The organism is Cognatishimia sp. WU-CL00825, from assembly GCF_040364665.1.
In the GTDB taxonomy this organism is placed as follows: Bacteria; Pseudomonadota; Alphaproteobacteria; order Rhodobacterales; family Rhodobacteraceae; genus Cognatishimia.
In genome coordinates, this window is sequence record NZ_BAABWX010000001.1 from 799,292 (window position 1) to 1,250,947 (window position 451,656).

The 451,656-nt window shown below is 53.5% G+C and carries 453 protein-coding genes, 13 tRNA genes, 1 other RNA gene and 1 pseudogene (2 of these 468 only partly in view); 243 read left to right on the forward strand and 225 right to left on the reverse strand.

The genetic code is table 11. From position 1 onward, the window contains the following. A tRNA-Val gene (locus tag ABXG94_RS03860) sits at positions 1 to 19 on the reverse strand; it reaches 57 nt to the left of the window's first position. Positions 20 to 348: 329 nt separating this feature from the next. On the opposite strand from ABXG94_RS03860, the gene ABXG94_RS03865 reads away from it, so the two are divergent. Continuing rightward, positions 349 to 425: transfer RNA gene (locus ABXG94_RS03865), tRNA-Asp, on the forward strand. 47 nt (positions 426 to 472) lie between these two features. Continuing rightward, positions 473 to 549, forward strand: a tRNA-Asp gene (locus ABXG94_RS03870). Positions 550 to 758: 209 nt separating this feature from the next. Here the strand turns inward: ABXG94_RS03870 and ABXG94_RS03875 are convergent. From ABXG94_RS03875 to ABXG94_RS03885, 3 genes are all read right to left on the reverse strand, one after another. Then, entirely contained in the window at positions 759 to 1,670 is a 912-nt protein-coding gene (locus ABXG94_RS03875) for a 2OG-Fe(II) oxygenase family protein (protein WP_353532424.1), read from the reverse strand. A 39-nt stretch (positions 1,671 to 1,709) separates the two neighbouring features. Next, the gene (locus tag ABXG94_RS03880) at positions 1,710 to 2,498 is read right to left on the reverse strand and encodes an SDR family NAD(P)-dependent oxidoreductase (protein WP_353532425.1); all 789 of its coding nucleotides are present in this window, start codon (positions 2,496 to 2,498) and stop codon (positions 1,710 to 1,712) included. 64 nt (positions 2,499 to 2,562) lie between these two features. After that, on the reverse strand, positions 2,563 to 3,342 hold the full coding sequence (locus ABXG94_RS03885) for a CmcJ/NvfI family oxidoreductase (RefSeq protein WP_353532427.1): 780 nt from the start codon (positions 3,340 to 3,342) through the stop codon (positions 2,563 to 2,565). A 98-nt stretch (positions 3,343 to 3,440) separates the two neighbouring features. Here ABXG94_RS03885 and ABXG94_RS03890 point away from each other — a divergent pair, with 98 nt between their 5' ends. Next, positions 3,441 to 4,352 (forward strand): LysR family transcriptional regulator, encoded by a 912-nt coding sequence (locus tag ABXG94_RS03890; protein ID WP_353532429.1) that lies wholly within the window; start codon positions 3,441 to 3,443, stop codon positions 4,350 to 4,352. Between the two features lie 98 nt (positions 4,353 to 4,450). On the opposite strand, the gene ABXG94_RS03895 is transcribed toward ABXG94_RS03890, so the two are convergent. Beyond that, positions 4,451 to 4,540: transfer RNA gene (locus tag ABXG94_RS03895), tRNA-Ser, on the reverse strand. A 121-nt stretch (positions 4,541 to 4,661) separates the two neighbouring features. Here ABXG94_RS03895 and ABXG94_RS03900 point away from each other — a divergent pair. The 8 genes from ABXG94_RS03900 to ABXG94_RS03935 all read left to right on the forward strand — a co-directional run bounded on the left by ABXG94_RS03900 (position 4,662) and on the right by ABXG94_RS03935 (position 11,453). Beyond that, positions 4,662 to 5,501 carry a DUF2059 domain-containing protein gene (locus ABXG94_RS03900; protein WP_353532431.1) on the forward strand — a complete coding sequence of 280 codons (840 nt, stop codon included), beginning with the start codon at positions 4,662 to 4,664 and terminating at the stop codon, positions 5,499 to 5,501. A gap of 210 nt (positions 5,502 to 5,711) precedes the next feature. After that, positions 5,712 to 6,347, forward strand: coding sequence for a 50S ribosomal protein L21 (locus tag ABXG94_RS03905; RefSeq protein WP_353532433.1), 636 nt, complete (start codon positions 5,712 to 5,714; stop codon positions 6,345 to 6,347). Positions 6,348 to 6,370: 23 nt separating this feature from the next. Next, complete coding sequence (gene rpmA, locus ABXG94_RS03910) at positions 6,371 to 6,640, forward strand: 50S ribosomal protein L27 (protein WP_353532435.1); 270 nt, start codon at positions 6,371 to 6,373, stop codon at positions 6,638 to 6,640. Positions 6,641 to 6,717: 77 nt separating this feature from the next. Continuing rightward, positions 6,718 to 7,323 (forward strand): LysE family translocator, encoded by a 606-nt coding sequence (locus ABXG94_RS03915; RefSeq protein ID WP_353532437.1) that lies wholly within the window; start codon positions 6,718 to 6,720, stop codon positions 7,321 to 7,323. Further along, the gene (locus tag ABXG94_RS03920) at positions 7,320 to 7,859 is read left to right on the forward strand and encodes a GNAT family N-acetyltransferase (RefSeq protein ID WP_353532439.1); all 540 of its coding nucleotides are present in this window, start codon (positions 7,320 to 7,322) and stop codon (positions 7,857 to 7,859) included. The genes ABXG94_RS03915 and ABXG94_RS03920 overlap by 4 nt, the downstream gene beginning before the upstream one ends. Before the next feature lie 125 nt (positions 7,860 to 7,984). Further along, entirely contained in the window at positions 7,985 to 9,025 is a 1,041-nt protein-coding gene (obgE, locus tag ABXG94_RS03925) for a GTPase ObgE (RefSeq protein ID WP_353532441.1), read from the forward strand. Next, positions 9,013 to 10,119 carry a glutamate 5-kinase gene (proB, locus tag ABXG94_RS03930; RefSeq protein ID WP_353532443.1) on the forward strand — a complete coding sequence of 369 codons (1,107 nt, stop codon included), beginning with the start codon at positions 9,013 to 9,015 and terminating at the stop codon, positions 10,117 to 10,119. Before obgE ends, proB begins: the two co-directional genes overlap by 13 nt. A gap of 68 nt (positions 10,120 to 10,187) precedes the next feature. Further along, positions 10,188 to 11,453, forward strand: coding sequence for a glutamate-5-semialdehyde dehydrogenase (locus tag ABXG94_RS03935; protein WP_353532445.1), 1,266 nt, complete (start codon positions 10,188 to 10,190; stop codon positions 11,451 to 11,453). A 3-nt stretch (positions 11,454 to 11,456) separates the two neighbouring features. Here the strand turns inward: ABXG94_RS03935 and ABXG94_RS03940 are convergent, their stop codons facing one another. After that, positions 11,457 to 12,041: a histidine phosphotransferase family protein gene (locus tag ABXG94_RS03940; protein WP_353532447.1), complete on the reverse strand. Its 585-nt coding sequence runs from the start codon at positions 12,039 to 12,041 to the stop codon at positions 11,457 to 11,459. A gap of 30 nt (positions 12,042 to 12,071) precedes the next feature. Between ABXG94_RS03940 and ABXG94_RS03945 the strand changes: the two genes are divergently transcribed. From ABXG94_RS03945 to tsf, 5 genes are all read left to right on the forward strand, one after another. Next, the gene (locus tag ABXG94_RS03945; RefSeq protein ID WP_353532449.1) at positions 12,072 to 12,263 is read left to right on the forward strand and encodes a DUF3553 domain-containing protein; all 192 of its coding nucleotides are present in this window, start codon (positions 12,072 to 12,074) and stop codon (positions 12,261 to 12,263) included. Between the two features lie 119 nt (positions 12,264 to 12,382). After that, entirely contained in the window at positions 12,383 to 13,156 is a 774-nt protein-coding gene (olsB, locus tag ABXG94_RS03950) for an L-ornithine N(alpha)-acyltransferase (protein ID WP_353532451.1), read from the forward strand. 1 nt (position 13,157) lies between these two features. Next, positions 13,158 to 14,003, forward strand: coding sequence for a lyso-ornithine lipid O-acyltransferase (gene olsA / locus ABXG94_RS03955; protein ID WP_353532453.1), 846 nt, complete (start codon positions 13,158 to 13,160; stop codon positions 14,001 to 14,003). A 241-nt stretch (positions 14,004 to 14,244) separates the two neighbouring features. Continuing rightward, a complete protein-coding gene (gene rpsB, locus ABXG94_RS03960; protein ID WP_353532455.1) occupies positions 14,245 to 15,018 on the forward strand; it encodes a 30S ribosomal protein S2 in 774 nt (257 codons plus the stop codon). A 73-nt stretch (positions 15,019 to 15,091) separates the two neighbouring features. Beyond that, a complete protein-coding gene (gene tsf / locus ABXG94_RS03965) occupies positions 15,092 to 15,967 on the forward strand; it encodes a translation elongation factor Ts (RefSeq protein ID WP_353532456.1) in 876 nt (291 codons plus the stop codon). A 385-nt stretch (positions 15,968 to 16,352) separates the two neighbouring features. Here tsf and ABXG94_RS03970 read toward each other — a convergent pair whose 3' ends face one another. Continuing rightward, on the reverse strand, positions 16,353 to 17,117 hold the full coding sequence (locus tag ABXG94_RS03970; protein ID WP_353532457.1) for a LuxR family transcriptional regulator: 765 nt from the start codon (positions 17,115 to 17,117) through the stop codon (positions 16,353 to 16,355). A 5-nt stretch (positions 17,118 to 17,122) separates the two neighbouring features. Further along, on the reverse strand, positions 17,123 to 17,557 hold the full coding sequence (gene aroQ / locus ABXG94_RS03975) for a type II 3-dehydroquinate dehydratase (protein WP_353532458.1): 435 nt from the start codon (positions 17,555 to 17,557) through the stop codon (positions 17,123 to 17,125). Positions 17,558 to 17,884: 327 nt separating this feature from the next. On the opposite strand from aroQ, the gene ABXG94_RS03980 reads away from it, so the two are divergent. The 3 genes from ABXG94_RS03980 (at position 17,885) to ABXG94_RS03990 (ending at position 19,717) form a co-directional block, all read left to right on the forward strand. Beyond that, positions 17,885 to 18,310 carry a DUF2852 domain-containing protein gene (locus ABXG94_RS03980; protein WP_353532459.1) on the forward strand — a complete coding sequence of 142 codons (426 nt, stop codon included), beginning with the start codon at positions 17,885 to 17,887 and terminating at the stop codon, positions 18,308 to 18,310. Between the two features lie 64 nt (positions 18,311 to 18,374). Continuing rightward, positions 18,375 to 18,824: an RDD family protein gene (locus tag ABXG94_RS03985; protein ID WP_353532460.1), complete on the forward strand. Its 450-nt coding sequence runs from the start codon at positions 18,375 to 18,377 to the stop codon at positions 18,822 to 18,824. A gap of 71 nt (positions 18,825 to 18,895) precedes the next feature. Then, on the forward strand, positions 18,896 to 19,717 hold the full coding sequence (locus ABXG94_RS03990) for an arginyltransferase (RefSeq protein WP_353532461.1): 822 nt from the start codon (positions 18,896 to 18,898) through the stop codon (positions 19,715 to 19,717). Positions 19,718 to 19,804: 87 nt separating this feature from the next. Here the strand turns inward: ABXG94_RS03990 and ABXG94_RS03995 are convergent, their stop codons facing one another. The 3 genes from ABXG94_RS03995 to ABXG94_RS04005 all read right to left on the reverse strand — a co-directional run bounded on the left by ABXG94_RS03995 (position 19,805) and on the right by ABXG94_RS04005 (position 24,315). Then, positions 19,805 to 22,159 carry a TRAP transporter large permease gene (locus ABXG94_RS03995; protein WP_353532463.1) on the reverse strand — a complete coding sequence of 785 codons (2,355 nt, stop codon included), beginning with the start codon at positions 22,157 to 22,159 and terminating at the stop codon, positions 19,805 to 19,807. 17 nt (positions 22,160 to 22,176) lie between these two features. Then, a complete protein-coding gene (locus tag ABXG94_RS04000; RefSeq protein WP_353532464.1) occupies positions 22,177 to 23,112 on the reverse strand; it encodes a TRAP transporter small permease subunit in 936 nt (311 codons plus the stop codon). 117 nt (positions 23,113 to 23,229) lie between these two features. Further along, complete coding sequence (locus ABXG94_RS04005) at positions 23,230 to 24,315, reverse strand: TRAP transporter substrate-binding protein (protein ID WP_353532465.1); 1,086 nt, start codon at positions 24,313 to 24,315, stop codon at positions 23,230 to 23,232. 248 nt (positions 24,316 to 24,563) lie between these two features. On the opposite strand from ABXG94_RS04005, the gene ABXG94_RS04010 reads away from it, so the two are divergent. From ABXG94_RS04010 to ilvN, 4 genes are all read left to right on the forward strand, one after another. After that, entirely contained in the window at positions 24,564 to 25,994 is a 1,431-nt protein-coding gene (locus ABXG94_RS04010; RefSeq protein ID WP_353532466.1) for a cache domain-containing protein, read from the forward strand. Next, on the forward strand, positions 25,991 to 26,638 hold the full coding sequence (locus ABXG94_RS04015) for a response regulator transcription factor (RefSeq protein WP_353532467.1): 648 nt from the start codon (positions 25,991 to 25,993) through the stop codon (positions 26,636 to 26,638). Before ABXG94_RS04010 ends, ABXG94_RS04015 begins: the two co-directional genes overlap by 4 nt. Before the next feature lie 322 nt (positions 26,639 to 26,960). Continuing rightward, positions 26,961 to 28,715: an acetolactate synthase 3 large subunit gene (locus ABXG94_RS04020; protein ID WP_353532468.1), complete on the forward strand. Its 1,755-nt coding sequence runs from the start codon at positions 26,961 to 26,963 to the stop codon at positions 28,713 to 28,715. Between the two features lie 11 nt (positions 28,716 to 28,726). Continuing rightward, positions 28,727 to 29,290, forward strand: coding sequence for an acetolactate synthase small subunit (gene ilvN / locus ABXG94_RS04025; protein ID WP_353532469.1), 564 nt, complete (start codon positions 28,727 to 28,729; stop codon positions 29,288 to 29,290). 43 nt (positions 29,291 to 29,333) lie between these two features. On the opposite strand, the gene ABXG94_RS04030 is transcribed toward ilvN, so the two are convergent. The 5 genes from ABXG94_RS04030 to ABXG94_RS04050 all read right to left on the reverse strand — a co-directional run bounded on the left by ABXG94_RS04030 (position 29,334) and on the right by ABXG94_RS04050 (position 36,599). Then, positions 29,334 to 30,101 (reverse strand): DUF2189 domain-containing protein, encoded by a 768-nt coding sequence (locus tag ABXG94_RS04030; RefSeq protein ID WP_353532470.1) that lies wholly within the window; start codon positions 30,099 to 30,101, stop codon positions 29,334 to 29,336. A 187-nt stretch (positions 30,102 to 30,288) separates the two neighbouring features. Next, positions 30,289 to 31,413 (reverse strand): peptide chain release factor 2, encoded by a 1,125-nt coding sequence (gene prfB / locus ABXG94_RS04035; protein WP_353532471.1) that lies wholly within the window; start codon positions 31,411 to 31,413, stop codon positions 30,289 to 30,291. A 99-nt stretch (positions 31,414 to 31,512) separates the two neighbouring features. Continuing rightward, complete coding sequence (locus tag ABXG94_RS04040; RefSeq protein ID WP_353532472.1) at positions 31,513 to 34,059, reverse strand: penicillin-binding protein 1A; 2,547 nt, start codon at positions 34,057 to 34,059, stop codon at positions 31,513 to 31,515. A 110-nt stretch (positions 34,060 to 34,169) separates the two neighbouring features. Continuing rightward, complete coding sequence (locus tag ABXG94_RS04045; RefSeq protein ID WP_353532473.1) at positions 34,170 to 35,390, reverse strand: N-acetylmuramoyl-L-alanine amidase; 1,221 nt, start codon at positions 35,388 to 35,390, stop codon at positions 34,170 to 34,172. A 57-nt stretch (positions 35,391 to 35,447) separates the two neighbouring features. Continuing rightward, positions 35,448 to 36,599 carry a pyridoxal phosphate-dependent aminotransferase gene (locus ABXG94_RS04050; RefSeq protein ID WP_353532475.1) on the reverse strand — a complete coding sequence of 384 codons (1,152 nt, stop codon included), beginning with the start codon at positions 36,597 to 36,599 and terminating at the stop codon, positions 35,448 to 35,450. Here ABXG94_RS04050 and ABXG94_RS04055 point away from each other — a divergent pair. After that, entirely contained in the window at positions 36,598 to 37,986 is a 1,389-nt protein-coding gene (locus tag ABXG94_RS04055) for a M48 family metalloprotease (RefSeq protein ID WP_353532476.1), read from the forward strand. The genes ABXG94_RS04050 and ABXG94_RS04055 overlap by 2 nt on opposite strands. A gap of 9 nt (positions 37,987 to 37,995) precedes the next feature. After that, positions 37,996 to 38,736, forward strand: a complete 741-nt coding sequence (locus ABXG94_RS04060) for a DsbA family protein (RefSeq protein WP_353532477.1) — start codon at positions 37,996 to 37,998, stop codon at positions 38,734 to 38,736. A gap of 53 nt (positions 38,737 to 38,789) precedes the next feature. On the opposite strand, the gene ispG is transcribed toward ABXG94_RS04060, so the two are convergent. The 3 genes from ispG to hemA form a co-directional block, all read right to left on the reverse strand. After that, positions 38,790 to 39,914 carry a flavodoxin-dependent (E)-4-hydroxy-3-methylbut-2-enyl-diphosphate synthase gene (gene ispG / locus ABXG94_RS04065; protein WP_353532478.1) on the reverse strand — a complete coding sequence of 375 codons (1,125 nt, stop codon included), beginning with the start codon at positions 39,912 to 39,914 and terminating at the stop codon, positions 38,790 to 38,792. 81 nt (positions 39,915 to 39,995) lie between these two features. Then, positions 39,996 to 41,186 carry a helix-turn-helix domain-containing protein gene (locus ABXG94_RS04070; protein WP_353532479.1) on the reverse strand — a complete coding sequence of 397 codons (1,191 nt, stop codon included), beginning with the start codon at positions 41,184 to 41,186 and terminating at the stop codon, positions 39,996 to 39,998. A gap of 111 nt (positions 41,187 to 41,297) precedes the next feature. Beyond that, positions 41,298 to 42,521: a 5-aminolevulinate synthase gene (hemA, locus tag ABXG94_RS04075; protein ID WP_353532480.1), complete on the reverse strand. Its 1,224-nt coding sequence runs from the start codon at positions 42,519 to 42,521 to the stop codon at positions 41,298 to 41,300. A gap of 221 nt (positions 42,522 to 42,742) precedes the next feature. Between hemA and ABXG94_RS04080 the strand changes: the two genes are divergently transcribed. Beyond that, on the forward strand, positions 42,743 to 44,119 hold the full coding sequence (locus ABXG94_RS04080; RefSeq protein ID WP_353532481.1) for a M20/M25/M40 family metallo-hydrolase: 1,377 nt from the start codon (positions 42,743 to 42,745) through the stop codon (positions 44,117 to 44,119). Between the two features lie 163 nt (positions 44,120 to 44,282). Continuing rightward, positions 44,283 to 44,372, forward strand: a tRNA-Ser gene (locus ABXG94_RS04085). 108 nt (positions 44,373 to 44,480) lie between these two features. On the opposite strand, the gene ABXG94_RS04090 is transcribed toward ABXG94_RS04085, so the two are convergent. From ABXG94_RS04090 to ABXG94_RS04125, 8 genes are all read right to left on the reverse strand, one after another. Continuing rightward, on the reverse strand, positions 44,481 to 45,200 hold the full coding sequence (locus ABXG94_RS04090; RefSeq protein WP_353532482.1) for an alanyl-tRNA editing protein: 720 nt from the start codon (positions 45,198 to 45,200) through the stop codon (positions 44,481 to 44,483). Further along, positions 45,197 to 47,542, reverse strand: a complete 2,346-nt coding sequence (locus ABXG94_RS04095; protein WP_353532483.1) for a DUF3772 domain-containing protein — start codon at positions 47,540 to 47,542, stop codon at positions 45,197 to 45,199. Before ABXG94_RS04095 ends, ABXG94_RS04090 begins: the two co-directional genes overlap by 4 nt. Positions 47,543 to 47,549: 7 nt before the next feature. Further along, positions 47,550 to 48,584, reverse strand: coding sequence for a cysteine synthase A (locus ABXG94_RS04100; RefSeq protein WP_353532484.1), 1,035 nt, complete (start codon positions 48,582 to 48,584; stop codon positions 47,550 to 47,552). Between the two features lie 58 nt (positions 48,585 to 48,642). Beyond that, positions 48,643 to 49,770, reverse strand: coding sequence for an NUDIX domain-containing protein (locus tag ABXG94_RS04105; protein ID WP_353532485.1), 1,128 nt, complete (start codon positions 49,768 to 49,770; stop codon positions 48,643 to 48,645). Positions 49,771 to 49,774: 4 nt separating this feature from the next. Next, complete coding sequence (locus tag ABXG94_RS04110) at positions 49,775 to 50,215, reverse strand: TrgA family protein (protein ID WP_353532486.1); 441 nt, start codon at positions 50,213 to 50,215, stop codon at positions 49,775 to 49,777. A gap of 98 nt (positions 50,216 to 50,313) precedes the next feature. Then, on the reverse strand, positions 50,314 to 51,534 hold the full coding sequence (locus tag ABXG94_RS04115; protein ID WP_353532487.1) for an aminotransferase class V-fold PLP-dependent enzyme: 1,221 nt from the start codon (positions 51,532 to 51,534) through the stop codon (positions 50,314 to 50,316). A 114-nt stretch (positions 51,535 to 51,648) separates the two neighbouring features. After that, the gene (locus ABXG94_RS04120) at positions 51,649 to 52,068 is read right to left on the reverse strand and encodes an HIT family protein (RefSeq protein ID WP_353532488.1); all 420 of its coding nucleotides are present in this window, start codon (positions 52,066 to 52,068) and stop codon (positions 51,649 to 51,651) included. A 62-nt stretch (positions 52,069 to 52,130) separates the two neighbouring features. Then, complete coding sequence (locus ABXG94_RS04125; protein WP_353532489.1) at positions 52,131 to 53,123, reverse strand: MDR family oxidoreductase; 993 nt, start codon at positions 53,121 to 53,123, stop codon at positions 52,131 to 52,133. 97 nt (positions 53,124 to 53,220) lie between these two features. Between ABXG94_RS04125 and ABXG94_RS04130 the strand changes: the two genes are divergently transcribed. The 6 genes from ABXG94_RS04130 (at position 53,221) to ABXG94_RS04155 (ending at position 57,602) form a co-directional block, all read left to right on the forward strand. After that, a complete protein-coding gene (locus ABXG94_RS04130; protein WP_353532490.1) occupies positions 53,221 to 53,955 on the forward strand; it encodes a FadR/GntR family transcriptional regulator in 735 nt (244 codons plus the stop codon). Positions 53,956 to 53,978: 23 nt separating this feature from the next. Then, positions 53,979 to 54,351, forward strand: a transfer-messenger RNA (tmRNA) gene (ssrA, locus tag ABXG94_RS04135). Between the two features lie 79 nt (positions 54,352 to 54,430). After that, positions 54,431 to 54,859: an ester cyclase gene (locus ABXG94_RS04140; RefSeq protein WP_353532491.1), complete on the forward strand. Its 429-nt coding sequence runs from the start codon at positions 54,431 to 54,433 to the stop codon at positions 54,857 to 54,859. Positions 54,860 to 54,973: 114 nt separating this feature from the next. Continuing rightward, entirely contained in the window at positions 54,974 to 55,792 is an 819-nt protein-coding gene (locus ABXG94_RS04145) for a chromate resistance protein ChrB domain-containing protein (protein WP_353532492.1), read from the forward strand. Beyond that, positions 55,793 to 57,034, forward strand: a complete 1,242-nt coding sequence (chrA, locus tag ABXG94_RS04150; RefSeq protein ID WP_353532493.1) for a chromate efflux transporter — start codon at positions 55,793 to 55,795, stop codon at positions 57,032 to 57,034. A gap of 79 nt (positions 57,035 to 57,113) precedes the next feature. Next, positions 57,114 to 57,602, forward strand: coding sequence for an SspB family protein (locus ABXG94_RS04155; protein ID WP_353532495.1), 489 nt, complete (start codon positions 57,114 to 57,116; stop codon positions 57,600 to 57,602). 45 nt (positions 57,603 to 57,647) lie between these two features. Here ABXG94_RS04155 and ABXG94_RS04160 read toward each other — a convergent pair whose 3' ends face one another. Further along, the gene (locus ABXG94_RS04160; protein ID WP_353532496.1) at positions 57,648 to 58,835 is read right to left on the reverse strand and encodes a glycosyltransferase family 4 protein; all 1,188 of its coding nucleotides are present in this window, start codon (positions 58,833 to 58,835) and stop codon (positions 57,648 to 57,650) included. A 241-nt stretch (positions 58,836 to 59,076) separates the two neighbouring features. Between ABXG94_RS04160 and fumC the strand changes: the two genes are divergently transcribed. Genes fumC through ABXG94_RS04175 form a run of 3 tightly spaced genes read left to right on the forward strand, consistent with a single transcriptional unit; the run spans position 59,077 to position 60,865 of the window. Further along, positions 59,077 to 60,471, forward strand: a complete 1,395-nt coding sequence (fumC, locus tag ABXG94_RS04165) for a class II fumarate hydratase (protein WP_353532497.1) — start codon at positions 59,077 to 59,079, stop codon at positions 60,469 to 60,471. Next, positions 60,471 to 60,650 (forward strand): DUF4169 family protein, encoded by a 180-nt coding sequence (locus tag ABXG94_RS04170; protein WP_353532498.1) that lies wholly within the window; start codon positions 60,471 to 60,473, stop codon positions 60,648 to 60,650. The genes fumC and ABXG94_RS04170 overlap by 1 nt, the downstream gene beginning before the upstream one ends. Next, positions 60,647 to 60,865, forward strand: a complete 219-nt coding sequence (locus tag ABXG94_RS04175; protein ID WP_353532499.1) for a ribbon-helix-helix domain-containing protein — start codon at positions 60,647 to 60,649, stop codon at positions 60,863 to 60,865. The genes ABXG94_RS04170 and ABXG94_RS04175 overlap by 4 nt, the downstream gene beginning before the upstream one ends. Before the next feature lie 52 nt (positions 60,866 to 60,917). Here ABXG94_RS04175 and ABXG94_RS04180 read toward each other — a convergent pair whose 3' ends face one another. Next, positions 60,918 to 61,325 (reverse strand): SufE family protein, encoded by a 408-nt coding sequence (locus tag ABXG94_RS04180; RefSeq protein ID WP_353532500.1) that lies wholly within the window; start codon positions 61,323 to 61,325, stop codon positions 60,918 to 60,920. 116 nt (positions 61,326 to 61,441) lie between these two features. Here ABXG94_RS04180 and ABXG94_RS04185 point away from each other — a divergent pair, with 116 nt between their 5' ends. Further along, a complete protein-coding gene (locus ABXG94_RS04185) occupies positions 61,442 to 61,945 on the forward strand; it encodes a hypothetical protein (protein ID WP_353532501.1) in 504 nt (167 codons plus the stop codon). 11 nt (positions 61,946 to 61,956) lie between these two features. Here the strand turns inward: ABXG94_RS04185 and rnd are convergent, their stop codons facing one another. The 3 genes from rnd to purM all read right to left on the reverse strand — a co-directional run bounded on the left by rnd (position 61,957) and on the right by purM (position 64,882). Next, entirely contained in the window at positions 61,957 to 63,120 is a 1,164-nt protein-coding gene (rnd, locus tag ABXG94_RS04190) for a ribonuclease D (protein ID WP_353532502.1), read from the reverse strand. 125 nt (positions 63,121 to 63,245) lie between these two features. Then, complete coding sequence (gene purN / locus ABXG94_RS04195; RefSeq protein WP_353532503.1) at positions 63,246 to 63,839, reverse strand: phosphoribosylglycinamide formyltransferase; 594 nt, start codon at positions 63,837 to 63,839, stop codon at positions 63,246 to 63,248. Beyond that, positions 63,836 to 64,882, reverse strand: a complete 1,047-nt coding sequence (gene purM / locus ABXG94_RS04200; protein ID WP_353532504.1) for a phosphoribosylformylglycinamidine cyclo-ligase — start codon at positions 64,880 to 64,882, stop codon at positions 63,836 to 63,838. The genes purN and purM overlap by 4 nt, the downstream gene beginning before the upstream one ends. 194 nt (positions 64,883 to 65,076) lie before the next feature. On the opposite strand from purM, the gene ABXG94_RS04205 reads away from it, so the two are divergent. Together ABXG94_RS04205 and ABXG94_RS04210 are read left to right on the forward strand one after the other, a co-directional pair. Beyond that, positions 65,077 to 65,757: a tyrosine-protein phosphatase gene (locus ABXG94_RS04205; protein WP_353532505.1), complete on the forward strand. Its 681-nt coding sequence runs from the start codon at positions 65,077 to 65,079 to the stop codon at positions 65,755 to 65,757. Positions 65,758 to 65,820: 63 nt separating this feature from the next. Beyond that, a tRNA-Ile gene (locus tag ABXG94_RS04210) sits at positions 65,821 to 65,897 on the forward strand. Between the two features lie 47 nt (positions 65,898 to 65,944). Here the strand turns inward: ABXG94_RS04210 and ABXG94_RS04215 are convergent. Then, positions 65,945 to 67,258, reverse strand: coding sequence for an ATP-binding protein (locus tag ABXG94_RS04215; RefSeq protein ID WP_353532506.1), 1,314 nt, complete (start codon positions 67,256 to 67,258; stop codon positions 65,945 to 65,947). 41 nt (positions 67,259 to 67,299) lie between these two features. On the opposite strand from ABXG94_RS04215, the gene ABXG94_RS04220 reads away from it, so the two are divergent. From ABXG94_RS04220 to ABXG94_RS04230, 3 genes are all read left to right on the forward strand, one after another. Further along, positions 67,300 to 68,214, forward strand: coding sequence for an MBL fold metallo-hydrolase (locus tag ABXG94_RS04220; protein WP_353532507.1), 915 nt, complete (start codon positions 67,300 to 67,302; stop codon positions 68,212 to 68,214). A gap of 80 nt (positions 68,215 to 68,294) precedes the next feature. After that, positions 68,295 to 68,369: transfer RNA gene (locus ABXG94_RS04225), tRNA-Asn, on the forward strand. A gap of 22 nt (positions 68,370 to 68,391) precedes the next feature. Further along, a tRNA-Asn gene (locus ABXG94_RS04230) sits at positions 68,392 to 68,466 on the forward strand. Positions 68,467 to 68,807: 341 nt separating this feature from the next. Here the strand turns inward: ABXG94_RS04230 and ABXG94_RS04235 are convergent. The 6 genes from ABXG94_RS04235 to ABXG94_RS04260 form a co-directional block, all read right to left on the reverse strand. Next, a complete protein-coding gene (locus ABXG94_RS04235) occupies positions 68,808 to 69,572 on the reverse strand; it encodes an enoyl-CoA hydratase/isomerase family protein (RefSeq protein ID WP_353532508.1) in 765 nt (254 codons plus the stop codon). 7 nt (positions 69,573 to 69,579) lie between these two features. Then, positions 69,580 to 70,860, reverse strand: a complete 1,281-nt coding sequence (locus ABXG94_RS04240) for a TRAP transporter large permease (RefSeq protein WP_353532509.1) — start codon at positions 70,858 to 70,860, stop codon at positions 69,580 to 69,582. Continuing rightward, positions 70,857 to 71,348: a TRAP transporter small permease gene (locus ABXG94_RS04245; RefSeq protein ID WP_353532510.1), complete on the reverse strand. Its 492-nt coding sequence runs from the start codon at positions 71,346 to 71,348 to the stop codon at positions 70,857 to 70,859. The genes ABXG94_RS04240 and ABXG94_RS04245 overlap by 4 nt, the downstream gene beginning before the upstream one ends. A 55-nt stretch (positions 71,349 to 71,403) precedes the next feature. Next, positions 71,404 to 72,396, reverse strand: coding sequence for a C4-dicarboxylate TRAP transporter substrate-binding protein (locus ABXG94_RS04250; protein ID WP_353532512.1), 993 nt, complete (start codon positions 72,394 to 72,396; stop codon positions 71,404 to 71,406). A gap of 413 nt (positions 72,397 to 72,809) precedes the next feature. Further along, on the reverse strand, positions 72,810 to 75,173 hold the full coding sequence (locus tag ABXG94_RS04255) for a Tex family protein (protein ID WP_353532514.1): 2,364 nt from the start codon (positions 75,171 to 75,173) through the stop codon (positions 72,810 to 72,812). 76 nt (positions 75,174 to 75,249) lie between these two features. Continuing rightward, on the reverse strand, positions 75,250 to 76,797 hold the full coding sequence (locus ABXG94_RS04260) for a helicase HerA-like domain-containing protein (protein WP_353532515.1): 1,548 nt from the start codon (positions 76,795 to 76,797) through the stop codon (positions 75,250 to 75,252). A 453-nt stretch (positions 76,798 to 77,250) separates the two neighbouring features. Between ABXG94_RS04260 and ABXG94_RS04265 the strand changes: the two genes are divergently transcribed. After that, positions 77,251 to 77,820 (forward strand): invasion associated locus B family protein, encoded by a 570-nt coding sequence (locus ABXG94_RS04265; RefSeq protein ID WP_353532517.1) that lies wholly within the window; start codon positions 77,251 to 77,253, stop codon positions 77,818 to 77,820. Positions 77,821 to 77,867: 47 nt separating this feature from the next. Here the strand turns inward: ABXG94_RS04265 and ABXG94_RS04270 are convergent, their stop codons facing one another. Genes ABXG94_RS04270 through ABXG94_RS04285 form a run of 4 tightly spaced genes read right to left on the reverse strand, consistent with a single transcriptional unit; the run spans position 77,868 to position 82,128 of the window. Then, complete coding sequence (locus ABXG94_RS04270) at positions 77,868 to 79,076, reverse strand: beta-ketoacyl-[acyl-carrier-protein] synthase family protein (RefSeq protein WP_353532519.1); 1,209 nt, start codon at positions 79,074 to 79,076, stop codon at positions 77,868 to 77,870. 35 nt (positions 79,077 to 79,111) lie between these two features. Beyond that, the gene (locus ABXG94_RS04275) at positions 79,112 to 79,369 is read right to left on the reverse strand and encodes an acyl carrier protein (protein ID WP_353532520.1); all 258 of its coding nucleotides are present in this window, start codon (positions 79,367 to 79,369) and stop codon (positions 79,112 to 79,114) included. 33 nt (positions 79,370 to 79,402) lie between these two features. Further along, positions 79,403 to 80,494 (reverse strand): UDP-3-O-(3-hydroxymyristoyl)glucosamine N-acyltransferase, encoded by a 1,092-nt coding sequence (lpxD, locus tag ABXG94_RS04280; RefSeq protein WP_353532521.1) that lies wholly within the window; start codon positions 80,492 to 80,494, stop codon positions 79,403 to 79,405. Positions 80,495 to 80,520: 26 nt separating this feature from the next. After that, a complete protein-coding gene (locus ABXG94_RS04285; RefSeq protein WP_353534002.1) occupies positions 80,521 to 82,128 on the reverse strand; it encodes a L,D-transpeptidase family protein in 1,608 nt (535 codons plus the stop codon). Between the two features lie 318 nt (positions 82,129 to 82,446). On the opposite strand from ABXG94_RS04285, the gene mepK reads away from it, so the two are divergent. Continuing rightward, positions 82,447 to 83,016: a peptidoglycan L,D-endopeptidase MepK gene (mepK, locus tag ABXG94_RS04290; RefSeq protein ID WP_353532522.1), complete on the forward strand. Its 570-nt coding sequence runs from the start codon at positions 82,447 to 82,449 to the stop codon at positions 83,014 to 83,016. A gap of 249 nt (positions 83,017 to 83,265) precedes the next feature. Here mepK and ABXG94_RS04295 read toward each other — a convergent pair. The 11 genes from ABXG94_RS04295 to iscR all read right to left on the reverse strand — a co-directional run bounded on the left by ABXG94_RS04295 (position 83,266) and on the right by iscR (position 91,497). Beyond that, positions 83,266 to 83,342 (reverse strand) — tRNA-Arg (locus ABXG94_RS04295). Positions 83,343 to 83,411: 69 nt separating this feature from the next. After that, positions 83,412 to 84,632 carry a cysteine desulfurase gene (locus ABXG94_RS04300; protein ID WP_353532523.1) on the reverse strand — a complete coding sequence of 407 codons (1,221 nt, stop codon included), beginning with the start codon at positions 84,630 to 84,632 and terminating at the stop codon, positions 83,412 to 83,414. 4 nt (positions 84,633 to 84,636) lie between these two features. Next, positions 84,637 to 85,212 carry a YIP1 family protein gene (locus ABXG94_RS04305; protein WP_353532525.1) on the reverse strand — a complete coding sequence of 192 codons (576 nt, stop codon included), beginning with the start codon at positions 85,210 to 85,212 and terminating at the stop codon, positions 84,637 to 84,639. After that, complete coding sequence (locus ABXG94_RS04310) at positions 85,209 to 85,694, reverse strand: YIP1 family protein (RefSeq protein WP_353532526.1); 486 nt, start codon at positions 85,692 to 85,694, stop codon at positions 85,209 to 85,211. The genes ABXG94_RS04305 and ABXG94_RS04310 overlap by 4 nt, the downstream gene beginning before the upstream one ends. Next, positions 85,694 to 86,980 (reverse strand): SufB/SufD family protein, encoded by a 1,287-nt coding sequence (locus tag ABXG94_RS04315; protein ID WP_353532527.1) that lies wholly within the window; start codon positions 86,978 to 86,980, stop codon positions 85,694 to 85,696. Before ABXG94_RS04315 ends, ABXG94_RS04310 begins: the two co-directional genes overlap by 1 nt. Continuing rightward, positions 86,980 to 87,735, reverse strand: coding sequence for a Fe-S cluster assembly ATPase SufC (sufC, locus tag ABXG94_RS04320; protein ID WP_353532529.1), 756 nt, complete (start codon positions 87,733 to 87,735; stop codon positions 86,980 to 86,982). Before sufC ends, ABXG94_RS04315 begins: the two co-directional genes overlap by 1 nt. Before the next feature lie 202 nt (positions 87,736 to 87,937). Then, positions 87,938 to 88,252, reverse strand: coding sequence for a heavy metal-binding domain-containing protein (locus tag ABXG94_RS04325; RefSeq protein ID WP_353532530.1), 315 nt, complete (start codon positions 88,250 to 88,252; stop codon positions 87,938 to 87,940). A 4-nt stretch (positions 88,253 to 88,256) separates the two neighbouring features. After that, on the reverse strand, positions 88,257 to 88,457 hold the full coding sequence (locus ABXG94_RS04330) for a hypothetical protein (protein WP_353532531.1): 201 nt from the start codon (positions 88,455 to 88,457) through the stop codon (positions 88,257 to 88,259). Beyond that, on the reverse strand, positions 88,457 to 89,980 hold the full coding sequence (sufB, locus tag ABXG94_RS04335; protein ID WP_353532532.1) for a Fe-S cluster assembly protein SufB: 1,524 nt from the start codon (positions 89,978 to 89,980) through the stop codon (positions 88,457 to 88,459). Before sufB ends, ABXG94_RS04330 begins: the two co-directional genes overlap by 1 nt. A 15-nt stretch (positions 89,981 to 89,995) precedes the next feature. Continuing rightward, positions 89,996 to 91,036, reverse strand: a complete 1,041-nt coding sequence (locus ABXG94_RS04340; protein WP_353532533.1) for a cysteine desulfurase family protein — start codon at positions 91,034 to 91,036, stop codon at positions 89,996 to 89,998. Further along, a complete protein-coding gene (gene iscR, locus ABXG94_RS04345; RefSeq protein WP_353532534.1) occupies positions 91,033 to 91,497 on the reverse strand; it encodes a Fe-S cluster assembly transcriptional regulator IscR in 465 nt (154 codons plus the stop codon). Before iscR ends, ABXG94_RS04340 begins: the two co-directional genes overlap by 4 nt. 168 nt (positions 91,498 to 91,665) lie before the next feature. Here iscR and ABXG94_RS04350 point away from each other — a divergent pair, with 168 nt between their 5' ends. From ABXG94_RS04350 to ABXG94_RS04360, 3 genes are read left to right on the forward strand one after another with little or no spacing between them, the layout of a single operon-like run. Further along, complete coding sequence (locus tag ABXG94_RS04350; RefSeq protein ID WP_353532535.1) at positions 91,666 to 92,319, forward strand: alpha/beta hydrolase; 654 nt, start codon at positions 91,666 to 91,668, stop codon at positions 92,317 to 92,319. 17 nt (positions 92,320 to 92,336) lie between these two features. Continuing rightward, positions 92,337 to 92,570, forward strand: a complete 234-nt coding sequence (locus ABXG94_RS04355; protein WP_353532536.1) for a hypothetical protein — start codon at positions 92,337 to 92,339, stop codon at positions 92,568 to 92,570. Further along, entirely contained in the window at positions 92,567 to 93,724 is a 1,158-nt protein-coding gene (locus ABXG94_RS04360) for an HD domain-containing protein (protein ID WP_353532537.1), read from the forward strand. The genes ABXG94_RS04355 and ABXG94_RS04360 overlap by 4 nt, the downstream gene beginning before the upstream one ends. 123 nt (positions 93,725 to 93,847) lie before the next feature. Here the strand turns inward: ABXG94_RS04360 and ABXG94_RS04365 are convergent, their stop codons facing one another. After that, entirely contained in the window at positions 93,848 to 94,630 is a 783-nt protein-coding gene (locus ABXG94_RS04365; protein ID WP_353532539.1) for a class II glutamine amidotransferase, read from the reverse strand. A 185-nt stretch (positions 94,631 to 94,815) separates the two neighbouring features. Here ABXG94_RS04365 and typA point away from each other — a divergent pair, with 185 nt between their 5' ends. Continuing rightward, positions 94,816 to 96,636, forward strand: a complete 1,821-nt coding sequence (gene typA / locus ABXG94_RS04370; RefSeq protein WP_353532540.1) for a translational GTPase TypA — start codon at positions 94,816 to 94,818, stop codon at positions 96,634 to 96,636. Positions 96,637 to 96,703: 67 nt separating this feature from the next. Here the strand turns inward: typA and ABXG94_RS04375 are convergent, their stop codons facing one another. The 4 genes from ABXG94_RS04375 to recA all read right to left on the reverse strand — a co-directional run bounded on the left by ABXG94_RS04375 (position 96,704) and on the right by recA (position 101,365). Beyond that, on the reverse strand, positions 96,704 to 97,087 hold the full coding sequence (locus tag ABXG94_RS04375; RefSeq protein WP_353532541.1) for a VOC family protein: 384 nt from the start codon (positions 97,085 to 97,087) through the stop codon (positions 96,704 to 96,706). A 116-nt stretch (positions 97,088 to 97,203) separates the two neighbouring features. Next, positions 97,204 to 97,491, reverse strand: a complete 288-nt coding sequence (locus ABXG94_RS04380) for a DUF1330 domain-containing protein (protein ID WP_353532542.1) — start codon at positions 97,489 to 97,491, stop codon at positions 97,204 to 97,206. After that, complete coding sequence (gene alaS / locus ABXG94_RS04385) at positions 97,491 to 100,142, reverse strand: alanine--tRNA ligase (protein ID WP_353532543.1); 2,652 nt, start codon at positions 100,140 to 100,142, stop codon at positions 97,491 to 97,493. Before alaS ends, ABXG94_RS04380 begins: the two co-directional genes overlap by 1 nt. Before the next feature lie 143 nt (positions 100,143 to 100,285). Next, entirely contained in the window at positions 100,286 to 101,365 is a 1,080-nt protein-coding gene (recA, locus tag ABXG94_RS04390; RefSeq protein ID WP_353532545.1) for a recombinase RecA, read from the reverse strand. A 194-nt stretch (positions 101,366 to 101,559) separates the two neighbouring features. Here recA and ABXG94_RS04395 point away from each other — a divergent pair, with 194 nt between their 5' ends. Beyond that, a complete protein-coding gene (locus ABXG94_RS04395) occupies positions 101,560 to 102,156 on the forward strand; it encodes a gamma-glutamyl kinase (protein WP_353532546.1) in 597 nt (198 codons plus the stop codon). Here the strand turns inward: ABXG94_RS04395 and ABXG94_RS04400 are convergent. The 3 genes from ABXG94_RS04400 to guaB all read right to left on the reverse strand — a co-directional run bounded on the left by ABXG94_RS04400 (position 102,148) and on the right by guaB (position 107,163). Further along, positions 102,148 to 104,439 carry an ATP-binding protein gene (locus tag ABXG94_RS04400; RefSeq protein ID WP_353532547.1) on the reverse strand — a complete coding sequence of 764 codons (2,292 nt, stop codon included), beginning with the start codon at positions 104,437 to 104,439 and terminating at the stop codon, positions 102,148 to 102,150. The two genes, ABXG94_RS04395 and ABXG94_RS04400, sit on opposite strands and share 9 nt — an antisense overlap. Before the next feature lie 118 nt (positions 104,440 to 104,557). Further along, the gene (locus tag ABXG94_RS04405; RefSeq protein WP_353532548.1) at positions 104,558 to 105,715 is read right to left on the reverse strand and encodes an RsmB/NOP family class I SAM-dependent RNA methyltransferase; all 1,158 of its coding nucleotides are present in this window, start codon (positions 105,713 to 105,715) and stop codon (positions 104,558 to 104,560) included. Beyond that, positions 105,712 to 107,163, reverse strand: coding sequence for an IMP dehydrogenase (gene guaB / locus ABXG94_RS04410; RefSeq protein ID WP_353532549.1), 1,452 nt, complete (start codon positions 107,161 to 107,163; stop codon positions 105,712 to 105,714). The genes ABXG94_RS04405 and guaB overlap by 4 nt, the downstream gene beginning before the upstream one ends. A 269-nt stretch (positions 107,164 to 107,432) precedes the next feature. Here guaB and ABXG94_RS04415 point away from each other — a divergent pair, with 269 nt between their 5' ends. From ABXG94_RS04415 to ABXG94_RS04425, 3 genes are all read left to right on the forward strand, one after another. After that, positions 107,433 to 109,472, forward strand: a complete 2,040-nt coding sequence (locus tag ABXG94_RS04415; RefSeq protein WP_353532550.1) for an ASKHA domain-containing protein — start codon at positions 107,433 to 107,435, stop codon at positions 109,470 to 109,472. A gap of 131 nt (positions 109,473 to 109,603) precedes the next feature. Next, a tRNA-Gly gene (locus ABXG94_RS04420) sits at positions 109,604 to 109,677 on the forward strand. An 89-nt stretch (positions 109,678 to 109,766) separates the two neighbouring features. Further along, positions 109,767 to 110,141, forward strand: a complete 375-nt coding sequence (locus ABXG94_RS04425; RefSeq protein ID WP_353532552.1) for a hypothetical protein — start codon at positions 109,767 to 109,769, stop codon at positions 110,139 to 110,141. 7 nt (positions 110,142 to 110,148) lie between these two features. Here ABXG94_RS04425 and phoB read toward each other — a convergent pair whose 3' ends face one another. From phoB to ABXG94_RS04475, 10 genes are all read right to left on the reverse strand, one after another. Beyond that, on the reverse strand, positions 110,149 to 110,838 hold the full coding sequence (gene phoB, locus ABXG94_RS04430; protein WP_353532553.1) for a phosphate regulon transcriptional regulator PhoB: 690 nt from the start codon (positions 110,836 to 110,838) through the stop codon (positions 110,149 to 110,151). Between the two features lie 14 nt (positions 110,839 to 110,852). Beyond that, complete coding sequence (gene phoU / locus ABXG94_RS04435) at positions 110,853 to 111,572, reverse strand: phosphate signaling complex protein PhoU (RefSeq protein WP_353532555.1); 720 nt, start codon at positions 111,570 to 111,572, stop codon at positions 110,853 to 110,855. A gap of 11 nt (positions 111,573 to 111,583) precedes the next feature. Next, on the reverse strand, positions 111,584 to 112,381 hold the full coding sequence (gene pstB, locus ABXG94_RS04440) for a phosphate ABC transporter ATP-binding protein PstB (protein WP_353532556.1): 798 nt from the start codon (positions 112,379 to 112,381) through the stop codon (positions 111,584 to 111,586). Between the two features lie 21 nt (positions 112,382 to 112,402). Next, complete coding sequence (gene pstA, locus ABXG94_RS04445; RefSeq protein WP_353532557.1) at positions 112,403 to 113,755, reverse strand: phosphate ABC transporter permease PstA; 1,353 nt, start codon at positions 113,753 to 113,755, stop codon at positions 112,403 to 112,405. Further along, positions 113,752 to 115,224 (reverse strand): phosphate ABC transporter permease subunit PstC, encoded by a 1,473-nt coding sequence (gene pstC / locus ABXG94_RS04450; RefSeq protein WP_353532558.1) that lies wholly within the window; start codon positions 115,222 to 115,224, stop codon positions 113,752 to 113,754. Before pstC ends, pstA begins: the two co-directional genes overlap by 4 nt. Before the next feature lie 89 nt (positions 115,225 to 115,313). Next, positions 115,314 to 116,366: a substrate-binding domain-containing protein gene (locus tag ABXG94_RS04455; RefSeq protein WP_353532559.1), complete on the reverse strand. Its 1,053-nt coding sequence runs from the start codon at positions 116,364 to 116,366 to the stop codon at positions 115,314 to 115,316. A gap of 127 nt (positions 116,367 to 116,493) precedes the next feature. Continuing rightward, positions 116,494 to 117,537: a sensor histidine kinase gene (locus ABXG94_RS04460; protein ID WP_353532560.1), complete on the reverse strand. Its 1,044-nt coding sequence runs from the start codon at positions 117,535 to 117,537 to the stop codon at positions 116,494 to 116,496. A 106-nt stretch (positions 117,538 to 117,643) separates the two neighbouring features. Then, entirely contained in the window at positions 117,644 to 118,165 is a 522-nt protein-coding gene (locus tag ABXG94_RS04465) for a gamma carbonic anhydrase family protein (RefSeq protein WP_353532561.1), read from the reverse strand. Next, positions 118,162 to 118,803: a guanylate kinase gene (gene gmk, locus ABXG94_RS04470; protein ID WP_353532562.1), complete on the reverse strand. Its 642-nt coding sequence runs from the start codon at positions 118,801 to 118,803 to the stop codon at positions 118,162 to 118,164. Before gmk ends, ABXG94_RS04465 begins: the two co-directional genes overlap by 4 nt. Before the next feature lie 3 nt (positions 118,804 to 118,806). Then, the gene (locus ABXG94_RS04475; protein WP_353532563.1) at positions 118,807 to 119,697 is read right to left on the reverse strand and encodes a YicC/YloC family endoribonuclease; all 891 of its coding nucleotides are present in this window, start codon (positions 119,695 to 119,697) and stop codon (positions 118,807 to 118,809) included. Between the two features lie 238 nt (positions 119,698 to 119,935). On the opposite strand from ABXG94_RS04475, the gene ABXG94_RS04480 reads away from it, so the two are divergent. After that, positions 119,936 to 120,589, forward strand: a complete 654-nt coding sequence (locus ABXG94_RS04480) for a PAS domain-containing protein (RefSeq protein WP_353532565.1) — start codon at positions 119,936 to 119,938, stop codon at positions 120,587 to 120,589. A 102-nt stretch (positions 120,590 to 120,691) separates the two neighbouring features. Here ABXG94_RS04480 and ABXG94_RS04485 read toward each other — a convergent pair whose 3' ends face one another. After that, on the reverse strand, positions 120,692 to 122,062 hold the full coding sequence (locus ABXG94_RS04485) for a class II 3-deoxy-7-phosphoheptulonate synthase (protein ID WP_353532566.1): 1,371 nt from the start codon (positions 122,060 to 122,062) through the stop codon (positions 120,692 to 120,694). 144 nt (positions 122,063 to 122,206) lie between these two features. Between ABXG94_RS04485 and ABXG94_RS04490 the strand changes: the two genes are divergently transcribed. Further along, a complete protein-coding gene (locus tag ABXG94_RS04490; protein ID WP_353532567.1) occupies positions 122,207 to 123,217 on the forward strand; it encodes a GlxA family transcriptional regulator in 1,011 nt (336 codons plus the stop codon). Here the strand turns inward: ABXG94_RS04490 and ABXG94_RS04495 are convergent. Further along, complete coding sequence (locus ABXG94_RS04495) at positions 123,214 to 124,311, reverse strand: PQQ-dependent sugar dehydrogenase (protein WP_353532568.1); 1,098 nt, start codon at positions 124,309 to 124,311, stop codon at positions 123,214 to 123,216. The two genes, ABXG94_RS04490 and ABXG94_RS04495, sit on opposite strands and share 4 nt — an antisense overlap. Before the next feature lie 248 nt (positions 124,312 to 124,559). Between ABXG94_RS04495 and ABXG94_RS04500 the strand changes: the two genes are divergently transcribed. Together ABXG94_RS04500 and ABXG94_RS04505 are read left to right on the forward strand one after the other, a co-directional pair. Continuing rightward, complete coding sequence (locus tag ABXG94_RS04500) at positions 124,560 to 124,688, forward strand: hypothetical protein (protein ID WP_353532569.1); 129 nt, start codon at positions 124,560 to 124,562, stop codon at positions 124,686 to 124,688. Positions 124,689 to 124,743: 55 nt separating this feature from the next. Beyond that, positions 124,744 to 125,079, forward strand: coding sequence for a TfoX/Sxy family DNA transformation protein (locus ABXG94_RS04505; RefSeq protein WP_353532570.1), 336 nt, complete (start codon positions 124,744 to 124,746; stop codon positions 125,077 to 125,079). A gap of 29 nt (positions 125,080 to 125,108) precedes the next feature. Here the strand turns inward: ABXG94_RS04505 and rpiB are convergent, their stop codons facing one another. Together rpiB and ndk are read right to left on the reverse strand one after the other, a co-directional pair. After that, the gene (rpiB, locus tag ABXG94_RS04510) at positions 125,109 to 125,558 is read right to left on the reverse strand and encodes a ribose 5-phosphate isomerase B (protein WP_353532571.1); all 450 of its coding nucleotides are present in this window, start codon (positions 125,556 to 125,558) and stop codon (positions 125,109 to 125,111) included. Between the two features lie 83 nt (positions 125,559 to 125,641). Continuing rightward, on the reverse strand, positions 125,642 to 126,064 hold the full coding sequence (gene ndk, locus ABXG94_RS04515) for a nucleoside-diphosphate kinase (RefSeq protein WP_353308060.1): 423 nt from the start codon (positions 126,062 to 126,064) through the stop codon (positions 125,642 to 125,644). 138 nt (positions 126,065 to 126,202) lie between these two features. Here ndk and ABXG94_RS04520 point away from each other — a divergent pair, with 138 nt between their 5' ends. From ABXG94_RS04520 to ABXG94_RS04530, 3 genes are read left to right on the forward strand one after another with little or no spacing between them, the layout of a single operon-like run. Continuing rightward, positions 126,203 to 128,053 carry an ABC-F family ATP-binding cassette domain-containing protein gene (locus ABXG94_RS04520; RefSeq protein WP_353532573.1) on the forward strand — a complete coding sequence of 617 codons (1,851 nt, stop codon included), beginning with the start codon at positions 126,203 to 126,205 and terminating at the stop codon, positions 128,051 to 128,053. 16 nt (positions 128,054 to 128,069) lie between these two features. Next, the gene (locus ABXG94_RS04525; protein WP_353532574.1) at positions 128,070 to 128,693 is read left to right on the forward strand and encodes a MarC family protein; all 624 of its coding nucleotides are present in this window, start codon (positions 128,070 to 128,072) and stop codon (positions 128,691 to 128,693) included. A 39-nt stretch (positions 128,694 to 128,732) separates the two neighbouring features. Further along, entirely contained in the window at positions 128,733 to 129,314 is a 582-nt protein-coding gene (locus ABXG94_RS04530; RefSeq protein WP_353532575.1) for a retropepsin-like aspartic protease family protein, read from the forward strand. Between the two features lie 12 nt (positions 129,315 to 129,326). Here the strand turns inward: ABXG94_RS04530 and ABXG94_RS04535 are convergent, their stop codons facing one another. Together ABXG94_RS04535 and ABXG94_RS04540 are read right to left on the reverse strand one after the other, a co-directional pair. Then, the gene (locus tag ABXG94_RS04535) at positions 129,327 to 129,791 is read right to left on the reverse strand and encodes a DNA polymerase III subunit chi (RefSeq protein WP_353532576.1); all 465 of its coding nucleotides are present in this window, start codon (positions 129,789 to 129,791) and stop codon (positions 129,327 to 129,329) included. 3 nt (positions 129,792 to 129,794) lie between these two features. After that, positions 129,795 to 131,258 carry a leucyl aminopeptidase gene (locus ABXG94_RS04540; RefSeq protein WP_353532578.1) on the reverse strand — a complete coding sequence of 488 codons (1,464 nt, stop codon included), beginning with the start codon at positions 131,256 to 131,258 and terminating at the stop codon, positions 129,795 to 129,797. Positions 131,259 to 131,385: 127 nt separating this feature from the next. On the opposite strand from ABXG94_RS04540, the gene lptF reads away from it, so the two are divergent. From lptF to rsmA, 6 genes are read left to right on the forward strand one after another with little or no spacing between them, the layout of a single operon-like run. Further along, positions 131,386 to 132,504 carry an LPS export ABC transporter permease LptF gene (lptF, locus tag ABXG94_RS04545; RefSeq protein ID WP_353532579.1) on the forward strand — a complete coding sequence of 373 codons (1,119 nt, stop codon included), beginning with the start codon at positions 131,386 to 131,388 and terminating at the stop codon, positions 132,502 to 132,504. Then, complete coding sequence (gene lptG, locus ABXG94_RS04550) at positions 132,501 to 133,598, forward strand: LPS export ABC transporter permease LptG (protein WP_353532580.1); 1,098 nt, start codon at positions 132,501 to 132,503, stop codon at positions 133,596 to 133,598. Before lptF ends, lptG begins: the two co-directional genes overlap by 4 nt. Continuing rightward, complete coding sequence (locus ABXG94_RS04555; RefSeq protein WP_353532582.1) at positions 133,595 to 135,799, forward strand: LPS-assembly protein LptD; 2,205 nt, start codon at positions 133,595 to 133,597, stop codon at positions 135,797 to 135,799. The genes lptG and ABXG94_RS04555 overlap by 4 nt, the downstream gene beginning before the upstream one ends. Positions 135,800 to 135,805: 6 nt before the next feature. Next, positions 135,806 to 137,023, forward strand: a complete 1,218-nt coding sequence (locus ABXG94_RS04560; protein ID WP_353532583.1) for a peptidylprolyl isomerase — start codon at positions 135,806 to 135,808, stop codon at positions 137,021 to 137,023. Beyond that, entirely contained in the window at positions 137,020 to 138,015 is a 996-nt protein-coding gene (gene pdxA / locus ABXG94_RS04565) for a 4-hydroxythreonine-4-phosphate dehydrogenase PdxA (protein ID WP_353532584.1), read from the forward strand. The genes ABXG94_RS04560 and pdxA overlap by 4 nt, the downstream gene beginning before the upstream one ends. Before the next feature lie 3 nt (positions 138,016 to 138,018). Next, complete coding sequence (rsmA, locus tag ABXG94_RS04570; RefSeq protein WP_353532585.1) at positions 138,019 to 138,861, forward strand: 16S rRNA (adenine(1518)-N(6)/adenine(1519)-N(6))-dimethyltransferase RsmA; 843 nt, start codon at positions 138,019 to 138,021, stop codon at positions 138,859 to 138,861. 78 nt (positions 138,862 to 138,939) lie between these two features. On the opposite strand, the gene ABXG94_RS04575 is transcribed toward rsmA, so the two are convergent. The 3 genes from ABXG94_RS04575 to prfA all read right to left on the reverse strand — a co-directional run bounded on the left by ABXG94_RS04575 (position 138,940) and on the right by prfA (position 141,743). Then, positions 138,940 to 139,632, reverse strand: a complete 693-nt coding sequence (locus tag ABXG94_RS04575) for a DUF4167 domain-containing protein (protein ID WP_353532586.1) — start codon at positions 139,630 to 139,632, stop codon at positions 138,940 to 138,942. A gap of 219 nt (positions 139,633 to 139,851) precedes the next feature. Then, positions 139,852 to 140,670 (reverse strand): peptide chain release factor N(5)-glutamine methyltransferase, encoded by an 819-nt coding sequence (gene prmC, locus ABXG94_RS04580; protein ID WP_353532587.1) that lies wholly within the window; start codon positions 140,668 to 140,670, stop codon positions 139,852 to 139,854. Between the two features lie 20 nt (positions 140,671 to 140,690). Further along, positions 140,691 to 141,743, reverse strand: coding sequence for a peptide chain release factor 1 (gene prfA / locus ABXG94_RS04585; protein WP_353532588.1), 1,053 nt, complete (start codon positions 141,741 to 141,743; stop codon positions 140,691 to 140,693). 61 nt (positions 141,744 to 141,804) lie between these two features. Here prfA and ABXG94_RS04590 point away from each other — a divergent pair, with 61 nt between their 5' ends. Further along, a complete protein-coding gene (locus tag ABXG94_RS04590; protein WP_353532589.1) occupies positions 141,805 to 142,107 on the forward strand; it encodes a hypothetical protein in 303 nt (100 codons plus the stop codon). Here the strand turns inward: ABXG94_RS04590 and ABXG94_RS04595 are convergent. Beyond that, positions 142,021 to 142,467: a DUF1499 domain-containing protein gene (locus ABXG94_RS04595; protein ID WP_353532590.1), complete on the reverse strand. Its 447-nt coding sequence runs from the start codon at positions 142,465 to 142,467 to the stop codon at positions 142,021 to 142,023. The two genes, ABXG94_RS04590 and ABXG94_RS04595, sit on opposite strands and share 87 nt — an antisense overlap. 158 nt (positions 142,468 to 142,625) lie before the next feature. Here ABXG94_RS04595 and mazG point away from each other — a divergent pair, with 158 nt between their 5' ends. The 7 genes from mazG to ABXG94_RS04630 all read left to right on the forward strand — a co-directional run bounded on the left by mazG (position 142,626) and on the right by ABXG94_RS04630 (position 149,801). Then, positions 142,626 to 143,447 carry a nucleoside triphosphate pyrophosphohydrolase gene (mazG, locus tag ABXG94_RS04600; RefSeq protein WP_353532591.1) on the forward strand — a complete coding sequence of 274 codons (822 nt, stop codon included), beginning with the start codon at positions 142,626 to 142,628 and terminating at the stop codon, positions 143,445 to 143,447. 94 nt (positions 143,448 to 143,541) lie between these two features. After that, positions 143,542 to 144,555, forward strand: coding sequence for a Fe(3+) ABC transporter substrate-binding protein (locus tag ABXG94_RS04605; protein ID WP_353532592.1), 1,014 nt, complete (start codon positions 143,542 to 143,544; stop codon positions 144,553 to 144,555). 207 nt (positions 144,556 to 144,762) lie between these two features. Next, on the forward strand, positions 144,763 to 145,713 hold the full coding sequence (locus tag ABXG94_RS04610) for a nucleoside hydrolase (protein ID WP_353532593.1): 951 nt from the start codon (positions 144,763 to 144,765) through the stop codon (positions 145,711 to 145,713). Beyond that, positions 145,710 to 146,159: a GNAT family N-acetyltransferase gene (locus ABXG94_RS04615; protein WP_353532595.1), complete on the forward strand. Its 450-nt coding sequence runs from the start codon at positions 145,710 to 145,712 to the stop codon at positions 146,157 to 146,159. The genes ABXG94_RS04610 and ABXG94_RS04615 overlap by 4 nt, the downstream gene beginning before the upstream one ends. Before the next feature lie 37 nt (positions 146,160 to 146,196). Next, complete coding sequence (locus ABXG94_RS04620; protein WP_353532597.1) at positions 146,197 to 147,615, forward strand: protein adenylyltransferase SelO; 1,419 nt, start codon at positions 146,197 to 146,199, stop codon at positions 147,613 to 147,615. An 85-nt stretch (positions 147,616 to 147,700) separates the two neighbouring features. Continuing rightward, positions 147,701 to 148,948 (forward strand): cation:proton antiporter, encoded by a 1,248-nt coding sequence (locus ABXG94_RS04625; RefSeq protein WP_353532598.1) that lies wholly within the window; start codon positions 147,701 to 147,703, stop codon positions 148,946 to 148,948. A 10-nt stretch (positions 148,949 to 148,958) separates the two neighbouring features. Further along, entirely contained in the window at positions 148,959 to 149,801 is an 843-nt protein-coding gene (locus ABXG94_RS04630; RefSeq protein ID WP_353532599.1) for a PhzF family phenazine biosynthesis protein, read from the forward strand. On the opposite strand, the gene ABXG94_RS04635 is transcribed toward ABXG94_RS04630, so the two are convergent. Continuing rightward, positions 149,802 to 151,142, reverse strand: coding sequence for a DEAD/DEAH box helicase (locus ABXG94_RS04635; protein WP_353532600.1), 1,341 nt, complete (start codon positions 151,140 to 151,142; stop codon positions 149,802 to 149,804). Positions 151,143 to 151,425: 283 nt separating this feature from the next. Between ABXG94_RS04635 and ABXG94_RS04640 the strand changes: the two genes are divergently transcribed. Then, the gene (locus ABXG94_RS04640) at positions 151,426 to 151,848 is read left to right on the forward strand and encodes a Fur family transcriptional regulator (protein ID WP_353532602.1); all 423 of its coding nucleotides are present in this window, start codon (positions 151,426 to 151,428) and stop codon (positions 151,846 to 151,848) included. 51 nt (positions 151,849 to 151,899) lie between these two features. On the opposite strand, the gene ABXG94_RS04645 is transcribed toward ABXG94_RS04640, so the two are convergent. Beyond that, the gene (locus ABXG94_RS04645) at positions 151,900 to 153,015 is read right to left on the reverse strand and encodes a PAS domain-containing sensor histidine kinase (RefSeq protein WP_353532604.1); all 1,116 of its coding nucleotides are present in this window, start codon (positions 153,013 to 153,015) and stop codon (positions 151,900 to 151,902) included. A 312-nt stretch (positions 153,016 to 153,327) separates the two neighbouring features. Between ABXG94_RS04645 and eno the strand changes: the two genes are divergently transcribed. Next, on the forward strand, positions 153,328 to 154,602 hold the full coding sequence (gene eno, locus ABXG94_RS04650) for a phosphopyruvate hydratase (RefSeq protein WP_353532605.1): 1,275 nt from the start codon (positions 153,328 to 153,330) through the stop codon (positions 154,600 to 154,602). Positions 154,603 to 154,664: 62 nt separating this feature from the next. Here eno and ABXG94_RS04655 read toward each other — a convergent pair whose 3' ends face one another. Beyond that, a complete protein-coding gene (locus ABXG94_RS04655; RefSeq protein WP_353532606.1) occupies positions 154,665 to 155,177 on the reverse strand; it encodes a YbjN domain-containing protein in 513 nt (170 codons plus the stop codon). Between the two features lie 115 nt (positions 155,178 to 155,292). Here ABXG94_RS04655 and ABXG94_RS04660 point away from each other — a divergent pair, with 115 nt between their 5' ends. Beyond that, entirely contained in the window at positions 155,293 to 155,745 is a 453-nt protein-coding gene (locus ABXG94_RS04660) for an MEKHLA domain-containing protein (protein ID WP_353532607.1), read from the forward strand. Between the two features lie 122 nt (positions 155,746 to 155,867). On the opposite strand, the gene ABXG94_RS04665 is transcribed toward ABXG94_RS04660, so the two are convergent. Beyond that, the gene (locus ABXG94_RS04665; protein WP_353532608.1) at positions 155,868 to 156,977 is read right to left on the reverse strand and encodes an anhydro-N-acetylmuramic acid kinase; all 1,110 of its coding nucleotides are present in this window, start codon (positions 156,975 to 156,977) and stop codon (positions 155,868 to 155,870) included. 62 nt (positions 156,978 to 157,039) lie between these two features. Here ABXG94_RS04665 and tyrS point away from each other — a divergent pair, with 62 nt between their 5' ends. Continuing rightward, positions 157,040 to 158,287, forward strand: a complete 1,248-nt coding sequence (gene tyrS / locus ABXG94_RS04670; protein WP_353532609.1) for a tyrosine--tRNA ligase — start codon at positions 157,040 to 157,042, stop codon at positions 158,285 to 158,287. A gap of 161 nt (positions 158,288 to 158,448) precedes the next feature. Beyond that, complete coding sequence (locus tag ABXG94_RS04675; RefSeq protein WP_353532610.1) at positions 158,449 to 159,204, forward strand: SDR family NAD(P)-dependent oxidoreductase; 756 nt, start codon at positions 158,449 to 158,451, stop codon at positions 159,202 to 159,204. Between the two features lie 98 nt (positions 159,205 to 159,302). On the opposite strand, the gene ABXG94_RS04680 is transcribed toward ABXG94_RS04675, so the two are convergent. From ABXG94_RS04680 to ABXG94_RS04690, 3 genes are all read right to left on the reverse strand, one after another. Beyond that, a complete protein-coding gene (locus ABXG94_RS04680; RefSeq protein ID WP_353532611.1) occupies positions 159,303 to 161,117 on the reverse strand; it encodes an ABC-F family ATP-binding cassette domain-containing protein in 1,815 nt (604 codons plus the stop codon). A 49-nt stretch (positions 161,118 to 161,166) separates the two neighbouring features. Continuing rightward, positions 161,167 to 161,904, reverse strand: coding sequence for a GNAT family N-acetyltransferase (locus ABXG94_RS04685; RefSeq protein ID WP_353532612.1), 738 nt, complete (start codon positions 161,902 to 161,904; stop codon positions 161,167 to 161,169). Positions 161,905 to 161,967: 63 nt separating this feature from the next. After that, a complete protein-coding gene (locus ABXG94_RS04690; protein WP_353532614.1) occupies positions 161,968 to 162,411 on the reverse strand; it encodes an outer membrane protein assembly factor BamE in 444 nt (147 codons plus the stop codon). Between the two features lie 95 nt (positions 162,412 to 162,506). Between ABXG94_RS04690 and ABXG94_RS04695 the strand changes: the two genes are divergently transcribed. The 8 genes from ABXG94_RS04695 to ABXG94_RS04730 all read left to right on the forward strand — a co-directional run bounded on the left by ABXG94_RS04695 (position 162,507) and on the right by ABXG94_RS04730 (position 167,959). After that, complete coding sequence (locus ABXG94_RS04695) at positions 162,507 to 163,061, forward strand: YceD family protein (protein WP_353532616.1); 555 nt, start codon at positions 162,507 to 162,509, stop codon at positions 163,059 to 163,061. A 137-nt stretch (positions 163,062 to 163,198) separates the two neighbouring features. Further along, entirely contained in the window at positions 163,199 to 163,405 is a 207-nt protein-coding gene (gene rpmF / locus ABXG94_RS04700) for a 50S ribosomal protein L32 (RefSeq protein ID WP_353532617.1), read from the forward strand. Between the two features lie 20 nt (positions 163,406 to 163,425). Beyond that, positions 163,426 to 164,523: a phosphate acyltransferase PlsX gene (gene plsX, locus ABXG94_RS04705; protein WP_353532618.1), complete on the forward strand. Its 1,098-nt coding sequence runs from the start codon at positions 163,426 to 163,428 to the stop codon at positions 164,521 to 164,523. Positions 164,524 to 164,528: 5 nt separating this feature from the next. Then, positions 164,529 to 165,500, forward strand: coding sequence for a beta-ketoacyl-ACP synthase III (locus ABXG94_RS04710; protein ID WP_353532620.1), 972 nt, complete (start codon positions 164,529 to 164,531; stop codon positions 165,498 to 165,500). A gap of 110 nt (positions 165,501 to 165,610) precedes the next feature. Continuing rightward, positions 165,611 to 165,913, forward strand: a complete 303-nt coding sequence (gene ihfA, locus ABXG94_RS04715; protein WP_353532622.1) for an integration host factor subunit alpha — start codon at positions 165,611 to 165,613, stop codon at positions 165,911 to 165,913. A 15-nt stretch (positions 165,914 to 165,928) separates the two neighbouring features. Further along, complete coding sequence (locus tag ABXG94_RS04720; protein WP_353532624.1) at positions 165,929 to 166,684, forward strand: MerR family transcriptional regulator; 756 nt, start codon at positions 165,929 to 165,931, stop codon at positions 166,682 to 166,684. A 61-nt stretch (positions 166,685 to 166,745) separates the two neighbouring features. Next, positions 166,746 to 166,822: transfer RNA gene (locus ABXG94_RS04725), tRNA-Pro, on the forward strand. 57 nt (positions 166,823 to 166,879) lie between these two features. After that, entirely contained in the window at positions 166,880 to 167,959 is a 1,080-nt protein-coding gene (locus ABXG94_RS04730; protein ID WP_353532626.1) for a 2'-deoxycytidine 5'-triphosphate deaminase, read from the forward strand. On the opposite strand, the gene ABXG94_RS04735 is transcribed toward ABXG94_RS04730, so the two are convergent. Then, positions 167,960 to 168,490 (reverse strand): Lrp/AsnC family transcriptional regulator, encoded by a 531-nt coding sequence (locus ABXG94_RS04735; protein WP_353532628.1) that lies wholly within the window; start codon positions 168,488 to 168,490, stop codon positions 167,960 to 167,962. A 76-nt stretch (positions 168,491 to 168,566) separates the two neighbouring features. Here ABXG94_RS04735 and ABXG94_RS04740 point away from each other — a divergent pair, with 76 nt between their 5' ends. Continuing rightward, on the forward strand, positions 168,567 to 169,706 hold the full coding sequence (locus ABXG94_RS04740; protein WP_353532630.1) for an MFS transporter: 1,140 nt from the start codon (positions 168,567 to 168,569) through the stop codon (positions 169,704 to 169,706). A gap of 7 nt (positions 169,707 to 169,713) precedes the next feature. Here ABXG94_RS04740 and ABXG94_RS04745 read toward each other — a convergent pair whose 3' ends face one another. The 8 genes from ABXG94_RS04745 to ABXG94_RS04780 form a co-directional block, all read right to left on the reverse strand. Beyond that, entirely contained in the window at positions 169,714 to 169,890 is a 177-nt protein-coding gene (locus ABXG94_RS04745) for a hypothetical protein (protein ID WP_353532632.1), read from the reverse strand. A gap of 74 nt (positions 169,891 to 169,964) precedes the next feature. Continuing rightward, on the reverse strand, positions 169,965 to 170,621 hold the full coding sequence (gene scpB / locus ABXG94_RS04750; protein WP_353532634.1) for an SMC-Scp complex subunit ScpB: 657 nt from the start codon (positions 170,619 to 170,621) through the stop codon (positions 169,965 to 169,967). Then, on the reverse strand, positions 170,614 to 171,411 hold the full coding sequence (locus ABXG94_RS04755) for a segregation and condensation protein A (protein WP_353532636.1): 798 nt from the start codon (positions 171,409 to 171,411) through the stop codon (positions 170,614 to 170,616). The genes scpB and ABXG94_RS04755 overlap by 8 nt, the downstream gene beginning before the upstream one ends. A gap of 3 nt (positions 171,412 to 171,414) precedes the next feature. Continuing rightward, the gene (gene nagZ, locus ABXG94_RS04760; protein ID WP_353532638.1) at positions 171,415 to 172,407 is read right to left on the reverse strand and encodes a beta-N-acetylhexosaminidase; all 993 of its coding nucleotides are present in this window, start codon (positions 172,405 to 172,407) and stop codon (positions 171,415 to 171,417) included. Continuing rightward, on the reverse strand, positions 172,404 to 173,351 hold the full coding sequence (locus ABXG94_RS04765; RefSeq protein ID WP_353532640.1) for an SPOR domain-containing protein: 948 nt from the start codon (positions 173,349 to 173,351) through the stop codon (positions 172,404 to 172,406). Before ABXG94_RS04765 ends, nagZ begins: the two co-directional genes overlap by 4 nt. Positions 173,352 to 173,428: 77 nt before the next feature. Beyond that, complete coding sequence (gene argS / locus ABXG94_RS04770; RefSeq protein ID WP_353532642.1) at positions 173,429 to 175,174, reverse strand: arginine--tRNA ligase; 1,746 nt, start codon at positions 175,172 to 175,174, stop codon at positions 173,429 to 173,431. 50 nt (positions 175,175 to 175,224) lie between these two features. After that, positions 175,225 to 175,827: a hypothetical protein gene (locus ABXG94_RS04775; RefSeq protein ID WP_353532644.1), complete on the reverse strand. Its 603-nt coding sequence runs from the start codon at positions 175,825 to 175,827 to the stop codon at positions 175,225 to 175,227. A gap of 67 nt (positions 175,828 to 175,894) precedes the next feature. Then, positions 175,895 to 177,046, reverse strand: coding sequence for a deoxyguanosinetriphosphate triphosphohydrolase (locus ABXG94_RS04780; RefSeq protein ID WP_353532646.1), 1,152 nt, complete (start codon positions 177,044 to 177,046; stop codon positions 175,895 to 175,897). A 100-nt stretch (positions 177,047 to 177,146) separates the two neighbouring features. Here ABXG94_RS04780 and ABXG94_RS04785 point away from each other — a divergent pair, with 100 nt between their 5' ends. Further along, the gene (locus tag ABXG94_RS04785; protein ID WP_353532648.1) at positions 177,147 to 177,470 is read left to right on the forward strand and encodes a HesB/IscA family protein; all 324 of its coding nucleotides are present in this window, start codon (positions 177,147 to 177,149) and stop codon (positions 177,468 to 177,470) included. Between the two features lie 5 nt (positions 177,471 to 177,475). Here ABXG94_RS04785 and ABXG94_RS04790 read toward each other — a convergent pair whose 3' ends face one another. Next, the gene (locus tag ABXG94_RS04790; RefSeq protein WP_353532650.1) at positions 177,476 to 177,907 is read right to left on the reverse strand and encodes an SRPBCC family protein; all 432 of its coding nucleotides are present in this window, start codon (positions 177,905 to 177,907) and stop codon (positions 177,476 to 177,478) included. 54 nt (positions 177,908 to 177,961) lie between these two features. Here ABXG94_RS04790 and xth point away from each other — a divergent pair, with 54 nt between their 5' ends. After that, positions 177,962 to 178,741 carry an exodeoxyribonuclease III gene (xth, locus tag ABXG94_RS04795; protein WP_353532652.1) on the forward strand — a complete coding sequence of 260 codons (780 nt, stop codon included), beginning with the start codon at positions 177,962 to 177,964 and terminating at the stop codon, positions 178,739 to 178,741. An 89-nt stretch (positions 178,742 to 178,830) separates the two neighbouring features. Beyond that, on the forward strand, positions 178,831 to 179,088 hold the full coding sequence (locus ABXG94_RS04800) for a YdeI/OmpD-associated family protein (RefSeq protein WP_353532654.1): 258 nt from the start codon (positions 178,831 to 178,833) through the stop codon (positions 179,086 to 179,088). A gap of 27 nt (positions 179,089 to 179,115) precedes the next feature. On the opposite strand, the gene ABXG94_RS04805 is transcribed toward ABXG94_RS04800, so the two are convergent. Next, positions 179,116 to 180,291, reverse strand: a complete 1,176-nt coding sequence (locus ABXG94_RS04805) for an FAD-dependent monooxygenase (RefSeq protein WP_353532655.1) — start codon at positions 180,289 to 180,291, stop codon at positions 179,116 to 179,118. 70 nt (positions 180,292 to 180,361) lie between these two features. After that, entirely contained in the window at positions 180,362 to 180,784 is a 423-nt protein-coding gene (gene dksA / locus ABXG94_RS04810) for an RNA polymerase-binding protein DksA (protein WP_353534004.1), read from the reverse strand. A 179-nt stretch (positions 180,785 to 180,963) separates the two neighbouring features. Between dksA and ABXG94_RS04815 the strand changes: the two genes are divergently transcribed. From ABXG94_RS04815 to ABXG94_RS04845, 7 genes are read left to right on the forward strand one after another with little or no spacing between them, the layout of a single operon-like run. Further along, the gene (locus tag ABXG94_RS04815) at positions 180,964 to 181,803 is read left to right on the forward strand and encodes an AAA family ATPase (protein ID WP_353532656.1); all 840 of its coding nucleotides are present in this window, start codon (positions 180,964 to 180,966) and stop codon (positions 181,801 to 181,803) included. Continuing rightward, complete coding sequence (locus ABXG94_RS04820; RefSeq protein ID WP_353532657.1) at positions 181,800 to 183,176, forward strand: DUF2927 domain-containing protein; 1,377 nt, start codon at positions 181,800 to 181,802, stop codon at positions 183,174 to 183,176. The genes ABXG94_RS04815 and ABXG94_RS04820 overlap by 4 nt, the downstream gene beginning before the upstream one ends. Positions 183,177 to 183,179: 3 nt before the next feature. Further along, positions 183,180 to 183,347 carry an apolipoprotein acyltransferase gene (locus ABXG94_RS04825; protein ID WP_353532658.1) on the forward strand — a complete coding sequence of 56 codons (168 nt, stop codon included), beginning with the start codon at positions 183,180 to 183,182 and terminating at the stop codon, positions 183,345 to 183,347. A gap of 3 nt (positions 183,348 to 183,350) precedes the next feature. After that, on the forward strand, positions 183,351 to 184,535 hold the full coding sequence (locus ABXG94_RS04830; protein WP_353532659.1) for a vWA domain-containing protein: 1,185 nt from the start codon (positions 183,351 to 183,353) through the stop codon (positions 184,533 to 184,535). Between the two features lie 59 nt (positions 184,536 to 184,594). Continuing rightward, positions 184,595 to 184,933 carry a hypothetical protein gene (locus ABXG94_RS04835; RefSeq protein WP_353532660.1) on the forward strand — a complete coding sequence of 113 codons (339 nt, stop codon included), beginning with the start codon at positions 184,595 to 184,597 and terminating at the stop codon, positions 184,931 to 184,933. Then, a complete protein-coding gene (locus tag ABXG94_RS04840) occupies positions 184,930 to 185,541 on the forward strand; it encodes a DedA family protein (protein WP_353532661.1) in 612 nt (203 codons plus the stop codon). The genes ABXG94_RS04835 and ABXG94_RS04840 overlap by 4 nt, the downstream gene beginning before the upstream one ends. A 31-nt stretch (positions 185,542 to 185,572) precedes the next feature. Then, the gene (locus ABXG94_RS04845; protein ID WP_353532663.1) at positions 185,573 to 186,271 is read left to right on the forward strand and encodes a M48 family metallopeptidase; all 699 of its coding nucleotides are present in this window, start codon (positions 185,573 to 185,575) and stop codon (positions 186,269 to 186,271) included. On the opposite strand, the gene ABXG94_RS04850 is transcribed toward ABXG94_RS04845, so the two are convergent. Genes ABXG94_RS04850 through ABXG94_RS04865 form a run of 4 tightly spaced genes read right to left on the reverse strand, consistent with a single transcriptional unit; the run spans position 186,268 to position 191,096 of the window. Beyond that, the gene (locus ABXG94_RS04850) at positions 186,268 to 186,807 is read right to left on the reverse strand and encodes an RSP_2648 family PIN domain-containing protein (RefSeq protein WP_353532664.1); all 540 of its coding nucleotides are present in this window, start codon (positions 186,805 to 186,807) and stop codon (positions 186,268 to 186,270) included. The genes ABXG94_RS04845 and ABXG94_RS04850 overlap by 4 nt on opposite strands. Beyond that, positions 186,804 to 187,997, reverse strand: a complete 1,194-nt coding sequence (locus tag ABXG94_RS04855) for an RSP_2647 family RNA methyltransferase (protein WP_353532665.1) — start codon at positions 187,995 to 187,997, stop codon at positions 186,804 to 186,806. Before ABXG94_RS04855 ends, ABXG94_RS04850 begins: the two co-directional genes overlap by 4 nt. 46 nt (positions 187,998 to 188,043) lie before the next feature. Further along, entirely contained in the window at positions 188,044 to 188,304 is a 261-nt protein-coding gene (locus ABXG94_RS04860; protein ID WP_353532666.1) for a hypothetical protein, read from the reverse strand. Positions 188,305 to 188,306: 2 nt separating this feature from the next. Next, a complete protein-coding gene (locus ABXG94_RS04865) occupies positions 188,307 to 191,096 on the reverse strand; it encodes a bifunctional [glutamine synthetase] adenylyltransferase/[glutamine synthetase]-adenylyl-L-tyrosine phosphorylase (RefSeq protein WP_353532667.1) in 2,790 nt (929 codons plus the stop codon). Between the two features lie 332 nt (positions 191,097 to 191,428). Here ABXG94_RS04865 and ABXG94_RS04870 point away from each other — a divergent pair, with 332 nt between their 5' ends. Beyond that, the gene (locus tag ABXG94_RS04870) at positions 191,429 to 191,617 is read left to right on the forward strand and encodes a hypothetical protein (RefSeq protein ID WP_353532668.1); all 189 of its coding nucleotides are present in this window, start codon (positions 191,429 to 191,431) and stop codon (positions 191,615 to 191,617) included. Between the two features lie 78 nt (positions 191,618 to 191,695). On the opposite strand, the gene lon is transcribed toward ABXG94_RS04870, so the two are convergent. Continuing rightward, positions 191,696 to 194,104: an endopeptidase La gene (gene lon, locus ABXG94_RS04875; RefSeq protein ID WP_353532669.1), complete on the reverse strand. Its 2,409-nt coding sequence runs from the start codon at positions 194,102 to 194,104 to the stop codon at positions 191,696 to 191,698. Positions 194,105 to 194,430: 326 nt separating this feature from the next. On the opposite strand from lon, the gene ABXG94_RS04880 reads away from it, so the two are divergent. Together ABXG94_RS04880 and ABXG94_RS04885 are read left to right on the forward strand one after the other, a co-directional pair. After that, positions 194,431 to 195,297, forward strand: coding sequence for a class I SAM-dependent methyltransferase (locus ABXG94_RS04880; RefSeq protein WP_353532670.1), 867 nt, complete (start codon positions 194,431 to 194,433; stop codon positions 195,295 to 195,297). 53 nt (positions 195,298 to 195,350) lie between these two features. Further along, complete coding sequence (locus ABXG94_RS04885; protein ID WP_353532672.1) at positions 195,351 to 195,845, forward strand: hypothetical protein; 495 nt, start codon at positions 195,351 to 195,353, stop codon at positions 195,843 to 195,845. Between the two features lie 293 nt (positions 195,846 to 196,138). On the opposite strand, the gene tgt is transcribed toward ABXG94_RS04885, so the two are convergent. Next, complete coding sequence (tgt, locus tag ABXG94_RS04890; protein WP_353532673.1) at positions 196,139 to 197,269, reverse strand: tRNA guanosine(34) transglycosylase Tgt; 1,131 nt, start codon at positions 197,267 to 197,269, stop codon at positions 196,139 to 196,141. Between the two features lie 153 nt (positions 197,270 to 197,422). On the opposite strand from tgt, the gene ABXG94_RS04895 reads away from it, so the two are divergent. The 5 genes from ABXG94_RS04895 (at position 197,423) to tpiA (ending at position 200,518) form a co-directional block, all read left to right on the forward strand. After that, positions 197,423 to 198,313 (forward strand): SPFH domain-containing protein, encoded by an 891-nt coding sequence (locus ABXG94_RS04895; RefSeq protein ID WP_353532674.1) that lies wholly within the window; start codon positions 197,423 to 197,425, stop codon positions 198,311 to 198,313. After that, a complete protein-coding gene (locus ABXG94_RS04900) occupies positions 198,313 to 198,588 on the forward strand; it encodes an NfeD family protein (protein WP_353532675.1) in 276 nt (91 codons plus the stop codon). Before ABXG94_RS04895 ends, ABXG94_RS04900 begins: the two co-directional genes overlap by 1 nt. 240 nt (positions 198,589 to 198,828) lie before the next feature. After that, positions 198,829 to 199,191 (forward strand): SUF system Fe-S cluster assembly protein, encoded by a 363-nt coding sequence (locus ABXG94_RS04905; protein ID WP_353532676.1) that lies wholly within the window; start codon positions 198,829 to 198,831, stop codon positions 199,189 to 199,191. Between the two features lie 78 nt (positions 199,192 to 199,269). Continuing rightward, a complete protein-coding gene (locus tag ABXG94_RS04910; protein ID WP_353532677.1) occupies positions 199,270 to 199,620 on the forward strand; it encodes a HesB/IscA family protein in 351 nt (116 codons plus the stop codon). 151 nt (positions 199,621 to 199,771) lie between these two features. After that, on the forward strand, positions 199,772 to 200,518 hold the full coding sequence (gene tpiA / locus ABXG94_RS04915) for a triose-phosphate isomerase (protein ID WP_353532678.1): 747 nt from the start codon (positions 199,772 to 199,774) through the stop codon (positions 200,516 to 200,518). Positions 200,519 to 200,582: 64 nt separating this feature from the next. Here the strand turns inward: tpiA and ABXG94_RS04920 are convergent, their stop codons facing one another. Beyond that, complete coding sequence (locus ABXG94_RS04920; RefSeq protein ID WP_353532679.1) at positions 200,583 to 202,466, reverse strand: SLC13 family permease; 1,884 nt, start codon at positions 202,464 to 202,466, stop codon at positions 200,583 to 200,585. A gap of 133 nt (positions 202,467 to 202,599) precedes the next feature. Here ABXG94_RS04920 and ABXG94_RS04925 point away from each other — a divergent pair, with 133 nt between their 5' ends. Next, on the forward strand, positions 202,600 to 203,781 hold the full coding sequence (locus ABXG94_RS04925) for a cytochrome P450 (protein ID WP_353532680.1): 1,182 nt from the start codon (positions 202,600 to 202,602) through the stop codon (positions 203,779 to 203,781). Between the two features lie 298 nt (positions 203,782 to 204,079). Here the strand turns inward: ABXG94_RS04925 and ABXG94_RS04930 are convergent, their stop codons facing one another. Further along, positions 204,080 to 204,769: a GntR family transcriptional regulator gene (locus ABXG94_RS04930; RefSeq protein ID WP_353532681.1), complete on the reverse strand. Its 690-nt coding sequence runs from the start codon at positions 204,767 to 204,769 to the stop codon at positions 204,080 to 204,082. A gap of 249 nt (positions 204,770 to 205,018) precedes the next feature. Between ABXG94_RS04930 and ABXG94_RS04935 the strand changes: the two genes are divergently transcribed. From ABXG94_RS04935 to ABXG94_RS04945, 3 genes are all read left to right on the forward strand, one after another. Next, positions 205,019 to 205,177, forward strand: coding sequence for a hypothetical protein (locus ABXG94_RS04935; protein ID WP_353532682.1), 159 nt, complete (start codon positions 205,019 to 205,021; stop codon positions 205,175 to 205,177). A gap of 115 nt (positions 205,178 to 205,292) precedes the next feature. Then, on the forward strand, positions 205,293 to 205,625 hold the full coding sequence (locus ABXG94_RS04940; RefSeq protein ID WP_353532683.1) for a cupin domain-containing protein: 333 nt from the start codon (positions 205,293 to 205,295) through the stop codon (positions 205,623 to 205,625). 39 nt (positions 205,626 to 205,664) lie between these two features. Continuing rightward, the gene (locus tag ABXG94_RS04945; RefSeq protein WP_353532685.1) at positions 205,665 to 206,546 is read left to right on the forward strand and encodes an NAD(P)-dependent oxidoreductase; all 882 of its coding nucleotides are present in this window, start codon (positions 205,665 to 205,667) and stop codon (positions 206,544 to 206,546) included. 468 nt (positions 206,547 to 207,014) lie between these two features. Here ABXG94_RS04945 and ABXG94_RS04950 read toward each other — a convergent pair whose 3' ends face one another. From ABXG94_RS04950 to ABXG94_RS04965, 4 genes are all read right to left on the reverse strand, one after another. After that, entirely contained in the window at positions 207,015 to 207,704 is a 690-nt protein-coding gene (locus ABXG94_RS04950; protein ID WP_353532686.1) for an AraC family transcriptional regulator, read from the reverse strand. Between the two features lie 72 nt (positions 207,705 to 207,776). Next, positions 207,777 to 208,073: a putative quinol monooxygenase gene (locus ABXG94_RS04955; RefSeq protein ID WP_353532687.1), complete on the reverse strand. Its 297-nt coding sequence runs from the start codon at positions 208,071 to 208,073 to the stop codon at positions 207,777 to 207,779. An 18-nt stretch (positions 208,074 to 208,091) separates the two neighbouring features. Beyond that, positions 208,092 to 208,688: a class I SAM-dependent methyltransferase gene (locus tag ABXG94_RS04960; protein WP_353532688.1), complete on the reverse strand. Its 597-nt coding sequence runs from the start codon at positions 208,686 to 208,688 to the stop codon at positions 208,092 to 208,094. 160 nt (positions 208,689 to 208,848) lie between these two features. Continuing rightward, a complete protein-coding gene (locus ABXG94_RS04965) occupies positions 208,849 to 209,322 on the reverse strand; it encodes an Lrp/AsnC family transcriptional regulator (RefSeq protein ID WP_353532690.1) in 474 nt (157 codons plus the stop codon). Between the two features lie 143 nt (positions 209,323 to 209,465). On the opposite strand from ABXG94_RS04965, the gene cysG reads away from it, so the two are divergent. The 7 genes from cysG to ABXG94_RS05000 all read left to right on the forward strand — a co-directional run bounded on the left by cysG (position 209,466) and on the right by ABXG94_RS05000 (position 216,084). Beyond that, positions 209,466 to 210,860 (forward strand): siroheme synthase CysG, encoded by a 1,395-nt coding sequence (gene cysG, locus ABXG94_RS04970; RefSeq protein ID WP_353532691.1) that lies wholly within the window; start codon positions 209,466 to 209,468, stop codon positions 210,858 to 210,860. 1 nt (position 210,861) lies between these two features. After that, on the forward strand, positions 210,862 to 211,164 hold the full coding sequence (locus tag ABXG94_RS04975; RefSeq protein WP_353532692.1) for a DUF2849 domain-containing protein: 303 nt from the start codon (positions 210,862 to 210,864) through the stop codon (positions 211,162 to 211,164). A 2-nt stretch (positions 211,165 to 211,166) separates the two neighbouring features. Further along, positions 211,167 to 212,837: a nitrite/sulfite reductase gene (locus ABXG94_RS04980; protein WP_353532693.1), complete on the forward strand. Its 1,671-nt coding sequence runs from the start codon at positions 211,167 to 211,169 to the stop codon at positions 212,835 to 212,837. After that, positions 212,827 to 213,621, forward strand: a complete 795-nt coding sequence (locus ABXG94_RS04985; protein WP_353532694.1) for a phosphoadenylyl-sulfate reductase — start codon at positions 212,827 to 212,829, stop codon at positions 213,619 to 213,621. Before ABXG94_RS04980 ends, ABXG94_RS04985 begins: the two co-directional genes overlap by 11 nt. Further along, on the forward strand, positions 213,618 to 214,043 hold the full coding sequence (locus ABXG94_RS04990) for a DUF934 domain-containing protein (protein WP_353532695.1): 426 nt from the start codon (positions 213,618 to 213,620) through the stop codon (positions 214,041 to 214,043). The genes ABXG94_RS04985 and ABXG94_RS04990 overlap by 4 nt, the downstream gene beginning before the upstream one ends. 104 nt (positions 214,044 to 214,147) lie before the next feature. Beyond that, complete coding sequence (locus ABXG94_RS04995; protein ID WP_353532696.1) at positions 214,148 to 215,008, forward strand: ferredoxin--NADP reductase; 861 nt, start codon at positions 214,148 to 214,150, stop codon at positions 215,006 to 215,008. A 182-nt stretch (positions 215,009 to 215,190) separates the two neighbouring features. Then, positions 215,191 to 216,084 carry a DMT family transporter gene (locus ABXG94_RS05000; RefSeq protein WP_353532697.1) on the forward strand — a complete coding sequence of 298 codons (894 nt, stop codon included), beginning with the start codon at positions 215,191 to 215,193 and terminating at the stop codon, positions 216,082 to 216,084. A gap of 316 nt (positions 216,085 to 216,400) precedes the next feature. On the opposite strand, the gene ABXG94_RS05005 is transcribed toward ABXG94_RS05000, so the two are convergent. Then, positions 216,401 to 217,222 carry a translation initiation factor 3 gene (locus ABXG94_RS05005; RefSeq protein WP_353532698.1) on the reverse strand — a complete coding sequence of 274 codons (822 nt, stop codon included), beginning with the start codon at positions 217,220 to 217,222 and terminating at the stop codon, positions 216,401 to 216,403. 251 nt (positions 217,223 to 217,473) lie between these two features. Between ABXG94_RS05005 and infC the strand changes: the two genes are divergently transcribed. The 21 genes from infC (at position 217,474) to ABXG94_RS05110 (ending at position 236,598) form a co-directional block, all read left to right on the forward strand. After that, a complete protein-coding gene (gene infC / locus ABXG94_RS05010) occupies positions 217,474 to 217,968 on the forward strand; it encodes a translation initiation factor IF-3 (protein ID WP_502901692.1) in 495 nt (164 codons plus the stop codon). Positions 217,969 to 218,430: 462 nt separating this feature from the next. Further along, positions 218,431 to 218,805 (forward strand): ArsR/SmtB family transcription factor, encoded by a 375-nt coding sequence (locus tag ABXG94_RS05015; RefSeq protein ID WP_353532699.1) that lies wholly within the window; start codon positions 218,431 to 218,433, stop codon positions 218,803 to 218,805. Continuing rightward, complete coding sequence (locus ABXG94_RS05020; protein ID WP_353532700.1) at positions 218,780 to 219,220, forward strand: SRPBCC family protein; 441 nt, start codon at positions 218,780 to 218,782, stop codon at positions 219,218 to 219,220. Before ABXG94_RS05015 ends, ABXG94_RS05020 begins: the two co-directional genes overlap by 26 nt. A 13-nt stretch (positions 219,221 to 219,233) precedes the next feature. Next, positions 219,234 to 219,608: a DUF1761 domain-containing protein gene (locus ABXG94_RS05025; RefSeq protein WP_353532701.1), complete on the forward strand. Its 375-nt coding sequence runs from the start codon at positions 219,234 to 219,236 to the stop codon at positions 219,606 to 219,608. Positions 219,609 to 220,055: 447 nt separating this feature from the next. Continuing rightward, complete coding sequence (locus ABXG94_RS05030) at positions 220,056 to 220,760, forward strand: phosphoadenosine phosphosulfate reductase (RefSeq protein WP_353532702.1); 705 nt, start codon at positions 220,056 to 220,058, stop codon at positions 220,758 to 220,760. 98 nt (positions 220,761 to 220,858) lie between these two features. Next, positions 220,859 to 221,899 carry a dihydroorotase gene (gene pyrC, locus ABXG94_RS05035; RefSeq protein ID WP_353532703.1) on the forward strand — a complete coding sequence of 347 codons (1,041 nt, stop codon included), beginning with the start codon at positions 220,859 to 220,861 and terminating at the stop codon, positions 221,897 to 221,899. Positions 221,900 to 221,977: 78 nt separating this feature from the next. Next, positions 221,978 to 222,658, forward strand: coding sequence for an orotate phosphoribosyltransferase (locus tag ABXG94_RS05040; protein WP_353532704.1), 681 nt, complete (start codon positions 221,978 to 221,980; stop codon positions 222,656 to 222,658). A gap of 277 nt (positions 222,659 to 222,935) precedes the next feature. Further along, positions 222,936 to 224,420, forward strand: coding sequence for a replicative DNA helicase (locus tag ABXG94_RS05045; protein ID WP_353532706.1), 1,485 nt, complete (start codon positions 222,936 to 222,938; stop codon positions 224,418 to 224,420). Then, positions 224,417 to 225,400: a hypothetical protein gene (locus ABXG94_RS05050; protein WP_353532707.1), complete on the forward strand. Its 984-nt coding sequence runs from the start codon at positions 224,417 to 224,419 to the stop codon at positions 225,398 to 225,400. The genes ABXG94_RS05045 and ABXG94_RS05050 overlap by 4 nt, the downstream gene beginning before the upstream one ends. Before the next feature lie 120 nt (positions 225,401 to 225,520). Then, the gene (alr, locus tag ABXG94_RS05055; RefSeq protein WP_353532708.1) at positions 225,521 to 226,552 is read left to right on the forward strand and encodes an alanine racemase; all 1,032 of its coding nucleotides are present in this window, start codon (positions 225,521 to 225,523) and stop codon (positions 226,550 to 226,552) included. Next, entirely contained in the window at positions 226,552 to 227,334 is a 783-nt protein-coding gene (locus ABXG94_RS05060; RefSeq protein WP_353532709.1) for an MlaE family ABC transporter permease, read from the forward strand. Before alr ends, ABXG94_RS05060 begins: the two co-directional genes overlap by 1 nt. Then, complete coding sequence (locus tag ABXG94_RS05065) at positions 227,331 to 228,077, forward strand: ABC transporter ATP-binding protein (protein WP_353532710.1); 747 nt, start codon at positions 227,331 to 227,333, stop codon at positions 228,075 to 228,077. Before ABXG94_RS05060 ends, ABXG94_RS05065 begins: the two co-directional genes overlap by 4 nt. A gap of 17 nt (positions 228,078 to 228,094) precedes the next feature. Next, positions 228,095 to 228,520, forward strand: a complete 426-nt coding sequence (locus ABXG94_RS05070) for a paraquat-inducible protein A (protein ID WP_353532711.1) — start codon at positions 228,095 to 228,097, stop codon at positions 228,518 to 228,520. Between the two features lie 17 nt (positions 228,521 to 228,537). Beyond that, a complete protein-coding gene (gene radA, locus ABXG94_RS05075) occupies positions 228,538 to 229,905 on the forward strand; it encodes a DNA repair protein RadA (RefSeq protein ID WP_353532712.1) in 1,368 nt (455 codons plus the stop codon). A gap of 39 nt (positions 229,906 to 229,944) precedes the next feature. Beyond that, positions 229,945 to 230,499 carry a CvpA family protein gene (locus tag ABXG94_RS05080; RefSeq protein ID WP_353532713.1) on the forward strand — a complete coding sequence of 185 codons (555 nt, stop codon included), beginning with the start codon at positions 229,945 to 229,947 and terminating at the stop codon, positions 230,497 to 230,499. A gap of 559 nt (positions 230,500 to 231,058) precedes the next feature. Beyond that, the gene (gene purF, locus ABXG94_RS05085; RefSeq protein ID WP_353532714.1) at positions 231,059 to 232,573 is read left to right on the forward strand and encodes an amidophosphoribosyltransferase; all 1,515 of its coding nucleotides are present in this window, start codon (positions 231,059 to 231,061) and stop codon (positions 232,571 to 232,573) included. Between the two features lie 5 nt (positions 232,574 to 232,578). Further along, positions 232,579 to 233,019, forward strand: a complete 441-nt coding sequence (locus tag ABXG94_RS05090; protein ID WP_353532715.1) for a DUF1284 domain-containing protein — start codon at positions 232,579 to 232,581, stop codon at positions 233,017 to 233,019. Positions 233,020 to 233,072: 53 nt separating this feature from the next. After that, positions 233,073 to 233,717, forward strand: a complete 645-nt coding sequence (locus tag ABXG94_RS05095) for an SDR family NAD(P)-dependent oxidoreductase (protein ID WP_353532716.1) — start codon at positions 233,073 to 233,075, stop codon at positions 233,715 to 233,717. Between the two features lie 122 nt (positions 233,718 to 233,839). Continuing rightward, the gene (surE, locus tag ABXG94_RS05100) at positions 233,840 to 234,622 is read left to right on the forward strand and encodes a 5'/3'-nucleotidase SurE (protein WP_353532717.1); all 783 of its coding nucleotides are present in this window, start codon (positions 233,840 to 233,842) and stop codon (positions 234,620 to 234,622) included. Further along, positions 234,619 to 235,266, forward strand: coding sequence for a protein-L-isoaspartate(D-aspartate) O-methyltransferase (locus ABXG94_RS05105; RefSeq protein WP_353532718.1), 648 nt, complete (start codon positions 234,619 to 234,621; stop codon positions 235,264 to 235,266). Before surE ends, ABXG94_RS05105 begins: the two co-directional genes overlap by 4 nt. Before the next feature lie 126 nt (positions 235,267 to 235,392). Continuing rightward, positions 235,393 to 236,598, forward strand: coding sequence for a peptidoglycan DD-metalloendopeptidase family protein (locus tag ABXG94_RS05110; RefSeq protein ID WP_353532720.1), 1,206 nt, complete (start codon positions 235,393 to 235,395; stop codon positions 236,596 to 236,598). A 52-nt stretch (positions 236,599 to 236,650) separates the two neighbouring features. Here the strand turns inward: ABXG94_RS05110 and ABXG94_RS05115 are convergent, their stop codons facing one another. Genes ABXG94_RS05115 through ABXG94_RS05130 form a run of 4 tightly spaced genes read right to left on the reverse strand, consistent with a single transcriptional unit; the run spans position 236,651 to position 239,065 of the window. Continuing rightward, on the reverse strand, positions 236,651 to 237,493 hold the full coding sequence (locus ABXG94_RS05115) for an ATP-binding protein (protein ID WP_353532721.1): 843 nt from the start codon (positions 237,491 to 237,493) through the stop codon (positions 236,651 to 236,653). After that, the gene (gene tatC / locus ABXG94_RS05120) at positions 237,483 to 238,400 is read right to left on the reverse strand and encodes a twin-arginine translocase subunit TatC (RefSeq protein WP_353532722.1); all 918 of its coding nucleotides are present in this window, start codon (positions 238,398 to 238,400) and stop codon (positions 237,483 to 237,485) included. Before tatC ends, ABXG94_RS05115 begins: the two co-directional genes overlap by 11 nt. Further along, complete coding sequence (gene tatB / locus ABXG94_RS05125; RefSeq protein ID WP_353532723.1) at positions 238,397 to 238,846, reverse strand: Sec-independent protein translocase protein TatB; 450 nt, start codon at positions 238,844 to 238,846, stop codon at positions 238,397 to 238,399. The genes tatC and tatB overlap by 4 nt, the downstream gene beginning before the upstream one ends. 3 nt (positions 238,847 to 238,849) lie before the next feature. After that, complete coding sequence (locus ABXG94_RS05130) at positions 238,850 to 239,065, reverse strand: twin-arginine translocase TatA/TatE family subunit (RefSeq protein WP_353532724.1); 216 nt, start codon at positions 239,063 to 239,065, stop codon at positions 238,850 to 238,852. A gap of 196 nt (positions 239,066 to 239,261) precedes the next feature. Here ABXG94_RS05130 and ABXG94_RS05135 point away from each other — a divergent pair, with 196 nt between their 5' ends. Then, positions 239,262 to 239,945 carry a helix-turn-helix transcriptional regulator gene (locus ABXG94_RS05135; protein ID WP_353532725.1) on the forward strand — a complete coding sequence of 228 codons (684 nt, stop codon included), beginning with the start codon at positions 239,262 to 239,264 and terminating at the stop codon, positions 239,943 to 239,945. Here ABXG94_RS05135 and ABXG94_RS05140 read toward each other — a convergent pair. From ABXG94_RS05140 to ABXG94_RS05155, 4 genes are all read right to left on the reverse strand, one after another. After that, a complete protein-coding gene (locus ABXG94_RS05140) occupies positions 239,922 to 240,680 on the reverse strand; it encodes a squalene/phytoene synthase family protein (protein ID WP_353532726.1) in 759 nt (252 codons plus the stop codon). The genes ABXG94_RS05135 and ABXG94_RS05140 overlap by 24 nt on opposite strands. Before the next feature lie 16 nt (positions 240,681 to 240,696). Continuing rightward, positions 240,697 to 242,319, reverse strand: a complete 1,623-nt coding sequence (cimA, locus tag ABXG94_RS05145; protein WP_353532727.1) for a citramalate synthase — start codon at positions 242,317 to 242,319, stop codon at positions 240,697 to 240,699. Further along, positions 242,316 to 243,695, reverse strand: a complete 1,380-nt coding sequence (cysS, locus tag ABXG94_RS05150) for a cysteine--tRNA ligase (protein ID WP_353532728.1) — start codon at positions 243,693 to 243,695, stop codon at positions 242,316 to 242,318. Before cysS ends, cimA begins: the two co-directional genes overlap by 4 nt. Before the next feature lie 222 nt (positions 243,696 to 243,917). Continuing rightward, positions 243,918 to 244,292 carry a VOC family protein gene (locus tag ABXG94_RS05155; protein ID WP_353532729.1) on the reverse strand — a complete coding sequence of 125 codons (375 nt, stop codon included), beginning with the start codon at positions 244,290 to 244,292 and terminating at the stop codon, positions 243,918 to 243,920. Between the two features lie 96 nt (positions 244,293 to 244,388). On the opposite strand from ABXG94_RS05155, the gene soxR reads away from it, so the two are divergent. Next, positions 244,389 to 244,847, forward strand: coding sequence for a redox-sensitive transcriptional activator SoxR (soxR, locus tag ABXG94_RS05160; RefSeq protein WP_353534007.1), 459 nt, complete (start codon positions 244,389 to 244,391; stop codon positions 244,845 to 244,847). 440 nt (positions 244,848 to 245,287) lie between these two features. Here the strand turns inward: soxR and ABXG94_RS05165 are convergent, their stop codons facing one another. From ABXG94_RS05165 to pdxH, 5 genes are all read right to left on the reverse strand, one after another. Beyond that, a complete protein-coding gene (locus tag ABXG94_RS05165; protein ID WP_353532730.1) occupies positions 245,288 to 248,929 on the reverse strand; it encodes a vitamin B12-dependent ribonucleotide reductase in 3,642 nt (1,213 codons plus the stop codon). 625 nt (positions 248,930 to 249,554) lie between these two features. Beyond that, positions 249,555 to 249,631: transfer RNA gene (locus ABXG94_RS05170), tRNA-Pro, on the reverse strand. Between the two features lie 293 nt (positions 249,632 to 249,924). After that, complete coding sequence (locus ABXG94_RS05175) at positions 249,925 to 250,419, reverse strand: DUF192 domain-containing protein (RefSeq protein ID WP_353532731.1); 495 nt, start codon at positions 250,417 to 250,419, stop codon at positions 249,925 to 249,927. A gap of 3 nt (positions 250,420 to 250,422) precedes the next feature. Next, on the reverse strand, positions 250,423 to 250,950 hold the full coding sequence (locus ABXG94_RS05180; protein WP_353532732.1) for a cold-shock protein: 528 nt from the start codon (positions 250,948 to 250,950) through the stop codon (positions 250,423 to 250,425). A gap of 123 nt (positions 250,951 to 251,073) precedes the next feature. After that, on the reverse strand, positions 251,074 to 251,679 hold the full coding sequence (gene pdxH / locus ABXG94_RS05185) for a pyridoxamine 5'-phosphate oxidase (protein WP_353532733.1): 606 nt from the start codon (positions 251,677 to 251,679) through the stop codon (positions 251,074 to 251,076). A 111-nt stretch (positions 251,680 to 251,790) separates the two neighbouring features. Here pdxH and fabI point away from each other — a divergent pair, with 111 nt between their 5' ends. The 7 genes from fabI (at position 251,791) to ABXG94_RS05220 (ending at position 259,248) form a co-directional block, all read left to right on the forward strand. Continuing rightward, complete coding sequence (gene fabI / locus ABXG94_RS05190) at positions 251,791 to 252,606, forward strand: enoyl-ACP reductase FabI (RefSeq protein WP_353532734.1); 816 nt, start codon at positions 251,791 to 251,793, stop codon at positions 252,604 to 252,606. 4 nt (positions 252,607 to 252,610) lie between these two features. Beyond that, positions 252,611 to 253,222 (forward strand): LysE family translocator, encoded by a 612-nt coding sequence (locus ABXG94_RS05195; RefSeq protein ID WP_353532735.1) that lies wholly within the window; start codon positions 252,611 to 252,613, stop codon positions 253,220 to 253,222. Positions 253,223 to 253,236: 14 nt separating this feature from the next. After that, complete coding sequence (gene gpt, locus ABXG94_RS05200; RefSeq protein WP_353532736.1) at positions 253,237 to 253,743, forward strand: xanthine phosphoribosyltransferase; 507 nt, start codon at positions 253,237 to 253,239, stop codon at positions 253,741 to 253,743. 40 nt (positions 253,744 to 253,783) lie between these two features. Continuing rightward, on the forward strand, positions 253,784 to 254,980 hold the full coding sequence (locus ABXG94_RS05205; RefSeq protein WP_353532737.1) for an aminotransferase: 1,197 nt from the start codon (positions 253,784 to 253,786) through the stop codon (positions 254,978 to 254,980). A 123-nt stretch (positions 254,981 to 255,103) separates the two neighbouring features. Beyond that, positions 255,104 to 256,948 (forward strand): SurA N-terminal domain-containing protein, encoded by a 1,845-nt coding sequence (locus ABXG94_RS05210; RefSeq protein ID WP_353532738.1) that lies wholly within the window; start codon positions 255,104 to 255,106, stop codon positions 256,946 to 256,948. Positions 256,949 to 256,965: 17 nt separating this feature from the next. Next, complete coding sequence (gene trpE, locus ABXG94_RS05215) at positions 256,966 to 258,477, forward strand: anthranilate synthase component I (protein WP_353532739.1); 1,512 nt, start codon at positions 256,966 to 256,968, stop codon at positions 258,475 to 258,477. Between the two features lie 246 nt (positions 258,478 to 258,723). Continuing rightward, positions 258,724 to 259,248 (forward strand): flavodoxin domain-containing protein, encoded by a 525-nt coding sequence (locus ABXG94_RS05220; protein WP_353532741.1) that lies wholly within the window; start codon positions 258,724 to 258,726, stop codon positions 259,246 to 259,248. Between the two features lie 56 nt (positions 259,249 to 259,304). On the opposite strand, the gene ABXG94_RS05225 is transcribed toward ABXG94_RS05220, so the two are convergent. Continuing rightward, a complete protein-coding gene (locus ABXG94_RS05225) occupies positions 259,305 to 260,858 on the reverse strand; it encodes a divergent polysaccharide deacetylase family protein (protein WP_353532742.1) in 1,554 nt (517 codons plus the stop codon). A 154-nt stretch (positions 260,859 to 261,012) separates the two neighbouring features. On the opposite strand from ABXG94_RS05225, the gene ABXG94_RS05230 reads away from it, so the two are divergent. The 7 genes from ABXG94_RS05230 (at position 261,013) to lexA (ending at position 266,536) form a co-directional block, all read left to right on the forward strand. Further along, entirely contained in the window at positions 261,013 to 261,594 is a 582-nt protein-coding gene (locus ABXG94_RS05230; protein ID WP_353532743.1) for an anthranilate synthase component II, read from the forward strand. After that, entirely contained in the window at positions 261,591 to 262,616 is a 1,026-nt protein-coding gene (gene trpD, locus ABXG94_RS05235) for an anthranilate phosphoribosyltransferase (protein WP_353532744.1), read from the forward strand. The genes ABXG94_RS05230 and trpD overlap by 4 nt, the downstream gene beginning before the upstream one ends. Next, positions 262,613 to 263,266 carry a uracil-DNA glycosylase gene (locus tag ABXG94_RS05240; RefSeq protein WP_353532745.1) on the forward strand — a complete coding sequence of 218 codons (654 nt, stop codon included), beginning with the start codon at positions 262,613 to 262,615 and terminating at the stop codon, positions 263,264 to 263,266. The genes trpD and ABXG94_RS05240 overlap by 4 nt, the downstream gene beginning before the upstream one ends. Continuing rightward, positions 263,263 to 264,075 (forward strand): indole-3-glycerol phosphate synthase TrpC, encoded by an 813-nt coding sequence (gene trpC / locus ABXG94_RS05245; RefSeq protein ID WP_353532746.1) that lies wholly within the window; start codon positions 263,263 to 263,265, stop codon positions 264,073 to 264,075. The genes ABXG94_RS05240 and trpC overlap by 4 nt, the downstream gene beginning before the upstream one ends. Further along, positions 264,075 to 264,563, forward strand: coding sequence for a cyclic pyranopterin monophosphate synthase MoaC (gene moaC, locus ABXG94_RS05250; RefSeq protein WP_353532747.1), 489 nt, complete (start codon positions 264,075 to 264,077; stop codon positions 264,561 to 264,563). The genes trpC and moaC overlap by 1 nt, the downstream gene beginning before the upstream one ends. Beyond that, entirely contained in the window at positions 264,560 to 265,735 is a 1,176-nt protein-coding gene (locus tag ABXG94_RS05255; protein WP_353532748.1) for a molybdopterin molybdotransferase MoeA, read from the forward strand. The genes moaC and ABXG94_RS05255 overlap by 4 nt, the downstream gene beginning before the upstream one ends. A 96-nt stretch (positions 265,736 to 265,831) precedes the next feature. After that, entirely contained in the window at positions 265,832 to 266,536 is a 705-nt protein-coding gene (lexA, locus tag ABXG94_RS05260) for a transcriptional repressor LexA (protein ID WP_353532749.1), read from the forward strand. On the opposite strand, the gene ABXG94_RS05265 is transcribed toward lexA, so the two are convergent. Then, the gene (locus ABXG94_RS05265; protein WP_353532751.1) at positions 266,530 to 268,596 is read right to left on the reverse strand and encodes a ComEC/Rec2 family competence protein; all 2,067 of its coding nucleotides are present in this window, start codon (positions 268,594 to 268,596) and stop codon (positions 266,530 to 266,532) included. The genes lexA and ABXG94_RS05265 overlap by 7 nt on opposite strands. Positions 268,597 to 268,675: 79 nt before the next feature. Between ABXG94_RS05265 and gltX the strand changes: the two genes are divergently transcribed. The 4 genes from gltX (at position 268,676) to ABXG94_RS05285 (ending at position 272,950) form a co-directional block, all read left to right on the forward strand. After that, positions 268,676 to 270,082 (forward strand): glutamate--tRNA ligase, encoded by a 1,407-nt coding sequence (gene gltX / locus ABXG94_RS05270; protein ID WP_353532752.1) that lies wholly within the window; start codon positions 268,676 to 268,678, stop codon positions 270,080 to 270,082. An 88-nt stretch (positions 270,083 to 270,170) separates the two neighbouring features. Continuing rightward, entirely contained in the window at positions 270,171 to 271,466 is a 1,296-nt protein-coding gene (gene gltA / locus ABXG94_RS05275; RefSeq protein ID WP_353532753.1) for a citrate synthase, read from the forward strand. Between the two features lie 112 nt (positions 271,467 to 271,578). After that, positions 271,579 to 271,872, forward strand: coding sequence for a calcium-binding protein (locus ABXG94_RS05280; protein WP_353532754.1), 294 nt, complete (start codon positions 271,579 to 271,581; stop codon positions 271,870 to 271,872). Continuing rightward, a complete protein-coding gene (locus ABXG94_RS05285) occupies positions 271,826 to 272,950 on the forward strand; it encodes a hypothetical protein (RefSeq protein ID WP_353532756.1) in 1,125 nt (374 codons plus the stop codon). The genes ABXG94_RS05280 and ABXG94_RS05285 overlap by 47 nt, the downstream gene beginning before the upstream one ends. A gap of 34 nt (positions 272,951 to 272,984) precedes the next feature. Here ABXG94_RS05285 and ABXG94_RS05290 read toward each other — a convergent pair whose 3' ends face one another. The 10 genes from ABXG94_RS05290 to ABXG94_RS05335 form a co-directional block, all read right to left on the reverse strand. Continuing rightward, a complete protein-coding gene (locus ABXG94_RS05290) occupies positions 272,985 to 273,776 on the reverse strand; it encodes an enoyl-CoA hydratase-related protein (RefSeq protein ID WP_353532757.1) in 792 nt (263 codons plus the stop codon). Positions 273,777 to 273,844: 68 nt separating this feature from the next. Further along, entirely contained in the window at positions 273,845 to 274,297 is a 453-nt protein-coding gene (locus ABXG94_RS05295) for a cytochrome c-type biogenesis protein (protein ID WP_353532758.1), read from the reverse strand. Further along, the gene (locus tag ABXG94_RS05300; protein WP_353532759.1) at positions 274,294 to 276,267 is read right to left on the reverse strand and encodes a heme lyase CcmF/NrfE family subunit; all 1,974 of its coding nucleotides are present in this window, start codon (positions 276,265 to 276,267) and stop codon (positions 274,294 to 274,296) included. The genes ABXG94_RS05295 and ABXG94_RS05300 overlap by 4 nt, the downstream gene beginning before the upstream one ends. Positions 276,268 to 276,346: 79 nt before the next feature. Continuing rightward, the gene (locus ABXG94_RS05305) at positions 276,347 to 276,919 is read right to left on the reverse strand and encodes a holin family protein (protein WP_353532760.1); all 573 of its coding nucleotides are present in this window, start codon (positions 276,917 to 276,919) and stop codon (positions 276,347 to 276,349) included. Continuing rightward, positions 276,910 to 277,521 (reverse strand): holin-associated N-acetylmuramidase, encoded by a 612-nt coding sequence (locus tag ABXG94_RS05310; protein ID WP_353532761.1) that lies wholly within the window; start codon positions 277,519 to 277,521, stop codon positions 276,910 to 276,912. Before ABXG94_RS05310 ends, ABXG94_RS05305 begins: the two co-directional genes overlap by 10 nt. 145 nt (positions 277,522 to 277,666) lie before the next feature. Next, the gene (ccmE, locus tag ABXG94_RS05315) at positions 277,667 to 278,116 is read right to left on the reverse strand and encodes a cytochrome c maturation protein CcmE (RefSeq protein ID WP_353532762.1); all 450 of its coding nucleotides are present in this window, start codon (positions 278,114 to 278,116) and stop codon (positions 277,667 to 277,669) included. A gap of 31 nt (positions 278,117 to 278,147) precedes the next feature. Then, positions 278,148 to 279,176, reverse strand: coding sequence for an N-acetyl-gamma-glutamyl-phosphate reductase (gene argC, locus ABXG94_RS05320; protein WP_353532764.1), 1,029 nt, complete (start codon positions 279,174 to 279,176; stop codon positions 278,148 to 278,150). Positions 279,177 to 279,283: 107 nt separating this feature from the next. Next, positions 279,284 to 280,096 carry a glutamate racemase gene (murI, locus tag ABXG94_RS05325; protein ID WP_353532765.1) on the reverse strand — a complete coding sequence of 271 codons (813 nt, stop codon included), beginning with the start codon at positions 280,094 to 280,096 and terminating at the stop codon, positions 279,284 to 279,286. A gap of 23 nt (positions 280,097 to 280,119) precedes the next feature. Continuing rightward, complete coding sequence (locus ABXG94_RS05330; protein WP_353532766.1) at positions 280,120 to 281,013, reverse strand: lysophospholipid acyltransferase family protein; 894 nt, start codon at positions 281,011 to 281,013, stop codon at positions 280,120 to 280,122. Positions 281,014 to 281,116: 103 nt separating this feature from the next. After that, positions 281,117 to 284,533 (reverse strand): indolepyruvate ferredoxin oxidoreductase family protein, encoded by a 3,417-nt coding sequence (locus ABXG94_RS05335; protein WP_353532767.1) that lies wholly within the window; start codon positions 284,531 to 284,533, stop codon positions 281,117 to 281,119. Positions 284,534 to 284,704: 171 nt separating this feature from the next. On the opposite strand from ABXG94_RS05335, the gene ABXG94_RS05340 reads away from it, so the two are divergent. The 6 genes from ABXG94_RS05340 to grxD all read left to right on the forward strand — a co-directional run bounded on the left by ABXG94_RS05340 (position 284,705) and on the right by grxD (position 289,527). Next, positions 284,705 to 285,610 (forward strand): LysR family transcriptional regulator, encoded by a 906-nt coding sequence (locus ABXG94_RS05340; RefSeq protein ID WP_353532768.1) that lies wholly within the window; start codon positions 284,705 to 284,707, stop codon positions 285,608 to 285,610. 276 nt (positions 285,611 to 285,886) lie between these two features. After that, a complete protein-coding gene (purL, locus tag ABXG94_RS05345) occupies positions 285,887 to 288,046 on the forward strand; it encodes a phosphoribosylformylglycinamidine synthase subunit PurL (RefSeq protein ID WP_353532769.1) in 2,160 nt (719 codons plus the stop codon). 2 nt (positions 288,047 to 288,048) lie between these two features. Beyond that, positions 288,049 to 288,615, forward strand: a complete 567-nt coding sequence (locus tag ABXG94_RS05350) for a hypothetical protein (RefSeq protein WP_353532770.1) — start codon at positions 288,049 to 288,051, stop codon at positions 288,613 to 288,615. A gap of 29 nt (positions 288,616 to 288,644) precedes the next feature. After that, positions 288,645 to 288,881 carry a BolA family protein gene (locus ABXG94_RS05355; RefSeq protein WP_353532771.1) on the forward strand — a complete coding sequence of 79 codons (237 nt, stop codon included), beginning with the start codon at positions 288,645 to 288,647 and terminating at the stop codon, positions 288,879 to 288,881. Beyond that, on the forward strand, positions 288,878 to 289,168 hold the full coding sequence (locus ABXG94_RS05360; RefSeq protein WP_353532772.1) for a hypothetical protein: 291 nt from the start codon (positions 288,878 to 288,880) through the stop codon (positions 289,166 to 289,168). Before ABXG94_RS05355 ends, ABXG94_RS05360 begins: the two co-directional genes overlap by 4 nt. Continuing rightward, the gene (gene grxD, locus ABXG94_RS05365; RefSeq protein ID WP_353532773.1) at positions 289,165 to 289,527 is read left to right on the forward strand and encodes a Grx4 family monothiol glutaredoxin; all 363 of its coding nucleotides are present in this window, start codon (positions 289,165 to 289,167) and stop codon (positions 289,525 to 289,527) included. Before ABXG94_RS05360 ends, grxD begins: the two co-directional genes overlap by 4 nt. Positions 289,528 to 289,579: 52 nt before the next feature. Here grxD and ABXG94_RS05370 read toward each other — a convergent pair whose 3' ends face one another. Then, the gene (locus tag ABXG94_RS05370; RefSeq protein WP_353532774.1) at positions 289,580 to 289,975 is read right to left on the reverse strand and encodes a cell division protein ZapA; all 396 of its coding nucleotides are present in this window, start codon (positions 289,973 to 289,975) and stop codon (positions 289,580 to 289,582) included. Then, entirely contained in the window at positions 289,975 to 290,568 is a 594-nt protein-coding gene (locus ABXG94_RS05375) for a hypothetical protein (protein ID WP_353532775.1), read from the reverse strand. Before ABXG94_RS05375 ends, ABXG94_RS05370 begins: the two co-directional genes overlap by 1 nt. 269 nt (positions 290,569 to 290,837) lie before the next feature. On the opposite strand from ABXG94_RS05375, the gene tkt reads away from it, so the two are divergent. Then, complete coding sequence (gene tkt / locus ABXG94_RS05380) at positions 290,838 to 292,811, forward strand: transketolase (RefSeq protein WP_502901693.1); 1,974 nt, start codon at positions 290,838 to 290,840, stop codon at positions 292,809 to 292,811. A 118-nt stretch (positions 292,812 to 292,929) separates the two neighbouring features. Here the strand turns inward: tkt and coaD are convergent, their stop codons facing one another. From coaD to ABXG94_RS05395, 3 genes are all read right to left on the reverse strand, one after another. Then, positions 292,930 to 293,421, reverse strand: coding sequence for a pantetheine-phosphate adenylyltransferase (coaD, locus tag ABXG94_RS05385; protein ID WP_353532777.1), 492 nt, complete (start codon positions 293,419 to 293,421; stop codon positions 292,930 to 292,932). A gap of 155 nt (positions 293,422 to 293,576) precedes the next feature. Beyond that, positions 293,577 to 294,011, reverse strand: a complete 435-nt coding sequence (locus tag ABXG94_RS05390) for a CBS domain-containing protein (RefSeq protein WP_353532778.1) — start codon at positions 294,009 to 294,011, stop codon at positions 293,577 to 293,579. A gap of 62 nt (positions 294,012 to 294,073) precedes the next feature. Then, positions 294,074 to 294,964 (reverse strand): LysR family transcriptional regulator, encoded by an 891-nt coding sequence (locus ABXG94_RS05395; RefSeq protein ID WP_353532779.1) that lies wholly within the window; start codon positions 294,962 to 294,964, stop codon positions 294,074 to 294,076. A gap of 108 nt (positions 294,965 to 295,072) precedes the next feature. Here ABXG94_RS05395 and ABXG94_RS05400 point away from each other — a divergent pair, with 108 nt between their 5' ends. The 7 genes from ABXG94_RS05400 (at position 295,073) to ABXG94_RS05430 (ending at position 301,885) form a co-directional block, all read left to right on the forward strand. Further along, a complete protein-coding gene (locus tag ABXG94_RS05400) occupies positions 295,073 to 296,572 on the forward strand; it encodes a CoA-acylating methylmalonate-semialdehyde dehydrogenase (RefSeq protein WP_353532780.1) in 1,500 nt (499 codons plus the stop codon). Between the two features lie 173 nt (positions 296,573 to 296,745). Then, the gene (locus ABXG94_RS05405; protein WP_353532781.1) at positions 296,746 to 297,168 is read left to right on the forward strand and encodes a hypothetical protein; all 423 of its coding nucleotides are present in this window, start codon (positions 296,746 to 296,748) and stop codon (positions 297,166 to 297,168) included. A 103-nt stretch (positions 297,169 to 297,271) separates the two neighbouring features. Further along, a complete protein-coding gene (locus ABXG94_RS05410; RefSeq protein ID WP_353532782.1) occupies positions 297,272 to 298,405 on the forward strand; it encodes a carboxylate-amine ligase in 1,134 nt (377 codons plus the stop codon). A gap of 148 nt (positions 298,406 to 298,553) precedes the next feature. Then, positions 298,554 to 299,693 (forward strand): acyl-CoA dehydrogenase family protein, encoded by a 1,140-nt coding sequence (locus ABXG94_RS05415; protein WP_353532783.1) that lies wholly within the window; start codon positions 298,554 to 298,556, stop codon positions 299,691 to 299,693. Positions 299,694 to 299,713: 20 nt separating this feature from the next. After that, on the forward strand, positions 299,714 to 300,760 hold the full coding sequence (locus ABXG94_RS05420; protein WP_353532784.1) for an enoyl-CoA hydratase/isomerase family protein: 1,047 nt from the start codon (positions 299,714 to 299,716) through the stop codon (positions 300,758 to 300,760). Beyond that, entirely contained in the window at positions 300,757 to 301,629 is an 873-nt protein-coding gene (gene mmsB / locus ABXG94_RS05425) for a 3-hydroxyisobutyrate dehydrogenase (protein WP_353532785.1), read from the forward strand. The genes ABXG94_RS05420 and mmsB overlap by 4 nt, the downstream gene beginning before the upstream one ends. 67 nt (positions 301,630 to 301,696) lie before the next feature. Continuing rightward, positions 301,697 to 301,885 (forward strand): YgaP family membrane protein, encoded by a 189-nt coding sequence (locus ABXG94_RS05430; RefSeq protein ID WP_353532786.1) that lies wholly within the window; start codon positions 301,697 to 301,699, stop codon positions 301,883 to 301,885. Here ABXG94_RS05430 and ABXG94_RS05435 read toward each other — a convergent pair whose 3' ends face one another. Beyond that, positions 301,886 to 302,668, reverse strand: coding sequence for a helix-turn-helix domain-containing protein (locus tag ABXG94_RS05435; protein WP_353532787.1), 783 nt, complete (start codon positions 302,666 to 302,668; stop codon positions 301,886 to 301,888). A gap of 123 nt (positions 302,669 to 302,791) precedes the next feature. On the opposite strand from ABXG94_RS05435, the gene ABXG94_RS05440 reads away from it, so the two are divergent. Continuing rightward, a complete protein-coding gene (locus ABXG94_RS05440; RefSeq protein WP_353532788.1) occupies positions 302,792 to 303,229 on the forward strand; it encodes an excinuclease ABC subunit A in 438 nt (145 codons plus the stop codon). 94 nt (positions 303,230 to 303,323) lie between these two features. On the opposite strand, the gene uvrA is transcribed toward ABXG94_RS05440, so the two are convergent. From uvrA to ABXG94_RS05475, 7 genes are all read right to left on the reverse strand, one after another. Continuing rightward, on the reverse strand, positions 303,324 to 306,188 hold the full coding sequence (uvrA, locus tag ABXG94_RS05445; protein ID WP_353532789.1) for an excinuclease ABC subunit UvrA: 2,865 nt from the start codon (positions 306,186 to 306,188) through the stop codon (positions 303,324 to 303,326). A gap of 172 nt (positions 306,189 to 306,360) precedes the next feature. Next, entirely contained in the window at positions 306,361 to 306,921 is a 561-nt protein-coding gene (locus ABXG94_RS05450) for a class I SAM-dependent methyltransferase (protein ID WP_353532790.1), read from the reverse strand. Positions 306,922 to 306,938: 17 nt separating this feature from the next. Further along, positions 306,939 to 308,333, reverse strand: a complete 1,395-nt coding sequence (lpdA, locus tag ABXG94_RS05455; protein WP_353532791.1) for a dihydrolipoyl dehydrogenase — start codon at positions 308,331 to 308,333, stop codon at positions 306,939 to 306,941. 139 nt (positions 308,334 to 308,472) lie between these two features. After that, positions 308,473 to 309,054 (reverse strand): DUF924 family protein, encoded by a 582-nt coding sequence (locus ABXG94_RS05460; RefSeq protein ID WP_353532792.1) that lies wholly within the window; start codon positions 309,052 to 309,054, stop codon positions 308,473 to 308,475. A 97-nt stretch (positions 309,055 to 309,151) separates the two neighbouring features. Continuing rightward, positions 309,152 to 310,417, reverse strand: coding sequence for an MFS transporter (locus ABXG94_RS05465; RefSeq protein WP_353532793.1), 1,266 nt, complete (start codon positions 310,415 to 310,417; stop codon positions 309,152 to 309,154). Positions 310,418 to 310,515: 98 nt separating this feature from the next. Continuing rightward, positions 310,516 to 311,562: a tRNA preQ1(34) S-adenosylmethionine ribosyltransferase-isomerase QueA gene (gene queA, locus ABXG94_RS05470; RefSeq protein ID WP_353532794.1), complete on the reverse strand. Its 1,047-nt coding sequence runs from the start codon at positions 311,560 to 311,562 to the stop codon at positions 310,516 to 310,518. Between the two features lie 25 nt (positions 311,563 to 311,587). Then, positions 311,588 to 314,944 carry an AsmA-like C-terminal region-containing protein gene (locus tag ABXG94_RS05475; RefSeq protein WP_353532795.1) on the reverse strand — a complete coding sequence of 1,119 codons (3,357 nt, stop codon included), beginning with the start codon at positions 314,942 to 314,944 and terminating at the stop codon, positions 311,588 to 311,590. Between the two features lie 33 nt (positions 314,945 to 314,977). On the opposite strand from ABXG94_RS05475, the gene bcp reads away from it, so the two are divergent. The 4 genes from bcp (at position 314,978) to ABXG94_RS05495 (ending at position 318,194) form a co-directional block, all read left to right on the forward strand. Continuing rightward, positions 314,978 to 315,445, forward strand: a complete 468-nt coding sequence (gene bcp, locus ABXG94_RS05480; protein ID WP_353532796.1) for a thioredoxin-dependent thiol peroxidase — start codon at positions 314,978 to 314,980, stop codon at positions 315,443 to 315,445. Further along, positions 315,442 to 316,278 carry a ferritin-like domain-containing protein gene (locus ABXG94_RS05485; RefSeq protein WP_353532797.1) on the forward strand — a complete coding sequence of 279 codons (837 nt, stop codon included), beginning with the start codon at positions 315,442 to 315,444 and terminating at the stop codon, positions 316,276 to 316,278. The genes bcp and ABXG94_RS05485 overlap by 4 nt, the downstream gene beginning before the upstream one ends. Positions 316,279 to 316,417: 139 nt before the next feature. Continuing rightward, entirely contained in the window at positions 316,418 to 317,728 is a 1,311-nt protein-coding gene (locus tag ABXG94_RS05490; RefSeq protein ID WP_353532798.1) for a DUF5930 domain-containing protein, read from the forward strand. Then, positions 317,718 to 318,194 (forward strand): bactofilin family protein, encoded by a 477-nt coding sequence (locus ABXG94_RS05495; RefSeq protein ID WP_353532799.1) that lies wholly within the window; start codon positions 317,718 to 317,720, stop codon positions 318,192 to 318,194. The genes ABXG94_RS05490 and ABXG94_RS05495 overlap by 11 nt, the downstream gene beginning before the upstream one ends. Before the next feature lie 180 nt (positions 318,195 to 318,374). Here ABXG94_RS05495 and ABXG94_RS05500 read toward each other — a convergent pair whose 3' ends face one another. The 3 genes from ABXG94_RS05500 to ABXG94_RS05510 are packed head-to-tail and all read right to left on the reverse strand — an operon-like array spanning position 318,375 to position 319,725. Further along, positions 318,375 to 319,007, reverse strand: a complete 633-nt coding sequence (locus ABXG94_RS05500; RefSeq protein ID WP_353532800.1) for a class I SAM-dependent methyltransferase — start codon at positions 319,005 to 319,007, stop codon at positions 318,375 to 318,377. Between the two features lie 46 nt (positions 319,008 to 319,053). Further along, the gene (locus ABXG94_RS05505; protein ID WP_353532801.1) at positions 319,054 to 319,272 is read right to left on the reverse strand and encodes a helix-turn-helix transcriptional regulator; all 219 of its coding nucleotides are present in this window, start codon (positions 319,270 to 319,272) and stop codon (positions 319,054 to 319,056) included. 3 nt (positions 319,273 to 319,275) lie between these two features. Further along, positions 319,276 to 319,725, reverse strand: coding sequence for a hypothetical protein (locus ABXG94_RS05510; protein WP_353532803.1), 450 nt, complete (start codon positions 319,723 to 319,725; stop codon positions 319,276 to 319,278). 230 nt (positions 319,726 to 319,955) lie between these two features. Here ABXG94_RS05510 and ABXG94_RS05515 point away from each other — a divergent pair, with 230 nt between their 5' ends. Further along, positions 319,956 to 320,567, forward strand: coding sequence for a 3'-5' exonuclease (locus ABXG94_RS05515; protein ID WP_353532804.1), 612 nt, complete (start codon positions 319,956 to 319,958; stop codon positions 320,565 to 320,567). 12 nt (positions 320,568 to 320,579) lie between these two features. Here ABXG94_RS05515 and ABXG94_RS05520 read toward each other — a convergent pair whose 3' ends face one another. From ABXG94_RS05520 to ABXG94_RS05530, 3 genes are all read right to left on the reverse strand, one after another. Then, positions 320,580 to 321,554: a DUF3179 domain-containing protein gene (locus ABXG94_RS05520; protein ID WP_353532805.1), complete on the reverse strand. Its 975-nt coding sequence runs from the start codon at positions 321,552 to 321,554 to the stop codon at positions 320,580 to 320,582. Between the two features lie 118 nt (positions 321,555 to 321,672). Further along, the gene (locus ABXG94_RS05525) at positions 321,673 to 322,224 is read right to left on the reverse strand and encodes a peptidylprolyl isomerase (protein ID WP_353532806.1); all 552 of its coding nucleotides are present in this window, start codon (positions 322,222 to 322,224) and stop codon (positions 321,673 to 321,675) included. Then, positions 322,214 to 322,723, reverse strand: a complete 510-nt coding sequence (locus ABXG94_RS05530) for a peptidylprolyl isomerase (protein WP_353532807.1) — start codon at positions 322,721 to 322,723, stop codon at positions 322,214 to 322,216. The genes ABXG94_RS05525 and ABXG94_RS05530 overlap by 11 nt, the downstream gene beginning before the upstream one ends. A gap of 127 nt (positions 322,724 to 322,850) precedes the next feature. On the opposite strand from ABXG94_RS05530, the gene ABXG94_RS05535 reads away from it, so the two are divergent. The 6 genes from ABXG94_RS05535 to ABXG94_RS05560 all read left to right on the forward strand — a co-directional run bounded on the left by ABXG94_RS05535 (position 322,851) and on the right by ABXG94_RS05560 (position 329,404). Further along, positions 322,851 to 324,029, forward strand: coding sequence for a phosphoglycerate kinase (locus ABXG94_RS05535; RefSeq protein WP_353532808.1), 1,179 nt, complete (start codon positions 322,851 to 322,853; stop codon positions 324,027 to 324,029). A gap of 157 nt (positions 324,030 to 324,186) precedes the next feature. Continuing rightward, complete coding sequence (locus tag ABXG94_RS05540) at positions 324,187 to 325,080, forward strand: fructose bisphosphate aldolase (protein WP_353532809.1); 894 nt, start codon at positions 324,187 to 324,189, stop codon at positions 325,078 to 325,080. A gap of 201 nt (positions 325,081 to 325,281) precedes the next feature. Continuing rightward, positions 325,282 to 325,584 (forward strand): FtsB family cell division protein, encoded by a 303-nt coding sequence (locus ABXG94_RS05545; protein WP_353532810.1) that lies wholly within the window; start codon positions 325,282 to 325,284, stop codon positions 325,582 to 325,584. Between the two features lie 125 nt (positions 325,585 to 325,709). After that, complete coding sequence (gene pdhA / locus ABXG94_RS05550; protein ID WP_353532811.1) at positions 325,710 to 326,699, forward strand: pyruvate dehydrogenase (acetyl-transferring) E1 component subunit alpha; 990 nt, start codon at positions 325,710 to 325,712, stop codon at positions 326,697 to 326,699. 12 nt (positions 326,700 to 326,711) lie between these two features. Then, positions 326,712 to 328,091, forward strand: coding sequence for a pyruvate dehydrogenase complex E1 component subunit beta (locus ABXG94_RS05555; RefSeq protein WP_353532812.1), 1,380 nt, complete (start codon positions 326,712 to 326,714; stop codon positions 328,089 to 328,091). 11 nt (positions 328,092 to 328,102) lie between these two features. Next, a complete protein-coding gene (locus ABXG94_RS05560) occupies positions 328,103 to 329,404 on the forward strand; it encodes a pyruvate dehydrogenase complex dihydrolipoamide acetyltransferase (RefSeq protein WP_353532813.1) in 1,302 nt (433 codons plus the stop codon). Between the two features lie 82 nt (positions 329,405 to 329,486). Here the strand turns inward: ABXG94_RS05560 and cysK are convergent, their stop codons facing one another. The 24 genes from cysK to fabF all read right to left on the reverse strand — a co-directional run bounded on the left by cysK (position 329,487) and on the right by fabF (position 350,477). Beyond that, the gene (cysK, locus tag ABXG94_RS05565; RefSeq protein ID WP_353532814.1) at positions 329,487 to 330,554 is read right to left on the reverse strand and encodes a cysteine synthase A; all 1,068 of its coding nucleotides are present in this window, start codon (positions 330,552 to 330,554) and stop codon (positions 329,487 to 329,489) included. A 74-nt stretch (positions 330,555 to 330,628) separates the two neighbouring features. Then, on the reverse strand, positions 330,629 to 331,432 hold the full coding sequence (gene cysE / locus ABXG94_RS05570; protein ID WP_353532815.1) for a serine O-acetyltransferase: 804 nt from the start codon (positions 331,430 to 331,432) through the stop codon (positions 330,629 to 330,631). 199 nt (positions 331,433 to 331,631) lie between these two features. Further along, positions 331,632 to 331,946: a DUF7742 family protein gene (locus ABXG94_RS05575; protein WP_502901679.1), complete on the reverse strand. Its 315-nt coding sequence runs from the start codon at positions 331,944 to 331,946 to the stop codon at positions 331,632 to 331,634. Positions 331,947 to 331,964: 18 nt separating this feature from the next. Further along, entirely contained in the window at positions 331,965 to 335,885 is a 3,921-nt protein-coding gene (locus ABXG94_RS05580) for a baseplate multidomain protein megatron (protein ID WP_353532817.1), read from the reverse strand. Then, positions 335,885 to 336,322 carry an NlpC/P60 family protein gene (locus ABXG94_RS05585; RefSeq protein WP_502901694.1) on the reverse strand — a complete coding sequence of 146 codons (438 nt, stop codon included), beginning with the start codon at positions 336,320 to 336,322 and terminating at the stop codon, positions 335,885 to 335,887. The genes ABXG94_RS05580 and ABXG94_RS05585 overlap by 1 nt, the downstream gene beginning before the upstream one ends. 5 nt (positions 336,323 to 336,327) lie before the next feature. Beyond that, positions 336,328 to 337,215, reverse strand: a complete 888-nt coding sequence (locus ABXG94_RS05590) for a phage/gene transfer agent baseplate hub protein (RefSeq protein WP_353532819.1) — start codon at positions 337,213 to 337,215, stop codon at positions 336,328 to 336,330. Further along, positions 337,215 to 337,847: a phage distal tail protein, Rcc01695 family gene (locus ABXG94_RS05595; protein WP_353532820.1), complete on the reverse strand. Its 633-nt coding sequence runs from the start codon at positions 337,845 to 337,847 to the stop codon at positions 337,215 to 337,217. The genes ABXG94_RS05590 and ABXG94_RS05595 overlap by 1 nt, the downstream gene beginning before the upstream one ends. A gap of 10 nt (positions 337,848 to 337,857) precedes the next feature. Beyond that, on the reverse strand, positions 337,858 to 338,517 hold the full coding sequence (locus tag ABXG94_RS05600) for an RcGTA-type gene transfer agent tail tape measure protein (RefSeq protein ID WP_353532822.1): 660 nt from the start codon (positions 338,515 to 338,517) through the stop codon (positions 337,858 to 337,860). Then, positions 338,514 to 338,711 carry a rcc01693 family protein gene (locus ABXG94_RS05605; protein WP_353532823.1) on the reverse strand — a complete coding sequence of 66 codons (198 nt, stop codon included), beginning with the start codon at positions 338,709 to 338,711 and terminating at the stop codon, positions 338,514 to 338,516. The genes ABXG94_RS05600 and ABXG94_RS05605 overlap by 4 nt, the downstream gene beginning before the upstream one ends. Next, positions 338,698 to 339,030 (reverse strand): gene transfer agent family protein, encoded by a 333-nt coding sequence (locus ABXG94_RS05610; protein ID WP_353532824.1) that lies wholly within the window; start codon positions 339,028 to 339,030, stop codon positions 338,698 to 338,700. The genes ABXG94_RS05605 and ABXG94_RS05610 overlap by 14 nt, the downstream gene beginning before the upstream one ends. A 3-nt stretch (positions 339,031 to 339,033) precedes the next feature. Continuing rightward, complete coding sequence (locus tag ABXG94_RS05615; RefSeq protein WP_353532825.1) at positions 339,034 to 339,450, reverse strand: phage major tail protein, TP901-1 family; 417 nt, start codon at positions 339,448 to 339,450, stop codon at positions 339,034 to 339,036. A gap of 25 nt (positions 339,451 to 339,475) precedes the next feature. Continuing rightward, complete coding sequence (locus ABXG94_RS05620; RefSeq protein ID WP_353532826.1) at positions 339,476 to 339,886, reverse strand: DUF3168 domain-containing protein; 411 nt, start codon at positions 339,884 to 339,886, stop codon at positions 339,476 to 339,478. Next, a complete protein-coding gene (locus ABXG94_RS05625; RefSeq protein WP_353532827.1) occupies positions 339,883 to 340,227 on the reverse strand; it encodes a phage head closure protein in 345 nt (114 codons plus the stop codon). Before ABXG94_RS05625 ends, ABXG94_RS05620 begins: the two co-directional genes overlap by 4 nt. Beyond that, complete coding sequence (locus ABXG94_RS05630; RefSeq protein WP_353532828.1) at positions 340,224 to 340,823, reverse strand: head-tail connector protein; 600 nt, start codon at positions 340,821 to 340,823, stop codon at positions 340,224 to 340,226. Before ABXG94_RS05630 ends, ABXG94_RS05625 begins: the two co-directional genes overlap by 4 nt. Before the next feature lie 141 nt (positions 340,824 to 340,964). Beyond that, positions 340,965 to 342,152, reverse strand: coding sequence for a phage major capsid protein (locus tag ABXG94_RS05635; RefSeq protein WP_353532830.1), 1,188 nt, complete (start codon positions 342,150 to 342,152; stop codon positions 340,965 to 340,967). 33 nt (positions 342,153 to 342,185) lie between these two features. Then, positions 342,186 to 342,728 carry an HK97 family phage prohead protease gene (locus tag ABXG94_RS05640; RefSeq protein ID WP_353534009.1) on the reverse strand — a complete coding sequence of 181 codons (543 nt, stop codon included), beginning with the start codon at positions 342,726 to 342,728 and terminating at the stop codon, positions 342,186 to 342,188. Positions 342,729 to 342,749: 21 nt separating this feature from the next. Further along, entirely contained in the window at positions 342,750 to 342,989 is a 240-nt protein-coding gene (locus ABXG94_RS05645) for a GTA head formation protein, RCAP_rcc01685 family (RefSeq protein ID WP_353532831.1), read from the reverse strand. Continuing rightward, positions 342,982 to 344,208 (reverse strand): phage portal protein, encoded by a 1,227-nt coding sequence (locus ABXG94_RS05650; RefSeq protein WP_353532832.1) that lies wholly within the window; start codon positions 344,206 to 344,208, stop codon positions 342,982 to 342,984. Before ABXG94_RS05650 ends, ABXG94_RS05645 begins: the two co-directional genes overlap by 8 nt. A gap of 164 nt (positions 344,209 to 344,372) precedes the next feature. Beyond that, positions 344,373 to 345,743 carry a DNA-packaging protein gene (locus tag ABXG94_RS05655; RefSeq protein WP_502901695.1) on the reverse strand — a complete coding sequence of 457 codons (1,371 nt, stop codon included), beginning with the start codon at positions 345,741 to 345,743 and terminating at the stop codon, positions 344,373 to 344,375. Further along, the gene (locus tag ABXG94_RS05660; RefSeq protein ID WP_353532834.1) at positions 345,652 to 345,993 is read right to left on the reverse strand and encodes a hypothetical protein; all 342 of its coding nucleotides are present in this window, start codon (positions 345,991 to 345,993) and stop codon (positions 345,652 to 345,654) included. The genes ABXG94_RS05655 and ABXG94_RS05660 overlap by 92 nt, the downstream gene beginning before the upstream one ends. Positions 345,994 to 346,387: 394 nt before the next feature. Next, positions 346,388 to 347,158, reverse strand: a complete 771-nt coding sequence (locus ABXG94_RS05665) for a CPBP family intramembrane glutamic endopeptidase (RefSeq protein ID WP_353532835.1) — start codon at positions 347,156 to 347,158, stop codon at positions 346,388 to 346,390. Continuing rightward, a complete protein-coding gene (locus ABXG94_RS05670) occupies positions 347,155 to 347,763 on the reverse strand; it encodes a TetR/AcrR family transcriptional regulator (protein WP_353532836.1) in 609 nt (202 codons plus the stop codon). The genes ABXG94_RS05665 and ABXG94_RS05670 overlap by 4 nt, the downstream gene beginning before the upstream one ends. Before the next feature lie 305 nt (positions 347,764 to 348,068). Continuing rightward, positions 348,069 to 349,217 (reverse strand): endolytic transglycosylase MltG, encoded by a 1,149-nt coding sequence (gene mltG, locus ABXG94_RS05675; protein WP_353532837.1) that lies wholly within the window; start codon positions 349,215 to 349,217, stop codon positions 348,069 to 348,071. Between the two features lie 3 nt (positions 349,218 to 349,220). Continuing rightward, positions 349,221 to 350,477 (reverse strand): beta-ketoacyl-ACP synthase II, encoded by a 1,257-nt coding sequence (gene fabF, locus ABXG94_RS05680; protein WP_353532838.1) that lies wholly within the window; start codon positions 350,475 to 350,477, stop codon positions 349,221 to 349,223. A gap of 188 nt (positions 350,478 to 350,665) precedes the next feature. Here fabF and ABXG94_RS05685 point away from each other — a divergent pair, with 188 nt between their 5' ends. Then, a complete protein-coding gene (locus ABXG94_RS05685) occupies positions 350,666 to 351,580 on the forward strand; it encodes a PilZ domain-containing protein (RefSeq protein WP_353532839.1) in 915 nt (304 codons plus the stop codon). Positions 351,581 to 351,629: 49 nt separating this feature from the next. On the opposite strand, the gene ABXG94_RS05690 is transcribed toward ABXG94_RS05685, so the two are convergent. The 3 genes from ABXG94_RS05690 to fabD form a co-directional block, all read right to left on the reverse strand. Beyond that, positions 351,630 to 351,863, reverse strand: a complete 234-nt coding sequence (locus tag ABXG94_RS05690; RefSeq protein ID WP_353532840.1) for an acyl carrier protein — start codon at positions 351,861 to 351,863, stop codon at positions 351,630 to 351,632. 241 nt (positions 351,864 to 352,104) lie between these two features. After that, positions 352,105 to 352,842 (reverse strand): 3-oxoacyl-[acyl-carrier-protein] reductase, encoded by a 738-nt coding sequence (fabG, locus tag ABXG94_RS05695; protein ID WP_353532841.1) that lies wholly within the window; start codon positions 352,840 to 352,842, stop codon positions 352,105 to 352,107. Between the two features lie 29 nt (positions 352,843 to 352,871). Further along, positions 352,872 to 353,813: an ACP S-malonyltransferase gene (fabD, locus tag ABXG94_RS05700; protein ID WP_353532842.1), complete on the reverse strand. Its 942-nt coding sequence runs from the start codon at positions 353,811 to 353,813 to the stop codon at positions 352,872 to 352,874. A 157-nt stretch (positions 353,814 to 353,970) separates the two neighbouring features. On the opposite strand from fabD, the gene ABXG94_RS05705 reads away from it, so the two are divergent. After that, positions 353,971 to 355,170: a cytochrome b/b6 domain-containing protein gene (locus ABXG94_RS05705; protein ID WP_353532843.1), complete on the forward strand. Its 1,200-nt coding sequence runs from the start codon at positions 353,971 to 353,973 to the stop codon at positions 355,168 to 355,170. Between the two features lie 81 nt (positions 355,171 to 355,251). Here ABXG94_RS05705 and ABXG94_RS05710 read toward each other — a convergent pair whose 3' ends face one another. Then, positions 355,252 to 355,827 carry a YceI family protein gene (locus ABXG94_RS05710; protein ID WP_353532844.1) on the reverse strand — a complete coding sequence of 192 codons (576 nt, stop codon included), beginning with the start codon at positions 355,825 to 355,827 and terminating at the stop codon, positions 355,252 to 355,254. 103 nt (positions 355,828 to 355,930) lie between these two features. After that, positions 355,931 to 356,440, reverse strand: a complete 510-nt coding sequence (locus tag ABXG94_RS05715) for a hypothetical protein (RefSeq protein ID WP_353532845.1) — start codon at positions 356,438 to 356,440, stop codon at positions 355,931 to 355,933. Between the two features lie 258 nt (positions 356,441 to 356,698). Between ABXG94_RS05715 and rpsF the strand changes: the two genes are divergently transcribed. From rpsF to ABXG94_RS05745, 6 genes are all read left to right on the forward strand, one after another. Beyond that, positions 356,699 to 357,055 carry a 30S ribosomal protein S6 gene (gene rpsF / locus ABXG94_RS05720; RefSeq protein WP_353532846.1) on the forward strand — a complete coding sequence of 119 codons (357 nt, stop codon included), beginning with the start codon at positions 356,699 to 356,701 and terminating at the stop codon, positions 357,053 to 357,055. Between the two features lie 25 nt (positions 357,056 to 357,080). After that, positions 357,081 to 357,308, forward strand: coding sequence for a 30S ribosomal protein S18 (gene rpsR, locus ABXG94_RS05725; protein ID WP_073249614.1), 228 nt, complete (start codon positions 357,081 to 357,083; stop codon positions 357,306 to 357,308). An 11-nt stretch (positions 357,309 to 357,319) separates the two neighbouring features. After that, positions 357,320 to 357,943, forward strand: coding sequence for a 50S ribosomal protein L9 (rplI, locus tag ABXG94_RS05730; protein WP_353532847.1), 624 nt, complete (start codon positions 357,320 to 357,322; stop codon positions 357,941 to 357,943). A gap of 220 nt (positions 357,944 to 358,163) precedes the next feature. Continuing rightward, a complete protein-coding gene (locus tag ABXG94_RS05735) occupies positions 358,164 to 358,565 on the forward strand; it encodes a helix-turn-helix domain-containing protein (protein WP_353532848.1) in 402 nt (133 codons plus the stop codon). Between the two features lie 49 nt (positions 358,566 to 358,614). Then, positions 358,615 to 359,316 carry an autoinducer binding domain-containing protein gene (locus ABXG94_RS05740; protein WP_353532849.1) on the forward strand — a complete coding sequence of 234 codons (702 nt, stop codon included), beginning with the start codon at positions 358,615 to 358,617 and terminating at the stop codon, positions 359,314 to 359,316. Between the two features lie 164 nt (positions 359,317 to 359,480). Further along, the gene (locus ABXG94_RS05745) at positions 359,481 to 360,419 is read left to right on the forward strand and encodes an acyl-homoserine-lactone synthase (RefSeq protein ID WP_353532850.1); all 939 of its coding nucleotides are present in this window, start codon (positions 359,481 to 359,483) and stop codon (positions 360,417 to 360,419) included. Between the two features lie 222 nt (positions 360,420 to 360,641). On the opposite strand, the gene tig is transcribed toward ABXG94_RS05745, so the two are convergent. Then, entirely contained in the window at positions 360,642 to 361,976 is a 1,335-nt protein-coding gene (tig, locus tag ABXG94_RS05750; protein ID WP_353532851.1) for a trigger factor, read from the reverse strand. Positions 361,977 to 362,274: 298 nt separating this feature from the next. Here tig and ABXG94_RS05755 point away from each other — a divergent pair, with 298 nt between their 5' ends. From ABXG94_RS05755 to ABXG94_RS05765, 3 genes are all read left to right on the forward strand, one after another. Beyond that, positions 362,275 to 362,694, forward strand: a complete 420-nt coding sequence (locus ABXG94_RS05755) for a hypothetical protein (protein ID WP_353532852.1) — start codon at positions 362,275 to 362,277, stop codon at positions 362,692 to 362,694. Positions 362,695 to 362,771: 77 nt separating this feature from the next. Then, complete coding sequence (locus ABXG94_RS05760) at positions 362,772 to 363,242, forward strand: gluconate 2-dehydrogenase subunit 3 family protein (protein WP_353532853.1); 471 nt, start codon at positions 362,772 to 362,774, stop codon at positions 363,240 to 363,242. Further along, entirely contained in the window at positions 363,233 to 364,897 is a 1,665-nt protein-coding gene (locus ABXG94_RS05765; RefSeq protein WP_353532854.1) for a GMC family oxidoreductase, read from the forward strand. Before ABXG94_RS05760 ends, ABXG94_RS05765 begins: the two co-directional genes overlap by 10 nt. A gap of 61 nt (positions 364,898 to 364,958) precedes the next feature. On the opposite strand, the gene ABXG94_RS05770 is transcribed toward ABXG94_RS05765, so the two are convergent. Next, positions 364,959 to 365,828, reverse strand: a complete 870-nt coding sequence (locus ABXG94_RS05770; RefSeq protein WP_353532855.1) for an amidohydrolase family protein — start codon at positions 365,826 to 365,828, stop codon at positions 364,959 to 364,961. Further along, on the reverse strand, positions 365,825 to 366,835 hold the full coding sequence (locus ABXG94_RS05775) for an ester cyclase (RefSeq protein ID WP_353532856.1): 1,011 nt from the start codon (positions 366,833 to 366,835) through the stop codon (positions 365,825 to 365,827). The genes ABXG94_RS05770 and ABXG94_RS05775 overlap by 4 nt, the downstream gene beginning before the upstream one ends. A 162-nt stretch (positions 366,836 to 366,997) precedes the next feature. On the opposite strand from ABXG94_RS05775, the gene ABXG94_RS05780 reads away from it, so the two are divergent. The 20 genes from ABXG94_RS05780 to ABXG94_RS05875 all read left to right on the forward strand — a co-directional run bounded on the left by ABXG94_RS05780 (position 366,998) and on the right by ABXG94_RS05875 (position 389,259). Beyond that, positions 366,998 to 368,047, forward strand: coding sequence for an ABC transporter ATP-binding protein (locus ABXG94_RS05780; protein ID WP_353532857.1), 1,050 nt, complete (start codon positions 366,998 to 367,000; stop codon positions 368,045 to 368,047). A gap of 81 nt (positions 368,048 to 368,128) precedes the next feature. Beyond that, positions 368,129 to 369,355, forward strand: coding sequence for an extracellular solute-binding protein (locus ABXG94_RS05785; RefSeq protein ID WP_353532858.1), 1,227 nt, complete (start codon positions 368,129 to 368,131; stop codon positions 369,353 to 369,355). Positions 369,356 to 369,417: 62 nt separating this feature from the next. Continuing rightward, positions 369,418 to 370,443, forward strand: coding sequence for a carbohydrate ABC transporter permease (locus ABXG94_RS05790; RefSeq protein ID WP_353532859.1), 1,026 nt, complete (start codon positions 369,418 to 369,420; stop codon positions 370,441 to 370,443). Between the two features lie 3 nt (positions 370,444 to 370,446). Then, positions 370,447 to 371,328, forward strand: coding sequence for a carbohydrate ABC transporter permease (locus ABXG94_RS05795; RefSeq protein WP_353532860.1), 882 nt, complete (start codon positions 370,447 to 370,449; stop codon positions 371,326 to 371,328). Positions 371,329 to 371,457: 129 nt separating this feature from the next. Next, positions 371,458 to 371,988, forward strand: coding sequence for an ester cyclase (locus ABXG94_RS05800; RefSeq protein ID WP_353532861.1), 531 nt, complete (start codon positions 371,458 to 371,460; stop codon positions 371,986 to 371,988). An 11-nt stretch (positions 371,989 to 371,999) separates the two neighbouring features. Continuing rightward, positions 372,000 to 373,331, forward strand: coding sequence for a histidinol dehydrogenase (gene hisD / locus ABXG94_RS05805; protein WP_353532862.1), 1,332 nt, complete (start codon positions 372,000 to 372,002; stop codon positions 373,329 to 373,331). Between the two features lie 16 nt (positions 373,332 to 373,347). Then, entirely contained in the window at positions 373,348 to 374,400 is a 1,053-nt protein-coding gene (locus tag ABXG94_RS05810; protein WP_353532863.1) for an ester cyclase, read from the forward strand. After that, complete coding sequence (locus ABXG94_RS05815; RefSeq protein WP_353532864.1) at positions 374,397 to 375,161, forward strand: SDR family NAD(P)-dependent oxidoreductase; 765 nt, start codon at positions 374,397 to 374,399, stop codon at positions 375,159 to 375,161. Before ABXG94_RS05810 ends, ABXG94_RS05815 begins: the two co-directional genes overlap by 4 nt. Further along, entirely contained in the window at positions 375,158 to 376,204 is a 1,047-nt protein-coding gene (locus ABXG94_RS05820) for a LacI family DNA-binding transcriptional regulator (RefSeq protein WP_353534010.1), read from the forward strand. The genes ABXG94_RS05815 and ABXG94_RS05820 overlap by 4 nt, the downstream gene beginning before the upstream one ends. Continuing rightward, positions 376,201 to 377,190 carry an ester cyclase gene (locus ABXG94_RS05825; protein ID WP_353532865.1) on the forward strand — a complete coding sequence of 330 codons (990 nt, stop codon included), beginning with the start codon at positions 376,201 to 376,203 and terminating at the stop codon, positions 377,188 to 377,190. The genes ABXG94_RS05820 and ABXG94_RS05825 overlap by 4 nt, the downstream gene beginning before the upstream one ends. Positions 377,191 to 377,371: 181 nt before the next feature. Next, positions 377,372 to 378,340 (forward strand): cupin domain-containing protein, encoded by a 969-nt coding sequence (locus tag ABXG94_RS05830; protein ID WP_353532867.1) that lies wholly within the window; start codon positions 377,372 to 377,374, stop codon positions 378,338 to 378,340. A 16-nt stretch (positions 378,341 to 378,356) separates the two neighbouring features. Then, positions 378,357 to 379,490, forward strand: coding sequence for a cobalamin-independent methionine synthase II family protein (locus ABXG94_RS05835; RefSeq protein ID WP_353532868.1), 1,134 nt, complete (start codon positions 378,357 to 378,359; stop codon positions 379,488 to 379,490). Continuing rightward, positions 379,487 to 380,179 (forward strand): alpha/beta fold hydrolase, encoded by a 693-nt coding sequence (locus ABXG94_RS05840; RefSeq protein WP_353532869.1) that lies wholly within the window; start codon positions 379,487 to 379,489, stop codon positions 380,177 to 380,179. Before ABXG94_RS05835 ends, ABXG94_RS05840 begins: the two co-directional genes overlap by 4 nt. 1 nt (position 380,180) lies before the next feature. Then, entirely contained in the window at positions 380,181 to 380,876 is a 696-nt protein-coding gene (locus ABXG94_RS05845) for an RraA family protein (protein ID WP_353532871.1), read from the forward strand. 259 nt (positions 380,877 to 381,135) lie between these two features. Continuing rightward, positions 381,136 to 381,522, forward strand: coding sequence for a plasmid mobilization protein (locus tag ABXG94_RS05850; protein ID WP_353532872.1), 387 nt, complete (start codon positions 381,136 to 381,138; stop codon positions 381,520 to 381,522). Beyond that, positions 381,519 to 384,242 (forward strand): AAA family ATPase, encoded by a 2,724-nt coding sequence (locus tag ABXG94_RS05855; protein WP_353532873.1) that lies wholly within the window; start codon positions 381,519 to 381,521, stop codon positions 384,240 to 384,242. Before ABXG94_RS05850 ends, ABXG94_RS05855 begins: the two co-directional genes overlap by 4 nt. A 217-nt stretch (positions 384,243 to 384,459) precedes the next feature. Beyond that, positions 384,460 to 384,690, forward strand: a complete 231-nt coding sequence (locus ABXG94_RS05860) for a hypothetical protein (RefSeq protein WP_353532874.1) — start codon at positions 384,460 to 384,462, stop codon at positions 384,688 to 384,690. A 12-nt stretch (positions 384,691 to 384,702) separates the two neighbouring features. Then, positions 384,703 to 386,568: a hypothetical protein gene (locus tag ABXG94_RS05865; RefSeq protein ID WP_353532875.1), complete on the forward strand. Its 1,866-nt coding sequence runs from the start codon at positions 384,703 to 384,705 to the stop codon at positions 386,566 to 386,568. Positions 386,569 to 386,681: 113 nt separating this feature from the next. Further along, on the forward strand, positions 386,682 to 387,962 hold the full coding sequence (locus tag ABXG94_RS05870; RefSeq protein WP_353532876.1) for a phosphoribosyltransferase-like protein: 1,281 nt from the start codon (positions 386,682 to 386,684) through the stop codon (positions 387,960 to 387,962). A gap of 160 nt (positions 387,963 to 388,122) precedes the next feature. Continuing rightward, positions 388,123 to 389,259: a reverse transcriptase family protein gene (locus ABXG94_RS05875; protein WP_353532878.1), complete on the forward strand. Its 1,137-nt coding sequence runs from the start codon at positions 388,123 to 388,125 to the stop codon at positions 389,257 to 389,259. A 78-nt stretch (positions 389,260 to 389,337) separates the two neighbouring features. On the opposite strand, the gene ABXG94_RS05880 is transcribed toward ABXG94_RS05875, so the two are convergent. Then, positions 389,338 to 390,114 carry a hypothetical protein gene (locus ABXG94_RS05880; protein WP_353532879.1) on the reverse strand — a complete coding sequence of 259 codons (777 nt, stop codon included), beginning with the start codon at positions 390,112 to 390,114 and terminating at the stop codon, positions 389,338 to 389,340. Further along, on the reverse strand, positions 390,114 to 390,491 hold the full coding sequence (locus ABXG94_RS05885) for a hypothetical protein (RefSeq protein ID WP_353532880.1): 378 nt from the start codon (positions 390,489 to 390,491) through the stop codon (positions 390,114 to 390,116). Before ABXG94_RS05885 ends, ABXG94_RS05880 begins: the two co-directional genes overlap by 1 nt. A gap of 171 nt (positions 390,492 to 390,662) precedes the next feature. Between ABXG94_RS05885 and ABXG94_RS05890 the strand changes: the two genes are divergently transcribed. Beyond that, the gene (locus tag ABXG94_RS05890) at positions 390,663 to 391,223 is read left to right on the forward strand and encodes a recombinase family protein (RefSeq protein WP_353532881.1); all 561 of its coding nucleotides are present in this window, start codon (positions 390,663 to 390,665) and stop codon (positions 391,221 to 391,223) included. A gap of 83 nt (positions 391,224 to 391,306) precedes the next feature. Beyond that, complete coding sequence (locus tag ABXG94_RS05895; RefSeq protein WP_353532882.1) at positions 391,307 to 391,528, forward strand: hypothetical protein; 222 nt, start codon at positions 391,307 to 391,309, stop codon at positions 391,526 to 391,528. A 113-nt stretch (positions 391,529 to 391,641) separates the two neighbouring features. On the opposite strand, the gene ABXG94_RS05900 is transcribed toward ABXG94_RS05895, so the two are convergent. Next, positions 391,642 to 392,058, reverse strand: a complete 417-nt coding sequence (locus ABXG94_RS05900) for a hypothetical protein (RefSeq protein ID WP_353532883.1) — start codon at positions 392,056 to 392,058, stop codon at positions 391,642 to 391,644. Positions 392,059 to 392,068: 10 nt separating this feature from the next. Then, positions 392,069 to 392,230, reverse strand: a complete 162-nt coding sequence (locus ABXG94_RS05905) for a hypothetical protein (RefSeq protein ID WP_353532884.1) — start codon at positions 392,228 to 392,230, stop codon at positions 392,069 to 392,071. A gap of 53 nt (positions 392,231 to 392,283) precedes the next feature. On the opposite strand from ABXG94_RS05905, the gene ABXG94_RS05910 reads away from it, so the two are divergent. After that, positions 392,284 to 392,889: a 3'-5' exonuclease gene (locus ABXG94_RS05910; RefSeq protein WP_353532885.1), complete on the forward strand. Its 606-nt coding sequence runs from the start codon at positions 392,284 to 392,286 to the stop codon at positions 392,887 to 392,889. Between the two features lie 254 nt (positions 392,890 to 393,143). Here ABXG94_RS05910 and ABXG94_RS05915 read toward each other — a convergent pair whose 3' ends face one another. Further along, positions 393,144 to 397,193 carry an NB-ARC domain-containing protein gene (locus ABXG94_RS05915; RefSeq protein ID WP_353532886.1) on the reverse strand — a complete coding sequence of 1,350 codons (4,050 nt, stop codon included), beginning with the start codon at positions 397,191 to 397,193 and terminating at the stop codon, positions 393,144 to 393,146. A 58-nt stretch (positions 397,194 to 397,251) separates the two neighbouring features. Beyond that, the gene (locus tag ABXG94_RS05920) at positions 397,252 to 397,803 is read right to left on the reverse strand and encodes a hypothetical protein (protein WP_353532887.1); all 552 of its coding nucleotides are present in this window, start codon (positions 397,801 to 397,803) and stop codon (positions 397,252 to 397,254) included. An 85-nt stretch (positions 397,804 to 397,888) separates the two neighbouring features. Here ABXG94_RS05920 and ABXG94_RS05925 point away from each other — a divergent pair, with 85 nt between their 5' ends. The 7 genes from ABXG94_RS05925 (at position 397,889) to ABXG94_RS05955 (ending at position 402,521) form a co-directional block, all read left to right on the forward strand. Continuing rightward, complete coding sequence (locus tag ABXG94_RS05925; protein WP_353532888.1) at positions 397,889 to 398,326, forward strand: hypothetical protein; 438 nt, start codon at positions 397,889 to 397,891, stop codon at positions 398,324 to 398,326. Between the two features lie 151 nt (positions 398,327 to 398,477). Next, a complete protein-coding gene (locus ABXG94_RS05930; RefSeq protein ID WP_353532889.1) occupies positions 398,478 to 398,885 on the forward strand; it encodes a hypothetical protein in 408 nt (135 codons plus the stop codon). Beyond that, the gene (locus tag ABXG94_RS05935; protein WP_353532890.1) at positions 398,882 to 399,877 is read left to right on the forward strand and encodes a hypothetical protein; all 996 of its coding nucleotides are present in this window, start codon (positions 398,882 to 398,884) and stop codon (positions 399,875 to 399,877) included. The genes ABXG94_RS05930 and ABXG94_RS05935 overlap by 4 nt, the downstream gene beginning before the upstream one ends. A gap of 1 nt (position 399,878) precedes the next feature. Then, positions 399,879 to 400,568 carry a hypothetical protein gene (locus tag ABXG94_RS05940; RefSeq protein ID WP_353532891.1) on the forward strand — a complete coding sequence of 230 codons (690 nt, stop codon included), beginning with the start codon at positions 399,879 to 399,881 and terminating at the stop codon, positions 400,566 to 400,568. 11 nt (positions 400,569 to 400,579) lie between these two features. After that, a complete protein-coding gene (locus ABXG94_RS05945; RefSeq protein ID WP_353532892.1) occupies positions 400,580 to 400,894 on the forward strand; it encodes a hypothetical protein in 315 nt (104 codons plus the stop codon). Then, positions 400,891 to 402,339, forward strand: a complete 1,449-nt coding sequence (locus ABXG94_RS05950) for a type IV secretory system conjugative DNA transfer family protein (protein WP_353532893.1) — start codon at positions 400,891 to 400,893, stop codon at positions 402,337 to 402,339. The genes ABXG94_RS05945 and ABXG94_RS05950 overlap by 4 nt, the downstream gene beginning before the upstream one ends. Beyond that, positions 402,336 to 402,521, forward strand: a complete 186-nt coding sequence (locus ABXG94_RS05955) for a hypothetical protein (protein ID WP_353532894.1) — start codon at positions 402,336 to 402,338, stop codon at positions 402,519 to 402,521. Before ABXG94_RS05950 ends, ABXG94_RS05955 begins: the two co-directional genes overlap by 4 nt. Before the next feature lie 151 nt (positions 402,522 to 402,672). Here the strand turns inward: ABXG94_RS05955 and ABXG94_RS05960 are convergent, their stop codons facing one another. Beyond that, positions 402,673 to 402,960: a hypothetical protein gene (locus ABXG94_RS05960; RefSeq protein WP_353532895.1), complete on the reverse strand. Its 288-nt coding sequence runs from the start codon at positions 402,958 to 402,960 to the stop codon at positions 402,673 to 402,675. 45 nt (positions 402,961 to 403,005) lie between these two features. On the opposite strand from ABXG94_RS05960, the gene ABXG94_RS05965 reads away from it, so the two are divergent. The 4 genes and pseudogenes from ABXG94_RS05965 to ABXG94_RS05980 all read left to right on the forward strand — a co-directional run. Then, positions 403,006 to 403,467: a hypothetical protein gene (locus ABXG94_RS05965; RefSeq protein ID WP_353532896.1), complete on the forward strand. Its 462-nt coding sequence runs from the start codon at positions 403,006 to 403,008 to the stop codon at positions 403,465 to 403,467. Positions 403,468 to 403,516: 49 nt separating this feature from the next. Next, entirely contained in the window at positions 403,517 to 404,122 is a 606-nt protein-coding gene (locus tag ABXG94_RS05970; protein ID WP_353532897.1) for a hypothetical protein, read from the forward strand. A gap of 114 nt (positions 404,123 to 404,236) precedes the next feature. After that, on the forward strand, positions 404,237 to 404,542 hold the full coding sequence (locus ABXG94_RS05975) for a hypothetical protein (RefSeq protein WP_353532898.1): 306 nt from the start codon (positions 404,237 to 404,239) through the stop codon (positions 404,540 to 404,542). Further along, positions 404,535 to 405,509 (forward strand): annotated as a pseudogene (locus ABXG94_RS05980) (recombinase family protein); the annotation flags it as partial. The gene ABXG94_RS05975 and the pseudogene ABXG94_RS05980, both read left to right, overlap by 8 nt. Here the strand turns inward: ABXG94_RS05980 and ABXG94_RS05985 are convergent. The 3 genes from ABXG94_RS05985 to ABXG94_RS05995 form a co-directional block, all read right to left on the reverse strand. Further along, the gene (locus tag ABXG94_RS05985) at positions 405,447 to 405,704 is read right to left on the reverse strand and encodes a hypothetical protein (protein WP_353532899.1); all 258 of its coding nucleotides are present in this window, start codon (positions 405,702 to 405,704) and stop codon (positions 405,447 to 405,449) included. The pseudogene ABXG94_RS05980 and the gene ABXG94_RS05985 overlap by 63 nt on opposite strands. A gap of 347 nt (positions 405,705 to 406,051) precedes the next feature. Then, positions 406,052 to 406,136: transfer RNA gene (locus ABXG94_RS05990), tRNA-Leu, on the reverse strand. 85 nt (positions 406,137 to 406,221) lie between these two features. Continuing rightward, complete coding sequence (locus ABXG94_RS05995) at positions 406,222 to 407,871, reverse strand: NAD(P)H-hydrate dehydratase (protein ID WP_353532900.1); 1,650 nt, start codon at positions 407,869 to 407,871, stop codon at positions 406,222 to 406,224. 171 nt (positions 407,872 to 408,042) lie between these two features. Here ABXG94_RS05995 and ABXG94_RS06000 point away from each other — a divergent pair, with 171 nt between their 5' ends. Both ABXG94_RS06000 and glnA read left to right on the forward strand, forming a co-directional pair. After that, on the forward strand, positions 408,043 to 408,381 hold the full coding sequence (locus ABXG94_RS06000) for a P-II family nitrogen regulator (RefSeq protein WP_353532901.1): 339 nt from the start codon (positions 408,043 to 408,045) through the stop codon (positions 408,379 to 408,381). Between the two features lie 36 nt (positions 408,382 to 408,417). After that, positions 408,418 to 409,824, forward strand: a complete 1,407-nt coding sequence (gene glnA / locus ABXG94_RS06005) for a type I glutamate--ammonia ligase (protein ID WP_353532902.1) — start codon at positions 408,418 to 408,420, stop codon at positions 409,822 to 409,824. A gap of 91 nt (positions 409,825 to 409,915) precedes the next feature. On the opposite strand, the gene ABXG94_RS06010 is transcribed toward glnA, so the two are convergent. After that, on the reverse strand, positions 409,916 to 410,245 hold the full coding sequence (locus ABXG94_RS06010; protein ID WP_353532903.1) for a DUF1330 domain-containing protein: 330 nt from the start codon (positions 410,243 to 410,245) through the stop codon (positions 409,916 to 409,918). 199 nt (positions 410,246 to 410,444) lie between these two features. Between ABXG94_RS06010 and ABXG94_RS06015 the strand changes: the two genes are divergently transcribed. Further along, on the forward strand, positions 410,445 to 410,744 hold the full coding sequence (locus ABXG94_RS06015) for a YciI family protein (RefSeq protein WP_353532905.1): 300 nt from the start codon (positions 410,445 to 410,447) through the stop codon (positions 410,742 to 410,744). 141 nt (positions 410,745 to 410,885) lie between these two features. After that, positions 410,886 to 412,034 carry a helix-turn-helix transcriptional regulator gene (locus ABXG94_RS06020; RefSeq protein ID WP_353532906.1) on the forward strand — a complete coding sequence of 383 codons (1,149 nt, stop codon included), beginning with the start codon at positions 410,886 to 410,888 and terminating at the stop codon, positions 412,032 to 412,034. Between the two features lie 323 nt (positions 412,035 to 412,357). Here ABXG94_RS06020 and ABXG94_RS06025 read toward each other — a convergent pair whose 3' ends face one another. Beyond that, the gene (locus tag ABXG94_RS06025; RefSeq protein WP_353532908.1) at positions 412,358 to 412,654 is read right to left on the reverse strand and encodes a hypothetical protein; all 297 of its coding nucleotides are present in this window, start codon (positions 412,652 to 412,654) and stop codon (positions 412,358 to 412,360) included. A gap of 247 nt (positions 412,655 to 412,901) precedes the next feature. Between ABXG94_RS06025 and ABXG94_RS06030 the strand changes: the two genes are divergently transcribed. From ABXG94_RS06030 to ABXG94_RS06045, 4 genes are all read left to right on the forward strand, one after another. After that, complete coding sequence (locus tag ABXG94_RS06030) at positions 412,902 to 414,119, forward strand: bifunctional alpha/beta hydrolase/OsmC family protein (RefSeq protein ID WP_353532909.1); 1,218 nt, start codon at positions 412,902 to 412,904, stop codon at positions 414,117 to 414,119. Between the two features lie 392 nt (positions 414,120 to 414,511). Continuing rightward, positions 414,512 to 415,816 carry an adenylosuccinate lyase gene (gene purB / locus ABXG94_RS06035; RefSeq protein ID WP_353532910.1) on the forward strand — a complete coding sequence of 435 codons (1,305 nt, stop codon included), beginning with the start codon at positions 414,512 to 414,514 and terminating at the stop codon, positions 415,814 to 415,816. Positions 415,817 to 415,928: 112 nt separating this feature from the next. After that, the gene (locus tag ABXG94_RS06040; protein ID WP_353532911.1) at positions 415,929 to 416,984 is read left to right on the forward strand and encodes a flagellar motor switch protein FliG; all 1,056 of its coding nucleotides are present in this window, start codon (positions 415,929 to 415,931) and stop codon (positions 416,982 to 416,984) included. A 90-nt stretch (positions 416,985 to 417,074) separates the two neighbouring features. Continuing rightward, positions 417,075 to 417,995 carry a lysophospholipid acyltransferase family protein gene (locus tag ABXG94_RS06045; protein WP_353532913.1) on the forward strand — a complete coding sequence of 307 codons (921 nt, stop codon included), beginning with the start codon at positions 417,075 to 417,077 and terminating at the stop codon, positions 417,993 to 417,995. A gap of 15 nt (positions 417,996 to 418,010) precedes the next feature. Here the strand turns inward: ABXG94_RS06045 and ABXG94_RS06050 are convergent, their stop codons facing one another. Next, positions 418,011 to 418,724 carry a DUF1223 domain-containing protein gene (locus ABXG94_RS06050; RefSeq protein ID WP_353532914.1) on the reverse strand — a complete coding sequence of 238 codons (714 nt, stop codon included), beginning with the start codon at positions 418,722 to 418,724 and terminating at the stop codon, positions 418,011 to 418,013. Between the two features lie 209 nt (positions 418,725 to 418,933). Here ABXG94_RS06050 and acnA point away from each other — a divergent pair, with 209 nt between their 5' ends. After that, positions 418,934 to 421,621, forward strand: coding sequence for an aconitate hydratase AcnA (gene acnA / locus ABXG94_RS06055; RefSeq protein WP_353532915.1), 2,688 nt, complete (start codon positions 418,934 to 418,936; stop codon positions 421,619 to 421,621). A 288-nt stretch (positions 421,622 to 421,909) separates the two neighbouring features. Further along, the gene (locus ABXG94_RS06060; protein ID WP_353532916.1) at positions 421,910 to 422,218 is read left to right on the forward strand and encodes an EthD family reductase; all 309 of its coding nucleotides are present in this window, start codon (positions 421,910 to 421,912) and stop codon (positions 422,216 to 422,218) included. 292 nt (positions 422,219 to 422,510) lie between these two features. Here ABXG94_RS06060 and ABXG94_RS06065 read toward each other — a convergent pair whose 3' ends face one another. The 11 genes from ABXG94_RS06065 to ABXG94_RS06115 all read right to left on the reverse strand — a co-directional run bounded on the left by ABXG94_RS06065 (position 422,511) and on the right by ABXG94_RS06115 (position 430,862). Then, a complete protein-coding gene (locus ABXG94_RS06065) occupies positions 422,511 to 423,050 on the reverse strand; it encodes a DsbE family thiol:disulfide interchange protein (protein WP_353532917.1) in 540 nt (179 codons plus the stop codon). Next, positions 423,043 to 423,192 (reverse strand): heme exporter protein CcmD, encoded by a 150-nt coding sequence (ccmD, locus tag ABXG94_RS06070; RefSeq protein WP_353532918.1) that lies wholly within the window; start codon positions 423,190 to 423,192, stop codon positions 423,043 to 423,045. The genes ABXG94_RS06065 and ccmD overlap by 8 nt, the downstream gene beginning before the upstream one ends. Beyond that, positions 423,189 to 423,920, reverse strand: coding sequence for a heme ABC transporter permease (locus tag ABXG94_RS06075; RefSeq protein WP_353532919.1), 732 nt, complete (start codon positions 423,918 to 423,920; stop codon positions 423,189 to 423,191). Before ABXG94_RS06075 ends, ccmD begins: the two co-directional genes overlap by 4 nt. 91 nt (positions 423,921 to 424,011) lie before the next feature. After that, positions 424,012 to 424,668: a heme exporter protein CcmB gene (gene ccmB / locus ABXG94_RS06080; protein WP_353532921.1), complete on the reverse strand. Its 657-nt coding sequence runs from the start codon at positions 424,666 to 424,668 to the stop codon at positions 424,012 to 424,014. Next, positions 424,665 to 425,279, reverse strand: coding sequence for a heme ABC exporter ATP-binding protein CcmA (gene ccmA / locus ABXG94_RS06085; RefSeq protein ID WP_353532922.1), 615 nt, complete (start codon positions 425,277 to 425,279; stop codon positions 424,665 to 424,667). The genes ccmB and ccmA overlap by 4 nt, the downstream gene beginning before the upstream one ends. 17 nt (positions 425,280 to 425,296) lie before the next feature. After that, positions 425,297 to 425,665 carry an Mth938-like domain-containing protein gene (locus ABXG94_RS06090; protein WP_353532923.1) on the reverse strand — a complete coding sequence of 123 codons (369 nt, stop codon included), beginning with the start codon at positions 425,663 to 425,665 and terminating at the stop codon, positions 425,297 to 425,299. Position 425,666: 1 nt separating this feature from the next. Further along, a complete protein-coding gene (locus ABXG94_RS06095) occupies positions 425,667 to 426,428 on the reverse strand; it encodes a TSUP family transporter (RefSeq protein ID WP_353532924.1) in 762 nt (253 codons plus the stop codon). After that, entirely contained in the window at positions 426,421 to 427,389 is a 969-nt protein-coding gene (gene secF, locus ABXG94_RS06100; protein WP_353532926.1) for a protein translocase subunit SecF, read from the reverse strand. Before secF ends, ABXG94_RS06095 begins: the two co-directional genes overlap by 8 nt. A gap of 3 nt (positions 427,390 to 427,392) precedes the next feature. Further along, entirely contained in the window at positions 427,393 to 429,054 is a 1,662-nt protein-coding gene (secD, locus tag ABXG94_RS06105; RefSeq protein WP_353532927.1) for a protein translocase subunit SecD, read from the reverse strand. A 33-nt stretch (positions 429,055 to 429,087) separates the two neighbouring features. Then, positions 429,088 to 429,369 (reverse strand): preprotein translocase subunit YajC, encoded by a 282-nt coding sequence (yajC, locus tag ABXG94_RS06110; RefSeq protein WP_353532928.1) that lies wholly within the window; start codon positions 429,367 to 429,369, stop codon positions 429,088 to 429,090. A 293-nt stretch (positions 429,370 to 429,662) separates the two neighbouring features. Continuing rightward, a complete protein-coding gene (locus ABXG94_RS06115) occupies positions 429,663 to 430,862 on the reverse strand; it encodes an EAL domain-containing protein (RefSeq protein WP_353532929.1) in 1,200 nt (399 codons plus the stop codon). Between the two features lie 251 nt (positions 430,863 to 431,113). On the opposite strand from ABXG94_RS06115, the gene serS reads away from it, so the two are divergent. Continuing rightward, a complete protein-coding gene (gene serS, locus ABXG94_RS06120; RefSeq protein ID WP_353532931.1) occupies positions 431,114 to 432,406 on the forward strand; it encodes a serine--tRNA ligase in 1,293 nt (430 codons plus the stop codon). Positions 432,407 to 432,462: 56 nt separating this feature from the next. Here the strand turns inward: serS and ABXG94_RS06125 are convergent, their stop codons facing one another. From ABXG94_RS06125 to ABXG94_RS06145, 5 genes are all read right to left on the reverse strand, one after another. Further along, positions 432,463 to 433,428, reverse strand: a complete 966-nt coding sequence (locus tag ABXG94_RS06125) for a fatty acid desaturase (protein WP_353532932.1) — start codon at positions 433,426 to 433,428, stop codon at positions 432,463 to 432,465. A gap of 167 nt (positions 433,429 to 433,595) precedes the next feature. Continuing rightward, positions 433,596 to 433,832: an EF-hand domain-containing protein gene (locus ABXG94_RS06130; RefSeq protein ID WP_353532933.1), complete on the reverse strand. Its 237-nt coding sequence runs from the start codon at positions 433,830 to 433,832 to the stop codon at positions 433,596 to 433,598. A 310-nt stretch (positions 433,833 to 434,142) separates the two neighbouring features. Then, complete coding sequence (der, locus tag ABXG94_RS06135) at positions 434,143 to 435,612, reverse strand: ribosome biogenesis GTPase Der (protein WP_353532934.1); 1,470 nt, start codon at positions 435,610 to 435,612, stop codon at positions 434,143 to 434,145. Between the two features lie 46 nt (positions 435,613 to 435,658). Further along, the gene (locus tag ABXG94_RS06140; RefSeq protein ID WP_353532935.1) at positions 435,659 to 436,963 is read right to left on the reverse strand and encodes a PQQ-like beta-propeller repeat protein; all 1,305 of its coding nucleotides are present in this window, start codon (positions 436,961 to 436,963) and stop codon (positions 435,659 to 435,661) included. Positions 436,964 to 436,987: 24 nt separating this feature from the next. Next, complete coding sequence (locus tag ABXG94_RS06145; RefSeq protein ID WP_353532936.1) at positions 436,988 to 437,668, reverse strand: tetratricopeptide repeat protein; 681 nt, start codon at positions 437,666 to 437,668, stop codon at positions 436,988 to 436,990. A gap of 207 nt (positions 437,669 to 437,875) precedes the next feature. On the opposite strand from ABXG94_RS06145, the gene ABXG94_RS06150 reads away from it, so the two are divergent. From ABXG94_RS06150 to ABXG94_RS06160, 3 genes are read left to right on the forward strand one after another with little or no spacing between them, the layout of a single operon-like run. Beyond that, entirely contained in the window at positions 437,876 to 439,120 is a 1,245-nt protein-coding gene (locus tag ABXG94_RS06150; RefSeq protein WP_353532937.1) for an efflux RND transporter periplasmic adaptor subunit, read from the forward strand. Then, positions 439,117 to 442,986 carry an efflux RND transporter permease subunit gene (locus ABXG94_RS06155; RefSeq protein ID WP_353532938.1) on the forward strand — a complete coding sequence of 1,290 codons (3,870 nt, stop codon included), beginning with the start codon at positions 439,117 to 439,119 and terminating at the stop codon, positions 442,984 to 442,986. The genes ABXG94_RS06150 and ABXG94_RS06155 overlap by 4 nt, the downstream gene beginning before the upstream one ends. 15 nt (positions 442,987 to 443,001) lie before the next feature. Then, positions 443,002 to 443,448, forward strand: a complete 447-nt coding sequence (locus ABXG94_RS06160; RefSeq protein ID WP_353532939.1) for a DUF6841 family protein — start codon at positions 443,002 to 443,004, stop codon at positions 443,446 to 443,448. On the opposite strand, the gene ABXG94_RS06165 is transcribed toward ABXG94_RS06160, so the two are convergent. Together ABXG94_RS06165 and ABXG94_RS06170 are read right to left on the reverse strand one after the other, a co-directional pair. Further along, positions 443,418 to 445,241, reverse strand: a complete 1,824-nt coding sequence (locus ABXG94_RS06165) for an ABCB family ABC transporter ATP-binding protein/permease (RefSeq protein WP_353532940.1) — start codon at positions 445,239 to 445,241, stop codon at positions 443,418 to 443,420. The two genes, ABXG94_RS06160 and ABXG94_RS06165, sit on opposite strands and share 31 nt — an antisense overlap. A gap of 165 nt (positions 445,242 to 445,406) precedes the next feature. Next, the gene (locus tag ABXG94_RS06170) at positions 445,407 to 446,894 is read right to left on the reverse strand and encodes a LysM peptidoglycan-binding domain-containing protein (protein WP_353532941.1); all 1,488 of its coding nucleotides are present in this window, start codon (positions 446,892 to 446,894) and stop codon (positions 445,407 to 445,409) included. Between the two features lie 100 nt (positions 446,895 to 446,994). Between ABXG94_RS06170 and ABXG94_RS06175 the strand changes: the two genes are divergently transcribed. Further along, complete coding sequence (locus tag ABXG94_RS06175; protein ID WP_353532942.1) at positions 446,995 to 447,546, forward strand: LOG family protein; 552 nt, start codon at positions 446,995 to 446,997, stop codon at positions 447,544 to 447,546. Between the two features lie 75 nt (positions 447,547 to 447,621). On the opposite strand, the gene ABXG94_RS06180 is transcribed toward ABXG94_RS06175, so the two are convergent. From ABXG94_RS06180 to ABXG94_RS06195, 4 genes are all read right to left on the reverse strand, one after another. After that, complete coding sequence (locus ABXG94_RS06180) at positions 447,622 to 448,221, reverse strand: superoxide dismutase (RefSeq protein WP_353532943.1); 600 nt, start codon at positions 448,219 to 448,221, stop codon at positions 447,622 to 447,624. Positions 448,222 to 448,348: 127 nt separating this feature from the next. Then, entirely contained in the window at positions 448,349 to 448,759 is a 411-nt protein-coding gene (locus tag ABXG94_RS06185) for a hypothetical protein (protein WP_353532944.1), read from the reverse strand. A gap of 128 nt (positions 448,760 to 448,887) precedes the next feature. Beyond that, a complete protein-coding gene (locus ABXG94_RS06190; protein WP_353532945.1) occupies positions 448,888 to 449,439 on the reverse strand; it encodes a sarcosine oxidase subunit gamma in 552 nt (183 codons plus the stop codon). Further along, positions 449,432 to 451,656 carry the 3' portion of a sarcosine oxidase subunit alpha family protein gene (locus ABXG94_RS06195; protein ID WP_353532947.1) on the reverse strand. It continues 799 nt past the right edge of the window, so the window shows 2,225 of its 3,024 coding nt (coding positions 800–3,024); its start codon lies beyond the right edge, outside the window; its stop codon occupies positions 449,432 to 449,434. The genes ABXG94_RS06190 and ABXG94_RS06195 overlap by 8 nt, the downstream gene beginning before the upstream one ends.

The following is a 451,656-nucleotide window of genomic DNA, read 5'->3' on the forward strand; positions in this document are numbered from 1 at the left end:
CCAACTGAGCTAACGACCCGATAGGGGGCTTTTAGTCTGATAGCTGGGGGAAGGACAAGAGTAAAAAATGATTTTTTTAAAAAAAATTTCCAAACGCAGCAAATCCCATATTTTCCGGTGATTCCAATGGGTTTCGCGTTACGGAGAGTTTTGGAATGCAAGCTATCTGCTGAAATCGTAAAGTTTTTCCGCCGATGAACACGCCAAAATCCTTATGGTTAAGGGGCGTGCATTAGGCACTTAGAAAAAACTCAAAAATAGCGTTGTAATTTGCTTGACGATGCTTGCGGCTACGCATAAACCACAGCTCACCGCAGCGAAGGAAACGACGTTACGGAGACACAGAGGGCGGTTGTAGCTCAGTTGGTTAGAGTACCGGCCTGTCACGCCGGGGGTCGCGGGTTCGAGCCCCGTCAACCGCGCCACTCTGTTGTCCCTGACCCGGGTAGGGTGCATAGCCGAAAGGCATCGCGCGGTTGTAGCTCAGCTGGTTAGAGTACCGGCCTGTCACGCCGGGGGTCGCGGGTTCGAGCCCCGTCAACCGCGCCACTTTTCTTCTTTGTCAGATGGTTTGAACGTTTGTTCTTTCATGAATGTTTCGCGCGCGAAACGGGTTGCCGTATCGGCGAACGCTATGTTTCTCAATGGTAAAGACTTAGTTTGACTTAGGGCCCAGGGTCACAGCCAAAAGGGACGAGACCTGCTGGTCCCGCCCATCCTGACAATTCCACTCGAGGAATCGCTGGCCGCGCGCGTTCTTAAAACGGCGCAAATCCATCGTTTTTTGCCGTCGGAACAGACCAGCGTTGGCGCGGGTCCAGTTCTTTGGGCGCGGCACCATATGGCGCGACTTGCCCGTGATCTCCATAAAGCCAAAGCACAAAGTTTGAACGTTCGCCCTGGGTGATGGGCATGGATTCATGTGGTACACTGCCGTGATGGATCAAAGCTGTCCCCGGTGCAAAGGTCTGTTCGCTGACTTGACGGGTTTCCCTGTCAAAGAAGCGCACGCCTGAACCTGAAAATTCTTCGCCGGGCAGATTCACATTGATATTTAATGTCACAGAGGACGCGTCGGTGTGCGCGCGCAGGGAAGTGTCCTGATCAGCTTGCCATTGAATCGAGAACCCAAAGGTCTGGGTGTCATACCCAACAACGTCAGGAAACAAGAGGCGTGAGATCGGCCGCATATAAGCCGACATCATATCCTGATAAAAGCTTTGAAAACTGGGGGCGGCAAGAAACCCTTCAGAGCGACTGTCAAGCATCGCGCCAGCACGGTTAAGTGAAATACCGTAAGGGGGCCGCAGTGGAATCCCGGCATCTGCCACTTTTTCAAAATAATCGCGCAGTACAACCAGACGTTCAGGGTCAAAGAATTGGGTTTTGTAGACGCCCGGAAACACCTCTTCCCATAAATCCTTGACGGCCGCTTCCTTGGATGGATCTTGCCAGGCCTGTTGGACAGCCTTGCGCAAATTTGCGTCATACAGACTTGGGTCTAATTGTGGCTCTGACTTGATTTCGGTTTCTTCCCAGTCTTTCCAAGCTTCTTGGAACAGGTTTTGATTCTGGTTCCAAAATGTTTGTACCGAGAGGGCGCGCTGCAGCATATCTTCACGCGAGGGGCGTTGGACTGCGCGGGCGCGGTCTAGCGATTTGGTTTGCATGATATGTGTTCTTTCTTTTGGTTTTTGGGTGGCCAAATGTCAGTTAAGCTTGGCCACAGCATCTTTGATTGCGCGCATGACATCGGCGCTATGAGCGGCGTCCAAAGCGGCGGCATGTGGCGGAGCAAACGCGCCACTGTCATTGTCAAAATACTTGCCCGAGGCATCCGCAAAGGAGGCTCCAAGAGCGGCTTCGCGGAGAATATCAGCGCCAATGTTAAGATCCTTGCCGGCGACGCCAAAGCCTTCTTTAACCATTTTAGAGGCAAGTAGAGAGCCAGGGTTTACCGCGACAATCACCGGCCCAGCTGGGCAGTCCTTGGCCAGCTCTTGCGACCAGATAGTGATGGCAAGTTTGCTCTGCGCATATGCCTCCATGTCGGCCAACGGTTTGCGCCCCATCAGAGCAGCAAGATCGACCTGCGCCTGAGCGGCAGATGACAGGTTCACAATGCGCCCTTGCTTGGGGATGATCGGGCGCAATTCTTGTGTCAGCACATAGGGCGCAATGGTATTGACCATAAAGCGGACATCAAAACCTTCGGCGGTTTGGGTGTCAGCGATCTTAAGTACACCCGCATTGTTGATCAGCGCATCAAGTTGTGTGTGGTTCTTGCGAATTTCGGCGGCCAACGCGTACACATCAGCCATGCGTGAAAGATCCGCGGTATAGGTTTCAGTCAAACCGCCGACCTCTTTTGCTGCCGTGGCTAGTTTGCTCGCGCTGCGACCGTGCAACAGAATTCTGTGCCCTTCGGCAGCCAGCGTTTTTGCTGTGAGCAGGCCAATGCCATCGGTTGCGCCGGTGATGAGAATGGTTTTTGTCATCTGGTGAACTTTCTGTGTTTTATGTCAATGGTTTATGGTTGACATTTAATGTTGTGCTTATGGGTTAGTAGCGCACCAGAGTGCGGCTCTCGATGCTTTTGCGGATGCTCTTGATTTCGGAGTTTTCAACCCTGTCCAACGCGCTATGTGCGATGGCTGGCTGGCCGCGATTGTCATAGATATTGAAGATGACAACGTCGTCTGGCGTCATGCTGGACCTGTAAATCCATTCATGTTTGGGGTTTGCAGCCAGCCCCAATATCTGGCCTTTGCGATCGGGGTAGATCAGGTCAAGAAGGATCCAATCTTCGTTGGCAACGGATTGCGGCATAACAAAGCCTAAAGGGGCGGAATTTATTGTTGCCTCTAGGGGGCGCCAGATGTTGATAAACGCATAGTGTCCGTTGCTCCAATCGGCGGCCAAATTGGTGCCCAGTATGTCCACAAGACGCTGTTTGGCACCCGTAGAGCTATAGTCACTGTGCACGTTACGAGCCGGCTTACGATCTGCATCAGGATCGTCGGTGCGGATTGTGTGGTCAAATATGACCACCTCTTTGGCGTCAACTTTATCTTTCAATAGGCGGGTGAGTTCCTTGTTATAGGCTGGTTGCCAGTCTGTGCCGCCGCCGATGTTTTTGACACTTGAAGCACGCGCTGCGAATTCAACGGAATCAGCTTTGAAAGTTGCCTTTGCATCATTCGTGCGATCGTCACGTAGGGTGATTTTTTTGGAAACGAGTTCTGGCGAGATGAGATTGCCGGGTATACCACCCGCATCGAGTTCAAAGGCTTGTCGCGAGGGTTTGTGAACATGGTAGTTTACAATTGCTGTTTGGGTCATTGGGGTGTCCTCGATCGGTCATGACCCTTGATTTAGCACTTACAAATTCGATATAAATGGCCTATAAATGAATTCAGTTTTCCGAAAATGTATATAATATGGACGCGCAAAGTCTTCGCCTTTTTGTTCTTGCTTGCGAGACCCTGAATATCAGCGCTGCTGGCCGAATGCTTGGTATGGCACCTGCAGTGGCAAGCACGCGTATTGCCAAGTTAGAGCAATTATTGGGGGCTGAATTGCTGCATCGGTCGACCCGAAAGGTTTCTTTGTCTTTAGAAGGACAGGATTTCCTGCCCTATGCCCGCGAGATGATAGCCCAGGAAGAAGCGGCGCTGGCTGCATTGGGCAAGGGGCAAGCAAAGATCAGCGGCAAGCTGCGTTTTGCGGCACCCAGCACATTTGCCCAGATCTATATTGCACCGTTGTTGCCAAAGTTCATGCAGGCCTATCCCGATCTAACGCTCGAATTGCATCTGTCAGATGTGCAATTTGATCTGATCGATGGCAGTTATGATCTTGCTTTGCGCAACGCCGTGCTTGCTGACAGCAGTCTTACCGCCCGCAAATTGGCTGATGATACTCGTATTCTATGTGCCTCACCCGACTATCTGAAACACTTCGGCACGCCGCAGGACCCCAATGATTTTGCGCAACATCGGCTGATGGGGTTTCAGGACCTAGAACCCACAAGTTTGGTGTCTTCATGTGGGGCCAAGGCAGAGTTTTCCCCCAAAACAGCAGCACAACACTTGATTTTAGATGATGGGCTGACCCAAAAACAGGCAACGCTTTCTGGTGCAGGAATCTCGATCAATTCGCTTTGGCTTGTGCATCAGGAGATTGCCAGTGGGGCATTGCAGAGGGTTCTTCCGATCTACAATGTCGCGCCTCAACCCGCGCTTTGGTTGATCTATCCAAAAAGCAACGTTGTGTCTGCCAAGGTGCGGGTATTTATGGATTTTCTCACCAAACATATCGGCAAAGCGCAGGCTTGGAAATCAACAGGCTAGGCGGCATGAAAAGCCGGCGCTGATCTTATGAAAGAAAACTGTCGATCGGCCGTTTTTCGAACGGTTCCATAGATTCAGTGATCTGTAAATTGGTAATATGGCGGAGAGACAGGGATTCGAACCCTGGGTCCCCTTGCAGGGACAACGGTTTTCGAGACCGCCCCGTTCGACCACTCCGGCACCTCTCCGCGGGGGTCTTGGTAGCGGCGCAATATCGCGGTTTTTTGACCGGTGCAAGAGTGATTGGCGTTGTTTCGGCAATGATTTGGCTTAAGTTAAAAGAGACAGCAATGAAGCACTGGAAAACTTATGTTTGCGCGATACTTGAAATCTGCTCGTCTGGCCATTGTCTTGGGGGGCGGGATTGTGGTTGGGGCGGCGCAAGCCTTTGCAGCGGAGCGCGCAGACGTTGAGAGCTTTCTAAAAGTAACGGGCTTTGACGTTGCCATCGAAAGCATTGCTTTGGGGGCTGAGGATGCGCCGTCGATGCTGGGGCTAGAGCAGGACGCCTTTGGCAAACGCTGGCGACAATTGTCAGAAGAGATTTTTGTGCCGGCCCAAATGTTACAGCAAGCCACCGATATGTTGGCCGAAGCTTTGGCCCAAGATCTGCTAAAACATGCAATTCAGTTTTACGAAAGCGATTTGGGCACGCGCCTTGTGGCAGCTGAAAACCTATCGCATATGGATGATCCGGATCTGAAACATATCGCTGGGCGCGAAATCATCGCGCAGATGGTGCAAAAAGGCGATGCAAAAATTGGGTTTTTCCAACGTATGAATGTGGCGATCGATCCCGAGGATTTGGGGTTGCGCGCTGTGCAAGAAATTCAGGTGCGCTTTCTGGTGGCCGCGTCGCGGGCAGGGGTGATTGAGCGCGACCTGGACGAGGCGATGTTGTGGGCGCAAATTAGGGAAACCGAAGCAGAGGTGCGCCGGTCTATGCAGGCGGCGGCGCTGACAGGGTCTGCCTATACCTATCAGGGTTTTTCAGAGGACGAGTTGGAAACCTATACCGAGGCGTTGGAAGACCCAAAGATGCAAAAGGTCTATGAGTTGATGAATGCGGTGCATTTCCGCATTATGGGGGACCGATTTGATGCTCTGGCGCAACGATTGGACGCTTTGCGGCCTAGCCAAGAGCTTTAGGCACCAAAACCCAAAGAAAATTGGGTTTTCAGGCAGAATGGCTTGACTTGGTTTTGCAATGGGCACATAAGCCCGCAACGGCGTAAGGATGACTTGCGCCGTGTTTTATTGTAACAACGCTCCACTCTAGGGCGCGCGGTTCGAGGCGGCATTTGCCAAAACACCCGTAAGGGGGGCCACAGAACGCGGTCAAATCAAAGGAAAAGGGACATGTTCGCAGTCCTGAAAACCGGCGGTAAGCAGTATAAAGTACAGGCAGGTGATATCCTGCGTGTCGAAAAACTGGCTGCAGACGCTGGCGAGAAAATTCAATTCAACGAAGTGCTGATGCTGGGCGGTGACAATACCGTTGTTGGCGCACCACTTGTTGATGGTGCAGCTGTACAAGCCGACGTGATCGAACAGATCAAAGGCGAAAAGCTGATCAAATTCGTGAAACGCCGTCGTAAGCACAGCTCTAAGCGTACTGTTGGCCACCGTCAGAAACTGACATTGGTGCGTGTAACAGACATCTTGGCGTCTGGCGCAGACAAATCCGGCGTAAAAGCGGCGATTGGTTCTGGTTCTGTTGCAGCCGTGGCGGAAGCCGCACCTGCAAAGAAAGCCGCTCCTAAGAAAGCAGCAAAAGCAGCCACTCCGGTAGCTGAAGGCGCTGACGATCTGAAGAAGCTTTCTGGCGTTGGACCTGCTCTGGAAAAGAAACTTCTGGAAGCTGGTGTAACTTCTTTCGCGCAAATCGCTGCGTGGGGCGAAGCAGATATCGCAGAATTCGACGAAAAGCTGTCTTTCAAAGGCCGCATCGAACGCGAAGGCTGGGTAGCGCAAGCTGCTGAGCTGGCGAAGTAAGCGAAGTATAGGAGACTAACGATATGGCACATAAAAAAGCTGGTGGTAGTTCCCGTAACGGTCGCGACTCCGCGGGTCGTCGTTTGGGCGTCAAAAAATACGGTGGCGAAGCTGTTTTGGCTGGCAACATCATCATGCGTCAGCGCGGCACAAAGATGTGGCCGGGCGAAGGCGTTGGCATGGGTAAAGATCACACAATCTTTGCAACTGTTGAAGGCAACGTAAAGTTCCATAAAGGCCTTAAAGGCCGCACTTTTATTTCGGTTCTCCCGGTGGCGGAGGCCGCTGAGTAAGCCGACCTAAAGGTTTTAAGACAATTGGGGGATCGGCTGCAAAGCCGGTCCCTTTTCTTTTGTAAGGAGCGCCAGACATGGGCGTTGCAGTGATCAGTTTCTTGGCGTTTGGCGCGTCACAGGTTGCCACACCGGGGCCAGCCAATATGGCGCTGTTGGCCACAGGTGCGCGCTTTGGGTTTAGGGCAGCCATCCCCTTTGTCTTTGGCGTTGCTATAGGCAAACAGCTGATCATCTGGCCCATTGGTTTTGGACTTATGTCCTTGGCTGATCGCGTGCCGGTAATATTTGAGATATTTAAATATATTTCAGCGGCTTACATCGCATATCTCGCGTGGAAAGTTGCAAATATGCGCCTTGGAACTGCGGGGCAGGAAAGCAATGTACCTGGGTTTTTAGCCGGTCTTTGGGTGCATCCACTCAACCCGAAAGCCTGGGCGATGATTGTTGCTGGTTTTACGAATTTTGTCGTGCCTGGGACACCACCCTTGCAGGCCACGGCGACGATCGCCATCTGTCTATTCATATGTCAGATGGTATTCCATCCGATCTGGGCTTTGGGAGGAGACCAGATTGCAAAAACTGTTGCGGGACAGCCCGCAGAGGTTTGGCTTATGCGCGTGCTGGCCGCTTTGACGGTCTTGTCCGTGCTGTATGTACTATTTGGAGGAACGAGTACGTGAAACACGACGCAATCGTGAATCAGCCCGTGATCGAAGCAGACCGCTTTGTGCTGCGCCCATTGCGGCGTTCTGATGCTGGTTTGATCGATCACTACGCAAGCGACCGCGTGTTGGCGCGCATGACCGTTGCGATCCCGCATCCGATCCCACCTGGCGCTACTGATGCGTTTATTACGCGCGCCTTGTCAGACGCACGTGTCGCGGATGTCTGGGCCATAGACGGGCAAAAAGACGGTGCCGAAGAGCTGATGGGAGTCATTTCGCTGGATCGCGTTGACCACGGAAAGTCGGAAATCGGCTATTGGGTGGCACCCCCATATTGGAACACTGGCGTTGCCTCTGCAGCTGTGCGTTGCCTGATCAATGCCAACCCGCTGAAGAGCGTGACGATGTATGCCAGCGTTTTCCAAGACAACCCGGCCTCGGCACGGGTACTGACCAACAGCGGGTTTCAATACATTGGCGACGCTGAAAACTTTTCGGTTGCCCGTAATGCTGCCGTGCCCACCTGGACTTATAGTCTGAAGCTCGACTGACGCGCCCAAAACGCTGCAAATGGCCCAATGAGAGGCTTGCCGCGGCTCTCTGGTCAATCTTTGCTTTAGGTTGGCCGAAAAACATTTTATCAGGCAGGTCAATGATCCGCCGAAAGGACTAAAAAATGAAATTTCTCGATCTGACCAAGGTCTATATCCGATCCGGCGGCGGCGGCGGGGGCTGCGTGTCGTTTCGCCGCGAGAAATTTATTGAATATGGCGGTCCAGACGGTGGCGACGGCGGCAACGGCGGCTATGTTTATGCCGAAGCGGTCGACGGATTGAATACGTTGATCGATTTTCGCTATCAGCAGCACTTTTTTGCGCGTTCCGGCCAGGCTGGCATGGGCAGTGGTCGCACAGGCGCGCGCGGCGACGACATTGTGTTGCGTGTACCGGTTGGCACTGAAATCCTCGACGAAGATCAAGAAACGCTGATTGCGGATCTGACCGAGGTCGGGCAGCGTGTGGTACTGGCCAAGGGCGGCAATGGCGGTTTTGGCAACTTGCACTTTAAGTCCTCGACCAACCAGGCCCCTCGGCGGGCGAACCCCGGCCAAGAAGGGGTGGAGCGCACGCTCTGGTTGCGACTAAAACTCATCGCTGACGTTGGCCTTTTGGGACTTCCGAATGCTGGAAAATCTACGTTTTTGGCCGCAACATCCAATGCGCGCCCAAAAATCGCGGACTATCCGTTCACCACACTTTATCCAAACTTGGGCGTCGTGGGTGTTGATAACGTTGAATTTGTAGTGGCAGACATCCCCGGCCTGATCGAAGGTGCCAGCGAAGGTCGCGGCCTGGGCGATTTGTTTCTTGGCCATGTAGAACGCTGTGCTGTTTTGTTGCATTTAGTGGATGGAACCTCTGGCGATCCGGCAAAAGATTACGAGACGATCTTGGGTGAACTTAAAGCCTATAGTGATGTGTTATCTGCCACGCCGCGCATCACGGTTTTGAACAAAATCGACGCGCTGGACGCAGAAGAGCGCGTGTTTTTGAAAGAAGAACTTGAGACAGTCACCGGCAACAAAGTGATGTTGATGTCCGGTGCCAGCCAGGAAAATGTTAAAGATGTTTTGCGCGCCCTGCGCCAGGAAATCGATGACAATCGCCTGCGTCAACGGGTGCAAGACGAAGAGGACGACGCGCCGTGGCGACCCTAACTTCTGCCAAGCGCCTTGTGATCAAGATCGGTTCAGCTTTGTTGGTGGATCGCAGCAATGGCGCTTTGCGGAAAAAATGGTTGGAGGGGCTGGCCGAAGATGTGGCTTGGCTCAAATCACTTGGCATAGATGTGGTGCTGGTGTCCTCTGGCTCGATTGCTTTGGGCCGCAACGCCCTTGATTTACCCGCGACAGATCTCGCTCTTGAACAGTCTCAGGCGGCCGCTGCTGTGGGTCAAATCCAATTGGCCCGCGCTTACGAGGCGGCTCTGGCTCCGCATGGGATCAAAACCGCCCAGGTTCTGGTCACGCTTGAAGACAGTGCCAATCGCCGACGCTATCTGAATTCACGGGCCACATTGGCGCAATTGCTAAAGCTGGGCGTCGTACCAATTGTTAATGAAAATGACACGGTGGCCACTGATGAAATTCGCTATGGTGACAACGACCGTTTGGCCGCCCAGATTGCACTGACCACTGGCGCAGATCAATTGATTTTGCTGTCTGACGTTGATGGGTTTTATTCGGCAAATCCGCAAAATGACCCAACGGCGCAGCGCTTTGAAACCATTGATGACATCACCCCCGAAATAGAAGCTATGGCGGGCGAAGGTGTATCGGGACTGTCCAAAGGTGGCATGATCACCAAGATATTTGCAGCCAAAACGGCCACCGCTGGCGGCTGCGCGATGGCGATCACCGAAGGCAGCGTATCGCGCCCCTTAAATGCGCTTGAGAGCGGCGCAAATGCCACTTGGTTCAAGGCGCAAGTTACCCCACAACAGGCGCGCAAACGCTGGATAAGTTCGATGAAGCCGCAGGGCTCTGTGCATGTGGACGATGGGGCGGCTGCCGCGCTTGGGCGCGGAAAAAGCCTTTTGCCCGCGGGTGTTAGTTCGGTCAAAGGGGAATTTGAACGCGGCGATCCGGTCGAGTTGATATCGGCAAATGGTCGCAAATTGGGGCAGGGGCTTTGTGCCTATTCAGCTGTTGAAGCCCGCGCGATCAAAGGCCGCCAAAGCTCTGAGGTTGAAAACATCCTTGGCTATTCCGGCCGCGCGGCACTGATACACCGAGATGATATGGCGCTTTAGTTGTTCTTGATCCAAATACCCCCGCCGGAGGCCCACCGGTTTATTATTTTAAGCAAAGGAAAAGTCTGATGAAAGACATCACAGATATCCCCGCCCTGATGCAAGAGATTGGCACCCGAGCCAAAGCTGCGAGTGCAGAGCTGGCCTTTGCCCCACCAGAGGCAAAATCCAAAGCGCTTATGGCTGCGGCTGATATGGTCTGGGACCAACGCGGGGACATCATCGCCGCCAATGTCAAAGATTTGGCATTTGGCGCTGACAAAGGGTTAAGCCCGGCGATGATGGATCGCCTGATGCTTGATGAAGCACGGATCAAGGGCATTTGTGAAGCGCTGCGCGCTGTGGCTGGCCAGGATGATCCGGTTGGTCAGATCCTAGAGGAATGGGACCGTCCGAGCGGCCTAAATATCAAACGGGTGCGCACTCCGCTTGGGGTGATTGGTGTGATTTATGAAAGCCGGCCCAATGTGACTGCGGATGCGGGTGCGCTGTGTTTGAAGTCTGGCAATGCGGTCATTCTGCGCGGCGGGTCCGAAAGCTTTCATTCCTCAAGCGCCATTCATGCTTGTTTGCAAGCCGGATTAAAGGCCGCAGATCTGCCTGTGGATGCGGTGCAGTTGGTGCCAACGCGGGACCGCGCTGCGGTGCAAGCTTTGCTGACCATGGTCGACACCGTTGATGTTATTGTGCCGCGTGGTGGCAAAGGGCTGGTTGGCCTTGTGCAGCGCGAGGCGCGTGTGCCGGTGTTTGCGCATCTCGAAGGTATTGTGCACATCTATCTTGATAAAGCCGCTGATCCGGTCAAAGCGTTGGATGTGGTGCTTAACGCAAAAACTCGACGCACGGGTATTTGCGGTGCAGCGGAATGTCTGTTGATTCACAAAGGCTTAGTAGACACAGTTGGCCAGGGCGTGCTCAAAGCCCTGATGGATGCGGGTGTGCGGGTGCATGCGGATCAGGCCTTGCAATCGATCAAAGGCACGGTCGCAGCAACTTCTGAGGATTGGGGGCACGAATATCTAGATATGGATATAGCGGCCAAAGTTGTAGACGACGTTGACGCGGCGATTGCGCATATTCGCACGTTTGGATCCAATCACACCGATTGCGTGATTACCGAAGATGATGCGGTGGCGGCGCGGTTCTTTGAACGTTTGGATTCAGCGATTTTGATGCGCAACGCGTCGACTCAATTTGCCGATGGTGGAGAATTCGGCATGGGCGGAGAAATTGGAATCGCCACGGGTAAGATGCATGCGCGGGGGCCGGTGGGGGCGGCGCAGTTGACGAGCTTTAAATATCTGGTCGAAGGCAACGGCACCACTCGCGCCTGATCGTTAAAAACATATGGAAATCTGGGTGGCTTTTATCTGGATTTCCAAATCTTTGCTTTGCTCTTTAAGATTTTGAATCAAAAGCGAAAAACTTACCGTTGCCGGGGTGAAATCCTGCAAAACTTCCAGTCGCGCAATTGCGGTCCAGAGCCCGTCGTCAATGCGCAGTACAACGTCTTTGACCGTAAGCTGCCAACGGCTGCCATGGCGCCTTACGGTGATCTTACCGCCCTGTGGCAAGGCCTGTTCCAGGCACATCACCCCCAAGAGCACGGATTGCACTTCATCGCGTTGGAGCACGCCTGAAACCTGCCAGTCGACAGAGGCACGTTCGCTGTTCAAGTCGTTGAAGATGCACTCAATTTCTTTGTTTTGCACCGGTTGATCCGGCCCCGCTTGACCGAAGGCCAAGCGAAAGAAACGCAGCCGTGCGCTTGAGATTTTGGCGCTTTCAGCCACTAAATCTGTCTCTTCAACTCCGCCTTGGGTGAGTTGAAGTAATTCGACGCCATTGGAAATTGCGCCCACAGGGCTTATGAGGTCATGACAGATGCGTGACGCGACACATTCGGTTAATCGTTGAGACAAATCTATATACCCCTATGATGGAGAAGCCCCTTGGAAGATCTAAATGCGTTTCTGGAACCCGGCATGCTGGTGCGCCATCCAGAGCAAAAAGACTGGGGCACAGGCCAGGTGCAATCCAATATCGCAGGCAAGATAACGGTTAATTTCCAAGAGGTTGGCAAAGTGGTCCTTAATAGTCGACGGGTCGGTTTGGTGCCCGTAATTAAGCCATTAACCGATTAATTTGAGGTTAACACAACCAGAAAGTGTGCGAGTCAGATTTTTTTGATTTTTTTTTCATTCGGTTGCCTTGGCGGGGCCTGCCGCCTAAAAGCAGGGAAAGCAAACAGGCACCGACACATATGACGACCGCGTCCGTAAAACTGAAATTGAAACTTGCGGATTGCGAGGCTGATATCCAAGCGGCGCAGGCGCTGCGTTATCAGGTGTTTGTCAAAGAGCTTGGCGGCGACGGACCGCTTGTAGACCACGCGGCAGGGCTGGAACGCGACGCCTTTGACCCGTTTACCGATCATCTTATGTTGTTAGACAGCGATCGCGGCGACGCCGTCAAAGACCAAATTGTTGGGGTTTACCGTTTGCTGCGGGATGATCAGATGCCGGCAATTGGGGCCTATTACACAGAGGCCGAGTTTGACGTCACTGCGTTGAAAAAGACCGGGCGCAAACTGCTGGAACTTGGGCGCTCTTGTCTGTTGCCCGAGTACCGGGGCGGCACGGCGATGTATGTGCTGTGGAACGGTTTGGCAGACTATGTCGCCAAACATGAGATTGAAATTCTGTTTGGCACCGCAAGCTTTCACGGCACCGACATTGACGCGCTTTCAAAACCACTGTCCCTGTTGTTTCATCGCCATCTTGCCCCAGATGAATTGCGCGTTATTGCGCAGGAAAAATCATTTCAAAACATGAATTTACATGATGAACGTGATCTGGATAGACGCTTGGCAATGCTAGAGATTCCTGCCTTGATCAAGGGCTATTTGCGACTGGGTGGATTTGTGGGCGAGGGCGCCTATATCGATCATGCGTTTAACACGACCGATGTTTGCCTTGTGATGGATACCGAGAAATTAAACGCCACACAGCGCCGGATCTATACAAGAGGAACCTGACGTGCAGAAGCCGACCTGGAACAGCGAAAATGGCTATCCTGACTATGCAAAGATCACCGGGATTGCCTGGCTGAGCGTGGTGGTCCGGGGCGTTTTGGTGCTTGGGTTATTGGCGCTTGGCTTGCTGGTGTTACTGGCACTTCGTTTGATCGAAAAACCCTTGTTTGGATTGAACCGCCCCTGGTCGCCACGGGTCACGCAATTTGTGTGTCGTAATGCGCTGCGTTTTATGGGCATCAGATTTGAGACCAAAGGCAAGCCAATGCGCTTGCCCGGTGCGATGGTGGCCAACCATGCTTCTTGGTTGGATATTTTTGTGCTGAACGCCCGTGACCGGCTGTATTTCGTGTCCAAGTCCGAAGTGGCCGCCTGGCCAGGTATCGGCACCCTGGCCAAGGCCACAGGCACGGTGTTTATCACCCGCGATCGCAAAGAGGCAAAGGCCCAACAGGACATGTTTGAACAGCGGCTGTCGGCGGGCCACAAGCTGTTGTTTTTCCCAGAAGGCACTTCGACGGATTCTCTACGGGTTTTACCTTTTAAATCAACGCTTTTTGCGGCATTCTTTTCCGAAAATCTAAAGCCCATTTGTTACGTGCAGCCGGTTAGCGTGAGCTATCGTGCCCCTGATCAGGCCGATCAAAGGCATTATGCCTGGTGGGGCGATATGGAGTTTGGTCCGCATATGTTGCAGATGTTGGCGTCGCGGCGGCATGGCAAAGTCGAGGTGGTCTATCATGAACCGGTGGCAGTGGCGGATTTTGCCAACCGCAAAGAGCTGACTTCGCATCTGGAACGTCAGGTGCGCGCGGGCCATTATTTGACCCAAGATTTACCCCATGCGTAAAACCAGCGCACGCTGCTCAAAGTTTTGATTATTTGTACAATTTGTACGTTTCGCGGCCTGAAACGTACGATTCGCATTTAACGCTTGCCAGTCCACCATAATTGAAGTAGTTCGCGCGCATTCAAACCCGCAGGTGGGGTTTGGGCTGGTCCAAGGGAGACATCCTTGGCGGTCCGCCGGTTGGAGCAAATGCTTCCTACTTCCCCCACCAAGGCGTAAACCGGAAAAAGGAAATACACGCATGGCTCTTCCTGAGTTCACTATGCGCCAGCTGCTAGAAGCAGGCGTACACTTTGGTCACCAAACACAACGCTGGAACCCACGTATGGGCGAGTTCATTTATGGCTCGCGCAATGGCATCCACATCATGGACCTGACGCAGACTGTTCCAATGTTGGACGCAGCGCTGAACGCAGTTCGTGAAACTGTTGCCAAGGGCGGCCGCGTTCTGTTCGTTGGTACCAAGCGTCAAGCGGCTGCACCTGTTGCAGATGCTGCTGAGAAATCTGCTCAGTACTTTATGAACCACCGCTGGTTGGGCGGCACTTTGACAAACTGGAAAACAGTTTCTCAGTCCATCAACCGTCTGAAAGAAATCGACGAGAAGTTGGTTGCTGGTGCAGAAGGTCTGACTAAAAAAGAACGTCTGGGCATGGAACGTGACCAAACGAAATTGCAGGCGTCTTTGGGCGGCATCCGCGAAATGGGCGGCGTTCCTGACCTGCTGTTCGTGATCGACGTGAAAAAAGAAGCGCTGGCGATCGCAGAAGCCAACAAACTGGGCATTCCAGTTGTGGCGGTTGTGGACACCAACTGTTCCCCTGATGGCGTTGATTACATCATCCCAGGCAACGACGATGCGTCCCGCGCGATCTCGCTGTACTGTGATCTGGTGTCTCGCGCAGCCCTGGACGGCATGTCTGCTATGATGGGCGCGGCTGGCGTTGATCTGGGCGAATTTGAAGAAGCACCTGTTGAAGAAGCAGTTGCCGAAGAAGTCGCAGCGGACGCGTAAGCGTTACACATCTGACATGGGGGCAGGGTAAGCCCGCCCCCAGACCGATCTATTACATTCTAGGAGAACCAAGATGGCTGTAACTGCCGCAATGGTGAAAGAACTGCGCGAAATGACTGGCGCAGGCATGATGGACGCGAAAAAAGCGCTGACCGAAAACGATGGTGACCAAGAGGCCGCAATCGACTGGCTGCGCACCAAAGGTTTGGCGAAAGCGGCAAAGAAATCTGGCCGTATCGCGGCTGAAGGTCTGGTTGCTGTTCAGGTTGAAGGCGGCAAAGGTGTTGCTGTTGAAGTGAACTCGGAAACTGACTTTGTTGGCAAAAACGCTGATTTCCAAGCTATGGTTGCTGGGATCGCTGGCGCGGCGCTGAACGTGGCAGATGTTGACGCGTTGAACGCGGCGGATCTGGGCGGCAAGCCTGTGTCTGAAGTGATCACAGACAATATCGCGACCATCGGTGAAAACATGTCTCTGCGTCGCATGGCGACTGTAGAGGGCGACGTTGTGGCTTCTTATATCCACAACCCAGCGACGGCCGGCATGGGCAACATCGGTGTTCTGGTTGCGCTGAAAGGCGGCGACGAAGCCTTTGGTAAACAGGTTGCTATGCATATAGCAGCGGCAAACCCACAGTCTTTGTCCGAAGCGGACCTGGACGCGGCAGTTGTTGAAAAAGAAAAGCAAGTTCAGATCGACATCGCGCGCGAATCTGGCAAGCCAGAGCAAGTGATCGAAAAAATGATCGTTGGCCGTATGAAGAAATTCATGGCTGAAGTGACTTTGCTGGGCCAGTCCTTTGTGATCAACCCAGACCTGACCGTTGCAGCAGCTGCCAAAGAAGCTGGCGCTGAAATCGTTGGCTTTGTACGCATGGAAGTCGGCGAAGGCATCGAGAAAAAAGAAGAAGATTTTGCAGCAGAAGTTGCTAAGGCCGCTCAAGGCTAAATCTTGTTAAATCGTTAAGAATACGCCGTCCAATTTGGGCGGCGTTTTTGATTCTGCAGCGCGAAATTATTGGGATCGTGTTTACGGGCCTTAAAAAATGAAACGGTGCCGCAGGAAGTACGACACCGTTTCAAATTTCGGGCCCAATCATTGGGGATGGGCGGGCCCGTTTCTTGAAAACTGCAGGGGGAAAAAACCCACGACTTTCAAATCTGCGACGCTGCCGCAATAAAAGAGCGCAGCGCCTTGAAATCACAAGGATTACGCTCTTTCTACGTCCCTGGCTAAAGCCACACTCACGGAACACGTGTATGATGACAGCTTTGGCGTGCTAACCCTAGGTCAGGAAAACCTTACTTTCCCTCGGATAAGTTTCATGTTGAGACTAATTTGATTCGATTGTAAAGATCTGATTTAGGAAGGTTGCCTTCAAAACCGCCTGGGCCGTTGTTTCAACCGCCAAAGATTCACGGGCCAAACGCAGATGTTTTTCCACTGTGGCCGAGGTACGCCCCAAAAGTGTGGCAATATCCTGAATGGTTTTTCCGTCTGAAACCCATTCCAAAACCTCGCGCTGGCGCTTGGTTAGGGCGCGTTTGGGGTTCTCGTAGGGCAGGTTCAGGATCTTTAAGTGCAAAACATTATTGATCAAAATCAGCTCTTCGCCGTGTTCTTCCCAAATTGCATCCAGCTCTTCCTGTGTCGAGCCAATGGGTCCGGTCAGCCCAATTGCGCCTTTGGATCGCTGAGAAACTGTTTTGAAGCTGACAGTGTAACCCGTTGAAACGCCTGAGGAAATATTAAAATCAAGCACGGCTTGTTCTTCTTTGCTGAGACCCTCTGTCATGGCGCGTTCAGCAATGTGACGCCAACTTTGCGCGCCCACATTGTTCAACGCCCATTTGATCATGGGACCATGCAGAAACATGCGCTCGCCAAAAAAGCGATCAAGATAAACGCGGTCGTGGTTTGACAGAACAACAAAATCTTCGGGATCACCCAGGTTATAATCAACCCGAAAATTGGTGTATCCATAGATCAGGCGATCAAAACCATATTCTGCCATCTTGTCGACGTGCATTTTCCAAAGAGCTTCGAGCGTCGTGGCATTTGTCATATCCGCGATATATCGCAGGATCTTGGATGGCATTTAATTTACCCGAGGTGGCGCACCAAAGCGTCGATGGCTAATTCATAACCATGCGCGCCAAAACCGCAGATCTGACCGACCGCGACTGGGGCTATAAAGGACTTGTGGCGGAATTCTTCGCGCGCGTGAATATTTGAAAGGTGCAATTCAATCACGGGCAGGGCCGCTGAGGAGATCGCATCCATAAGAGCAACCGACGTATGGGTATAAGCACCGGCGTTTAAAACGATACCATCATGGGTGCCACGGGCATCATGGATGGCGTCGATCAATGCGCCTTCGTGATTGCTTTGGAAAAACTTGAGTTCAATATTGTGTTTGTTGGCATGGGCCGTGCAGAGATTTTCAATGTCAGTCAGAGTTGTTGTGCCGTAAACTTCTGGTTGGCGCGTGCCAAGCAAGTTCAAGTTTGGACCATTAAGTATAAGAATTGACGTCATTGTATCCCTCGGTGTTACAAAGAGGTTTACAGCGAAGCGTTTGGCGCTGTCTAGCGCTAGAGGGCTGTCAGAGGGGTTATCGCTGTGTTTTTGGGTGATTTAGCACCGGAACGGCTGATTTGATGCTTGTTAATATAACATAATCATCATTATACGTTAATCGTATGTGGCTTTTTAGGGTATTCTTTCCTCTCTATCCTATTGAAATAAATGCTGAATCGAATTTAATGTTAAAATCTTTTACATCACAACTTGTAACCCTCTCGTGAATCCCCATCTGTTGTAATGTGAAAGGCATTCACATCAACTTTAACCACGGAGATTAAGATGACAACTGTAGCCACCAACGCCCAAGACACCGCCCATATGGGGTGGTTCTCTCGCAGCGAAGCCTGGCTTGATAGCAAAGGTAAAGGCGCTTGGATCGCCGCTATGGTCCTTGGCTTTGTCTTTTTCTGGCCAGTTGGCTTGGCCCTTCTGTTTTATATGATCTGGAGTAAACGTATGTTCAGCAAAAAACGTTCTTGTGCTCGTGGTCGCCGCCGCATGCATGTTATGACACCCACAGGCAACTCGGCGTTTGACTCGTACCGCGACGAAATGATCAGCCGCCTGGAAGACGAACAAGCCAGCTTTGAAGAGTTTTTGAAGCGTCTGCGGGAAGCCAAAGACAAATCAGAGTTCGACCAGTTTATGGACGACCGCGCAACCAAAGCTGCAAAAGAGCGTGAAGACAATACAGTAGACGCTTGATAGTAAATGTTAAATTGAAATGGGCTCCCGGTCAACGGGAGCCGCTTATTGGACTTGGAGACCCATGAATACGCGTTCATATGCCCTGCCCGACCCGCAGACCCAACCAGAGTTTTATGCGGATGTTCCCACCAAACGTTTGCTGGCGTGGTTCGCCGATATGGTTTTGATCGGAATTATCTGTTTTGCGATTTCGGTTGTGACTTTGTTTGTTGGATTTTTCTTTTGGTTTCTTCTGACCATGGTGGTCGGATTTATCTACCGCGTTGTGACCCTGGCCAATGGTTCGGCGACTTGGGGCATGCGGTTCTTTGGGATTGAAATGCGCACCCAGGATGGCGCGCGTTTTGAACTGGGACATGCGTTTTTACACACGCTGGGATACAGCGTTTCGGTGTCTTTTCCCGTTTTGCAGATCATTTCGATTGTCATGATGCTGACGACCGCGCGGTCCCAAGGCCTGACCGATCACGTGATGGGGACTGTTGCAATCAACCGTGCGGCACGTTTCTAAGCTGCATTTCTCTTGGCCTAGGGCCGTCGCGTTGCTAAGGTTTGAAAGCTTAGAACAACAAAACGGCCCATATGCGTCATTCACTCCCTCTTGCTCCACAGTTTTATGTGACCGCTCCGCAGCCTTGCCCCTATCTTGAGGGTAAGATGGAGCGCAAACTGTTTACGGCCTTGCAAGGAGATGATGCGCAGGCGCTGAATGACTCGCTGTCACAGCAAGGGTTTCGTCGCTCGCAGAATGTGTTGTACCGCCCGTCGTGTACGGAATGTGCCTCTTGCTTGTCTGCGCGGATCGATGTGCGGCGATTTACGGAAAGCAAAAGCCAGCGGCGTGTGGCCAAGCGCAACGCGCATTTGAAACGCCGGGCATCGTCCCCCTGGGCCACTGAAGATCAGTTTGACCTGTTTCGCACCTATCTGGATGCCCGTCACGCCGATGGTGGCATGGCCGATATGGATGTGTTTGAATTTGCAGCCATGATCGAAGAGACGCCAATCCGCTCGCGGGTCATTGAGTATAATGACCGACAGGATAGCGCATTGACGGCCGTGAGCCTGACCGATGTTTTGGAAGATGGCATCAGCATGGTCTATAGTTTTTTCCGGCCGGATCTACCGCGGCAATCTTTGGGCACTTACTTGATACTCGATCACATCCGCATCGCGCGTGAAATCGGTGTGCCTTATGTGTATCTGGGGTACTGGGTGCCCGGCAGCGACAAGATGGGCTATAAAGCGCGGTTTTCTGGCCTGGAAGTTCACTTGCACGGTCGCTGGCAAGCTATTCAAAAGCAAGATAAAAACAGCAAGATTAATGTCCCGGCCAGCAGCGCGCCGATTGCCGAACAGGTGGCCAATATTTCGCTGCCCAACGCCCAAAAAGTGCCTCGCTAATCCGGTTTAGTTTATTTTTGCAAATCTGAAAATTGCGAAAAAAAAGGGCCCCAATTGGGGCCCTTTTGCTTTGATAAAAGTCTGAGATCAGTTGCCGATGAGCGCCGGCAGGATGGTGACGATCGATGGGAAGAACCAAAGGATCGCCAGACCAAGTACCTGGATCAACACAAATGGCAGGATGCCGCGGTAGATATGGCGTGTGGTCACGCTGGACGGGGCAACACCGCGCAGATAGAACAGCGCAAAGCCAAAGGGTGGTGTCAGGAACGACGTCTGCAAGTTCACCGCAATCATGATTGTGACCCACTTTGGATCGAAGGTGCCCCCATAGATAACGGGCCCGACGATGGGGATCACAATGTAGATGATCTCGAGAAAATCGAGCACAAAGCCCAAGAAGAACAGGACCAACATAACAATCAGGAAAACCGTGAATTCGTTGTCAAACGAGCGCAGGAATTGTTGAATGTAATGTTCGCCGCCAAAAGAGATCACTACGAGATTGAGGATTTGTGACCCAATCAGGATGGTGAACACCATAGAGGTGACCTTGGCGGTTTCCCGTACAATCGGAGGCAGGACCGCGTTGCGGAACAGAACCCAGCAGCTGTAGATCAAGCCAAACATCGCAAACAGGTAAGACCCGTAAGCCACGATAAAGGCCACCCAGTTTTCAAAGGAAACATCGGCTTGGTTGATGCGCAAATCAAAGTTGATGCCAACCAAGATCATGATCACGATCGCAAACGAGGCTTGTAGAACAACCTTGCCGGATTTCTGTTCTTCCTGAAGCTTGCGGTAAGCCGCCAGTAGGATCGCACCCCCTGCCCCTAGTGCCGCTGCAGGCGTTGGGTTGGTGATGCCGCCCAAGATAGAGCCAAGCACAGCCACAATCAGAACCAATGGTGGAAAGACAACCCGGAGGATCTCGTTTTTGCCAAGGATCTGAGTGCAGTATTTTGCGCCATACAAAGCAAGTCCCAATGGGATTGCGATGATCAGGAACATCTGGCCAGAGGTTGTGGTTGGCGAGACAAACAGGATGTCAAACAGCAGTGCCAAGACAACGCCTGTAAGACCGATATAAGTTGCTTTGTGATCGGCTGTTGGTGCCATGCCGCGTGCCGTGGTCATCACCAGCGCCAGCAAAACAAAGCCAATCGCCAGGCCTGTGCCAATCGGTGCCGCCGCATCAACCTGAGCTTGGAAGTCCGCAACACGTTCTTCGTCTGTCAGCTTGCGCGATTGCTGCACGCCACCCTCAGATTCGATCTTTTCAGCTTCGATCATAGCGGCGTCCCATGCGGCCTGACCATGCAGTTCGATCATAGAGACTTTGCATTCTTCGCCAACATTGGTGCGCAAACTTGCGGATTCTCCGATGTCGGTAAAGGTATTGGCCACAATGTTTTGGCTGCCGACCACGTTGAACGAATTCAACGCAATTAAACCACCGATCAACACAATTGGAGCCGCAAGGTACCAGGTGAGTTTTTCGTTACGCGTGGTTGTTTCGCCTGCTGTGCCTGAAAACTGAACCGCCGGAGCTTTGCTTGGGTTAAACATCGCATAGCCAAAGGCATAAAGGCCATAAAGCAAGGCCAACATGATGCCCGGCACCAGCGCGGCCTGAAACAATGTCCCAACAGAGACAACCGCAGGTTCCCCCAGATAGGTCAAAGCATCTGTACAGCCCGCCACTTGGGCGCGTGCCTCTTGTGCAGAGGAATAGAGATCGCCCGCTAAAGTTCCCAAAAGAACAATCACGATTGAGGGTGGAATAATCTGACCCAGCGTGCCGGAGGCTGCAATCACGCCTGTCGCCAGTTCCGGCGAATAGTTGTGGCGCAGCATGGTCGGCAGGCTGAGCAGACCCATGGTGACAACAGTGGCACCGACGATGCCAGTTGAGGCCGCAAGGAATGCGCCCACAACCACAACCGAAACCGCCAGACCGCCGGGAAGCGGCCCAAAGACGCGTGCCATTGTTGTCAGCAGGTCGTTCGCAATTTTAGAACGCTCAAGGGTGATACCCATCAGAACAAACATCAAAACAGCCAAAAGCGTTTCAATAGATTGTCCGGCCAGAACACGTTCGTTCATACGGTTTACGATGAACGACAGGTTACGGTCCATTGCGGTTTCCCAACCGCTGGCAAAGATCGGTTCTGCAATTCTGGGCAAATCCGGGTATCTGAACGTTGATATGGTGTCAGCTTTGACACCCTGTGAAAGCAAATCATTATACAGCGGTGAGGCTGTATCGATGGCTTGGTGAATGAGAATACCCGCGCTATCAAGCGCTGCGATAATCCCGAAAGATATGATCCCTGCCCCGCCAATGGCGAATGCCACGGGGAAACCGGAAAGGATTCCTCCGAATAGGCAGAGGAAGACGATAATCAGGCCGATCTCGACCCCATCAAGTCCGAATAACATTGGTTTTGTCCCCTACCTCAGTGTGTGCCTTCGAAGGCTTCTTCACCTTCACCGAGCGTATCGCGGTCAAGATATTTGCCTTCGCTTTCTTCGCCTTCGACCAATTCCAGATAGGAGCGGTAAAAGAAGGCTATGGCGTGCAAGAAGACGAGACCTGCGAATGCCACGAGAAGAACTTTGAAGATGAAATATGCGGTAAATCCGTTGGGCGAAAAGCCGATGGTTTCCACATTCCAGCGCAGAGCGCGGGATTTCAGCAGAAGCCGTTCCAGCGTGTCACTGGCAGAGGGCTTTGGCACGATCAGGTGGCGCCACATAAAGTACCAGCCATACAACCAAACCATCACAGCCATGGGCATCATGAACAGGATCGAACCACACATATCGATGATTTTGCGGGTGCGGTAGCTGACGGCCGCATAGACCAGATCAACACGCACATGCGAGCCCTGAACAAAGGCGTAAGTTGCGCAAAGAGCGACGATTAAAGCGTTGTAAAGCTTGAGTTCTTCGGCATACCAGCTGATGTCAAATTGAAGCGGAATTCCAAAGCCAAACACAATATCTGGCCGGGTGAAAATACGCTGCATAAAGACGATGATAATCTGTTGCAGGACCATCAACAGGCCCGCCCAGGCAAAGAAGCGCCCGATGGTATTGGCCATGGCTTCCAGGCCGCGAACGATGATCCAAAGTACGCTATTTTTCCAAAGCCCGATCGCTGTGACAACCAAGAAGATGGTGAAAATGGCGAAAAAGAACTCGACCGAGCCGCCATAATAGACAAAGCGCATGATGGATTCTTTTTGGCTCCAATCCAGCCAAAGTTGTGGGTGCGAAATGGCGTAGGCAATATTTACAAATGCCATGAGGATGTTTTGTATTGCCAAGACAATACCATCCCCAAGGGCGGAAAGAATCTGCCCTATGCTGGCCGCGCCAGAGTCTTGCATGATGTCCCCCTGAAGGTCTGTGTGCCGATTTTTGTTCTGTCATGCGTGTATTTTTGCATGATCAAAAATCGAAAAATGGCCCCGGTTTCCCGGAGCCACTTTGAGAGAATGATTGGCTTAGCCGCCCAGAACACGCACACGCTGTTGAACATAGTAGCCATCGGATTTGTTGATCCAAGAGGCCGAAGTTGCCAGCGATGTTTCAAAGGACGCACGGATTTTGGCGAAGAGTTCGTCGCCCATGTTTTCATCCATGACTTCTTTGGAAGCGGCACCAAATGCATCCCAAACATCATCAGAGAATTGCATGGTTTTAACGCCCTGCGCTTGCAGACGCGCCAGCGCGGCACCGTTGTTTGCAAGGGTTTCTGCCAGCTGGAACTGTGTGGTTGCCATCGACGCATAGCGCAGGATCGCTTTGTGCTGGTCAGACAGCTCGTTCCAGACGTCAAGGTTGACGGAGGAAGACAGTGCAGAGCCCGGCTCGTGGAAACCCGCTGTGTAGTAGACTTTCGCGACTTCTTGGAAGCCGGCGCGTTCGTCGGCCATTGGGCCAACCCACTCTAGACCGTCAAGAGCACCGGAGGACAGCGCTTGGTAGAGTTCGCCGCCTGGGATGTTTTGAACAGATGCGCCCAGCTTACCCAGAACTTTGCCGCCCAGACCCGGCATACGGAACTTAAGACCGTTAAAATCTGCTGCGGAGTTGATTTCTTTGCGGAACCAGCCGCCGGATTGGGAACCAGAATTACCTGCCAGCAGGCCTTTGAGGTTGAAGATCGAGCCCAGCTCGTCATGCAGCTGCTCACCACCGCCATGGTAGTACCAGTTGCTGACTTCTTGGGCTGTGCCACCAAATGGAACCGCTGTGAAGTAAGCATAGGCTGGGTGCTGGCCAATGAAGTAATAGTCGGCAGAGTGATACATGTCGGCCTGGCCGGATGTCACCGCGTCAAAGACTTCGAGCGCACCAACCAGTTCGCCTGGCGCTTTCTTGTCGATGGTCAAAGACCCACCGGACATTTCGGAAACCATGGTTTCCATATAGCTTGCAGCATCATCCAGAACAGCAAAGCCACGTGGCCATGAGGTCACCATGGTCAATGTGCGTTTGCCTTGGGCGTATGCCGGAGCTGCCAAAGTTGTGGCCGCTGCTGCGGTGCCACCAAGTGCTGATGTTTTTAGGAATGAACGACGATCCATTAAGTATCCTCCCAGAATATAGAGCTGCATCTACCCTGTGACAGGTGGATGAGCGGACCGTTTCGAGTAAGGAAAGCCTAGCTATGCATGGGCTGCGAAGGAATACCTACAACTACGTAGAAAGGTATAGATATCCTGTGTATTTGGCGCAAACCAAGGGATTTACTTAAGTTTTTTGCGCAATATTTGCGGGGAGATTTAAAATTCGCGCTATGATTCGTGATGCAGAAGCCCTATTCGAATCGTCCATGCGTGACCTTATTCGCAACATAAAGCTGTCTTACGGACAGAAGCTGTTTTTGCTTGCAACCCTGCCCTTGATCATGGCGGTTGCAGCGATCTCTATTCTGGTTGCCAACCAGTCTCGTGCCCTGGCGGAACGTGAAATCAAAGCGCTGGAAAATCAGCTGATTTCGGTCAAGAAAGATGAGTTAAAAAACTATGTAACTCAAGCACGTAACGGGTTTTATTTTATCTATGGGAATGCGGCCCCAAATGACGAAAATGCCAAGCAACAAGTGATGCAAATTCTGTCGGCGATGATCTATGGCGACGAAGGATTTTTCTTTGTTTATGATTATGACGGCAAGAACCTGGTTTCTCCGCGCCAGACTCATCTGATCAATAAGAACTGGGTTGGTATGCGTGATTCGGATGGCACGTCGGTTGTGGCTGATTTCATAGATACGGCGCGTCAGGGGGCTGGTTATGTCGAGCACCTGTGGCCCAAACCATCAACCGGCGAAGAAGCGCATATGATCTCTTATGTGACGTCGTTTCCGAGCTGGAGATGGGCCGTTGGAACCGGCGTTTTTATCGACGACATCTTGCGCACGACCGCGGCCGCCCGCGCAGAAGTAGAGGCGCGCGTGCAGCGGACATTCCTGTATATCGGGGCGATTACTCTGGCAGCGCTGTTGCTGGTTTTCCTGTCGGGGCTGGTGATCAATATTCGCGAAAGACGGCTTGCGGATGCCAAGCTGAAAAAGCTGACGCAGCGGGTGTTTGACGCGCAAGAAGAAGAGCGCGGCCGTGTGGCGCGCGAATTACATGATGGCATCTCGCAGATTCTGGTTGGGGTGCGTTACGCTTTGGACATGGCGCGTCGCCGGATCGTGTCGGGAGATGGCCGGGCCAGTGAGACACTGGATCGAGGCATGGAGCATTTGAATACGGCGATCCATGAGGTGCGTCGCATTTCGCGCGATCTACGACCGGGAATTTTGGATGATCTCGGTCTGGGGCCTGCGTTGCGAGCGTTGACCGAAGATTTTAGCGAACGCACTGGGATTGAGACTAAGTTTAAAACTGTTGTCTTCCGTAATCGTCTGAATCCAGAGGCTAAATTTTCATTATACCGGGTGGCGCAAGAGGCGCTGACCAATATTGAACGCCACGCTGGCGCGACCGAGGTCTCTATTGATTTGCGTGGACATAAGCGCGGTGCCACAATGCGTATCAGTGATAATGGACGTGGCATATCGTCGGTGAAATCAAAGAACTCTGCCAATCTGGGCGGTCTGGGGCTGCGCAACATGCAAGAACGTATCGAACAAATGAATGGTGATTTGCGGATTTTCTCCAATAATACCGGGACCGTGATCGTCGCGGATATCCCGCTTAGCCAGCTTTTGCCACCGGAACAGGATGGCGACGTCAAACGAAAGGCCCCGTCATGAGTGAGCGCACCAGAGTGGTGATTGTGGACGACCACCCAATGGTGGCCGAAGGGATCCAGTCTATATTGGAGAGCTTTGATGATTTGGAAGTCTTGGCGACCTTAAGCAATGGACGCGAAGCCATCGGGTATTTGAAAAACAATGACGTTGATGTGGTGTTGATGGATTTGAACATGCCGGATCTTGGTGGGCTGACGGCAACCGAGATCATTCTGGAAAGCAAACCTGACACGCATATTCTGATTTTGACGATGCATGACAGCCCTGAGTATATTTCAACCGCCCTGAGTCATGGGGCGCGTGGCTATGTCTTGAAAGACGTGCCAACCGATGAGATCAAAACTGCAATTGACACGGTGATGCGTGGCGAGCGGTATTTGTGCACTGGTGCCAAAGGGTCGTTGGAACCGGAAGAAGGCGAAGAAAAGCGCGAGCAGTTGACCAGCCGCGAACAGACGGTTTTGTTGCAGCTGGCGCAGGGCAAGTCGAACAAGGAAGTTGCACTTGAGCTGAATATTTCGGTGCGCACGGTGGAAACCCATCGCAAGAATATCAAACGTAAACTCGACATCAGCTCGACCGCTGGCCTGACCCGCTATGCAATTGAACATGGCGTGGTACAGGGCACCGGACTTGGCATTTAGCGCGGAATTCCTCGGGGACCGGGCAAAACGTGTGATTCTGACCGCGTTTTTGATAAAATTTGGCGAAATCACTGGTTTGCGCAACAAATGGAAAGAAAAAAAGTGACGTGCGACATATTTTTTCTTCAATTGCCGGTTGACGCCCCTTTTGCACAGAAATAGTGTCCCGTTAACGCAAAGAGGACTCTTGAGATGAACGATCTAGTCGTGATTGTCGGATTTAGGCGCATGGCCCGGTAACGGGAACCCATATTGGAAACCATGCGCCCTCGAAAATTTCGGGGGCTTTTTTGTATCAAAGGCGATGTAAACGGAGAGACAGATGACACGTCAAATGACCGGCGCAGGAATGGTGGTTCAAGCTCTGAAGGATCAGGGTGTGGACACAGTCTTTGGCTACCCAGGCGGCGCTGTCCTGCCGATCTATGATGAGATTTTTCAGCAGAACGATATTCGTCACATTCTGGTGCGCCACGAACAGGCCGCTGTGCATGCGGCCGAAGGCTATGCGCGTTCAACAGGTAAAGTCGGCGTTGCTTTGGTGACTTCTGGTCCTGGCGCGACAAATGCGGTGACTGGCCTGACGGATGCCTTGCTTGATTCCATTCCAATCGTGGTGATTTCTGGTCAGGTGCCAACATTTATGATTGGGTCTGATGCCTTCCAAGAGGCGGATACCGTTGGTATCACCCGCCCCTGCACCAAGCATAACTGGCTGGCCAAGGAAACAGACACATTGTCAGAAACCTTGCATCAGGCCTTTCATGTGGCGCGCTCTGGACGCCCTGGCCCGGTGTTGGTTGATATTCCAAAAGACACACAGTTTGCCAGCGGCACTTATACCGAGCCCAAGAAAGCCCGCGTTGACCATTATCAACCGCAGCTGAAAGGCGATATCACCGAGATCACCGAACTGGTTGCCCTGATGGAAACCGCAGAGCGCCCGGTGTTTTACACCGGTGGCGGCGTTATCAATTCCGGTGTGGCTGCCAGCCAGCTATTGCGCGAATTGGTGGACGGCACCGATTTCCCGATCACCTCGACCTTGATGGGACTGGGCGCCTATCCGGCCTCGGGTAAGAACTGGCTGGGCATGTTGGGCATGCATGGTCTGTACGAAGCCAATATGGCAATGCATGACTGTGATCTGATGATCAACGTTGGTGCACGGTTTGATGACCGCATCACCGGTTTGATTTCGGCCTTTTCGCCAAATTCGAAAAAGGCGCATATCGACATTGACCCAAGCTCGATCAACAAAGTGATCCGTGTGGACATCCCCATTGTCGGGGATGTGGCCCATGTTTTGGAAGACATGTTGAAAGTCTGGAAGGCTCGCGGCCGCAAGACCAACAAAGAAGGCCTGGCCAAGTGGCATGCACAAATTGCCGAATGGAAGGCTGTTGATTGCCTGAGCTTCAAGCAAGAAGGCTCTATTATTAAACCACAATATGCGCTTCAACGTTTCGAAGAGCTGACCCGTGGCATGGATCGCTATATCACTACCGAAGTGGGCCAGCACCAGATGTGGGCCGCTCAATACCTGAATTTTGACGATCCGCATCGTTGGATGACATCGGGTGGTCTTGGCACTATGGGCTACGGCTTTCCGGCCTCGATTGGCGTGCAGATGGCCCACAAAGATGCCTTGGTGGTGAATGTGGCTGGCGAGGCAAGCTGGTTGATGAACATGCAGGAAATGGGCACAGCAACCCAATTCCGTCTGCCCGTCAAGCAGTTCATCCTGAACAATGAACGTCTGGGCATGGTGCGCCAGTGGCAGGAATTGCTGCATGGCGAACGCTATAGCCACAGCTGGTCCGAAGCGCTGCCTGATTTTGTGAAGTTGGCCGAAGCCTTTGGGGCCAAGGGCATTCGCTGTTCTGACCCAGCCGATCTGGACGATGCGATCATGGAAATGGTTAATTATGATGGTCCGGTGATCTTTGATTGCCTGGTTGAAAAGCATGAAAACTGCTTCCCGATGATCCCATCAGGCAAGCCGCATAACGAAATGTTGCTGGGCGATGCATCCACCAAGGGTGCCATCGAAACCGGCGGCGCGGTTCTGGTGTAAGGAGAGAGATAATGGCTGCATTGAAAATCAAAAAAGGCTCCACTAGCCACTCTGCTTATAACCTGCGCCCGAATTTTTCGGACGTGCAGGAAACCCATACTCTGGCCGTCGTTGTGGACAACGAACCTGGGGTTTTGGCGCGTGTCATTGGCCTGTTTTCTGGTCGTGGCTACAACATTGAAAGCCTGACAGTGGCTGAAGTTGACCACACCGGTCACCAGTCGCGCATCACTATTGTCACCACAGGTAAGCCGCAGATCATCGAACAGATCAAAGCCCAACTGGGTCGGATCGTGCCTGTACACGAAGTGCATGACCTGACCGTTGAAGGCCCCTCTGTCGAGCGTGAGCTTGGGTTGTTCAAAGTGTCTGGCCAAGGCGACAAACGCGTCGAAGCCATGCGATTGGCGGATATTTTCCGCGCCAATGTCGTGGACACAACGCTGGAAAGCTTTGTGTTTGAAATCACCGGTGCGCCGGAAAAAATTGATGCCTTTGCAGATTTGATGCGCCCGCTTGGCCTGCAGGAAGTGGCCCGCACCGGGGTTGCTGCCCTGGCGCGCGGCGCAGAGTAAGTACCTGAAAATACGGATGAATTGGGCGCTTCGGCGCCCTTTTTTATACTTTGCTTAGCGCATAGATGTGCCAGCTCGCATGCCCCAGCCACGGCAAAGCCACCAGCAGGCCTAAAAACGCGGGCAGCATCGCCAGGAATGTCACCACCGACAGCAGTATACCCCAGCCCAACATAACGATGAAATTGCGCTGTACGGTTTGAAAACTGGTGATGATGGCAGTCATAAAATCCACCTCGCGGTCCAGCAATATCGGCAGGGAAAACACCGTCAGCATAAAGAGTATCAGCGCAAAGCCACTGCCCACCACTGTGCCAAATGCCAACATCATCAACCCATTCCCCGAGGTGTAGATCTCGAGGCTGGTCGAGATATTGGTCATCGTGGTCAGGCCCAGAAACAGGGCAAAGATCATATGTGCCAGAAAGAACCAGAACATAAAGATGATTACGATGATGGTACAAATAGAGGGCAACTGACGTTTGCGCTGATGCAGCACCACGCCAAAGATGTCACCGGGGGAAAAGCTTTGACCAATTTGCCGGCGATGGGACACCTCATACAGGCCCACGGCGGCAAAAGGGCCAAGCAGCGGAAAACCGATGGCGGCAAACACCAGCCAATAGCTTTGGCCGGTCACATAGGTGATCCAGGAAATCGCCCAGCCGCCAAGCGCATAAAACACACCAAATAAAAGGCCGTACATGGGTTCTGCGCGAAAATCTTGCCATCCAAGCCTAAGTGCTTTGCCAAGGGTTGATACATCCACTGAGCCCAACTCGGGCACACCTGCAATGGGTGCCTCGTTCATACATGCCTCCCAAATATATGTTCACGCCGCCCCATTAAGCGAAGAAAGCCACGCCTGATCAAGCCCTATTTGGCCAGAGCCCTCGGCAAGATTGCCTACGGCTTCACATTTCTAAAAATACTCTGGGGGAAACGGTGAAATGCAATTTCAACGTTGGGGGCAAAGCCCCCGCACTACGTCTATTAGGTCACTCGCCCTGGGCGTCAGCGCGGCTTTTGCCGGAGACATCCATCGCCAGCGTGGCGGCCATAAAGCCATCCAGATCGCCATCCAACACGCCTTTGGTATCTGAGGTCTCGTGGTTGGTGCGCAAATCTTTCACCATCTGGTATGGCTGCAGCACATAAGACCGGATCTGGTTGCCCCAACCTGCGTCGCCTTTGTTCTCATGTGCTTCGTTGATCGCGGCGTTACGGCGGTCTAGTTCTTGTTGATAAAGCCTTGATTTCAAAGCTTTCATTGCGATGTCGCGGTTCTGGTGCTGTGATTTCTCAGAAGAGGTCACCACAATGCCGGTTGGGTTGTGGGTGATGCGCACGGCGGAATCGGTGGTGTTCACATGCTGGCCACCCGCCCCAGAAGAGCGGTAAGTGTCGATGCGGATATCTGCCGGGTTCACTTCGATGTCGATGTTGTCGTCTACCACCGGATAGACCCAGACCGAGCTAAAGGAAGTGTGGCGTTTGGCGGCGCTGTCAAAGGGCGAAATGCGCACCAAACGGTGCACGCCAGATTCCGATTTGAGCCAGCCATAGGCATTGTGCCCGGTGATCTTATAGGCGGCGGATTTGATGCCGGCTTCTTCGCCCGAGGTCATCGATTGCAGCTCGACCGTATAGCCGCGCTTTTCAGCCCACCGCACATACATGCGCGCCAGCATAGAGGCCCAGTCACAGCTTTCAGTGCCCCCAGCCCCAGAGTTGATTTCCAAAAACGTATCGTTGCTATCGGCTTCGCCGTTCAGCAGCGCTTCGAGTTCTTTTTCTGCGGCGGTGGTTTTCAGCGTGAAAATCGCTTTTTCCGCGTCGCCAACCACTTCGGCGTCGTCTTCCATCTCGCCCAATTCGATCATTTCGATATTGTCGGACAGATCGGTGGCCAAAGCTTTGACGTTGTCGATGGCATCCACCAGAGTTTGGCGTTCGCGCATCAGTTTTTGCGCCGCAGCGGCGTCGTCCCACAGGTTGGGGTCTTCGACACGGGCGTTGAATTCTTCGAGACGGAATTCCGCGGTTTCCCAGTCTAGACGTTGTTTTAGCAGCTCGATTGATTTTTCGATTTCGCCAACCGCATTCTGGACCTCGGCACGCATAGGACATTCCCGTCATTCGTTTCAGATCTGGGTGATAGACCACAGATCAGCGGTGGGCAAGATCACCCTGCCCTTTGCCGCGATTATCACTGAATTGGATTAATAAAGACCACCAGAACTGAGCGTGCCAAACGACGCCTTTGGTCCTACAACCGTGGTGCGCCCCGTCGAGGTGGTGACCGATTGGCCCTGATCCTGCAGATCATCAAACAGTGGCAGGTTTGACCCCATGGCAAAGCCACCATCAAAGGCGACACCAAAGATTGGTTCTTCGCCAAGACGGAAGTATTCGGCCACGACACTGGCCCCGCTGGCGTCATTGGCCAGGCGCGCGCCAGTAAAGCGGTCGATCTTGATGAACTGGCCACCCACTGGCACGCGGAATTTACCGGCCCCATATTTTTTGATCGCCGCCTGCATGAATTCCTGAAACACCGGACCACATGTGTTGCCGCCAAAGGTGCCACGTCCCAGGGGGCGCGGCTGGTCGTGACCGATATAGCAGCCCGCAACCATGGTGTTGGTAAAGCCAACAAACCAAACGTCGCGCGCCTCGTTGGTGGTGCCGGTTTTACCGGCCACGGGCACCGGCAAATCGATTGCCGCGCTGGCCGTGCCACGATCTACAACGCCGCGCATCATCGAGGTCAGCTGATAGGCGGTGATGGCGTCCATGACACGTTCGCGGTTGGAAACCACTTTGGGCGCGCGGTCGGTTTCAATGGCCGGGCTTAGGCATTCGGCACAGTCGCGCTGATCATGGCGATAGATGGTTTTGCCAAAGCGGTCCTGGACGCGATCCACCAAAGTGGGTTCCACGCGTTCGCCGCCATTGGCAAACATCGCATAGGCCGAGACCATGTTGAACAATGTGGTTTCTTCGGATCCCAACGAGTTGGCCAGATACAGCCCCATGTCATCATAAACGCCAAAGCGTCGGGCATAGTCCGCGACCACGTCCATGCCGACCTCTTGGGCCAGTCGAATGGTCATCAGGTTTCGCGAGAATTCGATACCGGTGCGCAGCGGTGTTGGGCCGTAAAACTTATTAGACGAATTGCGCGGCCGCCACAGACCCTGTGGCGTGTTGATTTCAATCGGGGCGTCAATCACGATGGTCGCGGGGGTATAGCCGCTGTCGAGTGCTGAGGCATAGACAAAGGGTTTAAAGCTGGAACCGGGTTGACGACGGGCTTGGGTGGCGCGGTTGAACACCGAGTTTTGATAAGAAAAGCCACCTTGCATGGCAATGACGCGGCCTGTGTTGACGTCCATCGCCATAAAGCCGCCTTGCACTTCGCTGATTTGGCGCAGGGTCCAGCGGATAAAGCTGCCGTCGCTGTCTTTGGTCATGGCGCGCACCAGCACCACTTCGCCGACCTCTAGCAAATCACCGGCAACTTTTGCTTTGCGGCCCAGCGTGCCATCAGCCAGCTTTTTGCGCGCCCATGTGACGTCTTTGGCGGTGATGAAATGCCCGTCTTCGTCTTCTCCGACGCTTTCAATGCCAATGCGGGCGTCGTTTTTGCCGACGCTTAACACCACTGCCGGGAACCATTCGCCATCAACATTTACATCACGCGGCACGGTGACGTTGCTTAAGGCTGCCCGCCAGTCTTCTTCTGTGGTCAGCTGATCCGCAGGAATGGTTTTTCCGGTGCCGCGCCAGATGCCTTGGCTTCGGTCATATTTTTCCAGCGCGTGTTGCAGGGCCTGTGCTGCCACATCCTGCAATTCAGGATCAATTGTGGCGCGCACGGCCATGCCGCCAGAAAAGAACTCTTCTTCGCCAAAATCACGGCTGAGCTGACGGCGGATTTCATCGGTGAAATAATCACGCGGTGGCAAGGCGGCTTTGAAGCTGGCGTAGTCGCCGTTTTGCACCGACAACAGTGGTTGATCCAATGAGGCTGTATAGGCAGCTTCGGATAGATAGCCGTTCTCCTTCATCTCTTTGAGCACAAAATTACGGCGCCCGACGGCGGCTTCTTTGTGGCGTACCGGATGCAGGTTTGACGGTTTTTTCGGCAGCGTTGCCAGATAGGCGGCTTCGTGTGGTTCCAGCTGTGACAGGGTTTTGTTGAAATAGGTCTGTGCGGCCGCGGCCACCCCGAAAGAGTTTTGCCCCAGAAAAATTTCGTTGAGGTAGAGTTCCAGGATTTTGTCTTTGCTTAAGACGCCTTCAACGCGCGAGGCCAAAATCAGTTCTTTGATTTTGCGTTCGGCAGACCTGTCTCCTGACAGCAAAAAGTTTTTCATCACCTGTTGGGTGATGGTGGATGCACCGCGCAAACGGGCACCGCGGGCGGCATCAAGGGCAGCGGACACCATGCCACGCGGATCATAGCCCTTGTGGGTATAAAAGTTTTTATCTTCGGCGGAAATAAAGGCCTGTTTGACCAGAGGCGGGATTTCCTCGGCGGGCACAAACAAACGGCGTTCGCGGGCAAATTCATCGATGATACGCCCTTCGCCGGAATAAATCCGGCTGATTGTCGGCGGGCGATATTGTGCCAATGCCTCGTGACTGGGCAGGTCTTTTCCATAGATATAAAACACCGCACCGACCGACAGAGCTACGACGGCACAGCCCATTGTCACCAATGTGAAGATGCTGCCAAAAAAGGATAGAATGAATTTCAGCACAGAGGCCCCCGGTTCGATACCCCCTGTCTATATCGCTTGCGCCCAAGGGGGTCAAAACACAAGGTGGTTGGTGACGCGCTGATTTTCGCCGGTTTTGCGAAATGTAGATGCTATTGGCGCACCAATGCTTTGGCGGCTTTGTCGGCAATCACCCAGGCCTGCAACCCGTCGCGAATGCCATCAGCCAGTCTTTGGCGCCATTCCGGGTTTTTTAAATTGGCCAGATCACGTTTGGACGACATAAAGCCAACCTCGATCAGTACTGACGGAATGTCTGCGGCTTTGAGCACCGAAAACCCGGCCCTGCGATAGGGTTTGTTGTTCAATTTACCAACTGAGCCCTGCATGCCCAGCACCATGGCCTTTGCCAGACGCTCGGATCTGGGGTTGGTTTCCTGACGCACGAGATCCAGCAGAATATTGGCAATGGTGTCATCCGTGCCTGTCAAATCAATGCCCGCCAAGACCGAAGAGCGGTCGTGGCGCTCTGCAAGGTATTGCGAGGCGGCATCGCTGGCGGTTTCAGATAGGGTATAGACGGTTGCGCCATGGGCGTTGCCTTCGAGGATGGCATCTGCGTGCAGGGAAATAAATATATCTGCGCGCGCCTCATGAGCCTTGGCCACGCGGCCTTCGAGCGACACAAAGCTGTCGTCGTCGCGGGTCAGAATGACCTCGAATTCCCCGGTGCGGCGCAGGGTGTCGCGGATTTCGCGGGCAAAACGCAGCATCAGGTCTTTTTCCAAAGTGTTATTATGTTTTGCCCCAGGATCTACGCCGCCGTGGCCTGGATCCAGCACGACAACGGTGTGCTCCCAGCCGGTTTCGATGGCAAAGGGTTCGCGCGGCGCAACGCTGGGTTTGGGCAGATCCCAACGTGGATCATTTGGCGTGCCGGACTGCGCAGCAAAATCGGCTTCGGTGGCAGGCAGCAATGTGATTGTCAAAGCGGCTGTACCATTCTCGTCGTTCACTGCCATGCCGGCGCTGGTCACGGTCATGGGTTTGGGCAGATCCATGACCATGCGGCTCCAGCCGGGGCGAAACCCACCCATGCGCAGATCGGTCACGCGGTCTGTTTGGATCAAAGTTGCGGCGTCGACGCCGCGCCAGTCCACTTCGCGAAAATCAACCACCAAGCGCTTTGGCGCATCTAATGTGAACAAACGCCACGGAATGCCCTGAGACAATGCCAGTGAAATCTCTACGCCGCCTTTGCGGGCCTCGGTGATGGAAGACGCGGCCGGATCGACACGTGCCAAACCGCTGAAATCTTGTGCTTGCAGGCTGCTTGCCCAGATCATTGCCACGAAGAAAAGAATTTTACGCATGAACCAATACTTAATTTGAGTGCCATCAGCATAAGGCAGCTTTGCAGGCAGGGATACTTAGATATGACCGCGTGCGCGCATAAAGGCGGCGAGCCGCTCAAGGCCTTCGGCGATGTCTGCGGTGGAGCGGGCGTAAGAGAACCGCAAGGTCCCTGCCCCACGTACCGGATCAAAATCAAGCCCCGGTGTTACAGCCACCCCGACCTCTTCCAAAATCTCGGCAGCAAAGGCCCGGCTGTCACTGGTGAAATCGCTGACATCTGCATAGACATAAAATGCCCCATCAGGCGGGGCAAATTTGTGAAACCCGGCTTTGGGCAAGCCCGACAGCATCAAACGACGGTTTTCAGTATAGACCGCCATATTGGCCTGTAACTCATCAGTGCAATCCATCGCGGCCAAAGCAGTGACCTGCGAGGCATGTGGCGGACAAATAAACATGTTTTGGGCCAGACGTTCGATGGTGCGCACGTGGTTTTGTGGCACAACCATCCATCCTACCCGCCAACCGGTCATGCTGAAGTATTTTGAAAACGAGTTGATGACATAACAATTGTCGGTCACCTCAAGCGCGGTGACGGCTTTGGCATCGTATTCAATGCCATGATAGATTTCGTCGCTGATAAAGGCCGCACCTTTGTCTTGGCAGGCGTCGATCAGGGTCGACAGCGTTGGGCGATCCAGCATGGTGCCGGTAGGATTGGCGGGGGACGCGACCAAAAGGCCTTGGATATCAAGATGAGCAAAATCGGCGGGCACCGGTTGCATCCGGTTTTCAGGCGCCGCTGGCAGGTCCAGTGGCTTTAACGACAGCGCTTTTAGGATCTGGCGATAGCTGGGATAGCCCGGCGCACCAATCGCAACGGTGTCGCCTGCCTCAAATAAGGCGGTGAACGACAGCAGAAAGGCCGCAGAGGACCCCGCAGTGACCACAACGCGGTCTGGGTCCAGATCCACGTTGTACCATTCGCCATAAAGCTGCGAAATGCGTTTGCGCAGGGCTGGCAAGCCCAATGCAACCGTATAGCCAAGCGCGTCATCCTGCTTGGTATCGGCCAGATATTGCCGAGCTTTTTTCGGCGCTGGGGTGCCCGGCTGGCCGACTTCCATGTGTATTATATGGCGTCCTGCTGCCTCGGCCTGTCGCGCGGCCTCCATGACGTCCATCACAATAAAGGGATCAACTTGGCTTCGGCTTGAGTTCCGCATGGTTTTCCGTCCTATTGTCGTCATGACCTTTGAACGCGAATTTATCTCTCCGTCAACCAATCTGCGACAGCTGATGCTTGCAGCTTTGATCTTGGTCTTTGTATTTTTAGGATCTTTGCCGGCCCGGGCGGTGAATTTGCTGCGCGACCCGGATATTGAATATGCATTACAGCGACTTTCTGCGCCCATTTTGGCGGCGGCTGGGCTGGGCAGTTCCGTCCGCATTTTGGTGGTGAATGACAGCAAGTTAAATGCCTTTGTTGTCGATCATAAGCACATCTTTATCCATTCTGGCCTGCTGCTGCGCACTGAAACCCCGCATATGTTGCAGGCGGTGATTGCCCATGAGGCGGCCCATATCGCAAATGGCCATATTGCGCGGCGGCAACAAAACTTTGGCAACGCGCGCACCGTGGCAGGTTTGGGCATTGCGCTGGCGGCATTGACGGCGGCGGCCAGCGGCAACAGCGAGCTGGGCGCAGGTTTGGCATTAGGGGCCACCAGCTCTGCGCAGCGGGTGTTTTTATCGCATACGCGGGCCGAAGAAGCCTCGGCGGATAAATCAGGCATCGGCTATATGGTGCGTTCGGGCGCAGATACCCAGGGTGCCGTTGATATGTTTGAAATGTTTCGCGGTCAGGAAATGCTGAATACCTCGCGCCAAGACCCCTATGTGCGCTCTCATCCTTTGACGCGTGATCGCTTGCGGGCGGCGAAAGCCGCCGCCAAGGCACATGCGGGCAAAGCCAAGCCAAATCCGGATGCAACCTATTGGTATGAACGTGCAAAGGGCAAATTGTCAGCCTTTATGCGCAGCCCCAAATGGACAAAGCGTACGCTTAAGACCAGCCCCAGCAAAGACATCCGTTTGATGCGTGAAGCGGTGATGTTTCATCGTCAATCCAACAGCAAGAAAGCCTTGGCATCGATCGATCAAGCCATCGCACTTCGCCCGCGTGACCCGTTTTTATACGAGTTGAAGGGGCAGATCTTGATGGAAAGCCGCAATAGTAAGCCCGCAGTCGCAGCCTATAAACGCGCAGTGGATCTGGCCCCGCACAACGCGCTGTGTCTGGGCAGCTATGGGCGGGCATTGTTGGCAACGGGTCAGACCAAAAAAGCCCTGAGCGTGCTGGAAAAAGCCCGCGGGCAGGATTTTCGCGACAGCCGCATTTTGCGCGACTTGGGGTCTGCCTATGCCAAGCTTGGCAATAATGGCATGGCGGCGGTGGCAACGGCGGAACGTTATGCCTTGCAAGGCCGCATGAAAGATGCAGGTATTCAGGCCAAACGCGCTGTCGGGCTGTTGCCGCGTGGATCGGCGGGTTGGCGACGGGCAGATGATATTATTTTGGCAGCCAAGCGCGCCGCAAAAAAGAAAAAGTAGGAGTTGAGCATGAGAACCCCATTGATGGCCGCGGCCTTTGCCGTTTGCGCCTTGCCGTTGCAGGCATTGGATCTGGGCAAGATGACAGACGAAGAGCGCGCGATTTTTCGCGCCGAGGTGCGGGCGTTTTTGATCGAACAGCCCGAAGTTCTGGTCGAAGCCTTTAATGTGCTGGAACAACAACAGGCCGCCAATCAGGTGTCTGCTGATGCCACCATGGTGCAGGTGAATGCCCAAGATATCTTTGACGATGGCTATTCCTGGGTGGGTGGAAACCCCGAGGGTGACATCACTTTGGTCGAATTTGTGGATTACCGCTGTGGCTATTGTCGCAAGGCGCATGACGAGGTCAAAGAGCTTGTGGAAAGCGACGGTAATATTCGCATTATCGTAAAGGAATTCCCGATACTTGGAGAGGCCTCGACTGCCAGTTCGCGCTTTGCCATCGCTGTGAAGCAAAAACTTGGCGATGCGGCCTATGAAGCCGCCAATGATGCGTTGATCCGTTTGCGCTCTGATGTGAACCAAGTGACATTGCGCCGCCTGGCCAGCTCGCTTGGATTTGATGCGGCCGAGGTTCTGGATCATATGGACAGCGACGAGGTGTCTCGTGAGATCCTGCAAACCCGGCAATTGGCGCAGCGGCTGCAAATTTCGGGCACACCCACATTTGTGATGCAAGATGAAATGCTGCGGGGCTATCTGCCACTCGAAGCGATGCGTCAGCTTGTCGACGCAAAGCGCGGATAAATATAGAAAATTTTGGATTGGTAGCGGGGTTGACCAAAAGGTCAGCCCCTTTTCTAGGCGGTTTCTTCTGCCGCGATGGCATCGATCTGAGCCGCTTTCAGCTCTACTTGTTCAACAATGTGGTCCACCATTTGGTCGTTGGACAATTTGTGACTTTGCTTGCCAGCCAGATAGACCATGCCTGAACCAGCTCCGCCGCCCGTAAAGCCCACATCGGTCATCAAAGCCTCGCCGGGGCCATTCACCACGCAGCCAATGATCGACAGACTCATTGGGGTTTTGATGTGCTCGAGGCGCTTTTCCAAAGTCTCGACGGTTTTGATCACGTCAAAGCCTTGGCGTGCACAGCTTGGGCAAGAAATAATATTCACACCGCGATGGCGCAAACCCAGAGACTTCAAGATTTCAAAGCCTACTTTGACCTCTTCTACTGGATCTGCCGACAGGCTGACGCGAATTGTATCGCCGATGCCCATCCACAAGAGCTGACCAAGACCAATGGCGGACTTGATGGTGCCGGACACAAAGCCCCCGGCCTCGGTGATGCCCAGATGAATCGGTGCATCAGTGGCGTCGGCCAATTGCTGATAAGCCGCCGCAGACATGAAGACGTCCGAGGCTTTGACGCTGATTTTGAAGTTATGAAAGTCGTTATCTTGCAGAATCTTGATGTGATCCAGACCGGATTCCACCATCGCATCCGGGCAAGGCTCGCCGTATTTGTCCAACAGATGTTTTTCAAGCGAACCAGCGTTAACGCCAATCCGGATAGAACAGCCATGGTCCTTGGCGGCCTTGATCACTTCTTTGACGCGGGTGTCATCGCCAATATTACCGGGATTGATGCGCAAACATGCAGCACCAGCCTCGGCGGCTTCGATGGCGCGTTTGTAGTGAAAGTGAATGTCCGCGACGATGGGCACCGGGCTTTCTTTAGTGATTTCTCGCAGGGCTGTGGTGGCGGCCACGTCTGGGGCCGAGATACGCACGATGTCAGCCCCCGCCTCTGCTGCGGCCAAAACTTGTTTCAGCGTCGCTTTGACATCGCCACTGTCGGTGTTGGTCATCGTTTGCACCGCAATCGGCGCATCGCCGCCAACTGGCACATTACCCACCATGATCTGGCGGGACTTGCGGCGCTCAATGTTTCGCCACGGGCGAATATGGTTCATAGACATCAAAAAAGCCCCATCCGAATATCGTTGGGGCTTATGTAGGCCTCTGATGAGACAGGGGCAATGCGACGGGCAAAGAAAAGATTATTCGTTGCCAATAACCACGTTTTGCGCGGCGGCCAAAGCAACGACACGGGCCAATTCTGTGTCGCCGGAAATATCTGCCACCGTATAGTCGGTTTCCAATGAATCCATGTCCATGGCGACATTACGCACAACGCTGGCACCATTGCCGGCGGGGCCGCGGATTTCGCCATTCACCCGGAAATACACCGATCCAGACATGCCAGCCTGCAATGTTGGTGCAATCTCGGTTTCTGGCAAGGTATATTCTTCGCCCGCATTCAAAGTCTTTTCAAACAAGACTGACCCGTCTGCAGACCGCACACGCACCCAGGCGGGGCGCACCGAAAACAACACCACTTCGCGGGCGGTTTCTTCGAGAACCTGTGGAATAACCGGCGCGGGTTCGATGGCCTCGGCTATGGTGATGCTTGGGCTCTCTGGTGTGAAGGTGCCAATGGCCTGCGGGTTCAGCGTGGAAATTGGCGCATCGCGCGCTACCAGAACAGGCACATCCAGCGCTTGCGGACGATAAAGACGATCAAGCGCGGTTTCAGGCGGTGTGAACACGCCGGTGCCCTGTGCGGTTTGCACGTCGGCCCCTGCGGATGTGGCCCCTGATAGTGGATCAAGATCAGATAGAACCACGGGTGTCTGTTCAACTGGGGCCAAATGCACGCGCTGTACTTCGTTTAAGACGCTCCAGCCGCCATAGCCTATGCCAGCAATCAAGGCGACAAGCACCAGCGAAGAGCCAATGGCGCGCGGTTCGATGCGCGACAGGATGGAATCTTGAATGGGCGTGAATGGGGTGTTTGGCGTCATAAAGGGATCGCGCTCGCCAGAGGCAACAATATTGCTTTCTGGTTTGCGTTGCGTCGAGGCCTCTGAAGACATGCCGTGGGCCGTCTGGAAACCACTTTCGCGACAAAACTTAGCAAAAGTTTCATCCGGGTCCATGCCAAGATAGCGCGCATAAGAGCGCACATAACCGGCGATAAAGCCTGGTGTTTCAAATGCGGAAGGATCTGCATTTTCGATGGCGGCGATATAAGAAGCTTTAATGCGGAGTTCCCGCTGCACATCCAGCAATGACTTGCCGATGGTTGCGCGTTCGCCTCGCATTTCGTCGCCTAAACGAAAATCGTAATCGTCAAAACCCTTTGGACTCTGCTCGGTGTCCTTAGGTTTGCGCCATTTGCGCCTGATCATGCCCAAAAGCCTCACTGCATGCAGCTCGAATTATTGTCCCCGATTCGAGCTCGCCCCACTTATTGAGACCAAGTTAACACAGACGCAAATTATTTGCACTGCGCTACTTGCTTATCCGGCCAGCTCGGCACGATTCAGCGCACAGTGCGACCAGAGCTCGTCCATGGCTTTTACCAGTGCATCAATTTCTTTTGGCCCATGCACAGGTGACGGTGTAAACCGCAGCCGCTCGGTGCCGCGCGGCACCGTTGGATAATTGATCGGCTGCACATAGATTCCGTGATCCTGGAGCAACATATCGCTGAGCTTCTTGGTATGGGTTGGGTTTCCAACCATCACAGGCACAATATGTGTCCCATGGTCGATGATGGGCAGGCCCAGACCCTTGAGGCGCATTTTCAGAATTTTGGCCTGCATTTGATGTTGCTCACGCAGGGTGGAATCTGATTTCAAATGCGCGATCGAGGCTGCAGCGCCAGCCGCAACGGCCGGTGGCACGGACGACGTAAAGATGAAACCAGGAGCGTAAGAGCGGATGGCATCGCACATCTTTTCGCTGGCTGCGATATAGCCGCCCTGAACACCAAATGCCTTGGCCAAAGTGCCATTTATAATGTCGATACGGTCAGACAATCCATCCCGTTCCGCAACGCCACCGCCCCGAGGGCCGTACATGCCAACAGCGTGTACTTCGTCCAGATAGGTCAGCGCGTTAAATTCGTCTGCCAAATCACAGATCTCTGCAATGGGGCCAAAATCGCCATCCATTGAATAAATGGATTCGAACGCCAGAAGTTTTGGCGCGGCGGGGTCGTCGGCTTCTAGCAGTTCGCGCAGATGGGCCACGTCATTGTGACGGAACACACGTTTGGCCCCGCCCTGACGGCGAATGCCTTCGATCATCGAGGCATGATTGAGACTGTCTGAATAGATGATCAATCCAGGAAACAGACGATGCAGCGTCGATAAAGTCGCGTCATTGGCGTTATAGGCGCTGGTGAACAGCAGTGCAGATTCCTTTTGGTGCAGATCAGCAAGCTCTGCTTCCAAACGGTTGTGATAGACTGTTGTGCCTGAAATATTGCGTGTGCCGCCAGAGCCAGCACCTGTGGCATCAAGCGCTTCGTGCATCGCTTCAAGGACCGCCGGATGCTGCCCCATGCCCAGATAGTCGTTGCCACACCAAACGGTTATTGGCTGTTCAGTGCCGTCATCTTTGCGCCATGTGGCATGCGGAAAATGCCCTTTTTTGCGTTCAATATCGATGAACGTGCGATAACGACCTTCGTCGTGAAGGCTTTTAAGAGCGTTATCGAGCTTCGCGGAATAGTCCACTGGCTTACCTCCGGTTTGCTGGCGCACAGCTTGCGACCTAAGAGATTCGCCCCTAAGGGCCGAGTCTTGTTATTTCAAAGTGATATACTGCGCGTTTTCTTTATACGCTAGCTAACAATTTGTCGCTCTCAACACTTTGATCAAGATCAAGGAAACTGGACAGTCTGGAATTCGCTGTTAAGTTCGCCACAAAATTGCCTTATTCGCTAGAAAGAAAAATAATGTCCTTGGATAATGTGCTCGCCAGAATTGATGCTGATTTGCCTGCTGCGACCGAACGGTTGCTGGATTTGCTGCGTATCCCGTCCATTTCAACTGACCCTGCTTATAAGAAAGAGTGTGAGGCGGCGGCCGATTGGCTGGTCAAGGATCTAAACAGCATTGGCGTTCCCGCAGAAAAACGCGTCACACCAGGTCATCCGATGGTGGTTGGTCATATCAATGGTGACGGCCCACATGTGCTGTTTTATGGCCACTATGATGTGCAGCCGGTTGATCCACTGGACCTGTGGGACGCGGCCCCCTTTGAGCCAGCCTTGGAAGAAACTGCCGGCGGCATGGTGATCCGAGGACGCGGATCCTCTGACGACAAAGGCCAGCTGATGACCTTTGTCGAAGCCTGCCGCGCTTGGAAAGCAGAATATGGCACCCTGCCCTGCAAAATCACGTTTTTCTTTGAAGGCGAAGAAGAAAGCGGTTCGCCTTCGCTGGTGCCTTTCATGCAGGAAAATGCCGCAGAACTGAAATCAGACATCGCGTTGATTTGCGACACAGGTCTGTTTCAAAGTAAAACCCCGGCGATTATCACCACCCTGCGCGGTTTGCTGGGCGAAGAGATCACCATCCATGCGGCTGACAAAGATTTGCATTCCGGCATGTTTGGCGGTGTTGCGCAGAACCCTATTCGGGTTTTGTCCAAGATCATTGCAGGTTTGCACGATGAAACAGGTCGCGTGACGGTCAAAGATTTTTACGATGGGGTGCCTGATTTGACCCCCGAGGTGGCGGCCCAGTGGGATGCGTTGAATTTTGACCATGCAGCGTTTTTAGGTGATGTGAATCTTTCGGCCCCAGCCGGTGAGCAAGATCACACACCCTTAGAGATGATCTGGGCACGACCAACCTGCGAAGTGAACGGCATTATTGGCGGTTATACAGGCAAAGGGTTCAAAACTGTTTTGCCCGCGCAGGCCTCTGCAAAGCTAAGCTTTCGTCTGGTTGGCACCCAAGATCCCCTAAAAATTCGCGAAAACTTTCGCGCCTATGTGCAATCGATGCTGCCCGAAGATTGCACCGTTGATTTTACATCCCATGGGGCCTCTGGCGGGTCGTCTATGTCCACGGCGCATCCGGCCTTTGAGCAGGCACGCGGGGCCTTGTCCGAAGAATGGCCAGATGCGGCGGCCTTTGCGGGTTGCGGAGGCTCTATTCCGATTGCCGGGCATTTCAAAGAGATCCTGGGCACCGAAGCCATGCTGATTGGTTTTGCCAAGGATGACGATCAGATCCATTCGCCAAACGAGAAATACGACTTGGAAAGCTTTCACAAAGGCATTCGCAGCTGGGCGCGTATTCTGGATGCCATGACGCGAAAATAAATTGGTCCAAACCCAGACAAGCGCATCCAGAATTGGTTTTGGGTGCGCAACCTCTTAAAAATAGATGGTTTTTTTGTATTTTGCGCGTGGGCAAAAAAACTTTGTAAGAATGTGATATTGCCCCTTGCGCCCCCCCCGTGATTTTAGCTAAACACCGCCTCACGGACAGGTGGCCGAGTGGTCGAAGGCGCACGCCTGGAAAGTGTGTAGGCGGGAGACCGTCTCCAGGGTTCGAATCCCTGTCTGTCCGCCACCTCCCTTTTGATCGACGAATAGTTTGACTGGCCCATTCCTTGAGCTTGAGATTCTGATCCGTGTGCGCACCCGTCAGCGCGCGGGTGTTCAAGACCTGACCGGGGTGTTACCCGTCTAGGTGCAGGTTCACACGGCGGTTTTGTCGGCCTTTTTTCTCGATCTTACCAAGGCGCACGCGTCCGATTTCACCTGTGCGCCCGACATGGGTGCCACCACAGGGTTGCCAATCAACCTGTTCGTCACCCTGCCCGATGCGCACCATGCGAATGCGGCCACCTGTCATTGGCGGCGTGACCGACATGGTTTTTACCAGATCAGGATTTGCTTTCAGGTGATCAGCGGTTATCCAGTCCTCTGACACAATAAAGTCGCGTGATATCAGTTCATTAAGCTGATTTTCTAATTCTTGCTTATCGGTTGGAGACTCAGGCATGTCAAAGTCTAATCGGCCTTTTTCGATGCCGATTGACCCGCCGGTGACTGGCAAAGGAATGATGACAGACAGTAAATGCAAGGCGGTGTGAACGCGCATGTGACGGTGGCGGCGTTCCCAGTCTAGCTGTTGGATCACCTCGGTGCCGATGGCCGGCAGGCCCATGGGTTCTGCGGGCACCAGCGCGATCCCGGCGGTGTCTGCTTTGACCGCAGTGGCGATTTTCAGGGTGCCTTTGTCCCAAATCAAGTTGCCACTGTCGCCGGGTTGTCCGCCCCCTGTGGGGTAAAAGATCGTGCCCGCCAATATGATGCCACCTTCGGGTGTATGCCCAACAACGCGGCCTGTTGTTTCTCGCAGATAGGCATTTTCGCGAAACAAGAGATCGGTCATTCTGGGCTATCCTTATCCTTTTGGTGGGCGCTGCTATCTGACGTTTTTTTGGGGACCTGAGCAAGGGTTTCGGGGTTGCGAAACCAGATATCTGTTTGGGCAAATGGAATTTCGATGCCTTCGTCCATAAAGCGTTTGGCAATCTCAAAGTTCATTTCCGATTTGACGCTGAGCACCCAGTTCACATCGCGCAAAATGGCGCGGATTTCAAAGTCCAGTGAACTGGCCCCAAAGCCCTGAAACACCACGCTGGGCGCCGGATTGTCCAGCACCATTGGGTGGCTGGTGGCGATATCCAACAAGATGGTTTCGATCCGGCGCGGGTCGGTGCCGTAGGCCACACCAACCGGCACAATCACCCGACCGACGGTATTGCCGCGGGTGAAATTGGTGACTGTGCCGCTGACAAGATCTGCGTTGGGCACAATGACGTCGGTGCGATCAAAGGTTTCGATGCGGGTTGAGCGCACCGAGATGTCGCGCACATAGCCCATATTTCCGTTGACCTCGATCCAGTCGCCTTCGGAAATTGGACGTTCAATCAGCAAAATGATGCCGCTGACAAAGTTGGACACCACGTTTTGCAGGCCAAAACCAATGCCCACAGACAAGGCTCCGGCCACAAGAGCGATTGAACTAAGATCAATGCCAGCGGCGGTGATCGCCACGAGGGCTGCGAGGAAAATCCCAATATATCCCAGTCCGGATACGATGGCATTTTGCCCGCCAACATCCATTTTGGTTTTGGGTAAAACCGTGTTCTTAAGCGCCCCCTGTAGTAAGCGCGTCAGCATGTATCCGGCAAAGAAGATTAGGATAAAAGTAAAGAAGTCTGTGGGCGAAATACGGGTTTCGCCAATCGTTAAACCTTTGGAAATAGCCGTCCAAAGTTCGTTGAGTTCTGATGCACGTGTGCCCCAGACCATGGCCAGAAAGGGCACTGCTGCAAGCACCAGAAAGAACCCCAATAGCACAGGGATCAAGCTTTGACGTGCGGTGTCTTCGGTGCCTGTGACGACAGCAAAAACCGCCGTGGCAACCCGTTGTAAAACCAAAACAAAGGCTAGGATCTGCAGGCTGATAATGCTTGGGAAAATCAGGCGTTGCGCTGCGTTGAAATAGCCGATGGCCGCGAGTGCGATTGCGACAATGGCAATGCCGGTCAAAAGGCGGCCCAATATGGCAACCAGACGGTCACGATAGCCGCTGTCATGGGACTGGGTGTCGTGGTGTGCAAGCAATACCGCCAACCGCAAAAGCATCAGTCCGGCAAGTACAAACAGCGGCAGATAAACCACTGATATGGCGTCAGTTGACCAGCTGTCATAGCGGGCCAGTTCCGACAATATCGTATCCAGGGCCAGGCTGATCCCCAGCGCCCCGGCAAGCAACCTGCCCTCGCGGCGTTCTTCTGGGGCCAGGCGGATAAATGGCATCACCTGATCTGATTTTGGAAACACGCGCGTACCCAGCCAGAAAGACGCAAGGACCGCAAAGCCCGCTTGGGGCAAGGTTGATAAGACCAACTCGCCGCGCAGGCCAGCCAATTCAGTGGCATAGGCGGCCTCGATCAGCGCCAGTAGGCCGACAAAGGGCAAGATGATCTGGCCCAAAGATATGGCAGATGCTGCCAGCCAGCGCCCCATCGAAGCGGATTGGCTTTGCACCGAATAGGCAAGGCGCTCGAACCATTCGCGTCCACGCGCCAACAGCAAAAATGCCAGGGCAAGCAGCAGCAAAACCTTGGGCAGGTTTTCGCGAAATTCGGTTTGTTGTGATGGGTTTTGCCAGGCAGTTACTGTTTCGCTTGCGATACGGCTGGTCGAGTTTGACAGTGCGGCAAGGCCTGACGGCCAGGCCACCGGGTTTAGTGGTGTTGGGCCAAGCTCCAGCAGTTCTTCGGCTTTGCGGTTGCGGATAATGGCGTCGATGCTGCGGATCAGGCCGTCGGCTTTGCTATAGGCCACATCAGCGGTGCGGGCTGGTGCTTGCAGTTCAGACAGGCGGGCTGACAGATCTTGGCGTTGCAGCCGGATGTCTGTTGGTTCGCTGGCGGTTTCGGGTTGATCCCCCAATGCCGTCAACTGGTTTTCAACGATCTGAATACTATTGGCATTGGTCGTACGCGCTGCATCAAATTGCATGCGCCAATCGACCAATTGCTGGCGTAACTCTTCCAGTGCCACATCAGAGGCTCGCCCAGCTTCGACGGCTTCAGAAGCCCGGGTCGCAACGTTTTGCCAAAGCGTATAGTCTGGCGCATCCCCGGTTTGCGCCCAAAGAGAAACCGCGCTGCTTATCAGCAGCACGGTTACAATAATCAGACGCAATGCGTGGCGCATCTTGACCTCAAACGTCCTGGAAGACACCCGGAATGCTGCGGGGCCCTTCGTTGAGCCAGCTTGGTACTGGCAGGCCCTTTTCCTTAAGGAAGTCTGGGTTGAACATCTTGGATTGATAGCGGGTGCCATAGTCACAAAGCACAGTCACGATCGTGTGGCCCGGACCCATTTCCTTGGCCATCTTGATGGCTCCAGCCACGTTAATGCCAGAGGAGCCGCCAAGGCAAAGGCCTTCGCGTTGCAACAGGTCATAGGCCACAGGTAAGGCTTCGTCGTCGGTGGCCTGATACATCATGTCAGGCTTGAAACCTTCAAGATTGGCAGTGATGCGCCCCTGCCCGATGCCTTCGGTGATCGAGGTGCCTTCGGCCGCCGGGGTGCCATCGCGGAAGATCGTGAACATGCCGGATCCCATTGGGTCGACCAAGGCCACTTTGACGCCTTTGGGCTGCAGCGCCTGACCAACGCCTGCCAAAGTACCACCAGAGCCAACCGCACAGACAAAGCCATCGACTTTGCCCTCGGTTTGTTCCCAGATTTCCGGGCCGGTGGTTTCAACATGCGCCTGCCGGTTGGCCACATTGTCAAACTGATTGGCCCAGATTGCGCCATTGGATTCGGACTTGGCCAGTTCCTTGGCCAGACGCCCGGAATAACGCACATAGTTGTTTGGGTTTTTATATGGTGCCGCTGGAACCTGAACCAATTCGGCCCCTGCCAAACGGATCATGTCTTTCTTTTCCTGACTTTGAGTTTCAGGAATCACAATCACGGTACGAAAGCCCATCGAGGCGCCAACCAATGCGAGGCCAATGCCCGTATTGCCCGCTGTGCCTTCGACAATGGTGCCACCGGGACGCAATTCGCCGCGGGCCACTGCATCTTTGATGATATACAGCGCCGCGCGGTCTTTGACCGACTGACCGGGGTTCATGAATTCTGCCTTGCCGTAAATCTCACAGCCGGTTTCTTCGCTGGCCTTGTTCAGACGGATCAAAGGAGTGTTCCCGATCGCATCTGCCAGATCTCGTGCAATACGCATTATTCGCGCCTTTCTTCTTCTCAACTTAACGCATGTCTATGGTGCCAGCGGGCGGAACTCAAGACTTTGCGCGCAATCGGTCGCGGTGACGTGACAACCAAAGGGCAGCAAGCACCAGCGGGGCGTTTGCCGCCTGCATGCTATCCACAAGCTCCATCAGCCGTTTGAAATCAAACAAGTATGACTTGATGTCTTCGGCTTCGCTGTCCAAGCCGGCAATGCCCGCCACGCTGTCGGGCAGATCTGCCTCGGCCACATAAACAAAGAAATACTCGGTGCTGCATCCAGGTGAGGCATAACATTGCGCCACCTTGTGCAAACGGGTCAGGTCCAACCCGGCCTCTTCATGGGCTTCGCGTGTGGCGGCTTGCTCTGGTGTTTCGCCCGGATCAATGCGCCCGGCAATCGGCTCTAACATCCAGGGCAACTGATCATTGCGTGCATAGGGTCCGGGCCGAAACTGTTCGATCAACATGACGCGGTCCCGTACAGGGTCATAGGGCAGAATGATTGCCGCATCCGACGCCGCAAACACTTCGCGTTTGACCACGGCGCTTTGGGCACCGTCATATTGGCGAAACTGCACGCTGTGCTCTTCAATGCTAAAGAACTTGGCATAGGGGAACTTCAGATCGACATCGGTTACGTCATCGCGGGTAAATCCGCTGGGACTAAAGGCCAAATTGTTCTGTTGTGCAGTTTGTTTCACCGAGGCGCGCGCGCGGATCATCGGAAACATAAAGTCGATTTCTGCTGCTGTGCGCTTGCCGAAATACTGCATCAGTTCCTCTGCGGCGAGACACGTCATTTCCCCCCATTGCGCTTGCCAGTCCGGCAAGGACCAAGGCGCGTCAGCTTGCCAGCGGTCAGGTGCAGGGAAATAGACTTCGGCGCGCTCGGTTCCACATTCGGTTTCTATTTCAACCTCTTGTAAACTATAATCAAAACCGCCTTCGTAAAAGTTCAGCCTTGCGATGTCATCGTGCGATAAGTTGCGCGCCACCAAGCCCGGTGCCGTGCTGGTATCCGCGGATTTGATAATGGGAAAAGGCTGGCCTTTGGCCGCGTGAACGCTGTGTTGTGCAAGTTTTGCCTCGGCAACAGACTGTGGCTCTAGGCTGCGGCCCAACACAATTTCCAGCAGCGGCTTGTGGCGCAGCGTTCCGTAGAAAAACAAATTTGGCAAAGTTCTATCTCCAGCGTCGCGAGGCTGCTTCTGCCAATAAGCCAGAAAGAAGAGCGCCTGCAAGCAACGTGGTGATGATCGGCGGATGCAGCAAAAGCAAGCCGTTTTCTAACATCATGCCAAAAATCGATTGAATGGCCTCGGCCACACTGTCGTAGCGCATCTTCAGCGAATTGGACAACATCAGCCGAGCCCCATGCATAAACAGGGCAAAAATAACCAAAGCCAACATGCCTGTCAGCCCATGGTTCATCGCTTGGATCATGCCGTTGCCCGCATGACGACCGACAAAACGCCAACCAAAAAACGCCCCATAAGCTGCGTTGATTAACGTGAAATAGCCAAAATCCGTGCCCTCAGGCAGAAGTGGTTTGACCTGCTCTGATACAATCGCTGCCACAAGGGCCAGGGCGAGGGCTGCAAATAATTTGGCGGCGGTGGGCATGATATGTTCCTGTGATCAGACCTGTGTCTCAACTTGACGCGCTCTGGCTATCGGATCAAGCCCCCGTTCACCGCCGACGAGTGCTTTGTCTTGCGCTGTTACAAAAGCTCATCAAGCGCCAATATCAGCTTATCGATTTCGGCCTTGCTGGTGTAATGCACAAAGCTGACCCGCAGCACGCCTTTTTCTGACGACACACCCTGTCCCTGTAGCGCGCGCACCGCGTAAAAATCACCGGCCCCGGCCATGATACCGCGTTCAGCCAATTGCGTTGCGGTCAGATGTGGATCTGATTGGGTGGCGATGGCCACCGTTGGGGCGCGATGTGCTGCCTTGTTTGGGCCCAACACCCGCACAGAATTTTTGGTTGCCAGGGCATCCAGTAGTGGCTGCAGCAATCGGGTTTCGTGATCGCGCAGCAAATGGTGAATGTCTTCTGATTTCTGCGCGACAGGCCCAGAAATATTGTGATGGGCGGCCAGATCTTCGAAATAATCCACGATGCCCGCACAGGCCGCCACCTGCGCATGATCCGGTCCGGCAGGGGTGAAACGTTTGTATAAAACATCACCATTAAAGAAATGGGCTTGATTGGGCAAAAGCTCGCCCAGTCCTTTGCGCATCACCATGATCCCTTGGTGGGGGCCATAGGTTTTATAGCTTGAAAACAAATAGATATCGGCCCCAAGTGATGCAACATTTGGCAGGCCGTGTGAGGCGTAGCTCACGCCATCCACGCAGGTGAACGCCCCGGCGGCATGGGCCAGAGCGGTGATTTCAGACACCGGGTTGATTTCGCCAACCACGTTGGAACAATGGGGAAAACACACCAAACGCACGCTGTCATCCAGCAAATTTGCCAGATCATCCGGATCTAACCGACCGGTTTCGGGATCTATGCGCCATTCGCGAATTGTGATGCCGTCATCAGCCAGTCGTCGCCACGGGCCTGTATTGGCTTCGTGGTCCTGATTGGTGACAATAATGGTGTCGCCAGGGTTCAGCCATGACCTGAAGGCCTGCGCCAAGACATAGGTGTTTTGAGAGGTCGACGGCCCAAAGCTGACCTCGTCGGTGTCGACGCCGAGCCACCGGGCCAGTCCGGCGCGGGCTTCGTCCATCTCTGCCCCTGCGGCTTGGCTAGCGGCATAGGGCGCATAGGGCTGTACCTTGCGTTCACGGTAATAACGAGACAGCCGGTCGATGACCGCGCCCGCGGTATAAGAGCCGCCTGCATTTTCAAAAAACGCCTGATCTTTTAGGCTTTCCTGCGCAAAGGCAGGGAATTGAGCGCGGACATAGTCGACATCAAGTTTCATACAGATTCTCCCTTGCCAGAACTGAAAGCGAAAATCTGCTGAAATTCAATGCGCTGCGTGAATGGCAAGGGATTTTTCTTGCCAGATCACAGCGCCAGATCCAGCAAGCAGGACTTAAGCGTTCAAGACAGCCCGGATTTTATCTGCTTGGGCTTTCAACACGTCAAAGTCCGCCATCGTGCCGGGGGGGCGCATCGAAACGCCAGCATAGCGTGGCAACACATGGTAATGCAGGTGGAAAACCTCTTGGCCACCAGCTGCTTCGTTGAATTGCTGTAGCGTCACCCCATCTGCATCAAATGCTTTCATGGCAGCCTGAGCCATGCGTTGCGCTGTCTTTAAACACGCTGCCATTTGTGCGGGCGTGGCATCCAGCATATTGCGGGCTGCGGTTTTGGGGATCACCAGACAATGACCATCTGAACGCGGCATGATGTCCATAAACACATAGGTTTCGGCGTCCTCAAAAAGCTTTTCGCTTGGGATCTCGCCGCGTAGAATTTTGGCAAAGATATTGTCTGGATCATAGGTCATGGGCGGTCCTGCTGAGTCTTGCCAAATTGGCGCTGTTGCTTTCGAAAGCTTTCTAGCCCAGATCAACCATTCACATCTACAACAACCCTGCCCTTGACTTGGCCTTTTAGAATATCTCGCCCCAGATCTGGCAAATCTGACAATACCGCGGGCTGTGCAAGTGCCTCTAACTTGTCCATTGGCAAGTCTTTTGCAATGCGGGCCCAGGCGATCTGGCGGTTTTCAAACGGCTGCATCACAGAATCAATGCCCAATAGGTTCACCCCGCGCAAAAGGAATGGAATGACCGTTGCTGGCAATTGCGCGCCGCCCGCTAGGCCCACTGCTGCAACGGAACCACCGTATTTCATCTGCCCAAGCACCCGCGCCAGCATGTCGCCGCCCACCGCATCAATACATCCTGCCCAGGTTTCTTTTTCCAAAGGCCGTTTGACGGTTTCATTGATGTCTTCGCGCGCCACGACGGTTGTCACACCCAAAGATTTCAAAAATTCTGCGCTTTCGGGGCGACCGGTCACCCCGGCAACTTCATACCCCAAATTGCTTAGAATTGCACTGGCGACAGAGCCAACCCCACCAGCTGCCCCAGTCACCAGAACCGGGCCTTTGTCTGGTGATAAACCGTGGTTTTCCAATGCTATAACAGACAGCATTGCGGTAAAGCCAGCGGTGCCCACAGCCATGGCCTGCCGCGTGCTAAGCCCCTGAGGCAAAGGCACAAGCAAATCTGCATTTACCCGTGCCTTTTGGGCATATCCGCCCCAATGCATTTCGCCAACGCGCCAGCCTGTCAGCACAACTTTGTCACCGGCCTTATAGCGTGGGTCCTGGCTGTCTTGCACGGTGCCTGCAAAATCAATGCCTGGAACATGCGGATAGCTGCGCACCAGACCGCCGCCGGACCCCAAACACAGGCCATCTTTGTAATTTACCGTCGAATACTCAACGGACACAGTGACCGACCCATCGGGCAATTGCGCGTCAGTTAAGGTTTCGATGGCGCTTGTTGTTTTTCCGCTGTCATCGTCTTTGCGAACCATCAGTGCTTTGAACATGTGCTTTTTCCTTAAAACTGCGCATTGTCACTTGGTCAAACAGTATTGACCGTTTAATGTCTGACAATTAACTACACAGAAATCAAATGTCTGACAAATGAAAATTGATCCCGAGTCCAAAACCGATCTGCCCATTCAAATCGCTAAGGCTATCCGGGCCTCTATTCTGTCCGGCGAGATGGACGTGGACACCCGCCTGCCCTCTGAAGGCGAGCTATGTGACCATTTTTCTGTGTCACGCTCTACGGTCCGCGAGGCACTCAAACGACTGGCGGCGCAGAACCTGATCCGAACCCAGCGTGGGGCGACCGGGGGGGCCTTTGTCAATCGGCTCAGCTATGACGAGGCTTATGATCAGCATGTGACCACATCGACCCTGTTGTTGTCGATGAATGCCGTTAGTTTTGACACTGCTTGCGAAGCGCGTTTTGCCATGGAACGCGCCTGCGTGCCGTTGTCTGCAGAGCGTCGAACTGTGGATCAGCTGGTAAATATGCGCGCTGAAATTTTCCGCCAAGAGCAACCGGGCCTGTCAGACGAAGGGTTTTGCGCCTCGGACGTCGCGTTCCACCGAAATTTGGTGGATGGCGCCGCGAATCCCGTTCTGTCTTATCAACTTGCCGGGGCCGTCGAAGCCATGCAGCCCTTGATGAACATGATAACCTTTTCTGCAAGGTCGCGCGAAAAAATCATCATGCTGCATCGTCAGATAGCAGATGGTCTGCAAGACCGCGATGTCCCAAGTATTTATCGGGCTATGGATGGGCTGCAGGCCTATACATTGGAGCTGGCTGAAAAAACTCGAAAGACGCGTGAAAATTCAAAATCTTAGAATTTGGTCTGATCTGCGCGGATCCACTTGCAAAGCTGCGTCATCAAGCCTAAATATATCTTGCTCTTCGGAGCTATGGACATAAACGCGCTCGCAATAAGCGGATCGGACCCGGGGGCGGTACCCGGCGTCTCCACCAAATCACTCTGGGGTTATCCTTCATTTGGGGATTTCAGTCAGAATCGGGGGGACGAAATAGGATCGACGAACGTCTAAAGGGGTTAGCTTTGTTTCGGCTGTCTGCCACCGTTATCGGCGAAACTTGTACAATTGCAAATGACAATCGTGCTCCAGTAGCGATGGCCGCGTAAGCGACCTGAGATACTGAAATCTAAGTCCTAGTGCTTTGCGGTGCTAGGCGGGGTTTGCAGGTACCTGGCAACAGAAACCTGCGCTTTCCCAAAATTTCGGTTAACGGTTTGGCAAAGTTTTTGCGCCTAAGATCCCCCCATTCAAATTGTCTTTGGGGTTTTCTATGTCGCAGAAACAGGACTTGCTTACCGAATGGTTTGAAGAGGTTTGGAACAAACAAAACCTGGACGCCATTGATCGGTTTTTTGAACCAGATACAGAGGCCAATGGTATTTTACCTGATATGGCGATGGGGTCTGGGGACTATCGTGATTTTGTGCCTTTGATGCTGGAATTGGTCGAAGATATTGACATTCAAATCAAGCTAATGACCGAAAATGGCCCGTGGTTGCAGGCGCTGTATCATGTCAAAGCGCGGGCCTCTCACAACGGGGCCCCTATTGATGTAATGGGACAGGTTTGCGTGCGTTTTGAGGGGAGCTTGATGGTCGAAACCTATAATTGTTTTGACTTTTTTGGCCTATTTGAACAGCTTGGTCAATTGCCTGAGCAATCTCTGGCCTTGTGTTTGACCGGGCAAAGCTTTCAATGATCGCGACTTGACTAAGCCTGCCGGCAATGCCAATTTTAGCACATGGGGCAGCGCGATTTCCCCGTGAGGCTTAGGCCAGACAATCGCATCCTCTGAAACACCAAAGGATGCCCCATGCCTGGACTAAACGAAATTTCCCCTGCCCATTTGATGCGCTTGATTGGCACGCCCGATTGCCCTGTTTTGATTGATGTGCGCTTGCGCGAAGATATCGCTGACGCGCCCCGTTTTGTGCCAACATCTGTCTGTCTGCCCCACACCGATTTGCCGCGCATTCACAACCATATCACCCAACAAAACCGTTCTGACCGGGCGGTGATAATCTGCCAAAAGGGCAAAAAGCTGAGCTTTGGCGTTGCCAGTTGGCTGCGCAACCTTGGTGTGACAGCCGAAGTTTTGTCAGGTGGCCAGTTCGCTTGGGAGGCTGAAAATCTGCCACAGGTACCCCAAAGCATTTTGCAATCCACCACATCGCTGTGGGTCACAAGGCACCGACCAAAAATTGACCGTATCGCTTGCCCTTGGTTGATCCGCCGCTTTGTTGATCCAACTGCACAATTTTTATTTGTGCCCCCGGCCGAAGTGGAAGCTGTTGCCGAAAAATTTGCGGCCACCGCCTTTGATATGCCCGACGGAGAGTGGAGCCACCGGGGGGATCTCTGCACATTTGATACCATGATTTCGCGGTTTGGGCTGGCCCACACAGCGCTGGATCGTCTGGCGCAAGTGGTGCGTGCCGCCGACACCAATCGCCATGATCTTTCGCCACAAGCTGCGGGTCTTTTGGCGATTTCGACTGGGCTTTCGCGGCAATACAAAGACGATACTTCGCAACTTCAGGCTGGCCTTCCGATATATGATGCGCTTTATCGCTGGGCACGTGACGCTTTTGCCGAAGGCCACGATTGGCCGCAGAGTACCGGAGAAAAATAGATGTCCCCTAGTTTTGCGGAAATGTGGCGCGTCTTTGGACGCATTGGACTGCTGTCTTTTGGCGGTCCCGCGGCCCAAATCGCCCTGATGCACAAAGAGCTGGTGGATGACCGGCCTTGGTTGACGGAAAAGCAATTTTTGGGTGCGCTGTCATTTTGCATGTTGCTGCCCGGTCCCGAAGCCATGCAATTGGCCACCTATACCGGCTGGCGTCTGCGTGGCACCTTGGGTGGGTTGTTGGCTGGGTTGCTGTTTGTTTTGCCCGGCGCGGCGGTGATCTTGGCCCTGGCCGTGCTTTATGTGAATTTTGGCGAGATTGACCTGGTGCAAGCCGGCTTTGTCGGGGTCAAAGCGGCGGTTGTTGTAGTTGTTTTGCAGGCTCTTTGGAAAGTGTCAAACAAAGCGCTGAAAGGCCCCTTTAGCTGGAGTTTGGCGGCCATCGCCTTTGTTGCCATCTATGTCTTGCAACTGCCTTTTCCGTTCATCATCGCCTGCGCAGCGCTATTGGGTGCCTTGCGCAAAGTGGCTCCTCGGGAACCTCAGCCCCTGATAGAACTGCGCCCTGCGTCAGAAACCCTGCGGATTATCTTGATTTGGGCAGGGCTTTGGGCGGCCCCGGTGCTGATTGTTGTGGCCTTTGATCATAGGTTTTTGATTGATATCGCGTTGTTTTTCTCAAATTTGGCGGTGGTGACTTTTGGCGGAGCCTATGCGGTGCTGGCTTATATGACCCAAACGGTCACGCTGGAACATGGTTGGATTTCAACCACGCAAATGATTGATGCCTTAGGGCTGGCAGAAACCACCCCGGGGCCGCTGATATTGGTCACCGAATTTGTTGGGCTTTTGGCTGGATATTACCAATCTGGCATCATGCTAATGCTGGCTGCGGGGGCTTTGACCCTTTGGTGTACTTTTGTGCCATGCTTTTTGTGGATCTTTGCTGCCGCCCCCTTTGTTGAATGGTTGTTGTCACGCCCGCGCTTGAACCAAGCCCTGAATGCGATCACCGCCGCGGTTGTTGGGGTCATTTTGAACCTTTCGATCTGGTTTGGCCTGCATGTGGTCTTTTCAGAGGTTGGCAACACAAATTTTGGCGCCGCTCCCGCTCTTTCTAGTTTTCAGTGGCTGCCACTGGCCTTGATTGCACTCGCGGCTTGGTTGCTGATGCGCCGCAAGTTGGCATTGCCTTGGGTTTTGGTCATCTGCGCGGTCTGCGCCGTAGGGTTGTCGGGTTTTTGATCGCAAAAATATCGCTAGCTTCTTTTGTTTCCATACGAATCTACTATGCTGAGCGAGACTTCAGAAAGTAGGATGGACCATGACGGGCACGATTGATTACGGCAATCTCATGCACGACGCGATGCGGGGGCTGATTCAAAAAGTTTTGGAAGGTGTGAAAGAAACCGGCCTGCCCGGCGAACATCACTTTTTTATCACCTTTGACACCCGCCATCCTTTGGTGAATATCGCCACATGGCTGACCGAACGCTATCCTGATGAAATGACCGTGGTGATGCAACATTGGTATGACAACCTTGAGGTCACCGACGAAGGCTTTGCAATCACTCTCAATTTTGGCGATGCGCCGGAACCGCTTTATATTCCTTATGACGCGATAAAGACCTTTGTGGACCCTTCGGTTGAATTTGGCCTGCGCTTTGAAACCCAAGAATCTGATGATGATTTCGAGGAAGAAATTGCCGAGCTTGTGGCCCGCGTGGAATCTGTCGATGAGGCAGAAGACGAAGAAGAAGCGCCCAAAAGCGATGCGGAAGTGGTCAGTCTGGACAGCTTTAGAAAACCCTAAAGTTGTTTGATCACCAAGGGTGATTTAGCCCAAAAACGGCCGAAACTAGCTGGCCATTGCCAAGGCTTTGCGATCGCATAACTCCTGCAAACAGCTCTGCGTGGTCTGACCCCAGGCGGTCCAATTCAGCTTTTTCTCAAAGCAGCGCCGACTGGATATTCGCAAGGTTTTGTAGTCTTCTGGCGCGGCAATATAATGCTTAATCAAATCACAAAACTGCGCTACCCCCTGCGCGCCGGTCACCGCATGTCCGTTGACCCCATCCCAAATAGGAATGCCACCCCGGCGCAAGCACAGCGACGGTAAGCCATAGGCAGAGGCCTCGCAGAAAGCAAAGCCATAGGATTCAAGGGACGGTTGAACCAGAAAATGACTGGTGCGAAACAGGTTTTCAAACTGCGCCAATTGGCTGGGCACCGATTTATCCAGATTGTCAAAGACATCTAAAAATGCATCCTGGGGCGAAGCCGGTGGACGTGTTCCAACAACCGTCAGACGCGCATCGATGCCATCCTGACGCAGTTTTGCCAAGGTTTGCAATGCCATTGGCCCGCCCTTGGCTTGCCAGTCCCGCCCTACCAGCAAAAGCCGCACGCTGGATGACAGGGACAACTCCGGATGCAACTGCGCAGGATCCGGGTTGGCAATATTGGCCCCCCAAGGGATCACAATTGATTTTTCCGGCGCAAGCCCATAACAGCGGTCCGCAAGGTCCTTTTGCCATTCAGATGGCCAAATGTTGATATCATTGGCCGCAAGCGCGCGCGCCTCGTGCTGTTGGGTCCAATTGTCCAACAGACGGCCCGGTTTAAAATAGCTGCCAAAGCCCGCGCCAATTTCCGACCCACGATAGCTGGATTGCGTGGCATCAGATGTAAACGCGCGGATCATGCCGTCTGGTACTTTGATATTGGCCATCGCATGCAGGCTATAGGCCCCAAGCAGCACGTCATAGGGTTTCTGTTGCAGCTGTTTTTGCACATGGGTGGCAATGATTTTGGACAAGGCATAATGCGCGCGCCATCGGCTGCGCATATTGATGGCCACGGGGGTTTTCAAAATCAGACGGCGTAAAAGTTCAACTTTGCCCCATCCGTTGTCGATAAAATCCACATCGCCGACATGGGATTGCACCGCCTCAAAGAGGCGCGCGTTGCCGCCAGAATACGTCCAGCCAAGGTGCGGGCTGAGGTCGCAAAGATAGGCAATTTTGAGCCTGGGTTTACTGCGCATGAATTGGGCCTTGATGAATCTTGGGCAGAGTATGCTGCCAGTTTCTGTTCAAATCTTGTTTTTACAAGGTGATTTTTGGGAAATTGCCGCGCTTAGAATGTGCCGAGCACCTTTTAATTACTTTTATCTGTATAGGTTACCGCAAACAACGGCGTTTAGGGCGGTATTCAATGGTATACAGTATTGCACTTTAGCGTGGGTCGGGTATGAATTTGTCAAATTTTATCGACCGGAGGTCACCATGACTGAAACCCGCACCGAAACCGACAGCTTTGGCCCCCTCGAGGTCCCAACCAACAAGTATTGGGGCGCTCAGACCCAGCGGTCGATCATGAATTTCCCGATCGGCTGGGAAAAACAACCCGTGGCGATTGTGCGCGCGCTCGGCGTTATCAAAAAGGCCTGCGCGATGGCCAACAAGGCCAGCGGTGATATGGATGCCAAAATCGCCGATGCGGTGATTGCCGCGGCTGGCGAAGTCATCGAAGGTAAGTTTGACGACAACTTCCCCTTGGTTGTCTGGCAAACCGGGTCTGGAACACAATCCAACATGAACTCCAACGAGGTGATTGCCAACCGCGCCATCGAAATCTTGGGCGGCGTGATTGGGTCAAAAGACCCGGTGCATCCAAACGATCATTGCAACATGGGGCAGTCTTCCAACGACACTTTCCCAACAGCGATGCACATCGCCACTGCCATGACCGTGCGCGATATTTTGATCCCCGGCCTTACCAAATTGGCAGAGGGCCTAGAGGCCAAGTCCGAAGAATTCAAAGACATCATTAAAATTGGCCGCACCCACACCCAAGACGCGACCCCGCTGACATTGGGTCAGGAATTTGGCGGTTATGCGCATCAGATCCGGCAAGGCATCAAGCGGGTAAATGCCGCTTTGCCCGACATATATGAGCTTGCCCAAGGCGGCACCGCGGTTGGCACTGGTCTGAACACCAAAAACGGCTGGGGCGAAACCGTTGCGGCCAATATGGCCGAAATCACCGGCCTGCCCTTTGTGACAGCGCCCAATAAATTCGAAGCTCTAGCTGCCCATGACGCCATGGTCTTTATGTCCGGCGCTCTGGCGACCATCGCCGGCAGCATGTATAAAATCGCCAATGACATCAGGTTCTTGGGTTCTGGTCCACGCTCTGGTCTTGGGGAATTGATCCTGCCAGAAAACGAGCCAGGTTCGTCGATCATGCCAGGCAAAGTGAACCCGACGCAGGCCGAAGCCATGACCCAGGTTGCCGCACATGTCATGGGCAACAACGCTGCGATGACATTTGCTGGTTCGCAAGGTCATTTCGAGCTGAACGTCTATAACCCGATGATGTCCTATAACCTGCTACAATCCATCCAATTGCTGGGTGATGTGGCCGACAGCTTTACCACCCGAATGCTGAACGGCATCAAAGCCAACGAGCCACGCATTGAAAAGCTGATGAAGGAATCGCTGATGCTGGTCACAGCGCTGGCGCCCACCATCGGCTATGACAACGCGACCAAAGTGGCTAAAACCGCGCATAAAAACGGCACTACCCTCAAAGAAGAAGCCATCGCGCTTGGCTTTGTAGATGCTGAAACCTTTGATGCGGTTGTACGTCCTGAACAGATGATTGGTCCCAAAGGCTGATGGCTGAGCCGGTCAATCTTAACCGGTTCAAAAAACATAAAGCGCGGGCTGACAAAAAGGCCCGCGCTGATCAAAATGCCGCGAAATTTGGCCGCACCAAAACGGAAAAACAACGCGATATGCTGGCAGAGAAAACCGCCAAAAACCATCTTGATGCACATAAAAGAGACGACAGATGAGCCGGCCAATAAAGCGCTCTCTCACACTCAAAGGGCATCGTACCAGCGTGTCGCTCGAGGATGATTTTTGGCACGCCTTTAAAGAAATAGCATCCAAAAACAGTAAACCCATCAATGTCTTAGCCGCTGAAATTGATGCTGATCGCGGGTTTGATACAGGTCTTGCAAGCGCCATCCGCCTCTACGTCCTACGGCACTACAAAGACGCGCCCTAGGGCTTCATCTTTCCAGAAATACTCGCGCCGCAGGCTTTGCCCGCAGGGCAAATTACGCCTGACTGGCCACCAGACGAATTCGCTCAATCATCGCGCGCAATCCGTTGGATCTCTGGGAGGACAAATGCTCGTTCAGGCCCAGACGTTCCATTTCGGCCCGGGCATCCACCAACAACACATCCGCAACCGGCAAGCCATTATAAAGCTTTTGTAACACCGCGATCAGCCCGCTGACAATCATTGCGTCTGATGCCCCCTCAAAGGCGAAAACACCGTCGTTGATCAGAGGCTGCAACCAAACCTGACTGGCACAGCCATCAACCTTGGTGGCTGGCACGCGCAATGCGTCATCCAGCGGGGCCATGGCTTTACCCTGCTCAATCACATACCGATAGCGGTCTTCCCAGTCTTCCAGAAACTCAAAGTCTTCAACAATGTCTTCAAACGCTTGTGTTGCCATGGTCTTCCCTCTTGATGGCATTCACCTAGGCTGCACAGAACAAAAGGTCCAGCCCCGCTTGCGGCTTTTCAAACCGGTGACAATGCGCTAACCCTGATGCAAAGCGAATGAGGCAGATGATGCGTAAATCCCTGGGTGTTCTTTTGGTGTCGACCATGATTTTGGCAAGCTGCGGTTCCCGGTTTAATCCGGTCAATTGGTTTGGTCGCGCCGAAAAGGTCGAAACCGCCAGCGTCCAAGAGATCAATCCTCTGATTCCACGTAAAAAAGACAGCATCTTTCAGCGTGACGATGCCGCCTATGCGGGCGAAATTATTGCAAATGTCACCGAATTGAAAATCGAGCGCGCCTCTGGCGGGGCGGTGATCCGTGTCAAAGGCGTGGCCTCGACACAGGGCGCTTATGACGTGTTGCTTAAGCCAGAGAACGAACGGGCCCTGCCAGTGGATGGGGTGCTGACCTTTACCCTACTGGCGGTTCAGCCAAGCGGTTTTCGTCAGGGACCAGAACGATCACGTGAGTTGACTGTAGCGGTGTTTAAGACCGATCAAGATTTGCAGTCTGTGCGCACCATTCGCGTTTTGGGGGCAAACGGCGCGCTGCAAGTTCGGCGCCGCTAAGCTTGTAAACCTTAGGGCAGCTGCACGATCTTGATGCTGCTGCCTTTGGCGGTAAGCGCGATCTGCCCCTCACACAGCCGCAAGGCGTCTTCGCCAAACACTTCCAGGCGCCAGCCCGACAAGGCTGCAATGTCACGTTCGCCTGATGCCATCGCGTCTAGATCAGCCGCCGGTGCAATCAGCTTGCTCGCCACGCCAGAGCTTTCGGTTTTTGACTTCAGCAACACCCGCAGCAAATCCGCCAAAGCAGGGTTAACCTGTTGTTTGTCTTTAGGGTTGGTCACACGGGGCATTTTGTCAGCGGGGCAAGCAATGCCGGCTTTCACAGCTTGTAAAATGCCCTCGGCGATCTCGCCCTTGCGTGCTTCGCGCAACAACAAACGCGAACGGCCCAGATCTGCCATCGATCCGGGTTTTGTTGACGCAAGTTCAATCAACGCGTCATCTTTAAAGACCCGATTGCGTGGGACATTGCGCGATTGCGCATGGGTTTCGCGAAACCGCGCCAATTCCCTTACTATGGCCAAGAATTTTGGGGTTGTTGTGCGGGTTTTAACACGCTTCCAAGCGTTTTCTGGCTCGACAACATAGGTTGTTGGGCTGGTCAGAACCTGCAGCTCTTCGCCCACCCAGCGTGTGCGACCACTTTTTTCAAGTTTTGCAGCCAAGAACTCATAAATATTGCGCAGATGCGTGACGTCTGCCAAAGCGTATTTCTTTTGTGCATCTGTCAGCGGGCGGCGAGACCAATCTGTAAATCGGCTTGTTTTATCAACCCCTTGCTTGGTGATCTTACGCACCAAGGTTTCATAGCCAACCTGTTCACCAAAGCCGCAGACCATGGCCGCAACCTGGGTGTCAAACAGCGGATCTGGCAACACACCTGCTTCGATGAAAAAGATTTCTAGATCTTGACGTGCCGCATGAAAGACTTTGACAACATTTGTGTCCCGAAACAGGTCGTATAGCGGTTCTAGGGACATGTCGCCCACCAAAGGATCCACCAAAACGGCGTCTTCCTCGATGTCGTTGCCAGCCACCGCCAATTGAATCAAACACAGCTTTGAATAGTAAGTGCGTTCGCGCAGAAACTCCGTGTCGATCGTGACATATGGGTAATTTCGTGCCATCTCGCAGTATTGCGCAAGCTCTTCCGTCGTCGTCAGTGTCTTCATGAAGGGGTTCGTCTTCTGTTTGTTGTTGTCTTGTGCCCAGCACAAGGCTTACTCAGAAATACCATAAATTGCAAATTTGCCGAAATTGGGGCCAGCGATTGATCGCCCTTTCCCCGGGATGGCATTTACAAAGACAGCAAGGTTTGGTCGCCAGCACAAAAGCGCCGCAACACAGCCGGGTATAGTTTGTGCTCTTGTACCAAAACCCGTGCTGCCAAATCATCAGGTGTATCACCCGGCATTATCGGCACGGTTGCCTGTCCCAAAATCGGGCCGTCATCCAGCGCTGGCGTTACCAGGTGTACGGAACATCCGTGTTCAGTGTCACCTGCGGCTAATGCACGAGCATGGGTGTGTAACCCTTTGTACTTTGGCAGTAATGAGGGATGAATGTTCAGCATTTTACCTTCCCAAGGGGCGACAAACCCTTCGGTCAAGACACGCATAAAACCTGCCAGACACAAAACATCCGGCGAGACTTTGTTAAGCTCTGCTTGCAATGCATTTTCGAATGCTGACCGGTCGCCCCTAAAGGGCCGGTGGTCGACAACCGCGGTTGCCACGCCCATCGCACGCGCTTTTTCCAAACCGCCAGCATCAGCGCTGTTGGCCAACACAAGCACGGGTTCCCCCGCGTGATCACCCGCTTGCATATCTTCGACAAGACGGACCATGTTTGATCCGCCGCCAGAGATAAAAATTGCAACGCGTTGCTTCACAAGAGAGACCCAGTATAGCGCATGCCTTCACCCTCGGTCACAGTACCGATAGTATAGACCGTTTCGCCCTGCTCTTTCAGCAAGGCTACCAGCGCGTCCGCTTGGTCAGCCTCGACAGAAAGGATCATGCCAATGCCGCTGTTAAAGGTTTTCAAGATTTCGGCCTGATCCATGTTGCCGTTTTCTGCCAACCACTTAAACACCGCGGGCAAGTCCCAAGTATTCAAATCGATGTCTGCGCCCAGACCTTCGGGCAGAACCCGTGGCAGGTTTTCTGTCAGGCCACCGCCGGTGATATGGGCCAAGGCATGCACACCCCCTGCCCGTACAGCGGCCAAGGCTTGCTTCACATACAGCCGTGTTGGCGTCAGCAGGGCCGCGCCAAGTGTTTCGTTAGACCATGGGCATTTGTCGCCCCAGGCCAGACCGGAAATCTCGACCAATTTGCGCACCAGTGAATACCCGTTGGAATGCACGCCGTTTGACGCAAGGCCCAACAGAACGTCCCCAGCTTTCACGCCCTCCGGCAGGGCTGTGCCGCGTTCCATCGCGCCAACAGAGAAACCAGCCAAATCAAAATCGCCTGCTTCGTACATGCCAGGCATTTCTGCGGTCTCGCCGCCGATCAGCGCACAGCCGGACTGAAAACAGCCCTCTGCGATGCCTTCGATGATGCGCGCAGCAACTTCTGTTTCCAGCTTGCCGGTTGCGAAATAATCCAAAAAGAACAGCGGCTCAGCACCCTGACACACAAGGTCATTCACGCACATGGCCACCAAATCGATGCCGACGCCGTCGACATTGCCCGTGTCAATTGCGATTCGCAGTTTTGTTCCAACACCATCGGTGGCCCCCACAAGGATTGGGTCCTGATAGCCCGCGTCTTTCAGATCAAACAGCGCGCCAAAGCCGCCAAGCCCAGCCATCACGCCAGAACGGTTCGTACGCTTCGCCGCAGGCTTGATGCGCTCCACCAATTCATTGCCAGCGTCAATATCTACACCCGCATCTGCATAAGTAATGCCGTTCTTGCCATCGGTCATATCTGAATCCCCTTCGTGGTGGCCTGTGCAGTAAATTAATACGCCTATGCCCGCAAGCCGCAGCGACCTTGGTTTTAAGGAAAACCCATCAAAGATTAACCCAGATCGCACCAAAGGCATTTTTTGTACCCAAATCAGCGGTAAAGCGCTACCTTGGTTGCAGAAAACCACAGAAACTTTGGATAGCTCTTACCGTGTCCGTTATCAAAAGTATTCAAAGATGGGATAGTGCCAATCGCCAGCGTGCCAGCGCGCGTCTGGTGCAAGACTTTGATATCCCGGCGGCTGAAAAATTTGTGCGTTGGTATGATCATGGGCTGTTTCGCATTCCCTGGAGCAACTTTGCACAAGTCGGCCCGAATTTCTTTCGCTCAAACTACCCGACCCCGCAACGGCTGCGTAAGATGCGTGCACTTGGCATCAAAACGGTTCTTTCTTTGCGCGGCAAAGACTGTGAGGTGCCCTATCTGCTAGAACAATGGGCCTGCAAGGATCTTGGGCTGACACTGCAAGTGGTAAAGCTCGATTCCATCAGACCCCCAAAAAAGGCCGAGCTGCTGAAACTGATGCAGATCCTGCGCGCTGAGAAACAGCCCCTTTTGGTGCACTGCAAATCCGGCGCGGATCGCACAGGGCTGGCAAGTGCCTTTTATCAAATAGAAATTCTGGGGCTGCCTATTTCGTTCGCTAAAAAAATGCTCTCGATCAGATTTGGCCATTTTCGCATGTCGAAAACCGGTGTGCTGGATCATATCCTTGAAAGCTATGAACAAGCGGCCCGCAAGAAACCACAAACCATTCGCCAGTGGTTGCACACAAGTTATGACGAGGCCCATATCCGAAAGGAATTCAAAGCGCTGCGCAAAAAGGCGTGATTTTTTTGGCTCTAAGCGCTTGACCCCATAACAGAATATGATAGCCAAATGGCACTTCGGTAGGGGCCTGTAGCTCAACTGGTTAGAGCAGAGCGCTCATAACGCTTTGGTTGCGGGTTCAAGTCCTGCCGGGCCTACCAAATTCCCCCCGAATGTCTCCCCGAGCTCCCTCCGTACAATTGCTAAACTAGATAGCGATGACGATATCGGCTTGTAAACCGCCCAGCTTTTCACTGCGGTCAAGCCGCAGCATGCCGCCGTGGGCCCGCGCAGCGTCTGCGGCAATCGCCAGTCCCAGACCGACGCCGCTGCCTTTGTTTTGATTGCGCGCAGGTTCTAAGCGGGCAAAGGGTTTCATGGCCTCTTCGCGTTTGTCCTCGGGGATGCCCGGCCCATTGTCTTCAACACGCAGAACAATCGACCGTTTCATTTGCATGGCGCTGACATGCACGGTGGTGCCATAGCGAAAGGCGTTGTTGATCAGATTGCCAAGCGCGCGTTGTACAACCATTTTCTTCACCAAAACTTCGGCCTCGACATCACAATGGGCCAAAGTGGCTGTACCCCTGCCGGCAGAGGCTTTTTCGATGATTTCAGCCAGAAACCCACAAAGATCGACCGGTTCAGCGGTCAACTCAGAGGCCCCGCGCGCAAAGCTTAGAAAGCCGTCCAGCATGTGTTGCATATCTTCGACTTCTTGCTCTAGCGCGTGCCGGTCCTCATCTTCCAGCATCGCCAGCCCCAGACGCAGGCGTGTGAGCGGTGTGCGCAAATCGTGGCTCACACCGGACAGCAACAGCGTGCGCTGTTCAATCTGGCGTTCAATGCGGGCGCGCATGTCCAGAAAGGCGCTGCCCGCGGCACGCACTTCGATCGCCCCCGCTGGCGAATATGGTACGTGCCGTCCACGTCCAAAGGCCTCGGCGGCGGCGGCCAAGCGGGTGATCGGCCGCAATTGATTGCGCAGGTACAAAAAGGCAATAAAAGTGATCAAGATCCCAAAGAACACCAGATTTACCAACAATTGGTGCGGGTTAGAGGCCGAAACGCGTTCGCGGTCAAATCCAATTTCAAGCGGCCCAAACTGGGTGTCTATGATCACTCTGGCCAGTTTATCATCCGGCAATTCAATTGCCTGAATGCCCTCAATCTCGGCCTGTAATTCGCGCATCACCACCGTGCCAGAAAAATCATACCAGCGGCGTTGATTCTGTGTTGTTTCACTTTGGCGAAAGCTCGGATCAAGCCCCAGACTGCGCGCCACGGGGAAAACCGTTTTTTGCACTGCCTCTGGCGAGGCTTGTGCCGCAACCCCGTCCAGTACAAATATAAGCTCTCCGGATAGAGCGCGGGTCATCTGTGACGTTACGTCTTCAAAATGACGTTGGATAAAGATAACAGAAACAACAAGTTGCAACGTGACCACGGGTAAAATTAGAATAAGCGCAGCTCGGCCATACAGACCGCGCGGAACATATCGTTTGAGCCAAGCAAATTTCATAGGGTAAACCATGACCTGCCCGCCGCCGGAAGGAAAGCCTGATGCGCCCCCCAGAGACAGATTTTTCCTTACAAGTTGGAGAGGCAAAACAGCTGCAACCCGGTTTGCGTTGCGTGCTGGCCCCCAACCCGTCTCCAATGACCCATTGGGGCACCAACACCTATCTATTGGGCCACAAAGAGCTTGTGGTGATTGATCCAGGCCCTGATGACACAGGTCACCTGAACGCCATCCTAAAGGCCGTGGGCAGCGATCAAACCATTGCCAAGATCATTGTCACCCACACCCACAAAGACCACTCGCCGCTTGCCCGTCGTCTTTCAGCTCAGACCGGCGCAGAAATATATGGGTTTGGCGATGCGGATGCCGGGCGCAGCGCCGTGATGCGGCAGCTTTCGCTGCAAGGAGACATCGGTGGCGGCGAAGGCATTGATCTGCTGTTTCAGGCCCACCACGAGGTGTCACATCATCAGGAAATTGACTGCGAACTTGCCCCTTTAAAAGTGCTACATACCCCTGGGCACATAGGCAATCACATTTGCCTGTCCTGGGATGAGGTCTGCTTTACCGGTGATCACGTCATGGGCTGGGCCAGCTCGCTTGTATCGCCGCCTGATGGCGATTTGACCGACTTCATGGCCTCGTGTGACATGTTACAGGGCGGAAAATGGCTCAAGTTCTATTCTGGCCATGGCGCGCCGATTGACAATCCGGGCGATCGCTTAAATTGGCTGATATCGCACCGTAAATCCCGTGAAAACCAGATCGTTAAAGCTTTGGAAAATAGACAAGCTAACGCGGCGCAACTAACCGCGCAGATCTATCACGACATAAACCCGGCGCTTTTGCGCGCCGCCGAACGCAACGTGTTGGCGCATCTGGTTGATCTCTACAAAAGGGGTCGCGTTGCACCGCATCAAACGCTTGAATCAAAAGCTATTTTTCAACTTATTTAAAAAACCGGCGCGAAAACGAAAAAAAACCGACAGCGCCACTGGACGCCGGAAATTTCGTTAGCTATACGGTCCCTCGTTGATCCGGCGTAGCTCAGCGGTAGAGCAGTTGACTGTTAATCAATTGGTCGTAGGTTCGATCCCTACCGCCGGAGCCAACGAAAAAGATACCGTATTTGTTCCGACGTAGCTCAGCGGTAGAGCAGTTGACTGTTAATCAATTGGTCGTAGGTTCGATCCCTACCGTCGGAGCCAAAAATTCCCGAAGTCATTGACATATTTTGAATTTTTGGCACCCCCCGCCTGCGCGCAGAGGTCATTTTGACATCTGTTCTCTGATCCAAAAAGTCGATCTTTTTTGGCTAAAGCGTTGGCGTAGCGCAGGCAATATCCTGACCAACCGACACTATGAATTTTCCGGAAATTCTGAGACCCCAAACAGAGTCGAGAAACGGGTGTCTGCAATGTCATCTTGGATAGGCGCGAACACCAAGACGCACTGCTGACAACGACTTAAGCACTATTCAATTTTGATGGGGCCTGATTTGGACCCGCGTCGGCGCTTTCGGGATAAGCGCGCGACCTGATGGGTGTCATTATTGGTTTTTCTGCGCGTCTGCGGCCCGAAGTTTTGCCTGTTCGACTTTTGCAAAACAGAGCGACATCAGATCATTTTCATTTCGCAGACCCTGCGCGACACTTAGGTCCATCGCACCGCGTACCGCAGCTTTCACCGACTGTGTCGCAACGGTTGAATGCGCTGCAATTTGCAAGGCAACTTCGCGTGCTTTTGTCAGCTCTTGGCCCGGGTCAACCAGATATTCCACCATCCCGATCTGGTCGGCATCGTCTGCTGAAAACCGGTCCCCAGTCAACAGGATCTTCATCGCCTGCCCGTATCCACACATACGCGTCAGATGTTGCGCCGCGCCGCCTGCCCCGTTCCATCCTAATTGAACTTCGGGGGCTGAAAACACAGCTGACCGCGCAACCACGCGCAGGTCACAGGCCAGCGCGATTTCCAGACCACCGCCCAAGGCCCAACCCTTGACCGCGGCTATGGCGGGTTTGCGCAGGGACAGGATCGGCGGGATATAGTCGGCGCGATTGCGCCAAGCCCAGAAATCCTCATAGCCTTCTAAGGCCTTGATGTCGGAACCCGCGCAAAAGGCGCGCTCACCGGCTCCCCTGAAGATCACAACATGCACCGCTTTGGTTTCATTGATTTGTGCACAGCGGCTTGCAATCTGTTGATACATTTCTGGGGTCAGCGCATTGTGCTTTCCAGGGCGATCCAGGACGATTTCGCCAACTGGACCGTGAATTTCTAAGCGCACGCAGCCGTCTTCTGAAACAGTCATGAAAGCCTCATTTGAATTGTAGGTTGGGTAACCACAGCGACAACTGTGGAACATAGGTCAGGATCAGCAGCATACCGAAAAGCACAATGTAAAATGGCACCGAAGCCTTGATAAACTTGGCAATCGAAACGCCTGTGATCGAGCAGGTTGTGAACATCAATGTCCCCAAGGGCGGCGTGACACCGGCCACTGTCAGATTGAACACCATAACAATGCCAAAATGCACAGGATCGATACCAACCGTTGTAATCACCGGCACCAAAATCGGGGTTAACAGAATCAAGGCCGCCGAGCCTTCGATGAACATCCCGGCTATGATCAGCAGCAAGTTGATCAGTATCAACAAAAGCAAGGGATTCTCGGTCAGCGCCAGCATCGCCTCTGCCAACATGGTCGGAATGCGTTCCCAGGTCATGTAAAACCCAAAGGCATTTGCAGAGCAGATCACAAACAGGATCACCGCAGTGGCCTGCATGGTTTGCTCAAGGATCGGCTGGATGTGTTTGAATTTTAACTCGCCATAGATGATGCCAACAATGGCGGCAAACATCACGGCCATAGCCCCGGCCTCTGTCGGGGTGAAAAAACCCAATCGAATGCCCAAAACAATCCCAATCGGCACCATCAAAGCCAACGAGGCACCCACAAAAGCCCGACCACGATCCGCCCAGGGCATTGGGTTGTCCAATGCAGGTTGCAGATTCAGTCGGCGCGATTGCACAGCGACCGCTCCCATCATGGCAGCACAGATGACGATACCCGGAACAATTCCAGCCAAAAACAATCGGCCAATCGATACGTCCCCCATAAAGCCATATAGGATCAGGCCAATTCCTGGCGGAATGATCACCGAAATAATCGACGACGACGCTGTGACAGCAGTTGAAAAGGCTGGATCATAGCCTCGCCGCGTCATTTCCGGCACCATCACTTTGGATTGCATCGCCGCATCGGCGTTGGCTGATCCTGACACACCCCCCAAAAGCGTGGAGAGCAGAACGTTAACTTGCGCCAATCCACCTTTCCAGTGACCTGTCATGGCCTCGGCAAAACTCATCATGCGCGACGTAATGCCTGCATAATTCATCACCACCCCTGTCATGACAAACAAAGGCACCGCCAACAATGGAAACGAATGGGTCACGGCAACGATGCGCTGCACAAAGATTTCCGGCGGCATGGCACCCGAAATCAAAAAGAACGACAGCGCCGCGATCCCGATGGCAAGCGCCACGGGGATTCCGATGCCGATGCCCGCCAATAGAATAAATACTGGGGCCAGCGTCATAAGACTTCCTCCGCCTGATTAAGATCTGGTTGCGCCATCAGGCCGGTCAATCGCAGCACCGATGTCAGGGACATGCCAGCAAAACAAATGGCGGTCGCAAGATAGACGTATGAAAACGGAATATCGAGAACCGGAGAAGGCCGCGAAGCCCCCTTGCCCATCATCAAAATGCTTAGGTATGTGACGTAAATAAGAAACGCAGCGACGATCAAATCGCCCAGCGTCATAAGGGTCTTTTTTGCAGCATCTGGCAGGATGTCTAAAAGCAGTGTCACCCGAATATGGCGCCCGTCGCGCATGGCGGTCATGGCCCCAATAAAAACCACCCAAGTGAACAGAATGCCCGAAAGTTCGGTTGTCCAAACTGCGGGCCGTTCTGTTACATATCGCGTCAAAACGCCCCAAAGCACCGACCCGGTTAGCAGCGCCAGTGCTGTAAATGAAATCAGATTTTCAGCCCGCCGAATCCATCGCCCCATCGTCGTCATACGTTTCCTCCCTCTAGGCCCGGGCGCGCCTCTGCGCCCGGGCCATATTTATACTTTAATTGTCAAGGATTGCGCGCACTTTGCCGTAAAGCCCGTCGGACCAATCTGGGAACTTGCTGTACACATCTGCTGTGGCGTCCTGAAAGGCCGCAACATCAACGTCCCGGTTAAAGGTCACGCCTTCGGCTTCCAGCTTTGAAATCCATTCTTCCTGACTGTTCAGCATCAAGTCAGTCATGAAGGCTCCGGTCTTGATGGCTTCTTCGTTCATGATGGCCTGAACATCATCTGGCAGCGCAGCAAAAACGTCGGCGTTGATCATCAAACCAGTAAAGCCCTTGAAATGGCCTGTCAGCGAGATGACCTTTTTGGTCTCGTGCAATTTGGCTCCAAAGATCGATGGCAAAGGTGCCTCGGCCCCGTCAACCACGCCAGCTGAGAGCGCGGAATAGACTTCGCCCCAGGCAACTTGGGTTGGGCGTGCGCCCATGGCGTTAAAGGTTTCGACCCACATGATGTTTGGGGGGGTGCGGAACGTCATGCCAGCTGTATCAGCCGGGCTAGAAATGGCTTTGTCTGACAGCATATGGCGCGACCCAAACAACCAGTTCAGAGCAAGCAGTTCCAGACCAGATTCCGCGCGAAGCCGATCTTTCATCTCTGTATAAAGCTCTGAATCGACGATTTTCTGGAAATCACGCGGATCATCCATCAGATATGGCCCGCCCAGCACGCCAAAATCAGCCACAAAGTCGCTCAGATAGCCAGGGTCAGAAATGGTGATTACCGGAGCCCCAGCACGGACCTGTTCAAATACTTCTGGGTTTGACCCCAATTGAGCGTTCGGGAAAATCTGAATGCCAACACGTCCTTGGGTGCGGGTCTCTACGTTCTTTACAAAGTCTTCCATCGCAGCCTGCAACGGCTCTTTATCAGATGTCACATGTGCCAAACGGAATGTGTGATCTGCGGCGCTTGCAGCCATTGGCGCAAGTGCCAAAGCGGCGGCAGCAATCAGACGGCCTGCGGGGCCAAGATTTAACGACATAGTCTCCTCCTTCGTCGTGAACACCAAATGGGTGCCGTAACCGAATCGTCGGCACGATTGGTGCGTGTTCATTGCTAGCACTCTACTTTCGTATTTAAAAGTACTTTTTATATTTGAAATTGACGTGCAGAGTGCAGCACAACAATTGGAATGCAGAAAAAGGATGGCGCGAATAAAGTGGAACTTAAAGGAATGTTCTGGGACAGGCGGGCAGTATTTAATACCGCGTGCACAAGTTAGAAACGTTTGAAAAAACTTGAGATCTAGGTAAATCGATCCCGAACACAACATTCGAGAATCCAAATAACTGTGCAATTTCAGCTGATTAAATACTGTTCTTGATTTCTATTTTCCGATGTCGAAAATACAAAGGGCGCGCATTTGCACGCCCTTGCCCGTCAAATTCTGCCAGGTTACTTCTTTTTCATCGCATTCAGCAAAGCGTCACCCAATGCGCCTGTACTCGATTGCGTGCTTGGTTTTGCGCCGGGTTTGGCTGCTGGTTTAGCGCTGTGGCGTTGCCCTTGGAGACGACCGCCGCCGGTGTTGCCTGACCTGCGCGCCGCGGGGTTCTGCCCGCCAGAGTTGTCCTTACGTTCTACCGGCGCGACGCCTGCGTCCTTGCGCATGCTTAGCGCAATGCGTTTGCGCGGCACATCCACTTCGGTCACCCGCACCTTTACGATGTCGCCCGCCTTTACGACCTCATGCGGGTCTTTGACAAAGCGATCGGCCAATTGCGAAATATGCACCAAGCCATCTTGATGCACGCCCACATCAACAAATGCCCCAAAGGCCGCAACGTTGGTTACTGTGCCCTCTAGCTGCATACCAGGGCGCAAATCGCCGATCTTTTCGATGCCATCAGCAAAACTCGCGGTTTTGAATTCAGGCCGCGGATCACGGCCGGGTTTTTCAAGTTCTGCGAAAATATCGCGAATTGTCAAAGCCCCGACCTTTTCAGTGGCAAATTGATCCGCATCCAGCTGTTTGATTGGGGTTGGGTCCTGCATCAGACTGCGAATATCACGCCCACAGGCGGCCACAATTTTGCGCGCAACATCATAAGATTCTGGATGCACCGCAGAGCCGTCCAGCGGCTCTTTGCCATCGCGAATACGCAGAAAACCCGCGCATTGTTCAAAGGTTTTTTGCCCCATGCGCGCAACTTTCATCAGGTCTTTGCGGGTTGCAAAAGCCCCGTTGCTATCACGGTGCGATACAATCAGTTCCGCCAAAGTTGGGCCCAACCCTGACACGCGTGCCAGCAAGGGGGCTGAGGCCACGTTGAGATCGACACCCACAGCATTCACCGCGTCTTCGACAACGGCTTCCAGCGATTTGGCCAATCGCGACTGGTCCACATCGTGCTGATATTGCCCCACGCCAATCGACTTAGGTTCGATCTTTACCAATTCCGCCAATGGGTCCTGCAAACGCCGCGCAATCGACACCGCCCCGCGCAGCGACACATCCAGATCTGGGAATTCGCGTGCCGCCAATTCTGACGCCGAATAGACCGAGGCCCCGGCCTCTGACACCACAACCTTGGTGGGTTTTGCACCTTTGACGCCCGCGATCACATCCGCTACCAAACGCTCGGATTCGCGGCTCGCGGTGCCATTGCCCACCGCCACCAAAGCCACATTATGCTTGGTTATCAAATGACTAAGGCTCGCCATAGACCCCTGAATATCACGACGCGGCTCAAAGAGGTAAATCGTATCGGTGTCCAGCACCTTGCCGGTGGCATCCACAACCGCAATCTTGCACCCCGTCCGTATCCCCGGATCCAGCCCTAAAACCGCCTTTGGTCCCGCCGGAGCGGCAAGCAGCAAGTCTTTGAGGTTGCGGGCAAAAACACGAATGGCCTCGTCTTGGGCAGTTGTCCGCAATTCGCCCATCAGGTCCAACATCATGGTCAGGCTCAGCTTGACGCGCCAGGTCCATTTTGCCACTTTACGCAGCCACAGATCACCTGCACCGCCGCCACGGATGTCAAACACCGATGCAACCATAGCCTCGATCCGGTCAACCGCGTCCTCATCAGCTGGGCCAATATCCAGACTAACGATTTTTTCGTTGCTGGCCCGCATCATGGCCAAGGCGCGGTGGCTGGGTACTTTGGCCCATTGCTCTGTGTGATCAAAATAATCTGAATACTTCGCGCCGTTGTTTTCCTCGCCTGCGATCACCCGAGACCGCAGCACCCCGTTGGATTTCATAAAGGTCCGCAACTTGCCCAACAGAACCGCATTTTCTGTCAGCCCCTCGGCCACAATATCGCGCGCGCCGTTCAAAACGGTTTTGGCATCGGGAAACTTTTCCGAGAAATACCCGACCGCCAGAGTTTCCGGGTCCGCATTGCGATCTGCAAAAATCTGCTCGACCAGCGGCTGCAACCCATGTTCGCGCGCGATTTCGGCCCGCGTGCGGCGCTTGGGCTTATAAGGCAGGTACAAATCCTCAAGCGAGGATTTGGTGCTTGCGGCCAGAATGTTTTTTCTCAACCCATCGCTCAGCTTGCCCTGTTCGTCGATGCTTTTCAAAATGGTGCTGCGCCTGTCCTCGAGTTCGCGCAGATAGCCCAACCGATCTGACAGGGTCCGCAATTGCGTATCATCCAAGCCGCCCGTCGCCTCTTTGCGATACCGCGCCACAAAGGGCACCGTCGCCCCTTCGTCCAATAAGGCGACAGCAGACATGACTTGCTTTTGTTGCGCATTGATTTCACCGGCAATCGTCTGGGCGATTGCGACGGAAAGGGTCTTGGTCATAATGCTTGTGCTCTTTGATCCGGCAGTTAGTCTGCCAAGGTTTGGTTTGGAATTTGGTCTTTTGGTATAGCCCCAATCAACGCCCTTTGAACAGACCCCCAAGCAAGCCGCGCACAAGCCGTCGCCCGGTTGTGCCGGTCAATTCCTTGACCACCATCTTGCGCATTTGGGTGCCAAAACTTTGTGATGAACCCCGCCTGACCCGTTTGCTGGTCGATCTCCCAACCCGTGCGCCACTGTAACGCCGCGCCGAGGCATATTCCCGCTCTGCCATCGCCATCTCTTCTTCACGTTCTTCCAGCGCCTCAGCTTCGGCTGCGGCCTGTGCGGCCCGGTTTTGCAGAATTTCATAGGCGGATTTACGATCCAGCGTGGTTTCGTATTTTGACCGTAAATCCGACGCTTCCACAATGGCTTGACGATCCGCCTTTGTAATCGGCCCCAGCTTGGACGATGGCGGCCTGATCAAAGTCCGTTCGACCACGCTGGGAATGCCTTTTTTCAACAAGGTAGAGGTCACGGCCTCCCCCACACCAACCTCGCGAATGGCATCTTCGGTCGAAAACCGTGGATTGTCGCGATAGGTCTCGGCGGCCAGTTTCAGGTTCTTGCGATCCCGCGCAGTAAACGCCCGCAAGGCATGTTGCACCCGATTGCCAAGCTGCCCCAAAATATCTTCGGGCACATCTGCTGGATTCTGGGTGATGAAATACACACCTACCCCTTTGGAGCGGATCAATCGCGCCACCTGTTCAACCTTATCAACCAAAGCCTTTGGCGCATCTTCAAACAGCAAATGCGCTTCGTCAAAAAAGAACACCAGCTTGGGTTTGTCCGGATCCCCCACCTCTGGCAGTTCTTCAAACAGTTCAGACAACAACCACAACAGAAAAGTCGCATAAAGACGTGGTGAAGACATCAGCTTATCTGCGGCCAATATGTTCACCATGCCCCTGCCCGACCCATCCAACCGCATCAGGTCGCCAAGCTCCAGCGCTGGCTCGCCAAAGAAATCGCTGGCCCCTTGGTTTTCCAATACCATCAAACGGCGTTGGATGGCCCCAACCGATTGCACAGAAATATTGCCGTAACGCAGCGACAGGTCTTTGCGATTTTCGCCCAACCAAACCAGCAGCGCCTGCAGGTCTTTCAGATCCAGCAAGGGCAACGCTTCTTCGTCAGCGAGGCGAAAGGCGATGTTCAAAATGCCTTCTTGGGCTTCGCTGAGCTCCAGCAAACGGCTGATCAACAACGGCCCCATTTCCGAAACCGTCGCCCGCACGGGATGGCCCTGTTCACCAAACAGATCCCAGAATGTAACGGGGAAAGAGTCATAAGAATAATCGCCAAAGCCGATTTTTTCAGCGCGGCTTGTGAACGCATCATGCAGTTTGAAAGCAGTGCTACCGGGCATTGCCAAGCCGGACAGATCGCCTTTCACATCCGCCATGAACACCGGCACGCCTGCCTTGGAAAACCCCTCGGCCAAAATCTGTAATGTGACGGTTTTACCGGTGCCCGTGGCCCCTGCTATCAATCCGTGACGGTTGGCGTATTTCAGATTTAGGAATTGCTGGGTGGCATAGTTTTCACCACCCCCACCCAGGAAAATGGAATTTTCCAAAGATCACCTCATTTCTTGGTCCACGCCTGACGTCATGCGCCGATGGCAGTTTGTCATTCAGGTTAAATGCTTCGCGCAAGCATGCCAATGCCCCGCGAAAAAAAGCACGGTATCCGTCATTTTTTCCCGCCTTTTCTTAGTGTTAATAGGGTGTCGTTCACTTTCTTAGTCTTTTTATGACATTTTCGTTGACGCACATTGCTTTTCTTATTAGCGTCCTCGGCAATGAATAAGTCGGCCAGTCCGACGGGGAGTAAGATTAAAAGGGGCCGTCGGCCCCTTTTTTTATTCATAAAACCGTTTTCAGGTCTCTAAAATTATAAACCAATCGCGTTAACCCGTCATTGCTTTGGGCGAATTCTTGCATATCGATTACTGCCCACAGTTTTGCGACCTGACAGCACCTCTGCGGCATGCTAAGCCAAATCAAACAACTTAAAAGCCGAGGGCAACATGCTCAAAATCAACACATTAATCGCCAGCTGCCTATTGGTGGGCCTTGCTGGGGTCACCAGCGCGCAAGAGGCACAACCCACTGTGCCGGGCCTTTCGACAGGCGAGACAGTGCCGCCAGAAGCGCCAGCACCACAGGTTGAAACCGAAGTGATTGGTGACTGGAAAGTCAGCTGTGTTGTGCAAGACACCGCAAAAAGCTGCCGCATGAATCAGGTATTGAATGACAACACCGGGCAACCGGTTGTGGATGTGACGTTGTTTCCAATCACCAACGCTGGGGATATCACCTTTGGCGGTTCGATTATGGCACCGCTTGAAACCTTGCTGACGCAGCAAATGACAATTTCTGTCGATGGTGGACCCGCGCGCCGCTATCCCTTTGCCTTCTGCACAACATCAGGCTGCATTTCACGCATTGGTCTGGCCGAAGCTGACATCAATAGCTTTCGCAACGGCGCAAACGCAGTTGTCACAATTATCCCAGCCTTGGCACCGGATCAGAAAGTGGAATTGACGATGTCATTGGCTGGTTTCACCAAGTCACACGAGACCGTCACAGCCCAGTGACCCAGCACTGACCCAAAAAAAAGACGGGTCTCTAAGGTCAATTGGCCTTAGACCGCCCTTAATGCCAAAACGGCGTTCAGCCCACCAAAGGCAAAGGCATTTGACAAAGCCACGCTGACCTTGGCCTCGCGTGCTTCGTTTGGCACAACATCCAAAGCACACTCAGGGTCAGGCTCTTCGTAATTGATGGTAGGGGCAATCACCCCGTCCTTTAGGGCCATAATACAGGCCAACAGCTCGACAGCGCCGGTGCCACCGATCAAATGCCCGTGCATGGATTTTGTAGAGCTGATCATCAACTTATCCGCATGCGGACCAAACACATCAGCAACCGCGGCACATTCGGTTTTGTCATTCGCGGTTGTTCCGGTGCCATGCGCGTTGATATAGCCCACGTCTTGCGGCGCAATCTTGGCATCCTGCAAGGCTCCTGCAATGGCACGCGCCGCCCCCTGTTTCGAAGGCATCACAATGTCACTGGCATCAGAGCTCATGGCAAAACCAGCAACCTCGGCCAGAATTTCCGCGCCACGCGTTTTGGCATGTTCGTATTCCTCGAAAACAAAAACGCCAGAGCCTTCGCCCTGCACCATGCCATTGCGATTGGCTGAAAACGGTCGACAGCCGTCTTTGGACATCACGCGCAGACCTTCCCAGGCCTTTACGCCGCCAAAGCACAGCATGGATTCTGACCCGCCAGTGACCATCACCGGTGACATGCCGCTGCGCACCATTTGAAAAGCTTGGCTCATCGCGTGGTTGGAACTGGCGCAGGCCGTCGCCACCGTAAAGCTCGGGCCTTTTAGGTTGAATTCCATCGACACATGGCTGGCCGCCGCATTGTTCATCAGCTTAGGCACCACAAACGGGTGCACCCGGTTTTTGCCATCTTCATAGACCGTGCGGTAATTTTCATCCAAGGTCTGCATGCCGCCACCAGAGGTGCCAAGCACAACGCCGGATTTCGCGGCCAATTCACCCGAAAACGTCAAGCCTGATTGCGCAACAGCTTCGCGTGCGGCCACCAATGTGAACTGCGTGAACCGGTCATACAGCGCCATTTGCTGACGATTGAACAGACCTTCGGTTTCAAACCCATGCACCTGTCCACCGATCTTGATCGCCAGACGATCAACGTCGCGCATCTGCAATTCGGTAATGCCGCTTTTGCCCTCGCGCATCGCAGCCAGGGTGTCGTTAACGTTTTGGCCCAATGCATTGATGGTGCCTGCGCCAGTAATTACCACACGTTTCATAGAGGTCTTCTTTCCGGCGAGTTTAAGATCAAAGCCTAGGCCTGATCTGCCACCAATTTCTCGATGCCTGCAATGATTGTCGCGACGCTTGAGATATCAAAGTCGCTTTCGGTTGGTTCATTGGCATTAAACGGCACAGTGATGTCAAATGCTTCTTCAATTGCGAAAATGCTCTCCACCAATCCAAGGCTGTCGATGCCCAGATCTTCCAACGTGCTTTCCAACGTTACATCCGACGTTTCCAGAACCGCCTGCTCAGCGATAATCGCAATGACTTGGTCTTTGACGCTCATGCTGTATTCCTTTCAACAGAATTTGCCTGTGATTTAGTCATTTGGAGTGAGTTTTGAAACAGCTTTCTTCAAAGCCGCCATATCCTTCATGAATTTGGGCAATCGTCTTAGGCTCTTATAGGATTCAACCTGATTTTCCATCTTCGTGGCCGGGTTGCCCAGCATCATCCGACCAGCCGGCACATTGGACAACAACTTGGTGCCACCGCCAGTGATCACGTTGTCGCCAATCTTCAGATTGTCTCCAACGCCTGTCTGGCCCGCCAGCACAACATTGCTGCCAATTTCTGACGACCCAGCTATACCGGTCAATCCACAAAGCAACGTGTTGTCGCCAACGGTGACGTTGTGGGCCACCATCACCAAGTTGTCGATCTTAACGCCATTGCCAATACGTGTGTCGCGAATAGTGCCCCGGTCAATGGTGGCATTAGCGCCCACTTCGACGTTGTCGCCGATGGTCACCGCACCCAAACTGTGAATGCGTTCCCAGCTTTGTTCACGCGTACCAACAGATTTGCCCAATGACTTGCGGGCTTCTTCTGCGTTGCTTTTTTCTACGGTGGCATAAGAAAAGCCATCTCCGCCGATGCGGGCACCTGGTTGACACCAAAAGTTTTCCCCAATGGTCACACGGGCGGCAATGGTCACATTGTCACGCAAAAACGCGTTTTGACCTATTGTTGCATCGGTCCCAACATAACACTGAGGGCCGATCACCGAATGATCACCAATTTTGACTCCACTTTCGACAATCGCCAAAGGCCCCACACTGACGTTTTCCCCCAATTGGGCGTCCGGGTGAATGATCGCACTTGGGTGAATGCCTTCGCAATAGCCCTGCCCCAGATCAAACTTTGCCGTCAGCCCCGCCATTGCAAAACGCGCTCCGGGCACGATGATCGCAGCCTCCAGCCCCATGGCCTGCCAGTCGGCCCCATCCCAAAGCATCGCCACACGTGCATCGCTGCCGATAACGTCATCTGCGTATTTAGGACTAAGTGCCAACGCCAAATCATTTGGCCCAGCATCGATTGGCTCTGCGACACGATCTAGCAAAAGATCATCGGCTCCAAAGGCATTCGCCCCCAGAGCCAAAGCGATTTCACGAACGGTATAGGTCATGTGGCCCCCTGAATTGCAGGGAGTATTTAGCCCCGAATAGCCCGTAAAGCCACCCCTTCATTCGCAAGAGCTTTCCAGATCTTTGCGTCACGCCCATAGATGTCGCGGCGGTACTGCATCGGACCTTTGGCATTGGTGAAAGCGGTGCGGTAAATAATATGAACCGGCACGTCTTTTTCCAGATCAACCTGTTTTTCACGCCCGCCCTTCAGGGTGTTATGAAAGAACGCTTTTGGCTGGCTTTCTTGTTTTGCAAGCAAGGCATAGGCAAATTCAAAAGGTTGGTGCAGACGAATGCAGCCGTGGCTATAGGCGCGCACTTCACGCGAGAACAGGTTTTTGGCCGGCGTGTCGTGCAAATAAATATTGTGACGGTTGGGGAACATGAATTTCACTAGGCCCAATGCATTGCGTTTGCTTGGCGGCTGTTTGATATCAAAGGGAAAATTCGCTTTGGTATATTGCGTAAAGTCCGCGTTTTCTCGCGATACAGTGCGGCCCGAACGATCAATCAAACGAAGGTGGCTGACAGCATTCGGATTTTTCTGCAACATCGGCAGGTATTCTTTGGTGGCGATAGAACGCGGCACATTCCAGGTCGGGTTAATGACCATGTGTTCCATCACATCCGAGAATTCCGGGCTTTTGCGGTCAGATTTTGCTGCCCCGACAACCGTGCGTGTTTTGAAAGTCACTTTGCCATTGTCGATGATTTTGGCGGTAAAGTCTGTCAGATTCACCAAAACATGGCGTTTGCCGCGGGCATTGTTTGTCCAGCGCTCGCGCTCCATGGCAACCAAAACTGACTGTAACCGATGTTCAACCGATTGGTTCAGTTCTTTGATGGTGCCTTTGCCGGCCACGCCATCAGCGCTTAGGCCATGGGCGAGCTGAAATTGCTGAACGGCTTTCTGAATATTTGAATCAAATGTACTGGATGAGCTGCGGCGCAGAAAACCCATTTTGATAAGCCGATTGCGCAATTGGGCAACAGAGGCCCCGCTGTCACCGGGTTTCAACGATTTCGCAGCGACCTTCTCGCCAAAGCCGCCTTTGCCCAGCAATTTTTCCAGACGCAGCTTCTCTTTCATCAACCGGGCATATTCCGGCGTGTTCGGTGCCAGACTTTTCAAATAGCGCGACGGTGAACTTTTGGAAAAATTCGCTAAATATTGCTGCCGATCACGATAGGGAATCTTACGAACGATTCCACTGTCGATGCGACTTGGCACCAGCATTCCGGTCTGAATATCGCGGGCATATTTCAAAAATGCCTTCGAAAGCGTCACCTCAGCGACGCCCAAAGCACGACTGGTTTTTGCACCCGCAAGCTCTGCTTTAAGCGCTTCAGAACGGTAACGACCTGCTGACAAACCATGTTCTGAAGCCGAGTTCAAAGCCTTGAAAAGCGCCTTGCGCCGCTCTCTATATTTGTTGCCTTTGCCGGTCCAAATAGGCTCGTATCCCGCTTGGCGATAAAAGGCTGAAATGTCGGCATCACGCGACGCAGATTCAGCAACAGCCTGCTTGAACGCTGTCACTTGTGCATTGGCAAGTGTCGCTCCACAACATATTGCAGCCACCGAAAGCCACTTTAGGGCAACTTGTTTGGACCGTATGCGGAAAAACGCCATCATTCATAACCTCGATCAGACATAACTATAGTGCTTCATTCTCTCATTGAGACAACCAGGAATGTCCATTCACTTTTTCTCGACTTGTCTACTCTTTTGCCAAGTGGTGCGGCACAGTCGCGATTTGCTGCGGGAAAGATACACCATTTCGACTTTAAGCAAAAATCTGCTCAAAACCCTTGAAGGCTGAAAACAAACGAAATCTCTCCTTGGTGTACGAATCGACTTGTGCCATAACGTCTCCATATCTGGGGATAACTTTTGTAACCGCGTGGCAGCGTGGGGCAAGAAAAAGGCGGCGGGACAGGCGCAATTAACATGACGATTGAGGGCTCTCTGAGCATCACGCGACGCAGCGTGTTGGGCGCATTCGCGGCCACCACCCTGGTAGCAGCACCGACATTTTCTAAAGCAGCTGGTTTCCTTAGGGGCGGCGGCGATATTCGCAGACTGCGGATGTTCTCTGGTCGCACCGGTGAAAGCATTGACACGATTTATTGGATCGAAGGCGACTACATCAAAGACGCCATGAAGGAAATCAATCAGTTCATGCGGGACTGGCGCACCAGTGGCGTCAAACAAATCGATTTCCGCACCATTGACATCATGGCCGCGTCACACCGTCTGTTGGATGTAAACGAACCCTTTATGTTGCTATCCGGTTACCGCAGCCCGCAGACCAACAATATGCTGCGCAGCCGGTCACGCGCTGTTGCGAAAAATTCGCTGCACATGAAAGGCCAAGCCGCAGACCTTCGTCTGGCCTCTCGGTCAGTTGGGCAGATGGCCAAAGCCGCAACCGCCTGCCGGGCTGGCGGTGTTGGACGATACTCTCGGTCCAATTTTGTGCATGTAGATTGCGGCCCGGTGCGCGTCTGGGGCCGCTAAGGCACCCTCCTAAGTTTGTACTTTCTGAATGGCACCTTTGGGGTGCCATTTTTGTTTTCTCATGACTTTTGTTCCGGTGGTCTTACCGGTTTTACTTGGCCAAGAACTTCCCATTTGCACGGGGCATCCAGGCCATTGTGTCGTGGCGAATCGTACGTTTCGACGCTTGAAACGTACAATTTGTACAATTAACAGAACGTTAGCATCGCAGGCGCAGCAAGCGCTTCTTACAGTTAAATCTATGAAAAATGGTGCACCCGATAGGATTCGAACCTATGGCCTCTGCCTTCGGAGGGCAGCGCTCTATCCAGCTGAGCTACGGGTGCCTGCTGCCCGTTATACCTACCGCTTGCGTGGCCGCAAGACAGAAAACAACGGGCAGCGATCTTTGCGTGTTACGCCAGTAATTCATGCGCCAATTCAAGCGCATCCACCAATATGTCAATTTCTTCGGTGGTGTTATACATCGCAAACGAGGCGCGACATGTGGCGCTTAGCCCAAGGTGATCCATCAATGGCCCCGCGCAATGATGCCCCGCGCGCACGGCAACGCCGCGCTTGTCCAAAATGGTTGAAATGTCATGCGCATGGGCAGCGCCCTGCAATGTCATGCTGAAAATTGCTGCTTTTCCAGGGGCTTGCCCCTGTATGTTCAACCAGTTCAAACCTTGAAATTTTGCGATGGCATAATCGCGCAGCTGGGCCTCGTGGGCAGCGACATTTTCCATGCCGATCTCCATCAGGTATTCTAATGCGGTGCCAAATCCTATGGTCTGTACAATGCCGGGCGTTCCGGCCTCAAACATCATCGGCGGATCGTTATAGACCACGCTGTCCTTGGACACTTCCTTGATCATATCGCCGCCGCCCATAAAGGGGCGCATTTCGGCCATACGTTCTTTTTTGATATAGATCGCGCCTGATCCCGACGGCCCGTAAAGCTTGTGGCCGGTGATCGCGTAAAAATCACAGCCGATATCCTGCACATCCACAGGCGCATGTACGGCACCTTGCGAGCCATCCACAAGCACTGCCACACCACGTTCATGGGCCTCTTGTGTGATGGTTTTCACATCCACCATGGTGCCTAACACATTGGAACATTGGGTAATTGCGATCAATTTCGTTTTTGGTCCAATGGCATCGATCACCGCTTGCGGGTCTAGATTCCCCTGCCCGTCGACGTCCACCCATTTCAATACAATGCCTTGGCGTTCGCGCAGGAAATGCCAAGGGACAATATTGGCGTGATGTTCCATCACGGACAGGATGATTTCGTCGCCGGCTTTGAGCTGTTGCATCGCCCATCCATAGGCGACCGTATTGATGCCTTCGGTGGTGCCTGAATTCAAAATAATTTCGTTTTCGTCTGATGCACCCAGAAATTTGGCGATGGTGCCGCGCACAGCTTCGTAGCGATCGGTTGCGAGATTTGACAGAAAATGCAGACCACGGTGAACATTGGCATATTCCTGGGAATAGGCGCGTGTGATGGCGTCAATCACAACTTTAGGTTTTTGCGCAGAAGCACCATTATCAAGGTAAACCAGGGGCTTACCATTCACTTCCCTAGAAAGAATTGGAAAATCGCTGCGGATTTTGTGAACATCGTACATGCGGTTATCCTGTTGTCGGCACGCCGATCAGCGTGAGAAGAAAGAAAAACGAGACCATTAAGCCAAGCACAGAAAGCCCCATGATGGCCAAGGCTTTGCCAGCGGTGTCAAAATTATTGGCGACTTTGATGAATTGCACCAAAATCCAAAGGCCATATAGGCCAGCCAAAAACGTCATTAGAGCTGCCAAGCCAGAGGATAGAAGCGAAGCGACTATTCCGAATATTTGCAGGGCAACCCGCAAAAATTGCAGCCATGCCAATAGGCTCAGCAGAGATTGAAACTCTGCCTGGCCGCCAACCGCTTTGCTTGCAAAGGTCAGAAAGCCCGCTGAAAGCCCAATCACAAGGAAAAATAAGGCAGACAGCACAACTGGTGAAACACCTGCCAGCAACATAAGATTTGCTGCTTCGGGATCTAGTGCCGTTGCCACATATAAGGTGATGCCATTTAAGATCGACGCCAAAGCAAGGGCCATGGCCCCCTGCCCGGCCGTCAAATTCAACGACAATACCCGACGTGCCGCAGCGTCGGGTTCAAAAACCGTCTGCACGGCAAGGTGTCGCAAAAACATCATCATGCCGCAAACTTTCGCGCTTGGGCCAGGCCAGAATACCAAAACCAGAAAAAGCAAGTAAAGCTGATCAATCCAATCGCGTCATAGACCGGTCCAGCCCCGATAAACCCACCGATCAGGCCACGAAACAAGGCGATTGGCGTGATCGACAGCAAAGCCCAGAACAACGCCCCACGACTGGCATAGCCAGAAATACCGATGGACATAAATCGCATCACAATTTGCACCAAGATACTGATAACATAGAAAAAAAGCGGCATGATAAAAACCCAGAGCAAAAGCTGCCCACCCATCAGTGGGTTCAACTCTTGTCCAGTAAAATGCGCTTCGCGGGCCACTTTGGGCCATTGGGCCACAAAGATCACCCCACAGGCGGCCATGATCAAGGCAAGTGCCCGGTCTTCGCGCGGCGCGGTGTTAAAGCGGCGCGCAAAGACCGATCTGGGACCACGATAAGTGGCCAGAATGTCGCGTACGATAGACATCAGTCGCGGCGCCGTTCCAACCAGCCTTCAAGCCGTGCCAGGATTTCTGCGGCCAGATCTTCTGCTTCGATTTCTTCAACCGCTTCGGCCAAAAACGCCAGGGTCAAAAGATCGGTCGCAATCGATTTGGGAACACCACGTGCGCGCAGATAAAACAGGCCTTCTTCGTCAATCGCGCCAGAGGTCGACCCATGTGAACAGGCAACGTCATCGGCATAGATTTCAAGTTCCGGTTTGGCTAGAAACTGGCTGTCACCATCCAACAACAATGACTGACTGATTTGATAGCCATCCGTATTCTGAGCATCAGGTTTGACCAAGATTTTGCCCTGAAAGACACCGGTCGCACCATTGCGCAGCACCTTTTTAAACACCTGGCGGCTTTCACAACGCTGCGCATCATGTGTCACAAAAACCGTGTCATCATGATGAAAATCACCATCGCCAACACAGGCCCCGGCCACATGCGCAATTGCGTCGTCTCCGGTCAATTCCAAAACGCATTCGTTGCGTGTCAAAACACCATTCACGGTGACCGTGAAAGACTTGAAAACGCTTTTCGTTGCAAGCTGCCCAAAAATATGGGTCGCCGCCCGACGTTGGTGGTCGCGTCCCTGGGCTCGAACGTGGTGAAATTCAGCATCGTCAGCAACATCGACTTCAAGCACCTTATTCAAACGCGCCGCAGCTGGGCCGTTTTCCAACAAAGTGAATTTGGCACCTTCTTCGACTTTTACGACATGGTGCAGCATTGCGTCCGAAAATTCGTTTTCGTGTCTGTAAATAAGGTTAACCGGCCGCGATACAACGCCGGTTGCGCGGATCACAACACCATCGGTGGCCATAGCGGTATTAAAAGCCGCCAAGGGGCGCTGAACAGGGGTTTGGCCCTTGGCTTCTAGCACACCATAGAGATCTTTGGCCCAGTGGATGTCGGCCGTAGCCACATCTGCCAGACGTTCAATAGTCAGCCCCTCGCCCTCTAGAGCGTCTGAGGCATCGGCGTCAAACACACCGTCAACAAAGACAACTTTCAGCCGATCAACACTGTCAAAAACCGGTGCTTCGTCGTGGTCAAACGGCTCGGCAGGTAAGGCGTCTTTGGCCGTCAGGCTTTCAGGACGGGTGTATTTCCAATATTCATCGCGGCGCGAGGGCAATCCATCTTGCAAAACCCGGGCCAGCGCAGCGCGTCGCACTTGTTCCATCCAGCCAGCTCCCGATGGCGGAGTTACACCATCCAAAATGGCCGCTGTTGCGCTTTGTTTTGCTTGCAACGCGCTCATTATGCGATCTCCGCCAGAATGTCGGCATATCCGTTCTTTTCAACTTCCAAGGCCAGTTCCGGACCGCCGGTTTTCACAATGCGGCCAGCTGCCATGATGTGCACAACGTCGGGTTTGATGTGATCAAGCAGGCGTTGATAGTGTGTGATCACCAAAAAGCCACGTCCCTCATCGCGCAGCGCGTTCACGCCTTCGGACACCAGTTTCATGGCATCAACATCCAAACCTGAATCGGTTTCGTCCAGAATGCACATCTTGGGTTCCAGCATTGCCATTTGCAGGATTTCGTTGCGCTTTTTCTCGCCTCCAGAGAACCCAACGTTGACCGGGCGTTTCAGCATGTCTGCGTCAATTTTAAGCGACTTGGCTTTGGCTCGAATTTCTTTGAGGAACTCGGTTGCGCTCATTTCGTCTTCGCCGCGCGCCTTACGTTGGGCGTTTACTGCGGTGCGCAGGAAGGTCATGTTGCCAACACCGGGGATTTCGACCGGGTATTGGAACGCCAGGAAAAGCCCTAGTGCAGCGCGTTCTTCGGCCTCTAGGACCAGCAGATCCTCTCCGTTCAGGCTGGCTTCGCCTTCGGTGACTTCATATCCGTCACGGCCAGACAGAACGTAAGACAATGTGGATTTTCCAGAGCCATTTGGCCCCATGATGGCATGCACTTTGCCCGCTTCGACCTTGAGATCGACGCCTTTTAGGATTTGCTTGTCTTCGTCTTCAAGTTTGACCTTCAGGCCTTTGATTTCCAACATTATATATTCCTCATCCGCCTCGCGCTGGCGGTTCATTTTCTAATCAGAACCTGGGCAACCAGTGACCCAAGAAACCCGCTGACGAAGCTGGTCGCCAGAATTTGTGAATTTGACAACATCGGAGCGATGTTGCTGATAACCAAGGCAAATGCCGCGCAAAAACCACCCGTCGTACCGGCAGCCATAAGAGCAGCACGCCACATCATTTTAGGACCACGGCAGTGCCAGAGGCCGAAACCATCAACATCGAATTGCCGACAACCTCATAATCCAAATCAACCCCAACAACGGCATCCGCCCCTTTGGATTGTGCCCGCTCTTCCAATTCGCGCAAGGCCGTGTCCCGCGCATCTTGTAGCTTGCTTTCATACGCACCAGAGCGCCCGCCTACGATATCGGTGATGGATGCAAATACATCGCGCACCACATTGGCACCCATGATGGCTTCACCCACAACAATACCGCGATAGTCAGCGATTGGACGGCCTTCGACCGAATTGGTGGTTGTGATAATCATCTGTTTAGCTCCCAATCCATTTGAACAACATCATCGCGCCCATGGCCAAGGCACCACAGGCGGCAGCGGTTACAAAAACCGATCCGCCAATCAAGCCTTCGGTCTTGCCACTGCGTTTGCGAAATCCAAGACCAATGGCTGTGCCGACCGTAATGCCAACACCAACTCCTAAAGAGGCCTGCATAAGCTGTTGTAATTCACCCATTAGCCAACCGAGCCTTCTAGGCTGATCGCAACCAATTGCTGCGCTTCCATGGCAAATTCCATTGGCAAGGCCTGCAACACTTCTTTGGCAAACCCGTTCACAATCAATGCGACTGCCTCTTCCTCTCCCATGCCACGCTGGCGGCAATAGAACATTTGCTCGTCATCCACTTTCGATGTCGTTGCTTCGTGTTCGACGCGTGAAGAGTTATTTTTGACCTCGATATAAGGCACGGTGTGCGCCCCGCATTTATCGCCGATCAGCAAACTGTCACATTGGGTGTAGTTGCGAGAGTTCTTGGCTTTCGGGTGCATCGACACCAACCCACGATAGGTATTTTGGGCCACGCCTGCAGAAATGCCCTTGGACACGATGCGCGATTTGGTGTTTTTGCCGAGGTGGATCATCTTTGTGCCGGTGTCGGCCTGCTGATGATTGTTAGCAATTGCGATCGAGTAAAACTCGCCTTGGCTGTCATCCCCGCGCAAAATGCAGGATGGGTATTTCCAAGTCACAGCGGACCCGGTTTCAACCTGTGTCCACATTACCTTGGCACGGTCGCCACGGCAGTCTGCTCGTTTGGTCACAAAGTTATAGATGCCGCCTTTGCCGTTTTCATCCCCGGGATACCAGTTCTGAACCGTCGAATATTTCACTTCGGCGTCTTCTTCGATGATGATCTCAACCACAGCCGCATGCAGCTGTGCAATGTCACGAGCCGGTGCAGTGCAACCTTCTAAATAGCTGACATAACTGCCTTTATCGGCGATGATCAATGTGCGCTCAAACTGACCAGTGTTTTCTGCGTTGATGCGGAAATAGGTCGACAGTTCCATCGGGCAACGCACGCCCGGCGGGATGTACACAAAGGACCCATCGGAAAATACAGCAGAGTTTAGCGTGGCATAATAGTTGTCAGAAACAGGAACCACAGTGCCAAGGTATTTTTTGACCAGCTCTGGATGATCTTTGATCGCCTCTGAGATAGAGCAGAAAATCACGCCGGCTTTTTTCAATTCAGCCTGAAAAGTTGTTCCGACGGACACCGAGTCAAACACCGCATCAACCGCAACTTTGCGGCCTTCGGCGGGCATGTTTTCCGCGCCTTCAACGCCGGCCAAAATCATCTGTTCTTTCAGTGGAATTCCAAGTTTTTTGTATGTTTCCAAAAGCTTAGGGTCAACTTCATCCAGGGACTTGGGTTTGACTTCCATCGATTTTGGACGCGCATAGTAATACTGGTCCTGGAAATCGATTTCGGGATAATCCACCATGGCCCAATCAGGTTCGACTTTGGTCAGCCAGCGCTTATAGGCTTCCAGGCGCCATTCGGTCATCCATTCGGGTTCGTCGTTTTTGTCCGAAATCAAACGCACGATATCTTCGTTCAGCCCTTTTGGGGCATATTCCATCTCGATATCGGTTTCCCAACCGTATTTATACTTGCCACCGACTTCGCGAACGGCGTCGACAGTTTCCTGATCAACGCCTTCTTTGACGTCTGCATGTTCCAAAGTGGCCATCTGCGTCTCCTTTAGTCACGCCGCTCGGGCGCGGAATTTTTCTTTTTGAGACAGCCATTTAGCGGCAAATCCCAAAACGTCCTGTTCTGTTGTTTCAGGGCCAAGACTGACCCTTATCGCGCTTGACGCTGTGATGGCGTCGTAACCCATAGCAGCAAGGACCTTGCTGCTTTTCACTTTGCCTGACGAACAGGCAGACCCAGCCGAAATTGCATATCCCGCCAAGTCCATTTGCATCACTTGCGTTTCGCCTTTCCAGCCCGGAGTTGCAATGCAAGAAGTGTTTGGCAGCCGCTTTGCATCCTTGCCAACAAAGATTGTCTCTGAATCAGCATTTGCAAGGGTGGTTTCCAGCAGATCACGCAGTTTTTCAACACGTTTCCAAACACCGGTTTCTAAATCTTGTACTGCAGCTTTGGCCGCGGCGGCAAACCCGGCCGCGCCAATGATGTTCTCAGTCCCGGCACGCCGCCCCATTTCTTGACCACCACCGCGCATTTGCGCCGTCAAATCAATACCGCGTCGCATCACCAATGCGCCGATCCCTTTGGGGCCGCCCAGTTTGTGCGCCGAGATCAAAGCGATGTCTGCCCCAAGCCAGTTAAAGGCCACAGGCAGCTTTCCAAAGGCCTGGGTCATATCAGATACCGCCAGACCGTTAGGTAGGCTCTGTAGAATACCGGTTTCGGAATTGGCAAGCTGAAGACAGGATTTGGCGGGATCCTTAACAGACACTTCCCCATCGCGCGAAGTAGAAATATCACTTTTAATCCAAGAGCTTACCGCATCATGTTCAATGTTCGACCCATGCAGGTCACGACCTTGTAAGGCCAAAGCCGCGGCTTCGGTGGCGCTTGATGTAAAGACAACTTCTGCACCATCAGCCCCAAAGGATGTGGCAATATCTTGACGCGCCTTTTCTAGCAAGGATTTGGCGGCGCGGCCTTCGGCATGCACAGACGACGGATTGCCCGAAACTTCAAAAGCTTCAACCATCGCACGCTTGGCCTCAGGGCGCAGCGGTGTTGTGGCGTTATGGTCCAAATAGACCCTCATGCGCAGTCATCCACCACTGAAAACAGCGAAGGCACTGCCGGGCATGGCGCGAGTCCGTTTTCAATCACATCAGACAAACGGGTCTGATGCAGAAACACATAAACATGGGCAGACAGCCCTTCCCACAACCTGTTGGTGACCGATTGTGCGCGCGACCCACTTTGCGCCCCAGAAGCACCGGCCCCGGTGTGCAGCGCGGAAACGGTTTCATCCACAGCCGTCAAAATATTAAGCACTCGAATCTCTGCCATTGGGCGCGACAGCTTGTATCCACCGCCGGGCCCCCGCACAGAGTCAACTAATCCGGCACGACGAAGTTTTACAAACAACTGTTCCAGATAGGCCAAAGATATATCTTGACGTTGGGACACTTCGGACAAAGTAACAAGCTTATCAGTATCTTGCAGGGCAATGTCAGCCAGAGCGACCACCGCGTAGCGGCCTTTTGTAGATAGTTTCATCAGAGACGCTCCTTACGCGAATTGATTGACCTGAGGCCTGACAATGCTTAGATCGCTAACAGCGTAGCCGGAACACTATCCGGATATAACAATTAGAACCGTTCTAAGGTAGCCAAGCAAATTCGTCAAGAATTCTTCGCGCCTAAGATGAAGGAGACAGGGACGCATATGCCCGAGGTCATTTTTCCAGGACCCGAAGGCCGTTTGGAAGGCCGTTATCACCCACAAAAAGACCGGGATGCACCGATTGCAATTGTTTTGCATCCGCATCCGCAATTTGGCGGGACGATGAACAATAAGGTTGTCTATAATCTGCACTATGCCTTTTACAACATGGGCTTCACCGTATTGCGGTTTAACTTCCGTGGCGTAGGGCGCAGTCAGGGTGAATATGACCAAGGTATTGGCGAGCTAAGTGACGCCGCCAGCGCGCTTGATTACCTGCAATCCATGAACACAAATTCAAAACATTGCTGGGTTGCCGGCTTTAGTTTTGGCGCGTGGATCGGCATGCAATTGTTGATGCGTCGCCCGGAAATCACTGGATTCATTAGTGTTTCTCCGCCGGCCAATATGTACGACTTTAGCTTTTTGGCACCTTGCCCATCCTCTGGCTTGATGATCAATGGCACCGCTGACCGGGTTGCACCTCCGTCTGATACGACAGCATTGGTGAACAAATTGCACGAGCAAAAAGGCATCACCATCACCCACAATGAAATTCAGGGTGCGGGGCATTTCTTTGAAGAGCCACATATGGACACGATGATTGATGACGTCACTGGTTATGTGAAACGCCGCCTGACCGAAAACACACGTTAATTCAGAGAGTTATCTAAATGAGTTATGTCGAGAACCTTGGCGAAAAACTGGCAAAAGACGTGTTGGCCGTCCAAAAGGAAACCAATGATCTGAATATTGTTCAGGAAATTGCCGCGGTTCTCGAAGCATCTTCGTCAACATTACACGAGGCCTTTATGACTGCCGTGCGGGTGTATGACGCCGAAGTACGCGCTAGAACACTGCTGGAAAGCAAACTGGATGCTGCCGAAAAAGCGGCGCGCGCGCGGTGAGCGCCGACCGATTAGAGCAGCAACTTGCCTTTCTAACCGAAATTGACAGATTGAAAACCGTTGAGCGATCAACGCAGATTACCGATGGATCACGCGTCGAGAATTCGGCCGAGCATTCCTGGCACCTAGCACTATATGCATTAATCTTGTCACCGTATGCTGCTGAAAATGTTGATATTTTCCTGTCTATACGCATGCTGCTGTTGCATGATTTAGTCGAGATTGATGTTGGCGATCATCCCATCGACGTACAGACTGATTGGGCCGCCGTGGCTGAAAAAGAGCTGGTGGCTGCCAAACGTATTTTTGGGCTGCTGCCTAATGATCAAGCCCATGACCTTTTAGCGATATGGACAGAATTTGAGGCTGCGGAAACACCGTCGGCCAAATTCGCCAAGTATTTAGATTGGTCACAACCGATCTTTATGACCTTGTTCAATCCAGATCGTCCTGACGCTCATATTGACGTTGTCATGAACAATTTGGAAACTGGTCGTGCCTCTGTTTTGCGTCAGGAATTTCCAGAAGTTCATTCTTATGCCACGCGACTTTTGGGCTGGTCTGATACCGCGCCCGAAAAAGATTTTCAGGCCCGAATTGATTTTCTTGCAGAGATGGACAAGCTGAAATCAGTTTTGCGCGCGACCACTTTGTGTGATGCATCGCGGCGTGAAAACTCTGGAGAGCATAGTTGGCATATTGCCATGTATGCGCTGATCCTTGGAGAACATGCTGATCGCCCAATGCGGATGGATCGTGTCCTAAAAATGATTTTAATTCATGACCTTGTCGAGATTGATGCCGGCGACAAACCAATTCACGGCGACCATGACACAGCTAAAATGGCAATGATCGAGCAGGCGGCGGCCGACCGGATATTTGGGATTTTACCAACGGATCAACGCATTGAATTGCGCGCGCTTTGGGAAGAATTTGAGGCGGCTGAAAGTGATGATGCGGTATTTGCAAAATCGATCGATCGGGTTCAACCGGTAATCGCCAACCTTGAAACAGGTGGTGGCAGTTGGATCGAATACAATGTGTCGCGCCAACAGCTCGAAGATCGCGTCGGTTGGAAAGTGGCCAAAGGCGCCCCTGCCCTTTGGTCTTATTTACAAGGCCGCCTCCGAAGCTGGTTTGCCCAAAATGCCTAAGGGCCGAACCTAGTTCGGGGTCTGGCAAGATCCGTTGCTAGCGCTGCGCACGCGGTGTTTATTTTGCGTTATTTGTACAATTTGTACGTTTCAGGCCGCGAAACGTACGATTCGCTTGGGGTTTCAGGCCGCCATCGGGGCAAACCCAGTCTCTGTTGCCCCAGATTTCGAAATCGTCAGGAAATGACCGGGTTCAAGCGCTTTCCAACCCGCTTCGTTTCGTTCCAAAGGTTCAGAAACCACAGCCCACCCCGCGCGATTTTCGCTGAAGCGATAATAGACAGATGGCGCAATATGATCGCTGGAATAGCGCACCGCATAGAGTGTTTCACCGTCGCTGAAAGCCGCGGAAAGACGCATGTGCGGCGTGACCCCGGTTTTGCGGCTTTGGGTTTCCATATGCCCGACCGCCATTTGAATGGCCTGTTTTGGATCGTCGTCCAAACCAAATCCCAAGGCCAACAAGAAAAGCACCTCAGAATCGGTACTGCCACGACGGAATTGGTAAAGCTCGTCTGTGATCGCCATGTCAGCGGCCTTGCGGAACTTTTCAAATCCACCGACCTGCCCATTGTGCATGAACGACCAATTGCGCGCCACGAAAGGATGACAGTTGGTGCGACTGATGCAGGATCCGGTAGAGGCGCGCACATGGGATAAAAACAGATGCGAGCGCACATGCCGCGCCACCGATCTGAGATTTGGATCTGACCAGGCAGGTGACACATCGCGAAACAGCCCCGGTTCAGAGCGCGCATCATACCAGGCCACGCCAAAGCCATCGCCGTTTGTTGTGGTCTTGCATTCCGAAGCCCCGACGCTTTGCGCGATCAAAGAGTGCGCCGGACGCGCGATCACATCCTCTAAGAAAATCTGTTTGCCATAATAGGCCGCCCAGCGACACATGGTGCTACTCCTGTTCGTTGGGATCAAATAACGCCAAGACAGATCCCCTGTCGAGGCCGCCAGCGCACAGGCACGATGGCCGTTTTGCACAGGTCGAGCGGGCTTTGGGCGCTGAAACCGCTTTTCCTCTGGCCTTTTTGCCCTGTCCGCGTTAGGGCGCGCTAGAACAGACATGAGGCAGGCCAATGGACCTTCGCAATATCGCGATCATCGCGCACGTTGACCACGGAAAAACTACTCTGGTGGACGAGCTTTTGAAACAATCTGGCGCATTCCGTGCGAACCAGGATGTGGCCGAGCGTGCCATGGACAGCAACGATCTGGAGCGCGAGCGTGGCATCACGATTTTCGCGAAACCAACCAGCGTTGAGTGGAAAGGCACACGTATTAACATTGTTGATACGCCGGGCCACGCTGACTTTGGTGGCGAAGTTGAACGTATTTTAAGCATGGTTGACGGGGTTGTGCTGTTGGTAGATGCGGCTGAAGGGCCGATGCCTCAGACAAAATTTGTGACCTCTAAGGCGTTAGCGTTGGGCCTGCGCCCGATTGTTGTGCTGAACAAAGTGGACAAGCCAGACGCTGAATCTGATCGTGCGCTGGATGAGTGTTTTGATCTGTTTGCGTCTTTGGACGCTTCGGAAGATCAGTTGGATTTCCCGCATATGTATGCCTCTGGCCGCAATGGCTGGGCTGATCACGAGCTGGACGGGCCGCGCAAAGACCTGGACGCCTTGTTCAATCTGATTGTGAACCACGTTCCAGAGCCACGGCAGATCAAGCAGCAAGGCGATGATTTCCGCATGCTGGCGACGACGCTGGGTTCTGACCCATTTGTCGGTCGTTTGCTGACAGGCCGCGTTGAATCCGGCACGCTAAAAGTGGGCGCAACCGTGCAGGCGTTGAGCCGTGTCGGCCAAAAGATCGAACAATTCCGCGTCACTCGTATTCAGGCTTTCCGTGGCTTGTCCGAACAGGACATCGACGAAGCGCAGGCCGGTGATATTGTGTCGTTGGCGGGCATGACAAAAGCAACGGTTGCGGATACGATTTGCGCCCTGGCCGTTGATGAAGCGCTGGATGCACAGCCGATCGATCCGCCGACCATCACCGTGACCTTTGGCATCAACGACAGTCCCTTGGCCGGTCGTGATGGTAAAAAGGTGCAGTCGCGGGTGATCCGTGACCGCCTGATGAAGGAAGCCGAATCCAACGTTGCGATCAAGATTGCCGATACGCCTGGTGGCGACGCCTTTGAAGTGTCTGGCCGTGGTGAACTTCAGATGGGTGTTCTGATCGAGAACATGCGTCGTGAGGGCTTTGAGCTGTCGATTTCACGTCCGCAGGTGATTATGCGCGAGATTGATGGTCAGCGCATGGAACCGATCGAAGAAGTCACGATTGACGTGGATGACGAGTATTCTGGTGCAGTGATCGAAAAAATCACCGGCGCGCGCAAAGGCGATCTGGTTGAGATGCGCCAAGCGGGTGCGGGCAAAACCCGAATTATCGCGCATGTTCCGGCCCGTGGCCTGATTGGGTATCACGGTGAATTCTTGACCGACACGCGCGGTACTGGTGTTTTGAACCGCGTGTTCAATTCCTGGGCCCCTTACAAGGGACCTATCGCGGGCCGCCGCGCAGGTGTTTTGATTTCTATGGAAAACGGTGTGTCTGTGGCCTATGCGCTGTGGAACTTGGAAAGCCGTGGCAAGATGATGATCGGGGCGCAGGAACAGCTGTATACTGGCATGATCATTGGTGAGCACAGTCGTGAGAACGATCTGGAAGTGAACCCGCTGAAAGGCAAGAAATTGACCAACGTGCGGGCCTCTGGAACGGACGAAGCGGTGAAGCTGACCACACCAATCACCTTGTCATTGGAAGAGGCGATTGCCTATATCAACGACGATGAATTGGTTGAGGTGACGCCAAATTCAATTCGTTTACGCAAGCGCTATCTGGACCCCCATGAACGCAAGCGCCACGCGCGCACTGCGCCTTAATCACGGGGCTCTGCCCCGAACCCCGGGGTATTTAGATCAAGAACAAGGGCGCCTTTGGGCGTCCTTTTTATGTGGGTCGGTCTACGTGCTGATCAAATAGGATGGCGTTTCCATCGGGATCGGTGAGAGTGAAATTGGCAGGCCCGGTGCCGTCGGGATCTGTGGGCTGTGCCACGGCCAATCCCTGAGCTTGCAAACGCGATTGCAGCGCCCGAATGTCTTCGAATTCGGATAGTGGCTCGGCGGATTGATCCCAACCTGGATTGAATGTGAGAATATTGCCGTCAAACATATCCTGAAAAAGACCAATCACCGAGGTGCCATTTTTTAGGATGACAAAGCCATGGTCTGACGTGTCTTGGAATGTTTCAAACCCAAGCGCTTTGTAGAATTGCAGGGATTTTTTCAGGTCTTTGACCGACAGGCTTACGGAGAACGCACCAAGTGACATGGGAAACCTCTTTGCGACATACAGTGAGGTTTGAGGATGCACCGGAACGGGAAAGTTTTCAAATCAAGCGCGGCATGTCGCAAGGCAAAGCAAGGCGCGGCGTGGGTTTGAATTGCTTAGCCTGCCACGTCGATGATTGTGAGTGCGCGCTTTGAGGCTGCATCGGCAAATGTCAGTGCGTGTTGATAGTCTGGACTGTCATAACAGGCCTGCGCGGATGCGAGGCTGGGAAACCTGACGATGGTGTGGCGTTGCCAAGCGTGGCCTTCGAGGGTTGCGAACTCGGCCCCACAGGCGACAAATACGCCGCCCATGTTTTCAATTGCTGGCACAGCATGCTGGGCGTATTGCGCATAGAGCTCTGGATCAGAGACATCTACGTGACTGATCCAGAGGGCCGGCATTATGCTTCCAGAACTTTGACGGCTGCAGCAATGGCCGCCTCGGCGTTTTCTGTGGACTTGGCACCGCCCTGGGCCATGTCAGGACGGCCTCCGCCGCCTTTGCCACCCAGTTCGACCACCGCAGCGCGCACCAGATCTGGGGCTTTGACACGGCCGGTCAGATCCTTGGTCACACCGGCCGCAACCGCCGCTTTGCCATCAGCATCTGCGATCAGTAAAACCGCACCGCTTTGGATGCGGGCTTTGTGTTCGTCAATCAGCGCCGGTAGATCGCGGCCAGACACGCCGGACAGCACTTGAGCTATGAACTTTATGCCATTGATTTCGCGGGCTTCCGCGCCGCCTGCTTGGTCTGCGCCACCAGACATAGCAAGGTCACGGCGCAGCTGGGCGACTTCGTTTTGCAAGGCTTTTCGCTCGTCCAACAGGCCTTTGACGCGGTCAACCACATCTGCGGGTTGGGCTTTGAGCAAGGACAGAACCCCATTCAGCCGCGCGGCCTCGGCGGCGTTATGCGCGTTGGCAGCTGCACCTGTCAGCGCCTCGATGCGCCGCACCCCCGACGAGGACGCGCTGTCACCCAACAGTACAAAGGCACCGATGTCTCCGGTTTGTTTGACATGGGTACCACCGCAGAGTTCGAGCGAATAAGTGTCGCCGTCCAACCCTTTGCCGGTGTCGGCACGGCCCATGGACACCACCCGCACTTCGTCACCGTATTTTTCACCAAACAACGCCTGTGCGCCAATGGCGCGGGCATCGTCTGGGGTCATGATCCGGGTTTCAACCGCGGTGTTTTGCCGGATGTAGGTGTTGACCTCGTTTGACACCTGGGTCAATTCGGCTTCGCTTAGACCTTTGGCATGGCTAAAATCAAAGCGCAGGCGATCTTCGGCATTCAGTGAGCCGCGCTGTGCAACATGGTCTCCAAGCGCATTGCGCAAGGCTTCGTGCAGCAAGTGGGTTGCCGAGTGATTGGCGCGGATCGCGGAACGGCGTGTGTTGGAGACGGTGAGCTGTGCGCCCTGGCCTTTTGAGATTTCACCTTTGGTGACCTCGGCCATATGAATGAAAACGCCGGCCGCTTTTTTTGTGTCGATGATTTTGGCGATGCCGGTTTCGGTTTTGATCACGCCGGTATCGCCGACTTGCCCGCCAGATTCAGCGTAAAACGGGGTTTGGTTCAGGATGATCTGTACCTGGCCCGTTGCTTTATCGGTTTGTGCGCCCCCTGCGACCAAGGCCACGATTTGGCCTTCGGCAACTTCGGTGTCATATCCAAGAAAGTCGGTTGTGCCCTGCTTGTCGGCGATGTCAAACCAGATGGTGCTGTCGGCGGCTTCGCCGGAGCCAGACCAGGCAGCGCGCGCCTTGGCCTTTTGTTCGGCCATTGCCGTGTCAAAGCCATCTGTATCAACCTCGCGGCCTTTTTCGCGCAGCGCATCTTGGGTTAGATCCAGCGGAAAGCCATAGGTGTCATAGAGTTTGAAAGCCGCAGCACCGGGCAAAGGCGCGTTTTCAGCCAGGCCGCCAAGTTCGTCGTCCAGCAATTTTAGGCCACGATCCAAGGTTTGTTTAAAACGGGTTTCTTCGAGCTTGAGGGTTTCCTGGATCAGGCTTTGGGCCTGACCAAGTTCGGGATAAGCCGCGCCCATTTTGCTGACAAGCGCAGGCACCAACTGATGCATGACCGGATCTTTGGCCCCCAACAGATGCGCATGGCGCATGGCGCGGCGCATGATGCGGCGCAGCACATAGCCGCGGCCGTCATTGGCAGGCATCACGCCATCCGCAATCAGGAATGATGTCGAGCGTAAATGGTCGGCGATCACCCGGTGATGCACATTCTGATCCCCATATGGGTCCACAGAAGTGGCATGGGCCGAAGCCTCGATCAGCGATTTCATCAGGTCGGTGTCATAGTTGTCGTGGCTGCCTTGCAGCAGCGCGCCGATGCGTTCCAGCCCCATGCCGGTGTCGATCGACTGCATGTCCAAGGCTTTCATCGAGCCGTCTTCGAACTGCTCATTTTGCATGAAGACCACGTTCCAGATCTCGATAAAACGGTCGCCATCTTCTTCTGGTGATCCCGGAGGGCCGCCCCAAATATGGTCGCCGTGATCATAGAATATTTCGGTACAGGGACCACAGGGGCCGGTTGGTCCCATTTGCCAGAAGTTATCTGAGGTCGCGATGCGAATAATGTGTTCTTCGGGAACGCCGATTTTTTTCCAGATGTTAAAGGCTTCGTCATCGGTGTGATAGACGGTGACATAAAGCCGTTCTTTTGGAATGCCGAATTCCTTGGTGATCAATTCCCAAGCAAATGGAATGGCTTGTTCTTTAAAGTAGTCGCCAAAGCTGAAGTTCCCGAGCATTTCGAAAAATGTGTGATGGCGCGCGGTGTAGCCCACATTGTCTAGATCGTTGTGTTTGCCGCCAGCGCGCACGCATTTTTGCGACGATGTTGCGCGATTATAGTCGCGGGTCTCAACGCCGGTAAAAGCATTTTTGAACTGCACCATGCCGGAATTTGTGAACATCAACGTCGGATCGTTGCGCGGCACAAGGGGGCTAGAGGGCACAATCTGGTGGCCCTGTTTTTCAAAGTAGTTCAGGAAGGTCGACCGGATGTCGTTTAAGCTTGGCATACAACGGGCTTTCTGGCGGAATTTACGTTCCAAATCGGTTTAGCCCTGTCATGCAGAGGTGTCCACAGTTGCTGTGTGTCAGACATCACAAAGGCCGCGTTTTGTGAACGCGGCCTTTGGTAATTGATGCTGTTTATGTGGCGTTACGAGTTTTCGACCAAGGCGTCGCTGTCGTCTTCGCCCTTGGGCATTTCAAATTCAAGCCCGTGTGAGGCGCGAATTTTATCTTCGATTTCCAACGCAATGCGGGTGTTTTCGCGCAAATAGGTTTTGGCGTTTTCGCGCCCCTGCCCGATGCGTTCGTCGCCATAACTAAACCAGCTGCCGGATTTGGCCACAATGCCGCCTTTGACCCCCAGATCCAGCAATTCGCCCATTTTGGAAATGCCTTCGCCGTACATGATATCAAACTCAACCTGTTTGAACGGGGGCGCGACTTTGTTTTTCACCACTTTGACACGGGTGGCATTGCCAACCACTTCGTCACGATCTTTCAACGCGCCAATGCGGCGGATATCGAGCCGCACAGAACTGTAAAACTTCAGCGCGTTACCCCCGGTTGTGGTTTCTGGCGAACCAAACATAACACCGATTTTCATCCGGATTTGGTTGATAAAGATCACCATGCAATTTGAACGGCTGATCGAGCCGGTCAATTTGCGCATCGCCTGGCTCATCAAGCGGGCTTGTACACCCACAGAACTGTCGCCCATATCGCCTTCGAGTTCGGATTTTGGCGTTAGGGCCGCAACCGAATCAACCACAACCATATTGACCGCACCAGAGCGCACCAATGTATCGACGATTTCCAGCGCCTGTTCACCGGTGTCAGGCTGTGAAATCAGCAGTTCGTCCAGATCAACGCCCAGCTTTTTGGCGTATTGCGGATCCAGCGCATGTTCAGCATCCACAAAGGCGCATACGCCGCCTTTTTTCTGCTCTTCTGCGACACAGTGCAGGGTCAGAGTGGTTTTACCAGAGCTTTCAGGTCCATAAATTTCAATAATGCGGCCCTTGGGCAGGCCGCCGATGCCGAGGGCAATATCCAGGCCAAGCGAACCTGTTGAGGTTGCCTCGATTTGCTGAATGGCGTTGCCGTCGCCAAGTTTCATAATAGAGCCTTTGCCGAACTGACGCTCGATCTGGGCCAAAGCGCTATCAAGCGCCTTTTGTTTGTTCGCGGAAGCTTTACTGCTCATAGTCAAAAGATCTGCCGTTGCCATTGATTGACTTCCTTATTCCACAGCCGCCCCCGGGCAGCAATGATTGCCTTTGTTCACTTCTTGTTCTCACCCTTATGAGATCAAAACGAGAACATTTCAATAAATTTCTTTCTATTTCTACTTTTGACCAAAGAGATTAATGAGTAGTTTACAGGTGGAAACTATTGAAAAGTAACGCGGATTGGGGCCCATACATGCTGGTTTTTTGGAAAGAAAGACTTGTGATTCTAGCTGTTCCCAAGACCGGAACAACGGCTTTGGCCGAGGTCCTGGGCCCCAAAGCAGATATTTTAGTGAATGATCCACCGGAACTGAAGCATGCGCCGCTGTATCGTTATAACAGGTTTTTTCGCCCGATGTTTGAAAAGGCCTGCAAGACCGATGATATGGAAACCATGGCGATCATGCGTGAACCGGTGTCTTGGCTGGGCAGCTGGTATCGGTATCGCCGGCGGGATTTCACTCGCGGCAAGCCCACGTCCACCCACGAGATCAGTTTTGATGAATTTGTGCTTGAATATTGCAAAGGCGACAGGCGGGCCTTTGCCAATGTCGGCAGTCAGGCCAAGTTTCTTGAGCCTAGACCAAATGGCACAAAGGTTTCGCATCTATTCCGCTATGAAGACCAATCCGCGATCTTGGCCTTTCTGCAGTCCCGCTTACAGATCGAAGTGACGCTGCCAGAACGCAATGTGTCCCCCAAAATGCCCCTCGAGCTGAGCCCTGAAGTAGAGGCGAAATTTCGGCAGCGCCGCGCCGAAGAATTTGCGCTTTATGACAGCTTAGGCTGAATGGCTGATCTGTTGCTGGGCGACTTGTGTCAATTCGGCCAGTGAAAACGGTTTTGGCAGAAAAACCGAATTTTCAAAGTGCCATTCTTGACCTGAAAACGTTTCTTCGGCATAGCCCGACATAAAGACCACGCGCACGTTTGGACGATCTTGGCGCGCTTCATTGACCCATGTTGGTCCATCTTTGCCCGGCATGACCACGTCGGTGACAAAAAGGTCAAAATGCAGCGAGTCGTCCTGAACGTAATTCAACGCCTCTTCAGCATTTGCAGCCTCAAGCACGGTAAAGCCCTTTAAGCGCAATGCGCGCGATGCAAAGGCGCGCACAGGGTCCTCATCTTCGACCAGCAAAATCACCCCATCTGCTGGACCTTCGGGCAACGCCGCTGGTTCTGCGGTAGTATTGTCAGAGCTTAGGGCGACTTCGGAGGTTGGGAACAGCAGATTAAAAGTCGTGCCCTCCTCCAACAGACTGTCTACGAAAATAAAGCCCCCAGATTGCTTTACAATGCCATAAGCGGTGGAGAGGCCAAGCCCGGTGCCCTCTCCGGTGCGCTTGGTGGTGAAAAAGGGTTCAAAGACCTTTTGGCGATTGGTTTCGGAAATACCGCTGCCCTGATCTGACACCCGGATACTGACATAGTCGCCAGGCGGGACCACTGCTCTGTCCCATTTTTGCGGTGCAGCAAAAGACAGGTTTTCCGTGATCACTTCTATTTCGCCGCCCTGGGGCATGGCGTCACGTGCGTTGACCACAAGGTTCATAATCACCTGTTCAAACTGCTGCCGGTCAACATTGATGGGGTTCACATCCGGGTCGTGCTGCACCCGCAGGGTGATTTTTTCGCCAACCAACCGGTTCAATAAATGCATCAAATCAGACAGTGATTCGATGAGATCCAGGGTCACAGGTTGCAAAGTTTGCTTGCGAGAATAGGCCAAAAGCTGCCCCACCAGGCCAGCTGCGCGATTGGCGTTTTGATAGATCTGGGTCAGGTCGGCGAAATCTGCATCCCCTTCTTCGTGACGCAACAACAACAGGTCACAATGCCCGGAAATCGCCGTCAGTAAGTTGTTGAAATCATGCGCCACCCCGCCGGCAAGTTGGCCGATGGCCTGCATTTTTTGGCTTTGCACAAACTGCGCCTCAAGTGTCTTAAGTTCGGTGGCATCATTGAGCACCGCAAACAGCGCAATTGTGCCGTCTTCGACAATGCGGCCAAGGGTGACCTGAACAAACACTTCTTTATCGTCGCGACGCAGGCGCAGAAATTCGTTTAGATTTTGCGCGCGATCCTCTGCAGCCTCTGATAACCACGCGTTGAGCGGCCGGCCCAACCCCTCCATCACATCCGCAATATGAGAGGCCTTGGACAGGCTGTCGCCCAACAAATGGCGGGCGGCCTTATTGGTAAGAAGAACTTTGCCAGTGCGGGTGGTTTTCAGAACGGCAACAGGCATTTCCTCAAATGACATGCCCGATTTCAATTGTTCTTTGCCCTGCGTCGGGATCAAAAACAGCTCTTTTCTGTCACCGCTTAGCTCTTTTTCCAAAACAAAACATCGACTTAAGCCATTGGCTGTGCTGATGATATTGACGTCGCTTGCATTGGGATCTTGGTGGTCAAAAATGTCTGAAAGTTTGGTTTTTCTTTCGCCCAGCAAATCACGCGCGGCCCCGTTCATAAACAATACGGTGCCACCCCGCCCTGTGGTCAGCATCGGCAAAATGGGTCCTGCAGTGTGGTTATCGTGACTGCGCGTTTGGTCGTTAACGGTCCAGACACATAGGTCTTTTTGAATCACAGCCACATGTAATTTTGTTTTCCCAACCCGGGTTGTGAGCGTTTCCGTTGCGGTGTCTTCAAATTGGGCGGCCCCCGTAAGCCGCTCTACAATATCGCGACTGTTGACCACGCGTTGGTTCACAACCTCGGTGATGGTGTCGCCCAAAAGATGGGCGCTTTCGGCTGCCTGGTTGCGAAAGATAATATTAGTATCAGTGCCAACAATGAATTTTGGCACCGGATCATGGGCGATAACGGCCCCAAAGGACTGTGCAACGGACAATTTGGAGCGGTGCAAAAGAAGGGTTCGGAAGGCAAAAAACAACGCCCCAACCATCAACCCGCCAGCCAATAAAAACAAAATGTAGCGTGCATTCTGACTTTGTAAAAAGGCCCCAGCAAAGGCAAAACTGATGGACAACACCAGCGCATTGCGCACGCCATGTGACGCTGAAGCGTCACCGCGGATCTCTGAGTTCAATTGATCAACTGCCAAAACGCCAACCCTTTCTGGCGTGGTTTCTTTCTAAAATCTGAATGCAAAAAATGAATTATTCCTAAACGAGTAAATTCTCGTATAGGTTGAAATGCAACAAATTTTTAGAAAAAAGACTTTAGGCAGGCGCTTGTAGGATTGCGGTAAAAAAGCCGTCACAGCCGTCAAGGGGTGTCCATTGCTGTTGTTTTAGGCGGGTCCAACCCGGATGATCCGCGAGGAATCTATCAATTTGAAGATGGTTTTCTTCGCGCAGCATCGAACAGGTGGCATAGGCCAAATGGCCGCCCGCGCTGACCCAAGCTGCGGCTTGGTCCAGAATGTCGGACTGGATCGCCGTAAGCTCTGTCAAACGTTCTTCGGTAAAGGTCCATTTGCTATCTGGGTCCCGTCGCCAAGTGCCGCTGCCAGAGCAAGGTACGTCGCAGAAGATCAGGTCATAGGGCGCGGCGGTTGCAACCCTGTCGGTGGACAAAATCTCGACCTCTACGCCCGCGCGTTTGGCACGATCTGGCAGATCCCGCATGCGATTTTCATTCACGTCATGCGCGAAAAATTGAGCTTGCGAGCGCCCGGCCATCGCCAGTAATTTGCCACCGCCACCTGCACAGAAATCCAAGACCCGCTGCGCTTGATCCAATGGCAAAAGGTCTATGGCCGCCTGACTGGCCGCATCCTGCAGTTCAACCAAACCATCCCGATAGGCCTGTGCGTTTTTCACTCGGCGCGCGCCAAAAGTCACTTCTAGCGCGGTTGGTGAAAGCGGGTTGGAAACGGTGGTTATGTTTTCATTTTCAAGGACTTCACGCGCCTTATCTAATGTAGTTTTACGCGTATTGACGCGCAGATTAACCGGTGCGCGTTTGCGCATGGCCTGCTCTACAGCGTCAAAATCAGCGCCCAAGGCCTGCTGTAATCTGGGTACAATCCAGTCAGCAAGATCCAAAGAATCGCCCTGTCCCATGCCATCACGTTCGGCATCCGTTAAGGCAGCAGGCGCATAATTGGCCCCGCTGAAAATCGCGTCTGGGTCCGTGCCTTGTGCTGACACCAGCCCAAGCAAAAGCGCCCTTGCGCCCTGCCCGCCACCAAGAACAGCAAGAGAGTTTCTTTGCCGCAAAACATCATAGACATGATCGCGTACAGCGGCACGATCTTTGGACCCCGCAAAGCGTGAACTGCGAGCCCAATTGGTAAGCACCCGCTCTGCTGGCGCGCCTTCAAGAATGATTTCGAGCAACTCGATCGCGGTTTGAACGCGCGCAGCAGGTGTCATGATCCGATCCGGTAATTCGGGGATTCTCGGGTGATTTGCACATCATGCACATGGCTTTCTTTCAGACCCGCGCCGGTGATTTTCACAAAGTTACAGTTCTTGCGCATGTCAGCTATCGTGCGATTGCCGGTATAGCCCATTGCGGCACGCAGTCCGCCCACAAGCTGATGAATGACGTTGCCGGCAGAGCCTTTGTAGGCCACCTGACCTTCGATCCCCTCGGGTACGAGTTTGTCGCTTGCAGCATCTTTTTGGAAATAACGATCCGCTGATCCGCGCGCCATGGCCCCCAAGGACCCCATGCCGCGGTAAGATTTGTAGGAACGACCGTTATAAAGGATCACTTCACCCGGAGATTCGTCAGTGCCAGCGATCATGCTGCCAACCATGGCGCAAGAGGCCCCTGCAGCGATGGCTTTGGCAAAGTCGCCCGAGAACTTGATGCCACCATCAGCAATCACCGGCACGTCGCCGGCGGCCTTGGCACAATCCATAATTGCCGTCAGCTGTGGGACACCCACACCTGCGACCATGCGTGTGGTGCAAATAGATCCCGGACCAATGCCGACCTTTACCGCGTCAGCCCCGGCTTGGATCAGGGCTTTGGTTGCGGCACCAGTGGCCACATTACCAGCAATGATCTGCACGCCGGAATTCAGAGCTTTGACGCGTTTGACCGCATCAATCACGCCAGCGGAATGGCCGTGGGCCGTGTCGATCACCACGATATCAGCGCCAGCGTCAATCAGCGCCTTTGTGCGGGCAAAGCCGCTGTCGCCGACCGAGGTTGCCGCGGCAACGCGCAAGCGCCCCAGATCGTCTTTGCAGGCTGTCGGGTTTAAAACCGCTTGTTCGGTGTCTTTGAGTGTCAAAAGGCCAGTGAGTTTTTTATCGCCATCCACAATCAAAAGCTTTTCGATGCGACGCACGCGCATAAGGCTTTTGGCCTCTTCAAGGTCAGCGGGTTCTTGCAGCATGGCCAGATTTTTTGTTGTCATCATCACAGACACCGGTGTGTCGTCGGATTCAGCAAAACGCATGTCGCGGTTGGTTACAATGCCTTGAACACGGCCAGCGTCATCGATAACCGGGAACCCGGTGACACGGTAACGTTCCTGTAGGTCTTTGGCGTCTGCCAAGGTCTGATCCGCTTTCAGCGTGATCGGGTTGTACACGATGCCGCTTTCAAAACGCTTGACGCGCCGGACTTGATCAGCCTGTTCTTGGGCTGTTAGGTTTTTGTGAATCACGCCAATCCCGCCAGCCTGCGCAATGGCAATGGCCATGCGGGCCTCGGTTACAGTATCCATTGCGGAACTGAGCAGCGGGATATTCATCGTGATGGAATTGGTCACACGCGTGCGTGTATCCGCTGTGCTTGGCAGCACATCTGAAGCGCCGGGAACCAGCAATACGTCGTCGAAGGTAAGAGCCTCACGAATCTCCATCACACATCTCCTTGGTGGGGTCGTTTGGCGCTTCCCTATTGCATGATATGGTCAAATGGGAAAGGGCAAATACACGCTTTGGTGCCTGTAAAGTGCCTGTTTGGCGTGTGCGTCAGCCATTCTGACCAAAGCGAGAGCGACAGAGGGCGCGATTTGACCGGATTTGGTCGAAAAATCGCAGGCTTTCGCTTTTCCTTTTTGTCAAAATCCTGTTGTCTGCACCCAAGACGCGCGACAGTGAACCAAATCATACCAAGGACCCAACAGCCATGAGCAGCGACCCTCTTGTGATCTTCACGCCCTCAGGCAAACGTGGCCGCTTTGAGGTTGGCACGCCGATCTTAACAGCTGCACGGCAATTGGGTGTGGATTTGGACTCTGTCTGCGGCGGACGCGGCATCTGTTCAAAGTGCCAGGTGACGCCTTCGGTTGGCGCGTTTCCTAAACACGGGGTTACGGTTTCGGCAGATGCCCTGAGCAACTGGAACGCAGTAGAACAGCGTTATAAAGATAAGCGTGGGTTGATTGATGGACGCCGGTTGGGTTGTCAGGCGACCGTGCAAGGTGATGTTGTGATCGATGTGCCACCGGAAAGCCAGGTGCATCGCCAGGTGGTGCGCAAACGCGCCGAAGCCCGCGATATCGTGATGAACCCGTCAACACGCTTGTATTATGTCGAGGTTGAAGAACCCGATATGCACCAGCCTTTGGGCGATCTAGAGCGGCTGATCGAGGCGCTGCATGATCAATGGGAACTGGAAGGTGTACAGGCTGATTTTCACATTCTGTCAGAGCTGCAATCTGCTCTGCGCAAAGGCCAATGGAAAATCACCGTTGCGGTGCATGCCGGTGACAAAATCAACCCGCCCCGTATTATGCACATCTGGCCGGGTTATTATGAGGGCACGATTTACGGATTGGCAGTGGATCTGGGATCAACCACCATTGCGGCGCATTTGTGTGACTTGCAAAGTGGTGAAGTTGTCGCTTCGAGCGGCATCATGAACCCGCAAATTCGCTTTGGCGAAGATCTGATGAGCCGCGTGTCTTATGGCATGATGAACAAAGGCGGTGATGTCGAAATGACCACCGCGGTGCGCGAAGGTATGAACGCCTTGTTTGTGCAGATTGCATCCGAAGCCGAAATCGACAAGGCGCTGATTATGGACGCGGTGTTTGTCTGTAACCCGGTGATGCACCACCTGTTTCTGGGCATTGATCCGTTTGAGCTGGGCCAGGCCCCTTTTGCTTTGGCGACAAGTAGCGCATTATCCTTGCGTGCCAGCGAGTTAGAGCTGAATATTCACCCAGCAGCCCGCACTTATATCCTGCCCTGCATTGCCGGGCATGTGGGCGCGGATGCGGCGGCTGTGGCTTTGTCTGAGGCCCCGGATAAATCCGACGAGTTGATGTTGGTGGTTGATGTGGGCACCAACGCCGAGATTTTGCTGGGCAACAAAGAAAAAGTTCTGGCCTGTTCTTCGCCCACCGGACCCGCTTTTGAAGGGGCGCAAATCAGTTCTGGCCAACGCGCAGCACCCGGTGCGATTGAGCGGGTCGAAATTGATGTGGTCACCAAAGAACCACGCTTTCAAATCATCGGATCTGACTTGTGGTCTGACGAAGACGGGTTTGATTTGGCGGTTGCCGCGACTGGCATTACCGGAATTTGCGGCTCGGGCATCATCGAAGTCATCGCTGAAATGCGCATGGCCGGGTTGTTGGATGCATCAGGTCTGGTTGGTTCTGCGGCACAAACCGGCAGTGCGCGCTGTGTGCCGGATGATCGCACCCATGCCTATTTGTTGTGGGATGGATCTGCGGATGGCGGGCCGGTGATCACGGTCACCAATGGTGACGTGCGTGCCATCCAGATGGCCAAAGCGGCGCTTTATTCCGGGGCGCGTCTTTTGATGGATAAATTTGGCGCTGAAACCGTCGACAAAGTGGTTTTGGCCGGGGCATTTGGGGCGCATATTTCCGCCAAACACGCGATGGTCTTAGGCATGATCCCGGATTGTCCACTCGACAAGGTCACAAGTGCGGGCAACGCTGCAGGCACCGGCGCCCGCATCGCCCTGTTGAACACCAAAGCCCGCCGGGAAATCGAGGCCACGGTGCGCAAGATCAAAAAGGTAGAAACCGCTGTTGAGGCCCGGTTCCAAGAGCATTTTGTCAATGCCTCGGCGATCCCGAACGCAGTAGAGCCATTTCCAATTTTGGCCCAAACGGTCACCCTGCCCGATGTGAGTTTTAACACCGGCGGCGAAGGCTCTGGCGGTGGACGTCGTAGGCGCCGCCGCGGATAAATACATAGGTTAGGATAGAGAGCACCAACAGGCAGATATCAAACAGTGTCCACCTGATTTGGTGCTTTCTATTATTTAACGACTGCCATCGCTTGAACTCGCTTTCATAGCAAGGTAATCGCTTAAGAGCGGCGGGTATGGTGAAAAGGTATCACGGCAGCTTCCCAAGCTTTAGTTACGAGTTCGATTCTCGTTACCCGCTCCAGAATTTCCAAAAGAATGGCCAAATAGAAACGGTTGCCAGCAATCTGTTGCACAGCTAGTCTTTGTGCAGTGAATTTGTATTGGTGACTTATGATTTCAATAAAACCGCAGCTATTTGCGCTTGCTTTACTGGCAACTGCCGCTGCCTGTACCGTTCCCAAAAAAACCGATGAAACCGTCACAATCAATGGCAAAGACTATGCCGTTTGGATCGTAACCAAAAGCAAGGCTTTTGGCAGCGCGGATGCGCCGGGCGACATCACGTTTGAGAGCCTGCATATTTCGCACCATGGCGAACGCATTCTTTGCGAGGTCAAAGATATTCAGGCTTGCCTGCCCATTTGGCAACAAGGTATCGAAGACGTGAATGAAGCGCTGGCAAATCAAAGCGAGTCTGACAGCAGCGGTGACAGTGCTGGCTCTTCCGGCGGCGGCGGTGGTGGAGGTGGTGGCACTGACCTATAGATAGGCCTTAGCCTAGGGCATAGCCTGCCCCGCGCACGGTGCGCAGCGGGTCTTCTCCGCCGTGTACACACAGTGCCTTGCGCAGGCGCCCAACGTGCACATCAACCGTACGGCTATCGACATAAATATCGCGCCCCCAGACCCGGTCAAGCAATTGTTCACGGCTCCAGACGCGGCCGGGTTTTTCCATAAAGGTCGCGAGCAGGCGAAATTCGGTTGGGCCAAGTTTTAAGGGCTGATCATTGCGGATCACCCGGTGGGTTTCGCTGTCCAGCACGATGTCTTGGTATTCGAGCCTTTGCCCGACCGAGGCAGGCCGCACGCGACGCAATTGATTGCGCACGCGGGCCATCAATTCCATCACTGAATAGGGTTTCACCACATAGTCATCTGCGCCGGTTTCTAAACCACGCACGCGGTCGACCTCTTCGGCGCGTGCTGACAGCATCAGAACCGGAATATTGCGCGTTTGGGTCCTGGTCTTAAGGCGGCGACAGATTTCGATGCCGGAAATGCCCGGCAGCATCCAATCCAACACAATGATATCGGGGGCTTCTTCGTCCACCAACAACATGGCTTCGTCGCCATCTGCGGCGGACACCACATCAAACCCTTCGGATTTCAGATTATACAACAAGACTTCGCGCTGCGCGGGTTCGTCTTCGACGAGCAGGACTTTGGGTTGATCGGCCGTCATAGTGTTGATCCCGCCTAATTGGGTTCAGAAAACGCAATGTCGCGCGTGGTGACATCGCCTTTGGGGCGGGGCTCTTCGGGCATTTCGCCATTCACCAAATAGATCACCTGTTCGGCAATCGCCGTTACGTGATCGCCCATACGTTCGGTGTTTTTGGCAATGAAATGCAAGTGCATGCAAGGGGTTATATAGCGCGGATCTTCCATCATAAATGTCAGGAATTCCCGAAACAGCGCATTGTACATCTGGTCGATTTCCTGATCACGTTCCAGAATTTCATAGGCCAGATCAACGTCACGCGTGATATAGGCATCCAGCGCGTCTTTCAGCATGATCTGCACTTCGCGTGCCATACGGCCAAGCGCATTGCGCGCGCCTTCGACTGGGGTCATTTGCACCAAAACGGTTGTGCGTTTTGCCATGTTTTTGGCGTAGTCACCGATGCGTTCCAGGTTGCCAGAGATCTTCATCACCGACAGGGCAACCCGCAGATCAACCGCAGCTGGTGCGCGCAAAGCAATCACTTTGGCGGCCTCTTCGTTGACCAATATTTCAAGCGCGTCGATGGCTTTGTCTGCTTGGCGCACCTTGTTGGCCAGTTCATCATCGCGATCGCGCAAAGATTTGGCGGCATCTAAGATGGCCTCTTCGACCAGCCCGCCCATTTTCATGATATGGGCTTGGATGCCTTCGAGTTCGCGGTCAAACGACGACAGGATGTGATGATCGTTCATGAGAAATATCCTTAACCAATACGTCCGGTGATGTAGCTTTCGGTGCGTTCATCTTTTGGGTTGGTGAAAATCTTGGAGGTGTCGTCGTATTCCACCAGGTTGCCCAGGTGAAAAAACGCGGTTTTTTGACTGACGCGCGCGGCCTGTTGCATCGAGTGGGTCACAATCACTACCGAATAGCTGGCGCGCAATTCGTCGATCAATTCTTCGACCTGTGCGGTGGCAATCGGATCAAGCGCTGAACAGGGTTCGTCCATCAGCAGCACTTCGGGTTCAGTGGCCACCGCGCGGGCAATGCAAAGCCGTTGTTGCTGTCCGCCTGACAGGCCTGTGCCTGGTGCGTGCAGCCGGTCCTTGACCTCGTTCCAGATCGCACCGCGTCGCAGGGATTTCTCTACGATGTCATCAAGATCGGCCTTGGAGTTCGCCAAGCCGTGAATGCGCGGCCCATAAGCGATATTGTCATAGATCGACTTGGGGAACGGGTTTGGCTTTTGAAACACCATGCCCACCTTGGCGCGCAATTGCACTGGGTCGACCTTGGGGTCATAGATGTCTTCGCCATCCAACAAGATTTCACCGGTCACCCGACAGATATCAATGGTGTCATTCATCCGGTTCAACGTGCGCAGAAAGGTTGATTTTCCGCAGCCAGACGGGCCGATAAAAGCGGTCACGGTTTTGGCTTCGATCTGGACGGACACGTCTTTGATCGCATGGGTGTCACCGTAATGCACTTGGACATTATCCGCTGTGATCTTGATGTCTTTCTGGTGCACTGCGGTCTCCAGATTGGGTGCGTCATACATGGGTTGATACCTTCTACCAGATTACCAGCGGCGTTCGAAGCGGCGGCGCAGGATGACTGCGATTGTGTTCATTGTGATCAGGAAAACGAGCAGAATGATGATGCCACCCCAAGCCCGTTCATAAAACGCCGGGTCGGCCCGTTTGGCCCATTCATAGATTTGTGCAGGCATTGCTGAGTTTGGCGCAAGAAAGCCTTCGACAATGCCATCGGGTGGGTTTGAGGCAATAAAACCGATCATCCCGATCAGCAGCAACGGCGCGGTTTCGCCAAGCGCCTGAGCCAAGCCGATGATTGTGCCGGTCAAAATGCCCGGCGCCGCCAGTGGCAAGACGTGGTGAAACACCGATTGCATTTTAGAAGCGCCCAAACCCAGGGCCGCATCGCGAATGGATGGTGGCACGGCCTTTAGCGAGGCACGGGTCGAGATAATGATTGTCGGCAGGGTCATCAGTGTGAGCACAAGGCCGCCTACCAAGGGGGCGGATTGTGGCAGATGCATATAGTTGATAAAGACCGCGAGGCCCAAGATACCAAACACAATCGACGGAACCGCGGCGAGGTTTGAGATATTCACCTCGATGATATCTGTGATCCAGTTGGTGGGTGCAAATTCTTCAAGATAGATCGAGGCGGCCACACCGATGGGCAGCGCCAGACCGAGCACAACCAACATCATAAAGAACGACCCAGCCATCGCCACGCCGATGCCGGCGGCTTCGGGGCGTTGATCGGAGGCGTCAGCACCTAGGATGAAGTCGAGATTGAAGCGTTTCTGGATCACGCCGGCTTGCACAAGCTGGTCCACCAGATCCAATTGAGCCACAGATATATTCTTGTCATTGGCGATGCTCTCGCGGCTGACACGGCCTTTTAAATAGCCATCCACACGGCTGTTGGCCAGAAAGGTGAATGTGGCAGTTGTGCCAATGCGATCAAGGTCTTGGATCACATAGTTGCGCAAATCTGCGGCTGCGGATTTCGACAAAAGCGCGGCCATCGCCTTGGATTTCAAGGGTGTCTGGATGCCAAGGTCCTGAACCTTTTTCTCAAAGGCGGTTTTCATCAAGGGCGCGTAGCCAAAGGTCGAGACCTTTTTGACTTTCTCAAGATCTCGGGTGCCTTTTTTGTCGAGTTTGCTCTCTAGCAGCTCGACGTCAAGCGTCACAAAAGTTTGTTGAAAGGCACCGTAGCCATTGCTGACGATCGTGCTGAGCAACACAACCAGCACAAACAAACCGGCGGCAATTGCGGCTATCCCATAGGCTTTGAAACGTGCCTCGGCAGCATTGCGTTTTTTAGTGTGTTGTGACTGCGTGTGAATAGAGGATTTTGGCGCAGGACTTGCGTTTTGGGACATGGAAATATCGCTCATTCGTACTGCTCCCGGTATTTGCGCACAATATAAAGGGCAAGAACATTCAAGCCCAAGGTCAAAACAAACAGTGACAGGCCAAGGGCAAAAGCCACCAGCGTTTCGGGGCTAGAAAAATCGCCATCCCCGGTGAGTTGGCTGACGATGCGGGTGGTAATTGTGGTCAGCGCATCCAGCGGGTTGACCGAAAGCCGGGCAATCGCCCCTGCCCCCAAAACCACAATCATGGTTTCGCCAATCGCGCGCGAGGCGGCCAACAGAATGGCCCCAACAATGCCGGGCAATGCGGCGGGCAACACCACTTGTTTGATGGTTTCTGACTTTGTGGCCCCAAGCCCATAAGAACCGTCGCGCATGGATTGCGGCACTGAATTGATGATGTCATCAGACAGCGAGCTGACAAAGGGGATCAACATGATGCCCATGACAATGCCCGCCGTCGCAACAGCGCGGGCGTCTCCCATCCAATTGACCCCCAAAAACCCGCCGTCGCCAAAGATCTTAAGCAAAAACGGGCCAAAGGTAACCAAGGCAAATAAGCCGTACACAATGGTTGGAATACCAGCCAGAATTTCCAGCAGGGGTTTGGCAAAGCTGCGCACCGGGCGCGAGGCGTATTCAGACAGATAGATCGCGGCAAACAATCCCACCGGCACAGCTACCAACAAGGCGATGATCGAAATATAGATCGTACCCCACAAAAGCGGCAGGATTGCGAGTTCAGAGTCGCCTCGAAAATTGGGGGCCCAGACCGTGCCAAAGAAAAAGTCTCGCCAGGAATGTAGCCCAAAGAAGTTTTTGGTTTCAAACACCATCGACAAGACAATCCCGACGGTTGTCAGAATGGCGATCGACGCAGATGCGATCAGCAGCATTAAAATGGCGCGTTCCACCACATTGCGGGCTCGATAGTCTTTGACACAATTGTTGAACGCATAGGCAAAGCCTGCAAGAGCAATGGACAAAACAGCGATGGTCATCGCCAAGCCCCCAACCGCAGATTTTGTGCGATAGGCTTGGGCCGCTGTCAGGATCTCTGGGCGGATATCGGCGCCCAATGCCACGCCCACCTTGCCAAGTTCGGTGCGCAAATCATTGGTTTCTGCACTGAAATCGCGGGCTTGATCTGTGGTTAACACACCCTGTTGTACCGCCAAATCAAGCCCTTGGGCCACACGCCGCACGTCCGACATGACAAGTCCAAGGGTCGAACCTTGGGAAATTGCGGTATCAGGCAATGTTGCAGAGATGGTTTTGTCAACAAACATCGGCTGAGCCATGGCCCAGACAGCCAACAGCAGAAAAGATGGCACCAGCACTGAAATTGCAACGTTGAAGCCGTAGTAGTTGGGCAGAGAATGTAAATTGCGGCTGTCACCCTGCGCAGAACGCAGTGCGCGCATGCGACCGGCAAAAAAGCCAGTCGTGGCCAAGGCCATCACAATCAACACGAGCCATAGGATTGGCATGATATCTCCGCTTATTTGAGGGGGTTGGGATGTACATTCAGAAAGAGTCTAAGGGCAGTTGAGTGATGCCCTTAGAGGTAGATCAAGGCTTACATGTGGCCGCCAAGAACCTGTTCGTCGGCAACCATGGACTGGGTGGTTTCCAGCTCTGGATCTGCAACCAGACCGTATTCTGCCAACGGACCGTCAGAGCCAGCGATTTCTTCGGCAACAAAGAACTCAGCATATTCTTTCAGGCCTGGGATCACACCGATATGGGCTTTTTTGACGTAGAAGAACAACGGACGAGACACAGGGTATTCGCCAGTTGCGATGGATTCTGTTGACGGGACGATGCCGGACATAGTCGCCACTTGCAGTTTGTCTGTGTTGTTCTCAAAGAAGGCCAGACCAAAGACACCGATGCCGTCTTTGTTGGAGTCAATGGACGCCAGAGTTTCTGTATAGTCGCCATCGATATCAACAGAAACGCCATCTGTGCGCAAAGAGATACAGGCCTTTTCCGCAGCTTTGTGTTTGGCTTTGTCTGTGTCACCTGCGGCATCTGCCAGAAGAACATCAAATGCACCCGTTGCTTCGCAACCCGCCAAAATCACTTTGTCTTCAAACACTTCACGTGTGCCGTGTTTGGTGCCTGGAACATATGCTGCCAGAGCTTGCGCCGGGAACGCTGGGTTTACGTCTGCCCAGGTTTTGTTTGGGTTTTCGACTAGCTTGCCGTCAACCAGCACTTTGTCAGACAGGGCCAAGAACCAGTCGGTTGGTGTGAATTCAAAACCGTTGCCGTCGATGTCAGAGGCAAACACGATGCCGTCATAGCCAATGCGCACTTCGATGATGTCAGTCACGCCATTTTCAGCACAGGCTTTGATCTCTTTGTCTTTGATGGCCCGCGAGGCATTTGCCACGTCAATGGTGTTTTCACCCACACCTTCACAAAAGCGTTTCAGGCCAGCCGAAGAGCCACCTGATTCCACAACCGGTGTTGGGAAGTCAAAGTTCTCGCCAAAGGCTTCGGCGACGATAGAGGCGTAAGGCAATACAGTGGAGGACCCTGCGACTTGCACTTGATCACGTGCTGTGGCCGAAGTTGCGGCAACAGCGGCTATGGTCAAAACGGATGCGGTCAGCTTAACGGTCATTTCTTAACTCCTGAGTTTATCGAACCGCCTAAAATGCGGTGTCGATGCCGAAGTATTGGCTTTGAGCTAAGCTTTTGTGACACGCATGTAACAGCTTTATGACAAGCCGCCGGGTCGCGTCATTTTTCTAATTTTTTGGCAATAATGCGGTGAATGTGCTGCCCTGCCCCAGAACGCTGGCGATTTTTAACCGACCACGGTGGCGATTCACGATGTGTTTGACAATTGCCAGCCCCAAACCTGTGCCGCCAACTTCGCGCGACCGATGGGAATCGATGCGATAGAATCGCTCTGTCAGTCTTGGAATGTGAATGGCCTCTATGCCCGGCCCGCTGTCTTGCACCCGAACACGCACGGCAGCGCGCCGCAACGTCGCGTCCCAGTCAAATTCTTCCAGCGTCACGGTGACCTGCGCGGTCTCGCCACCATACTTCTGCGCGTTTTCAATCAGGTTGGTGAAAACCTGTGTCAATTGATCCTGATCGCCAAGTATTTTGACCGGCGCGTCCGGGGCGGCAAATTTGATCTGATGCAGGCGGTCTTTGGCAACCTCGCTTAGGTTGCGGATAACGGATCTTAGCAGGTCCCTGATATCGACCGCATCCGTTGGACGCATGCGCGCGTCTTCTTCAACACGGCTTAGGGAAAGCAAGTCTCCAACCAATCGGTTCATGCGTTTGGCTTCGGACGCCATAATGCCCAAAAACCGCGCGCGCGCCTCTGCGTCGTTTTTGGCGGGGCCTTGCAGTGTTTCGATAAAGCCCAACAGCGCGGTCAACGGAGTCTTAAGTTCATGGCTGACATTGGCCACAAAGTCTCTGCGGATTTCACCGGCTTGCTGAACCTGCGTGATATCCTGAAAACACACCAATATCCCCTTGACCTCTGGCTGGGTGGCCTCTGGCAGCGTGATATAGCTGCAGGTCAGTTCATAGCGGGTTTCTTGCTGGCCTTCGGTGTGCAGATACGTGGCACGTTGGGTTTCTTTTGTGCTTAGACATTGCTCGACCGCCGCACCAAAGGCCGGCTGACGAAACATCAGAATGTAGGACCGTTGTTCGACCAGTCCGGGCTTTAGCGTCAGCGCAAGGTTGTTTGCCCCAAGCACGCGTTTGTCTTGGCCGATAAATACGCAGGGTAATGGGATGGCGCTAAGGTAGGAAGCGAGCATGATGTGCCTGTCACTGAAACCGCGAAACATTGGGCGCAGGTTTGCGAATGTCGCCCCAAATGTAAAGTCGCCCTTTCAGAGATGTGTGTAACAGTATGAAACGACGTTATATTTTTGTCAGACCATCGCGAAATCGGCGCATGTTGTTTTGATAGCCTATGGCGCTTTTGGTCAGGCCTTGTATGGCCGCATCATCCAGTTGACGCACAATCTTGCCCGGCGTACCCATCACCAAAGACCCGTCTGGGATTTCTTTACCTTCGGTGATCAAGGCACCAGCCCCGATCAGGCAGTTCTTGCCAATTTTCGCGCCGTTCAAGACGGTTGCGCCCATGCCAATCAGGGAATTATCGCCAATGGTGCAGCCGTGCAGCATGGCTTTGTGGCCAATCGTGCAATTTTTACCGATTCTAAGGGGATAACCCATATCAGTGTGAATGACGGTGTTCTCTTGCACGTTAGAGCCTTGGCCGACACGGATTTCCTCATTGTCACCGCGCAGTGTAGAGCCAAACCAAACAGAGGCACCGGGTTCTAAAACAACGTTGCCAATCAGGTTGGCATCTGGCGCAACCCAGGTGTCTTCGGCGATTTGCGGCTTTACACCGTTTAGGGCAAATTGGGTCATTGGCTGTCCATAAACTCTTGTTGCAGGTGGCGCACGTGGTCCACCAAATGAGGTTGCTGGATACGGCGTAAACGCGTGGCGGTCACAATATCTTTTAGATCCTGTTCGGTTTGATCAAGGTCGTCGTTGATCAACACGTGGTCATAGCTGCCCCAGTGGCTGATCTCGTCCCAGCTTTTCTGCATGCGCTTTGAGATAACTTCGGCACTGTCTTGCCCACGGGTTTCCAGACGGCGGCGCAGTTCTTTGATCGAGGGCGGTAGAATGAAGATCGACAAGGTGTGCTGGCCCAGCACTGAATTGCGGATTTGTTGCGCCCCCTGCCAGTCGATATCAAACAAAACGTCGCGGCCCGCATCAATGGCCTGTTGCACTGGGCCACGCGGAGAGCCGTAAAAATTGCCGAAAACATGGGCGTGCTCCAGCATGCCTTCCGAGGCGACGTCACGTTTGAAATCATCCTCGGACATAAAGTGATAATCTGCACCATCGACCTCGCCCGGGCGTGGGCTGCGCGTGGTCGCCGAAACGGAAAAATCTATCGATGGGTCCCATTGGCGCAGGCGTTTGGACAATGTAGATTTCCCGGCCCCCGAGGGAGAGGACAAAATGATTAAGAGGCCACGACGGTTTTGCATAGCTTATTCCACGTTCTGAACTTGTTCGCGCATCTGGTCTATCACGGCTTTCAGGTCTAGCCCAACACGTGTCAGATCAACGTTCTGGGCCTTAGAGCACAGAGTATTAGCTTCGCGGTTAAATTCCTGCATTAAAAAATCCAGTTTGCGACCAACTGGGCTGCCTTTTGCCACGAGTTCTGTGGCCGCCGCAACATGCGCCATAAGGCGATCCAGTTCCTCGGTCACATCGCTTTTAACGGCCAGAACCGCCAGTTCCTGAGCGAGGCGGGATTCATCCATCGCGTCGACATTCTCTAGAACTTTCGCAAGATTGTTTTTCAAATTCGTCGCGACTTCAGCTTTGCGTTGTTCCGCCACGGCTTGGGCCGCATTTGTTAACGTTTCGATCTCTGTGATCTGGCCGCTCAGTACATTTTCAAGAGCCTGTCCTTCGCTGGCTCGCATCTCGTTGAAGGCGGCAATCAAAGCAGGCAATCCCGCCACCAATGCGGCGCGCAGCCCATCTGTGTTGCTTTCGGCGCTTGCCGTATCCATGACACCGCGCAGTGCCAAAATCTCTGCGGCATTGCTGGGCGACAAGGATATGCCGCGATCCATGGCGTCGGTTTCGATATCTGCCAAAGCTTTCAGCACCGTATCCAACGCAGTTTTGTTGAGCGCTAATGCTGAATTTTCCTCAGTTTTATATACTCTTAGACTAAGAGTGACCGCCCCGCGTGCGGCGGCTTTTGCAAGCCCTGTGCGCAGCAAAGGTTCTAAACCTTCGATCCAATCGGGCACCCGCATCCGCAAATCCAATCCTTTGGAGTTCACGCTGCGCAGATCCCATGTCCAGGTATAGCCATCGGCCTGGCCCTTGGCCGAGGCAAAGCCAGTCATTGAATTCAACATGGGGCATTTCTCCTGACAGATCGGCTTTGGTGACCCAATGGAAGTCGCACAAAAGCGCCACGTTGGTAAACCAGAAATCGCGCAACGTTAACCAAACCTTCGGGTTTGTTACCAAATTTCAGTTAAATCTGTCATATTATCCCCATCGCAAAGCCCAGATAAACACGGTTAGAACCGCGTTGCACAGACGCAGAATGCGCTTGGCTTTACCCCTTTGCCGACGGGACCGGACTGCACAATGACACAGTATTTTGATCATGACCAACCAAGCCGCGCTTCACGTTTCCCAGCACTTGCAGAGGTCGAGACCTATTGGGAAGGTCTGCGCGGTAGAGCCGAAGTGCCAAAACGCGCCCAAATTGATCCGCGCGGCATTCAAACAGCACTGCCCTACGCCTTTATTTTGGAAAAAGTCACCCCTCGTATTGCCCGTTTTCGGCTTGCTGGTTCAAAGATATGCCAGGCCTTTGGCGCCGAGGCGCGTGGCATGCCGGCGACTTGCCTAATCACACCAGACCGCCGTGATTTTTTTGAGAACACGCTACAAGATGTCTTTGCTATGCCCGCACGCGCCAGGTTGAATTTCACTTGGGGCCATGCCTCTGATCATCAGATCGATGCCCAGATGCTGATTTTGCCGCTGCATGACGATATCGGCCGCGTCACCCGTGCCCTAGGATGTCTGCAATTTGCGCCCGCCAAATCGGTCTTGGCTCGGCACTTGTATCCAAATGGCAGTTTGGTCAAACCCGTCGGGGCTTTTGGCCACCTAGATCCCGGTTCTGTGCGCAACCACAGTTTGGTGCTCGTGGCCTCTAACGACGCAAAACCGACACCCTCGGGTCACCGCAAATCATTGGCCAAAACCCAAAACCACTTGCATCTGGTTTAACCTTTCGCTTTGGGCACTTTGCCGCGCGGTGAATTCTTTAGGTTCTCAAAACGAAAAAAGCGCACCCATTGGATGCGCTTTACTCTTTATGCTCTAAGCGCCTTACCCGGCTTTAGAGGCCTTTTGCGTTGCGCGCAAAGCAGACAGCTCTTCGGCGACCAAGAATGCAAGTTCCAAAGACTGGCTTGCGTTCAAGCGTGGGTCACAGGCTGTGTGATAACGGTCTGACAGGTCTTCTTCGGTCACTTCACGCACCCCACCGGTGCATTCAGTCACGTCTTGCCCGGTCATCTCGAAATGCACGCCACCAGGGATGGTGCCCTCGGCTTTGTGGATAGCAAAGAATTCCTGAACTTCACGCAGCACGCTTTCAAATGGACGGGTTTTATAGCCTGTCGCGGATTTGATAGTGTTGCCATGCATCGCGTCACAGGTCCAAAGCACCTTCGCGCCTTCTTCCTGCACGGTTTTGATCAAGCGAGGCAGGTTATCCCCGACCTTGCCGGCACCAAACCGCGCAATTAGGGTCAGACGCCCCTCTTCGTTTTCTGGGTTCAGCTTCTCCATCAGAACCTTCAGGTCTTCGGCTGTGGTTGTTGGACCACATTTCAGACCAATCGGGTTTTGTACACCGCGCAGGAATTCAACATGCGCGCCGTCTGGCTGACGGGTGCGATCGCCGATCCACAACATATGACCAGAGCCAGCCAGCCAGTTGCCGGATGTAGAATCAAGACGGGTCAACGCCTCTTCATACTCCAACAGCAGGCTTTCGTGGCTGGTGTAGAAATCAACCGTATGCAGCGCATGAGACAGATTGCTGTTCACACCAGCCGCCGACATGAAATCCAACGCATCGCTGATGCTATTGGCCATTTCGCGGTATTTCGCGGCTTTTTCGCCTTCGGTAAAGCCAAGCGTCCAAGCATGTACGCTGTTGACGTCCGCATAACCCCCCGTGCTGAACGCACGCAGCAGGTTTAGCGTTGCAGCCGCTTGTGTATAGGCTTGCAGCATCTTTTTGGGATCAGGAATGCGCGCGCCAGATGTGAAATCAAGCTCGTTGATGATGTCGCCGCGATAGCTTGGCAATTCCACGCCATTCACGGTTTCTGATGGCGCCGAGCGTGGTTTGGCAAATTGGCCGGCCATACGGCCCACTTTGACCACAGGCACCTTGGCCCCGTAGGTCAATACCATTGCCATCTGCAACATCACTTTGAACGTGTCACGAATGCCATCTGCATTAAATTGCGCAAAAGATTCCGCACAATCGCCACCCTGCAACAAAAAGGCCTCGCCGCGAGACGCAGCTCCGAGTTTTGCTTTCAAGCTGCGCGCTTCGCCAGCAAAGACCAAGGGCGGATAGCTTGCGAGCTGGGCTTCTACTGCCTTCAGCGCGGTCTCGTCCGTATAGTCAGGCATCTGAACCCTTGGCTTAGTGCGCCAGTCAGATTTTTGCCATTCTGCCATTGTCTTTACTCCGGTTGTCAAATCTAGGCCCGTCAAAGAAAAAGTACGGACCTGACCCGTATGCCAAATATCGTTCTTGACGGAAACCCCGCAAATGGCTCAAGTGATTTGATCGAAAATCGCCTATCGCACCAAAGGTACTGAATGAAATCGCCACAGCCCAATGCCCCAACATTTCACAAGACAGACCCAGAGCCGGCCCGCCGGTTTGTATTTGTTTTAATGAATGAATTCACAATGTTGAGCTTTTCCTCTGCCGTCGAGTGCCTGCGGTTGGCCAATCGAATGGCAGGCAAAGACCTTTATGATTGGTCTTTGGTTTCCGAGGGTGCATCGTCTGTAACCTGTTCGGCGGGCACGTCTTTTGCGGTCCAAGGTGATTTGGGTGATATCAAGCGTGACGAGACAATCATGCTTTGCGGTGGCGTGAATGTGCAAAAAGCAACGACTCAGAAGTTGCTTGGTTGGCTGCGGCGCGAATCGCGCAAGGGCGTGCTGATCGGTGGGCTGTGCACGGCGGCCTATACTTTGGCCAAGGCCGGATTGCTGGAGGGGCGCCGCGTGACCATCCACTGGGAAAATCACGATGGGTTTGTCGAAGAGTTTGCAGATGACGACATCGAGCTGACCAAATCGGTCTTTGTGGTCGACCGCAATCGCATGACCACAGCGGGCGGCATGGCGTCGATTGATTTGATGTTAAAACTGATTGCGGATGACTATGGCGAAGATCTGGCCAACTCTGTCGCAGATCAGTTGATTTATTCTTCGATCCGCACCGACCAAGATGCCCAGCGTCTTTCAGTGCCAACCCGCATTGGCGTGCGTCACCCCAAGCTGAGCCAAGTGATTCAGATGATGGAGAAAAACATCGAAGAACCCGTCAGCCCCTCTGATCTGGCGCAGATGGTTGGCATGTCAACACGACAGCTCGAACGGCTATTTCGGCGGTATCTGGACCGCTCTCCAAAGCGGTATTATATGGAATTGCGGCTGCAAAAAGCGCGAAATTTGCTGATGCAGACCGATATGAGCGTGATCAATGTGGCCTTGGCCTGTGGTTTTTCCTCACCCAGCCATTTTTCAAAGTGCTACCGCTCGCATTACGAAGTCACGCCCTATCGCGAACGCGGCAGCCGCGGATCCGCATCCTAGCGGCTGATGCGAAAGATGGTGCCACGGTCTTCGGAAATGAACCAAATGCTGCCATCCGCAGCTTGCCGAATGTCGCGCACGCGTTTCGTAGAGCTGTGTTTAAGCGCAAGATTTTCCTTTAGCTTTGTGCCGGAAAGTCCTGAAATGTAATCAAATTTCAGGCTGCCGACAAATATCCACCCCCGCCATTCAGGAAACATTTCGCCGGAATAGGCCATTAAGCCAGAGGGTGCGATTGATGGGTCCCAGTAATAATCGGGTTGGCGCATGCCGGTTTTTTCTGTGCCTTCACCGATTTTTCCACCGCTATAATGTCGCCCATAGGCAATCACCGGCCAGCCATAATTTGCGCCAGGTTTGATCAAATTGACCTCGTCGCCTCCGCGCGCGCCGTGTTCAACGGCCCAAAGATTTCCGGCGCTGTCAAAGCCCATGCCCTGCGGATTGCGATGGCCATAGCTCCAGATCTCAGGCGCGGCATTGTTGCGATGAACAAAGGGATTGTCCGACGGCACCGCGCCGGTTTTACCAATGCGGAGGATGCTGCCATTGTGTCGGGTAAGATCTTGCGCCGAAGGCCTGTCACCGCGTTCACCGATGGTCACATATAGCGCGCCATCCGGACCTTCGGCCAGACGCGAACCAAAATGACGCCCTCCGCGAGAGCCTGGCGTCATCTCAAATATCGTTGCGACATCGCGCAGCTGATGGTTTTTTTCATCAAAAATAGCGCGGGCCACGGCGGTGCCCGACCCTGAGCCTTGCGCGGTCACAAAGGTTAGGAAAATATGCTGTGATGTCGCGAAATCCCTCGGCACTAAGACATCCAGCAAACCACCCTGGCCTTCAGCCACAACCATTGGGGTGCCGCTGATGCGCCGCTTGGTTCCCATTGGATCCACATGCCACAGACGCCCACGCCTTTCGGTCACCAAAAACCCGCCATCCGGTAAAAACGACAAGGCCCAAGGTGTCTTGAACCCCTTTGCCATGGCCGTAATCTGAACCGTCCCAATGGGTGTCTGCACCGCTTCGGCGCGCAGGCCCACAGGGCTGAATACACAGAAAAGTAAAGCAATAATGAAGGGGCGCATGCGCTTTGGCCGATACCTTAAACAGATTGGAGTTTCTGTCGGGTATCAAAGCGCAATGCCACGCATACGGCAACAATTTATACCATGTGCGGCACATTGTTGCCCAAGTCCGGCGCTAACCTATCCATTAGGATTGGTAGGCTATTCGCGTGCCACCTTGAGCAAAGGGTATGGGTCCAACAGGCTGAAACAACGGACTTTTCCCAAGATGTCTGGCACAGATCAGACGATTTAAGAAAGGAGCTGTTATGCCGATTTCAATGAACCAAGATCCAAAGCAATCTGCGGGGTCCACGCGCCCTCTGCCCCCCGTTAAGCAAAAACCCGAAGCCCCCGAGACCAAAAAGCCGGTGTTTTCCGACTGGGCCGCGATTTAAGTCATTTGGGATAACTGCGCGGGTGACACCGCCTTGGAAGATGCTATTTTGTGGCATGACCACCGCTGTATCTTCGATCAAAAACCTTGGGCCAGCCTATGAAGAGGCCTGTACCAAAGCCGGCATTCATTCGGCGGAAGCTTTGCGTGAGCTGGGGCCAGACGAGGCCTATGGCCGCCTGCTTGCCACTGGCACCAAACCGCATTTCATTGGCTATTATGTGCTTGTGATGGCCCTGCAGGGTCGTCCGTGGAACGACTGCAAAGGCAAAGAAAAAGACGCGCTGCGCGTTCGGTTTGACGCGATCAAAGCCGCGAGATCAGACAGAGGTCTTAATGAACTTGAACGCATTCTCAATCAAATTGGCGTTCTGGACCCCAAGGCCGGCTGACGCCGAACGCCAGCCCGACGCCGATTGTTTTAGTTTGCGATGGCTTCCATCAGATCAACACGCGTGCCGTGGCGGCCGCCTTCAAAATCTGATTTCAAAAAGGCATCAACGATCTCGATTGCCAGATCCGGGCCCGTTACCCGAGCACCAATCGACAGCATATTTGCGTTGTTATGCGCGCGGATCATTTTGGCAGAGAACGTCTCGGAACAAACGCCACAGCGAATGCCCTTCACCTTGTTGGCTGACATCATGATGCCCTGCCCTGTGCCGCACAGAATAATGCCCAGATCACAGTCGCCTGATGCAACTTTGCGCGCCGCGGCTTCGCCGTGCTTTGGGTAATGCGTGCTTTCCGGCGTCGTTGGTCCGATATCCACCGCCTCAAAGCCCAGAGTTTCAATATGTTTGGCGATGGTCTGGCGCAGCTCGATCGCCGCGTGGTCGCTAGAGAGAACGATACGTTTCGCTTTGGTCATTGGCTTGGGCTTTCTGCTTATCAAAGAAAAGGCCGCTTCGATTGCTCGAAACGGCCACTATTCAAATCCGACGGGACGGTGGCTTAGCCGACCAGTTCCAGACCAGAGAAGAAGTAAGCGATTTCAACAGCGGCTGTTTCAGGCGCGTCGGAACCGTGAACGGAGTTTTCGCCAACGGATTCAGCGAACTCGGCGCGGATTGTGCCCGGAGCAGCGTCTGCTGGGTTGGTTGCGCCCATAACTTCGCGGTTTTTCGCGATTGCGCCTTCGCCTTCCAGAACCTGAGCAACAATTGGCTCGGATGCCATGAATTCACACAGTTCGTCATAGAAAGGACGCTCGGCGTGCACAGCATAGAAAACGCCAGCTTGCGCTTTGGTCAGGTGGATGCGTTTTTGCGCCACAACGCGCAGGCCTGCTTCTTCGAATTTCGCGTTGATCGCGCCAGTCAAGTTACGGCGTGTTGCGTCAGGTTTGATGATAGAGAAAGTGCGTTCCAGAGCCATGATAAATCCTCAGGGTTCAAAGTTTAATTTGGCCGCGCACTAGCACGACCACAAAGTTTTGCAAAGCCCTAAGACCCCTGCGTCGAATTATGCGAATGAGATTGACAAGAATGCCAGTCTGATAGACTGCTCGCAGCCATGTTAAAGATTTCTGATATCTCATATAACGTCGAAGGCCGCCCGCTGTTTGAAGGGGCCACCGCGACTATCCCGACAGGTCACAAAGTGGGCCTGATTGGCCGCAATGGTGCTGGCAAAACAACGCTGTTTCGGTTGATCCGTGGCGAATTGGTGCTCGAGGGCGGCTCTATCACCCTGCCAGATCGCGCCAAAATCGGCGGCGTGGCGCAGGAAGTGCCCAGCAACGAAGTGTCACTGATTGATACCGTGCTGGCGTCTGATACCGAACGAACCGAACTGTTGGCAGAGGCGGAAACCGCCACAGATCCAGGCCGGATTGCCGATATCCAAACCCGTCTAAGTGACATCAATGCCTGGAGCGCCGAAGCCCGCGCCGGGTCGATTCTTAAGGGTCTGGGGTTTGATCACGAAGACCAGCTGAAACCCTGCTCTGCCTATTCCGGCGGTTGGCGCATGCGCGTGGCCCTGGCCGCTGTGCTATTTTCGCAGCCTGACTATCTGCTGTTGGACGAGCCAACCAACTATTTGGATTTGGAAGGTGCTTTGTGGCTTGAGGCCTATCTGGTCAAATACCCGCATACGGTCTTGATCATCTCGCATGACCGCGAATTGTTGAACCGGTCGGTAAATGCCATCCTGCATTTGGATGAACGCCGTCTGACCTATTACACCGGGCCTTATGATCAATTTGCCAGGCAGCGCGCAGCGCAACGGGCCGTGCAAGCTGCCGCCGCCAAGAAACAAGACGCACATCGCGCGCATTTGCAAAGCTTTGTGGATCGTTTCAAAGCCAAGGCCAGCAAGGCCAAACAGGCGCAAAGCCGGGTGAAAATGCTGGAAAAGATGACCCCCATCACGGCGCCAGAAGATGCGGCGCGCGTGGTCTTTACCTTTCCAACGCCCGAAGAACTCTCGCCGCCCATCATCGCCACCGAAGGCGTGTCTGTGGGCTATGGCGAGTCGATTGTTCTGAAAGATCTGGATCTGCGCATCGACCAAGATGATCGCATCGCCTTGTTGGGTAAAAATGGACAGGGCAAATCCACTTTGGCCAAATTGCTTTCGGGCCGCTTGGAAAAGAAAGTTGGCAAGTTCACCGTTTCTAGCAAATTGCGCATCGGCTTTTTTGCCCAGCATCAGGTGGATGAGCTTTACATAGATGAAACCCCCATTCAGCATTTGATGCGCCTTCGCAGCCACGAAGGCCAAGCCCGTATTCGGGCGCGTTTGGCTGGATTTGGCCTGGGCGCTGCGCAGGCAGAAACCGAAGTGGGCCGATTGTCGGGTGGCCAAAAAGCCCGGTTGTCGTTGCTTTTGGCCACTTTGGACGCGCCGCATCTGCTGATTTTGGACGAACCGACCAACCACCTTGATATTGAAAGCCGCGAGGCTTTGGTCGAGGCGCTGACCGCCTATCAAGGGGCGGTGATTTTGGTCAGCCACGATATGCATTTGCTGTCGCTGGTCGCTGACCGGCTTTGGCTGGTCAAAGATGGCGCGGTCAAACCCTATGAGGATGACCTACCCAGCTATCGCAAATTGTTGCTGACCGCAGATAAACCTGCAGGCAAAGCCAAACCAAAGGCACCCGCCCCCAAACGTCCATCACGCGACAAAATCGCAGCCCTCAAGGGGGATGTGCGCAAATGCGAGGAACGCATCGCAAAGCTGAGCGAAATGAGCGACAAGCTGGCCAAGAAACTTGCAGACCCTGCCCTTTACGAAGCAGAAAAAGCAGGTGAAATGGTGGTATGGCAAAAGAAATACAGCGAAGTGATGGACGCACAGGACCGCGCAGAATCTCTTTGGATGAGCGCGCTTGAAAAGCTTGAAAACGCACAGCAATAGGTTTTAGGGTTTGGCTATGGATACGGCATTTTTGATCACGTCCTTTGCGACGCTTTTTGTGATTATTGACCCGATTGGCTTGTTGCCAATGTTCATCGCCTTTACGCCGGGGGCCAGCCAAAAACAGCGTCGCAGCATTGCCATCCGTGCCTGTATTGTGGCGTTTCTGATCTTGTCGATGTTTGCCTTTTTTGGCGAAGCCGTGCTGGGATTCATCGGTATTTCCATGCCAGCTTTTCGGATTGCAGGCGGGGCTTTGTTGTTTTTGACCGCTTTGGACATGCTGTTTGATCGGCGCTCTAAGCGGCGCGAAGACCAGAGCGACAAACAAGTTGATCAAGTGGACGATCCCTCGGTTTTCCCACTGGCCATCCCCTTGATTGCCGGTCCCGGGTCCATAGCCACGGTGATTTTGCTCTCTAGCCACACGCCGGGCGTACAGGGAACCGTTTTGATCCTTGGGGTTGCGCTGGTGGTCCTATTTGCGGTCATGCTGTTTTTTATGGCCGGCAGCCTGCTGGAGCGCGCATTGGGCCCCATCGGTATCAATGTTGTCACCCGTCTTTTGGGCATGTTGCTTGCCGCACTTTCGGTCCAATTCATTCTGGACGGCCTAAAAGCCTTTGGCTTTGCCTCGTAAATTTCGGCTTTCCACCTTATCTAAATATAAGGAGGATCTATGGACCAGATTGAAACGCCCCACCTTATATATCTGATATTGTTGGCGATTGCCGTCGTGGCTTGGTTTGTGTCTGACGTACGGCAAACCTTTCGTAAAACCGTGCAGCAGGCCTTGGCTTGGGTGTTGATCTTTTTGGGTGTTATCGCTGCGGTTGGCATGTGGGAGGATATCCGTTCGGCCGCCATTCCAACTCAGACCGTGTTTGCTGATCAGGGCCGCATAGAAATCCCGGTGTCCGTAGACGGGCATTATTACCTGACCGCCGAAGTGAATGGCGTAGATGTGCGATTTGTGGTGGATACCGGGGCAAGCAATTTGGTTTTGTCCAAAAACGCCGCGCAGTCTGTGGGTATTGATGTGGCTGCTCTGAAATATTTTGGCAAAGCGATGACCGCCAATGGCGAGGTGCGCACCGCCTCTGTGAAACTGGATGAGGTGGCGGTTGGTGCCTATCGTGACCGCAACATATCGGCGCGCATCACCCAAGGTGACTTGGATATTTCGCTGTTAGGGATGAGCTATTTGCAACGCTACGAGCAGATCACCATCACACGTGGAAAGTTGATTCTAACACGTTAAAAAATCTCCGTATCAGGCTGATTTTTCGGCTTTTTTCTCCCAGTTACCGCTTTCTTCAGACCAATATTGCGCCGCACATCCGGCCTCTGTCAGGGCTTTCCATTGCAGACGCGCATGGGCCACCGCGCTGTCGTCATAGCCGTCAAACAAGATACACACCCGTTCAGCGGCCTGAACCGTTTCTGCAGAAACCTGCGCACCATCGATGCTCATGATACATTGCGCCGCATTGGGCAGCGCGTCGTCTAACGTCAGCAGGATTGGTTGCAGCGCGTCATGTTCGCCCCCCGCCACCCCATGGGGCAAGAACCCATCTGGTTGCCCCTGCCAAAGTCGCTGATCCAGCCAATCAAGGCGCGCCGCATCCTGTGCTTTGACCGCAATATTCCACCCAGCCCCACGCGCCTTTTGCAACAAAAGTGGCAGGGTTGATTCCAGCGGACTCTGCGTCAAATGGTAAAAGAATGCGGCACCCATGGCTTATTCGTCCTCAAACCGGTTTTGTACCAGTCGATTCAACGCCATCACGCCCCAGCCAGTGGCCCCTTTGGGTGCATAGGTTGTGTCGGTTTTTACATGCGCCACCCCCGCAATATCCAGATGGATCCAAGGCATATCGTCTTTCACAAACCGATGCAGGAACTCCGCTGCTGTGATCGAACCAGCCGGACGCCCACCCACGTTTTTCACATCCGCAATCCGCGATTTAAGCTGATCTGCATAGGCTTTGCCCAAAGGCATGCGCCAGGCCCCTTCGTTTTCTTGACCTGCGGCCTTAAGAAAGGCACTGCACAGACCGTCATCATTGGAGAAAACCCCAGCATTTTCATGCCCCAACCCAATGATCACTGCGCCGGTCAGGGTGGCGAGGTCAATCATCGCAGCCGGTTCGAACCGTTCTTGAGCGTAATGCATCACGTCACACAGCACCAAACGGCCCTCGGCATCCGTGTTGATCACTTCGATGGTGTCACCTTTCATCGAGGTCACCACATCGCCGGGACGTGTTGCATTGCCGGACGGCATATTTTCCACCAGCCCCACAAGTCCAACAACATTGGCCTTGGCTTTGCGCAATGCCAGCGCGCGCATGGTGCCCGCGACAACACCAGCCCCGCCCATATCCATGGTCATATCTTCCATGCCGGCTGCGGGTTTCAACGAGATGCCACCGGTGTCAAACACCACGCCCTTGCCCACGAGCGCCAGGTTTGGGCTGTCGTCTTGCCCACCCATCCATTTCATAACCACTACTTTTGACGGGCTGTCACTGCCCTGCCCGACACTCAGCAATGCGCCCATGCCCAGCTCGGCCAGTTTGTCTTCTTCCAGGACTTCGACCTGCAAACCCAGATCACTCATCGCAACAAGTCGATCGGCAAAATTAGTGGTCGTCAGCACATTGGCTGGCTCGTTCACCAGATCTCGGGTGAAAAACGCACCTTCGGCCACGGCCAACAGAGGGTGCGCCTGTTCCGCAATCTCGTCTGCGCGCGTATGCATCACGGTGACAGATCGCGCATCTTCGGACGCGTTGTCTGTTTTGTGGTCGTCAAATCCGTAATCACGCAATGCCAGACCCAGCACGATCTGAGCTGCTTTGTTGTGATTAGCTGCGCAGATCAACAATGGCTTGTCGCCGCGCGCTTTGGCCAAAGCCACGCCAGCAGCGCGAGCGTCGTCAATGCTGCAATTGCGCTCTAGGCAAATCACATCGACCGCTTCAGCCGCCATGCCCACTGGATAGGCAAGAACACGCGCATCTTTGGGTTTTAGACCGGCATCCTTTAGCCGCGCCAAAGCGCCTTTTGTGAGCCGGTTCACACGCCGGGCAGATGGGTCCATCTTACCTTCGGTGGTCACAAAGACTGCAACACGCCCCTCAAAAGCGGCAATTTCATCAATATTGGTTTCTTGAAATGTGAATTGGACAGGTGTGACCAAGGTTCTGCTCCCTAACTATTGCACTGACTCCTACCCAATCCCCTAGATCTTGACCAGATAGCAGTTTTCCCCGACCCGCATTTGCATTAATGTGGCGCAAAGATCCATTTGCCTGGGGGGGCAAGAAGTGAACAGATTCGACCGCTATATGCTGTCGCAACTTATGATGCTGTTTAGCTTCTTTGCGCTGGTGCTGGTTTCTGTCTATTGGGTCAACCGGGCCGTGGTGCTGTTTGACCGGCTGATCGCCGACGGACAATCGATCTTTGTCTTCGTCGAATTCACCGTGCTTAGCCTGCCTGCGGTGATCAAATTGATCATGCCGATCGCTGGTTTTGCCGCCGCAACCTATGTGACAAACCGGCTGTCCAGCGAAAGCGAACTGACCGTGATGCAAGCCACCGGTTTCAGCCCTTGGCGTCTGGCGAGGCCAGTTTTGAATTTCGGCATTATCGTCGGTATCATGATGGCAGCGCTGTCGCTGTATCTGGTGCCTGCCAGCCTTTCACAGCTTGATATCCGCGAACGCGAAATTGCTGAAAACGCCACGGCGCGTCTATTGACCGAAGGCACGTTTTTGCACCCGTCAGAAAACGTCACATTCTATATTCGCGACATCAGCACTGACGGAGTTTTACATGACGTGTTCTTGTCCGATCGCAGCAACGCCGCGCAATCGATCACTTATACCGCAGACGAGGCTTATCTGATCAATGACGAGTTTGGACCCAAGTTAATCATGGTCGATGGTTTGGCGCAGGTGCAAAATCGCGATGATGGCAGGCTGTTTACCACCAATTTTGCCGACTTTTCTTATGATATTAGCGCATTTTTGCGTCAAAGCAGCAATCAAAAGCGTGCATTGCGCCGCATCCCATCTCTCGAGCTTATCCAAGAGCCTGCCCGCGTGGCGCGCAGTCTTGAGCTGAGCAAGGGGTGGATCGCCGCTGAATTACACGGGCGGGTGGCGCAAATACTAATGTGTGTTGTTGCGGCTTTGATCGGGTTTTCCACATTGCTGTTGGGCGGGTTCAGTCGGTTTGGTGTCTGGCAACAAATCGTCTTGGCCTTTATCATTCTTGTGGTGCTTGAGGCGATGAAAAACGGTGTTAGTGCGCCGGTACGTAACAATGCGGATGTCTGGATCTTAATGTATGCGCCTGCCGCCCTGGGGTTTGGCATTGCGCTGCTGATGCTTGCCAGCCAAGCCTATCCGATTTCACTGCGGCGTAGGGTGAAATCATGACGCTTTATTTCTACTTTGCCCGCAAATTCATCTGGTTCTTTTTTGGCCTGACGGGCGTGTTTCTCATTTTGCTGCTGCTGTTTGATCTGGTCGAGCAACTGCGCAAATTTGATACGTCCACTATTGGTTTTATCGGCATTTTGCGCCTGATGCTGTTGCATATCCCCAAAGAGCTTTACCAGATCATGCCGTTGATCATGATCTTATCTTCGTTGGCGCTGTTCCTTAGTCTGGCGCGCAGCAGCGAATTGGTCGTGGCACGCGCCAGCGGACGCTCGGCGCTGACATCGCTTTTGTCGCCGGTATTTGTTGCGCTGATGATTGGCATATTTGGGGTGACAACGCTTAATCCAATCGTGGCATCGACCACAAAACGCTATGACGAGTTGGTGGCGTTTTACCATCAGGACGGCAGCAGTATTCTATCGATTGGCCGGGATGGCATTTGGTTGCGGCAGGGCAGCGCGGATGGCCAGACCGTTATCTATGCCAATAGCGCCAACCACGACGCCACCGAGCTGCAGGCTGTGACATTCATGGCCTATGCCCCGGATGGCGGCCCCCTGCGCCGCATCGAGGCGGAAAGCGCGACACTCACAGCCCAAAGCTGGTCCTTGACCGGGGCCAAGATCTGGCCGTTGGAACGTGGCCAAAATGCCGAAGCCCTGTCAACGACCCATGAAACCTATGATCTTGCGACCACGCTGACCCGCGATCAGATTCGCGACAGTTTTGGCAAGCCCCGCGCTGTTTCGGTCTGGGATCTGCCACAGCTGATCGTGCAATTGGAAAATGCCGGATTTTCTGCGCGACGTCACACCATGTGGCTGCACATGGAACTGGCACAGCCATTGTTCCTGATCGCCATGGTTCTCGTGTCAGCTGCCTTCACCATGCGCCACACCCGCTTTGGCCGCACTGGTGTTGCCGCATTGGCCGCCACCATGTCAGGGTTTGGACTTTACTATATACGAAATTTCGCTCAGATTTTGGGCGAGAACGGACAAATACCAATCGAACTCGCCGCATGGGCTCCGCCGATCGCCAGCGTTTTATTGGCGATGGGTCTGCTTTTGCACATGGAAGACGGATGATGCGCTGCAAACAACTCTTGGTGTCTTTGTCCCTGGCTGGCCTTTTGATGGCGACGCCGCCCGAAAGTCATGCCCAGCAACAGCCCAAATCCCAGCAGGCGCAACAAAACCTGATCTTGATCGCGGACTCGGTGTTTCTGCGGGGAGGCCACTTGTTGACAGCCCGTGGCAATATCGAAGCCCTGCGCGGTGACACCCGTTTGACAGCCACAGCGCTTATCTATGACAGCCAAACGGATTTGATCACCATCGAAGGGCCGATTAAGATTACCGAAGGCACAACAACAGAGGTTTTTGCCAGCTTTGCGGAACTGGATACAGATCTGCAAAACGGTCTGTTACAAAGCGCGCGGGTGGTTTTACACCAACAAGTAGAGCTGACGGCGCGTCAGATGCGCCGCACGCAAGGGCGCTATTCGACACTTGAATATGCCACTGCAACCTCTTGTAAAACCTGCAAAGATGGTCGTCCGCCCCTTTGGCAAATCCGCGCCAAACGGGTGCGCCATGATCAGCTTGAAAAGCAGCTGTATTTTGATCAGGCGCAATTTCGCATCTTTGACGTGCCGGTGCTCTATTTGCCGCGCTTGCGCCTGCCTGATCCGTCACTTGAACGTTCGACAGGCTTTCTTATTCCCGAGATCAGAACCCAGTCGCGTTTGGGCACCGGGGTCAAAATCCCGTATTTCATTCGATTGGGGGACCATCGCGATTTGACGGTAACCCCCTATCTGTCCGCCAAAACCAACACCCTTGAGCTGCGTTACCGGCAGGCCTTTCGCACAGGCGAAATTCAGTTTGAAGGCGCGATTTCCGACGACGACACCAGCGCGCTGGATTTAAGAGCTTATGGGTTTGCGACCGGTGAATTTGATTTGCAGCGCGACTACACGCTTAGTTTTGACCTGAAAGCGACCAGCGATAACGGCTATTTGCTGGAATATGACTATTCGGATCTGGATCGGCTTACCAGCGAAGTGGCCATTCACCGCACCAACCGTATTGAAAATGTCCGCACCTCGTTTTTACATTTCAATTCGCTGCGTGCCTCGGAAAACAACCGCACTTTACCAGCCCTTGTGCTTTCTGTTCGCAAGGAAAAGCGATTTTTTCCCGGATCTTTCGGCGGCGAAGGTCTTTGGCAATTAGAAGCCCACAGCCACTACCGCCGTTCAAATGACGACACCGACACCGATGCAGACGGGGTTGTTGATGGACGTGATGTGTCGCGCGTGAACGCCGAACTCGGGTGGCGCAACACCTGGATGCAGTCAAACGGGCTGGAATTTGGTCTGCAAACCAACCTTGCTTTAGACGCGATTACAACTCGTCAGGACGCCACTCTTGCCCACAGCAGCTATACGCAACTGACCCCGTCCGCAGCCGCGCATCTGCGCTTTCCGATGATGCGCACAACCGACGCGCAAGTGACCCATATTCTGGAACCGGTTGCGCAAGTCGGCTGGCATGGTGGAAGCGCGCGTTTTGGAACGCCCGATCTGATCGCAAACGATGAGAGTACACGGGTTGAATTTGATGAAGGCAATTTGTTGGCGTTGTCCAGGTTTCCTTCTGATGATCGCCGTGAACGCGGTTTGGTGGGCGCATGGGGTGTGAATTGGACGCGTCTGGGTCCCAATTGGCAGGCTCACATGACCGTCGGCCAAGTGATCCATGAAACGCCTCACAGCGATTTCACATCCAGTTCGGGTCTCAGCGGCACCCTATCGGACCTGCTGGTGGCCGGGCAGATAAAAATGGAAAATGGTCTGACATTCACCGGGCGCACTTTGTTGGATGATTCTGATGGCATCAACAAAGCCGAAGCCCGAGGCAGTTGGAACAACGACAAACTCGCGCTCAACGCCTCCTATATTTGGCTTGATCAAGATCCAGCGGAAAACCGGGCCGCAAATCTCTCTGAGTGGAACTTGGACAGCAGCTATCGCTTTGGACGTCATTGGACCGGTCTGGCCAATTGGCGGTACGATATTGCCAGCAAATCATCCGCAGAGGCAGGATTGGGAATTGAATACCAAAATGAGTGCCTGAACGCGCGGTTTTCGGTCTCGCGTCGCTTTACATCTTCTACTAGTGTACAACCATCAACAGACCTTAGCTTTATTGTGCGGATCCTTGGTTTTTCTACCAATGCAAGCGATCAAAGCTATGCAAGAACATGCAGTCAGACGGCAGGATAAACGACCATGACGCTGAAGACCTTTCTGAGTGGTGCAATCACCGCAGGTATTTTACTGGCAAGTGCTTCAAGCCTAAGTGCCCAAAGCCTTTTTTCACCAGCCGCAACCGTCAACAACAAGGTTGTGACTTGGTACGAAGTTGATCAGCGGGCCAAGTTCTATAAGGCCATTCGCCGCTTTGGGGATTTGCAAAAAATTGCTCGCAACGAACTGATCGAGGAACGCCTTAAAAGCAGCGCCGCCGAAAGTCTTGGCATCGAAGTCACCCCTGAAGGTTTGCGGGCTGGTCTGGAAGAATTCGCAAAACGCGCGAACCTGACACCAGAACAATTCATCAAAGCAGCCGCCCAAGAAGGCGTTGACGCAGAAACCTTTCAGGAATTTGTCCGCAATGGTCTGTTGTGGCGCGAAGTTGTCGCTGCGCGTTTCCGGGGGCGCATCCAAATTTCAGACGCAGAAATTGACGCGGCCCTTGGCAGTGCAGGCCAAGCGGGTCTGCGGGTTTTGCTGTCAGAAGTGATCATTCCGGTAACGCCTGAAACCGAAGCGCAAGTTCTGGACGTGGCCAACCAAATCAGTGAGGTCAAATCCTATGCGGCTTTTGCGCAGGCTGCGGCGCAGTTTTCCGCAGCGCGTACCAAAGAAAACGGAGGACGTCTGGATTGGCTGCCGCTTAATCGCCTGCCCGGCCCAATTCAGGCCGTTGTACTAGAGCTCAAACCAGGTGAAGTCACGCCGCCCCTAGAGCTTGAGCGCGCCGTTGCGGTCTTTCAAATGCGCGATGTACAGGAACTGCCCACACCTGCTGTGCAATATGCAGCGATCGAATATGGTGTGTTCAAAATTCCGGGTGGAAATTCACCCGAAGCCCATGCCGCAGCCCTTGCCTATCAGGCAGATCTCGACACCTGTGATGATCTTTATGGCGCAAATTTTGGCGGACCCGAAGAGGCCTTGCAAATAGACTCCAGACTGCCCTCAGAAATCCCACGCGATATCGCGCTGGAACTGGCCAAACTGGACCGGCATGAAATCTCGACCAATCTCACAAGCGCAGATGGCCAACATCTTTTGTTGATCATGATGTGTGGGCGCACCGCCGCCGTGAACGAAGAAGCGTCGCGCGAAAATGTTCTCAATGCGCTGCGCAATCGTCGTTTGGCGTCTTATGCGGATGGCTATTTGGAACAATTGCGCGCCGAAGCGGTCATTGAAATCAAATGAACCACGCTCCTATTGCGTTGACCTGTGGAGAGCCCGCAGGTGTTGGTTTGGAATTGGCGGAACAAGCCTGGTCGGAACTGCGCGATACTTGCGCATTTTTTCTGCTGGGTGATCCTGCGCATTTGCCTGGCACCGTGCCCTTTAAAGAGATCAACACCCCAGACCAGGCCCTCACTGTTTGTCGCGAGGCCTTGCCGGTGTTGCCGCAGTCCTTTGACGGCAAAGCACAACCGGGCAAGCCGGACGCGCGCAACGCCAAAGCTGTGGTGGACGTCATCGCAAAAGCCGTGGATTTTTGCGCCAGCGGTCAAGCCTCGGCGATCTGCACAGCCCCCATTCACAAAAAAGCGCTTAAGGACGGCACAGATTTTCCTTGGCCCGGCCACACCGAATATCTGGCCCATCTGGCAAAACGTGAAAACGTGGTCATGATGCTTGCCTCTGACGCCCTGCGGGTGGTGCCCACCACCATCCATATTGCGCTCAAAGACGTGCCCGCGGCGCTGACGCCCGACCTACTGGAACAAACCATCCGCATCACCCAAGCAGATTTACAGCACTCTTTTGGGCTGGAAAATCCGCGACTAGCGGTGGCAGGTCTTAATCCACACGCTGGCGAAGGTGGGGAAATGGGCTGGGAAGATGCGCGTATCATTGCCCCCGTCCTTGAAAAGCTGCGACAAGAAGGCATGCGTATTTCTGGGCCACATTCTGCGGACACCATGTTTCATGCCAAGGCCCGCCAGACCTATGATGCGGCAATCTGCATGTACCACGATCAGGCCTTGATCCCGATCAAGACGCTGGATTTTGACCGGGGTGTGAATGTCACCCTTGGCCTGCCGTTCATCCGCACGTCGCCAGATCATGGCACCGCCTTTGACATTGCTGGCACGGGCACCGCCAATCCAAGCAGCTTGATCGAAGCCCTGCGTCTGGCACAGAAAATGGCCGAGGCGCGACGTGCCAAAGCCTCCCAAATCGGAAATTAGCCCATGGCCACCATCGACAATTTGCCATCTTTGCGGGATGTGATCGAAAGCCACGGCTTGTCTGCCCGCAAATCCCTGGGGCAAAACTTTTTGCTCGACCTGAACCTGACCGCTAAAATCGCCCGTCAAGCCGGCGATCTTTCTGGCTCAGATGTGCTTGAAATTGGCCCCGGTCCTGGCGGCTTGACCCGTGGTTTGCTGGCCGAAGGTGCCCGACGTGTTCTGGCGATCGAAAAAGATCCGCGCTGCATGCCGGCGCTCGAAGAAATTTCCGCAGCCTATCCGGGCAAATTGCAGGTGATCAACGGGGATGCGCTTGAAGTGGACCCGCTGGCGCATTTGACCCCACCAATCCGCGTGGCGGCCAATTTGCCCTATAACGTTGGCACTGAATTGCTGGTGCGTTGGTTGACGCCGAAAGAATGGCCGCCGTTTTGGCAAAGCCTGACTTTGATGTTCCAGCGCGAAGTTGCCAATCGTATTGTCGCGGAACCCGGCAGTAAAGCCTATGGGCGCCTGGCGCTTTTGGCCCAGTGGCGCGCCGACGCCCGCATTGTGATCACCCTGCCCCCTGAAACCTTTACGCCGCCGCCTAAAGTCAACAGCGCTGTGGTGCATTTGACCGCTTTGGAAACCCCACGGTTTGAAGCAGACGCGGCGACCCTTAACCGGGTTGTGGCCACAGCCTTTAATCAGCGGCGCAAGATGCTGCGCTCTTCACTTAAAAGCATTTCTCCAGACATCGAAGACGTCTTGAACGCGGCAGGCATTGCGCCAACCGAACGCGCTGAGCGGGTGTCGCTCGAGGAATTCTGCGCTTTGGCACGACAGGTGGCTAAACTTTAGCCAGCCCGCAACCAAACACCCCGCACTAACGCAAAAGGCCCAGACAATGTCTGGGCCTTTTCGATAATCTGTTTGATGCTATTCTGCGGCTTTTGGCTCTTCTGGCTCAATCGCCGGTTTGGCCGCAGGTTTAGCGCGGCGGCGGCGCGGTTTTGGTGCCTCTGCTGGTTTTTCCTCTGCAGCGTCTTTGGGCGCATCGCTCTCAGCAGCCTCTGGCGCGGCCGCCTCTTCCTTGCGGCGTGGACGGCGCCGTGGCTTAGGCTTGCTGGCTGTTTCTGGGGCTTCGGGTGTTTCCACCAGCCCGTTGTCTGTACGGTTATCAACCACTTCCATGGCCACATCAGGCTGCGGTGCCTGTGACGGATCAGCGGCAACAGCAGGCTGCGGCGCAGGGGCCGCGGCTGGCGATGGCTGGTTGGATTCGCGTTCCTGACGTTCAGCACGTGCCGCCCGTTCCCGGTCACGCTCGGCCTGACGCTCACGATTCTGCCGTTCTTGCTCTTCGCGGCGCGCATCCATTTCGCGCTGCGCGTCACTTAGCATGCGCAGATAATGTTCTGCGTGTTGCTGGAAATTCTCTGCAGCGACACGGTCATTGGCCAGTTGTGCATCGCGCGCCAGCTGGTTGTATTTGTCGATGATCTGCTGCGGCGTACCGCGCACCTTTCCCTCTGGACCCGAGCTGTCAAAAACACGATTGACAATATTGCCGGAGGGACGGTTGTTGTTGCGGTTATTCTTGGATCGCGAACGGGATTTCGAAGATCTCATGGTTTTGCTGTCCAGCCTTGGAATCACTGCTTTTTATGACGTTGCGAGTGCCCTCATGGCGAAATGCGCGGTCATAATATTTTGGGCATATCGACCAACGGGACACCCCGCCAGGGGATCCATCGTTTGATCTATTTCTGGTTATCCTGCTCTGTCATAGCATACAAGGGCCAGTTATGAATTTTAGGTAAAAAAGTCTGAAATCCGCCTAATGTCACGCTATTTTGACGATTTATTGCCACAGACAACCCGATCGCGCCCATCTAAGTCGGGCAAAACCCGGACGTCCTTTAACCCGGCGCGCATGAATATGTCGCAAACATCCCGCCCTTGTTTCCAGCCAATCTCGACCATCAGCGTACCATTGTCGGCCAAATGAGCTTTGGCATCTTTTGCAAGCGTCACATAAGGCGACAGCCCATCGCCACCCGGCGTTAACGCCAAATGTGGGTCATGCAGGGCCACATCCGGGTCAAGAACCGTCATTTCCTGATCGGTAATATAGGGTGGATTGGACACAATCAGATCAAACTCCCCGGCAATCTCTGCGAACCAATCCGACTGTACCAAGGTCAAACGATCTTGCACCCCGTGCGTCGTGGCATTTCTGCCAGAAACCGCAAGGCAGGCCGCGCTGATATCGCAGGCCACGGCTTGCGCTGTGGGCCATTCCGTCAGCAAGGTCACCGCAATAATGCCGCTGCCACATCCCAGATCTATCAACCGTTTGGGCACAGGCAGCTCTAACGCCGCAGCAATCAGGCATTCGGTTTCTGGTCTGGGGTCAAGCACGTCCGGCGTCACCTCAAAGTCACGCCCCCAAAAGCTGCGCCGCCCCAAGATGCGCGACACGGGTTCGCGCGCCACACGCCGCGCCAGAAATTGATGAAATGTGCCCGCTTGGGATTCTGTGATTTCCAGGTCAGGTTCCAACGTCATGCGTGCCACTGGCAGACCGACCACCTCGGCCAACAGCAAACGCGCATCGCGTTCAGGTCCCGGAATACCCGCCTCACGCAAGGCACGCGTGCCCTGCATCAAAACCTGCCGCAATTGCATCACTGCATTTCAGCCAATTGTGTGGCCTGATCATCCGCTGTCAGCGCATCAACAATTTCGTCCAAATCGCCCTGCATGATCTGGTCCAGCTTATAAAGCGTCAGGTTGATGCGGTGATCTGACATGCGACCTTGCGGGAAATTATAGGTGCGGATGCGTTCAGAACGATCCCCCGACCCCACTTGGCTTTTGCGGCTGTCAGAGCGTTCGTCATGCAACCGTTGGCGTTCTGCGTCATACAGACGGGTTTTTAAAACACCCATGGCAATTTCACGGTTGCGGTGTTGGGATTTTTCGGCCGACACCACCACAATCCCCGACGGAATATGGGTGATGCGCACCGCAGAATCGGTGGTGTTCACGTGCTGCCCACCAGAGCCAGAGGCCCGCATGGTATCAATGCGAATATCACCAGCCTCAATGTTGATATCAACGTCTTGGGCTTCTGGCAGAACCGCGACCGTCGCCGCCGATGTATGCACACGTCCACCGCTTTCGGTTTCAGGCACCCGCTGCACCCGATGCACACCGCTTTCATATTTCAGACGCGCAAAAACATTCTCGCCTTTGATATTGGCGATACATTCCTTGATCCCGCCCAGCTCGGTTTCGTTCAGCTCAACGATGTCAAAGCTCCAGCCGCGTTTCTCGGAATAACGCTGATACATGCGCAGCAAATCACCGGCAAACAGGGCCGCTTCATCACCGCCAGTGCCCGGGCGAATTTCAATCATCGCCGGGCGCGCATCTGCCTCATCTTTGGGCAAAAGCGCCAATTGCAACGCCTTTTCGATTTCCGGCAACTGCGCTTTAAGTTGCGGCAGCTCTTCCTCGGCCAACTCCCGCATATCAGCGTCGTCCATCATCAATTCAGCCTCTTCCAGATCCGCAAGCAATTGTTTGTATGCTGCAATCTGTTCCACCACCGGCTTGATGTCGGAATACTCTTTGGCCAGAGCCGCAATGTCTGCGCCTGCTGTGCCTTCTGCCATCTGCGCTTCAAGAAACTCAAAGCGTTGGGCAATCTGTTCTAAACGATCAAAAGGAACCATGGGGCTACCTTCCTTATCCAAGGGATTTGGTCAAGGCCCCAAGCTGTGATACACTCTGAGGATGCAAAAACTTGGTCTATCTTTGTTGATTTTGATGCTGGCGGGGCCTTTGTTGGCCGATGTGACCGCCCCGAGTGGCCGCACCATCGATTGCTTTTGCACCGATAAGACCGGCAGCCGTGTCGAACTAGGTGAATTTATCTGCCTGCAAGTCGACGGGCGCATGTTCATGGCGCAGTGCCAGATGTCGCTGAATGTCCCGATGTGGCGCGAGATTTCACCGGGCTGCCTGAGTTCCGATCTGAACGGCGGGCAAAGCAGCAACCCATCGATCCAAACGGGCAGCGTTGACGCCAAAATCTGACTTGCCAAACCGCAGACGCCCATAGACCACCAGCCCTTTGTCGGTGGTCTGAAGGGTTGTGTAGTCCGGAAAGCCTAATAACTTGCTGCGGGTCACAAAGGTGATCATGCCGTCAGACACAGCGCCTGCCAGCACTTTTGTATGCGGTTCTGCCAAAATGATATCCTGTAATACTGCCAATGTCTGGGCCGACCCGGGCACAATCCGCACCGCACCACCAGCCAAGGCCTGTGCCTGTACACTTGCAGGCCCAACATGCCAGATCTCGGCACGACTTGGCGCAAAACGCACATAGGCCAACGCCAAGACCAAAAGGCCCACGAGCCCTGCCAAAAACAATCCCATCTTATTGCGTGCCACCCGATGTCCTTTGATGCCAAGGCCTCAGATAGGCCTGAGAGGGGCAAAAGAAAATGCCGGCTTTGATTGACCTCACGGCACCCTGCCCCCGCGCGGCTCTTTACTCTGCCAAACTTCTGATTTCAGATGCGCCCAGATAACGACAGGACAGCAATCCCATGGCAGATGATTCTCTTATTCACAATCCCAAGGGCGGCATGCCGCGACTGCTTGAAATCATGCGTTGCCTGCGCGATCCGCTAACCGGCTGCCCCTGGGATATTGAACAAGATTTCAACACCATTGCGCCCTACACCATAGAAGAGGCCTACGAGGTGGCTGATGCGATCGAGCGCGAAGCTTGGGACGAGCTGAAGGGCGAGCTGGGCGATTTGTTGTTTCAATCAGTGTTTCACGCCCAAATGGCCAGTGAAAAGGGCCTGTTCAGCTTTGACGAGGTGGCCGACACCATGTCAGACAAAATGGTGGCCCGGCATCCGCATGTGTTTGGCGATGAAAATCGCGACAAATCCGCAGAGCAACAAACCAAAGATTGGGAAACCATCAAGGCCGCCGAGCGCGCTGCCAAGGCGCAACAAGGCACGCTTGATGGGGTCGCAGTAGGCCTGCCCGCACTTTTGCGGGCGGTAAAGCTGCAAAAACGTGCGGCGCGCGTGGGCTTTGACTGGCCCGATGTCTCACATGTGATCGATAAAATCATCGAAGAAAGCCACGAGCTGGTCGAGGCCCGCGATACGCTGACCCAGTCCGAAGTCGAGGAAGAATTTGGTGATCTGTTGTTTGTGATGGCCAATTTGGCCCGGCACATGAACGTCGAACCCGAGGCCGCCCTGCGTGCCACAAATGCCAAATTTATCAGGCGTTTTGAAAAGGTTGAAGCAAAACTGGCAGCGCGCGGAAAGTCCCCTAGCCAATCCGATCTGGCGGAAATGGACGCGCTATGGGACGTGGTGAAACGCGAAGAAAAAGCCAATGGCTAAGGCATAAAATACCTGACTACAAATATCAGGTATTGACCCGACTAAAAAACTCGGATTAAAGACGGCCAACGAAACACAAACGAATGGTATAGACATGTTCGCGACACTCAAGAACACAGCCTTCGCAGCCGCCGCTACGATGATCGCCCTGCCCGCATTTGCAGATGAGGTAAATGTTTACTCGTATCGCCAGCCAGAGCTGATCAAGCCGCTGACCGATGCGTTCACCGCAGAAACGGGCATCAAAGTGAATGTTGCCTATCTGGCAAAAGGTATGATCGAACGTCTTGAAGCCGAAGGCGCGCGTTCGCCTGCTGATGTGATCCTGACCGTTGATATTTCCCGCCTTGCTGGCGTGGTAAATGCCGGCCTGACGCAAGCGGTTGAAAGCGAAACGCTGACTGCCAACGTGCCCGCCCAATACCGTGACCCAGAAAACCACTGGTTTGGCCTGACCACCCGCGCCCGCATCGTCTATGCGTCCAAAGACCGTGTGGCCGACGGTGAGGTCACCACCTACGAAGATCTGGCTGACCCCAAGTGGAACGGCCGTATCTGTATCCGCTCTGGCACCAATGCCTATAATGTGGCGCTGACCTCTGCGGTCCTGCACCACAACGGCGAAGCCGCCACAACCGCTTGGCTTGAGGGCGTAAAAGCCAACCTGGCCCGCAAACCCCAGGGCAACGACCGCGCTCAGGTCAAAGCCATCTGGGCTGGCGAATGTGACATCTCTGTGGGCAACACCTACTACATGGGCAAAATGCTGGCGGATGAGGAACAAAAAGCCTGGGCCGACAGCGTAAACGTGATCTTCCCCACATTTGAAAACGGCGGCACCCATGTGAATGTTTCTGGCGTTGCCATGACAAAATCAGCGCCAAACAAAGACGCGGCCCTGAAAATGATGGAATTCCTGACCTCTCCAAAAGCGCAGGAAATCTACGCCGAAGCGAACTTTGAATATCCAATCGCCGAAGGCACCCAAGCCATTGACCTGGTCAAGAACTGGGGCAGCTTCACACCAGATGACGTCAACCTGATGACATTGGCCGCAAAACGCGACGCGGCTCTTAAGTTGGTGGATATCGTCGATTTTGACGGCTGACACGTGATCATTTCACACTGACAATCAGGGCACCTTCGGGTGCCCTTTTGCATTCATCTTTCCCGAAATACTCCGGGGGTCTGGGGGCTGGCCCCCAGAGCGTCCCCATATCAGCCCGCAAGCAAACCATCGCCACCCAAGGGCTTTCTGCTGGACATCCCACCGACCAGCACCCAAGGTTGAAACAACGCTCTTCAAAGGCAAAAAATGTCCGGCACCCCACGCAAAATAATCATCGACACAGACCCCGGCCAAGACGACGCGGCGGCAATCTTTCTGGCCTTGGCCAGCCCCCAAGATCTGACGGTTCTGGGCATCACCACAGTTGCGGGCAATGTGCCGCTAGATCTCACCCAGAAAAACGCCCGTATTGTCTGTGAATGGGCCGGTTGGCCTGACACCAAAGTCTTTGCGGGCTGTGAGGCTCCAATGACGCGCAAGCTTGTCACCGCCGAACATGTGCATGGCAAAACCGGTCTGGATGGTCCCGCCCAGCTGCCTGAACCAAAAATGCCGCTGCAAACCCAGCACGCCGTTGATTTCATTATCCAAACCCTGCGCGAAGAACCGGATCAAAGCGTCACCCTTTGCACGCTTGGGCCGCTGACAAACATCGGCACCGCCTTTAAACAGGCCCCCGATATCGTCAGCCGTGTGCGCGAAATCGTCATGATGGGCGGTGCGTATTTTGAGGTTGGCAACATCACCCCGGCAGCAGAGTTCAATATCTACGTTGACCCTCAGGCCGCCGATATCGTGTTTCGCTCGGGTCGCCCCCTGACCGTCATGCCGTTGGATGTCACCCATAAGGCACTAACAACCAAAGCCCGCATTCAGGCGATGCGCGACACTGCCACGACCGCGGGGATCGCCATGGCAGACATGACCGCATTTTTTGAACGGTTTGACGTGGATAAATACGGCTCTCAAGGTGCCCCCTTGCATGACCCCTGCGTCATCGCCTATTTGCTGCAACCCGACCTGTTTTCTGGCCGCCATGTGAACGTGATGATCGAAACCTCTTCTGATCTGACCCTTGGCATGACAGTCGCAGACTGGTGGGGCGTCACCGACCGTAAACCTAATGCACAATTCATGGATCAGATTGACGCTGATCGCTTCTTTGCGCTTTTGACCGAAAGACTGGCCCGCCTATGAGCACCGCCCTGCATCTGGCAAAACCAGCTGATCTGCCCAAGCTCATGCCGCTTGTGACAGCCTTTCACCGCGAGTTGGATTTGAGCACTGAAGAGACCGCATTGGAACGCGCCATCATTCCGCTGCTTAATGGCTCGCCCTATGGCGCGGTCTATCTCATGGGACCGGCCCGCGCACCGATTGGCTATGTGACGCTGACGTTTGGCTGGTCGATCGAATTTGGCGGTATGGATTGCTTTATTGACGAAATCTTTGTGCGCCCTGGCGTGCGCGGGCGCGGCATGGCGCTTGATGCTTTGGTGTCGCTGCGTAACATGCTGAAATCGGCTGACGTTCAGGCCATCCACCTCGAGGTCGAACGCGACAATAAAGATGTGCAACGGCTTTATGGTCGGGCCCATTTCAAACTGCGGGACCGCTTTTCACTGATGAGCCTCAAGCTCTGAACTGGCCCCCCCACAATATCCCCCCTATATAGGTTTCATGACCCTATCCATTCCCTTTGATAACGCCTATGCGCGCCTGCCGGCACAGCTGTTTTCCTTGCAGATGCCGACACCCGTCAGCGCCCCGCGTCTGATTGCCTTTAACCACAATCTTGCGGCGCAGTTGGGCATCACCGGCTACGACGACAGTGAAGAACTCGCGCAGGTCTTTGCTGGCAACGAGACCCCAGCCAGGGCCAAACCCTTGGCCCAGCTATACGCAGGACACCAGTTTGGGCATTGGAACCCGCAATTGGGCGACGGGCGCGCAGTTCTTCTGGGCGATCTCAACACCGATCAAGGGCGGTTTGATATCCAGCTCAAAGGCTCTGGTCCAACCCCTTACAGCCGCAACGGCGATGGCCGTGCTTGGCTTGGTCCGGTGTTGCGCGAATATTTACTGTCAGAAGCCATGCACGCGCTTGGCATTCCGACCACACGCGCCTTGGCTGCTGTTGAAACCGGCCAACCCGTGCAGCGTGAAAAAGTGCTGCCTGGCGCGGTGATCACCCGCGTTGCTGCAAGCCATATCCGCGTGGGCACGTTTCAGGTGCTTGCGGCCCGTCAGGACATAGAAGGCCTGCGCGCACTGTTTGAACATGCCGTAGATCGCCATTACCCAACAGCCACCACACCGCTGGACTTTCTGAAAGCGGTGATCGCCGCGCAGGCCAGCCTCGTTGCCAAATGGCTGTCTGTGGGCTTTATCCACGGGGTCATGAACACCGACAATTGCGCCATTTCAGGTGAAACCATCGACTATGGCCCCTGCGCCTTTATGGATAATTTCCATCAAATGACGGTGTTTTCCTCGATAGATCGCAAGGGCCGCTATGCCTATGGCAACCAGCCTGACATCATCGTTTGGAACATGGCGCAACTAGCGACATCATTGGTGCCATTGATGCCGGACGCCGATCAGGCTGTTACAGATTTCACCGCGGCCATTCACGCCATGCCAGAGCTTATTCGTCATAATTGGCGCCGCGCGTTTGGGGCCAAACTTGGTCTGGCAAATCCCACAGAAAAAGACGACGCGCTGATCAATGGCTTACTGCACATGATGTCAGAACAAAGCGCCGATTTCACCAACACGTTCCGGGCCTTGTCACATGGCAGCGCGCGCGATCAATTCACCGATCAAGCGGCGTATATATCCTGGCACGAAACTTGGGAAAACCGATTGAATACAATGGATAACCCTGAAAACCTCATGCGGATGTCAAACCCATATCTGATCCCGCGCAACCACCAGGTCGAAGCGGTGATCCAAGCGGGCGTCAACGCAGATTTTGCCCCCTTCCACCGGTTACACGCAGCCTTGGCCGCACCGTTTCAAGGCACGGCGGACACAAGCGACCTTACAGCGCCACCTGCCGAAAACGAGCGGGTTTTGGCCACGTTCTGCGGCACTTAATAGGTTGGTAAACCTGTGGAGTTTTCACAGGTTGCATGCTAGGCGGCTAATGTTGCCCTAAATTGCCGCGCGAAAGTGAACTGTTATGAATATTTTGCAAATTACCTCATTGCTGATTGTGCTCGCCGGCGCATTTGGTGCCATCAATTACCTGTTTTTAAAACTGCCCTCTGCTATCGGAATCCTAGTGGTGGCTCTTTTGGCCAGTTTTGGCGTTCTGGGGGTGGATCTTTTGCTGCCCGATCTTGGCATTGCCACAACAGCGCGCGGGCTGATCACAAGCATCGACTTTTCTGATGCGCTGCTCGAAGGCATGCTCGGTCTGTTGCTTTTTGCGGGCGCGCTGCATGTCAAACTCGCAGATCTCAAACAACAATGGAAAGTGGTTTTCCTGATGGCCACGCTGGGTGTGGCCCTGTCGACCTGCGTGGTGGGGGTTGGCTTTAGCTGGCTCACCGGCATGCCGCTGTTGATCGCTTTGGTGTTTGGCGCATTGATTTCACCCACCGACCCCGTGGCCGTGCTAGGTGTTCTGCGCGAAGCAAACCTGCGCAAAACCCTTGAAACCAAAATCGCCGGGGAATCGCTGTTTAACGATGGCGTCGGCTATGTGGTTTTTCTGGTTCTGGTAGGCATTGCCTTTCCCAGTGATGATCACCATGGGTCTGGCCTGACCGCCGCGCTCACCCTCTTTGTGCAAGAGGCCCTTGGCGGCGCACTTTTGGGTATTGTTTTGGGCTGGCTGACATTCCGCGTCATGCGCCGCATAGATGATTACAGCCTCGAAGTTCTGCTGACCCTTGGCCTGGCCTTTGGCGGCTACGAGCTTGCGGTTTATCTGCATGTCTCTGCCCCGATCATGGCGGTTTGTGCGGGGTTGTTGATTGGCGACATTGGCACCAAACACGGTATGACAGCGCAAACCCGCCAATATGTCGACGCCTTTTGGAAACTGATCGACGAAATCCTCAATGCGGTTTTGTTCCTGATGATTGGTTTCGAGGTCTTTGCCATCGCCTTTCAGACAGATTTTCTGGTGGCCGGAGTCGCCTCGATCGCATTAGCGCTTGTTGCCCGTCTGACCGCCGTCGCAGTCCCGGTGCTTTTGTTGCGGCCGTTTCGTGAGTTCAGCCAAGGCGTGATCCCGATCATGACCTGGGGCGGCCTCAAGGGCGGCATCTCGGTGGCTTTGGCGCTGTCGCTGCCAGACAGCGAATGGAAACCGCTGATCCTGACCGCGACCTATGTGGTGGTGATCTTCTCGATTGTGGTTCAGGGTTTGACAGTGGCGCCACTGGCCAACAAAGTGGGCCGTGAACCCGACCTGATGTAAGGCCACCGTAATGACTGATTTCTTTGTGTATGATGTGTTTTCCGCCAAAGCATTTGGTGGCAACCAACTGGCGATTGTCCCCGATGCAACAGCCTTGCCCGAAGACGACCTGCAACGCATCGCTCGCGAATTCAATTATTCAGAAAGCACCTTTGTCTTTCCGCCTGCAATCCCCGGACATCGCGCCAAAGTGCGCATCTTTACCCCGACAATGGAAATCCCCTTTGCGGGCCATCCGGTGATCGGCACTGCTGTGGCGCTGGCCGATATCGGCCCAGCCGGTGATATGATACTGGAATTGGGAGTTGGTCCTCTGGCCTGCCATGCCGCCCAGGGACAGGCGCGTTTCACCACAGAAGTGCCGCTGACGATCATCGCAGAGCCAACGCTTGACGAGGTCTCAGCGGCTTTGGGGCTTAAATCGTCTGACATCAAAACCGATATTCAGCCGCCTATCCTGGCCTCAGTGGGCCTGCCATTTACCATCACTGAACTGCACAGCCGGGCCGCTCTGGCCAATATTCAGCTTGATGTGGCCAAATTTCGCGCCGGGGCGCAAAAATACCCCAACAGTCTAGATTTTGCACAGTTTTCCTATGTCAAAAACGGCGACACGGTTCATGCCCGTATGTTCGCCCCTCTGGATAACATCTACGAAGATCCCGCCACCGGATCAGCCTGCGCGGCCCTTGGCGCGCTTTTACAACATCTGGGCAAAACCGATCTTCACCTGACCATTCATCAGGGCGAGGACATGGGGCGGCACAGCATCATTGATCTCAAAACAAACGGCCCCGCGATAACCATATCGGGGGCCGCTAAACGCGTCATGCAAGGGCAATTGGTTTATTGATTAGCTGGCCGCGGCTTTAGGGCCGCGTTTGCCGCGCGGTGGACCACTGCGACGCGCCCCACCGGGTTTGCCACCGCCGCCAGCGCCACCGCCGCCACCTGGGCGTCCGCGCCCACCGCCGGGCTTGCCAAATTTGCGACCGCCGCCACCGCCACCACCGCCGCCGCGACCACCACGACCTTTGGACTTGTGGCTTGGATCATCAAGATCCATCCACGGGTTGCCAGAGGCGGTTGGGATTGTCGATTTCAAAACTTTCTGAATCGCGCGCAATTCATCGCACTCATCGGGCGCACAAAAGGCAATTGCAGCCCCGTCCATACCGGCGCGTGCTGTACGGCCAATACGATGGACATAATTGTCCGGCACATTTGGCAAATCATAGTTATACACGTGACGCACCGTCGGAATATCCAAGCCACGCGCGGCCACATCCGTGGCCACCAACACTTTGATTTCCCCATTACGGAATGCTTTGATCGCCCGCTCACGCTGTCCTTGGCTTTTGTTGCCATGCACAGATGTGGCCGCATAATTGTTTTTCACCAGGGTTTTCATCAACCGCTCGGCACCATGTTTGGTACGGGTGAACACAATAGAGGCTTCGTCTTTATGCTCTGCCAGCAATTCGATCAGCAGGCTGGTCTTCTCAGCCTTGGCAATGAAATGCACCGATTGGGTGATCTTATCGGCGGCTTTGCCCGGAGGCGATACTTGAATGCGCACGGGGCTTTTCAAATATGAAGTGGCGATTTCGTTCATTTGTTTTGGCATGGTGGCCGAAAACAACATGGTCTGGCGTTCTGCTGGCAGAACATTCGAGATCGTGCGCAATGCGTGAATAAAGCCCAGATCCAACATTTGATCGGCTTCGTCCAACACCAGAAAATCGGTGTCGTCAAATTTAATGGCGCGACGCTCGATCAAGTCAATCAAACGACCCGGTGTCGCAACAATCACGTCTGTGCCACGCGATACGCGTTGGATCTGCGGGTTAATCGCCACTCCACCCACAACCAAGCCCACCTTAAACGGTGTGCCCTCGGTCAAGCCACGTATGGCCACAGCGATCTGATTGGCCAGCTCGCGGGTTGGGGCCAAAATCAAGGCGCGCACCGAATGCGGCGTTGGTTTGGTGCCGTAGCTTTGCAATTGTGCAATCAAAGGCAGGCCAAAGGCCAAGGTCTTACCGGTGCCAGTCTGGGCCAAACCCATGACATCTTTGCCATTCAGCGCCTCAGGGATCGCCCGATCCTGAATCGGCGTTGGTTTGGTCAACCCTTGGGCCGCCAAACGTTCCACAAGGTTTTTGGGCAAGCCCAACTCGTCAAAGTCAGCCATAAAATAGTCCTTTCGCGCCCAATCCGGGCGTAGGTGGTTGCCGCCATACGCAGCGGGTGCCTCTTGCACCCCTGCCCGACAGCCGCCCCACGCGTGATTTTGGGAACGCGTCCTGAAGCTGGCTTTTCGCCTAAACGCTCACGCTACAAACTACAGGTTGCGGGCATGTGCGCCCAAAACCTGTTGCAGTCAAGCCTGTTTTCTCGTGGATAACTTGCCAAAGACGCTAGAAATGCGACGATACGCATTGTATTGAGACACTTCAGACCGCCGCGGAGCCAGCATGACCACTGACACAATCATTTCCAGATGCGAAGCTCAGGGCCTGCGCATGACCGAACAACGCCGTACCATTGCGGCGGTTCTTCAGGAAAGCAGCGACCACCCGGATGTAGAAGAACTCTATGCCCGCGCCAGCGCCCGCGACGCCGCCATTTCGCTGGCCACCGTCTATCGTACGGTTAAGCTTTTCCAAGAAGCTGGCATTCTGGACAAACTGGAATTTGGCGATGGCCGCGCACGCTATGAAGATGCAGAACGCGAACACCATGACCATCTGATCGATATCACCACCGGTCAGGTGATTGAGTTCATGGATCCAGACATCGAAAAACTTCAGGAAAAAATTGCCGCCAAATTAGGCTACCGACTGCGCGGTCATAAACTGGAACTCTATGGCGTGCCTATAAAACGCCCGGCTGAATAATCTGACCCATTAAAACCAATTTCGAAAATGCGCGTTCAATAGCGGGTTGGATCAAGCTGACGCTTTATCCTTAAGCAAGGGGAACCCGACCCAAAAAGTCGCGCCACCATCGTCATTGTTGAAATACCCAATTTCACCGCCCATGCCTTCGGTCATCTGTTTACAGATCGACAATCCCAGCCCTGTGCTTTTGAATTTCTGCTTTTCCCCAGACTTGGCCTGCGCAAACCGCGTAAACATCCGGCCCTGCAGCTCTTCTGGCACACCAGGTCCATGGTCGCGCACCGTATAGCGCACCTGACCTTCCTCTATGGCCAGACCAATTTCAATTTCGGATTCAGACGGCGAGAATTTGGCGGCGTTTGACAACAGGTTGGACAGGATTTGATGCAAACGATTGACGTCCGCCTCAATCCAAAGCGGGGCATCGCCGTCAGGCAAAATCTGCCGAATGCTTTGCCCGTCTTGCAAATAGCCCTGCATCGACAATGTCGCGTCCGCAGAAACCTCGCGGGCATCCAATGTGCCGATATCATAGGAAAGCGCGCCGCTCTCCAATGATTTGAAATCCAACAATTCATTGACCATATGCAGCAAACGGTTGCTGTTGCGCTGCGCAAGTTGCAGCAAATTGCTCACCGGTCCCGGCAGCTCACCAATTTTGCCGCTATTGACCATTTTCAAAGCCCCAAGGACCGAAGTTAAAGGCGTGCGCAATTCATGGCTGATCATCGCCACAAACTCGTCTTTGGCTTTATCTTCTTCAACACGGTCAGACACGTCAATATGAATGCCTGCCAATCCGGTTGGTTTGCCATCGTTGTCGCGCCCGGTCACCCCAGCGTCTGATTGCACCCAGACCCAATGGCCCTCTTCGTGCCGCAGGCGGAAAGTCGTCTTGCTGCGCTCAGCCTCGCCCGCAAACAACGCGCTGTCTGCCGCGTGCACCGCTTTCACATCATCAGGATGCAACCGCGCCATCAATTCGTCTTGCGGAGAGATCACCGCATCAGCCGGCAGGCCAAGCATTGTCTTCCACGATTTGTTCACATTGGAATCACCGGTACGCAAATCAAGGTCAAACAACCCCATTCCCGCCTCGGTCAGAACCTCTTTTGCCCGGTCGGCCGACATCCGTGTATCGGCCAGTTCTTTTGACTGGGTCACTCTGTCCTCCGTCCCTGCATTTATTCTCTTATCCCCTAACCCAATTAATAAACAAAATTTTCACAATCGCCAGCGAAACGCTCGATATGGCGCATTTTAATCAACAATTTGGCCGCATTAAGGGGGGTTTTGGGCAATTCTTGCGCCATTTGGTGTTTCAGCACCACCGCCATTCTACGTCAGATTGCGTAAAATCGAAAATAATTCCCCTTACGGAGAATGACTTAGATGTTAGCGGTAACAGAGGGCGTTTACTTTTTTGTCTGTGCTGCTATGAGGATGCCAAACTTACGCAGTCTCAAGGACAATCAAATGAGCACCATCATTGATATTCACGCCCGCGAAATTCTGGACAGCCGTGGCAACCCAACCGTCGAAGTTGACGTCATTCTCGAAGACGGCACCATGGGCCGCGCTGCTGTGCCTTCTGGCGCCTCCACAGGGGCCTATGAAGCCGTCGAAAAACGTGACGGCGACAAGGCGCGCTATTTAGGCAAAGGCGTTCTCGAAGCTGTCGCGGCTGTGAACGGCGAAATCGCCGAAAACCTGGTTGGTTTTGACGCCACCGAACAAGAATCCATCGACGCAGCAATGATCGAACTGGATGGCACCGACAACAAAGCCCGCCTGGGCGCAAACGCCATCTTGGGCGTGTCATTGGCTGTTGCCAAAGCGGCCGCCGATTTCACCGCACAGCCGCTCTACCGCTATATCGGCGGCACATCCGCACGGGTTCTGCCAGTTCCGATGATGAACATCATCAATGGCGGCGAACATGCCGATAACCCAATCGACATCCAAGAATTCATGATCATGCCGGTTTCGGCAACCAATGTGAAAGAAGCGATCCGCATGGGGGCCGAGGTCTTTCACACGCTGAAAAAAGAACTCTCCGCCGCGGGGCACAACACCGGTATCGGCGACGAAGGTGGCTTTGCGCCTAACCTCGCCAGCACCCGTGTTGCGCTTGATTTTGTCATGTCTGCAATCGAAAAAGCCGGCTACAAACCAGGCGAAGACATCTATCTGGCGCTGGACTGTGCTGCGACAGAATATTTCAAAGACGGCAAATACGAGATGAAGGGCGAAGGCATTTCCCTGACATCTGCTGAAAACGTCGAATATCTGGCGAAACTGACCGAAGATTACCCAATCATTTCCATCGAAGATGGCTGTGACGAAGATGACTGGGATGGTTGGAAAATGCTGACCGATAAAATTGGCGACAAAGTGCAATTGGTTGGCGACGATCTGTTTGTGACCAACCCTGCGCGTCTGTCCACTGGTATCGAAAAAGGCTCTGCCAATGCGATGCTGGTGAAAGTGAACCAAATCGGTTCTTTGTCTGAAACCTTGAAAGCCGTTGATATGGCCCACCGTGCGGGCTTTAAAAACGTCATGTCGCACCGGTCCGGTGAAACCGAAGACGCAACCATTGCTGACCTCGCTGTCGCCACCAACTGTGGCCAGATCAAAACCGGTTCGCTGTCACGTTCTGACCGTCTGGCGAAATACAACCAGTTGATCCGCATCGAGGAACTTTTGGGCGAAACCGCCGAATACGCAGGCCGTTCGATCCTCAAGTAAGATCATACAGCCCACAATTTTTAAGCGCTCCAGTTTTCTGGGGCGTTTTTTTTTGCCTCAGCCTATCGTTGCTGCGCCGCCAGATGTTCTGAAAACTGCACGTAATGCGCCAAAAACGCACTGACCATCGCCGGAAACTCCGCAATGTTCAAACGCAGATGCTCCTCTGTGACCCCGCCGCGCAGGTCCACCACCAAGTCCAATCCGATCTTGTTTTCCTGCAAATTGACATAAGAGCGCCCCAGCATATTGGCGTCGTTAAAATCACTGACAGCCAGAAAATCCTGCACCGCCAATTGCCGCCCCACATCAAAATTGGCAAATATCATCAAGGTCTGGCAACTGTCGCTTTCGCATTCCAGCGCCCGCATCACCATTTTCACCCCCTCTGCCTCAAAGGTGATCACAGGCTCCCCCGTGTCCATGTTGCTTTGTAAATCATGTGGCCAGCCATTTACCGCGATCAGCTCCACCAACCGAGGGGCTGACACACGGTCAATCACCTCAGCAGATGCGCCCAACGCAAATGGCACCGCAAATCCAATTGCAGCCACGAAAGTTCTGAGTCCCGACATCCCATTCTCCTTCGATGATCACAGGATACGTTGGACGCGCTCAAATGGCTAATAAACTTACACCGCAGCCGTGAGCCCTCTTTTGACAGGATCAGAAATATGTCAGGACAGCCCCATGTTAGAGCCCAACAAGACCAACGGCTTTCAAGCCGCACATGCGCAGATGATCATCACGTCTTTTCAAACCAAGCTGGGGCGCGCGATCCTGCCCGATGCCACGCCCGAAACCCTGTATCACTCGGATCAAATCATACTGTCGCATAACACAGATGACGATCCGATCTTGACCTATGGCAACCTGGCCGCCCAGGCCCTGTGGCAAATGCCCTGGCAGGCTCTCACGCAATTGCCCTCGCGCAAAACCGCCGAAACCACCCATCGCAATACCCGCACCAAGATGTTTCAAGCCATGCGCCAAGACGGCTATTTTGAAAACTACCAAGGCATGCGCGTCAGCGCCACCGGCCAGCGCTTTCGCATAGAAAACGCCATCATCTGGACGCTCACAGACAAACACGGCGTGCCACAGGGCGAAGCCGCCACCTTCCGCGATTTCACCCGGTTCTAGCCCCCATAACAAAATCCCAGATCCCCGTTCATCTTTCCCAAAATACTCTGGGGGAGACGTCGAAATGCAATTTCGACGTTGGGGGCAAAGCCCCCGCCACCATAGTTCACGCCCAGAGGATCTCAGCTTGTTGGGCTGCTCAAAATACCACCGCCGACGCGCGCCATCACACCGGTTGTGCTTGGCCCAGAAGTCGGCATTCCCCGCGCCACACGTGCTGCCAAATAGGCAAAGGCCTGGGCTTCCAGCATATCCCCGTCCAGCCCGACCTCTTCGATGGCGACAACGTCACAGTCCAGCGACACGCGCAACATCTGCATCAACACAGGGTTGTTGCGCCCGCCACCGGTCACCAGCACCCGGCTTGGCGCGCGCGGGCAATGTTGCATGCCCTGCGCCACGCCCGCCGCACACATCGCCGTCAGGGTCGCGGCCGCATCCCCATCCGACAACTCCCGCACCAGATCTATCATTTCGGAAAAATCGTTTCTATCCAATGACTTTGGCGGCATTCTTGCGAAATAAGCCTCTGCCAAAAACAACTCCAGCGCGCCGGTTTCCACCTCACCCGACAGGGCCACCGCGCCGTCCTTATCATAGGGCTGACCCAGGCGCTCTTGCATCAAATCATTGATCGGTGCATTGGCTGGCCCGGTGTCAAACGCCAGCAAGGCACCCGCCTCTTCTGGCCCGGATTTGCTGGGGTCCACCCAGGTCAGGTTCCCAACGCCCCCCAGGTTCAAAAACACCACAGGCGCGGTTGCACCAATCCATTTGGCACAGGCAAAATGATAAAACGGTGCCAGCGGCGCGCCCTCACCACCCAGTTGCACGTCAGCTGATCGAAAATCCCAAACTACCGGCACCCCCAGCGTCTCTGCCAGTGCGGCCCCATCGCCCACCTGCAAGGTGCCACGGCCCCGCGGCTCATGTGCCAGTGTCTGACCGTGAAACCCAATCAGATCACATGCGCCAAACCCCGCCAAAGCCGCGCCATGCGCGCGCTGAACAACCTTTGTGGCCGCCTCTACCGCCTCACCCGTCCACTGCCCAAGCGCCGCCGCCAGCACCGCTTGCTGATCCGCGTCATAGGCCAGATACCGGCTGTCCCCAAATCCAAAAATTGACACGCCATCAGTGTCCAGAACCGCCACATCGACCCCATCCAGCGATGTGCCCGACATGGCCCCAGCCACCCGCAATGGACCCTTGCTCAATTTGGCCTTCAACATGGCCTTTTCCTTTACCTCAAGGCTGCTTATACACGCCCCATACACCATACGAGACGGACCCTATGACCTACCACCCTAAATCAGACTTTATCGCAGTGATGATGGAACGCGGCTTCTTGGCTGATTGTACCGATTATCAGGCGCTTGACGAGGCTTTGATCAAAGGTGTGGTCCCCGCCTATATCGGCTTTGATGCAACGGCCAAATCCCTGCACGTCGGCAGCCTGATCCAAATCATGATGCTGCGCTGGCTGCAAAAGACCGGCCACAAACCCATTACCCTGATGGGCGGCGGCACCACCAAGGTGGGTGACCCGTCGTTTCGGGCGGATGAACGCCCCCTGCTGACCGAAGATCAAATCAACGACAATATCAGCGGCATTCAACAGGTGTTTGCAAAATACATCGACTATAACGATGGCGACACCGGCGCCCTGATGCTCAACAACGCTGAATGGCTGGATGATCTGAACTACCTCGAATTCCTGCGCGACATTGGCCGTCACTTCTCGGTCAACCGCATGTTGGCGTTTGAATCGGTGAAATCGCGGCTTGATCGCGAACAATCCCTGTCGTTTCTGGAATTCAACTACATGATCCTTCAGGCCTATGACTTTTTGGAACTGAACCGCCGCTATGGCTGTTTGTTGCAAATGGGCGGCTCTGACCAATGGGGCAATATCGTCAACGGCATCGACTTGACCCGCCGCGTGGTCGACGAGCAGATCTTTGGCCTGACCTCGCCGTTACTGACCACCTCTGATGGCAAAAAGATGGGCAAATCTCAGGACGGCGCGGTCTGGCTGAACGCTGAAATGAAATCGCCTTACGAATTCTGGCAGTTCTGGCGCAATACCACGGACGCGGACGTGGGCCGTTTTCTCAAGCTTTACACCGAATTGCCGGTTGAGGAATGTGACCGTCTGGGCGCTCTCGCTGGCTCTGACATCAACGACGCCAAAATCGTCTTGGCCAACGAAGTCACCACCCTCTGCCACGGGGCCGAAGCCGCCAAAGCCGCCGAATCCACCGCGCGCGAAGTCTTTGAAAAAGGCGGCGTCGGCGCTGATTTGCCAACCTTGACATTAACAGCCGAAGACGTCGGCGACGGCATCTCGGTTGTGCAGCTGATTGTAAAATCCGGTCTTGCCAAAACCGGCAAAGAGGCCAAACGACTTATTGCGGAAAACGGGGCCAAGTTGAATGATGCACCGCTGACCGAAATGCGCATCTTTGACGCCGCGGCTCTGGCCACGCCTATCAAACTCAGCGCTGGCAAAAAACGCCACGCGCTGGTGCAGCTCGGCTAAATACCTAAGAAATCCAAAATCATCAGAGCGTTCCAATCGGAGCGCTCTTTTCATTTACGACGCTCCGTCACAAAGCGGCACACCGCGTCAGCTCTGGACACAGGGCAATGCAGCCAGCTATTTGAACGCATGTTCAATTCACTCTAAGCTGGAGATCCGCCATGAAAATCACGGAAACCGCAGCCGTTATCACCGGTGGCGCATCAGGTTTGGGCGAAGCCACCGCCCGCAGTTTTGCCGCCGCTGGCGCGCAGGTTACAATCTTTGACCGCGACAGCGAACGCGGCAATGCCGTGGCCGCAGAAATCGGCGGATACTTTGTTGAAACCGATGTCACCGACGAAGCCTCGGTCACAGCAGCCATAGCATTCGCGAAAAAATCGATGGGCAAACTCAACGCCGCCGTGAACTGCGCAGGCATCGCTTTGGCGATAAAAACATTGGGCCGCGACGGCCCGCACGCCCTGTCAGCTTTTCAAAAAACCATCGACATCAATTTGGTTGGCACCTTCAACGTTGCCCGTCTGGCGGCCGCGGCAATGACGGAAAATGCGCCCGAATCAGATGGTGCCCGTGGCGTGATCATCAACACGGCCTCGATTGCCGCAATGGACGGTCAAAAAGGCCAAGCCGCCTATGCGGCCTCTAAAGGCGGCATTGTTGGGTTGTCTTTGCCCATGGCGCGTGACCTGTCGAAAAACGGCATTCGTGTCATGGCCATTGCACCGGGTATTTTCAAAACTCCAATGCTGATCGGCCTTGGCCAAGAGGTCATGGATACACTTGCCGCCGACGTCACCTGCCCGCCGCGTTTGGGCGACCCGGCTGAATATGCAGATCTTGCGAAATTCATCGTCGAATGCGGCTATATGAACGGCGAGGTCATCCGTTTGGATGGTGCATTGCGGATGCAGTAACGCTGCGAACCCCTTTTTTGCGTAAATTGAAAACGAATCGTACGTTTCAGCGCCTGAAACGTACGATTTGTACAAAACCCGTTGCCAAAATCGATTTGCTACGACTCGGCGCGTTCTTCCAGTGCCATCCACTCTTCTTCCGCATCCGACAGGGCTGTATGGCGCTCTACCAGGGCCTCTGTGGCTTTCTGAAACTTCACGGGTTCCTTGGTAAACAACTCAGGATCCGCCATGAACTCTTCGAGTTTCGCAATTTCCGCGTTCAAACGATCCATTTCAGCAGGCAGCGCTTCCAGGCGCTTCTGTTCTGAAAAACTCAGGCCAGACTCTTGGGTTACTGGCGCCTTTTCAACTTTGCCAGACCCCTTCTTGGACTTTGTTTTTAAAGGATTTTCATCTTCATCAGGTCTGCGTTGGGCGCGATAGTCGCTCCAACCGCCAGCATAAACGATGGCTTGCCCGTCGCCTTCCATTGCAATTGTTGTGGTTGCCACACGGTCCAGAAAGTCGCGGTCGTGGCTGACCAACAAAACCGTGCCGTCATAGTCGTCCAGCAATTCCTGCAACAGATCCAGTGTTTCCACATCCAGATCATTGGTCGGTTCGTCCAAGACCAGCAGATTGCTTTCACGCGCCATCAATTTTGCCAGCAAAAGCCGGGCTTTCTCTCCGCCTGACAGCGACCGAACCGGTGCCCTGGCTTGACGTTCGTCAAACAAAAATTCTTTAAGGTAACCAACGACATGCTTGGGATTCCCACGCACCATAACTTGGTCGGCTTTGCCCGAAACCCGCATCTCGGGATCGCCGGTCAACGAATCCCAAAGTGTCATATCTGGGTCTAATTGCGCGCGACTTTGGTCAAAAATTGCAGGCAACAGATTTGTACCAAGTGTCACAGAGCCCGAATCAGGCGCTTCTTGACCCATCAACATTTTGATCAAGGTGGTTTTTCCCACCCCATTTGGCCCCACAAAAGCAATGCGGTCGCCGCGTTGGATCAAAATATCCAGATTTTCGACGATGGTTTTATCACCATAGGCCTTTTGTATGCCTTTGACTTCAATAACTTTTCTTCCAGATTTTGGACCTGACTGAAAATCCATCGCCGCGCTGCCTTGGCGCTTGATCATCGAGGCACGGTTGTCGCGTAATTCCCCAAGCGCTCTAACCCGGCCCTGGTTGCGTTTGCGCCGCGCGCTGATGCCCTCAACCGCCCATCTTGCCTCGGCCTTGATCTTGCGATCCAGCTTGTGCCGTTGCATATCCTCTTCGTCCCAAACCTTATCCCGCCAGGCTTCAAAATCGCCAAAACCCTTTTCTTGACGACGCACCATTCCCCTGTCAATCCAAAGGGTTGCGCGGGTAAGCTCACGTAGGAAAGCCCGGTCGTGACTGATCAAAACAAAGCCCGCGCGGGTGGATTTCAACTCGGACTCCAACCAGGCTATCGCCTCGATATCCAGGTGGTTGGTTGGTTCGTCCAGTAACATCAGTTCCGGGGCCTCGGCCATCAGTTTCGCCAAAGCTGCCCGCCGCCGCTCTCCACCCGAGGCCGTCTCTACGGACCGTGCCGGATCGAACTTCAGGCCTTCGCCGGCTCGTTCAACTTTGTACATTTCGCCAGCATCCAAGCCAGAGGACGCAAAGTCTCCTAGCGTTGAAAACCCTTTCATTTCAGGCTCTTGCTCCATATACCCGACGCTTGTACCGGGGGGAACAACGATGCTGCCTCGGTCGGCTTCCACCAGGCCAGCCATGACTTTCATCAACGTGGATTTGCCAGACCCATTGCGCCCAACAAGCGCAACGCGATCGCTGGGTTGAACAACCAGATCCAGATTATCGAACACGGGATCACCACCGAAAGTCAGCGAAATCCCGGACATTTGTAAAAGAGGTATACGTGCCATAGCGACCAGCTAACGAGCGACGCTGCCTGCGTCAACCAATCGGTGTGCCTTAGGCTGTCATCGCCCGCAGTAGCCGTTTGCGCGCTGGCGAAATTTTCTTTATTTCCAAGCCTGTAAACACATGTAACGTGTTCAAATCTTCGTCAACAACCGCGTGGTCGCTGACCCATCCCCCCATCAAAAGATAGCTGCGCAGCAAAGGGGGCATGCGTGATTGCGCACGTGCAAGATCTGGTTTTCGGCGCAATCTAGCTGCAAATTGAAACACTTTTGGCGATTTCACCCGGGGCAACCAGCGTTTGGGTGCCAAATGCCTGTCGCGCAACATGGCAAAGGCATCACCGTACTGGCCGGCATCCGTGCCTTTGAACGACGAACATCCAAATAACATTTCTACATTGTTTTCATCAACATAGCGCGTCATGGCTGCCCAGGCGACTCGCAAAATGTCAGGGTCTTTCCAGGCCGGGTCTATGCAGAATCGCCCCATTTCGACCATCGCGCCCGCAAAAGACTGCAAGGCGCTCAATTCATAAAATTGTGCGGAATAGCTGCGTGCTATTTCGTTCCCGTCCGCCAAAGGCAACATCCGAAAGCAGCAAACCAAAGTGCCAGATTTGCGATCTTCAACCAAGATATGCGCGCAAGCCGGGTCAAAAGCATCACGGTCAAGCCCATCAATCTCAGCTGTGTGAAATGACTTGAACCGCAGTTTTTGAGCGGCGACAATATCGTCTTGGCTACTGGCAACCCGTGCTACATAGCGTCCTTTTTTCAGGCCAATCATCTGCCCCCCCATTGTCTGTGCATCTTCACTATAAGATGCGCATCGTGACAACAAAATGACGCTTTACTTCAGGGCGCTTGCAGCATCAAAGTTACCAATGTTTCCAAGCAGTTGACGGATAAACGATATGTTGTTCAATCCGTTATCGGTTATGCGACGAGACAGTTGTACCACGCGGCCATCTTCCAAACCAAAGCGTTCGATATTTGCAACTACACCGCTTTGATCAAAGGTGACTGCCACCAGCTGTCTTTCAGTTTCCGTTGGCCGGAAAGGGCCAAACGTGCGCACACGGCTGCGTACATAATACAGACCGCTTTCATTTAATACGCCGCCCGCCGTTGGCGCGCCAACTGTTTCGATCACGCTGTCACGAGTATCGATGCCGACAATCACATTTGCCAGATCTTCATCATTTGGAACATAGCCGTGATTGCGATATTCTGCTGCACAGGCTGCTGCAAACAAGCAGAGTGCCAAAGCCGTCGCCCTGATCGGATTCTTCATTGGTATGTCCCTGCCCTCTTGCTTTGGCACGCTTTGCCTCTTAACGGCTTACAAAATCAATGGCATCTGTTCAAGAATGGAAGGCAAATTGCATCATGAGCGGCAAACATAATTCAAAAACTCTGTATCGGGTCGCAGATCTTTCACAGAATCAGACAAATACATTTCTGCTAGAGCCCAAAGGGGACGCACTTTTATCTCTGGCCAAGCAAATGGGCATCCTGGGTATTAAAAAATTGCGGTTTGAAGGCGAACTAAAGGCCTATGGCAAACGCGATTGGCAGGTGCTTGGCAAACTTGGGGCCACAGTTTCTCAGGCCTGCGTGGTCAGCCTCGAGCCGGTTTCGAGTCGTATCGACACCGATGTAAATCGGCAGTTTGTCGCCAATTACCAAGAGCCCAGCGAAGAAGAATACGAGCTGACCGTTGAGGAAAATATCGAACCTTTGCCCAAAGAAATCGATATCGCGGAAATCATGGCCGAAAGTCTTTCGTTGGCGCTGCCACAATACCCCCGCGCAAAAAATGCCGAATTAACCACTTCGGCCTATACAGAGCCGGGAAAAAAGGCCATGAGTGACGAAGATGCACGGCCGTTTGCGGGATTGGCAAGTTTACGAAATAAGCTTGATGGTTCGTCTGAAAAATAGGACTTGCGTAGCGCGAAATTCTGTCTATTTTCGCGCGCTCATTGGAATTTAGCGTTGGACTTGGCCGCACGGAAAGCGTAAAGCCTCAAAACGCTCTGGAAATCGGGCTTTTGCCCCCATAAATCGAAGGTTGCGACATGGCTGTCCAGCAGAACAAAGTATCGAAATCGCGCCGCAACAATCGCCGCGCACATGACGCGCTGGTTGCCGCGAACCCAAATGAATGCGCCAACTGTGGCGAGCTAAAGCGCCCGCATCACGTATGCGCCTCTTGCGGCCACTATGACGACCGTGAAGTCGTTGCGATGGCAGACGACGTCGATCTGGACGAAGACGCAGCATAAAACGGTCGGGAAGCGCCCAAATGACCGTTTTGAATGACATTCAAACACCGGGTGCTGGGCGCACCACTATTTCCGTTGACGCCATGGGTGGCGACCGAGGGCCGGCAGCAGTTGTTGCCGGCATTTCGCGTTCCGCAAAGAAACACCCCAATATCGGGTTTATTCTGCATGGCCCGCAAGACACGCTTTCCAAGCTTGTCGCCAAGAAAAAGAATTTGGCCGGTCGCGTAGAGATCCGCGACGCCAAAACCGTTGTCTCGATGGATGACAAACCCAGTCAGGTCATGCGCAGCAGCAAGTCCACCAGCATGTGGTCAGCACTCGAATCGGTGCGCAACGGCGAGGCTGACGTTTGTGTCAGCTGTGGCAACACTGGTGCCCTTATGATGCTGTCAGTCGTTAGATTGCGCAAATTGCCAGGGGTCAATCGACCAGCCATTGCGATTCTTTGGCCATCGCGCAGCGCGCAGGGCTTTAATATCATGCTGGATGTAGGCGCCGACATTCGCGCCGATGAACATGACCTGATGCAATATGCGCTCATGGGGGCCTCTTATGCCCGCAACGGCATGGGTCTTAGTCGGCCACGTATCGGCTTGCTGAATGTTGGCACCGAAGAACACAAAGGCCGTGCCGAGCTCAAAGCCGCGCACGAGCTTATTTCCAAAAACGCCGAGGCCGCAAATTTCGAGTTCGCGGGTTTTGTCGAAGGTGGCGATATCCCTGGGGATACGGCCGATGTTATTGTGACCGACGGTTTTACGGGCAATATCGCTTTGAAAACCGGTGAAGGCACCGCCAGCCTGATTGGCCAACGCCTACGAGAAGCGTTCAAGTTCTCGCCCCTCTCGCGCTTGGCCGCAGTGCTGGCCTATACTTCTTTGCAGCGGTTGAACAAACGTATTGATCCGCGTCGCATGAACGGTGGTGTGTTTTTGGGCCTGAATGGCACCGTGGTAAAATCGCATGGCAGCTCTGATGCAACAGGTGTTGCGGCGGCGGTCAAATTGGCGGTGAAATTGTCTCAATCCGGTTTTTCGGAAAAACTGGCAGCTCGGGTTGCATCCGCTGTGCAAGTGCAGCAAGATGTTCAAACCGCTGGGGACAAGAACGGATAATTTATATGACACTACGCGCCGTCATCAAGGGCGTGGGACATTACCTTCCAGAGCGTATCGTTCCCAACTCAGAATTTGAAAAATCCTTGGAAACCAGTGACGAATGGATCAAATCTCGTTCGGGGATTGAACGGCGACATTTTGCAGCCAAGGGCGAAACCACTTCGATGCTTGCGACTCATGCTGCAAAGGCGGCCCTGGCGAATGCAGGTCTTGATGCGGATGACATCGACGCTATTATCGTTGCGACCTCTACTGCAGATCTGACCTTTCCGTCATCAGCCACTATGGTACAGGCCCAACTGGGCATGACCAAAGGTTTTGCCTTTGATGTACAGGCGGTATGCGCAGGATTTGTTTATGCGCTTGCAAATGCCAATGCGCTGATTGTGTCAGGCCAAGCTAAACGCGCGCTTGTGATTGGTGCCGAAACTTTTTCTCGAATCATGGATTGGACAGACCGCAGCACCTGCGTGCTGTTTGGTGACGGCGCTGGTGCGTTGGTACTGGAGGCTGAAAACGGCACGGGTGATAAATCAGACAGAGGCATTTTGGCCACTGATCTGAATTCCGACGGGCGCTTCAAAGACATCTTATATGTGGATGGAGGCGTTTCCAGCCAAACAACTGGCCACCTGCGCATGCAGGGCAAAGAAGTATTTCGCCATGCGGTTGAAAAGCTTGCTTCAACGGCCAACCTCTCGATGGAACGCGCTGGCGTGTCCAATGACGAGGTGGATTGGGTTGTGCCGCATCAGGCCAACATTCGTATCATCAAAGGCACGGCCAAAAAGATGGGCATCCCAATGGACCGGGTTGTTGTGACCGTCCAAGATCATGGCAATACCTCTGCGGCCTCCATTCCGTTGGCGCTTTCTGTGGGTAACGCCCAAGGCAAAATCAAACCTGGCGACTTGGTTGTTACAGAGGCAATTGGCGGTGGTTTGGCCTGGGGATCGGTCGTTTTACGCTGGTAAGTGTCAAATCGGCGACAAGATCCAAGGGTAAACCCTTGATTCTAGGCCATTGATGTTGACACGTAAAATTCCCTTCCCCTATTGTTGCTTAAACAAAACCGGGGGATGTTATGACTGAGAAAACGTTAACGAGGATGGACCTAAGCGAAGCTGTTTTCCGTGAGGTCGGTTTGTCCCGTAATGATTCAGCACAATTGGTCGAAACAGTTCTGTCACATATGTCGGATGCACTGGTGCGTGGCGAGCAGGTCAAAATCTCTTCTTTTGGTACATTCAGCGTTCGCGACAAAGCCGCGCGCGTGGGCCGTAACCCAAAGACTGGGCAAGAAGTTCCAATCAATCCACGCCGTGTTCTCACCTTCCGTCCGTCGCATCTGATGAAAGATCGCGTCGCAGACGGCAACAAGTCGTAGAACGGGGCAAATTCAATGGCCAAATCTAAAGAGGCTTTTCGCACAATCAGCGAGGTCGCAGATTGGCTAGAAACCCAACCGCATGTTCTTCGGTTTTGGGAAAGCAAGTTCACTCAGGTGCGCCCAGTAAAACGCGCAGGCGGTCGGCGGTATTATCGCCCGGCAGATATGCGGCTGATTGGCGGCATTAAAAAGCTGCTGCATGACGACGGCATGACTATCAAAGGCGTGCAAAAATTGTTGCGTGAGCAAGGGATCAAAGAGATCAGCGCCCTATCGCGACCCCTTACCGCTAAACCTGGTGAGATCTTGGATCTGAGCGCCACCGAGATGCCCGAAGAAACAACCACACCAGATGACGTTACTATCAAGGTTTCTGAAACCGTTGCGGAGGCGGATAGCGCCGATATTCACCAAGCTGCACCGGTTGCCAGCGCTGACACCAAAATAGCCGAACCCGATTTGCCAGAACCAGAACTGGATGCTGCTGAAACAAAAGACCCAGCACAAGACTCCATGGAAATCCAAGCGCCTCTTGTTGACCCGATTGCACGCCCAACTGCGCCATCCGCAATGTCAAAGCCCGCCCCAAGAGCGGTGCCAAGAAAGCCAATGGCCGATGACATATCCGGATGGGAAACCCGCCGTAAAGTGCTGGCAAGCCTTGTAAAAATCGATCACATACCCGATGAAAACCGCTCAGGTATTGCCCACGCAATTTCGCAACTAAAGTCGCTTCAGGCCCGTCTAGACGATGCGCGCGTGAAGTGACCATATAATGAAAATTTGGTCTTGCTCCTACGTGACAATGCGTTATGAACAGCGACACCGTCGGGCTATAGCGCAGCCTGGTAGCGCGTCCGTCTGGGGGACGGAAGGTCGCAGGTTCGAGTCCTGCTAGCCCGACCACAAAAAACGCCTGGGCGAGCAATCGCTCGGGCGTTTTGTTTATTTTGGGGGAACTAAATGACTGGTGTATTGCCGAGCCAAACCATTGAAAAAATGTTGATCAATGGTGAAATCAAACCAGACATCCCCACCGTAGAAGGTCAAGTTCAACCCGCAAGCCTTGATCTGCGTCTAGGCACGGTTGCTTACCGGGTGCGTGCGTCTTTTCTGGCTGGTGATGGCAATAGTGTCGCGGCTCGATTGACAGATTTTGAAATGCACCGGATCGATCTCAAGGACGGCGCCGTGCTGGAAAAAGGCTGCGTTTATGTTGTGCCTTTGATGGAGCATCTAAACCTGCCATTTGATGTAAATGCTGTTGCTAATGCCAAAAGCTCGACCGGTCGCCTTGACCTTTTAACCCGTACCATCACCGATGGTGGTGTCGAATTTGACCGCATTCCTTCTGGCTACAAAGGCCCGCTTTATGCGGAAATCTGCCCCCGGTCCTTTTCTGTGCTGGTACGTCCCGGCATGCGGCTCAACCAAATCCGGTTTCGGCATGGACAAAGCATTCTAAGTGATCAGGAACTGCTGACTCTGCATTCAGAGACCCCGCTTGTGGACGGCCCTGCAGTTATCGACGACGGCTTGGGTTTCTCGGTTGATCTGCACCCAGAAGATGGCAATCTGGTTGGCTATCGGGCCAAGCCACATACTGGCGTCATCGACCTTGACCAGCTCAACTACTACGACCCTTCTGAATATTGGGAAGAAGTGCGCAGCAACAACGGTCAGATTATCCTGGATCCGGGCGCTTTCTATATTCTTGTCAGCCGCGAAGCTGTGCATATTCCGCCAGAATTTGCCGCGGAAATGGCCCCTTATCTCGCCATGGTCGGAGAGTTCCGTGTGCATTATGCGGGCTTTTTTGACCCTGGATTCGGCCATGCCGCCGCAGGCGGTTTGGGATCGCGCGGTGTGCTTGAGGTGCGCTGTCACGAGGCTCCCTTTGTGTTAGAGCACGGACAGGTTGTCGGGCGTTTGGTCTATGAGCAAATGGCAGAGGTGCCACAACAATTATATGGTGCCGGTATTTCCTCCAACTACCAAGGCCAAGGCCTAAAGCTTTCCAAGCATTTCAAAATGACCTCGTGATCACTTTAGGTGATCACCCTCGCCCAAATGCGCGGTAACTTCCGCCTGCACGCCGCGTTCCAGATGGGTTGAAAGCACCACATAGGTGCGGGTGCCACGCACGCCCGCAGAATCATATAAGCGCCACAAAAAGCCTTCCATCGCCTGCCCACTTTGCATGCGCACTTTCAGAATCACCCCAGCGTCGCCGGTGACCGCATGAATTTCTTCAACCTCCGGAAACTCTGCCAGCTCAACCAGATCTTTGGTTTTGCCCCAGCCCGACGTTTCAACATGGATAAAGGCCAAAAACGGTTTGCCCACAACCGTGCCGTCCAATTGCGCTACGGTGCGTTTGATTGCGCCAGCCGCGCGCATACGTTTCACTCGCTCGTGCACCGCAGGCGCAGACAACCCCACATGTTTGGCCAATTCCGCATAACTGCCCGTCGCATCCTTGGACAACACACCTAATATCTTTCGATCCATTGCGTCCAATGGCTTATGCTGTTTGGGGTTTTGCCGAATACCATCTGTTTCTTTGTCTTGCATAACGTTAAATTCTTTCGAATACCTTTCAGCCTTTGTATGAAATCATCGTATAGCGTTCAGAACATGGGTGATAGGCATGATTTTTATTCTGATGATATCGATTGGTTTGATTGGGGCAAATTCACTTGTTCTGTCACCAATCGCAGCCGAAGTTGCCGCTGGACTGTCTGTTGCAAACCCAGCCGATGTCATGGCTGCCTCTGCGGCCTATGGCGGCGGCGTTGCGATTTCGGCGCTTTTGTTGGCTCCAATGGCCGACAAATTTGGTGCAGACACCGCGCTACGTCAGTCGATGGTTCTTATTGTCGCCGCCATCGCCATCAGCGCCTGTGCCCCTAACAGCACGGTCCTGATCATTGCCCAGGCCTTGGCTGGGATCGGCGCGGGCATGGCGTTGCCTGCCATCTATTCGCTTGCAACATTGATCGCCCCAAAAGGCCAAGAGGCGCGTACAATCGGCAAGGTGCTGACCGGTTGGACATTATCGATGGTGGGCGGCGTCACCCTCAGCGCATTTATTGCTGACAGCTTTGGCTGGCGCGCGGTTTATGGTGCCCTTTCGCTGGGCTTGGCTGCTGTGTTGATCACGCTTTACTATGTCACCCTGCCCCAAGCGCCAAAATCTGCCAAAGCCACTTCGCCGATCAGCGCGCTTAAGGTCCAAGGCCTTTTGCCCGGCCTGTTTTCAGTGTGCATGTTGGGCACAGCTTTCTATGGCGTGTACAATTATCTGGGCACCCATATTACCGAAGACCTTGGTCGCAGCATTTCTGCTGGTGGCTGGTTCACCCTGTCTTATGGGCTTGGGTTTGCGGCGGCCATGCTGTTTGACCCGATGTTAGATCGCATTGGTGCAAGACGCGGCTTGATTGCTGTTTTTGCCCTGACCAGCCTGTATTTGGTTTTTATGGCAAGCCTGGCGTATAGCTACCTGTGGCTTTGCCTGTCGATGTTTGGCTGGGGCGCGTTACAGCATCTCGGACTAAACCTGACCGTTGGCAGATTAAGCATGCTTGATGCCTCACAGCGCGGCGCGATCATGGGGCTAAACTCGGCTGTTATGTATGTCAGTGTTTTCGCAGCAACGCTGCTATATCGGCCCATCTTTGACGGGTGGGGGCTTGCGGTTTGCATGCTGCTTTCAGCGGTGCTCATGGCTTTTGGATGCCTAGAGGCGCTTGTAGCTCGGCAACGCGCAAAGTTGGTACAGCCCTAAGCTGCCATCAAAATTTTGACATGCGTCGCAGCAGGCGCATCGATTGTTTGGTACGTTTCTGGTCAAGTTTTTGACCCGAGGACGCCGGCGTCTTGCCCGCCACAGCCTTCATGCCTGCAGAAACACCTTTGTTGACCAGCTGCCGCATCAAGCGGCGTGCAATCATTGAAACCAGTTTATCCATCGATACACCCATCAAGAAATTTGCCGAAACCTATCAGCAAAATGTGCCGCTTTTGAGGCAGTGCCAGTCGCACATCAGTCTTCAAACAATTCCGATTGTCCAGTTGTGGCCTCTTCTTCGGGTTCATCGTCGCCAACGCGCGGCATTGATCCCGGAGGCGGACGGTTGTCCAGCAAGCCAGCTGCGCGCAATTCTTTGAGCCCCGGCAAATCACGGGCATTTTCCAACCCAAAGTGATCCAGAAAATCCTGCGTGACAACAAAAGTCACCGGGCGGCCCGGGGTCATGCGCCGCCGGCCAAAGCGAATCCATTCCATTTCCAAAAGTTGATCAACCGTGCCTCGGCTGACAGACACGCCGCGAATTTCTTCGATTTCGGCACGTGTCACAGGTTGATGATAGGCGATAATCGCCAAAGTCTCGATGGCAGCCCGCGACAGCTTGCGGGTTTCCACCTGTTCGCGTTGCATCAAAAACCCAAGATCTGGTGCTGTGCGAAAGGCCCAGGCATCTCCAACGCGCACCACATGTACACCCCGCCCCCGATAGCGTTTTCGCAGATGCACCAAAGCTTCTGCCGCGTCACATCCATGTGGCATGCGCGCATTCAGATCACGCACATCTATTGGCTCTGCGCTGGCAAAAAGAATGGCTTCCACCATGCGCTCTTGCTCTGCCATTGGCGGCGCTTCAAAAAGGCTTTGGTCCTGCGGCGCGTTGTCTTCAGCCATGGTCTATCTCTTTTCTACGCAATTGAATCGGCGCGAATGTGCCAGATTGCCGAATTTCCACTTTGCCTTCTTTCGCCAGCTCCAGTGAGGCCGCAAAGGTTGAGGCAGTTGCCGAACGGCGGCGTTGCGGGTCTGCTCCCCATCCTTCCGGTAGATAGCTGTTAATGTCGGTCCAAACCCCAGCAAATCCAATCAACCCGCGCATACGTTCCAGCGCCTGCTCCATGGTAAAGATCGAGTCACGGTCCATGACAAAGGGACGGAATTCATCCTTGGTGCGCAACCGCGCATAGCCTTGCATCAAATCCAGCAGATTGGCGGTATAGGTGATAACCTTGGTACGTTCGACGTTTTCAGGCACGCCGCGCGCAAAGAAATCCCGGCCCAATCGGTCGCGCGCCATCAGTTTGGCCGCGCAATCGCGCATCGCCTGCAACCGTTCCAATTGAAACGCCAAATGGGCTGCCAACTCGTCGCCTGATGGCCCATCCTCGGTGGGATCTGGCGGCAACAACAGGCGTGATTTCAAAAACGCCAACCAAGCGGCCATCACCAGGTAATCCGCCGCTAGCTCTATGCGCAGCTGTTTGGCCTGTTCGACAAAGGCCAAATATTGCTGGGACAGCTGAAAAATGGAAACGTGGCGCAAATCCACTTTTTGGGTGCGTGACAGGGTCAAAAGCAAGTCCAACGGCCCCTCAAAGCCATCCACATCAATGATCAGAGCCTCCGCAGCGAGCCGTTCTGCCACCGCATCTTTTTTGGCTTGTTCAATGAAATCGTCGCTCATGCCCTACCCGCTTGCTAAGGCCTCAAGCTCTGCTTTCAAGCCCGCGATGTCAACTGCTACGGCAGGACGGCGCGCATCCAGAACCCGCAGAGCCCGCGTCTGCGCTTGTGCCGTCATCAAACCACTCGCAGCCACGACATCCTGCATCTCGCTCATATCACCATTGCAATGCAAGATAACGTCACAACCTGCTGCAATAGACTTTGCGCTGCGCTGCGTCATATCACCGTCTAGGGCCTGCATAGAGATATCATCTGTCATGACCAAACCGTCAAAACCAATGTCGTCGCGGATCAGGCGCATCATCTTTGTCGAAATGGTCGCCGGCTGAGGATCAAGCGCTTCGTAAACCAAATGTGCGGTCATCCCCATCGGTAGATCGTTCAATTGGCGAAAGGGCGCAAAATCAATCTGTAGGTCTAAAGCAGAGGCCGTAACGCGCGGCAATTCCAAATGGCTGTCTTGCACTGCGCGGCCATGGCCGGGAATATGCTTCAGTACCGGCAATACACCGCCATCCATCAACCCATTGGCCACGGCACGACCAAGTTTCGTCACCACCTCGGGCGAATACCCATAGCACCGGTTTTGCAAAAACGGATGCGTTGCCTTTGTCGCCACATCCACCAAAGGCGCGCAATTGCTATCAATGCCCAACTCTGTCAGTTCAACCGCCTGCAACAACGATCGTAAATACATTGCGCGTTCAGCCGCGTCCCCAGCTTGCTGAATGTGGTCAAGCGGTGGCAGCCATTCTGTGGCCAAGGGCGGGCGCAAACGCTGTACGCGCCCACCTTCTTGATCAATCAGTATCGGCGCATCATGTTCAACACAGGCCCGCAACTCGGCGCACAAAGCCCGAATTTGATCCGCATGGTCGATATTGCGCGAAAACAGAATAAAGCCAAACGGATTGGCTTCATGAAAAAAACGGCGTTCTTCTGATGTCAGCTTTGGCCCGGCACAGCCCAGGATCGTCGCCCCGAAAGTCTTCAACGTGTGACCACCGGAATACAATCTGCGTTCTCTGCCTTAAGGGCGGAACACAGGCGGCGCGCATCACTTAGATCGACAAAGCCCTTGGCTCTAAGGCGATAGAAAGTGCGCCCGCCGCTGCTGGCTTTTTGCACAACCCGTTGTTTGTCGCCCAGATAGTCGCCAAATTTGGTCTGCAACTTGTCCCATTCGCTCTTTGCAATGTCTTCGCTGGCATAGGCACCCAGTTGCACCAACCGGGTTCCTGCGGGCAAAGTATTTGCATCGACATCAACGGGCGCGGCAACCACCGGCGCAACAGAAGCGACCTGAACCGCTTTCTTCAAGCCAGCCGGACGCAGCCGTGGTCGCAGCGATTTACCGATACCACCTTTGACAATCTTAGGTTTTGCAACTGCTTCTTTGGGCTTTGCAACCTCCCCCAAACCAGTTGCACTTGCGGTCAGCTCTTTGACCAACCCATCGATACTGGCTGTAACCAATGGTTTTGGAGCGGTGATGGCTTCGGGTGTAGATTGAATATTGTTCGCGTTATCTGCGGCATTTTCAGACGGTTCGCCGGCTTTGGAGGCTGGCGGCTTGCTATCGCCGCTGAGTTTCACAGGGGCGTCTTCGCTACTAAGCTTTATCGGCGGTGGTGCCAAAACAAGTCGGTCAGCTGGTGCTGCCGCCGAGCCATGTGCCGCGACCTTGTTAACAGCCAACCCCTGATGAGCGGCTTGCGAGCCGCCCGGATCAACAGGTTGTTCGCGCATTGGTCCGTCTATTGCTCGCACAACCGGTAAGCCCGTCACATCTCGCACAAGCAGTTTATAGCCCCAGACACCGGCCCCGACGATCAAAGATAAGGACACAATGGCTCCGGCCCAATTGGCCATCGAGCCCACAATTTTTTGGGAATCTGGGCTTACAGCGCCCATATGGTTTACTGGTACTTCAGCCATGCTCGCCTCGTTTTACTGACGACGCGCTGTCGTCAGGGGTCTCTTGCCAATGCCTCACCCCTGACCATGTGCCGATTTTACCGCATCTCTTGCGCAGGAGTTACCCCAAGAATACCAAGACCAGAGGAAATAACAACGGCTACTGCACGCGCGAGCGCGATTTTCGCCTGTGTCACGGCGGCGTTGCCCTCTTGCACAAAGCGCAAATCAGCGTTGTCTTTGCCCGCATGATACAAGCTGTGCAGATCGCTGGACAATTCATAGAGGTAAAACGCCACCCGATGTGGTTCATTGGTGCGCCCGGCGATTTCCACCAAACGCGGCCATTCCGCCAGCTTCTTGGCAACCGTGACTTCGGCCACATCAGACAGATCAGACAAATCTGCTTCTGCCAGCGTGGCATCAGACACATCAATCCCTGCTTCCGCTGCTTTACGCACAGCGGAACACACCCGCGCATGGGCGTATTGTACATAAAACACCGGGTTGTCCTTGGATTGCTCCAGCACTTTGTCAAAATCAAAATCAAGTGGCGCATCGTTTTTACGGGTCAGCATCACAAAACGCGTCACATCCGCGCCAACCTGATCCACCACATCGCGCAGGGTCACAAATGTGCCCGCCCGCTTTGACATCTTGAATGGCTCGCCGTTTTTGTACAGCTTCACCAGCTGCGTCAGCTTGATATCCAAAGGCACTTTGCCATCAGACAAGGCAGACACCGCGGCCTTCATGCGTTTGACATAGCCACCGTGATCCGCGCCAAAGATATCAATCAACTCGTCAAAACCGCGCTGAACCTTATCGTAATGATAGGCAATATCAGGCGCGAAATAGGTCCATGAGCCATCAGATTTCTTAACCGGTCGATCTACGTCGTCCCCGTGATCAGAAGACTTGAACAGGGTTTGTTCCCGTGGTTCCCAATCTTCTGGCTTTTTGCCTTTTGGGGGCTCAAGTACACCTTCATAGATCAGCCCTTTGGCATCCAACGACGCCAAGGCGGCTTCGATCAGGCCGGTGCCATATAATGATTTTTCCGAATAGAATTTATCCATCGTGATGTTAAGCGCCTTCAAGTCGCTACGGATCAAATCCATCATCATTCCGGTGGCAAATTCACGGATTTCTGCCAACCAGACATCCTCGCCCTTGCAAAGGTACGCATCGCCTACCTTGTCCTTCAGCGCTTGTCCTGCATCGATCAGATATTCACCCGGATAGGTGCCATCTTCAAACGCCACTTCCTGACCATGGGCTTCCTGATACCGCAGAAAGACAGAGCGCGCCAAAACATCGACCTGCGCCCCACCATCGTTGATGTAATATTCGCGCGTCACTTCGTGACCGGCAAAATCAAGCAACGAGGCCAAGGCATCGCCAAAAACCGCGCCGCGCGTATGACCAACATGCAGCGGCCCTGTTGGGTTCGCCGAAACATATTCAACATTCACCCGTTTGCCCTGCCCCATGTCAGAGCGTCCAAAATCCGCGCCTGCTTGCAGCACATTCTTGACCAGATCGCGCCAAAGGCCCGCGGCCAAACGTAAATTCAAAAACCCGGGTCCTGCGACCTCGGCGGTTTCCACCCGCGCATCAGACGCCAGTTTGGTCGCCAGATTCTCTGCGATATCACGAGGTTTCATTTTGGCAGGCTTTGCCAGAACCATAGCCGCGTTGGTTGCCATGTCCCCATGGGCCGCATCGCGGGGTGGCTCGACAGCGACATTGGTGAAATCCAGCCCTTCTGGCAACGCACCTTCGGCTTGCATGGCGGTCAATTGGTCAATGACCAATGTGCGGATTTCAGAAAACAGGTTCATCGAATATGTCCTTATACTTTGAAGGCGGTTTAACACTGCCAGCGCCTACGTCAATCCGCAGGTGACCCAATTGGAATTTCTACCCCGGTCAAATCTGAGGCATCGCGGTGATTGATCCAGCTGATGGCTTGCACAATCGCGTTTTCATCTGATGCGCTGTGCGGTCGGATCAAGTGAAATCGCACAGCGCACTTGCAATCTGTTTCTGCCAATGCAGCCGACATCTTTCGCAAAGCGCTTTCCGCCATTTGAAAGCCAATATCGTCCGCCCCATGCGCCTGCGGCACGACGTTGATTGCGGCCCCGCGAGCGCTTTTCAGACCAAGATGCAACGCCTCAATCAGTGCCAAAGACACCCCGGCAAGCACATGCTCTGGGTCCTGCCGGCGCATCGGCAACAGGTTGATCAACAGATGCAAGGGTTCTTCATCCCAAATCGCGCCCAATTGCCTGATCTGGGCCAAGCTTAGCAGCCTGATTGGCAAATGCTCTATCAAATTGGGCGCGCGCATCGCCATGTTTTGCAAGCGATCACTATCCTGATCCATCAGAATAACGCGCGCCTGTTGGTCGACAAACACCGGCAAAAGCCGTTCGCCCAAAGAGCACGCGGCCCCCGCTACAAAGATGGTTTTACCTGCGAAACTGGTCATGCGAGGCGCTTACAACAAAAACGCCGCAACGAATAGCAAAATGCAGCAGATACCTTAATTTTATGACTTATAAGGGCAGTTTCTCGCCCAGCAACCGCTCATATTCGGTCAAGGCATACCGGTCTGTCATGCCAGCGATATAGTCGCTGACCCGCCGCGCAATCGCTGTTTCATCCGGCAATTGTCGCAGATCTTCTTGCCAGTTCTCAGGCAGTAAATCCGTGCGATCCATAAACAAGGGAAACAGCGCCTCGACCACCTGTGTGACCTGCGCCCGCTTTTCCATCACCGATGGCGCGCGATACATGCGTGAAAACAGAAAGTTCCGGATGACCTCTAGTTGCTCCAAAAAGACGTCAGAGAACGCGATGACCGGCCGGCCCAGATCACGCACCGCTTGCGCATCTACCGCGCCACATTCTGCAATTCTGGCCTTTGAAGTTTCTATCACATCTGACACCATCACCCCAAACACCCGCCGCAGCGCCTCGTGTCGACGCCGATTGGCTTGCAGCGCAGGATAGATCTGATCAACTTCGGCAAAAGCCTGCCCAATCACCGGCAAGCGCTCAATATCGGCTTCAGTAAACAACCCAGCCCGCAAACCATCCTGTAAGTCATGGTTATTATAGGCAATATCATCCGCCAATGCCGCCACCTGTGCCTCGGCGCTAGCATGGGTGTGCAATTCCAGATCATGCAGAGCATTATAATCTGCCAGTGCATAAGGGATCTCGCCAAGCACTGGCCCATTGTGTTTTGCGATGCCTTCCAGGGTTTCCCACGTCAGGTTCAACCCATCAAACTCGGCATAATGCCGTTCAAGGGCCGTCACGATCCGTACCGCTTGGGCGTTGTGGTCAAACCCACCATAGGGCAACATCAACTGATCCAACGCATCTTCGCCCGTGTGTCCAAAGGGCGTGTGCCCCAAATCATGTGCCAGGGCCACGGCCTCTGTCAGCTCTGCATTCAGACCCAAAGCCCCAGACACTGTACGCGCCACCTGTGCCACTTCGATTGAATGGGTCAGTCTGGTGCGAAAATAATCGCCCTCGTGTTCAACAAAAACCTGGGTTTTATGTTTTAATCTCCGAAAGGCGCTGGAATGAATAATTCTGTCGCGATCCCTTTGAAAACACGAGCGAAATGTGCTTTCTTCTTCGGTAACTCGACGCCCTCTGGCAAGCGTTGGATCCGACGCAATTGGCAAGTTCATCCCGCTTGTCCTTGTGGCCTGTGCTCTGGTTTCATATATTGCACTCTGCGAACAATCTTCACCGGGCGCAACCGCCCAAATGCCTGTCAGGAGTGACAAAATGCAACTTCCGCCTAAAGTGACCGATCGAGCCTTTGCCCGTCTGGCTGAAATCGGGGCTGGCGATCAGGGCCAAGGGCTGCGCGTTGCTGTCGAAGGTGGCGGCTGTTCAGGCTTTCAATATGAAATCAAGCTCGATGCCCCTTTGGCCGATGATTTGGTGCTGGAAGGCCAAGGTGAAAAAGTTCTGGTGGACACAATTTCGCTGCCGTTCCTGCAAAATGCCGTGATTGATTTCACCGAAGAATTGATCGGCGCGCGGTTTGTGATCGAGAATCCAAATGCCACGTCCTCTTGCGGATGTGGCACAAGCTTTTCGATGTAACCTGTTTACCTTTCAGCATAATCAGCGAAACTGCGCATCAGATGCTTGGTCTGATTGCGAAAGCCATTGGCTGAAAAATACGCCATGATTTTATACAGGCCGTTTACACGCATCTGCATGTCTACCCGCCACAAGGTGGTGCCGTTCTGAGTTTCAAAAAAACTGTTCTTTGAAATGCTGGCCGATTGGCTCGAGACATATGAGACGCAATACATCTCGGGCAGCTCTTTCGCCAATATCGTTTCGATCATTTCAAATTGCTGCTCGCCCACCCGAAAGGTCAGCTGCGTTGTCGCGCCCACAGTGCCGGGCTCTCCGTCAAGCGGCGCGTGACCAATAAAACCGTTTTGCCAGCGTCTGCGATTGTCATGTGACGTCAAAAGTTCGACCACCCGTTCGCGGTGCAACTTCACTTCTAATTCGACAGAGTATTTCATTTGGGCACCTTAATTCGGGTTGAGCGTCCCCCCTGATAACGCCATAGTCCCCACATGAAAATCGCTACGTTCAATATCAACGGTATCAAAGCCCGTATCAACGCTCTGCCTGCATGGCTTGACGAAGCACAGCCCGATGTGGCGCTGCTTCAGGAAATCAAATCCGTCGACGAAGGCTTTCCACGCGAGATTTTCGAAGATCGCGGCTATCAGGTCGAAACCCATGGGCAAAAAAGCTTCAACGGCGTAGCGATTCTATCCAAGCTGCCGCTCGAAGATATTTCACGCGGCCTGCCAGGCGACGCGGACGACGAACAGGCCCGCTGGATCGAAGCAACAGTCATGGGCGACACACCTATTCGCGTCTGCGGTTTGTATTTGCCAAATGGCAACCCGGTGCCCGGCCCAAAATACGATTACAAACTGGCCTGGATGCAACGTCTGCACGCGCGTGCTCAAACGCTTTTGGCAGCCGAAGAACCGTTTCTTATGGCTGGTGATTACAACATCATACCACAAGACGAAGACGCACGCCGACCCGAGGCTTGGCAAGAAGACGCACTGGCGCGTCCTGAAAGTCGCGCTGCCTATCGCCGCCTGCTAAACCTTGGCTTCACCGAGGCTTTCCGCGCGCGCACGCCTGGACCTGAACATTATTCGTTCTGGGATTATCAAGCTGGGGCCTGGAACCGTGATGACGGCATACGCATTGACCACTTTCTGCTTTCGCCGCAATGCGCTGATTTGTTGCTGGATTGTCAAATCGACAAGCACATTCGAGGTTTGGAAAAACCAAGTGATCACGTGCCGGTCTGGGTCGAATTGGCAGCCTGACCAAGTCCCGTCTCCTGCACCTGAATCCGTGCAGTTTCTTTTGTATTTATGTTCTGTGATAGGCTTCAGTATCGATCCGGAGCCTAAAAATGAGTCGCCCCAAAAACCCAATGCCTGACTCGGTGCAAAAAGCTCTGCAAGAAAATGACTTGTCGGGCCGTTACGAAGAGCGCCCGTGGTATCAACGAAACGACTATCTTGGTTGGATCATTCGTGCCAAACGCCCAGAAACCAAGGCAAAAAGACTGGCGATCATGCTACAAGAGCTGCGCGCCGGTGACGCCTATATGAACATGGCGTGGCGCCCGCGCCAGACAAAGTCCCGCTCAGACAACCCCACAGACTAGCTAAGAACCCAGAGGCGCCGAAAGCGCCTAGGCTGACTTGGTCACATCGTGGCGGTAAATCCAGTCAAACTGTCCCAGCATTTTTGCAGGTGCCGCCGTTCCCAACGCCCGCATTGCCCCATGTGCGGCTTTTCTTAGGATGGGGTTGGACAGGTGGTATTTCTTGGCGTTGCCATTGGCGGTTTCCACAATTTTTGTCACCCGCGCAAACCGGCGCCCTTGATACATCGCCAGTGCCGCTGCGTTGTCCTCGCACGTCGCCAGACTGTCTGCCAACACCCAAGCGTCTTCCATCGCCATCACCGCGCCCTGTGCCATAAAAGGCAAAGTTGGATGCGCCGCATCCCCGAGCAAGGCAACATTTTCACCAAACCAACGCTTGGCCACCGGATGCCGGAACAGCCCCCACAAACCAACCTCTGTTGTGGCGGTCAACAAGCCCGGCACGTCGCCACCAAAATCCGAAAACACCCGGCGCAGGTTATGTGGATCATCCTGAAAGGCCCAGCCTTCCTCGGCCCATTCGCCACGCTCTTGCACCGCGACCAAATTCACCAGCTCTCCGCCACGCAGCGGATAACTAACCACATGGCGTTTCGGGCCCATATGCACCTGCGCCACGGCTTGATGGCCGAAATGGTTTGGCACGGTGGCACGCCAGGCAACTTGCCCGGTGAAAAACGGTGCGGATGCCCCATTCAAAACCTTGCGGCCAACAGAATGCAGACCGTCCGCACACACAACCAGATCTGCCTTTACATTTGCCCCTTGTACCAATTGCACCTCAGGGCGCGCTCCGGGCACCAGATCAACCGCCTTTTGCAAAAGGCGAATACTAACGCCAGCTGCGCGGCAGTTTTCTGCCAACAGATTGATAAGATCCGCGCGGTGCACAAAATAATACGGCTGATCTGGCCCAAGCTGCGTCAAATCTAGCTTGGTAACCAAGTCACCCCGCTTATAGTCGCGCAACTCAACCGCCTTAGCTTTGACGCAACTGGCGGCCAGCGCCTGCTCTAGCCCAAGGGCGCGCATCACGCAGATGCCATTTGGCCCAACCTGAATGCCAGCCCCAACTTCGTTGATCGCCTCGGCCTGTTCCAAAACAGTCACCTGTGCGCCACGTTGGGCCAGTGCCAGCGCCACAGTCAGCCCGCCAATGCCGCCACCCAAAACAGCGATATTCATTCCAAGTAATGCCATGCCTACTTGTGAAACGAAAAACGCCGAAGCGAAAGCCCCGGCGTTTCCTATTTCAACGTTAAACCTGCGATCAGTCGTCGCGGTGTACCTTTTCACGGCGCTCGTGGCGTTCTTGTGCCTCAAGCGACATGGTCGCGATTGGGCGTGCATCCAAACGCTTCAAGGAAATAGGGTCACCAGTCACTTCACAGTAACCATATTCACCCTCATCAATCCGACGCAGCGCCGAGTCGATTTTTGCAACCAGCTTGCGCTGACGATCACGTGTGCGCAATTCAAGCGCCCGATCAGTCTCTTCACTTGCACGATCCGAGATATCCGGAATGTTACGAGTGTTGTCTTGTAAAGCTTCAATCGTATCGCGGCTTCCCTCGATAAGATCTTGTTTCCAATCGTTTAACTTACGTTTAAAGTATTCGGTCTGCCGTTCGTTCATAAACGGTTCATCATCTGCGGGACGATAGTCCTCGGGCAGGAAAACCTCTGCTTTCATTTCCGCTCCCTCATCGTGGCTCGTGTCTAACTTGGTAATACGCGTCGACATAAAGCCCCCTCTCTGCGGTGGGATTTAACTCACACCATTGCTTTTGTCACTACCTGATAACACCGCATTGCGGCTAATTTACGTTCACGCTAGGTTACGCCCGAACTCTGACCGACAGGCACTTGCACATGAAATTTCAAGGCACCAAAGACTACGTTGCAACCGACGACTTAACCGTGGCTGTCAATGCGGCCGTCACCTTAGAGCGTCCGCTTCTGGTCAAGGGCGAACCTGGCACCGGAAAGACCGAATTGGCCAAACAAGTTGCAACGGCCTTGGGACTGGAAATGATCGAATGGAACATAAAATCCACAACCAAAGCCCAGCAAGGATTGTATGAATATGACGCCGTCAGCCGATTGCGCGACAGTCAACTGGGCGAAGAACGCGTGCATGACGTTGGCAATTACATACGTAAAGGCAAGCTTTGGGAAGCCTTTCAAAAAGACAAAAAAGTGGTGTTGCTGATCGACGAAATCGACAAAGCTGACATCGAGTTCCCAAATGACCTGCTGCAAGAGCTCGATAAGATGGAGTTTCATGTTTATGAAACCGGCGAAACCATCCGGGCGAAACACCGGCCAATTATCATCATCACCTCAAACAATGAGAAAGAACTGCCAGATGCCTTTCTGCGCCGCTGTTTCTTTCACTTTATTCAGTTCCCCGATGCAGAAACCCTGCAAACCATCGTAAAAGTCCATCATCCGGATATCAAAGAACAATTATTGACTACGGCCTTAACGCAGTTTTATGAAATCCGCGACACGCCGGGGCTCAAGAAAAAGCCGTCGACATCCGAGGTGATTGACTGGTTGAAACTCTTGCTGTCAGAAGATCTTTCGCCAGAAGACCTGAAGCGCGAGGGGGCCAATTTATTGCCCAAATTGCACGGGGCTTTGTTGAAAAACGAACAAGATGTGCACCTGTTTGAGCGCTTGGCCTTTATGGCAAGGTCGGGGCGTTGAGGGATTTTCTAAAACGTAAATCAAGCCTTCTTGCCCTGGCTGTTTTGACGGCCTGCTCCGCACCGGCCCCGCAATCAAATCCAACGCGCTCGATATTGGCCGACAACACGCTGCCCCCCATCAAAGCCTTCACCGCAGCCAAACCTGCCGCTACCCAACGCTCAAACAGCGACATGGCTCAGGACTTTCTCGATCTGGCATTTTCGTTGGAAAGCGGCCGAAATTTGTCTCATTTCACACGGTTTGACACACCAATTCGCGTGAAAGTTCAAGGGCGCAACACCGCCACATTGCGTTCAGACCTCAAACAGCTGCTCGGCCGCCTTCGAGCCGAAGCAGGACTTGATATATTACAGGTGTCCCAGGGTTCGGCCCAGATCACCATTCACTCGGTTGCCAAAAAAGACATTCGACAGGCCTTGCCGCACGCGGCCTGTTTTGTCGTGCCCAATGTTGACAGCCTGTCTGACTATCGACGCTCAAAAAACGCACCCAAAACCGATTGGATTGCGCTGAAAAAACGCAAGAAACTTGCGATATTTCTACCTTTTGACACCAGTCCACAAGATGTGCGCGACTGTTTGCACGAGGAATTGGCGCAGGCGCTAGGCCCGCTAAATGACCTTTATCGCCTGAATGACAGCGTCTTTAACGACGACAATTTTCACACTGTGCTGACAAGTTTTGACATGCTGATGTTGCGCGTACATTACGATCCCAGGTTACAAAATGGCATGAGCCGCGAAGCTGTCGCGCAGCGCTTGCCGGAAATATTTGCGCGGCTGAACCCAAAGGGGGCGTCAAACGCCACTGCACATGTGTCACCAACGCCACGCGAATGGATCAATTCCATTCAATATGCCCTTGGTCCCAGCACGCCAAATGCACGCCGTTTGTCCGAAGCACAGAACGCCATTGATCTGGCAAAGCAATATGGTTGGTCAGATCACCGGCGCGGCTTTAGCCATTATGCGCTGGCAAGACTGCTAAAACGCCGGCACCCAGATCTCTCATATGCGCATTACCTTTGGGCCGACAAATTCTTTGGCCAATCCGCAGCCCAAGGGCCGCATCGTCCGCAAGTAGCCGCAGAATTGGCCGCCTTTGCCATTGCCAACGGGGACGCGACATCCGCCCTAAGCTTGATCCAAGCCAACCTGCCCGCAGCGCATAAGTTTGAGAACGCTGTTTTATTGTCATCGCTTTTGCTGCTCAAATCCGAGGCTCTGGCCATGATGGGCGAAATGGGCGCAGCCCAACAAGCACATCTGGACAGTTTGGGCTGGGCGCGATACGGCTTTGGCCCAGAATGGGCGGTGCGCGCAAAGCAACGCGAGGTCGCCGCCCTCAATCCACACAACAGGAGCTTCTAGCCCATGATCGTAATCATTGCCGCACTGGTTGGCGCAATTTTGGGTGGTCTCACTGCAAAACGCCGCAAGGGCCGCCTGCCCGACATTCTGCAATATATCATTGCCTATGCAATTGCCTTTGCAGTGGCGGGTTTCATTGTAACTCTCGTGATTGAAAAAATCGTCTCGTAAAGTATGTTTCGACCGCTGTTTGAAAACCTAAGATCTGCTGGCGTGCCTGTCAGTCTGCGCGAATATCTCAGTTTTCTGGCGGCGCTCAAAACCGGCTTGGCGACCTATGACACCGAGACATTCTATTATCTTGCCCGCACCGTCATGGTCAAAGACGAACGCAACCTTGATAAATTTGACCGGGCTTTTGCGGCCACCTTTGACGGTTTGGGCGATATCACGACGCAACAGGTTTTGGATGCGGTTGATATCCCCGAAGACTGGCTGCGCAAAATGGCTGAAAAGCATCTGAGCGCGGAAGAAAAAGCCGAAATCGACGCGCTTGGCGGCTTTGAAAAACTGATGGAAACGCTCAAAGAGCGCCTGAAAGACCAAAAGGGTCGCCATCAGGGCGGCAACAAATGGATCGGCACCGCAGGCACGTCGCCCTTTGGGGCCTATGGCTACAATCCCGAAGGCGTGCGCATTGGCCAAAAAGAAAGCCGCCATCAGCGCGCCGCCAAAGTCTGGGACAAACGGGCCTTTAAGAACCTGGACGGCGATGTCGAACTTGGCACCAGAAACATCAAAGTTGCACTCAAACGATTGCGAAAATGGGCGCGCGACGGCGCCGCCGAAGAGCTTGACCTAGACGGCACAATTCGCGCCACTGCCGAACATGGCTACCTTGATGTGCAAACCCGCGCCGAGCGCCGCAACGCGGTTAAAGTTCTGCTGCTGCTCGATGTTGGCGGGTCGATGGATTCGCATATCAAGGTGGTCGAAGAGCTGTTTTCAGCCGCCCGTTCTGAATTTAAACATCTTGAACATTACTATTTTCACAACTGCCTTTACGAAGGTGTGTGGAAAGACAATGCACGCCGCTGGAATGATCAAATTCCAACCCATGACCTGCTGCGCACCTACGGAGCAGACTATAAGTGTATCTTTGTGGGGGACGCCTCGATGTCGCCCTATGAAATCGCCTATCCGGGCGGTGCCAACGAACATTGGAACAAAGAATCGGGCCAGGTTTGGCTAGAGCGCGCCTGCGGGCAATGGCCAAATCATATGTGGATCAACCCGGTGCCCAAAGCCCATTGGCAATATACCCACAGCATCAGCATGATCCGCGAGATATTTCAAAGTCGCATGGTTCCGATGACATTGTCCGGGCTGGACGAAGGTATGCGCGAGCTGACGCGTTAACCCCTTGCCAAAGCCCCCTCCATAGCCTTTGATCACACTATTCCAAAGAGACGTCCGTTATGCTGCGCCTGTTCAAATCTCATCCAATCGCCACGCCGGGATTTTTACTGGCTCTGGCTGTGACCGTATTTTTTGCGGCGCGTATGGTTCTGGATCTGCTTTACTGGTCTGATCCGGCCCACCGCAATCAATCCCCCGAAGCTTGGATGACACCGCGCTATATCGCGCATTCCTGGGGCATCGACCCAAAAGAGGTGCGCGATGCGGTCGCGCTGGGCGCGGGTAAGCCAAAGGCGCGCCCAACCCTGAACTGGATCGCAAGCCAACGTGGCGTGCCGGTCCAACAGGTGATTGACGAAGTCCAAGCGCTTTTGGCGCAGCAGAAACCCCGGTCATGACTGAAACCCTGATCTCAGCCTTGGCAAACTATGGCATTGCGCTGTTGTTTCTCACCACCTTCTTCAGTTGTCTCGCAGTCCCCGTGCCCTCCTCCCTGCTGATGCTGGCGGCTGGTGCCTTTATTGCAACCGGAGATCTGGACGCTTATTCCAGCCTGCTGGCGGCGCTGTCTGGCGCGCTATGTGGCGACCAGATTGGGTATCAGATCGGGGCCAAAGGCCGTGAACCACTCGCGCGCTTTATGGGAAAGACCCAAGCCCGCGCCCGCATGATGGCACGATCAGAAGCCTATCTGATCCAATGGGGTGGTCTGGGGGTTTTTCTCAGCCGTTGGCTGTTTTCCCCGCTTGGTCCTTATATCAATTTTGCAAGCGGTGCCGCAGGCTTACCCCTCTGGCGCTTCACGCTGTTTGCCGCACTTGGCGAATGCATTTGGGTCACGCTTTACCTGGGGTTGGGTTATGGGTTTGCCGACAATCTGGCAATGGCATCCGAACTCGCCGGTGACATGTTGGGCCTGTTGGCTGGCCTGTCTATGGTTTTTGGCTTTGGGGTCTGGTTGCTGCGTCACAACCGCAAGAAAAACGCCACAGCGCAACTGAATTGACTTCGCCGCAGCGCCGCCCCATATCCTATATATGATCAAATTCACGCCGATCCTGCTCGCCATACTCTATGCGCTTTTCATGTATCGCTTCTCCGCATGGCGCACGTCAAAAATGCTGGACGAACAGTCTACCGAACTTGCAGACCCCGCCCTTAAGACGCTGATCGACAAGATGGCCAGCGCCTTGAACCTGCCGCGTATTCGCGTTCATATTTATGAAATAGATCCGGTGAACGGGCTTGCGGCACCGGATGGGCGTATCTTTATCACCCGTGGGTTTTACAACCGATATACGCAGGGTGAGGTTACTGGCGAGGAACTGGCCAGCGTGGTCGCCCATGAATTGGGCCATGTCGCCTTGGGGCACTCGCGCAGGCGCATGATTGACTTCTCAGGCCAAAACGCCTTGCGCACCGCCTTGGCCATGGTGTTGTCACGCTTTATTCCCGGCGTTGGTGCCTGGATCGCCAATATGCTTACCAGCCTTCTTGCCGCACGCCTTTCCCGATCTGACGAATATGAAGCGGATGAATATGCTGCCGCTCTGTTAACCAAAGCCAACATCGGCGTGTCCCATCAGAAATCATTGTTTGAAAAGCTGGAGAAACTGACGCGATCCAACAAAGGGGCAGCACCAGCATGGCTGCTAAGCCACCCAAAAACCGCAGAACGCATCAAGGCAATAGAGGCGTTAGAAGCCAAATGGGGCGTTTCGGGCACGCGGCCCTAGGCCAGCGCCTTCGCCAATCTCGGCAACCGGGCCTTTTTCAACAAAGCCCGCGTCTCCCATGTTTCTCCGGAAAGCCGATCTGCTTCTGCTCTAACACGGTCAACTACCTCTTTGAGCAGGTCCGGTTGCCGCTCCCAAATGCTGCGCAAAAACCAATCCGGATCCCAGCGTTCTAACCCTTCCTCGGCCAAAGTGTGCTTGGGAAAATCTTTTGCATTCAGCGTGATAATCGCATCCGCAGATCCGGATATTGCCGCTGCCAAAACATGCACATCCGCCGGGTCGGGCAAATAAAGCCGTGCCTCAAGCGAGGGTTTCCAGATGACCGAAGATTTGGGCCAAGCCGCGGTCAGCAACGCAATTTCACTGCGCGCCTGCATCTCGCCGGTGGGGCCAATTTTCCGCGCCGCCCGCGCCCATTCTTCCAAAATGCGCGCCGACCACAACGGCTGAAAGACACCCGCCTTCGCCACCCCCAACAACACTTCTCGCATCACTGTCGGATAGATCACACAGGTGTCCAGCAATATCTTCATAGGCGGAAAAACAGCGCTTTCAGATAGCCGCTTTCAGCCAATTGTGGCAGCAAGGGGTGGTCCGGCCCCGCAAAGCCAGTGTGCAACAGGGTTCCGCGCCGCCCAGCCCGACCTATGCCGCGCGCTGACGCGTTGCGAAACAGGCTCAGTTCTGCGGCATGGGAACAAGAACACAGCCCCAAAAAGCCACCGTCGGCCACCAATGGCGCGGCCAAACGTGCCACCCGCTCATAGGCCCGCAACCCTTTGTCCAACGCCGGTTTATTTGGCGCAAACGCAGGTGGGTCACAAACCACGATGTCAAATTTCTGCCCTTCAGCCGCCAAGGCCTCCATCGTCTTAAACGCATCGCCCTTGCGGGTGGCAAAGCGATCACCAAAACCACTCTGTTTGGCACCTTCTTCTGCCAGCTCCAACGCTGCGACCGACCCATCCACAGCCAATGCGCTTTGCGCCCCATGCGCCAAAGCCGCCAGTGAAAAGCCACCAACATGGGAAAACACGTCCAAAACCCGCGCGCCTTTGCTTAGGCGGGCTGCAAACTCATGATTTGGGCGTTGGTCAAAGAACAAACCGGTTTTTTGCCCGCTTGTAAGGTCCGCCATATAGGTGGCCCCGTTCATCGCAACTGGTACAGCTGATGTCGGGGCCTCGCCCAGCATCGCACCGCTTTGATCATCTAGACCTTCAAGTCCGCGCGCGCGCCCACTGCCGTTCTTCAACACATGTTTGACACCCGTAACTTCTTGCAGAGCCGCAACCAAAGCCGGCAACAAGGCATCTGCCCAAGCGGCGTTGGGTTGCACAACGCATGTGTCACCAAAGCGGTCAATCACCACGCCGGGCAAGCCATCGGCTTCGGCATGCACCAAGCGATAAAACGGCTGATCATACAGCCGGGCGCGCAAATCCAAGGCCCGCTGCAATTTGCTGGCAAACCACGAGGCATCAATCACCGCCTCTGGATTACGATCCAGCATCCGGCAAATGATCTTGCTGTTGGGATTCACCGCGACCAACCCCATGGGGCGGCGTTCGGCATCAACCAGCACGGCCAAAGTACCAGCCTCCAGATTTCTGGTGCGGCGGTCTGTGACCAGCTCGTTTTCATAAACCCAAGGGAAGCCGTGGCGCACTGCGCGGGCATTGGCTTTGGGCAATAGGCGGACGTGAGGCAATGTATCTGTCATTCAGCCCTCCTAATGCGATATGCACGCCAAGGAAAGCACTGATATTCTATTGCAGTTTGCGACGCCCTGAACGACCAACGCGCCCCGGCTGCACAGATCCACCTAGCGCGCCTTCTTTAAGGATTTCGGTCATCGGATGATCCGGATTGTCTGGCTCGTATTGCGCCAGCAAGGCCCGGATGGCGGCCAGCGCATCATTGCCAGCTTCGGCCCCAAGCGCCCAGTCAAGAAAGATCGCCCGGCACTGGGGCATATCAATGTTTTCAATATTATAGGCTTCGCGAATAAGCCCGCGCGGATCGTGCATGATTAAGCTCCAGGACTGCGCTGCAAAACAGCATCAATGACATCACCGGCGGATCTCGTGCGCGTTTCCAACAGCTCTGCTAGCTCCTCCATGGCCTCTGTTTGGGTTTCTCGCAACAAAAATTTTCGCGCCCCGGCCCCCGCAGCCTCGGGATCAAACATATCGCTGCCCAACAGGCGCGATCCTTGCTGCACCGTCCAGCACAACCGATAGGCCTCTTGCAGGGCCTGCGCTTCGGATTGCGTCAGCCAACCGGTTCCTTGATCCCGCCCCAAAGCAAGATCTATATCGCCAGCGCTTTCACCTGCCAAAAGTGCCGCAGCCTGCACCGTCAATTCGACATCTTGCAAACGGCCAGGGCCAAGTTTGGCATCCCAAATGCCACCACTGCCCTTTGCATCCGCAATGCGCTTGCGCATTTCCTGCACATCATCGCGCACGTCCTTTTCGACAGAGGCGCGCGCCAAAAGCGCGATGCGAAAGGTCTCAACTCGCGCCATCAACTCTGGTGCCCCCGCGACAGCCCGCGCCCGTGTCAGCGCCAAATGCTCCCAGGTCCAGGCCTTGTTTTCCTGATAATCCTTAAAACTGGTGAACGAGGTGGCAACCGGCCCCTGCGTGCCCGAAGGACGCAGCCGCATATCGACTTCATACAGCCGACCTTCCGCCATCTGGGCGGAAAGCGCCGTCACCAAGGCTTGGGTTAGCCGCGCATAATACGCCCGCGAGGCCAAAGCCCGACGCCCGTCAGACATTTCAACCCCATCCGCGTCATAAATCACGATCAGATCAAGGTCCGAAGCGGCATTCAAACGCCCTGCCCCCAATGACCCCATGCCCAAAACCATGGCCCCTTTACCCGGTGGCACCCCATGTTTTTCCGAAAATTTGGCAACAACTTCGGGCCAAACCGCACAAAGCACAGCTTCGGCCAATTCCGCATATTCACGCCCAGCATCCTGCGCATCAATTATGCCGCGCAAGTGATGTACACCTATGCGAAAATGCCACTCTTTGGTCCAGCGCCGCGCAGTATCAAGCTTGCGCTCATAGTCGCTTTCCGCAGCAAGACGCGCGGACAAATCCGAGGTCAGCTGCGCTTTTCCTGGCCAGGCATCGAAAAAAGAACCCCCGATGACCGCGTCAAAGACTTGTGAGTTTCGCGCGAGATAGCGCGCCAGAACCGGTGCCGTACCGGCAATATCGGTCAATAAATCAATCAGTTGCGGATTGGCCTCAAGCAAAGAAAAAACTTGAACGCCAGCAGGCAATCCAGACAAAAACCCATCCAGCGCAACCAGCGCCTCGTCCGGCTTGGCCGCACGTTCCAACCGCTCAAGCAACGCAGGCCGCAGCCTGCCAAATATCTCTGTGGCGCGCCCAGACCTAAGCGCCGGATAGGTTTTCCAGCGCGTCAAAATCTCTTCGTCAAAGGCAAAACCTTGATTGTCGGCGACCTCGGGGGCCATCAAGTCAGGCGCAAAGAAATCCTCGGTCAGCGCATGCACCTCATCAATCCGCTGCCCGATATCTTGCTTCATGCTTGCCACATCGGTGCCCATCAAACAGGCGATACGCTGCATGCCTTCTTCAGATTTTGGCAGATCATGGGTCTGGGCATCATGGATCATCTGAATGCGATGTTCCACTTCGCGATGGGCACGATAATGATCGGTCAACTTGTCCGCCACTTCAGCGGTCACCCAGCCCTTTTGCGCCAAAAGCGCCAATGACGGCACCGTGCCTCTGGTGCGCAATTCGCGATCGCGCCCGCCTGCTATCAGCTGTCGTGTTTGGGTGAAAAACTCTATCTCTCGAATACCGCCGCGACCCAGCTTCATATTATGACCTTCAAGCACCGTTTTCGCGCCCAGTTTCTTATGCTCTCTGATCCTCAGCCGCATATCATGCGCGTCTTGAATGGCGGCAAAATCAAGATGTTTGCGCCAGACAAAGGGCTGTAGGGTCGTCAAAAATCGGTTGCCAGCCGCAAGGTCACCCGCCGCTGGGCGCGCCTTGATATAGGCCGCGCGTTCCCAGGTACGACCCAGGCTTTCATAATAACGCTCTGCCGCTTCCATCGCCATACACACCGGGGTGACCGCCGGATCCGGTCGCAAGCGCAAATCCGTGCGAAACACATACCCTTCACCTGTGGGGTCATTCAGCAAGGCCATCGCCCGGCGGGTCGCCCGTACCAAAGACGCCCGAACATCAAAAAAGTCATCCGGCTCGTAACGGGTTTCATCAAACAGGCAAATCAGGTCTATATCGCTGCTATAATTAAGCTCGTAAGCCCCCATTTTCCCCATGGCCAAACACACCATACCTGCCGCATCACCGATATCATCTTCGGTGGCTCCGGGAAGTTTCCCACGTGAAATCTCATTTGAAATCATAGCCTTAATGGCTACAGAGCACGCCAAATCAGCAAAGTCCGTCAACGCCGTGGTCACTTGCTCCAGATCCCAGACCCCTGCGATATCCGCCAAGGCCGTCAGCAAAGCCACACGTCGCTTGCCGCGTCGCAAAACAGACGACAAATCTGATGCCGGCGTATCACTGATCTGCCCGAACAGATGTGTTAGCGCCGCCTCTGGTGCCTCAAAGGCTTCGGGCAGCCAATCGCTCTCTTTTTCGATCAGAGATTTCAGAAATGGGCTGGCCCCGGCGGCCCCCTGCAAAAGGCGAGACAGATTGCTCGAGAGCCCGTCAATACAGCCGGACACCTCTGCGCCACGCTCTGCGTCAAACACCCGAGGCAATCTGGTGATATTGGATTCAAATGTCATGGTGAAATCATGAATGGCATTGCCCAAAGGGTCAATGCGACATCGGCTGATCTCGATTGCACCTCAGCATATTACGCGCCATTTCACCTTAACAACGGCGTTTAGCGCTTTATTTTTTAAAACTAAAAACCCAAACCCGAACAAATAATGGCCTGGTCCCATAATGTTGCGATCCCGCAAAGATCATTGATGCAACCCTATGTTGTCTTTTGAGCACTATTATGCGGAATACCGCAGTTTCCGTGGCATTAACCTTGACTTAACCCCCTATTTATAGCGTTCGTGCGCCAATCTTTATTCTCACGATCAAGTCACATTTTGGGGGACACGAAATGAAACAGATTTTCACCGCTGCAGCGATCCTGGCCATCACCAGCACACACTCTTTTGCAGGCGGCATGAGCGACCCGGTTATTCCGGCACCTGTAATCGCAGAAAGCGCGTCATCCAGCACACCATCCAGCGGCGCAATCATGGCGCTGCTGACGATCTCTATTCTTTGGGCCGCGATTGACGACTGATATTCCCAAGACCTAGGGCATGAAAAAAGGCGCGCTGATTGCTCAGCGCGCCTTTTTTGTTACGTGGTTCTATGCGGCTTAATGCGCCACCGCACCGCCAGCTGATTTTGCTTTCAACGCTGCTGCTGCAGCTGCCGCTTCTTCAGCCGCCTCATCCCATTCCACCGCTTCCGGCTTAGAGACCAACGCCCGTTCCAGCACTTCAGACACATGCGACACCGGGATAATCTCCATGCCGTTTTTCACGTTGTCAGGAATATCAGCCAGATCTTTCTCGTTCTCTTCTGGAATAAGAACGGTTTTGATCCCGCCGCGCAGCGCCGCAAGCAACTTTTCTTTCAGTCCGCCAATCGGCATCGCATTGCCCCGCAGGCTGACTTCACCGGTCATCGCAATATCTTTGCGCACCGGAATTCCAGTCAGCACCGACACAATCGATGTCACCATGGCCAAACCTGCCGAAGGCCCGTCTTTGGGGGTTGCGCCATCGGGCACGTGCACGTGAATATCCTGCCGTTCAAATTGCGGTGGTTTCACCCCAATTTTTGGCGCAATAGACCGCACATAGCTGGCCGCAGCGTCGATGGATTCCTTCATCACATCGCCTAGTTTACCGGTTGTCTTCATCCGGCCTTTGCCTGGCAACCTCAACGCCTCGATGTGCAGCAAATCACCGCCCACGCTGGTATAGGCCAAGCCAGTTACAACACCGACCTGATCTTTGCTTTCCGCCAAACCAAAGCGATATTTCTTAACGCCAAGAAACTCGTGCAAATTATCCGCTGTCACCTTCACAGAGTCAGCTTCTTTCTTGACGATCTTGGTGATCGCTTTCCGGGCGGTTTTCCCAATTTCACGCTCAAGGTTCCGAACGCCCGCCTCGCGGGTATAGGTGCGAATGATCTCTTGTACGGCTTCCGGTTCCAGCGAAAACTCCTTGGCTTTCAAACCATGGTTTTTCACCTGCTTTGGAATAAGGTGACGATGGGCAATCTCGGCTTTTTCGTCCTCGGTGTAGCCCGCCAGCGGAATAATCTCCATCCGGTCCAGCAACGGCCCCGGCATGTTATAGCTGTTGGACGTGGTCAAAAACATCACGTTTGACAGATCATATTCCACCTCAAGGTAGTGATCGACAAAGGTGCTGTTCTGTTCCGGATCCAACACTTCCAACATGGCTGACGCGGGATCGCCGCGAAAATCCTGACCCATCTTGTCGATTTCATCCAGCAAGATCAAAGGGTTGGTGGTCTTGGCCTTTTTCAACGCCTGAATGATTTTACCCGGCATAGAGCCAATATAAGTCCGGCGGTGCCCACGAATTTCGCTTTCGTCGCGCACGCCACCCAGCGAGATGCGAATGAATTCGCGACCTGTTGCCTTGGCCACAGATTTCCCAAGCGACGTCTTACCAACCCCCGGAGGGCCAACAAGACACATGATCGGGCCTTTTAGCTTTTTGGAACGCTGTTGCACCGCCAAATATTCCACGATGCGCTCTTTGACCTTATCAAGGCCATAGTGGTCATCGTCCAGTTTCGCTTGGGCCTGAACCAGGTTCTTTTTAACCCGCGATTTGTTGCCCCAAGGAATGGACAGCATCCAATCCAGATAGTTGCGCACCACGGTGGCTTCGGCTGACATGGGCGACATGTTTTTCAGCTTCTTCAGCTCAGCATCCGCCTTTTCTTTGGCTTCTTTGCTCAGCTTGGTAGCGGCGATCTTTTCCTCCAGCTCCTGGATTTCTCCAGCGCCTTCTTCGCCATCACCCAATTCCTTCTGAATGGCCTTCATTTGCTCATTCAGGTAATACTCACGCTGCGTTTTCTCCATCTGAGATTTCACACGTGTTTTGATCTTTTTCTCGACCTGCAGCACAGACATTTCGCCCTGCATCAGACCATAGACTTTTTCCAAACGTTCGCTGACCGAAAGCGTTTCCAAAAGCTCTTGCTTTTGGTCAACTTCAACACCCAAGTGTCCCGCAACCAAATCCGCCAAACGCGCAGGTTCGCCGGTTTCAGAAACCGCAGCCAGCGCTTCTTCTGGAATGTTTTTCTTAACCTTGGCGTAGCGCTCAAACTCGTCCCCGACCGAGCGCAACAAAGCCTCGATGGTGGTCGCGTCACCAGGCATTTCCGGCAGATATTCTGCGGTTGCCTCAAAAAACATCTCGTTTTCAATAAAGTCATTGATGATCACCCGCGACTGGCCTTCGACCAGCACTTTCACGGTGCCATCGGGCAGCTTGAGCAGTTGAAGCACATTGGCCAAAACGCCCGTTCGATAAATGCTTTCCGCCTCCGGGTCGTCCTCTGCTGGGTCAATCTGACTGGCAAGCAGAATTTGCTTATCATCCTGCATCACTTCTTCAAGCGCGCGCACAGATTTTTCGCGGCCCACAAACAGTGGCACAATCATATGGGGGAACACCACAATATCGCGCAACGGCAATACCGGGTAAGATGAATTGAGTGGCTCTTGCATACTCGGTCCTCATTCTTGGCAAGCAAGTCCGGCCCCACTTTGCGGCGACACTGACCTACTCCTATCAGGGAATTAAAACTGGGGCTGAGCCCCCGAGATTTCAACCCTTATTTGTTGTTGGCGGTACAATGCCCTTGGCAAGAATTGGGTGCAAGCGACAAATCCCAACCATTTAGCCCAACTTAAAGGTTTTGCGTCGCAGGTTTCACAAATTAACAAATTTGCGTGCAATTTTCAATTTCTCAACGCATCCTAGAAAAAATTTTAGTGATCAAAAGAGTTGTTTGTCCGCTTGGTAAATGTGTTTGCAAAAGGAATTGCTCTGTATGAAGTCCCTTATTTCTAAGCTGCTATATATGCGCGAATTTCGCAATTCTTTGGCCGGGGCCGCGACCCGGCAACTCATTCGCAGCACTTCTGGTTGGTATAATTACTCTGTGGACTTCAAAGTTGATATGTTGGCTGTGGAACGGCCCCATTATGCCTGGTGCATGCTCAATGCCGCCCGTCTTGGGCAACTTTTAGGCCATGACCGCATTTCCACCATCGAATTTGGCGTCGCCGGGGGCAATGGGCTGGCTTACATGTGCGATTTTGCCAAAGACGTCAAAGCGGTCACCGGCGTAACGGTTGACTGTTACGGCTTTGATACCGGCGCAGGCATGCCACCGCCCGAAGGCCCCTATGATCTGCCGTTTTGGTTTGCCGCCAAGCAATACAAGATGGATCAAGACGCTTTGCAAAAACGCGTGCCAGAGGCCAAATTGATCATCGGCGATATTCGCGAAACCATCGGTGATTTCATCGAAACCCACCAACCCGCACCCATCGGCGCAGTTTTCAACGACACCGATTATCATTCCAGCACCCGCGAAACATTCCGCATCTACGACAAAGTCACCACCCACCCGCAACATTTCCTGCCGCGCAGCTTTATGTATTTTGATGATGTCTTGGGGTCCGAGTTGGAAATGTATGGGGCGCACAACGGGCAATTGCGCGCCATATCAGAATTCAACGACAGCCAAGACGCTGTGCGCATCCACCGCAATCAAAACCTGATCCATCAAGACCACCTGCCCTATCGCCATCAAATTTACTATGGCCACTTGTTTGAGCACCCAGACTACAACCGCTATATCGGCGCGGGTCGCCAAGAGATCCTCGAAGACCTGCTGAAACTAAGCGCCTGAAAGGAAAAGGGGTTCAATCCGGGTTCCGCTACTGTTGGCCGATAGATCAAACTTTGGCGTGGATGGCCCTTTGGCAGAAATTGGAAGGAATTTTCGGTTTTAAAGATCGATTTTTTAAAACCGATTTAATATTGATATCCGAAATCTTAAATATTCAAAATTACGGAAATTTCATGCTGAAATTAGTGACTGCTTTAACACTTTTCGCGCTGTCTTCGATCGCGCGTGCCGCAGGGACTTCAGAAAATCAAGATGTGGTGATCCACCCAGCTCACGCGGATTATGCGGAATTGGCGAATTTATGGACACAATGGAGTTTTTCTTTCCCAGATAAACTACGCCCCCAAAAAAGCCGCTGGGGACTGGCATGTAATTTGAACCAATCTGGCAATGTTTGGTTTCTCTCAAATTCCGACCAATCAAAACCTGTAAATCGAACATGCGAAATTCCAACAGGAAAATCTCTGTTTTTCCCAATCCTAGAGAACATCGTCTTTAATCCGCCAAATCTTAATTTAACCTGTGATGACGTTCAGGACACAGCCTAATTTGAGCCGAATCCAAATTATCAAATTCAGATCGAGCTTGACGGCGAAATTATTCCGATTTCAAACGATTATATAATAAAATCTACTCCGTGCTTTGATCTGTTTGGTAACCTTTCAGCTTCTGCTAACGCGCCCACTTATTACCCCAGTTCAACTTCCGGCTATTGGGTCCTCACCAATCCTTTACCAATTGGACAGCACGAACTTACGATTTCAGCAAAATTCATTGACCCAACGCGTCACAAAGAAAATGTTATGTTGGATGTCCATTATCTTTTGACGGTCAAATAATCTCACAACGGCTCAATATCACCCTGCACACGCCCCGCGTGAAAGCCCTTCTCCCAGGCCTCAAACGTGCCTACGGCAATCGCCTTGCGCATCCCATCCATAATGTCTTGGAAATACTGCAGGTTATGCCAGGTCAGCAACATGCCGGAAATCATCTCGTTTGACCGAAACACGTGGTGCAAATAGGCGCGTGAATAGTTTGTGCAGGCCGGGCATGAACACCCCTCATCCAAGGGCCGCGGATCATCCGCATGGCGCGCGTTTTTGATATTCACCACGCCATTTCGGGTAAACGCCTGGCCCGTGCGACCAGAGCGGCTGGGCAGCACACAGTCCATCATGTCGATGCCGCGTTTCACCGCGCCCACGATGTCATCGGGCTTTCCAACCCCCATCAGGTACCGCGGCTTGTCCTTTGGCAACATGCCCGGCGCATAATCCAGACACTCAAACATGGCCTCTTGGCCCTCGCCCACAGCCAATCCGCCAATGGCATAGCCATCAAAGCCGATCTTGGTCAGCGCCTCTGCGCTTTCTTGCCGGAAATCCTGCTCAAGCCCGCCCTGTACAATGCCAAACAGCCCGTGCCCCGGACGATCGCCAAAGGCGTCTTTTGACCGTTCCGCCCATCGCATCGACAAACGCATGGATTCAGCAATCCGGTTGCGATCCGCAGGCAAGGCCGGGCATTCGTCAAAACACATCACGATGTCAGACCCCAATAGGTTCTGGATCTCCATAGACCGTTCTGGCGTCAACTCATGCTTTGACCCATCAATATGGCTTTTGAAGGTCACGCCCTTTTCGGTCAGCTTGCGCAGCCCGGCCAGTGACATCACCTGAAACCCACCGGAATCGGTCAAAATCGGCCGTTCCCAATTCATGAACTTGTGCAAACCACCCAATCGATCAATGCGTTCTGCCGTTGGGCGCAGCATCAAATGATAGGTATTGCCCAGCAAGATATCCGCGCCCGTCGAGCGCACGCTTTCCGGCATCATCGCCTTGACCGTCGCCGCCGTGCCAACCGGCATAAAGGCCGGCGTGCGGATCTCTCCGCGCGGTGTGTTGATCACCCCGGTACGGGCTTTGCCATCGGTTGCTTTCAGTTCAAAAGAGATGCGGCTTGTCATCGGGTCACCTTTTCAAGGCGTTTGGAGGTTAAACTTGCCAAACAAGTTGATTTCGAAACGCTTTTGCTTTGCGCAATCCTTACGCTGCCTTATCAAGCTTGTAAAACAGCTCGCTTTCTCCCACCTGAGAGTCAGTAAACATTCGAGGATCTTATGACCGAAGACATGATTTTTAACCTAATTTCACAAAACATTGTTCTGCTTTTGGGCGCGCTATTTCTGATCATTGTGATCTTCAAAGGTATTCGAATCGTGCCCCAATCTGAAAAACACGTGGTTGAACGTTTTGGCCGCCTCAAATCGGTGCTTGGGCCAGGCATCAATTTTGTGGTGCCCTTTCTTGATGTCGTGCGTCACCAAATCTCGATCTTGGAACGCCAATTGCCCACCGCCAGCCAGGACGCCATCACCAAAGACAACGTGCTGGTCCAGGTGGATACTTCGGTGTTCTACCGCATCACCGAGCCGGAAAAGACCGTCTACCGCATCCGCGACGTGGACGGCGCGATCTCAACCACCGTTGCCGGTATTGTGCGGGCTGAAATCGGCAAAATGGATCTGGACGAGGTGCAATCCAACCGCGCCCATCTGATTGGCACCATCAAAGCCCTGGTCGAAGACGCGGTGGATGATTGGGGCATCCAGGTCACCCGTGCCGAAATTCTGGACGTGAACCTTGACCAAGCCACTCGCGACGCCATGCTGCAACAGCTCAATGCCGAACGCGCCCGCCGCGCTCAGGTGACCGAAGCCGAGGGGGCCAAGCGCTCTGTCGAGCTGCACGCAGACGCCGAACTTTACGAAGCCGAACAAAAAGCCAAAGCCCGCCGCATCAGTGCGGACGCCGAAGCCTATGCCACCCAGGTCGTCGCAGTTGCCATCAAAGAAAACGGCATCGAGGCGGCGCAATACCAAGTGGCTCTCAAACAAGTCGAGGCGCTGAATGCGCTGGGCAATGGCGATGGCAAACAAACCATAATCCTGCCCGCCGCTGCTCTCGAAGCCTTTGGCGATGCCTTTAAACTGCTGAAAGGCGGTTCTTGATGGCAGATCTCATCACAACCTGGTGGATCTGGCTTGCGGCCGCCCTGATCCTCGGAATTGCCGAAATGATGTTGCCGGGCTTCATATTCCTGGGCTTTGCCATTGGGGCCGCGCTTGTCGGACTGGCACTGCTGGGCCCGCTTGCTCTATTGTCACCTGCCGCGATCACTCTGATCTTTGCCGGCCTATCCTTGGCCGCTTGGCTGGTATTGCGCCGTATCTTTTCGTTGCCAAAAGGCCAGGTCAAAACCTTTGACCACGACATCAACGACTAATACCATTCCAAAAAAGGCCCGCGCCTTAACCCATTGGCGCGGCCCGCCCTGACCAAAGGCCCTATATTCACCTTTGCAAAAATACTCCCGCCGGAGGCCCCCAGCTCAAATCTTGGCCCTGCGCTTTATGCTCTTTTTGCGCTGTTTCGGGCCATCGCAACAGAAATACCTCTCTGCGCCCCTCTGGACGCCCACGCTCCTATTCCCTATATGAGCAGTCAGGATTGATCAGGAAAGCAAATGACTCAAGAATCCCAACCGATCGAGGGCACCCCCCTTATTGCCCCCTCCAGCACCGACCACCCGCTGCACGAAGCGGCTGTCGAGGCCTGTCGCAGTGTCTTTGACCCTGAAATTCCCGTGAATATCTATGATCTTGGTCTGATCTATACCATTGAAATCAATGACGAGTCCGAGATCAACGTCAAGATGAGCCTGACCGCCCCTGGCTGCCCGGTAGCAGGCGAAATGCCGGGCTGGGTCGAAGAGGCCATTTCTGGCGTTCCCGGCGTCAAAACCGTGGCCGTCGAACTGGTCTGGGAACCACCCTGGGGCATGGAGATGATGTCAGACGAGGCCCGCCTCGAACTCGGTTTCATGTAATCCTCGCGATATTCTCTCATCCTGCCATGTTGAAAACCTGCGCCAGAGCGCATAATTTGATGGCATAGGAGACACACTATGTTTGGTATTCCCGGCAAACAGGCCGTATCCATCACGTCCAAAGCGGCGGCGCAGATCGTCAAACTCATGGACCGCGAGGGCCACGAGGGGCTGCGCATTGGCGTCAAAAAAGGCGGCTGCGCAGGCATGGAATACACCATGGAATACGTGGATGAACGCGATCCAATGGACGAAGTTGTCGAAGAAGGTGGTGCCCGCGTCATGATCGCCCCCATGGCGCAGATGTTCCTGTTCGGAACAGAGATCGATTACGAAGTCTCGCTGTTGGAAGCCGGATTTAAATTCAACAACCCAAATGTCACCGAAGCCTGTGGGTGTGGTGAATCCATCAAATTTGAGGGCATGTAAGCCCCAGCTTTGCGCCAGCTCAGCCTTTGCTAAATTCGGGCGCGTCTGACTGACGCGCCTTTGCTGTTAGCGATACCATAAAACTTGACGTCTGCCCCCATAGCCCGCAAAAGACCCTTAACTATTCTTATTTGATGTTAAGGGAGGCCACATGCGCCGTAAACTTGCCGCTGGTAACTGGAAAATGAACGGCGTCACTGCCAATCTGTCTGAACTGTCCAATATGAAAGACGCCGCAGACACAAAACAAACCGATGTTTTGATCTGCACACCAGCTCCCCTTATCTCGCGTGCCTCAGTCACCGCCGAAGGCAGCAACATCGCCATCGGCGGTCAGGATTGCCACGCAAACGCCTCTGGCGCGCACACAGGCGATATCTCGGCTGAAATGCTGGTGGATGCAGGCGCAGATTACGTCATCACGGGTCACTCTGAACGCCGCGTCGATCACGGCGAAACCGATGCCATTGTCGCTGCTAAATCATCCAGTGCCTATGCCAACGATCTGGTGGCAGTCATTTGTCTTGGCGAAAGCTTGCAAGAACGTGAAAGCGGCCAAACGCTTGACGTCATTGGTACACAGCTTGCGGGCTCTACGCCTGACGCAGCCACTGCCGACAACACCGTGATTGCCTATGAACCCGTCTGGGCCATCGGCACCGGCAAAGTCCCAACACTGGAGCAAATTGCCGAAGTGCATGACTTCATCCGCGCAGGTCTGACCGAACGGTTTGGCGACGACGGCGACGGCATGCGCATTCTCTATGGCGGCTCAGTCAAACCCAGCAACGCCACTGAGATCTTTGCTGTGTCTAATGTCGACGGCGCTCTGGTGGGCGGTGCCAGCCTCAAGGCAGATGACTTTAACGCCATCATTTCCGCACTCGACGTCAGTTAAGACCCAACTACACAAAAAAAGGCGCGCCCGTCACAGCGCGCCTTTTTCATTTCTTAGCAAATGCCTAAAACACAACATTCATCATCAGCATAGAGACCACCAAGAACAAGATGGTCATGATGCCACCGCTTTTGACAAAATCCATCACCTTATAACCCGCTGGCCCCATGATCAGCGCGTTCACCTGATGGGTCGGGATCAAAAAGCTGTTTGACGTGCTGATCGCCACAGTCAGGGCAAAAATTGCCGGATCTCCTCCAGCCGCCAAGGCAATCGATACCGCCAATGGCACCAGCAACACCGTGGCTCCGACATTGGACATCACCAAGGTGAATATCGTGGCCAGAACCGCCACACCGGTCTGCAAGGCCCAAAGCGGCCAACCATCCAGCAAAGCCAAAATCTGATGCGCAATCCATTCCGCTGTGCCCGTGCTTTGCACCGCCATGCCCAGCGGAATAAGACTGGCCAACAAAAACACCGTTGTCCAACTGACTGCCTCATAGGCCTCATCGATATCCAGAACTTTGGTCAAAATCATGCCAACTGCGCCAGTCAGTAAACACAGCGACAAGCGCACATCACTGAACAGGATCAGACCCAGCGCAATCAGGAAGAACAACAGCGCCCAACCCAATTTCCGTGGTCGCATCTCCTCGCGTGGAAAATCGGTGGTCACAACCACAAAATCCCGGTTTTCGGTCAACCGTGTCAACGCTTCCCAAGTCGAGTGAATGACCAATGTGTCGCCAACCTTAAACGGCACTTCTGCAATCGCTGTTGGCTCGTGGTCCTCTGTGGCCACATAACTCATGGTCTCTTCGTCCCGGTGAATGGCCAACATGCTGGCCCCATAGGCCTTGCGAAAAACCAAATCATGGGCGGATTTGCCGACCAGGTTTGATCCGGGTGGAATAACCAGTTCAGCCACACCAGATTGGGTCGCCGCATAGTCCTCGGCGAAAACATCCAGCATCGGATGCAGAGTAAAGCCTTCGGCCTCGACCATTTGCATCACCTCTTTGCGCCGCGCCAACACCGCCAGGCGACAAGGTGCAGTGATTTCGGTGCGGATCAACGGCGCAAACCAGCGTTTACCCTGATAGGCAGAGCCGATCACATAGACATGATATTTCTGCATCAGATCATCAAAGGTCATGCCGCCGCAGCCATGCTCCTCATGAATGCTGATCTCAAAAATATCGGTTTTCAGACCATAAATCCGCTTTAGATATTGTTTCAGACCCTGCGCACTGGTGCCGTCGCCGGCCTTACTGCCCTTAGGCAAAACCCAACGGCCAAACACCACAAAATAAATGATCCCCGTCAGCACCAAACAAATGCCAACCGGTGTCACAGAGAACAGCCCAAAAGGTTCCATCTGCTGATCTGCTGGTAATGTTGTGTTGGCCGACAGGATCAAATCATTCAACAAAATCAAAGGAGAAGACCCAACCAATGTCATCGTGCCCCCCAAAATGGCGCAAAAGCCCATGGGCATCAAAAGGCGCGACAAGGGAATCTCGGTGCGCACCGAAATCCGGCTGACAACCGGCAAAAACAGCGCCGCCGCCCCAACGTTTTGCATAAACGAAGAGATCACCCCAACCGTGCCGGAAATGATCGGTATAATCCGGCCTTCTGTGCTGCCCCCCCGCTTCAGAATGACCGCGGCCACTTTGTTCATCACCCCGGTTTTGTCCAACCCGGCCCCGATGATCATCACCGCAATGATCGATATCACAGCATTAGACGCAAAACCGTCAAACAGATGGGCCACGTCCGCCACGTTTTGCGTGCTGGGAAATTGCGATATCAATCCCAGCAACACCATCACCAAGATGGCCGCCAAGTCGATCCTCACAATTTCTGAAACAAATAAGAAAACAGTAAACGCCAGCAGGCCAAGCACCACCGACATTTCAAACGTCAAAGTAATAGATTCCAATTCGCGCATCCTCCTGAGTAATTTTATTGCACGCAAGTCGACCTGCCCGCAACATCCAGAATTGCTCCGAAAAGTCGCATACCCCCGAAAAAACCCGCTTGCATCCCACCTAATGCAGGATGAAACTCTGCACATGAGCACAGTAATTCAATCCCCGACAGAGCCAGAGTTTGTCCAGAACCCCTATGCATTCTATGCAAAGGCGCGCGCCACAGGTTCTGTCCATTTTTGGCAGGATTACAAAATGCTGGCGGCATTTTCCCACGCCACGGTGTCTGTTTTGCTCAAAGATCGCCGGTTGGGGCGCGAAGTGCCCGTCGACCAAAAGATAGCACATGCGCCGCACACCGCCCCGTTTTATGCCATCGAAGCGCATTCCATGCTTGAACTCGAAGCCCCCCGTCACACCCGTTTACGCGGGCTGGTGATGCGCGCCTTCACTTCGCGACGCATTCAAACCCTGGGACCAGAGATCGAGGCACTCAGCCACCAATTGATTGACCAGTTTCCGTCCGAACCCTTTGATCTCTTGCCTAAATTTGCCACGCAGCTGCCAGTGATCATCATCGCGCGTTTGCTCGGCGTGCCGGAAATCATGTCTCAAAAGCTGCTGACTTGGTCCAATGCCATGGTTTCCATGTATCAGGCTTCGCGCACCCACGACATAGAGGTTGCCGCGGCGCAGGCTTCGCAGGAGTTTGCGGATTTCATCCGGTCTTATGTCGATGAAAAACGCCAAAACCCCGGCGACGATCTGCTGACCGAATTGATTGCGGCCGAAGAAGATGGCGAAACGCTTTCGACTGACGAATTGATAGCCACCTGTATTCTTTTGCTAAATGCTGGCCACGAAGCCACCGTGCATACCCTCGGAAATGCAGTCAAAACCCTGCTTGAAACCCAGACAGATCCCAGCTGGATCACCGGCGAAAACAACGCCCAGACCGTCGAAGAACTGATCCGCTTTGACCCGCCGCTGCATATGTTCACCCGCTATGCTTATGAAGAGGTCGAGGTTGGCCGGCATCTGCTCAAGCCAGGCGACCAAATCGCGCTGCTGCTCGGGGCGGCCAATCATGATCCCGCCATGTGGGACGACCCGCATGTGTTCAATCCAAACCGTCCCATCAAAACCAACATGGCCTTTGGGGCTGGACGCCATTTCTGCATCGGCGCACCGCTGGCCCGACTTGAAATGCAAATTGCGCTCAAAGTGCTGTTTGAACGCTGCCCCAACCTTAAAATCACCCAAGCGCCATCCTATGCCAACAAATACCATTTTCATGGGCTGGAACGGCTGATGGTCAGAGCTTAAAATAGCTGATGGCATCGGGGGCCATGAATGCTCGCCAAGTCTAGCTGCCAGCCCACCGGCGCAAGTGCGCCTTCTGCCAGAGAAGACAACAAGAATCCGTCAATTACGACAGTTGCGTGCAAAAAGATCGCTTAGGGTCATCGACGACGCCATCGCAAAGACTTGCGCGTAGACTTGCTTGGCTCCCCAAACTGCTTTTGGGCCGCCATGAGCCATAACAGTGGTCCCGTTCCGTAGTCGCGCGTTTCTATGTCACCGGACCGCGTGACAACCCAACTGTGGTCAAGCGTTTTGGTACCTATCCAGGGCGCTCAAAATAGTTTGCGTTTGTTGCGGTGATCCGAGCGATCGTATCATCAAGCCGCGACAGGTGTTTCAAACCCACTTCAATGGCTCCGTCCGCATTGTGTGCTGTGATGGCCTCTGCAATGTCGCGATGATCATCGATCAAGACGGGCATGCGTTGCTCTTTGTCCATTCCCAACATGCAAAGCCGGTCTACCTTGGCTTTTTCTTCAAGTATGACGTCAAATGCATAGTCGGCCATCGCGATATCACACAGGGTCTTGTGGAAATTGTAATCCAGCTTACCAAATTGCTCGAAGTCCTTGGCCTCAGCTGCAGCCTCCTGCAAAATCAGCTCGGCATTCAATCGGGCCGCGCCCATCTTGTCGCAGTTGGCGGCCGCACGGCGCAGAACTTCTGTTTCGATTGCAGCACGCACAAAGCGAGACTTTTCGATCTCTCGCATTGAAAACCGTTTCACCTCCGTCGCGCGCTGCGGACGTATCAACAATAGATCAAGATTGGCCAAGCGACTAAAGGCATCACGCACTGGCTGGCGAGACACTCCAAATTCCTTGGCAATTTCGGCCTCTGATATTTTATCGCCCGGCTTGAGTCCCAAGGTGACGATCTGTTCATGCAAGTAATCAAACACATCATCTACGCTGGTACGACGTTCACTTTGAGCAATTTGAGGTGCCATGAGTTCAACTCCTTCCGAACTTTGACTTTCCATAGTTCTATCAAAGAAGAAACTAGTATACCAGACTGGTATTTTGAACAGTCGACTAGTATACCAGATAATGAAAAACGATTCGGTTTGTGCTGAGCGGCCCGTTCAGGCCGTTCCAATAGGAAGGGAATTTATCTGGAGTAATCTTAGCGGCATCGTGAAGTCATACGACGCGGTGCAGGTGGTCCACGGGATCGATCTGACGGTGTCAGAAACAGAATGCGTCGTCCCAATTGGCCTGTCTTCGCTGGCGAGGCCACTGCCGCCTACCAAAGCCTGTCACCAGAAATGACCCGCGCAGAAGGCGAGATCTATTTCGCCCGCAATTCCTATTTTGCCAACGCAGACAAGCTGAATGCTCAAAACGGTTTTTTTTAGCGTCATGGACGATAGGGGCTACGACGCAGATCTCTAACCCACTGATGCCGATGAAAACCCCTTCAAGGTGGTCATGAACAAACTTGCTAACACCTAGCTCAACGGAGACACTAAAATGACTGTTAAAAACATGTTCCCCAGACAAGAGAATGTTCTGTTTGATGCGGGCGGTGGGCTAACCCGCAAGGTGGGTGCCTTCAATGACAACCTTATGATCGTCGAAGTGCATTTTGAAACGGGCACGGTGGCCGCACGTCACCACCATGTCCATGAGCAGATCACTTACGTTATTTCAGGAAAGTTTGAGTTCACGGTTGGCGACAAGACCTTCATCGTGACCGCCGGAGACTCGCTCTACAAACAACCCAATATCGAACACGGTGCGACTTGTCTTGAAGCCGGCACACTCCTGGATGTCTTTACGCCACATCGTGAAGACTTCCTCTGATCCTGCAACAAGCGCAACAATACCAACGGAGTTAACATCATGATCAAACCCATCATCGGATTCATCGGTATTGGCCTAATGGGGGGCAATATGGTTGAAAACCTCCAGAAACGCGGGTTCGAACTGGTGGTCTTGGACCGCGCTTCAGACAAGGTCGCGACAATACTTGCACGTGGCAACGCGCAAAGGGCAGCCTCGCCAAAGGAATTGGCCAAAAAGAGCGATATTATCATGCTCTGCCTTACGACCTCTGAGGTCGTCGAGAAAACTGTATATGGGGACGATGGAATACTCGCTGGCATCAAGCAAGGCGCCGTGCTGATCGACTTTGGCACCTCGATCCCGGCCTCAACCCGCAAGATTGGTGCGGACCTTGCTGCAAAAGGCGCAGGCATGGTGGATGCGCCGCTCGGCCGAACACCGGCGCACGCCAAAGATGGCCTTCTCAACATCATGGCTGCGGGCGACAAACAGACTTTCGACAAGGTCAAGCCGGTGCTTGATGAACAGGGAGAGAATGTTTTTTATCTCGGTGCACTTGGCGCGGGTCATGTGACCAAACTGATCAACAACTTCATGGGCATGACCACCGTCTGCACAATGAGCCAGGCCTTTGCCATCGCTGATCGCGCGGGTGTCGATCGCCAGCAGCTATTTGACATCATGGCAGCGGGCCCATCCAACTCGCCGTTCATGGGTTTCTGTAAGAGCTACGCCGTGGACGGTGTCAGCGATTTGGGGTTTTCGATCAACAATGCCAGCAAGGATTTGGGTTATTTCCTTAAAATGGCCAAAGACATGGGCACTCGCGCCGAGATAGCAGAAGGCGCGTCTCACAATCTTCAGGCCGCTGTGGACGCAGGTATAGGAGACAGCAACGTTCCAGAAATCGTCGACTATTTCATGAATCTCAACAGTTAGGCCGAAAAGCCAAGAAAACCGCCATTGCCATCGACCGGTCGCCAGAAACCTTATTTCACTAGTCCAGACTTGCACGGCGAGCATGGTAAGCCAGCTGATAAACGTGGATTTCTGAACGCTTATATACAGAGCACCCCGCAATTGAACGGCAATGTCGGTACCATGAATGGTCCGGCCAATACCTTTGAATAATATTCCTGCTCCCCCAGGCACCTATCCAATTGACGCCTTCCGCAAACCCGACGACCTGCAACGCACCACAGCCGAGGAAGGCCAATCGCGCCCAAAGCGCTGTTTGCCCCTGCCCCAAGCTCAAATTCGCCAAAGCCCCAACAAATACCATTTTCATGGGCCGGATCATTTGATGGTTAGAGCCTAGAATAAGTGGTGACAATGCTCGCTTCGCAGGACGAAGTAAGCTTTCGCAGCGGTTGCACGAATGTCGGCTGTGCAATGAAGTAAAAGTAGTCAAGACCGGAGACTGGCGCGAAATTCGGTAGGTGTCATCTGCATTTTTTGCCTGAAGGCGGAATTGAAGCCCGATAACGATCCGTAACCCACGCAAAGTGCGATCTGCGTTATCTGCGTGTCCGTCGTCGACAGGGCTTCGACGGCGTTCATAATGCGGATATGGCGTAGAACTTCTCGCCATGTCATGCCCATTTCGCTGGCAAAACGACGCGCCAACGCGCGTGGCGATTGGTTGGACATCACTGCAATTTCTTCAAAGCTCAGATCTGTATGAGCCATGCTTTCGGTGAGTTGCATCGCCTTCACAAGTTGGGGCGAAATCGGTGATGGTAAAACGCATTTGCTTGGTACCAAAGCCAACTTTTGCACCACGTCTGCAAGCGTTCCGAAAATGCGTTCGGCAAACGGGGACAGCGGCCCAGCGTCACTTCCCCAATCCCGACATTCGCGGACCAGTTCCCGCGCGAGGGGGGACATTTCAAATACCGTCAACACCCGTTGTGGCGTGGCCATGACCTTGGGTGAAAACAGGACGGATGCTGTAGTCAGTTTCGATAAGACGGTGATCGTGATCGGGTGGCCTGCACGGATCAACGCGGCGCGCGCAGGGGGCAACGTCCAACGCTGCCCATCCGCCTCTAAGCGAACTGCTCCCTCCAAAGCGTATAACAAATAGTGTCGATCCACCTCAAATTCAAAAGGCTCAGCGGGTTCGAAACTTCGATGAAAACAATAGACGTCCGGTTGCATATGTCTTGTTTAGTTTTGGCTTACTGTCGCGTCAAATCGCTTACTGACGGGGGGAGATATCATGATAGGGCGCAAAGTTTCACCGATGGACGCGAAACTGTCCGATGCAATATAGGCTGCAAACGCATCAGAGCTGGCCCATTCATGCAGGACACCTACATTCTGCTGGTTAGTTGCATCAAGGAAAGGAATAAAGGCGATACATCCGTCCATCGCACGAACGACGGAAACCTCATGTTTCAGTGTTTTTATTGCGAGCGTCCTGTTTTCAGGTGCTACCGAAAAGATTACATGCGCGATGAGCATTAAGCTGCCTTTCTGTGATTAGGGTTTTGAAAAGATATAGCCGTGACTGGTCCGGCTCGGTGGGCCAGTCAGAAAATTGTGTACGCGCACTTTGGTCAGGCCAACGTCCTGCGCCATTTTACAAATGGTTTCAGGCCGAAACCAACGATGTCGAAATCGAAGCCAAATCATCCAATTGCACCAATGCGGCTTGGATACTGTTAGATATAGGTGCCCACCTGATGACAATTGATCAGCAAACCTTTGCATAACGCCTGACGGAGCATCAAAAAGTTCCAGCACATGAGATGCAAGGATCGCATCAAATTTTTGATGCCTGGGAAAGTCCTCAAACGTCGAATGCACGATCTGTGGGTTAAGCCCTCGGTGCACAAATTTTTCCTGGGCCCGCGCAAGCATCGCACTTGAAGGGTCAAGGAGTGTTATGTCTTTGCTACCTCCGGCATCGATCCACGAAAATGCGAATGTTCCTGTGCCGGTTCCCACATCCAAAACCGTTCCTGATCCCAAGGCGGAATTTGCCAAGAAATCAGAATAGGCGCCTACATAGCCAAGACGAAGGGCTTTCTTGCTCCAATGAGGAGCGACCTTTTCATATACGGTGAGTGTTCTCATGCCCCTGATTTAGACAATCCGGCGCCCGCCTGCTCACGCGCAGATGCCAGATATTAACGTGAAACGGCCAAGAACACTTTCGCCGTCATAGCGGCAAAGCCGATTTTGACACTACCTGCGACATCTAGAACTTTGGACTCCAAGCACTCATTGGCCCCAGCTACTCTGGTTGCACCAACGGCAGCAAGGTCGTCGATTTAATCTCTTCCATCGATAAGAGCGCGGTCACGTTATGCACCCGCACTTCGGTGATCAGCGCTTGATAGAATTTGTCATAGGCGCGCGCGTTTGCGACCCGCACTTTCAAGATGTAATCAATGTCCCCCGCCAGTCGGTGCGCCTCTTGTACTTCGGGGCGATCTTGCAGGGCCTGCAAAAAGCGCGCCTGCCAATCGGACTCGTGTTCGCTGGTGCGGATCAGCACAAAGAAACAGGCCTCAAAACCTAGGGCTTCGGCGTCCAGCAAAGCCGTTGTTTGCTTGATGATCCCGCCCTCGCGCAGCTTGCGAATGCGATTCCAAACTGGAGTCTTAGAAGAGCTCACCCGGCGGGCAATTTCGTCCAAAGACAGGGATGCATCCCGCTGCAGCTCATCAAGGATTTTCCGATCCATATCATCTATCCGCAACGTCATTCCATTTTCCCCATTGATTTAGAACATTCAACCCGAACAGGCGACCCAGAGAAACTTTTGTTTCTATTTATCTGGATATCTAGCCAAGATACGGAACAATTTCCTATATTGCACTAGAAGTCAAACAGCAAAGGCTCGGCCCGATGAAACATTTTCCCGTCTTTTTGTCCATCAAAGGACAGCGCATCGTCGTTTCCGGCGGTGGTGAGGCGGCTGTGGCCAAACTGCGTTTGCTGCTCAAAACAGAAGCATCGCTTGATGTGTATGCCCCTGACGCCTCACAAGATATCCAGACCTGGGCCACAGATAACCGCCTGACTTGGCACCCTCGTGCCTTGGCACAGGGGGATGTTGACGGCGCCGCCCTCTTTTATGCGGCGGACGAAGATCAAACAGAGGACGCCCGCACGTCTTCCCTGGCACGTGACGCGGGCGTTCTCGTAAATATCGTTGATAACCTTCACGACAGCCAATTCATCACCCCGGCCATTGTCGACCGTGATCCGGTCACCGTCGCCATCGGCACCGAAGGCGCAGCGCCGGTTCTGGCCCGCGCCATCAAAGCTGACCTCGAAGAGCGCCTGTCGCCAAATCTTGGCATGCTCGCCCGCGTTGGCAAAACTTTCCGCAAAGCCGCCGAGGCTTTGCCTTGGGGCCGTGCGCGTCGTGATTTTTGGGCAGATTACTACTTCAAATCCGGCCCCCGCGTCGAAACCAAAGGCGAAATCGCTGCAGAGCAAGCGCTTGATGAATTGCTGTTCGCGCATCTGGCCGCTGAAAAACAATCTGGCCACGTGGCCTTTGTTGGCGCAGGTCCCGGTGATCCCGAATTGCTGACACTCAAGGCCCGCAAGGCGCTTGATACCGCAGATGTCGTCATCTACGACCGTCTTGTTGCGCCCGAAATTCTGGAACTGGCCCGCCGCGAAGCCCAATTGATTGATGCGGGCAAAACCCCCTTTGGTCAGCAGACCCCACAAAACGCCATCAACGATCTGATCGTCACCCACGCCCAAAAAGGCGCACTGGTTGTGCGGTTGAAATCCGGCGACCCAACTGTCTTTGGCCGCCTGGACGAAGAAATCGAAGCCTGCGACGCCCATGCTGTCACTTGGCATGTTGTGCCAGGTATCACCGCCGCCTCCGCCGCGGTTGCCTCGATTGGTCAAAGCCTGACCAAACGCGGCCGCAATTCCGGCGTGCGCTTTCTGACCGGCCATGACGTGGCAGGCTTTGCCGACCACGACTGGCGCGATCTGGTCAAACCCGGCGAAGTGGCCGCCATCTATATGGGCAAAAAGGCCGCGCGCTTTATCCAAGGCCGCCTGATCATGCATGGCGCTGATGGCACAACCGCCGTCACTGTCATCGAAAACGCCTCGCGCCCCAATCAACGGGTTGTCGCAAGCACGCTTGCAACCCTGCCAGCCGATTTGGCCGACGCCGCACTTGATGGCCCGGCTCTGACATTTGTGGGCCTCACCCCACGCGCAGCTTCGGCTGCCCTCACCAAATTCCAACAACAGGAGCAAGCCTGATATGGCCCGCGCTTTCACACCCAAAGTCATCACCGCCAACCACCTTCTCGAAGGCGACGTGATCTATATGACAGACACCGGTGAGTGGACCCGCCAAATGGCAGAGGCGGTTCTGTTGACCGACGAAGCAGACGCCGATGTGCGCCTGATCGAGGCCCAGCAACAAGCCGCCACCACTGTTGGTGTTTACTTGGCCGACGCCAAAGCAGACGAAAACGGCAACCCATCTCCCACCCACTTCCGCGAAGAGTTCCGGCGCGTTGGCCCCAGCAACTACTTCCACGGCAAACAGGCAGAGGCATAATCATGTATCAGTACAACGACTTTGACAGCGCCTTTTTGGCCGAACGCAACGTTCAGTTCCGCGCCCAGGTGGAACGCCGCATCGACGGGTCTTTGACCGAAGATGAATTCAAGCCATTGCGCTTGATGAACGGTCTGTATCTGCAATTACACGCCTACATGCTGCGCGTTGCCATCCCTTATGGCACGCTGTCGGCCAACCAAATGGACAAGCTCGCGTTGCTGGCTGAAAAGTGGGACAAAGGTTATGGCCACTTCACCACGCGTCAGAACATCCAGTACAACTGGCCAAAACTGAATGACGTGCCGGATATGCTTGATGCATTGGCCGAGGTGAACCTGCACGCGATCCAAACATCGGGCAATACAATCCGTAACGTGACCGCTGACCACTTTGCTGGTGCTGCCGCCGACGAAGTTGCCGATCCACGCCCCGTGGCCGAACTGATCCGCCAGTGGTCTACCGATCACCCAGAGTTTCAGGCCCTGCCGCGAAAATTCAAAATCGCCGTCTCTGGCGCGCTTGAAAATGACCGTGCGGTGATCAAAGCCCACGACATTGGGCTTTATATCGTGAAAAACGACGCTGGCGAATTGGGCTATCAAATCGTTGTTGGCGGTGGCCTTGGCCGGACGCCAATGATCGGCAAGACGCTGAAAGAATTCGTCAAACAAGAAGACCTGCTGTCCTATCTAGAAGCCACGGTTTCTGTTTGGAACCTGCTGGGCCGTCGTGACAATAAATACAAAGCGCGGATCAAAATCACTGTCCACGAACACGGCATCGAAGAGATCCGCCAGCGTGTCGAAGACCGTTTTCAGCTGATCCGCCCAACATTTGGCGGCTTTGACGTCGCGCTTCTGAAAGACATCGAAGCCTTCTTTGCCAATCCAGAGTTCAAATCAGCTTCTACTGATGGCTACACTGCCACCTATGATGCTGACCCGCTGTTCCGCAGCTGGGCAGATGCAAACTTGGCCGCGCATAAAAATGCCGACTATTCGATCGTGACCATCTCGCTGAAAAAACACGGCGACACGCCAGGCGACGCCTCTGCGGATCAAATGCGCGCCATGGCCGAACTTGCACGTCAATATGGCCATGACGAGCTGCGCATCAGCCACGAGCAAAACGTGATCTTGCCGCATGTCCACAAATCGGACCTGCCTGTGATCTATGCTGCCCTGCGCGAACAAGAGCTGCACACCGCCAATATTGGCCTGATCTCTGATATCATCGCCTGCCCCGGCATGGACTACTGTGCGCTGGCAACCGCCCGCTCAATCCCAGTGGCTCAGGAAATCGCAACTCGGTTTGATGATCTTAAGCTCGAGCATGACATTGGTCACTTGCAGATCAAAATCTCTGGCTGCATCAACGCCTGTGGCCACCACCACGTGGGTCACATCGGCATTCTGGGCCTTGATCGGGCTGGCGTAGAAAACTACCAGATCACTCTGGGCGGTGACGCAACCAACACGGCGGCCGTTGGCCAGCGCGTTGGACCGGGCTTTGCCTATGACGAAATCGTGCCAGCCATCGAACGCACTGTTCAAGGCTATCTGGAATTGCGCCAAGACCAAAACGAGACCTTTATCCAGACGTTTAATCGCGTCGGCATGGCCCCGTTCAAAGCCTATATCTACCCAGAGGCGCAGGCCAATGCCGCATGATATCGTAACAAGCGAAATCGCTGTTACACCTTTGAACCTAGGAGGATCGGAAAGACCCGATCCTCTTAAGGAAAAGGTGGAGGCGTTAAATACGCGCTACAAGCACCACTCGGCCACAGCCGTTCTGGAACGCGCGCTCAAAGACCCGGATGTGGGGAAACTGGCGATGGTCAGCTCCTTTGGGGCCGAAAGCGTCGCCTTGCTGCATCTGGTGGCGATGGTGGACCGCAATATTCCGGTGTTGTTTGTCGACACCGAATTGCTGTTTGCCGAAACTCTGGAATATCAGCTCGAAATTTCCGAGCGGCTCAACCTGACCAATATGCAGATCATCCGCGCCAGCGATGCAACGCTGAACGCCGAAGATCCCGATGGCACGCTGCACCAGCGTGACACCGATGCCTGCTGTGCCCTGCGCAAAACCCGGCCCCTACAAAAGGCCCTGCGCGGCTATGACGGTTGGATCACCGGTCGCAAGCGTTTTCAAGCAGGCACCCGCGCGGCGCTGGAATTCTTTGAAGTTGAAGATTTCACCGGGCGCATCAAGGTGAACCCGCTGGCCCATTGGGCCCCCGAAGACGTGCGCGCCTATATGGAAGAAAATCGCCTGCCCAAGCACCCGCTTGTGGCCAAAGGCTATCCGTCCATTGGCTGCGCCCCCTGCACAAGCCCGGTGAAACCCGGCGAAGACCCCCGTTCCGGCCGTTGGCGCGGACAAGATAAAACTGAATGCGGCATCCATTTCGAAAATGGTCAAATGGTCCGTAAAGGAGTGAACGCATGACTGTACTCGTCAATGACACCGGCTTTGTCGCCGACGATTGGACCCACGGCTTTGTCGCCGAGTTTGAAACCAAAGCGGCCAACGATGTCACGTCGCTGGATCTGGCCTCTGATGCCAACCCAACCCACCTCGCCAATCTTCTGGCGGGTGTGGAAATGATCCGCATTGATTTCCCAAACTCTCACGACGGCCGCGGCTTTACCATCGCCCGCCAATTGCGCCTCATGGGCTTCACCGGCCGCCTACGTGCCAAAGGCCAAGTGCTGGCCGATCAATACGCCATGGCCCGCCGTTCTGGCTTTGACGAGGTGGAAATCCCCGATGATCTCGCCGCCCGCCAACCCCAAGATCAATGGCTCGCCCGTGCCAACTGGCAGGCGCATGATTATCAATCCCGCCTGCGCGCCCAGGCCCAAAACTAAAGAGCTATGCCAGTTGGTCATGCCTGCCGTGACCAATTGGCCCCTTTTTTATTGAATAGAAACTGTTACATGGAGGGCGGGTAATACCGCCCATTGTTGATGATATGAACGAGCTTACCTCCGTGACCGAAGCCTCTGCCGTACAGGCCACCAAAAAACCCGCGCTGCCTGATGCGCAAACAGTGACCCAAGTGAAACATTGGACAGATCGCCTGTTCTCGTTCCGCGTGACACGTCCGGCATCCCTGCGTTTCCGGTCCGGCGAATTTGTCATGATCGGCCTGATGGGCGACGTGAATGAAAAAACCGGCAAGCAAAAACCTCTGCTGCGCGCTTATTCCATCGCCTCGCCATCTTGGGACGAAGAAATGGAATTCTACTCGATCAAGGTCCAAGACGGTCCGCTGACCTCCAGACTACAACACATCAAGGTTGGCGATGAAATCATCATGCGCCCCAAACCCGTGGGCACCTTGGTGCACGACGCGCTGGTTCCGGGCAAACGCATCTGGTTCTTTGCCACAGGCACGGGCTTTGCGCCGTTTGCCTCGCTGCTGCGCGAACCAGAAACCTATGAAAAATTCGACGAGATCATCATCACCCACACCTGCCGCGAAGCTGGCGAACTGACCTATGGTGCGGAACTGATCGAAAGCCTGAAACACGACGAGCTTTTGAACGAAGTCATCGGAGAAGGCTTCTGGAAAAAGATCAAATATTATCCAACAACCACCCGCGAAGTGAGCCCCAAAATGGGCCGCATCACCGACCTGATGCGCTCTGGCGAGGCCTTCAAGGATCTGGGCGTCGAACCGCTAAATCCAGAATCAGATCGCGCCATGATCTGCGGCAACCTGGCGTTCAACCTTGAACTCAAGGACCTGTTTGAAAACACCTATGGTCTGGAAGAAGGCGCAAATTCCAAACCCGCGCATTACGTGGTGGAAAAAGCCTTCCTCGACTGATCCAATCAATACGACAAAAAACCAAAGCCGCTCAGATCCCTGGGCGGCTTTTTTTTCGTCAATTGGCCCCGAAATTTGCCCCATGGCGACCAGAATATTTTACATCGACAAGCGTTTCAAAACGGGCCATTTGGTTTGAATGCCACCTAGATGGCAAAATCACACCTGATGACGGATCAACGATGTCGCACATTATTTCAGACAATCGCAGCAATTTAATCGGAAGCGCCTGGATGGTTGCCGCCATGGGTGCCTTTGCGATCGAAGATGTCTTCATCAAAGCAGCCGCAAAAACCCTGCCTGTTGGACAAATCCTGATCTTGTTTGGCATGGGCGGCGCGCTGGTGTTTGCAGCCCTTGCGCGGCGCAATGGCGAAGGTCTGCGCGCACCAGAAATCCTGTCACCCGCCATGGCAATTCGCGCTGCATTTGAAATTCTGGGACGCTTGTTCTTTGTTTTGGCGGTCACGCTCACCCCGCTGTCGTCGGCAACTGTCATCTTGCAAGCTACCCCGTTGGTGGTTGTGGCCGGTGCCGCGCTGTTGTTTGGCGAGACCGTTGGCTGGCGGCGCTGGGCCGCGATCTTGATTGGCTTGATCGGCGTGTTGATCATCATCAATCCCGGCGGCGACAGCTTTTCCGCGCTTTCCATTCTGGCGGTACTTGGCATGTTGGGGTTGTCGGGCCGCGATCTTGCCAGCCGTGCTGCACCGGCCTCGCTTGGCACAGCGGTGCTGGGTTTTTACGGCTTCATTTCAGTGATTATTGCGGGTGCGGCCTTTTCGGTCTGGGACAACAGCAGTTTTGTCGTGCCAAACAGCGCGGCCAGCCTCGTGCTGATCACAGCAGTCTTTGCGGGCGTCATCGCCTATTCCGCCTTGATGAAGGCCATGCGCACCGGAGATGTGTCTGCAGTGACCCCATTTCGCTATTCCAGATTGCTGTTTGGCATTGGTTTTGGCGTCTTGGTATTTGGCGAAGCCCTGACCGGCCGCGTGCTGCTTGGATCAGGTCTGATCGTACTCTCGGGTCTTTTCATCATGTGGCGCAGCAATAAATCCCGCAGCACCAAGTAATACTAAAACGCGCGGCCCCAGATTGGTGTCAGATTTGAACCTGAACTGGGATTGGGTCACCAATCACGTGCCGTTTGCTTGGTTCTGCTTGGTCCCCCAAAATTGCTGTCGCCGGGCTTTAGGATACATTCCGAATCGTACAATTCAGCGCCTGAAACGTACAAATTGTACAAATAACCAGAAATGAGCACGGCGTGCGCCGCGTTCATCAAAATCAACATCTGGTAAGGACCGGCGCGCACGATCCACAAAAAAACCGCGCTCCTGGCGGGAACGCGGCTTTAATCAAAAATAAATTTCGATTTTTACTCGGGGCTTATAGGCCCAGAGCCTCTTTGGCTTTGTCCAGCGCTGCTTTCAGCAACTCAGGATTGTCTTGCGCTTTTTCGATCGCAGTTTTCAATGCGGTCTTTTGCAGTGCACCAAGATCTGAACCGTCGATCATCTCGCCAACTTTCCCAAGGTCAAAGCCTTCCGGAGACAGCAGGTCCAACGCAGAAGTGCTTTCTGCCGCAACTTCTGTTGTGGCCTCTTCTGTCACAGCGGGTTCCGCCATGTCAGTTGCCGCCTCTGCGCCCTCTTTGGCCATCTCTGTTGTGCCCTCAACGGCGTCAGTCGCCATATCGGCTGCAGCTTCTGTGCCTTCTTTGGCCATGTCAGTTGCCGCTTCAGCACCTTCGGTGGCCATTTCGGTGGCACCTTCGACTGCGGTTTCAGCAGTGTCTTCGGCTACGCCCATGGCATCTTTGGCTTTTTCCATCACGCCTTCGACAGCACCTTCGACAGCCTCTTCGGCCTTCTCAACTGCGTTTTCGACGGCAGTTTCAGCCGCTTCCTTGACTTCGGCTGCTTTTTCTTCGGCCGCCTTCATGGCTTCCGCTGCCTTTTCTTCCGCCATTTTTTTGGCTTCAGCGGCTTTTTCTTCGGCGGCTTTCATGGCTTCTGCAGCCTTTGCTTCGGCCTCAGCCGCTGCTTTGGCTGCAGCCTCGGCTACGGCATCTACCTTTTCTTCGACCACTGGCTCAGGGGCTGCAACCCCTGCCGGAGCCGCCTCTTCTGGCGCGTCCTTCCCGCTAAATTGAAAATACGCCACACCAGCAACCGCCGCCGCAACAACTACCCAAATGATATTTTTCATGGATCGTCTCCCATGTGTTTCTTGCAACCCATCTTCAGGGTCGTTTGTGATGATTCACCACATGACGGCTTCAACGCCTTTCCTCAAGGGGGAAACTCTGCACTATTGGCTCACTTCCGCTGATTAACCACTTGTATCGGCACAACACCGCATATAGCTTACGGCCTCACAAATGGCTGAATTATTGAAGGATCAAAACCATAGCCCGCAGACCCCACAACGCGCCCCCGCAGCGCGACACAGGCCCACGTATTAACGACCGCATTCGAGCGCCAGAAATCCGATTGATTGGTGCCGAAGGAGAAAACCACGGGGTAGTCACCCCTGCCCGGGCAATGGCGCTTGCCGCCGACGCAGAGCTTGATCTGGTTGAAATCTCTCCGAATGCCGCGCCTCCGGTCTGTAAGATCATGGACTATGGTAAGTTTAAATACGAAACCCAAAAGCGTGAATCCGAAGCCCGTAAAAAGCAGACCACAATTCAGGTGAAAGAAGTCAAATTCCGCCCGAATACAGACACGCATGACTACGAGGTCAAAATGCGCAATGTGGTTAAATTTTTGGAAAAAGGCGATAAAGTCAAAGTCACACTGCGTTTCCGCGGCCGTGAAATGGCGCACCAAAACCTGGGCCGTGAGCTGCTTTTGCGGGTCGCAGAAGACACAAAAGAATTGGGCAAGGTAGAAAACATGCCCAAGATGGAAGGTCGTCAAATGATCATGATGATTGGCCCACTATCCAGATAAAACTGTCTTAAATTAACTGTTCAAAAACCCTCGGTGCTTTGCATCGAGGGCTTTTTTGTCTAATACTGATCGCGATCTTCCGCATCGTTGGCGATCTGATAAAATGTCGCTTTATCCATAAACCTACCATCAATTGCGATGACATTTTTCGCGTGTTTGCTTCGAAAGAACCGACGTGGTGACGATTGATACTAGGTAATCCATTCGTCACTTCCAATGCGCATCTAGCCCTTTGTCACAAAGGTGTTCGCCCCAAGATGACCGCGGGTACAGCGGTATTGCGAACAATGACAGACAGGTGCCGAGTCTCTGACCAATTCCACTTCAAATTGATCACCCCACAATCAGATCCGCTTGTTGGTTTATGCCCGTCTAACTCTTGGTTCGCTGTTATCCTTCCCGCAAGGCGCTAAAATTCGATACAGTATCATTCACCCAATGGGTTGACTGAATATCTTTCAAATGTTATTCACCCTTATGGTTGAACAAGAAACATCCAAACTTAGTGAGATATTGAAGGCCGCCAGCGACCCAACCCGGCGCGCCCTGCTGACATTACTCGTTCAGCACGGACCATCCCGCGTCACCGCCTTGGCCAAGCATTTTGATATGAGCCTGAATTCCGTTTCAAAACACATCAAAGTGTTGGAACGAACTGGGTTGGTTTTGCGTCGTACTGAATGGCGCGAACACATTATCGAAGTGCAGATCGAGCCGCTGCGGCTGATTGATCAATGGTTCACTGAATTGCGGTCCATCTGGACCATGCGCCTTGAGGCGTTGGACGATATTTTGACAAAGGAGACTGCCCATGACGATGACCAAAGCCAACACTGACCTGCGCCTGTCGACGGACCGCGTGATCAATGCCGCTCCGGAAAAGGTATTTAATGCCTGGCTCGATCCTGAACTGCTTGCGCGCTTTATGCGTCCCGGCCCCGATATGTCGGTGCCAAGTGCAAAATCTGACGCCCGCGAAGGTGGCACATTTGAAATTATCATGCGCGTCGGGGATAATGATCTACAGCACGCCGGAACTTACCGCGAAATTTCGCCCAATAACCGCATTGTTTTTACTTGGGAAAGCGCTTTTTCGCCTGCCGAAAGCGAAGTGACACTGGATCTGAAACCCCAGGGTGACGGAACACATATCACGCTGACCCATGTTACGTTTTATGATGAAGAAAAGCGTGACAATCACCTTGGCGGTTGGTCCCGGATTCTCGAAACCCTAGCGGCCGAGCTCGCATAAGAAAGGCAAGACGATGGAACCTCTGAACTGGACTGCAATAATTGTCGGAACTCTGGTCGCATTCTTTGTTGGCTGGCTTTATTATAGCCCCAAGGTATTGGGGCACACCTGGGCGTTAGGTTCACGCATCGATCCAAATCCACCAGCAAAAATGCCTGTCATGGCGATGAGTTTGCAGATCGTTGCACTCTTCCTACTTGCAATCGTCATTGGCCTAACCGCTCAAATAGAGGCGCTTGGCACTGCCATAGCGGCTATTTTGGCCGCAGCGACGCTGGTGATGGCACAAGATGCGTTCTCCGAAAAGAACAAAGCTGCCGTGCTGATTGATGGTGGCTTTATTGTTTTGGCTGGCATCATCATGATTGTCTGTCAGGGGATATTCTAAGCCTTTCCAAGTTTTAAATCAGTTGCCTACGCCCCGTCCTGTTCAGGTCGGGGCAAATTTGCGTGTCAGCCCACCGCTCTCATTTGATCTATGCCGCTCTATTGGTGTCATAAATACGCCGCAATGACTGCTTAGGTGCAGCTTTGCTGACACTTTTATTTTCGTCAGTCAAAAATTTAACGAGCGACGATTATGGTAATGATTTCAAAGGGTGTGCGATCTCCCTCGCTTCGGGGACTCGATTTGCCGCGCTGGCAAAGGCAGATGCGACGTATCACGCGCTTTTATGGATTCTGCGATCCCCTTGGACCTGACCACACGGCCATATATTTTAGATCTGGACCGCGATTGCTTGTGAGCTTTGAGCGATTTGATAACATTCATGCCCATAGCAGATCCGCCTTACCGATAGGATTTGATTTCACTCAAAACCTAGGGTGGTCAACCATGTGCCTGATGGCCCGTCAGGAAAGCTGGTACCGTCGTCCCGAGATTTACGCTTATTTTGACCGACTTGCAGATCAGGGTTTCTTTGATGGATTTGAGCAGGTGTTGTTTTATGGTGCCGGAGCTGCTGCATATGCCGCTGCTGTCTTTTCAGTTTCCGCCCCAGGTGCCAGCGTGCTTTTGTTGTATCCGCAGGCCACCCTCAACCCACGTGTTGTGCCCTGGGAAACCCGCTTTCCGGCAGCCACACGCTATTCGTTTACCGATCGTTATGGCTATGCACCAGATATGGTAGAGGCTGCGGGTGCGGTCTATGTGCTGTTTGATCCGCATGAACCCTTGGATGAGAAACACGCTCAACTCTTTGACAAATCTGCAGATTTACTGCTTCACATGCCCTATTTTGGCAGTCATTTCGAGATAGATCTACAAGACATGTTTCTGCGGGATCGTCTGATCACCAAGGCGGCGTCTCAGACCCTAACCGCTGATATCTTTACACAATTGATGCGAAAGCGTCGTCAACACAGACCATATCTGCAACGCTTGCTCAAGGCTCAACCCAGCGCAAGGCAAACCCACATCAAATCCCTGCGATCGCGAATTAATGCCCTCGACGCGGCCCAATTGGTGCGCAAACGGCGCGTCAGCAATCAAGCCAAACACGCTGCTAACCTCCCAAATCTACGTCTTGTTTCGAGCTAGCATTGGAAGCACGCCGCAGAACCTTTTTCTTCGGGTGAACCCTGAAAAAACCTGAATAGCCACTGGATTGCACGGCCTTTTCTGTGTACTTCGCAGGCATGACTCAAAGCCTTACAATCGCCCGCCCCGACGACTGGCACCTGCACCTGCGCGATGGCGCAATGTTGCAAGCCGTTCTGCCTGAAACTGCGCGTCATTTTGGCCGCGCAATTATCATGCCGAATTTGGTGCCGCCAGTGGTGACGGGTGCACAGGCCACTGCATATAGGGAACGCATTCTTTCGGCGTTGCCAAAAGGTATGCAGTTTGATCCTTTGATGGTTTTGTATCTTACAGAACAAACCGACCCAGATGATGTCGCCGCAGCGCACGCTTCAGGTTTGGTCAAAGCGGTGAAACTCTATCCCGCCGGGGCCACAACCAATTCCGCGTCTGGCGTGCAGGATTTTGACAAAGTGCGTCCAACTCTGGAAAAAATGGCCGAGATTGGCCTGCCGCTTTGTGTGCATGGCGAAGTCACCGACAGCGACATCGATATTTTTGACCGCGAGGCGGTGTTCATCGATCGTGTTCTAGACCCAATTCGCCGCACGACACCGGGTTTGAAAGTGGTCATGGAGCATATCACCACGTCAAACGGCGTGGAGTATGTGAAAGCCAATGCCAAAGATCTTGGCGCGACCATCACAACCCATCATTTGATTATCAATCGCAACCACATTCTGGTCGGGGGCATCAAACCGCACTACTATTGTCTTCCCGTGGCAAAACGTGAAAGCCATCGTTTGGCTCTGCGCGCAGCGGCCACTTCTGGGGATGCACGTTTTTTCCTCGGGACTGATTCAGCGCCCCACACGGACCCCAATAAAGAAAGCGGTTGTGGCTGCGCCGGCTGTTTTACAGCAACCAACACAATGGCCCTGCTCGCCCATGTGTTTGACGAAGAAAACGCGCTTGAGAAGCTTGAAGGATTTGCATCACAAAACGGTCCGGCCTTTTATGGACTGCCCGTGAATTCAGAAACGCTTACCCTTAGAAAATCAGAGACCGCCACGGTTTTTCCGGAAAAAATCTCTAGTGATGATGGCCCAGTCACAGTGTTTGATCCGGGTTTCCCGGTGTTCTGGAACGTGACCTAAACCCTTCATCTTTCCTAAAATACTCCCGCCGGAGGCTCCCTCCGCTGCAGCCAAAGCCCAGACCAAAGGATAATCGCCATGATCCCCACCAGCTATCCAAGCCGCAAAGAAATCGCCCGCCTGACTGCGCGCATGCTGTTGGAAATCAAGGCCGTGAATTTCAACACAGAAGATCCGTTTATTCTGGCGTCGGGCTTGCCGTCCCCCAGCTATATCGATTGTCGCAAACTGATCTCATACCCACGAATTCGCAGCACATTGATGGATTTTTTGACCGTCACTGTTATGCGCGATGCGGGTTTTGAGGCGTTTGACAATATCGCTGGTGGGGAAACCGCAGGCATTCCTTTTGCAGCCTTGGTGGCGGAACGCATGGCTCTGCCGATGACCTATGTGCGCAAGAAACCAAAGGGCTATGGCAAAAACGCCCGGATCGAAGGCGCGATGAGCGAAGGCGAACGTGTGTTGCTGGTCGAAGACCTGACAACTGACGGCGGTTCCAAACTGTCTTTTGTGGATGCGATCCGCGAAACTGGTGCGACTTGCGGGCACACGGCGGTCATCTTCTATTATGACATCTTCCCGGAAACCACCAAAACGCTGGGCGACCATGGCGTAAAGTTGCATCACCTTTGTACTTGGTGGGATGTTCTAGCCGAAGCGCGCGCACAGGAAGCGTTTTCCGAAGGCACCCTGGCCGAGGTTGAAACGTTTTTGAAAGACCCGCGCGCATGGCAAGACGCACATAAACCCACATAAATCCAATTTTGCCCTGTGGATACCCTGTGCATAATTCGCCGGGAATTCCCGATTCGGTGTCTCATTTTTGGTCACATTTGGCAGATCACGCCATCTGTGACACAATATCTAGGCATGGCGGCTTTTTTCGCTACAATGGGGCAAACTTGTCCACAGAGTTATTCAAAGGTTATCTACCAACCTTTCCAGATATTCAGCTGCCCCTAAGTTCGCTATCAAAAGCACACGGGGGGCATGCGGATAAAAACAAGACCCGCGAATGCACCGGGGGAGCAGTATGAACGAGCTAACGACAATAAATCCGGGTGCCCCCGAGGCGCAAGACGGTGATCCTATGCCGCATTCCATCGAAGCTGAACAACAGCTTCTGGGTGCCATTTTAACAAACAACGATATCTTTGATCGTGTGGCCTCGGTGATCACATCTGAGCATTTTTACGACCCGGTGCATGCGCGGATTTATGAAGTGGCCGCATCGCGCATTGCCAAGAATAACCTCGCCTCACCTGTGACGCTTAGGGCGTTTTTGGAGGATGATGACGGGTTAAAGGAACTGGGTGGTCCTGCCTATTTGGCCCGTCTAGCCGGCGCTGCCATTTCTGCCTATGCGGCCAAAGATTATGCCCAAATGATCTATGACATGGCGATCCGCCGTGAACTCATTGGTTTGGGGCAAACCATTGCATCACGCGCCACAAAAATGGATGTTTCCGAAGAGCCGCGCGAACAGATCGTGCAGGCAGAGCAAGCCTTGTACAAGCTTTCTGAGCAAGGCAAGACAGACAGCGGTTTTGTGTCCTTTTTGAAGGCGGTGACCGAAGCAGTGCAAACCGCAAATGCAGCCTATCAACGAGATGGCGGTTTGGCGGGTGTTTCAACCGGTCTGGTTGATCTTGATGCAAAACTCGGTGGCTTGCACCCCTCTGATTTGTTGATCCTTGCGGGGCGTCCTTCGATGGGGAAAACCTCGCTTGCCACAAACATCGCTTTCAATGTGGCCAAAGCCTATAAAAAGGGCATCCGCCCCGATGGCTCTGAGGGGGCCGTCGAAGGCGGCATTGTCGGGTTTTACTCGTTAGAAATGAGTTCAGAGCAGCTGGCGGCGCGTATCCTATCAGAGGCCTCAGAAGTACCGTCGCAGCAGATCCGAAAAGGCGACATGACCGAAGAAGAATTCCGTCGCTTTGTGGATGCCGCAAAAGCGTTGGAGGCCTGCCCGCTCTACATCGATGACACCCCTGCCCTGCCAATCGCGCAATTGGCTGCACGGGCCCGTCGGCTTAAGCGTACCCATGGGTTGGATCTTTTGATCATCGACTATCTGCAACTTTGTCGTGGTACCGCAGAAAACCGTGTTCAAGAAATCGGTGAAATTTCGATGGGTATGAAAGCCATCGCCAAAGAGTTGAATATCCCGGTTATTGCGCTCTCGCAGTTGTCTCGTGGTGTCGAAAGCCGCGATGATAAGCGGCCTCAATTGTCCGACCTTCGTGAATCTGGATCCATCGAGCAGGATGCGGATGTGGTCATGTTCGTCTTTCGTGAAGAATATTATAAAGAGCGCGAAAAACCTGGCGAACATGACTTGGAAAAAATGGCGGCCTGGCAAGAAGAGATGGAACGCCTGCACGCCCGAGCCGAAGTTGTCATCGGCAAGCAGCGTCATGGTCCAATTGGAACAGTAGACCTCTCGTTTGAGGCACAGTTCACGCGCTTTGGCAATTTGGCGCGCGCCTGGCAACAAGACCAAGGCTACGAATGAATGAAGAAACCGGCAAGTCACCGCGTTTGATCTTACACATTGGGTCGCAAAAAACCGGCACCACGACCATTCAGGGGTTTCTAAAAAACCAAACTGAAAACCTGGCATCGGCTGGCCTGCACTTCGTTCGGGCTGGCCGCACAAACATTGCCCATAATTCAGTACTGCAAAGCATCAAAAAGGGCCAAGGTGACTTGGTCGCAGGGGACATTCTGTCTGAAATTGGTGCCCAGCCTGAAAACAGTTGTTCGGTCATTTCTTCAGAGATGTTTTTTCGCAAAGGAATTGCGGCCTATTTCAAACAACACTTCCCGCAGGATCTGCGTGCCAGAACGCGTGTGCTGGTTTATTTGCGCCGACAAGACAAATACGCTGAGGCTATGTATAAGCAACGTGTCAAAAATGGCCGTTTCAGGGGATCGCCTTCCGAGTATCTGAAAAATGTCGTCAAATTGAATTACGACGGCATACTGCAAGAATTTGCGGATGCTTTTGGCCAAGACAACCTTATCGTGCGCCCTTTTGAACGCTGTCTATTGGCAAAAGGCGATGTATTACGTGACTTTGTCCAACACGCGAGCCTGACAGAGTCTCTTGTCGTTAACTACAAAACCGCCGGTGCCAATGCCACCTTAAGCCGCCAAGTTTCAGAACAACTTGGTACCCTACGGCGCGCCGGCACATCAGTTAACACACGCGATATCATTCGCCACATTATGCGCCACAAACCAGCCGGAGCCATTCAAAGTGGTGATTGTTTTGATCTTGAAACACGTCGCGCCTTGCTTGCTACATATGCCACGGAAAATGAACTGATCCGGTCGACTTTTTGCCCTGACCTGCCGGCGCTATTTGATATGGCGGACCTATTTGACAACAAAGCCTACGCAGCCCCATCCGAAGCAGATCTTGAATTGAAAACCCATCAGGCGGCGCAAGCGATAAACGCAGCGATCGATGCGTTAAATCCCGAAAACTAATACCTGTTTTGCGAGAAAAACTCGCAGCGTCCGCAATAAATCGCTGTGCGGTCCTACCCGACGGCAAATCTCGCTCACTTCACCCTTGACCTAGGCGCGGCTTCGTTTCAACTAACACGCATGGCTACTGCAAAACTTACAATCGACCTCGCTGCGCTTTGCCGGAATTGGCAAGCGCTTGATGTAATGACCCAATGCGAGACCGCAGCGGTTGTTAAAGCCGATGGCTATGGGCTGGGCGCGAGCCGGGTCGCACGTGCATTGGCCAATGCCGGCGCGCGTCGATTTTTTGTGGCAGCTGCCGAAGAGGCCTCGGCCGTACGCGAGGCGGTTGGCACAGGCCCTGAAATTAATGTGTTTTCCGGTCATATGGCGGGAGACACAGATATGATTGCTGATCTTGGGTTAACCCCGATGATCAATTCGCTGGATCAATTGCTGCGCCATGTCGAAGCCTTGCCTGGCCATGCCTTTGGAATTCAGTTGGACACGGGCATGAACCGGCTCGGTATGGAACCGGCAGAATGGTCAGCCGTGCGCAGCATCGCCGAAGATCAAAACCCTAGCCTAATCATGTCACATCTGGCTTGCGCTGACGAGCCTGACCACCCGATGAACGCCCAGCAGCTTCAGTTGTTCCGCGACATGACTCAAGGCTTGCAAACGCCCCGAAGTCTTGCAGCAACTGGCGGGATTCTGCTCGGGTCTGAGTATCATTTTGATGTGACCCGGCCTGGGGTTGGTCTTTATGGCGGATTTCCGTTTCGGGACGCAGAACCAGTTGCCAATGTGTCGATACCGGTCATTCAGTGCCGCGATGTGCAAGCTGGTGAAACTGTAGGATATTCAAATACTTGGACCGCAACGCGCCCGTCGCGCGTTGCGACAATTTCTGCCGGCTATGCGGATGGGTTGATCCGCGCCATGGGCGCATCACTTGACCTGTTCTACGGCTCTCGCGCCTGCCCCGCCATTGGCCGCATATCTATGGATATGATTGGCGTTGATGTGACAGATCTTGGAGAAGATCCAGACGCGTTTGATATTTTAACCAAGGATCAAACTGTTGATACATTGGCCGCAGCGGCCGGGACGATCGGCTATGAAATACTAACCAGCCTTGGTGCGCGGTATACGCGCCGCTACGTCTGATGGTTGTGCTCGCTCCATTGGCCCACCTTGGGCGCGCCACGCTTTCGCTGCTGGCAATCACCGGTCAGGTGATAATTTTTGCGGCCCAAGGGATTAGCCATATTTTTCGGCCACCGTTTTACGGGCGCGAATTTCTGAATGCGCTGCTGCACATTGGCTGGTTGTCGTTGCCTGTTGTTGGTTTGACGGCGTTCTTTACTGGGGGTGCTTTGGCGCTGCAAATCTATGCCGGTGGCGCGCGTTTCAGCGCCGAAGCCGTTGTGCCCCAAATTGTGGCCATTGGTATGGTGCGTGAACTTGGCCCGGTCTTGGTTGGTTTGATGATCGCAGCGCGTGTAACCAGTTCTATCGCCGCAGAAATTGCTACAATGAAAGTGACCGAACAAATTGACGCCTTGGTCACGCTTTCAACCCACCCGATGAAATATCTGACGGCCCCCCGCGTTTTGGCCGCGCTCTTGGTTGTGCCGGTCTTAGTTGGCATCGGCGACCTGATTGGCATCTACGGAGGCTATATCGTCAGCACAAAGCAATTGGGGTTCAACCCGGCAAGCTATATCAAAAACACCGCCAATTTTCTTGAATTCGCCGACATCTTAAGCTCGCTGGTCAAAGGCTGCATTTTTGGTGGCATTGCTGCAACCATGGGATGCTACTATGGGATGCAATCTGGTCGCGGTGCCCAAGGCGTTGGACAAGCAACAAAGTCGTCGGTCCAAGCGGCAGCCGTATTGATATTGGCCGCGAACTTCCTACTGACATCGGTGTTTTTTAGCTCATGATACAACTTGAAAACACCCATAAGAGCTTTGGTTCCAAACATGTTTTGCGTGGCATCAACCTAGAGATTGCCAAAGGCGAAAGCATGGTGATCATTGGCGGATCAGGCACCGGTAAATCAGTTGCCTTGAAATGCATTCTTGGACTGATCACACCTGATCAGGGCCGCATTCTGGTGGATGGTCAGGATGTGACTTTGGCCGACCGCGATGCGTTTCTGGCGCGGTTTGGCATGTTATTTCAAGGCGGTGCTTTGTTTGACAGCCTGCCAGTTTGGCAAAACGTGGCCTTTCGCCTGCTGCGCGGAAGTTTGAAACGCCCAAAGGCTGAAGCCCGCGAAATCGCCGTTGAAAAACTGCGCCGCGTTGGCCTGACACCCGATGTGGCCGATTTGTTTCCTTCGGAATTATCTGGTGGAATGCAAAAGCGCGTGGGTCTGGCCCGCGCGATTGCCGCTGATCCTGAGATCATCTTTTTCGACGAGCCGACGACGGGCCTTGATCCGATTATGTCGGGTGTCATCAACGACTTGATCCGCGAAATTGTGGTTGAAATGGGCGCAACCGCCATGACCATCACCCACGACATGACGTCGGTGCGTGCCATCGCCGACAAAGTCGCCATGCTGCATGACGGTGTGATCAAATGGACCGGCCCGGTGTCTGACATGGACCATAGCGGCGATCCCTATTTAGATCAGTTTATCCATGGCCGCGCAGAAGGGCCGATTGAGGCCGTCAGGTGATTACCTGAGGGGAAGATATGCTCCGCTATACCAACCTTGCCCTGTTAATCCTTTTTCCCATCAGTTGGTTCGCGCCTTTGATGCGGGCGGGGGTTTTGCCTTTGTTTGGACTAAGCGAGATATCCGTGGTCTCGGGCTTGCAGTCGCTTTGGGAAACCGACGTTTTGCTTGCGTTGTTGGTCACGTTCTTTGCAATTTTTTCTCCTTTGCTCAAGACCTTGGGTCTGGCGTTGATCCATTTTGGCATGATGCGACGTAAGATATTGCCAACATTAGAGTTTTTCGGAAAACTCGCCATGGCTGACGTCTTTCTGGTTGCGCTATATGTGGTTTTGGTCAAGGGCGTTGGCCTTGCAACAATCCAAACCGCATGGGGGCTGTATCTGTTTACCGGATGTATTTTGGCGTCGATTACAATTAGTCATTTGACCCGCAAGCAATAAGGGGGCAAAACGAGAACATGGCAAAAGCAAAAACCTCGTTCTCATGTTCGGCCTGCGGGTCAGTTTTTAACAAATGGTCCGGCCGCTGCGACGGATGCGGCGATTGGAATACAATTTCCGAAGACGCCGGTATTTCAGCTGGACCGTCCAAGGCAACCTTGGGAAACAGCAAGGGCAAATCGGTACACCTGACGGATCTCAGCACCGAAGAGGCCCCGCCCCCGCGCACGCTTTCAGGACTGGCAGAACTTGATCGGGTTTTGGGCGGCGGATTGGTGCCGGCTTCGGCGATCTTGGTGGGTGGCGATCCGGGAATTGGCAAATCCACATTGTTGCTGCAAGCCGCAGCGCAATTTGCGCGATCTGGACTAAAGACCATCTATGTATCTGGCGAAGAAGCCTCTGCTCAAGTGCGTATGCGAGCCCAGAGACTTGGATTGACCGACGCACCAGTGCAATTGGCGGCTGAAACCAATCTACGCGATATCCTGACCACGCTTGAGCAGGAAAAACCGCAACTGGCCATCATCGATTCCATCCAGACCATGTGGTCTGACAATATAGGATCGGCACCGGGTTCCGTCAGTCAGGTGCGCGCCGCGGCCCACGAGTTGACATCCTTTGCCAAGCGCAAAAACATTTCGGTAGTCTTGGTTGGTCATGTCACCAAAGACGGGCAAATAGCCGGCCCGCGCGTTGTAGAGCATATGGTTGACACCGTGCTTTATTTCGAGGGCGAGCGGGGCCATCAGTTTCGCGTCTTGCGCGCGGTCAAAAACCGATTTGGCGCGGCTGATGAAATTGGTGTGTTTGAGATGACGGGCAAAGGCTTGGCCGAGGTTCTAAACCCCTCAGCATTGTTTTTGTCTGAACGCGGCGAACCTGCCCCAGGGTCTGTGGTCTTTGCTGGGATTGAAGGAACCCGCCCCGTGCTGGTCGAATTGCAAGCCCTAGTTGCCCCCAGTCCGCATGCCCAACCGCGCCGTGCAGTGGTGGGCTGGGATAGCAGCCGCCTTGCGATGATCCTAGCGGTGCTTGAGGCACGCTGCGGCATTCCGTTTACCGGACTTGATGTTTATTTGAACGTGGCGGGCGGAATGAAGATCAACGAACCAGCCGCTGACCTTGCCGTGGCAGCGGCTTTGCTCTCGGCGCGCGAAGATACAAGTATTCCGGCTGAAACTGTGGTTTTCGGCGAAATTTCTCTGTCAGGTGCGCTTCGACCCGTAAGCCAATCAGAAAACAGGTTGAAAGAAGCGCAAAAACTTGGTTTCACGTCCGCAATAGCCCCAAAAGGTGGCAAATCTCCAACAGTGCCAAATATGGCGTTGAATCAAATCGGAGATTTAACGCAATTTGTTGGCGATATATTCGGCGCGGGGTAAGATTCGCTCCAAAACCGAGCAGAGGACAGGAAGAGAACCATGGAAGGTTTCACCATTATCGACGGCGTTGTTGCAGGCGTCATTATTCTTTCGGCCCTCCTCGCTTATTCGCGCGGATTGGTTCGCGAATGTATGGCAATATTAGGCTGGGTCGCAGCGGCTGTCCTCGCCTTTTTATTTGCACCACAGGTCGAACCCTTAGTCAAAGAAGTGCCCTATATCGGGCAATACCTGTCAGACAGTTGTGAATTGGCGATCATTGCCGCGTTTGCGGCAGTCTTTGCGGCGGCGCTTGTCATTGTTTCGCTGTTTACACCATTGTTCTCTTCGATCGTGCAACGGTCAGCGCTTGGAGGTCTGGATCAGGGTCTAGGCTTTTTGTTCGGCGTATTGCGCGGTATTCTTTTGGTTGCGATTGCGTTTTTTGTGTATGAAACCGTGGTCACAAGCCAAGACATTGCTATGGTTGATGACAGCCGTTCAGCAACCGTATTTGCACGTGTCACCGCCCATATCGAAGAGCGTGACCCACAGCAGGCCCTAGGTTGGATCACATCGCAATACGAAGATTTGGTTGGCCAGTGCAGCGAATGAGCACCCCAAATAGTTAACTTAAATTGGCCCGGGAAATCCCGGGCTTTTTTGTTTCCTGCAGGCAATTAGCTGAAATCCAGAAATACGTGTGTAACTTTCGTGACATATTCTTTGTTACCCACTAAGACGGGCTCAACTATGCGAACAGGATTCGGAGCCCCCATTGTTGAGCCGCAGCCACCAATTGACCCGTTTTGGCACCTTGCCGATGATTTGGTCCGGACTTGGCACAACTACGGGTATTTTTGCGCCCAAGCAAACAATGACCAATACGGGTGTCTGTTATCGCAAAAAGCTGTTTTTCTCACAGCAATCTAAAAAAACACGCGCGCTTTTTGGCGCGTTTTTTTGTGCCGTTTTTACTACGCGACACGTGCTGAACCAAGTAGGCTTTCCCAAGGCGACCAACGCCCAGGATTGTCAACTTTGGTGCAAGACGCTTCGCGCAACCTCTGAAAATATGCTAAAGATCAACTGTGTGTGGCGAATGCGCGCTGCAGTCGATCCAAGGCAGTGTAGCAACTGAACAGCAACATACCTGTGGAAATGGAGCCATTCTATGTGCGGGATTTTAGGCATCGCGAACCGAACCTCTGATGTCTTTGCGGAAATTTACGACGGTTTGTTGATGCTTCAGCATCGCGGACAAGATGCCTCTGGTATCGTGACCTTTACCGGTGAGTATTTTCGAGAACGCAAAGCAAATGGCCTGGTCAAAGACGTCTTTGGCAAGAACGAAGCCAAGGACCTAGCGGGCAAGGTTGGGATCGGCCATGTTCGCTATCCAACTGCGGGTTCGCTCAGTGCGGCCGAAGCCCAGCCGTTTTTTGTGAACGCTCCTTATGGCATCTACTTGGTGCACAACGGAAACATCACCAATACCGAAGCGCAGCGCGCTAAGGTGACCAGCAAATACAGCCGCCATTTGCGCACAACGTCTGATTCCGAAATCCTGCTGAATGTTTTGGCTGACAAAGTATCAGACAGCATCAAGGTGAACGGCACCACTGATCCGATCCGCAACCTGTTTGCCGGCGTGAAAATGACGATGGAGCGTATCCAAGGCGCTTATTCCGTCATTACGATCATCGCCGGTGTTGGTCTGATGGCCTTTCGCGACCCTCATGGAATTCGTCCTCTTTCCGTCGCCAAACGCAGCACCGAAAACGACGGCGACGAATACGCCTTTGCCTCTGAGGACGTCGCCTTTGGAATCAACGGGTTTGAAAAACTGCGTGACGTACGCCCCGGCGAAGCCATCCTGATCGACCTAGAAGGCAATATGCACAGCTTTCAGGCCGCCGAAGGCAAACTAACCCCTTGCATTTTTGAGTATGTATATTTGGCACGGCCAGATTCCATGCTTGATGGCATCTCTGTTTACAAAAGCCAGCTGCGCATGGGCCAAACTCTGGCCAGCCAAATCAAAGCAGCAAATCTTGAGATCGACAGCATCATCCCTGTTCCAGACTCTGCGCGTCCTGTGGCGCTTGAAGTGGCAAATGCGACGGGTATTCGGTATCGTGAAGGCTTGGTTAAGAACCGTTATGTCGGTCGAACTTTCATTATGCCGGGCCAAGAAGAACGGCAGAAATCGGTCCGTCGCAAATTAAACGCGATACCTCTGGAGTTTGAAGGCAAGAATGTCTTGCTGATTGACGATTCTATTGTGCGTGGCAACACCATCAAAAAGATTGTTCAGATGTGTCGCGATGCCGGGGCCAACAAGGTCTATGTGGCCAGTGCGTCACCACCTGTCAAATACCCGAATGTGTATGGCATCGATATGCCCACGAAACATGAGCTGATTGCACACGATCGGTCGATCGAAGAAATTCGCACAGAACTGGGCGCAGACGCCCTGTTTTATCAGCACTTGGACGATTTGATTTGGGCCGCTCAGGAAGGCAATAAGGACATTGAGCAATTTGATTGTTCCTGTTTTGATGGCAACTATCTTACAGGCAGCGTAAGCCCTGATTATTTGGCAACCTTGGAATCCAGCAACCGGGTCTCGCAAAAGATTAAAGAATATCCTGATGCCAAAACCCAGCGGGTTGCTGCTTCAGGATAAGAGATATGGCCGTCAAGAAATCTCCGGTTCGATTTAGGCCCCATCATTTTCTCTGCGCCCTGGGTTTTCAGGGCGCAGGCTATTCTCCGGCCTTTACCGCCAATATGAGCGAGATCGTTGATGGTCAGCTGCGTGGCCATGATGGCCATAAAACACGTATCACCGTAACTTTTGTGGCTGACAGCATCTGTACCCCCTGCCCCGAACGACGCGGATTGGGCTGTGTTAAGATTAATACAATCAAACAACTTGACGAGCGGCATGCCAAAGCTTTGAATCTGCAAAACGGCGTTAGTTTGACCTGGGGTGACGCACTAAAGCGCATTCAAAAAAAGGTGCCGCCAGGCAGTTTGAAAACCCTTTGCCAAAACTGCCAATGGCTCGAACTGGGTGCATGTGAAGCGGCGCTAACCCGGCTACATGCCCAAGCAACAAACAAAGACTGACCTGCGCCAAAACATCCCCTTGAAATCCGCTCCTGAACGCGGCACACGACCTTATGACTGAAAAAATTGCCTTGATAACCGGAGCTTCTCGCGGGCTTGGATTTGCCTTCGCAGAAGCGCTTGCACCCGCCTATCACGTTGTTGCCGTTGGGCGCACCGTTGGTGGGCTTGAAGACCTTGATGACCGTATCAAAGCCAAGGGTGGTCAGGCCACTTTGGCCCCGATGGACATTACAAACGTTGATGCAATGGCACAGCTTTGTAGGTCGATTTTTGATCGGTGGGGTAAGATCGATCTTTGGGTCCATGCCGCTGTGCATGGTGCGCCCCTGACGCCGGTTGGGCATTTGGATCAAAAGGATTGGTCCAAGTCTATAGCGGCAAATGTGACTGCCGTTGGCCAGCTCATTCCGTTCTTGACGCCTTTGTTGGGCAAAGACGGGCACGCGGTGTTCTTTGATGATCCGCGTGGGGGCGAAAAGTTTTTTGGCGCTTACGGATCCACCAAGGCAGCGCAAGTTGCGCTTGCGCGCAGCTGGCAACTCGAGACAAAAACCACGGGTCCCAAAGTCTCTATTCTGAGCCCTTCTGCAATGCCCACCGGAACACGTGCGCGCTTTTTCCCTGGCGAAGACAGAGCACCTTTGGCCAAACCGCAGGACGAAGCCCGTCGCTTGATCAAAGACCTGTCTTTGTAACCGCAAAGACCCTTGAAACTGCCGTGGTATTTCTGCGGCGTTTCGTTTGATTTATTGCCAAATGCTTGCCCCGACTTGGTCTCTCACCTAGAGAGAGTGAAACACTTTCAGGGATCAGGTATATGCGCATTCTTATCACCAATGATGACGGTATCAACGCGCCCGGGCTGGCAATTCTGGAAGCCATTGCCAAAACGGTTGCTGGCCCAGATGGCGAAGTTTGGACCGTTGCGCCAGCCTTTGAACAATCCGGCGTTGGCCATTGCATCAGCTATACCCATCCCACCATGATTGCTAAAATGGGCGAAAGACGGTTCGCAGCCGAAGGCAGTCCGGCTGATTGCGTGCTTGCAGGACTTTATGATGTGATGGCGGATGCCAAACCAAATTTAGTACTGTCTGGTGTGAACCGCGGCAACAATTCTGCTGAAAATACGCTTTATTCCGGCACGATTGGGGCCGCGATGGAAGCCGCGCTGCAATCTATTCCGGCCTTGGCCCTTTCGCAATACTATGGTCCCGACAACGCTGGTCTAGAAAATCCTTTCGAGGCCGCAGCGGCATTTGGCGCTGATGTCGTTCAAAAAATCATGGCCAGGCATCGTGACGACGGCGATGCATATAAACTGTTTTACAATGTGAACTTCCCACCTGTGCCCGCCGCTGCTGTTAAAGGTATTAAAGTGGTTGCTCAGGGGCGTCGTTCTAACACGAATTTTTCAGTTCAGGCGGACACCAGCCCGACTGGCAGAAGGTTTCTTTGGGTACGAGGCGGCGATCAACGCGCCGAGGCTGCAGAAAATACAGATGCAAATGTCAATTTGGATGGCTATATTTCGGTCACCCCAATGCGGGCGGATCTGACTGCGCATGATATGATCGCATCCTTGAAAGACCTGGAATGATAGAGCCAATTGCCCAACGTAAAATGCAATTTATGTTCGCTCTGCGCAGCAAAGGGGTCACTGACGCACGCGTTTTGACCGCGATGGAACGCATTGATCGTGGCAGCTTTGTCAAAGGGCTGTTTGCAGAACGAGCCTACGAAGACACCCCCCTACCGATTGCTTGTGGTCAAACGATCAGCCAGCCCTCTGTTGTTGGCCTAATGACTCAGGCCTTAAATGTTGAACCCAGAGACAAAGTCTTAGAGGTTGGAACCGGCTCAGGCTATCAGGCTGCGATCCTCAGCCAGCTTGCACGCCGGGTCTATACAGTTGATCGCCATCGCCGTCTTGTACAGGGTGCCAAGAAAATATTTGAAGATCTGGATTTGGCAAATGTCACTGCCTTTACATCTGATGGCAGCCACGGCTTGCCAGATCAGGCCCCATTTGATCGCATCATAGTTACTGCGGCCGCTGAAGACGCGCCGGGTCCATTGCTTGCCCAATTAAAGGTTGGCGGAATTATGGTTTTGCCTGTTGGCCAATCGGATACCGTGCAAAGCATGATACGCGTTGAACGGCATGCCGATGGATTTGAATATGAAGAGCTACGCCCGGTGCGATTTGTGCCACTGATCGAAGGTTTGGCGCGTGACAATTAGGCGTTTTCTCGCCTATATGACCAGGTATTTGGTGAAGGGTCAGCGCAATTGCCCGTTGTCCCTTAGCATGTAACCCGTAAAAGAAGCCTCAAGCATAACAAACCGGGGCTCCACGAGGATATCGAGATGACAGTTTCCCTGCGACCGCTAAGGACCATTGCCATGGTCGCCTCTGCCACAGCGCTTTTGGCGGCCTGTGAAGGCCCGTTTGATCTGGATCTGCGCGGCGGACTTGGTCAGCAATTAGACACTACAGCGGCTGCGACAACGCCGACCGCAGCGAGACCTACGCCAGATAACCGTGGCATCATTTCTTATCCGAATTATCAGGTGGCCGTAGCGCGCCGCGGTGACACTGTCGCTGATGTAGCAAATCGCATTGGCCTAGATGCAGAAGAAGTGGCCTCTTATAACGCAGTCAAACCTGACGACGCATTGCGTAATGGGGAAATTGTTGCGCTGCCGCATCGGGTCACAGAACCTTCAGCTGCCACGGGTGGCTCTGGCCAAATCATTTCACCATCTGATGTTGATATTTCTTCGCTGGCCGGCCGCGCCATCAACAGCGCAACGCCAACGGTTGAAACAGAAACGCTGGAAGACGCGCCCCAGCAAGACAACGACGATGCGCAGGTCGGGTTTGAACCTATTCGCCATACCGTAGAGCGGGGAGAAACTGCCTTTACTATCTCGCGGCTCTATAATGTGTCGGTGCGTTCGCTGGCGGAATGGAACGGCTTGGGCCAAAGTTTCACGATCCGTGAAAACCAGATCTTATTGATCCCGCCCCAGCAACCCTCCGCGCCGTCAACTAGCCCAAGACCGGTCGCACGCAGTGCAAAAGCAACACCTGCCCCTGGTCAAGGCTCTCCTACCCCCACACCGCCAAGTGCAGCAAAGCCCCTGCCAAAACCTGAGTCTGCAAAACCTGTAGAGAAACCAAAGTCTCCCGATCTTGGTAAGACACAGACCAAACCCGTTGCAAAAACGGCCATGACCTACCCCGTGGACGGCAAGATCGTGCGTGCCTATTCAAAGGGTAAAAACAACGGTATCGACATTTCAGCTTCTGCTGGAAGCACCGTAAAGGCAGCTACCGACGGCACAGTTGCAGCGATCACAACAGATGCGGATGATGTGAAAATCGTAGTTATTCGGCATGCCAACAATATCATGACCGTCTATTATAACGTTGAAAATATTAACGTTTCCAAAGGAAGCAAGGTCACTCGCGGCCAAAAGATTGCTGCGATTCCCCAAAAAGATAGCTATGTGCATTTTGAGGTGCGCAAAGGTTTTGATAGCGTCGACCCTACGCCCTATCTCAACTAGTTTCTGACCCAAACGCGCGCGCAACGCCGCGCGTTTGGGAACTTTTCAGTTTTTATGACAAGGTCGCACCTTGCCGCCCTGCAAGGTCGGTGAAGAATTGCCAAGCAACCCGACCAGACCGACCGCCGCGTGTGGCCTGCCATTCTATGGCCTCGGCGTGCAACGTGTCCGCGTCAACAGCCAACCCATAGGCTGTGCAATATCCATCAATCATCGATAGATACTCGTCTTGGCTGCAGGGGTGAAACCCAAGCCACAAGCCAAAACGATCAGATAGGGAAACCTTCTCTTCGACGGCCTCTGAAGGGTTGATCGCTGATGATCGTTCATTTTCAATCATGTCACGCGGCATCAGGTGGCGGCGATTGGATGTCGCATAAAATACCACATTATCCGGTCGCCCTTCGATTCCGCCATCCAAAACTGCCTTGAGGCTTTTGTAGTGTTGGTCATCATGCGAAAATGACAAATCATCGCAAAAGAGCAAAAACTGTTCTGAGCGATCGCGCAGCAAATTGAGCAAGCGCGAGACACTGGGCAGATCTTCGCGTTGCAGTTCTACGATCTTGAGCGCGTGCCCCTGCGCAAGTACCTCTGCGTGTACTGCTTTTACAAGTGAGGATTTGCCCATGCCGCGGGCCCCCCACAGCAACGCATTGTTTGCGGGCAAACCGCGGGCAAACTGCAGTGTGTTTTGCAACAATGTATCGCGCGACCGATCAACACCGATCAAAAGATCTATGGCAACACGGCTTACATTGGCTACGGGAACCAAACGATCCGGCTCGACATGCCAAACAAAAGCTTCTGCACTGTCAAAATTTGGTACGGGCTGCGGGGCCGGAGACATACGCTCTAGCGCCGCAGCAATACGCCTTAGGGACTTATTTCCCATGGTCTTGCATTTCCTCGTCAAAGGCTTCTTCGTCATCGTCGTAATAGCCTTCGGCCCGCAATTTGGCTTCACGCTTCACTTCAACCCGTCGCACAAGGAAAATGGAGATCTCATAAAGCCCATAAACAACCACAAACAGGATCAACTGGGTAATCACGTCAGGCGGGGTTACCAAAGCGGCCAATAGCAAGATGGCAACCACAGCATATTTGCGCACATTGGCCAGGCCATCGCCGCTCACAAGACCTGCTTTGCCCATCAGGGTCAGCAAGACTGGCAATTGAAAGCACAGTCCAAACGCAACTATCATTTTCAATGTGATATCAAGCGTTTCATTAACTTTGCCGTTAAAGACAATGTCGATGCCGCTATCGCGAACTGCAGTGGCTGGCAGCGCAACCCCGGGTTCGGCCAGATCACCATCGCCAACAAGCGCTGCCAAATAGGATGGCAGGTCCGCAAACCCAAGGAAAAACGCCATTGCCAATGGAACAACAACCAAATGCGCAAAGGTCGCGCCAATCAAAAACAACACTGGGGACCAGATCATAAATGGTAAGAATGCGTTCTTTTCGTTCTTGTAGAGGCCCGGCGCCACAAATCGCCAAAGCTGATATCCAATCACCGGGAATGACAGGGCCAAACCACCGACCATAGAAATCCGAATAAGCGTGAAAAAATATTCCTGCGGCGCGGTATATTGCATCACAGGATTGGGATTACCCAATTCGCGCATCGTGTTTTCAATTGGTATCAATAGAAAATCAAGGATTTGTCCGCCAAAGGCAAAACAGGCAATCATGCCGATCAAAAAGGCGATTACAGCGCGAATCAAGCGCGTACGCAATTCGGCAAGATGCTCTATCAGCGGCGCAGCGCTCTCTTCGATCTCTTCAGTATGACTCATTCTGTCTCTTTCGCTTCAGCGATGGCTTTTTCCGCATCAAGTCGTGCCTGGGCCTTCTGCGCCGTCGCTTCTTGGATCTTAGCGGCGGCAGCGGCACGGGCTTCTGATAACTTGTCTGCGGGTTTTTCGTCTGGCTTTTCGTCGCCATCCAAGTCCAAGGACGTCATCGATTTTGTGGCATCTTTGACAGAATCCATCGCTGCTTTGGCTGGGTTGCTGATCGAATTCAAACCATCTGTAGCGCTTTTAAAAGACGACGCGGCATCTTTGACGCCGGCTTCGTCCGCGGCTTGATTCATCGCATACGAAAACTCTCGCGCCATGCCCTTCGCCTTGCCGACAAAGCGGCCAACTTGCTGAAACAACACAGGCAAGTCTTTTGGCCCGACAACGATCAACGCCACAATGCCAATCACAAGAAGTTCGGTCCAACCCAGATCAAACATGGCTTACGCCTTGTCTTTTTCGTCGGCTGGGGTCACGTCTTTGGCTTCGTCGTTGATGCCTTCTTCAAGCTCTTTGGTGCTGTCGTTCACACCTTTTTTAAATGCCGTGATGCCTTTGCCCACTTCGCCCATCAACGAGCTGATTTTGCCGCGGCCAAACAGAACCAAAACCACAACAGCAATCAAAAGAAGGCCTGGAAGGCCGATATTGTTCAACATGATATTTCTCCCAATCTGGGCGCAGTCCAGCGCCCTCTATGTCTCGCCACAATAAATAGTCGTTTGATCACGTGGCGAAAAGCGCCAAACACCGTTCTGAGACAGAGAATGACTGCAATTGGCTTTGAATTATGACATTATTCTGTCAGTTGTCAGAAAAATGTCAGTAGCAATATCGCTCGCCAAGGGAATCACGATGAAACGCGCACAACGCCTTTATGCACTTGTACAAACGCTGAAAGACGGCAATCTACACCGCGCAGAGGACCTGGCAGAGGACCTTAATGTGTCGGTGCGCACGATTTACCGTGACATGGACACATTGGTTGTCAGTGGTGTTCCCGTTGAGGGTGAGCGTGGCCTTGGATACTCTGCGAGAGCGGCAATCACCCTGCCCCCTCTTAATCTGACAGTTAATGAGCTTGAAGCCCTGCACCTTGGTCTGGCGGCAATTGGCTATAGCATGGACGAGGAAATGAAAACCGCGGCTGAATCCTTGTCTGCAAAAATTGACGCTGTGCTGCCAGAAGACGAAACGGCAGCCCCAAAAAGTTTCGGGTTTGCCGTTTATCCGTTCGCAGATGCAGCTGAGGCATTTCAGCACCTGCCATCTTTAAGATCAGCGATCCGCGCACGGCAGCGCCTGAAACTGACATTCGCAGATCAGTCCGTTCAAGAGGTTCGGCCGCTTAAATTGGACTATTGGGGGCGGGTTTGGACGCTGGTGGCCTGGTGTGAAACCACGGACCAATTTGAAAGCCTCCGGGTTGATCAAATCAAAACGGTGTCGATCCTGCCCGGCCTATTTGTCGAGGAAGAGGGCAAAAGACTAAGTGACTACAGCTCCCTTGGCTCCTTACCACGTGCTGGTCGTCGTTAACCAAAACAGCTTTGATTTCTTCCAGAATTCGCTCGTGCCAAGAGCACCACTGGCAACCCGATCAGGAGATCTAACAACTTGTTTTAAAATTGTTTTTGCTTGCCACGCCATTCTTAGAACCGGCACGATGGCTGGGTCAACCACCCTAGGCGCATTCAATTTCTCAAGCCCGTGCTGCGCCAATCTCACTAAGGCCTCTGGGCGCCCATCAACCAGCGGAATGCGGCTTTGACCTTCTAGTTCCGGAATGGCCTGAAACCAACGCGCAAGACCATCGGCATAAGCCACGGCCCGCACCAGATTTTCAGGAAATTCACCCATAAGCCCACAAGCAACACACATCAGATTGCCTGCCGTCTGGTCGATATACCGCTGAAAATCAGCCTCATCCACAAACGGGTCTTTGTAGATGTCCCAGCGACGCGCCTCGATCATCTGATCCAACAGAGGCACCATCGATGCAGGCAACACACCCGCTAAAGGCGTTACAACTTCGTGACGTCGAATGTCTTGGCCTGTGGCAATCTGTTCAAGCGCGTCTCGCCACCACTGCAAACGCATTTCGGCAATCATTGTTTCCTGGGTGACCCACGGCGCTTTAGAAACCTCGATGTTAAAAGCAAACAGCGGAAACAGTTTTTCACGGGCCGCCAAAGGCGCTGACATGATTGCCAAAAACCTGTCTGCATCTGCCCGCTGCACAATTGAAGCGCAGGCCGCAATATCGTGGTTCATGCGTTAAGCCTTTGGATTAAATTGGTTTTGCACCATCGCGCAAGAGTTTCCATATGGTCGCATCAACCAGTGCTTCAAACGAAGCGTCAACGATATTGGCTGAAACACCAACAGTCGACCAACGGCGTCCCTGACTATCTTCGCTGTCAATGATAACCCGGGTCACGGCCTCTGTGCCACCCTGAGTGATCCGCACTTTGAAATCCACCAACCGCATATCATCAATAACATCCTGATACGGTCCAAGGTCTTTGGCCAAGGCTTTGGAAAGCGCGTTCACTGGCCCACGATCCGAACCGGTATTGTCCATTGACTCGCTGACAGACATTTTCTTATCGCCACCGACTTTGACAACAACCACGGCTTCGGACAGGCTAACCATCTTATTTCGTTTGTTTTTTCTCCGCTCAACTGTAACTTTGTAGCGTTTCACTTCGAAAAAGTTTGGCAGCAGACCCAATTCTTTGCGCGCCAAAAGTTCAAAGCTGGCCTGAGCGGTATCAAAAGAATACCCCTCGGCCTCTTTCTCTTTTATCCGCTCAAGGATCCGTGCCAATGCTGGATCGCCCTTCTCCACTGGAATCCGGGCTTCGGCCAATCGACGACGTAAATTAGATTGTCCGGCTTGGTTTGACATCGGAATGACACGTTCGTTGCCCACCGTGGCAGGATCAACGTGTTCGTAAGTTGTTGGATCTTTTAGAATGGCACTTGCGTGTAGACCTGCTTTATGGGCAAAGGCACTTGCCCCTACAAAGGCAGATTGCTTGGATGGTACGCGATTAAGAATGTCATCCAACATACGCGAAATTCGCGTAATATCCTTTAATCCCAAGGAACTAATACCGGTCTCAAATCGGCTCGTGTAGGGTTCTTTTAACAGTAGAATTGGGATCAGCGTTGTCAGGTTTGCATTGCCGCATCGCTCTCCCAACCCATTCAAAGTGCCTTGAATTTGCCGCGCGCCAGCGTTGATGGCCGCAAGTGAATTTGCGACCGCTTGTTCGGTGTCATTATGGGTGTGAATGCCTAGGTGGTCCCCGGGGATGCCTGCCTCAATCACTGCGCGGGTCGCAATTTGCACCTCGTCTGGCAGGGCCCCACCGTTGGTGTCACACAATACAATCCAGCGCGCTCCGGCCTTATAGGCAGCGGTAACAGCGCGAATGGCATAGCTGCGATTGGCCTTGAACCCATCAAAAAAATGCTCGGCGTCAAACAGGGCTTGCCGTTTTCTTGCCACAAGGTGAGCGATAGATTTCTCAATGTTTTCAATGTTTTCATCGAGTGATATGCCAAGCGCGGTCTTTACATGAAAGTCGTGCGTCTTGCCCACAAGACAAACCGCTGGCGTTCCGGCATTTAATACCGCAGACAATACACTGTCATTTTCTGCGGACATGCCCGCGCGTTTCGTCATGCCAAAGGCAGTCAAAATAGCCTTTGTTTCAATGGCTTTCTCAAAGAATTCGCTGTCAGTTGGATTGGCACCTGGCCAGCCACCTTCGATGTAGTCAACGCCCAAATTGTCTAAGGCCTGGGCTATCTGCAGCTTTTCCGCTGTCGCAAATTGTACACCTTGTGTTTGTTGACCATCACGCAATGTGGTGTCGTATATATAGAGGCGTTCTTTGGTCATTTGAGCGCCTCCAATTTGGTCATGTCAAACCCTGCAGCAGGCAATAGTTCGACGCCATCTTTGCTCATACGCACTTCTACACCGGCTTGCATAAAGGTTTTCTTAAGATCATCTACGCCAGAGAAGTCTTTGGTTTCCATCGCTTTTTCACGTGCAGCCGCAAGCATATTTTCAAAATATGACAAATCCACCGACGGTTTCGCAGCCCAGTCTGGCAGGCGATCACCAAGTAGCCCAAGAAACCGCATCGCACCAGAAAGCGCTGCGGAATCACCTTTTGAAGCATAAGAATGCAACTCTGTTAAAGCCTTTGCCGTGTTAAGATCATCAGCCAGGGCATCGATCATCGCTTGCGGCACGGTTTCGTCCTCCGCGTTATCTACCATCCTATACCACTTGAGCAACGTCGCCTTGGCTTCACCAGCCTTCTTCTCTGTCCAGTCCATTGGCTTGCCATAATGGGTAGACAAAAACACAAAACGGATCACTTCGCCCGGAACACCTTTGTCCAGCAAGTCCCTGACAGTAAAGAAGTTTCCAAGAGACTTGGACATCTTCTTGCCCTCGACCTGCAGCATTTCATTGTGCATCCAAACCTTGGCAAACGTGCCATCTGGATGGGCGCAGCAGCTTTGTGCAATCTCGTTTTCATGGTGCGGGAACATCAGATCATTGCCCCCCCCGTGTATATCAAAGCTTTGCCCCAAAAGGTCATGGGCCATGGCAGAACACTCTATGTGCCAACCAGGACGACCACGGCCCCAAGGGCTTTCCCAACCGGGCAGATCATCAGACGATGGTTTCCACAGCACAAAATCCATTGGGTTGCGCTTATAGGGGGCCACTTCGACGCGGGCACCAGCGATCATGTCGTCAACGGAACGCCCTGATAAGGCACCATATTCTTTGTAACTTTCGACCGAAAACAACACATGACCTTCGGCGGCGTAGGCGTGGCCTTTGTTTATCAGATCCCCGATCATCGCCACCATTTGTGAAATATATTGAGTTGCGCGGGGCATGAGGTCTGGGTCTTTGGCACCTAGGGCTGCCATGTCCTGCAGGAACCAAGTGATTGTTTCTTCGGTGATTTCCGAGATATCGCGGCCGCTCTCTGCAGCGCGAGTGTTGATTTTGTCGTCAACATCCGTGAAGTTCCGCGCATAGGTCACATGGGTCTCGCCGTAAACGTGACGCAACAAACGATTCAGAATATCAAACACCACAACCGGACGCGCATTCCCCAAATGCGCCCGATCATAAACCGTCGGGCCACAGACATACATGCGCACATTCTGCGCATCAATTGGCGTAAACACCTGTTTTGAACGGGTTTTTGTATTGTGTAGCTTGATCACGGTCTGGCTCGAAGTCATGGCTCGTCCTTGCACGGCAGTTCCCCAGCGGACTTATCAACTTCACAAGATTTTTGGAATAGAAGAACGGCCCGCGCGAATATTTCAGCAGGTAATGCAGCAAATAATGATGTTTTTTGCCTTGTTCATGAGGGCGACTTTAGTAAGTCGCCCCCTGTGGGTCAAGTTCGGAAAATCAACCCATTTTGCGGAGAGAGACCGGGGTTCCGCAAATTCAAAAGGTTAACTATAGCTGACAACTTCGAATTCGATGCCCTCGGGCCCATCAAAGTAAAACCGTTGGCCCGGTTCATAATCGGCGTGGTTATGCGGTTTAAAGCCAGCATTGATCACCCGATTTTCCACCGCAGCAAGATCCTCCACCACAACGCCAATATGATTTAAGCCTGACAAAGTTGAATAGGTATTTTCTTTATTATTCAATTCCTTATTGGGCGAATATAATGCCAAATATGTCTCGGCCTCGCCGATATGAACAGTATAGCCATTGTCTTTGGCGGTGCCTTCCCAACGGATCTGCCAATCAAACAAATCCTGTAACAATGCGGCGGTGCCTTTGGGATCGGCGACAGTGACATTTAAATGTTCTAGACGCATTTCAAACTCCATTTCTTGTTGAAAACGTGATGAAATATTTCTAATCTCTCAAGTATACTTGAACTCAATAGGAAAATATCATTGGTTGTCAGACAGATAACAAATAAGGGCCTGAGCATTGGTCAGATATCTGACCGAACGGGCCTCGCGCCCTCGGCCATCCGATTCTATGAGGAAGAAAGGTTGGTCACCCCGTTTCGCAATGCGGGCGGCCAACGTCGATATGAACGCGCTGATATTCGCAGGTTGTCGTTTGTGATGATTGCCCAGGGCATGGGGTTTTCAATCGCTGAAATTCGCCAAACCCTTGAAACCTTGCCAGAAAATCGCACACCTACCAAGGCGGATTGGGAACGGATTTCAAAGGTGTTTCGCACAGATCTTGACCGTCGGCTGGCACAAATGCAGGCACTGCGCGACAAGTTAGATGGCTGTATTGGCTGTGGCTGCCTGTCGCTAAAAGCCTGTAAACTGTACAATCCACAGGACAGAATGCGTAAAAACGGCCGTGGCCCGCGCTATATATATGGTGATGTTTTGGACGCCCATTCTTAGGCCACCGTGCGCTGCCTACATTTCTGATTATTTGTACAATTTGTACGTTTCACGGCCTGAAACGTACGATTCGCGCGTTAAAAGATGTTTCGCGCGAAACAAGCGCGCGTATGTGAATGCGGCGCGGCAATCGCCAATCAATCGGCATTTTGTAACGGCCCAGCACCTTAATCTAAACTTCACCCTTTATTGGCATTCTCATTTCAGTCAATCAACAGAAAGAAAGGCGCAAATGCGACACGCAAGACCCAAATGAAAATTGGGGGGCAATGCCCCCCAGTTTCGCCACTCAAACTCAGTTATATTACTGCTCGTGTTTTTTTGCCTGCGGTCTGAGTGTCGTATCAGGATGGGCGCACCCACCCTAGAAGTCGATATTCGTGGCGGGGCTTATCCCCCCCGCCGAGGGATGGTGGCCAAAATAGACCACCGGAGGTTGGTTAGCTGCAGCCAGAAGTACCGCCGCAGGTGTTGCATTTCATGCAGGTGCCGTTGCGCACCAAAGTGTAATTGCCGCAATCGCCGCATGGATCGCCCTCATAGCCTTGCATCTTGGCTTTGGTGCGTTGGTCCAAGCTGGTGGCGCTGGTCAGGGTTGTCGTGGTCGCAACCGTGGTCAGACCGGCATCCACAACCTCTGGTACCAAAGATTGCAAAGCCGCCTCTGGATCGGCACCACCGTTCAGCACAAGCAACTCTTGTGGCATGCGCTTGCGCAGATACCCAGTAGAGGAAATCTGCTTGAGCACCTCGAGGGATTTATTGGCAGCGTTTTCGCTTAGTTCTTTGACGTTGGAGACGCCTTCTTCTTCGCCGCGACCCAGATCATCAAAGGCAGCGCCCTCTGGCTTGACATGCGCCAAATCTGTTCGATCTAGATAAGAAACAGCCAGTTCTCGGAAGATATAATCCAGGATACTGGTTGCATTTTTGATAGAGTCATTTCCCTGCACCATGCCCGCAGGCTCGAATTTAGTGAAGGTAAAGGCGTCGACAAACTCTTCCAGTGGCACGCCATATTGCAACCCGACAGAGACCGCGATTGCGAAGTTGTTCATCATCGCGCGGAAGCCTGCGCCCTCTTTATGCATGTCGATAAAGATTTCGCCAAGATTACCGTCGGCATATTCACCGGTGCGCAAATAGACCTTGTGGCCCCCGACCACCGCTTTTTGGGTATAGCCCTTGCGGCGCTCTGGCATTTTCTCGCGGTGCGATTTGACCAGCTCTTTGACGATGACTTTTTCGATGATCTTTTCGGCGATCACCTGTGCTTTGGCTTGCGGTGTGCCGGTTTCAAGGATCTCTTCGGCTTCTTCGTCGTCTTCGATCAGCGCCGCCGCCAATGGTTGGCTGAGTTTGGAACCATCGCGATAAAGCGCGTTGGCTTTCACACCCAAGGACCAAGAGCGCTCATAGGCCTCTTGGCATTCCTGAATGGTGGCGTCGTTTGGCATGTTGATGGTTTTGGAAATCGCACCGGAAATAAACGACTGCGCGGCGGCCATCATGGTGATGTGGCTGTCAACAGACAGATAGCGTTTGCCCTTTTTGCCACAGGGGTTGGCGCAGTCAAAGATCGACAGATGTTCGTCCTTAAGATGCGGCGCGCCTTCCAGCGTCATGGTGCCGCAAACATGGTCATTTGCAGCGTCGATGTCGGCTTTGGTGAAGCCGAGGTGTGACAGCAGGTTAAACTCTGGATCGTTGAGTTTTGCTGCAGGGATGCCAAGCGGGCCAGTGCAGAATTCTTCGCCCAGGGTCCATTGGTTAAAGACAAAGCGAATGTCAAAGGCGGTCGCAAGCGAGGCTTCGATCTTGTCGAGTTCGGTTTGGGTAAAGCCGTGCTGGACCAAAGTGGTTGGGTTGATGGCAGGCGCGTTGCCCAGGGTGCCGTGTCCAACCGCATAGGCGATGATCTCTTCGATTTGGGCAGAGGCATAGCCTTGTTTTTCCAACGCGGCTGGCACCGACCGGTTGATGATTTTGAAATAGCCGCCGCCAGCAAGTTTTTTGAATTTCACCAAAGCAAAATCAGGTTCGATGCCGGTGGTGTCGCAATCCATCACCAGTCCGATGGTGCCGGTTGGGGCAATCACCGAAACCTGCGCGTTGCGATAGCCGTGTTTTTCACCGAGTTCTAAAGCTTCGTCCCATGCGGCCATGGCGAGTTTGCCAAGGGTCTGATCCGGCACATTGGCCAGATCAAGCGGCACGGGTTTGACGTCGAGCTTTTCATAGCCTTCTGTGGCGCCATAGGCCGCATTGCGGTGATTGCGGATGACGCGCAGCATGTGGTCTGCGTTTTTAGCGTGGCCCGGAAAGGCCCCCAATTCACCCGCCATTTCCGCGGATGTGGCATAGGACACGCCGGTTAGGATCGCTGTGAGGGCTGCGCCAAGCGCCCTGCCCTCGTCTGAATCATAGCTAAAGCCCATGTTCATCAACAGGCCGCCGATATTGGCATAGCCCAGACCCAAGGTGCGGAAGTCGTAGGAACGTTGGGCGATTTCCTTGGACGGGAATTGCGCCATCATCACTGAGATTTCCAAGGTGACCGTCCAAAGCCGCGTGGCATGGATGTAGTCGTCGGCTTGGAATGTGCCATCCTTGAGGAAGGTCAGCAGGTTCATGGAGGCCAGGTTACAGGCCGTGTCATCCAGGAACATATATTCAGAACACGGGTTAGAGCCGCGAATTTCGCCGTCTTCTGGGCAGGTGTGCCATGCATTCACCGTGTCGTGGAATTGAATGCCGGGATCGGCGCAGGCCCATGCTGCGTGGCCCACTTGTTCCCACAGATCGCGGGCCTTGATGGTCTTGGCGACCTTGCCGTCGGTGCGGCGGATCAATTCCCAATCTTTGTCTTCGCGCACGGCTTTAAGAAAGCTGTCGGTGACACGAATTGAATTGTTGGAATTTTGACCCGACACCGAGGCATAGGCTTCGCTGTCCCAGTCTGTGTTATAGGTGGGGAACTCGATGCTGGTGTATCCCTGTTTGGCATAGTCCAGCACGCGTTTGACGTATGTTTCTGGGATTGCAGTCTTTTTTGCACCACGAATGGCGGTTTTCAACTGGTCATTTTTCTTTGGATCAACCGCGTCTTCGGTTGAGCCATCCCAGCCACGAATGGCGCTGAAAATGTCATTCAGCTTGGCTTCGTGCATCTTAGAGCCGGCGACAATAGACGCCACTTTCTGCTCTTCCTTCACTTTCCAATTGATGAATTCTTCGATGTCCGGGTGGTCGGCATCACAGATCACCATCTTGGCTGCTCGACGGGTGGTGCCGCCTGATTTGATCGCGCCTGCGGCCCGATCCCCGATCTTGAGAAAGCCCATAAGGCCAGAGGATTTCCCGCCTCCGGCGAGGCTTTCGCCATCCGCGCGCAGGCTGGAAAAATTGGTGCCCGTACCAGAGCCATATTTGAACAGGCGCGCCTCACGCACCCATAGATCCATGATACCGCCATCATTCACCAGATCGTCGGAAACCGATTGGATAAAGCAGGCATGCGGTTGAGGGTGTTCATAAGAAGATTTGGACTTGGTTAATTTGCCGGTCTTATAGTCGACATAGTGGTGGCCCTGCGCCGGGCCATCGATGCCATAGGCCCAATGCAACCCGGTGTTGAACCACTGCGGAGAATTCGGTGCGGCGCGTTGAGTCGCCAACATGTGGCGCATTTCATCATAATAGGCCTGAGCGTCAGATTCGGTGCTGAAATAGCCGCCTTTCCAACCCCAATAGGTCCATGCGCCCGCAAGACGGTCAAACACCTGTTTGGCGCTGGTCTCGCCGCCCATCTCCGCGCCTTCGGCTGGCACAGAGCGCCAAAGAAAGGCAGGTACGTCTTTTTCTTTGACCGGCTTTAGTTTGCTGGGCACGCCAGCTTTGCGGAAATATTTCTGCGCAATGACGTCCGATGCAACCTGGCTCCAACTGGAGGGCACCTCGACGTTGTCAAGTTTGAACACAATCGACCCGTCAGGATTGCGGATTTCTGATGTTGTGCTTACAAAGTTCAGCCCTGCGTAAGCGCCCTGCTCGGCTGACGTAAATTTTCTTTCGATCTTCATTTTTGCCCCAGAAGTCTAAGAGTACCGTTCATACAATTCGTGCAAATTCAGTTGTCTGAACATCGCACCGCAACAGGCAAAACTATCTTGATCGCTGACATGACTGTCATCGCGCGCCCCAGATCTCTCTGGACCAATTATTCTGTATTTAGCCCCTTAGCGGCCACCATCACACTATATATAGTGGAGATTGAACCTGCAGGGGTAATTTGGCGTATTGCGTGGCCAATGGTCAACGATTTTATTTTGATTTTCGGCGGGATTTTTTGTTGACGAAAACTTTATCAACTTTGTTTTTTCCACAGTCTCTGATTCCTGTTTGCCGCGAAAAATATGTCATCCACAGGCCCTGCATTTACCGCACCTAAGAAGTCCTTGCAAAACCACACATTTTTTTTGAACATCTGGATAAGTTTGCCATTTATCCACAAGATATAGTCGTTAACCAATCATTAACACTATATATATGGTGACTTGTTGACCGATCCAAAAAAAAATCCAGCCAATCAAAAGATAGGCACAATTTGTAATGTTGCCTAAAAATTGAGACCAAAGTGACACTAAATCGATGCCCCCTCGCGCCTGCGAGGGTCTGGATTTCGTCTTTATTTCTTCTGAGAGAAAATGGTCGGGGCGGCGAGATTCGAACTCACGACCCCCTGTACCCAAAACAGGTGCGCTACCAGACTGCGCTACGCCCCGGACCGTGCAGCAGGGTTTAACTATACTGCCCGGGAATGAAAAGAGGAAATTCACACAAATCGAAAGTTTTTTTTATTTAGTTATTTCAGGGCGTTGCCAGGGAAGGATCGCCAAGTTGGCGCGCATCTGGGCCAACGAGCTGGAAAAGCGAGACAGGGTTTTCATGCGCAAGTTCAAAGCGCGCGTTGAAATCGCTATTCTTGGCGCGGATTGGTACCACGCCAAACGCACTGCCGGGCGTGAGTTTGCCAAATTGTGGGAAAGAGGCTTGGTCAAGCCCGCCAAAATGCTCCTTAAAGGGGATCGCGACAGGACCAGGCGGCTTTATGTTGCAACACGGCGGGGTGGCGCAGCTGGGTGCCTGGCGCGATGCCTAGAGCTTTGGACAGGCCCGCGTTGATTTCCAGAACATAGCGCGCGGGACCAGCGCTGGGGAGCGGGGTTTCATCCAAGGGAACGGTATTATGCGCGATATTCACCACTGTACCGCTTTCATTCAGATAGATGATATCCAAGGGCACAAATGTATTGCGCATCCAAAACGCCAAATTGCGACTGCGGTGGAAGACAAATAACATGCCGCTGGCTTTGGGTAATGTTTGACGCCCCATCAATCCCTGAGTGCGTTGCGCGGCGTTATTGGCGACTTCGACCGAGAAACGGGCTTTGCCCCAATCCCCGCGCAAATGCACCGTGTCATTGCGGCATTGCGCGAAGGCGGTGACTGCCAAGCTGCTCAAGATTGCTGCAAGCCCGAAGGCTCTTAGCCGACGCAATCTTTGGAACATAGGCTAGTCATCCTTTGTGGTGGCGGTCTCCCATGCGCAAACTTGGGTGGCCATCTTTCCGCGTTTTCCATCTATGACACGGATAGCAAGCGCCTCGCCGGGCTGCAACTCTGCCAAACCACAGCGGCGCAACACCTCGACGTGAATGAACACATCTTCGGACTGGCCAAACACATTGGCGAACCCAAAGCCTTTGCCCTTATCAAACCATTTCACCCGCGCTGCTTGGAGCGGAAGCGCTGCAAGTTCTTCGGCAGTCAGGTCCTGAAAATCATCAAGTGTGTTTGGGTCAACTGACAAGGGTGGCGCAACTGCGATCACCTCTACCGCTTGAACCCCACGATCTGTTTCCTGAACAACCAATTCGATTGCGGCCCCATCCGCAACAGAACTTTGACCGAAATTTCGAAGCACATTGGCGTGCAAAAGTATGTCTGGCCCACCAGTATGGGACACAACAAAGCCGAACCCTTTGACGGGGTCGAACCACTTCACCTGCCCGTTGATCTTTGGGGCAGAAATATTTTCCATCTTTATGCCTTACCTAACGTCACCCCATCCCCGAGGTACCACTATATTTGCGGCAAAAGTTGCTTTTCATCAAGTGCAAAATCTTAAGCCTTTCATAGACTTGCCTTTTCAGAGGTGCCAAGATCAAGGGTTCAAACGTATAGTTTGCCAACCTTCTGTTGGATTTGCGCGCCGCCAAACGAAGCGGTCGTGCAGCCGATACGCACCGTCCGCCCAGAATTCAATCTCGGTAGGAATTAGCCGGTAGCCACCCCAAAAAGGCGGCCGGTTTGGGGCTGTGCCATGGGCTGCGGTCACTTTGGCCACTTTGGCCACCAAAGCAGCGCGTGAGCCCAAGGGCTGTGACTGGTCGCTGGCCCAGGCCCCCAAACGGCTTTTGAGGGACCGGGATTTATAATAGGCATCTGCCTGCGGGCCGTCTTCGCGAACAACCGTGCCACGCACACGAACTTGGCGACGTAAACTCTTCCAGTGCATCACAAAAGCGGCCTTGCCCCCCTGCTCTATTTCCTGTGATTTGGCAGAGTTGTAATTGGTATAGAACACAAAAGCCGACTCTTCGATTTCCTTGAGCAAAACCATGCGGGCATTTGGCATGCCATCTGCATCTGCTGTGGCCAAGGCAATTGCATTGGGGTCATTTGGTTCTGTTTTTTCGGCCTCTACCAACCAAGCCCTTGCAATGTCGAAAGGATTGTCGCCTGCAAAAATTCCGGTTCTGTCCGACATTTCATCTCTCCGATGTCACATTGTTATGATGCGCAACACGCGCTGACCTTGAAGCAGAACGGCTGATCGCCTAAAGGTGCCTTAACGGGAATAAGGGACGGAGTTGTCCAAATGTCAAATAATCTAATGGCCGGAAAACGCGGCTTGATCATGGGCCTTGCCAACGACAAGTCCATTGCTTGGGGTATTGCAAAGGCCTGCGCTGATGCGGGCGCAGAGCTAGCGTTTTCTTATATGGGCGATGCTTTCAAAAAGCGCGTCGTGCCACTTGCAGAAAAACTGGGTGTTGAAACGCTGATTGATTGCGATGTTTCGGACCCGGCCTCTGTTTCGGCGGCATTTGCCGTGATCGAAGAAAAATGGGGCAAGCTGGACTTTATCGTGCACGCGATTGGCTTTTCGGACAAAAACGAGTTGCGCGGCCGCTATGTCGACACCAGCCGCGACAACTTTTTGATGACCATGGATGTGTCGTGCTACAGCTTTACGACGGTGATGCAGCACGCTGAAAAATTGATGACAGACGGCGGTTCTGCACTGACGCTGACATATTATGGTGCCGAGCAGGTTATGCCGCATTATAACGTTATGGGCGTGGCCAAAGCGGCGCTGGAAGCTTCGGTGAAGTATCTGGCAGAGGATCTCGGCAAAGACGGCATTCGCGTGAACGCGATTTCTGCAGGACCGATCAAAACATTGGCCGCAAGCGGCATTGGCGATTTCCGTTACATCATGAAGTGGAACGAGCTGAATTCACCGTTGCGCCGCAACGTGACAATCGAAGATGTGGGCAATTCTGCCCTGTATCTGCTGAGCGATCTTGGCTCGGGCGTCACGGGTGAAAACCTGCACGTTGATGCCGGGTATCATGTGGTTGGCATGAAGGCGGTTGATGCGCCCGATATCGACGCCACGGTTAAAAAGTAGCTCTATGGATCTGACGCATGTGATTGCATTTAACCTGACCCTTCTAGCGGCCATCGCCAGTCCGGGTCCGGCGATGTTGTTTGCTATTCGGTCCACGTTGACCGGGGGGCTGCGTCAGGGCCTTATAACCGGCGCGGGACTTGGGGTGATGGCTGCCGCATGGACCGGCTTGGCGCTTTTGGGTCTGGATACGGTGTTTGCACTGTTTCCTTGGGCCTATCTTGCGCTTAAAATCACCGGCGCGGGTTATTTGATCTGGATTGCGATTGGCATGTGGCGTCACGCGCGCAAGCCCCTTGTGACACAGACTGCACCCTTGCCCAAAAGGCGGGCTTTTGTGGCCGGCCTGTCAGTGAACCTGGCCAATCCCAAATCGGTTTTGTTTGCCTCGGCGGTGCTGCTTGTGATTTTTCCACGCGAAATTTCTGGGGCCGAAAAGGCTTTTGTTGTTGCAAACCATCTTGCGGTCGAGCTGATTTGCTATACAGGTTTTGCCCTCTTGCTCTCGACTGCGCCAGCACGCGATGGGTATCTGCGGCTGAAACCGGTTTTTGACCGCGTAGCAGCGGCTGTGCTGGGTGCATTGGGATTACGTTTGCTGCTTGACCGTTCTTAAGGAAAGGACATCCGATGAATGATCGCCTGCCCCACGAAAAGGGCTTTCACATTAGCTGGGATCAAATCCACCGCGACAGCCGAGCGCTGGCCTGGCGTTTGGATGGGAATGGCCCGGATAATGGGGCCTGGAAAGCCATTGTGGCCATCACGCGCGGCGGCATGGCCCCGGCGATGATCATTGCCCGTGAACTGGACGTGCGCGTGGTGGATACCATCAGCGTCAAATCCTATTCCAACCAAGATCGTGGTGAAGCCAAAGTGCTGAAATCCCCGGACCCTGAGCTGATGGGCACTGATGGCGAAGGCGTCTTGATCATCGATGATCTGGTTGACAGCGGCAAGACATTGGAACTGGTGCGCAAGCTTTATCCTAAAGCGCATTTCGCAACGGTTTATGCCAAGCCCAAGGGGCGCGCGCAGGTTGATAGTTTTATCACTGAAGTGAGCCAAGACACCTGGATCTTTTTCCCCTGGGATATGGCTTTGCAATACGTGCAACCTTATCGCGGTTCTGACTAAACCCCGCTTGAAAACAACCTCATCATAGGAGCTTGGAACCTTGGGCAGCCGCACAAAAGCGACGTTTTCACCTCCGGTCATGCAGGCTCGACGTTGGATTGAGGGGCTGGTGTTTTCGGCAGATCAACCGCTGATCAACGTCAGTCAGGCGGCCCCGGTTCAAGCCCCGCCGCAGGCATTGCGTGCGCATATCGCACAGGTTGCTTTAGAAGTGCCTGAAGCGCATATGTATGGGCATGTTTTGGGCCTGCCAGATTTGCGCACAGAAGTGGCGCAGCAATGGAGCGTGGCCTATGGCGGGCAGATTTCTGCCGCACAGGTTGCGATCACCTCGGGATGCAATCAGGCCTTTGCAGCGGCGATTTCCAGCCTGACCCAGGAGGGCGATGAGGTGATCGTGCCGACGCCTTGGTATTTCAATCACAAAATGTGGTTGGACATGCAGGGCGTCACCACGGTGCCGTTGCAAACCGGGGCAGATATGTGCCCTTCGGCAGCAGCGGCAGAGGCTTTGATCACGCCACGCACCAAGGCCATTGTGCTGGTGACGCCGAACAATCCAACAGGCACGGAATACCCCGAAGGCCTGTTGGCGGCTTTTTACGCGCTTGCGGCGCAGCGTGGATTGGCGCTGATCGTGGACGAGACCTATCGCGATTTTGATTCCCGGTCCGGGGCCCCACATGGGTTATTTCAGCATGATAAGTGGGATGAAACGCTGATACAGCTTTATTCCTTTTCAAAGGCTTACCGGTTGACTGGGCACCGAGTTGGGGCGGTTGTCGCCAGTGCCAGCCGGTTGGCCGAAATGGAAAAGTTTCTGGACACCGTTACAATTTGCCCAAACCAATTGGGGCAATATGCGGCGCTGTGGGGCATGCAGAATCTGGGCGACTGGCTGGCCGGTGAACGGTTGGAAATTCTGGATCGTCGGGCGGCAATTTCTGAGGCGTTTCCAAAGCTTGAGCGCAGAGGGTGGAAGCTTTTGGGGCTTGGGGCGTATTTTGCATATTTGCAGCATCCCTTTGACTGCAGTTCCACCGAACTGGCGCAGGAACTTGTGACGCAGGCGCAGGTTCTGTCCCTGCCGGGCACGATGTTTACTCCGGAAGGTGATCCCAACGGTGGGCAACAGGTGCGGCTTGCCTTTGCCAATGTGGATCGAAATGCCATTGACGTGCTGTTTGCACGTCTGTGCAGCTATAGTGATAAAAAACAAGGCGATCTGCGGGCTTAGGCCGCTATATCGCACAAAATTGGCTGTGAAGCGCGCTGTGCAACCGCCCTTCCCCCTTGCCCCCCCTGCATCCCCGTCGTAGACATCGCAAACTCAGTTTTTCTGCGCCAAACAGGGGGCCGCATGTCCAAGAATATTTCATTGTCAAAAACTCTGGTCTGGATATTGATGGGCCTCTTGATTTTTGGTCTCGGCGGCTTTGGGATCACCAATCTGGGCGGCAACGTGCAAACGGTTGGCTCGGTGAACGGGAAATCCGTTGAGGTTGATCAATATTACCGCGCTTTGCAGCAGCAATTGAGTGCGTTTGAGGCCCAAACGGGCCAACGTATTGGCATTGCCCAAGCCCAGCAGTTTGGTCTGGATCAACAGGTTTTGTCGCAATTGCTCAACGAGCGCGCACTTGATGCAGAGGCCGAGCGTTTGGGCCTGTCGATGGGTGATGAGAACCTGCGTGAACAGATTTTGTCGATTGCAGCCTTTCAAGGTCTGGACGGCAATTTTGATCGGGATGCTTACCGTTTTGCGCTGCAAAACTCGGGTCAGAATGAAAGCGAATTTGAAGACAGCCTGCGTGAGGATGCGGCGCGCAGCCTGTTGCAAGGTGCGGTGGTCGCTGGCGTAGAGATGCCAGACACCTATGCGCAGACATTGATTTCATATCTGGGTGAACAGCGCAGCTTTTCGATTGCAACGCTGAATGAAACCCATTTGGACACGCCTATTGCCGTGGCCGAGGATGCGGAACTGCGCCGCTATTATGACGAAAACACCGATGCCTTTATGCGTCCGGCCACCCGCGAGATCACCTATGCTTGGCTGACACCGGCCATGTTGATTGACAGCGTCGAAGTTGATGACGCGGCGCTGCGTGCGGAATACGACGCACGCGACGCTGAGTTCAATCAGCCAGAACGTCGTTTGGTCGAACGTTTGGTGTTTGGGGACGACGCCGAAGCCACCGCAGCGATTGAGGCGGTCAACGCGGGAGACCAAAGCTTTGAGACCTTGGTTGAAGCCCGTGGCTTGCAGCTTTCAGATGTGGATATGGGTGATGTGACGTTGGCCAGTTTGGGCGCAGCCTCTGAGGCGGTTTTTGCGGCAGAGGTTGGCGCGGTTGTTGGCCCACTGCCAACGGATCTTGGCCCCGCCCTGTTTCGTGTAAATGGTGTACTGGAAGCCCAGAACACCAGTTTTGAGGATGCCATGCCAATGTTGCGGGATGCGCTGGCCGCTGATCGCGCGCGCCGGGTGATTGATGCACAGATCAACGATGTTGATGACTTGCTGGCCGGAGGGGCAACTCTGGAAGAACTGGCGCAAGAAACCGATTTGGTTCTGGACAGCCTCAGCTATCACGCCGGATTGAACACTGGCATCGCAGGCTATGCAGACTTTCAAAACGTGGCCCAGCAAGTGACCGACAGCGATTTTCCACAGATTGAAACACTGGAAGACGGTAGCATTTATGCCCTGCGTCTTGAGGGAGAGACCGAAGCGGCCCCTGCCCCGTTTGACGAGGTCAAAGACGCTGTGGCCGCCGCCTGGCGCAACGACGCTTTGATTGCCGCATTGAATGCCAAGGCCGAAACACTGCTTGCCAAGATGGCCGCGGGCGCTGACATCGTCACGCTGGGTCTGGTGGTTGTCCAGGAAACCGATGTGACCCGGGGAAGCTTTGTGCCGGACACGCCGCAGGATTTCTTGCAAACTGTGTTTGAGATGACGCTTGGCGAGGAGCAAAGCCTGGCGTTTGATGATCAAGTTTTAATCGTCGAGCTGGATGCCATTACTGCCGCTGATGACCAAAGCGATGAAAACAATGCGTTGTTGACCATCATCGGGCAACAGGTTTCACAAGCGCTTGCACAGGATATCTTTCAGGCCTTTGGCCGTTCGATCATGAGCAATGCTGACATTGAAGTTGACCAACACGCGCTGAACGCTGTTCACGCGCAGTTGCCATAGACACAAAGGGCTATTTCGTGGCTTTGATCCCGTCTTTTGAAGAGTTTCGCAAGGCTTACGAAGCAGGCGAAAACCAAGTGGTCTATACGCGCCTTGCAGCGGATCTAGACACGCCTGTGTCCTTGATGCTGAAGCTGACGGCGGCGAAACGCGACGCGTTTATGCTGGAATCGGTGACGGGTGGCGAGGTGCGCGGGCGCTATTCGATTATCGGCATGAAACCCGATTTGATTTGGCAGTGTCATGGTAGGCAAAGCCGCATCAACCGTCAGGCGCGCTTTGATAGCGAAAGCTTTGTCGCGCAGGATGGTGACCCGCTGGCTAATTTTCGGGCTTTGATTGCCGAAAGCACGATCGATCTGCCGGATGATTTGCCGCAGGCCTCGGCTGGGCTGTTTGGCTTTTTGGGCTATGATATGATCCGATTGGTCGAGCATTTGCCAAATGTGAACCCGGACCCTTTGGGATTGCCGGATGCCTGCATGCTGCGCCCTTCGGTGGTGGCTGTGTTGGACGGCGTCAAAGGTGAGGTCGCGGTGGTGTCCCCGGCCTGGGTGTCAGAGGGGCAATCTGCGCGTGCGGCCTATGCGCAGGCGGCGGAACGGGTGATGGATGCGGTGCGTGATCTGGAACGCGCCATGCCACAGGCGGCGCGCGAAATGGGCGACGAAGCCGTGGTCGGCGACCCGGTGAGCAACTTTAGCAAGGACGGCTATAAGGCTGCGGTTGAAAAGGCCAAGGACTATATCCGGGCCGGTGATATTTTTCAGGTGGTGCCATCGCAGCGCTGGACCCATGATTTTCCACAGCCACCTTTTTCATTGTATCGCTCTTTGCGGCGCACAAACCCGTCACCCTTTATGTTCTATTTCAACTTTGGCGGCTATCAGGTGATTGGGGCCAGCCCAGAAATTCTGGTGCGGGTGTTTGGCAAAGAAGTGACCATTCGCCCAATCGCTGGCACGCGGCCCCGTGGGGCCACGCCAGAAGAAGATCGCGCCAATGAGGCAGAATTGCTGGCGGATCAAAAGGAACTGGCTGAGCATTTGATGCTGTTGGATCTTGGGCGCAATGACACTGGCAAAGTGTCAAAGATCGGCACCGTACGGCCTACAGAAAAATTCATCATCGAGCGTTATAGCCATGTGATGCATATCGTGTCCAACGTGGTGGGTGAACTGGCCGAGGATCAGGATGCGCTAAGTGCGTTCTTCTCGGGCATGCCTGCGGGCACGGTGTCTGGGGCCCCAAAAGTGCGCGCGATGGAAATCATCGACGAGTTGGAACCAGAAAAGCGTGGTATCTATGGCGGCGGTGTTGGCTATTTCAGTGCCGGTGGCGATATGGACATGTGTATCGCGCTGCGCACGGCGATTGTGAAAGACAAAAAGCTGTATGTGCAGGCGGGCGGCGGTGTGGTCTATGACAGCGATCCAGAAGCTGAGTTCATGGAAACCGTGCATAAATCAAACGCCATCCGCCGCGCGGCAGAAGATGCCGGGCGGTTTGACAAGCGCGGTAACGACTAAAGTCGGCAGGGCGTGACGGTCGCCAAGCCCCGCTGACCTCAATTCTCGGAAAACCAGATTCAGCGCTATAATCTACGCTGCGCCGCTTGATTGCTGGTTCCTAAGCCGTTGGGCAAAATCACAATCCACAGCTTACCTTGATCTAAAGCAAGGTAAGCGGGTGATGATATTTCTAAACTGCCTGCGCGAACGCATTGTCGGAACTTAGAAATTTCCGCTGTGCCTTTAGAAAAAGAGGAGGTCTAGTTGGAATATCTTATCATTTTCGAGACAGTCGAAGGGCAAACCCGAAAGATTGTCGATCAAGTGGCGCAACAGATCCAGGAGGCCGGGCAAAGTTTTCAGCTGTTTAACACCAAAGACAAATTTGCCCCGCTGACGTTTGAGGGAGTGGACAAAGTCATTCTGGCAGCACCTGTGCATGAAAGACGCCACCCAAAGAGCTTTGAGGTTCTGGTTGCAGCAAATACCGCAGAACTGAAAGCCAGAAAGACGCTGATGATTTCTGTCAGCCTAAAGGCCGCGTTTCCCGAAAGTCTTGAGGAAGCGCAGGATTATTTGACGGAAATGGAAATGCGCACTGGGTTTACACCTGATCAGGAAGTGCTGGCGGCAGGTGCGGTGCGGTCTGAAAGCTACAGTTATTTTGAGAGCCAGATCGTGCAGCACGTCGCTTTGGCGGGGCATGATGTGAACCTGGATGATGGCGTGCGCGAGTTCACCGACTGGGCGCAGCTGCGCACAGATGTGCAATCCTTTATGGACGGCTGAGGTCCATCAAATGCAGCAAGGCTTTGCTTAGAGCATTGCTGCAAAGACCCGCCGTTTTATTTAACGCTTTGCAAAATCGCAGAGATCGGTGCGACGGCGACGGTGCTGGCGCGGTCTTGCAAGGCCCAAGAGGCGAGCGCCGAGATGGTTTCGCTGCGCAGCCGTCCCATCATGACAACGCCATCTGATTGCCGGGCCTTAAAGGCGGCCTGATCCAGAAAACGGCGCATCACGTCGGCGCGTTGCCCCTTGCCGTCAAAGTCGCGAAAGACCGTCACAGAGGGCACGCCTTCGCGGGCGGCCAATTTCTGGGCGGTGTTCAGAGCCTTGGGTTGCATCAACAAGCCGTGTCCGCTGGCAAGGGTGTATTCGATCACCTGATCAGACACTTGGCGGTTTTCCTGCATGCCTGTCTCTAAGCCCTCAAACAGCGCAACCACGTCTGGCAGGGCCGCCATTTGCGACGCCAGATTTATTTCGACGTCACTGGGTGTGGACCCGGCAGGCAAATTGATCATTGCCAAGACTTCGAGCCCCAAAGACCGAAACAGCGCCATGCGGCCTGTCGGGTCGTCGCCAGAGGCATCCACAACAATCGACAAAGGTAGCGGAAAATCCCGCAGCACGGTCACGTCAATTTCACTTGAAGGCGCGTCCAACAGCACAATCGACAACAAGGGTTTCTGTTCGGTGTTGTCAAAGGCAACTGCATTGGCCTGATAGGGCGGCAATTGGTCTGCGATTTCAGCAATGGCCGGAGCTTGCGTGGTTTCTTTGTTGCCGATCGAAGGCAAGCGCGACGACGTGCGTTGTTTGAAAACCTGATCTAGGCCAGCCACTGGCTTGAGACGCGACTCGGTTGGTTCGGTCGTCTCTTTGTTTGTCAGTCTTTCCGTCGGCGCGCGCTTGATTACTGGGATCTGGACCTCTGCATTTTCCGAGGCTTTGGGCGGCACAACGGGCGTTTTGGGCTCTGGCAATGCGGCCGCTGCGGTTTTGAGCGAGGGCGAGGCGTCATGTGCCATTAGATCTTGAGCCTGGCCAGGTGTTTCCGGGCCAGTTGCCAGTGTGCTTGGGCGGGTTTCAGTCGCGCCCTTTGGGGCCGTCAGCGTATCGGTTGGCACCGGTGCGCCAAAAGTTGCCGTGTCCGGTTCTTGGGGTTTTGGCGGTTGCGCAGGATCTGCCGAAATAGACGGCTGGCTGAGCGTCTCTGGGGTCTCTATGGCGCGCGCTTGCGGGCTGGGTAAAACCGGAGAGACATTTTCAACGGTCACACCAGTCTGGGCCACGCTTTGGGGGGCGGTTTGGGCGTCTGTCAGGGGGGCGGGTGTGGGTTTTGGCGCTGGAGTCACGTCAGCCAATGGCGTGTTATCTAGGGGGGCTGCCGGTGCTGGGGCCTGCGCCTTGGCCTCTAACTGCACCGGAGAATCGGTGGCGGAAGACTGTGCAAGTCCCTGGCCTGATTGACTATCTGGCTGCGCCACCACCACATCAGTGTTTGTCTGCGTCTCAATATTGGACGGCAGTGGCGAGATCAATGAGATCACCCCAGCAAGCGCAAAGCCCAATAGCCCGCCCATGATCAAACCCTTGATAATTCCTCGTAGCATGCCCAAGCCCTCAAAATTAGCTCTTTAACCGTGTTTTTTGTTGTGGCGGCTGCCCCCGCCCCTTGACCCTTTGGGCCAAGCCTGTCCATGTATACCGCGACCATGGGCAGGGATAATACCCTGTTCTTCTCCTGAACTGAAAATGTGTGACGCTATGCTGCTTCTGATCGATAATTACGACAGTTTTACCTATAATCTGGTGCATTACCTGGGGGAATTGGGGGCAGATGTGCAGGTGTGGCGCAACGATGCCCTGGACACGCAAGAGGCCATGGCGATGAAACCCGAAGGGATTCTGTTGTCACCCGGCCCCTGTACCCCGGATGATGCGGGCATTTGTCTGGCTTTGGTTGAAGCGGCCGCAGAAACCAAAACGCCTCTGATGGGCGTTTGTCTTGGGCATCAATCCATTGGCCAAGCCTTTGGGGGCAAGGTGATCAGGTGCCACGAAATTGTGCATGGCAAGATGGGCACCATGCATCACCACGACAAGGGTTTGTTTAAGGGCCTACCAACACCGTTTGAAGCGACCCGCTATCACAGCTTGATTGTCGAGCGCGAAAGCCTGCCGGATTGCCTGGAAATCACAGCCGAGTTGGAAGATGGCACCATCATGGGGCTGCAACACAAAGAGCTGCCGATTCAGGGCTGTCAGTTTCACCCGGAATCGATTGCCTCTGAACATGGCCATGCGATGTTGCAGAATTTCCTAGATACCATGAAGGTGACCGCATGAGTGACGCATTAAAACCGCTGATCCACGCGGCGGCCGAGGGGCCGCTGACGCGCGCGCAAGCTGAAGAAGCCTTTGAGATCCTGTTTGCAGGAGACGCGACACCAAGCCAGATCGGTGGTCTGCTGATGGCCCTGCGCACCCGCGGTGAAACCGTGGATGAATACGCCGCGGCGGCGGCGGTCATGCGGGCCAAATGTGTACCGGTGAAGGCACCCTCCAATGTGATTGACATCGTTGGAACTGGCGGCTCTGGCAAACACACGCTGAATATTTCGACGGCCTCGATTTTCGCCGTTGCCGGTGCCGGGGTGCCTGTGGCCAAACACGGCAATCGCAAAGCGAGTTCGAAATCTGGCACGGCGGATGTGCAGAGCGAGCTGGGCATCAACGTAATGGTTGGTGCCGATGTTGTGGAACAGGCTTTGAGGGAATGTGGTGTGGGGTTCATGATGGCCCCGATGCACCATCCGGCGATCAAACATGTGATGCCGACCCGCATGGAACTGGGAACGCGCACGATTTTCAATATTCTGGGTCCGCTGACCAATCCGGCTGGTGCAAAGCGCCAATTGACCGGCGCATTTTCGCGGGACCTGATCCGTCCGATGGCAGAGACGCTGGGCCAATTGGGATCAGAGCGCGCTTGGCTGGTGCATGGTTCTGATGGCACAGATGAATTGACCATTGCCGGACCCAGCTTTGTGTCTGCGTTGGAGACCGATGGGTCGGTACGTGACTTTGAGCTGCATCCCGAAGAAGCAGGGTTGCCTGTACATGCTTTTGAAGAAACCGTGGGCGGGACACCTGAATTCAATGCTAAGGCGCTGCGGGCTTTGCTTGAGGGGGCGACAGGGGCCTATCGCGATGCGGTATTGCTGAACTCAGCCGCTGCGCTTGTGTTGGCGGATGCCGCCAGTGATTTAAAGCAAGGTGTTGAAATGGCCGCCCAAAGCATCGATTCTGGGGCGGCGAAATCCAAGCTTGAAGCGCTGGTACGGATCACTTCCAAGGCTGCCGTATGACTGAAACCCTTGTGCCCAAATCTTGGGCACATTTGCCGTTTTTTACCGACGACTTGCCCGCAATTTATGCCGCCCTTGCCAAGGATCCTCGGCAAATCCTGCCTCTGCCCGCCCAACGTTTTGCGGCGCTGGACACTGTGGCCCCAAAAGACGTGCGTGTTGTGATTCTGGGGCAAGACCCCTACCCGACCCCCGGTCATGCGCATGGATTGGCATTTTCTACCGCTGCTAATGTCCAACCGCTGCCGCGCAGTCTGAGCAATATTTTCAAAGAAATGCGCCAAGACATTGGGTCTGCGCCAGAGACTGGCGATCTGCACCACTGGGCGCGTCAGGGCGTTTTGCTGCTAAACACCGTACTAAGCGTGCCTGCGGGTCAGGCCAATGGTCACAAAGCATTGGGCTGGCAAAAACTGGCGCATCAGGTGCTGCAAGAGGTGTCACGACGCCCCACCGCTTTTGTGCTGTGGGGCAAACAAGCGCAGTTGTTGTCACGGCATATTCACCCGGGTGAACATTTGATGATAGAAACAGCGCATCCGTCACCGCTTTCAGCTTCGCGCGGCTTTTTTGGGTCACGCCCATTTTCTCGGATAAACCACTGGTTGGCACCACAAGGCCTGCCGCAAATCAATTGGAATACAAAATGACCGCAACCGTTTTAGACAAAATCAAGGCTTATAAGCTTGAGGAAGTTGCCGCGGACAAAGCCGTGAAATCCTATGCGGATGTGGCCGCAGAAGCCAAAGAAGCAAGCCCAACACGCGGTTTTGCAGAGGCTTTGATGAAGGCCACGCGTGATGGATACGGTCTGATTTCTGAAGTGAAAAAGGCCAGCCCGTCCAAAGGCTTGATCCGTGCGGATTTTGACCCAGCACGTTTGGCAAAAGCCTATGAAGACGGTGGCGCGACCTGCTTGTCGGTGTTGACCGACACGCCATCTTTTCAAGGGGCAAAAGAGTTTCTTGTGCAGGCGCGTGCGGCCACCAATTTGCCTGCTTTGCGCAAAGATTTCATGTATGACACCTATCAGGTCGCCGAGGCGCGGGCTTTGGGGGCAGATTGCATTTTAATCATTTTGGCATCGGTTTCTGACGCGCAGGCACAAGAGCTGGAAGACGCGGCCTTTGAGTGGGGCATGGATGTGCTTTTGGAAGTGCATGACGCAGAAGAACTTGAGCGCGCCAGCCAGTTGAAATCGCCCTTGATGGGCATCAACAACCGCAATCTTAAAACTTTTGAGACCACCTTGGACACCACCCGCGTTCTGTCCAAACAGGTGCCCGCTGACCGATTGATTGTTTGTGAAAGCGGTCTGTCAACGCCCGCTGATCTTGCAGATATGGCGCGCTATGGTGCCCGCACCTTTCTGGTTGGCGAAAGCCTGATGCGCCAAGACGATGTGACCACAGCCACGCGCACATTGTTGGCCAACCCTTTGATGCCAGGAGCGATGTAATGGCAGATCACGCATCCGGACTTACGCATTTTGACGCCAAGGGCGAGGCCCATATGGTGGATGTTTCAGACAAAGCCGTGACCTCGCGCATTGCGACGGCAACCGGTCACGTCAAAATGGCACAGGCGACCTTTGATATCATCGACAAGGGTCAGGCCAAAAAAGGCGACGTGCTGGCCGTCGCACAGCTTGCAGGCATCATGGGGGCCAAACAATGCGCCACATTGATCCCGCTTTGCCATCCGCTGCCCATCACCAAAGTCTCTGTGGACCTGACGCTTGATAAAGCCCTGCCCGGTGTAGAGATCACCGCAACCGTAAAAACCACCGGCCAGACCGGCGTTGAAATGGAAGCCCTGACTGCGGTGAATGTCGCTGCACTAACAGTCTATGACATGTGCAAAGCCGTGGATAAGGCTATGGAAATTGGCGGCATTCGGGTTGTCTTCAAAGACGGCGGCAAATCAGGACGGTACGAAGCAAAATGATCTCAGTTTCACAAGCGCTTGACCATCTGTTTGAGCTGGCACAGCCTTTGGCAACCGAAACAGTCCCTCTGGCCAAGGCCAATGGGCGTGTGCTGGCCGGTGATGTATTTTCGCGTCGTGATCAGCCACCGTTTTCCGGATCGGCCATGGATGGCTATGCGGTGCAAAACGCTGACGTGCAGCCCGGAGAAACTTTGACGGTGATTGGCGAATCTGCTGCTGGCCACCGGTTTGACGGTCAGCTTATGGCTGGCCAAGCGGTGCGTATTTTCACCGGGGCACCTGTCCCGTTGGGTGCAGACCGAGTTGTGATCCAGGAAGACGTGACACGCGACGGCGACACGATCTTGTTGGGGGATACTATTGACGCAGGCATGCACATCCGCCCGAGAGGTGTCGATTTCAAGGACGGTCAAACGGTTGCAGCCCCAAAATTGCTGCGCCCGTCTGACATCGCATTGCTGGCGGCAATGAACGTGGCCGAAGTGCCTGTGCGCTGCCGCCCAAAGGTGGCGATCATTTCGACCGGCGATGAACTGGTGATGCCCGGCGAATCACCTGGCCCAGACCAGATTATTGTGTCTAACAGCTTTGGCTTACAGGCCATGCTGCAAGATCTTGGGGCCGAAGCGCGCCTGTTACCAATCGCGGCAGACCGACGCCAAAGCTTGGAAACCGTGTTTGGACTGGCAGAGGATGCTGATCTGGTGATCACCATTGGGGGGGCCTCGGTGGGTGATCATGACCTGGTGGGTCAAGTGGCGCAGGATCTGGGCTTGCAGCGCAGTTTTTACAAAATCGCCATGCGCCCCGGAAAGCCGCTCATGGCTGGGCGATTAAAGTCGGGGGCCATGATGATTGGGCTGCCTGGCAATCCGGTTTCTGCAATGGTCTGTGGCCATATTTTTGTGACACCGGTGATCCGTGCCATGTTGGGGTTGCCACAAAGCGCGCGTGCAGAATTTGTCGTGCCCCTTGCGGCGGATATTGGCAAAAACGGCCCACGCGAACACTATATGCGCGGTGAAATGGCGGGTGGGAAAGTGCGGATATTTGCGCAGCAAGACAGCTCTCTTTTGTCGGTTCTTGCTGCGAGCAATGTTTTGGTAAAACGCCCCCCAAATGACCCAGCACGGGTTGCAGGGGACCTGGTTCGTTGCATTTCTATCTAACAAAATAGATAGAATTTTAGAGAACAAACCCCAAACAGTTGACACAAAACGGGAACAAGGGTAGAACAAAACCAAATAATTGGTGGAGTCGAGCAGATGCTAACCAAAAAACAACGCGACCTTTTGGAATTCATACATACCCGACTTCAAAAGGACGGGGTGCCACCCAGCTTTGACGAGATGAAAGACGCGCTGGATTTGCGATCAAAGTCCGGCATTCACCGCTTGATTACCGCGCTTGAAGAACGGGGCTTTATTCGTCGTTTGGCCCATCGCGCGCGCGCCATAGAGATTGTCAAATTACCAGACGGACTTGGCGCTGCAAAGACCGCTGGCTTTACCCCCAAGGTGATCGATGGCCCGCATCCTTCGCCCTCGGTGCCGGCAAACCCGATTTCCGACAATCCACAAATGTATGCGCGCGAGCTGCCTGTTATGGGTCAGATTGCTGCGGGCGTGCCAATCGAAGCGATCAGCCATGTGCATCATCATGTGGCTGTGCCGGGACAGATGCTGGGCAATGGTGGGCAACACTTCGCTTTGGAAGTCAAAGGCGACTCGATGATTGACGCCGGGATTAATGACGGCGATGTGGTGATTATCCGCGAAACCAGTACCGCAGATAACGGCGACATTGTTGTGGCGTTGATCGAAGATCAGGAAGCGACCTTAAAGAAGTTTTATCGTCGTGGGGCCTCCATTGCTCTTGAAGCGGCAAACCCCGCTTATGAGACGCGGGTTTTGCCGTCAGAAATGGTTAATGTGCAGGGCCGCTTGGTTGGGCTGATCCGCAACTATTGAGGCGGATCGCTTGCGGATTTATCCGTTTGTTTTGGTGAGGACCACGGGCGATTGCCCCTGAGATCTAAAACTGAGGTAATGGTGACTCCCTTTGCCGTATCTCTAATGGCCAATGCCCCGGTTGTACGCAGTTTTTTGGCATCAAACACCAAACACTTCGGCGCCATTTTCAGAGGTTGCTGGGTCACAAGAATGTCTTGAGGCTGACATCCGATAAATTCCGCAGCGGCGCGTTTGCCGCGAATATGCCATAGGGTGCCGCCGGCAAAATCCACCGCAAACAAACCGTTTTTGGATCGCAAGCCACCACGATTGGCCGCATTGCTCTGCAACACATCGTCGCCATCGTTCTCTAACCAGTTTTGAGCCACAAACCCCTGCCCCTTTGGCTGGCTAAGAATGCGCCCCTGTCCAGACAATACACCAACCAGGCCCCCCGTTTCCGCAATCAACACATCGGGACGGTCGGCGTGAAACCACAGCCAAAGACCCAGAAAAACCGGTAAGGCACCGGAAACACGAAGCTTTCCGCGCCAAAGGATCAACACCAAAGATCCCAATGAAATCAAAGGCAACACGGCGCTTGGTGGGGTGGGAACGGCGCGGCGTGCCCCCTGAAGGCCGGCAAAAAAGTCAGCCACACCCAGGATCCATTCAAGCCCCCATCCCATGATAATCAGCCCCCAATGCTCAAGCCCCAAGGGGGCCAGGCAGGCCGCTAGAACTGCTGCCGGAATGACCACAAACCCCATCATCGGCACGGCCAATAGATTGGCAGGCAGGCCGTAAAGCGCCCATTGATTGAAATGCGCGGCAGCAAACGGTGCGGTGGCTGCACCCGCCACAAAAGACGAAACACATAATGCCAATAGCGTGCGCCCCCAGCGGCCTCCCGCGTTCTCAAAACGCCCCCGCAAAGCAGAAAACACCGCGATCAACGCCGTGGTTGCCGCAAAGGACATCTGAAAACCTGGTGAAAACAGGCTTTCTGGACGCAAGATCAAAACGATCATGGCCGCCATAGCCACCGCGCGCAGCGACAGGGCACGGCGCTCTAACATAACAGCCACAAGCGCCACCGCCGCCATCACATAAGCGCGTTCCGTTGCAACACTGGCACCAGACAGCAGCAAATAGCCCGTTGCACCCACAAGGGCCAAGGCGGCAGCGATCTTTTTGACAGGCAATCGCAATGCAACTGAGGGCAGGATCACAAAGCCACAACGTATTGTGGCAAAAACGAAACTGGCGAGCAGCCCCATATGAAGCCCGGAAATGGCCAAAAGATGTGCCAGATTTGTGGTGCGTAGCGACTTTAACGCGGTTTGCGAAATGCCGCTGCGATCGCCGGTCGTTACCGCAGCAGCAAAGCCGCCAATGTCAGCATCCAGTCTTGATTGAACTGACCGGGACAGCCGGTGTCTGATGGTTAAAACCCGCAGGTTTTTGGGCGGGCCACGCAATTCAAGAGCCGGGACACGGGTATAGCCGAGCCCCCCAAGTTTCAAAAACCAGGCGTGTCGCTGAAAATCAAAACCGCCAGGTTCAACCGGCCCATTTGGCGGCCCAAGGTGGCCCGTCATTCCCACCCATTGAAACGGTTCAGGTCTATACCAGTCCTGCGGCCCGTGCAGCGAAACCCGCACCCGCTTGGGTGTTTTATCTGGGGGCATTTTGCTTAGAATAACCTGATCTAAGGTCAGGCGCAGGGCCGAACTGGAGGACCGATCAATCTTGATAACCCGCCCCTGAATCGGCCCATAATAGCGATATTCCAGCCGCGGGGCTGCACTCAAATGGGCGCGAAGATCCGCCCAGAAGATGCCAGAAATCATCACCAACCCCGCCATTAGGACAGAGGCCGTTCCGAGTGGCAGCCGTTTTCGCAAGGCAAGCAATACGATTGCGATCAAAACCAAGGTGATATGATGCTTTGGCGCAGGTTCAAATGACACCGCGAAGTAAATTCCGATGCCAATGCCAAAACTGATGGGAACCCAAAGGAAGAGATGCCCACGTTGGGCCAATAACGCTTGTTCGATCCTGGTGAATATCTGCAACCCTTGTCCTTAATCGGTGTGACGGATAGACAGGCCTCAAATCTATTCCAATATTGGTTACTGAAAGGTTAAGCCCGTCATGTCTGGACCGGTTGTCACCCGCTTTGCTCCTTCGCCTACGGGTTTTCTTCATATCGGCGGTGCTCGTACCGCGTTGTTTAACTGGCTTTATGCCCGCGGTCGTGGTGGCAAATTCTTGCTGCGGATCGAAGATACCGATCGCGAGCGGTCTACGCCGGAAGCCACGGCTGCCATTTTACAGGGTATGAATTGGCTGGGATTGGATCACGACGGAGAAGTGATCAGCCAGTTTGAAGGCGCGGCGCGCCATGCCGAAGTTGCTTTGCAGCTTTTGGCGGAGGGCAAGGCCTATAAATGTTTTGCATCACAGGATGAAATCGCTGAATTCCGCGAGGCTGCCCGCGCCGAGGGAAAATCCACTTTGTATCGCAGCCCTTGGCGAGATGCGGATGCAGCGTCGCATCCGGATGCGCCTTATGTGGTGCGTATCAAGTCACCGTTAGACGGCACAACAGTGATCAAGGATCAGGTGCAAGGCGATGTCACCATCCGCAACGATCAGCTGGACGATATGGTGCTGCTGCGTTCTGATGGCAGCCCGGTCTATATGCTGGCGGTGGTTGTTGATGACCATGATATGGGCGTGACCCATGTTATTCGCGGCGATGACCACCTGAATAATGCCGCGCGTCAGATGATGATTTATGATGCGATGGGCTGGGACGTTCCGGTTTGGGCGCATATCCCGCTGATTTTTGGCGGCGATGGCAAAAAACTTTCCAAACGCCACGGGGCAACCGGCGCACAGGAATATCAGGCGATGGGCTATCCCGCCGCAGGTATGCGCAATTATTTGGCGCGTCTGGGTTGGAGCCACGGGGATGATGAGTTTTTTAGTGATGCACAGGCCAAAGAGTGGTTTGACTTCAAGGGCATCGGCAAGTCGCCTGCGCGTTTTGACTTTAAGAAACTCGAAAATCTTTGTGGGCAACATATTGCACAAACCGACGATGCCGCACTGCTGCATGAATTGGGGGCCTATTTGGCCGCCATAGGGGAAGATCCGTTGCCAGACGCAACTTTTTTACTTTTTGAAGCGGGCATGTATTGCCTAAAAGATCGCGCCAAGACCTTCCCGCAACTTCTTGAAAAAGCTGAATTTATACTGTCAGAACGCCCCATTCAACCGGACCAGAAAGCTTCAAAAAACCTTGATGATGTATCCCGTGGTATACTGATTGAATTGACGCCGCAGCTGCAAAATGCTAGCTGGTCACGCGACGGACTTGAGGCAGTCACAAATTCTTTCACGGAAGCGAAAGATATAAAATTCGGCAAGATCGCTGGCCCCTTGCGGGCAGCATTGGCTGGCCGAGCTGTGACCCCAAGCGTGTTTGATATGATGCTCGTACTTGGGCGCGACGAGAGCATCGCGCGCCTGCAGGACGCAGCGACACAGACATAAGGCAGAGGTTGGAACCAAACCTTGGTCTTGTGCAGAGACATACGCCCCCGGCGAATTGCGCCTGGGGTCTTACGAGGAAGGGAAACCAATGACCGACAGCAAGAAATCCGCGACGCTAACGATTGATGATGCGTCCTTTGACCTGCCGATCTACTCTCCGACCGCTGGTCCGGATGTGCTCGATATTCGCAAGCTTTATGCGCAAGCTGGTGTCTTTACTTATGATCCAGGTTTCACATCAACGGCGTCTTGTGATTCCACCATCACGTTCATTGATGGCGGCAAAGGCGAGCTGCTGCACCGCGGGTATCCGATCGACCAACTGGCCGGAAAGTCGCATTACCTAGAAGTTTGCTATCTGCTGCTTTATGGTGAACTGCCTTCGGCCACAGAATTGGAAGATTTTGAAGAGCGCGTGACACATCACACGATGATTCACGAGCAAATGGCGAACTTTTTCCGCGGGTTCCGCCGTGACGCGCACCCAATGGCAATCATCACCGGTGTGGTGGGCGCGATGTCTGCGTTTTATCACGACTCGACCGATGTGTCAGATCCCTGGCAGCGCGAAGTTGCCTCTATTCGCTTGATTGCAAAGATGCCGACCATTGTTGCTATGGCCTATAAATACACCATCGGTCAGCCTTTTGTGTATCCACGCAACGATCTGGATTATGCCTCGAACTTCCTGCGTATGTGCTTTGCGGTTCCTGCTGAAGAATACGAAGTGAACCCGATCCTCGCGCGCGCAATGGACCGGATCTTTACCTTGCATGCTGACCACGAGCAGAACGCTTCGACGTCGACAGTGCGACTGGCCTCTTCTTCGGGTGCAAACCCATTTGCCTGTATCGCAGCCGGTGTGGCCTGCTTGTGGGGCCCTGCCCACGGTGGTGCAAACCAAGCTTGCCTAGAGATGCTGCGTGAAATCGGTACGGTTGACCGTATTCCAGAATTCATCGCGCGGGCAAAAGACAAGGACGATCCATTCCGTCTGATGGGCTTTGGTCACCGGGTTTATAAGAACGTCGACCCACGCGCGACGGTTTTGAAACAGTCTGCTGACGAAGTGCTTGAACTGCTGGGTGTTGAAAACAACCCATTGCTGCAGGTTGCAAAAGAGCTGGAACGAACAGCGCTGAATGACCCGTATTTTGTCGAGAAGAAACTGTTCCCGAATGTGGATTTCTATTCTGGCATCATCCTCGAGGCGATGGGTTTCCCAACTTCGATGTTCACACCAATCTTTGCGCTGTCGCGTACCGTTGGTTGGATTTCCCAGTGGAAAGAAATGATCAGCGATCCTGGCATGAAGATCGGCCGTCCACGTCAGCTGTACACCGGCGCAACCCTGCGGGATTACGTCGATATCGAAAATCGATAAACGGTTCTCGAAACAAATCAGAAAAAGCCACCAAAATTCTTGGTGGCTTTTTTTTTGCCCACGCTAATGTGTAAGTATCTATATTTGTGGTCTATTTTTTTGAGTATTAAAAATGTCGCTATTCCTTTTTCTACTTTTGCCCGCTGTCGCGCTTTCGGCGATTTCATTTGGATCAAACGACACGGATGATCAGGAACCGACTGACGAAGACGGCGATCTGCTTGTTGGAGACGACGAAGATGACCTGCTTGCAGGCGGCGGTGCCGACGACACTTTGTACGGAAATGACGGTAACGATACGCTAAATGGCAATGCCGGCGATGATACTCTGCGCGGTGGTGAAGGCTCAGATATTCTTGATGCCGGGGCTGGCGACGACTTTTTGCGGGGGGGGGCATGGAAATGATGTCCTGATCGGCAGTGGCGGCCAAGATACAATGATTGGCGATGCGGGCAATGATGTATTTATAGGCACAACACTTGATCAAAACGTCGCAACAGATGACCTTGCGGGTGCAGGAATTCTTGATGTTCTCACACAGGCTTTCTCCACTACAGAGGAACTCGCCACAGATATAAGCGGTGCGGATTCCATGCTTGGTGGCGCAGGAGATGATTTCTTCTTAACCGGTGCAGGCGACACCGTGATTGGCGGTCAAGGCCAGGATTGGTTTGTTGCACATGCTGGCCAAGATAGCCCCACGGTAATACATGATTTCAATCCCTCAGATACTTTGGTGATTACATTTGACGGAGGAAATGGCCTTCCAAGCCCCGGAATATATTATGATAGCGATGAAAACCCCTATATAGCCGCTGACGGAAACACTGTTTTCAGGTTTACCAGTGAGAGCAACGGGCTTTCATACGACAATATTCTTTTTTATGACCGTTCTGACCCAGAGTCAGGATTGCAACGTTTCGAGCACATAAGCCCTTTTGTTGGCGGAAGCGGGGACGATACGATTTCAGCAGCGGCCGGAAATCGAATTTCTGGTGGAGATGGCGACGATCAACTTCAGCTTACTGAAAGGACCTTCTATGATATTTATGTTGGCTCAGGAGATCCAGCAGTGCTTTTTGGAGGCGGTTCCTTAGATGGAAATGCAGGCGACGATACGCTTTCGATCGAAATCGATCGTTTCCAAGATACAAATGGCCGTGCCTTCACAAATTCGACTCAATTTACCGGCGGCGATGGAAACGACACGTTCAGATTGGCTTTTGAGTATGACAATCTTGGTGAATACTTATTCAATAGAGACGATCAAATAATTGAAATCACCGACTACAACCCTGACGAAGATACAATTGTATTAGAAACCAATAGAGATATGGGAGAAATCTCGATTGCTGTTCAGGAAAATGGGGACGCCTTAATCCTAATCGGCGAAACACAAGCTATACTGGTTGTTGGCGGAGGGGAAACGCTAACTATAGACGACATTCAGTTTATTGACACGTCAGAGGAGAGCAGCACCTAGCACTGCTCTTTCGCTCTGGCGTGTTTTTTTAGGCCTACCGTCCTTCGTAATTGGCTGGGCGTTTTTCTAGGAAAGCCACAACGCCTTCTTGGAAATCGCGGGTTTTGCCGCAGGCCCCTTGCAACTTGGCCTCGTGCGCCAATTGTTCATCAAAAGAATTGCCCCAACTGTTGCGCAGGGCCTCTTTGATACGACTGTAGGCTGCGGTGGGGCCATTGGCCAAATGTGCGGCGCGGGCTTTCCAGTGGGCGTCAAAGGCATCGTCTGCCACATGTTCCCAGATCATACCCCAATCGTCGGCTTGCTTGGCGCTGATCTTATCTGCAAATAGCGCCGCACCCATGGCCTTTGCCATGCCCATTTGGCGAGGTAAATTGTAAGTGCCGCCTGCGTCGGGCATCAGTCCAATACGCGCGAAGGCCTGTACAAAGAAGGCGCTTTCGCTGGCAATCACCACATCCGCAGACAGGGCAAGGTTAGCCCCTGCCCCCGCCGCAGCGCCGTTGACAGCTGCAATAACCGGATAAGGGCAATCCAGAATGGCGCGGATCATTGGCGTGTATTCGTCGCGCAGGGTTCGCTCGAGATCAAGCGTTGCCGCGTTGCCGCTGTCGCCAAGGTCTTGGCCTGAACAAAAGGCCTTTCCTGCGCCGGTCAAAACCACAACACGCAAGCCGCTGTTGTGCCCGTGCAACGACACCTCACGCAGCGCATGGGTGATCTCTGCCCGCATCTGGGCGTTCAGCGCGTTCATTTTTTCAGGGCGGTTCAGTGTAATGGTCGCGACGCCGTTTGCGGTGTCAAATTGTATTGCTTGATATTCCATCAGAGCCTCGTATCGGGGTTTGGATGAAAGATAGGTGTTCCTGTGCAAGTGTGAAGGGCAACCCTGCGTCAATCTTTAAGGATTTCCTTCAGGCGTGCTTTTTCTTGCTCTGTCAGCCCTTTGTCAGCAGATTTGGAGACCCGCGCGCGCCGTCTAAGGTACATGCCCCCGACGCCAAGCGCCAACAGCAACATGCCCGGCCCTGCGGCCCATAGTACAAGATTGCTGCCGCCGGTCTGGGGTTTGAGCAGAACATATTCGCCATACCGGGCGACGATGAAATCCATGACTTGTGCATCGCTGTCCCCGCCCACCAAACGTTCGCGCACCAACAGGCGCAGATCACGGGCGATATCAGCGTTGCTGTCATCAATGCTTTCGTTGCGGCAGACCAGACACCGCAGCTCTTTTGAGAGCTCACGCGCACGTGCTTCGAGCTGGGGGTCTGAAAGCACTTCGTCGGGTTGAACCGCCCAAACCGGCGCTGCCAGCATTAGAAATATCAAAACCAGACGTTTCATTCTGCGGGCACTCCCTGGGCTTTGTTCTTTTTGGCACCCGCTGCGACTCGGAACCTGCGATCAGCCAAGCTGAAACAGCCGCCCAGAGCCATCAACAACGTTCCAAGCCAGATCCAATTGGTCAGAGGTTTGATATAGGTGCGCATGGTAAAGCCGCCATCATCTTGCGCGTCACCAATCACCACATAGACATCGCGCCAAACCCGGTAATCGATCGCCGCTTCGGTGGTGGGCATGGCTGCAACGGGGTAGACCCGTTTTTCAGGATGCAGCATCGCCACTTCGCTGCCGGCCTTGCGCAGGCGAACGTCAGCCATAGTTGAGAGGTAGTTTGGACCTGCAACATCCGCAACATTTTCCAAGGTTAGCTCATAGGCCCCAACCGTGAAGGGCTGGTTCAGATAGGCGACGCGAATGTCTTCTTGCTCCCAGGCCATCAGCCCTGAGATGCCAAACATAGTGATCCCCATTCCGCCATGCGCAATCGCCTTGCCCCAATCCGCACCCGGCAACCGTTTGAGCCTTGCCAGCCGGGCGGTGATCCCGCCTTTGCCGGTGCGACCAAACAGATCGATAACGGCACCCAATACGATCCAGGTTGCCAGCAACAAGCCAACGGGACCCAGCAAGCTGCGGCCGGTTTGCAAAGTCCAAACCAGACCAGAAAGCGCGAGGGCAAAGATCAAGGCAGGTATGAGTTTTTTGGTGATCCGCCCTAGTTTAGCGCGTTTCCACGGCAACATCGCCCCGATGGGCAAAAGCGCCCCCAGGGCAATCATGAAGGGCGTGAAAGCCAGATTGAAAAAGGGCGGGCCGACGCTGAGCGTGCGCTGAAAGAACAGCTCTGAAACCAAGGGCCAAATTGTGCCGATAAAGACAACAAAACACGCCACCGCCAAAAGGATATTGTTAAGCACCAACATGCTTTCACGGCTGACAATACCAAACAGACCGCGCGCTTCCAGTGCGGTTGCGCGGGCGGCGTAAAGCATCAGCGCTCCGCCAACAAACAGGCCCAGAATGGCCAGAATAAAGATACCACGTTCGGGGTCATTGGCGAAGGCATGTACCGAGGTGATCACACCCGAGCGTACGATAAACGTGCCAATCAGCGAGAAGCCAAAGGCTAGGATCGCCAGCAGAATGGTCCAGCTTTTTAGGGATTCGCGTTTTTCTACGACAATGGCAGAGTGTAGCAATGCGGTGGCCAAAAGCCATGGCATGAACGACGCGTTTTCAACCGGATCCCAGAACCAAAACCCGCCCCAGCCCAGCTCGTAATAGGCCCACCAAGAGCCAAGCGCGATACCGATGGTCAAAAAGATCCAAGCCGCAAGCGTCCATGGGCGCACCCACCGGCCCCAGGCGGCATCAACGCGGCCCTCGATCAGGGCGGCGACTGCAAACGAGAACGCAAGGCTTAGACCGACATACCCAAGGTACAAAAACGGCGGGTGAAACGCGAGGCCGGGATCTTGCAGCAGCGGGTTCAATCCCAGCCCGTCAAAAGGCACGTCTTTCATGCGTAAAAACGGATTAGACGTAAACAGGATGAAGGCAAAAAACGCAACCGCGACAGAGGATTGCACCGCAAGCGCGCGGGCACGCAATGTCGCAGGCAGATTGCCGCCAAACCAACTGAGACAGGCCCCAAAAAAGGTCAGGATCAGCAACCAAAGCAAGATCGACCCTTCGTGATTGCCCCAGACTCCGCTGATTTTATAGAGCAGCGGCTTCAGAGTGTGTGAATTGAGATAGACCAAGCGCACAGAAAAGTCAGAAACCACAAATGCGTGCGTCAACGCTGCAAAGGAAAACCCCGTCAAAAGGAATTGCGCCGTGGCGGCGGGTTCAGCCATGGCCATCCAGCCGGGCCAGCGTTTATGCGCCCCTATCAAAGGAACAATTGTCTGCACAATCGCAATGCAGGCGGCGAGGATAAGGGCGAAATGGCCGAGCTCTGTAATCATGCTTTGGATATACGCCTGTGCGACCGACAAGCCAATTCAAATCGACGTGCAGATGCGCTGCGATGTGTCGCGGGATGCGTTATTCTTGGCGTTGTTTGGCGCGCCAATCTTCTAGCGCTGGATTGTCCCCCGATTTTGGAAGCGGCGCATCGGTCTGTGCTATCTTACTTGAGATTTGCTGCGGGGACGGATGTGGCTCTGCCTCACGGAGAACTTGCAACAAGCGTTGGTTTTGAGACAAGTTTCGCAGCATATTTCTCTGAAATTCCTGGCCTTTCATCTGGTGACGTGCGCCAAAATAGAAGCTGACAACAACTCCGAGCAACCACCATAGCGGGTCTGGCACCAGCGCAATGCCCTGCATCCGCAATGCAAATCCTTGGGGATTGATCATGGCGGCGGTAAATAGCCCCAAACAGCCCAATGCCATCATGGGTCTGGGCAATCGATTGACCGCATCCATGAAACGATCAAATCGACCGCGTTGTCCCGGAAGAAACTCTGCTGCAAATTGCGACAAGGCCTGTTCCCGACCTTGGTGATCGCGGGTCGCGCCAGATTCAGTATTTTCACGAAATACTTCGGCTGTCTCGCGCAACACATTGCGGCCATTGCCAAAAATCAGGTCAAATAGCGACGTTATTAACCCCATGCTGATGTCCTTTTTGAAAATTCATCTTGGCTGAGGTGATAGCGGCGCGAGATAAAAGCCTCGGCGCGTATTATCCAGCCGCCTTTGTTACCTGCGCGTGTGCGGGCGTATTTACGGGACGCAGGGCGCGCATCCGCCAGTTTGAAATAGAAATTCCTGCGCGCAATTCCATAGGCGTCAACGATGTGATCTGGGGCCAGAGCCACCGCGGTTTCTGCGGCTGCAATGGTGTTGGGGCCGATCTTGCCATCGACGGAAATTTCCTGACCCATCTGACACAACAACTGCTGCAAGATCTTGACCGCATTGGCCCCGGAATTCACCTGCATATCAAACACGCTAGCCCGCAGCGCTTTGGGTAAAGCAGCGATTCCCGGCTGTTCATAATAGTGACGTAAAAAGATATCGACGGCTTGGCGGCGGGTGAGTTTTGCGACATCTGTTTGATCGATTTTACCATCTTTGTTGACGTCCAAACCCAACCTGCGCAACGTGCCAATTGTCACGCCAAAATTTGTCGCCCCACCCGGATCATGCGGGTCATCTACAAAGCCGCCTTCGCGGTTAACGATTTCTTCTGCGATTTGCCTTGCGGTTTTCATGAGCTGTCCTTTGACGGTTACACATGAAAACTTGCTAGGGATTGGTTAAAGCGCCACCTGCATGCCGCTCTGTAGATTGGCAACGGCACATGCAAAAAGGGCCAGCGGAATACGCCAGCCCTTTTTCTTTAGATCAGTATGAAGCCTAGGACTCTGTTTCTGGCTCGACATAGACGCCTTGTTCTTTGAGGGCGTCGATCACCTCTTTAGGCATGTATGTTTCATCGTGTTTTGCCAAAATTTCAGAGGCTTGGAAGGTGCCGTCGATGTATCGACCCGTGCCGATCATTCCCTGATTTTCTTCAAACAGGTCAGGCAATACGCCGGTGAAAGCCACATTCACGATGCCGCCGCCGTCAGTCACGCGAAAGGTGATGGTGTCACCCTGCCCGCGCACCAAAGAGCCTTCTTGGACAAGGCCCCCAATGCGGAAGACTTCGTTGGCGGCCGGTGGTTCTGCAATCACCTGAGTTGGAGACCGGAAAAAGTTAATGCCATCGCGCATCGCGTAGCCGATCAACGCAGTTGACAGCGCCAAGGACACAACAGCCAAGGCAATCACTTGTATGCGACGTTTCTTTTTCAGGCTTTTCATCGCCCTCTCCTTTGGTTTTCAGCCCTGCCCTTTAAGGGAAACAGGGTGCCAGCATCAAGCCAGCGGTCTCTTCTTCACCTAACATCAAGTTGGCATTTTGCAACGCCTGGCCACTTGAGCCTTTGGTGAGGTTATCAAGTGCCGCAATCACAATGGCACGGCCGTCGATGCGGTCGGCGACAACACCGATGTGACAGAAGTTGCTGCCGCGCACATGGCGCGTGCTTGGGGCTTGACCATAGGGTAGCATTTCGATGAATGGCTCATCTGCATAACTGGCAACCAATGTGTCATAGATCACCTGAGCATCTCCTTGCACATAGACGGTTGCAAGAATGCCGCGGTTCGCTGGCACCAGATGCGGCGTGAACTGCACTTTGACGGGACGGCCCGCAAGCGCGCTGAACTCTTGGTCAAACTCGCCCAAATGGCGGTGTGTGCCGCCAATGGCATAGGCGTGATATCCTTCGCTAAGCTCGGCATGCAGCAGGTTTTCCTTAAGTGAACGTCCTGCGCCGGATACTGCACATTTTAGGTCAAGAATGATCTGATCTAGATCAATCACTCCGGCGGCGATCAGTGGCCGCAAAGCATATTGGCCGGTGGCCGCATTACAGCCCGTGCCGGCCACCAAACGCGCGGTCTTGATGTCGTCCCGGTAAAACTCGGTCAACCCATAGACCGCTTCGGCCTGCTGCTGAAGCGCATCATGCTGCCCGCCATACCATTTGACGTATTCTTCTGGATCACGCAGCCGGAAGTCAGCTGACAGATCAACGATTTTCACCGTTTCCGGCAGCTCGCGGATAACCTTTTGGCTAGTGGCATGTGGCAGGCCACAAAACACCAAATCAACTGCGGAAAAGTCGATCTCTTCGATCTTGACGAGGTCCGGCAAGTCTAGGTGACGCAAATGCGGAAAGACATCAGCCATGGCCATGCCCGCTTTGGAATTTGCGGCAAGCGCCACGATTTGCATCGAGGGATGTGTGGAAATCAAACGGACCAATTCGGCACCGGTATAGCCACTGGCACCCAGAATTGCGATTTTATGGGTCATAATTGCCCTACCTTTATCGTTTAGCACAGACACAATGCGCCCATGATCAGCCCCTTTGAGGCCAGAATGTCGAATTAGCAGTTATTTACGGCGCGCCGCCGGTTTCATCAAGCCGCAGTGAATTCGATGCGTCGTCGCAAGAATTGTGTTGCTCGGTCAGAAACCTGGCCAGGATCGCCAGTTGTCAGGAATATGTTTTCCGTGCCGCTGCCGCGCATTTTCGGGTGACGTTCAAGATAGTCGCTGAGACTGTCCGCCACCAAATTGGCTTGGCTATAGACTTTGACATGTGCGCCCAATGCGTCCTGAAAGGTCTGTTGCATCAAAGGATAATGCGTGCAGCCAAGGATCGCGGCCTCTGGCTCTGGCATTTTTCGGGTCAAGGCGCTGACATGGCTGCGCACCAAAGCTTCGGCCAAGATCAAATCGCCGTCTTCGATGGCATCGACCACACCGCCACAGGCCTGCGCTTCGACGTCCACACCGATGGCGCGAAAGGCCAATTCGCGTTGAAACGCACGGCTTGAAACGGTTGCAGGAGTGGCAAACAGAGCCACATGTTTCACCGCCACTTCGCGCGGCGGGCTGTTGTCGCCCCACTCGCGTTCGGTCATGGCTTCGATCAAAGGCACAAATACGCCCAACACCCGTTTGTCCTCGGGCAGCCAGCGTTCTTGCATACGGCGCAGTGCGGCCGCGCTGGCCGTGTTACATGCCAAGATCACCAAATCACAGCCCGCGTCCCACAGACGTTCTACGGCAAAAGTGGTTTTTTCAAAGATATCGTCAGCGTCGCGCACGCCATAGGGCGCATGAGCATTATCGCCAAAATACACCAATGGGACGTCAGGCAAACGTTTGCTTACTGCGTCATATACAGTCAGGCCGCCCAAGCCACTGTCAAAAATTCCTACTGCCATCTTTGCGCCCCTTAGATCAAGGTCTATTTATGAGACTTTGCGTCCCGATATTTCTCTTCGAATTCAAACCCATATGGGACCGACCCACCCGAATTTGGAGACAGAGCATAGGTCTGTTGCCGAAGGAAGTCCATGAGGCCTTTGGTATCGTGTGCACGTTGATCAAGCGCGGCGCGTTCGATGGGTTTGCCAACAATGATACGCACGGGGCCGTCTACCCGGCGCTTAAATTCCCTGATTAAAAAACCCATGCGCAATGTATAGTGAAGATGGCTGGCCACTTGAAACAAGCGCGAGGTGGTGCCGTCAAAATAAATGGGCACAACCTGTGCATTGGATTTTGCGACCATGCGGGCGGTAAAGCCACGCCAGACCGGATCAAACGCAGGACCAAAGGGGCGCGCTGCGGTGCTTACGGTGCCACCAGGAAAGATTCCAATGGCCCCGCCGTCTTTCAGGAAATCAAGCGCGGCTTTTCGAGTGTTAAGGTTCAAGCGCATCGCTTCTTTTGAATTGTCAAAGCTGATTGGCAAGATGATGCGATTTAAGGCGTCGGCTTTGCGAAAGACCTGATGTGCCAAAATGCGAAACTCGCCGCGCAGCTCGGTCAATATTTGTCCCATCATCAGACCATCCAAAATGCCATAAGGATGATTAGCCACCAGAATCAAAGGCCCGCTGTTTGGGATCGCATCCAGCGATCCGCCCATAATTTCAAGTTTCAAGCCGTAACGTTCAACCATGATCTGCCAAAAATCCCGGCCCATCGCGACTTCGTTCTCATAGCCTTGCGCGCGCTTTATCAGGCCAATACGACCTGTGGTGTTTTCCATCAGTTTGATCATCATGCGCCCGGCCCCAGTAGAGGCTGAATGGGCATAACTGATATCTCTTATGACTTCACGTTGCGAAGACATATGGCTCCCTTTCAGATTTCCCCATTGCATAGGTTGCCATCAGAAACGCGAACAGCCCCAAAAATGGGGCTGCTGCAGTTTGAACTAAAAAGTTGTTAGAAAATCACTCTGCGGCGTGCACCACCTTGAGAGGCTGGCGCAGTTCTGCCAACAGGCCTTCGCGCATTTTGGCGGCTTTTGCCTCGTTTGCAGCCTTTACCGGACCATACCCTTTGATCTGTTTGGGCAATTCAGCCAGCGCAATCGCAGCGGCCGGCGCGTCCGTGCCAAATGTTTTAATCACATCAGCCATGTCGGCTTCGTATTGCTTGATCAAAGCGCGTTCCATGCGGCGTTCTTCGGTTCTGCCGAAAACGTCAAACGGTGTGCCGCGCAATCTTTTCATTTTGGCCAAGAGTTTGAACCAACGCAGCATACCTTCGCCAAACTCTTTCTTTTCAGGACGCCCGTTTGCTCCTTGTTTGGCGAGCAACGGTGGTGACAGAGAAAACGTCATCTTAATATCACCATCAAACTGCGCATCAACTTTTGCGCGAGTTTCCAAGTGCAGACGCGCCACTTCGTATTCGTCTTTGTATGTCAGCAGCTTGTGGTAACCTACAGCGACGGCCTCTTTTAGATCTTCATCGTCAATTGTCGCCAGCAGTTTGTGATACTTTGCCGCCAAGGCTTTGCCCTGATACTTGACCAGATGCTTTACGCGGAAGGCGATTTTATCGTCTAGCGTCTTGGGCAACGCCAGTACGGTTGGGGCCAGAAGCTCCGCAACATCCTGAGGGAACAAAACCGACCAACGGCCAACTTCAAAGGCCCGTAAATTGGCATCGACCTTGGCCCCGTTCAATTTGATCGCGGCAATAATTGCCTCGCGGCTGACGGGGATCAATCCGCGCTGCCAGGTCGCTCCGAAAATCATCATGTTGGAATAAATCGAATCCCCCATAATTACGCGGGCCAATTCCGAAGCATCAAACAGCGTCAATCCGTCTTTTAGGCGCGCCTGCAGCGCCAAGGCCAAACGATCACCGGGGATCTTAAATTCAGCGTCTCGGGTGAAATCACCTGTGACAATCTCGTGGCTGTTGACCACTGCGCCTGTGCGATTGATCGAGGTTAAACCAAGGGTTTTTGCCGCCGCGCTAACCACAAGGTCACCACCAATCAACGCATCACATTCACCTGTGGCGACCCGAATGGCACTGATGGCGTCTGGGGTTTCCGCCAAACGACAGTGGATATGCACCGCACCGCCCTTTTGCGCGAGACCGGCCATTTCCATCATGCCTGCGGCCTTGCCATCAATCTGTGCAGACTGAGCAAGCACCGCGCCAATGGTTACAATCCCTGTGCCGCCTACCCCGGTCATCACCACATTATGCGTGCCCTCAATCGGCTTGATATCTGGCTCTGGCATATCGGGCAGTTGCAGGCTGGCTGTTGATTCTTTTTTGATTTTGGCCCCGCTGAGGGTCACAAAAGACGGGCAGAAGCCATTTACGCAGCTGAAATCTTTGTTGCAGCTTGATTGATCGATGCCGCGTTTGGTGCCCAATTCGGTTTCAACCGGAACAATAGACACACAGTTTGATTGTACACCGCAATCGCCACACCCTTCGCAGACATCCGTATTGATAAAGACACGTTTGTCTGGATCTGGGAATTTGCCCCGCTTGCGGCGGCGGCGTTTTTCATTGGCACAGGTCTGCACATAGATGATGGCCGAGACACCTGGGATGGTTTTCATCTTGTCCTGAACCGCCATGAATTCAGCGCGTTCATGGATCATCAAACCAGTTGGAAATTGTTTAAGGTCCAACTCTTCTTTTTCATCATAGACCAGAGCAATGTTTTTCACACCCATTGCCTGCAACTCTCGGGCAATTTGCGGTGCGTCAAGACCGCCATCAATCGGTTGGCCGCCCGTCATCGCCACCGCATCATTGTACAAAATTTTGTAGGTGATGTTGGTGCCTGCAACCAAAGCTGCGCGGATCGCAAGGCTGCCAGAGTGAGTATAGGTCCCGTCGCCAAGGTTTTGAAAGATGTGGTCGCGTTTTGAAAATGGGGCTTCGCCAACCCAATTGACGCCTTCGCCGCCCATCTGGGTAAAGCCAACCGAATTGCGGTCCATCCATTGCACCATATAGTGGCAGCCAATTCCGGCCCCGCCACGGCTGCCATCTGGCACTCGGGTCGACGTATTGTGCGGACAGCCAGAACAATAATGTGGCACCCGGTTTGCCAGATCTTCGGCATTGTCAGCGCGTTGGGCTGCCTCAAGGCTCTCAAGCCCTGATTTAACTGAATCAGTGCCGCGGCCTTCTTCGATCAAAATGCCACCGATTTTTTGCGCAATCATGATCGGGTCAAGCGCACCACGGGTTGGGAACAACTCTTCGGCGTGCATGCCGCCCGCACCACCTTTGTACCATCCGTATACACGGCGGCCTTTGCGGTCGTCAAAAATCGCTTCTTTGACCTGAACTTCGATCAATTTGCGTTTTTCTTCAACGATCACAATCAAATCAAGCCCATCGGCCCAATCATTGAAGCCCTTCATATCCAACGGAAAAGTCTGACCTATCTTATAGGTCGTGACACCGAGCCGCTCTGCTTCTGTAGCGTCGATGCCCAGCAACGACATCGCGTGGTTTAGATCCAGCCAGTTTTTACCAGCCGCTGCAAAACCGATTTTGGCACCGGGTTTGCCCCATACCCGTTTGTCCATTTTGTTAGCATGAGAAAACGCTTCAGCAGCAAAACGCTTGTAATCAATCATGCGGGTTTCTTGGTCGTGTGGCGTATCGGGGGTACGAATATTCAGGCCACCCAAAGGCATTTCAAATTCGGGCGTCACAATTTCCATGCGGTCGATATTGCCGTCGATAACAGACGTCGCTTCGATGGTGTCTTTCATTGTCTTAAGACCAACCCAGACGCCGGCAAATCGCGACAAGGCCAAGCCATAAAGCCCGTAGTCGATGATTTCCTGCACACCTGCCGGAGACACAACGGGCATATAGGCATCCACCAAAGCCCATTCGGACTGATGCAAAACGGTCGAGCTTTCCCCGGTGTGGTCATCGCCCAATGCCATTAAGACGCCACCGTGTTTTGAGGTGCCCGCCATATTGGCGTGGCGCATCACATCCCCTGTCCGGTCAACCCCCGGTCCCTTGCCATACCAAAGACCAAAGACCCCATCAAACTTGCCTTCGCCCCGCATCTCTGCCTGCTGAGCACCCCAAAGCGCTGTCGCCGCGAGGTCCTCGTTCAACCCTGATTGAAAGGTAACATCCGCCGGTTCAAGCAACGGTTTCGCTCGTGTCATGACGCTGTCGACAGCGCCGAGTGGTGAACCACGATACCCCGTCACAAAACCTGCGGTATTCAGGCCAGCGGCGGTATCACGTGCTTTTTGCGTTAACATCAAACGCACAAGCGCCTGTGTTCCGTTCAGAAGTACCTGCTTTTTAGAAAGGTCAAACTTGTCGTTTAACGAGACTTCTTGGATCGTCATCTTGCGTCTCCCCTAGGGCTCGATGATATATTGAATATAGCGCAATATTAGGTCACAAATCCTGACCTACCCAAGGGAAAATAGAGACACTTTCAAAGAAACCTCGCGTCACATGTTTCGTTTTTTTGTAAATTCTCCTATGGGTTCAATTGCATAAAGAAAGTTGCGGGAATGGACTGGGATAAATTAAGAATATTTCATGCGGTTGCTGATGCAGGCAGCCTGACACATGCAGGTGATACGTTACATTTGTCACAATCTGCTGTTTCCCGACAGGTGCGCGCACTTGAAGAGAGCCTAAATACCACGCTTTTTCACCGTCATGCCCGCGGACTGATTCTTACCGAGCAAGGTGAATTGCTGTTTGACGCGACACGCGCCATGTCCAAACGTCTTGATGCCGCTTCGGCGCGCATTCGCGACAGCGAAGAAGAAGTGTTTGGAGAATTGCGGGTCACAACCACACTGGGCTTTGGGACCCTTTGGTTGGCCCCACGCCTGCACAAACTTTATGCCAAGTATCCAGATCTTAATATTGACCTGATGCTCGAAGAGCGGGTGTTAGATTTACCAATGCGCGAAGCAGATGCGGCCATCCGAATGAAAGAGCCTTCGCAAGCAGACTTGATTCGTAAGCGTTTGATGAGTGTGCGGATGCGACTTTATGCAACGCAGGGCTATCTTGATGCAAAAGGCATGCCAGAGATAGCAGCTGATTTGTCAAATCACCGGTTAATTGCTCAGAACATGGGGGCCACTCAGGTGGGGGCAAGTTCTGCTTTGACTCAATCTCTGATGACCAATGATATCCCCTCTCGATTGATGGTGAATAATTATTTTGGTGTGCTGCAAGCCGTTCTACATGACCTTGGAATCGGTATTTTGCCGAATTATGTGGTGGAAGAGTCACCTGATCTTGTAAGGGTCCTGCCAGAGATCGAAAGCGCGGAAGTGCCCGTTTATTTGGCATATCCAGAGGAATTGCGACATTCAAAGCGCATTCAAGCCTTTCGAGACTTTGTGCAAGAAGAGATCCTAATTCACCGTAAGCTGATGAAAGCACAAGGTAAAGTCTGAGCTATGCACTGATGGCATAGCGGGTTTGCAGAGCCAAAGCCCTAGATTTTCTTGAAAGTTTATCAAGTGATGCCTATTTCAGCTATCGAAGGCGATGACTGCTGAAAAGCTCATCGTATTCATACCTCCCTGTTGGACTTCGGCCGAGCTTATTGCTCGGCCTTTTTTTTGGGCCACGCTTTACAGGGCTTGACGAATTGCCCTCAGCCTCTTCCCCAATCCGCCCCAATGAATTAAGAGACGCGCAACGCGGAACCCCTAAGGGAATCTAGAGACATGCAAGACCCAGAAATCACCGAAGACGTCATCTCAGCACATGGCTTTACACCTGATGAATATTCCGAGGTGATCAAAATTCTGGGTCGAGATCCAAACTTTACTGAACTTGGTATCTTTTCGGCCATGTGGAACGAGCATTGCTCTTATAAGTCATCCAAGAAATGGCTGCGCACTTTGCCAACCGAAGGCCCACAAGTGATCTGCGGACCAGGCGAGAACGCCGGTATTGTTGACATTGGCGACGGTCAGGCCGTGGTGTTCAAAATGGAAAGCCATAACCATCCCTCTTATATCGAGCCATACCAAGGCGCGGCCACGGGTGTTGGCGGCATTTTGCGCGATGTATTTACGATGGGCGCACGGCCGATTGCTGCGATGAACTCATTGTCCTTTGGTGAGCCATCTCACCCGAAAACCAAACAATTGGTAAACGGTGTGGTCGAAGGTGTTGGCGGGTACGGCAATTGCTTTGGCGTACCAACAGTGGGCGGCGAAGTTCGGTTCCACGCAGCGTATAATGGCAACTGCCTGGTGAACGCTTTTGCTGCGGGCATCGCGGATACCGACAAGATCTTTTATTCTGCCGCGTCCGGCATTGGCATGCCGGTTGTTTATCTTGGCGCAAAAACCGGACGTGACGGCGTTGGCGGCGCGACCATGGCGTCAGCGGAATTTGACGACACAATCGAAGAAAAGCGCCCAACTGTGCAAGTTGGTGACCCCTTTACCGAAAAACGTCTGATGGAAGCCACGCTAGAGCTGATGCAAACCGGCGCGGTGATTTCAATCCAAGATATGGGGGCCGCGGGTCTGACATGTTCAGCGGTTGAAATGGGCGACAAAGGCGGATTGGGCGTAAAGCTGAACCTTGAGGATGTGCCGCAGCGCGAAGACAATATGACGGCCTATGAAATGATGCTGTCAGAGTCACAAGAACGCATGTTGATGGTCCTAAAGCCAGAGCTGGAAGCAGAAGCGCGTGCTGTGTTTGTGAAGTGGGATCTGGATTTTGCTATCGTTGGCGAGACCATTGCAGAAGACCGCTTTTTGATCCTGCACAACGGCGAAGTCAAAGCTGACCTGACCCTGTCCAAATTGTCATCTACTGCGCCAGAGTATGACCGTCCATGGGTGGAAACACCGGCGGCAGAACCGATGGCCGATGTGCCAGAGGTCGATGCCATTGACGGGTTGAAAGCGTTGATCGCTTCGCCGAACTATGCGGCGAAACAATGGGTTTATAACCAATATGACTCGATGGTCATGGCGGACACTGCGCGTGGTCCGGGCACAGGCTCTGGACTGTTGCGCGTGCATGGCACCGACAAAAAGCTGGCCTTTACCTCTGATGTGACCCCGCGTTATGTCAAAGCAAACCCCGTTGAAGGTGGCAAGCAGGCTGTGGCCGAAGCTTATCGCAATCTGACAGCCGTGGGTGCCAAACCATTGGCAACAACTGACAACATGAACTTTGGCAACCCAGAAAAGCCAGAGATCATGGGGCAATTTGTAGGGGCGATCAAAGGTATTGGCGAGGCCGTGAAAGCCTTGGATATGCCGATCGTGTCAGGCAACGTTTCGCTTTATAACGAAACTGACGGCAGTGGTATTCTGCCAACCCCAACGATTGGTGCTGTTGGCTTGATTGCCGCCGACGAAGACCCGATCGTGGGCGAGGTGCGTGAAGGCCATGTAGCTTTGGTCATTGGCGACACCGAAGGCCATTTGGGGCAATCAGCGCTGTTGGCCGAAGTGTTCAATCGCGAAGATGGTGATGCGCCAACGGTGGATCTGGCTGCAGAGAAACGCAACGGCGAATTCATTCGCGACAATCGCGAGTTGGTCACCGTCTGCACCGATTTGTCTGATGGTGGTTTGGCCTTGGCGGCGTTTGAACTGGCAGAAGCTGCCGGTGTTGGTGTTGTGCTTGACGCATCTGATACACCAGCGTTGTTTGGAGAAGACCAAGCGCGCTATTTAGTGGCTTGCAATTTTGATCAGGCCGAAGCGCTGATGGTGAAAGCCATGGCGGCAGGCGTTCCGATCCATTCAGTTGGCAGATTCACCGGTGACAGCGTGAAATTTGGCGGCTCTGTTGCGCCTCTGTGCGAACTTTCGGAGATCTTCCGCAGCAGTTTCCAGGACGCGGTGGCCTGAACATGGCGGGGAAGACATATGACTTCCCCGATTTAAAAGCAGATTGCAGCGCCTGTGCAGCCCTTTGCTGTATCGCGCTGCATTTTGACAAAGGCGACGCCTTTGGGTTTGATAAGTTGGCCGGAGTGCCCTGCCCCAACCTCGCAAAATCAGATTTTTCCTGCACGATACACCAAGATTTGGCGTTGGCCGGTTTTGAAGGCTGTATTCGGTTTGATTGTCGCGGTGCCGGCCAAGCGGTCACACAGGACGTTTTTGACGGAAAAGACTGGCGCAGCCATCCCAATATCCTTGGCGATATGATGACGGCGTTTCAAATCATGCGCCAGTTGCACAAAGTGCTTGAAATCCTGAAACTTCTAAGCCAGCTGCCGCTGCACAAAAGCGAAGCCCAGACACTTGCAGATCTGGTTGATGATTTTGCTCCACCAGACGATGGATGGACGCTTGAGGCATTGGAAAAACTACAGACCTCTGGAGCCTTTGCACACTATCAATCTGCACTGCCAAGCTTTCGCAGCGTCGCAACCGATCCGAATGCCCTTGCAGCCCTGCAGGACCCATCCTAAATTAAGCACAATGAAATACAGGAGCATTCATGGCCATTCTAGCCTCTGATATCGAAACGCTGATCCGCGACGCTTTCCCAAACGCACAGGTGACGGTGCAGGGTGACGACGGGGCGCATTTCGCAGCCGAAGTCATCGACGAGAGCTTTCGGGGCAAAAACCGCGTTCAGCAACAGCGCGCTGTATATGCCGCGCTCAAAGGTAAGATGGATGGTGCCAACGGCGAACTTCACGCCCTTGCCCTGACAACCAAAGTGCCAGAGTGAGCTTAGGCGCGATCATAGCCGTCGCTATTGGCGCGATATTGGCTTTGGCCGCAATTGCAGAGGCTTGGCTAAAGCGGAACCGTTATCGCCCCTTGTTGACCGACGAAAAGCGGCGTCGCGTCGACGATCCCAGCGAAAGAAACAACACAAGCACCTCTACGATCTTATCAACATCCATTGGATCAACATCCAATGGCCAAACCCAAAAAGTTTGGCACGTGACAAAAGACCCGCAAAAATACGCTCAGGTTATGATGCCTGAGGCTGCAAAGGACAAAAGAAAATGAGCGACGCAAAAACCCGCATCGAAGAGACCAACAAATCCAACGACGTTGTGCTTTACATGAAAGGCACAAAGGAAATGCCGCAATGTGGTTTTTCCAGCCGCGTAGCCGGTGTTTTGAACTATATGGGCGTTGAATTTGCTGATGTGAATGTTTTGGCTGACGACGACATCCGTCAAGGCATCAAAGATTTCTCTGATTGGCCAACCATTCCACAGCTATATGTCAAAGGCGAGTTTGTTGGCGGCTGTGACATCATCACCGAAATGACTTTGTCAGGCGAGCTGGACACAATGTTTGATGAAAACGGTGTCGGATATAACAAAGAAATGGCTGACAAGATCCGCGAAGCAAACGGCTAAGCCATCAGCCGGACCTGGCCCGCAAAAATGACCTATCAAGCAAGGCGGCTACTTATGTGGCCGCCTTTTCTTCGATATCATCTGCCAAAGATTCAGCCCGCGCTGCAAGTTCTGCCAAGGCATCTTTGACAGCCGAAGGCACCACTGGAATTTCGATCTTTTCTGGCAAAGGCGTCGGCGTGTTCTGCAAGGATTCAATCTCCTTTACCTGCTCTGCAACCTTGGCTTCTAATTCGCGCATCCGGTCTTCCATGCCAGCGGTTTTGTCCGCCAGCATAAGCCCAGACATCAACAACATGCGCGCCTCAGGAATGCGGCCGATCTGACTGGTCAAAACCGTCGCTTCGTCGTCCAACATCTTTGCAGCAGAGCGTAGGAAGTGTTGCTCACCATCCTGGCAAGCCACTTCAAAAACACGACCCCCAATTGAAATCTCGACCTCAGGCATCAGGCTTCCCCTTCAAAGTCATGGTCTTCTGGGGCGTCCCCCAACAAAGGCTGCAAGGTTTTCAAAATAACATCAGTCTCAGCGCGCTCTAATTCATGCGCTGCGGTCAAAGCGTCAAATTCAACCTGCAAAGATTGATTGATCAGAGACGCGTCGGCGACATTTTCAGCAGCGGCCCGGCGCAGCGCCAATGCGTTTGTGCGCATAAGCTTGTTAGAGCGCCGCATGCGCACCAAGCGTCCACTGAGCCCTTCCCAGGCCTCGCGTTCTTCAAGTGCGGACTGACGGAGTGCAGAAATCTCTTCGGCAAAGCCCGCTTTCAACATCTCAAGTTCCGCACCACCGCCGGTGCCTTCAGCGGCAACGCTTTGTGCTTGTGCCTCGGCTGTGACGGCTTTCAGACGTTCTTGCAATTGTGCATTGGCCAGACGCTCATCCTCTAGGGCATTGCGTAACGCTGCAATTTCGGCGCTTTGATCTTTGGCCTGATCATTGGTTTGGACCGGTGCGGCCTGACCAACTTTATCTATGCCATTGGCGATACGATCCAAAGCAGAAGATAATCTGTTTTCCAGTTCTGCGATCTCACCCATAGAATTGACCCTTTCACACCCTGTCTAACACTACATGGCAGGCGCAACGAATCGCACCCATCCCTCGTTTTTAGCGAGTTTACCCAATGGCCCAACAAATTGCGCCCCCTTTAACATCAACGACTTGCAGGATGTGCTTAATCCTGCCTGCAAGGCTGTTCTTGATCTTGCGCGCAGGCCTGCTATTGAGCGCGCATACATCGCGATATAACAAAGGACGCCGCCTCGTGGACATCGCCGCTCTCAAAGCCAAAAACCCAGACCATTGGATGAAAGCCACCGCCATTCGCGCCCTCGCATTGGACGCTGTGGCTGCTGCAAATTCTGGCCACACAGGCATGCCGATTGGCATGGCTGATGTCGCCACAGTGCTGTTTGAAAAGCACCTGAAATTTGATGCGGCCAATCCGCAATGGCCAGACCGGGACCGTTTCATCTTGTCAGCGGGCCATGGCTCGATGCTGATCTATGCGCTGCTCTATCTGTGTGGTGATAAACAAGTCACCCTGGATCAAGTCAAAAACTTCCGCCAGCTTGGCGCTTTGACTGCGGGCCATCCGGAAAACTTCCTGTTGGATGCGGTTGAAACCACCACCGGCCCACTGGGTCAGGGCATTGCCAACTCGGTTGGCTTTGCAATGGCTGAAGAAATTCAGCGCGCACAATATGGCAAGAAAATTGTGGATCACAACACTTATGTGATCGCGGGCGACGGATGCCTGATGGAGGGCATCAGCCAAGAAGCTTTGGGCATCGCAGGCCGCCACAATTTGGGCAAGCTGGTTGTGTTCTGGGACAACAATAACATCACGATCGATGGCACGGTTGAACTTTCAGACAAAACCAACCAGGTCCAACGCTTCAAAGCCTCTGGTTGGCACGTACAGGAAATTGACGGCCACGATCCGGAACAGATTGATGCGGCCATCACAGCAGCTAAGAAATCCAAAAAACCGTCGATGATCGCCTGCAAAACCCACATTGCTTTGGGCCATGCCGCGCAAGACACATCCAAAGGTCACGGCGCACTCACTGACCCTGATCAATTGAAAGCGGCTAAAGACAATTGGGGATGGAACCACGGTTCCTTTGAAGTCCCTGCGGACGTCAAAGCACAATGGGAAGCCATCGGTGCCCGTGGGGCAGCGGATCGCCAAGCCTGGGAAGGTCGTTTTTCTGAGGTTTCCAGCCAGAAACAAGCAAAGTTCAACCGCGCCTATGCTTTGGAAGCACCAAAGAAACTGTCAGCCGCTGTAAAAGCTTTGAAGAAAACAATTTCTGAAGAGCAACCAAAGGTCGCGACACGTAAGTCGTCTGAAATGGCGCTTCAGGTTATCAACGAAGTCATGCATGAAACCGTCGGTGGATCTGCAGACCTGACAGGGTCAAACAACACAAAGACCGACGCGTTGGGCATGTTTGAAACCAACAACCGCGGTGGTCGCTACGTGTATTGGGGCATCCGCGAACACGGTATGGCATCGGCGATGAACGGCATGGTGCTGCACGGCGGTATGCGTGCTTATGGCGGTACCTTTATGGCCTTCACAGATTATGCGCGCCCAGCAATGCGTTTGGCGGCTCTGATGAAGATCCCAACGGTCTTTGTGATGACACATGACTCTATAGGGGTTGGCGAAGATGGCCCAACACACCAACCGGTAGAACATGTTGCGATTTCGCGTTCTACTCCAAACACATATGTGTTCCGCCCAGCGGACACCGTGGAAACCGCCGAAGCATGGGAAATTGCGGTAACCAGCAAATCCACACCTTCGGTTATGGCTTTGACCCGTCAGGGCCTGCCAACTGTACGTACCGAACACAAGCTCAAGAACCTGACCGAACAAGGCGCGTATGTTTTGGCTGATGCCGACGGCAAACGCCAAGCCATCTTGATCGCAACCGGTTCCGAGGTTGAAGTCGCGATGAAAGCCCGTGACATCCTGCAAGCTGAAGGCATTGGCACACGCGTTGTGTCTATGCCCTGCATGGAGCTTTTTGCGGAGCAAGACGAAAGCTATCGTCGCAAAGTGCTGCCAGCAGGCCCTGTGCGTGTTGGTATCGAAGCAGGCGTTCAGCAAGGCTGGGATCGTTGGTTGCTTGGCGAACGTGGCAAAGAGCAAAAGGCGCGCTTTGTGGGTATGGACAGCTTTGGTGCATCCGCTCCAGCAGGTCAGCTGTTTGAAAAATTTGGCATCACAGCCGAAAACGTTGCGCAGCAAGTCAAAGACATGCTGTAAGCAGATTATAATAGACAAAGAAAAGGCGGCCACTGCGAGCCGCCTTTTTTTAATTTGGTCATTTTCAAGGTCGCAGACCGATTGGTCTGGCAGGCCAGACCCAAAACTCACAAAGGGATTACCCCAGTCGGGCGTTTAACGCAGCTTTGACATCTGGTGTGACAAATTTCGTAATGTCCCCCCCCAAGCGCGCGATTTCTTTGACCAGTTTGCTGGCAATAGCCTGATGCTGCAGATCTGCCATCAAAAACACAGTTTCAATGCTTGAATCTAAGGCGCGGTTCATCCCAACCATCTGATATTCATATTCAAAATCCGTCACCGCACGCAAACCACGTACAATAATGGAAGCGCCAACATCCTTGGCGCAATCAATCAAGAGGTTTTCAAAAGGATGGGCGACAATTTCCGTGCCAGTCTCTTTTGACAGTTTTTCACATTCGGCTTCGATCATCGCGACTCGTTCTTCCAGTGAAAAAAGCGGTCCCTTGTCGCGATTAATGGCAACGCCAATCACCAGCCGATCCACCAGCACGGATGCACGACGTATAATGTCGACATGGCCAAGTGTGATTGGATCAAAGGTTCCAGGATAAAGGCCTGTGCGCATCTGTCTTCTCCGAATTTTCTGTGGGCACACGCAACATTATTGCGCAGCAAATTGCAAGGTACCAACTGTCACACGCCGTAATACTACGGGTCACAAACCAACAAAAAGGCTGCGCCCTATCTGCGCAGCCCATCGTTCTGTTCTGAACCTTTGCTTTAGTGCCCCATAATCATGCCTTCGAGGGCATCCTTTTCCATCGCCAACTCTGTCAACCGAGCCTTGACAACGTCGCCAAGGGTAATCAGGCCAACCATATCATCACCTTCCATAACAGGCATGTGTCGGAACCGACCTTCGGTCATTTTTTCAAGGATTTCATTGGCGTCATCTGCAAGTGCACAGGTCACCAGTTTCTTGGTCATAAGTTCATCGACAACATCACTCATACACGCTGCGCCGCGTGTGGCGAGTTCACGCACAATATCACGCTCTGACAAAATCCCGGCCGCTGCGCGACCATCGCTAGAGACCACAACCGACCCGATCCTGTTTTCGGCCAAAACCTTAGCCGCATCTTTGACCAACGAGCCCGGTTCTACAGTCAAAACTTTTGCATCGCCTTTTGCCTTCAGAATCTGTTGCACCAGCATTAAGGGTCCACCTCTGTTAAATAATTTCGTTTAGACCAGCGTCGTCGCAAGAATCGCAAAAGTCAAGTCAGCGCCTCTAGCCGCGACACTTCGTTACGCAGGCCTTCAAGCAGAGCTTTGGCAAATCTGTTCAGCCGTTCAAGACGTTTGTCATCTTCGTGACGCACAAGATAAAACCCGCGTGATAATTGTATATGATCCAATAAAATGCGCGTCACACCTGGCGTTAACGGCAGCGCAAAATCATGCACAATGCCCAAACCACCGCCCTGGCGCACACAATTCAATTGAACCGAAACAGAATTTGACGCCAGATCTGCTATTTCGACACCCAATGCCTTGAGATAATCCAGCTCTTTGTCAAAGATCATGTCAGATATATACCCAACCATCCGATGACCTCGCAGATCTTCTGGCGTCTTGATCTCTGGGTATTTCTCCAAATAGCTTTCTGCACCCGCCAGGCTTAATTTGTAGTCCGCGATTTTTTGCACGATAAGCCGGCCGGTTTTTGGTGGGCTTACGGCCACAACGAAATCTGCTTCGCGTTTGGACAAACTAAAGACGCGTGGCAAAGCCACAATTTGGATTTCTAATTCTGGGTTTTCTTCGGCAATACGCGCACAGACTTGCGGCAATAAGAAATTTGCGGCCCCGTCTGGCGCGCCAATTCTAATCTGACCTGACATGCCCCTTGTTGTGCCACTCAGTTCCTCTGAGGCCATCTGCATGGACTGTTCAACGCGTTCAGCGTGCACAAGCAACCTTTGCCCCATATCCGTCAGCGCGTAGCCCTGAGGCGATTTCAGAAACAATAGCCCACCGCCGCTTTCTTCGAGCCGCGCGATGCGCCGCCCCACTGTCGCCGGATCCATTTTCAATCGCTTACCGGCCTGCGACAGGCTTTCATCACGCGCCACCGCCAAAAACACTTTTAGATCATCCCAGTGCACTGATGCCTCATTTCATTTTGCAAAAATGCAATATCAATTTGGTAAATTCTATCTTTTACACACCAATTTGCAAGACTACTCTTATCGCAACCGCAAAGGAGCACCCAAATGCAAGAGCTGACCCACTATATCAACGGCGCACATGTCAAAGGCACGTCGGGCAGATTTGCCGATGTTTTCAATCCAGCCACTGGCGAAATTGACGCAAAAGTGCCGCTGGCGAACAAAGAAGAAATGGACGCCGCCATCGAAATTGCAGCCGAAGCGCAAGTCGCTTGGGCCAAGGTCAACCCACAGCGCCGCGCGCGCGTTATGATGGCCTTTGTTGGTTTGCTTAATCGTGACATGGAAAAGCTTGCAGAAGCGCTGTCACGCGAACACGGTAAAACCATACCTGACGCAAAAGGCGACGTTCAGCGCGGGCTAGAAGTTGTAGAATATTGCATCGGTGCTCCGGAATTGCTGAAAGGCGACTTCACCGACAGCGCGGGTCCCGGCATTGATATGTATTCCATGCGCCAAGCCCTTGGGGTTACCGCTGGCATTACACCGTTTAACTTTCCCGCGATGATTCCAATGTGGATGTTCGCCCCTGCGATTGTTTGCGGCAACGCCTTTATCCTTAAGCCATCCGAACGTGACCCATCCGTGCCATTGATGCTGGCCGAACTGATGGAAGAAGCTGGTCTGCCAAAGGGTATTTTGCAAGTCGTGAACGGTGACAAAGAAGCCGTTGATGCGATCTTGTTCAATGACACTGTGCAATCGGTTGGCTTTGTTGGCTCGACACCAATCGCTGAATATATCTATGGCACAGGCTGTGCACAGGGCAAACGTGTCCAGTGTTTTGGCGGTGCAAAGAACCACATGATCATTATGCCAGATGCCGATCTGGACCAAGCCGCGGATGCGTTGATTGGCGCAGGCTATGGCGCAGCAGGCGAACGCTGCATGGCGATCTCTGTAGCCGTACCAGTGGGCGAAGAAACCGCAGACCGTTTGATCGAAAAGTTGGTGCCACGCATCGAAAAACTGAAAGTCGGGCCGTATACCGCTGGCAACGATGTGGATTATGGCCCGGTTGTTACCGCAGCTGCCAAAGCCAATATTCTGAACCTCGTTCAGTCCGGTGTTGATCAGGGTGCAGAACTGGTTGTGGATGGTCGCGATTTCTCACTGCAAGGATACGAAGAGGGTTTCTTTGTTGGGCCGCATCTGTTTGACCGCGTCACCCCAGATATGGATATCTATACAAAAGAAATCTTTGGTCCGGTGCTGTCAACTGTGCGCGCGTCTACTTATGAAGAAGCGATTAATCTGGCGATTGACCACGAATATGGCAATGGAACGGCCATCTATACGCGCGATGGCGACACCGCCCGTGACTTTGCCAATCGCATCAATATAGGCATGGTTGGCATCAACGTGCCAATCCCTGTTCCGTTGGCCTATCACACCTTTGGCGGTTGGAAAAAATCTGTCTTTGGCGATCTGAACCAACATGGTCCTGATGCTTTCAAATTCTACACACGCACCAAGACAATCACTTCCCGTTGGCCTTCTGGCATCAAAGAAGGTGGCGAGTTCAACTTTAAGCCAATGGACTAAAGCCCCCTAAATTTTGTGAAATGCCCGTACTTTGTAACGGGCATTTCAATCTTTAATTGCGAAAAGATTATTGAGAAAAGATGTCTCAATTAGCAACCTCATCTTAAGGGTTTGATTTTTAAGTTTTTTTGCCATAGGCTTATACACGCCTAACGGGAATTTAAAAAAGACTTATGCCTTCCTTGATATATCCGCTGACGCAAGAAAACATTTTGTTTGCGCGCTGCTTTGGCCACATTGCCCCGGCTGATGTGATCAATTGGAATGTCGAAAAACAAATCAGTGCCAAAGGCGATTCAACCTTAACCGCGCTTGTTGATCTATCAGAAGTCACCAGCACAGATATGACATTTGATCACATGAACGTCGTTTATGGTAAATTAGCCCGTTATTATGAAGCGCGCGGACTTATCTTGCATTTAGTATTTTATGCTCCAAAAGATCTGGCGTTTGGCATGACGCGCATATTGCAATCGCTTTCGGGAATGACTGACTTTGTAAACGTCGATATTTTTCGGAATCCGAAAAACCTGCCCAGTTATTTTCCCGAACTCAACTTGGATCTGGATGAATTGCGCAACCTGTCGGTTGCTTAATGCCAAAGTGACAGGGACCGATGCGGACCTATCGACTTGCACCGCCTGACATTTGCTGCCTTACTTTACATCAAAGTGCACTTAAGCTTTCTGTGGAGGACAAATGTCGATCAAAGAACCGGATTTCACCATTGGTGTCGAAGAAGAGTATCTGCTGGTCGACAAAGACAGTCTAGACCTCGCCCCTGCCCCCGAAGGCTTGATGGAGGCTTGTCAGTCAGAACTTGACGGTCAAGTCAGCCCCGAGTTTCTAAATTGCCAAATCGAAATCGGCACACGCGTTTGCAAAAATATTGGCGAGGCGCGAGAAGACCTGCGCCGCCTGCGCAGCACTGTGGCACGGGTTGCAGCTGGCTATAATCTGGCCCCTATTGCCGCCTCTTGTCATCCATTTAGCGACTGGCGAGACCAGCATCACACGGACAAGGATCGTTATAATAATCTGCGGGATAATTTAGGGGGCGTTGCCCGGCGCATGTTGATTTGTGGCATGCATGTACATGTTGGCATCGAAAACCGCGACATGCGGATCGATCTGATGAACCAGTTGCGCTATTTCCTGCCACACTTGTTGGCTTTGTCCGGCTCGTCACCGTTTTGGCAGGGCGATGATACTGGGCTTTCAAGCTATCGTCTGACGGTTTTTGACAATTTACCGCGCACGGGTTTGCCGCCAATCATGGACAGCTGGGGGCAATGGGAACGCTCGGTTCAGGCACTAAAAATGCTGGGCGTCATCGAAGATTCCTCCAAGATTTGGTGGGATCTGCGCCCCTCAAGCAAATACCCAACATTGGAAAGCCGGATCTGTGATGTAGCACCACGGCTAGAGACAACTTTGACCCTTGCCGCTTTGACCCAAGCCCTGACACGCATGCTGTGGCGCTTGCAAACAAAGAACCAGCGCTGGCGGATTTATGACAGCTTTCTGGTCAAAGAAAATCGATGGCGCGCCCAGCGGTATGGCATCACTGAGGGCCTGATCGATTTTGGCAAACGTGAGATTATTCCATTTGCGGATTTGGTCGAAGAAATGATTGACTTAACGCAACAAGATAGTGAATTTCTTGATTGCACTGCCGAAATTGAGAATGCCCGCTCGTTGGTGAAAAACGGTAATAGCGCCGAGCATCAGCGCAAGGTTTTTCAAGACTCGATCGCAAAAGGTAACGATCAGCCTGCAGCCATGCGCGATGTCGTGCGCTTCTTAACTGAAGAATTCCACGCAGATCTCTGATCCGCCCAAGCGTCAATGATCCAAAATACAAAAGAACGCCACGTCGTTTTGACGTGGCGCGCAATTATTATCTGATTTCTGTCCTGACACATTCTCGAAAGACTTTTATAATTAAACAACCGTTCAATTGTTGACTTAGGAGACCCCCATGGACTTCGCTATGACCGAAGAACAGACTTTGATTTTCGATATGGCCAAAAGCTTCGGCGAGGAACATATCGCGCCTTTTGCGCAACAATGGGAATCCGAAGGAACAATCCCCAAAGCTCTTTGGCCCAAACTGGCTGAACTGGGTTTTGGCGGACTTTATGTGTCCGAAGAATACGGCGGCTCTGGCCTGTCGCGCACCGATGCAGCTTTGGTGTTTGAGGCCCTGGCCATGTCGTGTCCAGCCGTGGGGTCTTTTCTGTCGATCCACAACATGTGTGGTGGCATGATCGACAAATTTGGCTCGGACGCACTCAAGCAAAAATACCTGCCAACGCTTTGTTCCATGGAGAAAATTTTTTCTTACTGCCTAACTGAACCTGGTTCTGGGTCTGATGCCGCTGCGCTCAAGACCCGCGCCGAAAAAACCAACGAAGGCTATGTGCTGAATGGCACCAAAGCCTTTATCTCTGGCGGATCCTACTCTGATGCATACATCGTCATGTGTCGCACGGGCGAGGAAGGTCCCAAAGGCATCTCGACGGTAGTGATCGAAGACGGCACCCCCGGGCTTTCCTTTGGAGCGCTTGAACAAAAAATGGGTTGGAAAGCGCAACCAACAACCCAGGTTCAAATGGACGATTGCAATGTCCCGCTGGAAAACCTTGTTGGCGATGAAGGCCGCGGTTTTTCTTATGCGATGGCCGGGCTGGATGGCGGCCGCCTAAACATTTCGGCGGGTGCCCTAGGGGGCGCACAAAAAGCGCTGGATCAAACTATCCAGTATATGTCCGAGCGCAAAGCCTTTGGCCGCCCTATCAACCAATTCCAGGCCCTGCAGTTCCGGCTTGCTGAGTATGAAACCAAGCTGCAAGCTTCTCGGATCTTCTTGCGCCAAGCGGCCTGGAAATTAGACAACAAGGATCACGAAGCCTCGAAATTTTGCGCCATGGCAAAACTCATGGTCACCGACGTCGCCTTTGAAGTCGCCAATGGCTGTCTGCAACTACACGGTGGCTATGGCTATCTCGCAGATTACGGCATTGAAAAGATCGTGCGAGACCTGCGCGTGCACCAAATTCTCGAGGGCACCAACGAAGTCATGCGTCTGATTATTGCCCGCCAATTGATCGCCTCCTAAGCCCAAGCCGGAAAGCCTCTATGACTGACCTAAACATTCGCAAATCTGGTAAGACGGGGCGCATTACATTTACGCGCCCCAAAGCTCTGAATGCGCTCAGCTATCAAATGAGCCTTGATATCGAAGCCGCGCTGGATGATTGGGCGCTGGATGATGATGTCACCATGCTGGTGATTGACGCTGCAGGCGAAAAGGCCTTTTGCGCGGGTGGTGATATCGCAGACATCTATGCCGCCGGCACCAAAGGCGACTATGCGTTTGGCCAAAAATTCTGGGCGGATGAATACCGCATGAACGCCAAAATGTTCGCCTTTCCCAAACCAGTTGCCACCTTTATGCAGGGTTTCACCATGGGTGGCGGTGTGGGTGTTGGCTGTCATGGCAGCCATCGTGTGGTTGGCGACAGCAGCCAAATCGCCATGCCCGAGGTTGGCATTGGCTTGGTCCCGGATGTTGGTGGTTCTTATATTCTGGCCAAAGCCCCGGACCGTTTTGGAGAATACCTCGGCCTAACAGCCGCGCGCATGGGGGCCGCTGATGCCATTTTGGCGGGCTTTGCAGATTATTACATCCCAGAGGCCCTTTGGCCGGAATTGATCATGCAGCTTGAACACACCGGCAACTACAAGCTGATAGACGCAGCGGCCACCCCGGCCCCCGAAGGCCAACTTGAGGCTATACGCAGCGATATAAACATGCATTTTGCAGGTGAAACGCTTGCAGACATTCTGCGCTCTTTGTCGAATGATCCGAGCGAATTTACCCAAAAAACTCTAAAAGTTCTAAACCGTAACTCGCCACTGTCCATGGCCTGCGCGCTTGAACTGATCCACCGCAATCGAGGGGCAACAGAACTGCGCACAGCGCTGCAACAAGAATACCGTTTCACCTATCGCGCCTTGGAAAAAAGCGACCTGATCGAAGGCATCCGCGCCGCCATCATCGACAAGGATCGCAACCCACAATGGCAACATAGCCTAGAGGCATTGCCAACGTTTGAAGTGACACAAATGCTTTTGCCTCTGGGCAAAGCCGCACTGACATTTGAAAAGGAAGAGCACGCATGAAAATCGGCTTTATCGGACTAGGCAACATGGGTGGCCCAATGGCGGCCAACCTTGCCAAAGCAGGCCATGACGTTACCGGGTTTGATATGGCCAAAGTAACAATTGAGGGCGTCGCTATGGCGGCCTCTGCGGTGTCAGCCGCATCTTCGGCTGATGTGGTCATCACCATGCTGCCCAACGGCAAAATCCTGCGCGCAGTCGCAAATGATATCTTGGCCGCGATGCCCAAGGGTGCCACACATATAGATTGCTCGACAGTCGACGTTGACAGCGCGCGTGCCGTGGCTGAGCAGGCCGCGAACTCTGGCCTTTTGGCAGTTGATGCACCAGTATCCGGCGGCGTTGGCGGCGCAGCTGGAGGCACCCTGACCTTTATGGCAGGTGGCAGCGCAGATGCTTTTGCCACAGCGGCACCGTTATTTGACATTATGGGCCAAAAAGCTGTGCATTGTGGTGCCTCTGGTGCAGGGCAAGCTGCCAAAATCTGCAACAATATGATCCTGGGCGTCACTATGGTAGCAACTTGTGAAGCTTTTGCTTTGGCGGACAAACTTGGGCTAGACCGGCAGAAGATGTTTGATGTTGTCAGCACCTCGTCAGGTTATAGCTGGACGATGAACGCCTATTGCCCTGCCCCGGGTGTGGGCCCGCAAAGCCCCGCTGACAACGGATATCAACCGGGGTTCGCTGCTGAACTGATGTTAAAGGACCTGCGCTTGTCCCAACAGGCCGCAGAGTCGGTGGATGCAGATACGCCGATGGGCGAGCTTGCCCGCGCGCTATATGCGCAATTTGTTGAAAACGAAGACGGCGCAGGCATGGATTTTTCAGCCATGCTACCACGTTTTGAAAAACGCGGGCGGAATTGACCTATATCATATTCGAAAAGCAGAATGTGACATAAAGTACATCTGATACAAATTTTGGAGAACTCAGATGTTTGCGAGAAATATCGGAAGTACGGATAAAACCCTACGCATTGTGGTGGGACTTTTGCTAATCGTCGCCGCGCTTTATGGCTATGGGGCGTGGATGTGGATTGGTGTGGTGCCTTTGGCCACGGGCTTGCTTAACACCTGCCCAGCCTATTCAATCTTGGGTATCAAAACCTGCCAAACCAAATGATCACAAATTGGAAAGCGGCAGCGCACGCAGCATTGCGCCGCTTTCCTCGTCTGCGGGAAACATAAGTTCAATTTTTAACTCTGAATACAGCTCATCATTGGCACCGCCAAACTGCGAAATCGTCGAAAACAAACACAACACGCTGTCGCCAACACGAAAACGGGTCGTCAAAACCACCCCTATCTCAGCGCTGGTGTGACGCGGTAAAGATTGCGCATTTTGCCTGCTTTCCAACTCGGCAATTGCTGTCTCCAACACCTCATCTCGTCCTAGGTGCACCAGCTCCGTGCGCAACCTAGCACGCATAAATTGTTCTAACTCTTCAATGTTTTCAATGGCATCTCGCAAAACAGTATTGTGCAAAAATGCCGTTAGCAGGCTGTCACCTTGCCCAAGCCCCGCTGGAGCCAATAAAAATTGCGCCACCTGGTTCAAAGCAACCAACCGCCAATGGCGATCAAGCGCCATTGCTGGGTATGGCTCATGATTGAGCAACATCCACTCCATGGCCTGATGCAACGGCTCTTTTTCTTTTGCGCCCAAATTCCGATTGCTTAACGCCGGAGCCATGCCTGCTGCAATTAGCAACTGATTGCGCGCATTAACGGGCATATTCAGCACTTCAGACAGCCGCAAAACCATGCCCCGCGTTGGCCGGGCCCGCCCCGTTTCCAAAAAACTGATATGGCGCGCAGACACCCCAGCCAGGCCACTTAGATCCAACTGGCTAAACCGACGGATGTGCCGCCATTCCCGTAAAACGCGGCCTAGTGTTTCTTGCATTATTTTTGCTCCTTACCAACGCAGGCTATCGCGCAATTTAACAAAGATCACTTACCTCATAGGTAATTGTTTTGCCTCTATCCATTCTGCCAAACAGCTCCTATTCAATTCAAGGAGCCTCTCATGTCACTAAATAACAGCATCAAAATGCTAAACGCCGTTTCCATCGGCACAGCCCTATTTGGGATCGCGATGGTTTTGGCTCTGTTCACACCACTTGCGCAAGTTCTCGACGTTTTCCTCGATCTGGCCCATTTTCCTTTGGACGCCCAACAAAGCGCAAATACAGAAACAGAGCGCCTGCTTGTTGCGATTTGCGGCGGTTTGCTGGTCGGCCTTGCGGTCCTCGTTTGGATGGTGACAAACCTAGTTTATGCAGAAAATCCGGCTCTGGGTGCACGCATTATTGCGACCGGGCTGCTTGCCTGGTTTTTCCCCGACAGTATCGGCTCGGCCGTAGCGGGCGCTTGGTTCAATATTTTTATGAACAGCCTATTCTTACTGCTCTTTCTATGGCCGCTGCGCGGGTCACTACAATCGGCGCGTAACGCTAACACCTAGCACAGTACAAGTTTCACACTAGCAAACATACTCTGGGGGAAACGGTGAGCTGTTTAAAGTCACCGTTGGGGGCTACGCCCGCGTACGCCCCGGCCTATTCAGCTGCAACGCGCTTTGGTTTTGGTTTTAACATATCTTTCAGATAATGCCCTGTGTGGCTACCCGCAACCAAAGCGACCTTTTCTGGCGTACCCTGCGCCACAATCTGTCCGCCGCCGTCGCCGCCTTCAGGACCAATATCAATAATGTGATCCGCGGTTTTCACCACGTCCAGATTGTGTTCAATCACCACAACCGTATTGCCCTGATCCACCAATTCATGCAGCACGTCCAACAGCTTACGCACATCTTCAAAATGCAAACCGGTGGTCGGCTCATCCAGAATATACAACGTGCGGCCAGTTGATCGTTTGGCCAGTTCTTTGGACAATTTCACCCGCTGCGCCTCGCCACCAGACAGGGTTGTCGCCTGTTGACCGACCTTAATATAGCCCAAACCGACCCGCGCCAAGGCGTCCATTTTGTCGCGAATGCTTGGCACCGCCTTAAAGAACTCTTGCGCGTCTTCCACGGTCATATCCAACACATCGGCAATGGATTTACCCTTGAACTTAATCTCTAGCGTTTCACGGTTATACCGCGCCCCGCCACAGGTTTCGCAGGTCACGTAAACGTCGGGCAGAAAATGCATCTCGATCTTGATCAGCCCGTCCCCCTGACAGGCCTCGCAGCGCCCGCCTTTGACGTTAAAACTAAATCGACCCGGCTTATAGCCGCGGGTTTTGGCCTCTGGCAGCCCGGCAAACCAATCGCGAATAGGGGTAAAGGCTCCGGTATATGTGGCCGGATTTGACCGCGGCGTTCGCCCGATGGCCCGCTGATCAATATCGATCACCTTATCAAGATGTTCTAACCCCTTGATGGTCTCGCAGGGCGCAGGTGTCTGCCGCGCCCCGTTCAAACGCATCGAGGCGGTTTTAAACAGGGTTTCGATTGTCAGCGTGGATTTTCCACCACCAGAAACGCCGGTTACGCAAACAAATTTGCCCAACGGGAATTTTGCCGTCACATTGCGCAGGTTATTGCCCGTCGCCTTTACCACGCTCAGCGATTTTCCATTGCCCTTGCGGCGCGTTCCAGGCACAGCGATCTCGCGCACACCAGATAGATACTGACCCGTCACCGACCCAGCGTCTGCAATGATCTCTGCAGGTGTGCCCTCGGCCACCACACGACCACCGTGCACTCCGGCACCCGGGCCAATATCAAAGACATAATCCGCCTCGCGGATCGCCTCTTCGTCGTGCTCTACCACAATCACGGTATTGCCTTGGTCTCGCAGGTTTTTCAGCGTGCCCAGCAGCCGGTCGTTGTCGCGTTGATGCAAACCGATCGACGGTTCATCCAGAACATAAAGCACCCCAGTCAGCCCGGACCCAATTTGCGACGCCAGACGAATGCGCTGGCTTTCGCCGCCAGAAAGAGTGCCTGAGGCCCGCGATAAAGAAAGGTATTCCAGACCAACATTGTTCAAAAAGCCAAGCCGTTCGCGGATCTCTTTGACAATCGCGCGGGCAATTTCCTGCCGTTGCTTGGTCAGATGTACAGGCACGTCCTCGATCCAGGCCAAAGCCTCGCGTATAGACAGTTGCACAACATGTCCAACATGGCTGCCAGCGATTTTGACCGCCAATGCTTCTTCTCGCAACCGAAAGCCCTTGCAGGATCCACAGGGACGGTTGTTTTGATAACGTTCAAACTCTTCGCGGATCCAGTTTGAATCGGTTTCACGATAGCGGCGTTCCATGTTGGGAATGACACCTTCAAACACCCGCGTGACTTGGTAAACCCGTCCGCCTTCGTCATAGCGAAATGGGATTTCCTCTTCGCCTGACCCATATAAAAACACTTGTTGAACGTGTTTTGGCAGGTCCTTCCAAGAGGTGTTTTTGTCAAATTCGTAATGTTCTGCTATGGCTTCGATCGTTTGCAGAAAATACGGTGACTTGCCTTTCCGCCAAGGCGCGAGCGCGCCGTCATAGACCTTTAATGTGGCGTCTGGCACAACAAGCCGTTCATCAAAGAACAACTCTTTGCCCAAACCGTCGCATTCAGGACAGGCACCAAAAGGTGCGTTGAACGAAAACAAGCGCGGTTCAATTTCGGGGATGGTAAAGCCGCTGACCGGGCATGCGAACTTTTCCGAGAATGTCATGCGTTCCGGGTCACCCTCTTTGGGGGCGGTTTCCAAAACGGCGATGCCGTCCGCCAAATCAAGTGCTGTGCGCAAGCTGTCAGCCAGCCGCGTTTCCAGCCCTTCGCGTACCACCAAACGATCCACGACAACATCAATGTCGTGGCGGAACTTTTTGTCCAATGTTGGCGGCTCGTCCAACTCATAGAACGCGCCATCCACTTTCACCCGTTGAAAGCCAGATTTCCGCAACTCTAGAAACTCTTTGCGGTATTCGCCCTTACGATCCCGCACGATAGGTGCCAACAAATAGCCGCGTGTACCCTCTTCGAGCTGCATGACACGGTCCACCATGTCCTGAACTTGCTGCGCTTCGATTGGCAGACCTGTCGCCGGAGAATACGGCGTTCCAACGCGCGCAAACAGCAAACGCATGTAGTCGTAGATCTCGGTCACGGTTCCAACTGTTGACCGCGGGTTTTTGGATGTGGTTTTTTGTTCAATAGAGATCGCAGGGCTTAAGCCACTGATGTGGTCCACATCTGGCTTTTCCATCATGTCCAAAAACTGCCGCGCATAGGCCGACAGACTTTCCACATAGCGGCGTTGCCCTTCGGCATAGACGGTGTCAAACGCCAAAGAGGATTTACCAGAGCCAGACAGGCCAGTGATCACCACCAGTTGATCACGCGGAATATCAACATCAATCGATTTCAGATTGTGTTCACGCGCGCCGCGTACTTCGATGTTTTTCAGCTCAGCCATTCAAGCCCCCAGATCCAACGCATTACAGATAGTTCAGCGGCTCGAAGACTCCAAGTGCAAAATGCGAACAAAATGTGAACTTACATCTAATATCAACGCGACCAACGCACTTCTGCTGACAAAAAACGTCAACAGGTTTTGGTCGCGTATTACGCTGGCAGGAAATCAGACTCTATGGCTTGCGCGCCAAGGCCCATGACACAATCGGGAACGCACGATCATTCTCTAGATTATCTTTGTCTTTGTCATAGACCGGTGGCCAATCTTTCTCGAGGTTGCGGGCCGCTGCTTCGCGATTGCCCCATTGAGCAGCTTGCACGTCTTCTTCGGGGAAACCCGCTTCGACAAGTAGGTTGTGCAAGCCACGCGCTGACCAGCGTGAACAATCGTTAGGCGCGGCGTGAAACGGGATATGAAACGGCACCGCCAACCAAAAATACCCACCGGGACGCAACATTTCTAAAACGTTTTTGATTGCCGTATATGGCCGATCCAAATGCTCCCAGACTTGATTGGCCAGGATCACGTCGTATTTCAGAACTTCCCCGTCGGCATAGCGAATTGGTCCCTCGCAAATATCGTGGTCAGGAAACATGTATTGTACATAAGACTTGGCACCAAGGTTTTTGCCCCAGCGACCAGAAATCTCTGCAACATCAAGCTCTTCTATCCCAATGTCACGCAAGATCCGGCGACTGCGACGGTTCATAATGACCCGGTTTAAGCTTGTCATATCGACCTCAATACTAGTTAAATATGGATCGCACGGTCAAAGGCATCCAACACGCTTTCATGCATCATTTCGCTTAGCGTTGGGTGCGGGAAAACGGTTTCCATCAACTCGACCTCAGTGGTTTCTAATGTTCGTCCGACCACATAGCCTTGGATCATCTCGGTCACCTCGGCCCCGATCATATGTGCTCCTAAAAGCTCTCCGGTTTTGGCGTCAAAAATGGTTTTGACCATGCCTTCAGGTTCGCCCAATGCAATTGCTTTGCCATTGCCAATAAACGGAAAACGGCCAACTTTGATTTCAAAGCCCGCGTCTTTGGCTTTGGCTTCCGTATAGCCAACCGACGCCACCTGCGGATGACAATAGGTACATCCCGCAATGCTCTCAGGTTTTACCGGATGTGGTTTCTGTCCAGCAATCAACTCCGCGATCATCACGCCTTCGTGGCTGGCTTTATGCGCCAACCAAGGCGCACCGGCAATGTCACCAATGGCATAGAGCCCGTCCACGGCGGTTCGGCAATAGGCATCTGTGACAACATGGCTTCGGTCAATCTTAACTCCAAGGCTTTCAAGACCAAGCCCTTCGACATTGCCAACGATCCCGACCGCCGAAATCACAGTGTCAAAGTCTTGCTTTGTCTCTTTGCCACCCATTTCAATATGCGCAGTAACTTTGCTGGCCGAGCGATCAAGTTGCTTGACCATGGCTTTCTCCATGATCTTCATGCCCTGCTTTTGGAATGACTTTTTCGCAAAGGACGCAATTTCAGCATCTTCGACAGGCAGGATACGGTCCATAACCTCGACCACCGTCGTTTCAGCGCCAAGCGTGTTATAAAAACTCGCAAACTCGATACCGATGGCTCCGGAGCCAATAACCAACAGCTTCTTTGGCATATGGGGTGGCTGCAGGGCGTGTTTATATGTCCAGACCCGTTTGCCATCAGCTTCTAAACCGGGAAGCTCGCGGGCACGCGCCCCAGTGGCGACAACGATATGTTTAGAAACCAGTTCTTCGGTACCCTTGTCCGTTTTCACCGAAACCTTGCCCTTTGCTGGCAAGCTTGCTTCGCCCATAAATGTAGTGACTTTATTCTTTTTCATAAGGTGGCCAATACCGCTGTTAAGCTGCTTTGCCACCCCGCGCGACCGCTTGACCACCGCGTCTAGATCAAAGGAAATATTGTCAGCGCTCAGACCAAAATCTTTGGCGTGATTCATCATGTGAAAAACTTCCGAGGAACGCAGCAGCGCCTTGGTGGGGATGCAGCCCCAGTTCAGACAAATGCCCCCCATGTGCTCGCGTTCGATAATCGCGACATTCAAGCCCAACTGTGCGCCGCGTATCGCAGCTACATATCCACCGGGTCCAGCCCCAATAACAATCATGTCGAACGTTTTCGCAGCCATAGATCCCTCCGTCTGGATTGCTTCCTAAGACCTTACGGTCCGTTTCACGAAGTGCAATCAGCTTTTCGATCTCAAGGTGGCTGAACAGCAAAAAACCCGCGCCGAGGCACGGGTACTTTGCAGAATTTGCTTGGAGGGACTAAGCCGCTTCGCCTTGCAACACGCGCACTGTACTTCCGTACCCACCTTCGGCGACATAAGCGCTTTCAGGAGTGGTCGATTTGCGTTCCAAAACGGCATTGCGATATGGAAACCTGCCAAATTGACGGATCACTTCGCGATGCGCACGTGCATGCAACAATTGAGCATCTGCGCCATGCGGCAAACGCTCTTTGATCAAACGCACACAGCGGTCTTGATCACAGAGGTTTTCTGAGTGCATTAGCGGCATATAAAAGAACATGCGCGCGGGTTCATCGATCCGCATATCCCAGCCATTATGGATGGCAGTTTTTGCGGCACAAAGCGCCATGCGATCCGCTGCGAAGGCCTTGCCACTGTCGCGAAACATATTGCGCGAGAACTGGTCTAGCAAAACAATATAGGCCAATGCGCCACTGGCATAAGTCAGCCATTGCCCAAGACCACCACCAACAGCCTTGTGCCAAGTTGTTTCAAATTTATCACGAATTTTCTGATCTAGTTCGTCACTTCCAACATACCACTGACGAGGTTCAACCTCATCCAGCCAAAAACTTAGAATTTCCTCAGGCCCTGACATCGGATTGTCTCCCCTTTAAAGATGCCCCCACCATTACAAAAATGTTACGCATGGTAAGCCCCTGAGGGAAAGTAAAAAATTGCGACAAATCCGACATTTATCTCTCGTTAGCGGTATCTTCGTCCTCATTGCCTGACATTTGAGAATATTCTTGCGCGAACTCAACCGCAACGGGAGAGGAGGTTGGCGAAATTGGCGCATATCCACCTGATTCTTCTACCGAGATGGCTTCGCGTTTTGTCATACGATGCGCCGTATAAAGGCACATGATTACCATCAGAAAGACCATGACATAGAAATAGGCCGATGCACCAAAGGTGGTCATAAGCCAACCGGTCACCACCGGCCCTGAAATGGCCCCCAAGCCATTTACAAAAACCAAAGCGCCGGATGTCGCAGCCATATCCTCTTGTCCAACATGATCATTGGTATGTGCAAGCAGCAACGAATACAGCGGGTTGCTTGTGCCGCCAATGATTGCCGCTGCAACCAATAGCGCCACAAAACTGTCTGACATAACAGCACCTACAGTTGCGCCTACAACGGCAAGAGCTGATACCACCAAAATCAACTGACGGCGGTCCATACGATCAGACAGCCAGCCAATTGGGATCTGACACACCAACGCACCCACATAAAAGGCTGACACAAACAGGGAAATCTGCGTGATGCTTAAGCCGGCTTCAGTGCCGAAAACCGCTGACATGCCGAACTGTGCCGAAAACATACCGCCCAACAAAAAGATTCCGACAAAGCCCAGATTGGATACGCCCCAAAGATCCCGCATTTTCATCGGTTTTGCTGATCCAAATGCCGGCGTTGGTGAGACCGAAAGCAGGATTGGCGCAAATGAGATGGAAACCAGTATGGAGGGAATGACAAACAACACATAACCAGAGGGATCCCCGACAACCAAAAGCGCTTGGGCTGCGATAATCCCAACAATCTGAACAAACATGTACAGCGACAGCGCTTTGCCGCGGTTTTCGTTTGTAACGGAATTGTTCAGCCAGCTTTCGGCGGTGACATATACGCCCGAAAAACAAAAGCCGATCAGAATACGCGCGAGAACCCATACCCACGGGTTCGCCACGGTTGGGTAAAGCACAAGAACCGCAGAGATAAAGGACCCAAGTGCCGCAAACACACGCACATGCCCAACCCGCCGGATCATTTCAGGGGCCATTTTAGAACCACCCAAAAAGCCTACAAAATATGCAGACATGACAAAGGACATCTCATAAGTCGAAAAGCCTTCGATCTGTCCACGAATACCCAACAAGGTACCCTGCACACCGTTGCCGACCATTAAGAGCATGATACCTAGCAATAAGGCCCAAGAGCCGGAAATTAGCTGACCCATCGTAGAATCCTTTATCAAGTAGATTGAGCAAAGCACGCCAATAAAAACGCGCCTTGCTCAAACGCGACAAACTTTTGAAAAACCGTGTCTTTTTTGGACTATGGAATTAACAGCGAGGAATCACCGTATGAGAAGAACCGATAGTCCGACGCAATTGCATGATCATAGATGGCGCGCATCCGATCATAGCCCATCAAAGCCGACACCAGCATCATAAGGGTCGATTTGGGTAGGTGAAAATTTGTCATCAAGGCATCAGCGACATGGAATTTGAAACCGGGATAGATAAAAATATCGGTTTCGCCTTCCCATGCCCCTATCTGACCAGAGGCCGCAGCGCTTTCGATCAAACGCAAAGCTGTTGTGCCAACAGGAATAACCCGCCCGCCATTTGATTTTGTTTCTGCAATTTCTTGTGCAGCTTGGGTGCTAACCCTGCCCCATTCAGCATGCATTTTATGCGTGGTCACATCGTCAACTTTAACCGGTAAAAACGTACCTGCCCCCACATGCAATGTAACATGAGTAAATGACACCCCACGATCTGCCAGGGCTTGCAGCAATGCTTCGTCAAAATGCAGAGACGCCGTTGGCGCAGCCACAGCGCCTGAATGACGTGCAAATACTGTTTGATAATCGGTTTTATCCTGTTCGTCGGCCGCGCGCTTTGCGGCAATGTAGGGCGGCAATGGCATCGCGCCAGCCTGGGCCAGCGCCTCTTCGAATGCGCTACCTGATGCATCAAACTCCACTAGGCCTTGGCCATCTACTTTTTGCTTCAATGTCGCCGAAAGCCCCGCAGGGAATACAATCACGTCACCTTCGGCCACTTTCTTAAGCGGTTTGATCAGCGCAGACCATTGTCCATCCGATTTGGGTTCAAGCAGCGTGACCTCTATTTTGGCCCTGGTCTCACCTTGTGCGCTATGACGGGTACGATAACCTGTCAAACGTGCGGGAATGACTTTGGTGTCATTCAGAACCAAACGATCGCCCGGACGAAAATAGGACGGCAAGTCAAACACATGTGCGTCCGTCACCTTGTCTTGCTGGGCAACCAACAGCCGCGCTGACGATCTGGGCGATGCTGGACGCGTCGCGATCAATCTCTCTGGCAGTTCAAAATCAAAATCTGACAACTGCATGGCGGCACCTTCCTGAACTCAATTCTCACTTTGGGACCGAGTCGTTTGGCGTCTGACGCGGGCGGCGGAAAATGTCGCGTAATATGCCCGGCGTCAAGACAGACAATGGGTTTACACTGACTTTAGGGGCATCACTTGTTCCCCCTAACCGATAATTGAATCCAAACAAGCCTTCGCCTTTGCGCGCAACCGGTCGTCCGACCACATTCAACAAGTAAACCGGCGAAATAACCCCCTGCATATCCAATGCTTTGTTCGCAAACGAATAGACGCCGTCCATCGACAGACCCATCGATGTTCCAACAGCGCTGCCTTCGGTCAGCGTGATGCCGCTTGGCGACAGTCGAAACAAGGCTTCAACATCGTTAAAAGCGATGCCCTCTCCGCCCAGTTGTTCTAAAAGCCCAACGACACTGACTGCGTTCAGTAATTCGGCCATCGCAGGCGCATCTTTGACCCGCACGTCTTTCACCAACAAGCGTCCGTCATATTGGCCATCCGCGGAAACCGGGCGCAAAGTTAGGTCCAATGCGCCACCATAGACCTGTCGCAACACGCCTGCAGCGCGAAACACGCCTCCTGCATCGCCAGATTGAATACGCACCGCATTACGGCCAGCCTGAGGCACAACAACACCAGTTACCACAGCATCACCGTTGACCCGCGCTGAAAACTTGCCGTTAAAACCGCCGGTGGTCGAAAAAGCCCCGTCAAAATTCGTAAGATCTATACCATCTGAAATCGTCAGCCGATTTAGCTTGGCCAGAATAGGTGTGTCGCCTGGACCAGAGAGTGACCCACCAGATGCACGACCTGTTGGCATATCAGCCAGTTTCAGATGCCCCCCCTGCAAACGCACCTCTGCATTGCGCCCTGCGCCGCGGCCCACCAAATCCACCGAACCCTCAAACCACGAGCCAAGCTTTACTTTATCAAACCGCGCCAGTTTTAAGCCACCTTTTTCACCAACCGAGACCGCACCTTTCGCCGTTAAGCCCGGAGCAGAAAGTACGATGCTATCCAGCGACACTGGTTTGCCCATTGTCCCTTCGATTTGTAACTGGCCCGATTGGTCAGCGGCTTTTTTCCAGCCAAGCGGTGGAACAGCCAAAGCTAGCCCAACGGTATCAGACGTAACCGCGAAACGCGGGGGCATCCCTCTGATTAAGTCAATTTCAAACACGCCAACAGAACGCCCCGTGACCAAGTCCGAAGGCAAACCAACTTTAAACTCTTGGATGAAGCGCTCGCCAATTTCGATTTCGCCACGCACACTGCTTTTGACATCCTGAGTTTGGCCAAGCGCGCTGCTCCATGTGGCCTCAAATGGGACCGCTCCCACCTTTCCTTTGCCCCCGACGGAAATATCCGTGTTGGAGGCTTGGACAACCAAGGATTCTGAGGCAATTTCTTTGCCAGGGACAAAATGATCTGTCACCACTTCAGACAGCAAAGCCTGCGCTTGAAAATCGACATCATTGGGCTTTAGGTTCTTCACCAGAGCCAATTTGATGCCGGCTGACACCTGCGCTACGCCATCTGCGAAATCAACCGGCAAGTCAGCTTTGGTCAAATAATTGAACGGCGGGTAATCCAACAGGCTGAGCGCTGCGGTGATCGTACTTTGGGATTCCAAATAAACCTCTGCCGGGGGCTTTTTAATGCGGGTATCTGGAATAACGAATGCTGTCCCTGCGATATCAAGGGGCCCACCAAGCTCTGGGCGCACAAATCCTTCGACCGCCTGAACGACAAGCCTATCCTTTACCCATACAAACTGCCCTTTTCCACCTTCAACATTCGGCAAAGTTTTCACATATCGGACATTTGCCTCCGAAAACTCAAAATCAAGATAGACATCGGGCTTGGCACCAGGGCGTGAGCGAAGCGCAAGATTTATGTCGCTTAATTTGCCCGCATGGATGTTTTCATCCACCCATTTACGCGTCTTTGGCTTGGCACGTTCAGGCCACCATTCAACGACACGACGCGCATCCAAGCCATTCATATGGCCATTCAAAGCAACATCCCAATCGTCTTCGGTGGCCGACAAAACCCCATCTATAACAAGCGCTTGCCCTTGATCCTGAATAAAGAGCTCTCCGATATCCAATTTGAAAGGATCCAAATTCAGTCGAAAATCACCTTGAATTTTATCCAGCTCGATTGGCGCATCAAATAACTCAGCAGGGTTGCCCTTCACTTCTGTGAACTGAAATTGTGCAAGCATTGCGTCCGGTAAACCGTTGTCAGAATTCAGTAAATGCGCTTTTCCCTCGGCACGAGCTGTGCCCCATGCGCTGACCAAAGACAATTCGTCGAACCGCAGGGTGTTGGTTTCGGGAATATACGTAAAATAGCTACGAGCAGATTCAAATGGAATTGGGCGCACTGTATCCCGCGGCTGCAAAACACCCTCTGCAATCTGTAGCGTCGCATTCAACGGGCCAAGGGTTCCGGTTTCACTAATGGCGACACGCATCGCACCCGAGATCGGTGCACGCAGAATATCAAGCCACGCCAAACCGGGAGATTGTGACGCGATATCTTCGGCGGCCACGTCTTCCACATTGACGCCAAATTGCGCCGCCAACGAGCCGATTTGACTTTGGTAATTAAACTCCAGTGACGACACATAATCGCGCCCCCCAAGCAACGAAAAACTTGAAGATAGACGCAGTTGATCCCCGGCACGTTCAAGCGCCATATGTCCACCATCGATGGTCCAGGCGCGATCGGCGCGCAAATCATCAAACTGAATGGTAATGCCGTCAACTTGAACCGATGTCAGTCGCTCAAATTGTGGCAGGCTCAGCCAATCATCGATCTGCTTCACCACTTGATCAATACTTGTGCCCTCGTCCGAAGCGCTTTCAGACACACCCTGCCCCTGAACTGCGATATTCACTGTGCCATCCAAAGCTCGCCGCGCTTTTAAAAATACACCCGTGACAAAAATCTCTCTGGGCGCAACTTGGCGTTTAAGTAAGCGCCGATAGGACAGAGATGTTTCAACCTCTGAAAACGCAATCGATGTATCGCTGTTGTTGGGGGCAATCACCACACGCTCTAGTCGGATTTGCGGATGCCAGTTTTTTTCAATCAAAATCGTCAGATTATCAAAGGAAAGTGTTGCCTCTGGCAAGGCCTTGGAAAACTGAGTGATCGCAAGATCTTTGACCCACTGAGGGGCATGTATTGTGCGCCCGATGGCATAGTAGCCGCCCGCGGCAAGCGAAATAGCAATAAAAGTTAGCAATCCAAAAGACCAAAGCACCGCTTTGTAGCGACGTTTTAATTTTGGTTTTGGATTGGGATTAGTCATAGGTGGATGGGTTTGACCAAAATCAGAGGTTTCTTGTTCCGCAGCTTCTCCTACCATATAGGCAGAGCATAAAAACCCCAAGGAGTTGTCATGCTTAACATAGGCGACATCGCGCCCGATTTTTCGCTCCCTGAAACCGACGGCAATGCAATTTCATTGTCGGCACAAAAGCCCAATGCCGTTGTGCTGTTTTTCTATCCGCGTGATAGCACCAAAGGATGCACAGTTGAATCCATTGATTTTAGCGCTGCGCTTTCTGACTTTGCCACACTCAACACCAAGGTTTTTGGCCTATCCAAAGACAGTCTAACAAGCCACGCCAAGTTTCGGGACAAGCACTCTTTGACCGTGCCGCTTTTGTCAGATGAAGACAGCGATGTCTGCGAGGTCTATGGGGTTTGGAAAGAAAAAAAGATGTACGGCAAGACCTTTATGGGCATAGAACGGACGACATTTTTGATTGATGGAGCCGGGAAAATTGCTCAAATTTGGCGCAAGGTAAAAGTTCCCGGACACATTCAAGAAGTGTTGGAAGCCGCTAAAGCGGTGGCAAAATGATCACCTTGGCAGAAATGGCGGTCGAGGTTCTGACCACTGCAGATGGGCGCGAGAAAGCGGCCTTGTCACGCAACCACGCCAAGGCGTGGTTCGCCGCGCGTGACACCAACCAAGACCTGCAAATTGGGTTGGCAACGCCACCGCAAAAACCTGCCCGGCCTGACAAGCCCGATCTTTTGTCCCCCCGAGATGTGCCGCGTCGTCGTCCCGGAAGCCCGCAGGGACAAATCGCCCTGCTGCATGCGGTCGCGCATATCGAATTGAACGCGGTGGACCTGCATTGGGATATCATCGCGCGCTTTGCCGATATCAAAATGCCGATCGGGTTTTATGACGATTGGGTCAAGGCTGCTGACGAAGAAAGCAACCACTTTAATCTGGTTAGCGATTGCCTAGAGGAACTGGGCAGTTTCTATGGCGCATTGCCGGCACATGCTGGAATGTGGCGCGCCGCAGAAGACACCGCTGAAGATTTTATGGGGCGTTTGGCCGTTGTACCAATGGTGCTAGAAGCACGTGGCCTTGATGTCACCCCCGGCATGATCGAGGTTTTTAAGCGTGCCAAGCTGACAAACGTAGTTGAGGCACTGGAAGTCATTTATGCCGAAGAAGTGGGTCATGTTGCTTATGGATCCAAGTGGTTTCACTTTTTGTGCGGACGACACGAACTTGATCCCAAAGATGTATTTCATGAATTGGTGCGCAAGTATTTCCACAGCCCGCTTAAGCCTCCCTTCAACGAAGAGAAACGTGCTGACGCAGGACTGCCGCCAGACTTCTATTGGCCCTTGGCCGACAAAATTCCCGCTAAGGTGGTAAAGGGCGGCAAATAAACGCCGATTTCCCGCGCAATCGCTGCTGAAACCGGCAGTTCTTGGTAAAATACTTGCCGTTTAAATGTCGTCTCGTTAAGGAAACCCAGCGCCGTTGGGGACAAGAGCGGCGTGACAGTGGGGAAACAAAGGGACGACCGTGAGAACACGTCTGGCGATCAAAATTCATGCGCTACTGGAACGCTATTTTCCAGAGCGCCGACTTTTCCTTAGATCTGATACGGATACCCGTTTCATCCGCCTAAGACCCAGCACACAGTTGTTAGCCTTTGCAGGCAGCAGTTTCATCGTGGCCTGGGCCATTGTGGCGACCGCGATTTTGCTGATGGACAGCATTGGGTCCGGTAACTTTCGCGAGCAAGCCAAACGCGATCAAGAAACCTATCAGCTGCGTCTGAACGAAATTTCCAACCAAAGAGACGCAAGATCCAGTGAAGCGTTGGCGGCGCAGGGACGGTTTAATGCGGCTTTGGATCAGATTTCCAAAATGCAGTCGCAACTCTTGGCTTCCGAAACGCGGCGGCGGGAACTGGAAACCGGTATCGAAGTCATTCAGGCCACGCTGCGTCGCACGATGAAGCAACGCGACGCAGCGCGTCTAAATATTGCTGCGCTTGAAGCAACTGAAAACGGCGCAGGCGTATCAAGTCTCAACGGCAATCTGGATGCCACGGGTGTTCAGACGCTTGCCCTCGCATTGGCAGAGACCGCTCAGGAGCGCGATGACATTTTTGCCCGCGCCCAAAATGCTGTTCAACAGGCCGAAGATATGGAGCTTGAGCTGAAATTGCTTGAGGCCCAGAACGATCAGATATTCAGCCAGCTCGAAGATGCGATGACTGTCTCTGTCGAGCCGCTTGAGAAAATGTTCCAAGCCGCCGGTTTATCAACCAAGTCTTTGCTGGAAGAAGTGCGGCGCGGCTATAATGGCCAAGGTGGCCCCTTGTTGCCGATTTCCGTATCAACATCGGGCGGAGAGCTGACCCCGGATGCCAAACGCGCCAATGCGCTTTTGAACGGGCTTGACCGGTTAAACATGTACCGTATTGCCGCAGAAACCGTGCCCTTTGCCAACCCGGTCAAAAGCGCTGTGCGCTTTACCAGCGGCTTTGGGATGCGCTGGGGCCGTATGCATAAGGGTGCCGACTTTGCCGGACCAACCGGCACCAATATCTATTCAACCGCTGACGGCGTGGTGGCACACGCGGGTTGGTTGTCGGGATATGGACGCCTGATTAAGATCAAACATGCCAATGGGATAGAGACAAGATATGCCCATCTGGCGAAAATCCGCGTAAATGTTGGCCAAAGGGTCTCGCGTGGGGATCATATTGGTGATATGGGGAATTCCGGACGGTCTACCGGTACGCATCTGCATTATGAGGTGCGTGTGAATGGGACAGCCGTCAACCCGATGAAATTTATCAAGGCTGCAAGAGATGTTTTCTAAAAGCAAAATCAACGAGCCCGGCCCAAAGGCCGCAGAGTCCGCAAAACCAGCTGCTCCAGAAGCCGCAATCCCTGCAGCACCCAAGGGAGCAGAAATGAAGTCCACCGCGCCAAAAGCCAAACCACCGGCATCTGTCTTATCCGCTGACCTGCACATCCAGGGCAACATGAAGACAACAGGCGATATTCAAGTTGAAGGCACAGTCGAGGGCGACATCCGCGCCCACCTGTTGACCATCGGCGAAACCGCTACAATTAAGGGTGAAGTCGTTGCGGACGACGTTGTGATCAACGGTCGTATCGTAGGCCGCGTGCGTGGTTTGAAGGTGCGTTTGACATCAACCGCGCGCGTCGAAGGTGACATCATTCACAAGACAATCGCCATTGAAAGCGGTGCGCATTTTGAAGGTTCTGTACAGCGTCAAGATGACCCGCTGTCAGGTAAATCAAAGAAGGCTGCTGAATAAGCAACCGCCTAGACCAGCATTTCAAAGGCACCCGATTGGGTGCCTTTTTTCGTTTCAGAGGTTTCGCGGCGAAACGGTTGCTGTACAACGCACCGCTTCCTTTAGATTGCGTTATTTGTACAATTTGTACGTTTCGCGGCCTCAAACGTACGATTCGCCAAGGCGCAAATTTCGCATTTGTCACTCAGATCTGCGCGCAACGATGAAAACGCCTGCACTTTCTGGTGGACGCCAGCTGTGTTCAACCTCAAATCCATGTTCGGTGATGGTGCGTTCCAGACCCGCACCGGTCAGGCGTGCAACCTTTGGCAATAGGCCGATGGCACTGAGCGTCGGAAACACAAAGCGCTCAAATCCACTGGTATCACCCAGACACACCGTAGATGAAAAGAATAGGCCTCCGGGTTTTAACGATTTATGCACGTGTCTTAGCGTGGCCTGCAAATCAGTCACCAGATGCAAAATAGACAATCCTAGAACCACATCATAGCCCTGCCCTGCAATTGGGATGGGCCAGTCCTCAAACGCCGCCATCTCAAAATTGACATTTGTTATGTCCTGCGCGTTGGCCTTTTCTTGGGCGATGGCAATCATTTCCGAAGAGAAATCTATTGCGTCGATATGGGCCACACGCGGCGCATGGATCAGCGCGGTGGTGCCGGTGCCACAGCCAAATTCAAGCACCCGGTCTGTGGGCTTTAAAAGCGCAGCGGTGGTTTCTAGCTTTGTTTGATAGGCCTCTGGGTTTGCCACCGGACGGCGGGCGTATCCGCGGGCCATGACATTCCAGAAACGTGTGGGGTGTACAAGCATCACAAATCCTCTCGTTACTCTTGATCTACAAAGTCAGTGCGGCACATTATTGCGCGTCGGTGATGTCAAAAACCTCTTCCAGAGGCTTATCAAACACCCGAGAAATCAGGATCGCCAGTTCAAGTGTTGGCGAATATTTAGCGTTTTCGATGGCAACGATGGTTTGACGTGTGACGCCCACTTGCTCTGCCAGATGCTTTTGGGTCATTTCATCGGCGTCAAATCGCAGCCGCCTGATATTATTGGTGATCTTGAGCTTCCCCATGCATCAATACCCCCGGCGATAGCTGAAGAACTTCACCAGATCGGCCCCCATTGACCCTGCGGCCATGCCAAAATAGATGATGTTGAAACCCACTAGGGCTGAATAGCCAAGCGCCAGCGCAATCACAGCAGATACAAACCCTGCCCCGGCAAAGCCCACTATGGCCATCATGCCGCGCCGCTCAAACAGCCTGTCACGCTCGTCCACAACAAAGCTGGGCTTTGGGTTGCCGGTGACAATGGCAAAGCCGATGTTGAACAGAATTGTTCCGGCGATGGTGGCAAGAATACCCAATGGGATGACCCAGATCACCATACGCGCCCAGACATTCACCGCATCGGGCCCGTTGAACTCTCCGCTGGCATTCATGTCGAGCAACCGCAGCAGGATATAGGCGCTGATCGCCAGATTTGAGAGAATGGACACAACGTTATTGCGTTCTTGATAGGTCACTTTGGCCTCCTGAAACGATGGCTGGGCGGGGTTAAAACTTGTTACCGTGTCAATTAACACATACATCAGGTATGAATAAACATACACTGAGTCAAGTATCTTTGACACGATAAATTGAGACCCTCTGACGCGGTTCACGCAAAAACCGACAAATTCAATTACTTAGCTGTGGAAAATATTTGTCGCTGTTTCGCCGTTGACCTTTGCTGCGGCATCTCTGATCAAGGGGGATGCTTGCTGATTTTGCCCTTCCCCTGCCATGCCCGAAAGCAGATCGCGACTTTCGCTTTGTCGGATTGGATGTCGAGACCGCCAATGGGGATAGTGCGAGTATTTGCCAGATAGGTTTGGGCTGCGTTGACGCCACAGGAGAAATTGCCACGTGGTCTACATTTGTGGACCCGCAAATGCCGTTTGCGTCGTTTAACGTCGACTTACATGGGATTGGAGCGCAGACAGTGCAAAACGCGCCAACCTTTGCGCAGGCTTGGGAGCAACTGCTGCCGTTTTTATCGCGCCATGGTTTGGTACAGCACAGCCGCTTTGACGAGAAAGCGATTGACGCGGCATGTCGGCATCATGCGCTAAAGCTGCCGGACTTAGCCTGGTCAAATAGCGTGACAATTGCGCGGCGCGCCTGGCCGGAACTGCGCGGCAATGGTGGGCACGGCTTGGCCAATCTAAAAAAGGTATTGGGGCTGAAGTTCAAGCATCACGATGCGGGTGAAGATGCGCGCGCAGCTGCCGAGGTGGTGTTGCGGGCGCAAACGGTGCTTGGGGTTCCGCTTGGCAGCTTGGTGCCCCCACCAAGGCCAGTTCAGTTGAAACTGCCGCTTTGGTGAGCGCGGGCCACTTTAACCGTCGCCCAGCATCCAATCGCCGTCGGGCCAGAAGGCGTGATAGGCAAAGGCAAACATCACGTCATGGGCCACGTCGTTGCCCTGCCCGTCTTTGACACGAATAGAGCCCACATCGCGGGATTTGGCGATATTGCCGCCATCCAGTGCAGAGGCCTGTCCTGCGACCCATGAAATGGTCACCCCGGCCTCGGTGACGGTGGAGGATTTGCGCAGGCGTTCAAGTGGCCAGGCACGATCCCCGACGCGCACAACGCGTGCCAAGGGAGAAATGTCATGTGGTGGCATTTCGCCGTTATACAGAAATGGCCGGCGTGAGGTGTCATAGCCACGATAGGGGTTGCTGCCATAGCTGCGGTTGTATCCCGGTTCGTCCATCACCAAACCATCTGGATTGCGGGTCGAGAATTCCTCCCAGCTTTCCATCCAAGTGGGCAATGTCGTGAGTTTGACCCCGTTCAGATCCCCAACAATACCGCGGCCAATGGCCTGCTGCCACCAGCTTTGGGTTTCGCGGTCGTACATGACCATATCCGAGTTGCGCAGTTTGCCAGAGACGCCAAAGGTCAACGTGCCTTGGGCAACGCGACGATCAAAGGTGATGCCCGAGTTGCACAACGGACAAAAGGTCACCGCAATCGGCGTGTCACCAACCACGTCATTGACGATTTCATGCCAAGTCAGATAGCGAATGGGATAGGCGCGTGGGATCTCTCCATCGATCTCTACGGTGATAACTGGTTCGCGCGCACCGATGCGGCTTTCGTCAGCCACTTGTACAAAACTGGGATCACTTAGGGCTGGAATACCATCTTTGGGCGGACCACCCGACAGGATTTCCTTCCAATTCTCAACAGAGGTTTTTTCGAAATTCGTATCCGGCCATTCATGCTGCCAGAAGTTTGGGTCAGCCGAGGCGGTGGTCATTGTCAGGCACAGACCAACGGCCATTAATGTCTTGCGAAAAAGCATGGGGCGCACTCCGTGTTGGGCCAGACCAACATGGGCTCAAATGCAGGGCCATGACTAGCCCCACACACGGTGATGTGACCAAGAATGACCAGCCAAGCGCTGATCCAAACAAAGTCTATTAGTCGGTCACGGTGACCGTTTTCATCACATCAGGCTGGCCGATAACCGCGCCATTTTGACCCGCGCCGCGTTTGATGGCATCGACAATATCCATGCCTTCGGTCACGCGGCCCACCACGGTATATTGGCCGTTCAGGAAATAGCCTTGATCAAACATGATGAAGAACTGGCTGTTTGCTGAATTTGGGTTCTGGCTGCGCGCCATGCCCACCACGCCACGATCATAGGGCGTGTCAGAAAATTCGGCAGGCAAATCCGGGAAAGCGGACCCACCGCGTCCCGCCATGCGCACATCGTCGCCAAGCTTGCCAAATTCCACGTCACCGGTTTGGGCCATAAAGCCATCAATCACCCGGTGAAAAACGATATTGTCATAGGCACCCTGCTCTGCCAGCGTTGCGATACGCTCGGCGTGCAATGGCGCGACATCTTCGAGCAGATCGATTTTGATGGTGCCATTGGCCCCCTCGCCTTCGACCTGCACCTCGATGCCAGTGGCAAGCGCAGGGCTTGCCACCAGGGATGCGATGATTGCGAGTTTACGCAACATCAGCAGCCACTTTCACAGAGATCATACGATCTGGGTTCGCAGGTGGCTCGCCTTTGACGATGGCATCCACGTGCTCCATGCCGGACACAACACGGCCATAAACGGTGTATTGACCGTTCAGAAAGTTGTTGTCCTTGAAGTTGATGAAGAATTGTGAGTTTGCAGAATCTGGGTTCTGCGAACGGGCTGCGCCCAATGTGCCGCGATCATGTGGCAGTTTAGAGAACTCGGCTTTGAGGTTTGGCAAAGAAGAGCCGCCGGTGCCTGCTGAGCGCAGGTTGAAGTCTTTTTCCATGTTGCCGTTGGCCACGTCGCCTGTTTGCGCCATGAAGCCATCGATCACGCGGTGAAAGCAGACGTTGTCGTATTCACCGGACCGCGCCAGTTCTTTCATACGCTCAGAGTGGCCGGGGGCGACCTCTGGCAGCAGTTCAATGACGACTGTGCCGTCTTTGAGTTCCATCAAGATGGTGTTTTCGGGATCTTTGTAATCGGCCATTTGGCGCTCCTGTCTTAAACTTTGAGCGCAAACTAATCATCATGGCCCAGAAAGCCAAGCACAGCATTGACCTGCCCCCTCTATGCTTTAAGGAACTAGGCAAGAAATTGCATCAGGAGAGCGACAAATGGCTTGGAAAACTCTGGACGATATGGATTTGGCGGGCAAACGCGTTTTGGTGCGTGTGGACATCAACGTGCCGATGGACAAGGGCGTTGTCACCGACGCCACGCGGATTGAACGGATTGTGCCCACCATCAAAGACATTCTCGCGATGGGTGGATCACCGATTTTGCTGGCGCATTTTGGCCGCCCCAAAGGCAAACATGTGCCCGAGATGTCGTTGAAACCTTTGGTGCCGGCCCTAAGTGACGCCTTTGGCACAGAGGTGACCTTCATCGAGCGCCCCAGCCATGACGAGATTTTTGGCATGCCTGGGGATGCGGTTGTGTTGATCGAAAACACCCGCTTTAGCGCCATGGAAGAAGCCAATGACCCGCAGATGGCGGGGTTTTTGTCGACCTTGGGGGATGTCTATTGTAACGACGCCTTTTCTGCGGCGCACCGGGCGCATGCCTCTACTACGGGTGTTGCCGAATTGATGCCAGCCTGTGCCGGTCGTCTGATGCAGGCCGAATTGTCCGCCCTAGAAGGCGCGTTGGCGACGCCAGTACGGCCGGTTGTGGCTGTGGTTGGCGGGGCGAAAGTGTCTAGCAAGCTGGAACTATTGGGCAATCTGGTGGCCAAGGTTGATCATCTGGTGATTGGCGGCGGCATGGCCAATACGTTTTTGGCGGCCAAGGGTCTGAATGTAGGCAAATCGCTGTGCGAACATGACATGACCGACACTGCTCTGGAGATCCTGGAGAAAGCCAAAGCAGCAAATTGTGAAATCATCCTGCCCAGCGACATTGTGGTGGCCGCAGAATTTGCGGCGGGTGCCGCCAATGAAACCGTGGCAGCAGAGGCCTGCCCCGCCGATAAGATGATTTTGGACGCCGGTCCAGACACCGTTGCGAAAATCGTCAGCGTGTTTGAAACAGCCAAGACTTTGATCTGGAATGGTCCTTTGGGGGCCTTTGAAATCAAACCGTTTAACGCGGCCACCGATGCGGCGGCGGCCAAGGCAGCTGAGCTGTCTAAATCTGGTGCCTTGGTCTCTGTCGCCGGGGGTGGTGATACGGTTGCAGCCCTTAATGGCGCAGGCGCAGCAGACAGCTTTACTTATATCTCGACCGCAGGCGGCGCATTCCTGGAATGGATGGAAGGCAAAACCCTGCCCGGCGTTGCTGCACTTGAGCAATAAGTGAAACAATCTGCGCATCTGCGCAGGAATTTGCACAAGTTTGGCGCTAACATCAATTGTTAGCGCTAGCTTTATTGCAAGCAGAGTTTCGGTCGCTTAGAAGCAAAACATAAATCAAAATTCTCGGAAACTTCCTTATTTTAAAGGCTGAACTGGTATGTCTAAAGAATCACAAGCTGATCTAATTCGCGCAGGAAAGGGCTTTGTGGCGGCCCTAGATCAATCGGGTGGCTCTACACCAAAGGCATTGGGGCTGTATGGCGTGTCAGAAGACGCCTATAGCAATGATGATGAAATGTTCGGCCTGATCCACCAAATGCGGGCGCGCATCGCGCAAGCCCCGGCCTTTACGGGCGAAAAGGTTGTTGGCGCGATCCTGTTTGAAAAAACCATGGACAGCGAAATCGCAGGCAAGCCTTCGGCGACGTTTCTGTGGGAAGATCGGGGCGTTGTGCCGTTTCTAAAAGTCGACAAAGGGCTGGCTGACACCACGGACGGTGTGCGTTTGATGAACCCGATGCCCGAGCTCGACGCGTTGCTTGATAAGGCCAACGCTGCTGGTATTTTTGGCACCAAAATGCGTTCGGTGATTGATGCGGCCAATGCGGCGGGCATCAAGGCCAATGTGGCCCAGCAATTTGATGTGGCAAAACAGATCATCGCCAAGGGGCTGACACCCATTGTCGAACCAGAAGTGACCATTTCCATTGCCGATAAAACAGCCGCTGAAGACATTCTGCGCGACGAAATTCTGGCTCAGTTGAATGCGCTGAACGACGATCAGAACGTGATGCTGAAACTGACATTGCCCAACACAGCCAACCAGTATCAGGCGCTTGTGGATCATCCACGGGTTCTGCGGGTTGTGGCGCTGTCTGGTGGCTATTCTCGTGAGCAAGCCAATGACATGCTGTGCCAGAACAACGGTATCATCGCGTCTTTCTCGCGCGCATTGACCGAAGGCCTGTCCGCCCAGCAAAGCGAAGCAGAGTTCAACGACGCCATCGCCGGTACCATTCAATCAATCTATGACGCGTCCTGCGCGGGGTAAGCCCCCTCGTTTGACTAAGTTGAATTTGCCCCCGTCGGATGCCTCCGGCGGGGGTATTTTTGTCAAGAACAATACCAGAGGGCGCAGAGTTGCCGGCTTTGGCAAAAAAACGAATCAGAATTCATTTTTGGGATTCACATGGCGAATCGCCTGTGGCATAGTCTGCGTAGAGGGTCGCAAAGGCCCCGTTTTGAGGCAGACATGGCAGTAACAAAATCCCGTCCGACATTTGGGCCGATCCTATTTTTTGGCATCGCGTTCACATTGGCTCTCTATTTTACCTTTGCCGCTGTGCAAGGGGATTATGGCTTGTTCCGTCGGACGGAGATTTTGGCTGAGGCGCAGCTTTTGCAAGTGGAACTGGCGGCCATGCAATCGGATGTGGCGCGTATGGAAAACCTGACCGAGCGCCTGTCAGATGACTTTCTGGATCTGGATCTTTTGGACCAACAGGCCCGCAGTGTTTTGGGCATGTTGCGCGCCGATGAAATGGTCATTCGCTAAGGCGTCTTACCAACTCTCTGAAAAATACCTGTTTTTTGCGCTGGATTACCGGCGGCCCCCGTGGTTTCATGCTTTGGACAATAGTTTAAGGCTAAACAATTAAACTCGGGGAGGTTGTGTGTCTTATGGCTGCGAAGAAAGCTGTGAAGAAACCAAACGTCAGCGGTGACGAACTTAAAGAATATTATCGGGAAATGTTGTTGATCCGGCGCTTTGAGGAGAAAGCCGGCCAATTGTATGGCATGGGATTGATCGGCGGGTTCTGCCATCTTTATATCGGGCAGGAAGCGGTTGTTGTTGGGCTGGAAGCGGCCACCGAAGAGGGCGACAAACGTGTCACATCCTATCGCGATCACGGGCATATGTTGGCCTGCGGCATGGATCCAAATGGTGTGATGGCCGAATTGACTGGCCGTGAAGGTGGCTACTCGGGCGGCAAAGGCGGCTCGATGCATATGTTTAGCAAAGAAAAGCATTTCTATGGCGGACATGGCATTGTCGGGGCACAGGTGCCCATTGGGGCCGGTCTGGCCTTTGGTGACAAGTACAAAGGTAATGGCCGGGTGACCTTCACCTATTTTGGCGATGGGGCGGCAAACCAAGGACAGGTCTATGAGACGTTTAATATGGCGGCCCTTTGGGATCTGCCAGTGGTGTTTGTGATTGAAAACAACCAATACGCCATGGGCACGTCGCAAGCGCGCTCGACCTCTAGCCCAGATATCTATACCCGCGGCGAAGCCTTTGGCATCAAAGGCGAAGTTGTCGATGGCATGGATGTTTTGGCGGTGAAGGAAGCCGGTCAAAAAGCCGTGGCACACTGCCGTGCAGGCAACGGGCCATATATTCTAGAGGTGAAAACCTATCGCTATCGCGGCCATTCGATGTCTGATCCGGCCAAGTACCGGACGCGCGAAGAAGTGCAGCGGGTGCGCGAAGAACGGGACCCGATCGAACGGGTGCGTGAGATGTTGTTGAGTGGCAAACACGCCTCTGAGGAGGATCTGAAAGCCATTGATAAAGAGATCAAAGCGGTTGTGAATGAAAGCGCCGAATTTGCGAAAACCAGCCCATTGCCCGCCGAAAGCGAGCTGTGGACGGATATTGTGGCGTAAGGAGACATAACGATGGCTATTGAAATTTTGATGCCCGCGCTTTCCCCCACAATGGAAGAAGGCACATTGGCGAAGTGGTTGGTCAAGGAAGGCGATGAGGTCAGCTCTGGTGACATCCTTGCTGAAATCGAAACCGACAAGGCGACCATGGAATTTGAAGCGGTTGACGAGGGCAAAATCGGTCACATTCTGGTGGCTGAGGGCAGCGAGAATGTGGCGGTGAACACAGCTATTGCCACGCTTCTGGTAGATGGTGAAGAGGCCGGTGCGGCCCCTGCCCAGACCTCGGCCCCGGTTGCTGCAAGCGACGCGCCTGCACCGGCACAGGCGGCGGTGCCCGTAGCCGCGGGCGCGACAACAGAGCCTGTGCCAGTGATGAACCTAGAGCCGGACTGGCCTGCGGGCACTGAGCTGCGCAAAACAACCGTGCGCGAAGCTTTGCGCGACGCAATGGCAGAAGAGATGCGCGGTGAACAAGATGTCTATTTGATGGGCGAAGAAGTTGCTGAATATCAGGGGGCCTATAAGATCTCTCAAGGTTTGCTTGATGAATTTGGCAGCAAAAGGATCATCGATACGCCGATCACCGAACACGGGTTTGCCGGTATTGCAGTTGGCTCGGCCTTTGCGGGGCTGAAGCCGATCGTAGAATTCATGACCTTTAACTTTGCCATGCAGGCGATTGATCAGATCATCAACTCGGCGGCCAAGACATTGTATATGTCTGGTGGTCAGATGGGCTGCCCGATTGTCTTTCGGGGCCCCAATGGGGCGGCGGCGCGCGTGGGTGCGCAGCATTCACAAGATTACGCGGCGTGGTATTCCATGGTGCCCGGTTTGAAAGTCGTGATGCCCTATTCGGCAAGCGACGCCAAAGGCCTGTTGAAATCTGCTATTCGTGATCCGAATCCGGTGATCTTTTTGGAAAATGAAATCCTTTATGGCCGCAGCTTTGATGTGCCGGTCATGGATGATTTCACTGTGCCAATTGGCAAGGCGCGTGTCTGGCGCGAAGGCACGGATGTGACCCTCGTCAGCTTTGGCATTGGCATGCAATATGCCTTGGAAGCCGCAGATAAATTGGCCGAAGACGGCATTTCTGCCGAAGTGATTGATCTGCGCAGCTTGCGGCCGATTGATTATGACACGGTGCTGGCCTCGGTGATGAAAACCAACCGTTGTGTGACCGTCGAAGAAGGCTGGCCTGTTGGCTCGATTGGCAACCACCTGTCGGCAACGATCATGGAAAAGGCCTTTGATTATCTGGATGCGCCCGTGATCAACTGCACCGGCAAAGATGTGCCAATGCCCTATGCGGCAAACCTTGAAAAACTGGCCTTGGTGACCACGGATGACGTGATTGCTGCGGTCAAACAAGTGACTTATCGGTAAGGAGAAAGACCATGGCAGTAGAAATCTTGATGCCCGCGCTTTCTCCGACGATGGAAGAAGGCACTTTGGCGAAATGGTTGGTGAAAGAAGGCGATGAGGTCAGCTCTGGCGACATCATTGCCGAGATCGAGACCGACAAGGCCACCATGGAGTTTGAAGCGGTTGACGAAGGCACCATGGGTGCAATTCTGGTGGCGGAAGGCAGTGAAGGCGTGAAAGTGAACACGCCAATAGCCATCATGCTGGAAGAGGGTGACGATGCGGTTGCACAGCCCGCTGGCGCCATTGCGGCCCCGGTTGCAACAGCAGCACCTGCTGTGGCTCCGGCAGCAGCCGAATCCGCTGCCCCTGCCCCGGCCGCAGCCAAGCGCGCCGATGGGGGGCGGGTGTTTGCCTCGCCTTTGGCGCGTCGTATTGCGGCGGACAAAGGGGTTGATTTGGCCAGTTTGCAAGGCTCTGGTCCCAAGGGGCGCATCGTTAAGGCAGATGTTCTGGCCGCTGATGCTGCGCCAGTTGCGGCCTCTGCCCCGGTGACGGCACCTGCGGCGCAGACAGCACCGGCGGCAACGGCTATGGCCTCGGGTCCCTCTGCGGATGTTGTGGCGCGCATGTATGAAGGACGCGCGTTTGAAGAAGTGTCTTTGGATGGCATGCGCAAAACCATTGCGGCGCGCCTGACAGAGGCCAAGCAAAGCATTCCGCATTTTTATTTGCGACGTGATATACAACTGGATGCGCTGTTGAAGTTCCGCTCTGATCTGAACAAGCAATTGGCAGAGCGTGGCGTGAAATTATCTGTGAATGATTTCATCATCAAAGCGGTGGCTTTGGCGTTGCAATCTGTGCCCGAAGCCAATGCGGTTTGGGCCGGTGATCGGGTGTTGCAGATGAAGGCCAGTGACGTTGCGGTGGCGGTTGCTATCGAGGGCGGTTTGTTCACGCCAGTGTTGCAAGATGCTGAAATGAAATCCCTTTCAGCGCTGTCTGCCCAGATGAAAGACCTGGCGGGACGCGCGCGCGATCGCAAATTGGCCCCCAGCGAATATCAAGGTGGCAGCTTTGCGATCTCGAATTTGGGGATGTTTGGCATCGATAATTTTGATGCCATTGTGAACCCACCCCATGCGGGTATTTTGGCGGTGGGTGCAGGTGTTAAAAAACCTGTCGTTGATGCAGACGGCGCATTGGCTGTTGCCACTGTTATGTCGGTGACAATGTCGGTGGATCACCGGGTGATTGATGGTGCGGTTGGGGCAAATTTGCTGAATGCGATTGTCGCAAATCTAGAAAACCCAATGATGATGCTGGCCTGATCCGGCATAGTTTGCATTCTTGATGTACAAACCAAAAGGGGCCGCGAATTTGCGGCCCCTTTTGCCTGTCCAATTGGCGCTATTAACCCAAGTGGAAACCGGGTGTAGAGCGCATCAATTCAAGCTCGTCACTGTTCATATCGGCCTCTACGCCTTCAAAAAGTGGCGTCGAGAGGTAGCGCTCGCCGGTGTCGGGCAACATGCACAGAATATTGGCCCCGGCAGGCGCATCCGCAGCAATTTTCAAGGCCACAGCAAAAGTGGAGCCACCGGAAATACCGGTAAAGATGCCCTCTTTTTGGGCCAAATCGCGCGCACAAGCGATGCCATCGGGACCCGCGACAGGTAGCAATGCATCAAAGCCGTCGTTGTCCAGCGCCTCTTGCAGCACAAGCGGGATAAAATCCGGGGTCCAACCTTGGATGGGATGAGGCGCAAAGGCCGGGTGGCTGGAAGCAGGCTGGCCATTTTCGTTGCGGTCTTGCGCCGTGCCACTTTCGATCAGGGCAGCATTGGCAGGTTCGGTCAGGATGATCTTGGTGTCAGGGCTTTCGCGGCGCAACACACGCGACACGCCGGTGACCGTGCCGCCGGTACCATAGCCGCTGACGAAATAATCTAACTTTTTGCCTTGGAAATCGGCCAGAATTTCGCGGGCCGTGGTGTTTTCATGGATGTCAGCATTGGCACTGGTTTCAAACTGCGACGCCAGAAACCAGCCGTTTGCCTCGGCAAGCTCTTTGGCCTTTTGATACATACCAAAGCCCTTTTGTTCCTTGGGCGTCAGGATGACTTTTGCGCCAAGAAAGCGCATCAGTCGGCGTCGCTCTATCGAAAAGCTTTCCGCCATCGTCAAGACCAGTGGATAGCCTTTGGCGGCGCAGACCATAGCAAGGCCGATGCCCGTGTTGCCACTGGTGGCTTCGATCACGGTTTGGCCGGGTTTCAGCGCGCCAGAGGCTTCGGCGGCCTCGATGATATTGACGGCCAAACGGTCTTTGACAGAGGCTGCCGGGTTAAAGGCTTCGGCTTTGACAAACAGGTTCACATGGTCGGGCGCAAGCCGATTGATGCGAATGACCGGCGTGTTGCCGATGGTATCCAAGATGCTGTCATAGGTTTTGCCGTTGCCGTTTGTGGTGCGTGTCATGGAATGTCCTTTGTTCAAATGTTCACGGCCCCAGATGGGGCCGCAGCAAAGTGTTCGCGAAAGGTGATCGGCGCTTAGTGATCTAAGATTTGATCCATAGAGACCGCAGGCTGCTCACATCCGGCATTGCCAACAATTCGCGCTGGCACACCTGCCACGGTCTTGCAGGGTGGGATTTCTTCAAGCACAACAGAGCCAGCGGCAATGCGCGAGCAATTGCCCACTTTGATATTGCCCAAAACCTTGGCCCCTGCCCCGATCAGCACGCCGTCGCCGATTTTCGGATGCCGGTCTTCTTCTTCTTTGCCGGTGCCGCCAAGGGTGACCGAATGCAGCATCGAGACATTGTCGCCCACAACCGCAGTTTCGCCGATCACAATCGAATGGGCATGGTCAATCATCAGACCTTTGCCAATTGTGGCCGCCGGGTGAATATCAATGCCAAACACTTCGGAACTGCGCATCTGGAAGAAATAGGCCATATCGTTGCGACCTTCGCGCCATAGCCAATTGGCCACGCGATAGGCTTGCACCGCTTGGAAGCCTTTGAAAAACAGCATGGGCTGAATGAACCTGTGGCAGGCGGGGTCGCGATCATTGACCGCCATAATGTCGGCCCGGGCCGACATCGCCAAAGAGGGATCGCTTTGGTAGGCTTCGTCGCAGATTTCGCGCAGCAGCTGTTCGGACATTTCCGCAGATGCCAATTTAAGCGACACGCGGTAGCTGAGCGCCTGTTCAATCGACTTGTGGTGCAGAATTGAAGAATGCACCAAACCGCCCAACAGTGGCTCTTCTTGCAAAGCCTCTTGGCCCTCGCGCAAGATCCGAACCCATACCGGGTCTAGCTCTGCAATATGTGGGTGTCTTTCTGCCATCACTGACTCCTCTCATGCCCGACCCTACACTACTTAGGGAAAATGAGGCAAATTCAAGGATGTTGTGGACAGGATCACAAATCTAAATGCAAGTGAGAATGCGCAAATCAGGGAAATCTTTCTGCGAATTCAGCCCCGCAGAAACAGGTGTTTCCTGCAATTGCGTCGCGGCCAGTTAGCACGCAGATCCTCGCGGTTTCTAGCTGCGCCCAGATCGGCGGTGTTTGGAGCGACGCCAATCCGCCAGCGTCGTCAGGACCACTGCCAACGCCTGACAATAGGCGGGGTTGTCAACCGACACGCCCGCCAATGCTGTTGGCGTTTGCAGACAGGCACGGGCCATTAAACTGCCGTTGCCCCATCTTGGGTGGGCGCGCTGAAATTTCTTGCGGTATTTATCAGCGGCTTCGGCCTCTGCGCACCACTTTTGGCACAGGCGCGCCGGGTTTTCTGTGCGCACCGCCATCAGCGCGCGCGCCATTGTCATTACGTCACCAATCAATATAAGGCGCATTGCTTGACCAGATCACTGTCATGTTGAAATCACCTGCGAAGTGCCCAGGCCTTCGCCAAATCGCGCCGAAACCTGGGTGACCTGAAATCGCAGCAACCCAGCCACGCCATCAGCAATTTGATCAGCAATACTATACCGCCACTCTGGGGTGCTGACCTGAACTTCACGCCGCAAATCAGCGCCTTCAAATACCCGCACAATATAAAGCTCTGCTTCTTCGCCAAGCGGCACCTCGGGGCCGTCCCAACTGTCACCATCTATGCGCGTGCGGCGCACCCAACTGGCTGCAATGCTCCCCTCTGGCTCGGCGGTCAAATCAAGGTGAACCGGCGCATAAGGACGCAAGCCATTGCCCGCGAAACTGTGGCTTTCCTGAACATATGATGCATGGTCCAAAGGCTGTTGCGCCGGGCCGACCCGATAGCTGCGCAGAACCCCGCGCGTAGCAGCGGCAAGATCAATTTGCTCGGGCACGGCGTTTAACAGCACAAACCATGACCCTGCTGGCCAATTGGTGCTGTCCAAGGCATCACTGCCAAGCTGACCGCGCAATCTTTGGGAAATTTCATAGGTTTTTTGCCCCACAAGGTTGGCGGTCTGAAACTGAATGACTTCCCAATTCGAAGGTGTGCCGTCGCCAATGACCGCTGCATTGGCTCCGTTTAACAAAGCGGCATGCGAAATGCTTTCCAAGCTGCCTGATATCAAACGCAGGCGCAGCGCTGTCCCACGGTCTAAACGCCCGGGGTCAGCCGCAGAAAGCGCTGTTTCTAGCACCCCCACGGTGGGCTGGGTGGTCACAAGCTGATTCAATTGGAAATCACTTTCGCTGGTGCTGTCATAAAGGGCGATTACTCCCGGCCAAGGCTGTGCAGCAATCGCAAGATGCGGCGCATGCGGGATCTCGTCCCCGGTCAGAAATGGCAGATCCATGAACAACGGCTTAACCGGCAACGGCGCAACAAAATCCGACAGTCGCGGACTGTCATTTTCCAATTCTGTTTTATCATAAACGCTTGGTTCAACGCGCACCGCCTCGACCAACAGCTCTTGGCCCGTTTCGATACGATCAATACGATACAGCACCTCAAGCCCCTGTTGCGAAGTCAGTTGAACCAATTCGCCAACCGAAACCCCGAGCCGCGACATTGGCAAGGCAAACCGCACCACATCTTGGCCCACGCGAGATTCCATCAACCATTTTTCCGCAACCTGACGGGCTTCGCCGCGCAATAGCGATAGGTTGAGTTCAGACACCGCCACGCCGTGGGTTTCTTCGTCCGGCAATATGGCTTCTTCGGATTGAACGTGAAAATCGCCCATGGCCTCGACATAGTTCACCCGAACCCGGCCAGCCATCTCTGCGGCGGACAAGCGCGTGTGCTCTAAATCACCGGAAATTTCCGAATGCACCGCCAGAGCTTGCTTGCTCAGGACGTGGGGGGCGCTGTTGCCACGCATAACAAAATGCAACACGCCATCGCGTTCCACCGCGTCAAAACCGTATTGCAGCATCAAAGGCTGCAATGCGCGTCGCGGTTCACCGACCTGATCTACTTCGTAGCCGCGCACCATGCCGTGCAGCCCTGAAACATCATAGTGAACCACTTGTGCACAATCACAAATTTCGCGCACCACCGACGACAGGGTGCGGTGTGTGGTGCGGCCCGAGACCCAATGGCCACGATCATAGTTCCCCCCATCACTCCACAGCGATTTATTCTGCGGAAAGCGTGGAAAGGGCCGCGCATCCCATGCCCAGACAAAGGCCTTGGACATATCAATCATGCGCCCATCATATTCTGGCGAGATGGGGTTTTTCGCAGGATCACCCCAATAGCCAAACATGGCCTTAAGGTATTGGGTTTGAATATATTCATCCCTTTGCCCGTTGGAATATTTGGGCAACTTGGACTCGGCGGATTTGGGATCAAGAAACACGTTGGGCTGGTTAGTCGCCTTGTCGATGGCCGCGCAGCCCAATTCAGTGAACCAAATGGGTTTAGACCGTGGCACCCAGGGCGTTGCTGTGGATTGCCGTGTGCCAGCGATGCGGTTGTGGTGATCGTTTTGCCACCAGTTGCGCAGGTCTTTATAGCGATAAACCCAGGGTTCCGCATAGCTGCCATCGGTTATCGCGGTCCTGATCTGGGCAGCTTCGGCCTCTGGTGAATGGTAAAACCAGTCATAGCCTTCACCGCCTTCGATATTGGATTGCAAATAATCCAAGGCGTAAATCGAGCCATAGTCCGCGTCCAAATGGGTTTTGCCGTCGCGCCAATCAGACAGCGGCATATAGTTATCAATGCCAATAAAATCGATATTTGCATCCGCCCATAACGGATCAAGGTGAAAATACAGATCGCCGGAACCATCCTGAGGCTGATAACCAAAATATTCACTCCAATCAGCTGCATAGCCGATCTTGGTGTTTGGCCCCAACAAGGCACGGACCTCAGTTGCCAGATCAACCAATTGCGCTACGGCCTCAAACTGTCCCAAGGCCCCACGCAGCCAGGTCAATCCGCGCATTTCAGACCCAATGCAAAAGGCATCCACCCCGCCCGCAGCCGCACAAAGTGCAGCTTGATGCAAGATAAACCGCCGGTAGCGCCATTCTTGAGGGCCGCTATAGGCCACATCATTGTCTGACACAGAGAAATCAGCAGCATTTGCGGTGCCAAAAAACGTCGCGATCTGTTCCTCGGCCTGTGCTGTGCCATCAGGTGATCCAGGCTGCTCCGGCGCTTTGGACAAGGTAATACGCCCACGCCAAGGCAGAAACGCCTGATCGCCAGCCTCGCTATAGGGGTCTGCCAAGCCATTTTCAGCCAATTGATCCATCAAAATAAAGGGATAATACATCACCTCTTTACCCTGATCCTTTAGATGGGAAATGGCTTGTAAAACCGTTGCATCTGCCGGGGTGCCGCCATAGATCGGGCGATCTTGCTGCTGGGCAATTACGCTTGCGGAATTGCGGTCGATCCCGGCGACCTGCCAGGGCAGACTGCCGTCATATTGCTGGGTTTCGACCTTGGGCTGGATGGTGCATTCGCCACATCTAAGGTCGTCGCCAAACCAGCTGACAATCAAAGAGACAGAGTTGCAATTGGGCAATTCGGTTTCAAGCGCGCCCATTGCAGTCACAAAATCCGTTTGACCTGATGGTGCGTTTAAATTCGCCGCCCGATGTGACGCCGTATCTAACGCGTAATAGACCGGTTCCTTGGCCAGGCTGTATTCCCCAGATCCCGGAATCAGCGCCACGGCCTGGGTGGCAAAGGTGGGTTCGATGGCGGCCTCAGCCTGAGCTGAAGGGGACGGTCGGCTGACCTCAAAGGAAAACTGCGGAATTCGGTTGCCATAAGGGCCCAGATCCAGATCTTCAAACACCACATAGGCGGTGCCGCGATAGGCGGGCACCGTGCCTGCCCCCTCTACGGCCTCTATTTTGGCATCGGGCAATTGGGTTTTATCGCCGCGATACACCCGCATCGTCACATCGCTTAGGGCAATTTCATTGGCATCCGCCCAAAGACGGGTCACGCCGCTGATTTCTCCTTCGCAAAGGGCAATCGCCAGAGAAACGGAATAGCTGTATTCATTGCGTTTGGGCTGGCTTGGAGCGCCTTTGCCGCCGCCGCTGGATGCAATGTTTTCCTGAAAACGGCTGGCCCAGATCACATGGCCACCAATGCGCATACGCCCATAGATCTGCGAGATCGCGTGGCCCTCGGCTGAACCGGTGATGCGGTAGCGGTCGATGCGCCCCGTTTCAATGGCATCAGACCCCTGCCCCATAACGCGCTGATCAATGGCGTTGCCCAGTAACGCGCCAGCAAATCGACCTATCGCCACCGATGACAGCCCAAGCGCTGCCCCGCCAACTGCGCCACCAATGGCTGCGCCTGCTGCAGATAATACCAAAGTTGCCATCAGTTTAACTCCTCGGGAAATGCAAACCGCGCCACAATGCGCCGCGCCCAGGGGCGACTAAGCGGGCTTTCCAGCACCGCATGGCCGCTATAGGCGTGTATGAAACTGGGATGCGTGCCGGTCAGTGCCTGCACGCCCATGTGTTTGGCGACTCCAGAGCTGCGCATCCGAAACAACAGAACATCCCCCGAGGCCGCATCAGACAGCGCTTTCGCGCTCAAATGCCGCTGCGCTGCTTGCCATAGACGTTCGCGCCCCTCTGGCTCTGACCAGTCTCGTGAATAGGCCGGGGCCTGTTCTGGCTCTTGGCCATAAAGCCCGCGCCAGACACCCCGGATCAACCCCAGACAATCGGTGCCCGCCCCCATGCAGGCTGATTGATGCACATAGGGCGTGCCGATCCAGCGCCGCGCCACAGCCACCGCCTGATCCCCCATCGCGCTCACGAGCGTAAACTCCCGCCGTCATTCACCTCGCCATCACGTGGCAAAGTCGAGATCCACTCATCGCCCGGAACATCTGGAAACCCCTGAAAGTTCAAATGGTTGCCGAATTTGAAACGACAGGTCGCAAAGCGTTTGTCACAGCCTGCAATCAGCCTCACTTGATCGCCAACCGCAATCTGGGCTTTGATCGGGGCCCAAAGTTCCACCCGCCGGACAGGACCTGCAAAACGATCCTGTTTGATCACGCCAGTCAGGCCCGCCGCAGCACCTGACAGCACATCAAGCCGCCCGCGATCAAACCAGCCTTCGGCATATTCAGTCAGCGCCCCAAATCGCAAAACCCGCTGCTCTGTGATCTCTTCCACCACCACATCTGCAAAATTCTGCACTTCCCCAAGATCGATCTGGCAAGATGTATCCCCAAGCACGGCGGTACAGGGCTTTTGAAACACCCGACCGCTGGGTTGGTTCAGAGGGTCCGTCAAGCCGCGCAGTTCTGCGCGAAACCCGCCGCCACCGCGCTGGATTTCACCAATGCTGCCGCGAAACACCACCCGGCGCTGCGCCACATCTGCCCAATTCACAACCCAGGCCGTCACTTTGGCGCTATCAAAGCGCCCGGCTTCGATATCGACATCCTGAATCGACGCATCGCTCAGCGCCCCAAGCGCTTCAGAATTATCGACTGACAAACCCGTACTTTGGTCCAGTGCCAACGCCGTCAATCCGGTGTCTGCCCGAAACACCGTATCGGCAAAATTCAGATCGTTATCATGATCGGTAAACCCCAGCAAAACCCCATCTTTGCGCAAAATTTGCCAACACCGCGCCAAAGTTGTGTGGCCGCCGTCCAAATGCGTTTGAAAATCTGCTGATATCCCCATCACACACGCACCTCGACCACAGGCACATTGGGCATGTCACCCGCCTGAAAACTGGCAACGCTGGTCTGAATCCGGTCGGTGTCAAACCGCACCGGCACGTCAAATTCAAACCCCGCGCTGACCTCTTCCCCCAGCCCCGGCGGATCATTGAACATCACCAGCCCATGGGCCAGATCCACCGTATAATGCACCGCCTCTTGCTGCTCGCTGTCGGCCACGCCGATCCGCACCGTGCCAGCCACCGGCTTGCTGATTGGACGCCCATAGGACTGTTCACCGGATTGATAGGTTTTCAGCAACGGAAATGCGGTTTGCACACTGTCACCAACCCCTATCACCTGATCACGAAAATCCACCTCGGCCGAAGCCACGGATGATTTGAAATCTGACCAGTCTTTCCAACGAAACCCGTGCAACTGGCCCTGGCGCGCCTCAAAAAACGCAATCAGGGTTTCTATGTCATCCAAGGACCGCATGCCAACGCCAGCATCATAGCGCCGCCGGGCATGCGCCCAGGGTGTATTACGCTCTTCAAACCCATTGGTCAGGGTCACAACATCGGTGCGACGCTCGGGCCCACCGATGGATCCAAAACTCAGATTTGCGGGAAACCGCACCTCGTGAAAAGCCATCCTTATCCCCTTACCTATTGCGTTGACCCTGCGCCAAAGCCCGGCCCATTTGCGCGGCGATTTGGCCGCGAGAGCGCTGAAAACTTTGCACATCTGGCGTTTGGATATTCATCACGACCTGCACCGATCGCCCGCCCCCGCCACGCACCCCCAGCTTGCCGTCAGCCCCCCGCGCGAGCGGCATAATGGCCTCGGGGCCTGCTTCACCCATCAGGCCAAGCCCGCCACGCATTGGAAAGGTCGTTGGCCCAGCCACTATGCCGCCATTGGCAAAGGGCAAGACCCGCCCTTGGGAAAACGGCGCTCCATTTTCAAAAGGCAAAAGCCCACCAAAAATCCCGCCGATGCCCCGCGCCAGCAGCGAACCAAAATGATCTGTCACCGGTTTGACCGCGGCACCATAGGCCGCGCTGATCACGCCGCTGACCACATTGCGCAGGGCCTCGCTTAGGCTGTCGCCCTCTTGCACCACACCGTCCACGGCCTTGCGCAGACCTTTACGCAAGCCCTTCTCAAGCGTCTGCAAATCGCCGCCGGTGGACTGTAGCCCCAGCCGCACCTTTTGCATTTCTCCCGAAAACGCAGCCACCATCTGCGCCGCATCCCCGGCCTGCGCATCCAGATTTTCCAGCTGCGTCCCCAGAGTTTCTATGTTTTCAAAATCTGTCATTCATTCACCTCTGATTTGTCCGGATAGGCCTGTAACAACGCATCCAATTGCGCGCGGCCCATGGGCGCAGGACCACTGCTTTGTCCCAACATCAGTGCCAATTCAGCTGGTGTCAGCTGCCAGAACTCGCGCGGAGTTAAGTGCAAACCACGCAGGCCCGCACGCATCAGGCCCGGCCAGTCAAACCCCGTCATGTTGCCCCCCCGGCACCGTAAAGGCCTGGGCCAGCAACTGGGCGGCCACCCGCGCGGCTTTCACAGGTCCCCCGGCGATGTCGGCTGTCAGCAAATCAGCCTGCTGCCCTGTCCAGCCACCACCGCGCAACCCAGCACAGACCAAGGCCAAAACATCCGAACTGGAAAACGCCCCGCTTTCAAACCGCTGCACCAGTTCCACCAAAGAACCCGCCGCAAGCTGATCTTCCAACTCTGCCAATGCCCCCAATGTCAGTTTCAACACATGGGGGGTGCCATTTAGCTCCAAAGCGACTTCGCCAGCCCAAGGGTTTGCCATGATCTAAACCGCCGCCACAAAGCTCAGCGCACCGGCCGACGCCAGGGCCAATTCATAGGTCGCTTCACCGTTGAAATTGCCGGCATATTCCAATGAGGTCACCTGAAACGCGCCCTCGACCGTGCCGAAATCGGGGATTATCACCTGAAAATCGGGGATCTCGCCGTCAAAGAACAATTGGCGTGTGCGCTCGTCAGTGCTGGCGTCCTTAAAGACGCCCGACCCGGAAATCGCCGCGGTCTTAACCCCGGCCCCGGCCAGCAATTCGCGCCAACCGCCCTGGCTTTCCAACGAGGTCACATCAACACTTTCCGCATTAAAACTGATGCGGGTTGCCCGCAGGCCCGCGATGGTTTCAAAGGTGCCGTCACCCAGAATATCGACTTTGATCAATAGATCCTTACCGTTTTGTGCCGTCATAAGATCAGCCTCCAGAAATTGAATTTCAGTTGTCCTCGACCCGCGCCGCAAACCGCAGATCTATGCGCCGCAAATTCGCGGCTTCCTCGCGGCTCGCCGCCGCCCGCTCAAACACCAAAGAGATCAAATGCCCGCGCGACAGACCTAGGGCGGTCTGGTGCAGCGCATCGCTGACCGCCACGGCAACCGCTTTACTGTTGGAAAACCCCGGCGCATCGCTGACCACCGAGACGGTAAATCTGTGCAATGCGCCCGCATCGGTCTTGTCGCTGCGATCCAGGGCAATTTCCGGTCCCAAAGTCACGTAAGTAGAAGGAATTGTGCCCCCCGGAACCTCGTCAAAAACCGCGGTGCCAATCAAACTATTAAGTGCTGCATCAGATTGTAAGCATTGGTAAATTGCTGATTGCAAAGCGACGGAAACGCCATAGCTCATGCCACGATCTCCTCTGTTGCAAAGCAGGTCAGAAACCGTGCTGCAGAATCCTGTTCGGTGACCGCCAGAATGCGAAACAAGCGTGTTCCTTCGCGAAACCTCTGGCCTGCCACAGGTCGCGACGGGGCGCCAAACTCTGCGGCCCGCACCGTGATGCGGTAATCCACCCGCGACAGACCCACACCCTTGCGCGCCCGCGCCCGTTCTCGCCCGGTGCGGGGTTTAACCTCGGCCCACAGCGACCCAAGATCCACCCAGGTTTCGGTAAACCCACCGGCCTCGTCGGTGACTTTCTGCGCCTCTTGCAGGGTCAGTTTGCGGTTCAAAACCGGCCCGCTCATGACACGTCCTCAAAACCGATCCGCAGGGGCCGATAGCGGTCAATCAAACTGGTAACCCCAAAGGGCATACAGCCGCCACCAAAGGCGGTTTCATGGCGAAATTCATAATAATGCGCCGCCAACAGCAACACCGCCTGCTGCAAATCCACCGGCACATCGCTCCAGGCGGGGCCAAAACCAGCGTTAAAGAACAGCTGCACCTGACCCGCTTTTGCAATGGTCGGCAAACAGGCGTTGCGCGGGCGTAACACCGGCTGAAGCCCATCTGGTTCCAACCAATATTGCGCAACATCCACCGTTGTTTCCGCGCCGTCAGCATCGATCAAACGCAATTCGCTCACCACATTGACCGGTGCCACCGGCAAAACCTGCCCTGCGGTTTTGCGCCAACGCGTCAACAGCCAACTAAAGTCACGGGCAATCAAAACCTGCCCTGTACGCGCCTCTATGGCCGCCAGGGCTGCGCGCAAAAACCCCTCCAAAACACCGTCTTGAATCGCCTCGTCGGCAAACCCGGTCCCAAGCCGCAAATGCGCCTTCAGGTCCGCAATTGGCAAAGCCGCAGCGGCAATTTGGGTCTCTTCCATTAACATCATGGGTTATCTCCAATACTCGGCTCCCCTCTCATGTGGGCGCGCGCCACGCGTCACTCGGTCGGAGGGGAGCAGCCAGACAACGCGCAACCAGCGCACGCCCCGGCGCGGCGACCTGTGCCGCCGCGCCCTTCGCAATCCCGTTTACGAGACCGCGAACCGCAAAAGCTTGATGGCCGCAAAGTCGCTCACATCGCCGCCGACCCGTTTGGTGGCATAAAACAACACATGAGGTTTCGCCGAAAACGGATCTCGCAGCACGCGCAGATCTGGGCGCTCGGCTATGGTATAACCGGCTTCAAAATCACCAAACGCAATGGCATCTGCAGCGCTGGCAATGTCTGGCATATCTTCGGCAATCAGCACCGGATAGCCCAGAAGCCGCGCCGGTTCGCCCGCCGCCAAACCATCAGACCACAGAAAACGCCCATCCGCGTCCTTTAGCTTGCGCACCGCCCCGGCAGTTTTGGAATTCATCACAAAGCTGCCATTGGCGCGGTACTGCGCCCCCAGGGCATAGACCAAATCAATCAGCGCCTCGGCCCCGTCAAAATCGCCGTCAGCACCGGTGGCCACATAACCAATATTGCCCCAGGCCCAGCTGTCGTTATCCACCGCCGGATGCGTCAAAATGCCTGTCGGTTTGCCTGTGCCATCCCCATTGATGAACGCACCGGCCTCGGCTCGGGCAAACTTGTCAGCAATCCTCCCGGCCAACCAATTCTCCACGTCAAAGGCGCTGTCATCCAACAGGCGTTGACTGGCCTTGGGCAGGGCTGACAATTCATGCAGCGGAATGGAAATCCGCTCGATGGTCGGCGTGCCGGTTTCGGTGCTTGCGGTGGTTTCATCCGCCCAGCCCGCACCAGCATCCGTGCTGTCAATCAACACATCAAAAGAGCTGGCCTCGACATTGACAACATTGGCGATCGCCCGGATCGACGCCGTGTCTGACAGCACCGATTTGATGCTCTCTGCGGTCACCGGATCCACCAGATATCCCCCATCGCCATTCACCGTGCTGGACAGGGCTTTTTCTTCCAGCGTCAAGCCACGCAGGCCCTCGTCGTCACCACTGCGCAAATAGGTCCCAAGCGCTTTCTTATGCGGCGCTTCACCGTCGGCGGCTGCCGCCAAGGCCGGGCGGGCCATCATCACTGTCTTTCGATCCAGAATATTCATGCGTTCTTCCTGCTGTTGCAATTTGCTGTCGATACCGGCCCGAAAGCCTTTCAGTTCGCGGGCAAACCCCGCCACGGCGCTTCTCACCCCGTCGATCGGAGACACATCTTCCCCGATCCGAGCCACAGGCCCAGTTCCTGTCTCGGTCATTTCAACCCTTTCTTTTGGTTTGGTGTGGCGGCCCTAAGGCGTTGCCAGCTCTCGGCAGGCATCCTCAAACACCGCCGCCATGTCGCGCATCATCTCCGCCCCAAGGTCATCCCCCTTGGCGGCCACCCGCGCATTTGGCAACATTGGAAAGGTCACCAGCGACACCTCCCAAAGCTCCAACTCCCGCAAAAGCCTTTGGCCTTTGTCATTCTTTGCGGCTTTCACTGTCCGGTAGCCAATCGACAACCCATCAATTGCCCCGGCGGTGATCAAGGCCGCCGCCTCGCGCCCTTTGGCCACATCCGTCAGCAAGCGGCCTTTGACAAACAGACCCTGCTTGTCTTCGCGCACCTCGTCCCAGATGCCTATCGGCTGCGCTGGATCATGCTGCCACAGCATTTTCACAGAGCGCCCGGCCGCCATGAGCTTTTGCAATGATGCCGCATAGGCCCCGGTTTGCACCACGTCGCCGCCTTGATCCGCGCGACCAAACAACGAAGCATAGCCCTGGATGACCGCGCCATCCGCTACCGTCAATCCTTCGCCGAACCGGGCAAATTTCTGTTCCAATTCCATCATATCTCCTCCTCGTCCCCCCTAAGGCGCAGCCTGCATCACCGATTGAAAGGCCTGCGCCAGGATCACTGCCACCACGCCATACACTGTCAACCACAGCCGCTTTTCCAGGCGTTCCATCAGCATTTCAATGCGATCAAGGCGGCGATTCAGCGTTTCAAATTGCAGTTTTGCCACCCGTTCATGTGCTTCCAGCCGCAAGGCAGGCGCACAGTCAAAACTCTCAAACCCAAAGCGGTCTGCGCGCATGTCCTCAGCCATCCTGCACCCCCTCTTGCCCGCTTTCTTGCCCGGCATCTTGCCCCCCACCTTTCAAGGGCGGCAAACCCAGCAAGTGGCGTTTTTCGGCAGGCGTCAAAAATCCGGCACTCTCAACCCGGCGCCATTGTGCATCGCGCTCTGCACTCAAGGCCGGCACCTGATCAAGATCAGGCGCAAACACCAAGGGATCGCCGCTAAACCCGCACAGCCAGTCTGACACCGCCGCCATCACCCGGGTCACAAGCGGCAAAACCGTCAGACGAAAGAACGCCCGGTGCGCCTCTTGATAATTGGCATAAGTCGCATCCCCCGGAATGCCCAACAGCATTGGCGGCACCCCAAAGGCCAAGGCAATTTCCCGCGCTGCGGCTTCTTTGGTCTTCTGAAATTCCATGTCACTTGGGGAAAACCCCATAGGTTTCCAATCCAACCCGCCTTCCAGCAACATCGGTCGCCCCGCATTGCGCGCGCCCTGATGGTGCATCTCCATTTCACTGACCAACCTGTCATATTGATCGTGGCTCAGGCTGCCTTGCCCTTCAGCCCCCTTATAGACAATCGCCCCCGAGGGCCGCGCCGCATTGTCCAACAGCGCCTTGCTCCAGCTTGACGCCGCATTGTGCACGTCAATCGCCATGGCCGCCGCCTGCATCGGCGAAAACCCATAATGGTCATCCTGCGGATTGACGTTTCGGATATGGCAAATCACCCGATCTTGTCTGACATCAAAACGGTGCTTCTTGGCCCCAACCGCATAGTCATAGGCCACCGGCCAGCCATCCTCACCCGGTACAACGCGCATGCGATCCGAGCGCAAAACATGCAGCTCTAACGGCAAGCCACCCGCCTCTGGTGCCCCACCAACGGCTTCCAAATAGCCATCGCCTGACAACAACAGTTGCGCGTAAAGCGCTTCCAAAAGCTCGGCCTTGCCCTGCGCCCCATTTGGCCGCTTTAACAACGCCAATACCGGATGATCCTCAAACCGCTGCACGCGATCCTGCAACACCAAAGGCACCGCTGCAGCGGCTTCTGCAATCAGCTTTACACACCGAAACCCCACGGGGTTTGCGGCAAAACCGGTGCGCGTCAATGACCCGGTGTCGCGCGCAGACCAAGCCGCGCGACCGGCTGAATGATAGGCCACAACACGCCCCGCCGCGCTGGCTTTCTGCTCCGGTAGATCGCCCACTTCGCTGCGCTTTAGAAATTCAAACATTCACATCGCTCCTTTGCCACCAAGCGCCCTGTCACCTCTGACAAAACCACTCTGCCTCAAATACCTTAAACCGCTCTCACCACAGCGCCCGCACCCTCGGCAACGCCCCCTCCTTCACCTTTGCAAAAATACTCCCGCCGGAGGCACCGCCATCCGCAACAAAGTCACAACACCCGCACCCCTGGACGCTGCCAGGCCTTTGTCGGTTCCAGGATCAATTCGTGTACCGCCCAGACCAAAGCATCCACCCGATCCGGCGAGCCTTGGCCCTCATAGCCGCGCAGGCTCATCAGACACATTTGGTCCTCCAAGGCCCCCAGATGCCGCATATGTTTGACCCGGCCCTGCTCGTACAACGCCGCCACAGGTTCCGCCCGCGCCACTTTCCCGCGCGACGCCCGCACCGCCTTATAAGGCACTGTGCCATCCACCTGCGCCACAATGCTTTGCACCATATCGCCCCCTTGATTGACCTCTGCCACCAAACGATCCGCGCTCCAACGATGCACCGCGTCAACGGCCACCTTGGCCCAACCGGCAGGCGATTTCCCCTGCACCGACACATCTTCTAACACCACCGCCTGCCAGTCCTTGGGCTCGCCAGATCCCAGCAACCCAACCACCACAATGCCGCATTCATCAGATCCCGTATGGCCGGTCACCGGCGGATCCACCGCTACCACGATGCGATCACAGTCCGGTTCTTGGGCCAATCGTCCCGCTTCCAAGGCCTCCCGGCTCCAAAGCGCGCCTTCCGCATCCGCCATCAACACGCCATCCAACTCTTGGCGCCCCAAACGGGTGCCGCGATAGCGCTGCATCACCTCATCCAGAAAACTCTTGGCCAGATTGGCGCGGTTGGCCTCGGTGGCCGCATGGGTCTGCACGGTGCTGTCACGCGCCAAAAGATCCTTCAGCACCGCCACATTGCGTGGCGTGGTGGTCACCACCTGCTGCGGGTGTTCCCCCAACCGCAGACCAAATTGCAGCATATCCCAGGTCTCTGCAGCCTTCTTCCACTTGGCAAGCTCATCCACCCAGGCCGCGTCAAACTGTGGCCCACGCAGCCCCTCTGGGTCATGGGCCGAAAACGCCTGCGCCACCGCCCCATTGGGCCAGACCAAACGCTTACGCCCCGCTTGCCAAACCGGCCGACGATCTGGCGGAGAACAGGCCAGAATGCCGCTGTCGCCAAACACCATCACTTCGCGCACCTGATCAATGGTTTCCCCCACCAAGGCCACGCGGCTGGCGCGCCCCGGATCAAACGGCAAGCCGCCTTCGACCATACTGCGCACCCATTCTGCCCCGGCGCGGGTTTTACCTGCCCCACGCCCGCCCAGAATGACCCAGGTTTTCCAATCGCCGTCCGGCGGCAACTGATGATCCATCGCCCAGAACTCAAACAAAAAAGGGAGAGCCAAAAGCTCTCCCATATCCAATTCATTTAAGAAGTTTTCCTGCGCCGCAACACCGGCGCAGGCGAGCCAGTCTGCACCCGATTGTCTCCCGGGCCCTCTCAAGGTCGAGCGCATAGTCTCGCGCGACGCCATTTTGCTGTTTTCTGCGTTCTTCAAAACGTACCTCCGTATCGATTGCCAGTTTGGACCAGCTGCGGATATCAGCCAGCAATCGCGTAGATCCTTTGATTGCCGCCTCGTCCTGCGCCATGACATCGGCTTCCAGCATCGCCAAAAGTCGGGCCATCTGCGCCACTGCCTGACGGATCAAATTGATCTCGTCCTCCAAAACAGCCGCGCCCTCTGGTGGGGTTTTATGAGTCATTGCTCTTCGCCTCTCATGTAAAGTTGCCCCTCCACACGAGCGAAATGAAAAACGGCCCAAAGGTTTCCCCAGGGCCGCATGCCATCTCTTCCAGCATATAAATCTTTTAGCAAAGACCGTAACGATTGTCAAGTTTTCGTTTATTTATAATAGGTTAACGAACCGTCACCCATTCACGCAACAGCATCCAATCCTTAGACTTGCGAGCGCCTGAACCGCCTCCACAGTTGGAGGTTTTGCTTCCGCCTCGGTTCAGGTGTCACAGTCGTTAGGACATTAAAGAAGTCGTTTCGTCAAATTTCAACGCGAAACCTAGAAAGGTGCGCCTCGCGGACAAAGCTGTCATTCGTCTAAATATCCAAAGGGGCTGGTATGGTTCGCAAACCCGGGATTCTCACAGTTGTAACCAACGCAGTCCAGATTGCCCTGTCCGCAAAAATACTATTCCGCAAGCGATGACTGCCAAGACGAAATATGGTCCAAGACTAAGGCTAAACCATGCATTGGGGTCTCGAAATCCCGCGAATATGGCAAGGTTAGCCGCGACGTTGAATGTCAAATGAATCAGGATCGCGGGGAGGATGGAGCCACCAGAAATCGTATAGGCTGCGCCGATGATCACCGCGTATAACATCACATGACAAGCGAAGAGCGGCAATGCGATCTGGGCATGTGGCGAGTCGATTGTCCAAAGCGGTAAATGCCAAATAAGCCAAATGGCTCCAATCAACAACGAGGCTTCAAGCCAGCCGATATGATCGTTGAGACGTTCCTGCAGAACCCCACGCCATCCAAGCTCCTCACCGAGAGGGCCAAGGATCATATTGAAGCCGACCACAGCGGCAACAAGACCAAACGTGATCGGCGTTGTTTCGTCTTGTGCAAAAGGTCGCATCGCTAAAAGCAGCAATAATGGCGCGACCACTAGCGCCCAAGTAACGAGCGGAACCGAAGACACCGTGACGGCCCTACGCAAAAGTTCGGCCAGGTCGCCACTTTGAAAGCTAAGGATGATCGCAGCGAGCGATGGCCCCCAGACCATGATAATCCAGAACGGAATTCCGATCACCGTTTCTGGCGACCGCGCAGCTGGAAAGGCAACAATGCAGGCAAAGCCCGCCAGAGAAATAGCGAAAGTCAGAAATAGAAATTGGATCGGAATCATGGGGTGCCTACCTCCCTAAGCGCCAAAATGATTGGTTCGAGTTCTTGTGGGTCATTTAAAAACGGCACCAAAGCCTGGAGCGCTGTAGCCGCAAAACCTGCCGCTTGTTCAGAGTTCCATTCGCCAAGAATTTCACGGCGGTTGATATGTGTGTTGATTGTCAAAAAGAGTTCCGCCACATGGGACGGATCGACACCCGGACGAACAAAATCCTTCAACCGCATGCCAAGCGAAGCACTAAGCAATTCTGATAAGGCCGTTTCCAAACTCGACAGATATTCCAACTGGTCTGACCTTGTTCTTAAGCACGTGGAGACACCTTGGGTGTTGCCTAGATGACTGGATGCGGCTCGCAACAGTGACGAAATCGGCGGAGCGTCCGCATCGTCCAGTACTTCTACCAACTGTGCCACTTCGGTCTCAACAATCGCATCAAGCACAGCACGCTTGCTTCCAAAGTGGTGATACAGTCCACCTCTCGAAATGCCGCAGGCAAGTCGGATATCCTCCATTTCGGTACCAAAGAAGCCGCGCTCAGCAAATAGCTCGAGCGCTTTATCAAGAATGGAAGCCCGGCGTTCTGATCGAGTGAGTCGTGTTCTCATGATCACCATTTACCGACACGTGTCGGTAAATGCAACTGATTCCGATAGTCGTTACGGGAGTTGATGCCTAGGCTTGATGACGGTTTGCTTAGGTCACCATAGGCACCGTTCATCCAGCGCGCAGAATTCGACACAGCGGTTCATACCGGCCACTCATCCAATGATGACCGTTCTCTTTCAAACGTCTCAATCCAATCAGTTAAGCCCAGAATCCACAATCAGCGCCCCGCTTTCACGAGAAGCCTGACGCGAATCGTACGTTTCAGGCCTTGAAACGTACAAATTGTACAATTAACAAAAGATGATCAGTTCGCGCGGTCTGCTTCGATTTTGCGCCATTCAGCCACGTTGCGATTGTGCTCTGCCAAGGTCTCTGCAAAGGCGTGACCGCCCGTACCGTCAGCCACAAAGAATATGTACTTTGTGCTGTCTGGATTGGCTGCTGCTTCCAGGCTTGCGCGGCCCGGATTGGCGATTGGCGTTACAGGCAATCCCGGAATTACATAAGTATTCCAAGGAGTTTCACGACGCAGCTCGCTTTGGCGCAAACCGCGGCCCAGCACACCTTCACCGCGCGTGATGCCATAGATCACGGTTGGGTCGGTTTGCAGACGCATGCCTTGGTTCAGGCGGTTGGTGAAGACGCTGGCCACCTGACGCCGTTCTTCGGCCACGCCGGTTTCTTTTTCAATGATCGACGCCAAAATCAGCAATTCTTCCGGCGATTTCAAAGGGATACCCTCTGCACGACTTTCCCAGGCGGCGGCCAAAAGCACCTCTTGGGCTTGGGTCATGCGTGCAATCACCGATTCCCGCGTATCGCCATCGCGCACCTCATAGCTGTCAGGTGCCAGAGAGCCTTCGGCGGGCACCTCTACTTCGCCCTTCAAAAGGTCAATTTTCCCAATAGCATCAACGATTTGCCAGCTGGTCACGCCTTCGGCCACCGCGATGCGATAGCGCGTATCTGACTGTGCGCGCACTGTCAAAAAGGCCTCCGGTGCCTCGCCTTCTGACGGGTTGAACGACGCAACCTCAACAAAGCGGCTGGTCGCAGGATCAAGTTCTCGCACCTGCACCAAGGATCTAGTCACCCCAATTCGGTACACAACTTCGGTGCCACAAGTCGACGCACCACCGCGTGTCACGATGTCTGCAATCGCCTCCATTGATGCCCCTGCCGGCACCAAAAAAGCCCCTGCTTTCAACTGACTAGACTTTTCTGTGTAATCTGATCCGATGCGGAAAATCGCACCATTGCTGACCGCACCTTGGGTTTCCAGGTCCTCTGAAACTCGGCGCATACTCGAACCCGGCGCAACTCGCACACAAATGGCATCGGCCAATGGACCGTCAGACCGGTATTGGCTCTGTCCCCAAAGGATGACAGCTCCCAGCAAGAACACCGCCACAATCAGCAGTGTTATTGCATTCGAAGCGATGCTTCGCCACATGATTTAGACCTTTCCGAAGACCACGGACGCATTGGTGCCACCAAAGCCAAACGAGTTGGACAGCGCTACGTTAATCTCGCGCTCTACCTTGGCATTGGGTGCCAAATCCACTTTGGATTCAACAGCTTGGTTGTCCAAGTTGATCGTTGGCGGTGCCACTTGATCGCGGATCGCAAGGATCGAAAAGATCGCTTCAATGGCCCCGGCGGCGCCCAGCAGGTGGCCGGTTGCAGACTTGGTTGAACTCATAGTCACCGAGCTTGCCGCATCGCCCAACATCCGCTCTACCGCGCCCAACTCGATGACATCTGCCATAGTCGAAGTGCCATGTGCGTTGATATAGTCGATATCTGACGGCGACAAACCAGCGTTTTTCAACGCCGCACGCATCGACCGTTCGCCGCCTTCGCCATCTTCGGACGGCGCGGTGATGTGATAAGCGTCGCCAGACAGACCATATCCCAGAACTTCGGCATAGATCTTCGCACCCCGCGCTTTGGCGTGCTCATATTCTTCCAGCACAACAACACCAGCGCCCTCGCCCATAACAAAACCATCCCGGTCAATGTCATAGGGTCGGCTTGCGGCTTGTGGGTCATCTGCGCGCTTGGTGGACAAAGCTTTGCAAGCATTAAAACCCGCGATGCCAATTTCTGAGATGGCCGCTTCGGCCCCCCCAGCAATCATCACATCCGCATCGCCAAGCTTGATCAAACGTGATGCATCGCCAATGGCATGCGCCCCAGTTGAACAGGCTGTCACTACCGCATGGTTCGGGCCTTTAAAGCCGTAACGAATTGAAACTTGGCCAGAAATCAGGTTGATCAACGCCCCTGGAATAAAGAAAGGCGACACCCGGCGTGGTCCACGTTCTTTCAATAGAATGGCTGTTTCCGCAATCGAGTTCAAACCACCAATACCAGAGCCAATCATAACGCCCGTGCGTTCCAAGCTTTCCGTGTCTTCCGGGGTCCAGCCCGCATCCTGCACAGCTTGTTCGGCGGCGGAGATGCCATAAAGGATGAAATCATCAACCTTGCGGCGTTCTTTTGGGGCCATCCAATCGTCGGCATTAAAGGTCCCATCCGAGCCATCGCCCAAGGGAACTTCGCACGCGTATTTGGTTGCCACACGTTCTGCATCAAAACGGGTGATCGGCCCAGCTCCGGATTTTCCATCCAGAATACGAGACCAGCTTTCCTCGACGCCACAAGCCAGCGGAGTTACCAGTCCTAGACCGGTGATAACGACACGACGCATATTCTGCCCCTTTTCCTCTCGTCTTTTGACGCTCATACCCTGCCAAGCCCAGTGTGGGCAAGGCCGCCCATGCAAACGCGGCGGGTTTCGGCAAAGATATAGTCCAAAAGGCTGCCATTCAATCTTTGGGTAGACCCTTTTTGGGCAAGTTTACGACGAGTTAGCAAATATCGGGCAGGATTGAGCAAATGCGTTCTACTCAAAGGTTCCTGATGGCTAGAATCTTGCTGTATTTGGCGGTCAGCCTTCTAAGCGTGCCACAGGTGGTTTCTGCCAGCGAACCTGCGTTATGCAGAACGCTTTTGGGGGTCGAACGGCTGTTTCTGATTAGCACTGAACTCTACCCCAGCTCTGATAGTCGACCATCTCTGGCTGGCTATCAACGGGAAATGACCAAAACGCAGATGCTCTTGCGCCAGGCCGAAGCGCAAAAATCCCTGTCGAGCCAAACCAGTCTATTTCTGCGTCAGGCGCTTCAACGCCATCAAGATATCCTTTTTTTGCTGCGCTCTGATCGCCACCAAGACACCCGAAATCTTATCCAAAACATTCAAACCCAAACCATGTTTGAAGAAACGCAGACCAAAATCAGCACTTTTGGCTGCAATCAGGTGGTTTTGTTGCCGGATCCAAAAAATGCTGGCCCGGGCAAAGGGCAAAACAGCGACAGCAAGTCCAAAACATCGGGCAATCCCGCACGTGATAGCACCCAAACCGCCCATGGCGGCGTTGGGTTTGAGATATCGGGCAATCTGGTCTTTGTGTTTCTAAGCCTTGTTGCAGGCATCATCATTTGCGTCATCATTGTCGAACGCAGTCAGCGAGACCGCAGATCACAGCGATTTATCTGCTTTCTGAATGCAAAGCTTGCGGTGGAAAAGTCCACAATCCCTGTAAAAATCTTGGATCTCAGCTTGCTGGGGTGCAAAATTGAGTTTGAGAACTTGCCAGACACAAAAGAGGAAGTGGTTATTAACATTGGCGAAATACGCCGAAAAGGCCAAATCATCTGGCGTAATGATGTTTATGCAGGGGTGCATTTCAAACGCAGACTCAAGCAGAACCAATTACTCATGCTGTTGTCCGCCCCCGCAAAAGCATAAAAGGCCCCTCACTTGCGTGAGAGGCCTTTCTTCAAACTGTCAACAATGCTTAGGAAGCTTCAGTGATGAATTTCACTGCGTCGCCAAAGGATTGAATAGTTTCGGCTGCGTCATCAGGGATTTCGATGCCGAACTCTTCTTCGAAGGCCATAACCAGCTCAACTGTGTCCAGGCTGTCTGCGCCCAGGTCGTCGATGAAGGATGCGTTTTCGACAACTTTGTCTTCTTCCACACCCAGGTGCTCAACAACGATCTTTTTAACGCGGTCTGCGACGTCGCTCATATCAATTCCTCATTCGTACTGGCCAACTGGCCTTTTTATTTCCCGCTGAACTGCGGAAACACGTGATGCCCAGTCGGGCGGCTCATTGTTCCGGCTTCCCCGGAGACTGGGGCGTGCCAGATAGGCTCACCCGGAAAACTGCGCCGCCTATAGCACATGTTCTATGTAAGGCAAACGCTTTCGCAATGTAATTGCAATGGCGCATATCGCAAGTTTCACCTGCCAAAACACACCAAAGATCTTACAACATGGCCATGCCACCATTAACGTGCAAGGTCGATCCTGTCACGTAACCTGCTTCCTCGCTTGCCAAATAAAGTACGGCGGCGGCGATTTCCGCAGGTGCCCCCATACGGCTTGCGGGAATTTGCTTGTTGATGGCTTCTTTTTGATCGTCAGTCAATTTATCGGTCATGGCTGTCGCAATAAAACCAGGCGCAACTGCGTTGGCGGTGATTCCACGGCTCGCGACCTCATAAGCGATCGATTTGGTCATGCCGACCATCCCCGCTTTGGACGCGGCATAATTCACCTGCCCCGGATTGCCAGTCGCCCCAACAATAGAGCTGATGTTGATGATCCTACCCCAACGGGCTTTCATCATTGGGCGCATCACAGCACGGCAAAGCCGCATCGCAGATGTCAGGTTAACATCAATGACTTGCTGCCACTCGTCGTCGGACATGCGCATAAAGATTTGGTCTTTGGTGATACCAGCGTTGTTCACCAGAATATCCAAGCTGCCCATGGCTGCAACTGCGGCTTTAGGCAAGGCTGCAACCGCTTCGGCGTCCCCCAGATTACATGGCAACACATGGGCGCGTTCGCCCAGTTCTGCGGCCAAGGCCTGCAATGGTTCTACACGTGTGCCCGATAGGCCAACGGTTGCCCCCGCCGCGTGCAGGGCTTTGGCGATTTCGCCACCAATGCCACCAGAAGCGCCGGTCACAAGCGCGGCTTTTCCTGTCAGATCAAACATAAATTCTCCTGAAGCTTTAATTCAGCTGATTATTGAGCAAGCTTTTCAATCGCTGCTTTGACATCATCGGCAGTGCCAACGGGGGTACAAGCAATCGACCGATCAATCCGGCGCACCATGCCAGACAGCGCCTTGCCTGCCCCAATCTCATAGATTTCGGTCACGCCTTCACCGGCCATCCACGCCACAGATTCGCGCCAGCGCACCGAACCAGTGACCTGCTCTACCAACAAAGACCGAATGGTGGCCGGGTCAGAAATCGCTTGCGCCCGCACATTGGCCACCAAAGGCACAACAGGGCGATTGATATCAACTTTGTTCAAGGCTTCGGCCATAACTTCGGCAGCTGGCTGCATCAGTGCGCAATGGAACGGGGCGCTTACAGGCAGCAACACAGCACGTTTCGCGCCTTTTTCCTTGGCAAGATCAAGCGCGCGCTCTACAGCGGCTTTGTGGCCAGAAACCACAACCTGCCCCGGATCATTATCATTTGCCGCCTGACAGACTTCGCCCTGCGCTGCCGCCTCGGCAACTTCGGTTGCAGCGGCAAAATCTAGACCCAACAATGCTGCCATGGCCCCCACGCCAACAGGCACAGCTGCTTGCATCGCGGCACCACGGGTGCGCAGCAAACGTGCCGTATCTGAAACGCTGATCGCGCCGGCCGCAGCAAGCGCAGAATATTCGCCCAACGAATGCCCCGCCACATAAGTTGCGGCCTCAACCGAGATACCTTCGGCCTCTAGGGCGCGTACAGCGGCCAAAGAGGTCGCCATCAATGCAGGCTGTGCGTTTTGCGTCAGGGTCAGATCTGCCTGATCGCCGTCCCAAATCAGGGCACTCAGCTTTTCACCCAATGCGTCATCAACTTCTTCAAAAATAGCTTTCGAAGCTGGATAAGCATCGGCCAATGCCTTGCCCATTCCAATTGTCTGCGCGCCCTGCCCTGGAAAAACAAATGCTCGGCTCATCACGGTCCCCTGTTTCTTAACGTTTTAACCGCAATACCCCGCTCTGTGCACAGGTGCAACGGCCTTGCGCTTTCCCGCACGCATTGAACTGCCCGAAAGCCTTGTTCAATTCACCATGCCCCGTATCTTCGGTGAAAATCACGTGCAAGGATCCACAATGCCCCTTTCTAACACCCTAGAAACCTATGGCAGTGTTACAAAAACATTCCATTGGCTGACCGCTCTTTTGATATTATCTGCCTTTCCAATCGGCTATTTCGCTCATGAAGCACCGTTTTCAAACAGCGAAGAACTTGCTCAAAAAGCGTTCTTGTTTTCGCTTCACAAAACGATCGGTATTGCTGCCTTTTTCACAGCTTTACTGCGCATAGTCTGGGCGTTGCGCCAAATTCACCCCGGACTGTTGAACCCTGAAGACAAATTGGAAGCAACCGCTGCGCAAACCGCCCATTGGCTGCTTTATGGCTCGATGTTGCTTGTGCCTTTTTCCGGCTGGGTGCATCACGCCTCGACCCAGGGTTTTGCCCCAATCTGGTGGCCATTTGGCCAGAACCTACCGCTTATCCCCAAAAGCGAAGCGCTTGCGCAAGCCACATCAACTTTGCATTTCATTCTGATTCTGGTACTTGCCCTTACTATTCTGGCCCACGTGGGTGGCGCATTGAAACACTTTGTCATTGACCGCGATCAGACGCTGCAGCGCATGCTGCCAGGAAATTCAAGCGCACCAATGCCACCCAAGCAAGATCACAGCAAACGTCCATTGGCCCTAGCCTTGATCATCTGGATGGTCGCTTTGGGTCTGGGCGCAGGCACAGGAGCTTTCCGTACAACGGAAACCGCCCCGGTCAGCGCTGCCACGCTGGATCAGGTGACCTCGGATTGGCAAGTCCAAAGCGGTGCCTTAGAAATCACCGTGGCGCAATTTGGCACGCCAGTGACAGGTAATTTTGCAGAATGGACGGCAGATATTACCTTTTCCAAAGACGCCATCGACAACAACCATGGCAATGTGAAGGTCACGATCTCTGTCGGGTCGCTGACGCTTGGATCTGTCACCCAACAAGCAATGGGGTTTGATTATTTCAACACGGCAGAATTTCCAACGGCAGAATTCAACGCCGAAATTCTGGCCGCAGCCGAAGGGTATGTCGCCCAGGGCACGCTGACTTTACGCGGGGTAGAAATGCCAGTCTCTTTACCCTTTTTACTAGAGACCGACGGCAAGACCGCGACCATGACCGGACAAACACAGATCAGCCGAATGGATTTTGGCATTGGTGCAAATCAGCCGGACGAAGCCTCGCTAGGCTTTGCAGTTGATATCTCGGTCAACCTTACCGCGCAACGCAACTAAGCGGTGCCGCAAACAAAAAGCCCCCGGTCTTACACCGGGGGCTTTTTTTGTTTGCGTTTTGTTTTCGTTAAAGGCGCGCGGTTAACCGTCGACCTTCATCGCCTCGACTGAAATATTGACTGACACTTCGTCGCCAACAAATGGTGCAAACATACCCAGGTTGTATTCCGAGCGCACCAATGTGGTTGTTGCGTCAAATCCCGCCCAGGCTTTGCCTTCCATCGGGTGATCGCCCGCTTGGTTCAGTGTGGCATTCAAAACAACCGATTTGGTGACTTCGTTCAGTGTCAAATCGCCGGTGATCAGGGCTGTGTTTTCGCCTGTCACCTCAATACTGGTCGACGCAAAGCTAACCATTTCGTCATCTGCGGCACCAAAGAAATCGGGTGACATAAAGTGACCAAAACGCTGTTCCCAACCGGTCAGCATGGTTTTCACAGGGAAGGCCACTGAAACAGATGATTCTGCTGGGTTTTCTTGGTCAAACATAATGTCGCCAGAAAAACCAGAGAACATGCCATAGGTCGTGGAATACCCAAGGTGATTATAAGTAAAGACAATCTGGCTGTGGCTAGGGTCAAGGGCGTATTTTTCGGCGTCGGCTGAAGCAACGGTGGCGGCAGCCATTAGGCCAGCAGCAAGAATTAACGATTTCATAAGAATGATCTCCATCAGGGTTTGATGAAGTCTAAAAGGCGGCTTATCGGATAAAACTCAATTGCATCTGCGCCACAGAACATGTGCGCAATCGCACAACCCACTATTTTCTAATCATCTTCTCAGAATAATACCGCATATAGCTCTCTGCCAGGCGATTGGAATTCTTTGCACTGACATGCAGCCTGACCGCACCTACAGCCTGACGATCGACCCGTTGATTATCCAAATGCAAGCGGCCCAAAAATGGCTTCAGAGACAGGCAATCAAAAGCGCCAAGCATCGCAGAGTGCACTGTCGCGGGCCCCTCCCCCGGTGCCTGCAAATAAAACTCGCCAAAACTTGGATCAAAATGCAGATCGCAAGGGCCTTCTTTGCGACCAGACCGTGCCACATGCAAACCGCTGACAAAAAGGCCGGCGCCCAAAAACACCTGCAACCACAAGACAGAGAGCGACGTGGCGAACTCTTGGAGCAGCACAACGCTAATCCCGGCCACACAAAGCGTGGTTCCTAACACCAGACCAAGAACTCTTAGAGCAATGCGATAGTCCTCTAGATGACGCGCTCTGCTCTGCAGATCATTCTGGTGTGTTTGGACAAAAGATGTCATTTGCAAAACGGCCTTTCAAAAGCACTTTGTTGAAAGGCAACATTCGCGCCAAATAACGGCGCAATTGCGGCAACCGCCCCCGAATGCACAAGGAAACAAACTGTTTCCAAATAAATTGATGCTTGTTTTGCACAGCCAATTGGGTATACAGCGCCATCCTTTTGCAAATACTTAGAACCGCGCAGTCTCTCGTGGGTAGGGCGCAAAAGGGAAATGCCCTGCTCTTTGAAATGCGCTTGAATATGAAATGGAGAGCACATGCCACTCTATGAGCATGTATTCATCTCGCGCCAGGACTTGTCCAACGCGCAAGCTGAAAGCCTAATCGAACATTTTGGCACAGTTTTGTCTGACAACGGCGGCTCGCTCGTTGACAGCGAATACTGGGGCGTCAAAACGATGGCTTACAAGATCAACAAAAACCGCAAGGGCCACTACGCCTTCTTGAAAACCGATGCCCCTGCACCGGCCATTCAAGAAATGGAACGCCTGATGCGGCTGCACGACGACGTGATGCGTATTCTTACCATCAAAGTCGACGATCACCCCGAAGGTCCTTCGGTACAAATGCAGAAACGTGACGACCGCGGCGACCGCCGCGAACGTCGCAACTGATAGCGCGAAGAAAGGACAGTAAATCATGGCTGCAAAACCATTTTTCCGCCGTCGTAAAGTTTGCCCATTCTCGGGCGACAACGCACCTGCGATTGATTACAAAGACACAAAATTGCTGCAACGCTACATCTCTGAGCGTGGCAAAATCGTGCCTTCCCGTATCACCGCTGTTTCCGCCAAAAAGCAACGTGAATTGGCACGCGCAATCAAACGCGCTCGCTTCCTCGCGCTGCTGCCCTACGCTGTGAAATAAGGAGAGAACTCATGCAAGTTATCCTTCTGGAACGCGTGGCCAAACTGGGCCAAATGGGCGATGTGGTTGACGTGAAGCCGGGTTTCGCCCGCAACTTCCTGTTGCCACAAGGCAAAGCTTTGTCTGCTTCAGCGACCAACATCGCACAATTTGAAGCGCAGAAAGCTCAGCTGGAAGCCAACAACCTGGAAACCAAAAAAGAAGCAGAAGCATTTGCCGAGCGTCTTGATGGTCAACAGTTCATCGTGATTCGTTCCGCATCTGATGCGGGCGCACTTTACGGCTCCGTCACCCCGCGTGACGCAGCTGATGTTGCGACAGAAAACGGCTTCACCGTCGACCGCAAGCAAGTTGCTTTGATCGCACCGATCAAGTACCTTGGTCTGCACGAAGTTGAAGTTAAACTGCACCCAGAGGTGGCAGTGAACATCACTATGAACGTTGCACGTTCACAGGAAGAAGCAGAGCTTCAAGCCTCTGGCAAGTCCATTCAGGATCTCGCCGCCGAGGAAGAAGCGGCTGCAGAATTCGAGATCGCCGAATTGTTCGACGACATCGGCTCTGCTGCTTCTGACGACGATGATATGGGCGACGCAGCTCCTGCTGCAGAGTCTGACGAAGAAGCGGCTTCTTAAGCCCTTTTTGTAAAAAAATACGGAACGCGCGCGCAATCGCGCGTTTCAATTGCAAGAAAAAGCTGCAAAAGCGGCAAGTTTAACAACTTTTAGGCGAAGAAATTGCCCCCACGCCATATTTAAGGCAAAAATGCTTGCAATAGTATTAGTCGCCATCGAGCGTGTTCACCATTTATTTGTGGTGGCTCGAAATAGTAGCTAGAAACAGCAGGTGTATGTTATGAATAAGATCGATGTATTGGTGGGCAAGCGCATTCGGGCGCGCCGTCACGCCATTGGGATCAGCCAGACAGAACTTGGCGACGCTATTGGCGTCAAATTTCAGCAAATTCAAAAATACGAAACCGGGGCCAATCGGGTCAGCGCGTCGCGTCTTTGGGCGGTTGCTGAAAAACTAGGCGTTGATGTGGTTTATTTCTTTGAAGGTATTCGTCGCGGCGAGGAAATCTCTGGTTCAGAGGTTGATCCCGTTGACAAAATGGACTTCTTGTCAGACCGTGATACGCTCGAAATGATGGAGCTTTATCGCAAGTTGCCGCAGTCGCAACGCAGTGCGGTACTTGCCTTTATGCGGTCCATGGCCGTTGATAGTTTCGATCAAAAGATCAGCGCCGCGAACTAAGCGCTCATTTTTTAGTAAGATGGTGGTGTTGCAATAAGGAGGAACATATTTGGATTTACATAGTCTTCACGATGTCCCCAACTCGCAAAACCTTTATACGACATATCTTGATAAGATCTGCGAAGAGTTCGAATTTGACGACGCGGCCTATGCTGGCGTCAACCCGGTCAGTGGGTCCATGCATGCATTTGTGACCTATAGCGAAGACTGGCAGGATCACTACCAAAAAAACAACCTGCACACCGTTGATCCAACGCTGCATTCTGCCATGCGCAGTGTTGCCCCCTTGGATTGGTCGCGCCTAAGACGCGACAAAAACTTCGACGCCGTTTTCAAAGACGCCCGCGATTTCGGAATTTGTGATCGGGGTATGACCATTCCCATTCGCGGCCCTTACGGCGAATTTGGCATGCTCAGCGTCACGCGTGATTGCAAACAAAAAACCTGGGATAAACTCAAGGCAAAGGTTCTGGCAGAACTGCAACCCGTTGCCGCACATGTGCACGATCACGTCATGAATACCGAGCCGCTCACGCGGTTGCTGAAAAGCCCTAGCCTTTCAAAACGCGAGCTGGAAATCCTACAGTGGATCGCAGCAGGCAAATCCCAGCAAGACATCGGCGACATCCTGTCTATTTCCAGCCGGACCGTCGAAGTGCACATTCGATCTGTGCGCCAAAAACTTTTTGCTCTGACCACTGCACAGGCGGTTGGTCGCGCTATTGGGATTGGCCTCATCTACCCCGGCTAATAAAACCCCCTTTTTTCAACAGGTTGCCACAGATCGCCGGTTCCTCCGGTTTATTTGCATGCGCGCCGCGCAGCTTTCAGTCAACTACGGGATTTCCCTAGTATTAAAAAATCTGTCCTGCATTTAACTATGATTTTAGGACAATCTTAATGATGGGGAAAACAATGATTATTACCATAGATGCGCTGAACAAGCATATGTTCAAGCCGTTGTTGGACGACATGTTCCAGCTCCGTGCCAGAGTATTTGGCGACCGTTTAGGTTGGGAGGTGAACATCGAAAACGGCATGGAAATTGATCAATTTGATCACATGGATCCAGGCTATGTTATTGGTGTTGATGACGAGATGAACGTAATCTCTTGTGCCCGAGTGTTGCAGACAACGGGGCCGCATATGCTGGCTGACGTTTTTAGTGCCATTCTTGATGGCGAACCACCTTTGCGCAGCCCAAACATTTGGGAATCCACGCGATTTTGCGTTGATACAGCCCGGTTGAAACGGGACGATTGCAAACACACAGTATCCACTGCCACCTGCGAAATGATGGTTGGCATTCTGGAATACGCAAAACAATCTGGTGTGACAGATATTATCACTGTGATCGATCCAATTATGGATCGTGTTCTGAAACGGTCTGACAACGCGCCACATGGCTATGTCGGCAAAAAGGTCCAGATGGGCAAAGTCCCAGCCTTGGCTGCACTGCTAGACTGTACAGATGAACGTATCCAGCGGGTGCGCGCTTTTGCTGGCGTCACACATGATGTGATGATGTCCGAGGATGAAGCTCTGGAAAAAATGAATCTGGCGCAGACCAAAAAGATCATCGCTCGCGAAATGGCAGAAGCTGCCAACGAAGCGCCAGTCAAAACGCCGGAAATCAGCGACCTTCAGCGCTATTGCTACGAACAAATTCTGAACGCCACTGAAACAGGCGACATGACAGCAGCGCTCGAATTGCTACAGCTGCTTTCTGACAAGGTTGGTGCGTCCACGCCCGACGACTTGCAACGCATTGCGCATGACCTGCCAAGCCGCGAAGTCCTGTCAACTGCGGCCATGAAAAGCGTGATGCGCACCATTCAAAATGGTGCCGTCTAAAAAACCAAATGGGTGTGTTCTGATTAGCATCCAAGACAATATGTCCTAGTTGTCTAAAAAATACCGCCTATTCATCCCCTAGGCGGGTTGCGCTTCTCCTTTGCGCAACAGATGGGAGCTGCTTTGTAAAAGCAGCTCCTATATCTTTTTGAATTCCCAATTAATACAAATGAAAAAGGGCCGCCCAAAGGCGACCCAAATCTCGTCAATCTGTGTATCAGCTTACTCTTCGTCGAGTGCTTCAACTGCTTTTTGCAGATCGTCTTTGCTGACTTCTTTGTTAGAAACCTGCGCCAACTCAACAATGTAATCCACAACTTTGTCTTCAAACAAAGGCGCGCGCAGCTGCTGCTGCATTTGCTGGTTCTGTTGAATGAATTCAAAGAATTGCTTTTCCTGGCCCGGGTACTGACGCGCCTGGTTCATGATCGCTTGTGTCATTTCAGCGTCAGTCACTTCGACTTCTGCTTTCTGACCCAACTCTGCCAACAACAGGCCTAGACGCACGCGGCGCTCTGCCAATTTGTTGTGCTCATCAGTTGGCTCGATATTGTCGTGGTCATGACCTTCGACTTCTGGGTTTTCTTCGTGCCACAGCTGATGCGCGATTTGACCCGCTTCAGCTTCGACCAGGGATGGTGGCAAATCGAAAGACACCAGTGTGTCCAACTTATCAAGCAATCCGCGCTTCATAACCTGACGCGCTGCGCCAGTGTATTCCGCTTCCAAACGCTCGCTGATTTGGCCTTTCAGTGCGGCCAGATCTTCTGCGCCGAATTTCTTGGCCAACTCGTCATTCACTTCAGCAGCCACAGGCTCTTTGACGGCTTTGATGGTGCAAGAGAAAACAGCTTCTTTGCCCGCCAGGTGCTCTGCTTGGTAATCTTCAGGGAAGGAAACGGTCACGTCCTTCTCTTCTTCGTTTTTCACGCCAACCAGCTGCTCTTCGAAACCAGGGATGAACTGGTTAGAGCCCAGAACCAATGGGAAATCGTCGCCAGAACCGCCTTCAAACGCTTCGCCGTCGATTTTGCCAACGAAATCCATGGTGACTTGGTCGCCATCTTTCGCTTTGGTGCCTTTTTTGCGGTCTTTGAAATCTTGTGCCGTTTCAGCCAAGTTTGCCAAAGCTTCTTCAACGTCAGCATCCGCAGGTTTCACAACCAGCTTTTCTAGTTCAACAGATTTCAGATCAACTTCTGGAATCTCGGGCAGAGCTTCATAAGACATCGCGACTTCAACGTCATCGCCCTCTTTCCACTCTTCGCCGTTTTTCATTTCGACTTTTGGCTGCAACGCAGGGCGGTCACCAGAATCTTCAAAATGCTGGTTCATCGCGCCGTCAACGGCGTCTTGCATCGCTTCGCCCAGCAAACGCTGACCAAACTGCTTTTTCAGCAGAGCCATAGGAACTTTACCTTTACGGAAGCCCTTCATTTCGACTTCTGGCTGCGCTTCAACCAGCTTTTCATTGACTTTAGTGTCCAGTTCCGCTGCCGAGATAGAGATCTCATAGCCGCGCTTCAGACCTTCGTTCAGAGTCTCTGTGACCTGCATGTTGCGTCCTTCTTACATGTCAAACGGGTCGCATGCCCCGCGACCATATAAATCAGTGGCTCTTCTAGGCTGTGAACGCGCTTGGTGCAAGACGATTCCCACCAACCACATAGGCCTGTCTGAAGCAGGCTTGCTCAAATCAACTTCAGTGGCGCGTTAACCATTAAAATTGCGTCCAAAATCCTTGGCTATTCCCCCACCTCACCCCTTGATATTTCCTCGGCTGCCCTCTGAAAAACAAACAATTATGGGATTTCGATTTTTTTTGTTAACCTTTTAAGAAATTAGGAGGAATGTCATGAAAACGCTTAGTTTGATCGCAGCCTTTCTTGTTGCACCAACCTTAGTATCCGCAGGTGCAACAGTGCCCTCGCCATCCAGCAGCATGTATGATCCAACGTTTTTTGCGGGTTTCACCTGGACGTTTGGCGGTCAAAGCAGTGCCAGCAGCGTGGCCAGCGCTGGCAGTGACGGCAGCAACGGTTTGGGATTTACCCTCAAGGTTCTGTCCACCAATGAACCCAACACCTTGGCTGGCGCTTTGGGGGTCACCTATTATTTTGATGGTACTTTTGGCTGTGACGCCGGGGCCGCATACAATCATGGGGTTAGCAGCTTGACGCTCACCTATGATTTTTGCCGCGGAGAGCCGCAAATCGGCCTTGGCGTGATCAGAGAACCTTCCTCAACCACCATAACTTCACCGCCGCCATCCTAAGCCCGCAGCCGCCTAATGTGCGGATCTGTTGCTTTGCGCGAATGCGCTGAAATTTGACCCAGCCAAGGAGCGTGACTTTGATTTCACTGACCCGGCGTCAGGCTTTGGTGGCCTCAGCGGCCACCCTGGCAACAGGCCTGTCCTATCCTGTCAGCGCCCAAGCCCCAATATCCTTGGCCAAATTGTCCTTTGTTGCCGATCTGATTTTACCCAAAGACGCATTGTCGCCAGCTGCCTCAGAGGTTGGGGCGGTGCAAGAGTTGCAGGATATGATCAAAGGCCAACTGAATCTAGAAAAGTTGATGTCGTTTGGCTTGGCCTGGTTGGATCATATGGCGCAAGGATCCTTTGAAAACCTGCCCTCCGCCCAGCAAATCCAGATATTAGAGATTGCCCAGACGTCCGATTACGATCAAGTTCCGGGCCGATTCTTCTACGTCTTTCGCACCCTTTTGATCGAGGCCTATTATAGCCAACCACAAGCCTTGGCAGGGCTGCCGCTAAACAGTGCGCCACAGCCAAATGGGTATCCACCGCCATGGGATTAAAACCTGATCCCGATGTTGTCATCATAGGCTCGGGTGCCGGCGGATCGGCGGCGGCTTGGCGGCTGACCCAGCAGGGCCTACGTGTCCTCATCCTCGAAGCTGGCCCCAACTTTGACCCCAGCGATTACAAGTTGGATAGCCCCACCTGGGAGCGACAGAATTTCCCACAAAAACCCGGCAGCCAAGCCGAAATCGACTATGGTGATCTGGGCAGACATGACCCTGACTTTCCTGACCTTCAAAGCTGGTCTGGATTGCGCAATCAATCCCGCCAACCGGCTAGTGCGGCCCGCACGCCCTCGCCCATCGGCTATGGGCACGTTTTGGGCGTTGGTGGCTCAACCCTGCGCTACGTTGGCGAAGCTCACCGACTGCATCCAAAAGCGTTTCAACTGAAAACCATCACCCAAACAGGCGCAGACTGGCCGCTAGGCTATAACGCATTAGAACCATATTACAGCATCTGTGAAACACTCCTTGGGGTGGCTTGCGACTCTGCCCAATCTGAACGGCCGCGCAGCCAGCCCTATCCCATGGGTCCCCACCCGCTGAGCACCGGGGCGAAAGCGTTGCTCAAAGCCACACAATCGATAGAGCAAAAATGGGAATTCAACCCAAGGGCCGCCAATTCCCGCCCCTATGACGAGCGCCCGCAATGCAATTATTGTGGCCAATGTGCGCGTGGCTGTCCCATCGGCGACAAGGCCTCAGCCGACGTTACATTTTTGCGCAAAGCCCAAGCCACAGGACGCCTGACCTTGCTGGCAAACGCCCCTGTCAGCAAAATCATCCAAGGCGCAAACAGCCGCATTACCCACGTCGAATACCAACAAAATGGCCAGCGGCACTTGCAGGCCACACCCCAACTGGTACTGGCCGCAGGCGCAGTGCAAAGCCCGCGTTTGTTGCTGATGTCTGCCGCCGCTGACCATCCAAATGGATTGGCCAACAGCTCTGGGCAAGTGGGTCGCAACTTCATGGAAACACTCTGGTGGCAAAGCATGGGTCTGGTTTCTGGATTGCAAAACAACCACATGGGTTTGCCCGCAGACCTGACTGACTGGAGCAAAACAGCACCAGACGCCCTGCCCGGCCTCACCGGTGGCTTCAAGCTCACCCATGCCAGCCTTGATCTTGGCCTCAACGGCCCGATTGGCTTTGCCAGCCGCATGATTCCTGGATTTGGCATAGATTTCAAAACACGCCTGCGACAGAGCTTTGGATCTGCCCTAGCAATCAGCGCCATTGGCCAGGTGATCCCCGACGCGCGCTCCTATATCGCCCTTTCTGACAAAACCGATACAAACGGCCTGCCGTTGGCGCAGATCAATTCAGTGCTAAACCGCCAAAGCCTCTCCTTATTGCGCGCCATGGCCGCTGCCACCCGAGCCGCGCTTTGGGCCGCAAAAACCAAAATCATCGAAGAGGCCAGCAGCTATGACAGCTTTCAAGCCACACATGTATTTGGCACCGCCAAAATGGGACATGATGCGCAATCCTCGGTGGTAAACGCCTTTGGCCAAAGCCATGACCACCCCAATCTATGGATCACAGACGCCAGCATCTTCCCCACATCCGGTGGTGGCGAGGCACCGGCCCTAACGATCATGGCACTCGCCACCCGCACTGCCGATGCAATCATCCGCATGGAATAGCTGCGCCGCCGCAGTTTTGGACTGGCATGTTCTAGCGCGCCATGCTGCCAGCAACCCGTTATTAGAAACGATAGAACTTTGCAGCAGTACCACCAAACACCGCGTTGTGGGCAAATCCATCTAAACAATCACGGTACGCATCACAAAGCTTTGCATAACTTGATGTCAACGAATCTACAGGAAAGTTTGATCCAAACATCAGACGTTCCGGCGAGAATTGGTCGCGGACCGTTTGAACAATGGGTTCAATACTCTTAGGGGTCCAGTCATGCTCAAACATTCCAAGTCCAGAAAGCTTGCAATAAACATTGGGAAGATCAGAAAGATACGTCAAAGACGTACTCCATTGAGAAATCCCTTTAGAACTACGGTCGTGTGGTGACCCAGCGTGACACAACGCAACTTTGGTGTCTGGCGCTTGCCGCAAAACCTTGGCGGTTTTTTCCATCAGCTCAGGCAGTAATTGCAGATCAAAGCTTAGGTTGCGCTTTGCCAAAGATCTAAGACCTTGGACAAAAACCGGGTTATCTAACAAATGATTGGTACCAGTTTGCGCATCTTCGCCCGGTGCCCGTCCGACAATTTGTCGAACTCCGCGCACGGTCGGCAAATTTTGCAGCGCGTCCAATTGCTGCTCTGCATCCGGTGCTGTTAAATCACAAAAGGCGACCTGGGCCATTTTCCATGCAGGATTGGCATCCGCAACGCCTTGTACCCACCGCGCTTCGGCAAGTGGATCGGCAGCCCCGACCTGAATGTGCACAGAGCCTTCAAATCCTTGGGCCTTGGCATCGGCAGTGAATTCGTCAATCAGGTAGTCCCGTTGAATTGGGGCCGGATCACCAAAAAAACGCGGCTCGTCTTTGGCCATAAGCCACGGGTAATGCACCGCATTTAGGTCCCAAAGATGGTGGTGAGCGTCAATTCTCATGGCTGGGCGATCCCGGTTGTGCGTGCCAAAATATCAACGCCCTGCCCTTTCCAGAAATGCAGTAAGTCGATGAAAATCCAGTTTTCCTTCAGTTTCTCACCCTCACGCCGATAAAGATCAATCACCCGAAACGCGCCGGGTTTGCCCGTAGCCGGCATGCCCATGAAACCCCCGGTCGGGGTGGCCACAAAGTTCGGCCAGCCAAAAAAGGCCCCATAATTGCCTTCGCCAATACGGCAAATGTGGTTGGTTTTGCTGCGTTCCGAGAACGAAGCACGAAAGGGGCCTGCGTGTTGTTTGGCGTAACGTTCTATGGTGTAGGTTGCACCAATGCCCTCTGGTCCCCACCACAACATATCCTCGTGCCAGGTGCGGCGCAGCTCCGCTTCTAGGGGCAATCCAGATCCCCACTGACCAAGGTCGCGCGCCATCTGGTCAATCAACGTAAGCGTCTTTTGGCCTTCTTTGGGGTCATGCTCTTCATACAACAGCCCATCGTGGGTCGCAGGTCCCGGCTGAACCAAATGCTGACCAGTTTGTGGCGGAAAAGGCTGCAGACCTGCCTGCATCATGAAATGTGGAATATCAAAATACATCGCCGTTTCGACAATTTTTTCATTCTCGATCCGATGAAAAGCGGCAAAGCGCAGAAATGCCAGTTTTCCAGTGGGGCGAATGCCCAACCAGGTTTTGTCAAACAGCCCCATGAGATGCCCCATTGAGCAGATCCAAACTCCGCCGGTCTCTGGGTAAATATTGTTGCCGGCAAAAAATATATCAATCCGATGTTGCAGGCCCGTCAGGCTGGATTTCAATGGGCCCCAAAATTGATTTTCAACGGCATCCGCACCCCGAATCTCATTAAAGGGATGAAAGCCGCGCCACAGAAGTTCTGCACTGCAAAACTGACTGACAGCGCTAACTGTGTCTGCCGCAGTGTTGATTTCTGAGGTGTCTAAAGCCTGATAATACTTCCGAACGAGTCGTTTTTGACTATGGAACGCCACGTATTTTTCCTTTTAATATAGCCACTTACCCTTTCGCGTCGACACCGAAAGAATGTAGGTTTTCACAATAATTGCATACGTATGCAAAAATGTCTTGCCAGAAGTGACCTTTGCGCATTAACGTTTTTGCAAGCGTATGCAAAATTCCACCGGGGGGATCAAATGGCCGAAATTCAATTGCGCAACGTTGGAAAGCGTTGGGGATCTTTTGTTGGCGTACACAACTTTGATCTGACAATTGCGGACAAAGAGTTTCTCGTTCTTCTGGGTCCGTCGGGCTGTGGAAAAACCACGACGATGCGGATGATCGCAGGGCTAGAGGACGTGACCGAGGGTGAAATTCTGGTCGACGGTCAAGTCATCAACGATCTGGAACCAAAGGACCGCGACGTCGCGATGGTTTTTCAAAGCTACGCGCTTTACCCGAATTTAAACGTCTATGAAAATATCCGTTTCCCGCTTCGGGTGCGTGGCATCGATTCAGCAACGCATGACGAAAAGGTGCGACGTGCCTCTGCCATGGTAGAGCTTGACGATTTCCTACACCGCAAACCAGCGGAACTGTCCGGAGGGCAGCGTCAGCGTGTGGCCCTCGCCCGCGCCATTGTCCGGGAACCAAACGTCTTTTTGATGGACGAACCACTGTCCAACCTTGATGCAAAACTGCGGGTTTCAACCCGTGCGCAAATCAAAAACCTCAGCCACGAACTGGCCGTCACAACGATCTACGTGACCCACGATCAGATCGAAGCCATGACCCTCGCAGACCGCGTTGTTGTCATGAAAGGTGGTATTGTACAGCAAGTCGGCTCTCCAACCGATATTTACGACAAGCCCGCAAATGCATTTGTGGCAAGCTTCATCGGATCTCCGGCGATGAACTTGATGCAAGGGCAGGTCAAAGACGGCACTTTTTCAGCTGACAACGTACAGATTACTGGCCTGTCTGCACCTGATGGGCCTTTGACGCTCGGCTTTCGCGCTGAAGATGCGCAGGTGGTTCAAACAACCGCCCAGATCAATGCACCAATCTATACTATGGAACTTTTGGGCGACGCGACCATGGTGTCAGTCCGCATAGGCGGCGCGCTTGTTTCGGTCAAAGCAGACAAGACTTATCGCGCTGAAATCGACGAAACCGTCTCGATCGCCGTTCCATCTGAACATTGCCACCTCTTTAACGCTGAAACCGGTGCGCGATTGGGGAGTTAACCCCCAAAACCCCCGCGAAAAACGCGGGTATCTAAGGTGCAAACTTCGAAGGTGCACCGCGAACAACTAGGGAGAACTAAAATGCTATTGAATAAACTGGCACTTGCTGGCGGAATGGCGCTGTTGACAAGCACTGCGGTTGGCGCGTGTGAAATCAATGCGCGTGTAAATATTGTAGGCAACGAATTTCCAGCTATCCAAACCGTTGGCGCTGGTGCAGCAGAATGTTCTGGGGGCGACGTTAGCTCAAACCTGACCGCCGATCACCAAAAGATCAACTTGGCTGGCATGCAGGGTAATCCCGCTGAATACACTTCAGCGATTATTGCCAACTCCTCCATCGTTGCACTGATGAACGAAGATGTCATCCGTCCATTGGGAGACTTGGTTGATGCCCATGGCGCGGGACTGAAGAAAAACCAGCTGATCACCATCAATGGCGAGGTCATGGCTGTTGCATTCATGGCCAACGCTCAGCATCTGGTTTACCGCAAAGATGTTCTGGATGCGATTGGGGTTGCGCCGCCAAAAACCTACGAAGAGCTTTTGTCCGCCGCCAAGATGATCCGCGAAAAGGGGTTGATGGAAAACCCAGTGGGTGGTGCCTACAAAGCCGGTTGGAACCTCGCACAAGAATTCAACAATATGTTCATGGGCTTTGGCGGCGAACACTTCAAAGCGGGCACAGCACAGCCTAGCGTAAACAGCGAAGCAGGTGTCAAAGCCCTTGAAATGATGAAGGAATTGTCTGCGTATATGAACCCAGACTTCCTGACACATGACTCAAACGCTACCAACGCAGAATATCGCGCTGGCAACGTCGCGTTGATGAACATGTGGGGCAGCCGCGCGGCAACACTGGTCGAAGCAGATGGCGTACCGCAAGAGGTTGTTGATGGCTTTGCAATTGCCGGACCAATGACTGTTGGTGGTGGTTCCATCCCTGCCTCTACCCTGTGGTGGGATGGCTGGACCGTTGCCAAAAACGTCTCTGATGAAGAGGCAGCAGCAACCTTCAAAGCGATGACACATGCTATTCGACCAGCTATTCTGGATGATGCAGAAATCGCTACACAGGCTGTCTGGCTGATTGACGGATATAATCCAACACCTGCAGCCGAAGGCGTGTTTGCGGCAGCCCAATCCCAGACTATCCCTTACCCTATGCTTCCTTTCATGGGTCTGATGCACACAGCATTGGGCGCGGAATTGACAGATTTCATGCAGGGTAAAGAAAGCGCTGAACAAGCCCTAAAAGATGTCGAAGCGGCCTATACCGCAGCGGCAAAAGAAAAAGGGTTCCTCTAAGAACTCTCGGTCGAGAGGGGGCATTCCCCCCTCTCAGCATTCTCTGACTTGGTGGAGCAGCCATGAAACATCGCACATTCTTCTGGTTTTTCCTACCAACGGGCTTGGCAATGCTCCTGTTCATTGCGGCACCATTGGTATCGATTATCTCGCAGTCGCTCTATGCGCCTCATGAGGCGGTTTTTGTCACGGTAGAAAACTGTGGGCCTTTTGGGTGCAAACAAGAGACAACAATCGACCAGGAAGCCACCGCGGCTATACGCGAAGCCAAACCCGGCGGACGGTTTGTCGGTTTGGACGTCTACCTGGATCGCGGCCACCTTGCGATTGCAGAGATCGGCGAAGCATGGCGTAGTTCAACAAGTATCGGTGCCTTTTTTGACACCGTCTACAACCTGCCCTTCTACCGCGCTCTGGCCTTTACGCTAACCTATACATTTGTGTGTACGCCGCTTTTGATCGGCTTGGGATTTGTCATCGCCATTTCGGTGAATGCGCTGCACCGCCACCTCAAGGGCTTGGTGATCTTTTTCTCGTTGCTGCCGATGATTGTAACGCCACTTGTGGGCTCGCTTATCCTGTTTTGGATGATCGATAGCCGTGGGGTGTTGGGTAATTTCCTGCAATATTTGACCGGAGATCCGGACTTATCGCTCAAAGCGTCGTCGCCTCTGATGTGGGTCTCTTTAATAATCTATGGCATCTGGTCCTCTGCCCCCTTTGCCTTTGTGGTGTTTTACGCCGGCCTTCAGACGGTACCAAAAGACACGTTAGAAGCCGCTCAAATCGATGGGGCCACGCGCTGGCAACAGATCCGCTTTGTGACCATTCCCCACCTGATGCCTTTGGTTACTTTTGTGGCGCTTATTCAGCTGATGGACAACTACCGTGTGTTTGAGCCGATTGTCGGTTTCAACGCAGAGGCCCATGCAACATCGCTCAGTTGGATCATCTTTAATGACCTTGGCGGGGAGACCCAACAATTGTCAGCCGCCGCGACAACCTCGGTTCTAACAATTCTTGGTATCGCAGTACTTTTGACGCCCGTGCTGATCCGCACATGGCGCGACTTTCAAGGACGGAGCTAAATCATGACGAGTGTTGCAAACCGTAAACCACTCCCGCTGAAAATCGCGCTTTGGACCTTTGTTGTCATCTGGTTGATGATGGCCGCCTTCCCCTTCTTGTGGACGCTTTGGGGCAGCTTTAAAGTCGAGCTTGATTTCTTTTCCATTGCAGATTGGACAAATGCGCTCACTGGTGAAAATACCGAGCGCACCCATGGCTCGCCCTTTACCGGAGCAGGCTATGAAGGGGCTTGGGTACAAAAGGGCTTCTTGCGCAATGTTTTGAACACAGCCGTCATTTGTGTCTTTGTTGTTTGCACGTCTTTGACAATTGGCACGCTGGGCGGATACGCTCTGTCGCGCTCTGGTTACAAATACGTTTTCTGGCTGTTGATCATCGCTTTGATGTTCCGGGCCCTGCCCCAAATCACCCTTGTATCCGGCTACCTACCTGCCTTTTTCCAATATAACGTTTGGGGATTTTTACCAACTGCGATCATCGTTTTGGTGGCAATCAACCAACCCTTTACCCTTTGGATGTTGCATTCTTTCTTTGAATCCATCCCAAAGGAATTGGACGAAAGCGCCAAAGTTGATGGTTGCACACAGTTTCAAGCCTTCCGGCGTGTGATCATCCCCGTGATGTGGCCGGGCGTGATTACAACCGGACTGTTCAGCTTCCTGCTGGCCTATAACGACTTTGCGGTAACATCGATGATCCTAAACGAAGATAATCGGACCATGGTGCCACAAATCGCGGCTTTCTTGGGCACCACTCAAACCGAAGGCAATGTTATGTTTGCGGTGGCCTCGGTTGTGTCCGCAACCGCCCCCCTCTTTGTGTTGGTGCTCTTCTTCCAGCGTCAGATCGTATCTGGCCTGACAGCTGGAGCCGTCAAAGGATGAGTTCTTCCGCAAGAAACGACGCCCAATCGCGTCATCCCGCTTTGAACAGAATGCCAAGGGATTTTTTGAAGTAACGAGACCTATCCAGCACTCAAACTTCAACACCCTGACATTCTGAAAGGACACAAAATGAAAGGCTCTCGTCCAGAGCAAGCCGTGCTCACTCGTGACACGGATATGAGCAAAACTGAAGACACCCGCGCCGTGATTGAAAACATGGTGGATGGGCTAAATGATCACCGGATCGCCGATATTGGCGAGTTTTTTACCCAAGGTTTCCGGTGGATGGGCAACCAAGGCTGCGGCACAAAAACCGGGCTGCAAGAGTTTCAGGACAACTGGCAGCGCCCCTTTCAGGCGGCGTTCTCGGACAAGACCTGCATCGACGAAGCACGCCTTTATATGGGCGAATGGGCGGCCGCCTTTGGTCGTCAGGAAGCCACCCACAGTGGCACATTTTTGGGGATCGCCCCAACCGGCAAGCGGGTGGAAATCCGCTATATGGACTTTTGGAAAGTTGTCGACGGCAAGATCGTGGACAACTGGGTGAATGTGGATTTCGCCCATGTCGCTGCCCAATTGGGTGTCGATCTTTTTAACGGCCATGGCTGGGAAGCATTTGATCGTGGAGAAAAAGTCGCTCCGCGTCCTGAAAACTAAGGATCACTAGGATGACCATCGAATATCTGAAACGCGGAAAACCCGAAGCTGACCGAGCCGAAGATGATGCCAAAACCCGCGCGGTGGTAGAGGCCACTCTGAAAGATATCGACACGCGCGGCGATGCTGCCGTGCGCGATCTGTCCGAAAAGTTCGACAAGTATACACCCGAGTCATTTCGCTTAAATCAGGACCAAATCGACGCGTTGATCGCCCAATTGTCGGATCGTGAACTTTCAGACATCAAATTTGCGCAGTCTCAGGTGCGCAAGTTCGCCCAAGCACAACGGGACTCGATGCTGGACATCGAAGTTGAAACCATGCCGGGCGTTATTCTCGGCCACAAAAATATCCCGGTGCAATCTGTGGGCTGCTACATTCCGGGCGGCAAATTCCCCATGGTCGCGTCAGCCCATATGTCAGTGGCCACCGCCTCGGTGGCCAAAGTGCCGCGTATTATTGCCTGCACCCCGCCCTTCAAAGGCAAACCCAATGCCGCAGTGATTGCCGCCATGCATTTTGGCGGCGCACATGAAATCTATGTCATGGGTGGCATTCAGGCGATTGGTGCCATGGCATTGGGAACAGAAACCATTGATCCTGTACATATGCTGGTTGGGCCGGGCAACGCCTTTGTCGCCGAAGCCAAACGCCAGTTGTTTGGACGCGTTGGCATCGACCTTTTTGCAGGCCCAACGGAAACCATGGTGATCGCAGACGAAACAGCCGCAGATGCGGAGTTATGCGCGACCGATCTCTTGGGCCAGGCAGAACACGGCTATAACAGCCCCTGCGTTCTGCTGACCAACAGTCAGAAACTCGCCACCGAAACCCTGGCTGAAATCGACCGTTTGCTGGAAATTTTGCCAACCGCAGACACAGCGCGCGTCAGCTGGGAAGAATACGGCGAAATCATCGTTTGTGACACCTATGATGAAATGCTGGCAGTGGCGGACGAAATCGCCTCTGAACATGTGCAAGTCATGACTGACCGCGACGACTGGTTCTTGGAAAACATGACCTGTTACGGCGCGCTCTTTCTTGGGCCCCGCACCAATGTGTCCAACGGCGATAAGGTGATCGGTACAAACCACACTTTGCCGACCAAAAAAGCTGGCCGCTATACCGGTGGTTTGTGGGTCGGTAAGTACCTTAAAACCCATAGCTATCAAAAGGTCACCACCGACGAAGCGGCAACGCTGATTGGGGAATATGGCTCGCGTTTGTGTTTGCTCGAAGGCTTTGTCGGCCACGCAGAACAATGCAACGTGCGCGTTCGGCGGTATGGCGGTGTAAACGTGCCCTATGGGACAGCCGCGCCTTACCGCGACCCCACAAAGTAAGGTCAACCAGCACAACATGGACCAACACACTCAAAATAAAGCGCTTTTAGCTCCGTTGCGGAGCGCTTTATACGATTTTGACGCAAAACAAGTTCAGACGGCCTTGGCCAACTTGATGGTGCCAGACGCCAAGCTGCATTTATGTCAACCATTTGGCGACCTAACCGGGCCAGACGGGTTTTATCAAACAGCTATTGCGCCCTTGGCAGCGGCTTGGCCAGACTTTGAACGGCGCGATCTGATTGTAATGTCAGGGCCAGACGACAAAGGCGGGCAATGGGTGGGCTGTTGCGGATATTACACCGGCACTTTCCTGTCTTCCTGGCTGGATATACCACCAACGGGTCACCCCGTATGCATGCGGTTTCACGAGTTTTACCGGTTTGAAAACAACAAAGTTGTCGAAGTGCAAGCCATCTGGGACATACCAGAAGTGATGATGCAAGCCAGGGCGTGGCCGCTGGCTCCGTCTTTGGGAAGAGAATGGATGGTGCCTGGGCCTGCACTGCAAAATGGTTTGGTTGCTGGACCACGAAACGAGGCCGAAAGCACTGCATCTTGCCAGTTGATCGTCGATATGCTGGCGCATCTGATCCGCTATCCATCTCAAGGCGGCCCCGAGGTGATGCAGCTTGATCGGTTTTGGCACCCAAAGGTCAATTGGTATGGGCCGGCAGGCATTGGTACAGCGCGGGGGCTTTATGGATTTCGAAACTGGCACCAAATTCCGTTTCTGGCAGCCATGCCGGACCGGGGCCAATACGAGGACGAGATCAACCATCACTTCTTTGGCGACGGGGCCTTTGCAGCGGTCACTGGCTGGCCGAATATGGCACAAACCCATTCGGCCCAGGGGTGGCTGGGCTTGCCCCCAACCGGCAAAAAGATCACTCTAAGATCACTGGACTTCTGGAGAGTCGAAAGCGGAAAAATCCGCGAGAACTGGGTTCTGGTCGACCTTTTGGATGTTTACAAACAACTGGGCATGGATGTTTTTGCGCGCCTGCGTGAATTCAACAAAGCTCTCAACTTGGGGCCAATAGATATCCCCTCAGGTCTGGATGCATGACGAAACTACCGCATACCCCCTCTTTTGATTTGACCGGCAAGAAAGTCCTGGTCACCGGTGCCTCCTCTGGCATTGGCCTTGGCTGCGCAATGGCCGTGGCCGAAGCTGGGGCACAAACCTATTGCGCGGCCCGCGGAATAGAGCGCTTAAATGGCGCAGTCGAGGCAATGCAAAGTGCCGGTCTGGATGCAATTGCCCTGCCCCTGGATCAAAGCGATGTCACCGCCGTTGCTGAAACACACAAAGAACAAGTCTTTGATGTCGTTGTAAATTCCGCTGGCATTGCACGTCACAGCGCAGCAATTGATACCACTGAACAAGATTATGATGCGGTTATGCACGTGAACCTGCGGTCCGCCTATTTCTTGTCAGCCCATGCTGCCAAAGCTATGATAAGCGCGGAAAAACCCGGCTCGATCATCCATATTTCCAGCCAAATGGGCCATACCGGCGGTGTAGATCGCGCGCTCTATTGCGCCGCCAAACACGGTTTGGAAGGCATGATCAAAGCGATGGCCATGGAATGGGGCAAACAGCGTGTGCGGATCAATTCGGTCTGCCCAACATTCATCAGAACCCCGTTCACCGAAGCGACATTTGCTGACCCCGAACGTCTGGCCTGGATCATGAGCAAGATCAAATTGGATCGCGTTGGCGAAGTCGAAGACATCATGGGGGCAGTGCAATATCTTGCCTCTGACGCCTCTGCAATGGTCACCGGTACATCGCTTTTGATCGACGGAGGTTGGACAGCAGGCTGATGGCAGACAAAGTCACCTCGCTTCAAGTTGCCCAACGCGCCGGCGTTAGCCAGTCGGCGGTCTCAAGAGTGTTCACGCCCGGCGCTAGCGTCTCTAAAAAAACAGCCGCGAAAGTCCGCGACGCTGCCAAAGACTTGGGCTATCGTCCCAATGTTCTCGCCCGCGCCATGGTCAAAGGCAAAAGTCGCATAATCGGCCTTGTTGTCGCCTATCTAGAGAACTTCTTTTACCCAGAGACTTTGGAAAAACTCTCCAATGCTCTGCAGGAACAAGGCTATCACGTGCTGGTCTTTATGACCAAACAGACCGCCCAGAATGTGGATGGTGTGATGGAGGAAATCCTTGATTATCAGGTAGATGGCATTGTTATGGCCTCGGTTGCCATGTCTTCAGACATAGCAATGCGCTGTCAACAGGCTGGTGTGCCCATTGTGTTATTCAACCGAAGTCAAGACATCGATGGCATCACCTCAGTCACCTCTGACAACTACGCTGGCGGCAGAAAAATCGCAGAATTCTTGCTGGCTGGCGGCCACGAACGCATCGCTTATATCGCTGGTTGGGAGGGGGCCTCGACACAGCGCGACCGCGAAGCGGGCTTTCGAATGGCCTTGCAAGAAGCAGGCCGCGATATCTTCAGCAGAGCCGTCGGTGAATTTAACAGCGATAAGGCCCGAGACGCCGCCCGCAGGATGTTTGATGTCGCGCCAGACCAGCGGCCAGATGCCGTTTTTGTTGCCAACGATCACATGGCTTTTGCAGTGATGGATGTCATCCGGCATGATCTTGGCCTGCGTGTTCCCGAAGATGTCTCACTTGTTGGCTACGATGATGTGCCGCCTGCCGCTTGGCGTGGCTATGATTTAACCACGATGCGTCAGCGCGCAAATACCATGGTCGAAGAAACCGTGGATGTACTGATGGAACACATCCAATCCCCAGAAACCGCATGCCCACGTCGTGTAGCCATCGACGGCCCCTTGGTTGTGCGCAGTTCCGCCCGAATTCCAACGGGCTGGCCATCAAATAAGAGTACAAGATGAAGGGTTTTAATCCAAAATTCAAAGACTTCCCCGATTACATTATCGGGATCACCAAAGAAATTTGGGAAGATCGCGGCCTCGCGACGCTACATGAATACTATGCCAAAGACATTGTGGTGCGCATGCCCGGATCAATTTCGACAGGCAATCAAGGTGTCATAGGCGCGACCATGGCGACCCTTGCAGAATTCCCTGACCGTACGCTTTTTGGCGAAGACGTCATTTGGTCTGGCACGGCCGAAACCGGCATGCTGAGTTCGCATCGCATTCTCTCTACCGCCACACACCTGGGTGACGGCGCCTTTGGCAAGGCCACGGGCAAGCCGCTGACCTATCGGATTCTGGCCGACTGTCACGCGATCAACAACGCCATCAACGATGAATGGCTGATCCGCGATAACAGCGCCGTTGTGCGCCAGATGGGCTGGACCCCGATTGAATTCACACGCGATCAAATTGCCCGCGAAGGGGGACCAGAGACCTGCATTAAGCCATTGACCCCAGGCAACAACATCGAAGGGCCATATAAGGGCACCGGAAATGACAACGCATGGGGCCAACGCTACGCAGATGTATTGAACCGGATAATGAGTGCAGATCTTGCAGTTGTCCCACAAGAATACGACCGCGCCGTCGTCGGCGAATACCCCGGTGGCGAAACCGGCCACAGCTGGGACGCGGTTGATCGTTTCTGGATGGGTCTGCGTGCGTCTTTTCCAAATGCGCGTTTTAAGATCGAGCATCAGATTGGTCGTGATGACGAAATGATGCCCCCCCGCGCCGCCATCCGCTGGAGCCTAGAAGGCAAACACGAAGGCTGGGGTGTCTTTGGTGCGCCAACAGGCAAAGAGGTTTATGTCTTGGGCATCAGCCATGCGGAATTTGGCGCGTTGATCGGCGGAGAGCCAAAAATCCGCCGCGAATACACTTTGTTTGATGAAGTCGCGGTTTGGAAACAAATCCTTTTGCAAACCGGAGACCTTTGATGGGCCCTGCCCGGCGCAATAGCACCCAATCCTGGGGTTTACACGAAACACACGCGGCGCGCCGGTTCCATATATTCCGCCAAAGCCTGCGCGCCCGTCGGTTAAACCTGCGCCCACCCGGATGAGCTGTGACTCCTGTTCTGGAAACACACAACCATCTGATATCTATAGGATTACCGAAATGACCAAGTCTTCAATACAAAGCCGGATCGTTCGCTACGGCGAGCTGAAACCTTGCAAAACCGCCTTCATCGACGCCCATACACCGGGCAGCGATCAAAAGGAAAATTTTACAATTATTGGCGGTGGCGTGTCTGAAAGCCCTGACCAGCACGTGCATATCACCGACAAAATCGGCTTTAACATCGGTGCGGCCGGGCAGCCCCCGAAATGCCGCAACAGCCTGCATTCTCATACCACAGCCGAAGTGTTTTTCGTGGCCAAGGGACGCTGGCGCTTTTTTTGGGGTCGCTGGGGCCAGGCTGGCGAGTTCATCGCCGAAGAAGGCGATATCTTCAACATTCCGACGGGCATATTCCGCGGGTTTGAAAACGTTGGCCAGGACTATGGAATGATCATGGCAGTGCTGGGCGGAGACGACGCTGGCGGCGGCGTCACATGGGCCCCTCAGGTGATCGAAGACGCGAAGGCGCATGGGTTGATGCTGGGCGAAAACGGCGTGCTGTACGACAGCAAAAAGGGCCAAGAATTACCCCATAATGTGCACCCAATGCCATTGCTAACAGAAGCAGAACTCGAGACTTTCCCAGAGGTTCCCGTGAAAGAGGTGATCGACAACTACGTCGCGCGCTATTGGGACCTGATGGCGCTTTCAGCACAGCAGCCCGCCACGGTGATTGGCGAAAATGGCGTGATCACCGATAAACCGGGGTTTGAGATCGACTTCCTAAGTCGCGGTTCCAGCGTTTCTGACATGGTGAAGGCCGAAAAACCAATTGTTCTGATGCCAGCAAGCGGCCACTGGAAAATTGCCATCGACGGCTATGAAACAACCATCTCCAGCGGCGACACAGCGCTGGTATTGGCCGGAGAATCCTACTCCGTTTCGCCATCGATGACCGGCGACGCTGGCCTGTATCGCGTCACCGCAACAGACGATCCAGCCGGGACAACCTGGACTGGCAACTAAGCACAGGAGAGCCCATATGGCCAAGATTAGCACAACCCATGTGGGCTCTTTGCCCCGCACCCAACAGGTGGTCGATTTCATTTTCGCCCGCGAAAAAGAACAGGCCTATGATCAGGCCGCATTTGACACCTGCATGACAGCGGCGGTGTCAGAAACCGTGCGCAAGCAGGTTGAAGCAGGTGTGGATATTGTCAGCGATGGAGAGACCTCAAAGATCTCTTACGCAACCTACGTCAAAGATCGTTACACAGGATTTTCGGGCGATAGCCCGCGCAATGCGCCCGCAGACTTAAAAATGTTCCCCGGATTTTTGCAACGGCTTGCCGATGACGGTGGCACGCCACAATATGCCCGCCCTATGTGCACAGGCGACGTCGCAAGCAAAGACACCAACGATCTTGAAAATGACATCAACAACCTGAAAGCCGCCATGGCGACGCATGGCGCGCAGCATGGTTTCATGAACGCCGCCTCTCCGGGGGTGATTTCGCTCTTTCTGCAAAACAGCCATTACAAGAACCGCGAATCCTACCTCGCTGCTCTGGCTGATGCCATGCAGGCGGAATACGAAACCATCGTGGCCTCGGGCCTGTCGCTGCAGCTCGATTGTCCTGATCTCGCTTTGTCGCGTCACATGCTGTTTGCCGACCTGTCGGACAAAGAGTTCCTGAACATCGCCAATATGCATGTCGAAGCCTTAAATCACGCCTTGCAAAATGTGCCGGCTGACAAGGTGCGCGTGCATATCTGCTGGGGCAATTACGAAGGCCCGCATTGTTGCGATATTCCAATGGACAAAGTGTTTTCGACGCTGATGGGCACCAAAGCTCAATCCCTGTTGTTTGAAACCTCTAACCCGCGCCATGCCCATGAATGGACTGTCTTTAGGGACCGCAAATCTGAGATCCCCGACGACAAGCTCCTTGTGCCCGGCGTGGTGGACACCACGACCAACTTTATCGAACATCCTGAATTGGTTGCGCAACGGATAGAGCGGTTTGTTGGCATTGTTGGTGCCGACCGTGTGATCGCAGGCTCTGACTGTGGATTTGGGACATTTGCAGGTTTTGGCGCGATCGATCCGGACATTGCCTTTGCCAAGCTGCAAGCCCTGTCAGAGGGCGCAGCTTTGGCATCAGAACGCCTATGACACCGGTTGTCTTTTTACCGGGCATGATGTGTGATGCGCGGCTATTTACGCCGCAAATCAACGCCATATCTGGACACTTTCCTGTCATGTGCCACCCTTTGGTCGGGCATGATACCATTCAGGGTCTTGCAACACAGATCCTGAAAAATTCGCCGCAACACTTCTCGTTGGCGGGGCTTTCCATGGGCGGCATTGTTGCCATGGAAATTCTGAGGCAGGCCCCCGATCGCGTCACGCGATTGGCGTTGATGGACACAAATCCGCTGGCCGAAAAAGAAGACATCAAAGCAAAACGAATACCGCAAATCATGGCCGCCAAAAAGGGCGATCTGCGGCGTGTGATGCGCGATGAAATGAAACCAAACTATCTGGCAGACGGCCCAAACCTTGGCGCAATACTGGATCTATGCATGGCCATGGCAACAGACCTCGGCCCTCAGGTTTTTGTTGATCAATCCAATGCTCTGGCGGCGCGCCCGGACCAAACCCAAACCCTTGCCGCTTTTTCCGGCCCCAGCCTCGTGCTCTGCGGGGCACAAGACACGCTTTGCCCCCCCGCGCGCCATGATCTCATGCATAACCTGCTGCCCAACAGCACTTTGGAAATCATCTCAGAGGCAGGGCATTTGCCCACACTGGAACAACCCAAACCCACAACGGCGGCCTTGCTTCGCTGGTTGGAGACCTAATATGACCCCTTCTTTACTCAAGCTGTTACAATCCGTTGATACGCCCACCGTCTGTAATGCAATCGAAGTTGCCGAAGGCAAACGCGGCTTTGATAATTTCACCCGCGGCACCATGCTGGCCTCTGCCCCAGAAGAGGGCGCAATTGTGGGCTATGCTCGCACAGCAAAGATTGCGGCCCTATCCCCGCCGACCGAAGCGCCAGAGGTCATCAAGGCCCGCCGTATGGCCTATTATCATCACATGGCAACCGGACCCCGCCCGGCGATCACCGTCATCGAAGATCTGGATTATCCCGACTGCATCGGCGCGTTCTGGGGAGAAATAAACACCTCTGTTCACAAAGGCTTTAACCTCGCAGGAACGCTGACAAACGGCGTCATGCGTGACCTTGGGGACTTGCCCGCCGGCTACCCAGTGATTGCCGGATCCATTGGCCCAAGTCACGGTTTTGTGCACGTGAAAGAGATCGGTACACCGGTCAAGGTCTTTGGTCTTGAGGTCAATGATGGCGACCTCGTCCACGCCGACCGCCATGGCGCCCTTGTGGTACCTCCAGCGATTATTCCGGCATTAGAAGCTGCCATTAACAAGCTTCTTGCAACTGAAAAAATCGTTTTGGATGCCGCACAGGCCGAGGGATTTGATTTTGAAAAATTCTCTGAAGCTTGGGCGCAATTTGAAAAATCACGCACATAAACTCTACCGCTTTTAACGCGATCAACTCCTGCATCTTTTTGAATAAAAATGGTGCAGATGACCAGACGAACCTAGAACCTGCATCGCTTGTTTCTCTTCTTGATGAGTTAGAGGAATGGGGGGCTGTTCTCAAGGCTGAGCCGGAACTTATCCACAAGTTGCGGGAGTTTGAGGCGGCTGCTTCCGGGCGAGCCAAAGACAAAGAGCAAAACACCCAGCCGAAAACCCCGCGCCGCAGGCAGCCACGAGGACCGTCGCTATGAGCGGGGCCGTAAAGAAACCTGCGAAACGCACGGCGATTTCACCGGTGACCTTGCGCCTCACGCCAGAGGAACGTGAGCGTCTGGAAGAACTGGCTGCAGGTATGACACTGTCGGCCTATATCCGGGCCTGTGTGTTTGCCAAGGAAGAGAAGCGGCGCAAGTCGCGGCCCAAGGATGTCGTCGCGGACAAGAAAGCCGCTGCCGAGGCCTTGGCCCTGCTTGGGCAATCCCGCATTGCCAGCAATCTCAATCAGCTTGCTTACCACGCAAATATCGGGGCGATAATGATTGGTGAAGCCGAGAAAGCGCAGATCGCTGAAGCCTACGCGCATGTACTGTCGATCCGCTCGCTCTTAATGCAGGCGCTTGGAAAACCGGGATGATCCTGGAAGGCAATGAGCGCGGGCATGGGGCGGAGTTGGCACGACACCTGCTCAATCCACGCGACAATGATCATGTGACGGTTCATGCGATTGAGGGCTTCGTGGCGGACGATCTTTACGGAGCATTCGCTGAGTCCGAGGCGATTTCTAGCGGCACGCAATGCCAGAAATACCTGTTCTCTTTGTCGCTTAATCCACCACCTGGACCAACGGTCCCTGTGGAGGTGTTCGAACAAGCGATTGCCTCGGTCGAAAAGAAGCTCGGCCTCACAGGCCAGCCGCGCGCCATCGTCTTTCATGAAAAGCATGGTCGTCGTCACGCCCATTGCGTGTGGTCTCGGATCGACGCGGGCCAGATGAAGGCCATCAAGCTATCGCATTACAAGCGCAAGCTTATGGATGTCTCACGCGAACTGTACCGCAACCACGAGTGGGACATGCCGGATGGGTTTCGTGATCATGATGCGTGCGATCCGCAGAATTACTCCCGCCAAGAAGCCGCACAGGCAAAGCGCGCCAAGGCCGATCCGAAAAACCTGAAAGCCATGTTCCGACGTTGCTGGGAACAATCAGATTCTCGCACTGCCTTTGCCGCAGCGCTTTGGGAAGAAGGATACATGCTGGCGCGGGGCGACCGGCGCGGCTTTGTTGCCGTCGATGCCTCGGGCAAAATCTGGTCGCTATCAAGATGGTGCGGTGTAAAACCGAAAGAGCTGCGCGCCCGCTTTGGGCCCGAAGATGCGCTTTGGTCTGTGGAAGAGGCCAAAGCGGCGTTCAAGGAAATGGACACTCGGGCTGCGTCTCCATCGAAAGCGAAGCCCAATCCTGAGTTTGAACGTCGCCGCAAATCTCTGGTGGACCAGCAACGCCGCGAGCGGACGGAACTACGGGCGAAACAGGAGGCGCGCAGGGTCGCGGAACTGAAAGCCTGGCGGGAACGATTGCCGACCGGTTTAAAGGCCGCGTGGGCGCGGGTTACGGGCCGCTATCAAGTGCTGGTTGATGACCTTACCAAAGAGGCCAAGACCTCGGAATTTCATGATCGACAGGAACAACAAGAGCTGATCAACCGGCATTTGGCTGAACGTCATGCGCTGGATCGGGAGTTGTCCCAGCCGGACCTTTTGAAAGAGCTATCCGCATCATTTGAGACCGCAACCCGTCCCGATCCCCGGCAAAAGCTTATCTTGCCGTCAGACGACATCCCCTTCACACGGGATCAATTGATCGCCGATCCGGCACTGATCCTGGATCACATCTCGCACAAGAAAGCCCGCTTCACACGAACAGACGTTTTGCGCGAATTGGCAAAACGTATCCCCGATCCGATGGCACTGCGCGCTGCGGCAGATACGGCCATGGATTCAACCGATCTGATCCAACTTGGTGACAATGGCGACGTCACCACGAAGGACTACCGCGCTGCCGAAATCGCTCTGAGCACCAGTTGCGCAGCGGTGTCAGCGACGAAAAGCTCTGCGGTAGATACCCGACACATCAAGCACGCCATCCGCAAACAGAATGCCGAAATGAAAGAACGCTTTGGAGGACGCTTGAGCGAAGAACAACGCGCTGCGCTGCATCACATTCTCGGGCCAAACCACCTTTCATGTATAGTTGGCCTCGCCGGTGCCGGAAAGAGCACTATGCTGAAAACCGCCCGCATGGCATGGGAGAAACAAGGCATCACCGTCCATGGCGCGGCACTGGCCGGTAAAGCTGCTGAAGGGTTACAGTCGGCATCTGGCATAACCGCCCGCACGCTTGCTTCATTAGAAGCGAGCTGGGAGAACCGACATGAGCCAATTTCCTCCGGCGATGTATTGGTCGTTGACGAAGCAGGCATGATTGGCACGCGCCAAATGGTGCGCGTTGCCACCAAATTGCGGAGCATTGGCGCAAAACTGGTGCTGGTTGGTGATCCTGATCAGTTGCAGCCTATCGAGGCGGGACGTCCGTTCCGACGTCTGATCGAAACCCACGGTGCAGCAAAGCTCACAGAAATCCACCGCCAACGGGAAGAGTGGCAACGACAGGCCTCCTGCGATCTGGCAGAGGGCCGAGTTCGCGAGGCGGTCGAAACTTATGATCAACACGGATCGGTCACAAATCTCTGGTCACGCGACACGGCTTTGGCCGCTCTGGTCGAAGACTACATGGCCGACATTGAAATGAAGGGCACGAATATCTCACGTCTTGCTTTCGCCCATCGTCGCAAGGACGTCTACGCACTCAACCAAGCGATCAGGTCGGCAATGCGATCTTCTAGCACGCCAAAACCCGAAATCCTTTTCGACACCGAAACCGGCCCGCGCGCAATCGCTAATGGTGATCGCATCGTCTTCACCCGCAATGACAAATCTATCGGCGTAAAGAACGGCATGCTCGGAACCGTCAAGAAAACGAGCCGCAACCAAATCACAGTTGATCTCGATGATGACAATGGGCAACAGCGCAAAGTCATCATCAACCCCGCCACCTACCGCGCCTTCGACCACGGCTACGCTGTGACCATTCACAAGTCTCAAGGCGCGACTGTCGACCTATCCTATGTCCTCGTATCGAAGACCATGGATGATCCTCTGACCTACGTTGCCATGACCCGTCATAGGAACAGTTTGAAGCTCTATACCAATGGGCAGGATCAGCTTGCATGCATGCGAGTAAGGTCAGGAAATCGCTCCTCCCCCAGTTACCAGACAAAAGGTCCAGCCCGGTGATCTCGCATCACTGAGCGCGTAACCGATTGAACTTCACTCCGGAGAATCCATGAATACAGGCTGTCATATCAAAAAATATGATGGGAATATTTCGTGAATTTCACCAAATTACTCGATATGTTTGCACTATTCTTCGAGAATTTCTCGCCATTATTGACTTCAATGCACTGAAATACTATTTGATTCCCTGGAAACTTTCTTGGAGGGTATGGGACGGATGGCTGAAGTCAGTGACAAACGGGAAAAATTCGTGCGCCTGGCTGAAGGACGTACTCAGTCGGCGCTTGATGCGATACGTAAGCTTGGAAACCTGTCCAACAGCAGAGCGTACGAGTATCACGACACCGACGTGAAAAAGATTATTAAAGCACTTCGAGAAGCGACGAACGACGTTGAAAGAAAATTCGGTTCATCGTCGAACGACGCCAGTGACAAGTTCAAGCTATAGGGGGCGCAGGCAATGAAGGCCGAACCACTCAATATTCGAGACAAGAGATTTCTGATTAACCGACTGATTGAGCAAGCTCCGGTTGACACTTTGGTGCGCGAGTTTTTCAAGAACGCCGATGAGAGCGCAGCGGGCGCAACCGTGGGCAATCGCCGTATCGAGATTTATCCAACGCTAGTTGATGGCGTACGCAAATTGACATTTTGGAATACCGGCGTTGGCATGGATGAACGAGAGCTGAAACAGGCAACAGACCTGTCATCCTCGATCAACAAAGAAATGGCTCTTGACGCCAACTTCGGGATCGGAGCCAAAGTATCAGGCTTGACCATGTCTCGCGAAGGTATTCGCTACCGCTCCTGCAAGAACGGTATCGTGAATGAAGTCGTCATCGGTTTTGATGCCGATGAGGGCACTTATGTTCGTTTCCCAGCGGAACTTCCAGATGGTAGTTTCGACACAATCTTTGACGTTACCAATGCCGTCAAGGAGGCTGGGCTGCCTGTTTCCTACGATTGGACGGAGGTTTTGTTGGTTGGCCAGAGTGAGGATCACGACACAGTTGCCGAGCCATTGGGCAAAGGTAAAGCCCTTGATCGTAGCCACATTCCTTCGGCGATCTTCCGGCGTTTTGCGCGTTTCGGAGAAGGTGTTGAGGTCAAGATCGACGTCGCCATGACCAAAGGTGGCGGCAAAGGGGAAACAGGTCGTTTCCGGCGATTAAAGACGCTTGAAGAGGTTCTTGGGGAACTGCCCAATCACGAGCGAGTTGAAGCGCCCGGCGGCGAAATTTCGGTCCACTATATTCACGACCCAAAACATGAACGCTACAGTCATTCGCTTAGCGCACTCGCAAATCCAGCTACAAGTTCTACGACGTTTTGCGCGCTTGTCCACAAGGGTGAAAGATATGACATTAAGTCGAAAAAGGCCTGGTCGGCGGCGGCACCGAACTTTGGTATTCCGTTCGGGTCCAAAGTCTTGACCGTTGAAATTGAGCTCATTGATAGTCTTGCATTACCGAACCAGTATCGGAATGGGCTGACATGGCCGGATGATCGTTCTGATATGCTCGCAACCGACTTTGACGACTATGTGCGAGAGCTCATGCCGGATTGGGTCAAAGATGTAATTCGGTCAGAATCCCCGGCATCCAACGAGAATCTTGACGACCTTCAAAGCGACCTCCAGAAGTTGCTCGATGAATTTCGGGTGCCAACCGCAACGCTCAGTCCTTCAAAGCGCCGATCAGCATTGTTGACTGAGGGCGCAGACGAAGGCAGCGACACTTCGGACCCAGTTGATTTAGATACTGACTTTGCCGAAACCGGAGAAGATCACGGCGTAATTGAAACCAGCCGCAATCCGAGCAAGAGCCAGCGTGCCAAACAAAAGAAGGTGCGCAAAGCTCCCGAAGGTTCGAAACTCTCCCGCTCTGCCAAGTCCCTGGAACGTGTGCCGGAGATAAAAATCCTGACCGACGCAGAAGAGATTACAGAGAAAAACCTTAAAGGGCGCGCAGGGCGCTTCTATAAAGATGCCCAAACGTTGTTTGTTAACGGCCTCTATTCTGCCGCTGAACGCATGGCCGTAGAGCTTGATGCAGAACTAAGAACCACAGGTGAGTCAGAGGTTGTGCGGGCTGCGGTGCTCCGTGCCTCGCGTAAGTTCATGGCATTCCGCGTTGGGAAAGCGACCTGCTATGCAATTAGCAAACGCCTTTCAGATGATTGGTCAAGTGATGATCTGGACCGAGCTACATCCCCCGAATCCCTCTCACTTGCTGCTGACGACTATAAGCAGAGCCTCTCTCAGGCAAAGCGGTATGCCAAAGAACTGATTAAGGCGGCGGACGTGCCAGAGGTAAGTGCTGCCTAGTCAGATGTAGAACATCTGGTACGCAGTGTGCTTCAGTACAAGTCACGCATATGTCTAGCGAGATTTCTTTTGGCTCTTGACCCATTTGTCGCAATGAATACAGTATCTTACATATGATTGAGTCAATTTCAAAAACCGAGACTGGGAAAGCGTGGCTGAGAAACTTCGAAGTCAATGACAGAGCTACTGCAAGAACTCTGCTGGATAGCCTTAGGCTAATCAACCTCGACGAAGTTTCTGAGTCTATTCACGAGCTACTCGAACAGCTTGCAGTTGAGCGTTCTGGAAAGAGAAAAGCCGTAGCGGTGTATGCAGAAAGGGAGTTTCAAGAAAAAAGGATATTCAAAACCCAGCAAGTAAAGGGAGCGAAGAACCACGATAGGGAGCGCGCCGTTGGCAAAAAAGGATTGCCACCTGTGAAACCGATAAGAGGCGGTGTTCGGGTAGGAAGCGAAGGTATTGTCAGCGCATTGATTGCACAATCCGTCAAAAAGCACTCTGGAATACTCATCAATACCCCAGGACCAGACAGGTTTCGCAGCAAGCGAAGCCCGATTTCAACTATCGCAATTGTGACCGATTTTATTGGATCAGGAAGTCGCCTGACCAAAATGTTAGACAAGTTTTGGAACGTCCGAACTGTGAGGTCATGGCACAGCACCGGGTTGATTGACTTTGTGGTGATTGCAGCTACGGCGACACAGGATGGCGCGGCTGCAGTTAGCTCCCACGTTTCCCGTCCAGACGTCAGATTCTCGCATACAATTCCAACAATGAGTTCTTCGAAGTTTGAAGAGCACCATTTTGGTTGGGACAGCTTGTTAGATAAGTTCGCTGAACAAGACCCTAGCGATGATTATGTTTGGGGGTTTCTAAATTCAGCAGCGTTGGTCTTGTTTAGCTACGGTATTCCAAACAACGCGCCTTCAATTCTTTGGAAGGACACAAAACAGCTCAAGCCTCTATATGTTGGCAATGCCCCTTCAGAACTTAGAACTTTGTTTTGGTCGGGTACAAAGAGTGAGCAAGTTGATAGGGCAGCCAGCGAACGTGGGCATAAACTTGACGCAATCGCCGACGTCAAAGAACGGATAATATTGCTAGTTCTTCAAGAATTGCGAGGCCGCTTTTCAAAGAAAAAAGTACAGGAATTGTCGGAGCGCCTTTCTCTGCCTAGGGCAGACATCATGGAGGCACTCAACGTGGCTTTCCTGCGAGATTTAATTGATGGCAACGGGCGTCTTACGGACAAAGGGTACAGTGAGTTAAAGGCGCAAAACATCAACCGCCAAAGAAAGATCGTGGTTCCAACGAATGATGATCCATACTATCCTATGACTCTGAGAGCTTCCAAGGGTTCGTCTAGTACCCACCGCTCGAAAGGGCGGTCATGACGGTTACTTACACTGATCGTCAAGGGCACTGGGGTTTCCCAGCGCCATCGATGGAGCGCACGATTGCACGTCTCTGGGCAAAGAAAGCAGTCCCGGGGGGACACAGTCGTATGCCTTCATTGCTTCCTTTGCCCACAGCACCCGTTCCGGGTGAAAGTAGATGAAGCATCCTTGGGACTCTCAGGACTTTCTACGTGGCGCTAAGGCAGCGGGCAGAGATTCCGATACCCTTTCGGCAGCCGCTTCAATCGCCAAAGCAATCAAGCAGGTTTCTCCGAACCTGCCCGTCATTTTCTCGCTTTCACACCTAGCTCATTTGGTCGATGTGTCGCCGAAAAGCCTGCGCCCGATAGTTGATAGGATGAGCGACCCATATCGCCATTTTCGGCTTCGAAAGAAGAGCGGCGGCAAAGGTAGTAAAGCTCCCAAACGGCGCTTTCGTGATATCTATGCCCCCCAACCCCACGTTCTCCGAACTCAACGGTGGATCGCACAGAACATCTTGAATTCGATTCAGCCACACCCGTCGAGTTTTGGCTTTGCGCCCGGAAGTGACATGCTCGGCGCAGCAACATTGCACTGTGGCTGCGCTTGGTTGTTGAAAATGGATGTAAGCAATTTCTTTGAATCTATCTCCGAGCGCCAAGCCTATTGGGTATTCAGGAAATGTGGATACACAGCTCTGCTATCATTCCAGCTCGCTCGCCTCTGCACTCGCTCTGTTGACCGGAACCACTATTTTCACTTGAAAGAGACCAAGTATCCGCACCCGATTGCCACCGAGGGATTTCTTCCTCAAGGCGCTCCAACAAGCCCAATGCTTGCTAATCTCGCTGTGTATTCACTAGATGAAAAACTGAAGCGAATTGCAGACGATTTCGGGTGGAAATACTCCCGCTACGCTGACGACTTGGCTTTCTCAACTGATCAGAGTGCATCACGAACTGACGCGCTTAGACTCAGGGGGATGGTAGAAGGTGCACTCAAAAACATCGGTCTATCTGAAAACTCCAGCAAGACGCGGATCTCACCACCCGGTGCAAGAAAGGTCTTGCTTGGAGTGCTAATCGACAGGGACCGCCCGCGCCTCACAAGGCGGTACAAAGACAACATCGAAACGCACCTTTATGCACTCAATCACGAAAAAATAGGGGTATTGGCGCATCAGTCCAAACGTGGCTTTAGCTCAGTGACTGGCATGCGCCATCATGTCAGGGGGCTAATTTCGTTCGCTTATCATGTAGATAAAAACTACGGCAAAAAACTGTATGCTGAGTTTAACAAAATAAGATGGTAGAAGCGGATTTGCTACCTGAGGCGGTCAAGCCACGAGCCAGATAGGCGTGATGTCGCCTCGCGATTTCAAAGATAGTGACTATACTCCAGGGTGAGAAGGCGGAGAGAACCCGCTTAGCCCATCAAGCGAAGGGCCACTTGTAGGCGAAATGCTTGGAGTTGCAACTGCCTGAACCGTGGCGTCAACCTGCGCCGCTGGATGATCTCCGGGCAGACGTTCTCGCACGGCCTCTGGCATGTTTTTAATCAGTCGCGCCTGTAGCTCTTCCAGCTCGGCTTCGGTGATTTCGCCTTCGACCAAGGCTTCACGCGCTTCATCAAGTTGTTGCTGATAGTCGAGCAATATCTCGCGCTCTTGTTCAAGTTCGCTCTCTAGGGTCAGCAATGGCGCATATTCTTCCCAGCGTGGGATGCTGTCAGGAATTTCAGCCGGATCAAGTTCATTAAAACCGACTTCGACACCGAATTCATCGAATACCTGTGTGCCGTCTTCCGTTTTAAACACACGACGACCATCATCCATGACGAAAGCCTGGGCGAGCATGGCATCCATTTGCGCACGCACCCGAGTAAGCTCGCGGGTGTTTGTCATTAGCGCATCAACCGTGGCCGCATCGTAGGTGGTTAAATCGGCTTCGAATGCAGCAATCTGTTGAGCCGATGCAGGTGGTGACGACGCAACGGCCATCGCCATAACACTCGCGGCTGCCTCAGATTTGTCGTCCAGTTCTTCTTTGCGCTCACGGTCGTGACGTTGGCGAATGACGTCTCGCTTGCGGCGTTTATCGGCCTCGATCCGTTCCCGGATATGAGGTTCGTCCGCCAATCTTGATCTGTCAAACGCCTGTCTTAACATTACTCCCTGCTTCCTTGTTCGCCGCATTCTTCCCGGATCAGAGCATACATCAACGTGCTGACCTGCTGATCGGGATGCTGCTCGAACCAATCCATTTGAGCGTTGAAGCGCACCCGCTGATCTGAGCCAAGATACCAGTCCCAAATGCACTGCATGCCGGTATCGTCTCTGTCATCTGCCAACCAACGGGCAAATGCCAATCCTTCAACCACACCGGAAACGTAGTGAAAACGCTCCTCAGAGGACAGGTTTTCCAAAACTTCACCGGCAGTCAAAGCGGCTGCATCCTTGCCTCCGGAAAGAAACGCCACACTTGCCAGTATCATCGCAGAAAGTGGTGAATAACTGGTTAATTTTACAGTATTTTTACCCAACATTGACGTTCGTTACTGCTATATTTGCATTTCCGAACTTGAAAAAGGTACAATAGATACAGAAATAGTGGAATATCAGGAACTTGCCCCAATTGAGGGCCGGTTCCAGCACCCAGAAACGGAGAGGAACGTTTTTGTGACCTTGTAGGTCGCAGTTTCCCTGGGGTGCAAAGAATGAACAACATGAAAATCGGGTACATACGTGTGAGCACAGAAGAGCAGCGGGAAGATCGACAAGTCGATCTGCTTTTGCCTATCTGCGACGAGATACACGTGGAAAAGCGTTCTGCCGTGGGGCAGTCGCGGCCCGTCTTCGAGGCTGTTCTGGACAAGCTGAACGCGGGTGACACATTGGTCGTCTGGTCTTTGGATCGGGCCTTTCGCTCTGCCCGCGATGCACTGAACATCGAGGCGCAGTTGAAAGATCGTGAAGTTGCCCTGCGGATTGTATCGCTCGGCGTCGATACCGCGACGGCAGACGGAAAACTCGCCTTTACCATGGTTGCTGCCGTTGCCGAACACGAACGAGCGCGTTTGTCGGAGCGCACGAAACAAGGGCTGGCCGTTGCCCGCAAGAACGGAAAACACCTCGGTCAAAAGCCAAAAATGACGCCTGAACAGGCCCGCGAAGCCGCCCAAAGACTGGCGGATGGCGAAATGGTCAAAGACGTGGCTTGGACATACCGCGTGCATCCGCAAACTCTGCGGCGGCATATCGACAAACTCCCGACCTAAAACAAAATCCGCCTGCGATGCGCCGGAGCGCCCACCCTGATTGCGGCAAACCTACGTCACCCCATGAGCAAAGGAGTGGTGATATGGAACTTCTGAAAATCCCTGCGAAAGATGATCCTGAGTTCGAAGAGGCCATCTCGGCTGTCGTCAACGGTGCGGATGTGTTTCGTACGGTTTCCGGCAAACTGATCAACGAAGGTGCTGACCCGAAACAGCTTCTCGAAGAGCACCGCGAAGTGCTTGCGCATGCTGAGCTTGCGGTCCTGAGCTGGCTCAGTCACTTGCAAAAGCGCAAAATGAAATGATCCTCTGGCACAATTGGCCCAGCCGAAACCGCCTGACGTTGGAGGACGTCAGGCGGATTTTCGTCATAGTTCAGCTTTCATTTCATTTGCGGTCGGGTGCCGTTTCAATTGGCTCATAATCCCTCGAACAAGTCGCCCTGTTTGGAAAGACCATCCAGCGTTCTGAGGTTCGCAAATCCATTCACGATATGATTGAACTTGAGACTGATCGCCGTGTGGATGTCGGCGCAAGCGCAACCAAGTAGGGCGTCGTCATTTTGGCGAAATGCCCGTAGTTCGCGCGCGCATCCCCGGTAACGAGAAATATCCGCCCGAAGTTCCGCAAGCAATTTTTTCCGCAACACCGCGATTTCAATGCTCCGTTTGGGTTCCGCCTTTGCATTAAGCGTGTCGATCTCGTCCGCCAGAAAGCCCCGATAATCACCGGTTTCAACATATGTGAGAATAGCTTTAAGAGGCGGAATGTCTCCGCCCAGATGATAAAACCACGGATGCCCGGCGCTGTAACCTTGATGGGTAAGATAATTCATGCTCCCCCCCTCAGCTTGCGCGATAAATCAGGCGTTCGCCTGCAATCTCGATCTCGGAATATTCAATCGCCAGATCACGAGCGATGGCGTCATAGTCGATGTAAAGCTGAAACTGCTCGGACACGTCACCAAACAATCCATCATCCACAAACTGCTCTGCCAGCTCCCGCATGCTGCCGACCCAGTAGACATCAATCCTTGAGTCAACGCCTAGCTGATGCCGCGATGCAATTTCAAAACGCCCAATCTGCACAACACCGATTGGACGCAATGATAAAAGGCCACAAGATCGCGTTGGAGATTGCGGGCAAGGTTCATGAGCACACCACCTATCACCAAGCTGTAGTTGAGAACGAGTTCGGTGGAACCGAATGGCGCGGTCAAATAGCTCGAATTCTCAACGCTCTAGAGTTCACTGCCGGTGACGGTCACACGCGTGAGGAGTGGCTAAACCGAGCTCATCGCCTTTTCAGCGTCTATCTCCGTCCAGGAGGCCGAACGATGGCGCAGATGTTACGAAACGAAGCCAAACTAGATTCAATTCTCGGAGGATCGGAGAAGGCAAATCTATCGGCAAGAACAATACACTCGGTAAAAGGCCTCGAATTCCCAGCAATTTGTGTTGTTCTTACGTCATCCAAAGCAGGGGGCATCATAACCCACTTGGAGAGCGAGCCTGACCAAACCAACGCAGAAAGCGCTCGGGAGTTTTACGTAGGTGCTTCGAGAGCTGAAAAACTGTTGGTTGTCGCTTGCCCTAAAAGCCAATCCAAGCGTCTATCGACCCACCTGGCCACTTCGGGAGCCAAATGCAAAACGATCGAGATATAATTTGCTTACACGGGGGATCAAACGGGGGTATCTATTTACCCCCCTTGCAACCGGTCACGTAATACGGGACACAGCTTGCCTTAGCATTTTCAATGCTATTTTTAGCATGCGACGGTTCCCCAGTGACCTGACTTGAAGCGTGTCAGCGCACAGCTCGCGTATCTTCTTCTTAGCTAAATTCTTTGCAACAGTTGGGCTGCCACGCTGACTGCTTGGCGCATGATCTGGATCGAACTCCGCTGGGGCCACCGGCCTCATCCTGAAGCAATAGAAAAGGCCGAGAAACGCCCATTTCTCAACCTGAATACCACCAAATCCGAACCGGTTCTAAGGCTAGCAACGCGCGAATCGAAGAAGATCTGCGCAATTTGAAGCTTGTTTGAAACGGACCAAATACGAACACTGCAATCGTCATGAGCGGCAATAACGTAAGTCCCGCAGGAACTAAAGGAAACTTGCTCAATAGCTCGGTTCTTAACAGACAAGTCCATGATCACTTCGCTGGTGGTGGTACTCCAAACCCTTACTCTGCCATCCAGAGTTTTTGTTAGAAATTGTTTACCTTGAGAACCGAATTCCGCATAAGCCAATTCTCCGTCATGAGGAATTGGTTCCGCTATCAGATCTCCGGTGCGAACATCCCAAATCCTCGCAAAACCATCAGAGGAAGAAGTAATTAGATTCTTGCCCTCTGAATCAAAGCGTGCCGAGAACACCCAGCCGTCATGAACGAGTGGTTTCACAACCTGCCCCCCGTCATGTGCATCCCAAATACGTACAGTCTTGTCCCACGAGGCCGAGGCCGCGAATTCACCGTTGGTATCAAAACATACAGAACTAACATAAAGACGATGTCTATATGGCTGGCAGATCATTGAGCCGTGTTTGGTATCCCATAATCGAACTGAATTATCGTCGGAAGCTGTCAAGACACGTTCACCATTAAGGCTTACCGCAACATGGGTTATCAATTCGTCATGGTTCAGAACTTGTTTAGGAGCGGTGCTTCCAAAGGAATCCCATACATAAGCGAAGCGATCATTTGATACGGTTACAACCACGTCGCTACTTGGAGCAAATACGGAATCCTGTACTGAGTAGTCATGTTGTATTGGCTCTGCAACAGGCCTACCAGTAGAGATATCCCACACATGCATGGCACCGTCGGCCGAACCTGTTATGATCTGCTTCCCGTCTGAACTAACATCAATGCAATTTGTCAATCCATCCTGACAACTAGGTTCATTAGAAATGGGATGAACGGCAACATCCCTTATGCGAACTGTACGATCCACTGACGCAGTAGCTACTCTACCTCCGTCTCTATCGAATACACCGCTTTTGACGCTTGCTTCGTGCCCGCTGTATGCAGCGCAAATCTCACCCGTTGCAGCTTCCCAGATTTGCGCTCCGCCCTCTAGGGTTGTAGTCAACACTCGACTATTATCGTGGTTGAACGTCGCGTAGTGGATTTCTTCGGAACTATGGCTCAGCTTTTGGAGGGGCGCTCCACTGTCGACATCCCAAATTCGAGCTGAACCGTATTCCAAAGATACCACCACTTTTTGACCATCTGAGCTAAACGTTGCATCAATGGCTTCGTAGTCAAGAGACTTTGGTTCATGCGCCCTACTGCCTTCTCGCAAATCCCAGATATCGGCCCCGCCTTCTATTACTACCGTCAAAACTCTTGTACCGTCAGGACTAAATTCCGCCTTGGTTACCTCTTGTTCATTTGGGCATAGTTCGAGAAGCATCGCTCCCTCCGACACGTCCCATATTCTTGCGAGACCATCGCCAGAAGCAGTTATCACTTGACTTCCATCGTCGTTAAATTCTGCACAATTGATATGGCTTTCGTGTGAAAGGGAATCGTGAAGGCACTTTCCGGTGATTGCGTCCCAGATTTTTGCTATTCCATCGGACGAAGCCGTAACTACTTTGTCGCCGTCGCGGTTAAAGCGGATGGTGCTGATAGCTCCATTGTGACAAAGCGGCCCAACAACCGCTTCACCAGTGGATGCATCCCAGATCCAAGCACTTCCTGCCGCTGACGCAGACGCCACTCTCGATCCAGCTCTGTTAAAAACGGCAGCGTTGACCGGGCCATCGTGTCGCAGAGGTTCAAACACTTCGGCACCGGTGATCGAGTTCCAAATTCGTACGGTCGCGTCCCAAGAAGCGGTCAGCAATCTAAGGCCATCAGCGGAAAAGATGGCCGTGTGAACAACGTCATCATGTCCTACAAGTCGAAGACCATTGGAGGCAATCAAGGGGGCACCAAACTGAAATTGGATTGGCCAAAAATCCGGGTCGTTTCGCGTTGCAGTTAGGAGCCTACAAATTTCTTCGGACTTTCCGCGTTGAAGACGACCTTGCAGTTGATGGGCTAACGACTCAGGGGATTTTCTTAGTATGTGCGAACAGGCATCGATGGCTCTGCGAACCAAGCTTGCTTCCGGGCTCAGATAGTTGGTGTAGAACGAGCCTTGCAACTCCGAAACGCCAAACATCCGGAGCTTGGTTCGTATCCAATCATAGTTCAGCCTTAGTTCATTGGCCGCCTGAAAGTCATGGGTCTGCTCAATGTGGTAGATGAGGTTTTTCCAGCCATAAACATGTGAACGGGGTAATGTATGCCAGCCATCAACGCAGTGCATGTTGATTGATGAAAGTAACGCCCGATGAATTGCTTTTTTCTGTTCTTGCTCTGGAAATCTCTCTCTGAAGTACGCAATAAGCACATCGTGAATTTGGAGCGTTTCAGCTCGAGCGTCGAAATCTCGAAAAAATGACAACCGATGCAGGGCGCTACGAATTGTGTTTGCTTTGAGGGCTTTGATCGGTGGCCGACCTTCTGCCGAAGCCTTAGAAACCTGTCGCCAATACTCGCTGATGACCGAAAATGGAATATCTGTGTCTTCGGGAAAGACAGCTAATGACAGCGCAGCGAAGCGTGAAGTTTCATCAGGCAGAGCGTCCAGACCAGCTTTTATGCTGTAGCCTATGAGCTTTCGACGCTTCGCAAGTGAATCCTCTGAGTCTGTTTCGTCGTCCCATCCCAAAATGTCATCAAGTTGAGCGTAATTTTCAAGTTCTGCCAGAATGGTTGACCATCTTGCTCCATTTTCATGTCTGACCCGCGCCGTCGCATTGGCTAATCGCAGCAGTAGCGCCCAACCGGCAAACAAGACTGAAATCTTACGCAAGCGCTGCTTATGGATCGGCTTAAGGTGCAGCAATCCGTGAGCAAGTAGGTCAAAGGAAGCATCTAACGATAGACTCTTCACTGCCACTGTTTTTTGGATTTGGGGATAAATGCTTCGAATTCTCGTCGTTGCCAGCAGGGACACATCTTCACGGAGATGTTCAATCCAACTAGCCTGCGAATAAGTCCACAGATCATCAGCTATCAGCAGGATTGGTTTGTCCGGCAATTTGTCGATGAAGCTGGCCAAAAGCGTTGCATCGGTTTGGGGGTTCAGGGTTGGCTTAACTTCCGGTGGATACTGCCGCGCCAACATGCCATCGATGGCTTCTGCTAGCGTGTATTTCCGTCCGTCGCTGTCTTTGGCTTCGCTTTGCGCCAAACCAAATTGCAGCCAGTAGATGCCACCCGAAAATGCCGTCTGAACTTTCTCATCCAAGCAAATTTCTTCGGCTATGGCAGTTTTCCCATAGCCACCGGAACCCTGTACTTCGACTGTTACTGCGTCAGATTCGTCCTCTCGAGACAGAAGAGCTGTCTTTATTTCCTCAAACTCAGGCCGCTCAGGTTGATGGCTATCGTCCAGTTTGAGGTGGATTGGGTATGACGCAGGAAGTTCGCTATCTGGAGTTTCCTCGAAGACCGGCTGATGAAATTTTTCCTCAAAGGTTCTATCCCAGATTCTAGAATCAACAATCGAAGCAAATTTTTTGCGCTTTAAGTCTTTGTGAAGCCGGTAATGAATCGCAAATGCGAAATCTTCAAATCCACTTCGCTTGCTTACTAAGCCATTAATTTTGTCACTATCTATCTTGGCTATTTGCTCCCAATCTTCCTTGGCCTCTAGGCCTTCGACAACCTCATCTTCGACTTCAGAAATCCATTTCTGCCACCTTTGATCCATGCCTTTTTTATTTGAACCGAAAGCAGCGTCTCGGTATTTTCTTGCTGCCAGACCGACTTGTTCTCGATACTCTTTTCCGTCTTCAATCAACTCATCATTCTTATCTACCGAATGACGATCCTGGTTATTCTTAAGAGCTTGCTTAACGCGGTGTTTGAAATCGGCGTATCCTATTACTTTGCAAACTGTCACGACCGATAGCCCCATAATTTCTTTGTTATGAGGAGCTTGCCGTGCTGGGCCTATTTACTCAAGTGGGCGACTGAAAGTTGACTGAATTCTCAGAGACTGGATCTCCTGCGAACCGCTTATCAGTGACCTCGCCAGTGAATTTGTCGCGAATGATCTGGCACGGACCAAGGTTTCTCGGACGAATCCGACCCCGAAAATAGAATGCCTCTGAAGTATGAACTCCAGTTTCGGGGTCAATATACACGGTAGCACCGCCATTTTCCCGGTGAAGCTCATCGTAAACATGCCACTGCATCATCTCCGGACGTCCATATTCATCAAATAGCGTATATGATGGCTTCCCGTTTGGCGGGGCATGCAGGAGACCATTTAATCGCGTGAAACTGGCGAGCGGCATCCCCGTGTCCATATTGTATTTGGTTTCGGTGACAAATGTCTCGGTAGACGCATTGGTGCGTTCATTACTCACACCCAATACTAGCAAGGAAAGTACCAATTTGTCCACAAAAATATATAATTTATAGACACTTACGGACTTCCTGACTTTTCCTGACTTTTCCTGACAAAGCCCGTGAAGCCTTCTGCCTGCCTTCAGTGTTTCATGGCTCATGAGGCCTTGGAGATGTCCAAAATTTCCTGTCACGTACCTCGGGAGCGCGTTCCGAACCGATCACTTAATTGGCAAGGAATAATCCATGACTACGAAACTTATTTACGGCCCTCGGGCTACCGAACTGCGCAAGCCTGAGACAGAGCAGACCTGTGCTGGGTTTGTGCTTGATCTGGGCGGAACCGATATGATGCGCTGTGATGCAATTCAGCATATCATTCAGACTTGGTGCGACGAAGGGGGCGATATTGCGACAGCTTGCGGACGGGTGCTTGATATGGAGCGGGCCGAATACACAGGTGAAGCTAATGTGTACGACACTGACGGCAAGCCGTTGTTCCTGGAACCTGTTGTGCCCCTGATCCGTGTTGAAGACTGCTGGGGAGAGAGCCCCCGCCGCTGCATCAACCATCTGCTTGCAAAACTTGGCCAGACCTCGCAGCGCCGGGTGAGCGGTGCGAACCTCCCCCGATACTTCTGGGTCATGGTCGCTATGCAAATCTTTGATTTGAACTTCAGCTAGATACATGCGCTGGGAGTGGCTCGCGAGGCTTGCGGGCCATTTCCTATTTTCCCCCTCCGCCAAGCCCGTCACAAATCCGCCGGTCTTCCACCTGGGAGACCGGCTTTTCTTTGCGACGGTGATCCCGGCAATTCCAATACATGGAGGTTTCATGCCGGTCTTTATGATCATTCGCGCTCTTCGTCGGCGCAAGAAGAAAAAGGCGAAGGTCAAGCAAGCAACTGAGGCGTTACGGGCAGAGCGTGAGGTGGCTGAGAAGAAAGCTGCTGAGGCTAACCCCAAACCGACACCTGAGTGGGAACAGGTTTTGTTGTACTCGATGATTCAGCATTGCCAGGCCCCGACGGAAGAGGTCATTCAACATAGCTGCGACTTGTTCGTCGAGGAATACAATGCGCCGTTTCGGGCGCGTGAATCCCAATTGACCCATCTCACAATCGAAATCAAAGCCCTGACCGCAAAGCTGCAAGCCATGGTTCCAGATGCTGTGGACAGCGCGCTTGCGGCTCCCATGGAAGATTTCGCTCCACGGTCACATCAGAAAAGGAAGCTCACGTGATAGCCTATCGAACGCCTGACGGCATGGAACAACTGACGCGTGTCGTGTCGGCTGTTTCTCACAGCATGCGTGTTGCGCAACATCGCGCGCGTATCGAGGCATTTCGCCTTGCTATTTTCGGGACCGGCTTTGTTGGTCTCGTCATCGCAGAAACCACTTTGGCCGCGATGATGTTTTCCCTGATCAGCATCGAGATCATGGGAAACGTCGTTACTGGTGCGACTTATGCCTTGATGGTGCCAATTGCCATCGGCGCGGCCCATGTCAAAATCCACCATGAAGGCGACCATTTCACAAAATGGTGGCTGAAGCGCCTCACCAGTATCGGCCTTCTCTTTTTCGCCGTAGGCATTTCCCTGATGGTTGGGTTCTCAGCGTTTCAGGCGGCCCAGGATGCGGTGAGCGTCATTTCGACCGGTCCCACTGGATCACTTGGCACACAGGACATATCCAGCCAGCCCGAAGACAGCGGCGGTATTTCTTCGTGGCTTGCTTTCATCCCGAACAGCCTACTTTTTTTGGGTCTCTCTTTCGGGATGATTATAACTATCTACCTTGCCTCATTCTTTCTTGGAAAGGCGCTGCAAGCTTTCAACATTCTGACGCTTACACCGCGTCCGGGCGGGGAGTTGACCGAGTTGATCGAGAAGATTTCGGTCAAGGTGGATGCCTACAGGATGCTGCGGGACGAAGACGAATTTGCCCGCATGAAACGCCCCTCTGACATGCGCAACAAGTTTGCGCGTGTCGCCAACGCAGCCGCCTGGAACGTCGTTCAGGACAAGAAGTCAGCGGCGCATCGGAAGTTCCTACTGGAGCGCACGCCTGACCCGCTGGCGCAGTCCTATCGCGACCCGGACGCCGAAAGCATTCCCTCCAACTTCAAGACCGAAGCCCACGTTCGTCGGCACCTCGACGGGGAAATGGACGTGCTGCGACAGCACAATATCTTGCGCATCCTGGACGGCTTCCTTCAACCCAAAGGAGAATAAGATGAACTTTGTAAAATCAGTCACCACCGCAATTGCCCTCGCCGCAGCGCCGATGGTTCAAGCGGAAGAACGTCCGCCGCTGACGATCTTTGCCAGCGACACATCAGCTTCCGTGGCTCAGATGTATGATCAGGTGGCCGCAGACGAAGCGGCACGCTACGTCTCGTCCTACATTGCCGGGTTGGACGCTCCCCACCGGTTGGCGATGATTTCGGTCGGTGATGCCGGGTTGGGACATCGCGCGATTGATATTCGCGCCACCGTCACCAACCACCGCGCCACAAATGCCAGCGTCCTTGCCCGACAGTTCGGCAGCTACTTTCAGGCACTGCCGGGGCTTGTTCGCGACGGCAGGCTGAATGCGCAGGGATCAACCTCGCTGATCGACTTTTTCGAGGCGCTTCGTCCGATCTGCGATCAGGGAGATGTGACAATCATCCTGTTCAGCGATGGTGTGGAATCCACAGCGAGTTTCGACGGTCGCGCCTTCATCGAAGGCCGGTTGCGCCTGCCAGAACCACGTGCCGATTTCCTGACCGGTTGTCGGGTTGAAATCCATGGTGTCGGTCAATTGCGTAGCACATCGAATTCCAACGGTCTTGCTGGGCGGCTGCTGCCGCAATGGGAGCGGTTTCTGACAAATGCTGGTGCTGACCCGGTTCTGGTAACCGGCAGCTTCTATTCCTTCTGAGGAGCGCGCACATGGACAATCAAAACAATATGGGTGTTTGGAAGCGCATCTGGCGGATCAACTGGCGCTTTCTTGGCGCAGCGATTGGGCTGATCCTGGGATGGTTCTGTTGGACCAATGCCTCGGTCGTCAACTGGCCGCTTTGGCTATTTGGCGGCATCTTCCTGATTGGCGGCGGCGCGCAGTTCATCAGGACCAGCTTTGAGGCCATTGGTCTGATCATCAGCCTGTTCTCCTGGCAGGGCACCATCGATAAGGCGGCAAAGCCGAAATCCGATCCCAAACCCGTTCGCAGCAAAATGAAGGACGGGGGGATGATCCGGTGAGTGCTCCTTTCGGATTTTCTCTTGGAAAGGGGCCGCGCCAGTCGCGGCCCTTTGTCAATGAGCCTGTTGATCCTGATGGCCAGCGTCTGCTCGGCTTTACTCTGGATACCAATGAGCCACTTTGGGCACCATCTGGGCATAGTTTGCTGTTGGCGGCGGCTGGATCAGGAAAAACAACTTGTGGCGCAATGGTTTGGCTATACTCCTACGCGGCTTCTCAACCGGATAAGGCAATCCTTTGTCTGGACTCGAAGAACGGAGAATTGGCGATCCAGTCAGCTGACATGCTGGCCAAGATGGGCCGCAAGGTCGCTGTCATCGACGATATGAGCGTGTGGACCGATCTGGATGCCTATCGCATCTCTCTGAATCCATTTGGCGCGGCTGTCTCTACTTATGAGCGCGATCCGCGCGACATGATCTTCACGACAGAAAACATCACATTCGCCACCATAAAAGAACCTCCTGATGGTGATGCAAAAAATCTCTACTTTCGGGCCTGGCCGCGCAATCTGATTGAATTCTGCATACTATTGTATGCAAAACGTCACTTGCAGCAGGTGATCCCCGGCGGTGTCAGCATGCTTTTGGGTAACCAACAGATGTTGCTGCGGTTTGCGGCCATTGAGACCGAAGAAGGCGATCCTTACCTGAAGGGCCTCGCGCAAAGCATTCTGGCGATGTCATCGCACGAACACTGGCCTCAGCACGTCGAAGAGGCCCAGAGGGCGATGAAAATTTTCGCGCCCGGAACCCGCCTGCACATGGCGGGTCGAGATGCGACGATCAGCCATGAAGAATTGATCCGAGAGGGCTACGTAATTTTCCTGGTCGGGCCGCAGGCTTTCATGAACCGGTTGGGTGTTTATTACGCTCTACATATGCTCGCGTTTGCTGAAGCGCTCTACAACGATGCTGGCGATTTGCGGATCATCGCAGATGAATTCACGAACTGCCCACTGCAATCATTGGTGGAAATGCTAACCACCTTGCGTGGCTTCGGGGCCGAACTTCACATGATCGCTCAGTCCAGATCGGAGATTGTTCGGCGTTTCGGCGAAAGGGAGGCGGAAACCATCGCGGATAATGCCGTTGTGCAAGTCTGGTATGGGGTCAGTTCGCTCAAAGAAGCGCAGATGATCAGCGACATGACGGGCGAAGAACTTGCGCTCTCAACCTCGCTAGGGCGCAGCGATGATCTGAAACTCAACACCAATATCAGTTTGGTTAAACAGCGTATCCTGTCACCCGCCGAATTGCTGGCCATACCGCGTGATCAGCAACTGATCTATGTGAAAGGCATCGGCCTCATCCTTGCTCGCAAGGTGGGCATGCAAAACGTTGATCCATTCTGCCAGCGCGTCGGAATCAACAAGATCGAAGGTGGTACGCTGCCTGCCGATCCATGGATCACTTTCAAGTTGAACATGGGAGATGCGTCATGAAGATCGCCACGATGTTCATTTGGATCGTAGTGCCGTTTCTGGCGATTGCCGCTCATAACAGCTTTGGCAGCCCGCACATGCTGTTCAGCTATACGTTCCTAGATAATGGTGATCGCCACAATCTCGCGGTGCCCGGTACTTCCGATCCTGCACCTATTACGGTTGGGGGTGGCATGAGATGACCGTTCCCGCCCAATCCGGTCGGTGTCGTTTGGTTCGGCTGTTTCATCTGTCTAGCGTTTCGAGTTCACATTGAGCCGCTTGTTCGCTGTCTCTCCCTGCGGTCGAACGCGAAAAGCGGCGCTGCGTGTTCAGACGTAAACTCGAAACGCTTTAATGAACAGATGTAAGTGACTGTACCGCCAGCGTCTGGCGCACGCGATGTTTGAGCCCGAGGCAATCTGCGAGATTGTTTCGGGCCACGCGTTTTAGGCAGGACAGGATCAAATCCTGCTTCACTTTCCCGCCTGCAATCAGCCCGTCGCAATGATCACGGTCTGCCATGGTGATCACATCATAGGGGGCAATCGCCTCCCAGAACACGATGTAATCCAGAGGCTCCAGCCATTCTTCAACCTCTTGAATGTCTTGGAAAATTACCATGCCTTTAGTGTGCCACATCGCGTTTTCGAAAAGCAAATTTCTGCGGCATTGGAGAATGCGGTGATGGATGAAGACCTTCAACTAGGCGTAACCACGCTGTTTCGGGATGCCACCAAACAAAACCTGATGTCGGCGATCAAAACCCCACAGGATTGGAAGCGTTTCAACGATATCCAGGCCAAGGCGGAAGAGCGCGAACAGGCTGAAATGGCCGCATTTGAGCGTGATCGGCCTCAGCTATTGGCGAAGGCAAAAGCGCAGATCATCGCAAAAGCCGGATCAAAGACGCATGAGCATCCCGCGCCTTTTGGCATCGACCGTATCAATAAATCCAACATCGACGCTGAGGCTGCCCAGCAGATTGAACGTGCCCACCAAGGTCGTCTTCTCAAAATCCGCGAAGACGAAGCGCAAGGGTATTCGGAGCTAAAGCAAGACATCCGCGCGCGAGAAGGCGTTCGTGACATGGCACGTGATGCCTTTGCCCGTTCGGCTGACCGTCGCCGTGCGGGGCCGTCTCGCTAGCTACGCCGGGCCCCAATCCAATGCCAAACTCCAATGAAAGGACAATTCGATGGCACAGGAATATATCGACCCAAAACGCCAGGCAGCGCGTCAAAGTTTCACCGGAAGCCGTGTATCGGAAAGCCAGTTTGAAATGGCCCAGAACCTCGGCAGCGTAATACATGCCGGAATTTGGAAGGATGGCGATTTTTTCGAGCGCCTGAAGAAGTATTCTGAAGCCTTTGCAGACACCCAAAAGTTCGACGAGAAACGGGCTGAAATCATCATTCGCGACGTCTACACAGCCTATCACGGTCATAGCATGAATGCCCTGCGAGAAGAGTTGCGTAACAATCGAGCGGCGCTGCAAGAGGCTGGTGAAGACGTAGCTCAACCCCATGTTCAGGCGGTCAAACACCATATCAAAGACGGAAAAACAATGTCCTATGGGGCGGCGCTAGACACCCAGGCGGTGGCCATGTCACGGCGTTTTCGCATCACTGAAAACACCGCCATGTCGATGATGCATGAGTCTAACGAGCGCGAGACTGGCCGTAGCTTGTCCGAAATCGGCAAGGAATTGGAAAATCAATATCACAGGCCGGTTCGCGACGCCGAACGTGCTGCCCGTCAAACAACGCGCAGCCAGATACAGCGCTCCGGCCCGAGCCTGTAACTCCAGAAAATTCTTGCCTGAATTGGGAATATATGCCTATAGTGTTCCCTTTTTGTTCGCGCATGCGGCGTGCGTGAACCAGGCAAAGGAGACCGCGATAGAAAGAGAGCAGATATGAAAGATACAAGACCGCCCAATACCATCCCCAACCCTGACACCATGTCATCGCAGCCTTCCTTGCGTTTCGATGTGAACGATTGGTTGCCTTATATCGAAGACGAAAACGCCACCTATGAACAGAAGGTCGAGTTGATCGAAACCCTTTGGTCCATCGTGATCGGGTTTGTCGATCTCGGCTGGGACATCAAATTCAACCCCGAAAGCTGTGGAGAAGACGCCGATCTCTACACCTTGCTGACCTCCGGCATGGTATACTTTGAAGAAGCGCAAACAGATAAAGCGGAGGGGCGCGATGAGTAATACAACTGCCAAAGCCGTCATTTACTGTCGCGTCTCTTCAAAAACGCAGGAGCAAGACGGCCATGGACTCGAATCTCAGGAGGTCCGTTGCCGTCAGTTTGCGTCCGCCAAGGGACTCGAAGTGGCCGCCGTCTTTCCCGACACAATGACCGGCGGCGGTGACTTCATGGCACGTCCCGGCATGGTGGCATTGCTGAGCTTCATAGATGCGCAACCCCATGAGCGCTTCGTAGTGATCTTCGACGATCTGAAACGCGCCAGTCGCGACACGCGTGCCTTCCTTGACTTGCGTGATGCCTTCCGCTCACGCCGCGTTCAGGTCGAATGCCTAAACTTCAAATTTGACGACACGCCAGAGGGCGAGTTTATCGAGACGATCATGGCTGCCCAGGGTGCGTTGGAGCGCAAGCAAAACGGGAGACAGGTGGCGCAAAAGATGAAGGCCCGCATGCAATCGGGATATTGGATTCACACCGCGCCGGTTGGCTACAAATACCAGACTGTCAAAGGTCGCGGGAAGATGCTCTTCCCGGATGAACCGCTTGCCACAGTCATCCGTGATGCCTTCGAAGGCTATGCCATGGGCCGGTTTGAAACCCAGGCGGAAATCCAGCGCTTTTTTGCAACCTTCCCGGACTTTCCGCGCAACAAGAAGGGTGAAATAACCCGACAGCGAGTTAAAGACGTTCTCATCAATCCGCTTTACACTGGGCACATCTGCTCAGAAAACTACGGCATCGATTGGCTCAAAGGACATCACGATGCGCTGATCTCAGTTGAGACATTCGAGAAAGTGCAGGAGCGCCTGCGCGGCATCGCTAAGGCCCCTGTGCGCAAGAACATTGGAAACGAATTCGCCTTGCGTGGCTTTGTCTGCTGCGCTGATTGCGGCACGCCTCTGCGCTCATCCTATAGCACGGGCCGCAGCAAGTCCTACGCCTACTATCTCTGCCAGACGAAGACTTGTGACAGCTATGGGAAGTCCATCGCGCGCGATAAGGTTGAAGGTGATGTCGGGGCGATGATCAAGACCCTGCAGCCCACGAGACCACTCGTTGCGCTCGCAAAGGCCATGTTCCGCCACGCGTGGGATCAACGCCGTGCTCAGGCCCAAGAGGTTATCAAAACCGGCCAGCACCAACTCAAGGAATTCGAAAAGCAAATCGAAACCCTGCTGTCCCGCATCATGGAATCAACCAATGACACTGTGATCCGCACTTATGAAACCAAGATTGGCGCGCTGGAAAAACAGAAGATCATTTTAGGTGAACAAATGGTACATCAGGCCGAACCGAAAGGAAGTTACGAGGAAAAACTAGAACCGGTCCTCACATTCCTCGCAAACCCTTGGAAAGTCTGGGAAACAGGTCATGTTGCACTGCGCCGCACGGTGCTCAAACTGGCCTTCGCGGACCGCATCCAATATGACCGTTTTGAGGGTGCTAGAACCCCAAAGATAGCCTTACCGTTCAAAGCTTTAGAGAAGATCACAGACCCGAGAGTCTGTTTTGGTGCGGGTGAAGGGACTCGAACCCCCACGCCTCGCGGCGCCAGAACCTAAATCTGGTGCGTCTACCAATTCCGCCACACCCGCACTTTTTCAACACAGCTGTGCAAACCTCTGCGTTGAGCCGCTCTCTAGCAAAGCTCTGAACCGGATGCGAGAGCAAAAATGCAAATTATAGCTCTAAATCACGAAAAACTGCCGGGAGCTGTTCCGGAAGATCTTCCGCGATCAATCCGGGGCCAAATTTCAAGGCACATTCCACATGCAGCCAGGCCGCTGTTTCTGCAGCCTGCATCGGATCAAACCCACGCGCCATCAGCCCGGTGATAAATCCCGCCAATACGTCCCCTGCCCCTGCGGTCGCCAACCAAGGCGCAGACCGCTCATAAAGCGCAGCATTGACAGAACACCGCCCATCAGGTGTTGCAATTACGGTATCCGCGCCCTTGAACAATACCACACAGCCCGCCCGCTTGGCCGCATCCCGTGTCGCGTCCACTTTGGAATAAGCCGGCCCCTTGTCAGGCACTGCCGCCAATTTTTCCGCAATATCCGGAAACAAGCGCGCAAACTCACCGGCATGCGGCGTCAACACACAGTCTTTGTGCAACAACGCAAACAATGCACCCGGCGCATCCGCAAAGGCCGTCAATGCATCCGCATCCAACACTGTAGGCCGGGCTTTCAGCCCGGCTTCCAAGGCGGCTACAACCAAAGGCTTTGTGCGCCCCAGCCCTAAGGCTGGCCCAAGGCACAAAGCGTTTATGCGACTGTCTTTAAGAGCCAAGCTTAGATCATCAGCCGTTTCAATTTCCTTAAGCATAATCGCCGTGAGCTGCGAGGCTGCTTCTTGTTGAGCTGAAGGAGGCACTCCAAGCGTAACCAGACCTGCCCCAATCCGCAAAGCCCCCCGCGCCGCCAACCGCGCGGCCCCGGTTTGACCCGGCCCGCCGGACAGGATCAGCGCATGACCATAAGAGAATTTATTAGGGCGACCTGCTCTCGATTTCTTTGAAAGATGAAACGCGTCTAAGTCACTTGGTGTCCGCATCAATTGCACCACGTCTCGCCATTTCACCGCTCTTGTCGCGCGCCAGTTTTCTGGCAAGCCGATTTCACGGCAAACAACCCGCCCACATGTTTCAACGCTATCATCAAGGACATGGCCAAGTTTTAAGCGGTGAAACGAAACCGTCAGGTCGGCAAAGAACACATTTCCCGACTCGCCAATCCGCCGACCGCTGTCCGAACATAGCCCAGACGGCAAATCAATCGCGACATTATGCGGCCCACCATTTGGCAGACTTTCGTATAGATCTGACCATCCATCTAGCGCCGACAATGGAATTTCCATCTCGCGCGTCAACCCGGTGCCAAAAACCGCGTCGATGACCAAATTGTTGCCCTCAGAGCTCAACCCAGATGTCAAAGCCTTGGCAAGATCGCCTACTTCGCCCAGCTCCAACCACCGCTCATAGTTCACCCGCGCATCCGGCGGCAATTTCCCGGCATCCCCATACAGAAACACCTCAACCGCCCAATCCAGCCCATGCAGCAGCCGCGCCACAACAAATCCATCGCCGCCATTATTGCCCGGTCCACACAGCACAACAGCCCGTAATTTTTGTTCACTTTTCTCCAAATACTCCGGGGGTGCGGGGGCTGGCCCCCGCGCGTTTGACAAGCCCGGCCATTCTGCAAAAATCGCGTCAACAACCCCCTGCCCAGCCCGTTCCATCAACTCTAAACCAGTGACCGCACCGGACTTTATCGCGGCCTGTTCGATGGCACGCATTTGGGCAGCAGTTAACAACTCGGTCATGGCATGATCCTAAAGCGATTCAATTCAGCACAATTTGGCGTCAACATGCCTAATTTTTAAGCAAACCCGCAGAATCCCAACGGCGACACCCCTCCGCGTCATCATAGCCAATTGTGACCGCCGCGCGAAAGTGGGATCAGCACAAAGAACTCAGGCGAGGAGGCCCCCGAGATGAAAAAGATCGAAGCGATCATCAAGCCATTCAAATTGGATGAAGTGAAAGAAGCGTTGCAGGACGTGGGCATTCAAGGCCTTTCAGTGATCGAGGTCAAAGGCTTTGGCCGTCAAAAAGGTCACACTGAACTCTACCGCGGCGCAGAATACGTCGTGGACTTCCTGCCAAAGGTTAAAATCGAAGTCGTGCTGGACGCCGACATGGTAGATCAAGCGATCGAAGCCATCGTTGACGCGGCCAAGACAGACAAGATCGGTGACGGCAAGATTTTCGTCAGCACCGTAGAGCAAGCCATCCGCATTCGGACCGGTGAATCCGGCTCGGACGCCCTTTAAAACCATCTCCAAACGATATCAGAAGGATTAGAAAGCATGAGCGCAGATGCAGTTCTCAAGCTGATCAAAGACGAAGAAGCGGCCTATGTCGACATTCGTTTCACTGACACACGCGGTAAACTTCAGCACGTCACAGTTGACGTTGATCTGGTAGACGAAGACTTCCTCGAAGAAGGCTTCATGTTCGACGGTTCCTCCATTGCTGGTTGGAAATCCATCGAAAACTCTGACATGAAACTGATCCCAGACACCACGTCTTGCTATGTGGATCCGTTCTATGCGGAAAAAACAATCTGCATCCACTGCTCCATCGTAGAACCCGACACTGGTGAATCCTACGAGCGTGACCCGCGTGGCACCGCAGAAAAAGCCGAAGCTTACCTGAAAGCCTCTGGCATCGGTGACGTTGCTTACATGGGTCCAGAAGCCGAATTCTTCCTGTTCGACGATGTACGTTTCTCCAACAGCATCAACAAAGTATCCTACGAAGTTGATGCACAGGACGCGTCCTGGAACACAGACACCGAATACGAAATGGGCAACACGGGCCACCGTCCGGGTCTCAAGGGCGGTTACTTCCCTGTGAACCCAACAGACGATGCGCAAGACATCCGCTCTGAAATGCTGTCCACCATGAAGCGTCTGGGCATGAAAACTGACAAACACCACCACGAAGTGGCGTCCTGTCAGCACGAGCTTGGCCTGATCTTTGACAGCCTGACCAAGCAAGCAGACGAATTGCAGAAATATAAGTACGTGATCCACAACGTGGCACAGTCTTATGGCAAATCCGCAACTTTCATGCCAAAGCCAATCTATGGTGATAACGGCACAGGCATGCACGTGAACATGTCCATCTGGAAAGATGGCAAGCCATTGTTTGCAGGCGACAAATACGCGGACCTATCCCAAGAAGCGCTGTATTTCATCGGTGGTATCCTGACCCACGCGAAAGCGCTGAACGCTTTCACAAACCCATCCACAAACAGCTACAAACGCCTGATCCCAGGCTTTGAAGCTCCGGTTCTGCGCGCCTATTCTGCACGTAACCGCTCTGGTTGTGTTCGTATCCCTTGGACTGAATCTCCAAAGGCCAAGCGCGTCGAAGCCCGTTTCCCTGACCCATCTGCCAACCCATACCTGTGCTTTGCAGCCCTGTTGATGGCTGGCCTTGACGGCATCAAAAACAAGATCGATCCAGGCGAAGCCATGGACAAAAACCTGTATGACTTGCCTGCCGAAGAACTGGCGGACATCCCAACAGTATGTGGCTCTTTGCGCGAAGCGCTGGACGAGTTGCAAAAAGACATGGACTTCCTGACAGCAGGCGACGTCTTCACCAAAGATCAGATCGAAGGCTATATCGACCTGAAAATGGAAGAAGTTGAATTGTTCGAGCACACACCTCACCCGGTTGAGTTCGGCATGTACTACAGCTGCTAATCAGTTGATACAAAACGAAAAGGCGCTCAATCGAGCGCCTTTTTTTTGGTCTGCATTTCCCAAGAACCCTGCGGAAATTTGGCAAATGGGATCAATCCACAGCCATCGCGGGGGCCGCAGCATCTTCGGCATCTGCAGCCACGGTCACATTATAGGTTGTAAACGCCAAATCGCGGATCTCGCGGATCGACTGATACTCGGCGCTGCCAAAAACGCTGTCGACGGCAGCCTTGTCAGGATATTCAACGATAAACACCGTCTTGGCTGGCCGATGACCGACCACAACCTCATTCACTGTGAATCGTTTCACAATCTTGGCCCCTGCCCGTTCCAGCAAGGGACCAGTGACCCGCAAATACTCGGCCAACGCCATTGGCTCTTCTTCATTGATGCTCGTCATCGCGACAACAGTGACCGTCATATTAGACCTTCTTTATAATCCTTTGCGGATCTCTAAGCAGAATAACAAAGGAAATCCATAAACTCAAAAGAGCGTAATCCTATCCTTTTGACAAAGAAAGCCCTAGGTTCACCGGATTGGTATCAGCAAGGCTGCGAATTGGCCCTACTTCAGGGATTGGTGGCTGTCTATTCTGGCGCAAAACCAAAGGGAATACGCCATGCCACGCTGGGCCGTAATATTCACAGATTCAGCTGACATGCTGGATATTCGCGCCGATCAAGCCAAACGCGATGCCCATGTGGCCTATGTGCGTGCACATCCCGAACTTCTAATCGGCGGTGGATTAAAACCCGATGTAAATCAAGACTTTAGCGGCGCGCTCTGGATCGTCAACGCCGCAGAAAAAGCCGATGTCATTAAGCTGATAAACCAAGACCCGTTTTATGTGCCCGCCTATCGCAGCTTTGAAGTTTTCACCTGGGGCAAAATTCTAGAAGACAAATCGGTCACGCTGTAATGCTGCCTTTAAGACTTAATACGCACGTTATCATCGATCCGCACAGCTCTAACGAGCCGACGGCCATCACTCACCCAGCCTAAAGTTGAAAAACCCCCTAATTTGCGATAAAGTTAACGCCATAGTGGGGGGGGGATCACTATGTTGGGAAAAGCACCTCTTAATCAAATTGAATTGTCCAATCTAACGACAACAATGTTTTCCGCTGCGATGGGCAACTCAAGTTGGAGCCACTTTCTGGCTGACTTGTCGGCCATATCTGGCGACATTTGTACCCATATTTTTGGTTATGACACCGAAGCCGGGGTTACGATGGATTTATTGGCCCATGGCTATGATCCAGAATTCCTGAAAACCTATGACCAGCATTTTGCCTCTTTGAATGCCTGGGCAGATGGGTTTTCCAAACATCCAGCCGGGACCGTTGTAGATTGCGAACGCATGTGCACAACACAAAACTTGGTGAAAACTGAGTTCTACCATGACTGGTTACGGCCCCAAGAAGATATCATCCAGGGTGGAGGCGCACTGCTTTTCAAAAACGACACCCGCGTTTTTGCTTTAGGCGGCAATATTCGACTGAAGGATAGCGAAAAACTGAAATCCAATTGGCTGGCGATCGTCGGGCAACTTATCCCGCACATGCAGCAGGCCTTTGAAATCACGCGCGCTCTAGAGGGCAAGAGAATTGACGCAGAGGTCATTGCAAACGAAGGCCTCAAATCTGTCCCTGGCATTATTCTCTTGTCAGAAATGGGACGTATCGTATTTGCAAACAACGTGGCGCAACAAATGCTGGCAGATGGCGCACCAGTCGCCTTTGATAATCACAATCATCTGACCTATGGCTCTGCAGACAGCCAAACAATCTGTGACGTGGCGTCTTTGCGCGGCGCGCTAAATTTGTCATCACCCTCTTTCTCGGACCGGGTGACCGACAGCCGCACTGCAAAAAACTATGATTTGCGCTTTGTCAAATTATCGCCAGACGCAGGTGTCGCCTTCCCTTTTGACACCATGCTTGGCGTCCATTCCCACTGCACAATGCTGATCATAACCGAGGCAAAGCGCCCCTCAACGACAGAGACGCTAAAAGAATCATATGCTCTAACACCCGCCGAAGTCGCTGTCGCGATGTCTTTGGCACAGGGGTTTTCCAGCTCTGAAATAGCCGACCAAAGACAGGCCAGCATTCATACAGTGCGCCATCAGATCAAAGCCGCGATGGATAAACTATCGGTCCATCGACAGTCAGAATTGGTCTTAAAGGTCCTAAATCTAGAGCCCTAATTGGCTGACTTAACGATCGATCTGATGCAGCGCCATGTCGAGCTCTTTACCCAGGCCGGAAAACCCCGCCGACCCGCCGCGCATCCAAATGATAAGCAACGGGGCCATCCTGATTTGCACCCACCTAAGTTGCGCGTCAGCCCCCTTCCGCGACCACCTTTCGCGCCTCCAAAACCCACCACATTCGTCGGTGCATTCTGACAGCGCCTTCTCAATTGCCAGCACCATCTCCTCAGCGTTGTCCGGCATTGGGATTTTGGGGGCCGGCGTTCGAGCAACTCTGATCCCCGACAGAACCCGCTTCAATCTGGTCAACGCACGGCTCAGCTTTCTTCTCCATGCAGCCTTGATTTCGCGGCCTGCTTTAACGCGTTCACCAAGTCTGGGTTGTCACGTTTCCAGGTCAAATAGGCGTCATAAGCGGTCCGATTAACCGCAGCGCGTTCCGGTGTCGTAAGTCGCTTAAATTGATCAACATCCATATTGGGTAGAAACTGTAGCTTGGTCTCTAGGTATAGTTCAGAACAGTGATGCATTTCTGCGGGCGTCAAAACCCTGCTTTCGGCCTCAACGGCACACATAAAATAGGCAGTCACAAGGGCCAACGCTTCGGGTCCCATCGGTAAATTCCTCCTCGCTTTTGACAATCTTGCCTTGGATTTGAAACGGCCAATTGAGCATCGCGTTTTGGCAAAGGATTTCATCACCCATTTGGGCTATAAGAGGCAGCCGAATGGTTTCGCCCGCACTTGACTTCCGCCAAGCTCGCAGGCTCTCACCATCCCGTGACTTCTGTGTCCAGCCCCTTGGCCCACAGCGCGTCTTGCCCCAAGTTAGGCGGAACAACGCACAAAGGACGGCGCGGCTATGACGACAGAACGCATTTCATTTACAGGCCATGGTGGTGAAAAACTGGCAGCAAGGCTTGACCTGCCTGACGGCCCGCATCTGGCAACTGTGCTCTTTGCCCATTGCTTCAGCTGTTCCAAAGACATTCCCGCCGCGCGCCGCATCGCTGGCCGTTTGGCTGCCATGGGCCTGGCGGTCATGCGGTTTGATTTCACCGGTCTTGGCCATTCCGAAGGCGAATTCTCCAACACCACGTTTTCCTCTAATGTCGGCGACCTGCAGGCGGCGGCCGCCTATCTGACATCGCGTGGCATGGCCCCAGACATGCTGATTGGCCACTCATTGGGTGGTGCCGCCGTGTTGCGGGCCGCCGGTGATCTGGACAGCGTACGCGCGGTTGTCACCCTGGGTGCGCCGTTTGATCCTGCGCATGTCACCCACAATTTTGATGGCGCATTGGAAACCATCCAAAGGGAAGGCCGCGCCCAGGTCAGCCTTGGGGGCCGACCCTTTGTGATCGCCAAAGAGTTTGTCGATGACGTTTCCGCACAGAATTTGGAACCGGTGATTGGCAATTTACAACGCGCCCTGCTGGTGATGCACGCCCCTATGGACACGGTTGTGGGCATCGAAAACGCCGCCTCGATTTTCACCGCGGCCAAACATCCCAAAAGCTTTGTCACCATGGATGACGCCGACCATCTGATCAGCCGCCCCGAAGACGCTGAATATGCCGCCGAAATCATCTCGGCCTGGGCGGCGCGGTATTTGCACCTGACGCCTCCTGCTCCGCCGATAGGGGCCCCCGAAGGGGTGGTGCGCGTGTCAGAGGCGGACGCAAATGGTTTTTTGCAGGATGTGAATGCTGGCCCCTTCCATCACACTTTGGCGGATGAACCACTGGCCTATGGAGGCACCAACAAAGGCATGACCCCTTATGGATTTCTGGCCTCTGGGCTGGGGTCCTGCACCTCGATGACCATCCGCATGTATGCCCGTCGCAAAGGCTGGCCGCTTGAACATGTTTGGGTGGATACCAGCCACAACAAAGTGCATGCCCAAGATGCCGCAACCGGATCTGGCGACCGGATCGACAGCTTTAAGCGCGTGATCCATTTGACCGGGGCGCTGGACCAAAGCCAACGCATGCGCTTGCTGGAAATTGCAGACCGCTGCCCGGTGCACCGAACGCTTGAAAAATCAAGCCATGTGATCACCGAACTGGCAGAGGCCTGAGGCAACCCTGTCTTGGCGATATAACGAAAAAGCGAGGGGCCAGCCCCTCGCGCTCCCCGGGGTATTTGTTTCAAGCACAAATCTAAGGCAGGGTTTTTACGCCCTCTGTGATGGCCCCGTTTGCGCTGACAAAGCGCAGTTTTCTGCCCTGTTCTGCCCCGTTTCTGCCAAGTCATAACAGGTCCAGAGATCAGTGGGCGGCCACACGCTGCAATAGTGATCGCCGCGCGAATGTCGTCACCACTTAGGCTACGCCAGTCTTGGGCGGTCGCTGCGCTGGCCATAACCATAAAACTAAGGACAAACGCCGCAGTTTTGGTCAACCTCACTTGTTCATTGAATGCGGTCAGTCTATACGGCCCCCAACCCCTGATAGAACACAAGGCTGTGATATGATCCCTCGCTATTCCCGTCCTGAAATGGTGGCCGTTTGGTCTCCTGAGACCAAATTCAAAATCTGGTATGAAATCGAGGCGCATGCCTGCGAAGCCATGGCAAATCTTGGTGTTATCCCGCGTGAAAACGCGGATGCGGTTTGGAAAGCCAAGGACGTTGAATTTGACGTGGCACGTATCGACGAGATCGAAGCCGTTACAAAACACGATGTTATCGCGTTTTTGACCCATCTTGCGGAACATGTTGGCTCGGAAGAAGCCCGCTTTGTGCACCAGGGCATGACATCTTCTGATGTTCTGGACACCTGCCTGAATGTGCAGCTTGTGCGCGCCGCAGATATTCTGATCAAAGACATGGACGGGCTGCTGGCTGCGCTGAAAAAACGCGCGCTAGAGCATAAAAACACCGTACGTGTGGGCCGCTCGCACGGCATCCATGCGGAACCCACCACCATGGGCCTGACTTTTGCGCGTTTCTATGCGGAAATGGATCGCAACATGGACCGGCTGAAAGCCGCACGCGCCGAAATCGCCACCGGTGCCATTTCCGGTGCGGTTGGCACATTTGCCAATATCGACCCTGCGGTTGAAGAACATGTATGTGCAGAGCTGGGCTTGTCCCCTGAGCCAATATCCACTCAGGTTATCCCACGGGATCGCCACGCAATGTTCTTTGCGGTTCTGGGGGTGATTGCCTCCTCGATCGAAAACGTCGCCATTGAAATCCGCCACATGCAGCGCACCGAAGTGCTGGAAGGTGCGGAGTTCTTCTCTATGGGTCAAAAAGGCTCTTCGGCGATGCCGCACAAAAAGAACCCGGTTCTGACAGAAAACCTGACGGGTCTGGCGCGTTTGGTGCGCATGTCGGTCATTCCGGCAATGGAGAATGTCGCGTTGTGGCACGAGCGGGATATTTCCCATTCATCCGTTGAACGCGCGATTGGACCAGATTCCTGTGTGACCCTAGATTTCGCATTGGCACGCCTGACCGGCGTGATCGACAAAATGCTGATCTTCCCGGACAACATGCTGGACAACATGAATAAATTCCCAGGCCTGGTGATGTCCCAGCGCGTTTTGCTGGCCCTGACCCAAGCTGGCGTGTCCCGCGAAGATGCTTATTCCATGGTGCAACGCAACGCATTGAAGGTCTGGGAAGAGCGCCTTGATTTCCGCACGCTTTTGCTGGCTGACAAAGACGTTGTCGCAGCTTTGGGTGAAGATGGCGTAAACGCGAAATTTGACATGGAATATCACACCAAACACGTTGATACGATTTTCAAACGGGTTTTTGGCGCATAAACCGTTTCAAATTTGACGTAAAAGGTCTGCCCATACCGGCAGGCCTTTTTTTTTGTTTGGCAAATTTTCATCCTTGGCTGCAAGTCTGTCTCTGATCTGACGGAGCAACCGGATGACCCAGCCACAAACGCTGACGCCAGCGCCAGACCCTGCCTTGACCCGCCGCCAGAAAGCCGCGGTCATTGTGCGTTTCCTTTTGAACGAAGGGGCCGAAGTTGCGATCGACCGGCTAAGCGACGACATGCAGGCCGATCTGGCTCAGATGATGGGATCGATGCGTTATGTGGATCGGGCAACCCTGTCAAATGTGATCGTCGAATTTGCGCAAGAGCTTGAAAGCATTGGGCTTTCATTTCCCAAGGGCATCAAAGAAGCGCTCAACAGCCTAGAGGGGAAGATCAGTCAGCACACCGCCGATCGCCTGAGGCACGAGGCTGGCGTGATCAAATTGGGCGACCCGTGGTCGCGCATTTGCGATCTTGATATTGAGACATTGATCGCGATATTGCGCGCACAAAGCACCGAAGTTGCCGCCGTTATCCTTGCCAAGCTAGAGGTCACCAAAGCCGCCGAATTGCTGTCAAATCTGCCCGGCCCCGAAGCGCGGAGCATCACCTATGCGATTTCTCTGACCGACGCGGTGACTCCGCAGACTGTGACCCAGATCGGGATCGCAATTGCCAGCCAACTCGACAAGGTCACGCCCCGCGCCTTTAGTGACGAACCGGTGGCACGCGTCGGTGCGATTTTGAATTTTTCGCCCGCCTCTACCCGCGAATCTTTGCTGATTGGACTGACCGAAGATGACCAGCCGTTTGCTGATCAGGTGCGCAAAGCCATCTTTACCTATCCCGATATACCAGAGCGTATTCAGGAACGTGATGTGCCCAAAATCATCCGAGAAGTGGATCAAGATGACCTGATAAGCGCCCTATGTTTTGGCACCGAAGGGCCCGAGGGCGCGACCAGCAGCTTCTTATTGTCCAATATGTCCAGCCGCATGGCAGATCAGCTGCGCGAGGAGGTAGCGGAGCGAGGCTCGATTTCTGAAAAAGATGGCGAAATGGCCTTTACCAAAGTGGTGATTGCGGTGCGTGCTCTACAGGCAAAAGGCGAGCTGAGCTTTATCCCACCCGCAGAAGAAGAAGATGCCACAGCTCATGCCTAAGCCAGTGCCAGCCCTGACCTGCCGCAGTCCACAGATTTGCTTGTAGGATCGTGCGGGGGCCAGTATGTCTGCTAAAAAAGCGTGATGAATATGGCCCAGAGCACCTCTTTCTCTAAGAACATAAGCGACTATGCGGTCAATTTGATGGCGCGGTCGGTGTTTGGTCTGTTCCTATCCCTGCCCTATGAAACCCGCATTCGCACCGCAGGTTGGGTGTTCTCCAATATCGTTGGCCCCCTAAGTGGCGCGCGCAAACGCATTCGCAAAAACCTTGCCATCGGCTGGCCCGACATGCCCAAAGATCAAGTCGAAGCGCTTTGCCGATCTGTGCCCGGGCAATTTGGTCGCTCGATAATCGAAATCTATTCCGGGGCCGAATTTGCGGACCGGGTCAAAGACATCACCCCGCTTGGACCAGGGGTCGCGCATCTGGCCAAGGCGCGCGCAGAAAACCGCCCTATCATCTTTGTCACCGGCCATTTTGGCGGCTATGACGTGCCGCGCAGCTATTATTTGCACGATGGCATGCCCATTGGTGGGCTCTATCGCGACATGGCCAACCCGTATTTCAACGCCCATTACGTCAAAGCGATGTGCACCCTGGCAGAACCCATGTTTCCCCGTGATCGGCGCGGCATGGGCAAGATGATCAAATTCCTGAAATCCGGCGGCACCATCGCTTTGCTGACCGACCAGTATAATCACGAAGGTGAGTTGGTGACCTTTTTTGGCCAACCCACGCGCACCGCGATGTCAGCTGCCGAATTGGCATTGCGCTATGATGCTTTGCTGATGCCAATCTATACGATCCGCCAACCTGACGGCCTGAGCTTTGAAGTGCATCTGGAAGAACCGATTGCCCACAGCGATCCTGTCACCATGATGCAAAGCTACTATGACAGTCTTGAAAAACGTGTGCGGGCCAACCCGGATCAATGGTTGTGGATCCACCGCCGCTGGCGCCCGGAACGCGACGGGGCGGCCCCAACAACCATCGACAGTGTTGTTTGAAAACCGCGGTTACCTTTACCTAAGAAGTGCTGCCGCCACGATCCGGCCAAAACCTTTGCGCTGCACCAAAACCACCACCGCCGAGTCGCCTTTTACTTTGGTTTTCATAGTTTTGGCGCGGCGTGTGTTCCACTCGCCTATAGTGTCCCATGAGGTCACGATATTGGTATAGGTTAACGTGCGTCCCGCATTTTCACCGCGTTTGATGTTGCGAATTTCTTCTTTTGTATACCGCACGACCTGCACCGTCATGGGCACATCCAGCGCCTCTTGTGCTTGTAAGGCAATGGTCAAACGGTCGCCCTTGCGGCTGATGTCCAAATCAATGCCAGCATCCAATCCCGCATGGGCGTTCAGATGCGCTTTGACATCGCGTGGAACGTTGCCAACCACATGATCCAACCCGCCGATCACCATTTGCGGCGTATAAATAGAACGTTTGCCCGCCGCCTTGGCATAGTTGCGCTGTCGCTTGGTATAGGCCGGGTCTGCAAAGTCATCTTTCCAGCCGATGTAATCCCAGTAATCCACATGCAACGCCAGCGCGATCACATCGTCCCGATTGGCCAATTCCCTGTTGAAATACGCATCTGCGGGCGGGCAACTGCTGCACCCCTGCGAGGTATATAATTCCACAACAACCGGATGTTCAGCCGCCATGACCGGCAGGGCTATTCCGCTTAATGTGCCCAGCATTGCCGCGGCGATCATACGTGTGATTCGGATCATTCTCTCTGTATCCTTTGCAAGGCGTTATCCAAATCAATACGGGCTTGTGTGGTAAAACGCCAATCAACCATTTGCGAGATTCGTTCCATTCCGCGAAATATTGTGTGCAATGGTATACAATTTACGCCTTCCCCCCTTGATCCAAAGGCCAACTTAGGTCAAAAGCACCCCAGCGACACCCAATTTTCTTGATAAGAGGGAGGCCAAACATGCCCATCACCGTCGGTCAGGATACTGCCAAGACCCGTAAATCGCTATCGGTCAACGGCAAGTCCATATCCTATTATTCCATTCCAGCCGCGCAAGACGCAGGTCTGGGTGATTTCAGCAAACTGCCAGCCGCTTTGAAAGTGGTGCTGGAAAACATGCTGCGGTTTGAAGACGGCGGTTTTTCTGTCTCTGTCGACGACATCAAAGCCTTTGGCGAATGGGGCGCAAACGGCGGCAAAAACCCACGCGAAATCGCCTATCGCCCTGCCCGCGTTCTGATGCAGGATTTCACCGGCGTTCCCGCCGTTGTTGATCTGGCCGCCATGCGCGACGGCATCGTGGGCCTGAAAGGCTCCGCTTCCAAAATCAACCCATTGGTGCCTGTTGATCTTGTGATCGACCACTCAGTCATGATCGATGAATTTGGTAACCCACGCGCGTTCCAAATGAACGTTGACCGTGAATATGAACGCAACATGGAGCGTTACACATTCTTAAAATGGGGCCAAACTGCCTTTAACAACTTCCGCGTTGTGCCTCCGGGAACCGGTATTTGTCACCAGGTGAACCTGGAATACCTGTCGCAAACCGTTTGGACCGACACCGACCAGGATGGCAACGAAGTCGCCTATCCTGACACGCTTGTTGGCACCGACAGCCACACAACCATGGTCAACGGCGCAGCTGTTCTGGGTTGGGGCGTTGGCGGCATCGAAGCCGAAGCTGCGATGCTGGGTCAGCCGATCTCTATGTTGATCCCAGAAGTCATCGGATTTGAACTGACCGGCGCAATGATGGAAGGCACCACCGGTACCGACCTCGTGCTGAAAGTTGTCGAAATGCTGCGAGAAAAAGGCGTGGTGGGCAAATTCGTAGAATTCTACGGCACGGGCCTGGACAAACTGCCACTGGCAGACCGCGCAACCATCGCCAACATGGCACCGGAATACGGCGCAACCTGTGGCTTCTTCCCAATCGACGCGGAAACCATCCGCTATCTGGACAACACAGGCCGCGACAAAGACCGCATCGCGCTGGTCGAAGCCTATGCCAAAGAAAACGGATTCTGGCGTGATGAAAACTACGCGCCAATCTATACCGACACATTGCACCTGGACATGGGCACAATCGTGCCCGCGATCTCCGGTCCAAAACGTCCACAAGACTACATTGCCCTGACCGACGGCCAAACCGCGTTCCACAATGAAATGGAACAAAACTTCAAACGCCCAATGGGCAAAGAAGTGGCAGTCAAAGGCGAAGACTACACCATGGAATCCGGTAAAGTTGTGATCGCCTCGATCACCTCATGCACCAACACCTCCAACCCATACGTCATGATTGGCGCGGGTCTTGTGGCGCGCAAAGCCGCGGCTTTGGGCATGGATCGCAAACCATGGGTCAAAACTTCGCTTGCACCGGGGTCTCAGGTTGTGTCCGCATATCTCGAAGCGGCGGACCTGCAAAAAGACCTGGATGCGGTTGGTTTCAACCTTGTGGGTTACGGCTGCACAACCTGTATCGGTAACTCTGGCCCAATCCAGCCAGAGATCTCCGAAGCCATCGCCGAAGGCGATCTGGTGGCCACATCGGTTCTGTCGGGCAACCGTAACTTCGAAGGCCGCATCAGCCCTGATGTGCGCGCCAACTACCTGGCGTCCCCTCCTCTGGTTGTGGCTTACGCTTTGGCGGGTACGCTTGACATCAACTTGGCAACCGACGTGATCGGTCAAGACAAAGACGGCAACGATGTCTACCTGAAAGACATCTGGCCAACCACACAAGAAGTCGCTGATCTGGTGCAAAAAACCGTCACCCGCGAAGCCTTCTTGTCGAAATATGCCGACGTCTTTAAAGGCGACGAAAAATGGCAGGGCGTCGAGGTTCCTCAGCAGGAAACCTATGATTGGCCTGACGCGTCCACCTACATTCAAAACCCACCTTATTTCCAAGGCATGGGCACAGAGCCGGGCACAATTTCAAACGTCGAAAACGCCAAAGTTCTGTTGATGTTGGGTGACATGATCACCACCGACCACATCTCTCCAGCCGGGTCCTTCGCTGAATCCACACCAGCCGGGAAATACCTGACAGAGCGTCAAGTGGCCCCGCGTGAATTCAACTCTTACGGCTCTCGTCGTGGTAACCACCAGATCATGATGCGCGGCACATTTGCCAACATCCGTGTAAAGAACGAGATGCTGGATGGCGTCGAAGGCGGTTACACCAAGGGCCCAGACGGTCAGCAAACTTCTGTGTTTGATGCCTCGATGGCCTACCAAGACGCGGGCACACCGCTTGTTGTGTTTGGTGGCGAACAATACGGCGCAGGCTCTTCACGTGACTGGGCGGCCAAAGGCACAAAGCTTTTGGGTGTCAAAGCCGTAATCGCCGAAAGCTTCGAACGTATCCACCGCTCCAACTTGGTTGGCATGGGTGTTATCCCGTTTGAATTCACCGGCGGCGACACACGCAAAACTCTGAACCTGACAGGTGAGGAAACCGTCTCCATCACGGGTCTGGACAGCGTGACACCGTTGCAAGACGTGCCTTGCTCGATCACCTATGCCGATGGCACCGTGAAAGAGATCACTTTGAAGTGCCGCATCGATACCGCGCCAGAGATCGAATACATCGAACACGGTGGCGTGCTGCACTACGTGCTGCGCAACTTGGCCAAAAGCTAAGTTACATAAGACAATAAAACGAATAAAGGCCTCACATCAGTGGGGCCTTTTGCTTTTTTGCAAAGGCGCTGTTGTAAAGCTGCGATTGGCTTATCGTTTTCTGCAACCGTGAAAGCGGCGACCACCTAGCAGACCACCGCGATCACGGCATTTGACTTTGCACAGGTCTCGTCCTCGACTTTTCTGTGTTTGTCTAAACTATCAGCGAATTGGCTGGCCTCTGGGCCCTCATGTCTCTACCCTGCCAAATTGCAATGTTTCAACGTTGCGCCAACAAGGAAGATCAACATGACAGTTTCACTGCAAGTTCTATATTCCACCCAAGACAACACCACATTTGATCGCGACTATTACACTGCGACACATCTGCCCCTCGTGAACAAACACATGGGCGAACATATCGAAAGCGTTTCAATCGTAAAAGGTTTGGCCGGTGGGCCGGATGTGCCTGCTGGATTTCATACAATTGCGACCATGACTTTCAAAGACCAAGATGCCTTAAACGCCGCACTGGGCGCTGCCCCGCCTGTCTTGGCGGACATTGGAAATTTCTACAATGGCCAGCCACAAATGCTTATCGGTGAAGTTCAAGCTTAAGCATTCTTGCAACAAGACCTAATAATGGCATGCGCTAGAGCTGAAGATTATCTTGATCGCAGCTCTAGCTGAAAAATAACGCACAGATTAACCAATCTCGCGCGAAACGTTTCAGAACAGCACGAATCGTACGTTTCGGGCCTTCAAACGTACAAATTGTACAACTCGCCAAATCTAAATCAGTCGCGCGTTGTATTCACGCGCAGGCTTCGCCCCCACATATGGGGTGCCAATACGCGTTGAATTGCTTAATTCGCTGTGAAATGGCCACCTTAACGCGGCGTTCTCTGCTCTATTTGGCTTTTGCCGCAGCGATGGCAGGGGCGACTCGGTTCTCAAGCTCGCGCTGGACCAAGGGGCCGGCAATGCGCAGCAAAATTGTGCCGTCGCCATCAACCAAATAGGTTTCTGGAACGCCGTAAACGCCCCAATTCAAAGCCATTTTTCCGTTCGGGTCTGCGCCGCCTTTGGCAAAGGGGTTGCCAAGCTCTGCCAGAAAATCTTCACCGTTTTGGATATTGTCTTTATAGTTGACCCCAAGCACGGTCATGCCTTCGTCTTTTAGCTGCATCAACGTTGGATGTTCAGACCGACAAGGACCGCACCAAGAGGCCCAAAAATTCACCAATTTGATCTGCCCATCGCGCAGGTCAAGGTCGGAAAATTCCTCAATATAATCAAGCGCTTCAATTTTGACTTCGGGGGCAGCCTGCCCCACCAATGCACTGGGCAATTCGTTTGGATTGTCGCGGTTCATACCAAAGTAAAACAGCGAGGCCAGACCCACGAAAATTGCAGGGGGTGCCAGCATCAGAGGCGAGATTCTAGCCATCTTTCTTTTCCAGACTTGTTAACTCTCTTAAGGACCTACGCGACGCCCGCAAACTAAGTACCACAAGACCAACCAGCAGAACGATGCTTAGCCCATAGGCCGACAGCACCGTGTCGCTGTATTTTCCAAGATCAGGCATCATGCCAACCGCTCCCGTGCCATCAGTGCCTTGGCGCGCCGCAATCGGATTTCGGTGCGGGTGCGCAACAGGACTAAACTTATGAAAAACAAAACAAATCCGGCGATACAGAACAGCAAAGGTATATAGAAAACATCGGCGACATTCTCCTTTTTGTCCAGGCTCAAAGACGCTCCTTGGTGTAACCCTTGGTTCCAGAAATTCACCGCATACCGGCTGAGAATGGCAAAGACTGACCCCACCAAACACAGCACTGCTGTCAGATCCGCCGCGGTGTCAGAATTCTCAATGGCTTCCCAAAGGGCTATGTAACCAAGATAAAATAAAAATAAAATCAGAAAAGACGTCAGGCGCGGATCCCAGGCCCACCAAGTTCCCCACATGGGTTGGCCCCAAATCGCCCCTGTTATCAAGGCGATAAGCGTCATAACCGCCCCAACCGGAGCCGCTGCCTTGGCCGCAAGCGCACTGACATGATGCCGCCGAATTAACCAAACCAAAGAGGTCGCCAGCATCATGAACCAAGCATTAATAGCCATCAAAGCCGCCGGCACATGAATATAGATAATCTTAACGGTTGATCCCTGCCGGAAATCATCAGGGGTAAAGAAGAAACCCCAGATCAGCCCAACAGCCAAAGCCACCGCGGCCAGCCCAGAAACCCAAGGTAGAACGCGGTTGGTCAACCGCATAAATTTCACCGGGTTCGCATATTCCCAAATCGACGCCATAGTTCTTTCTAGTTGCCTCTTCACACAAGGTCACTTCACATCTCAGACAGCGCCAGATCACGCTTTGATCTGGATTAAGCTTTTTGCCCTTTTATCGCAAATTCACCCGCAGCACCAAGGCGCTTACAAAGGGCAGAACCGCGACGGCCGCAAGGGAAATCCCCGCAAGCAGCAATAGGGGCGCAGACAGTGTCAGCCCTTCGACACCACGCCGTGCAACCTCTGCACCAAAGATCAACGTCGGAACGTAAAGTGGTAGAACTAAAAGAGAAAGCAGCAATCCACCTCGCTTAAGTCCAACCGTTAAAGCCGCTCCAAAGGTGCCAATAACTGACAAAGCTGGTGTGCCCAATCCAAGCGAGACCACCAACCACAAATACCCAGATGTCGGCAGGTTCAGCAGCAAGCCTAAGACAGGTGATACCAAAGTCAGCGGCAGCCCCGTGGTCAACCAATGGGCAACAGCTTTTGAGGTTGCAACGGCCTCGAGCGGTAACGGCGAGGTTGCCAGCAAATCCAAAGAGCCATCTTCCCAATCTAAGGCAAATATTCGATCAAGCGACAGCAAACAGGCCAGCAATGCCCCCATCCACAAAATTCCTGGTGCGATCCGCGACAATAATGCGCTTTCTGGTCCGACCCCAAAGGGCACAAGCACCGTAACGATCAGGAAAAAGGCAAGGCCCAGGCCAAAACCACCCCCGGCCCGCATCGCCAGCTTTAGGTCCCGCAGCAAAAGCGCAATCATAAAAAGCCCTCGTCAAAAGCGCTGTGGGCCGCATTCACATCTGCTTTGAATACACTCACATCCAACACTTCTGCGTCAAACCCCAGATCAATATGGGTTGCCAAAATCGCCGAACCACCGGCCCCAAGATGGGTTTGGACCGCCTGTGCAAACATCGCAGTCGAAGCCGCATCAAGCGACACAGTCGGCTCATCTAAAATCCACACGCTGCGCCCGGTCAATATCAACCGCGCAAGGCCAAGCCGGCGTTTTTGTCCAGCAGACAACGCATGGGCCGGACGCTCTGAAAGGGCAACAATATCAAATTGTTCCAACGCTGGCTGAATGTCTGTCGCGCCAAAAATATCGGCCCAAAACTGTAGGTTTTCGCGCACGGTCAAATTGGCTTTCAGGCCGTCGGCATGCCCAGCATAGGCCAGGCTGTCCTCTGCGGTTATAACCTCCCCCGTTTGGGAGGTCTGCAAACCAGCAATCGTGCGCAATAATGTGGTTTTTCCAGAGCCATTTGGACCGCGCAGTACTAAAGCGCAACCGGAAGCAAGCTCAAAGCTGACCCTTTCGAGTATCGGGACACCACCGCGCGACACGGTCAGATTTTTGACTTGCAACATGGGCAAACTCGTCTGGTTCAATCTTTGTCTGAAACGACGGGCAACAAGACGGCGGCAACGCGTCGCCCCTCTGAAACCAAGACATTATAGGTGCGACAGGCAGACTCGGTTTTCATCACTTCCACTCCGATGCCTGCCGCTTCAATTGTCTTGCGAAATTCGGTTGGGGCATATTGCAGATCTGCACCTGTCCCCAACAAAATAAAGTCGATCTGTTCTGCCATCGCCACGATGGTCGCCGTATCGCCAAGACCACCCCACCGCGTTGCCCCATCTGCATGAATGACAGCGGGCGCAGCAATTTTTTCTCCGCCTATGCGAAAGAAATCCTCACCATAACTCTCGATTGGCAACGCCTCGGTGTATTGAATTTCGTCAAGCTTCACCTCAATGCCCCTCACTCCAGATCGGCAGTCCCGTCAAAACAGCCAAGGCAATAACACCATAGGCGACGGCGCGATAAATTTTTTCGTAGTCCGGCGAAAACATCGACTGCCCCACCTTTGAAGACAGGAAATACGGCACCGTCAACACAATGGCAATGCCAAGCACCCGCAGGGTTAGCAGGCCGGAAACCAGCATGTTTAAAATGATCACAACATCCAGCATCGCAAGAAACAAAATTGTATTGGCGCGCACAATGGCTGCCCGTGCGCCGCTGGCCAAATAAAACAGGATAACAACCGGGCCTGTTAAGCCCGTCATGCCACCAAACACCCCGGCAGTGGCCCCAATGCCCAGCATGCGTGTGGCATCAATCAGGCCTTTATAGCGCCAGCCAAACACCAATGCTGTCAGCATCACGGTAGCGATGATTGTGGCGGCCCAACGGATCGTCACCTGATCGAGCATGTACAACAGCCAAAGACCAAATGGCACGGTCAGAATGGCTGCCGCCCCCATCAATGAAACATCTTTGATCTCTGCCGTTTTCAGGGCCCGTGGCAACAAAGCAGCCATGCTGCCAAGTCCGGTCAACATCGTCACAGCAACGACATCGGTTGCGGATAAGAAAATATTGGCGATTGGTACGAAAATCAGTGCGGTGCCAAAACCAGCAAAGCCGCGGACAATGCCCGCGACTGCTATGGTCATAACCAACCAAATCAGCCCAGGTGTCGCCCAGGCTGTTGACAGAAAATCAGGCATCAATGCCAGAGAATTGGTTTCCCGCGTTTGCATCCGGTTTGGACCAATCGCGTTTCACACCCAGTTTCAGCAAAACCGCCGAGGCAATGAATACCGAAGAATAGGTCCCGACAATCACTCCCCAAATCATCGCAAAGACAAACCCACGAATGACATCTCCGCCCAATACAAACAGCGAAATCAAAGCGAGCAAAGTGGTGACCGAGGTCATAACAGTCCGGCTTAGGGTTTCATTGATCGAGGTGTTCAGGATATCTTTTAGGCTGATCTTTTTGAACTTGCGCAAGTTTTCTCGCACGCGGTCAAAGACAACGACCGTATCGTTCAATGAATAGCCAACGATGGTCAAAAGCGCCGCGATGATTGCCAAATCAAACCGGATTTGAACAATTGAAAACACGCCGATGGTTAGAACCACGTCATGCACAAGAGCCGCGACGGCACCGGCCGCAAATTGCCACTCAAACCGCAGCCAAATATAGATCAAAACCGCTGCAATCGCCAAAAGCACCGCGATGACCGCGGTTTGGATCAACTCCCCAGAGACTTTTGGACCAACAGATTCAACCGACACAAAGGTGATATCTGGTGCAACCGCCAACAATGCCGCCTGCACGTCACGTACGATATCTGCGGTCACCGCTTCCTGACCATCCTGGGCCTGAATGCGGATCATTGTCACGTTTTGATCTTCTTCAAACGTTGGATCAAAAACTTCAGTGATTGAAACATCACCCAGATTTAACGGCACTATGGCCTGGCGATATGCGGCCACATCGACCACCTGGGCGCTTTCTGTCCGGATGGTTGTTCCACCGCGAAAATCAATGCCAAAGTTCAACCCTTGCACAAAGAAAAAGATAACTGAAAGCACCACCAAAAGGCCCGAAAATCCGAGCGTTAGCGTGGATTTTCCAAAGAAATCCCATTTGGTATCTTTAGGAACAAGTCTCAGACGCATGGCCTATACCTCTATCTTTTTGGGTCGACGGCGTTCAAACCAGATGACAATGATCAAACGGGTGACATAAATCGCCGTGAACACCGACGTCAGAATGCCCAAGCCAAGCGTGATGGCAAACCCACGCACTGGCCCCGAGCCCATGGCAAACAGGATCACTGCGGTCAGGAACGTCGTGATGTTGGCATCGATAATGGCGCTAAGCGCTTTTTCATAGCCAAGATCGATAGAGCGCGCAGCGCCTTTGCCATTTTTGACTTCTTCACGAATACGTTCAAACACCAGAACATTGGCGTCCACCGCCATGCCAATCGTCAGAACAATGCCCGCGATACCGGGCAAGGTCAGCGTTGCACCCACCAAGGACAAAAGACCAAAAATAAGTCCGACGTTGATGATCAAAGCGATATTGGCGAACAGGCCAAAGGTGCCATAGCTAAGGAACATGAACACCAAAACCGCTGCAAAAGCCACGATACAAGCGATGCGACCTGCCTCGATACTATCTTGTCCCAACTCCGGTCCGATGGTCCGTTCTTCCAAGAACTCCAACCCGGCAGGCAATGCACCCGCGCGCAGTAGAACCGCGAGGTTTGTACTTTCTTCGACAGAGAAGCTGCCAGTAATAATGCCGGAACCACCAGGAATATGGCTTTGGATCACCGGTGCGCTGATCACCTCGCCATCAAGAACGATGGCAAAGGGCGAGCCAATGTTTTCAGCTGTATAGTCACCAAATTTGCGCGCGCCTGACGGATTAAACCGGAAAGACACGGCCGGGCGGCCGTTTTGGTCAAACGACGGCTGCGCATCTGTCAGCTCTTCGCCGCTTACAACAAAGGCGCTCTCGATGACATAAAAGCCACCGCCTTCTTCGACGGCGGGCAAAACCTCGTTGCCAGCGCCTGCAGCGGCATTGGCATCACCGGCCCGGCCAACAACCGGATTAAATGACAACAGGGCCGTGGTGCCAATAATGTCTTTGAGTTCGGCAGCTGATCCAATGCCCGGCACCTGAATAAGAATGCGGTCCGCACCCTGCCTTTGAATGGTCGGTTCGCGCGTTCCAACCTCATCAATCCGACGGCGGATAATTTCCAAAGCTTGCTGCACTGTGCGCTGATCTGTAGCCAGACGCTCGGCCTCAGATAGGGTAATCAACAGGCTGTCATCGTCTACAGACACCACTATGTCAGTGGCCCCAGCTGCGGTCAAAGAGACAACCGGCTGCGCCAGTCCGCGCACAAGATTTGCGGCCTCTTGGATAGCTTCAGGCTTGGAAAGCTTAACCCGCAACGCGTCAGGTGCAGACGGTTGAAGGCGCACTGTGCCAACGGTTGCGCGTTGATCGCGCAACAGGTTACGCACTTCGGGCCACAGGCCTTTCATGCGTGTTTCATACACTTCTTCGACTTTGACTTCGGCCAGCAGATGCGCACCGCCCCGCAAATCCAAACCCAGATTTACAAGCGATGATGGCATCCAATTAGGCCACATGCCCGCCTGCTCTTCCAGTCCATTGCCAGAAAAACCGGCGTCCAACGAAGCGGTTGCATCGTTGTGGGTCTCTACGCGGGTGTAAAACCCGTTTGGAAGCGCGAGAAGAAGACCCAGCGCACACACGCTCCAGATCAGGACCCGTTTCCAAAGGTCGATTTGCAGCATGATGCGCCTGCCCTTTTTGTCGCGATCAGCGAATTAAGATTTAACCGGTTCAGTTTTTGAAACGACTTGCGCCAAAGTAGATTGCACGACGCGCACTTTAATGCCTTCAGCCAATTCCACTTCGATTTCATTGCCGTCTTTGACTTTGGACACTTTGCCGATCAGGCCACCTTGGGTCACCACCTCGTCACCGCGGCGAACAGCTGCCACCATGGCCGTATGCTCTTTAGCTTTTTTCTGCTGCGGACGGATCAACAAGAAATACATAATCGCAAAGATCAAAATCAGCGGGATAAATTGTTGGAAAGCTTCCATTTGAGTGTCCTTTTGTTAGCGGGCAAACCCGCGAATTTTGCAGGGAACCTATTTGCCAACGCACATATATGCAAGGACCAAAGCCGTTGAGATTGCATGATGGGGAATTGTCTACTTTAGGCTGCCAACGGGTCAGATATCTGCCAGAACTTGCCGAACGCGTCGCACTGTCTAAGGTCAGTTTTTTACCAAAGCATCAAGGCTTTGAACAAACACCTATTTTGATATGGGATTTAGGTAATGCATCTGCATATTTCGGCAAAACAGCTTCCCAGCACAATGCCAGAAATTGCTTACGCCACGACTTTCGGGATGTGACTTTTTTTGCCAAGTATCTCGCCCAACTCGGTTTCTGACATGGGTTTGTAAAAATAGTACCCTTGAGCAAAGTCGCACCCAAGTTCAAGCAGTGTTCTGACATCATCTTCGGTCTCAAGGCCTTCGGCAATGACATCCACGCGCAACTCCCGCCCTAGGCCAACTAGCATGCGCACAATCGTGCGCGAAACCGAGTTGGCAAAAGCGTCTCCCGCAAAGGCTCGATCAATCTTAAGGGCGGTAAGTGGCAAGGTTTTGAGATAGGCAAGATTGGAATAGCCTGTGCCAAAATCATCGATTGAAATACCACAGCCTAGCTCGCTCAAAAGTCTTAGATTGTCTGCTGCACAGCTGGAGTCAGGCACCAGTGCGGTTTCCGTCACTTCAAGTTTCACCTGCGCGGGCATCAGATCATTCAAGTCTAAGACATGTTTAAAGAAATCAACAAAACCAAGCTTCCCGATGTCCTGCCCAGACACGTTGACCGAAGCAAAAAGTCCCGTTTCGCCCAGATCGTTGAAGCGACGCAAGGCACCACAGGACTCTAGCAAGGCAAACTCAGTCAATTTTCCGATGCATCCAGTTTCCTCCGCTACCTCGATAAATCGGTCGGGTCTAACATTGCCCATGCTTGGATGCTGCCAACGCATCAACGCCTCAAATCCAGCAATCTTACCTGTCTCAAGCCACACAATCGGCTGGTAGGCCATATGGAATTCTTTCCGATCAATCCCCTTTTCGATATCCAGCTCAAATTTGAATTTTTCAATGATCTGAGCCGAGTTTCTCAACGTGCTTGGTGCAAATGGGGCTTCTCCGGAACGTTGTTCAACCGGGTCATTGTACCGTCCCACAAAGTCAATCGTGGTCTCCACACAAGAAAGCAAAAGCGGATCTAGGGCTTCAAAATCATCCCATATGCTTTTGGCGGAAAGCCGATATAGCCGACAGGGTGTAACCGCCTCTACAGAAACAGCACGCGGACTGTTGGTCAAAATCGAAGTTTCCCCCAAAATACACCCGGTTGTGCGCCTTTCACAATCGATGCGCTCACCGTCTCTTTCACTGAACAGCAAGATTACCCCTGATTCCACGATATAGGCGGAATCGTTGGGATCACCCTGATGATACAGGATGTCCCCGGCGTTCAAGTTGACTTCAGTGACTGATGCCAATGGGAATCTCCGACAAAAAGGCGCACCCTCACCACCTATCTGTCAGGTCCTAACTGCCGCTAAATCAGCCGGATAATTGAACATAGAATTTGGTGTGAATTTGAATCATAGGCCGTAATTCACATTGCCCGGCGGACGTTTGCAGCCTGAAAACACTCTCCCAACCACAAACCCAATGCAGCCGGTTTCGAAGTCCTGAAAAATAAGCCATAAGCAGGGCAGAAATGATTCACTTCAAAAGGACATGATCCATGCATGACATCCGTGCGATCCGCGATAATCCGGCCGCCTTTGATGCCGCCCTCTCTCGCCGTGGCGATGCGCCAATGTCCTCCGCTCTATTAGAGGTCGATGCAGAGCGCCGGGCAAAGATCACCGCGTCGGAAACCGCCCAGTCTGACCAAAAGAAAGCCAGCAAACTGGTCGGTGCCGCCAAAGCCAAAGGCGATGATGCTGAATTTGAACGCCTGCGTGCCTTGGTTGGGCAAAAGAAGGAAGAAGTCGCCGCTATGCAGAACGAGGCAAAAGACCTTGATGCAAAGTTGACCGACATGCTGGCACGCATTCCAAACTTGCCGGCCCAAGACGTGCCTCAGGGGGCTGACGAAACTGAAAATGTCGAAATCAGCAAATGGGGCAAACCTGCGACGCTGGATTTTACCGCAAAAGAGCATTTTGAAATCGCTTCTGTTGCTGCGTCGATGAACTTTGACGTTGCTGCAAAAATATCTGGCGCGCGGTTTGTCATGCTCAAAGGGGCTGTCGCGCGGATCCATCGGGCCTTGTCGCAATTCATGTTGGACAAGCATGTTGATGAAAACGGGCTGACCGAAGTGAACACACCCGTGTTGGTGCGTGACCAAGCCATGTATGGCACGGATAAGTTGCCAAAATTCGCCGAAGACAGTTATCAAACCACCAATGGTTGGTGGCTCATTTCCACCTCGGAAATTCCGTTGACATATTCGGTGGCCGAAGAGGTCGTCGACGAAGACGCCCTGCCAATGCGTATGACTGCGCATTCGCTTTGCTTCCGCTCCGAAGCTGGCTCTGCCGGACGCGACACATCTGGCATGCTGCGTCAGCACCAGTTTGAAAAAGTCGAAATGGTTTCGATCACACATCCTGACAAATCCGACGAAGAGCAAAAGCGCATGCTTGGCTGCGCCGAAGGCATTCTGGAGGCACTTGGCATCCCATACCGCACCGTCATTCTGTGCACCGGCGACATGGGATTTGGCGCGCGCCGCACTTTTGATATCGAAGCATGGTTGCCGGGGCAAAATGCCTATCGGGAAATCAGTTCGGTCTCGACCACAGGCGATTTTCAGGCCCGCCGCATGAACGCGCGTTTCCGCCCCGCAGAGGGTGGCAAGCCAGAGTTTGTGCACACGTTGAATGGATCAGGGCTGGCTGTTGGCCGCTGCCTGATCGCAGTTCTGGAAAACGGCCAGCAAGCCGACGGTTCGGTGCAGCTGCCAGAGGTTCTTGCGCCATATTTAGGCGGAAAAACCACCTTACACACCGATGGCACTCTGGGCTAACCCTCAGCAGCCTTATCTACACAAACAAGAATGGGCGGCTCTGTCGCCCATTTGCGTCACAGCGCAGCAAAACCCACCATTTTCTGCTGCTCTTCGTCCCATAACTTCCATTTCAAACAGCCAAGCCCTTGTCGAAACGTGATTTTGTGGGACTGCAACAATCCGTCTCGTTCCAACGCAGCATAGGCGCGCTTTAAGTTGTAACTTGGGATATTGGGATTCAGATGGTGCAGATCGTGAAAACCGATATTGGCCGTGACCCAATGAAAAACATTTCCAAAATCCAGCACGGCAGACGCTCTCAGTGCCGCTGTTTGCGGATCAAGCTCTGGCCGTCGCCCCCAATGAATGGTTTCAAAGTTATGTTCGACATAGGGAATAAACGCGCCCATCGAGACACCGCAATAGATGGCCCCAAACAAAACGGCCAAACCTTGCCCGCCAAAGACCAAATAAACCACAGTCAAATAACCAACTACTAAAAGGTTGTGCAGAAACACATCCCACAAAAGGCCGGCTTTTATGGTGTTTTTTGGGAAACGATGCACAATGCCATAGACCAGAAATGGCCCAACAACCAACAGGGTCAAGGGACTGCGATATAGCCGGTAAAGGACCCGCTGCCTTGGGCTGGCATCACGAAACTCTTGCACCGTCATCACGTTGATTTCAAAGGTGTCACGCCGATCAAGATCCCCAACATGGCTATGATGCTGATTGTGATTGTAGCGCCCCATATAAAACGGTGTCAGCGTGAAGGGTGACAACAGAATTCCAATTGTGTCGTTCAACCATCTTGGCCTGATGAAACACCGGTGCATGCAATCATGCTGCAACATATAAAGACGCACCGCGGCCAAGCCACAAGCAGCCATCAGTGGCAAACACAACCAAATCTGATCAGCCAAAGCCACGGCTGACCACAGCAGTGAAACATAACAAACCAACGTCACAAGCAATTGAAAAATTGCGGCGCGCGCGCTCACCTTGCGATAGACCAGCGAAACTTTGAGAGCAGACATAATGCGTTCCTGAAAATAAAATCCAAAACCCAACTTTCTTTAACAAAAGTAAACAAACTCCTAATTTTGCCCCAAGAACAAAACACCCCGCGAAAACCGCGAGGTGTTTCGGTTGATCAATCGATCAACCAACTGCTGATACAAACCAACGAAGGGTAATAAGTGGCTTATTTCGGCAGAATATCAGCCTCAGTTGCGGCTTGCAGTTCCTCTGCTGAAATCTCACCATCAGCATCCGCATCAATTTGACCAAACAGGTCTTCGGTCAAACTCGGATAGGCCGCTGTCATTTCGACAAACGAATATGTGCCATTTTCATCGGCATCCACGACCATCACTTCGGCCAAGGCTGCGCTTGCAGTAACGCCGAATACCAGGGTCATAAGTGTTGCGATACGTGTCATATTTAGCTCCTTTTAAGATCGGCATGATTGCCGCCCCAAACGATTGATCCAGGATGAGCCGACAGACAACCTGCTCAAATCAAAAGCGAAAATCAGGCAAACAAGCGCGAGGCATCGGCTTAATATGGCTGAAAAAATCGGCCAATTTACGCCCGGGCGTTGCAACAAATTCCGCCGTTTGCGAAGTTCCGCGCGTCTCTGCGCGAAACAAGGCCCATGCCCTCAAAACCCAGAAATTGAGCGAATATTGTCTTAGTCAGATGCAACCAAATCGCAAAAAAAAGCCCCGCCAAAAGGCAGGGCTGTTTGATTACTTGTCGCGCAGGGCACGTGGCTTAAGGTGCTTTTTCAGCGATCCCGCGTTTTTCTTACGTGCACCTTTATAGGGGTTCTGATCCCCCTGTCCGCGCATATAAAGCCGGATCGGCGTACCAGGCATGTCAAAATCTTCACGCAGCCCATTCACCAAATAGCGCGAATAGCTTTCGGGCAATTTGTCTGGATGGCTACACATAACAACAAATCCAGGCGGACGGCTTTTGGCCTGGGTCATATAGCGCAACTTGATGCGTTTGCCTTGTGGCGCGGGCGGCGGATGCTGCTCGAGCATCCCAATCAGCCAACGGTTCAATTGCGCGGTGGTCACCCGGCGATTCCAGACCATATAGGCCTGAACAATGGCGTCATGCAGACGATCAAGCCCCCGGCCGGTCTTTGCCGATACAGTGACCAAGGGGGCCCCTCGCAACTGTGGCAGCAGACGCCCAAAGGACTCTTTCAGGTCACGCAGTTTTTGTTGTTTATCGCCTTCGATGTCCCATTTATTGACCGCGACTACCACGGCCCGACCTTCACGCTCTGCCAAATCAGCAATACGCAAATCCTGTTGTTCAAACGGAATTGCTGCATCCAGCAACACAACAACGATCTCGGCGAATTTCACGGCGCGCAGCCCATCAGAAACAGACAACTTTTCAACTTTGTCTTGGATCTTTGCCTTTTTCCGCATGCCCGCAGTGTCAAAGATCCGCACAGGAGTTTCGGACCAATCGATGCGCACCGAAATCGCGTCGCGGGTAATGCCAGCCTCTGGGCCCGTCAAAAGCCGCTCTTCGCCAATAATCTGGTTGATCAAAGTCGACTTGCCAGCATTTGGGCGTCCCACCACGGCAATCTGCAAAGGTTTCTCGCGGGATGGCATTTCAACAACAAACGCGTCGTCTTCGTTTTCGCCGTCAATGGTCACATCGACAGCAGGTGCATTGTCTTCAGAGGCTTTTGCGAATTTCTCATCAACGGGCATCAGATGGGTGTAAAGGTCATTCAAACCTTCGCCATGCTCCGCAGACAGTCGAATTGGTTCACCAAGCCCCAAGGAATAGGCGTCAATCACCCCTGCATCTGCGGCGGAACCTTCAGCCTTATTGGCGGCCAGGATCACATGCGCGGATTTCTTACGCAGAATTTCAGCAAACACCATATCGGCAGGGGTTACACCTGCGCGGGCATCGATCATAAACAGACAGACATCTGCCATTTCAACCGCACGTTCGGTCAAGCGACGCATACGGCCTTGCAGAGAATCATCTGTTGCTTCTTCCAGACCCGCTGAATCAATCACCGTAAACCGAATGTCTCCAACACGCCCCTCACCTTCGCGCAGGTCACGCGTCACACCGGGTTGATCATCAACCAGCGCAAGTTTTTTGCCTACCAATCGGTTAAACAGCGTGGATTTGCCCACATTGGGACGGCCCACGATTGCCAGTGTGAAACTCATATTGCTCTCCAGAGACTCTGAAGATCCGCCTTACAGCAAATTTTCCTTAACGGAAAGCGTGCAAAGCACCCTTTTTACCAACCACATACAGCGTGTTGCCCGCGACAACCGGATTAGAGGCAGCGCCCCCCGGAATTTCAACGGTGCGGATCAGATCGCCAGAAGCAGGATCAAAGCTGCGCAGCACGCCATCTGAGGATGCAACAATCAGCTGTCCGCCGGCCAAAACCGGCCCAAAATGCGCGTAGCGCTGCACCTGTTTACGTGGTTTCTGTTTGATGAAATCAGGCAGTCGTTTTGCCCAAATATGCGCCCCAGAATTTGCATCCAAACGCACCAATTGATTTTGCTCATTTACCAAATAGACAGAATCTCCAGCAGGCCAGACTGGGCTCAGTGCCCCTTCCTCCACTGTCCATTTGCGGGCACCGGTATCAAGGTCCAGTGCAACGAGTCGCCCAGAGTGATTGGCCACGTAAACGGTCTTGCCAACAATAACCGGGTCGCCCGCAATATCGCCTACAGTCGAGAGCGCGCGTCCAATACGTTTGCCTTGAATGCCCGCATCCCAGAACCGTAGGCCTCCCTTACGAAAGGCGGCCTGAATCTCGCCAGAGCCAAAGGCAAACAACACGAATTTATCAGAAACCGCAGGCGCTGAAGGCACCTGTAAATTGTTGATGTCAGGCGTCGACGACAATTGCCACTGGATGCGACCTGTGTTTGCGTCAAGCGCCCAGGCCAGATCATCACCGGAAACCACATAGACCAAGCCGCCATAGACAGTCGGGCTGCCATTGCCGACGCTGCCCAGCCTTTGTTCCCACAGCTCTTCACCGGTTGCCGGATCAAACGCCTTTAGACGGCCAAATCCTGTGGTGACAAAAAGCTTGCCTTCGCCAACCGCGATCCCCCCACCAGAGGCCTCGTTCGGACGGTCCCCCGAGGTGGTCATATCACGCGACCAAAGGGCTGTACCCGATGTCGATGTGGCGCTTAAAGTTGCCGTGGAATCAATAGTAAAGACACGGCCATCCGCGACAACCGGATCTGTCGAAATTCTTTGACGCCGCTTGTCACCCTCGCCGATAGAGGCGCTCCAAACCAGATTTGGGGTTGCGGACAACGCGGGATGGGCCGTGCGGAACTTCTGGGTGCCGTGACGATGGGTCCAATCAGAATTGGACACTTGCTTTGCCAAACGCACTGCGCGCGTTTCAGAGGGCAACTCAATTTGTGGCTCTGCACCGCGCAGCTCTTCACGCGCGCCTTGCAGAATAACATCCTGATCTGCGCAGCCTGCTAAAACCACCGCCGCAACTGCAGCCAAAATCCAATTTTGTTGTGACATGCCCTGCCCTCCGGTCGGTTGCGCTTATTGGGTTGCGCTCAGCGACGGCAATGTTTCAGGAACACCGCCCAACGCCACAATCAACTGTGTTGAGCGCTGACGCAAGCCCGATGACACGCCTGCATCAAGGATGATCGCCTGAAGGCGGGAAATCGCCGCGTCAGACTGCCCATCTGCAATCTCGGCCAGCGCCAATTGCTCAGACGCCAGCAACGCCAGCGGCAAACCCGGTTGGCTCATGGCTTCAAGTCGCGCGCGCCGTTCCTCTGCAGGGATACTCTCGGCCCCCAGCATAAGCGCTTTAAGCTCTGCAATAGACTTATAGATTAAGGCCGCATCAGGCGACGTGCTTAGAAAACCGTCAAGCGTTTGCGCGGCCTCTGCGTCACTGCCTGAACCTGCTTGTTCAGCACTGAGCAAAAACTGGCGGACAACGTCGGCCTGTGCCGAAGACAAAGTGGCATTTTGTAATGCGGTGACGCGCGCCGCCGCCTCGTTCTCACCCAAAGCTTCCAACAAGGCATCCCCTGTGGCTCGTGCCGCATTTACGGTCTGTGATTTCTGGTATTCGTTCCAGCTGGCCCCGCCAACGACCGCGACAACAGCAACCACGGCGATCCACCCATATTTGCGCATCGTCCCAAACAGTTTGTCGCGACGGACTTCTTCGGTGACCTCATCAATGAAACTGTCGGTATTGCTCACACCCAAACCCCCGGTTAATTCGCAACTCTCTTACCTTGTCCCTTGCAAAGTTCCAAGTCCACCAAGACAGCAATGATGCACTTGAATGTCATCAAAGAAGAATTTAAACTGAACTGGTCGGTTCAGAAAAATCATTTCAGCCTATTGTAATTGGGTTCTGGGCCTCTATTTCTTTTGGAAAACGCGCAAGAACGAAAGTCACCCAAGATGCGAATTGTCCCGTTAATTATTGCCGTAGTGGTTGCGGCCTTTATGTACCTCTTTATCATTGAACGTGACACGCTTTTGGCGTTCGCATCAACAGATGACGCTGTCGAAGAAACAACTGATGTCACAGCGGAAACCACACCAGAGATCACACAAACAGACGTTGTGCGGGTTGTTGCTGTTCATTCGGCAGCGCGCAACATCGACAGCGCAGTTGTCGTGCGTGGCGAAACAGAAGCCCAACGCCAAATTGACGTACTGGGTGAGACAACCGGTTTGGTCATTTCAGAACCACTGCGCAAAGGCAGCTTTGTCACCGCTGGGCAAGTAATGTGTGAAATCGATCCGGGCACCCGTGGGGCTGCATTGGCCGAAGCCAAAGCACGCCTTGCAGAGGCTCGCGCTGGCGTCCCCACCGCTGCGGCCCGCGTCGCCGAGGCAAACGCGCGGCTTGAAGAAGCCAAAATCAATGACAACGCCGCTTCAAAACTGTCCCAAGGTGGTTTTGCCTCTGACACGCGGGTTGCCGCCACTCAGGCTACAGTTCGCGCGGCCGAGGCCGGTGTTGCCTCCGCCACCTCTGGTCTGGAAAGCGCCCGAGCTGGCATTCAATCCGCCGAAGCGCGCGTCGCCGTTGCCCAAAAGGAAATTGACCGCCTGACAATATTTGCTCCGTTTTCCGGCTTGTTAGAAACCGACACCGCCGAGACCGGCAGCCTGTTGCAAACCCAGGGCCAGAATGGCGCGCATTGCGCAACAATCATTGAACTGGACCCGATCAAACTGGTTGGCTTTGTACCCGAAACCGAAGTGGGCCGTGTGCAAATTGGCGCGATGGCCGGAGCGCGTCTTGCCAGTGGACAAGAAGTGCGGGGCGACGTTACCTTTATTTCGCGCGCCGCTGATCCTGCGACACGCACATTTCGTGTCGAAATCGCCGTACCAAACCCAGAGCTGACCATTCGCGACGGGCAAACCGCCGAAATCATCATCGGGGCCGAAGGCAAAGCCGCACATCTTCTACCCCAATCAGCCCTCACGCTGAACGACCACGGTCAGCTTGGTGTGCGCATCGTTTCCGATGAAAACATGGCCGAATTTGTACCGGTTGTCGCCCTGCGCGACACGATTGATGGGGTTTGGCTTTCGGGTCTGCCCGACAAAGCAAATGTAATTATCATTGGTCAAGAATACGTCGTGTCCGGTGTACCAGTTGAAGCAAGCTATCAGGAGCATAACGAATGATTGGCGTGGTTGACTGGGCCGCCGAACGGGCCCGCATGGTACTTGCTTTTATCGTCTTATCGCTTGCGGTAGGCGGTTTTGCATACTGGAGCCTTCCCAAAGAAGGCGAACCAGACATTGAAATTCCTGCTCTCTTTGTGTCTGTACCCTTCCCCGGAATTTCGGCAGCTGACAGTGAAACGCTGCTTGTAAAACCGATGGAAACAGAGCTGTCAGATCTTGATGGCCTCAAAAAGCTCTCTTCAACCGCTGCCGAAGGCTATGCGGGTGTTGCGCTAGAATTCGAATTTGGTTGGGACAAGACCAAAATCATGGCGGATGTGCGCGACTCGATGAGCACAGCCGAGGCGCAATTCCCCGCAGGTGCCGACAAATATTCGATCAACGAGATTAACTTTTCCGAATTCCCGATCATCATCGTCAACCTGACGGGCCGTGTTCCCGAACGCACCATGTCCAAAGTGGCCGATGCGCTGCAAGACAAGCTTGAATCGCTTGACGCGGTGCTCGAAGCCGGGATTGCCGGCAAACGCGATGAGATGCTCGAAGTGCTCATCGACCCGCTGAGACTTGAATCTTATAATGTGACCGCCAGCGAATTGATCAACGTTGTGCGCAACAACAACCAATTGATTGCCGCCGGTGAAATCGAAACCGCGCAGGGTAAATTTGCTGTCAAAATCCCATCCAGCTTTGACGAAGCTCGTGATGTTTACACCCTGCCCGTCAAAATAAATGGCGACCGGATTGTCACCCTTGGCGACCTTGCTGAAATCAATCTGACTTTTGAAGATCGCACAGGCACCGCGCGGTTCAATGCCGTCAATACCGTTGCGTTGCAGGTGGTGAAGCGCAAAGGGTTTAACCTGATTGATACTGCGGAATTGATCCGTCAAACCGTGGACGAAGCTGCAGCAGATTGGCCACACGAGCTTAAGGCCGCCGTCGAAGTTGGCACTTCAAATGACCAAAGCCGGATTGTCGGTTCAATGGTTGGCCAGCTCGAAGGCTCGGTTTTGACGGCGATTGCCCTCGTGATGATCGTTGTTCTTGCGGCGCTTGGAACCCGTGCCGCGCTGTTGGTTGGCTTTGCGATCCCGACCTCTTTCTTGCTGTGCTTTGTGCTTTTGGCACTGATGGGCATCACCATTTCCAACATCGTTATGTTTGGTCTGATTTTGGCCGTTGGCATGTTGGTGGACGGTGCGATTGTTGTGGTTGAATACGCCGACAAGCGCATTAACGAAGGCGTTGGTCCGATGCACGCCTATGTCGAAGCCGCCAAACGCATGTTCTGGCCAATTGTGTCGTCAACGGCGACAACGCTTTGTGCCTTTTTGCCAATGCTGTTCTGGCCAGGTGTGCCCGGTCAGTTCATGGGCATGCTGCCCGTCACCTTGATCTTTGTTTTGTCGGCCTCTTTGGTTGTGGCCCTGATCTACTTGCCGGTTATGGGCGGTGTTTCTGGCCGTATGAGCCGCTTTTTCCACGAATCATCCGTCACCCTGCGCAAACGTACCCCTTGGCTTGTGCGCATCCTTTTGGTGCCACCCTCGCTCTTTGTAATATTCCTTGGGGCCATGCAGATCCTGAACCCCACCTTCCTGTTGGGCGCAGCGGGCGCAGAGGGCGGCGTATTCCCCTTCCTAGCTGGCTTTGTCGTGTTCCTGCTTGGAGCATTTGCAGCGTCGATCACAGTTGACGCCATCATGCTGACCCGCCGTCAAAAACGCATCAAGGTTGGCCGCGTGCTGTCACCTTTTGGTTGGTTTATCAAATTGATCGCTGGCAACCCGATCATGCCTTTGGTTTCGATCGCGGCTGTGGGTGGCTTTGTGGTCTCGGTCTTTATGTTCTTTGGCGCAAACAACAATGGCGTCGAATTTTTTGTTGAATCCGAACCTGAACAAGCCATTGTCTATGTTCTGGCAAAAGGCAATCTGTCGCTTGAACAAAAAGACGGCATCGTGTCTCAGGCCGAGGATCTGGTGCTGCAACATCCAGGCATCAAAACCGCGTTCTCTTTTGCGGGCGAAGGCGGCCTGAACAGCAACACCGGTGGCGCACAGCCGCCAAAAGACACCATCGGACAAATCCAACTGGAAACCATCCCATGGGAAGATCGGCCGGACGCAAGAGAACCGTGGTTTGATATACCCTTCACCGGCATCACCATCAATCGGGCCATCAAGGCCGCTGATTTTGATGGCGATTTGGTGATCGAAGAACTGACCGCCGAGCTCAAGAAAATTCCCGGCGCGCGCATTGAAATTCTGGCCGCAGATCGTGGGCCAGCTTCGGCCAAACCTGTGCACCTGCGCGTCAAAGGCGACAATTGGGACGACTTGATGACCTCGATCAAGATCGCCCGTGACAAATTTGACGACACCGCTGGTCTGACCCTGATCGAAGACACACGCCCCCTGCCGGGCATCGACTGGCAAATCGACGTCGACGTGCAAAAGGCTGGGCGCTATGGCGCTGACGTCGCCACTGTTGGTGCGATGGTCCAATTGGTGACACGCGGCATTTTGCTAGACACCATGCGCGTTGACAGCTCTGATGAAGAGATCGACATTCGCGTGCGTCTACCTGAAAAAGATCGCGTGCTGTCCACCTTGGACACTCTGAAAGTGCGCACCCCCGATGGGCTTGTGCCGCTGTCAAACTTCATCACCCGCAAACCGGTGCCAAAACTGGCCGAAATCAACCGCGTTGACCAGACACGCATCTTTGATGTGAAGGCGGGTGTGCAGCCGGGAATTGAAATTCTTCAGTTGGTTCCGCTGGACGAAGAAGGAACGGCGCTAGAAACGGGAATTCTAGATGTTGGATTTGGCTATCAGCTAACTCAAGAACAAATCGAAGACGGAGAACCGAGCAACGTCAACCTCACAATTCACCGAAATTGGTTTTTTGAATGGATGTTTGGTAAAGAAATTCGCCAGTTCAACGTACCGGACGTCGCTTCAGCAATTTCAATTCAACAAGTAAACGAACAGCTAGAACAAGGGAATGCAACTGTTAAGTTGGTTCCAATGAGCCCCGCTGAACGTATTGCAAACATAACTTCGTGGCTCCAAGAAACCAAACCCTTCCCTACTGGCATAGAATGGGAATGGACCGGCGACCAAGAAGACGAAGCCGAAAGCCAAGCGTTCTTGGCCAATGCTTTCCTTGGCGCTTTGGGTCTGATGTTCATCATTCTGCTGGCCCAGTTCAACAGTTTCTACAACTCTGTTCTGGTTCTTCTCGCGGTGATCCTGTCCACAGCGGGCGTGTTGATCGGCATGCTGGTCATGGACCAAGCCTTCTCGATTATCATGACAGGCACAGGCATTGTGGCTCTGGCAGGGATTGTGGTGAACAACAACATTGTTCTGATCGACACCTACCAGGAATACAGTCAATTCATGCCGCGAATCGAGGCGATTGTACGCACGGCCCAAGACCGTCTGCGCCCGGTTTTGTTGACCACCATCACCACAATGGCAGGTCTTGCCCCAATGATGTTTGGCCTTAGTCTTGATTTCATTGGTGGCGGCTATTCCATCGACAGCCCAACGGCCCTGTGGTGGAAGCAACTGGCAACCGCCGTGGTCTTTGGCCTTGGCATCGCCACTGTGCTGACCTTGGTCTTCACCCCGTCAATGCTGGCGCTGCGTGTTTGGTTCACCACTTATGTGTCCTGGGGCTTCCGCCTGATCGCCCGCCTCACCCGTGGCCGTGGCAGCCGCGCGGCGCGCGACTGGGCTTTGCGCCGTGCTGCCAAGCAAATCCGCGCACCAGAGATCCTTTGGGACGACGGTGCCCCTGCGGTGGACAATGTGACGGATGACGCGACCAAGCTGCAGGCAGCCGAGTGATTTGGGTGACCTGCGGTGAATACAATTTCTGAAGTCAGGTTTTTTCTGACGGAATATCTTCAGACCTGTAAAACAATGAATGCGGACCAAGTGTCCGCATTCTGGCATTTTCCATGTGAAATATCGGTTTTTGGCAAATCTCGCATTTGCCAAAACCAAACCGAGCTTGCAGCGGCAATTCTGCAATCACAATCGCTCTATGACGCCTATGACATCGCGGCGCTTCGCAAGAATGTTTGCTTTGTGCACGTACCAGACGACGGCGAAGCTCTGGTCTGCACCCAGGACAAGGCCCTCGACGCTAACGACGAAGTCATGGGGCAATGGTCCTGCACATATCTCATGCAAAAACAGCAGGATAACTGCTGGGGCCTGTGCAAACTAAAGATAACCACAGACGATCCAGCAGTGCTCGATCAGGACGTGCCCAATCAGGCGGCTTCGCTGCTTTCACTCAGCTGACGATGCCACAGATGCGCATAACGGCCTTCCCGCTCCAGCAGATCGGCATGTGTGCCTTCTTCGACAATTAGCCCCTGCTCTAACACCACAATCCGGTCGGCTTCAGCGATGGTGGACAGGCGGTGGGCAATTGTAATCACCGTGCGGCCCTTGCCTGCATGCGCCAGCGCATCTTTGATGGATTGCTCCGTTTCGGTATCCAGCGCAGATGTCGCCTCATCCAACAACAGCAACGGCGGGTCCTTAAGCAAGGTCCGCGCGATGCCTACGCGCTGCTTTTCGCCACCCGACAGCTTCAAGCCACGTTCGCCAACAGCGGTTTCATAGCCCTCTGGAAGCGAGGCAATAAAGTCGTGGATCTGTGCCGCCTGCGCGGCCGCAATGATATCGGCTTCGGTCGCGCCATCGCGCCCATAAGCGATGTTATAGCGGATGGTGTCATTGAACAGCACCGTGTCCTGGGGCACCACACCAATGGCGTCATGCAGGCTTTGTTGGGTCACGTCGCGCACGTCCTGACCGTCAATCCGCAATCCGCCCGAATGCACGTCATAAAACCGAAACAACAACCGACCAATGGTCGATTTACCAGAGCCAGAAGCCCCGACAATCGCAACATTTTGCCCTGCCCCAACCGTCAGGCTCACGCCCTTCAGGATTGGCCGTGCCTCATCATAGCCAAAGACAACATCGTCCAGTTCAATTTTGCCGCCATCCACCTTCAAAGGCTTGGCGTCCGACAGGTCCTGAACCTCCGCAGGTTGTTCCAGCAAATCAAACATCTCACCCATATCCACCAGGCTCTGGCGGATCTCGCGATAGACTGTGCCCAAAAAGTTCAGCGGCATGGTGATCTGGATCATATAGGCGTTTACCATCACAAAATCGCCCACCGTCAACGAGCCATTTTCGACCCCCATTGCCGCCATCACCATAACCACAACCAAACCGCCAGTGATCAGGAACGACTGGCCAACATTCAGCGCCGCAAGGCTATAGGCGGTTTTGATCGCTGCAGATTCATATCCCTTCATGGATTGATCATAACGCTGCGCCTCGCGCCGTTCTGCACCAAAGTACTTAACGGTTTCAAAGTTCAGCAGACTGTCGATGGCCTTTTGATTGGCATCGGTGTCCTGATCATTCATGATCCGGCGCAATTTCACGCGCCATTCCGTGACTTTGAACGTAAAGGTCACATAGGCAGCAATTGTCACAACAATCACTGTCAAATACCACACATCCAAAGTGTAATACAAAATGGCTGCGATCAAAATCAGCTCAAGGATCAGCGGCCCAATGGAAAACAACATAAAGCGCAGCAGAAACTCAACGCCTTTGACCCCGCGCTCAATGATCCGGCTCAGACCACCGGTCTTGCGGGTGATATGATAACGCATTGATAATCGGTGAATATGTTCAAAGGTTTCCAGAGCCAGCCGCCGCAAAGCCCGTTGGCCGACACGGGCAAAAACCGCATCTCGCAGGTTCTGAAACGCCACAGCCATCAACCGCGCTAGCCCATAAGCAACCGTCAGGCCAACCGCGCCCAGCATCAAGGTTGACGCGCCTTCCAGCGCCAAGGTATCAACCGCACCTTTATAGATTTGTGGCACATAAACCGCGATGGCTTTAGAGGCGATAAGTGCCGACATCGCCAGCACCACCCGCTGCTTTACCCACAGTTGGTCCTTTGGCCATAAATAGGGTGCAACCCGGCGAATAATCTGCCAACCAGAGCGATCTTTTGCCCGTGCCAACTCCTCATCAGATGCCGTGCGCCATTTTTGCATGATCCGCCCCCATTTTCGCTGCCCAGCTCAATGACTTAAGCCCCCAAGCCCCAAAAGACCAGCCCAAGGCCCATTCACCTTTGAATAAATACTCGCGGGGGTGAATTGGCCCTTGGGCCAAGCGGGGGCAGACCGCCCCCGTCGACGTGCCAATGTTCAAAGCGTTTACTCAGGAACCGTGAACACCTGCCCCGGATAAATCAGATCCGGATTGCGAATACGATCTTTGTTGGCTTCAAACACTTTGATGTATTGAATGCCATCGCCATAGTTATCCCGTGCAATCGCCCAAAGCGTGTTGCCCGGTTGAACCGTGACGGCCAGCACGCGCTTTTGCGCAACCTCAATTGCTGCGGTCTGCAATTCTTCGCGCGGTTCGCGCTTAAACGGGGTTTCCACCCGCGACACCACGGTGCCTGCGTCAGAAATCTGATCCACCCGCAGCGTATACACACCTGTGTCCACGTCTGGCAGTTCAGCTTGCCAACTGCCGTTGTCGGCAACCGGCACCACAAGACGCTGCTGATTGTTCAGATAGACCCGCACAAAACCCTGTTGGGTGGCCCGCCCTGACAATTGCACCGCCCCGTCAGCTGCATAGCTGATCGCGTCCAGTGCAATTGTGTTCAAAACCTCTTCAGAGGTATCTGGCTGTGGCGCTTGCAACAGCCGTGCGCCATCATTGTCATTCACGATCACAGTCGGCACTGCAGGTCGAGCCGGCTCAAGCACTGAGGGCTGATCCACCGCGCCAGCCGCGTCAACAGAAGCAATCTCAAGCGCGCCAGTGCTTTCGCTGTCTTCTGCAACTTCAGCATTGGCAACCGCAGCGGGCTTTGCTGTCACTGGCTGAGTGTCCGCATCCGGCGTCACAGCGGCGACAGTATCTGCACCTGTATCAGCCGGGGCCTCCCCCGCAACAGGCATCGTTTTTTCCCCAGGCGCTACCGCCGCTTCTGTGGTCTTGGTCACAGACCCAGAAGCTGTCTCTGATTGGGGTGCCAATCCGGCCAGCTCTGTTGCTTCTGGAACCGTCGGAGCAGCAACCACCTTTGGCGTCGGCGCGACAATCACTGTAGCATCAGACTGCTGTTCTTGCCCATCAACGTTTTGGGACAAGCTCAATACCTGCGCATCATCGCTGGGTTGCAACGTCACAAAGCTCGTAAAACTGCCATCTTGCCCGGCAGTCACTTCTGCCACTTTCGCACCATCAACCACAATCGACACTGTCGCGCCTTCAGCAGCTGACCCGGCAATCAGCGCGCTGCCATCGGTTTCAACCCGAACAACATCAAAGGCAGGCACCGTGGTTCCCACACTCTCTGAATTCTCGGCCTTTTTTGCGGTCTCAGCGTTCTCTGGCGTCGCACCAGAAGGTGCCGCTGCAGGCAAAGCGGTATCAGCAGCCGCTGCTTCTGGCTTTTCCGCGGGTTGTGACGCTGGTTTTTTGATTTCAGCTGCAGGCGCCGCGGCGATCTCAATCCCGGCTTTCTCAGCCTTAACTGCGGCGGATTTTGGCGTTGTTCCAGCGGTATCAACCGCCTCTGGCGCAAACACCCCCCCAACATAAAGCCCAATTCCTATGGCCACAATGGCTGCGGCCCCGATCGCAGCGGCGCTAGACGTCGCTGCTGATGCAATTTTACTCATTGCTGCCCTTTCCCCAGATATTGGCAGTCGTCTCGGTTGAGCGACACTATCAACTTGGGTAAGTGTGGTCAAAAGAGCATTCAAAACATTGGAATATTCTATGGCCAAGACGTCAATTTGTGTCTTTTGCGGATCACGTTCCGGGATTGACCCCGCATACGAAACAGCCGCCACACAGTTGGGCAAAGCAATCGTTGCCGAAAACTGGCGTCTGGTTTACGGCGCGGGGGACGTTGGGTTGATGGGCGCGACGGCCCGCGCGACACAGGATGCTGGCGGTGAAACCTTTGGTGTGATCCCAACCCACCTGCTAAAACGTGAGGTCGGTAAAACTGACCTCACGCAATTTGTGGTCACCGAAAACATGCACGAGCGCAAGAAAGTCATGTTCATGAACAGCAACGCTATTGTTGTCCTGCCAGGCGGCGCTGGCTCACTTGACGAATTCTTCGAGATCCTGACCTGGCGCCAATTGGGCCTGCATGAAAACCCGATAATTCTGTGTAACATCAATCAATATTGGCAGCCGTTGATTGATCTGGTTGATCATGTGGTCGCGCAAGGGTTTGCTGACCCGTCACTCAAAGGCTACTTTCAGGTGTGTGAAACCATTGCCGAAACCACTCAAGCTTTGAAAACCAAGTTTTCTTAAGCACGTACTGCAAACAAATAAGGCCCCAGGAAATCCCGAGGCCTTTTTTTCAGATACACGGAAATCTTTAGCAGATCACAGACGACCCGCGACGTTTTCCCAGTCCACCAGGTTGTCCAAAAAGTTGGACAGGTAGACAGGACGTTTGTTGCGGAAGTCGATGTAATAAGAATGCTCCCAAACATCACAACCCAAAAGCGCCGTTTGACCAAAGCACAATGGGTTCACACCGTTTTCAGTTTTGGTAACAGCCAAAGATCCGTCAGCATTCTTTACCAACCAAGCCCAGCCAGACCCAAATTGGCCTGCACCCGCGGCAGAGAACTGTTTTTTGAAATCGTCAACGGAGCCAAAGCTCTCAACAATCGCTTTTTCCAGCTCGCCTGGCATAGCTGTCTTGTTGGGGCCCATCATTTCCCAGAATTGGTTGTGGTTCCAAAGCTGAGAGATGTTGTTGAAAATACCGTTTTGCGCAACAGATGTCGCGTTATAGGTGCCAACAATGATCTCTTCGAGGGTCTTACCCTCCCACTCGGTGCCAGCAATCGCAGCATTGCCGTTTGTGACATAGGCATTGTGGTGCAGGTCGTGGTGGAATTCCAGCGTTTCAGCTGACATGCCGTGCGCTGCCAATGCATCGTGGGCGTAAGGAAGATCAGGAAGTTCAAAAGCCATGGTGGCCTCCTCATAAGTTCGTGCGGTCTCTCTGGATCACAGATGTGAGTTTTTGGCGCAAAAGGTCAAGGGCAAAGCGCATTCCGCCCTGCCCTGACCTTGATAAAAACCCGGTTGCGACGTCAAATTAGCCTTTCAAGACCGCGCAACGCCCTTTGCCCTGAAAAGTATTGCGATAGCCACGAGGCTCGATCATCACATTGGCTTTCTGGGTTTTCTTCACGATAACCACGCGGTAATCCATCGAAACATTCTGGTTTGTAGAGCTTTTCATACGCTCTATTGACCAGCCAACAGAAACGCTTTTCTCGGTATGGCGGCGGATCTTTGCTTTGCGCCAACCGTTCTTGTCAGCACCTTGTTTGCGGCCATCACGAATAGCCGCGCTGTTGTTTTCAGCATCAACTTTGATGAAAAACACATCCGGAACCCAATTGCCGGTACCAGCGCCCGAGAAATCACATTTGTAAGTGTCTGCAGCTGAAGCAACAGAGCCAAGACCGGCCATAAAAACGGCTGCGAGAACCAAAGACTTCATAAAACTAACCTTTGCTTAATTGACTTTTTCCATAAAAGCTTGGGCTGCATAGCGCGCAGCGACAGCGCTCCTTTGCGCTACCGCTAAAATAATTCTCACCCAGAGTCTATACACGCTGTGATAGAAAGTCAGCCGATCAAGCGTTCTGGCTGCAATCCACCTGCTGTTTGGCTCAATGTATCAAACGCATATGTGCCAAATGACGGAAAACACACCAGATTTGCGGTATCATCCGCCACAAACCAGACCGCTGCAGCGATCTGCGCCAAACGTGATCGCCGATAGTCCCCGACCGCAAAACTCTCTGGCGCAAAATCGACCGGCATCAGTTTGGCCAATACTTCTCGCACGCGTTCGCCAGTCAAACGCAACTGAACCCGCGCATCCGAAACGTCTTCCACCAACGCATGTTGCCCCTCCAAAGAGGCGCGCAGTTTCGCCACCAGGTCAGCGACAGCCGCATGTTTGACAAACAACAGCAGCTCATCAGGCGACATCCAGGCAATTTGCCCAGCGTCACAGTTGATCACCTTGCGAATACCAGGAATTTCAGCCCCAAAAACCGACTGAATGGCCGCAATCATCTGTGATGAAGCCAGATCGCCGCGCAGCGTTATCATACCCGTCACTGGCATCTCGGTGACATTCACGGTTCCCTTAAAGGACTTTAGCTCAGACATTTTGCTTTTCCCCATCCTTGTCAAAGAAAACCGGATCTACGATGCGTGCTTGCGTGACCGTGCCGTCCACATGCGGAATATCCAACACGTCACCCATGCGATCTGGCCCATGTAAAACAAGACCCATCGCAATGCCGCGATCCATTGTTGGTGAATAATATGTCGAGGTCACCCGCCCCTGAACATTGCGTTGCCCATTTGCATTATTGCCCGAAGCAGTCACATAGGCCCCATCCGGCAATACAGTTTTATCAAGGGTCTCAAGCCCCACCAGCTTCCAACGCTCAGCACTTGCCATGGCAGGTCGCTCTTGCGCACGCTTGCCCAGAAAATCCAGTTTCTTCTTAGATATGGCCCATTGCATGTTCAAATCTTGCGGAATGACGGTGCCGTCAGTCTCGTCACCAATCATGATAAAGCCTTTTTCAGCCCGCATCACGTGCAGCGCCTCGGTGCCATAGGGCATGACGTCAAATTCAGCCCCGGCCTCCAAAAGTGCCAGCCAAAAGGCCATGCCTTGCCCCGCAGGAACCGCAATTTCATAAGACAGCTCACCAGAAAATGAAATTCGGTATGCGCGAACGTCAAAACCACCCAGCTGACCATCTTGCCATTGCATAAAAGGCAATGCCTCTGCCGACACATCCATGCCGCCCAGTTTCTCAAGCACCTTACGTGCTTTTGGCCCCACAACCGCGATCTGGGCAAATTGTTCCGTGACATTGGCCACATAGACCTGCATGTCCCACCACTCGCATTGCAACCAGTCTTCCATCCAGCCATGAATGCGCTCTGCGCCGCCAGTCGTTGTATGGCACAGGAATGTCTCATCATCGATTCGCGCCACAACGCCATCATCGATCAAAAACCCGTTTTCATTACACATCAACCCATAGCGGCATTTGCCAGGCTTCAGCGTGCTCATCATATTGGTGTAAAGCAGATCCAGGAATTTCCCGGCATCCGGGCCTTTGACAATCAACTTGCCAAGGGTGGACGCATCCAACAGGCCTACCCCATTGCGGGTCTGCAGAATCTCGCGTTTCACCGCATCCGCGTGGCTCTCTTGGCCGCGTGGAAAGCAATAGGGCCGACGCCATTGCCCTACTGGTTCAAAATACGCCCCTTGGGTTTCGTGCCAATCATGGATCACCGTGCGCCGAATAGGTTGGAAAATCGCGTCACGCGCTTCGCCAGCAATAGAGCCCATGGAAATCGGCGTGTAAGGCGGGCGGAACGTGGTTGTACCCACCGCGGGAATTGGCGCATTCAATTGACCCGCCAAGGTGGCAAGTCCGTTGATATTGCTGAGCTTTCCCTGATCAGTTGCCATGCCAAGCGTGGTATAACGCTTGGTGTGTTCAACGCTTTCATAGCCCTCTTGTGCCGCCAGCCGCACATCAGAGACTTTGACGTCATTTTGATAATCCAACCAGGATTTTGCGCGCAGCTTAGGCCCAGCCCCCTGCGGCATCAGCCAAACTGGCTCAAGCGCCGCTTCGCCGGGTTCATCGACCTCAGGCGCAGCAACACCAGCGGCGTCTTTGCCGACCGCCTGCGCCACCGAAAGACCAGTGTTTGTGGCGTCCTGCAAAACATCTTGCAAAGATACCATGCCATTTGCGCTGCCCGCTGGCGACACAAAACCAACACCCTCTTGGTTGGTTGGCGGCCGTGTCGCATCCGGTCGGAAGGCGGCCTGATCGTCATCCCAATTTAATTTACCACCGCAATGGGACCAAAGATGTACCACCGGCGACCAACCGCCCGACATGGCAACCGCATCACAGGCGATGTCTTCCATCGCTGCGCCCTCACCCGCTTGCAAACAGATCGAAACCCCAGTGACGCGCTTGCCACCTTTGACCTTGGCGATGGCCTTGCCATTTTCAACCCGAATGCCCAGGTCGCGCGCAGCATCTGCCAAAGCCCCGCCGCCGCCACTGCGCGCATCCAAAATCACCGGCACATCCAGCCCCGCCTGTTTGATTGCAATCGCGGTGCGATACGCATCGTCGTTATTGGTGACAACAACGGTGCGATCTCCGGTAGAGACCCCAAAATCCATCACATAATCACGCATCGCGCCCGCCAGCATAACGCCGGGGATATCATTGCCAGCAAACGACAAAGGGCGTTCGATCGCGCCGGTGGCCGTGATAATTTGCCCGGCACGAATACGCCATAGACGGTGTCGCGGCCCGGAGAGTTGTGGCG

What these genes read in the sequence shown, in the direction of transcription:
- ABXG94_RS03875 (WP_353532424.1), bottom strand. Translation starts at nt 1,670, where the DNA reads ATGCAAACCAAATCGCTAGACCGCGCCCGCGCAGTCCAACGCCCCTCG.
- ABXG94_RS03880 (WP_353532425.1), bottom strand. Translation starts at nt 2,498, where the DNA reads ATGACAAAAACCATTCTCATCACCGGCGCAACCGATGGCATTGGCCTG.
- ABXG94_RS03885 (WP_353532427.1), bottom strand. Translation starts at nt 3,342, where the DNA reads ATGACCCAAACAGCAATTGTAAACTACCATGTTCACAAACCCTCGCGA.
- ABXG94_RS03890 (WP_353532429.1), top strand. Translation starts at nt 3,441, where the DNA reads ATGGACGCGCAAAGTCTTCGCCTTTTTGTTCTTGCTTGCGAGACCCTG.
- ABXG94_RS03900 (WP_353532431.1), top strand. Translation starts at nt 4,662, where the DNA reads ATGTTTGCGCGATACTTGAAATCTGCTCGTCTGGCCATTGTCTTGGGG.
- ABXG94_RS03905 (WP_353532433.1), top strand. Translation starts at nt 5,712, where the DNA reads ATGTTCGCAGTCCTGAAAACCGGCGGTAAGCAGTATAAAGTACAGGCA.
- rpmA (WP_353532435.1), top strand. Translation starts at nt 6,371, where the DNA reads ATGGCACATAAAAAAGCTGGTGGTAGTTCCCGTAACGGTCGCGACTCC.
- ABXG94_RS03915 (WP_353532437.1), top strand. Translation starts at nt 6,718, where the DNA reads ATGGGCGTTGCAGTGATCAGTTTCTTGGCGTTTGGCGCGTCACAGGTT.
- obgE (WP_353532441.1), top strand. Translation starts at nt 7,985, where the DNA reads ATGAAATTTCTCGATCTGACCAAGGTCTATATCCGATCCGGCGGCGGC.
- ABXG94_RS03935 (WP_353532445.1), top strand. Translation starts at nt 10,188, where the DNA reads ATGAAAGACATCACAGATATCCCCGCCCTGATGCAAGAGATTGGCACC.
- olsB (WP_353532451.1), top strand. Translation starts at nt 12,383, where the DNA reads ATGACGACCGCGTCCGTAAAACTGAAATTGAAACTTGCGGATTGCGAG.
- rpsB (WP_353532455.1), top strand. Translation starts at nt 14,245, where the DNA reads ATGGCTCTTCCTGAGTTCACTATGCGCCAGCTGCTAGAAGCAGGCGTA.
- tsf (WP_353532456.1), top strand. Translation starts at nt 15,092, where the DNA reads ATGGCTGTAACTGCCGCAATGGTGAAAGAACTGCGCGAAATGACTGGC.
- ABXG94_RS03970 (WP_353532457.1), bottom strand. Translation starts at nt 17,117, where the DNA reads ATGCCATCCAAGATCCTGCGATATATCGCGGATATGACAAATGCCACG.
- aroQ (WP_353532458.1), bottom strand. Translation starts at nt 17,557, where the DNA reads ATGACGTCAATTCTTATACTTAATGGTCCAAACTTGAACTTGCTTGGC.
- ABXG94_RS03980 (WP_353532459.1), top strand. Translation starts at nt 17,885, where the DNA reads ATGACAACTGTAGCCACCAACGCCCAAGACACCGCCCATATGGGGTGG.
- ABXG94_RS03985 (WP_353532460.1), top strand. Translation starts at nt 18,375, where the DNA reads ATGAATACGCGTTCATATGCCCTGCCCGACCCGCAGACCCAACCAGAG.
- ABXG94_RS03990 (WP_353532461.1), top strand. Translation starts at nt 18,896, where the DNA reads ATGCGTCATTCACTCCCTCTTGCTCCACAGTTTTATGTGACCGCTCCG.
- ABXG94_RS03995 (WP_353532463.1), bottom strand. Translation starts at nt 22,159, where the DNA reads ATGTTATTCGGACTTGATGGGGTCGAGATCGGCCTGATTATCGTCTTC.
- ABXG94_RS04000 (WP_353532464.1), bottom strand. Translation starts at nt 23,112, where the DNA reads ATGCAAGACTCTGGCGCGGCCAGCATAGGGCAGATTCTTTCCGCCCTT.
- ABXG94_RS04005 (WP_353532465.1), bottom strand. Translation starts at nt 24,315, where the DNA reads ATGGATCGTCGTTCATTCCTAAAAACATCAGCACTTGGTGGCACCGCA.
- ABXG94_RS04010 (WP_353532466.1), top strand. Translation starts at nt 24,564, where the DNA reads ATGCGTGACCTTATTCGCAACATAAAGCTGTCTTACGGACAGAAGCTG.
- ABXG94_RS04015 (WP_353532467.1), top strand. Translation starts at nt 25,991, where the DNA reads ATGAGTGAGCGCACCAGAGTGGTGATTGTGGACGACCACCCAATGGTG.
- ABXG94_RS04020 (WP_353532468.1), top strand. Translation starts at nt 26,961, where the DNA reads ATGACACGTCAAATGACCGGCGCAGGAATGGTGGTTCAAGCTCTGAAG.
- ilvN (WP_353532469.1), top strand. Translation starts at nt 28,727, where the DNA reads ATGGCTGCATTGAAAATCAAAAAAGGCTCCACTAGCCACTCTGCTTAT.
- ABXG94_RS04030 (WP_353532470.1), bottom strand. Translation starts at nt 30,101, where the DNA reads ATGAACGAGGCACCCATTGCAGGTGTGCCCGAGTTGGGCTCAGTGGAT.
- prfB (WP_353532471.1), bottom strand. Translation starts at nt 31,413, where the DNA reads ATGCGTGCCGAGGTCCAGAATGCGGTTGGCGAAATCGAAAAATCAATC.
- ABXG94_RS04045 (WP_353532473.1), bottom strand. Translation starts at nt 35,390, where the DNA reads ATGCGTAAAATTCTTTTCTTCGTGGCAATGATCTGGGCAAGCAGCCTG.
- ABXG94_RS04055 (WP_353532476.1), top strand. Translation starts at nt 36,598, where the DNA reads ATGGTTTTCCGTCCTATTGTCGTCATGACCTTTGAACGCGAATTTATC.
- ABXG94_RS04050 (WP_353532475.1), bottom strand. Translation starts at nt 36,599, where the DNA reads ATGCGGAACTCAAGCCGAAGCCAAGTTGATCCCTTTATTGTGATGGAC.
- ABXG94_RS04060 (WP_353532477.1), top strand. Translation starts at nt 37,996, where the DNA reads ATGAGAACCCCATTGATGGCCGCGGCCTTTGCCGTTTGCGCCTTGCCG.
- ispG (WP_353532478.1), bottom strand. Translation starts at nt 39,914, where the DNA reads ATGTCTATGAACCATATTCGCCCGTGGCGAAACATTGAGCGCCGCAAG.
- ABXG94_RS04070 (WP_353532479.1), bottom strand. Translation starts at nt 41,186, where the DNA reads ATGATCAGGCGCAAATGGCGCAAACCTAAGGACACCGAGCAGAGTCCA.
- ABXG94_RS04080 (WP_353532481.1), top strand. Translation starts at nt 42,743, where the DNA reads ATGTCCTTGGATAATGTGCTCGCCAGAATTGATGCTGATTTGCCTGCT.
- ABXG94_RS04090 (WP_353532482.1), bottom strand. Translation starts at nt 45,200, where the DNA reads ATGACCGATCTCTTGTTTCGCGAAAATGCCTATCTGCGAGAAACAACA.
- ABXG94_RS04095 (WP_353532483.1), bottom strand. Translation starts at nt 47,542, where the DNA reads ATGCGCCACGCATTGCGTCTGATTATTGTAACCGTGCTGCTGATAAGC.
- ABXG94_RS04100 (WP_353532484.1), bottom strand. Translation starts at nt 48,584, where the DNA reads ATGCGTATTGCACGAGATCTGGCAGATGCGATCGGGAACACTCCTTTG.
- ABXG94_RS04110 (WP_353532486.1), bottom strand. Translation starts at nt 50,215, where the DNA reads ATGCCCACCGCCGCCAAATTATTTGCAGCCCTCGCCCTGGCCCTTGTG.
- ABXG94_RS04115 (WP_353532487.1), bottom strand. Translation starts at nt 51,534, where the DNA reads ATGAAACTTGATGTCGACTATGTCCGCGCTCAATTCCCTGCCTTTGCG.
- ABXG94_RS04120 (WP_353532488.1), bottom strand. Translation starts at nt 52,068, where the DNA reads ATGACCTATGATCCAGACAATATCTTTGCCAAAATTCTACGCGGCGAG.
- ABXG94_RS04125 (WP_353532489.1), bottom strand. Translation starts at nt 53,123, where the DNA reads ATGTTCAAAGCACTGATGGTTCGCAAAGACGATGACAGCGGAAAAACA.
- ABXG94_RS04130 (WP_353532490.1), top strand. Translation starts at nt 53,221, where the DNA reads ATGAAAATTGATCCCGAGTCCAAAACCGATCTGCCCATTCAAATCGCT.
- ABXG94_RS04140 (WP_353532491.1), top strand. Translation starts at nt 54,431, where the DNA reads ATGTCGCAGAAACAGGACTTGCTTACCGAATGGTTTGAAGAGGTTTGG.
- ABXG94_RS04145 (WP_353532492.1), top strand. Translation starts at nt 54,974, where the DNA reads ATGCCTGGACTAAACGAAATTTCCCCTGCCCATTTGATGCGCTTGATT.
- chrA (WP_353532493.1), top strand. Translation starts at nt 55,793, where the DNA reads ATGTCCCCTAGTTTTGCGGAAATGTGGCGCGTCTTTGGACGCATTGGA.
- ABXG94_RS04155 (WP_353532495.1), top strand. Translation starts at nt 57,114, where the DNA reads ATGACGGGCACGATTGATTACGGCAATCTCATGCACGACGCGATGCGG.
- ABXG94_RS04160 (WP_353532496.1), bottom strand. Translation starts at nt 58,835, where the DNA reads ATGCGCAGTAAACCCAGGCTCAAAATTGCCTATCTTTGCGACCTCAGC.
- fumC (WP_353532497.1), top strand. Translation starts at nt 59,077, where the DNA reads ATGACTGAAACCCGCACCGAAACCGACAGCTTTGGCCCCCTCGAGGTC.
- ABXG94_RS04170 (WP_353532498.1), top strand. Translation starts at nt 60,471, where the DNA reads ATGGCTGAGCCGGTCAATCTTAACCGGTTCAAAAAACATAAAGCGCGG.
- ABXG94_RS04175 (WP_353532499.1), top strand. Translation starts at nt 60,647, where the DNA reads ATGAGCCGGCCAATAAAGCGCTCTCTCACACTCAAAGGGCATCGTACC.
- ABXG94_RS04180 (WP_353532500.1), bottom strand. Translation starts at nt 61,325, where the DNA reads ATGGCAACACAAGCGTTTGAAGACATTGTTGAAGACTTTGAGTTTCTG.
- ABXG94_RS04185 (WP_353532501.1), top strand. Translation starts at nt 61,442, where the DNA reads ATGATGCGTAAATCCCTGGGTGTTCTTTTGGTGTCGACCATGATTTTG.
- rnd (WP_353532502.1), bottom strand. Translation starts at nt 63,120, where the DNA reads ATGAAGACACTGACGACGACGGAAGAGCTTGCGCAATACTGCGAGATG.
- purM (WP_353532504.1), bottom strand. Translation starts at nt 64,882, where the DNA reads ATGACCGATGGCAAGAACGGCATTACTTATGCAGATGCGGGTGTAGAT.
- ABXG94_RS04215 (WP_353532506.1), bottom strand. Translation starts at nt 67,258, where the DNA reads ATGAAATTTGCTTGGCTCAAACGATATGTTCCGCGCGGTCTGTATGGC.
- ABXG94_RS04220 (WP_353532507.1), top strand. Translation starts at nt 67,300, where the DNA reads ATGCGCCCCCCAGAGACAGATTTTTCCTTACAAGTTGGAGAGGCAAAA.
- ABXG94_RS04235 (WP_353532508.1), bottom strand. Translation starts at nt 69,572, where the DNA reads ATGACTGTTTCAGAAGACGGCTGCGTGCGCTTAGAAATTCACGGTCCA.
- ABXG94_RS04240 (WP_353532509.1), bottom strand. Translation starts at nt 70,860, where the DNA reads ATGACGCTGGCCCCAGTATTTATTCTATTGGCGGGCATCGGCATCGGA.
- ABXG94_RS04245 (WP_353532510.1), bottom strand. Translation starts at nt 71,348, where the DNA reads ATGACGACGATGGGGCGATGGATTCGGCGGGCTGAAAATCTGATTTCA.
- ABXG94_RS04250 (WP_353532512.1), bottom strand. Translation starts at nt 72,396, where the DNA reads ATGTCGTTAAATCTTGGCCCCGCAGGCCGTCTGATTGCTGCCGCCGCT.
- ABXG94_RS04255 (WP_353532514.1), bottom strand. Translation starts at nt 75,173, where the DNA reads ATGACCAAGACCCTTTCCGTCGCAATCGCCCAGACGATTGCCGGTGAA.
- ABXG94_RS04265 (WP_353532517.1), top strand. Translation starts at nt 77,251, where the DNA reads ATGCTCAAAATCAACACATTAATCGCCAGCTGCCTATTGGTGGGCCTT.
- ABXG94_RS04270 (WP_353532519.1), bottom strand. Translation starts at nt 79,076, where the DNA reads ATGAAACGTGTGGTAATTACTGGCGCAGGCACCATCAATGCATTGGGC.
- ABXG94_RS04275 (WP_353532520.1), bottom strand. Translation starts at nt 79,369, where the DNA reads ATGAGCGTCAAAGACCAAGTCATTGCGATTATCGCTGAGCAGGCGGTT.
- lpxD (WP_353532521.1), bottom strand. Translation starts at nt 80,494, where the DNA reads ATGACCTATACCGTTCGTGAAATCGCTTTGGCTCTGGGGGCGAATGCC.
- ABXG94_RS04285 (WP_353534002.1), bottom strand. Translation starts at nt 82,128, where the DNA reads ATGGCGTTTTTCCGCATACGGTCCAAACAAGTTGCCCTAAAGTGGCTT.
- mepK (WP_353532522.1), top strand. Translation starts at nt 82,447, where the DNA reads ATGACGATTGAGGGCTCTCTGAGCATCACGCGACGCAGCGTGTTGGGC.
- ABXG94_RS04300 (WP_353532523.1), bottom strand. Translation starts at nt 84,632, where the DNA reads ATGTACGATGTTCACAAAATCCGCAGCGATTTTCCAATTCTTTCTAGG.
- ABXG94_RS04305 (WP_353532525.1), bottom strand. Translation starts at nt 85,212, where the DNA reads ATGATGATGTTTTTGCGACACCTTGCCGTGCAGACGGTTTTTGAACCC.
- ABXG94_RS04310 (WP_353532526.1), bottom strand. Translation starts at nt 85,694, where the DNA reads ATGTCTATCGTACGCGACATTCTGGCCACTTATCGTGGTCCCAGATCG.
- ABXG94_RS04315 (WP_353532527.1), bottom strand. Translation starts at nt 86,980, where the DNA reads ATGAGCGCGTTGCAAGCAAAACAAAGCGCAACAGCGGCCATTTTGGAT.
- sufC (WP_353532529.1), bottom strand. Translation starts at nt 87,735, where the DNA reads ATGTTGGAAATCAAAGGCCTGAAGGTCAAACTTGAAGACGAAGACAAG.
- ABXG94_RS04325 (WP_353532530.1), bottom strand. Translation starts at nt 88,252, where the DNA reads ATGATTATCACAACCACCAATTCGGTCGAAGGCCGTCCAATCGCTGAC.
- ABXG94_RS04330 (WP_353532531.1), bottom strand. Translation starts at nt 88,457, where the DNA reads ATGGGTGAATTACAACAGCTTATGCAGGCCTCTTTAGGAGTTGGTGTT.
- sufB (WP_353532532.1), bottom strand. Translation starts at nt 89,980, where the DNA reads ATGGCCACTTTGGAACATGCAGACGTCAAAGAAGGCGTTGATCAGGAA.
- ABXG94_RS04340 (WP_353532533.1), bottom strand. Translation starts at nt 91,036, where the DNA reads ATGAGGGTCTATTTGGACCATAACGCCACAACACCGCTGCGCCCTGAG.
- iscR (WP_353532534.1), bottom strand. Translation starts at nt 91,497, where the DNA reads ATGAAACTATCTACAAAAGGCCGCTACGCGGTGGTCGCTCTGGCTGAC.
- ABXG94_RS04350 (WP_353532535.1), top strand. Translation starts at nt 91,666, where the DNA reads ATGCCCGAGGTCATTTTTCCAGGACCCGAAGGCCGTTTGGAAGGCCGT.
- ABXG94_RS04355 (WP_353532536.1), top strand. Translation starts at nt 92,337, where the DNA reads ATGAGTTATGTCGAGAACCTTGGCGAAAAACTGGCAAAAGACGTGTTG.
- ABXG94_RS04365 (WP_353532539.1), bottom strand. Translation starts at nt 94,630, where the DNA reads ATGTGTCGCTGGGCGGCCTATTATGGCAAACAGATTTTCTTAGAGGAT.
- typA (WP_353532540.1), top strand. Translation starts at nt 94,816, where the DNA reads ATGGACCTTCGCAATATCGCGATCATCGCGCACGTTGACCACGGAAAA.
- ABXG94_RS04375 (WP_353532541.1), bottom strand. Translation starts at nt 97,087, where the DNA reads ATGTCACTTGGTGCGTTCTCCGTAAGCCTGTCGGTCAAAGACCTGAAA.
- ABXG94_RS04380 (WP_353532542.1), bottom strand. Translation starts at nt 97,491, where the DNA reads ATGCCGGCCCTCTGGATCAGTCACGTAGATGTCTCTGATCCAGAGCTC.
- alaS (WP_353532543.1), bottom strand. Translation starts at nt 100,142, where the DNA reads ATGCCAAGCTTAAACGACATCCGGTCGACCTTCCTGAACTACTTTGAA.
- recA (WP_353532545.1), bottom strand. Translation starts at nt 101,365, where the DNA reads ATGGCAACGGCAGATCTTTTGACTATGAGCAGTAAAGCTTCCGCGAAC.
- ABXG94_RS04395 (WP_353532546.1), top strand. Translation starts at nt 101,560, where the DNA reads ATGCTGGTTTTTTGGAAAGAAAGACTTGTGATTCTAGCTGTTCCCAAG.
- ABXG94_RS04405 (WP_353532548.1), bottom strand. Translation starts at nt 105,715, where the DNA reads ATGACACCTGCTGCGCGCGTTCAAACCGCGATCGAGTTGCTCGAAATC.
- guaB (WP_353532549.1), bottom strand. Translation starts at nt 107,163, where the DNA reads ATGGAGATTCGTGAGGCTCTTACCTTCGACGACGTATTGCTGGTTCCC.
- ABXG94_RS04415 (WP_353532550.1), top strand. Translation starts at nt 107,433, where the DNA reads ATGAGCAGCGACCCTCTTGTGATCTTCACGCCCTCAGGCAAACGTGGC.
- ABXG94_RS04425 (WP_353532552.1), top strand. Translation starts at nt 109,767, where the DNA reads ATGATTTCAATAAAACCGCAGCTATTTGCGCTTGCTTTACTGGCAACT.
- phoB (WP_353532553.1), bottom strand. Translation starts at nt 110,838, where the DNA reads ATGACGGCCGATCAACCCAAAGTCCTGCTCGTCGAAGACGAACCCGCG.
- phoU (WP_353532555.1), bottom strand. Translation starts at nt 111,572, where the DNA reads ATGAACGATCATCACATCCTGTCGTCGTTTGACCGCGAACTCGAAGGC.
- pstB (WP_353532556.1), bottom strand. Translation starts at nt 112,381, where the DNA reads ATGTATGACGCACCCAATCTGGAGACCGCAGTGCACCAGAAAGACATC.
- pstA (WP_353532557.1), bottom strand. Translation starts at nt 113,755, where the DNA reads ATGAGCGATATTTCCATGTCCCAAAACGCAAGTCCTGCGCCAAAATCC.
- pstC (WP_353532558.1), bottom strand. Translation starts at nt 115,224, where the DNA reads ATGCCAATCCTATGGCTCGTGTTGATTGTGATGGCCTTGGCCACGACT.
- ABXG94_RS04455 (WP_353532559.1), bottom strand. Translation starts at nt 116,366, where the DNA reads ATGACCGTTAAGCTGACCGCATCCGTTTTGACCATAGCCGCTGTTGCC.
- ABXG94_RS04460 (WP_353532560.1), bottom strand. Translation starts at nt 117,537, where the DNA reads ATGCTCGCTTCCTACCTTAGCGCCATCCCATTACCCTGCGTATTTATC.
- ABXG94_RS04465 (WP_353532561.1), bottom strand. Translation starts at nt 118,165, where the DNA reads ATGACCCAATTTGCCCTAAACGGTGTAAAGCCGCAAATCGCCGAAGAC.
- gmk (WP_353532562.1), bottom strand. Translation starts at nt 118,803, where the DNA reads ATGCAAAACCGTCGTGGCCTCTTAATCATTTTGTCCTCTCCCTCGGGG.
- ABXG94_RS04475 (WP_353532563.1), bottom strand. Translation starts at nt 119,697, where the DNA reads ATGTTGAATTCAATGACTGGCTTTGCCTCGGCCAAGGGCCAGGCCGAT.
- ABXG94_RS04480 (WP_353532565.1), top strand. Translation starts at nt 119,936, where the DNA reads ATGACACAGTATTTTGATCATGACCAACCAAGCCGCGCTTCACGTTTC.
- ABXG94_RS04485 (WP_353532566.1), bottom strand. Translation starts at nt 122,062, where the DNA reads ATGGCAGAATGGCAAAAATCTGACTGGCGCACTAAGCCAAGGGTTCAG.
- ABXG94_RS04490 (WP_353532567.1), top strand. Translation starts at nt 122,207, where the DNA reads ATGAAATCGCCACAGCCCAATGCCCCAACATTTCACAAGACAGACCCA.
- ABXG94_RS04495 (WP_353532568.1), bottom strand. Translation starts at nt 124,311, where the DNA reads ATGCGCCCCTTCATTATTGCTTTACTTTTCTGTGTATTCAGCCCTGTG.
- ABXG94_RS04500 (WP_353532569.1), top strand. Translation starts at nt 124,560, where the DNA reads ATGCCGATTTCAATGAACCAAGATCCAAAGCAATCTGCGGGGTCCACG.
- ABXG94_RS04505 (WP_353532570.1), top strand. Translation starts at nt 124,744, where the DNA reads ATGACCACCGCTGTATCTTCGATCAAAAACCTTGGGCCAGCCTATGAA.
- rpiB (WP_353532571.1), bottom strand. Translation starts at nt 125,558, where the DNA reads ATGACCAAAGCGAAACGTATCGTTCTCTCTAGCGACCACGCGGCGATC.
- ndk (WP_353308060.1), bottom strand. Translation starts at nt 126,064, where the DNA reads ATGGCTCTGGAACGCACTTTCTCTATCATCAAACCTGACGCAACACGC.
- ABXG94_RS04520 (WP_353532573.1), top strand. Translation starts at nt 126,203, where the DNA reads ATGTTAAAGATTTCTGATATCTCATATAACGTCGAAGGCCGCCCGCTG.
- ABXG94_RS04525 (WP_353532574.1), top strand. Translation starts at nt 128,070, where the DNA reads ATGGATACGGCATTTTTGATCACGTCCTTTGCGACGCTTTTTGTGATT.
- ABXG94_RS04530 (WP_353532575.1), top strand. Translation starts at nt 128,733, where the DNA reads ATGGACCAGATTGAAACGCCCCACCTTATATATCTGATATTGTTGGCG.
- ABXG94_RS04535 (WP_353532576.1), bottom strand. Translation starts at nt 129,791, where the DNA reads ATGGGTGCCGCATTCTTTTACCATTTGACGCAGAGTCCGCTGGAATCA.
- lptG (WP_353532580.1), top strand. Translation starts at nt 132,501, where the DNA reads ATGACGCTTTATTTCTACTTTGCCCGCAAATTCATCTGGTTCTTTTTT.
- ABXG94_RS04555 (WP_353532582.1), top strand. Translation starts at nt 133,595, where the DNA reads ATGATGCGCTGCAAACAACTCTTGGTGTCTTTGTCCCTGGCTGGCCTT.
- ABXG94_RS04560 (WP_353532583.1), top strand. Translation starts at nt 135,806, where the DNA reads ATGACGCTGAAGACCTTTCTGAGTGGTGCAATCACCGCAGGTATTTTA.
- pdxA (WP_353532584.1), top strand. Translation starts at nt 137,020, where the DNA reads ATGAACCACGCTCCTATTGCGTTGACCTGTGGAGAGCCCGCAGGTGTT.
- rsmA (WP_353532585.1), top strand. Translation starts at nt 138,019, where the DNA reads ATGGCCACCATCGACAATTTGCCATCTTTGCGGGATGTGATCGAAAGC.
- ABXG94_RS04575 (WP_353532586.1), bottom strand. Translation starts at nt 139,632, where the DNA reads ATGAGATCTTCGAAATCCCGTTCGCGATCCAAGAATAACCGCAACAAC.
- prmC (WP_353532587.1), bottom strand. Translation starts at nt 140,670, where the DNA reads ATGCAGGGCACGCGTGCCTTGCGTGAGGCGGGTATTCCGGGACCTGAA.
- prfA (WP_353532588.1), bottom strand. Translation starts at nt 141,743, where the DNA reads ATGGTTCCTTTTGATCGTTTAGAACAGATTGCCCAACGCTTTGAGTTT.
- ABXG94_RS04590 (WP_353532589.1), top strand. Translation starts at nt 141,805, where the DNA reads ATGCAAAAACTTGGTCTATCTTTGTTGATTTTGATGCTGGCGGGGCCT.
- mazG (WP_353532591.1), top strand. Translation starts at nt 142,626, where the DNA reads ATGGCAGATGATTCTCTTATTCACAATCCCAAGGGCGGCATGCCGCGA.
- ABXG94_RS04605 (WP_353532592.1), top strand. Translation starts at nt 143,542, where the DNA reads ATGTTCGCGACACTCAAGAACACAGCCTTCGCAGCCGCCGCTACGATG.
- ABXG94_RS04610 (WP_353532593.1), top strand. Translation starts at nt 144,763, where the DNA reads ATGTCCGGCACCCCACGCAAAATAATCATCGACACAGACCCCGGCCAA.
- ABXG94_RS04615 (WP_353532595.1), top strand. Translation starts at nt 145,710, where the DNA reads ATGAGCACCGCCCTGCATCTGGCAAAACCAGCTGATCTGCCCAAGCTC.
- ABXG94_RS04620 (WP_353532597.1), top strand. Translation starts at nt 146,197, where the DNA reads ATGACCCTATCCATTCCCTTTGATAACGCCTATGCGCGCCTGCCGGCA.
- ABXG94_RS04625 (WP_353532598.1), top strand. Translation starts at nt 147,701, where the DNA reads ATGAATATTTTGCAAATTACCTCATTGCTGATTGTGCTCGCCGGCGCA.
- ABXG94_RS04630 (WP_353532599.1), top strand. Translation starts at nt 148,959, where the DNA reads ATGACTGATTTCTTTGTGTATGATGTGTTTTCCGCCAAAGCATTTGGT.
- ABXG94_RS04635 (WP_353532600.1), bottom strand. Translation starts at nt 151,142, where the DNA reads ATGGCTGACTTTGACGAGTTGGGCTTGCCCAAAAACCTTGTGGAACGT.
- ABXG94_RS04640 (WP_353532602.1), top strand. Translation starts at nt 151,426, where the DNA reads ATGACCACTGACACAATCATTTCCAGATGCGAAGCTCAGGGCCTGCGC.
- eno (WP_353532605.1), top strand. Translation starts at nt 153,328, where the DNA reads ATGAGCACCATCATTGATATTCACGCCCGCGAAATTCTGGACAGCCGT.
- ABXG94_RS04655 (WP_353532606.1), bottom strand. Translation starts at nt 155,177, where the DNA reads ATGTCGGGACTCAGAACTTTCGTGGCTGCAATTGGATTTGCGGTGCCA.
- ABXG94_RS04660 (WP_353532607.1), top strand. Translation starts at nt 155,293, where the DNA reads ATGTTAGAGCCCAACAAGACCAACGGCTTTCAAGCCGCACATGCGCAG.
- ABXG94_RS04665 (WP_353532608.1), bottom strand. Translation starts at nt 156,977, where the DNA reads ATGTTGAAGGCCAAATTGAGCAAGGGTCCATTGCGGGTGGCTGGGGCC.
- tyrS (WP_353532609.1), top strand. Translation starts at nt 157,040, where the DNA reads ATGACCTACCACCCTAAATCAGACTTTATCGCAGTGATGATGGAACGC.
- ABXG94_RS04675 (WP_353532610.1), top strand. Translation starts at nt 158,449, where the DNA reads ATGAAAATCACGGAAACCGCAGCCGTTATCACCGGTGGCGCATCAGGT.
- ABXG94_RS04680 (WP_353532611.1), bottom strand. Translation starts at nt 161,117, where the DNA reads ATGGCACGTATACCTCTTTTACAAATGTCCGGGATTTCGCTGACTTTC.
- ABXG94_RS04685 (WP_353532612.1), bottom strand. Translation starts at nt 161,904, where the DNA reads ATGATTGGCCTGAAAAAAGGACGCTATGTAGCACGGGTTGCCAGTAGC.
- ABXG94_RS04690 (WP_353532614.1), bottom strand. Translation starts at nt 162,411, where the DNA reads ATGAAGAATCCGATCAGGGCGACGGCTTTGGCACTCTGCTTGTTTGCA.
- ABXG94_RS04695 (WP_353532616.1), top strand. Translation starts at nt 162,507, where the DNA reads ATGAGCGGCAAACATAATTCAAAAACTCTGTATCGGGTCGCAGATCTT.
- rpmF (WP_353532617.1), top strand. Translation starts at nt 163,199, where the DNA reads ATGGCTGTCCAGCAGAACAAAGTATCGAAATCGCGCCGCAACAATCGC.
- plsX (WP_353532618.1), top strand. Translation starts at nt 163,426, where the DNA reads ATGACCGTTTTGAATGACATTCAAACACCGGGTGCTGGGCGCACCACT.
- ABXG94_RS04710 (WP_353532620.1), top strand. Translation starts at nt 164,529, where the DNA reads ATGACACTACGCGCCGTCATCAAGGGCGTGGGACATTACCTTCCAGAG.
- ihfA (WP_353532622.1), top strand. Translation starts at nt 165,611, where the DNA reads ATGACTGAGAAAACGTTAACGAGGATGGACCTAAGCGAAGCTGTTTTC.
- ABXG94_RS04720 (WP_353532624.1), top strand. Translation starts at nt 165,929, where the DNA reads ATGGCCAAATCTAAAGAGGCTTTTCGCACAATCAGCGAGGTCGCAGAT.
- ABXG94_RS04730 (WP_353532626.1), top strand. Translation starts at nt 166,880, where the DNA reads ATGACTGGTGTATTGCCGAGCCAAACCATTGAAAAAATGTTGATCAAT.
- ABXG94_RS04735 (WP_353532628.1), bottom strand. Translation starts at nt 168,490, where the DNA reads ATGCAAGACAAAGAAACAGATGGTATTCGGCAAAACCCCAAACAGCAT.
- ABXG94_RS04740 (WP_353532630.1), top strand. Translation starts at nt 168,567, where the DNA reads ATGATTTTTATTCTGATGATATCGATTGGTTTGATTGGGGCAAATTCA.
- ABXG94_RS04745 (WP_353532632.1), bottom strand. Translation starts at nt 169,890, where the DNA reads ATGGATAAACTGGTTTCAATGATTGCACGCCGCTTGATGCGGCAGCTG.
- scpB (WP_353532634.1), bottom strand. Translation starts at nt 170,621, where the DNA reads ATGGCTGAAGACAACGCGCCGCAGGACCAAAGCCTTTTTGAAGCGCCG.
- ABXG94_RS04755 (WP_353532636.1), bottom strand. Translation starts at nt 171,411, where the DNA reads ATGAGCGACGATTTCATTGAACAAGCCAAAAAAGATGCGGTGGCAGAA.
- ABXG94_RS04765 (WP_353532640.1), bottom strand. Translation starts at nt 173,351, where the DNA reads ATGGCTGAAGTACCAGTAAACCATATGGGCGCTGTAAGCCCAGATTCC.
- argS (WP_353532642.1), bottom strand. Translation starts at nt 175,174, where the DNA reads ATGAACCTGTTTTCTGAAATCCGCACATTGGTCATTGACCAATTGACC.
- ABXG94_RS04775 (WP_353532644.1), bottom strand. Translation starts at nt 175,827, where the DNA reads ATGACCAGTTTCGCAGGTAAAACCATCTTTGTAGCGGGGGCCGCGTGC.
- ABXG94_RS04780 (WP_353532646.1), bottom strand. Translation starts at nt 177,046, where the DNA reads ATGAACTTGCCAATTGCGTCGGATCCAACGCTTGCCAGAGGGCGTCGA.
- ABXG94_RS04785 (WP_353532648.1), top strand. Translation starts at nt 177,147, where the DNA reads ATGCAACTTCCGCCTAAAGTGACCGATCGAGCCTTTGCCCGTCTGGCT.
- ABXG94_RS04790 (WP_353532650.1), bottom strand. Translation starts at nt 177,907, where the DNA reads ATGAAATACTCTGTCGAATTAGAAGTGAAGTTGCACCGCGAACGGGTG.
- xth (WP_353532652.1), top strand. Translation starts at nt 177,962, where the DNA reads ATGAAAATCGCTACGTTCAATATCAACGGTATCAAAGCCCGTATCAAC.
- ABXG94_RS04800 (WP_353532654.1), top strand. Translation starts at nt 178,831, where the DNA reads ATGAGTCGCCCCAAAAACCCAATGCCTGACTCGGTGCAAAAAGCTCTG.
- ABXG94_RS04805 (WP_353532655.1), bottom strand. Translation starts at nt 180,291, where the DNA reads ATGGCATTACTTGGAATGAATATCGCTGTTTTGGGTGGCGGCATTGGC.
- dksA (WP_353534004.1), bottom strand. Translation starts at nt 180,784, where the DNA reads ATGAAAGCAGAGGTTTTCCTGCCCGAGGACTATCGTCCCGCAGATGAT.
- ABXG94_RS04815 (WP_353532656.1), top strand. Translation starts at nt 180,964, where the DNA reads ATGAAATTTCAAGGCACCAAAGACTACGTTGCAACCGACGACTTAACC.
- ABXG94_RS04825 (WP_353532658.1), top strand. Translation starts at nt 183,180, where the DNA reads ATGATCGTAATCATTGCCGCACTGGTTGGCGCAATTTTGGGTGGTCTC.
- ABXG94_RS04830 (WP_353532659.1), top strand. Translation starts at nt 183,351, where the DNA reads ATGTTTCGACCGCTGTTTGAAAACCTAAGATCTGCTGGCGTGCCTGTC.
- ABXG94_RS04835 (WP_353532660.1), top strand. Translation starts at nt 184,595, where the DNA reads ATGCTGCGCCTGTTCAAATCTCATCCAATCGCCACGCCGGGATTTTTA.
- ABXG94_RS04840 (WP_353532661.1), top strand. Translation starts at nt 184,930, where the DNA reads ATGACTGAAACCCTGATCTCAGCCTTGGCAAACTATGGCATTGCGCTG.
- ABXG94_RS04845 (WP_353532663.1), top strand. Translation starts at nt 185,573, where the DNA reads ATGATCAAATTCACGCCGATCCTGCTCGCCATACTCTATGCGCTTTTC.
- ABXG94_RS04850 (WP_353532664.1), bottom strand. Translation starts at nt 186,807, where the DNA reads ATGAAGATATTGCTGGACACCTGTGTGATCTATCCGACAGTGATGCGA.
- ABXG94_RS04855 (WP_353532665.1), bottom strand. Translation starts at nt 187,997, where the DNA reads ATGACAGATACATTGCCTCACGTCCGCCTATTGCCCAAAGCCAATGCC.
- ABXG94_RS04860 (WP_353532666.1), bottom strand. Translation starts at nt 188,304, where the DNA reads ATGCACGATCCGCGCGGGCTTATTCGCGAAGCCTATAATATTGAAAAC.
- ABXG94_RS04865 (WP_353532667.1), bottom strand. Translation starts at nt 191,096, where the DNA reads ATGACATTTGAATCCAATATCACCAGATTGCCTCGGGTGTTTGACGCA.
- ABXG94_RS04870 (WP_353532668.1), top strand. Translation starts at nt 191,429, where the DNA reads ATGAAACAGATTTTCACCGCTGCAGCGATCCTGGCCATCACCAGCACA.
- lon (WP_353532669.1), bottom strand. Translation starts at nt 194,104, where the DNA reads ATGCAAGAGCCACTCAATTCATCTTACCCGGTATTGCCGTTGCGCGAT.
- ABXG94_RS04880 (WP_353532670.1), top strand. Translation starts at nt 194,431, where the DNA reads ATGAAGTCCCTTATTTCTAAGCTGCTATATATGCGCGAATTTCGCAAT.
- tgt (WP_353532673.1), bottom strand. Translation starts at nt 197,269, where the DNA reads ATGACAAGCCGCATCTCTTTTGAACTGAAAGCAACCGATGGCAAAGCC.
- ABXG94_RS04895 (WP_353532674.1), top strand. Translation starts at nt 197,423, where the DNA reads ATGACCGAAGACATGATTTTTAACCTAATTTCACAAAACATTGTTCTG.
- ABXG94_RS04900 (WP_353532675.1), top strand. Translation starts at nt 198,313, where the DNA reads ATGGCAGATCTCATCACAACCTGGTGGATCTGGCTTGCGGCCGCCCTG.
- ABXG94_RS04905 (WP_353532676.1), top strand. Translation starts at nt 198,829, where the DNA reads ATGACTCAAGAATCCCAACCGATCGAGGGCACCCCCCTTATTGCCCCC.
- ABXG94_RS04910 (WP_353532677.1), top strand. Translation starts at nt 199,270, where the DNA reads ATGTTTGGTATTCCCGGCAAACAGGCCGTATCCATCACGTCCAAAGCG.
- tpiA (WP_353532678.1), top strand. Translation starts at nt 199,772, where the DNA reads ATGCGCCGTAAACTTGCCGCTGGTAACTGGAAAATGAACGGCGTCACT.
- ABXG94_RS04925 (WP_353532680.1), top strand. Translation starts at nt 202,600, where the DNA reads ATGAGCACAGTAATTCAATCCCCGACAGAGCCAGAGTTTGTCCAGAAC.
- ABXG94_RS04930 (WP_353532681.1), bottom strand. Translation starts at nt 204,769, where the DNA reads ATGGCACCTCAAATTGCTCAAAGTGAACGTCGTACCAGCGTAGATGAT.
- ABXG94_RS04935 (WP_353532682.1), top strand. Translation starts at nt 205,019, where the DNA reads ATGCGTCGTCCCAATTGGCCTGTCTTCGCTGGCGAGGCCACTGCCGCC.
- ABXG94_RS04940 (WP_353532683.1), top strand. Translation starts at nt 205,293, where the DNA reads ATGACTGTTAAAAACATGTTCCCCAGACAAGAGAATGTTCTGTTTGAT.
- ABXG94_RS04945 (WP_353532685.1), top strand. Translation starts at nt 205,665, where the DNA reads ATGATCAAACCCATCATCGGATTCATCGGTATTGGCCTAATGGGGGGC.
- ABXG94_RS04955 (WP_353532687.1), bottom strand. Translation starts at nt 208,073, where the DNA reads ATGCTCATCGCGCATGTAATCTTTTCGGTAGCACCTGAAAACAGGACG.
- ABXG94_RS04960 (WP_353532688.1), bottom strand. Translation starts at nt 208,688, where the DNA reads ATGAGAACACTCACCGTATATGAAAAGGTCGCTCCTCATTGGAGCAAG.
- ABXG94_RS04965 (WP_353532690.1), bottom strand. Translation starts at nt 209,322, where the DNA reads ATGACGTTGCGGATAGATGATATGGATCGGAAAATCCTTGATGAGCTG.
- cysG (WP_353532691.1), top strand. Translation starts at nt 209,466, where the DNA reads ATGAAACATTTTCCCGTCTTTTTGTCCATCAAAGGACAGCGCATCGTC.
- ABXG94_RS04975 (WP_353532692.1), top strand. Translation starts at nt 210,862, where the DNA reads ATGGCCCGCGCTTTCACACCCAAAGTCATCACCGCCAACCACCTTCTC.
- ABXG94_RS04980 (WP_353532693.1), top strand. Translation starts at nt 211,167, where the DNA reads ATGTATCAGTACAACGACTTTGACAGCGCCTTTTTGGCCGAACGCAAC.
- ABXG94_RS04985 (WP_353532694.1), top strand. Translation starts at nt 212,827, where the DNA reads ATGCCGCATGATATCGTAACAAGCGAAATCGCTGTTACACCTTTGAAC.
- ABXG94_RS04990 (WP_353532695.1), top strand. Translation starts at nt 213,618, where the DNA reads ATGACTGTACTCGTCAATGACACCGGCTTTGTCGCCGACGATTGGACC.
- ABXG94_RS04995 (WP_353532696.1), top strand. Translation starts at nt 214,148, where the DNA reads ATGAACGAGCTTACCTCCGTGACCGAAGCCTCTGCCGTACAGGCCACC.
- ABXG94_RS05000 (WP_353532697.1), top strand. Translation starts at nt 215,191, where the DNA reads ATGTCGCACATTATTTCAGACAATCGCAGCAATTTAATCGGAAGCGCC.
- ABXG94_RS05005 (WP_353532698.1), bottom strand. Translation starts at nt 217,222, where the DNA reads ATGAAAAATATCATTTGGGTAGTTGTTGCGGCGGCGGTTGCTGGTGTG.
- ABXG94_RS05015 (WP_353532699.1), top strand. Translation starts at nt 218,431, where the DNA reads ATGTTATTCACCCTTATGGTTGAACAAGAAACATCCAAACTTAGTGAG.
- ABXG94_RS05020 (WP_353532700.1), top strand. Translation starts at nt 218,780, where the DNA reads ATGACGATGACCAAAGCCAACACTGACCTGCGCCTGTCGACGGACCGC.
- ABXG94_RS05025 (WP_353532701.1), top strand. Translation starts at nt 219,234, where the DNA reads ATGGAACCTCTGAACTGGACTGCAATAATTGTCGGAACTCTGGTCGCA.
- ABXG94_RS05030 (WP_353532702.1), top strand. Translation starts at nt 220,056, where the DNA reads ATGTGCCTGATGGCCCGTCAGGAAAGCTGGTACCGTCGTCCCGAGATT.
- pyrC (WP_353532703.1), top strand. Translation starts at nt 220,859, where the DNA reads ATGACTCAAAGCCTTACAATCGCCCGCCCCGACGACTGGCACCTGCAC.
- ABXG94_RS05040 (WP_353532704.1), top strand. Translation starts at nt 221,978, where the DNA reads ATGATCCCCACCAGCTATCCAAGCCGCAAAGAAATCGCCCGCCTGACT.
- ABXG94_RS05045 (WP_353532706.1), top strand. Translation starts at nt 222,936, where the DNA reads ATGAACGAGCTAACGACAATAAATCCGGGTGCCCCCGAGGCGCAAGAC.
- ABXG94_RS05050 (WP_353532707.1), top strand. Translation starts at nt 224,417, where the DNA reads ATGAATGAAGAAACCGGCAAGTCACCGCGTTTGATCTTACACATTGGG.
- alr (WP_353532708.1), top strand. Translation starts at nt 225,521, where the DNA reads ATGGCTACTGCAAAACTTACAATCGACCTCGCTGCGCTTTGCCGGAAT.
- ABXG94_RS05060 (WP_353532709.1), top strand. Translation starts at nt 226,552, where the DNA reads ATGGTTGTGCTCGCTCCATTGGCCCACCTTGGGCGCGCCACGCTTTCG.
- ABXG94_RS05065 (WP_353532710.1), top strand. Translation starts at nt 227,331, where the DNA reads ATGATACAACTTGAAAACACCCATAAGAGCTTTGGTTCCAAACATGTT.
- ABXG94_RS05070 (WP_353532711.1), top strand. Translation starts at nt 228,095, where the DNA reads ATGCTCCGCTATACCAACCTTGCCCTGTTAATCCTTTTTCCCATCAGT.
- radA (WP_353532712.1), top strand. Translation starts at nt 228,538, where the DNA reads ATGGCAAAAGCAAAAACCTCGTTCTCATGTTCGGCCTGCGGGTCAGTT.
- ABXG94_RS05080 (WP_353532713.1), top strand. Translation starts at nt 229,945, where the DNA reads ATGGAAGGTTTCACCATTATCGACGGCGTTGTTGCAGGCGTCATTATT.
- purF (WP_353532714.1), top strand. Translation starts at nt 231,059, where the DNA reads ATGTGCGGGATTTTAGGCATCGCGAACCGAACCTCTGATGTCTTTGCG.
- ABXG94_RS05090 (WP_353532715.1), top strand. Translation starts at nt 232,579, where the DNA reads ATGGCCGTCAAGAAATCTCCGGTTCGATTTAGGCCCCATCATTTTCTC.
- ABXG94_RS05095 (WP_353532716.1), top strand. Translation starts at nt 233,073, where the DNA reads ATGACTGAAAAAATTGCCTTGATAACCGGAGCTTCTCGCGGGCTTGGA.
- surE (WP_353532717.1), top strand. Translation starts at nt 233,840, where the DNA reads ATGCGCATTCTTATCACCAATGATGACGGTATCAACGCGCCCGGGCTG.
- ABXG94_RS05105 (WP_353532718.1), top strand. Translation starts at nt 234,619, where the DNA reads ATGATAGAGCCAATTGCCCAACGTAAAATGCAATTTATGTTCGCTCTG.
- ABXG94_RS05110 (WP_353532720.1), top strand. Translation starts at nt 235,393, where the DNA reads ATGACAGTTTCCCTGCGACCGCTAAGGACCATTGCCATGGTCGCCTCT.
- ABXG94_RS05115 (WP_353532721.1), bottom strand. Translation starts at nt 237,493, where the DNA reads ATGGGAAATAAGTCCCTAAGGCGTATTGCTGCGGCGCTAGAGCGTATG.
- tatC (WP_353532722.1), bottom strand. Translation starts at nt 238,400, where the DNA reads ATGAGTCATACTGAAGAGATCGAAGAGAGCGCTGCGCCGCTGATAGAG.
- tatB (WP_353532723.1), bottom strand. Translation starts at nt 238,846, where the DNA reads ATGTTTGATCTGGGTTGGACCGAACTTCTTGTGATTGGCATTGTGGCG.
- ABXG94_RS05130 (WP_353532724.1), bottom strand. Translation starts at nt 239,065, where the DNA reads ATGTTGAACAATATCGGCCTTCCAGGCCTTCTTTTGATTGCTGTTGTG.
- ABXG94_RS05135 (WP_353532725.1), top strand. Translation starts at nt 239,262, where the DNA reads ATGAAACGCGCACAACGCCTTTATGCACTTGTACAAACGCTGAAAGAC.
- ABXG94_RS05140 (WP_353532726.1), bottom strand. Translation starts at nt 240,680, where the DNA reads ATGAACCACGATATTGCGGCCTGCGCTTCAATTGTGCAGCGGGCAGAT.
- cimA (WP_353532727.1), bottom strand. Translation starts at nt 242,319, where the DNA reads ATGACCAAAGAACGCCTCTATATATACGACACCACATTGCGTGATGGT.
- cysS (WP_353532728.1), bottom strand. Translation starts at nt 243,695, where the DNA reads ATGACTTCGAGCCAGACCGTGATCAAGCTACACAATACAAAAACCCGT.
- ABXG94_RS05155 (WP_353532729.1), bottom strand. Translation starts at nt 244,292, where the DNA reads ATGCGTCTAGAACATTTAAATGTCACTGTCGCCGATCCCAAAGGCACC.
- ABXG94_RS05165 (WP_353532730.1), bottom strand. Translation starts at nt 248,929, where the DNA reads ATGAAGATCGAAAGAAAATTTACGTCAGCCGAGCAGGGCGCTTACGCA.
- ABXG94_RS05175 (WP_353532731.1), bottom strand. Translation starts at nt 250,419, where the DNA reads ATGTTCCAAAGATTGCGTCGGCTAAGAGCCTTCGGGCTTGCAGCAATC.
- ABXG94_RS05180 (WP_353532732.1), bottom strand. Translation starts at nt 250,950, where the DNA reads ATGGAAAATATTTCTGCCCCAAAGATCAACGGGCAGGTGAAGTGGTTC.
- pdxH (WP_353532733.1), bottom strand. Translation starts at nt 251,679, where the DNA reads ATGTCGGACAGAACCGGAATTTTTGCAGGCGACAATCCTTTCGACATT.
- fabI (WP_353532734.1), top strand. Translation starts at nt 251,791, where the DNA reads ATGTCAAATAATCTAATGGCCGGAAAACGCGGCTTGATCATGGGCCTT.
- ABXG94_RS05195 (WP_353532735.1), top strand. Translation starts at nt 252,611, where the DNA reads ATGGATCTGACGCATGTGATTGCATTTAACCTGACCCTTCTAGCGGCC.
- gpt (WP_353532736.1), top strand. Translation starts at nt 253,237, where the DNA reads ATGAATGATCGCCTGCCCCACGAAAAGGGCTTTCACATTAGCTGGGAT.
- ABXG94_RS05210 (WP_353532738.1), top strand. Translation starts at nt 255,104, where the DNA reads ATGTCCAAGAATATTTCATTGTCAAAAACTCTGGTCTGGATATTGATG.
- ABXG94_RS05225 (WP_353532742.1), bottom strand. Translation starts at nt 260,858, where the DNA reads ATGCTACGAGGAATTATCAAGGGTTTGATCATGGGCGGGCTATTGGGC.
- ABXG94_RS05230 (WP_353532743.1), top strand. Translation starts at nt 261,013, where the DNA reads ATGCTGCTTCTGATCGATAATTACGACAGTTTTACCTATAATCTGGTG.
- trpD (WP_353532744.1), top strand. Translation starts at nt 261,591, where the DNA reads ATGAGTGACGCATTAAAACCGCTGATCCACGCGGCGGCCGAGGGGCCG.
- ABXG94_RS05240 (WP_353532745.1), top strand. Translation starts at nt 262,613, where the DNA reads ATGACTGAAACCCTTGTGCCCAAATCTTGGGCACATTTGCCGTTTTTT.
- trpC (WP_353532746.1), top strand. Translation starts at nt 263,263, where the DNA reads ATGACCGCAACCGTTTTAGACAAAATCAAGGCTTATAAGCTTGAGGAA.
- moaC (WP_353532747.1), top strand. Translation starts at nt 264,075, where the DNA reads ATGGCAGATCACGCATCCGGACTTACGCATTTTGACGCCAAGGGCGAG.
- ABXG94_RS05255 (WP_353532748.1), top strand. Translation starts at nt 264,560, where the DNA reads ATGATCTCAGTTTCACAAGCGCTTGACCATCTGTTTGAGCTGGCACAG.
- lexA (WP_353532749.1), top strand. Translation starts at nt 265,832, where the DNA reads ATGCTAACCAAAAAACAACGCGACCTTTTGGAATTCATACATACCCGA.
- gltX (WP_353532752.1), top strand. Translation starts at nt 268,676, where the DNA reads ATGTCTGGACCGGTTGTCACCCGCTTTGCTCCTTCGCCTACGGGTTTT.
- gltA (WP_353532753.1), top strand. Translation starts at nt 270,171, where the DNA reads ATGACCGACAGCAAGAAATCCGCGACGCTAACGATTGATGATGCGTCC.
- ABXG94_RS05280 (WP_353532754.1), top strand. Translation starts at nt 271,579, where the DNA reads ATGTCGCTATTCCTTTTTCTACTTTTGCCCGCTGTCGCGCTTTCGGCG.
- ABXG94_RS05285 (WP_353532756.1), top strand. Translation starts at nt 271,826, where the DNA reads ATGCCGGGGCTGGCGACGACTTTTTGCGGGGGGGGGCATGGAAATGAT.
- ABXG94_RS05290 (WP_353532757.1), bottom strand. Translation starts at nt 273,776, where the DNA reads ATGGAATATCAAGCAATACAATTTGACACCGCAAACGGCGTCGCGACC.
- ABXG94_RS05295 (WP_353532758.1), bottom strand. Translation starts at nt 274,297, where the DNA reads ATGAAACGTCTGGTTTTGATATTTCTAATGCTGGCAGCGCCGGTTTGG.
- ABXG94_RS05300 (WP_353532759.1), bottom strand. Translation starts at nt 276,267, where the DNA reads ATGATTACAGAGCTCGGCCATTTCGCCCTTATCCTCGCCGCCTGCATT.
- ABXG94_RS05305 (WP_353532760.1), bottom strand. Translation starts at nt 276,919, where the DNA reads ATGGGGTTAATAACGTCGCTATTTGACCTGATTTTTGGCAATGGCCGC.
- ABXG94_RS05310 (WP_353532761.1), bottom strand. Translation starts at nt 277,521, where the DNA reads ATGAAAACCGCAAGGCAAATCGCAGAAGAAATCGTTAACCGCGAAGGC.
- ccmE (WP_353532762.1), bottom strand. Translation starts at nt 278,116, where the DNA reads ATGAAAAGCCTGAAAAAGAAACGTCGCATACAAGTGATTGCCTTGGCT.
- argC (WP_353532764.1), bottom strand. Translation starts at nt 279,176, where the DNA reads ATGACCCATAAAATCGCAATTCTGGGTGCCAGTGGCTATACCGGTGCC.
- murI (WP_353532765.1), bottom strand. Translation starts at nt 280,096, where the DNA reads ATGGCAGTAGGAATTTTTGACAGTGGCTTGGGCGGCCTGACTGTATAT.
- ABXG94_RS05330 (WP_353532766.1), bottom strand. Translation starts at nt 281,013, where the DNA reads ATGTCTTCGCAACGTGAAGTCATAAGAGATATCAGTTATGCCCATTCA.
- ABXG94_RS05335 (WP_353532767.1), bottom strand. Translation starts at nt 284,533, where the DNA reads ATGACGATCCAAGAAGTCTCGTTAAACGACAAGTTTGACCTTTCTAAA.
- ABXG94_RS05340 (WP_353532768.1), top strand. Translation starts at nt 284,705, where the DNA reads ATGGACTGGGATAAATTAAGAATATTTCATGCGGTTGCTGATGCAGGC.
- purL (WP_353532769.1), top strand. Translation starts at nt 285,887, where the DNA reads ATGCAAGACCCAGAAATCACCGAAGACGTCATCTCAGCACATGGCTTT.
- ABXG94_RS05350 (WP_353532770.1), top strand. Translation starts at nt 288,049, where the DNA reads ATGGCGGGGAAGACATATGACTTCCCCGATTTAAAAGCAGATTGCAGC.
- ABXG94_RS05355 (WP_353532771.1), top strand. Translation starts at nt 288,645, where the DNA reads ATGGCCATTCTAGCCTCTGATATCGAAACGCTGATCCGCGACGCTTTC.
- grxD (WP_353532773.1), top strand. Translation starts at nt 289,165, where the DNA reads ATGAGCGACGCAAAAACCCGCATCGAAGAGACCAACAAATCCAACGAC.
- ABXG94_RS05370 (WP_353532774.1), bottom strand. Translation starts at nt 289,975, where the DNA reads ATGCCTGAGGTCGAGATTTCAATTGGGGGTCGTGTTTTTGAAGTGGCT.
- ABXG94_RS05375 (WP_353532775.1), bottom strand. Translation starts at nt 290,568, where the DNA reads ATGGGTGAGATCGCAGAACTGGAAAACAGATTATCTTCTGCTTTGGAT.
- tkt (WP_502901693.1), top strand. Translation starts at nt 290,838, where the DNA reads ATGAAAGCCACCGCCATTCGCGCCCTCGCATTGGACGCTGTGGCTGCT.
- coaD (WP_353532777.1), bottom strand. Translation starts at nt 293,421, where the DNA reads ATGCGCACAGGCCTTTATCCTGGAACCTTTGATCCAATCACACTTGGC.
- ABXG94_RS05390 (WP_353532778.1), bottom strand. Translation starts at nt 294,011, where the DNA reads ATGCTGGTGCAACAGATTCTGAAGGCAAAAGGCGATGCAAAAGTTTTG.
- ABXG94_RS05400 (WP_353532780.1), top strand. Translation starts at nt 295,073, where the DNA reads ATGCAAGAGCTGACCCACTATATCAACGGCGCACATGTCAAAGGCACG.
- ABXG94_RS05405 (WP_353532781.1), top strand. Translation starts at nt 296,746, where the DNA reads ATGCCTTCCTTGATATATCCGCTGACGCAAGAAAACATTTTGTTTGCG.
- ABXG94_RS05410 (WP_353532782.1), top strand. Translation starts at nt 297,272, where the DNA reads ATGTCGATCAAAGAACCGGATTTCACCATTGGTGTCGAAGAAGAGTAT.
- ABXG94_RS05415 (WP_353532783.1), top strand. Translation starts at nt 298,554, where the DNA reads ATGGACTTCGCTATGACCGAAGAACAGACTTTGATTTTCGATATGGCC.
- ABXG94_RS05420 (WP_353532784.1), top strand. Translation starts at nt 299,714, where the DNA reads ATGACTGACCTAAACATTCGCAAATCTGGTAAGACGGGGCGCATTACA.
- mmsB (WP_353532785.1), top strand. Translation starts at nt 300,757, where the DNA reads ATGAAAATCGGCTTTATCGGACTAGGCAACATGGGTGGCCCAATGGCG.
- ABXG94_RS05430 (WP_353532786.1), top strand. Translation starts at nt 301,697, where the DNA reads ATGTTTGCGAGAAATATCGGAAGTACGGATAAAACCCTACGCATTGTG.
- ABXG94_RS05435 (WP_353532787.1), bottom strand. Translation starts at nt 302,668, where the DNA reads ATGCAAGAAACACTAGGCCGCGTTTTACGGGAATGGCGGCACATCCGT.
- ABXG94_RS05440 (WP_353532788.1), top strand. Translation starts at nt 302,792, where the DNA reads ATGTCACTAAATAACAGCATCAAAATGCTAAACGCCGTTTCCATCGGC.
- uvrA (WP_353532789.1), bottom strand. Translation starts at nt 306,188, where the DNA reads ATGGCTGAGCTGAAAAACATCGAAGTACGCGGCGCGCGTGAACACAAT.
- ABXG94_RS05450 (WP_353532790.1), bottom strand. Translation starts at nt 306,921, where the DNA reads ATGACAAGCTTAAACCGGGTCATTATGAACCGTCGCAGTCGCCGGATC.
- lpdA (WP_353532791.1), bottom strand. Translation starts at nt 308,333, where the DNA reads ATGGCTGCGAAAACGTTCGACATGATTGTTATTGGGGCTGGACCCGGT.
- ABXG94_RS05460 (WP_353532792.1), bottom strand. Translation starts at nt 309,054, where the DNA reads ATGTCAGGGCCTGAGGAAATTCTAAGTTTTTGGCTGGATGAGGTTGAA.
- ABXG94_RS05465 (WP_353532793.1), bottom strand. Translation starts at nt 310,417, where the DNA reads ATGGGTCAGCTAATTTCCGGCTCTTGGGCCTTATTGCTAGGTATCATG.
- queA (WP_353532794.1), bottom strand. Translation starts at nt 311,562, where the DNA reads ATGCAGTTGTCAGATTTTGATTTTGAACTGCCAGAGAGATTGATCGCG.
- ABXG94_RS05475 (WP_353532795.1), bottom strand. Translation starts at nt 314,944, where the DNA reads ATGGTAGGAGAAGCTGCGGAACAAGAAACCTCTGATTTTGGTCAAACC.
- bcp (WP_353532796.1), top strand. Translation starts at nt 314,978, where the DNA reads ATGCTTAACATAGGCGACATCGCGCCCGATTTTTCGCTCCCTGAAACC.
- ABXG94_RS05485 (WP_353532797.1), top strand. Translation starts at nt 315,442, where the DNA reads ATGATCACCTTGGCAGAAATGGCGGTCGAGGTTCTGACCACTGCAGAT.
- ABXG94_RS05495 (WP_353532799.1), top strand. Translation starts at nt 317,718, where the DNA reads ATGTTTTCTAAAAGCAAAATCAACGAGCCCGGCCCAAAGGCCGCAGAG.
- ABXG94_RS05500 (WP_353532800.1), bottom strand. Translation starts at nt 319,007, where the DNA reads ATGCTTGTACACCCCACACGTTTCTGGAATGTCATGGCCCGCGGATAC.
- ABXG94_RS05505 (WP_353532801.1), bottom strand. Translation starts at nt 319,272, where the DNA reads ATGGGGAAGCTCAAGATCACCAATAATATCAGGCGGCTGCGATTTGAC.
- ABXG94_RS05515 (WP_353532804.1), top strand. Translation starts at nt 319,956, where the DNA reads ATGCTTGCTGATTTTGCCCTTCCCCTGCCATGCCCGAAAGCAGATCGC.
- ABXG94_RS05520 (WP_353532805.1), bottom strand. Translation starts at nt 321,554, where the DNA reads ATGCTTTTTCGCAAGACATTAATGGCCGTTGGTCTGTGCCTGACAATG.
- ABXG94_RS05525 (WP_353532806.1), bottom strand. Translation starts at nt 322,224, where the DNA reads ATGTTGCGTAAACTCGCAATCATCGCATCCCTGGTGGCAAGCCCTGCG.
- ABXG94_RS05530 (WP_353532807.1), bottom strand. Translation starts at nt 322,723, where the DNA reads ATGGCCGATTACAAAGATCCCGAAAACACCATCTTGATGGAACTCAAA.
- ABXG94_RS05535 (WP_353532808.1), top strand. Translation starts at nt 322,851, where the DNA reads ATGGCTTGGAAAACTCTGGACGATATGGATTTGGCGGGCAAACGCGTT.
- ABXG94_RS05540 (WP_353532809.1), top strand. Translation starts at nt 324,187, where the DNA reads ATGTCTAAAGAATCACAAGCTGATCTAATTCGCGCAGGAAAGGGCTTT.
- ABXG94_RS05545 (WP_353532810.1), top strand. Translation starts at nt 325,282, where the DNA reads ATGGCAGTAACAAAATCCCGTCCGACATTTGGGCCGATCCTATTTTTT.
- pdhA (WP_353532811.1), top strand. Translation starts at nt 325,710, where the DNA reads ATGGCTGCGAAGAAAGCTGTGAAGAAACCAAACGTCAGCGGTGACGAA.
- ABXG94_RS05555 (WP_353532812.1), top strand. Translation starts at nt 326,712, where the DNA reads ATGGCTATTGAAATTTTGATGCCCGCGCTTTCCCCCACAATGGAAGAA.
- ABXG94_RS05560 (WP_353532813.1), top strand. Translation starts at nt 328,103, where the DNA reads ATGGCAGTAGAAATCTTGATGCCCGCGCTTTCTCCGACGATGGAAGAA.
- cysK (WP_353532814.1), bottom strand. Translation starts at nt 330,554, where the DNA reads ATGACACGCACCACAAACGGCAACGGCAAAACCTATGACAGCATCTTG.
- cysE (WP_353532815.1), bottom strand. Translation starts at nt 331,432, where the DNA reads ATGGCAGAAAGACACCCACATATTGCAGAGCTAGACCCGGTATGGGTT.
- ABXG94_RS05575 (WP_502901679.1), bottom strand. Translation starts at nt 331,946, where the DNA reads ATGCGCCTTATATTGATTGGTGACGTAATGACAATGGCGCGCGCGCTG.
- ABXG94_RS05580 (WP_353532817.1), bottom strand. Translation starts at nt 335,885, where the DNA reads ATGGCAACTTTGGTATTATCTGCAGCAGGCGCAGCCATTGGTGGCGCA.
- ABXG94_RS05585 (WP_502901694.1), bottom strand. Translation starts at nt 336,322, where the DNA reads ATGGGGGATCAGGCGGTGGCTGTGGCGCGGCGCTGGATCGGCACGCCC.
- ABXG94_RS05590 (WP_353532819.1), bottom strand. Translation starts at nt 337,215, where the DNA reads ATGGGGATATCAGCAGATTTTCAAACGCATTTGGACGGCGGCCACACA.
- ABXG94_RS05595 (WP_353532820.1), bottom strand. Translation starts at nt 337,847, where the DNA reads ATGGCTTTTCACGAGGTGCGGTTTCCCGCAAATCTGAGTTTTGGATCC.
- ABXG94_RS05600 (WP_353532822.1), bottom strand. Translation starts at nt 338,517, where the DNA reads ATGACAGATTTTGAAAACATAGAAACTCTGGGGACGCAGCTGGAAAAT.
- ABXG94_RS05605 (WP_353532823.1), bottom strand. Translation starts at nt 338,711, where the DNA reads ATGACGGGGTTTGACTGGCCGGGCCTGATGCGTGCGGGCCTGCGTGGT.
- ABXG94_RS05610 (WP_353532824.1), bottom strand. Translation starts at nt 339,030, where the DNA reads ATGGCAAACCCTTGGGCTGGCGAAGTCGCTTTGGAGCTAAATGGCACC.
- ABXG94_RS05615 (WP_353532825.1), bottom strand. Translation starts at nt 339,450, where the DNA reads ATGACGGCACAAAACGGTAAGGATCTATTGATCAAAGTCGATATTCTG.
- ABXG94_RS05620 (WP_353532826.1), bottom strand. Translation starts at nt 339,886, where the DNA reads ATGAGCTATGGCGTTTCCGTCGCTTTGCAATCAGCAATTTACCAATGC.
- ABXG94_RS05625 (WP_353532827.1), bottom strand. Translation starts at nt 340,227, where the DNA reads ATGAGCGGGCCGGTTTTGAACCGCAAACTGACCCTGCAAGAGGCGCAG.
- ABXG94_RS05630 (WP_353532828.1), bottom strand. Translation starts at nt 340,823, where the DNA reads ATGATGTTAATGGAAGAGACCCAAATTGCCGCTGCGGCTTTGCCAATT.
- ABXG94_RS05635 (WP_353532830.1), bottom strand. Translation starts at nt 342,152, where the DNA reads ATGACCGAGACAGGAACTGGGCCTGTGGCTCGGATCGGGGAAGATGTG.
- ABXG94_RS05640 (WP_353534009.1), bottom strand. Translation starts at nt 342,728, where the DNA reads ATGGAATTGGAACAGAAATTTGCCCGGTTCGGCGAAGGATTGACGGTA.
- ABXG94_RS05645 (WP_353532831.1), bottom strand. Translation starts at nt 342,989, where the DNA reads ATGGCTGAGGACATGCGCGCAGACCGCTTTGGGTTTGAGAGTTTTGAC.
- ABXG94_RS05650 (WP_353532832.1), bottom strand. Translation starts at nt 344,208, where the DNA reads ATGTTTGAATTTCTAAAGCGCAGCGAAGTGGGCGATCTACCGGAGCAG.
- ABXG94_RS05655 (WP_502901695.1), bottom strand. Translation starts at nt 345,743, where the DNA reads ATGCGCTCGACCTTGAGAGGGCCCGGGAGACAATCGGGTGCAGACTGG.
- ABXG94_RS05660 (WP_353532834.1), bottom strand. Translation starts at nt 345,993, where the DNA reads ATGACTCATAAAACCCCACCAGAGGGCGCGGCTGTTTTGGAGGACGAG.
- ABXG94_RS05665 (WP_353532835.1), bottom strand. Translation starts at nt 347,158, where the DNA reads ATGATTCCGATCCAATTTCTATTTCTGACTTTCGCTATTTCTCTGGCG.
- ABXG94_RS05670 (WP_353532836.1), bottom strand. Translation starts at nt 347,763, where the DNA reads ATGAGAACACGACTCACTCGATCAGAACGCCGGGCTTCCATTCTTGAT.
- mltG (WP_353532837.1), bottom strand. Translation starts at nt 349,217, where the DNA reads ATGTGGCGAAGCATCGCTTCGAATGCAATAACACTGCTGATTGTGGCG.
- fabF (WP_353532838.1), bottom strand. Translation starts at nt 350,477, where the DNA reads ATGCGTCGTGTCGTTATCACCGGTCTAGGACTGGTAACTCCGCTGGCT.
- ABXG94_RS05685 (WP_353532839.1), top strand. Translation starts at nt 350,666, where the DNA reads ATGCGTTCTACTCAAAGGTTCCTGATGGCTAGAATCTTGCTGTATTTG.
- ABXG94_RS05690 (WP_353532840.1), bottom strand. Translation starts at nt 351,863, where the DNA reads ATGAGCGACGTCGCAGACCGCGTTAAAAAGATCGTTGTTGAGCACCTG.
- fabG (WP_353532841.1), bottom strand. Translation starts at nt 352,842, where the DNA reads ATGTTTGATCTGACAGGAAAAGCCGCGCTTGTGACCGGCGCTTCTGGT.
- fabD (WP_353532842.1), bottom strand. Translation starts at nt 353,813, where the DNA reads ATGAGCCGAGCATTTGTTTTTCCAGGGCAGGGCGCGCAGACAATTGGA.
- ABXG94_RS05705 (WP_353532843.1), top strand. Translation starts at nt 353,971, where the DNA reads ATGCCCCTTTCTAACACCCTAGAAACCTATGGCAGTGTTACAAAAACA.
- ABXG94_RS05710 (WP_353532844.1), bottom strand. Translation starts at nt 355,827, where the DNA reads ATGAAATCGTTAATTCTTGCTGCTGGCCTAATGGCTGCCGCCACCGTT.
- ABXG94_RS05715 (WP_353532845.1), bottom strand. Translation starts at nt 356,440, where the DNA reads ATGACATCTTTTGTCCAAACACACCAGAATGATCTGCAGAGCAGAGCG.
- rpsF (WP_353532846.1), top strand. Translation starts at nt 356,699, where the DNA reads ATGCCACTCTATGAGCATGTATTCATCTCGCGCCAGGACTTGTCCAAC.
- rpsR (WP_073249614.1), top strand. Translation starts at nt 357,081, where the DNA reads ATGGCTGCAAAACCATTTTTCCGCCGTCGTAAAGTTTGCCCATTCTCG.
- rplI (WP_353532847.1), top strand. Translation starts at nt 357,320, where the DNA reads ATGCAAGTTATCCTTCTGGAACGCGTGGCCAAACTGGGCCAAATGGGC.
- ABXG94_RS05735 (WP_353532848.1), top strand. Translation starts at nt 358,164, where the DNA reads ATGAATAAGATCGATGTATTGGTGGGCAAGCGCATTCGGGCGCGCCGT.
- ABXG94_RS05745 (WP_353532850.1), top strand. Translation starts at nt 359,481, where the DNA reads ATGATTATTACCATAGATGCGCTGAACAAGCATATGTTCAAGCCGTTG.
- tig (WP_353532851.1), bottom strand. Translation starts at nt 361,976, where the DNA reads ATGCAGGTCACAGAGACTCTGAACGAAGGTCTGAAGCGCGGCTATGAG.
- ABXG94_RS05755 (WP_353532852.1), top strand. Translation starts at nt 362,275, where the DNA reads ATGAAAACGCTTAGTTTGATCGCAGCCTTTCTTGTTGCACCAACCTTA.
- ABXG94_RS05765 (WP_353532854.1), top strand. Translation starts at nt 363,233, where the DNA reads ATGGGATTAAAACCTGATCCCGATGTTGTCATCATAGGCTCGGGTGCC.
- ABXG94_RS05770 (WP_353532855.1), bottom strand. Translation starts at nt 365,828, where the DNA reads ATGAGAATTGACGCTCACCACCATCTTTGGGACCTAAATGCGGTGCAT.
- ABXG94_RS05780 (WP_353532857.1), top strand. Translation starts at nt 366,998, where the DNA reads ATGGCCGAAATTCAATTGCGCAACGTTGGAAAGCGTTGGGGATCTTTT.
- ABXG94_RS05785 (WP_353532858.1), top strand. Translation starts at nt 368,129, where the DNA reads ATGCTATTGAATAAACTGGCACTTGCTGGCGGAATGGCGCTGTTGACA.
- ABXG94_RS05790 (WP_353532859.1), top strand. Translation starts at nt 369,418, where the DNA reads ATGAAACATCGCACATTCTTCTGGTTTTTCCTACCAACGGGCTTGGCA.
- ABXG94_RS05795 (WP_353532860.1), top strand. Translation starts at nt 370,447, where the DNA reads ATGACGAGTGTTGCAAACCGTAAACCACTCCCGCTGAAAATCGCGCTT.
- ABXG94_RS05800 (WP_353532861.1), top strand. Translation starts at nt 371,458, where the DNA reads ATGAAAGGCTCTCGTCCAGAGCAAGCCGTGCTCACTCGTGACACGGAT.
- hisD (WP_353532862.1), top strand. Translation starts at nt 372,000, where the DNA reads ATGACCATCGAATATCTGAAACGCGGAAAACCCGAAGCTGACCGAGCC.
- ABXG94_RS05810 (WP_353532863.1), top strand. Translation starts at nt 373,348, where the DNA reads ATGGACCAACACACTCAAAATAAAGCGCTTTTAGCTCCGTTGCGGAGC.
- ABXG94_RS05815 (WP_353532864.1), top strand. Translation starts at nt 374,397, where the DNA reads ATGACGAAACTACCGCATACCCCCTCTTTTGATTTGACCGGCAAGAAA.
- ABXG94_RS05825 (WP_353532865.1), top strand. Translation starts at nt 376,201, where the DNA reads ATGAAGGGTTTTAATCCAAAATTCAAAGACTTCCCCGATTACATTATC.
- ABXG94_RS05830 (WP_353532867.1), top strand. Translation starts at nt 377,372, where the DNA reads ATGACCAAGTCTTCAATACAAAGCCGGATCGTTCGCTACGGCGAGCTG.
- ABXG94_RS05835 (WP_353532868.1), top strand. Translation starts at nt 378,357, where the DNA reads ATGGCCAAGATTAGCACAACCCATGTGGGCTCTTTGCCCCGCACCCAA.
- ABXG94_RS05840 (WP_353532869.1), top strand. Translation starts at nt 379,487, where the DNA reads ATGACACCGGTTGTCTTTTTACCGGGCATGATGTGTGATGCGCGGCTA.
- ABXG94_RS05845 (WP_353532871.1), top strand. Translation starts at nt 380,181, where the DNA reads ATGACCCCTTCTTTACTCAAGCTGTTACAATCCGTTGATACGCCCACC.
- ABXG94_RS05850 (WP_353532872.1), top strand. Translation starts at nt 381,136, where the DNA reads ATGAGCGGGGCCGTAAAGAAACCTGCGAAACGCACGGCGATTTCACCG.
- ABXG94_RS05855 (WP_353532873.1), top strand. Translation starts at nt 381,519, where the DNA reads ATGATCCTGGAAGGCAATGAGCGCGGGCATGGGGCGGAGTTGGCACGA.
- ABXG94_RS05860 (WP_353532874.1), top strand. Translation starts at nt 384,460, where the DNA reads ATGGCTGAAGTCAGTGACAAACGGGAAAAATTCGTGCGCCTGGCTGAA.
- ABXG94_RS05865 (WP_353532875.1), top strand. Translation starts at nt 384,703, where the DNA reads ATGAAGGCCGAACCACTCAATATTCGAGACAAGAGATTTCTGATTAAC.
- ABXG94_RS05870 (WP_353532876.1), top strand. Translation starts at nt 386,682, where the DNA reads ATGATTGAGTCAATTTCAAAAACCGAGACTGGGAAAGCGTGGCTGAGA.
- ABXG94_RS05875 (WP_353532878.1), top strand. Translation starts at nt 388,123, where the DNA reads ATGAAGCATCCTTGGGACTCTCAGGACTTTCTACGTGGCGCTAAGGCA.
- ABXG94_RS05880 (WP_353532879.1), bottom strand. Translation starts at nt 390,114, where the DNA reads ATGTTAAGACAGGCGTTTGACAGATCAAGATTGGCGGACGAACCTCAT.
- ABXG94_RS05885 (WP_353532880.1), bottom strand. Translation starts at nt 390,491, where the DNA reads ATGTTGGGTAAAAATACTGTAAAATTAACCAGTTATTCACCACTTTCT.
- ABXG94_RS05890 (WP_353532881.1), top strand. Translation starts at nt 390,663, where the DNA reads ATGAACAACATGAAAATCGGGTACATACGTGTGAGCACAGAAGAGCAG.
- ABXG94_RS05895 (WP_353532882.1), top strand. Translation starts at nt 391,307, where the DNA reads ATGGAACTTCTGAAAATCCCTGCGAAAGATGATCCTGAGTTCGAAGAG.
- ABXG94_RS05900 (WP_353532883.1), bottom strand. Translation starts at nt 392,058, where the DNA reads ATGAATTATCTTACCCATCAAGGTTACAGCGCCGGGCATCCGTGGTTT.
- ABXG94_RS05905 (WP_353532884.1), bottom strand. Translation starts at nt 392,230, where the DNA reads ATGCGGGAGCTGGCAGAGCAGTTTGTGGATGATGGATTGTTTGGTGAC.
- ABXG94_RS05910 (WP_353532885.1), top strand. Translation starts at nt 392,284, where the DNA reads ATGCAATTTCAAAACGCCCAATCTGCACAACACCGATTGGACGCAATG.
- ABXG94_RS05920 (WP_353532887.1), bottom strand. Translation starts at nt 397,803, where the DNA reads ATGAGCCATGAAACACTGAAGGCAGGCAGAAGGCTTCACGGGCTTTGT.
- ABXG94_RS05925 (WP_353532888.1), top strand. Translation starts at nt 397,889, where the DNA reads ATGACTACGAAACTTATTTACGGCCCTCGGGCTACCGAACTGCGCAAG.
- ABXG94_RS05930 (WP_353532889.1), top strand. Translation starts at nt 398,478, where the DNA reads ATGCCGGTCTTTATGATCATTCGCGCTCTTCGTCGGCGCAAGAAGAAA.
- ABXG94_RS05940 (WP_353532891.1), top strand. Translation starts at nt 399,879, where the DNA reads ATGAACTTTGTAAAATCAGTCACCACCGCAATTGCCCTCGCCGCAGCG.
- ABXG94_RS05945 (WP_353532892.1), top strand. Translation starts at nt 400,580, where the DNA reads ATGGACAATCAAAACAATATGGGTGTTTGGAAGCGCATCTGGCGGATC.
- ABXG94_RS05955 (WP_353532894.1), top strand. Translation starts at nt 402,336, where the DNA reads ATGAAGATCGCCACGATGTTCATTTGGATCGTAGTGCCGTTTCTGGCG.
- ABXG94_RS05960 (WP_353532895.1), bottom strand. Translation starts at nt 402,960, where the DNA reads ATGTGGCACACTAAAGGCATGGTAATTTTCCAAGACATTCAAGAGGTT.
- ABXG94_RS05965 (WP_353532896.1), top strand. Translation starts at nt 403,006, where the DNA reads ATGGATGAAGACCTTCAACTAGGCGTAACCACGCTGTTTCGGGATGCC.
- ABXG94_RS05970 (WP_353532897.1), top strand. Translation starts at nt 403,517, where the DNA reads ATGGCACAGGAATATATCGACCCAAAACGCCAGGCAGCGCGTCAAAGT.
- ABXG94_RS05975 (WP_353532898.1), top strand. Translation starts at nt 404,237, where the DNA reads ATGAAAGATACAAGACCGCCCAATACCATCCCCAACCCTGACACCATG.
- ABXG94_RS05995 (WP_353532900.1), bottom strand. Translation starts at nt 407,871, where the DNA reads ATGACCGAGTTGTTAACTGCTGCCCAAATGCGTGCCATCGAACAGGCC.
- ABXG94_RS06000 (WP_353532901.1), top strand. Translation starts at nt 408,043, where the DNA reads ATGAAAAAGATCGAAGCGATCATCAAGCCATTCAAATTGGATGAAGTG.
- glnA (WP_353532902.1), top strand. Translation starts at nt 408,418, where the DNA reads ATGAGCGCAGATGCAGTTCTCAAGCTGATCAAAGACGAAGAAGCGGCC.
- ABXG94_RS06010 (WP_353532903.1), bottom strand. Translation starts at nt 410,245, where the DNA reads ATGACGGTCACTGTTGTCGCGATGACGAGCATCAATGAAGAAGAGCCA.
- ABXG94_RS06015 (WP_353532905.1), top strand. Translation starts at nt 410,445, where the DNA reads ATGCCACGCTGGGCCGTAATATTCACAGATTCAGCTGACATGCTGGAT.
- ABXG94_RS06020 (WP_353532906.1), top strand. Translation starts at nt 410,886, where the DNA reads ATGTTGGGAAAAGCACCTCTTAATCAAATTGAATTGTCCAATCTAACG.
- ABXG94_RS06025 (WP_353532908.1), bottom strand. Translation starts at nt 412,654, where the DNA reads ATGGGACCCGAAGCGTTGGCCCTTGTGACTGCCTATTTTATGTGTGCC.
- ABXG94_RS06030 (WP_353532909.1), top strand. Translation starts at nt 412,902, where the DNA reads ATGACGACAGAACGCATTTCATTTACAGGCCATGGTGGTGAAAAACTG.
- purB (WP_353532910.1), top strand. Translation starts at nt 414,512, where the DNA reads ATGATCCCTCGCTATTCCCGTCCTGAAATGGTGGCCGTTTGGTCTCCT.
- ABXG94_RS06040 (WP_353532911.1), top strand. Translation starts at nt 415,929, where the DNA reads ATGACCCAGCCACAAACGCTGACGCCAGCGCCAGACCCTGCCTTGACC.
- ABXG94_RS06045 (WP_353532913.1), top strand. Translation starts at nt 417,075, where the DNA reads ATGGCCCAGAGCACCTCTTTCTCTAAGAACATAAGCGACTATGCGGTC.
- ABXG94_RS06050 (WP_353532914.1), bottom strand. Translation starts at nt 418,724, where the DNA reads ATGATCCGAATCACACGTATGATCGCCGCGGCAATGCTGGGCACATTA.
- acnA (WP_353532915.1), top strand. Translation starts at nt 418,934, where the DNA reads ATGCCCATCACCGTCGGTCAGGATACTGCCAAGACCCGTAAATCGCTA.
- ABXG94_RS06060 (WP_353532916.1), top strand. Translation starts at nt 421,910, where the DNA reads ATGACAGTTTCACTGCAAGTTCTATATTCCACCCAAGACAACACCACA.
- ABXG94_RS06065 (WP_353532917.1), bottom strand. Translation starts at nt 423,050, where the DNA reads ATGGCTAGAATCTCGCCTCTGATGCTGGCACCCCCTGCAATTTTCGTG.
- ccmD (WP_353532918.1), bottom strand. Translation starts at nt 423,192, where the DNA reads ATGATGCCTGATCTTGGAAAATACAGCGACACGGTGCTGTCGGCCTAT.
- ABXG94_RS06075 (WP_353532919.1), bottom strand. Translation starts at nt 423,920, where the DNA reads ATGGCGTCGATTTGGGAATATGCGAACCCGGTGAAATTTATGCGGTTG.
- ccmB (WP_353532921.1), bottom strand. Translation starts at nt 424,668, where the DNA reads ATGATTGCGCTTTTGCTGCGGGACCTAAAGCTGGCGATGCGGGCCGGG.
- ccmA (WP_353532922.1), bottom strand. Translation starts at nt 425,279, where the DNA reads ATGTTGCAAGTCAAAAATCTGACCGTGTCGCGCGGTGGTGTCCCGATA.
- ABXG94_RS06095 (WP_353532924.1), bottom strand. Translation starts at nt 426,428, where the DNA reads ATGCCTGATTTTCTGTCAACAGCCTGGGCGACACCTGGGCTGATTTGG.
- secF (WP_353532926.1), bottom strand. Translation starts at nt 427,389, where the DNA reads ATGCGTCTGAGACTTGTTCCTAAAGATACCAAATGGGATTTCTTTGGA.
- secD (WP_353532927.1), bottom strand. Translation starts at nt 429,054, where the DNA reads ATGCTGCAAATCGACCTTTGGAAACGGGTCCTGATCTGGAGCGTGTGT.
- yajC (WP_353532928.1), bottom strand. Translation starts at nt 429,369, where the DNA reads ATGGAAGCTTTCCAACAATTTATCCCGCTGATTTTGATCTTTGCGATT.
- serS (WP_353532931.1), top strand. Translation starts at nt 431,114, where the DNA reads ATGCATGACATCCGTGCGATCCGCGATAATCCGGCCGCCTTTGATGCC.
- ABXG94_RS06125 (WP_353532932.1), bottom strand. Translation starts at nt 433,428, where the DNA reads ATGTCTGCTCTCAAAGTTTCGCTGGTCTATCGCAAGGTGAGCGCGCGC.
- ABXG94_RS06130 (WP_353532933.1), bottom strand. Translation starts at nt 433,832, where the DNA reads ATGACACGTATCGCAACACTTATGACCCTGGTATTCGGCGTTACTGCA.
- der (WP_353532934.1), bottom strand. Translation starts at nt 435,612, where the DNA reads ATGAGTTTCACACTGGCAATCGTGGGCCGTCCCAATGTGGGCAAATCC.
- ABXG94_RS06140 (WP_353532935.1), bottom strand. Translation starts at nt 436,963, where the DNA reads ATGTCACAACAAAATTGGATTTTGGCTGCAGTTGCGGCGGTGGTTTTA.
- ABXG94_RS06150 (WP_353532937.1), top strand. Translation starts at nt 437,876, where the DNA reads ATGCGAATTGTCCCGTTAATTATTGCCGTAGTGGTTGCGGCCTTTATG.
- ABXG94_RS06155 (WP_353532938.1), top strand. Translation starts at nt 439,117, where the DNA reads ATGATTGGCGTGGTTGACTGGGCCGCCGAACGGGCCCGCATGGTACTT.
- ABXG94_RS06165 (WP_353532940.1), bottom strand. Translation starts at nt 445,241, where the DNA reads ATGCAAAAATGGCGCACGGCATCTGATGAGGAGTTGGCACGGGCAAAA.
- ABXG94_RS06170 (WP_353532941.1), bottom strand. Translation starts at nt 446,894, where the DNA reads ATGAGTAAAATTGCATCAGCAGCGACGTCTAGCGCCGCTGCGATCGGG.
- ABXG94_RS06175 (WP_353532942.1), top strand. Translation starts at nt 446,995, where the DNA reads ATGGCCAAGACGTCAATTTGTGTCTTTTGCGGATCACGTTCCGGGATT.
- ABXG94_RS06180 (WP_353532943.1), bottom strand. Translation starts at nt 448,221, where the DNA reads ATGGCTTTTGAACTTCCTGATCTTCCTTACGCCCACGATGCATTGGCA.
- ABXG94_RS06185 (WP_353532944.1), bottom strand. Translation starts at nt 448,759, where the DNA reads ATGAAGTCTTTGGTTCTCGCAGCCGTTTTTATGGCCGGTCTTGGCTCT.
- ABXG94_RS06190 (WP_353532945.1), bottom strand. Translation starts at nt 449,439, where the DNA reads ATGTCTGAGCTAAAGTCCTTTAAGGGAACCGTGAATGTCACCGAGATG.